Here is a 447,552-nt window from a genome sequence, read left to right on the forward strand (position 1 = left end):
TCTCGCGCGCCTGGCGCAGTACGTCCTCGGCGGCGTCGACGGCCGTCACCCGCCCCGGCGCGACCAGCTCGGCGAGATCGGCGGTGATGGTGCCCGGCCCGCAGCCCACGTCCAACACGTCCAGTCCCGGGCGGAGTTCATCGATGAGGTACGCCGCCGAGTTGGCGGCGGTCCGCCAGCGGTGCGAGCGCAGCACCGACTCGTGGTGCCCATGGGTGTAGACGGCGGTCTCCTTCGACATGGCCGATCTCCTTTTCCGGAAGCGGGTACGACAACGGTACGCCGCAGTCCGTATGACGAGACCCCATGTCTTGGCATGTGGACAGCCGGCACTTCAGGGCCGGGCGCCCGTGCCTGCCGAAGCCGACAGCAGCTGTCGCTGATAGCGCAGTTTGATCAGCGGACGGCCGCCCGTCGTGTCCACCTCGACGGCGCCGTCCGCACGCCAGCCCGCGGCTTCATAGAACTGCCTGGCGCGTTCGTTGGCCTCCAGCACCCACAGCGTCGCCCGGGTGTACCCGGCGTCGGTGAGCTCCCGCACGACTGCCGCCAGCAGGCGGCGGCCGACTCCCGTGCCCCAGACCTCCGGCAGTGCGTACAGCGTGCCGATCTCCGCGATGGCGGGGGCACGGGCCGGTGCGAAACCGGCGAAGGCGACGATGCCGTCGGCAGTCTCGGCCACCAGCACCCCCACGGCCGGTCCACGGGGCCCGGTGAGCCGGCCCGTCCAGACCAGCGCCTCCCGCGCGGGGTCGAGGGCGACGAGATGGTCCTGCGGTACGAGACCGGCGAACGCCGCCTGCCAGGACCGTACGTGGACCGCGGCGATGCCCGCTGCGTCATGGGTCTGTGCGCGGCGAATCTGCATGCGCTCATGGTGCGCGAAGCAGCCTCAGCCCGTCGATCGGGTTTTCCGCGGAAGCTCGCGGCGGCCCGCGAGCGCTCAGAGCAGTGCTTGCGGGCGGTACACCGTGAGCGCCTCGACCTGCTTGTCCACCACCAACTCCGGCGGGGCCGCCGCGACTTCACCGTCATACGCCAGCAAAGTGCCCTGCGCCGGCCCGGAGATCCGCAGCTGCCGCATCTTCTGCGCCGCATGGACCGGCGAGCGGCTCAGCGGACCGGCGAGCGCGGCGGCCAGCAGCCGCAGCCCCGGCCAGCGGCCGCCGTGCACCACCCGGACATCGAGCAGGCCGTCCGCCAGATCCAGCCGGTGGCCGGGCGTCGGACCCACCCGCTGGTAGATGCCGTTCCCGGCGAACAGCAGCCACATCGGGCGTCGGCGGCCCTGGACTTCGGCCTCCAGCGGGTGCTCGCCGCGCAGCACCAGGGCCGCCGCGAGCACCCCGGCGGGCCAGCCGCCGATCCGCGGCGACCAGTGTTCGCGGATGCGAACCAGCTCCGGATAGACGCCCAGGCTGAAGGTGTTCAGGAAGTGGCCTTCCCGCGCGCCGTCCGGGCCCGGCGTGAAACGTCCCAGGTCGACCCGGACGGCCTCGCCGCCCTCAACGGCCCGGCAGGTGTCGTGGACCGACTCGATGCCCAGGTCGTACGCGAAGTGGTTGAGCGTGCCGCCGGGGAAGACGGCCAACGGAATCCCTTGCGCGGCCGCGACGGTCGCCGCCCTGTTGATCGTGCCGTCTCCGCCCAGGATGCCCAGCGCCCGGCAGCGGCCCGCCACCTTCTCCAGCTCGGCCGACAGCTCGTCGGGCGCGCACTCCACGACCTCGGCGAGCGGCATCGCCTCGCGCACGAGAGCCGCCGAATCCGCCGAGCCCGCCTGCCGGTTGACCACGACCACGAGCCCTTCCCCGCCGGGCAGCGCGGGCGCGTCGGCCAGCGGCCGGCCCGGCGTGGGCAGCTGAGACCTCGTCGGCACCATGCCCCGTACCGCGAAGGCCGCACCCACGCCCAGCGCCGCGCCCACCAGCACATCGCTCGGATAGTGCACGCCCGTGTAGACGCGGGAGAAGGCGACCGACGCGGCCACCGGCGCGACGACCGCGCCCCAGCGCTTCGACTCCAGCGCGACTCCCGTGGCGAAGGCAGCCGCCGAGGCCGCGTGCCCGGACGGGAACGACGTGGTGAACGGCTGCCGCTTCAGCTGTCGTATCACCGGCACCGCATCCAGCAGCGGCCGTGTCCTGCGCACCGAGCGCTTGCCGACGGTGTTGATGACGGCGGAGGCGAGCGCCAGCGAGGCCGCACCCCGTACGGCGGCGCGCCGGGAGCGAACACTGCGCCCCAGCGCCACCATCCCGGCGGCCGTGCCGAACCAGAGCAGCCCGTGGTTGGCGCTGCGGCTCAGCCGTGGCAGCACCGGCTCGGCGAGGGGCCAGTGCCGGGCGGCGACGGCGTGCAGGATCTGCCGGTCCCAGCCGCTGAGCAGCACCGCAACGCGCGAGCGGACCTGCGGATTTGTGTGTGCGTAAGCGTCGGACATGCATCGCGGGTACCCCGTGGACGCGGCCGCCACGCGGGACGGGCGCCGACATCCATCGGGCGCCCGGCAAGATCCGGAAGACGGGCTTCCGCTTCTGGGAAGACGCGATCGCGCCGCCGTAGCCCTTGACAGCGCCTCCTGATGACCCGCAGGATCGCCCCGAGAACCTGTCAGACAGCCAGACAGGTTGACCCGGGCATGGACTGGCCCTTGGTTCCCCCGCAGTACGCCGGCCTCTGGTCCGCAGGCGCAGACCCGCGGGCACAGGACCCGCCCGCAGCACCGCACGCACAGCACCGGCACTGCCCCGGATCAAGGAGGACTGCACCGATGACTCCCGGCCACCGCACCGAACACGACCTGCTCGGGGAACGCGAGGTGCCCGCCGACGCGTACTGGGGCGTCCGGACCCTGCGCGCGTGCGAGAACTTCCCCACCACCGGAACACCAATTGCCGTCTCCGGACCACGTGCCTCGCACTCGCCGAGCGCTGCGGCGGGAATCACCGCCGGCACCGGCGCCATGCGCGCTGCGTTCAGGCACTCCATCGGCCTGGTCACCGCATTGAATCTGCACATCGGCCACTCCGCCGCCACCGGCATCGCCCGCTAGGCGATGCAAGCCCAGACGATACGGCGCATCCATCCGGCCCCGCCGGTCCGCGCACACCTGCCGACCCTCGTGTCGGTTGATCAGACCCCGAGTTCGGCGTTGGCCCGCACACTGGAGCACGCGGGTCTCGCGCTCGGCCCCGCTGTGCGTTGGGGAAGCGAGTCGGCCTGCGCCTCCATGCTGGAGCGAAGACCCGGGATGATCCTGCTCGATGCGCCCACGACGGAGGCCGACGGGCTGGCAGGGCTCGTCCGGGCCGCGTCTTTGATCGCCCCCGTCGCCGTTCTGCGGCACGAAGGGCGGGACGCCGTCGCAGCATTCGTCGCCGGGGCGTTCGATGTCCTCGACCGGCAGATACCGGCCGCAGAGCTGGCCTGGCGCATCCATGCCGACCTGAGACGCTGCCCGCCACTGCCGGTGCCGCGTGCGTCGGCAGGGGGTACCGCCAGCCAGCGCCTCCTGTTCCACGTGATCACCAGAGCGCAGGCCCCCGTCTGCTGCCACCAACTGAGACTGCTCCTGGGAACCCCTTTCCTTCCCATGACACTTCGGGCACTCAAGGCACGGATCCAGCGGCTGCTGCCCGTCTTCGCCGACCACCAACTGGCGCTGATCGTGGATCAGCAGTGGGGGCTGGCGACCTACCGCACCCGAAGAGCGGAGGGTCCAGGAGCCTCGTAGCCCGTCGCACGTGGATCGCGAGCACCCCGTGAAGAGCGCGCCCACGCAGGAGGGACCCATTCGGCCACGGTCGCGCCCGACGCGGCGTAGGGCGGTGCGCGGTCTGCCACGGCGCGCCTACGATCGCGGACATGGTCGTCGACAGGGACAACTGCGCGCCTCAGGCTGCCGTTTCGCGCCGCGCGCTGTCGTGTCCGTGCCCCTGCCTCCGTCCGCGTTGACCGTGTGCTTGCCGACAAGGACGGCGGCACCGACGAGAGCGACGACCCGATTCCGCGCATCCGCCTTCTGCCGAGGAGACCTGCGTTGTCACCTGCTCTGGACCGCCGTGACCTGCTGAAGCTGCTCGCCGTCGCACCGCTCGCGGCCCACCTCGCGGCCCCCACACCCGCCGCGGCCGCCCCCGCGCCCGCCGCGCCCGGCATCGTCAAGCCGCTGCCGCCCGAGCTGTTCACCATCCGCGGCACCAACGCCGAGACCAACTTCACCGCACTGCGTTCCACCGGGGTTCACACCCCCGCGGACCACTTCTTCGTGCGCAACCACACCTCCACCCCCGTGCTCGGCGAGTCGGACTGGATGCTGACCGTCTGGGGCAGCGGACTGCACGGCCGTCACCCGGTCGAGTTCAGCTACGGCCACCTCCGCTCGCTGCCCTCCGTCACCCGCACCGCGGTCGTCGAATGCGCCGGCAACGGCCGCAACTTCTACGCCACCCAGCAGGGCGAGACCGTCACCGGTACCCCCTGGACGCTCGGCGGGATCGGCGCCGCCCGCTGGCGTGGGGTGCGGCTGCGCGACGTACTGCGGCACGCCGGAATCTCGTCGTCCGCCGTGGACGTGATGCCCCGTGGGCTGGACGACGAGTTCATCAGCAACGGCGTGAACCACGGCCGGGTGCGCCGCCCACTGCCGGTCGGCAAGGCGCTCGACGATGTGATCCTCGCGTACGAGATGAACGGCGAGCCCCTCCCGTACGACCACGGCTACCCGGTCCGGGTGATCGTCCCGTCCTGGATCGGCATCGCCTCCATCAAGTGGCTCGGCGACATCGAAGTCAGCGAGACACCGCTGTCCTCGCCCTGGACCAGGGAGTTCTACCGGCTCTTCGGCGCCGCCTACCCGCCGGGCGGCAGCGCGCCGATCAGCCGCCAGACCATCAAGAGCGCCCTGGAGCTGCCACTCGGCGCGAGCCTCGCAGCGGGCGTCAGGCACCGGCTGACAGGCCGCGCCTGGTCGGCAAAGGCCCCGGTCGGTCATGTCGAGATCTCCACCGACGGCGGAGCGCACTGGCAGCGGGCGCGGCTGCGCGACACCCCGCGCCGGGACGGCTGGGTCCGCTGGACGGCGGACTGGCACCCGCGTCGCACGGGACCGGCCGAGCTACTGGCCCGTACGACGGACCGCGCGGGCAATACCCAGCCCGAGCGCACGGTCCACAACACCCAGGGCTACCTCTTCGACGCGGTGGTCAGGCACCCGGTCACGGTGGTCTGACCACCGGCCGCCCGCCGTTCCCGCGCGGCGGGCTCTCGCAAACCTCCGTATAAAGGGCTCGTGGGCCATACAGGGCTCGTCGGCCGGACAGTGGTCCGAGGGCGCGAGCAGCGGAGGTGACGGCATGCAGCGGACGGCTCCGGAAAGCCGCGGCCCCATCCGTTACGGGCCGCCCGCCCCCGTGTCCGGGCTGCCCGCGCTGCCCGAGCTCGCCGCCGTGCTCGCGGCCGCATCGGAACAGGCGGAGGGCGAGCCGCCCGGCGGCGGCCCCGAGCTGCGCGAGGCGGCCTGCGGCTACTGGTGGCGGCGCGGGCTGCGTTCTCACCCCGAGGAACTGGTGGCGGCGTCCGGAGCGCAGCCCCTGCTGTTCGCGCTGATCGGCGCGTACGGCGGGGATGTGTTGATGCCCCGCCCCTGCCCCGCCTGGTGGACTCCGCAGGCCCGGCTGCTCGGGCGGCCCGCCTACCATGTGCCCACCCCGGCGGAGTGCGGCGGCGTCCCCGATCCCTATGCCCTGCTCGAGACCGTACGCAGAGTGCGCGCCGAGGGCGGCATGCCCCGGCTGCTGCTGCTCTCCATCGCCGACGACCCCACCGCGACGGTCGCCCCGCCCGAGACCGTCCTCGAGGCCTGCGAAGCCGCCGTCGGCGAGGGGTTGCACATCATCAGCGACGAGACCTGGCGGGACACCCTGCACAGGCCGCACGAGACCGTGCTGCTCAGCCCCGCCGAGATGTGCCCGGGCGATGTGACCGTCATCAGCGATCTGTCGGGCGCGCTCATGCCCGCCTCCTGGCCGGTCGCCGTCGCCCGCTTCCCGCCCACCGACGAGGGAGCCGCCCGGCGCGCCAGAACCCTCGACATCCTCACGGCCCTCGGCTCAGTGGTGGCCGGACCGGTCGCCGCTGCCGCCGCCCACGCGCTCGACGAGCCGGGACCGGTCATCGCCAGGATGGAGCAGGCGGCCGCGCTCCACGCGCGCGTGGCGGCCGCCGTGCACCGCGCGGTGCTCGTCTCCGGCGCGCTCGCCCGTCCGCCGCAGGCGGGCCGCCATCTGTACGCGGACCTCGGGCCGCTGCGCGCCCGCCTCGCCGAGCGGGGTGTGACCGACTCCATGGAGCTCGAGGAGTATCTGACCGACCGGGTCGGGGCACCCGTGCCGGGCGGGCACCGGTTCGGCGACGAGCTGGGCGCGCTGCGGGTGCGGCTGGCCACCGGTCCGTTGCTGGGAGCGACTCCCGAGCAGCAGCAGGAATCGCTCACCTCACCGGCACCTCTGGAATTGCCGCATGTGGCGGGGGCGTTGAGCATTCTTGAAACGGCCTTCGACGAACTGCGTTGATCGGAGCCCCGGATGGCGGAACAGACGGAACAGGCGGAGCACTCGGGACAGGCGGAGCACTCGGGACAGGCGGCCGACTCGGCACAGGCGGGGCACCCGGAACACATAGGGCACCCCGAACCGGCAGTGCACCTGGAGCAGACAGTGCACCCGGCGCAGACGGAGCGGGCGGAGCCGTCAGGGCCGCCGGGAACGGCTCCTCCGGCGTACGCATCGGCGCATCTGGGAGCGGCGGGCACGACAGACGGCGTACGGCCCCGCTCGCGCACCCGGCCCCTCGGCGAGATCCGCCGCTGGCCGATGTCGTTCGCCGACCGGCTGACCGCTCCGCTGCCCGGCGTACGGGCCATGGCCCGCCTCGCCAGGGAGGGCGCTGTGCGCCCCGGCGCCGACGGGCTGCGGGACATTCCGCTGCTGCCCTTCGCACCGGGACCGCTGCCCGTCGTGGACACCGCGACCGTCGCTGTCACCTGGGCCGGACACGCCAGTTGGGTGCTGGGCATCGGCGGGCTCACCGTCCTCACCGACCCCGTCTGGTCCCGCCGGATCTTCGGCACCCCCGCCCGGATCACCCCTGTCGGCGTGCGCTGGGAGGATCTGCCGACCGTCGACGCGGTCGTCATCAGCCACAACCACTTCGACCATCTGGACGCTCCCACCCTCAAGCGGCTGCCGCGGCACACCCCGGTCTTCGTCCCGGCGGGCCTCGCCCGCTGGTTCCGCCGCCGCCGCTTCACCCGGGTGACGGAACTCGACTGGTGGGAGGGCGCGGATCTGGGCGGCGTCCGCTTCGACTTCGTACCGGCCCATCACTGGTCCAAGCGCACCCTCACCGACACCTGTCGCTCGCTGTGGGGCGGCTGGGTGCTCACCGACCAGCACGACCAGTCCGTGTACTTCGCCGGCGACACCGGCTACGGCCACTGGTTCAAGGAGATCGGCCGCCGCCATCCCGACCTCGATCTGGCGCTGCTGCCGATCGGCGCGTACGACCCGCGCTGGTGGCTCAGCGATGTGCACACCGATCCGGAGGAGGCGGTGCGCGCCTTCGACGACCTCGGCGCGCGGAACATGGCACCGATGCACTGGGCGACGTTCGTGCTCTCCGCCGAGCCGGTCCTCGAACCCCTCACCCGGGTCAGGGCCGCCTGGGAGCGCACCGGCCGCCCGCGCGAACAGCTGTGGGACCTGCCGGTCGGCGGCTCACGCCTGCTGACCGCTTGAGCCGGACGACCCCGGCCGGGCGGCGCGCCGGACTCTCCGCCACACCGTCGGAGCCCCGCCGATCACCACCGCAAGCGTCACCGCGACGACCACGCCCTTCCACGGCTCGTCGAACAGCGACCCACCCAGAATCCCGATCAGCTGATACGTCGCCGCCCAGGCCAGGCACGCCGGGATGTCACCGCGCACAAACGCGCGCAGCGGCATCCTGGCGAGCAGACAGGCCAGCATCACCGGAATCCGGCCGGCCGGCACCAGCCGGGAGAGCACCAGCACCATCACCCCGTGCTCGTCCAGCCTGCGCCGCGCCTGCTCGAGCCGGTCGGGCGCGGAACGGTCGCGCAGCGCCGCAAGCCAGCGCGAGCCGTTCTTGGAACCGACGCCGCGCCGCCCGAGCCCGTACAGCGTCACATCCCCGAGGAACGCGGCGAACGACGCCACCAGGAAGACGAACAGCAGCGCCAGCGGAGACGTCTGATGGAAGGCCACCACCGCGGCGGAGCTCACCACCGCCCCCGTCGGCACCACCGGCACCAGCGAACCCAGTGCCACCAGCAAGAACAGCGACGGATAGCCGACGGCCTGCTGCGTCGACTCCGGCGGCAGCCGTCCCACGACCTCGGACAGACGGCCCAGCGCCTCCGACAGCTTCACGCTCACCGGGCAGCCTCCGGGCGGACGCGCTCGCCGTGCCCGAGCCGGTGCACCACCACCCGCGGAGCCAGCCGCGCGGCCTTGCGTACGAACTCATCGCCCGGGGCGTAGAACTCGTGCGGCCGGATTCCGTCCATCCCGATCGGCCAATAGGTGCCGTAGTGCACCGGCACCGCCGCGCGCGGCGCGAGCGAGGCCAGCGCCTGCGCCGCCCGGCCCGCGTCCAGATGCCCGTGTCCGAGATACGGCCCCCAGCCGCCGACCGGCAGCAGTGCCACGTCGACAGGGCCGACCTCGTCGGCCATCGAGTCGAAAAGACCGGTGTCCCCGGCGAAGTACGTCCGCGCCTCGCCGCTGATCACATAGCCGAGCGCGGGCGAGCGGTGCGGCCCGAGCGGCAGCCGCCGCCCGTCGTGCAGCGCGGGCACCGCCCGCACCACCAGCTCCTCCACCTGGACTTCGTCGCCCGGGCCCACCTCGGTGATCCGCAGCCCGGCCGTGCCCGTGAGCCGCTTCAGCGCGGGCACCGAGCGGGCGGCGCCGCGCGGCACGACCAGCCGGGTGCCGGGTGCCAGCCGCGCCAGCGACGGCAGATGCAGATGGTCGGAGTGCAGATGGGAGACGAGGACCGCCTCGGCGCGGGCGGCCTCGGGCGGCGGCAGCTCACCGCGCCGCCTGCGCAGATGGGCGAGCCGGCGCACGAACAGCGGATCGGTCAGCACCCGCACGCCGGAGTCCTCGACCGTGCAGGTGGCATGACCCCACCAGGTGACTTCCACCGGCACGCAGCGCCTCCTCGTTCCGCCTACCCCTACGAGCGTAGATCCCCCCGACGCGGTAAGGGGCCGGGGCCGGTTGCGGAGTAGGGTCGCGGTGACGGCGAATGCAGGGGGGACGTTTTCCATGGGCGGTTTACGAGTGGCGGCGATCGCCTGCCTGATCCCCCTCGAGGAACTCGACCGCGCCCCCTTTCTCGTGGACACCCGCAGCCAGCACGCGATGTGCGCCCGCTGGGCCGCCGACCGGGGCCATCTGGTCACGCGGGAACTGCTCTTCTGCGGGCTGCGCGCCGACCACTACGGTCTGTGGACCGATGTCGACGCGGGCCGGGTGGATCTGTTCGTCGCCCCCAATGAGCGGGTGCTGGAACGGGCGTTGAGCTCCGTGCCGGACTTCCTCGCCGAGTGCAGGCGCAGGGGCGTACGGCTGGAGACCGCAGGCCTCGACGAGCCCGTCTACGACGCGGCGATGAAGGCCAATGTGCACCGCAGGCTCTCCATGCCGACGGCCGGGTACAACGGCTGCTGAGCGGGTCGCCCGCAGGCGGCGCCCCCGAGACCCCCTCCGGATCGCGCCCGGCCCTGTGCCAGGCTGGAGGCAGATCCAAGTGAGGTGAGACGGCGTGGCCGAAGGGCGGTGGCGCAGCGCCGGCAGCGCCCTGTTGCGCGTGATCGTGGTGTGGGCCGTGTCCACGCTGACGATGCTGGCGCTCGCCGGGCTGCTGCCCGACTTCCAGCTGCAGTCCGACGACGGCGACAGCATCACCAGGACCGCCATCACGGCCGCCTGGGGCGCGGGCGCCTTCGGTCTGCTGACCGCACTCGTCTGGCCGGTCGTGGTACGTGCCCTGCTGCTCGTACCCGCACTGGTGCTCGGCCTGTTGGTCTTCTTCCTCAACGGCTCACTGCTGCTGATCGCGCTCTGGCTGATCCCCGACGGACGCGGCGCGGCCGACCCGGAGACCGCGGTCGTCGTCGCCGCCGTGATGTCCGCGGTCGCCTCCACGACCTCCACCGCGCTCGCCGTACGCGACGACAACGCCTACCGGCGCAGGCTCTCCCGGCTCGCCGACCGCCGCAGACGGCGGCGCGGCGAGGACGGCGTCCGTACGCAGTCCCCGGGCACGGTCTTCCTGCAACTCGACGGGGTCGGTTACGAGGTGCTGCGAGCCGCGGCCGATGACGGTGTGATGTCCACCGTCGCCGGCTGGATCGGCACCACCCACCGGCTCACGCCCTGGCGCACGGACTGGTCCAGCCAGACCGGCGCGAGCCAGCTCGGCATCCTGCACGGCACCAACCACGACGTCCCCGCCTTCCGTTGGTACGAGAAGGACAGCGGCCGGGTCATGGTCAGCAACCGGCCCGCGAGCGCCGCCGAGCTCCAGCGCCGCGCCATAGAGCGCACCGGCGACGGCGGACTGCTCACCGTCGACGGCGCCAGCCGCGGCAATCTGTTCAGCGGCGGCGCCGACCAGCTCGCGCTCGTGCTGTCCATGGCCGCCAGGCGCGGTAAGGCCAACCGCTCCAGGGAGGGCTACTTCGCCTACTTCAGCGACCCCGCCAACGCCGTGCGCACCGCGGTGTCGTTCATCGCCGAAGTCGCCCGCGAGATCGGCCAGTCGACGCGGGCGCGGCTGCGTGGCGACCGGCCCCGGGTCGGGCGCGGCGGGCTCTACCCCTTCATCCGGGCGTTCGCGACCGTCGTCGAGCGGGACGTGGTGGTCGCCGCGGTGATCGGGGACATGCTGGCCGGACGCACCGCCGTCTACGCCGACCTTGTCGCGTACGACGAAGTGGCGCACCACTCGGGACCGCACAGCCGGGACGCCTCGCTGGTGCTCGAACGGCTCGACCGTTCCATCGCGCTGATGGCCAAGGTCGCCGAACACGCGCCCCGCGACTACCGGATCGTGCTGCTGTCCGACCACGGGCAGAGCCCGGGGAACACCTTCGAGGGCGTCTACGGACTCACTCTCAAGGATCTTGTACGGGCCGGCTGCGGGCTGCCCGTCTCGCGCCGGGCGGATCGCTCCAAGAGCGGCGCGGAGGCCCGCGACGCGGCGGGCGACGCGCTGCGCAGCGCGCTCCACCGGCAGCTCGCCGACGGAGCGGACGAGCATCCGGAGCGGGGCTCCGACCCGATCGTTCTCGCCTCGGGCAATCTCGCGCTGATCTCCTTCCCCGACACGGCGGAGCGCCTGAGCCGTGAGCAGATCGAGCGCCGCCACCCGGCGCTGCTGCGTACGCTCGCGTCCCACCCGGGCATCGGATTCCTGCTCGTGCGCAGCGAGCGGCACGGCTCGCTGGTGCTCGGCCCCGGCGGTGCCGAGGTGCCCGTCACGGCGCTGGATGACGACGGCCCGCTGGCGGTCTACGGCCCCGGTGCGGCCGAGGCCGTACGACGCACCGACTCCTTCCCGCATGTCGCCGACATCATGGTCAACTCGATGTACGACCCGGACGCGGGCACGGTGCACGCCTTCGAGGAGCAGATCGGTTCGCACGGCGGGCTCGGCGGCGAACAGTCCCAGCCCTTCCTGCTGTCGCCGCTCGACCTGTCCGCGCCGGACTCCGGCGGCAAGGGCCTGACGGGGTCCGAGCGGGTGCACCGCGTGCTGCGGCGCTGGCTTCGGGAGTGCGAAGGACCGCAGGTGCCGCTCGGGCCGGACGGGCCAGGTCAGGGGCTGCCGTAGAAGCTGTCCTTCCGGTTATGTTGAGCCGGTAGAGGCGAGGGAAGATCCGCCGGACCAGGGAGTGTGCCCTTGCGCGCTGTGGTGTTCGAAGAGTTCGGGAAGCCGCTGGAGGTACGCGAGGCGCCGGACCCCGTACCGTTCCGCGGCGGCGCGGTGATCAGGGTCGAGGCGACGGGGCTGTGCCGCAGCGACTGGCACGGCTGGATGGGCCACGACAGAGGCATCACCCTCCCGCACGTCCCCGGGCACGAGCTGGCCGGAGTGATCGAGTCGGTGGGCGACGACGTCGCCAACTGGCGGCCGGGCGAGAGGGTCACCGTGCCGTTCATCTGCGCCTGCGGACGGTGCGCGGCCTGCGCGCGCGGTGCCCAGCAGGTCTGTGAGCGCCAGGAGCAGCCCGGCTTCACGCACTGGGGATCCTTCGCCGAATACGTCCCCGTCCATCACGCCGACGTCAATCTGGTGGCCCTTCCCGAGTCGATGTCGTTCGCCACCGCCGCAAGCCTCGGCTGCCGGTTCGCGACTGCCTTCCGCGCCGTCGTGGCACAGGGCAGGGTGGCGCCGGGAGAGTGGGTCGCCGTGCACGGATGCGGGGGAGTGGGCCTGTCCGCGGTGATGATCGCCGCGGCGTGCGGGGCCAGGGTCGTCGCTGTCGATGTCTCGGCCGGCGCGCTGGAGCTGGCCAGGACACTCGGGGCCGAGGTCTGCGTGGATGCCTCGGCAGTCGAGGGAGGTGTCGCCGACGCGGTCCACGAGGCGACCGGCGGCGGCGCCCAGCTCTCGCTCGACACCCTGGGCGCGCCCGTGACCTGTGTGAACTCGGTACAGAGCCTGCGCCGTCAGGGCCGCCATGTGCAGGTCGGCCTGTTGCCCGACGGCGTCCATCTGCCGATGGACCGGGTCGTCCCGCTGGAGCTGGAGATCCTCGGCAGCCATGGCATGGCCGCGCACGACTACCCCCGGATGATGGCGATGGTCGCCTCCGGCGCACTCCGCCCCGACCTGCTGGTGACCACCCGGATCGGGCTCGACGAGGTGCCCGCGGCGCTGGTCGCTCTCGGCGCGGCGTCCGGGACGGGCGTCACCGTGATCACTCCGCACACGGCGGTGAATTCGGCGTAATGCGCGTACCCCGGTAGAGCGGATCTCGGCCGGAGCGCGGCAGAACCTGGCGTCTCCTGGGCAGTTAGGCATGTCCAGGAGGTCGCCCCCATGAAGCAGCCCCAGAGCCTCGAGGCAGCGGCAGGCGCCGCCGCGCGCCGGGCCGCCGCGGTCGTCCTGCTGGTGCTTCTGGCGCTGCTCGGCACGTCCTTCGGATCCGCCGCGGCCGCGGCCGCAGCCGGTGAGATCCGGACCCCCGCCTCCGCCCCGGCCGACCCGGCGAGTGCCGGCCAGCCGGAGGAGGCGGCCACCGAAGCCACGGGCCGGGCGTGCCCCGCTGCACGCCCCGTCGCACCGGCCACCCGGTCCGGGGTGCGTTCGGATCCGGGCCGGCCCGCCCCGTACCGCCCCGGCCCGAGCCGGCAGGCACAACTCCCGCTGCCGATGCACGCCGTGCGCTGTGTGGTCCTGCGCTGCTGATGAGCCCGGCCTCAGGCCTAGCCGAGCCCCATCAGCCACATCACACCGCGAGGTGCACAGCCATGCCCATCGACCCCTTCGCAGCACTCAACGCCATGCTCCGCGCAGAAGCAGCGCGTTCCACGGAGCCGGACGACCCGGCCCGCGGCGCCGAGACCGACGCCGACGCCGTCCCACCGACAGCCGGCGACCGTCGTGGGGCGGCCGACGACGGGGCAGCCTGAGCCGCACCCCCCGGGTGCGGGTGACCTGCCCGCAACCCCCGTGCCGCCGACCCGTTTTGGATCGCCGGGCGATCATCAATACCATCCAGCGATGATCACAAGAAAACGGCTGGCGGCCGGGGTGTGCGGCCTGCTCGCCGCCCTGGCTGCCGGGCTCTTCCCGGCAGGCGCCGCCGCCGGCGAACCGGTGGCCAAGGCATCCCCCAAGGTCGAGCTGGTGCTCGACGTCAGCGGCTCCATGCGGGCCCGCGACATCGACGGCAAGACCCGGATGGCGGCTGCGAAACAGGCATTCAACGAGGTACTGGACGCGGTCCCGCAGGAAGTGCAGCTCGGCATACGCACGCTCGGGGCCGACTACCCGGGCAAGGACAAGAAGCTCGGGTGCAAGGACACCAAGCAGCTCTACCCCGTCGGACCCCTCGACCGGACCGAGGCGAAGACCGCCGTCGCGACCCTCGCCCCCACCGGCTGGACGCCGATCGGACCCGCGCTGCTCGGCGCCGCCGACGACCTCGAAGGCGGCGAAGCGACCCGGCGGATCGTGCTTATCACGGACGGCGAGGACACCTGTGCCCCGCTCGACCCGTGCGTGGTGGCACGCGACATCGCCGCCAAGGGGATTCACCTTGTCATCGACACCCTGGGCCTGGTCCCGGACGCCAAGACCCGTGACCAGCTCAGCTGCATCGCCGAGGCCACCGGCGGCACCTACACCTCGGTGCAGCACACCGACGAACTCTCCGACCGGGTGGGCCAGTTGGTGGACCGCGCCGCCGAACCGGTCGTCACCCCGGTGGCGACCGAGGGCGCGAAGGAGTGCGCAAAGGCCCCGCAGCTGAAGCCGGGCCTCTACAGCGACCGCGAGACGTTCGACCAGCACCGCTGGTATCGCGTCGACGTCCTGCCCGGGCAGGAGCTGCGCGCTTCTGTCAGCGTCGCCGCCGACCGGGCCGTCAACAACGACTACGGCGTACTGCTGCGGGCCGTGACCGTACACGGCCGGGAAATCGTCCGCGGCTCGGAGGCCGGTAACGGGCGCACCGATGTGATCTCCGCCGGGCTGCGCTATCCCAAGGCCCGGCTCGACGACGCCGACGAGGTCAAACCCGCGGCGGAGACCGTCTGTCTGCAGGTCAGCAACTCCTTCTCGGCGCCGCCGTCCGTGAAGACCGAGCCCGGGCTGCCCGTCGAGCTCACGGTCGACCTGGTGGACGCGCCCGACGAGGCCTCGGACGTCGCCTCCTTCGGCCTCGGCCGTGGCTGGTGGCTCCTCGCCGCCCTCGTGCTCACCGGTCTGGTGGCCGGACTGCTGTGGGGCTGGATCTCGCGCTGGCGTATCGCCGTCTGGAGGACCAACTGATGCGTACCGCACGCGCACTGACGACCGCTCTGCTGGCCGCCACCGCCCTGTTCTCCACCGCGGGCGCCGCCGCGGCGGACGACCCGTCGCCGACCCCGAGCAAGAGCGCGGCCGGCCCGACCGAGGCGGGCACCGGCTTCCGTAACGCCACCGCGATCGAGCAGGGCCAGAAGGCGACAGCCACGGCATCAGCCGGTGACTACCTGTACTGGGTCTTCCCCGCCGACGCCGGGCAGCGGACCACGGTGAAAGCCACGGTCACCCTGCCCGAGTCCGCCGACCGGCACGGCGGGTCCACCTGGCAGCTCGATGTGTACGACGGGCTGCGCCGCCGCCAGTCCTGCGTGTACGGCATGCAGACCAAGGGCGCGGCCGAGGACGCGGCGACGGTCGAGCTGTCCTGCACGCTGCGTACGGTGCGTTCCTGGGCGGAGCCGTGGGACGACGACCCGCTGCCCGGCAGCTACTACGTACGCCTGACGGTCACCGGGCTTCCGAAGGAGGACCTCGGTCTGCCGGTGCGCGCCGAGGTCGAGGCCACGTCGGCCGACGCGGGCGGCGCGTACGCGGGCGACGGATCGCTCGCCGCCCCGCTGGTGGCCGGTGCCACGACGAAGGACGACGAGGGGAGCGCGCCGAAGCAGGCAGCCTCCCTCAGCGAGCCGGACGGCGGCTGGGCGTCCGGCTGGTGGTCCGACCGCTGGATCTGGACCGTGGCCGGGGGACTGCTCGGGGCGCTCGCGGCCATCGCGGGACACTCGATCACTCGCGGCTCCGGCCGCCCCGGGCGCGTGCCGCCGACTGCCTGAAGCGGGCCGGTGGCCACGGCGGCGTTCGCCGTGGCCACCGGCCACGTTCAGGTGATGCTGCCGAGGGAACTCCTGCGGCTTCTGGTGCGCGTGGACGACGGGCAGCCCGCTTTCCCGCCCTTCGTCGAGGAGCCGTGCACCCAGACGGACCACGCCGAAGCCGGCCCGGGATGGAAGACGAAGCGAGGATCGCGCCCGGGTTGCAGTCGAAGGTCATCGGCGGAGCCGATGAGGTGGAACGCCAGCCTCCGGTCGCACGGGAACACCTCCCGTATCTCGTCGGCTGTCAGCTCCCGGTCGTCGGTGAGCGTGCTGACGTCCACAAAGAACGCGGTGAACCCCTCGGCCTCGCGCAGGAGCAACGCCTGCGCGAGCGCCGGAGCGGTGGTCGTGGAGAGCCTGCCGCTCACGGCGACCCACACCTGCGGCCCGTCCACCGCCAGTACACGTACCCGTACGGTCGCTCGCACCTGTGCCCCCACAGCCGGATCCGGCACACCGCCGTCCGGCGCGCCGCCACACGGCTGTTATTCGGTGCCCGTACCGCAGGGGATTGCTCAGGACCGGGTTTTTGTGCCGCCGATCGGACAGTCGGCGAGCAGGGCTCCGGGACCGGCCTCAGCCGGGCGGGCCAGGGTGTGACTGGGCGGAGGCTCGCTGCCCCGGCCGATCCATGTCTCCAGCGCCCTGAACGCGGAGCGGTGGCAGGGGGTCAACGGCCGCAACCGGTCCGGGAAGGCGTCGTACAGCGAGTCGACATGTGTGCCCCCGTCGACGCGGTAGTAGCGGAACAGCCCGCCGCGGCCCGCGTCGCGCACCATGCGGGCGTACACATCGGAGTCGCGCGTGATGGGCAGCAGCACATCAAGGGTGCCGTGCAGGGTGATCAGCGGCTTGCCGATCCGGCCGGTCAGCCCGATCGATGCGACGGCCCGGTGCACCCGCGGCGGCCGGGAGGCGTAGTCGTAGTCCGCGTCGCAGGCGGGTGTGCCCGGTGCGCAGTACGGAGTCCCCGCCTCGGTCGGCCCGTCGTAGGCCGGGTCCAGCTCCTCGCGGTAGATCCGCTGCGTCAGATCCCAGTAGTACTGATGGTGGAAGGGCCACAGGAACTCCGACCCCGCCGGATATCCGGCGGCGAGCATCGCACGGTGCGCCTCGTCCGCGCCGGGTCCGCCGGCGGCGTAGACCGGATAGTGGCGCAGCACGGACGGCAGGAAGGTGAGCAGATTCGGCCCGCTCGCACGCCAGAGTGTCCCTTCCCAGTCGACGCCGCCGTCATAGAGCTCGGGGTGGTTCTCCAGCTGCCAGCGCACCAGATAGCCGCCGTTGGACATGCCGGTGGCGAGGGTGCGGGACGGCGGGCGGTGGTAGCGCTGGGCGACGACCGCACGGGCGGCCCTGGTCAACTCGGTCACCCGGTCGTTCCATTCGGCGATCGCCTCACCGGGCGCGGCGCCGTCGCGGTAGAACCCCGCGCCGGTGTTCCCCTTGTCGGTGGCGGCGAACGCATAGCCACGGGAGAGGACCCAGTCGCCGATGGCCCGGTCGTTGGCGTACTGCTCGCGCACGCCGGGGGAGCCCGCGACGACAAGCCCGCCGTTCCAGCGGTCGGGCAGCCGGACGACGAACTGCGCGTCGTGATGCCAGCCGTGGTTGGTGTTGGTGGTCGAAGCGTCGGGGAAATAGCCGTCGATCTGGATGCCGGGCACGCCACTGGGCGTGGCAAGGCCGGCCGGGGTGAGCCCGGCCCAGTCGGCCTGATCCGTGTGTCCGGAGGCGACCGTCCCCGCCGTCGTCAACTCGCCGAGGCAGGCGACGACTTGACGCTCGGCGCCGGGCACGCGCAGTCGGTCGATCCGCCGGCAGTGCCCGGTCCCGGTGGCCGCCCCGGCAGCCTTGGGCCCGGCCCCGGCAACCTTGGCGCCGGCAGCCCTCGCCGGCCCGGCCCCGGCAACCTCGGCGCCGGCAGCCGTCGCCGACGCGTCAAGGCCGAAGAAGGCGGTGATCCAGTAGCTGGAGCAGATCGAGTCGATGAAGTTCGCGGTGCCGGTCTGTCCGCACTGCTCGGACCCGCTGCCGGGGTCCACCGGCGTGCCATGACCGATCGCGGGCACCCGGTCGACCTCGACGACGACCCTGCCGTCCGCCGCCAGATACTGCTCCCGGCGCGTCTGGTTGGGCCCGATCGTGGACGTACGGTCCGGACTCTGGTCCACCCCGTGCACAGCGGTCCACTGGTCCCGCAGCTCGTCGGCGTTCCTCGGGACGACCTTCGAATCCTTGTCGCCGTGCCAGATCGCCACCCGCGGCCAGGGCCCCGAGTACCCCGGATAGGCGTCGCGCACCCGCTGCGCCCACACCGAGGGCGTCCGGTCGACCCCGGGGTCCATACAGACGAAGGGCCCTGTGTCCTTGGTGCAGTCGTACGGCAGCCCGGCGACCACCGCGCCCGCCTCGAACACGTCCGGGTAGGCCGCGAGCATCGCCGAGGTCATCCCTCCTCCGGCGGAGAGCCCCGTGATGTACGTACGGGCCGCGTCGGCACCGTACGCACTCTCCGCATGAGCGACCATCTGCCGGATCGACGCGGCCTCGCCCTGGCCGCGCCGGTTGTCGATCGGCTGGAACCAGTTGAAGCACGTGCCGAAGTTGTTCGCGGACGTCGTCTCGGCGAAGACCAGCAGGAAGCCGTGCCGGTCGGCGAAGGCGGTCAGCCCGGAGTTGTCGGCGTAGACCTGGGCGCTCTGCGTGCAGCCGTGCAGCGCGACGACGACCGCGGGATGCGCGGGCAGGCCCGCCGGCCGGTACACATGCATGTTCAGAGCGCCGGGATTGGCGCCGAAGTCGCTCACTCGCTCCAGCGGCACTGCGGCCGCGTGCGGCGCGGGCGTGTCCACTGCGGCCGCGTGCCCGGCGGGCGCCGGCGCGAGCCACAAGGTGGCAAGGAGCAGGGCGAGCAAGGAACCGAGGAACCTGACCGGATGGGGCAGGGATATGGGCAACGGCATCAAGGACCTCCCGCAGGCATACCGAGGTGCCGGTCACGCTAGAAACCACCCCACGCCCCCGAAATGGTGAGGCCACCCATAGCGCAGCCCGCCGTCAACGGCGCACACCCCGTTGCCCGAGCGCCGTCCGCCTGCTACGAGCGCGCCTGCCGAAGGCAGCCCGCACTGGGGTGTTACCTCGCACCAACCCCCGCTGGCGTGCGCATTCCGATGGGTGGTGGTGCACTGGACATGGAGGGATCAGACCTCGTCCCACGAATATTTCTCGTCTGCGGGATCGGTTCCGCAAGCCTCGTGTGCCGATGAAGAGCGATCGATGGGATGGCGCGGACTTCAGCTGCCTTCGGGGTCCTCGGCGCGTTCCTTGCGGTAATCGCATCCACCGGATTGGGAGGTGCTTCATGTCGGGTAACGCCGGCAAGATTCGTAACATTTTCCTCGTCGGGCTGATCTGGCCGCTGATCACGCTGGGCATCTACCACCTCGTCTGGTACTACAAGGTGAATCGCGAGGCCCGGGATTTTGACCAGCGAATCGACGTCGACCCGGTGCTGGCCGTGCTGGCAATCACCATTGGCTGGGTGGTGATCGTTCCCCCCTTCGTTTCGGTCTACAACACTGGTCAGCGCATTGGCCGGATGCAGCAGTCGGCGGGGATGCAGCCCACCTGCAACCCCTGGATCGGAGTCATTCTCTTGATCTTTGTTGGTTTGTACCCGCTGTACTACCAGCACGAGCTGAACCAGATCTGGACCCATTACCGGAACCCGGTAGAGGGTGAGCAGGTACCTCTCGCAGTCTGATCCCCTCGCGCAGCGCCCCCATCGCGGGGTCCTCGATCGAGGTCTCGGCGTAGCGAGGCGCGTAACCCGCCGCCGTCAGCAGGGCGTTGCGCTCCCGTACGGGGATCTCCAGGTGCTCCGCAAGGCGCAAAACGCCGGCGCCATGGCGGCAAAGAAGTGCCCCGGCTGGACGGGGGGTTCCGGCCGGGGCGGCACGGGGTGCGCGCCCGTGGCGCTCATCCACATGTGAATGAAAGGTAAACCATTGGGTGTGCTCTGTGTAACCCCTGTGACTTCTGTGTCGTGAGTTATTGCGTTTTCGCTACTGACCGGCGCCTCGTGGCACCACCGTCGCCAGCACGGCAGGCAGCGGATACCAGTCGGCCGAGACCACGCTCGCACTGCGTCCCGCCAACAGCCCGACGCGGTCACGGGCCTGAGTCTCCGTCGGGTTCGTACCGTCGATCGCGGGCGCGACACCCGCCGCATCGGTCATGACGACGAGGTAGTGGTTCCGGTCGTACCAGGACGTGTCGATGGAACCGCCCGCGTAGGCGCCGGCATCACCGTCGAAGAGGACGAACCAGGGACGGATGCCGGCGTCCGCGTACCGTGTGCGGGGGTCGCCCGCTGTCGCGCCGTGGACCGCGGGGAACGCGCCCGCCTCGCGCAGCCGGCCCGCCGCCGCGAGATCACGCAGATACATGGCGTACTCCCGGTCGGTCCACAGCGTGTCGAGCGGGTTGCCCTTCTCGACCGTCCCCGGGATGAGCTCGATCACGAACTTGCCCGCGAGCGCCGAACGCGCGGGCCAGCCGTTCGTCCGGGCGGCCGTGTCGAGATTCGGTTGCCCGCCCGCCAGGTCCGCCGGGCGGTACAGCGCGTCGCCCAGTCTGGCCGAGAGCAGCGCGTCCAGCGCGGCGGGACCGCGTCCGTACTTGCGCTGGAAGCCGTCCTTCATCTCGACCTTGATGAGGATGGGCCGGTGGCCGGGGTGGGCGTCGTGCCAGGCCTTCATGTCCGCGAGGCAGCCGCCGAGATCCTGGTTGCGGGACTTGGTGCGCAGCTGGGCGGGGTTCGCGGCGTTCTCGCAGTTGTTGTCGTTGCCGACGGGGTTGCTGTGCGACACCCGCCACGACCGGCCGAACGCATTGGTCCAGACGTCGAGTTCGAGCATTCCCGCGCCGGAGTCGAGGGCGTCCGCGAAGTACGTGTACTTCCCCTTCTCGTAGGCGTTGTGGACGCCCACCCAGGTGGCGGAGGAGTAGGGCAGCTGCCCGGGGTCCGCCGAACCGGGCGCGGCGGCGAGCAGCCCGGCCGCGACTGTGGTGGTCGCGGCAGCGCGCGAGAACTTCCCCATGGGTCCCCTGTCTTTACGTCGCTTCGGTCAAGACGACGGAAGATTAGGGGAGTTGTGTGAAGCGCGGGGAGACTGTACCCGGCCGTTACGGATGCTTCGCCGCTACGGATGCTTCGGGCGTGAGCCGCGATCGAGGAACTCGTCCAGGATGCTGGGGGCTGTCACGGTGGCGAACGCGGGCGCCCGGTCCGCCGCGAAGTCCCGTATGTGGTAGCCGTGTTCGCCCGCTGCCACCGCCGCGGTGATCGTCACGAGCCCGGCCCGCCGGGCGAAGGGCGAGCTGGAGAAGGTCCAGGCGGCGATCGCGTCACGCTCCAGGGCGAGTGTGTCGCGGCTGAACGTACCGGCGCGGACGAGGAGATGCGGGCCGTGCAGCGCATGGCCGAGACTGCGGTACGCGTCCCGGGCCAGCAGCCACACCACGGGCGTCGCCACCAGCGCGAAGATCCACGCGCAGTGCAGCAGTACGGGTGTCAGCAGCGCGCCGAGAATCAGCAGCGCGGCCGTCACCGGGAGAACGAAGAGAAGCATCCCGCGCATCATCCGGCGCCGCAGGGCGACGCGGGCATGTCGCTCCAACTCAACTGGTACGAGGGGGAGTCGTGGCGTACGCAGCGCACCTGCGGCCACGCGCAGCGCCTCGTCGCGGGGCGCGGGCGGGAGCAGGACGCTGCGCGCGCGGGCCTCCTCCCGGTTCCCGAGCCCGCCGGCAACCGCAGCCGCGCTCGCCCCGCCGCCGGCGCGCAACAGCAGCGGCTCACGGAGCAGTACTCCGCGCAGCCGGGCGCGTTCGATGCTGACCGAGCGCGTGGTCAAGTGCCGGCAGTACGAGAGTGAGGAGAAGAAGGGGGCCGAGCCAGGGGAGCGCTTCGGCGAAGAACAACGCGGAGAGCAGGGCGAAGGTGAACGCCGTAAGGAGCATCGGTCCGCTCACGACCATGAGCGCCTGAACGGTCCACCAGCGCCGGGCTCGGGGTCGACCCGGTGCCGGGGCGGCCGCAGGCGGGGGGCGGCGTGGAAGGACATGTCGGCGGTCACCGCTTTCCAAGTCAACTGTATTGGATGGCGATACGTTACAACGGTACAAGTGACTTGTAAAAGGGAGGTGGGTTGCCGGTGCCGAAGAAGGTCGACCACGAGGTCAGACGCCTGGAGATCTCCGAGGCGCTCTGGAGGATCGCGAGCACGCGGGGGCTCGACGGGGTGAGCCTGCGGGACGTGGCCGCGGAGGCGGACATCTCGCTGGGCAGGCTGCAGCACTACTTCCGTACGAAGGACGAGATGCTGCTCTTCGCCCTGCGGCACATCAATGCCCTGGCGGACCGGCGGATCCGGGAGCGCGTGTCGGCCGTGGCCGCGGACCTGGGCGGCGAGCCGCCACCGCGGACGGTGCTGCGCGAATGCCTGGCGGGGATGCTGCCGCTGGACGAGAAGAGCCGGGTGGGGGCGCTGGTGGGCGCGGCGTACTTCGCACGCGCGGTCCACGACGACCGGCTGCGCGCGGAGGCGCAGGAGGGGATCCCGAGGCTGGCCGAGTTCTTGGCGGGGCTGCTGAGAGAGGCGATGGAGCGGGGGGAGATGGTGGCGGGCCGGGATGCGGATGACGAGGCGATGCGGCTGATCAGCCTGGTGGACGGGTTGACGGCGTACACGCTGCTGGGGGTGCAGGGGGCGGAGCGGGCGCTGGGCTTGCTGGACGGGTATCTGGAAGGGCTGTTCGTGGGGTGAGGGGGTTCGGTGCCGGGCGTCGGGGTGCGCCGCGCCCCACGGACCTCGCGCACCGTCACCCCACGACACCGCACCGGGCACCCCGCGTGCGCCCCCCGCCCCCGCGAGGCACCATGGCTCCATGCTTCTGGCCCGGCTCGCCGGCACGTCACGAGATGTCGCCGCCACCTCCGCCCGCTCGCGGAAGACCGCCGCGCTCGCCGAGCTCTTCGCCGACACCCGCCCCGAGGACGTCGCCCTCGTCATCGCCTATCTCGCCGGCCGCCTCCCTCAGGGCCGCATCGGCATCGGCTGGAGTGTCCTCAGAGAACCGACCCCGCCCGCGGCCACCCCCACCCTCACCGTCTCCGTCACCGACACCGCGCTCACCGCGCTCGCCGGGGTCACCGGTCCCGGCTCCCAGGGCGAGCGCAAGCGCCTCGTCCACGAACTCATGGCCGCCGCTACCGCCGAGGAGCAGGAGTTCCTCAGGCGGCTGCTGATAGGCGAAGTACGCCAGGGCGCACTCGACGCGATCGCCCTGGAGGCCGTCGCGAAAGCCGCCGGGGCACCCGCCACGGACGTACGCCGTGCCGTCATGCTCGACGGCTCGCTGCCCCGCGTCGCCCGCGCCCTGCTCGCCGAAGGGCCGTCCGCGCTCCAGCAGTTCCGACTCCGCGTCGGCACCCCCGTACTGCCCATGCTCGCCCACACCGCGAAGACGGTCACCGAAGCGGCCCAGGCCCTCGACGCCCCCTGCGCAGTCGAGGAGAAACTGGACGGCATCCGCATCCAGCTGCACCGCCGCGGCGACGACATCCGGATCTACACCCGGTCCCTGGACGACATCACCGACCGCCTCCCCGAAGTCACCGACGCGGCACGGCAGATGACGGGCGATCAGTTCATTCTGGACGGCGAGGTGATCGCCCTGGACGCGGCCGGACGCCCCGTGTCCTTCCAGGACATCGCCTCCCGCGTCGGCTCTCGCGTCGACGTGGACGCGGCCCGGGCCACGCTCCCTCTCTCGCCCGTCTTCTTCGACGTGCTCGCCGCCGACGGGGAGCCGACCCTCGACCTCCCGGGCACCGAACGGCACACCGTTCTCGCCCGCCTCGTACCCGAGCCGATGCGCGTGCGCCGTACCCTCATCGAGAACCCGGCGGACGCCCAGCAGACCGCCGCGGCCGAGGAGTTCTTCACCGCGACCCTGCGCCGCGGCCACGAGGGCGTACTCGTCAAGGCGCTCGACGCGCCCTATGTCGCGGGCCGCCGCGGCCGCTCCTGGCTCAAGGTCAAGCCCGTCCACACCCTCGACCTCGTCGTCCTGGCCGCCGAATGGGGCCACGGCAGACGCACCGGGCTCCTCTCCAACCTCCACCTCGGCGCACGCGCCGCCGACGGTACGTATGTCATGCTCGGCAAGACCTTCAAGGGCCTCACCGACGAGATGCTGCGCTGGCAGACGGAGCGGCTGCGTGAACTGGCAACCGGAGACGACGGGTTCACGGTGACGGTCCGCCCCGAACTCGTCGTCGAGATCGCGTACGACGGAGTGCAGCGCTCCCCGCGCTACCCGGCCGGCGTCACACTGCGCTTCGCGCGTGTGCTGCGCCACCGCCCCGACAAGCCGGCCGGGGAGGCCGACACCATCGAGCAGGTCCTGGATTCCCGCGGCTGACCCGGCTCAGCGCAGCCCCAGCACCTTCTCGGTGAAGGCCGTGAGATTGTCGACCGTGCGGGCGATTCGCTCGTCGAGGCCGAGCGTCTCCTCGTGCAGTCCGCCGCGCAGCTTGGGCTGCTTCCGGCCGCGGATGTACAGCGAGCAGGCGAGATCCGCACAGAGGTACGTGCCCACGGTGTTCCCCTCCCGTCCCGCGGCCCCGGCCAGCGTGGCGACGAACAGGCTCACCCCGGACGAGGCATGCCCCGTGAAGCAGGCCTGGCACATGCTGGACTTGACGGCACTGGTCCGTCCGGCGGAAGGCACCCGCAGGGTCACGCCCACCGGACGGCCCTCCCGGGGCAACACAAAATGCGCGCGCAGCGGCGCACCCGGATCGGTCCAGCCGAGAAAGTCGAGGTCGTCCCAGGGGAGCTCGGCGAAGTCGACGGGCAGTTTCATACGCGTGGCCTCGCCCTTCGTGCAGTTGACGAAGGATCCGCGTATCTGCTTTTCGGTCAGTGGTTCCACCGGTGGAACGTACACAGAGCGCGTTTGCAGGGGCATCCCATTTAAGGTGGCCGAAGCCGCCACCGTTTCCTGAACCGCTTCCTGAAGGGATCCCGGTCATGCCCACAGAGCCGCTGTCGCAGAAGGAGATCGAGGACCGCCTGCGGGAGCTCCCCGGCTGGTCCCTGGAAGGCGACCGGATCGCCCGCACGTACCGCCTCCCCAACCACTTCGCGGCCACCGCGATGGTCGTGCACATCGCCCAGATCCAGGACAAGCTGAACCATCACTCGGATCTGACGCTGGGCTACAACACTGTCGCTGTGTCGGTGAACACCCATGACGCGGGCGGCGCGGTCACCGAGAAGGACTTCGAGCTCGCCCAGCGGGTGGAGGAGATCGCCGCGAGTCACGGCGCTGGCTGAGCCGCGCCGGATCAGCGTGGCGGCGCGAGGAACCCTTCCACGGACCGAGGCTGAGCCCCGATGTGAATCCGCGGCTGAACATCGGCGACGGCCCGTTGGGCCAACGGGTTCTCTTCGGCTCCGCCGGGGGGACGTTCGAATGACCGGGGCTACGACTCGCACGCGAAGCGGTCGGCCGGGCCTCACCCACGGTTGAATAACAGCTAAGCTTGAGTTCTCACCTCGGTGATCCCAAAGCCGGTCGACCGCGACCCGCCCCGCCGGTTCCCTACCGGCCGTGGGACTGTTCCCGTCGTTTCCCGGAGCACCGCCGCCGCGGTGTCTCTTCCCATCGTCGCCTCATCCGCGGCGTTCCCTCTCGCTCCCCCTTCGCGCCGTGCTTGCGCGGTGCAGCTCCTGGCTGCGCTTGTGCCCGTTCCGTCGGCTGCCAAGGGGTATCCATGCCTGCCTGTCCTCCCTCAACCCGCGTTCACCGGCGATCCGGGCTGTCCGCTCTGACGGTGCTGGCCCTGGGCGCTTTCACTCTTGGCACCAGTGAACTCGCTGTGGCCGGGCTGCTGCCCGTGATCGGCGATGACCTGGGCACCTCACCCGGGACCGCCGGCACTCTGGTCACCGCGTACGCCGTGGGGGTGGCGCTACTGGGACCCCTGCTGGCCGCGGTGTTGCGGCGCGTACCTCGTCGCCGAACTCTGTTGGGAGCACTGGCTGCGCAGGTCGTAGGCAACGGTCTGACGGCTTTTGCCACCTGGTTCCCCGCTCTTCTGGCGGCCAGGGCGCTCGCGGGTGCCGCCGCGGCGGTCTATGCCGTGACTGCCATGGCCACGGCCGCCTCGCTCACTGGCCCCGAACGACAAGGGCGCGCGGTCTCCCTCGTCTTCGGCAGCATCACAGTCGCCACAGTGGTCGGCGTTCCCTCGAGCACGCTGCTGGGCGACCTCTTCGGCTGGCGGGCGGTCTATGCCGTGCTGACCGTCGTGGCCGCGGGCGTGCTGGCAGCCGCGGTCGGCCTGGTGCCCGAGCCGATTCCTGCGGCGTCTGCCACCCGGGAAGTCCAGCCCTCCGCTGTGATCGGTGTCCGCCTCCTGTTCACCTACACCGCCAACGCCACGGTCACCGCTGGTCATTACACAGCGGCCACCTACTTCGTCGAGCTTCTCACTCACCGGACAGGGCTGGGCACCGCTGCTGTCAGCACTGTCCTTGTCGCCAGTGGTCTTGCCGGCACAGCCGGCGCCGTTCTCGGCGGCGTGGCGGCCGACCGTCACACCCGGAGAACTCTCCTGAGCGCTGCCGCCGTACTCGTCTGCAGCCTCAGCGTCCTGTCGGCAGTCATGAGTGTCCCAGCCCTGACCTGGCCGGTCGCCATGATTTGGATGGCCGCCTTCAGTGCCTTCAGCACCGCCGCACAGGTCACTGTCACCCGGCAGGCCCCCGGCGCCGACATCGCCGCAGCGGCCAACATCGCGGTGTTCAACACCGGCATCGCCGCCGGCTCCGCGCTGGGCGGCCTCGCACTCCACCTCTTCGGCTTCGCCGGCGTCACTCTCGCAGGCGCGGCCCTGTTCGTCGCAGGGCTTGCCGCGTTGCTCCCGCATGCGGCATCACCCCGGACGTGCGGCTGACGCGAAGAGCTCAGCCGCACGGTGCCAGGAGAAGCGGACCGCGACGTCCTCGATCGTCAACGGCGGCCCAGCCGGGCTCGTGAACCCACGCGCCCCGGCATGGCCAGTTCGGTCCGTAGCGCGCCTTCCAGCGCTGATGTCTTTCACGGCACCGGCACCGGCACCGTTGCCGCGATCCTGGTCCGGCTCCGCTCGTAACCCGTAGGACAGCCCTCAGGCGCTCGGCTGGGTGAAGCGGATGCTGTTGCCGAAGGGGTCGCGGAGGCCGCAGTCGGTTCCGTACGGACGATCGGTCGGTTCGTCGGTGAACTCGACGCCCCGGCCCAGCAGCGTCTCGTACGTCTTGCGGCAGTCGTCCGTGCTGAAGATGAGCGAGCCACCCATAGCGCCCTTGGTCACCAACTCGCGGACCTGCTGCGCCGTCTCCTCGGACATCGCCGGACCGCCCGGCTTCTCCAGCAGGATCTGGCGCTCCGGGTGACCGGGGACGCTGACGGTCAGCCAGCGCATGAAGCCCAGGTCGACGTCGGCGTTGACCTCCAGGCCAAGCTTGCCGACGTAGAAGTCGAGGGCCTCGTCCTGGTCGAGGACGTAAATCTGTGAGTGCGTGATGGCGTTCAACATGTGCATCACGCTACCGGGCAAGCCGGACGAAAACTTATCCAAAACTGCTCAGTCGACGGACGGTACGGGCAGTGCGGACGGTCAGGCGCTCGGCCGCATCCACGCCATCGTGAAGCACGTCGGTACGCCCGTGGCCACGGCTTCCTTGCGGTACGTCCTCGGTGACCGGCCGACGATGTCGCGGAACGTGCGGCTGAAGGTTCCCGGGCTGCCGAAGCCGACTTGGAAGCAGATGTCCGTGACACTGCGGTCGGTCTCCCGCAGCAGGAACATCGCACGCTCGACACGGCGGCGCTGCAGGTAGCGGTGTGGCGTCTCGCCGAACGTGGCCCGGAAGGTGCGCGTGAAGTGCGCCTGCGACACATGGGCGATCCGGGCCAGGGCCGGGACGTCCAGTGGCTGCGCGTAGGCGCGGTCCATCGCATCCCGTGCCCGAAGCATGCGGCGGTTGCTCTCCTCTGCAGCACGGGTCACGGCGCCATCACACCATGGTTCTCCGCCGTTCGTGACGGATCCGGTGACCCATCCGCTCCGCCCACCCACGACGCACCGGACAGCCCCTATTGCCCGCCGCCGTCGGGCTCGAACCCGGCCAGCATCTGCTCCAGCGCCGCCTGGTCCGGCCCCACGAACGCCGCCGCCCCGGCCGCCGAGCCCAACGTGTCGATCATCGGCCCGGCGATCCCGGGGGCCGGCGGCAGATGCGTGGAGAGGATGAGCTCGGACTCCCTGTCCCGCAGCGGCTGGAAGCTGCCGAGGAACTTCTGGACATCCACGTTCTGCACCCACGGACTGTCGACCGTGGCCCACAGCAGCTGCGCGGCCCGCAGCTCCTCCACGCCGACCGCGCCGACGTCATCGGCCTGGGCCAGTTCGGCGCTGGGCATCGGCCCCCCGAAGCAGTCGGAGCTGAAGCACACCCCCGACCGGTCGTCGAAGAAGCCGACCGTGGCCGGGTTGTCGAACAGCGGCGGCCGGAACCCGGTGAGGGTACGGTCACCGACATCCAGGGTCTGCCCCGGGTTGAGCAGATACACGCGATCGAGCGGCAGCGGCCGCTCACAGGACATGATCCCGACGGCCACGAACGTGGTCACCACACGCGCCTCGGGCGCCGCGGCCAGCAGATCGAAGATCCCGCCCGTGTGATCCCGGTCCGGGTGCGTGAGCCAGATCCACCGCACATCGGCGGGATCCAGCACGGAACCGACCGCCTCCATGAAGTTCCGGTCGGGCAGCCCGAGGCCGGTGTCGATGACGACGGGCTGGGAGGCGAGCAGCACGAAGGCGTTCACCGGGATGTGCCCGATCCCCGGGACCTCGAGGCTGTCACTCAGGACGCTGATGTCCGGGCGGACCTTGTGAACGGGCATGTGGCATCTCCAACCCCCCGGGGGTCGGGTCGCGCCGCGCCTGTCTACTCATCGTCGACCCTTCCCCCCCGGCGCCGCATCCGGGCACGCTCCCGGCCACGCCCAGTGAGGACACGTGCGCCGGGAGGCACCAGAATCGGCGTTACAAGCCTGGTCCGACGGCCGTCATCGGCTCCGGCGGCACCTGTCACACCCTGCAGGGTGAACCGCTGGCGGAGTCCATGCACTTGGGCGCCATGGGCGACCCGGTGGTGGGCAGGGCGCTGCGGCTGCTGCAGGACGATCCCGCCCAACGGCCGCGCGACTGCGAAGGAGCGGGAATCAGGGGCAGGGCTCGAGTTGCCACCACTGGCCGGACGAGTCGGTGTCCTCCCACTGCCGCACCTGCGCGCCCTCGTCCTTGCTGCCGTCGGCGACTTCGAGCAGCAGACCGCTGATGAAGCTGACGATCGTGACGGTGCCCGGCGCGTCCAGATGTCTCTCGACGATCCACTCCTGGGCGCCGAAGTTGTTGGCCCGCCACTGCTGGATGCGGGCGCCGTTCTCGGTCGACGCGTTCGCGACGTCCAGCCGCTTGCCGCTGGCGGCGTTCACGAAGTGGTAGAGCCCGCTGCCGTTCGGCACGGGGTCGATCCGCCACTGCTGGCCCGGGGTCCCCGTCTCCTTGGCCTGCTGGACAACGGCGCCACTGCCCTTGGCTCCGCCGTACACCTCCAGGAGCAGCCCGCTGCCGATGTTGCGCACCAGGTAGAGCCCAGGTTTCAGTGCCCCGTTCAATGTCCGTACTCCTTGCTCTGCGGTGTCGCGTTTCGCGCAGAACGATCGTACGAGAGGGGTCTGACACACCGCCGGGCCGAATGAACGAAGCCCTCGCCGGACGCCTCGCGGCTGCGGGCCGCGAGGGCTCGGTCCGTGCCCGGCGCACCGTTCCGTCAGCGCGCCGCCGAGTCAGCGAATCGCGACCTGGAAGACCGGCGAGCGCGTGCCGCCCCCGACGATCCGCAGCTGGTTCTGGCCCTTGAGGCCGAGGTGGACGCGCATCTTGTAGGTCGACCTGCGCGTGAGCTCCATGGACGCCGGCAGAGTCACCCATGTGTTGCCCTGCTTCTGCTGGAGCGCCACCGTGGTGCCCGGGGACAGGTGCCTGGCGGCTCCGTAGACCCGGAACTGCTCCCACGCCCGGACACCGCTCACGGTGGCTGTCGCGGTCAGCTCCGGTCGTACGGGGTCGGGCCGCGCGCTGTCCTGGCGGCCGGTGGCCGATGTCCGCGCGGGTGTCGGGGACACGACGGCCACTGCGACGCCGACCGACCCGGCCAGCACGGCGGCGGTCGCGACTCCGGCGACGGATGCGCGTCTGAAACGCTCCATGGGGGGCTCTCCTGGGTGAGGGAACTGTGCAACTGCGGAGCGCCAACCCTAGACATAGCAGTCGAAAATATGATGAATCGACGCGCTGAGTGTCGATGCACCTCATGCGAGAGCGCCGCCCGGCACGTGCCGGGCGGCGCTCTCGCATGAGACCTATGGGGTTGTGGCCGAGTCGGGCCGATTCGTCGCTCAGGCGCCGTAGTCGAACGTCGCCGGGTCCGGGCCGAGGCGCTTGCCCTCGTCCAGGGCGGCCAGAGCACTCATGTCCTCTGCGTCCAGTTCGAAGCCGAAGACGTCGATGTTCTCCTCGATCCGCGACGGCGTCACGGACTTGGGGATCACGACATTGCCGATCTGCAGATGCCAGCGCAGCACCACCTGGGCCGGTGTGCGCTCGTGCTTCCGCGCGATCGCGACGACCGTCGGGACCTCCAGCAGGCCCCTGCCCTGGCCGAGCGGAGACCAGGCCTCGGTCTTGATGCCGTGCTGGGCGTGGAAGGCGCGCAGTTCTTCCTGCTGAAGCTGCGGGTGCAGCTCGATCTGGTTCACGGCGGGGACGATCGAGGTCTCCTCTATCAGCCGGGTGAGGTGCTCCGGCAGGAAGTTGGAGACGCCGATCGCCTTGGCGCGGCCGTCGGCGTAGATCTTCTCGAAGGCCTTGTACGTGTCCACGTACGCACCCTTCGAGGGCACCGGCCAGTGGATCAGATACAGGTCGATGTGGTCGAGGCCCAGCTTGTCCAGCGAGGCGTCGAAGGCGCGCAGCGTGGAGTCGTACCCCTGCTCGCTGTTCCACAGTTTGGTGGTGATGAAGAGTTCCTCGCGGGCGATGCCGGAGGCGGCGACGGCACGGCCCGTGCCCTCTTCGTTCTCGTAGATGGCCGCGGTGTCGATGCTGCGGTAGCCGGCCGCCAGGGCCAGGCCGACCGCCTTCGCCGCCTCGTCGTCGGGCACCTGCCAGACGCCGAAGCCGAGCTGGGGCATCGCGACGCCATTGTTGAGGCTGATGGAGGGGACCTTGCTCACGAGCGGTCGATCCTTACGTCGTCGGCTAGTACTCGGATGTACATCGGAGGGTCAACGATCTACCCCCTGAGTGCATTCCCGCCACCGAAGTTGGCGTGATACAGCTCCGACCTTATCGGTCCGGACCATTGACCGCGTCTCATCAAGACGCAACTCTATGGCACATAACTGAACGCCGGTCGCTCATGTGAACAGGCGTCCAGTCCTGCTCCACCATGCGTTACGGCGCAATCACTCATGAATGACTCCTGACCCCCACATCTCAGGAAGGCAGGTACGGCTCATGCAGGACAGCAAGGAAACATCGGAGGAGACGGTCAACTGGCAGACCCCGGAGTATGTGGTCGTCGAGACCGCTCTCGAGGTCACCGCCTACGCCCTGACCGACCGCTAGGCCCCGCCGCCATGCTGCTGCAGGTGCTCGGCACCGCGGCGGGCGGGGGACTGCCCCAGTGGAACTGCGCGTGTCCCGGCTGCGATGGGGCACGCGCACACCCGCAGCGGCGGCGTCGTCACGCCTCACTCGCCCTGCGCGCGGACGAGGGCCGCTGGTATCTCGTCAACGCCTCCCCCGACATCGGCGACCAGATAGAGGACAGCCACGCGCTGCGGCCAGGGCCCGGACCGCGCGAATCCCCCGTGGCGGGCATGATCCTCACCGACGCCGAACTCGACCACATTCTCGGCATCGCCCGGCTGCGCGAGGCCGACGGCTTCGACATCCTCGCCACCCGGCCGGTACGGGACGCACTGCTCGACCGGCTGCGGCTCGGCGATGTGCTCGCCCCCTACACCCGTATCGAATGGCGGGAGTTGGGCCGCGATGCGGAACTCCTCGACAAGCGCGGCAGCGTGGAGATAGCTGCCGTACCCGTTTCGGCCAAACGCCCGCGCTATGCCGCCGGCGCCGGAGAGGACGAGGGCACCTGGGTCGTCGCCCTGCGGCTGTGTGAGACCACCACCGGCCGCAGCCTGCTCTACGCGCCCGCCCTCGCCCACTGGACCGACGCCTTCCAGCAGGCCGTCGAGGAGGCCGACTGCGTCCTCCTCGACGGCACCTTCTGGGACGACGAGGAGCCGCAGCGGACCGGAATCTCGGCCCGGACAGCAACCGGAATGGGTCATCTGCCGATCGACGGGCCGAACGGCACCGCACGACGGCTCACCGGACTGCGCGCCCGCTGCCTCTATACGCACCTCAACAACACCAACCCCCTCGCGGACCCGGACGCCCACCAGCACGCGCTGCTGGGCGAATGGGGACTCGAGGTCGCCGCCGACCGAATGGTGATCGAGCTGTGAGCACAGTCGCCCCGCGCGCCGCGGGCACCGATGAGTTGTGGAGCCCGGAAGAGTTCACGGCGCACTTACGGGCCGTGCCCGCCGAGCGCTACCACGACCGGCACCCGTTCAACGTTCGGATGCACCAAGGTGCCCTCACCCCGGAGGAACTGCGCCGCTGGATCCTCAACCGCTTCCACTACCAGCGGAACGTCCCCGTCAAGGACGCTCTGATCCTCGCCAAGTTCCACGACCCGGCGCTGCGCCGCTCCTGGTTGCGCCGGATCCAGGACCACGACGGACTCGTCGAGGGCGAGGGCGGTATCGAGCGCTGGCTGCGGCTCGGCGAAGCCGCCGGGATCGACCGCGAGCGGCTCCGGTCGGGCGCGGAAGTGCTCCCGGGCGTACGGCTCGCGGTCGACGGATACGTCAACTTCTGCCGGCTGCGCTCCCCGCTCGAAGCCGTCGCCGCCTCGCTCACCGAACTCGCCGCGCCCACCATCATGCGCACCCGCATCGACGCCTTCGAACGCCACTACCGGTGGATCGAGGCCGACGGACTCACCTACTTCCGCACGCGCATCGGGCAGGGCGGACGCGACAGCGAAGAGGCGCTCGCGCTGGTACTCGCATGGGCGCGGACCAGACAGGCGCAGGAGGCGGCCGTCGGGGCCCTCCGCTTCAAATGCGATGTGCTCTGGTCCCTGCTCGACGCCGTCGGCGGCGCGGGGGAGCGGACATGACCGACAGCTGGAAACCGGTGCTCTCACGGTCGGTGGTGTTCCGGCACGACCGGGTGCGGGGCACCGATCTGCTCGTACTGCCGGAGCGTGTGGTGGTGCTCCAGGGCAACGCCGGATCCATCGTGCGGCTCTGCGACGGAGTACGTGACGTCGACGCGATCGTGGCGGAGCTCGCCGAGCGGCACCCGGGCGCGCCAGTGGCCGAAGAAGTCCCGGTGTTTCTGGGCCGACTGCGCAAGGAGGGCTGGCTGAAATGACGGACCGCATCCGCAGGGAGGTCGATCCGCCGTGGGCACTGCTCGCGGAGCTCAGCCACGGCTGTCCGCTGCACTGCGCCTACTGCTCCAACCCTGTCGAACTGGTCGGTCGGTCAGAGGAGTTGACCACCTCGCAGTGGGCCGACGTCTTCCAGCAGGCCGCTGACCTGGGCGTTGTGCAGAGCCATCTGTCCGGGGGCGAACCGCTGCTGCGCCGCGATCTGACCGAGATCGTCGCCGCTGCCGACGGCGCGGGCATCCACACCCAGCTTGTCACCAGCGGCGTCGGACTCCACGAGAAGCGGCTCGCGGCCCTGACTGCGGCCGGGCTGCGCAGTGTGCAACTCTCCGTCCAGCACGCCGATCCCGTCGCCTCGGAGCTCATCGCCGGAGCCCGCTCGTTCGCCGCGAAGGAGCGCGCGGCCCGGCTCGTACGGGAGGCGGAGCTGCCGCTCGGCCTCAATGTCGTACTCCACCGGGCCAATCTGCACGCGCTCGACGACCTGATCGAACTCGGCCTGGCCTGGGGCGCGGAGCGGATCGAGCTGGCCAACGCCCAGTTCTACGGCTGGGCCCGGCGCAATCGGGCCGCCCTGCTGCCGGACCGGCAGCAGATCGCCGACGCCCTCGAACGCGTCGAGCGGTGGCGGGAGCGGCTGGCCGGGCGGATGGACCTGGTGTGGGTCGTGCCCGACTACATCGACGGCACCGCCAAGCCCTGCATGGGCGGCTGGGGTGCTCTCACGCTCACTGTCGCACCCGACGGCACGGTCTACCCCTGCCCGGCAGCAGCCGCGCTGCCCGGCCTGGACGCACCCAATGTCAAGGGCCGCTCCCTGGAGTGGATCTGGCGCGAGTCCAAGGCGTTCTCCATCTACCGCGGCGAGGAGTGGATGCAGCAGCCGTGCCGCAGCTGCGAGCTGCGCACCAAGGACTTCGGCGGCTGCCGCTGCCAGGCGTACGCCCTCACCGGCGACGCCACCCGTACGGACCCGGTGTGCCATCTCTCGCCGGATCACGCGTTCGTACGCGACCTCGTCGACCATCCGCGAGTCCCCGAGCCGGTGGCCGCACCCGCATACGCCTACCGCAAGGAAGGACCATGAAGCCATTGACTCGCCTGCTGCTGGCGGCCGCTCTCGCGGGCAGCACCCTCTCCGCCGTGCCCGTGCCCGTGCCCGCCCAGCCGCCCGCCGCCCCGGCCGCGCGGTACGAGACCGTTCGGTACGAGGCCGAGAACGCCGTCATCCACCAGGGCGCCGTGGAGAGCAACCACGCCGGATTCACCGGGTCCGGATTCGTCAACTACGCCAATACGGCCGGTAGCCACGTCGAATTCACCGTGGAAACCGCCCTGGCCCAGAGCACCACACTGGGCCTGAGATTCGCCAACGGGACCTCGGCGGACCGGCCGCTCGACATCACCGTGAACGGCCAACTGGTGGCCGACGACCTGACCTTCGCATCCACCGGAAGCTGGACCGGCTGGCAGACCAAAAACCTCATCGCAGCCCTGAAAGCCGGGACCAACACCGTACGAGCCACCTCCGCCGCCGCGGCCGGCGGCCCCAACGTCGACTCGCTCACCGTCGGCGAAAGCCCCTCCGTCGCCGACTGGTCGGTCGCGATGGTCGAGTCCACGACGGCGCGCTACTCGCCGAGCCAGATCGGCGGCTGGTCCTATCCCGTGGGCCTGTATCTCTACGGTCAGTACCTCGTCTATCAACGCACCCACGACGCCCGCTATCTGAGCTACCTCAAGAGCTATGTCGACCGCTTCGTCGACAGCGGCGGAAACATGGGGCAGAGCTTCAACAACCTCGACAGCATGCAGGCCGGACGGCTGCTCACCATCCTCCACCACGAGACGGGACAGGCGCGCTACCAGAAGGCGGCGAAGAAGATCAGGGACCGGCTGGGCACCTATCCGCGCACCTCGGAGGGCGGATTCTGGCATTCGGCATCGGATTCCCGGCGCAGCCAGCTCTGGGCGGACGGTGTCTACATGGTGAATCCGTTCCTCGTCGAGTACGGAAAGGAATTCGGCGACTCGACGTACACCAGCAATGAGGCGGCCAAGCAACTCGCCATCTACGGCAGCCATTTGCAGGTCGGCAGTGGGCTGCTGAGGCACGCCTGGGACGAGTCGCGCGACGCGAGCTGGTCCGATCCGAAGACCGGTCTCGCGCCCGAGCACTGGTGCCGTGCGATCGGCTGGTACTCCATGGCGATCGTCAACGTCCTGGACGCCGTGCCCGCCGACCATCCGCGCCGAGCCCAGCTGCTGACCCTGCTGCGGAATCTGGCCGGCGGCATCGAGAAATACCAGGACCCGGCTACCGGCCGCTGGTTCCAGGTCGTCGACAAGGGCTCGCTCAGTGACAACTGGACCGAGACGTCCTGTTCCAGCATGTTCACCTTCGCCCTCTCCCGCGCCGTGCAGCAGGGATATGTCGACGCCCACTACGCACAGGTGGCGCAGCGCGGATATCAGGGGGTGCTGCAGAAGATCTCGCTCGGCGGCGACGGCCGCACCAATCTCACCGACATTTCCATCGGGACGAATGTCGGGAACTACAGCTACTACATCCAGCGCGACCGGAAGACCAATGATTTCCACGGTCTCGCTTCGTTTCTCATCATGAACGAACAACTCCGGGCGACCAACTCCGGCCGAGGTGAAGGAAAATGAACGCATCCCGCAGAGCCCTACTGGGCGCGGCCGTCGGCGGCGCCGTGGCGGCAGGACTGCCGGCGCTCGCGACCGCGGCGAGCACCGCTTCCTGGCAGCTGCGCTGGTCGCCCTCCGCGAGCAGGGACAAACTCAAGGCCTTCGAGACGATCGAGGACGACCGGGCGGGCTCCCACCCGGCCGGCGCACCGCACATCTTCGCCGAGGGCGACAACGTCCGGTTCACCATGCACACCGTGGACCGGGACACCAGCACCGACCGGCAGCGCCACGAGGTCACCGGCTGCCGCAACGGCAGCTCCTACCTCCAGTGGAAGTCCGGCCAGACCTGGCGCGTCACCTACTCGATGTACATCCCGAGCACGCTGAAGGCGACCACCGGCTTCACGCACATCATGCAGATGAAGCAGCCCGGCGCGGGATCGTCGCCGATCGTCGTGCAGTCGCTGCGACGCGTGAACGGCGTGCAGACCATCGAGCTCAAGGTCATCCAGGGCGATGTCCTGGTGGGCCGTACGAACCTCGAACCGCTGCACAACAAGTGGACCGACGTCGACTTCCAGATCAAGATCGGCAACGGTACCTCGGGATCCGTCCGCTGGATCCTCAAGAGCGGCGGCACCACGGTGATCGACAAATCGAAGTCGGGCGTGGACACCTTCCTCGCCGACCGGGTGCGCCCCAAGTGGGGCATCTACCGCTCCCTGGGCGACAGTTCGGGCTCCCTGCAGAACTGCCACATGCTCCTCACCAATATGCGCGGCTACCAGCTCGTCTGAGGAGGACGACGTGAAATGCTCGAGAACCGCCGCCACCGCCTTGCTCGGCTTCCTGGTCGCGCTGGGAATCGCACAGCCGCCGGCCGGGGCCGAGCCGCCCGGACCACCCCCGATCGAGGCCCCCGCGGCGGCAGCGGCACCCGCATCCGCTGCCGCCGAGTTCAACGTCCGCGACTACGGCGCTGTCGGCAACGGCTCCACCAACGACACCTCGGCCATCAACAAGGCCATCACCGCGGCCAACACGGCGGGCGGCGGAATCGTCCGCTTCCCCTCGGGGACGTACGAGTCCAAGAACACGATCAAGATGAAGAGCAATGTCACCCTGCAGCTGGACGCCGGGTCGACCATCAGCGGCAATGCCGCGGACACCTATGACCCGCCCGAGTCGAACCAGTGGGACAACTACCAGGACTACGGCCACAGTCACTTCCACAACGCGATGATTTACGGCGACAACCTCACCAACATCGGTTTCACGGGCTCGGGCGTCATCGACGGAGACGGGGCGCTCATCACCGGCAATCCCAAGTCCGGCGAGGCCGACAAGATCATCTCGCTGACCCGCTGCAGGAACCTCACGCTCAGCGGCATCACGCTGCGCGAGGGCGGCCACTTCGCCGCGCTCCTCAACAACTGCGACAACGTGGTCTCCGACCGCCTCAGAATCGACACGGCGATGGACCGCGACGGCTGGAACATCATCTCCACCGCCAACGTCAAGATCACCAATGCCCATCTCGAGGCCAACGACGACGCGCTCGCCTTCAAGAGCGACTACGCGCTCGGCGCCAAGCTCAACAACGGGCATGTCACCGTCACCGACTCCTATCTCTCCGCCGGCTGCTGCAACGCGCTGATGTTCGGCTCCGAGACCTGTGGCGACTTCACCGACTACCGCTTCGAGCGGATCACCATCAAGGGCTCGGACAAGTCCGGCCTCGGTCTGGTCTCCATGGACGGCGCCAGGATTTCGGACGTCCACTACAAGGACATCACCATGACCGACGTCCGCTCGCCGATCATGCAGAAGGTCGGTACGAGAAAACGGTGCGGGAACAATCCCGGCGTCGGCTCCATCAGCAACATCACGTACGCCAACATCAAGGCGACCGGCATCACCCCGTCCTTTTCGCCGACCGTCTGGGGCGAGTCCGGCAGCGGCCGCATCCACGACATCACCTTCAACAATGTCGACATCACCGTGCCCGGCGGCAGCGGCACCATGTCCACCAACCCGCCGAGCAATGATCCGAAGGACTACAACCCCAAGGCGATCGGCACCCGCCCCGCCTACGGTTGGTACATCCGCAACGCCGACAACGTACGCTTCACCGACAGCGAGGTGCGCTTCGCGGCCAACGACGGCCGGCCCGCCGTCATCGCCAACAACAGCACCGGCATCCGCTTCGACCGCCTCACCGCGCAGCGCGGCAGCAACAGCCCGTCGGATCTCCTGTTCCAGACGGTGAACGGCTACTGCGTGGCGGGCAGCGCCAATACGAGTGGCGGCGCGCTGCGGATCAGCCAGGCCGGCTCCAGCCGGAACTGTGACGGCGCCGGCCCAGGCCCCGCGCCCACCCGTTACGAGGCCGAGAAGGCGACGTACACCGCCACCACCGCGAACGGCGCACCCAACATCGACTATCTGGACGGCCCCGCATGACCAGACGCCTGTGGGCGCGGCTGGCACTGGTGGGCGCGCTGCTTCTGGGCGCGCTCACCCTGCCGGGACCCGCCCGTGCCGATCTCCAGCACCCGCGCCAGGACTTCCTGCGCGCCTCCGTCGGCGGTCTCTTCCTGCACTGGGGGCAGCGGACGGCCCCGTCGCACAACAGCTGCAGCCAGTGGGAGACCGATGTCACCGGTGGCGGCTGGACGCCCGACTACTGGGTCCAGGAGGCGCAGAAGCTGCACACCCAGTACCTGGTGCTTGCCACCTTCCACAGCCGCCTGGGCTACGCACGCCCCTGGCCGTCCAAGATCCCCGGAAGCTGCAGCACGAAGCGCGACTTCCTCGGTGAGCTGATCACGGCAGCCAAGGCCAAGGGCCTCAAGACGATCCTGTACATGACCGACGACCCCCAGTGGCACGCCGAGGGCGGTCATGAGTGGCTCGACTCGGCGGCGTACTCGAAGTACAAGGGCCGCAGCGTCGATCTGACCGTACGGGACGGCTTCGGGGAGTTCAGCTACGACAACTTCTTCGAGGTCATGGACCGCTATCCGGACCTCGGGGGCTTCTGGATCGACAACGACAACGCGTACTGGGAGAGCCACAACCTCTACGCGCAGGTGTACCAGAAGCGCCCCACCTACACGATCAGCAACAACAACGAAGACACGCCGATCATGGACATGATCAGCAATGAGCAGAAGACGGGGATGAGCCCGTCGTACGACTACGCCCAGGCGGTCTACACGGCGGCGCCCCGGCTGATCGAGGCCGACTTCAAGCTCCCCTCCACCGGATCGTGGTGGTACACCGGCTCCGATCCCTCCGTCGACCGCAAGCTCACCCTTGGCCGGCTCATCACCAACGTCGGCTCCTCGGTGAAGGCGCTGATGGCCGAGACCGCCATGGTCAACGGCAAACTCCCCGCCAACCAGGCCGCGTTCAACAACTTCGCCAAGGGCTATCTCGACACCATCGGCGAGTCGCTGGGCGGCACCGAGGGCGGCGGCTATCTGCACGGGGGCCTCGCGCCCGGCTTCTGGAACGACGGCGCGCACGGAGTCACCACCGTCAGCAAGGCCGACCCGAACAAGCACTACATCCATGTGCTGACCCCGCCCTCCACCTCCACCCTGCGGCTGCGGGACAACGGCTACCGGGTGACGGGCGTGACCAACCTGCGCAGTGGCGCGGCCATTTCGTACAGCCAGAGCGGCGGAACGCTCAGCCTCAGCGGCCTCGGCGGCTGGGACGCGTACGACACCGTCTTCAAGGTCACGACGGCCGGACGCGAAGGCATCATCCCCGCCTCCTCGTACACGATGAGCGCCAGCGCGTCGGCGAGCGGGCACGGCGCCGAGGCCGCCGCGGACGGCGACTACCGCACCTACTGGGACAGCAACAAAACCACCCCGGTCTCGCTCCGCTTCGACCTGGGAGCGGCCAGGCGGGTGCAGTATCTCGGCATCAACCAGCGTGAGGACTCGGTCAGTTACGCACGCTCGGGCACCGAACAGTCCGCCCGGATCAGGGGCTACCGGGTGTACGTCAGCAGCGACGGCACCAACTGGGGGAGCCCCGTCAAGACCGGCACCCTGCCGAGCCGCCGCGGCGTCGCCGTCATCGACATCCCCGCGACCACCACCCGCCATGTGCGCCTGGAGGTCGTCAACACCCATGCGGCATCGAGCGATTCGACCCGCTACAAGCGGCTGCGGCTCGACGAGGCCTGGATCGGCAGCTCTTACGCGGCCGGTGGTGGCGCCACTCCGGCGCCGCAGCGCTACGAGGCCGAGGACGCCGCCTACTCCACGGGTGCCACCGTCGACGCGGACCACACCGGCTTCACCGGCACCGGCTTCGTCAACACGCCCAACGCGGCCGGTGCGTATGTGGAGTGGACGGTCCATTCGGCGACCGCCCGCACCGCCTCGATCGCGATCAGGTACGCCAACGGCACCGCTGCGGGCCGACCGCTGGACGTCGTGGTGAACGGCACGGTCGTCTCCGCGAACCGCGCCTTCGACGGCACAGGAGCGTGGACCAACTGGGCCGACTCGACCCTGACCGTCCCGCTCACTGCCGGGGCAAACTCCGTACGCACCACCGCCACCAGCGCGAACGGCGCACCCAACCTCGACCACCTCGATGTGGAGGCACCATGAGATCGCTCAGATCGCTCCTGGTCGCGGCGCTCGCGCTGCCGCTCGCCGCGGCCGGACTGACCGCGGCCCCGCCGCCCGCCGCCGCATCGGACAACGGTCTGTCCCTGCGGCCGGCGATGGGCTGGTCCAGCTGGAGCTTCGTACGCCGCTGGCCCACCGAGGCCAAGCTCAAGGCCCAGGCCGATGCCCTGGTCAGCAGCGGTCTCAAGGACCACGGCTACGTCTACCTCAACCTCGACGACTTCTACCAGAAGTGCGACTCCAACGGCTTCACGGTCGACCAGTACGGACGATGGGCCGTCGACGAGGCGAAATTCCCCTCCGGCATCAAGGCGCTGGCCGACTATGTCCACTCCAAGGGGCTCAAGTTCGGCTTCTACGTCACCCCCGGCATCGCCAAGAACGCCGTCACCAAGAACACGCCGATCGAAGGGACCTCGTACCACGCGAAGGACATCGCCGACACGTCCAAGCTGGAGAAGAACTACAACTGCAAGAACATGTACTACATCGACTACAGCAAGCCTGGCTCCCAGGAATTCGTGAACTCCTGGGCTCGCCAGTTCGCTTCCTGGGGAGTCGACTATCTGAAGATCGACGGCGTCGGCAGCCATGACATCCCCGACGTCCGCGCCTGGGACAAGGCCCTGCGCGCATCGGGCCGTCCCATCAACTACGCACTCTCCAACAACCTCGCCATCGCCGACGCCCCCACCTGGCGACAACTCGCCAACAGCTGGCGCACCCAGGGCGACGTCGAGTGCTACTGCGGCCCCGGGCCCAACGGCAGCGGCTTCCCCCTCACCACGTGGGACAAGGTGACCTCCCGCTTCACCTCCGCGGCGAACTGGCAGCAGTACGCGGGCCCCGGCGGCTGGAACGACCTGGACTCGCTGGAGATAGGCAACGGCGACCAGGTCGGCCTGAGCGCCGACCAGCGGCGCTCGCACATGACCCTGTGGGCCATGGCCGCGTCCCCACTGCTGCTCGGCACGGACCTCACCGCGCTCAACGCCACCGACAAGGCGATGCTGACGAACGACCGGCTGATCGCGGTCAACCAGGACGGCGTCGCGGCGAAACGCATCGTCAACTCCAGTCCCCAACAGGTCTGGAGCAAACGCGAGGCGGGCGGCGACTACATCGTCGCGCTCTTCAACACCGGGACCTCGGGCAACCAGAGAGTCAGCGTGAACTGGTCGCAGGTCGGCTTCTCCGGGACCGCCGCCGTCACCGACCTTTGGTCGGGCCAGAGCGGCGGAGTGGTGAGCGGCTCCTACGGCGTCACGCTGCGGCCGGGGGAGACCCGGCTGATCCGGGCCACGCCGCAGTCGGGCACCGGCGCCCGGTACGAGGCCGAAAACGCCTCGTACAGCGCGGGGTCGACCGTCGACAGCGACCACGGCGGCTTCAGCGGCAGCGGATTCGTGAACACGCCCAATGCGGCCGGGGCGTATGTGGAGTGGACGGTCGAGTCGGCCACCGCCCGCGAGGCCGCGCTGACCCTCCGCTACGCCAACGGCACCGCCGTGGGCCGCCCGATGGATGTCTCCGTCAACGGTGCCGTCGTCTCGGCCGGCCGCGCCTTCGACGGCACCGGCGCGTGGACCACCTGGGCCGACGCCACCCTCACCGTCCCGCTCAAGGCGGGTGCGAACACCGTACGCGTCACCGCCACGACGGCGAACGGCGCACCCAACCTCGACTACCTCGACAGGGGATGACCGACGTGCGCCCTCCACCACACGGCTCTGTAACTCCGTGACGGGCGCCTCAGTCGTCGGACACGCCGCCGTGGTGGCGGAGGAACGGTCCCAGTGGACCGCTCCAAAACCGGGATGGCGCTGCGCGACGTCCAACGGCGACGCGTCAGCGGTAGAGCGCGTCCACCTCGACCGCGTACGCCGCCTCGATCGCCTTCCGCTTGAGCTTCAGCGAAGGCGTGAGCAGCCCGTGCTCCTCGCTGAACGGATGCGCCAGGATCCGGAACGTACGGATCGACTCGGCCTTGGACACCAGCGTGTTGGCGGCCACCACCGCCCGGCGGATCTCCAACTCCAGTTCCGGGTCCCGCACCATCTCGGCCGGTGGCAGCGGCGGCTTGTTCTGCATGGCCAGCCAGTGGTCGACAGCCTCCTGGTCCACGGTGACCAGGGCCGCGATGTACGGGCGGTCGTTGCCGACGACGATGCACTGCGCCACCAGGGGATGATGGCGCACCCGCTCCTCGAGACCAACGGGCGAGACGCTCTTGCCGCCCGACGTCACCAGGATCTCCTTCTTCCGCCCGGTGATGGTCAGATACCCGTCCTCGTCGAGCGCGCCGAGATCCCCGGTGGCCAGCCAGCCGTCATGCAGCACGGCGTCGGTGGACTTGGCGTCCCCGAGGTACCCGGAGAAGATATGGCCGCCGTGCAGCCACACCTCGCCGTCCTCCGCGATATGCACGGTGGTGCCCGGGATCGGCTGGCCGACCGTGCCGTACCGGGTGCGCTCGGGCGGGTTGGCCGTCGCTGCCGCGGTGGACTCGGTGAGTCCGTACCCCTCGAAGACCGTGACGCCCGCGCCCTCGAAGAAGAGGCCGAGCCGCCGGTTCATGCCGGAGCCGCCGGACATGGCGTGCCGCACCCGGCCGCCCAGCGCGGCACGGACCTTTCCGTACACCAGCTTCTCGAAGATCTGGTGCTGGACCCGCAGTCCCGCCGAGGGGCCGGGACCGAGCCCGAAGGCCCGGTGCTCCAGCGCCTCCGCGTACTTCACCGCGACCTCGACGGCCTTGTCGAAGGGGCCCGCTTTCCCGTCGGCCTCGGCCTTGCGGCGGGCGGCGTTGAAGACCTTCTCGAAGATGTACGGGACGGCCAGGATGAACGTCGGCCGGAATGAGACGAGATCGGGCAGCAGCGCGCTCGCCTGCAGCACCGGCTGATGGCCGAGCTTGACCCGGCCGCGGATCGCCGCGACCTCGACCATCCGGCCGAAGACATGCGAAAGAGGCAGAAACAGCAGGGTGGCGGCCTCGTCGCCCGGCTTGGAGTGGAACACCGGCTCCCAGCGGGCGATCATCGTGTCGGCCTCGAACATGAAGTTGGCGTGCGTGATCACACAGCCCTTGGGGCGGCCGGTGGTGCCCGAGGTGTAGATGATGGTGGCGATCGAGTCGGGGGTGACCGCCCGCCGGTGCCGGTGCACCACCTCGTCGTCGATGTGCGCGCCCGCCTGGAAGAGTTCGGCGACCGCCCCGGTGTCCAGCTGCCACAGCCGCTTCAGCTGAGGCAGCCGGTCTATCACCGAGCCGATGGTCATGGCGTGGTCCTCGTGCTCCACCATGCATGCCGTGACCTCGGAGTCGTACAGCATCCAGAAGACCTGTTCGGCCGACGAGGTGGGGTACATGGGGACCGACTGCGCGCCGACCGTCCAGATCGCGAAGTCGAAGAGCGTCCACTCGTAGCGCGTACGGCACATCAGCGCGACGCGGTCCCCGAACCGCACGCCGTGCGCGATCAGTCCCTTGGCCAGCGCCAGCACCTCGTCGCGGAACTGCGCGGAGCTCATGTCCTGCCAGAGTCCGGCCGCGTCCTTGCGGCCGAGCGCGACGCGGTCCGGATCGTCGTCGGCATGGTCGAAGACCGCGTCCGCAAGTCCGCCGACCTGAGGCGCTGCGTCCATGGGTGGGACAGTGAACTCGCGCAATGGCCTGCTCCTTGTGGCGCTCCCCGCACAGCGCCGTGACGCTACCCCACCGGGCGGCCGGGCGGGAGAGCCTTCCAGAACTGTGGACGAATGGCATCAGTACAGGTCAGGTACGGATAGCCGGTCACGGGGAGGGAGGTTCGGGCGCGCTTCTGACCGCAGAGTAAGTAAGCCGCGCCCGAATCTCCACCAAATCTGTACGGTGCGATCACCCTCGCTCTACGGCTAGCGGGGGATTGGTCCGTACCTGTGCTTCCGGCGCGGCCGGGGCCCGCACCCACACCAGCACCGCGAGGCCCGCCAGCAGGCCGGCGATTCCCGCAGCCACCGCCGCGGTGTTCAGCCCCGACGCGAAGGCCGTCCGCAGCACTGTCTCGGCCGTCGTGGCACGCAGCGCCGTGGCGCCGCCGCCCGCGAGGGTGTGCGCCGCGCCCGCGGCACCGTCGACGCCGGCGCCGTCGAGCGACGTCGTCATCCGGGCGGTGGCGATCGTACCGAAGACCGCGACGCCCAGTGCATAGCCGAGCTGACGGAACGTATTGACCGCGCCGCCCGCCATGCCGGCGTTCCGCTGCGGCACGGAAGACAGCGCCGCGCCCGCGAGCCCGGGCGAGACCAGGCCGACACCGATGCCCGCGACGGCGAGCCCGGCGGTCAGGGCGGCCCACCCCGAATCGGCGTCCAGCACGCCCTGCGCCGCTGTGCCGCCGCCGATCAGCAGCAGCCCGCCACCGATCACCCACCGGTGCGGCGCACCGTGCAGCAGCCGGCCCGAGGCCGCGGCCACCACGAACGCCGTCGCGGCGAGCGGCAGCAGCGCAAGCCCGGCCCGCACCGGGCTCATGCCGAGCATCGTCTGCAGCCAGATGGAGGTGTACGGCAGCACCCCGAAGGCGGCCGCGTTGTAGGCCAGGCCCCCGGCCATCACGGCCAGGAACGAGGGCCGCGCGAACAGCGACAGATCGATCAGCGGATCGGCCACCCGGCGCTCCACCGCGACGAAGGCGGCAAGGCCGACGGCCGCGACGGCGAACCACACACCGGTGCGCGCCGATGCCCAGCCGGCCTCACCGGCCCGCACCACCGCGTAGGTCGCCGCCCCGGCGAACAGTGCGAACGACGCCGTACCCGCCCAGTCGACGCGCCGCGAGCCCCGCCCGGACGGCCGCACCGCGCGCAGCGTCATCCAGATCGCCGCCACGCTCACCGGCAGATTGATGAAGAAGATCCACCGCCAGTCCAGGCTCTGGGTGAGCACTCCGCCGAGCACCGGGCCGAGCGCTGCCGCCGCTCCGCTGACCGCTCCCCACACCCCGAGCGCAACGGACCGCTCCCGCCCCTGGTACTCGGCCGCGAGCAGCGACAGCGTGGTGGCGAACATCGCGGCGGCGCCGACCCCCTGCACGGCGCGCATCGCGATCAGCGCCGCCGGACCCGACGCAAGGCCGCAGCCCAGCGACGCCGCCGCGAACAGCGCTATGCCCACCACATACATCCGGCGGCTCCCGAGCACATCGGCGGCCGCCCCCGCGCCGAGCAGCAGCGCCGCGAGCACCAGCGCATAGATGTCGATCACCCACTGCAGATCGGTGAGCGAGGCGTCCAGCGCACCCGCCATGTCCGGCAGTGCGACGATCACCACCGTCACATCCAGCAGCAGCATGAAAGTCCCGAGACAGACCGCGGTCAGCGGCCTCCACTTGCCCATGACGTCCTCCGTCGGCATTGGTGTGCGTACCTGCCGTACGATCCGAGATCCAGCCCGTGATCCCGCAGTCGATCACCAACCGGAGCCGGAACCCGACACCGAAAGGCGTTTCAGCGGTGGAATCACACGCACCGGACGCACTCGACCGCCAACTGCTGCACGCGCTGGACATCGACGGACGCGCCCCCTTCAGCCGGCTCGCCGCAGTACTCGGCGTCTCCGACCAGACGGTTGCCCGGCGCTTCCGGCGGCTGCGCGCAGAAGTCGGCGTACGCGTGGTCGGCGTACGCGACGTCGAACGCCTCGGCCAGGAGCGGTGGATGCTGCGGCTGCGCTGCACCCCCGACGCCGCGGACGCCATCGCCCGCGCTCTCGCACGCCGTCCGGACACCGCCTGGATCGGCCTCGCCTCGGGCGGTACTGAGGTGGTCGGCATGACCCGGATGCGGACCCGCGGCGAGCACGACGAACTGCTCCTCGGCAAGCTTCCGCGCACCCCGAGCATCGTCGAGATCCGCGCCCACCAGCTGCTGCACGGCTTCTACGGCGGACCGTCCGGCTGGCTGGCCAAACAGGGCGCGCTCACTCCCGACCAGGCCGACGCGCTGCGGCCGGTGTTCGACGAGCCGCCCGCCCCCGACGGCGTCACAAGCATCACCGACGACGACGAACCGCTGGTCACCGCCCTCGAAGCCGACGGCCGGGCGTCCTTCCCCGAGCTGCAGAAGGCCACCGGCCGCTCGGAGTCCGCCGTACGCCGCAGGCTCGACCAACTCCGGCGCTCCGGCGCGCTCTTCATCGATGTGCAGTTCGACACCGACGCCTTCGGCTACGGCACCCGCGCCCTGCTGTGGATCACCGCGGCGCCCTCGGCCCTCGAGACGGTCGGCCGCGCGCTCGCAACCCATCCCGAGGTGGCCTTCGCCGCCGCGACGGCCGGCCACTCCAATGTGGTCGCGGTGATCGTCTGCCGTGACACGCAATCCGTCTACCGCTATCTGAACGAGAGCCTCGGCCGGCTGGCGGGCGTACAGCATGTGGAGTGCGCCCCGGTGCTGCGGACGGTCAAGCAGCTGAGGTACGAGGAGCGCCGCTGAAGCCCGGTTTGCCGTGGACATGATGATCACTCTAAAGTCGCGGCCGTCCAAGGTCGTTCACTCGGGGGCTGGTCACATCCATGCGTACGAAACCACTGTTCACTGCTGCCGCTGCCCTGTTCGTGCTCACCGCCTGCGGAAGCGGCGGCATGACACCGCCGGACGCGGTGAACGGCGCCGGTGCGGGCACCGGCCAGGCGCAGGGCGACAATCCGGCGGACCCCAAGGAAGGCACCCTCGAGAACCCCACCAAGAACGGTGGGGTCAATGGCTCCGCGCCGGACGACGCCACCGGCTTCGACGGCCTGCCCGTCGCGGGCAGCATGAAGGCCGCTTTCGACTATGTCGCCACGTACTCCCGCTGCAAGGATCTCGGAACCCGCCCCGACGACGAGCGCTTCTACAGCGGCGACAGCGAAAAGGACGCCGGCTGGGGCGTGACGGAGCGGGGTGTGTGCAGCACCGGCCACCGGGATCAGTGGACCCGGATCTTCATGGTGAGCGACATGAAGAAGTTCCAGGGGGCCTACAAGGCCGATCTGTACAAGCAGTTCAAGGATGACCCGGAGGCCGGACTGAACGGCGGCTTCGCCATCGGTCAGGACTTCGCGGTGGTGGCGGTCGGCAGTGACGAGGTCCGCGGACTCGGCCAGTCGCAGCTGCTCATCCTCAACTGCAACCCGAGTTTCGCCGTCCCGAGCGGCTACAAGAAGGAGAAGGCGCTGGTGGAGGGCTGCGTGCTGACGGACTTCACCGGCGACTGACCGGCGGCCGCGGCCCGGCCGGGCGGTGCAGCCGGTCGCCGCCCGCGAGGATCGACGCGGCCAGCGCATCCGCCGCCTCCTGAGCGCCATGGTGCGCGCCCGCGCGACGGTTGTGCAGCAGTACGAAGTCCACGTCGCCCAGTTCGGGCAGGTCCGCGCGGGCGGGGACCTGGACCAGGCCCGGCGGGATCAGACCGCGGGTGTGGGCCATCACGCCGAGACCGGCCTGTGCCGCCGCGATCAGGCCGCTCAGGCTGGTGCTCGTACAGGCGATGCGCCAGGCGCGGCCGTTGGCCTCAAGCACTTCCAGCGCGCGGGCGCGCGTGATGCCGGGCGGCGGGAAGACGATCAGCGGCACCGGGCGGTCCGGGTCGAGCCGCAGCTGCCGGGCGCCGATCCAGGTCAGGGTGTCCTGCCAGACGAGCTCGCCGAGGGTGTCACCGGTGCGCCGTTTGGCGAGCACCAGATCGAGACGGCCCGCCTCAAGGCGCTTGTGCAGCGTGCCGGAGAGCTCGACGGTGAGCTCCAGATCGACCTCGGGGTGATCGCGGCGGAACGACTGAAGGATCTCCGGGAGCCGGGTCAGCACGAAGTCCTCGGAGACCCCGAAGCGCAGCCGCCCGCGCAGCCGTGTCCCCGTGAAGTACTCGGACGCGCGCTCGTGCGCCCGCAGGATCGTACGGGCGAAGCCGAGCATCGCTTCGCCGTCCTCAGTGAGCTCCACGCTGTGCGTGTCCCGCGCGAACAGCTGCCGCCCGGCCGCGTCCTCGAGCCGCCGCACATGCTGGCTCACCGTCGACTGCCGCAGCCCGAGGCGGCGCGCCGCCTGGGTGAAACTCAGGGTCTGCGCCACCGCGAGGAAGGTCCGCAGCTGGGCCGGGTCGTACACCCTTCGAGGGTAGCCCCGCCATCGCCATTCGTGATGACAGTCAGAGCGCTGTACGGGATTCCCGATCGGTCCGGCCGGGAGGAGCATGGAGGGGGCGCGACCCGTACCGAGAGCAAAGTGAGCATATGAGCCGCCGCACGCTGCAGTTGCCGTCCTGGCTGCCGGTAGATCCGTACATCATGGCGCTGCTGGGGACGGTGTGCCTCGCGGCACTGATCCCGGCGTCGGGTGCGGCCGCCGAGGTGGTGGGCGGGGCGTCGACCGGGGCTGTGGCGCTGCTCTTCTTCCTGTACGGCGCGCGACTGTCGACGCGCGAGGCGCTGGAGGGGCTGCGGCACTGGCGGCTCCATCTGACGGTGCTGGCCGCGACGTTCCTGGCCTTCCCGCTGCTGGGCCTCGCGGCGCGGGTCCTCGAGCCCCAGGTGCTCACCCCGCAGCTGTACAGCGGGCTGCTGTTCCTCTGTCTCGTCCCGTCGACGATCCAGTCCTCGATCGCCTTCACCTCGATCGCGCGCGGCAATGTGCCGGCGGCGATCTGCGCGGGCTCCTTCTCCAGCCTCGCCGGCATCGTGCTCACACCACTGCTGGCGGCGCTCCTGCTGGGCGGGAGCGCGGGCGGCTTCTCCACGGACTCGCTGATCAAGATCGTTCTGCAACTGCTGGTGCCGTTCCTGGCGGGGCAGCTGCTGAGGCGGTGGGTCGGCGGGTTCCTGACGCGCCGGAAGAGGGCGCTCGGGTATGTCGACCGGGGGTCGATCCTGCTGGTCGTCTATACGGCCTTCAGCGAGGGCATGGTCGCGGGCGTCTGGCACCAGGTGACTGCGGTGCGGCTGACGGCACTGCTGGGGGTGGAGGCGGTGCTGCTGGCGGCGATGCTTCTGCTGACGTGGTACGGGGCGAAGCGGCTGGGGTTCGGGCGGGCGGACCGGATTGCGATCCAGTTCGCGGGGTCGAAGAAGAGCTTGGCGGCGGGGCTGCCGACGGCGAGTGTGCTGTTCGGGGCGCAGGCAGGGGTGGCTGTGCTGCCGTTGATGCTTTTTCATCAGATGCAGTTGATGGTGTGTGCGGTGCTGGCGAAGCGCAGGTCGCGGGATGCGGGGGCGGTGGCTGCTCCCGGGGACGCGGGAGGTCATCGACTCGTGGATCACGGCCAGTTCGGGCAAGAACCCTTGCCGAACGTGACCAATTCCTCGCCCCGCCGGGGCGCATCGCCGACCCCGACGCGCCCTGCGACTGACAAGATCGCCGGGTGACGACGTACGCCATACGCCCCTTCGGGCCCCGCCCCTGCACCCTGGTCGTATGCCGCGGCTGCTGCTGCGGTGACGCCCGCAAGAACCCCGGCACCGACCACGAGGGCCAGCTCGCCAGGCTGCGCGAGGCCGCCGCGGACTCCGGCGGGCGGCTCGCGGTGCGCACGAGCGACTGCCTCGGGCCCTGCGGCCAGGCGAATGTGATCGTGGTCCAGCCCTCCACGGATGGCCGCCGTCGAGGAGCTCGCGCCGCCTGGATCGGCTGGGCGCTGGACGACGACGCGACGGACGACATCCTGGCCTGGGTGCGGGCGGGCGGCCCGGGCGTCGCGGAACTTCCGGCCACGCTCGAACTCCAGACGATCCCGGCCCCGGCGGAGACCCGGCGCCGCGCCCGCGCCTCGCGCCGCGACTGAAGCACTGGGAACCGGGCTCCGGCCCTTCCGGCCGTCGCCTGCAGAGTAGAATCAGTACTCATGTCGAAGCCTGATGATCTGCTCGTCGACGTCGCCGCCATGGTGGAGTCGGAGCAAACCAATCAGATGTCCCTGACCGTGGTTGTCCCCGGCGCCGTCATCACCGGACGGCTGGCTCCTGAGGCCATGTGGAGGACGCGGGTGGCTGAGGTCCTCAAGGATTCGGACCGGCTCGGCCCGTTCGCCACCATTTTTGTGAACGCCGGGGCGGGCGCCTCCGCCCAGCGCGGCGACCAACCCTCGCACCTGCACTTTCATGTCGCGAGGATCCTCCAGGGCAGTCTCGGGATTCCGGAGACCGGCGGTATGTACCGGATCGCCATCAAGGACGTGAGCGCCTGGACCGTAGGGGACTTCAGTTATTCCGACCACTGAGCAGGTTGCCCTCGACTGTGTCGCGCCGCCCGCCCACTGGTAACGGCTGAAGCCCCGCCCGAGCTGCAGCATGGAGTCAGGAACCCCTGGCCGCTCCCGGCCGCCTGGCGGGGTTGCGTTCGCCGCGGCGGACCGGCAGAGGCGGAAGAGGTGCAGGTGCATGGGTTCGCAGTCGCACGGTCACGACGAGCCGACCGAGGCCATCGTTGAGGTGGACCGGGCAGTGCAGCACGCCCTGGACCGGCTGACGTTGCTGACCAACGCCTCTGAGGCGCTGGCCAGCACCCTCGACATCGACGAGGGTCTGCGACGCCTGTGCCGCACGCTGGTGCCGGGTCTCGCCGACTGGTGCGCGGTGGATCTGCGCGACGAGCACGGCCGGCTGCGCCGGCACGTGGTCGAGCACCGTGAGCCGGATGTGCTGTCACCCGGCCTGTACGAGGGTGAGCTGCCACCCGTGTCCGAGGAATCGACTGCCTCGGTGGCACGCGCGCTGCGGGGCGCCGGACCACTGCTCGTCACAGAGTTCACCGCACCCGACTGCGCGGTCGATCCACTCCGCGCCAGGGAGCTGGAACTCTTCGACCACCTGGGAGCCGACACGGTGGTGATCGCGCCGCTGCGGGCCCGCCGCCAGGTGCTGGGCGCCCTGACCCTGGCACGTACGGGGACCACCGGTGCGCTGGACGAGGACACTCTTCCGCTGGCGGAGGACCTGGCACACCGTGTCGCGCTCGCCGTCGAGAACGCACGTCTGCACGCGGAGGTCCAGCACACAGGGGAGCGCATCCAACGTTCCCTGCTGCCCGATCTGCCCACCGACGGCCATCTCGAGTTGGCCGCCCGCTACCAGCCCGCCCTGGCCACCTCCCAGGTCGGCGGTGACTGGTACGACTCGTTCGTGCTGCCCGGCGGTGCCATGACCCTCATCATCGGAGACGTCGCCGGCCACGACCTGCAGGCCACCGTGACCATGAGCCATATGCGCAACATGCTGCGCGGCATCGCCTGCGACCGCAAAGAGCCACCGGGCAAGATCCTTGGCCGGCTGGACGCGGCTATCGGCATTCTCTACCCTCACCAGACTCTGACCTGCATCTACGCACTGCTGGAGAAGCCCGACGAGCATCAGCGGTGGAGGATGGAGTACGCCGCCGCGGGCCATCCCGCTCCGCTGCTGATCACCGCGGAAGGCGACACGCGATTCCTGACCGAGGGCCGCAGCATGCTGTTGGGAGTGGATTCCAACCAACTACGTCCTGACGCCACCGAAGTCCTGCCGTCGAACTCCACCGTCCTGTTCTACACCGACGGCCTCATCGAACGGCCCACGGAAATCCTCGACCGCGGCGCCGCTCGGCTGCGCCAGCACGCCGCCGCGCTCGCCCAGGAACCCCTGGAGTCCTTCTGCGACGAGTTGCTCACCGGCCTCGCACAGGCCAGCAGCGACGATGTGGCACTCATCGCCGTCCGCATCCCCGCGCGCCACGAAAGCCCCGAGTCGGCCACCGCCACCGCCGACTGAGGCCGGCACATCGGCGCCCCGCCCGGGCGGCCGACCGAATCCGGCCACCCGCAGTCACCAACTCTTCGCCCAACTGTCGCCGTTCCAGCGCCGCTGCCGACCACGGCTGGACACCTGGTGCTACACCAACCCGGTCTTCGTGGACGTGGTCCGCTGACGGGTCTCGGTGCTCAGGGCGATGCGCTCGTCGCCCGCGTACACGTTCATATTGGCGCCGCGCAGAAAGCCGACCAGGGTCAGACCGGTCTCGGCGGCCAGGTCGACGGCGAGCGAGGAGGGCGCGGAGACCGCGGCGAGGAAGGGGATACCGGCCATCACCGCCTTCTGCGCCAGCTCGAACGAGGCCCGTCCCGAGACCAGCAGGATCACCCGGGACAGCGGCAGCCGGCCGTCCTGGAGCGCCCGGCCGATCAGTTTGTCGACCGCGTTGTGACGGCCGACGTCCTCTCGTATGTCGAGCAGCTCGCCCTCCTCGGAGAAGAGCGCGGCAGCGTGCAGACCCCCGGTCCGCTCGAAGACCCGCTGTGCCGCCCGCAGCCGGTCGGGAAGGCCGGCGAGCAGCGCGGGCTCGACGCGGACCGGGGGAGTGTCGGCGATCGGGAAGCGGGCGGTGGTGCGTACGGCGTCGAGGCTCGCCTTGCCGCACAGACCGCAGGAGGACGTGGTGTAGATGTTGCGTTCGAGGGTGATGTCGGGGACGGGGACGCCGGGCGCGAGCTGGACGTCCACCACGTTGTAGGTGTTCGTGCCGTCGTCCTTGGCCCCGGCGCAGTACACGATGTTGCGTACGTCCGCCGCGGAGCCGAGCACGCCCTCGCTGACCAGGAAGCCCGCCGCGAGCGCGAAGTCGTCGCCGGGGGTGCGCATGGTGATGGCGAGCGGCTTGCCGCCCAGGCGGATCTCCAGCGGCTCCTCGGCCACGAGGGTGTCCGGGCGGGACGTGACAGCGCCGTCCCTGATGCGGATGGTGCGGCGGCGCTCGGTGACCCGTCCCATGGTGATCAATTCCGATTCTGTACGTGCCGGCAGCCGAAGCAACCCTGGACGGCTTCATTCTCCTGCACAGGCGGACTCACGCCGCGGGGCGAGGGAGGGGTGAGCGTCGACGGAATATTGTGTACAGAATGCTTTTCGGACGGTCAAGCGTCGTTGGACCCTTCGGGAAGCTCCAAATTCAGCCCCCCGAATCCTGTGGGATCACATGCCGCCGTACCGGGTGGTAGCAGCCAAGACTGGGTAATTCCTGTTTCCGACGAGGGGGACCACAATATGACCGGCTCACGCGTCGTCGCGCTCGGCCATTACCAGCCCGCCAAGGTGCTCACCAATGAAGACCTGGCTGCCATGGTCGACACGAGCGACGAGTGGATCCGCAGCCGGGTCGGGATCGAGACCCGGCATGTGGCGGGACCCGATGAGCCGGTCGACGAGCTGGCCGCGCACGCCGGCGCGAAAGCGCTGGCCGCCGCCGGTCTCGCGCCCGCCGACATCGACCTCGTCCTGGTCGCCACCTCCACCGCGATCGACCGTTCGCCGAACACCGCGGCCCGCGTCGCGGCCCGGCTCGGCATGGGCTCGCCCGCCGTCATGGACCTCAATGTCGTCTGCGCCGGGTTCACGCACGCGCTCGCCACGGCCGACCATGCCGTACGGGCCGGATCCGCGACCCGTGCGCTGGTCATCGGGGCCGACAAGATGGCCGACATCACCGACTGGAGCGACCGTACGACCTGTGTGCTCGTCGGCGACGGCGCAGGCGCCGCGGTCGTCGAGGCGACCGCCGCGGGCGCCGAGCCCGGGATCGGCCCCGTCCTGTGGGGCTCGGTCCCGGAGATGGGTCATGCGGTACGGATCGAGGGCACCCCGCCCCGCTTCGCGCAGGAGGGCCAGTCCGTCTACCGCTGGGCCACCACCCAGCTGCCGCCCATCGCCCGCAAGGTCTGCGACCGCGCCGGAGTCACTCCCGAGGAGCTGGCCGCTGTTGTCCTGCACCAGGCGAATCTGCGGATCATCGAGCCGGTCGCCCAGAAGATCGGCGCGGTGAACGCCGTGATCGCCCGCGATGTGGTCCAGTCCGGCAACACCTCGGCCGCCTCGATCCCGATGGCGCTCTCCAAGCTGGTCGAGCGCGGCGAGATCGAGTCGGGCGCCCCGGTGCTGCTCTTCGGCTTCGGCGGCAACCTCTCGTACGCGGGTCAGGTCATCCGCTGCCCCTGAGTGCTCAGCCACTCGGGCGACGGCGGCGTGCTCACCGGCTGCTGCCGAACGCGCGCGGAGTGTCGCCGAACAGGGGCAGACTGAACGGCATGGCGGTGAAGCGAAGCGCGGGCCTGCTGCTGTTCCGCAGGCGGAGTACGGGTACCGAGATCCTCATCGGGCATATGGGAGGGCCTTTCTGGCAGGCCCGCGATGCCGGCGCCTGGTCCGTGCCGAAGGGTGAGTACACCCCGGAAGAGGAGCCGATGGCCGCCGCCCGACGGGAGTTCGAGGAAGAGCTGGGTCTCGCGCCGCCCGAGGGTGCATGGCTGCCGCTCGGCGATGCGCGGCAGCCGGGCGGCAAGATCGTCACCGTCTGGGCGCTGGAGGGTGACCTCGACACGGACCTGGTGGTGCCGGGCACCTTCACGATGGAGTGGCCCATGCGCTCGGGCCGGATGCGGGAGTTCCCCGAGATCGACCGTGCTGAATGGACCGGCATGGACGAGGCGCATCAGAAACTGGTGCCGGGTCAGCGGGTCTTCATCGACCGGCTGGAGGAACTGCTCGATACCGGCCAGGGATGACGCCCGGGCTGGAACGCCCCCGTCCGCTGCGTGAGCGGGTCTACGCAGCGCCGGCCGCCCGCACCGCGAGAGCCGAGTGCGCGAGGCTTTGTCCCGGGTGTGGAGACGCCCGGTCCGCTTTCCCGAGGGCGTGCCGATCGCGTCGCCGGTCATGCCCGGCTGGGACGGCTTCCCGGTGCGCGAGGCGCTCAGCCAGGAACTGGGCTGCCCCGTCATGGTCGACAACGACGTGAACCTGATGGCGATGGGCGAACAGCACGCGGGCGTCGCACGCTCCGTGGGCGACTTCCTGTGCCTCAAGATCGGTACGGGCATCGGCTGCGGCATCGTGGTCGGTGGCGAGGCCTACCGCGGTACGACGGGCAGCGCGGGCGACATCGGCCATATCCAGGTCGAGCCGGAAGGACGCGCCTGCGCCTGCGGCAACAACGGCTGCCTGGAGGCCCACTTCAGCGGTGCCGCGCTCGCCCGCGACGCCGAGGAGGCGGCCCGCACGGGCCGGTCGGACGAGCTCGCCACCCGGCTCGAGTGCGCGGGGCGGCTCACGGCCGCCGATGTGGCGGCCGCCGCTGCCGCCGGGGACGCCACCTCGCTCGACCTCATCCGCGAGGGCGGCAACCGCGTCGGCCAGGTCATCGCCGGACTCGTCAGCTTCTTCAACCCCGGACTCGTGGTGATCGGCGGCGGGGTGACCGGCCTCGGTCACACGCTGCCGGCGAGCGTACGCACCCAGGTCTACCGCCAGTCGCTGCCGCTGGCGACCGGCAATCTCCCGATCGTCCTGGGCGAGTTGGTGGCCGGCCGCCGGAGTGACCGGCGCGGCCCGGCTGATCAGCGACCATCTGTTCTCGCCGGCCGGATCCACCAGTCCGGCGAGACCGATCCCGAGCTGGTCCATCTGGAGATGGACATCTACTGTGCGCACGTGGGCCAGTTCCGCTTCAGCAAGCGCGCCCACGGGACTCCCGCGCCCTTCGATCCGCTGCGCTATGTGCTGAAGCAGCCCCACCGCTACCCGCTCTTCCACGTCAAGGACGGCGTCCACGACGACGCCGCCAGCGACGGCTACCGGATGGTCGACGTCGGGGACGGAGACATCGACTACAAGCGCTTCATCTCCGCGGTGAACAAGACCCCCGGCGGCTACCGCGACCACCACTGGCAGACCGAACACGACAACCCCGTGGAGTCGTCCGCGTTCGCGCGGAAGTCCAGCGAGCACCTGCACTCGCTGCGCGAGAAGGACTGCTGGTTCGCACGGCCTCGGCCCGCCGCAGGTCGCGTGGGACTCGTCTCCGAGTCGGGCACGCTCACTGTCAACTGATGTACGAGCTGGGGGAGATAGGTTTCTCGTCCGCGTGACATCGAGGAGCGCGCCGCGGCGTACATCGCCGACCACATCAGCAAGCCGAGTGCGTGCCACCCACTCACGGCCCACCGTCCGGCCCCTCCCGCCCCCTTCCGAGCGGAGACCACCCTCATGGCACCCACCCTCACCGCAGCCACTCCCACCGCAGCGACTCTCACCCTCAAGCCCGGCACAGCCTGGTCCGACGCCTGGCAGCGCGCCCTCGCCGTCGCACCCGAGGCCTTCCGGGACGACCGCGCACTGAACCTCTGGTCGGCGAGCTGGCAGGCCGACGGCAGCACCCTGCCCGCCACCAGTCCGGTCGACGGAAGCCCCATCGCGGGCCCGCCGCGGCTGGACGCCGCCACTGCCCAGCAGGCGGTGCGGGCCTCGCTCGACGAGCACCGCGCCTGGCGGCACGTACCCATCGACGAGCGCCGGGCCCGCGTCGCCGCCGCCCTCGACGCGCTCACCGAACACCGCGAACTGCTCGCCCTGTTGCTGGTCTGGGAGATCGGCAAGCCGTGGCGGCTCGCCCAGGCCGACGTCGACCGTGCGATCGACGGAGTGCGCTGGTACGTCGCCGGAATCGAGCCGATGCTGGCCGGGCGCACCGCGCTGACCGGCCCGGTCTCCAACATCGCCAGCTGGAACTACCCAATGTCCGTCCTCGTCCACGCCATGCTCGTGCAGGCACTGGCGGGCAACGCGGTCATCGCCAAGACCCCGACCGACGGCGGCGTCGCCTGCCTCACCCTCGCGAGCGCACTCGCCGCCCGCGAAGGCATCCCCATCACCCTGGTCAGCGGCAGCGGCGGCCGGCTCTCCGAAGCGCTCGTCCGCTCCCCGGAGATCGGCTGCGTCTCCTTCGTGGGCGGCCGCGACACCGGGGCCCGTATCGCCACCGCGGTCGCCGACCTCGGCAAGCGGCACATCCTGGAGCAGGAGGGCCTGAACACCTGGGGCATCTGGAACTACAGCGACTGGGACGCCCTCACCGCCGTGATCCCCAAGCTCTTCGACTACGGCAAGCAGCGGTGCACCGCGTACCCGCGTTTCGTCGTCCAGCGCGAACTGTTCGCAGACTTCCTGGCGGCCTATCTCCCCGCCGTACGCTCCATCCGCACCGGCCACCCGCTGGCGGTCGAGAACCCGTCCGACCCGCTGCCGGCGCTGGACTTCGGCCCGCTGATCAACGCGGCGAAGGCCAAGGAGCTGGGCGACCAGGTCGCCGAGGCCATCGACCGGGGAGCCGTGCCCCTGCACCGGGGCACCCTGGCCGACGGCCCGTTCCTGGCGGGCCAGGACACCTCGGCGTATCTGCCGCCGGTGACCCTGCTGGGGCCGCCGCCGTCCTCGCCGCTGCACCATGCGGAGCCGTTCGGACCGGTCGACACGATCGTCCTGGTCGACACGGAGGCGGAGCTGCTCGCCGCGATGAACGCCTCCAACGGCGCGCTGGTCGCGACCCTTTCGACCGACGACCAGGGTACGTACCGGCGGCTTGCCCCGCAGATCCGTGCCTTCAAGACGGGCCACGGAAAGCCCCGTTCCCGGGGCGACCGCGACGAACTCTTCGGCGGCTTCGGGGCGTCCTGGCGGGGCGCCTTCGTCGGCGGCGAGCTGCTGGTCCGTGCCGTGACCGACGGCCCGGCGGGGGAGCGGCTGCCCGGCAACTTCCCCGACTACCGGCTCATCCCGTGACCGTATAGGTCCGTACGTCGAAGGTCTGCCCGAGCGAGTTGGTGGGCGTCACCGTCACCGAGGTGCCGTCCACCAGCACCTTCAGGAAGTGGTAGACCTGCGCATCGTCCGTCGGGACCGGGGCCGCGCCACAGGCCGAGCCTCGGTTCCGGCTGTACGACCACCCCAGGGCGTACGCATCGGTGGCCGCACACCCGCTCGTGCCCACGGAGCTGACATCGGCACCACCGCCGCCCGTCACATACGAGACAAGGCCGCCCGGCCCCGCCGTATTGCGCTGGTAGATGTGCGAGTGGCCGTTGAAGACCAGATCCACGCCGCTCTGTACGAGCAGGTTCTCCACCCCGGAGAGGAAGGAGTCGCTCGGCTCGCTCGCGCTGTCCGAGTGCAGCGGGAAGTGGAAGAACGCGAACTTCGGCCCCGTCGGATGCGCCGCGAGATCGGCGGCCAGCCACTGGTACTCGGCCGAGCCGGGCTGCCAGTGCGCCAGCGCGTCCAGCTGGTAGATCTTGCAGTGCGAGCCGCAGGACCCGCCCGTCGCGCTTCCCGTATTGCTGTTCCCCCATGCCGTGTCCAGTACGTAGAAGCGGACCCCGCCCGTGGTGAAGGCGTAGTACGTCGTCGGATAGCTGATCGGGCTGGAGCCCAGATACGACGGATAGCTCACCAGGTCGAAGACTCCGCCCGACGCCGCGGTCGTCGCCGGTTCCTTCCACACCGAGGTGAAGGTGCTGGTCATGGAGTGGTTGCCGACGGTCGCGAAGAGCGGCAGCGTCATCCCGGGCTGCGCCCAGTAGGAGGGCCCGAACCACGAGCTGACATCCGGCCCGGTCTGGAAGAGATCGCCGTACTGCGTCTGTGAGGTGCCCGGGTGGGTGATGTCGCCGGTCTGCATCACGAACCGCGCTCCTGCGGCTCCCACCAGCGCGTGCACCTGTGACTGGTGAACATTGACCGAGCCGTCGTTGACGCCGCTGTTGGTGGTCTCCCCGGTGTCGCCGAGTACGGCGAAGGTGAACGGCGCGGCGCTGTCCGCCGGGTCGAGGGTGGTGAAGGACGGGGTGGCGAGTGTGCCCAGCAGATCGACCGGGCCGGCACCGCCCGTGTAGACGCGGTAGCAGTAGCCGCTGCTCGCCGAGAGCCCGGTCAACGCGACCGTATTGCTGTACTGGCGCTGCGTCCCCACGGTGATCGGGCTGCCGAGGGCGGTGGAGGTGGCGGTCTGCGAGGCGCAGTCGCCGAGCGGGCCGTACCGCACGACGCCCCGGCTCTGGGTGGTCGTCGCCCAGCTCACCTGCACGGACGTGGTGGTGACGTCGGTGAGATAGGGGGCGCGGGTCAACTGGGGGTCGGCGCCCGGCAGATCGGCCTGCGCGGGTCTCGCGACGAACAGCGCCGCACTGGCCCCCAGGGCGAGGGCGAGTACGGCGCGGGTGGCAGTGGTCGCTCTGATCATGAATGTCTCCTTCTTCTCAGTCGTGCAAGTACCGTCACCGAGCCGACGAGTACGGCGACGCACCCCGCGAGCCGCAGGGCATTGGGCAGGTAGTCGGGCCCTTGCGGGCCTCGCGGTCCGTCGGCCGGCTCGGAGACGGCCACGGGCGGCCGTCCGTCCGGGCCGCGCAGTTCGCGTACGACGTCGAGATAGCGCGTGCCGTGGCCGACGGACGGCTCGATGTGCGAGTTCTCGCTGAACTCGTTCCAGCTGATGAGCCCGAGTGCATCCGGTGCGGAGGCCGCGGCCGTCGCGTACTCGGTGCGCAGCGTGCGCCCGTCGCGGCGCGGCACCTGCTTCTTGCCACCGACCGTGCGGGCGTCGAAGCCGGGCGCGAAGGGCGCCAGCCAGTAGCCGTTCTCCTGGTGGACTGCCTCGCCCATCGCCTTGAGCTTGGTGGCGTACTGGGTGTTCGTCTCGGGGTTCACCGAGGACCAGTAGTAGGCGTCCCCGTCGGTGACGGCTGCCAGACGGCGGTAACCATCCGTGTTCTTCTCGGTGCTGAGCACGAGGAGCGTGTCCCGTACGGGCGCCGTGACCTGCTCGACCTCGGGCCTGGCGTACTCCCATGTCCCGCTGAACACGGTGAGCGGCTTGCCGTCGAGGCGGAAGAAGGCCGGGTCGGCGGCGTAGCGGTCTCGCAGCAGTGCGAAGTCGGCCGCGACCCGGGCGACGGGCAGCGGCCGCCGGGTGAAGTCGAGCCCTTGATAGATAACGGCTACCTTGAAGTCCTGCTCCCGGGCGCGGGACAGCAGCAGGGCAAGCCGCCGGTTGTTCGCCGGGCTGCTCTTCCAGCTGACGACGAACCCGTCGATGCCGGCCGAGCGCGCCCACCGGATGTGGGTCGTGACGACGTCGGCATCATCGCTCGAGTAGCGGCCGAGGCGCGGGTAGTCGGTCTTCGCACGCTGCCAGGAGTGGGCCTCGAACCACTGGTAGTAGTAAGCGAGTACGGGCACGCGGGCCGCCGGGGCCGTGGTCGGGGGGAGCGCCGTCCCCAGGACCAGCAGACTCATCACGGCCAGGCACCACGCGACACGTCTCATTCCGCACGCCTTTCTCGGCGGCGCAGCAGCCTGCCCGCCAGCAGCAGCGCCGCAGCCATCAGCAGCGCTCCGCCGGCGGCCGTCGCCAGGTCGAGGCGGCTCACCACGCGCAGCTCCACCTTCTGTGAACGGGACAGCCGCACCTGCTGTGTGGCGGCCTGCCCGCTGGCCCCCAAGATCCCCACCTGGTAGGGCCCGCGTGGCAGTCTGCCGATGGTGGCCCTGTGATCCGCGCCGAACGGCGCCGTCCGTACCGACCCGTCGGGCAGCGTCACCTTGACGGCGCTACCCGCCGGCCCGGCGAAGACCGCGTCGCGCGCGGTGACCGTCAGATCGTGGAACGGCGTTGTCACCACGACCTCGGCGCTCCGCGCGGGTGTGAACCGCTGCCGCCCCGCGTCGACCGTGTTCGTTCCGGCGGACATCGCTGTCTGTACCGAGTAGGTCAGCTGACGCGTGGTCAATTGACTTCTCCGGTACACGACGAGGAGCCCGGCCAGCCACACGGGTCGCCCGACGGGCACCTCCTGCAGATGGCCCGTATCACTGCGTACGGTCATCGACGTGATGCGTCCACCGTCGACCGGTCGCCCCTGCTGGTCCACGCATCGAAGCACGACCTGGAACCCGGCGGTGAAGGCGGCCGTCACGGTGTAGTCGGCCCTCAGCGGCAGCCCGCCGACGACGCGGCGGTACGCCTGATCGGGATCCCGCTGACCGGCCCAGCGCTCGAACCGGTATCGCGCGGTGCCGGTGGTGAGGGAGGTGCTGCCGAGTTCCAGCCGGTGCGGCTCGAAGTCATGCGACCCGGTGTACGACGTGATGCCGCGCGCGTCGGTGGTCAACACCCGTCCGTCGAACACAAACCGCACTCCGGCAAGGACGGGCGTGGTCCGCAGAGTCACGGTCACACTCCGCCGGGGAGCGGCGTACGTGGGGGTGACGGCCACCCCGGCCCACACGGCGAGCGCGGCCATGAAGGCCACGACGACCCGAACCGCGAGGGCGCCCCGCTCAGCGCGTGCGGTGTCGGGAAGGGGCGGGGTGGGGGACATCCACCGTCGTCGCGCCCCGTTAGGCAGCCCCATCACGCCGCCTCCACCGTCCCGCCGCGCCCAGTGCCACGGCCGCCACCCCCACCGCACCTCCGTACACCCCGTACACCAGGGCGCTGTCGACGGGGCGGGCAGGCGGCGGCGCGGTCGTGGACCCGTCCGGGATCAGCTCCGCGGTCCGCGGCGGCGACGCGAAGTCGAAGGCCGAACCAAGGCTGTTCGCCGACGCGACGCGCCCGCCGAGCGTTCGCAGCCGCCAGTTCTCCTCCACGAACCGCAGCGCACTCGCCGCATCCAGCGCCGTATGGTCCACCTTGCCCCGCGCCACATACGGGCTGACCAGCACCGCCGGGACCCGGAATCCGTTTCCCGCGGGCGGCTTCACATGGTCGTACCAGCCTCCCGACCCGTCGTACGACCACAGCAGCGCCGACGACCCCCAGTAGCGGCTCAGCATCAACTGCGTCGCCAGTGACCGCACCAGCTGCTGCCCGGCCGGCACAGACCGTGCCGACCGCTCGCTCGCGCCCGAACTCGCGATGTACGCGACGGCCGGCAGTGTTCCTCGCTCCAAGTCGCAGTAGTACTCGTCGAGATCGACCACATGCGGATCGTCCGCCGCCAGCGGCACCCGCACGGTCTTGCGCCCCGCCTCGTGGTCCTGCACATAGAACTTCCAGCTCACGCCCGCCACGTTCAGCCGGTCGAAGATCGTCGGCGCCCCGGCATCGGGCCGCCCCGCCACCCAGAACGCGCGGTTGGTGCGGATCCCGTCCTGCGACGACGCGAAGAACCGATCGAACAGTACATAACGGTCGGCAGCGTTCCAGTGGACGGGTAGATCGCGCCGGTCGTAGTACCCCATCGCCGCCGCACCGTCTCGCCCCTGCCTCTCGTACGCCGCGACGAAGCCGTTCATTGCCCCTTTGTTGTACTGCGCGGCGATGACACTGTGCCCGGCAGCGAGCGTCACCGGCGGCTTCCCGCTCAGCGGGTGCGGAGCGACGGAGCCGGCCGCCGGCCGCGCCGGATCGCGTGGCATGCGGACGCCGGCGGGGATGCCGTTGGCCCCCGGATACGTACCGAAGTAGTGGTCGAAGGTCCGGTCGCCCTGCATCAGATAGACGAAGTGCCTGATCGGCGTGCGCGGTGTGGGCCCGTCCGCCGCCCACGCCGGAGCGGAGACCGGCACAAGCACCACGATCAGCCCGACCAGCACCGTCCACAGCAACCTCATGACGCCCTCACCTGGAACACGACCACCAGCGCCCGGCCTTCGCCGTCCCGCGCCGTGAAGACCTCACGCCCGTGGTACCGCTCCACCAGCGTCGTCGCCTTACCCGTGAAGAAGGGTGTCCGGCGCGCCGTGTATGCGTCCCACACCACGTACTGGAACCTGCCGTCCCGCATCGCCCGGTCCGGATTCGGCACGGCCCGGTAACTCGGATTGCGACGACGCGGATCGGAACTGACCGACAGCGCGGAGACCGGCCGACGCCCGTAGAACTGCACCACGTTCGCCATCGACGGCCCGATCGCCAGCAACCGGGCCCCCTGCGGCGCATGACCGCGCACCCACAGACCCGCCTCCCGCCCCCCGGGCAGTCCGCCGGACCCGGCGAGGAAGCGCGTCCCGGTGGGGGGCGCGGTCTCCGCCCAGGCGGGCAGGGCCAGCGAGCCGGCCACCGCGCACCCGACGAGGACGGCCAGCGCGCGCCCCGCCCGCCCCCGTGCGTCGAGGTGGAGCGCGGCCAGCGTGCGCCCGGCCAGGACCGCGAGGACCGGCGCGGCGGGCAGCAGATACTGGAAGCCCTTGACCGGCCACACCGTGAAGAACAACAGCGGTACGGCGATCCAGCACAGCAGCAGCCGCTCCCGCCAGGTGTTCTCGCGCCGCAGCCACACCAGCCCGCCGAACGCGGCCACCAGCACCAACACCCCGACCGCGGGCGGCACTTCGACGGCATAGAACGCAAGCGGATGATTGGCCGGCCGGAACATCTGCCACAACAGATAGCTGCCACCCGCGCTCCGGTGCCCGGCCAGCTGCTGCGACAGCGGATGCGCGAGCACCACCGCACCCACCGCAGCGAGCGCAGGCAGCAGATGCCGCACCCGCATCCGTACGGCCGGGGTCAGCGCGAAGAAGGCGTACAGCGAACCGAGCAGTACGGCCGACGTCTCCTTGGCCAGCACCGCCAGTCCCAACGCCCCGCCCGCTGCCAGGAGGTGGCCGGCGGGCCGGCCACCTCCTCCCGACTGCCTCGGCGCGGGCGATTCGGCGCACCGCACCACGCAGTACAGCGTCGCGGTCGTGCCCAGTGTCATCGGCCCGTCGAGCAGCACCTGGCGGCTGACGACCACGTGGTACGGCATCACCGCGAGCAGCAGTGCGCCGACGAGGCCCGTCCTGTGTCCGTACAGTCGCCGCCCCAGCGCACAGGTGAGCGCGACGGTGACGACGCCGATCGCGGCGGGCACCGCACGCGCCGTCCAGTCGCCCGGATGCACGCGCAGCGCAAGCGAGAGCACCGACTGGAAGAGCACCGGGTGCGCTCGGAACACCGGGAAGAGCGCGCCCAGGTCGCTGTCCCCCGCGAGCGAGGCGGCCGTGCCGGTGTAGACCGCCTCGTCGCTGTTGAGCCCGGTGTCCGTCAGCCGCCAGAAGCGGAGGAACCCCGCCACGAGCAGCACCGCCGTCAGCGGCGCGGCCCGCAGCAGGGCTCCCCGCACCCCGGCGCCCGCGGGCGCCGGGGTGCGGGGCACCGTACGTCCGCCGCCGGGCGGAGTGACGGTGCCCCTGCTCAGGGGGGCCGGGTCGCTGGTCGCGGGGCGCGCTCCGTGCCCCGCTCCCTGGCCAAGGGCCTGACCACCATCCGGCCCCGGTGCGGGACCGTCCTTGCGCACAGACCGCTCCCTCACGCGGCGGACCCGGCGGAGCCGGGCGCCACCCGGATGCCCCACCGCGGCCAGGCCTCGACCGCGGAGCGCGGCCCGACATAACCATTGCGCTCTTCAGCGAGCAGCCGCGGGATCTCGTCCGCCCACCCGAAGCAGTCCGACGCCAGCACCCGCGTCCGTACGCCCGAGAGGAATCCGGCGAGAATCTCCCGTTCGCGATCCCGCAGCCGGTCGTAGTCCATGCCGTTGATGCGCAGCGCGGGGGCGAGATAGCGGTACGGCGGGAATCCGTAGGCGTCCTCGGTGTTGACCAGCATCTGCTCCAGGGCCGAAGTGCCGTCGAGGTCGGCGAGCCGCGGCGCGCCGCGCTCGATGATGAACAGGTCCCGCACCTGGGTGGAGCTGCCGAGCCGGCACGGCACAAGCCGGTCCACGCTGTACTTGGGCGGCGGTACCAGGATCTGGGTGAGCGCGTTGATGCCCATGATGGGCAGGTTGAAGCGGCTCAGCATCAGCGCGATGGACCGGCCGCCCTTGGAGTGCAGCCGCGACTGGAAGTTGAGCCGTCGCCACTCCTTGCTCGTCAGGTCCTCCGCCTGCACCGCCCGCAGCGTGTGGGAGCTGATGGTGAGCGGCTTGGGGAAGCACACCGCTGTGCCGCTCGCGTCGACGACCGTCATGTCGTCGGACAGGAACCGCCCGCCGTGCTCGCGCAGCAGGCGCAGGATCGTCGCGGTCTTGCCGGTGTCGGTGAGGGCGGACAGCATCACGCCGTGTCCGTCGAGCTCAACGCACGCCGAATGCAGCAGCATCCGCCCGCGCGAGATGAGCACGAACCGGAGCAGCGCCTCGACGATGTTGGTGTAGACGACGTGCGGGGACCGGGCGAGCAGCGGCCCGACCTCGACAGTGATGGGCGGTCCGAGGTGGACCCGGAAGTTGGCGCCCAACCGCCCCAGATGCTCCTCGTACCTGAGCGCCGCGGGAGCGTCCTGTTCAGTGAGCGCGGCCCGGCGGCGCATGCCGCGCCGCCCCACGTCCCCGACCCGTACCGCGATGTCGACCTCGCCGTCCGGTACCCACTGGGCGCGGAAGAACTCCAGCTCGGGCAGCTGGATCTGGGATCCGATCGTCACCGTCCCCGCCACGTCGTAGCGGTACGGCAGATACACGGGCCGCTTCTTCGCCTGCACGACGGGAGCGGCGGGCGCCGGATCGACCAGCATCCGCACCGGGTCACGCCGTTCGCGTTCCCCCTCGCCGTAGATCACCCGGTCGCTGACGAAGAAGCGCAGCAGGAAGAGCAGGAAGAGCGTGGCGGCGTTCGCGGTGAGCACCCCGGTACCCGCCAGCACCAGCCACTGGATGAGCGGGAGCCGGGCAAGCATCAGCACATTGTTGAGGGCGAAGAACCGCCCGGCCCGGCCTGTCCGGGTGCCCGGCCGCCGGCCGCGGTAGATCAGTCCTTCGGTGAGCAGGAAGTTCCATCCGGTGGAGAACTGGGTGGCGAGCGCTGCGGCAAGAAGGTGATGCACTCCCAGCACCTCGAAGAACGCCCACAGGAAGGCAGTGTTGACTGCCACCCCGGACAGGCCCACGACACCGAACGCGCCCATGCGTATCCACTGGTGTCCGTCGCGTTCGTGGCGCAGTTGCCCGGCCAGCCGGCCGCGGCGCAGCCTTCCCAGGTGCCGGACGAAGGCGAGCCCTTCCCTCAGGGAGGCCTTCGAGTGTCCGGCCGCACGGGGCGCGAAGGAGTACGCGACCTCCGCGACCCGGGCCGACGGATGGCGTACGAGAATCTCCAGCAGGATTTTGAAACCGAGCGGATTGAGCCGGTCCGTGTCTATCGCGTCCCGGCGGAAGGCGAACAGCCCGCTGAGCGGATCGCTCACGGTCGCCAGCAGCCGCGGAAAGACCGCCTTGACCAGACGAGTTGCTCCGCCGGACGTCGCCACCCGCGCCGCTGATTCGAGCCCCGCCGCCGCGCCCCGGCCGGCGTAGCGGGTCCCGACGGCGATGTCGACTCCCTCGCGCATCGCGGTACGGGCCAGCAGCGCCGCCGCCTCGGGCGGATGCTGCAGATCGCTGTCCATCACCAGCACCCAGGCCCCGCGGGTATGGCGCAAGCCGGCGACGACGGCGCCCCCGAGCCCACCCCCGCGCAGCCCCGGCGGCCGGTGCAGCAGCCGTACCGGAACGGGGCAGTTGGCCGAGAGCGACCTGACCTCCTGCACCGTCCCGTCGTCGCTGTCGTCCACGAACAGAATCTCGGCGCCGAGCGGCGCGGCAGCCCGCCCGAGCCGGTCGAGCAGCAGCGGCACGCTCTCCTGCTCATTGCGGGTGGGGACGAGGACGGTCAGCCGGGGCGGCGCGAGTGCGCCGGCACCGCCGCCCATGTCGAAGACTTCGTCGACCGCGGAGACCTCGGACCCGTCCGTCTTCGTACGGGCATCAACGATGTGCGCCATGGAATCCCCCCCTGGGAAAACCGGGTTGAGGGGGTGCCCAGCCGTGAGGAAGGACCGACGAGACGGACCAGTGGCGGGCACCTGTAGCGGATGCCCCTGGCGGCGTACGGTCTCGACGCGGCGCGGGGACGTACCTACTCACGTACTGGAACGCGGCTCCATGGTCAGGGGCCCGAACGGCACACGACGCTAGCAGCGCGGCCGGTCACTTCGCTGAGTGTTCGCGGCGTATCCCACGGTAATTAGCGTGGTGTTTACCTTCGAGGGTGCTGTGTATTCACGGCCGTCTCCGGCTGTCCCACCCGCCCCGCCCGGGCGTATCCGCGCGTACGGCAAAGGCATCATCTCGGCCATGGCCGGTTACATCAGGATTAATCTCTTCCGGTCCCCCTCCTGAGGCGCCGCTTCCGCCGCCAGCATGAAGGCCATGCCGTCAGACCGCGATGCAGCACCGTTCGACCCCATGGACCGAGTGGCTGCCCTGCTGGGCGCCGTACGGGCCGTGCTCGCCTCGTTGGAGAGCCTCAGCGGCCAGCTCGAGCACGAGCTCAGAACCCTGCCCGTCCCCGAAGACGTCCTTGAAGCCCTCCGCACCGAGAACCGCCAGCTCAAGGAGGCTCTTGAAGGGCGCGCCTTGATCGAGCGGGCCAAAGGAATGCTGATGACGCGGCACGGCTGCGACGAGGCCACGGCCTTCCAGATGCTGGTGTCGCTCTCCCGCAGCCAGCACCGTAAGGTCCGCGCCGTGGCCGCCGACTTCGCCGACGCCAGCTGAACCGCCGCGCCCTCAACAGCGGGCGCTACTTCTACAACACGCCTAGCCGATCCCCTGGCGGTCGGGCAGGAGCGCGAACTCCCGCTCGGCCGCCTCGGGAACGGCCCGCGCCACCGCCTGAATCAGCAGCGCACGGTGCCTGAGCAGCGGATCCTTGCGTTCCTCGGGCACGAGCAGCAGCAGATCGTCGATCCCGGCGATCAGACGCCGGCTGACCTGCGGATTGCCCGGCGCGTGCAGCCGCACCTCGGCGAGGGCGAGATCGACGAGATCCGTCCACTCCGGCACGTCCTGCACCAGACGCACCGCGCCCTTGCGGTCCCGGTGATGAACCGCCCCCAGCGGCTTCCTCGCCACCACCGACAGAAACTGCACGATGCGGTCCAGACACTGCACGGCGGTCGTCGGATCGTTCACGGCCGACGAGAGGGCACGCAGTGCGATGTCCGACAACTGCCGCAGCCCGAACCCGAGATCCTGCAGAAAGGTCCGCTCAACCCCCACGGACACGGTGTAACGCAACGCCGACCGCGAGGGCTCGCCGCCCCCGTGCACGGCCAGCATCGGCGTCCCGGGCACGACGAAATCCCCGATCCGTGGAATGAGCCGCAGCACCACACCCTGCCGCCGGGCGACCCGCACCAGCCGCGCGACATTCACATCCCGCAGCACCCCGGCCCGCCCCCGATACGGAATCCATCCACTCTCCGGCGCGAGGGGCGCGGGCTCCCGCTCCCCGGCCGGCTGTCTCCCCACCAGTTGCAGGGACTCGTGCGCGATACTGTCGACGACCGGCCCGACCTGCATCAGCCGCAGCGTGGAGCTCACATAGGCGATGAACAGCAGCAGACTCAGCGCGAGCAACACCAAGGTCAGCAGACTCTGCAGCCAGGGCACGGAGGTGACCTGCCGCGGATTTGTCTCGCTCTCGTACGAGGTCAGCACCAGCAGCGAGAACAAGAACGTCGCGAGGAAAACCGTCAGCGTCGCCTTGCTGATCCGGCTCCGTACGAAGATCCGCACCACGCGGGGGGTGAGCTGGCCGCTGGCCATCTGCACGGCGACCAGCGAGATGCTGAAGACGACACCGATGAAGGTCATCATCGCCGAGCTGATCGTTGTGACGATCGTCTTGGTGTCCTCGACGATCGAGATCAGATCGCTGAGCTCGTCGTACGCCCCCTCGTCCTGGAGATACCGGACGATCGTGCTGTCCAGCGAGTAGGCCCCCCACCACAGCGCGACGGACAGGACCAGCCCTACGGTCGGCGCGAACCAGAGGGTGTCCCGCAGATGCTCGCGCAGCTGCGCGAGCGCGCGGGGAGGGCGATAGCTGCGATCACTCACGCAGCCGACCGTAGCGTCACCCTGCGCATATGTAGGGATACACGCTGCAGTGGGCTCGGGTCGGCGGGGGCGACGGGCCCTGATCGGGTGTGCTGCACCCCACTGACCACCGGATATGCAGGTGAGGGGGGCCACGATCCCCTGGTATTGTTGTCCATGTCGCCGCGGGAAACCGGGGCGGTCACCTGGTCCGGGTGGCGGAATGGCAGACGCGCTAGCTTGAGGTGCTAGTGCCCTTTATCGGGCGTGGGGGTTCAAGTCCCCCCTCGGACACATTGAGAACATTGAGAAACCGGCGAAACGGGTCTCTGTCAGTGACGAAAGTCCTGGTGGGGCCCGTTTCTCGTTGATCGGACAGCCAGGCCCTGTTCCGGCCGATCCTGTCGGGCTCGCACAGTGCCTGCTGCGTCGTGGCCGAAGAGGCTGCTCAACTCTCTGCCGGCGCGTTCCGCGCAACGCGCTCGGCCAAGGACTCGGCTGCCGCGGCGAGGTATGCCCAGGGCCGTTGCCGTCCGCCGCTCACGGCAGCGATCCCGGCCACGTCGTAGCGGGAGGTCGCGAGGGACCAGGCGAGGTTGCCCGCCATGAGGTGACCCATGCCCTCCACATAGTGGCCGATGTGCCCGCGCACCTCCCAAGGCACACCCCGTGCGCTCAGCGTCCTGGGCAGGGTGGCGGCGAGCTGGGCGAACCGGGCTGTCCGCGCGTTGGCGAGGGCGGCGATGTGCTCGACGGACCGCTCCAGGGAGCAACCCTCCTGTTCGCGGAGGACGATGACGCTGTTGTTCACATCCCCGACGGCCAGTTCCTTGGCGAGCGAGACGATGTCGTTGACGAAGATCACCACTTCGCCGGTGATCTCACGCATCTCCCGGAGTGGGAAGGAGCCGTGCAGCTCGTCCGGCAGGGTGTATCCGCCGCACCGCTCGGTGAAGTCGAGGCAGGGCTGTACGCCTATGGAGTCCCGCCGGACCTCGAGGAATTGCTCCAAGGAAGGCAGGCGGTCCGCGTTCCGGTGGTGTGCTTCCCCTCGATACGCGGCCATGTAGGCCTGCCAATGCGTACGGAACCGACGCTGCCAGCCGTACGGAGTACCGGCGGTGGCCCGGCGCCAGATGTCTCGGAACCCCCGGACGAGCGGTGGGCCCGCCCTGCCGGACACCGCGGGCGCGCCATCCGCCGTCATGGTCCGTACGAGGGTGGCCACCACATGCTCGATCGCCTCGGGGCGCATCCCCAGCCGACCGTCGAACTGGTCGTCGAAGATGAAGAACCAGGCGTTGAAGTCGGCCGCCAGCTCAAGGTCGTTGCCTGTGGCGTCGGGGTAGAAATGCGCCATCAACCGCTCGAGCCGCAGCGCGTCGTACTCTGCCGTCTCGGCTTCCCCCGTCAGCAAGCCCGTTTCCTGCAACCACTGCAGGGTGTGTCGCCGGGCGCGTTCCGCGTGCGGGCTGAAGCGGGCAGGAAACGGAATCCTGATGGCCGCGGTGCGCCGGGTCGGGTCCGAGGGGACCGGGTGAAGGCCGGAAGTCGTCCTGTTCGCCATACGCACCCCCTGGGTGTCGCGGCGTGTCCCGCCGGCTCGGCGGTGCAGGTCTGACGCGTTCGCGCCGCGCTACGAGGCTAGGCGCCGCATCAGCCGAACGACCGTGAGCGACGGGTGTCATGTGGCGTGATACCGGCGTACGCGACCGCGTACGCGCCCCCTGAAGAGGCGCATCGGGAGGTGGGGACGGAGGTACCGCCGTGCGGTCGCCGGTATTACCAGAAACCATCCGTCTCCGTGGGCAAGACCTCCGCGAAGGACTACGGACCGTCTCTGCGGGCGTACCCTTCGCATACTCGGGGACCGACACACGGCCGAAGGAACGGATGTGGCCTACACAGGAGACCGGCCGGGGCGACCGCGCCGACTGCTGCTGGAACGTGACGCGGAACTCGCGGCACTGGATGCCCTGTTGACCGACCTGGGCGCGTCGTTCACAGGGTCGGCCGCACCCTGCACGGGCGGCTTGGTGGCGTTGGCCGGGCCGGCCGGACTCGGCAAGACCACACTGCTCAACGAGGTGCGCAGGAGGGCCGTTGCCCGCGGCTGCACGGTGCTCTTCGCCTGCGGAGGAGAGCAGGAGCAGGGTGTGGCATTCCATGTCGTACGCCAGCTCGTCCAGCCCGTACTTGCGGCGGGTTCCGAGAAGGAACACCGCAAGATACTGGGCAGTTGGTATGACATCGTCGCCCCTGCCGTGGGCCTGGTGGCGGGGAACGGCAATGCCTCCCCCGATCCGCAGGGCGTGCGGGACGGCCTGGACTGGATCGCCACCCGCTTCGCCGTGCAACACGCGCCGCTGGTGGTGATGCTGGACGACGCCCACTGGGCCGACGCCGAGTCGCTGGCCTGGCTCACCGGCTTCGCGCCGCGGGTCAGCGAACTTCCGATGCTACTCGTCGTGGCCTACCGCTCCGATGAACTCCCCGTCGATGCGGTGGCGTTCGGCAGGCTGACCGAACGCCTTGGATCGCGCCCCTTCGACCTCGTACCGCTCACCCCCAGCGGGGTCAGCCGCATCGTCCGGGAAACTCTGGGTGAGGAAGCCGATGAGGCGTTCTGCCGCGAGACCTGGGCGGTCACCGGAGGGAACCCTTTCGAGACCGTCGAACTGGTCGCCAAGGTCGCCGATCGCGGGCTGAAGCCGCAGGTCGTCCACGTTCCCGAACTGCGGGAGCTCGCCTCCGCGGTGAAGGGCGGCGGGCTCGTCGAGCGGCTGGAACGGCTCGGCACCTCGGTCGTCCGGTTCGCCTGGAGTGCCGCCGTGCTGGGCTCCGAGGCATCCCGGAGCCTGGCCGCGAGCGTCGGCGGACTGGGCGAGGCCGAGTCCGTCGATGCCGTCGCCCGGCTGCGCGAGGCCCGCATCCTCGCCGACGCGGCTCCGGATGCCCTCGAAGACGACCGTTTGGAGTTCTTCCACCCGCTGGTCGCCACCGCCGTCTACCGGGCGATTCCCGCGGCGTTCCGCGTCGCCATGCACGGCCAGGCCGCCGCGATCGTCTCGAGCGCGGGCCTGGGCGCCACCACGGCTGCCCGGCACCTGCTGGAGATGCACCCCGAGAGCGACCCCTGGGCCGTACGCACGCTTCGCGAAGCCGCCCGCGAGTACCTGCGAGCAGGTGCTCCGGAGGCCGCCCGGCGCTGCCTCGCCCGAGCGCTCCGCGAGCCACCCGCCCTGGAGGAGCGGGCCGACCTCCTGTTCGAACTCGGCTGCTCCGCCCTGCTCACCGAACCCGCGACCACGGTCAACCATCTGCGGGCCGCACTGGACGAGCCCGTCCTCGACCCGGCACTGCGCGAGGCCATCGTCTACCGGCTGGCCCAGGCCCTCGGCCACTCGGACCGGATGGCCGAGGCCGCCGAGACGGTTGCCGAAGCTGCCCGAGGGGCCACCAACACAAGGACGCGGCTGCGCATGCAGGCGGAGCAGTTCATGTGGAACGCCTTCCGGGCCGACGAACAGGACTCGCCCGCCCGCTCGCGCAGGCTGGCCCGGCTCGCCGAGCACCTCACCGGCCGGGGCATAGCGGAGCGGTACATCCTGGGGCTGCGCGCCTGGGACGCCATGGTGCGCGGCGAGCCTGCCGCCACCGCGCTCCACTACGCGGAAGAAGCCCTCGGCGAGGGCCTCAAGTGGACCGACGAGCAGTGGGGTTTCGAGGTCCCGGTCCTGGTCGCTCTCACCTTCATGTACTGCGACCAGCCCGGACGAGCGGAAGAACTCTTCAACAGGGGTATCGCAGAATGCGAGAGCAAGGGCTGGCGTGGCGCCCATCTCTCGTTCGGTTACACGCTGCTGGGCTATATCCGCCATCGCCGCGGACGCCTTGACGAGGCCGAGACCCTGGTCCGCGGCGGACTGCGGATCGCGGACAGGGTCGGGCACCAGGTGCCCGCACAGTACTTCGCCATCGGCATCCTCATCGAGATCCTGCTCGCCCGCGGCCGCACCCGGGACGCCCAGGAACTCGCCACCACGTACAGCTACGGCGAGGTCGTGCCCAGCGCCGTGGTGTACCCGGACTCCCAGACCGTCTACAGCGAGCTGCTGCTCGCCCTGGGCATGCGGCGGGAGGCCGAGCAGCAGCTCGTCCGGGTCGGTGAGCGGCTCGAACCGCGCGGCATGCGCAACCCGGCCTGGTGCCCCTGGCAGCTCCACCTGGCCCGGGCAGTGGAGGTTTCCGATCCGGAACGGGCCCTCGAGCTCGCCTCCGAAGGTCTTCGGAGGGCCCGCCGATTCGGTACCCAGTCCGCCATCGGTCAGGCGTTGCGTGCCATGGCGTCGGTGACCCACGGTACGGAGCGGGTCGCCCTGCTGGCCGACGCCGTCGTACACCTCGAGCGCTCCCCCTCCGGCTACGACCTGGCGTGTGCGCTGGTGGACCACGGCGTCGCCCTGCGCCGTGCCGGGCTGCCGCAGGACGCCGCCGAGCAGCTTCACCGTGGACTGGAAGGCGCGGTGCAGGGCGGGGCCGACGCCCTCGCGGCGCGGGCCCGAGAGGAGCTGGACGCAGCCGGTCTGTGGCCGCTCCAACTGCGCACCGCAGCCAGGGAGTCGCTCACCGCGCAGGAGCGGACCGTGGCCGAATGGGCCGCTCGCGGCTGGTCGAGCGCCCGCATCGCGGAGGCGCTGGGTGCCCAGGACCAGGTGGTGACCCGGCTGCTGTCCGACATCTACCGCAAGGTCGGCTCCGATCAGGCGGGACTGCCGAGGCTGATCGGGATGCAGAGGGGTGCGTCGCCGACACCGCCCGGCTGAGCCGTACGCGTGCGAGGCCGGGACCGTGACTGCTGTTCGCCCGGGCGGGGACGTCAGTTGAGGGGAGCCGCCTACGGTTCGACGATGTGCCGCAGATAGGCGTGCGGGTCGGCGAGATAGCGGCGCCAGTGGTCCACGACGCCGAGCTCCCGCCAGGCGGCCCTCCGCATACCGTGCTCGCCGACCTCGACGATGTCCGCGCCCGGCAGGGCGGTCAGCAGCGGTGAGTGCGTGGCACAGATGACCTGGCCGCCCTCCTTGGCCAACCGGTCGATGTGCCCGATCAGTTCGAGGCACGAGGAGAAAGAGAGCGCCGCCTCCGGCTCGTCCAGGACGTAGAGCCCGGCGTGCAGGAACTTCCCGCGGAACGCAGCGAGAAAGCCCTCACCATGGCTGACCGAGCCCGGCGCGAACCCCTCCCTGCCCAGGGCGTCCAGCGCGGTCTCGGCCCGCAGGAAGAAGCCCTTGCGGGCCGACCAACTCGTGACCATGCGGCGCCCGCGCGGGGCCGCGTCGAACTTCATCCGCTCGCCCAGTGCCGACTTGCCACGCGGGGAGGCGTAGCTCCAGTCGTGAGAGCCGCCGTAGGAGTCCAGACCGAACCCCTCCGCCAGCGCCTCGACCAGGGTCGACTTCCCCGAGCCGTTCTCACCGACCAGAAAGGTCACCGGCGCGGTGAAGCGCAGCCCTTCGTCGAGCAGTTGCCGGACGCAGGGCACCGACCAGGGCCAGGCGTCCTCGTCGTACGAGGAGAGATGGGCATACGCGCGTTCGACAATCACCCGACCAGTGTCGCCCGCGCTCAGATGTCCGGGAACGTGGACGGAATGCCGAGAGTTCCGGCAATCGCCTGCCAGATCGCTGCCTGCGCGGCGTCGAGCGTGACCCGCGGGTCGTCCAGCATCAGCCGGATGCCGAAGCCGTCGCACAGAGCGAGAATCAGCGTGCTGGTGGCGTCGATGTCGCAGTCGGCGAATTCCCCGGTGCCCATTCCCCGCCGCAGTGCCTCGGCGACCCAGGTGTGGAGCTGGTCGTACAGGTCCACGGTGAGGTGGTGTGCGGACTTGTCGCGCAGCGCCCGTACCCACAGCTCCTGCCAGAGCTTCCAGTCCTGCCGGAGTTCCGGGTCCGTCGGCAGCATGCTGTGAATGATGCGTGCCAGCGTGACCGAGGCCGGGACGGAGTCGGCGTCGCGTTCGAGTTCGGTGCCGGTCTGGGCGAAGGAGTGCGTCATCGCTTCCGCGAAGAGTTTCTCGCGGGTCTCGAAGTGGTAGTGCAGCAGAGCTGTCGATACGCCGGCGTGCTCGGCGACCATGCGCATACGGATCTTCTCGAAGCCGACCTCGGCAATCACTTCGCACGCGGCGGAGAGAATCCGCTCACGCGTTTCCAGCGTGCGTTCGGCCTTGGCCACGTTGCCGCTCCTGTCCGTATCGCCGCCATTGTGCTCGGCGGGGCCCGCCTGGCCGCCCCGGGCCTCTCCATCTTCCCGTATCGCCGCCCCGGCTCCGGACCCCGGGCCCAGGGCCGCAGCCGCCGCGAAGCGTGGGACCGCGCTGCGCCGGTTCATCGGTACGTGTGGAAGCCCCGGCCCGACTTACGGCCGAGCAGGCCCGCGTCGACCATCCGGGCCAGCAGCGGCGGCGTGGCGTACAGCGGCTCCCGGAACTCCTCGTACATCGACTCGGCGATGGCCTGCGTGGTGTCCAGTCCGATCAGATCGGTCAGGGCGAGCAACTGCCGCACGGAGGTCAAGCACTCCGGCTACGGCAGCGATCTGTCCCTGGCCGGCCTGCTGAACTACACCCAGGTCAAGCACGTGATGCTGTGACGCGGCGACAAGCCGGGGCGCACAGTGGCTTTGTGACAGATGACCACCTGTCCAGTCGGGAAGGGGGTCTTCTGGATACGCGTTCCCAGTTTGGCTGACTGCCTGCCCGAGGCAAGGTGTCAGTACAGGCCGCGGTAGGTGTTCCAGCCTCCGCCCATCTTGACGCGGGCACGGAAGGTTCCGACGCCGGTGGCGTTGTAGGCGTAGAGGACGCCGCTTCGGTCTGCCGCGAGCAGATCGCCCTTGCCGTCGCCGTTGAGGTCGCTGACGGCGGCGAGTTTGCTGTAGATCTGCCAACCGTCGCCGATCTTGACGCGGGTCTTGAAGGGGGCGGTGCGGATCCCGGTTCCCGCGTACAGGTACAAGGTGCCGCCGGCGGTGCGGGCGACGACGTCGGAGCGGCCGTCGCCGGTGTAGTCACCGGCGCCCACGGTGTCGTACGCGTTCCAGCCGCTGCCGACCCTTGTCCGGGGCGCGAAGGCGATGAAGTCGAAGTCGCTGATGGACTGGTAGAGGTAGAGGGTGCCGGATGAGTCGCGGGCGAGCAGGTCACCCTGTCCGTCTCCGGTCAGGTCGCCGGGGCCCGTGAGCGTGGTGTAGGCGCCCCACCCGGTGCCCGCGTCGTACTGGCCTTCGGAGCCGTGGGTCAGCTGGTTGTTGCAGATGGCCAGCACGTCCGGGCGGCCGTCGTGTGCGAGATCCGAAGCGAGGCTGATCCTGGTGCCGGGGCCGGTGCCGCAGCGGTAAGGGGTCGGTGCCTGCCGACGGTTGGCGAGCCGGCCGCTGTTCAGGGACTGGTACGTATACAGCTTGCCCGTGGTGTCGAGCGCCAGGATCCCAGGCTTGCCGAAGGACGGGTTGCCGCCGGCTGAGGCGATAAGGTCCGCCTCCTGCCAGCCGTCGGACAGGCGAAACGGAGTGCGCGCGGGGAGGCGCCCGGCACCGTCGCCCTGGTAGAGGGAGAGGGTTCCCTCGGGGGTGCGGGCGACGAGGTCGCCGTTGCCGTCGCCGGTCATGTCGTCCCCGCCGGCGATCTGGTTGTAGATGTTCCAGCCGGACCCTGCCTTGACGGCCGCCAGCAACGGATGCGATGCGTCGCCCGTACCGGCATGAAAGTAGAGATCGCCGCTGGGCGTGCGGGTGATGACATCACCGATGCCGTCGCCGGTGTTGTCACTGACTCCGACAAGCTGATCGTAGATCTGCCAGCCATCGCCTACCTTCGTCCGGGCCCCGAAGGGTGCGGAGAGGTTTCCGGTGGCCGGATACAGATACAGCTCCCCGGCCGGTGTGCGGGCCAGCAGGTCCGCCCTGCGGTCGCCGTCGAGGTCGCCGGGCGAGAACACCTTGTTGTAGATCTGCCAACCACGGCCGGACCAGTCCTTGGGGCCGACATAGGTGTAGTTGTACTGCGTGCCGCGTGCCAGCGTGAGGGTTCCATTCGCGGAAAGAGTCAGGAACTCCGGCAGGCCGTTTTCGCTTCCGTCCTGATCGCCGACCGGGATGACGTCCTTGTAGGCATCGCGTTCTGGATGGTCGCGGTTGAGGAAGTAGTCGTAGGGACCGAACGTACTGGCGGGGTCCGCGACATTGAAATTGCCGTTGGAGTCGCGGAAGAAGATGTCACCCTTACCGTCGCCGGTGAAGTCGGCACGGGGCAGGGCTCGTTCCGTAGGCAGCGGGACCGGGTCCGCTGCGGCGCGATGCGACAGCAGCATGGCGCCGCACAGCGCGACTGCAGTGCATCCCGCAATGTGTCGGGCACGTCTGATGCGCGCGCGATCGCGCGTCGTGAAGAACACGGTTCCCCCAGGGAAGAGCGGCAAGGCCAGGCTCGGAGCAAGGATCTTATAGGCGAGGTATCTCGAGGAGCCACGTGAGCTTTGCCGACACGGGTTCCTCGCCTCCAACTGCTCCGGCCGCGTGCCGGGATTTCGTCGCTCCCACTCTTGTCGCAGGCCCCGTGACCTGGTCTTGTGTACCGCGGCAGCCAAGGACGGGTCTGTCGAAGGTTGCACGCGTTCCGCGTGGCCGAAGGTGATGGGGAGCAGCGTGGAATCAGCGACGGGGCAGGACGTACCAGGCACCCTGCCCGAGGGACTCGCCGACGCGATACGTGACGCCGCCGAGGACATCGCCGCGCTGCTGCGCGGGGTCGCCGACACGGGTGCGCCGGTGCCCGGGTCGGAATGGACCATCGGCGAGGCAGCGGCGCATCTGGCGCAGGCCAACGAGCTGATGGCCGACATCGCGGCGGGGCGCGAGCGGAGCCACGGTGACGGCACGCCGCAGAGTCTGGCCGCGGCCAATGAGCGTGCACTCGCAAAGTTCGGGGAGCGTGGGGCCGATCCGCTGGCGGCGATGATCGCGTCGCAGGCCGATGCCTACCTGAAGGCGATGGACCAGGGAACGGCGGAGCAGACTGTGCTCACCCCGCTGGGCCCGATGAGCCGGGTGGAACTGGGCTCGTACCTGCTGACGCACATGCTCGGCCACGGCTACGACCTCGCGCGCGCGGTGGGCCGCCCGCACATGATCGATGCCGCCCGGGTGGAGCTCACCCTGCCCTTCATGATCACGACCATGCCCCGGGTGACCAACGCCGCTGCCACAGCCGGGCTGACCGCGCGCTACCGGGTCCGCATGCGGGGCGGCACAGGCTTCGGGGTCAGGTTCACGGACGGTGCCGTAGCCGTGAGCAGTGAGTCCCCGAGCCGCCCCGACTGCACGATCCTGACGGAGCCGGTCACGTTCCTGCTGATGGCGCTGGGCCGCTGCGAGCCGTGGAGCGCGATCGCCCGGGGGCGGGTGCTGGCGTGGGGCCGAAAGCCGTGGCTGGCTCCGCGGTTCCCGACGCTGTTCACGGCGCCGTGAGCTCAACGGCCCCGCGGCGATGAGGCGTTCATCGGCTTTGGGTTCGGCTCCTACACGATCTCAGGGTTGATCGTGTCGAAGTAGACGCAGCCGGTGCCCCGGTCAAAGTAGAAGTGTCCCTGGTAGACCGACTTGGTGATCTGCCGGTCATAGCGGGGGCTGTTCATCCACTCAGGGTGTTCGGGAAGGAATTGCGCCAGTGCTTCCGGCACTTTCGACGGGCTACCGAGAGCAAAGCCGTACGCCGAACTCCTGACGATCGATGCGACTGCACCCGCCGGCAGCTGAGCGATTCCGACAACTCGGATCCGAGGATCCTGGTCGGGGATGGTCTCACGTCCGGAATCGTTCGGGTTGTAGCCGAGCCAATGCGGATCGGAGAGCTGCCCGATGGCACGGAATCGACGCAGCAGCGGTTCCGTGTCCTTGCGCACTCTCTCGCGATCAGGGGCGGGAGTGTCACCGCTCGCCGCATAGACGCCGGTCCCGCCGGCCAGCACAGCCAGCCCACCCAGGACGAACAACATGCGGCGGCTGAGAAAGCTCGGCTTGGACACTCGCGTGGCCCCCCTTGTCCGGAGGACGGATCCTATCCCGTAGCGCTGTCCGGCCGGGTGCGTCAGCGGCGCAGGACCGCCTCCATGACGCGCTTGGCGATCGGTGCGGCGATCTTGTCTCCGGACGCTGTCTCGCCGGTTCCGCCGGGAGCCTCGACGACTACGGCGACGGCAACCTCCGGGGATCCGGACCCCTCCGTCCTGGCGTAGGAGATGAACCAGGCGTACCCGGTGGCACTTGTGCCGCTGCGGAGCTGCGCCGTGCCGCTCTTGCCGCCCACCAAGCTCCCGGGAACCTGGGCCCTGAATCCTGGTCCGTCGCCCTGGACGACGTACTCCATCATCTGCTGCAGCTTCCTCGCGTTGAGTTCACTGAGCGGTCGGCTCAGCGCCTTGGGCTTGTGCTGCTCGATGAGCTTGCCGTCGGCGGTCCGCAGGCTGGCGACCAGGTAAGGCTCCATGAGTGAGCCCTCGTTGGCGACGGCCGCGGCGACCATGGCCATCTGCAGAGGGGTGACGCTGGTGCTGCCCTGTCCGATGCCATCCAGGGCGTTGAGCGAACCATCGTCCGCGGGATAGACGGACTTGACCGCGGGCAAGGGGGTGGTGATCTCCTTGTTGAAGCCGAATGCCGCGGCCTGCTGGCGCATCTTGGTGTTTCCGAGGTCATTGCTGATCTTGGCGAAGACGGTATTGCAGGAGTACTGGAGTGCCGACAGGAGCGAGGCGTTCTCGCACGCGCCGCCGCCCTCGTTCTTCAGCTGGACCGTGGTCTCCGGGAGCACCCACGGCACAGGCGAGTCGGTGGCTGCGTCGACGTTGCTGTAGAGGCCGTTCTGCAGAGCGGCTGCGGCGGTGACCACCTTGAGGGTGGAGCCCGGGGGATAGGTCTGCCTCAGCGCGCGGTTGAGCATGCGCTTTTTCTTGTCACTGTTCAGGGCCGTCCACTCAGCCCTGTCGGCCTTGGACGCGCCGGCGATCTTCGACGGGTCGTAGGAGGGGGAGGAGGCGAGCGCGAGGATCTTGCCGCTGCTCGGGTCGAGTGCCACGGCGGCGCCCTGTTTGCCCTGCAGGCCCTCGTACGCGGCTTTCTGGGCAGCGGCCTCGATGGTGGTGAACACCTTCCCGGCGACGGCTGAACCAAGTCGGGAGTCGGTGCCGGTCAGAAGCTTGTCCTCGACGCTCTCGAGCAGGCCCGTGCCGAACAACTGGGAGGCATAGCCGGTGACGGGTGCGTACATGGGGCCGTCGGTGTACGTGCGCTTCCAGCGCAGTTTCTGCCCCGTGTCCGAGGAGCCGGTGACGGGTTTGTCGTTCACCAGGATGAGTCCGCGCGGCCGGTCGTAACGGCCGTGCGGGCCGGGGTCGTTGATCCGGGTGACGAGCATGGGCGTGACAGTCGCCGCAGCGGCGAGAAGGACGGCGACCCCGCCGAGCCCAACGCGGCCGCGGCGAGTGCGCGGCAGGGGAAGCCGGCGCGGCTGTCTGTGAGCCGGGCCGTCGGCGGGCTTGGACAGATCGACCAGGACGGGCTGTGGCGCATCGCCGTTGGGAACGGTGTCTTCTGGCACCGTGTCGTCGGACGCGTCGTCTGCCGAAGCCGGGGCGCCGGATGCGGTGTCCGGCTGCTCATCGGCGGATGCTTCCGCGAGAGGCGTGCCGGACCCATCCGTGCCGGACCCATCCGTGCCGGTGTCCAACTGGGCGCGAGCGGCCTCCGCCACACGTGGAATGTCCCCATCGGCGACCTGCTCGAGGGCCCGGCGGGCGGCCAGAGCGCGTGCGGGGTCGCTGTCCGCGAGCCATTCGCCCAGGGCGGCGACAATGCCGAGCGCGATGGCCGGATGGGGATTCGCGAGGCCACTGGTCCAGGTATCGGGCAGGGAGGCGGAGGGGAGGGGGACGCCGGCGGGACTGCGGGCGAGCAGGATCTCCCCCTCGGCTCCGTAGAGCCAGCGTTGTGGTGTCTGCGCGACATCGTCGGCTCGCAGCCGGTCGAATGCGTAGGCGTAGGCGTCGTCCACCGAGATGTAACCGTCGTGGTCGGTGTCGGCCGCGCCGCTGCGAATGCCGGTCACCAACGCGCTGGTGAACACAGATCCCGGCAGGACTTCCCCGGGGACCGGCTCGCCTTCGAACGAGTACTCGGTTGCCCGGGAGGCCGTCAGCACGACCCTGCCGCGGGCGTGACCGTGGAACCGCTCGCCCAGTCCCAGGTCGGTCTCTCCCTTACTGCGTTGCGCGAACGCGCCACTGAAGCAGCAGTCCAGGATGACGACCTGTTGGCGTGCCCGGCAGTCGTCCAGCTGGTCGAGGACCCATTGCGCCTCCACTCCGGTGGCGGCCAGCCGGTCCTTGCGGGTGTCCGCGGCGGCGAAGTACAGACGCCTGCGGGCATCGACGAGCCCGTGGCAGGACACGTACACCACCACAAGGTCGTTCGGGGCACGGTGGGCGAGGAATTCCTCGAATGCCAGCCGGACATCCTGAGCCGTCCGGTCGATCACCTGGGTGACCGTGAACCCGCCGATCCCCGGATCGGAGAGGACGTCGCTCAGACCGGCCGCGTCATGTGCGGGCGCGCGCAGTCGGCGCAGTGACGGATCGGCGTACGTGGAGGTCGCCACCACCAGAGCCAGCCGCCGCTCGGCGGGTAGCTCAGGTGTCGGCTGCATGGCGGGCGAGCCAGGCACTGATGAGCAGCTCCTGCTGCGCCGAAGTCGCTCCGGTGACCTTCAAGGTGTCCCCGCCGAGGCTGATTTCGACCACTCGGTCCGTCCGTCCCGCCCAGCCGCGTACGGCGTTCACCAGCGCCCGCAGCCCCTCTGCGGTGCGCAGTTGGATGGCCAGCCAGCCCACCACCGTTGCGAGCCCCTTGGCGTGCGCCGGCTCGGCCGGCTCACTCACCGGATCGACCGCCATGACGTCGAGATCGAGCAACTCCGTGCGCAGTCGACCGGTGACTTCGGCGAGTTCCTCCGGATCGCCGTCCGGAAGTGACTGAACCTGCACGTGCAGGCCGATGACGTCCGACACAAGGCCCCCTCCTACCCAGACCACTGAGCGTAGCCGCTCGGCCACGCCCGTGCGGGCTGCTTCCACCGGATCCGTGAGGCGCCGTCAGCGCATGTACAGGGCGTCGATGTCGGCCGCGTACGCGCCCGTGATCGCCCGTCGCTTGAGCTTCAGCGTCGGTGTCATCAGACCGTCGTCCACACTGAATTCGTTCGGCAGGACGCGGAACGCGCGGATGGACTCCGCCCGCGAAACCCGGGTGTTGGCCCGGGACACCGCCCGTTGGATCTGCGCGCGCAGGTCCTCGTCGTTCGCCATCACCGACATGGGCGCCTGTGGTTTCCCTTTCAGCGCCTGCCAGTGGGCCAGGGCCTCGGGGTCCAGGGTGATGAGTGCCGCGATGTACGGCTGGTCGTCGCCCACGATCAGACACTGCGAGATCAGGGGATGGTGGCGCAGCTGCTCCTCCAAAGGCAGTGGGGCCACGCTCTTGCCGCCGCTGGTGATGATGATGTCCTTCTTGCGGCCCGTGATGACGAGATAGCCCTCGTCGTCGAGACGGCCCATGTCGCCGGTGGCGAACCACCCGTCTCGCAGCACCGCTTCGGTGGCCTTGGCGTTGTTGAGGTAGCCCGCGAAGACCGTGTCGCCGCGTACCCACACCTCGCCGTCCGTCGCGATGTGTACGGCGCAGCCGGGGATGGGCCGGCCCACCGTGCCGAATCTGACCTCTCCCGGAGGCTGGGCCGTGATCGCGCCCGCGGTCTCGGTGAGGCCGTAGCCGTCGTACACGGTGATGCCCGCGCCCGAGAAGAACAGTCCCAGCTCCCTTCGGAGCGTCGAGCCGCCGGAGACGGCGTTGCGCACCTGGCCGCCGAGCACGGCGCGCAGCTTGCCGTACACCAGACGGTCGTAGGCGGCGTGCAGGACCTTCAGCGACGGGCCGGGGCCGTGGCCCGACCCGATGGAGTGCCGTTCCACGGCCTCGGCGTAGCGCACCGCGACGGCCGCGGCCCTGTCGAAGAGGCTGACGTGCCCTGCGGCCTCAGCGGTACGGCGGGCCTTGTGGAAGATCTTCTCGAAGATGTACGGCACGGCGAAGAGAAACGTCGGCCGGAAGGATGCCAGGGCGGGGAGCAGTGCCTCGGGCGTCAGATCCGGCTGGTGGCCGAGGCGGACGCCGCCGCGCAGACAGGCGACCACGACCATCAGCCCGTAAATGTGCGCGACAGGAAGGAAGTTGAGGATCGACGGCTGGACGCCGGGCTCGGCGAGGATGCCACCCCAGCCTGCCACCAGGATGTCGCATTCGGCGGCCAGGTTCGCGTGAGTGATGAGACAGCCCTTGGGTGTTCCGGTGGTGCCGGAGGTGTAGCAGATCGCGGCCATCTGGTCGGGCAGTACGGCAGCGCGGTGACGGTGAATCAGTTCGTCGTCCATACCGCGGCCCTGTTCGATCAGGGATGCCACACAGCCCAGGTCCATCTGCCAGATCGCGGACAGCCGCGTCTCCTCGTCGCAGGCGGCCGCCACGGTCATCGCGTGGTTCTCGTGCTCGACCACGACGGCCCGGACCTCGGAGTCGTACAGGATCCAGCGCACCTGCTCAATGGACGACGTGGGGTAGACCGGAACGATCTCGGCGCCGAGGGACCACAGGGCGTACGCCAGAACCGTCCACTCGTAGCGCGTACGGGACATCAGGGCGACCCGGTCGCCGAAGCGGATGCCGCCGGCCAGGAACCCCTTGGCCACGGCCATGACTTGGTCGCGGAACTGCTCCGCGCTGATCGGCTCCCAGTCGTCGGGCCCCGTCCGGCGGGAGAACTGCACCAGGGAGGGATCGCGTTCGGCGGTCTCGTACACCGAGTCGGCGAGGCCCCCCGACCAGGCCGGTTCGACACGGCGCGGAGGACCGATTCCCTGCATATGGCCTCTCCCTTACCGTGTTCGGGGCGTCGCGCGCTGTGCAACTCGGGGAGCGAAAGGTACCTGTTGGAGGCGTTCCGTGCCTAGATTTCGGTCACATCCAACGCCTGCCGTTCGCGAGATGCAACGACGACAGCTCGTACGCAGAGCCGTGTACGAGCTGACCCTCTGACGGTACGAGTAACCCAACGTGAGCATGGGCTCGTTGTACATGCGCAACGAGTGGACAAGCGCGACAAGGGGGTCGCCGCCCATGGCGAACAGCAACAGTGGACCCGAACGCCGAGCTGCAGATCATGCCGTTGCGGCAGCCGCACCATGCCGGTACGGACGGCCCGATGCAGAGCTACAGCGGCTCTGAGGGTGACAGCTGCGTGGAGGTCGCCCGCCTGGCCGACGCCGTCCACGTCCGCGACTCCAAGGAGAAGGACGGGCCGCGGTTCGCGGTGACTCAGGCCGCGTGGGTGGAATTCATCGGGTTTGCGGCAGTCTGAAGCGTCTGCGGGCAGTTGGAGCCGGGGGACGAGATCCCGGCCTCGGCCCGCACGAGCCGCACCGCGGGTTCAGCGATCGCCCCATGCCTGGCCGTCTCCCTGCCCCTGACCCGCCACAGCCACCTGATGTCCCGTCCGAAGGACCAGCTGAGCAGCGCCAGCGCCGAGGCGACCGCCGCGAACGCAAGCAGGCTCGGGAGAACCCCGGCGGCGACCACCAGCAGGACGATCCCCTGCAGCGCGGCCACCGTCTTACGGGCCGTGCTCGGCGGCAGGGCTCCGTTCAGCCACGGCAGCACCCGGGCCGCCGCGACGAAGGCGTAGCGCATGGTGCCGATCAGCAGTACCCACGGGCCCAGTGACATGGCGACATGAATGCTGAGCACCAGGATCAGGAAGGCGTCGACCTCCATATCGAAGCGTGCCCCCAGCGGGGACGCCGTCCCGGTGCGCCTCGCGACCTTGCCGTCGACCGCGTCGAGGATCAGCGCCACCGTGGTGAGAGCGACCAGGACCGTGACCGGCGGCGGGCTCTCGAAGGAGTCAGCGACCAGCGCGGTCACACCCCCGACGAGCGTCGCGCGGGCCAGCGTGACGCGGTTGGCCGGTCCGAATGACTGGAGCCAGGACCGGCGCAGTGCGCGGGTGAGCACCGCCCAGGTGGCGACCGCGAAGGCCAGGCCGGTCAGCCAGCCCGCGGGTCCCAGGCCGATCGCCGTGCCGAGCAGGGCCAGCAGGAGGATCTGCGCGCCTGCTCCCACCGCCGTCTCGTGCCGCAGCGGCCTCATGTCGTAAGGGTTGTTCAGGGCCACCGTGCACCCTCCGGGGGTGTGACAGATTCGATCAGTCCCGCGTACCGTGTCCGCGGCTTGCAGTGATCAGTACGTGCATCCTCACCCGACTGTTCAGGAGGACGCCAATGGAGCGTGGCGCTCGTGCTTTCTGGCTCCGGTCTCCCGGTCACGGGGAGATCCGGGACGTTGTGCTGCCGGAACCCGGCGACGACGAGGTGCTGGTGCGCACGCTCTGTTCCGGGGTGAGCCGTGGCACGGAGACGCTCGTCTTCCGCGGCGGCGTACCGCAGAGCCAGCACGGCGCGATGCGGGCGCCGTTCCAGGACGGCGAGTTCCCCGGGCCCGTGAAATACGGCTATCTCAACGTCGGTCTTGTCGAAGAAGGACCGCGGCACCTGCTCGGCCGTACGGTCTTCTGCCTCTATCCGCACCAGACCCGGTACGTCGTCCCCACGAGCGCCGTGACTCCCGTGCCGGACACAGTCCCCGCCCGGCGGGCCGTGCTGGCCGGGACGGTGGAGACCGCGGTGAACGCCCTGTGGGACGCCGCACCGCTGATCGGCGACCGGATCGCCGTGGTCGGGGCAGGCATGGTCGGCGCCGGCGTCGCCGCCGTACTCGCCAAATACCCCGCCGTCCGCGTCCAGCTGGTCGACGCGGAACCCGCACGCGCCGGCATCGCCAAGGCGCTCGGCGTCGACTTCGCGCTCCCTGAGGACGCCGCGGGCGACTGCGATCTCGTCGTCCACGCCAGCGCCACCGAGGCCGGACTCGCCCGCTCACTGGAACTCCTCGCCCCGGAGGGCACCGTCCTCGAACTGAGCTGGTACGGCGACCGGCGGGTCAGCCTGCCGCTGGGGGAGGCCTTCCACTCCCGCCGTCTGGTCGTGCGCAGCAGTCAGGTGGGGACGGTGTCACCGGCCCGAGGGGCCCGCCGGACCTACGCCGACCGCCTCGCGCTCGCGCTCGACCTGCTCGCCGACCCCGCCTTCGACGCGCTGATCACCGGCGAGTGCGCCTTCGACGAGCTGCCGCAGGTGCTGCCGAGGCTCGCCTCCGGGGAGCTCCCGGCGCTGTGTCACCGCGTGCTGTATGAAACTGCTGCTGATCCGGCCTGAACAACGAGAACAGGCCGGCCGTACTACAGGTCAGATGTGCTGCCGCACCTGGAGGTTCACCCGTTGTTCAGTATCACCGTCCGTGATCACATCATGATCGCTCACAGCTTCCGCGGGGAGGTCTTCGGGCCCGCGCAGCGCATGCACGGAGCGACGTTCCTTGTGGACGCCACCTTCCGCCGCCCCGAGCTGGACGCCGACAACATCGTCGTCGACATCGGTCTGGCCACGCGGGAACTCGGCGCGGTGGTCGGCGAGCTGAACTACCGCAATCTCGACGACGAGCCCGACTTCGCCGGCATCAACACCTCCACCGAATTCCTGGCCAAGGTGATCGCCGACCGGCTCGCCGACCGGGTGCACGCAGGGGCACTGGGCGAAGGCGCCCGCGGCCTGGCCGGGATCACGGTCACCCTGCACGAATCACACATCGCCTGGGCGAGTTACGAGCGCACCCTGTGAACCGGGCCGACGCCACCAGGGCGAGTGAGCGCTCGGTGCACATCGTGCTGCCCGGTGGCGTCGACGACCCGGCCGCCCCCAGCGGCGGCAATGTCTACGACCGCCGGGTGTGCCGGGACCTGCCGTCCATCGGCTGGCAGGTCCACGAGCATGCCGTCGCGGGCAGCTGGCCACAGCCGGATCCGGCCGCTCGCGCCGAACTGGCCCGCATCCTGGCCCAGGCAGCGGACGGCGCCGTCGTGCTCCTCGACGGACTCGTCGCCTGCGCCGTACCCGACATCGTCGTCCCCGAGACGCAACGGCTGCGGCTGGCGGTGCTGGTGCATCTGCCGCTGGGCGACGAAACAGGACTCGCCCCCGCCCGGGCGGCGGCCCTGGACGCCCTTGAGCGCGAAACCCTGCGCGCCGTGCCGGTGGTCGTGGCGACCAGTGTGTGGGCGGGCCGCAGGCTCGTGGCCCACCACGGGCTCGCCCCCGGCCAGGTCCGTGTCGCCGCACCCGGCGCCGACATCGAGCCCGAGGCGCCCGGCACGGACGGTGTCTCAAGCCTGTTGTGCGTCGCGTCGGTGACCCCGCGCAAGGGACAGTACCGGCTGGTGAAGGCACTTGCGGCCGTCGCGGACCTGTCCTGGGTCTGCGTATGCGCCGGGGGCCTCGACCAGGACCCCGGCTATGTCGCCGGGCTCAGACAGCTGATCGAGAAGTCCGGCCTCGGCGACCGGATCCAGCTCCTCGGACCGCAGGCCGGTGCGGAGCTGGACGCGAGCTACGCCGCCGCCGACCTCCTGGTGCTCACGTCGTACGCCGAGACATACGGCATGGCCGTGACCGAGGCGCTCGCGCGCGGCATTCCGGTGCTGGCGACGGCCGTTGGCGGTCTTCCGGAGGCGGTCGGGCAGGCACCGGACGGCAGCGTGCCCGGCCTGCTCGTACCGTCGGCGGACCCGGCGGCACTCCCGGCGGCGCTGCGCAGCTGGTTCGGCGATCCGGGCCTGCGCGGTCGGCTGAAGGTAGCCGCGGGAGAGCGGCGCACCGCGCTGGACGGGTGGGAGACGACGGCACGGAATCTGGCCGGTGCCCTGGAACGCATCCGAATCGAACCCCGGAGGGCCGCGTGAGTACGACCGACGCGCCTGGTTATGCCCCCGAGTGGCTGGAGCTGCGGGAGGGCGCCGACGCCGCCGCCCGCGCCACCGGACTCCTCGACCCGCTCCAGCACTGGCTCTCGGGCCGGGACCGCGAAGACGCCGGGCAGGTGATCCGCGACCTCGGCTGCGGCACCGGCTCCATGGGGCGCTGGCTCGCACCCCGGCTGACCGGATCCCAGCACTGGATCCTGCACGACCGCGACCCCGCTCTGCTCGACCTGGCCGCCGTGCGGACGCCCCATACGGCGGCCGACGGCAGCGGTGTGACGGTCACCACCGAACGCGGTGAGATTGCCGGCCTGTGCGCGGAAGACCTGGCCGGCACCTCGCTGCTGACGGCCTCCGCTCTGCTGGACGTGCTCACCCGCGACGAGGTGGACGGGCTCGCCAAGGCGTGCGCGGGGGCCGGATGCCCCGCGCTGCTCACGATCTCCGTGGTGGGACGGGTCAAGCTGACGCCCGCCGAACCGCTGGACGCCGAGATCGCCGCCGCGTTCAACGCCCATCAGCGCCGCAACGGTCTGCTCGGACCCGACGCCGTCACGGTGGCCTCCGAAGCCTTCGCACGGCGGGGAGCGACGGTACGGACCCACGCGAGCCCCTGGCGGCTCGGCGCCGACGACTCGGCGCTGATCGCGGAGTGGCTGCGGGGCTGGGTGGGCGCGGCCTGCGAGCAGCGCCCGGCCCTCGCGTCGCGCGCGGATACGTATCTGCTGCGGCGCCTGGCGGCATGTGCGGCGGGCGGGTTGCGGGTGGCGGTGCACCACAGCGATCTGCTGGCGCTGCCCCGGCCGACGGGCGGGACCTCATGAGCGGGCAGACGGTCCGGGCCCGCCTCGGCACGCTCGCCGGAGTGGGCATCCTCGGAGTGCTGGTCTGGCGTCTTGGCACCGGCGCGTTCCTGGACGGGTTGCGCAGGATCGACGGCCCCACCCTGCTGGCCGCCCTCGGACTCGGCCTGCTCACCACCGTGTTCAGCGCCTGGCGCTGGCGCATCGTCGCCCGCGGGTTGGGCATCCGGCTGCCGCTGGGCCGCGCCGTCGCCGACTACTACCGCGCGCTGTTCCTGAACGCGGCACTGCCCGGTGGCGTACTCGGCGATGTGCATCGCGCGGTACGACACGGGCAGCACACCGGTGACGTCGGGCGGGGCGTTCGCGCGGTCGTCCTCGAACGGACCGCGGGCCAGCTGGTCCTGATCGCCGTCGGTGTGACGGTCCTGCTCGCCCAGCCGTCCCCGGCCCTGGCGCAGCCCCGCCACCTGGTCACGTCACCGGGGACCGCCCTCGCGCTCGCCGTGGTGTCCGCCCTGGTGATCGCGGTCGCCCTCCGGCTCAGAGGCAAGCCGGGCACATCGCGATGGCACCGGGCGGTCCGCGCCACGCTGGCCGAGGCCCGCCTCGGACTGCTCGCCCGCAGCAGCTGGCCGGGCGTCGTGTTCTCGTCCGTCGTGGTGCTGGCGGGGCACCTCGGTACGTTCCTGCTCGCCGCCCGGGCCGCGGGGGCAACCGCGCCGTTCGCCGAGCTGGTGCCCCTGATGCTGCTGGCCCTGCTCGCCATGGCGCTGCCGCTGAACGTCGGCGGCTGGGGCCCCAGGGAAGGCGTCACCGCGTGGGCCTTCGGCGCCGCCGGCCTGGGCGCCGCCCAGGGCCTGACGGTCGCCGTCGTCTACGGAGTACTCACCTTCGCCGCGAGCCTGCCCGGTGCCGAGGTGCTCGCCGGCCAGTGGCTCGCCCGCTCACGGCGCCCGCAACTCCAGCTCGAAGAGCGTGTCCTCGCCGAGGGCGGCACGACGCACCGGCGGACGGAGCGCGTCCCGCATCACCGGCGTGCCGGCGAAGCGGAGCCCCGGGACGCCGTCGCCGATCACGACCGGCGCCACGGTGACGTAGAGCCGGTGCAGCGCCTGCTCGTGCAGGAAGCGTGACACGGTGACGCCGCCGCCCTCGATCAGCACCCGGCCCAAGCCGCGCCGCGCGAGCGCCTGCACCAGGCGGCCCGGGGCGAACGCCTCGCTGTCCGGCAGCGTCAGCACCTCAACGCCGTCGCGGCCCGGAACGGACTTGCTGCGGTCACCGCCCTTGCCCACGACCCACAGCGTCGGCGCTGCTTCGTCGGTGAACACCCGGCGCCCCAGCGGTACGCGGCCGTGCGGATCGAGGACGACGCGCACGGGGTTGTCACCGGGGCAGGCACGCACCGTCAGTTGCGGGTCGTCCGCGACCGCGGTGCCCGCCCCGACGACCACCGCGTCGGCGAGCGCACGCAGGCGGTGCAGATGAAGGCGGTCCTCCTCGCCCGTGACGAAGTCGGCGTCGCCGGTACGCGTCGCTATGAAACCGTCCAGGCTCTGCCCGAGTTGGGCGAAGGTGAAGTGCGGACCGGCCAGGCACAGCGGCAGATAACGGTCGGCCAGCGCCTCCGCCTCGGGCGTGGCGGTCTGGCTCCAGCGCCGGCCGCCGTCCGCGCTCCGGACAAGTCCGGCGGCCTCGGCGTCCGCCCCGGACCGGATGCGGCGCAGCCGCTCCCAGGCCTCGGCCGCATCCAGTACGTCGCTGCGGTTGGTCATCGGGTCTCCCGCCGGGTGAGGAGTGAGACGTACTCACCGAAGGATTCGACAAGTGAGGCCAGCAGTTTCTTTCCCTTATCGGCGGATGCCATTGACGGACGGCCGATCACACCGGACTTGGTGTAGGCCGTCATACCCAGCGTGAGCAGATGCTTACGGTCGTCGGCCAGGAAATCGGAGGTTTCATAACCAGGGCGGACGAGTTCGGGATGGGAGTGCAACAGGATGGACGTCTCCACTTCCCCGGCGTGCATATCGCTGTGCGACGGGGTCTGTACACCGGCCGCGGCGCGTGCCGCATCCCAGTCCGCCGAGCCCGGGAAAAGAGCCATACGCATCCCGCTGCCGGCGGATTCCTGAACCACATTGCGCAGTACGTAATTTCCGCCGTGGCCATTGACAAGTATCAGGGAACGGACACCGGACCGGCGGAGCGAGTCGGCGATGTCCCGTACGACGGCGTGGAGGGTCGCGGCGGAAATGCTGACCGTTCCCGGCCAGGCCGCGTGCTCGTGCGAGCAGGAGATCGTGAGAGGAGGAAGGTGATGAACCGGATGGGCTGCGGCGATCTCCCGGGCGATCGTGCAGGCGACGACCGTGTCGGTCACCAGGGGAAGGAACGCTCCGTGCTGCTCGAAGCTGCCGATCGGGAGGACGGCGACATCGGCCTGCCGGGTCCGCACGTCCTCCGTGGAGTCCCTTGGCAACAGGCCCGATGCCGGGGGCGTTTGTGAACCACTCATTGTTTTAGGGCCTTTCGTTGTTCGCTCCGCGCGCCCATGGTCGAATGTGATGAAACGGGCAGGCAGTTGATGCTCCTTCGTCATTTTGGCCTACGATGCCGGGAGCTTGCCAGATAGGATCGGGGTCATGACAGTAAGTGATGGCGTGTTCGGCGACAGTGTTCGTACGTCAGGTGTCGAACGAGTGGTGGATGTACGGCTGTCCACCTCGCACGGCGATTTTCTCGCCATCGGCTACCTGGACCGCGAAAGCGGTGACGAACAAATGGTGCTGGTATACGGCGAAGCCGAGAAAGAAGGAGCACTTGTCCGCGTGCATTCGGAGTGCCTGACCGGAGACGTCTTCGGGTCCAAGCACTGTGAATGCGGCGATCAGCTGACCGCCGCACTGCACGCCATCGTGACGGCAGGGCGCGGCGTTCTCGTCTACCTCCAGGGTCACGAGGGTCGCGGGATCGGCCTGTTGGGCAAACTGCGGGCGATGAAGCTCCAGGCGGAGGGGCTGGACACGGTCGAGGCGAATCTCGCCCTCGGGTTCCCGGCCGACGCCCGCGACTACCGGGTGGCGGCGGAGATCCTGCACGAGCTCGGTGTCCGGTCGGTGCGGCTGCTGTCGAACAACCCGCTCAAGCGCGAAGCGCTGCTGCGGCACGGCATCAAAATCACCGAGCAGGTTCCCCTGCTGATACCGCCGAGGGAAGAGAACATGTCCTATCTGTGGACCAAGCGGGAACGCCTCGATCACTACCTGCCGCATCTGGACAGCGTGGCCGACTAATCCCGAGGCCGTGTGGCCGGCCGCCGGCCGTGGTGGGCAAGGTGGCGGGTGGCGGGTGGATGCCGATGCCGCACCGCGACCGGTGGCGGCCGGGCCGCGCAGGGAGATCGCACTGCCGCGCGCCGCGCGCCGCGTGCCACGCGGTACGGGTCTTCCGGGCCCCCGAGCCCGAACAGGGTGAGCGAGGCTGTGACGGCAGCGCAAGGTGTCCGGGTGGTCGGGGCCCATGGAGCCCTCCCGCGCGTCGAGCGCACTGTGGTGCACATCTGATGTGGCTCGAAGTGGCGGCCCAACTGGCCCAGCTTTGTAGGCCATTTCCTGGCGGGCTGCGAGGGTGTGCCGGGGTGATCGGCACCTGCTGATGCTCGCGCGGGGCGTCGGCAGGCCGCCAGGTGCGGGGGTGCGGGCCCGGCCTCCTCCCGGCGCCGAAGCCTGCCCAGGAAGGTCACGGCTCGTTTCGTCCACCTCACACGGCGTGCCCACGGGGCTGCGAGATGTGTGATTTATGTCCTTGACATACGCGCAATTCCACCGTCGCCGGGCACTCATACCTTCTGGCCATGGAAAACAACCTCGGGCGAAGAGGCTTCCTCCGCCTCTCTGGAACAGCCGCCCTTACCGCGTCGCTCGGCAGCGCCCTCACCGCGTGTGGATCGGCCGACAAGAAGTCCTCATCAGCCAAGCCCGGCCGTACCGTGCGACTTGGATTCATCGCGTTGACCGACTGTGCGCCCCTGGTGATGGCGGAGGAACTCGGGTACTTCGCCGAGCGTGACCTCAACGTTGAATTGATCAAGCAGGCCTCTTGGCCCGCCACCCGGGACAACCTGCTCAATGGGCAGATCGATGCCGCACATGCCCTCTTCAGCCTCCCTCTGTCCGTTGCAACGAAGATCGCGGGCAAGGGTTCCACCGACCTCAAGGTCGCCATGGTGCTGAGCAACAACGGCCAGGCCATCACCCTCAAGAAGGACTTCGCCGACGCCGGCTACGCCGACCTGAAGGCCGCCAAGGCACTCCTGGAGAAGAAGTCCCCGACCCTGGCCATGACCTTCCCCGGTGGCACGCACGACACCTGGCTGCGCTACTGGCTCAAGGCGACCAAGGCCGATCAGTCGAAGATCAAGATCGTTCCGATCCCGCCGCCGCAGATGGTCGCCAACATGAAGGTCGGCAACATGGACGGCTACTGCGTCGGCGAGCCCTGGAACGCCGTCGCCGTCAAGCAGGACATCGGCTTCACCCACATCACGACCCAGGACATCTGGCAGCACCACCCGGAGAAGGCCCTGGTTACGGGCGCCAAGTTCGCCGCGGAGAAGAAGGACGTCCTGGCCGATGTGATGGGGGCCGTCCTCAAGGCGTGCAAGTGGCTCGACGACCTGGACAACCGGGCCAAGGCGGCGACGACGATCGGCGGCCCGCAGTACGTGAAGGCACCCGCCAAGGAGATCGAGGGCCGACTGCTCGGCAGCTACGAGCTGGGGGCCGATCTCGGCACGAAGAAGTTCAGCGGCGACCAGATGATGTTCTTCCGTGATGGACAGACCTCCGCGCCGCGGCGCGGGCACGCGATCTGGTTCATGAGCCAGTACCAGCGCTTCGGGCTCCTCAAAGAGGCACCGCCGTACGCCAAGATCGCTGACGAGATCATCCTGCGCGACCTCTACGAGGAGGTCGCCGGCAAGGAGGGCATCGACGTCCCGGCAGACGACATGAGCCCGTTCCACGTGAAGCTCGACGGCACGACGTTCGACCCCAAGAAGCCGCAGGAAGAGGCGAAGCGGCCATGACGAGCTCGCTGACGCATACGGACCAGGCGGAACCGGCTGAGGCGGATGCCCAGCCGGGGCCGCCCGGCCTCCCCGCCGCCTCCCGGTCGCCCATCGGCGGCGGTTGGCTGAGTCGGCTTACCGAGCTGGGCCGCGGCTTCGGATGGGCCGTGCTCGGTACCGCGATCGTGGTGCTGCTGTGGCAGCTGGCCGCATCCTGGTCCACCGACGTCCCGGCCCCGCTCGACGGGGCACGGACGCTTCTCGACCTGCTGGGCGATCCGTTCTACGACAACGGTCCGAACGACAAGGGGGTAGGTCTTCAACTGGCCACCTCGCTGCAGCGGGTGTTCACCGGCTTCGCTCTGGCCGCCGTGGCCGGGGTGCTGGCAGGGCTGCTCCTCGGTGCGAGCCGCCGGGCCTGGCTGGCATTCAACCCGGTGGTGCAGGTGCTGCGTCCCGTGTCGCCGCTGGCCTGGTTTCCGATCTGGCTGGCCGTGTTCAAGGACGCTTCCCAGGCGTCGATATTCGTGATCTTCATTACCGCGCTGTGGCCCACGCTCCTCAACACCGCGGCCGGCGCGGCGGAGATCCCTCACGATCACCGCAACGTCGCACGGGTCTTCCGCTTCGGTCGCATCGCCTACCTGAGGCATGTGCTTGTGCCGAACGCCCTGCCGTCGATCATCACCGGTCTGCGGCTGTCGATGGGCATCGCCTGGATGGTCATCGTGGCGGTCGAGATGCTCTCCGGCAATTCCGGGATCGGGTTCTTCGTGTGGGACTCGTACAACGCCGGCAACCTCAGCTCGGTCGTCGCGGCGATCGTCCTCATCGGGCTTGTCGGTCTGATCCTTGACGCGATCCTCGTACGGCTCTCGCGCAAGGTGGCCATCGAGGAGGTTCAGTCGTGACCGTCGAGATCCGCGGGGTACACAAGTCGTTCCGCCGAAGGGGATCAGCCGCTCAGCATGTTCTGCGAGGGGTCGACCTGACAGTCGAGGAAGGGGAATTCGTCTCCTTCATCGGCCACTCGGGCTGCGGCAAGTCGACGCTGCTCAATCTGGTCGGCGGGCTTGACCGCCCGGACGCGGGTGAGATCGTCGTGGACGGCAAGGCCGTCACGGGGCCGGGTCCGGAACGGGCGATGGTCTTCCAGAACTACTCACTGCTGCCCAGGCTGAGCCTTCTCGCCAATGTGCGCGAGGCCGTCCGCGCGGCACGGCCGGACTGGTCCCGGACAAAGGCCGACGACATGGTCGAGCGGTATCTGACCGCCGTCGGACTGTGGGAGCACCGCGACAAGCGCCCGGGCCAGGTGTCGGGCGGCATGGCTCAGCGCGCCGCGGTCGCCAGGGCCTTCGCCGTGGGCCCCCGTACTCTGCTGCTGGACGAGCCGTTCGGTGCACTGGACGCGCTCACCCGCTCGCGGTTGCAACAACAACTCGTCGAGCTGTGGGGCAACGAGTCGGAGACCGAGAAGGTGCTCATGGTCACGCACGGGCTCGATGAGGCCATTCTGCTCGCCGACCGGATCGTGGTCATGTCCAACCCGCCGCAGCCGTCAGTGCGCACGATCATCCCGGTACCGATCCCGCGCCCTCGGGACCGCGCGACGATCACCAACCACCCGGCATACGCCAGTACCCAGGAGCAGTTGGCCGACCTGCTGCTCGCCGACCAGGCGGTGGCGGCCTAGCGCAGGCCGGTCCCAGGGTCGGTACACGTCTGCCGAGCCAACTTGGGGTCAGGTGGCTGCGGGTGGTGGTCTCAGCCTGATTCAACGCCTCCAAGCGGGCTGGGACCACCGCCCGCGGCCACCTCACCCTCAACCGGTTCAGAAATCACGTCATCTGCCGCCGCACCAGTTCGTGAAGATGCCCGCCCGCATGGGCGAGCAGATCGGCCGGCCGGCCCTGCTCCACCACCCGGCCGTCCGACATCACGATCACGCGATCGGCGTCCATCACCGTGGACAGCCGGTGGGCGATGACCACGCGGCTCGCGCTCAGCGCGCGGGTGGACTCGATCACGATGCGCTGGGTCTCGTTGTCCAGCGCGCTCGTCGCCTCGTCGAAGAAAAGGATGCGCGGGCGGCGGATCAGGGCCTGGGCGATCATCAGGCGCTGGCGCTGGCCGCCGGAGATCGCGCCGCCGCCGGAGATCATCGTGTGCAGGCCCATCGGCATACGCTTGATGTCCTCGGCGAGGCCCGCCATCTCCGCAGCCGCCCAGGCCTCTTCCTGGGAGAAAGCCTCGGCGCCGCAGATGCAGTCCAGGATCGATCCGGTGAGCGGCTGGGCGTTCTGCAGGACGACGCCGCACTGGCGGCGGACCGCCGCCTGGTCCAGGGCCGCCAGGTCCTGGCCGTCGTACAGGACGCTGCCCGAGGCCGGTTTGTCGAAGCCGATGAGCAGCCGCAGCAGCGTCGACTTGCCGCAGCCGCTGGGGCCGACGATCGCCACGAACTCGCCCGGCCGCACCTGGAGGGAGACGTCGTCGAGGACGAGCGGCCCGTCGTCGGTGTAGCGGAAGGAGAGCTTGCGGGCCTCGATCCCGCCGGACAGCGCCCCGGGCTGCGCGCTGGTGCCACGGACCTCCGGGGCCTCGTCCAGGACGGGCTTGATCTGCTCGAACATCGGCAGCACGGCGGCGGCCGAGACGAGCGCCCCGGAGATCTGGGTGACCGACGTCAGCAGCATGGTCACGGAGGTGTTGAAGGTCAGGAACTCGCCCGCCGACATGCTGCCGCGGGCCGGACCGGCGAGCAGCATGAACATGGTGAGCGAACAGAGCGGCAGATAGACCGCATCGAGGACCGTCGTCAGATTTCTGATCCGGCCGGCCCGCTGCTGGAGCTCGCGCGAGCGGGCGAACTCCCGCGCCCAGGCGGCGTATGCGAAGCTCTCCGCCGCGGCGACCCGCAGCTTGGGCAGTCCGCGCAGGGTCTGGAACGCCTGGTTGTTGAGCTTGTTGCCCAGCTCGACCAACTGCCGCTGCCAGCGCAGCTGCCACAGGCCCATGCCCAGGAACACGGCCCCGATGACGAGCAGCATGCCGATCGCCGCGAGCGCCAGCGGCACGCTGTAGCAGAGCAGCAGGACGAGATTCATGGCGCCGACCGTGCTCGCCTGGACGGCCACCGGGCCGATACCGGAGAGCACCCGGCGGATCGCGCTGATGCCCATCGCCGCACTGGCCAGCTCCCCGGTGGAGCGCTCGGTGAAGAACCGGGTGGGCAGCCGCAGCAGCCGGTCCCACACGGCCGGTTGAAGCGAGGCCTCGATCCGTCCTTCCATCCGCAGGACGGTGAGGTTCTGCAGCAGCATGAACGCGGCCGAGACAATGCTCGCGATCATGACGGCGAGTGCGACCTGGACGATGAGGCTCTTCTCGGCCGTCGGCACATAGACGCCGAGCACCTGTCCGGTGGCGATCGGCACCAGCGCGCCGAGGGCGACGGTGACCAGCGCGGCGAGCGCCAGATTCCGCACATCGGCGCGGGTGTCCCGCAGGCTGAAGTGCAGCAGCCGCCATGCCGTCATGGGCTGTTCGGGCAGCGGGCGGTAGAACATCACGGCGCGCGGCCCGAGTTCTTCCGCGGTGGCGCTGCCGATGCGCATCCGCAGACCGGAGGCCGGGTTCACCGCCTCGTACCGGCCCCGGCGCCACAGCAGGGCGACCGGGGCTCCGGACTTGGCCCAGTGGCCCACCAGCGGACCGGTGTTGGTGCGCCACCAGCGGCCGTCGAGCCGTACCGCGCGGGTGCGGATACGTGAGGCGACGGCGATGCGCTCGACCGGACTGATCCGGTCATTGACCGCGCCGCTCCTCGACGGCTCGCCGAGAGTGATCCCCGCTGCCTCCGCGACCCGTCGGCAGACGGCGTAGGTGGTGTCGTCGTCGGCTCCGTCCGCGGCGGGGGAGCCCCGGCCGGCCCGCTCCGGCTTTCCGATGGAGGCCAGCAGCGCCTGGTTGGCCTGGGTGCGGACGGCTTCGCCCGCCTTGATGCCCGCGGCCGTACGGTCCTCGTGAGCCCGCTCAAGACCTTCGATCCAGCGGTCCACGGCCGAGAGCAGCCGGTACTGCTGGTTGACCATCTGCTGCCACAGCGCACTGTCGACCAGCAGGTCGCCCGCCGCATCGGCGCTGTAGGTGGCGCCGTACTGCACGCTGCCCGGCGGGACCGGCATCCACAGGATGTCGTCATCGGCCATGGCCCCGTCGTTGGCCCGCCCCTCCAGGGGGGCCTGGAACAGGACACCCAGGCCACGTCCGGTGCCCAGAGCGAAGGCGTACTCCAGCGGGGTCGGTGCCTCGTACCCGGGCTGGTAGCCCGTCGCATAGGCGGTCTCGTACGTCCCGTACTCCGGCCGGTACAGCTCCCGCAGCGGAATCCGGTGCAACCGGCAGTCCTGTGACGGCCTGCCGATCAGCGTGTGCCGCGGGCCCACCACCGGACCGAGCAGCAACGTGCCCGCCTCCAGCCGGCCCAGAAAGTGCCAGTGCCCCTGCTGAGCGGCATCCACCGCGAAGAGATCCAGGGCCCCGCCGACGACGAGCCACAGCACCTGCGGCCCCTCCAGCGGCAGGCTGCGCAGCCCGGTGCAGTCGACGGGCGCGCCGAGACCGCCCAGGGCATGGGTCACCGCGTCGGACTCGCCCGGTCCCGCGACCGCGGACGGGTGAACGGAAGCCACGTCAGTGCTCCTTGACCAGCTCGGCGTACGGCCCCCCGGCGGCGACCAGATACTCGTGCCGGCCGCGCTCGACGACCGAGCCGTGATCGAGTACGAGGATCTCGTCGCTGTCGCGCACCGTGCTCAGCCGGTGCGCGATCACGACGCAGGCGCAGCCGCGCCGCCGCAGATTGTCGATGATGACCCGCTCGGTCTCCGCGTCGAGCGCGCTCGTCACCTCGTCCAGGACGAGGATGCTCGGCCGCCGCACCAGCGCCCTGGCGATCTCCAGACGCTGGCGCTGTCCGCCGGAGAAGTTGCGGCCGTCCTGCTCGACCCGGCTGTGGATGCCTTCGGGACGCCGGGCGATCACGTCGTCGTACAAGGCGGCGTCTCTGAGGGCGGCGACCACGGCATCGTCCGGAATCGAGGGGTCCCACAGCGCCACGTTGTCCCTGACCGTGCCCTCGAAGAGGAAGACGTCCTGGTCGACGAAGGAGACCGAGGCTGCGAGCGCGCTGCGGGAGATGTCGTCGAGACGCTGCCCGTCGATGCGGATCGTCCCCTCCCACGGGCTGTAGAGACCGGAGATGAGCCGCGAGACGGTGGACTTGCCGCTGCCGGAACCGCCGACGAGCGCGACCTGCTGCCCGGGGCCGACCGTCAGCGAGAAGTCGCTGAGGAGAGGCTTGTCGAGTGGGCTGTAGCCGAAGGTGATGTTCTCCAGCGACACATGGCCCTTGAGCCTGCGGGTGTTCGCGTCGGTCTCCCGGCGCGAGTACAGCGAGTCGACCGGGAAGCTCTCGACGTCCTTCAGCCGGGCCACGTCCGCCGCGAAGTCCTGGATCCTGCCCGCCACCCCGTTGAGCCGGGTGACGGGCGCGGTGAAGCGCGTCACCAGCGCCTGGAAGGCGACGAGCAGACCGATCGAGATATGGCCCTCCACCGCCCGCAGACCGCCGATCCAGAGGATCAGCGCGCTGTTGAGCGTCGCGAGGGTCGGCGCCACGACGGCCAGCACCGCGCTCGGCACACCGAGACGCTGCTGCTCCTCCAGTGTGGTGGCGTGCTGGCCCGCCCAGCGGCGGAAGTATCCGTTCTCCCCGCCGGTGGCCTTCATGGTCTCGATCAGCTGGAGACCGGTGTACGAGGTGTTGGTCAGCCGGGCGCTGTCCGCGCGCAGCTTCTGGGTGTGGGTGGCCCGCAGCCGGACCACGATCCGCATCGCGACCACATTGAGCAGGGCGATCCCAATACCGATGACGGTCAGTTGGGGGTCGTACGTCCACAGCAGTACGGCGTAGAGGATCACGACGACGCCGTCCACGCCCGCGGCGGCGAGATCACGCGCCAGCGTCTCGGCCACCGCGTCGTTGGACTGGAGCCGCTGGACCAGATCGGCCGGGCTGCGCTGGGCGAAGAAGGTGACCGGCAGCCTCAGCAAATGCCGCAGGAAGCGGGCGCTGCTGAGGGTGGAGGAGATGATGCGCCCTCGCAGCAGGTTCGCCTGTTGCAGTGCGGTCAGCACCGCGGTGAGCGCCACCATTGCCGCCATTGAGGCGAACAGCGGTCCGAGCAGCGAGGCCTGATTGCCGATCAGGAACATGTCGATGTACGTTCGGCCCAGCGCGGGCACGGCCGCGCCGACGGCGACGAGCAGCAGGCTGGCGAGCAGCGCGGCCAGCAGCGTGCCCTTCGTGCCGCGCATCCTGGCGGGCACGGCCCCCATGACGCCCGGCTTGCGGCCGCCCCGGCGGAAGCTGTCGGCGGGCTCGAAGATCAGGGCGACCCCGGTGAAGCTGGTGTCGAAGTCCTCCATCGCGACAAAGCGGCGGCCCTTGTCGGGGTCGTTGATGTGCACGCCCCGGCGGCCGAACCGCCGTCGCATGCCGTCGTACACGACATAGTGGTTGAACTCCCAGAACAGGATCGCGGGCGCCTGCGTCTCGGCGAGCGCGGCCGGTTCCATCTGCATGCCCTTGGCCTGCAGGCCGTAACTGCGCGCGGCCTTCAGCAGATTGCTGGCCCGTGAGCCGTCCCGGGAGACACCGCAGGCGATACGCAGCTCTTCGAGCGGCACATGCCGCCCGTAGTGCGCGAGCACCATGGCCAGCGACGCCGCGCCGCACTCCAGCGCCTCCATCTGGAGAACCGTGGGAGTGCGCACGGTCTTCGGCTTCTTCGCCCTGGGGGCGGGGGCGGCGCGGCGCGTGCCCCGCCGGGGAGGCGGCGCGCCTTCCGGGCGATGGCGGCCGCGGCCGCCGGCCGGGGGCAGTTGCTGCTGGGCGGTCATGGAAGCAGCCAATCGATCGGATGCTGCTCGGCCAGCCGGATGGCGCCGGTGGCGAGCGTCATGGAGTCGACCGCGTACGGCGGGCCGTCCGACGACGACCAGGCATAGCCGGACTTGGAACGCGACGACGGGTCGAGCCGTACCAGCACCGCCACGGGCTGGCCGGACTTCGAAAACTGTTCGCCCAGCTGGCTGCTCCCGAGGAAGCCGGTGATCCGCTGGCGGGTCTGGGCGGTCCGGCCGACGGCCTTCACACGGCCGCGCAGAACGCCGTACTGCTGGGTCGGCACCGACTGGACGGTGAGATCGACCGATGCGCCCACGGGCACGGTCGATCCGCTGCCGGCCGGTACGTACAGGACGGCCATCAGAGGGTCCTCGGCCTGCTCGACCCGTTCCACGGCGGCCACGTCCGCGCCGGTGGTGACCACCGACCCGATGTCGGCGACCAGAGCCGTCAGCCGGCCGGCGGTGAGTGTCCGGACGGTGGTGTCGCCCTTCGCCGTACGGACCTTCAGCAGGGGAGAGTTGGCGGGAAGTCTCTTGCCCTCTTCGGCGAGCACCTCGGTGACCTGGCCCGAGACCGGGCTCTGCAGGACATAGCTGCCCTGGGCATGGGTGAGGATCCCGGTAGCGCCGAGAGTGGAGCTCACGGTGCCGGTCACGGCCCAGACGGACGCGGCAATCATCACGGCGACCGTGACGGTCAGCACGAGCCAGCCCTGGGGCCGGGCGAAGCGCACCGGAAGGTCGATTTCCTCGGGCGACTGCAGCTTGGAAAGGGCCTGTTGGCGGAACTGCACGACACTCTTCCCTCAACTGCGGCGGTCTGTGCGGGGGAGCCGGGTAGGCGCCTGCGGTGATGGGCGGCGGGTGGTGGGCGCGGGTGGCGGCCGTATGCCCCGGACCCTGGGGCGGGTCCGGGGCATTGGGCCCGGCCGGTCGGCAAGGAGGGGAAGCCGACGAGCCGAAGTCACCGCTGGTGGCTGTGCCGCTCGGCGGCACAGAACCGGCTCAGAGACCGGAGACGAGGCCCGTCACGCCGGCCGTGTTGATGCCGGTCGCGCCCTCGACGGTGCCGATCACGGAGCCGACGGTGCCCGACGCGGCGCCGACGACGCCCGAGACCGGGACGACGGAGTCGAGGGTGGACGTGGTGGCGCCGACAGCCGCGCCCACGAGGCCGCCGGACACGTTGTCCAGGTCGGCGTCGGAGATTTCCTGGGTCGCAACCTGGGGGGTGGAGTTCATGATGAGCTTCCCTTCGCGTGGATCTCGAATTGCTGCGACTGAGCCTTTCGGCTCCCGCAGTGCGATGGATCAAAGCACGCAGGCGCGTTGCGCAGCCAATCCGACGGCCGCTGATCCGGGCGGTATGCGGCCACCGAATTACCTCTCGTGGATGCGCGTCCATGAGTTGGTGCCAGCTTCTTCACGTCCCGGCCCCTCGCTAATTCCGTTGAGTCGGGCGCCGCTTGACGGTGAACGGGACATTCCCGCACCAACCGGCTGAAGCCCTGGTCAGGGCAAGGGTGTCGCACGGGAGGCGCTGTGACGGCTGCGCCTTCGATGTGCAGATTCGCTGAAGGAATCAATTCTGGTGCCAGGTGTCGTACGCGCCGCACTCGTCTATGTGTGGGGAGTGTTTCTGCGGTGTGTCTTCAGGTCCTGAGTGCCTGTTGTGTGCGACTCCTGAAGAAAGGGACATCAGTGGAAAACGCAGTTGCATCGGATGAGTGCGGAGAAGTCGATTTCCGTCCGACATCTCAAGGCATCGCCGTCTCGGCGCCTGCTCGTGGCCTTTGAGGGCGGTCGCGGCGCAGCCGTTGACAGCTGACGGACCGTCAGGGAGCGTGGGTGGACATGGCGAAGATGTGCGCGCGTCTCATCGGTCTCCTCGTTCTCATGACCGCCTGGCTGACGACACCGGGCGCGCCGTCCGCCGCCGCGCCCGCCCCCGACCCCCTCTGGTTCGACGAGCAGGCGGCCAGCGCCTTCACGGTCGAAGGCGGCCGATTCACCGACGGACTCGGCCGCGAGGTGGTGCTGCGCGGATACAACGTCTCCGGCGAGACCAAGCTGGAGGAGAACGGCGGACTGCCCTTCGCGTCCGTCGCCGACGCCGAGAAGTCCGCGACCGCGCTGCGCGCGCTCGGCGGCGGCAACACCGCGCGCTTCCTGCTGTCGTGGGCGCACGCCGAGCCCGTATGGGGTCGGGTGGACCGCGCCTACCTCGCCGCCGCCACCGCCCAGATGCGGGCATTCATCAAGGCCGGCATCCGCGTCTACCCCGACTTCCACCAAGACCTCTACTCCCGCCATCTGTTCCACCAGGGCAGCTGGTACACCGGCGACGGAGCACCCAAGTGGGCTGTCGACGCAGGCGGCTATCCACGGGAGTCGTGCGGGCTCTGTCTCTTCTGGGGCCAGAACATCACCCAGAACGAGGCCGTGAAGAAGGCGACATACGACTTCTGGCACAACAGGGACGGCGTCCAGGACGCCTTCCTCACAACCGCGCAGACCGCCATGGCGTACTTCGCCGAACACCTCACCGGGGCCGAGTTCGCCGCTGTCGCGGGCTTCGACCCGTACAACGAGCCGCACGCCGGCTCGTACGACTCCGGCCAGAACAGCCGCGGCTGGGAACGGGACCTGCTGTGGCCGTTCTACGAGAGGTTCCGGGCCCGCATGGATGCGGCCGGGTGGCGCAGCAAACCCGCCTTCGTCGAACCGAACCTCTTCTGGAACTCCAACCTGGCCTTCCAGAAGCAGGAGGGCGGCCTCCTCGACGCGGGCGCCATCGGCCCGCGGTATGTCTTCAACACCCACTTCTACGACCAGAAGGCCATCTCCGGTGTCTTCATGTGGGGCAAGGCCGCCGACGGCCAGTACGCGGGCGACTTCGGCGCCGTACGAGACCGGGCGGCGGGCGCCGGGACGGCGGCGGTCGTCAGCGAGTTCGGCCATCCGCTGACCGGCACGGTCTCCGACAAGGCCCCGACCGTCTACAAGGCGATGTACCAGGCCCTGGACTCCCGGCTGCGCGGCGCCACATGGTGGTCGAAGCCCGAGCAGTCAGGTCCGGTGCTGTCCGGTAGCCAGTGGCAGTGGGACATCTACCACGGCCGCCACCACGAGCTCATGAACGGCAACCCCGGCAAGGTCCTGACCACGGCAGACGCCTGGAACGAGGAGGACCTGTCGGCCGTACGCCTCGACGACTCGGGCAGGGCAGTACTGCGGCAGGACGCCAGGCTGCTGGACCGCCTCTGTCCGAGCGCAACGGCGGGCCGGGTGACGGCATTCACGTACGAGGACAGGTCCCGCGACGGCACGACCACTCTGACCTGGAACCCCGTGCCGAAGTCGCTCCCGCGCGTCGCCGAACTCGTCGGCGGGGGACAGTACGGCCTGTTGCTGTGGCGCTCGGACGGGACCGCCGCCCCGACGGAACTGCACCTGCCTGCGTCCTTCGGCAGTCCCCGCACGACGGTGGTCTCGGACCTCGGCGCGCTGTACGGACTGCCCTCGTACGGGGCGGATGTGCCGATCGCGGTGGCCCCGGAGCCGGGCGGTGCGGGCAGCCGCCGCCTGCTGCTCACCGCGCCTGCTCAGGGGCCGCACTACGCGCTTGTCACCAACGGCGCGACGGCACCCTCGGCGGAGCTGCTTGGCGCCGCGCGTGCGGAACTGGCGGCATGGGCGTCCGGCCGCGGCTGATTTTCGGCGACTGCCGGCAGGCGAGTGGCACAGTGACGCCATGGACCATGCCGCGCACTTCCACCGCGAGCCGGCAGGGACTGTCAATCCGAGAGCGCCCGGATCAGGCGGGCAACGGCGGCGGCGAGTGCCGTGAGGCCGGGGCCAGCCGGGCCGCCCGGCTCCCTCATGTAGACGTCCCTGCGGATCTCGATCATCAACGCGCTGACGCGACGGTCCTTGCCGTAGTACTTCAGCGGTACATACGTACCGGCGAATGGGCTGTTGGTCCCGGTACCACCGAAGTCGGCGAACGCCCTCTCCGCGCGGGCGAGCAGCGGCGGGGGAGTGTGGAAGCCGTCCGTGCCCAGGCAGATCGGCGGGCGCGCTCCGTGACCGTGGAGTTCGTAGGGCAGCGGCTCGGTCGGATACGAGTGGACGTCGATGACGAAGGCACGCCCGGTCGCCGCCAGCCGCTCGCCGACCGCCACGGTCATCGCCTCTGCGTACGGGTGGAAGTAGCGGTCGATCAGCGGCTGGGGATCCGCGCCCGGCGGGCGGAGCCGCTCGCGGTGCGTGGTGTGCGTATAGACCGCGCCCATGCCGGCGGCCAGCATCTCCTCGCGCTCGTCCGGGAACCGCTCGGGGTCGATCACCAGGCGGGACAGGCCGTTGACGAACCGCCAGGGGGCGACGGGCGCGGCCTCCACTGCGGCGGCGGCGATCTCGGCCGTGTGGGAGTCGGTGATGTGGTCCAGCTCCGACTCGAGCGCACGGTCGTCCAGCACGATGCCGTCACGCACCGACTCGGGAATGGCCCGGGAGGAGTGCGGGACGTGAAGGATCACCGGCGAGTCGGCGGCGCCGGGATGGAGCTGGAAGGACTGGGGTGCGTGGTTCATATGTCTCTCTGCGCCTTGTCGTCGACGGAAGGGGCGTCGGCAGGGTTACCCGGCTACGGCCAGGTCGGCACCGGCCGTTTCGGTGTCCCCGATGCCCTCGGGGCGCATGACGCGGATCAAGAGCTGTCTACCGTCCTGGTCCGAGGCGGACACGAGCATCTCGGTCAGAGGGCGGCCCCCGGACTCCTTCGCGGTCAGCAGCAGCCGGGTCTCCCGGTTGTCCTGGGCGACGACGGTGACCGTGTAGGCCAGCGTGGTGGAGTCGTATCCCATCTCCATGGCGGGGCACGCCCGGGCGGCCTCCAGGACTCTTCCCGGAAGACCGGCCGCCCCGGTGAACTGGCGGATCAGGAGATAGGACTGGCGTTTCTCCTGGCGAAAACCGGTGACCTCGTCCTCGGGGTCGCGCCGGTCCAGAACCTCCACGAGCGCCTGACACGCGGCCGGCGAGACCTGGCCCAGTGTGGATTCCGCGCCGTTGATGACCGGTTCCTTGTCCCACCCGGCGCCTTGGAGGCCTCGCGGCGCCGGGGACGTGCACGCTGCCAGTGCCCATGCCAGGGCGAGGGGCCCGACCCCGGCCATCCGTCTTCTCCTCATCCGAGCCCCAGATACCCGGCCAGCTCTTCGCACTGTGCGGCTGCCATGTCCACCAGTTCGCCCAGGACAACCGGCTCGTCCGTGTCCAGGTTCAGGACGGTCTCGATCTCGGGGCCCATCCGGACCTGTTCCGGGGAGGCGCTGTCCTGCGCCGCGAATCCGGGGGATTCCTCGAGGGGCGTCAACTGGCGTACGACGTAGGCGAAGACGATGTCCTGAGGGACAACGACGTTCCCATGGCGAACCCGGCAGACCTCCTGCGCCAGGGCCAGAAACTGCGCCACCTGTGGCTCCATCCTCCGCATGATTCCTCCTCATGAATACGGAGGCACGCGGTGCCCCGGTGGGAGAACCGCGCGCCCCTCTCAGTTCCGTGCCGGTCTAGCCGTTGCGGACCAGGTAGCGGGAGGGAGAGTAATACGTCGGCAGCGCCCAGACGTTGCCGTGCTGTCCGAAGTGCGTTCCCTGGGTGCGGTAGTGGTAGCCGCCGATGCGCTTGGGCGCGGAGTCGTTGACATGGATGGTCTTCGCGGTGGAGTAGCTGGTAACCCCGGTGCCCTGGTTCCGCCACGCGCCGTCCCGGTATATCTGGAGCTGGGCACGGGTGTTGGCATCGTCGAGGCGGTCGGAGCACTTGACCTGTACGAAGCCCTTGACGGCGGTGGAAGTCACCGACCAGGGGGTGCCCCAACCCTTGTTCCAGGAGCAGGTGATCGGGTGGGCGGAGGCCGGGGTCGCGGTGGTCGCGACCCCCAGGGTGGCCAGCGCGCCTGTGACGGTGGCTGCGGCCACGGCCTTCTTCAGCTTGGTCACGAAAATTCCCCCAAGCCCGGGACCAAGGGCAGAACGAAGACTCACGACGTACTCCTCACGTGTGTGGTGACGTTGAATGGAGGGTGTCGATTCGCGCACGGCGTGCCACCGGTACTTCCTGGGCGGCACGTCGAACTCGGCGCGGAGGACACGGGTGCAATCAGCGAGGTCGGTGAGACCTCCCGTCGGGCAGCACAAACCTTGCTGGTGTGGATGAGGTGAGGCAATGACGGTGGGCTGTCCCGGACACTGTCGTAGGTGTCCGGGCTGGTCAGGGGGCGTGTCCGGGATTGTGTCCGGGCGCGCGCAGGAGCGGGCGGCGAGCCTTGCCAGGCACCGTCACGTTGGCTGACCGGGTGGGCTGATCGCGATCTGGAGCAGCCGGACCCCATGAGGAGGGGCGACCCGCGTGATGGCCGCAGGTGCTGTAGCGGCGGGAGCCTACTTCTGTGGGTGGTACAGGGCCGGGCGCCGGCCCAATGGTTGGGTGCCCGGCCCTCTTCGCGAGATGTGCGGCTGCAGTCAGCCGAGCAGCTGGTTCTGGAGGACGACGGTCTGGTGGAAGGGGACGGCGGCGGCCGTGCCCTTCTTCGACTGGATGATCAGCGCGATCGTGTCGCCCGCCGTGATGTACGCGTGCCGGACGTGAAGGGGGCCGCGGGGTGCCGCCTCGTCGTACAGCACGTGTTCCGTCGAGGGCACGGTCGCCTCGGAGGGGTACGACTCGTCCATCGGCGCGGTGTCCTCGACACCGTTGACCGGAAGGGTGGCGTTCAGGTCCCCTCCGAGGTGATTGATGTTGAACGCGCGGGCGAAGGCACCCGACCGGAAGCGGACCAGGTAGATCCGGGTCGAGGTGGCGTCCGGCAGGATTCCGTTACCTGTACACAGCACAGACCTACGAGGTTCGAACGGGGTTGTAGGGCACGGGATTACGGTTCAGCATCTAGTGCGCAGTCCCGGCCGCGCGGAGTCCCCAGGCCGGGACCCGTGACCCGTGGGTGTCACTTCCTGGAGCAGCCCAGGTGCCCCGGATCGACGGCAGAGCCCATGACCTGCATGCCGGCGTCGTTCGGGTGCAGATGGTCCCCGCTGTCGTACGCCGGCAGGATCCGGGCCGGTGCGGCCGGGTCCTTGACCGCTGCGTCGAAGTCGGCCACCGCGTCGAAGGCTCCGCTGTCGCGGATGAAGGAGTTGACCTCCTGCCGGACCGCCTCGCCGCTCGGTGTCCACTGGCGCCATCCCTCGTACGGCATGACGGTCGCCCCGACGACGCAGACGCCCGCGGCATGGGACCTGTCGATGATCTGCCGGTATCCGGCGATCAGTTCGGCGGCGGTGGGGGCGGGGGTCGCCTTGATGTCGTTGACGCCTTCGACGAGGACGACGGTGCGCAGGCCTCGCTGGGACAGCACGTCCCGGTCGAGCCGCGTCAGCGCGCTCTGGCCGGCGCCGTCGGTGAGGACCCTGTTGCCGGAGATGCCTTCGTTGGCGACACCCTTGATGCGGGCGCTGGGATCGTTGTGGAGCGCGCGGGAGAGGACGTCGGGCCAGCGGCGGTTGGTGTCGGCCGTCGACGAGGCGCCGTCGGTGATCGAGTCGCCGAGTGTGGCCACGGCGCCGGTGCCGCGCCGGGCGTCCACGACGGCCGCGTCGAGATAGAACCAGGAGTTGGTGCGCGCGGTGTACGCGGTGGCGGACTCGTCCGTGGAATGGTCGCCGGTGGGCGCGATGTAGGAGGTCTGGAGCGCCATCTTGTGGCCGGTCACCGGGCCGCGCGCCTGCGCTACGTACAGGCTGATGGCCAGGTCGGACTGGGGGTGCACGGTGCCGGGCAGCGGATCGCTGTACACCCGGCCGCCGGGCGGGACGGTGACCGTGGGCGAACCGGCGAAGGACAGTGGGCGGTTGCTGCCGGGGATCAGGGCCGCGCCGGAGTGCCGCAGTCCCACCTGGGCGCGGCCGAACGTCACGGGCTGGTCGCCGAAGGCGTTGGAGAGCCGGATCCGCAGCCCGCTGCCGCCGGAGCTGGTGTGCACGACGAGCCGGTAGGTCCGGTCCTGGGCGGCCGCCGGGCCGAGCAGGTCGGTGCTGGCGGCCCAGGTGACGACGGGTGATGTACGGGGTGCGGGCGCGGAATGGGCAAGGTTGGTGGTGAGGAGCACGCCGACTGCCGCGGCGGCCGCCAGGGTGGGCAGGGCGCGTCCGCGTAAGAAGGAGCTGTTCGTGATGCTCATGTGCCGATTCCTCCTGTACGGCTCGGGGCTCGGTGAGCCCCCCGGGGATGAACGCATGAACATGCCGGTGCAGGTGCTGTAGGTATTCACTCCCGGCACGGCGAGCGCTGTCCATACCGCCGCACGCGGCTCGACCTGCGGTGAACTTCCGTTCCAGGACAGTGGGTTGTGTGCGCGGCCGGCGGATTCACGTCAATCAACGAATTCCGGCCGAGGCGGGGAGCCTAGGCCCTGGATACCCAAATTCTCCTTATGATTCAGGTGTGTTCGACTCCCGGCACATCAAGACCTTCCATGAAGTCGTCCGGACCGGTTCGTACTCGGCGGCCGCTCGCGCGCTCGGCTACACCCAGCCCGCGATCACCCAGCAGATGAAGGCCCTTGAACGGGACGTCGGCACCCCGCTGTTCATCCGCGTCGGCCGTGGCATGCGGCTCACCGAGGCGGGGGAGGCGCTGTCACGGCATGCCACGGTGATCCTCGACAGCATGTCCGCGGCCCAGCAGCAGATGAGTGCCCTCACCCGGCTGCGCTCGGGGCGGGTTCGTGTCTGCGCCTTTCCCAGCGCCAACGCCACCGTGATCCCCGAGGCCATGGCCCGGCTTGCCGCCGCCCACCCCGGCGTGCGCGTGGACCTGATGGAGAGCGAGCCGCCCGAGTCGCTGCAGCAGCTGGTGCGCGGGGAGTGCGACATCACGCTCGCCTTCACCTATCCCGGCCTGCGCGAAGAGGTGCTGGAAGAACTGGTGGAGATCCCGCTGCTGGAGGACCAGTTGACAGTGCTGCTGCCGACCGGGCATCCGCTGGCGCGGCGACGGGCGGTCCAGCTGGCGGATCTGGCGGAGGAGCGCTGGATTGCCGGTTGTCTGCGCTGTCGGGCCAATCTTCTGCATGAATGCGCCGAGCAGGGCTTTGTGCCGGACATCGCCTTCATGACCGACTACAACCTCGTGGTGCAGAGCCTGGTCGCGGAGGGTCTTGGGGTCGCCTTGATGCCGGCGCTCGTACTGAACTTCCTCTGCCATCGGAAGGTCACCGGGAGGGCGCTGCAACCCGCCTCGCGGCGGCAGATCTCGGCGTACGTACTGAAGGAGCATCTGCGTATCCCGGCGACGGCGCTGGTGCTCGACGAGCTGAAGACGGTCGCGGTGAACAAGGTCGGCTGCTGAGCGACGCCAAAAGGGCGCCCTCATCTCATAAGCAGAGTTTGGGAAGTAGCGAACAAACCCTCGTTGGACGTGATGGATCGGGCAGCCCGACGCTGACCGTATGACCACCTCGACTGCTTTCAGGGCCGCGTGCACGACCAGCCGTCTCGATGCACTGATCGCCGAGGTGCGCGAGGCCGTCGGGCGCGGACTGCCGCCGGATCCGACGGCGTATCTGGTCGGCGAGCGCCTTGCCCCGCACCTCGGCGCGGACGATCTGCTCACCCCGGAGCAGTGCGAGAGCGACCCCGAGCGCTACCGCCAGCACCTGCTGCACGCCGAGCACGACGGCAGCTTCTCGGTCGTCGCGCTCGTGTGGCTGCCCGGCCAGGGGACATCCGTGCACGACCATGTGTCGTGGTGTACGACAGGTGTGCATGAGGGCGAGGAGTACGAGAGGCGCTACCGCCTTCTCCCGTCCGCGAACCCGGGCACCGCCGCCCGCCTCGTCGCCACCGAAGACGTCGTCAACGCCCGGGGCGCGGTCTGCGGATTCGCGCCGCCCGGTGACATCCACCGGGTCTGGAACGCGGGCACCGGCCGGGCGATCTCTCTCCATGTCTACGGGGCTGACATCTCCCGCCTCGGCACGAGTGTCCGCCGCGTCTACGAGCTGCCGGCCGACTGCTGATGGCGCTGCTGAGGGTACGGGCCGCGGCAGCCGGGCCGTCCGCCTCCGCCGCCCCGGGCAGGCTGCCCGGTCTCGCGCTCGCCGTGCTCGGCGTCGGCGTCGCCTGGTGCGCCCATCGGCTGCTGCCGGACCTACCGATGCTGACCGCATCCGTGGTGCTCGGCATCGTCGCGGCCCATCTGCCGCGCGTCCGAGCCGTCGTCCGGGGCACCGCCCGCCCCGGACTCTCGTACGCCGGCAAGCGGCTGATGCGCATCGGCATCGTGCTGCTCGGACTGAAGCTGAGCCTGGACGATGTGCTCGGCCTCGGCTGGGCCACGGTCACCATGGTCCTCGGCGTCGTCGCCGCGACCTTCCTCGGCACCTGGTGGCTGGGCCGGCGTCTCGGCCTGCCCGGTGATCAGCCGTTGCTCATCGCCGCCGGTTACTCGATCTGCGGGGCGTCCGCGATCTGCGCGGTGAGCGAGGCGAGCGACAGCGACGAGCGTGATGCGGCGACCTCGGTGGCACTGGTGACGCTGTGCGGGACGCTCGCCATCGCCGTACTGCCCCTGCTGCAACAGCCGTTGGGGCTGAGCGACGCGGAGTTCGGGCGATGGGTCGGCGCGAGCGTGCACGACGTGGGCCAGGTCGTGGCCACCGCGCAGACCGCCGGGCCCGCTGCGCTCGGCGAGGCGGTCCTGGTCAAGCTGATGCGGGTGGCACTGCTGGCCCCGCTGGTCGCGGCGGTGGCGATGTCCGTACGACACAGAAGGCGCGGCGGTGCGACTGCGAGGAAGCGGCTGCCGATCGTCCCGCTGTTCGTTGTCGGCTTCCTGGCGATGGTGGCTCTGCGCAGCAGCGGACCGCTGCCGTCCGCCACGGTCGACGCGGCGCAGCATGTGCAGGAACTCCTGCTCGCCGCCGCGCTGTTCGGGCTCGGCAGTGCGGTCGACCTGCCGTCGCTGACCCGCACGGGCGGGCGCGTCGCGGCGCTGGGCCTGTGCGCGTGGGCGGTGGTCGCGGGGGTTTCGTACGCGGGAGTGCTGCTGGTGATGGCCTGAAGGCAGCCGGGCAGTTCTTGCCGGGCTGCACGCCCACCGCTCGAGCCCTGCCGGCCGGACTTTCTCACGTTTACTGGCTCTCGGCCGGGTGGGGCGGTTAATCTCCAGGCAGCCGTAGTACGGCAGTTCGGCTCCTTGTGACCAAAGGAGACCCCATCGGTGAGCGATGTACACGACCGCCGGGGTGGGCGGAAGGACGTGGCGCCGCCGCAGTCCGGTGACAACTGACGACCGGGGGGAGTGAAGTGAGCACCAAGGGCGCCATGCGCGAGCTCCGCCACGAACTGGCGCGGGCTCTCGAGCCGGCCGGGCCGTCCAGTCCCGACGATGTGTTCGCCGCTCTCTGTGCGCAGCTCAGCAGGCGTCGCGGCAGGCCGGTGGTGTACCGCCTGGTGGAGTTCCCGCCCGAGACAGCCGGCGGACTGTATGTGAACGCGGCCCTCCACGACGTGGCGGCGCGCACGGACTTCCGGCAGGCCGAGGAAGCGGCAGCAGAAACCTTTGGTCTGGAACTCGGGGCCGCTCTGCGCGGATGGCTGGAGGGGGCGGACAGCGCCGCACCACGCAGCGCACTCGCCCGGCGGATCCATGACGCTCGCGGGCACCGCCAGGGCTGACACATGCGGAACTCTGACTACTATTTCCCGGCTGTCGCTCTGGGCATCGCCTTTGTCGCCAAACTGCCCGCCCTGCGGCGCGGATGGCGCAATCCGCTGGTGCGCTCGGTCTGCTTCCTGGTCTTCACCGCGTCCATCTGCTTCTTCTTCGCCGCCCCACCCACCATCAGGGCGGTCAACGACCTCACCGGCGTCCCGAACTTCTCGGGTCCGCTGGTCTACTGCATCATGTCCTCCTTCAGCTGCGCCTGCCTCGTACTCATCGTCAACTGGCAGGGCGGACCACCGGAGTTGGTACGGCGCAGCTCACGAAGATGGATCGCCGGCTACGCCGTAGTCATCACCGCCCTGCCCGTCTTCTTCGCGCTCAGCAACGCGCCCATCGAGCGGCTCCGTGACCTGGACACCTACTACGCGACCACGCCGTTCATCCGAGAGATGATCGTCACTTACCTCGTCGCACACATGGTCGCCGCTGTCGTGACGACGACGCTGTGCGTGCGCTGGGCACGGGCCGTCAGCGAGTGGCTCCGCGTCGGGCTGGTCGTGCTCGTGATCGGCTTCGTTCTCAACCTGCTCTTCGGAATGGCCAAACTGACCGCGGTCATCGCCCGGTGGGCGGGCGGGGACCTGGACTTCCTCAGTACGACGGTGGCACCGCCCATCGCCGCTTCGGGAGGCCTGATCGTGACCGTCGGGTTCCTGCTGCCGCTGCTGGGCCCGCAGATCAGTGGCGTCGGCCATGCCTGGATCACCTATCTGCGGCTCGGCCCGCTGTGGCGGCAGCTGCGCTCCACCCCGGGGGAGCACGTTCCGCTGCCACAGATCCCCTGGTGGGCCGCTCCCGACATGCGGCTGACCGTCCGGGAGACCGGCATCCACGACGAGCTGCTGAAACTCCAACCGCACCTCGACGACGATGTACGGCAGCGTGCGCATGACGCTGCGATCGGCAACCGGGCCTCGACACAGGCCGCCGAGGTCGTGGGGGTGGCCGCCATGGTGGTTGCCGCCGTCGAGGCGCGGTGCAGCAGGCCCGAGCCGGAGGCAGATGACCAAATCCCCGCCGGAGCGGCCGCGCTGACAGCGACCCTCAGCCCAGGACGCGAGCGGCTCGTGCAGCTTTCGCGTGCCCTTCAGTCCCCCTTCGTGGCCGCTGCCCGCAAGCAGGCGGCCCCTACAGAGAGCAGTTCGCGATGACGCGCCCCGACCAGCCTGCCCATTCCGCCACGTCCCGCCGTGCCGTGGTCATCGGCGGCGGAATGGCCGGCATGCTCGCGGCAGCGGTCCTGGCCGACTTCAGCAGCGAGGTCACGGTCATCGAGCGCGATGAGCTCCCGGAGGGACCCGAGCCCCGTAGATCGCTGCCACAGGCGCGTCATGTGCATGTGCTCTGGTCCGGCGGGGCCCGCGCCTTCGAGCAGCTCCTCCCGGGCATCACAAACCGCTGGCTGGCCGCCGGAGCCCGGCGCATTCCGCTCCCGACGGGCCTGGTGTCGATGACGGCACAGGGCTGGCTCAGACGCTGGCCGGAGATGCAGTACATGATCGCCTGCACCCGCGATCTGCTGGACTGGGTGGTGCGTAAACAGGTCCTCAGCCTTCCAGGCGTCACCCTGCTGCAGCGTCACGAAATGCTGGCCCTGGAGGGCAACGGCGGCCAGGTGACCGGCGTGCGGGTGCGCACACCCGAGGGAGACGAGCTCACCGTCGGCGCCGACCTCGTCGTCGATGCAGGCGGGCGCGGCTCGCGAGCCGTCGAATGGCTGCAGGCACTGGGCGTCGGCGCCATCGAGGAGGCTGAGGTCGACTCGGGCCTGGTGTACGCCAGTCGTCTCTACCGGGCGCCCGAGGGCAGCGAGAACTTCCCCATCGTCAACGTCCAGTCCGACCCCGGCGACCATGTCCCCGGCCAGACGGCGACGATCGTGCCCGTCGAGCGAGGGCGCTGGCTGGTCACTCTCTCGGGTACGCGGGGAGGCGAGCCGTCCCGCGATCCGTCCCGGTTCGAGTCCTTCGCCCGCTCGATCCGGCACCCGGTCGTCGGCGAGCTGATCTCGATGACGACACCGCTCTCGGACGCCGTATCCCTCTCCCGCAGCACCGTCAACCGCCGCCGGTACTTCGAGAAGGCCTCGGCCTGGCCCGACGGATTCATCGTGGTCGGCGATTCGGTGGCCACGTACAACCCGCTGTACGGCCAGGGAATGACCGTGGCGGCACAGGGCCTCGTGGAGCTGAAGAGCGCCCTGGGCCGGCACGGGCTCGGTGCACCGGGGCTCGCCCGCCGAGTCCAGCGCGCCATCGCCCGCCCCGCCGGTCTCGCCTGGGAACTGGCGACGTCCCAGGACATCCTCTACCCGGGCGCCGTGGGCCGGCAGCCGCGAGCAGGCACCGCAGCCGCGAACCGCTATGTCGACAAGCTGGTCCGTGCGGCGACCGGTCGCGCCCAGGTCACGCGGGCGTTCCTGGGTGTCGTCACCATGTCCGAGCCCGTCACGTCGTGGATGCACCCGGACATCGTGGTGGGAACCCTGCGCGGTCCCGGCAGAAAGCCGCTGAGCGGTCCCCCTCTGACCGAGGAGGAACTGAAGGTGGTCATCGGCCAGGGCGGCCCCGTCACGCAGGTCCAGCCGACCTCCGCGCAGTGACGATCCGACGGCGATGAACGACGGCCTCATCCTCTACATTCCGGGCGTCGTTCTGCTGACCGCCCTCGTGATCAAGCTCCCCACGCTGCGGCGCGCCTGGCGCGACCCGCTGATGCGGTCCGTGTGCGCGCTGCTTCTCGTGGGCTGCGCCGTCCTCTTCCTGGCGGCGCCGCCCACGATCGCCGCTGTCAACGACCTGACCGGCATCGCCAACTTCTCGGCTCCGCTGGTCTACAGCGTCCTGACGGCCTTCAGCGGCTCGTGCATCGTCCTGATCATCAACTGGCGTGGCGGACGGCCTGAGCAGATCCGGCGTTCGACCGTCCTGTGCCTCGGCGCGTACGGCGCGATCACCCTGGCCATAGTCGTCCTCTTCGTCCTGGCCGACGCCCCCGTCGAGCGCCTCCGTGACCTGGACACCTACTACGCGACCACCCCGTTCATGCGGGAGATGATCACGCTCTACCTCGTCGCGCACGCTTCGGGAAGCGTCGTCCTGACCTCCCTCTGCTGGCGATGGCTGCGCCAGGTCGACGGATCGCTGCGCACCGGACTGGCACTCATCGTCCTCGGCGGCGCCCTGGACGTCGGATATCTCGCGGCCAAATTCGCGGCCGTCCTCGCCCGCTGGACCCACCGCGACTGGGACTACCTGAGCACCTACGTCGCCCCGCCACTGGCGTCCGCCGCCGCACTCATGTGCGGCGCCGGGTTCATCCTCCCCCTGGTGGGTGACCGCGCAACATCGACCTGGCGCTCCTACCTCCAATATCGCCGGCTCAAGCCGCTGTGGCTGGAACTGCAGGGCTCAACGACGCCATGGACCGCGACCATGACGATCGCCTGGTGGTCCTCGGTGGAACTGCGCAGGTGTCACCGGGAGGCCGCCATTCACGACGGTCTTCTCAACCTGGCTCCCTACCTCAGCAGCGTCGTGAGGGAGGACGCTCTTGCCAGGGCGACCTCGCGAGGTGTCCCGCCCGGCCGGGCCGCTCTGGTGGCCGAGGCGGCGATGATTGCCTCAGCGTGCAGTGCGCACGCTGCGGCGGGCCGCTCGTCGGCCCCACTTCCCGATCCGCGCTCCGACCCGCCCCGTCTCGAGTACGCAGGCGCATCGGACGGACTGGTCGCTCTGTCCCGAACCCTGTCCCGGTCTTCGATCGTTGCCGCCGCACGCAGGTGCGCGGCCCTGCCGGAAACCGCCCGCCACGGGTGAAGGCACGAGGGGTTTCCCCGGTGCCTCCCACGCCGTCGTCATCGGGGCAGGTCCCCACCGGCAGTGCGTCAGCCCTGTGGCCCGCGGTATCCCAAGGACGCCTCGATCCGGCCGGCGAGTCCGTCCCGCCGTACGGGTCCGCGGCCGGTCGAACCGGCCAGCCAGGAGCGGCACTTGCTGCCGAGCAGCAGGCCGAAGCTCTCCGCCTCGTTCTCCTCGGCCTGGTCGAAACGGGTCCGGGCGGCGACCGTCAGCACGGTCGCCTGCAGGTCCGCCTCGTCCGAGAGCAGCCGGGCCGCGACGGCAGCGCCGGCGACATGGTGGGTGCAGTGCCCGGCCTTCATGTGCCACAGCTCATGGCCGAGAATGACCAGTTGGTGGTCGGGTGCGGTGCGCTCCTCGATGACGATCAGATCCTGGTCCGTCATGTCGAGCCACAGTCCGCTCGCCGTGCCCGGCGGGAACGCGGCCATGCGGTACCGGACGGGCCGGCCGCGGCGCTTGCTCATTCCGTTGCACAGGGCGGCGTAGAGGTCGGCGGGCTCCGCCGGGGCGGGCAGATCGATTCCGGCGATCAGCTCGCCGCACAGCCGACGCATCTCCTTGCCAATGCTCACCGTTCTCCTCTCCCCGTCAGCAGACGCGTGCACACGCGTAGTTGAAACCGTGTCCTGAAATCACGGTTCCACACATCGCTCAGGGGGTCAGGGCTCGGTCGGCTTGACGCTCTCCAGGAGCATGTCGAGCCACTCGGTGACCTTGTCGCGATGCTTGTCCGTGGGCAGCTGCGCGGCCCGCCAGGCGATGCCGCGTACACCATGGTCCTGCAGGAGGCGCTCCAGTGGGTCGCTTTCGCCGGCGTAGTCCTGAAGCAGTCGCTGCTCCGTGCGCTGAAGGGCGCCGTTGAGGGCGTCCGCGTCCTCGGCGTTGAGGAAACCGGCATGGACACCGAAGAATCTCTGAATCGCATCGCAGTGCTCCATGGTGGGCCGGCGGTCGCCGTTGATCAGGGCGCCCGCCTGCTGCCGGGACATGCCTGCGCCGTCGGCGATCTCCTGCTGGGTGTACCGGCGGCCGTTGGGCTTCAGCCGAGTCCTGCGCAGCAGGTCGAAGCGCTGCAGAAAGCGTGCCTGGAGATCGGGTTCACCGGCAGGCCGTCCATCGAGCAGGTCGCCGACCACGTCGGCAGGGACGCCCGAGGCATCGGAGAGCTGGTGGACGTCGAAGACATCGCCGTGACTCAGGCCGAGTTTTATGGCGAGTTCGGCGACCCGGGCGATGGATGCCGCCAGCGGGCCTGTGGCCGTCGGGCCCGGAACCAAGAAGCCGTCTGTCACCAGTAGGTCTCCTAGATCACGCGGGGTCACTCCGCACACACAGTTGGCTGCCCGGAGATTAACCGTTCGGGTGGCGCACAGTCAGGTCTTGCCACAGCTGTGGCGCGATTTGAGCGCTCAACGGCGTGGAATGCCACGATAGTTGACATCACTGTGCGTGCGGTAGCAGGATCGCCAAGCAGTTGAAGATCGAAAGGGCGCTCCCACAGCGGGACTTCGAGAAGGGTGGCGTTCTCGATGACACATGAGGCAGGCGCTGAACGGCCTGGTGTTCAGGGGCGTCGAGGGTGCGCGGGGACGACCCGTGGCGCGCTCCGGGCCAGGCGGCTCACGGATGTCCTCAGACGGCGCCGTGAGGAGCTCGGGCTGAGCGTGGAGGACGTCGCCGCACGCCTGGAGATCAGCACCGGTGCGTACGGCAGCTGGGAGCGCACGCCCGCCCAGGAATGGACCGACGAGGCGCTCTGCGCCCTGGTCAAGGCCCTTGAGATGAGCGACCAGCAGGGCGGCTGGCTGTTCCGCCTCGCCGTCGACCGTGATCCGCCGCAGGCCTGGAGCAGGCCCCCGGGAGCGTCCCGGCCGACGCATCCGCTGGGGCCTGCGCGCCCCTCCGGGCCCGCCTTCCCGTCCGGGCCCGTGCGCCCGTTCCTGCCCGTCACCGCGCCCGCGCTGCCCACCGTGCCCGTGGTCCCCGCCCGGCCTGCGGAGCCGGGGAAGCCCGCGGACCGGGAGACACAGGCCTATCTGCGCGACTACGCAGCAATGATGGACGCCGTGCCGATGCCGTCCGTGCTCTTCGACCGGCGCTGGGAAGTGGCGCACGCCAACCACGCCTTCGAGGCGTTGTTCCATGGCATCGGGCCGCACCCGACCGCCATGCCGGGCCAGAACTTCCTTCGCTTCGTGCTGTTCCATCCGGACGCGGGCCTCGTGCTCGGCGACCGCGAGACGAGCTGGTGTCTGCCGCTGCTGGCCCAGCTCGACGCGGCTCTGGAGTGCGACTCCGAGGACCGTGTGCTTCAGGCCATTCGGGACGACATCGCCGACGATCCGATCATGGACGCCGCCTATCGGTCCGGACTGCCGCACTGGATGCGCGCGATGGGGGCGGCCGCCGTGCACCACGACGGAGCCGTACGACCGCTGAACCACCCGGATCCGCGGTGGGGGCGCACCGAGTGCCGGATCGTGGACGAGACCCCCGGGACCCTCCAGGACCGGGGATTCACGCGGATGACCCTGGTGCTGCGGGAGGCGCGGGCCGCCGTGCCGCCGGATGTGCGGCGCGGCAAGTCGCATCTGAGGGCGGTCTCCAGCGGCTGACCGTGTCGTCCTTGTGGCGGGCTTGGCGCGTCCATGACGATTACCTCATGTCTGGCGCGGGACCACGGCGCCGCCGTGAGCCGGGCGGGCCTGCGCACCGACCGGTCCCCGTCGCGTTCCCCGCTCCGCAGCGTTGACCCGGCGGCCAGCCGAGATTCGAGGTCTCACGCGTAACGTGCCCGAATCCCCTGCGCTGTGCGGGGGAGACGGGGGTCCGCCTCCGGGGACGGTTGCGACGGTGTTCCGGGAGTTCGTGTGGCTGCGCTCATCGAGGACTATGCACTGATCGGGGACATGCAGACCGCGGCCCTGATCGCCAGGGACGGTTCGGTCGACTGGTTCTGTCTGCCCCGCTTCGACTCGCCCGCGGTCTTCGCCGGGCTGCTCGGCACGGAGGACCACGGCTTCTGGCGGCTCGGGCCCGCCCAGGGGGGCGACGGCGCGGGCGCCGCGACCCGACGGCGCTACCGCGGTGACTCACTCGTCCTGGAATCCGAGTGGGACACCCCCGAGGGCACGGTGCGGCTGATTGACTTCATGCCGCCCAGGGGAGCCGGCCGCGGTAGGCCGGATGCCGCACCGGCTCTCGTACGAATGGTGGAGGGCGTCTCAGGGCGGGTCCGCATGACGTCCTCACTGCGGATGCGCTTCAGCTACGGCCGGATCGTGCCCTGGGTGCAGCGCGAGCACGGACCGGGCGGCCGGGACCGGCTCGTCGCCGTCGCCGGGCCCGACGCGCTCTGGCTCGACGCCGACGTCGACACCTACGGCAGCGATCTGACCACGCACGCGGCCTTCAGCGTCGGCGCGGGCGAGCGGGTCACCCTCACGCTGAGCTGGCAGCCCTCGCACGGCGACGCGCCCCCGAGGCCTGATGCTGCTGGGCTCCTCGCCCACACGGAGGAGTTCTGGTCCCGCTGGACCGCGCAGTGCAGCTACTCGGGCCCCTGGCGCGAAGCCGTGGTCCGTTCGCTGATCACCCTCAAGGCGCTCACGTACGCCCCGACCGGCGGAATCGTCGCCGCCCCCACCACCTCCCTGCCGGAGGAGATCGGCGGCGTACGCAACTGGGACTACCGCTACGCGTGGCTGCGCGACGCCACCATGACGCTCACCGCCCTGCTGCGCACCGGCTACCGCGAAGAGGCCCGCCGCTGGCGTGAATGGCTGCTGCGGGCCGTGGCGGGAGACGCGCAGAACCTCCAGATCATGTACGGGGTCGCCGGCGAACGCGAGCTGCCCGAGGCGGAGTTGCCGTGGCTGCCCGGCTACGAGAAGTCAGGCCCGGTTCGCATCGGCAACGGCGCGGCCAACCAGCTCCAGCTCGATGTGTACGGCGAGGTCGTGGACGCGCTGTGGCTGGGCCAGACCTCGGGGCTCTCCCGCGACGACAGCACCCACATCCTGCAGATGAAGCTCATGAACCATCTGGAGTCCAACTGGCGCGAGCCCGACGAGGGGATCTGGGAAGTGCGCGGCCCGCGCCGTGACTTCGTCCACTCCAAGGTGATGACCTGGGTCGCCGCCGACCGCACCGTGCGCAGGCTGAGCAGGCTTCCGCTGGAGAGCCCGGTGGAGCGCTGGCGCGCGCTGCGGGACGAGATACACCGTGACGTCTGCGCCCACGGCTACGACCCCGAACGCAACACCTTCACGCAGTACTACGGCTCGAGCGAACTCGACGCCTCGCTCCTGCTCATCCCGCAGATGGGCTTTCTGCCGCCCGCCGACCCCCGGGTGGTGGGCACCATCGAGGCCGTCCAGCGGGAGCTGTGCGACGACGGGTTCGTGCGCCGCTATCCGGTGCCGGACGGTGGCTCGGAGAGCGTCGGCGGGGACGGACTGCGCGGCGGCGAGGGCGTCTTCCTCGCCTGCTCCTTCTGGCTCGCCCACGATCTGGCCCTGATCGGACGCCGGGACGAGGCCCGGCAGCTGTTCGAGCGGCTGCTGGCGCTCCGTACCGACCTCGGTCTGCTGGCCGAGGAGTGGGACACCCGGCGCGGCCGTCTTGTGGGGAATTTCCCGCAGGCATTCAGCCATGTGCCGCTGATAGACACCGCTCTTCGGCTGTCCTGAGCATGTGCTGAACGCAGGTCCAGGGTCCAGGCCTCGGCCGGAGCGGGCCTTAGAGCGAGAGTCGACCGGCGGAGCGGATGGTCGTACGGCACTGGCATTTCTGCGCCAAGGAGAGTACGGCCATGTCGTCGTTGCGAAGTTTTCTGCTCGTCAATGTGCTGCGCCCCATGGGCAGGGCACTTATCGCCTACGGGATGTACTGGGTATGGATCCCCGGCGTCGACCATGAGGAAATCCTGCCCAGGGACAGTTTTCCGCGAGAAGACAGCGATGAATATCGCAGCCTTTTCCCCGAGGTCGAGTCGCCTTCAAGGTGGTCTTGAGACGGATTTCCCAAGCTCTGGCCATAAGTACGCGGCTCTGGGGGAAAAGATGGCTGCACACCGGAACTTCACCGAACTCGCGTTGCACAGAACATCGGAACTTGCGCGCCAGGAGGCCTACTTCTGCGTACGTGCCAATCAGCAGGGTGAGCTGGAATCCGATGTGCTCGGCTACGGCGAACTCGGCGAACGGGCCAAACGGCTGGCGTCCTGGCTCCAGGAGCGCGGCTCGCACGGCCACCGGGTGCTCATCCTCCAGAACGAGGTACGGGAGTTCATGAGCAGCTTCCTCGGCTGTCTGTTCGCCGGGGCGGTGGCCGTGCCCGCACCCGCCCCCGTCGGCTCCCGGCAGAACGTCGAACGGGTCGCCAACATCGTCCGGGACGCCTCGGTCAGCTACATCCTCACCGACGCTTCCCTGGCGTTGACCGTCTCCCAACTCCTCGCCAATATCGGCCACTCCGAGGTCGCCTGCCTGGCCACCGACCGCGCGGAGGTCGGTGACGCGGCCGCCTGGCAGCATCCCGGCCTGTTCCCCGACGACGTGGCCTTTCTGCAGTACACCTCCGGCTCGGTGAGCGAGCCCAAGGGCGTGATGGTCACCCACCGCAATCTGCTGGCCAACCAGCGCGCCATCCAGCAGGCGATGCGTACGAGCGGCGAGTCGCGGGTCGGCGGCTGGCTGCCGTTCCACCACGACATGGGGCTCGTCGGCCATCTGCTGCATCCGCTCTGGCTCGGCAGCGCCGGAGTGCTGATGCCGCCGATGACCTTTGTGAAGCGGCCGCTGCGCTGGCTGCAGATGGTCGACCAGTACGGCATCACCACCGGCGGCGGCCCCAACTTGGCGTACGACCTGTGTCTGCGCCGGATCAAGGACGACCAGATCGAACAGCTCGACCTCTCCCGCTGGGAGACCGCCGTCAACGGCGCGGAGCCGGTACGGGCCGAGACGATGGACGCCTTCGCCGAGCGCTTCGCCCCCGCCGGCTTTCGCAAGGAGGCGTTCTACCCCTGCTACGGACTGGCCGAGTCCACGCTGCTGGTGAGCGGCAAGGAGCGGGGCAGCCTCGCCGCCACCCGGGTCGTGGACGCGGCCGAGCTGGAACACCACCGGCTGCGGCCCGCACCCGGGGGCAGGCCTGCCAGGACGCTCGTCAGCTCAGGCACACCGCGCAACTGCGAGGTGGCCATCGTCGACCCGGCGAACTGCCGCAGGCTTGCGGCAGGCGCGGTGGGTGAGGTCTGGATACGCGGCGAGAGCGTCGCCCGCGGCTACTGGAACCGCCCTCTGGAGAACGCCCACGCCTTCAAGGCCGCCACCGAGGACGGCGAAGAGGGATATCTGCGCACCGGAGACCTCGGTGTCATGGACGGGGACGAGCTCTACATCACCGGCCGCATGAAGGACATCATGATCGTGGCGGGCCGCAACCTCTACCCCCAGGACATCGAGCGCAGCGTGCAGCGGGTGAGCGCCCTGTTCGGCTCCAGTGCTGCCTTCGCCGTCGAGTCGGACCGCGACCATGTCGTCGTCGTCCAGGAGGTGCGCACCGGCTCCGGCTTCGAGGCCGAGCTGGCCTCGCTGTCCGCCGCCGTACGGATGTGTGTGTCCAAGGAGTTCGAGGTCGCCGCCGAGAACGTCCTCCTGGTCCGCCCCGGCACCGTACGCCGCACCACCAGCGGCAAGCTCCAGCGCACCGCCATGCGCCAGCTCTTCCTCGACGGGCGCATCCAGCCGCTGCACGAGGTGCTGCACCCCGAGGTCCGCGAACTGGTCTCGGTGGGCGCGCCCGCCGACAAGGGGTCCGGGGACGGCGGATGACGGCGACCACCGAACGCACCGGCAGCCGGCTCACGGCCGAGGACGCCGGCCTGCGCTGGGAGCTGGCGGAACAGCTGGACGAGAGGCTCGGCGACCCCAACGGCGCGGGACCGATGTCCTACGCACGCGCCGCGAGCGAGGACGCGGCCGAGGAGTTTCCGGCCGCGGCCTGCGAACTGCTCGGCGCCCTGGGGGTCCACCACTACTACATCCCGGCCGAATACGGCGGCGCGCTCACCGGCTTCCCCCAGCTGCTCGAGATCGTGCGCACCATCGCCCGCCGCGATCTGACCACGGCCATCGGACACGGCAAGACCTTCCTCGGCGCGGTCTGCGTCTGGGTCGCGCAGGACTTCGCCGGAGCCGAACGCCTCGCGTCCCTGGTCGCCGCAGGCGAACCGGTCTCCCTCGGCCTGACCGAACGCACTCACGGCAGCGACCTGATGGCCGGAGAGGTCGTCGCCGAGCGCATCCGGGGCGGATATGTGATCACCGGCGAGAAATGGCTGATCAACAACGCGACCCGGGGACGACTGGTCTGCCTGCTCGCCCGGACCGCCGCCGAAGGCGGCCCGCGCGGCTTCAGCCTGCTGCTCGTCGACAAGAACGAACTCCCCGAGGACACCTACCGCACCCTGCCGAAGGTGCACACCCTCGGCATCCGTGGCGCGGACATCAGCGGTATCGCCTTCGACCGCGCACCCGTGGACGCCTGCGGCCTTGTCGGCCGCGAGGGCGAAGGCCCCGAGACCGTGCTCAAGGCGCTGCAGATCACGAGGTCGCTGTGCACCGCGCTCTCGCTCGGCGCCGCCGACCACGGGCTGCGTGTCGCGTACCAGTTCGCCGCCGAACGCGAGCTGTACGGACGCAAGCTGCTCGACCTCCCCGCCGCCCGCCGGACCCTCGCCGAGACCTACGCCGACCTGCTGGTGACGGAAGCGCTCAGCACCGTCGCCGCGCGTTCCATCCACACCCTGCCCGGCGAGCTCAGCGTCACCTCCGCGGTCGCCAAGTACCTGGTGCCGACCATCGCCGACGACATCCTGAACCGGCTGCGGGGGGTGCTGGGTGCCCGCGCCTTCCTCAGCGACTACTACGAGCACGGCCGGTTCCAGAAGCTGGAGCGCGACCACCGCATCGTCGGCATCTTCGACGGCAACACCATGGTCAACCTGTATGCGCTGACGGTTCAGTTCCGGAGCCTGGGCCGGTTCCATCCCGTCCAGGCCCCCGACCCGGACCCCCTCGCGGCGACCTTCTGCCACACCCACGAACTGCCCGGTCTGCGCCCGGGGCAGCTCAGCCTGCTCGCGCGGCGCGGCAGCACCGTACTCGGATCGCTGCCGAACAACGCCGAAGTGCTCGGCGCGCAGGCGTCCCGGGAGCCGGAGCTCGCCCGCGCCGCCGCACTCGCCCGCACTCTCGCCGTCGCGGCGGACCAGCTGCACACCCGAATGCGGGCCGCACGGCCCGTGCCCGGCGGCGCGCAGGTGGAGAGCTTCGACCTGGCCCGGGGGTACAGCGTCTGCTTTGCGGCCGCCTGCTGCCTCGGCGTCTGGCGGCACAACCGGAGCCTCGCGCAGCAGACGGGCACCGCCGGGCACTGGACGGCGGGGCTGTGGCTCGAAGCCTGCCTGGCCCGGCTCGTGGAACGGCTGGAACAGGCGGTGCCTGGCCTCACCGGACCGCAACCACGCAGGCCCGCGGCCTACGACGGCGAACTGGAGTCGCTGTTCGAGCGGTTGCTCGCGCGGCTGACCGCACAGTACGAGGCGGGAGAGCTGTTCTCCCTGCTGCCCGGCCGTATCGCAGAAGGACCGCCATGCTGACCCCGAGCGAGACTCCGAGCCAGAATCCGAGCCGGATTCCCAGCCGGACTCCGAACCAGGAAGAAGTCCTCATCCAGCGGCGCGTCGCCGACCTGGAGAGGCGGCTCGGCGACCCCGGCGACGCCGACAACCCACTCGGCCTGGACGCGCTCCTCGCCGCCGACGAACGCGGCGAACTGCTGGCCGGGGCCGAAGAAGCACTGGCCGGCTTCCGGCTCAACGCGGAGTTCGTGCCCACCGAGCTCGGCGGCCGCCTCGACCGCGTCGACACCCTCGGCCGGGTGCTGCGCGGCGTCTTCCGCCGGGACGCCAGCCTCGGGCTCGGCTACGGGGCCACCACTTTCCTCGCGGCGATCGCGATCTGGGCGGCGGGCACCCCCGAACAGCAGCGTCGGGTCGCCGATCTGCTCCTCGGCGGCGGCCGGCTGGCCATCGCGTACCACGAGCTCGCCCACGGCAATGACTTCGTACGCAACGAGTTCCGCGCCACGCCGACCGACGACGGATTTGTGATGTCGGGCGCCAAACACGTCATCAACAACGTCGAACGGGCCGAGGCACTGGTCCTGTTCAGCCGCACCGAGGACACCGTCGGCAGCCGCAGTCACTCCGTTCTTCTCGTCGACAAGAGCGTCGTGCCCGCCGACCGCTACCGCTATCTGCCGCGGTACGAGACGGTCGGCGTACGCGGCTGCCAGAACGCGGGCGTCGAGTTCACCGACTGCCCGCTGCCCGCGGACGCGCTCGTCGGCAAGCCCGGCGACGGCGTCGAACTGGCCCTGCGCTCCTTCCAGATCACCCGCAGCGTGCTGCCGTCCATGATCCTCGGCGGCGGCGACACCGCGCTGCGCACCGCCGTGTCCTTCGCCCTCGACCGCAAGCTCTACCACCGCTCCGTACTCGAGATCCCGCACGCCCGCGCCACCATCGTCGGAGCCTTTACCGACCTGCTGATCAGCGACTGCCTGGCGCTCGCCGCGACCCGGGCCGTGCATCTGGTCCCCGAGGCCACCAGCGTCTACGCGGCCGCCGTGAAGTATCTGCTGCCCAAACTGCTCACCGAGACCGCCTACGACCTGTCCATCGTCCTCGGCGCCAACTTCTATGTACGCGACGGGGCTTACGGGGCCTTCCAGAAGCACGTCCGGGATCTGCCGATGATCAGCCTCGGCCACGCGGGCACAGCGGCCTGCCAAGCCACGATCATTCCGCAGCTGCCGCGTCTTGCCCGCACCTCCTGGTTCTCCGGCAAGCCCGCGCCCGAGGGGCTTTTCAGGGTCCGTGACGGGCTTCCGCCGCTCGATCCCGAACGGCTTGTCCTGGTCGCGGGCAGCGACGCGCTGGTCGGCTCGCTGGAGGGCGCGGCCGACGCCGTCGCGGGCGCGGCCCGCTCCCGGGCCGGTCAGTACGCCGATGCGCTCACCGCGCTGGCCACGGCGCTCGAGGACGAGCTGCGCAGCCTGCAGGCCGAGTGCGGTGACATGTCGCCCAAGGACCGCACCGTACTGGCCAGCCCCAAGGCGTACGCCATCGCCGACCGCTACACGCTGCTCCTGGCGGGCGCCGCCTGCCTGGGCGTATGGCGGCACCAGGAGCCGGAGGACGACGCGTTCCTCGCCTCGCCCGCCTGGCTCGCCGCCGCGCTCACCCGCCTGGTGAAGCGGCTCGGCCATCCGCTGCCCACACTCCCCGACGGCTGGGAGGACCAGCTGCTCGACGAGGTGCTGAACCGCTATCACGAAGCCCGCAGTTACGACCTGTACGACACCCCGATCGCCGGCTGACCACAGACACGTTGTTGAGGAGCATCAGATGGTGCTGCATTCCACCGGGCCAGACGCCCCGGGCCCCTGGTCGACGAAGCCGGTGGCCGAGTTCGACGAACGGGACTTCCGGCTCTGGCTGATCAACCGGCTCAGCGAGTATCTCCAGCGCCCCGCCGACGAGATCGGCGCACACACCCCCTTCGCGGAGTACGGGCTGGACTCGGTGGCGGCGCTCAGCCTCTACGGAGACATCGAGGAGGAGTTCGGGCTCTTTTTGGAACCGACCGTCGCCTGGGATCACCCCACGGCCGACGCTCTCGCCCACCACCTCGCCGAGGAGTTCACCAAGGCCGGCGGCGAGCATCGGGAGGTATGACCATGGGCCGTCCATCGGGCCCGTCCCGGCACCCGGTCGCGGTGGTGGGTCTGGACTGCAGATTCCCCGGCGCGCCAGGGCCGGACGCGTACTGGCGGCTGCTGATGAGCCGGGCCGTCGCGATCGGCGAACGCCCCGCCTCACGCGGCCCCTTCGACGTGCCCGGCGGCTTCCTGGCCGACGCCGACGCCTTCGACCGCTCCTTCTTCGGCGTCCCCCCGGCCGAGGCGAGTGCGATGGACCCGCAGCAGCGGCTGCTCCTCGAATGTTCCTGGCGGGCCGTCGAGGACGCCGGAATGTCCCCGACCCGGCTCGCGGGCGGCTCGGTGGGCACCTTTGTCGGCTCCATGTCCGACGACTGGCTGCGGCTCAGCCTCGCCGCGCCCGAGGGGATCACTCCGCGCACCGGCACCGGCAGCGGCCGCTCCATGCTCGCCAACCGCATCGCCTACCAGCTCGATCTGCGCGGCCCCAGCCTCACCGTGGACACCGCCTGCTCCTCCTCCCTGGTCGCCGTGCATCTGGCGTGCACCGCCCTGCGCGCGGGGGAGTGCGACCTCGCGCTCGCAGGCGGCGTCAACATCGTGGCCGGTTCGGTGCTCGACGAGATCTACGCCCAGGCCGGACTCGCCGCGCCCGACGGCCGGTGCAAGCCCTTCTCGGCGGCAGCGGACGGCATCGGCCGCGGTGAGGGTGTCGGCGTGGTGGCTCTGCGGCTGCTCGACGACGCGGTACGGGACGGCGACCCCGTCCACGCGGTGATCCTCGGCAGCGCCGTGGGCCAGGACGGTCGCAGCAACGGCATCATGGCCCCGCACCGCGCCTCCCAGCGCGAGGTGATCGCGACCGCGTGCCGGCGGGCCCAGGTCGCCCCCCAGCACATCCGTTTTGTCGAGGCTCATGGCACCGGCACGCCGCTGGGCGACCAGATCGAAGTCCTCTCGCTCGGCGATGTGTTCCGCGATCCGCAAGGCGTACGGGAGTGGCCGCTCGCGATCGGCGCGGTCAAGGGCGCGATCGGCCACACCGAGGGCGCGGCCGGGATGGCAGGACTGATCAAGACCGTACTGGCGCTGCGCCACGGTGTCGTGCCCGGCAGCCCCTCGTACGGCGAGGAGAACCCTCGGCTCGGTCTTGCCCGCCGCTCCATGGAACTGATCACCGAGCCGCTCGAACTGCCCGCCGACGGATGCCGGGCGGGCGTCTCCAGTTTCGGCATGGGCGGCACCAACGCCCATGTGGTCCTCGAAACCGCCCCGCAGACCGAGACGTCCGCCGCGGCAGGCCCGCGCGCGGGGGTGTTCACGCTGTCCGCCGACACCCCCACGGCCCTGCGCCGCAATCTGCGACTTCAGGCCGTCGACGTCGCGGGCCGCACCGGCGACGAGCTCGCCCGGCTGTGCTGGACCAGCAACCGGTCCCGGGCCGTGCTGCCGTACCGCTTCGCCACCGTCGCCGACAGCACCGAGGAGCTCGCGTCCCGGCTGTTCGCGGGCGCGGAGCTGGAGACCGGATGTCCGGCGGCGGCCGAAGAGCCCGTCCTGGCCTTCGCGTTCACCGGACAGGGCTCCCAGTACCCGCGGATGACGGCCGGACTGTACGAGGGCTCGGCCGTCTACCGCACCTTCCTGGAGGAGGCGTCCAAGGCGCTCCAGCCCTACACCGTGACCCCGGTCCACGAGGTGATCCTCGCCGGGGACCCCGTCGTGCACCGGACCGGCACCACCCAGCCCGCACTGTTCGCCGTGCAGTACGCACTCGCCCGCACGCTGATGGAGCTCGGGGTACGGCCGGCCGCCGTCATCGGGCACAGCATCGGCGAGTTCGCCGCAGCCGTCGTCGCCGAGGCACTGGACCTGGCGGACGCGGCCAGGCTCGTCGCCGTACGCGGCGCCTTTATGCAGCAACTGCCCGAAGGCGGCGGCATGCTGGCGACCAGGGCGCGCCCCGCGGAAGCCGCGGCTCTCGTCGAGGACGAGACAGACGTCGGCATCGGCGCGCTCAACGGTCCCGGCGCCACCGTGCTCTCCGGCGACCTCGACGCCCTCGGCCGCATCCGCGCCCGACTTGAGGAGCGGGGCCTCGCCTGCACCCCGCTCAAGGTCTCGCACGCCTTCCACTCCCCGCTGATGGCACCCATGCTGGGCCGCTTCGAGCGGGTCGCGTCCCGCATCCCCGGCGGACGGCCCCGGCTGCCCTTCCACTCGACGGTACGGGGCAGGCTGCTGGCGCCCGGCGAGGAACTGGACGCCGCCTACTGGACGGAGCACATCTCGGCGACCGTACGGTTCGAGAACGCCGTCACCTCGCTGAGCGAGCGGCCGCCCACCCATGTCGTCGAGATCGGCCCCAAGCCGGTGCTCAGCAATCTGCTGCGGCGGATCGGCCCGGCCCGCGACATCCCCGCCCTCGGCGTCTGCCGGGGCGAGGGCTCCGGGCCGCGGGAGGTCGGCGAACTCCTCGCCCGGCTGCACCGGGACGGACTCGACCCCGCCTGGGACACCTTCTACCCCGACGCGGAGAAACGGGCGGTGCACATGCCCGCACACGCCTTCTCCACCCAGTGGCGCTCCTGGCACCAGCAGCCCACCGGCTCAGCCGCCGCCCCGCGGCCGCCCGGGGTGCCCGCCGCCGCGCCCGACCCCGACCGGGTGCGCCAGGGAGTGCGCGAGGCCGTCGCCAAGGTCCGCGGCGGCCGCCACGACGAACTCGACGACACCCTGCGCCTCTACGACGACCTGGGCTTCGACTCCGTGATGCTCATGGAGCTCAAGTACCGGCTGGAGGTGCGCTTTCCGGAGGTCGGCGAACTGTCCATGCCGGAAATGCTCTCCAGCCTGGTCAGCGTCGAGTCCCTGATCGGCTATCTGAGCGAGCAGCTCAACGCGGCGGTGGCCCCATGATCTGGCCCGCGGGCCGCGGCGGGCCGATCGGGCTGGCCGGGGTCGGCACCGCCCTGCCGGGTGAGCCCGTCGACAACGTAAAGCTGTCCCGGCGGTTCGGTATCGCGCCGGAGTGGGTCGAGACGTTCATCGGCACCAGAACCCGGTACTTCGCACGCGACCTCGACGGCGGCAACGTCCGCTGGACACTCGAGGACCTGTGCACCGACGCCGCCGACCGGGCGCTCGCGGACGCGGGAGCGGATCCCGACGACGTGGCCTTCGTCGTCGTGGCGACAGCGACCCCCGACGCGCTGATGCCGACCACGGCCGCGCTGGTCGCCGACCGGCTCGGCATCGACGGCGTGCCCGTGTACCAGCTCCAGTCCGGCTGCTCGGGAGCCGTACAGGCGCTGGCGCTCGCCTCGACGCTGCTCGCGGGCGGAGCCCGCGGCGAGCCTCCGGTGGGCCTGGTCATCGGCGGCGACGTATGCAGCAAGCACCTCGATCTGCGCCAGGACTTCCGGGAGCTGCCGCCGTCGCAGCTGGTCAACTATGTGCTCTTCGGCGACGGAGCGGGAGCCGCCGCACTCAGCCGTCAGCCGGGCACCGCCCGGGCCGTGCTGGCGAGGGCCGAGCACTGGCTGGGCGGGCTCGGCCGCGCGCCGGGACAGCGGGTCGAGTGGTTCGGTCCTGCCGACCGCCACAGCGAGTTGCCCGCCGTGACGGAGGACTACAAGGCGGTCGAGGCCCAGGTCCCCGTCATGGCCCGGGAGGTGTTCGACACCCTGCTCGACAGGCTGGGCTGGCCGGCCGGATCGCTCGGTCATGTCCTGCCGCCGCAGCTCGGCGGCCGGATGACCGAGCGGATCACGAGGGGTCTGCGGCAGGGTCTCGAGTGGGAGGAGGTCTCCTGTGTCTCGGACACCGGCAACAACGGAAACGCGCTGGTCTTCTTCCAGTTGGAGCGGCTGCTGCCGCGGCTGGGGGCGGCGGGCCGCGCCGTCGGCATAGCGATCGAGTCGAGCAAGTGGATCAAGGCCGGCTTCGCAGTGGAGGCGACGGAATGAGCGCGCGGGGCGAAGCACAGCAGGAGGAGGCACGGCAGGAGCTACGGGCGCTGCATGCGGCGGGCCGGCTCGCCGGCGCATACCCGGCCCTGTCCGCACTCCTCGCCCGGCTCGACGCCGACGCGCTCGACCACGCGGGTCGGCTGATCGCCCGTCTCGACCCCGCCGATGTGCTGGCCGCGCACCCCTCGACGCCCACCGTTCGCGTCGCGGTGACCGGGCGCTCCAGCACCGCCGGACTCGTGCCCACGCTCACCGCCGAACTCGCCCGGCACGGACTGCTGCTGATCCCCTACGCGGCCGGCAGCGGCGGCTATGTCCAGGACCTGGCGGACCCGGCTTCCGAGCTGTACGCGCACCGGCCCGACCTCACGCTGTGCGTGCTCGACCCGCTGACGGTCTGGGACCGGGTGCGGCCGCCCTGGCAGCCGTACGAGGTGGCACTCGAAGCGGAACGGCTCCGTCTGCTGCTGGCCGAACTCGCCGCCACCCACGCGGCGCACGCGCCCGACGCCTCGACCCTCGTACTGAACACCGTCCCGCTGCTGCGGCGCTTCACCCATCAGCTGACCGGTCTCGCGCAACGGGCCGAACTGGGCGCGATCTGGCGGGAGTTCAACGCGGACCTGCTGCGGATGTCCGACCCGGCGGCGGGAGTGGCGGCACTCGACCTGGAGCCGCTGACCGCCGCGGGAGTGCGCGCCGACGATCCGCGCCTCGGCGCGTACGCCGACGCCCACTGCACTGCCGAGCTGCTGGCCGGATACGCCCGCGAGGCCGCGCACCTCGCCAGGGCGCAGCGCGGCGACGCCAAGAAATGCCTCGTCCTCGACCTCGACGGCACCCTGTGGGACGGCGTCCTCGCCGAGGACGGACCGGATCGGGTGCGCGCGGCGGACTCCCTGCGCGCGGGCGCGTACGGCCTCTTCAGGCGGACGGTCGAGCAGCTCGCCTCGCAGGGCGTACTGCTCGCCGTGTGCAGCAAAAACGATCCTGAACCGGTTGCCCGCGCCCTTGCCGCCCACCCCGACTGGCCGCTGAGCAGCGACGACTTCGTCGCCGTCGTCGCCGACTGGGGCTCCAAGGCCGAAGGGATCCACAAGATCGCGGCCGGCCTCGGCATCCCGGCGTCCGCCGTCGTCTTCGCCGACGACAGCGCCTTCGAGCGCGAGGTCGTACGGGCCGGGGTGCCCGGAGCAGCCGTCGTACCCCTGGACGACGAGCCGGCCCGGCACACCGAACACCTGCTGGCCGACGGCTGGTTCGATGTCCCCTCCGTCACCGAGGAGGACCGCGGCCGGACCGCGCGCTACCGGGAACGCGAATCCCGTCTCCGGCGGCGCGCACAGGCGAAGGACTACCGGAGCTTTCTGCACGGCCTCGGCATCGAGGTCGACGTCGGCCCGGCCGGCCGCCATGAGACCGCCAGGATCGCCCAGTTGAGCCTGCGCACCAACCGGTTCAACCTCACCGGAGAGCGGCTGACGAGCACCCGGATCCAGAGCCTGGCCCAGGACCCTGCCGCGCTGGTGCTCGCGGTCCGCGCAGCCGACCGCTTCGGCGACGACGGCGTGGTCGGCGCGGTGTTCGCCCGCCGGGACGGCGCGGGACTGTTGCTGGAGAACATGGTCGTCAGCTGCCGGGTGCTGGGCCGCGGCATCGAGGACGCCGTACTGGCCGGCTTGCTGGGCGCCGCGCGCGCCGCCGCCCTGCCCGCCGTACACGCACGGTGGCGGCAGACCGCTGCCAACGAGGCCCAGCGCGCGTACTACCCGGCGCACGGCTTCGAGACCACTGTCGAGACCGATGGCGAGATCCGCTACCGGCACGACCTGGAGCAACTGCCGCCCGTGCCGTCCCATGTACGGCTGCGGCTGCGACTGGCCGACAACACGGCCCAGGAGGTGGAGTCATGCACACCGTCGTCGATCTGATCTCTCTGGCCAACGAACATCTGGGCACCGACCTGGCACCCGAGGACGCCGGACGCGATCTGGCCGAGCTCGCCTGCTGGGACTCGGTCCATCTGCTGCGCCTGGTCGCCCTGCTCGAACGGGAGCTGGGCAGGCCGATAGCGGTCGCCGAGATGCTGCAGGCACGAAGCCTCGGCGAGATCTGGACGGCAGCGGTGACCGTATGAGCCTCTCGCGGGACCGGGCCAGACGCCATACGCGCCATTTCCTGAACTGGGCGCGGGCGGCAGCCCCCGTCCATCTCGGCGCCGACGTCGACATGACCCGTGTCGAGGAGCACCGGAGCGTCGAGCGCGCAGCGGGTCGGCGGTACTCGGTCGTGAGTTATCTGCTGTACGCGGCCGGGCGGGTCGTCGCCCGGCACCCCGAGGCCCGTGCGATGGCGCGCGGCGTGCTGTGGCCGCGCACCGCGCCGCTGCCGCACGTGGCGGCCAAGCTCGCACTCGACCGCACGACCGAGGGCGGCGAGCGCGTGGCGCTCACCGCCGTACTGCCGCGCATGGACGTGGCGACCCTTACGGAGATCCAGGATTTGGTGGACCTGTGCCGCGAGAGCGACCCGCACGACCTACCGGGCGCCGCGGCGGTGCGGCTGCTCAACCAGCTGCCGCCGCCCGTCGGGGAGTTGGCCTTCCGGCTCGGAGTACGCACTCCGGGCGCCAGGGCCCAGCGGCTCGGGACCTTCGCGGTGAGCTCGCTCGGGCACCGCGCTGTCGATGTATTTCACTCCTACGGCGGCACGGCGGTCACCTTCTGCGCGGGACGGGTGGCCGACCGTGCCGTGGTGCGTGGCGGCCGCATCGCGGCGGCGCCGGTCATGCGTCTGGGGCTGACCTTCGATCACAGAGTGCTCGACGGAGCTGCCGCGGCGGACGTACTCGATGGAGTGGTGAAGCGGCTGGAGGGCTGGCATGGTGATCTTTCCGGGACCCGTGGCGAATCCCGCGACGGAGCAGGGATTCGCACGGCCCGTGCGGGTGACCGGCCCCGAGGGCCCCTGGGAGCAAGTCCGTGACGCGGTACGGGAGTACGGCAGCGTGGTCGTCCACGCCCAGCTCGAGGACTGGCTGCCCGCCGACCTGGACGCGCCGGAGCTGCGCCCGCTGCTCGGCCGCGACTACGCGCGCTTCGCCGCCATGACGCACTATCAGATCCGGTCCCGTTTCGTGGCGTCCAGGCTGCTGCTCAAGCATGTCGCCTGCGCGGTCATCGAGGCGTCGCCGCAGTCCGTCGAGCTCGCGTACAAACCGGGCGGACGCCCGTATCTGCGCGGCCTCGACCAGATCGACATCAGCCTGAGCCACACCGAGACGCTGCTTCTCGTCGGGCTGACCCGGCGGGGCTGGATCGGGGTCGACGCCGAGCTCAAGGACCGGCCGATGCTCGGGCTCGGCACCGAGAACCAGGTGTGTACGCCGCACGAGCGCGAGGCCCTCGCCCAGATTGCCGACGAGCGGCGCAACGGCGCGCTGGTACGGCTGTGGACGCTCAAGGAGGCGTACAGCAAGGCGATCGGGCAGGGCATGCGCTTTCGCTTCACCGAGTTCGGCTTCGGGCCCGAGGAGCGCAAGGTGCAGGTCCTTCGGCCGGACGGATCGCGCGGCACCGGCGACGAATGGACCTTCCACACCTGCCTGGTGGACCGCCGGTACACGGTCAGCGTCGCCCTGTTCGACGCGGGCTTCGGCGACACCAGCGACACCGCCGCCGCCACCATGCTCGACGCCGGACTGATGGCGGCGCTGGTGGCCACCGGACAGGACGAGACGCAGCGATGACGATCAGGACAGAGGTCTGTGTGGTGGGCGGCGGCCCCGGCGGCCGCGCGCTCGCCCTCGCGCTGGTGCGCCTGGGCCGCCGGGTTGTACTGCTGGAACAGCGCGCGGGCGGTGCGCGTGCCTTCCGCGGCGAGTCGGTCTCGCCCGACGGGGTACGGCTGCTGGCCGGGCTCGATGTGCTGGAGCGGGTGCGCGAGCACACCCATGAGGTGCACCGGCTCGAGATCGCCGACGGCGGCTCGCGGGTCCTCGACGTACGCTTCGAGACCTTCCCGTACGCCCACCGCTTTCCGGTGGAGCTGGCGCAGCCGGTGCTGCTCTCCGCCCTGGCGCGGGCGGCCGACGAGCGCGGCGGCTGCACCGTGCTCGAACCGGCCTCCGCGGTCGGTCTGCTGGTGGAGGGCGGCGCGGTCCGCGGGGTGCGGGCGAAGACAGCCGACGGTGCCGAGGAGATACGTGCCGAGGTGACCGTCGGAGCGGACGGCCGGTACAGCTGCGTACGCCGCCTCGCGGGACTCGACCACGGTGCCGAACGCACCGCGCTGGAGCGGGACGTGATCTGGTTGAAGCTGCCGTTCCCGGCGGCCTGGGACCGGCGTGCCTACCGGGTGCGGATCAGCGCGGGCCGGCACGGGCTCTTCCTGCCCAGCACCGACGGCACCCTGCGGGTCGGTCTCAACATCCCCAAGGGCGGTCTGCGAGAGCTGCGTTCGGGCGGCATCGGGCAGCTGCACGCGCGGCTCGCCGAGCTCGCCCCGGAACTGGAGCAGGAGGCGGCCGAGGCCATCCTCGACTGGTCCGACACCCATCTCCTGGACATCTTCACCACCGATGTACGGCGCTGGTCGGCGCCCGGAGTCGTGCTCATCGGCGACGCCGCGCACACCCTCTCGCCGATCCTCGGCCAGGGCGTCAACCACGCCCTGGCGGACGCGGTCACCCTCGCCCCGCTGCTCGCCGGCGCACTCACCGCCCCTCGCAGCGGACGCCAGGCGGAGCTCGGTGCCGCGGTGGCGGACTTCCAGCAGGACAGGGATCCCGTGGTGCGTCGCTCCCGGGGACTGCAGCTGCGCCAGGAGCGGATGTTCAGCCTTTCCGCACCCCCGGCCGTCGCGCTGCGGCGGACCGTGTACCGCGCGCTGAACGCGAGCCCCGCGCTGCAGCGCCGGGTGCTGGCCCCCGCCTACTTTCCCGGTCGGCGACCCGGGCCCGCCGCCGCGCCGGCCAGGACGGAGCAGCGGACATGACGGACACACTGCCGGGGCCCGGGCTGGTCGAGCTGCGGCGCCATGTGCTGCTGCACGCCCGCGCGCAGGGACTCGCCCCCGCCCACTGCCGCGAGCTGCTGGCCGGGGTGAGAACCGCGCACGGCGCGGGCCACGACTCCTGGCCCGCCGTCTGGAGCCGCGCGGGTGACCTGCTGGCGGGCCGCGGCAGACAGCTGGAGGCCTGCCGCCACTACGGGCTCGCCCGCTTCCCTTACGCCGCGGCCGACGATGTCGTGCGCCGTCGCGCGCAACTGCTCTGCGTCCAGTCCTTCGACCAGTGGCGGCGGGGCCGGGCCGGTCTCGACCGTATCGACATCCGTCTTCCCGAAGGCAGGTTCGCCTGCTGGACGGCCGGACTGTCGAATACCGAGCCGCGTCCGCTGATCGTCGTCATGGGCGGCATCGTCAGCGTCAAGGAGCAGTGGGGCCCGATCCTGGCCCGTGCCGACGCGCTCGGGGTCGCCCTGGCGGTCACCGAGATGCCCGGCGTCGGTGAGAACACGCTGCCGTACCGGGCAGACAGCCATCGCATGCTCAGCGTCCTGCTCGACACGGTCGCGGACCGGGCGGACGTCCGGCGAACCTGCGCCATCGCGCTCAGCTTTGGCGGCCATCTGGCCCTGCGCGCTGCCCTCGTCGACGAGCGGGTGCGCGGGGTCGCCACGGTGGGCGCACCGCTGCGTCACTTCTTCCTCGACCGCGACTGGCAGCGCTGCGTCCCGGACACGACGGTACTCACGCTCGCGCATCTGATCGGCTGCAAGCCGGGGGACGTCTTCGGCGCCGTACGCGAATGGGCCCTGAGCGAGGACGAGTTGGGGCGTCTCGACTTCGCGGTGATGTACGCGGCGGCGCTGCGGGACGACATCGTGCCGCTCACCGAGACGGCGGCGCTGCTGCGCGGGCGCGCGGGGCGGCGGGAGGTATTGCTGCTCGACGACGAACACGGCGCACCGGCGGAGCTTGGCCGGGTACGGGTGGCGCTGCTGCGCGCGGCGCTTCGTACGGTAGGGGCGCGTTCGTTGCCGAGGGCGGTGCTCGGGGCGGTGGGCGGGACGCAGCGCCTGCTGAGCCGGAGAGGACGGCTGACGGTATGAACGACGCTTCCCCTCCCGTAACCGGGGCTCCGCCCCAGACCCTCCCCCCACGACCGCAGGGCGTGGGGGGAGGGTCTGGGGGCTCGCCCCCAGTTACGGGATGCTCCCCCTGGCTGCGCCGGGGGCACCCCCACCCAGGCGAAGCTCTGGGGGAGGGCGGCGGGGTGGCGGAACCCTCCGGCTGGACATACCGCGCCCCCGCGGGCCGCACCCTCAGCGGACTCGTCGGCGTCGCCGCGCTCGTCGCAGGCGCGCGGCTCGGCAAAGAACACAGCCGGGTGCTGTGGACGACCGCCGTGCTCCCCGACGTCGCCCTGCTCTACGGCATCGAGGCCGCCCCCGGCTTCGAGCGTCTGCCCGGTTATGCCGTACGCCCCTACAACGTTCTGCACTCGCCCGCCGTGCCCGCCGCCCTGCTCACGCTCGCGGCGCTCACACGCAGCCGGCGCATCGCGATCGCCGGGCTCGGCTGGCTCGGCCACATCGGTGTCGACCGTGCCTTCGGGTACGGGCCGCGCAGACCCGACGGGACGCGGTACTGAACTCGCCCTGCCTCAGATCCAGTTCACCGGCAGGGACTCGAGCCGGTTGACCAGCAGCCCGGTGTGCATCCGTACCTCGTCCACCGGCACATCGAGCCGCAGCCCGGGAAAGCGGCCGGCCAGCGAGGACAGCGCGATCTGCAGCTCGGCCCGGGCCAGTGGCGCGCCCAGGCAGTAGTGCGGACCGTGTCCGAAGGCCAGATGCGGGGCGCCGCGGCGGCCCGGGTCGAAGCGGTCCGCATCGGGGAAGCGGTGGTCGTCCCGGTTGGCGGAGCAGATCGCTCCGATCACCGCGCTGCCCGCCGGCACCGTCCTGCCCGCCACCTCGATCCCGGCCGTGGTGACCCGGAGCGGACCGCCGTCCCCGAGGGGGTTGATCCGCAGCAGCTCCTCCACGAGCGTGGCCAGCGCCTGCGGTGCCCCGGGCACCAGGCCCATGCCACCGTCGTGCCGCAGCAGTGTGAACACCGAGGTGCCGAGCACGCCCACCGTCGTCTCGTGCCCGGCGATCAGCAGCGTCATCGCCATGGTGATCAACTCGTGCTCGGTCAGCGGCCCGTCCTCGTCCCGTACCAGAACGAGCGCGCTCAGCAGATCGTCGCCCGGCCGCCGCCGCTTGTCCTCAACAAGCTGCTGGAGATACGCGACGAGCGCGAGCTTGCGCTCCAGCATCTGCTCGGGGGTGTGTGCGGTGAGTGACAGGATCGCGTCCGACCAGCCCCGGAAGAGCTCGCGGTCCTCGAAGGGCACACCCAGCAACTCACAGATCACGGCGACGGGATACGGAAAGGCGAAGGCCTCGTTGAAGTCGACCGGACCGCCCCCCTCGGCCATCCGCTCCAGCAGCCCGTCCGCCAGCTGCTTGATGCGCGGCCGCAGCAGGTCAACGCGGCGCGCCGTAAAGGCACTCGAGACCAGGGAGCGCAGCCGGGTGTGCTCGGGCGGGTCCATGGTGAACAGGCCGCCCGCGTCGAACGGGACGGCCGTGAGCTTGGGCGACTCGGGAAGCACCGTGGCCGCTCTGCTGCACCGGGCGTCGGAGAGCACGGAACGTACATCGTCGTACCGGCTGAACAGATACGCTCCGTCACCGCTGGGCATCACAACGTCGGCCGCCGGAGCTTCGCTGCGCAGCTGCGCATACTCATCGGGGATGTCGGTCGCCGAGCGGCGAGGAGGCGGATAGCTGCGCACGGCGGAGTCCTGAGGCATGACCACACCGTCCGACCTGGGACTCGGGATGTGCTCGAGCCGGTGTTCAGAACGGGTCGGGGAGGTATTGTCGGCCTTCGCTGACGGCAGGCTGGGGGAGGCCGAGTGCTGCGTGAACCATCGCACATGATCAGAGTGGTCCTCGCCGAGGACATGCACATGGTTCGGGGAGCATTGGTTGCTCTGCTCAATCTCGAGCCCGACATTCAGATAGTGGCGGAAGTCGGTGCGGGGCGGGACATTGTGCCCGCCGTGCTGCAGCACGATCCTCATGTCGCGGTGCTCGACATCGACTTACCGGGCATGGACGGTCTGTCCGCGGCCGCCGAGGTGCATGCGAAGCATCCGTCGTGCCGGACCCTGATCCTGACCGGCCTCGGCCGTCCCGGCAATCTGCGCAGGGCGCTGGAGGCCCAGGTCTCCGGGTTCATCCTCAAGGACGCGCCACCGAGCCAACTCGCGGACGCGATCAGACGGGTGGCGGTCGGAGAGCGGGTGATCGACCCGCAGCTGGCGCTCGACGCGTGGGCGGCCCGGGACAATCCGCTCACCGCCCGGGAGACCGAGGTGCTGCGGATGGCCGCGGACGGGGCAGAGGCCCCCGACATCGCGGGACGGCTCTATCTGACCGTGGGGACCGTACGGAACTATCTGACGACAGTCGTCACCAAACTGGGCGCGCGCAACCGCGTCGACGCCATCCGCATCGCCCGGGAGCAGGGCTGGCTCTGAGCACACCCTGCAAGAACGTTCAGACGGCGCTGCGCGTACCGTCGTCCGACTCGCGGAGCCGCTGGTCCACCAGCAGCCGTGGCCTGGGTACCCGGCGGGTCCCCCCGCAGTCCAGCGGCACCCTCGCCTCCAGCTGGAAGCAGCCGTCCTCCCGTATGCCGGCGGTGAGTTGGCCGCCGATCGCGCCGACGCGGGCGGAGAGATTCCCGATTCCGCTGCCGTCGTACGAGGACGGCTCGCCGGCACCGGATGCCACCCCGTCGTTCCTCACCCGCAGCAGCACCGCGCCGTCGCCCGCGCTCCGCGCCTCGATACGGCAGTGCCGCACCGAGCTGTGTCGCAGGATGTTGGTGATCCCTTCCCGCAGCACGGTCGCGAGGACCGTGCCCACCTGGTCCGGCAGGTCCGCGAGCGTGGAGTCGACCTCGATGTCGATGCCGGCTGCGCCGAACACCGAGCGTGCGGAGGCCAGTTCACCGGGAAAGGACATGTCCCGGTAGCTGCGGGCGACCTGCCGGGTGTCTGCGAGCGCCTGGCGGGAGATCTCCAGCACCGTCGAGAGCTCTTCCCGTGCCCGCGCCGGATACTGGTCGACCAGGCGCAGCGTGAGCTCGCTGCGCAGCGTGATCGCCGAGAGGCTGTATCCCAGCAGATCGTGCAGATCGCGGGCGAATCGCAGCCGCTCCTGCTCCACCGCGAGCCGGGCGATCTCCTGCTGCGCGCTGCGCAGTTTGAGCACCATTTCGGAGAGCGAGGTCAGTCCGTAGACCAGACTGCCTGTCGTGATGGTGGAGACGCCGATGTACGTGACGTCCAGGAAGGTCTTGCCGGACCAGGTCGTCGTCAGGCCCATGGTGGTGGCGACGGTGAGTCCCGCGCACACCCACGACCACGGTGAGCGCAGGACGAGCAGCAGTGATCCGGTGAGAAAGCCGGTGATCCCCACCCAGGCGGTGCCCATCAGCAGAATCGGCGGATAGCTCAGCGCCACCTGGAAGACCAGGATCCAGTACTGCTGTCGGCGCCTCAGCCGCACCCGTCGGGGTGCCGAGAGCACCACCTGACACGCGAAAATCCCGAGCAGGGCCAGCGCGCCCGCGATGAGTTGGAACAAGCTCTGCTGCACGGTGAGCAGATGCAGGGTCGCAGCGGCCAGCACACCGCCGAGAGCAACCAGCAGGATGCCCAGAGCGATCTTGGGAGCCAGTCCCGCATCCCCTCCATCGCGACCGTACATGGCTGGATCGCGGTGGTCTGCGCTGTGCAAGTGTTGTCTCTCCTGGGTTCGATTCACGTCAAGCATGTGACCCCCGTTGCACCGCATAGCGTGGTTTCAGATCCTAGGCGAGTACAACGGGGCCGTGACTGTCATTACTAGACAAACAGCGGTATCGGATTGAGCTCCTCGTAAGGAATCGGCGTGCTGCGCCGCCCCATACGCACGGGTACGTCATAGAGCCGGCCGGGACCGAAGCGTGACCAGAAGTGGCGCAATCCCGGTACCAGAACCTTGACCGCCGGGAGACCCAGATCCGGCCGGGTCTGATCGAGGACCAGCAGTTCCATGCCGTGTGCGCGGACCAGTTGCTCCGCGGCCTGGACGTCGCACAGGAGGTCCGGACGCAGTGTGTAGCCGTACTCGGCGCGGCGCTTCGCCGGGACCTCCGGATCGGGGCCCAGATAGGGCTGATTGGCAAGAGTGCGGCGAGTGCACCAGTCGAGGAGGGCGAAGTCGTCTTCGGCGGGCGCCTCCAGTACGGCGGGCAGCAACTGATTCATCTCCGTGAGTGCGCGCCGGAGTGCGATATCGGGGTCGAAGTGGCAGCCGAAGCCGAACATGATGTCCTCCTCCGGCTTGTCGGTCCGCCGCGAGATCGCGGCCATCGACGGAATGCCCAGGTCGGAGGTGAGATCGAGCACCCAGAACTCCCGCTTGAGCAGGCAGTACTCGGCGCGCATCGTGTCGATCCACGGGTCGGGGAACGAGTCCAGGTCCACCGCGGGCTGTGAGGTGCGGTTGTACCACCACAGCGCGACGGAGTCCCGCTCGACGAGCTCGAAAAAGCCCTGCAGGATGGCGTCTTCGAGGCTGCTGCCCGCGGCGTTGCCATTGGAATCGGCCACGGTGAAGCAGGGGCCCTTGGCGGGCGGTGGGGCGAAGTAGAGCATCCCGGTGGGCAGCATCCGGTGCCTGCCGTGGGTGACCGACCAGACCGGCGTCCAGTCGACGGCCGCCTTCTCGTCGAACGGGTCGCAGATGTACTGGAACGGTGGCTGTACGGCGTTCCACCGCAGTCGGCCCGTGTACTGCCGCTCGTGGTACAGCTGGCACTCATTGGGGTGGATCGCCTTCCCGGCCAGCTCCCTGAGACTGGCGCGGATCCTCGGCTCGTCCCCCTGCAGCGTTGCGGAGTAACGTTCCACCGCCTCGCAGAGCGCGCCGACCTTCGCATCCAGCGCGGTGACCCCCTTGCCACCGCTCTGGCTGCGCAGCCCGGAGCGGAGCGCCGCGAGGCTGCGCGGCGTCCACGCCGGATTGGGCCCTGAGCGGTAGGCGTTGAGGAAGTCGGGACCGCCGGGCGCGCGGTGCAGCGAGCTGACCACACCGGTGACTCTGCCGACCAGGTGCTCATAGCGTTCCATGACCTGTTCGGCCGTCAGGGCCCGGTGGCCGTTTCCGCTGAAGGTCTTCTTGGGCCGCGAGGTGAGGGTGATGGGCTGCTGCACGCGGTCGCCGACGAGCCGGGGATCGCCGCATTCGGGGCATTGCGGCCGCTGAGCGACCGGATGCGCCCGGATGGCGAGCTGAAGAGTGTCCAGAACTCGTATGGCCAGCTGGCTCTTCTCGCGGTAACCGGCAATCCACTTGGCGGCTTCCACGGCGATCGCCTGCAGGGCCAGCGAGCGGCTCGCGGCGATGGTCGCGCGTGGCGGCGTTGGCGGCGAGGACATGCCGAGCGCCTGCCCGACAAGCTGTTCGGGCTGGCGGTGGTGGTTGAGCCGGTAGGCCATACAGCTCCAGCAGGCCCCGTCGCCCGGCTGGAACACCGGCCCGATCCATGGTTCGACGCCATGTGGCTTGGCGAGCAGCCACGGACGTCCGCTACGGCGCTGTTCCTTGTCGATGTCGCGCAGCTGAGGCAGGAGATAGTCGTCGCACAGGACGACCGTCAGATCACAGCCGCCGGGGTCGCCCAGTGCGACCCCGGCGGTGAAAAAGGCGTCCCGGGCGGTCGGCCCGCCGACGTCACCCAGGTCCAGCAATCGGACCCGGCCCTCGGTCAGCGCTCTTCCGGCAAGCGTCGCCTCCAGACCGGCGGCCTCCCAGAACGCCGATGCGTCCTGGTCCGTCGATTCGGTTTGCGGCGCGGCATACCCGGTGACCAGATTCGCCTGCGTCAGCTTCCCCAGGAGACTGCCGAGTTCGGTGGGCGACAGCAGTCCCTGGGTGTCCCGCACAAGGGCGGGCAGATCCCTGCTTCCGTCCAGTAGAGGAGCGATGGCTGCTACGGCCTCGCCCTCGATCGCCGTGACACCCTGTTCGGAGACCAGATAGGTCGCCTCGCCCGGTATGACGGCGGTGGTGAGATGTCGCCTGAACCCGATCCGTGGCCATAGGGAATCCATGTGCAGCTCACACGGGCAGGGTGCCGACGGCGCCCTGTCGGGCCGCCGGGCCAGGGGGGTAGGGCTGCTCAGTGAAGCAGATGCAGGAACGCACCGCCCCGCGAACGGAGTAGGCCGGGTCAAGCTCCCCCGAAGAGCTGAGGTTGATGATCGTGACTTCCGTGTCGGCCTCCGCGGGCAGCGCGGGTATGACGCTCCCCGCTGTCATCGGAATGCCGAATTCGGCGAGAACATTGCGCGGCTCCAGCGCGTACCGCAGGGCGAGTTCGGGTTGCAGAAGGCTGCGGGCGACGAGTTCGGCGAAACGCCAGTCGTGTTCCACAGAGCCGGTGCAGGCCTCTTGAGCTGCGGTTCCGCTGGGCGCGTAACCAGACATCATGGTGCTCCCATCGTGATGTGAACGGAGCCGGGCGGTTTATGACCCGGGCGGATGTTCGGCTGCGCATACGAGAGCAGTGTGATGTCGGGTGACTGGAATCGAACAGTGGAGACGTCATCACCCTGGATGTGAAGATTTCATAGGCCCGATCCAGGTGATCTCCATACACGGCTTGTGAACCGGTCACTGTTCCTGCCCCTGCGCTGCATGGGACTCTCCCGGAAACAGCCTTTCGCCGACGAGGGGTTGTCCGACGGGGTAAGGAAAAGGCCATGCCGAACCGGGGGCGCACCATGCGTGTGGAAGTGCTGGGAACTCTCCGCGGCGAGGCCGCGGGAGTGTCCGTACTTCCAAGTGCCTCCAAGCCGCGGCAGATCCTCGCCCTGCTCGCCCTGAACGCACAGCACATCGTGCCCGTACCGGTCCTCATGGAGGAGCTCTGGGGCGCGGGACCGCCGCGCAGCGCGCCGACGACGCTGCAGACGTACATCCTGCAACTGCGCCGCAGACTGCGCTCCGCGATCCCCGAGACCACAGGCGTCTGGGACAAGAACGTGCTGATGACACGGCACGGCGGCTATCTGCTCGACGCCGACCCGGTCGATGTCGACGCCCTGGAGTTCGACCGGCTCACCGGAGCGGGTCACACCGCCTACGAGGTCGGCGACATGGCCGCGGCATCGGGACATCTGACGGCGGCGCTGGAACTGTGGCGCGGGCCCGCACTGGCCGACGTGCCCCATGGCCGGCACCTCGGCATCGAGGTGACCCGGCTGAAGGAGAGCCGGCTCGGCGCCCTGGAGCGGCGCATCGGCGCCGATCTACGGCTCGGCCGCCACCGCGAAGTGCTCGGCGAGCTGGGCGCGTTGTGCGAACGCCATCCACTCCACGAGAGTCTGCGGGCGCTGCAGATGCTCGCCTACTGCGCGGACGGCCGTTCCTCCGATGCGCTGATCGCCTACAAGCGCCTGCGCGAAACCCTGGTCGAGGAACTGGGTCTTGAGCCCTCTCCTCGTATTCAGCGCCTTCATCAGGCAGTCCTCCGAGGTGAGGAAGCCATGGAGGTATGGAGCGGCCCCGTACGCCTGGGCAGTGACGGCGAGCTCACCGGCTGACGCCGCCCCCGGCGCACCCGCTCCCTCGCGCTCCAGCTCCGGTCAAGCGGCCTTCCAGTGCCGGTCGTGAGGATCGGGGCCCGCGTAGTCGAGAACCGGTGCGGTGAGGAGGCGGCGTGAACCACTATCTAGCGGTTTCGCCAGGAATTACGGAAATGCCAGAGACGGCGCTCCGGCTCTTCTGCTTCCATCACGCGGGAGCCGGAGCGCTCACCTTCGCGCGCTGGCGCGCGCGATTCGCAGCGGACGTACAGGTGCTGCCGGTACGGCTGCCGGGTCGCGAGACCAGACTGCGGGAGCCGCGCATCGTCGACTCCGAGCAGCTGCTCGGCGAACTCGACACGCACCTGGGCCCGTTGCTCGATATGCCGCACGCCTTCTACGGGCACAGCCTCGGCGCCCTGGTGGCCTACCGGTTCGCGCTCCGGCGCGCCCGGGCCGGACACCGGCCGCCCGTCCTGGTAGGAGTCGGCGCCTGCGCCGCGCCCCATCTGCCAGCCCCGCTCGTCGAGCAGTCGGATCTGCCCGACGACAGACTGCTGGCCGCCCTCGCGCGGTACGGCACCCTGCCGCCCTATCTCTTCGAGCGGCCCAAGTGGCTGAGCATCCTGCTCTCCACCATGCGCGACGACCTCCAGCTCGCCCGCAGCCTGCGGGAGGGATCGGGCGAACCGCTGCCCTGCCCCCTCTACGCCTACGCGGGTGCCGAGGACAAGGTCGCAACCGACCGGGCGGTCGCCGCATGGAGCCGCTACACGAGCGCCGCCTTCGACCTGCGGACGGTCCCCGGCGGCCACTTCTTCGTCCGTGACGCCGAGCTGCCCACCCTGCTCTCGTCAGAACTGCGCCGTCTTGCCACACCACACCCGATCGCTCGAGCCTGAACGCTTCGAAGGGAGTAGCGGATATGGACATCAGCGTGCTGGGGCCGTGCCGGGTCGTCCAGTCGGGGGTATCTGTCGTCCCCACTGCAGTCAAACCACGCAAGGTCCTTGCCCTGCTCGCCATGCACCCGGACCAAGTGGTCTCGGTGGGCTCACTGGTGGAGGAGCTGTGGGGCGAAGCACCACCGCGCAGCGTCCAGACCACCTTGCAGACCTACATACTTCAACTGCGCAATCTGATTGCCGCCGCCATCGGAGGGGCCCGCAGGCCCGAGCTGCCGAACGGCGCCAAGAGCATCCTCGTCACCGAGTCGGGCGGCTATCTGCTCGACACCCAGGGCGGCGTGGTCGATGTCAGTGAGTACGAACGGCTTGCCGGCACCGGGCATCGCGCCCTGGAGAGCGGCAACTGCTCGGTGGCGTCCGACTCCTTCCGCAGGGCGCTCGCCCTGTGGCGCGGTCCCGCGCTCGTCGACGTACAGTGCGGAGCCCTCCTGGAGATCGAGGCCACCCGTCTCGAGGAGTCACGCCTGAGTATCCTCAACCAGCGCATCGAGGCGGATCTACGGCTCGGCCGCCACCATGAACTGGTGGGTGAGCTCTCGGGTCTGGCCGCCCAGCATCCGATGCACGAGGACACGCAGGGCCAGCTGATGCTGGCGCTCTACCGCTCCGGCCGGCGCGGCAACGCCCTTGAGGTGTACCAGCGCCTTCGCTCGGTGCTCTCCCAGGAGCTCGGGCTCGACCCGTCGCCCCGGCTGCAGCATCTTCAGCGGGCGATGCTGGAATCCGCACTCGAACTGGAGATCCCGTCCGAGCCCATGCGGGTGGGAGCGGGCGCCGGAATGGGCGTCGAACGCGCTCTGCGGGCGCGCTGAGCGCTCAGGCGCTCTTACGCCCCGGTGGTGCACAAGCACTTGCGCCGCCGGCCGCGATGGCCGGTGGCGTCCCTCACGCCCCCGTGGCGTGGCGAGCGCGGCGGTGTGGAAGGCTGGCGATCGTGAGTGGGTGACCGGGGTCGGCCGCCAGGCCCCCGGGATGGCGGTGCGCAGCTCCCGGCCGCCGCACGGCACGGGCGCGGGCATCAGCGCGGGGCCAGCCATGACGACGCCGATCAGGGCGGCCAGCGCCGCCCGTACGTCTCAGGCCCAGGTGAGGACGGCGTTCTCGGTAGCGTGGTACTCACCGACGCTCACCCTTCCCTCGGCGCCGGAGCCGCCGTCCGGCAGGAACCGGGCCCAGCAGCCGCCCGCCCTGCCGTTGAAGAGCATGGGGCTGAGTACGGGCGAGACCTGCGCGGTCCATGTCTTTTTGCCGTCGGTCAGCTCCAACGGGCAGGAGACGGGCTCGACATACTCCTGGACGACGCTGTCCCCCGCCTGGAACGCGCTGCTGACGGCCGCTTCCCAGGTCTGCTCCGAGGTGTGGCGGCCGACCAGAACCTCGCGCCCCGTCTGGCCGATGGCCCGCTTGAGTACGAATCGTTCGCGCTCGCGCAGGAGCAGTGCGGGCAGCTCGTGTTCGCCCTCCCGCCAGCCGGTGCGGCCGGGAATGGTGATGCGGGTCCACGGCAGGTGACGCTCGACAACGCGGCGCTCGGCGCGGGTCATCCAGGGGCGCCCCTCGGAGACCAGCGCCAATGCCTTTTTGTTCGCCAGCAGACCACTGCTCTGCGGCGGCAGCAGCAGGAAACCCGAGCGCTGTGACTGATGGACGGGCTCCAGGCTGATGCCGCGCTCCCGCCAGTCGGGCAGGGCGAAGTCGCGCAGGCCGAGCGGATAGCGCAGGGCGCCCGGCCGGCCGAGCGCGTCGGGGAGCTGGTGCGGTTCGAAGAAGTCGGCGGTGAAGCCGCGGTGCCGGAACTGCTCGAGTGCGAGTTCATGGAAGCGGATGTCGGAGTCTTCGAGCAGATCGCCCAGACTGCCGACGAGGGCGACCGCCTTCGGCAGCCGACGCCGGGCGCACACGTCCTCATAGGCGCGGACCCGGGCAATCAGCGGATCGGATCCGGTGAACGGCGTCCTGCCCGCCTCCTGGTGGGTCTGCTGCCAGACCGCGGCGAGCGCATGGGTCTCACTGGGCCCGCCGAACGTCCCGCTGACGTTGAACTCCAGCAGCTGTGGGCCCCTTTCGCCGATGACCATGTCGGCGCGGGCCATCATGGCGCAGTACTCGGTCTCCGTGTTGTCCTGGCCCGACAGCAGGGGATAGTCGTCGGGGTCGGCGCCGAGCGCCACGGCGCGGGCCGGCCAGCTGCCGCCCTGGGCCAGCACGGCCCGGCGTACCAGTGACAGCAGCACCCTGGTGACGTCGAACAGCTCCTCGTAGGAGCGGCGCGGCAGGACGAACGGCTGCGCGGGAAGGGCGGGGCCGGGCAGCGAGACGCTCAGCCCGGCCATCTCCCGGCGCAGCAGCTCGAATGTCTCGGCGCCGGACAGTCGCCGCAGGTCGGGCGGGGCGGGCCGTCCCTCCTCCCGGAACCAGGGGTGCACGGTGCCGGCCGAGGGAGGAACGGTGCTGGTCATGATCGGCCTCCTGAGGGGTGGTACGGCTCAGCGGACGAGGTCTCCGCGGGCGGTGCGCGCCACCGCGGTGAATCTTGGATTCGAGCAGTTCCTGAACAGGGAGGTCCTCACGGAGGGGACACCGGAACGCCGGTATTCCAGGAGTCTTCGAGTCGAGGCTGAGTATGCGGGCATTTCAATGAAGTGAATTCCCCCGCCCCGGAATTCTCTCTTCGGTTTCTGCTGGACACGCATTATTTCGTCTGCTTACTCTGTCATTTATCGCTGCACCGGGCCGAGTTCCGGGCTCCCATGCCACGTGGCGGCAGGAAGAATAGTCGGACGGTCTCGAGAACTCCTCGAGGCCTTCGGCTGCCACCGGTTCCGTCGGCCCCGCCCGACACCCCAGTGCCGCGAGGAGACAGCTCGATGAGCCATCCGTCCATGCCCGTTCTGGAGTCGTTCACCCGTACCTGGCCCAACCTCGAAGCCGCGCACGAGAAGGCGATGAGGACGGCCACTGCCCTGCTGACCTCCCGCGACGAGGTGCTGTCGCTGCTGACGAAGGTCGCCACCTACAGCAGTGCACGCGATGAACTACTGCGTTCCGTAGCGGCGTTGACCGGCGCACCCTGGGAGCTGGCCCGCAGCTGCCCGCCCCAGCTCTCCCGGCTCTCCGTGTTCCTGCCGTCGAACAACGTCCTCTACTCATATGCCCTGTTCGGCCTGATCCCGGCCCTCTACTGCGACGAGGTGGTCATCCGCCCCTCGGCCCGTGTCAGGGACACCGCCTATGCCGTGCACAAGCTGATCAGCAGCCGTCTCGACCCTGACCTCGCCCAGCGGATCAAGGTGGTCGACGTCTCCCAGCGGCGGTTCAAGCCGATCTGCTCGGAGTCCGACGCGGTGGTCTTCACCGGTCGGCCCTCCAGTGCCCACGACGTCATGGCGTCCGTCGGCGACCGGCCGCTGTTCCTGGTGATGGGCTCGGGACCCAATCCCCTGGTCGTGGGCCCGCGGACCGACCCGGGCGCCGCCTGCCGGGCCATTCTGCGCGCCCGGCTCTACAACTCCGGTCAGGACTGCCTGTGCCCGGACGTCATCTTCGTACATCGGCTGCGGCTCGACGCCGTTGTCGAGCAGCTGCGCGCCGAACTGTCCGTGCTGACCATCGGCGCGCGCAGCTGGCCGGACACCGTGCTCACCCCGCTGGCCTACGAAGACGCCGTGGAAGGCGCCGCAGAGTTCCTGTCCGAGCACGCCGACCATGTGGTCAGCGGTGGCGAAGTGGACCCGGACCGGATGCTGGTCGAGCCCTCGCTGCTGGTCTTCCCGGAGGGCGTGGACTTCCATCCGCCGGAGCTCTTCTCGCCCATCTTCTGCATCGTGCCCTACGAGGACCCGGAGATGCTCCGCGAGTGGGCGCGCAGCCCCCAGGAGCTGGAGCGGGGCATGTACGTATCCGCGCTGGGCGAGCCGCGGCTGACGGGAGAGACCCTGGGCACCGGAGTCATCGGCCGCAACGCCACCACCCTGGACGCCGAGAACGGCAACCAGCCCTTCGGTGGGTACGGCGTGCACGCCAGCAGCATCCGGCGCGACGGGCGGCTGATCGGCCGGCCGCTGCTGCTGTCGGCGGAGGCCGGACTGCGGCAGTCGGTCATCACCGGGCCATTGCGGTGAGATCGCGACGCGGCCGTACAGCCTGGTGGCAGGGTTCGGGGACACCACGAGGCGGCCACGGCCATCGGTGCCGCTCGCGCTGGACGATGTCCTGGACCCGCACGTCAAGTTGGACGGTGGATCGAGCAGTGCTCCAGCGCCGCCTGTCACGGTTGGGACGAGCCCGCCAACCGCAGGGCTTCTCAGCACATTCCACGAAGGAGGCCGACGGTGGCACACCGGACGCTCATAGTGGCTCGGATGGAGCCGGGCAAGGCCGGCGACATCGCCAAGATCTTCGAGGAGTCGGACTCGAGCGAGCTGCCCCACATGATCGGTGTGACGAGGCGGTCGCTGTTCACCTTCCACGATCTCTATTTCCATCTGGTCGAGGCGGACGAGGACATCAGCCCGCGGCTGTACCAGGCTCGCAGCCACCCGCTCTACGACGACATCAACACCCGGCTCGCCGAGTGCGTTTCGCCGTACGACCCGAACTGGCAGGAGCCCAAGGACGCGATGGCGCAGTCCTTCTACATCTGGACCAAGGAAGGAGGGCGAATCCAGTGAGCGAATTCACCCTGCTGGAGCTCGCCGACAAGCTTCGCGAATGCGCCGGTGAGTCCGAGGGCATCGACCTCGACAGCGACGCGGTGCTGGACGTCCCGTTCATCGACCTCGGCTACGACTCCCTCGCGCTGCTCCAGGTGACCGGAGTCATCAAGCGCGAGCGCGGCGTTGATCTCTCCGACGATGCGGTGGTGGAGGCCGAGACCCCGCGCCTCCTGCTCAAAATGATCAATGCCAACCTCCCCGAGGCGGCATGAGCACGGAAGATGCCCTCACCTCGGGTCTGGCCGGCAAGCGCGTGCTCATCACCGGCGGCACCCGCGGCATCGGACGGGCGTCGGCTCTGGCCTTCGCCCGTGCCGGGGCACAGGTGGTGGCGGGACACAGCAAGGACGGCGAGGCCGCCCAGTCACTCGCGCGGGAGCTGGGCGAGCTGGGCGGCGGCCATCTGACCGTGCGGGCGGACGTCACCACCGCGGACGGCGCCAGGAAGCTCGCCGACGCCTGCGAGGAGCAGTTCGGCGGGCTCGACGTGCTGGTGAACAACGTCGGCATCGACGGGCACGCGAAGTTCGGCGATCTCGAAGCGGCCGAGTGGCAGCGGTTGTTCGACCACAACGTCACCTCGGCGTACCTGGTCACCCAGGCCGTGCTCGACCTGCTCTCCGAGGGCGCGTCCGTCATCAACATCGGCGCCTCGGTCGCCCTGCGCGGCCGGCCGTTCAGCGCCCACTACTCGGCCTCCAAGGCGGCCCTCGTCGGCTTCGGACGGGCGCTGTGCAAGGAGCTCGGGCCGCGCGGCATCCGGGTCAACACCGTGGCCCCGGGTGTCACCGAGAGCGAGACCGGCGGGGATCTGCCGCCGCATCTGCGGGAGCGGATCGCCGCGATGACCGCCCTGGGCCGGCTCGGCCGGCCCGAGGACGTGGCCGGGACGGTGCTCTTCCTGGCGGGGGACGCCTCCCGCTATGTCTCCGGTGCCACGATCACCGTCGATGGAGGAATCTGATGCCGTACGCAGCGATCACCTACCGGGTCAAGCCCGGCCACGAGGACGAGATCGCCGGGATATTCGCCAAGTTCACCCGCGTCGACACCCCCGACTTCAAGGGTGCGGACGGCTCGGCCGCCGGGCGTCTGCTGGGCACCGGGGTCTTCATCAAGGACGACGTGATGGTCCGCGTCATCCACTACGAGGGCGACTTCGCGGCCGTCGGCCGGCACATGGCCACACAGCAGGGCGTGCACATCCTGGAGGAGAAGCTGCAGCCGTATCTGGCCGAGGAGCGGGACACCAGCTCGCCGGCGGCCTTCGCGGCGTACTTCCGCAATGCCACGATGCGCTCCATCGCCCAGCTCACCGTCGACTCCCACCCGGCCGGGGCCTGAGCGCCATGACCGAGGTGCTGGGGATAGCTGTTCTCCTCGGCAGCGGTGTCACCGCGGGGGTGCTGTTCGCCGTCGCGCTGAGCGTGCTTCCCGCGCTCTTCGCGATGGAAACGGGCACCTATGTGTACGCGCACAAACTGCTGGGCCGCAACTGGGACCCGACCATGCCGGTCGTCGTTCTCACCTCCACGCTGCTCGCCGCGGTCCTCGCCCTGACCGCCGACGACGGCGCGGCCCAGGCGCTGTTCGCCGTCGCCGCGGTGCTGCTGCTGGGTGTTTCCGCCGTGTCCCATCTTGCCAATGTGCCGATCAACCGGCGGGTCAAGTCCGTGGAGAACCCGGACGAGCTGCCCGCCGACTGGGAGGACCCGCGCCCGCTGTGGCGGCGCTGGCACCTTCTTCGTACCCTGCTCGCGGTCCTCGCCCTGGCGCTCAACGCAGCGGCGGTCACCGCCCTCTGACACCACAGGGCCCGGTGCCCTCCGACACCACGAGGCCCGGTACGGAAGCCCATGCGGGGGCTTCCGTACCGGGCCTTCTCCGTTACTTCACGATCTCCATCTGGCCCATCATGCCCATCATCTGATGGCCCAGCATGTGGCAGTGGTACATGTACGGGCCGGTGTAGTCCGTGAACCGCAGCATGATCTCCGCGGACTGGCCGGCCATCACCGTGAGGGTGTCCTTCAGCCCCGCCTCGCCCGGCGCCGGAGGCTGCCCGTCACGGCTGAGAACCCGGAACTGCTCCAGATGCGGGTGGAGCGAGTGCGGAATGCCAAGGGTGTCGGAGTTGCGGATCGTCCACAGCTCGGTGACGTCCAGTTGGGGACGGATGTCGATCCGGTTGATGTCGAACGGCTTGCCGTTGATGAGGTGCTGGCCGCTCGCCGGGTCGAAGGCGACGTGGAACTCCCGCCGCACCTGGGCCGTTCCCAGGTCCGGCACCGGGCGCAGCGTGGCGGGCACGGAGCTCGCGTCGGTTGCCGTACGCACCACGTCGAACCGCATCACCTCCGGGGTCTCGCCCTCGAAGGCGGCCAGGTTCTCCAGGACCAGCTTGGTGCCGAGCGGATAGCGGGAGAAGTCGACGACGATCTCGTTCCGCTCACCCGGCCACAGCGCCAGCGCACCGGTCGGCGCCGGGGCCGGCAGCAGGCCGCCGTCCGTCGCGATCTGTACAAGCTCCGCGCCACCCTGGGTGCCGTCGTTGAGCCGGAGGAAGAAGCCCCGCTCATTGGCGGTGTTCACCAGACGCAGCCGGTACTTTCGGGCCGCCACCTCGAAGTACGGCTTGGGGCGCCCGTTGACGAGGATCGTCGGCCGGTCCTCCGGCGTGTGCATGTCGTAGACGAATGCGCCGTTGTCGTCGAACTTCGCGTCACGCAGCTGCAGCATCACGTCGTACCGCCCCTTCGGGAGCGGCAGTGCCTCCTCGAAGCGGTCGGTGAGCAGATAGGTCGCCGACAGACCGCGGTAGATGTTCTCCGCGTGCGCGTGGTGGGTGTGGTCGTGCATCCACAGCGTCGAGGCGCGCTGGGTGTTGGGATAGTAGTAGGTGCGCCGGCCGCCCGGTTGGATCTGGTCCTTGGGGTGGCCGTCGGAGCGCACCGGCACATGCCCGCCGTGCAGATGCAGCGCGAACGGGTCGGCCAGCTCATTGCTCAGCTCGACCAGGACGGGGCGGTCCCGGTGGGCCACGATCAGTGGCGCCAGTACGCCATTGAAGCCGCGGATGCGGGTGCGGGTGCCCGGCAGGATCGTCGCGTCCCCTTCCCGTGTCCGAAGCCGGTACAGATCGTGGCCGGGCAGCCGGGTCGGCCGCAGCGGCTTCGGCACCGCCAGCGGGACGGTGAACGGGGCGGTGGCCGCCTCGGCCCTGGTGGGCCTTCCGCCGACGATCAGTCCGGCGGGTGCGGCGACCAGCAGCCCCACTGCCGCGCCTCTTCTCAGTAACTGCCTGCGGTTGAGCACGAATTCTCCCTCAGTTCGCTGACTGCGCCGCCGCCGCGTCGCGTACGGACATCTGCGCCATACAGGTGAGCAGGGACCGTTTGAAGGTGGCCACGAAGCCGTCGACGGTGCCGGTGTCCCGGGGCCGGGTCAGATAGGGGGCGAGCTTCTCCTCGACCTCCTTCACGCCGGGCTGGGTGGCCATGTGCCGGGCGATGGCGTCCAGGTCGCCCTCGTACTCGATGACGCGGACCATGGTGTCGTCGCGAATGAACACGGCGGTGGCGAGGATGCGCGCCGTCTCGCCGCCCTCCGCGCCCTTGACGACGGGGGAGCCCACCCGGCGGAAACTGCCGAAGATCTCGGTGATCTCCTTCTCGTAACCGGCCTTGATGTCATACGTGATCGCGGCGAACGGCATGCCAGCTCCTTCAGACGGGCGAAGTCTTGCCTCGCCAATACGCCGCATCCCGCTCGGCAGGTACTTGAGCGCCGGTACACCACCCTCCCGGGCCGATTCCAAGCCGCTCATCGGGCGGTTTTCCGTCAACGCGTGTTCGAGCCGCCTTCTAGGTACGGCTGAGAACGTGCTGGCGCTGAAGAAGAGGCTGTTGAGGAGGCGGGCAGTGACCACCGAGATCACGCGGACCGTCCGGGTTCACGCCGACGAGGTCGAGCACAACACTCGGCGCGGCGGCGACATCCGGACGACGCTCAGCCCCAAGACCGTGGGGTGCACCTCCGGTTTCGGCGGAGTGCTGAGCCTGGAACCGGGCGACTTCATCACCACGCACTACCACCCGTACTCCGAGGAGTTCCTGCACGTCGTCACCGGCGAGCTGGAGATGACGCTGGACGGTACGCCGGTCAGCCTCGGCCCGGGCGACTCGCTGCTGGTGCCCATCGGAGTACGCCATCGACTTGTCAACACGGGTAAGGAGACGGCTCACGCGGCCTTCCACCTCTCCCCGCTGGCCCCGCGTCCCGAACTGGGACACGTGGACATCGAGGAGGTCCAGCGGCCGCAGGAGCCCAATCCGCAGGTGGGCGGTGCCGCGTGAGCCGCAAGGCCGTCATCACCGGCATCGGGGTGGTGGCGCCCGGCGGGGTGGGCCGGGAGGCCTTCTGGGACCTGCTGGCCGCCGGCCGCACCGCGACCCGCCGCATATCGCTCTTCGACCCCTCGTCCTTCAGGTCCCAGGTGGCCGCCGAGGCCGACTTCGACCCGGTCGAGGCCGGCCTGTCCCCGCGCCAGGTGCGACGGATGGACCGGGCCGCGCAGTTCGCGGTGTTCAGCGCGCGCGAGGCGGTCGATGACAGCGGCTACGACTTCGCGAACACGCCGCCCGAGCGTATCGGCGTGAGCATCGGCAGCGCCGTCGGCTGCACCACCGGGCTTGAGGAGGAGTACGTCCTGCTCAGCGACGCCGGCAGGCACTGGCTGGTGGACCACACCTATGGCGTGCCGCATCTGTACGGGTACATGGTGCCCAGCACCCTCGCGGTGGAAGTGGCGTGGGAGGTGGGCGCCGAGGGGCCCGTCGCGCTGATCTCCACCGGCTGCACCTCAGGTCTCGACTCCATCGGCCACGGCGCCCAGCTGATCGAGGAGGGCTCCGCCGACGTGGTGCTCGCGGGCGCCACGGACGCGCCGCTCTCGCCGATCACCTCGGCCTGTTTCGATGCCATCAAGGCCACCTCGCCCAGCAACGACGACCCCGAGCACGCCTCGCGGCCGTTCGACCAGAACCGGGACGGATTCGTCCTCGCCGAGGGCTCGGCCGTGCTGGTCCTGGAGGAGAAGGAGGCCGCCGAGCGACGCGGCGCCCGGATCTACGGCGAACTCGTCGGCTTCGCCAGCCGCAGCAACGCCTTCCACATGACCGGCCTGAAGGCGAACGGCCGGGAGATGGCCGAGGCGATCCAAGTGGCGCTCGACCAGGCCCGACTCGCCCCCACCGCCGTGGACTACATCAACGCCCACGGCTCCGGCACCAAGCAGAACGACCGGCACGAGACCGCCGCCTTCAAGCGCTCGCTGGGCGAGCACGCCTACGACGTCCCGGTCAGCTCGATCAAGTCGATGGTGGGCCACTCGCTGGGCGCCATCGGCTCCATCGAGGTCGCCGCCTGCGCCCTGGCGCTCGACCGCCAGGTGGTGCCGCCCACCGCCAATCTGCACACCTCCGACCCCGAGTGCGATCTGGACTATGTGCCGGTGACCGCTCGCGAGCACCGGATGGACGTGGTGCTCAGCGTCGGCAGCGGCTTCGGCGGCTTCCAGAGCGCGATGCTGCTGGCCCGCCCGGGTGTGGTCCGAAACGGGAGGAGCTAGACGGTGAGTACCACCGCTGCACAGGCACCGGTCGTCACCGGCCTCGGTGTCATCGCGCCGACCGGGCTCTCCGCCGAGGCCCACTGGGCCGCCGTACTCGCCGGGAAGACGGCCATCGGACGGATCAGCCGCTTCGACCCGTCGACCTACCCGGTACGGCTCGCCGGCGAGGTGCCCAGCTTCGTCACCAAGGAGCAGGTGCCCAGCCGGCTGATCCAGCAGACCGACCGCTGGACCCATCTGGGGCTCGCCGCGGCCGAGGCGGCGATCAACGACGCCGATGTGCACCCGGCCGAACTGCCCGAGTACGAACTGGCCGTGGTGACCGCGAGCTCCTCCGGCGGCACCGAGTTCGGCCAGCACGAGATGGAGAACCTCTACCAGCACGCCCCCGACTGGGTCGGCGCCTATCAGTCGATCGCCTGGTTCTACGCAGCGACGACCGGCCAGGTCTCCATCCGGCACGGACTGCGCGGCCCCTGCGGAGTGATCTGCAGCGAACAGGCCGGCGGTCTGGACGCCATCGGACAGGCCCGGCGGCTGATCCGGGGCGGCTCGCGGCTCGTGGTGACCGGCGGGACCGACGCATCGCTCTGCCCGTACGGACTGACCGCCCAGCTCTCGACGGGACGGCTGTCCACCGTGCAGGACCCGGCCCGCGCCTATCTGCCGTTCGACTCCGAGGCATCGGGCTATCTGCCCGGCGAGGGCGGCGCGATGCTGCTCGTCGAGAGCGCCGAGGCCGCCGAGGCCCGCGGCGCGCAGCAGATCTACGGCCGGGTGCTCGGCTATGCGGCGGGCTTCGACCCTCCGCCCGGATCGGAGCGGCCGCCCTCGCTGCGCCGCACGATCACCGCCGCACTCGCGGACGCGGAGCTCGAACCCGGCGACGTGGACGTCGTCTTCGCCGACGCGTTCGGCGTGCCCACCGAGGACCTCGCCGAGGCCGAGGCGCTCGCCGCGGTCTTCGGCCCGCGCGGCGTCCCGGTGACCGCGCCCAAGACGCTGACCGGGCGGCTGTACGGCGGCGGAGCCGCACTCGACGTCGCCACCGCACTGCTCGCCCTGCGGGACCGGATCGTCCCGCACACCGTGGGGCCCACCGCCCCGGCGCCCGGCATCGAGATCGATCTGGTGCTCGGCGAACCGCGCCGCCAGGAGCTGCACACCGCGCTCGTCGTCGCCCGCGGCCACGGCGGTTTCAACGCCGCGCTGGTCCTCGGGCGGGCGGACTGACACACCGGCCGACCGACACATCGCCACACGACTACCGGGAGGAGGCCGCCATGGCGGGCCACACCGACAACAGCATTGTGATCGACGCGCCCATGGATCTGGTCTGGGACATCACGAACGACCTGAAGGGCTGGCCGCAGCTGTTCAGTGAGTACGCCTCCGCGGAGGTGCTGGAGGAGAAGGAGGGCGAGGTCACCTTCCGCCTCACCATGCACCCGGACGAGGACGGCAATGTGTGGAGCTGGGTCTCCCGCCGCATCCCCGACGCCGAGGCCAGGACCGTGCACGCGCACCGCGTCGAGACCGGGCCGTTCGAATTCATGCGCATCTACTGGGAGTACACCCAGGAGAAGGCCGGCGTACGCATGCGCTGGGTGCAGGACTTCCATATGAAGCCCGAGGCCCCGGCGAGCGACGAGGGGATGACGGAGTACCTCAACCGCAACACCGTCGTCCAGATGAACCTCATCAAGCAGAAGGTCGAGGCCGCGGCCGCAAGCCCGGCCGAGTAGGAGGAAGCAGGTGCTCGCCTTCCTGGTCCCGGTAGTGGTGCTGCTCAACGGCTTGGCGGCCGGGGTGCTGTTCGGCACACAGCTGGGCGGCTGGCCGCTGCTCGCGGCCCTCCCGGCCGACCGCTATGTGCACGCCCACGCCTTCTTCGCCACCCGCTACGACCCGGCGATGCCGCTGTGCCTGCTCGGCACGCTGATCGGCGACGTCGTGCTGGCAGTCCTCGCCCCTGAAGCCGCGGTCCGTGTCCTGTTCATCGTCGCGGCCGTGCTCGCCGCGGTCACGGTCACGATCTCGCTCACCAAGAACGTCCCCGTCAACAAGTGGGTGCAGACCCTCGATCCGGACAATCTGCCGGACGACTTCGAGGCCAATGACCCGCGCTGGAACTGGGGCGCCTGGAACCAGCGGCGCAGTGTGATCACCGTGATCGCCCTCTTCGTCAACTGCTCCGCGCTCGCCCTGCTGCTCTGACGCCATTCGACGCTTACGGAGGAAAATCATGGATCTCGGCCTCAGGGGCAAAAAGGCCCTGGTCACCGGCGGCACCCGAGGGGTCGGTCGGGGCATCGTACGGGCTCTGGCACAGGTCGGCGTCGATGTGCTCACCTGCTACCGGCAGGAGAGCGAAGCCGTGACGTCGCTGGAGAACGAACTCAAGGAGACCGGCGGAGCGCACCATGTGGTGCGGGCCGACGTCGCCGACCCCGCGGATGTCACGGCCCTGATCGAGCACGCCCGTACCCACTACGGACACCTCGATCTGGTGGTCAACAACGCGGGTGCCATCAGCCACATCCCGTACGAGGATCTGTCGCTGGAGGAGTGGCGGCGCATCGTCGACATCAACCTCACCGGCTCGCACCTGGTCATCCAGACCGCCCTGCCGCTGCTCGGCGCGGGCTCCTCGGTGATCAGCATCGGCTCGAAGGCCGTCGACGCCGGCATACCCCATCGCTCCCACTACACCGCCACCAAGGCGGCGATCGCCGGTCTGAACCGGTCCCTGGCCAAGGAGTTCGGCGGGCGCGGCATCCGCTTCAACATCGTCGCGCTCGGCGTCGTCGAGACCGAGAACCTGTATGCCCTGCCCGAGGACCAGCAGAAGCTGATGATCGAGCGGTACAGCGCGAAGACCGCGCTCGGCCGGCTCGGTACGCCGGACGAGGTGGCGGGCGCGATCCTCTGGCTCACCAGCGACCTGGCCCGCTATGTCACCGGCGCGACGATCAGCGTGGACGGAGGGATCTCCTGATGGCCTCCACCGTCTTCCGCGTGCTGCTGCGCATGGACATCGAGCCCGGTCTGGAGGAGGAGTTCGAGCGGGAGTGGCTCGCGGGCACCGACGCGGTGACCGGACACCCCGCCAACCTGGGCCAGTGGCTCTCCAAGGCCACCGACGCGCAGAGCAGCTACTACATCATCAGCGACTGGGTGGACGAGCCGCGGTTCCGCGCGTTCGAGGAGAGCCCGGCCCATCTGGAACACCGTGCGAAGCTCCACCCCTACCGCCGCGGCGGCGAGTTCCACACCATGAACGTCGTCACGCACATCGAAGGCAAGGCGTCCGCCGATGCCCGGTGAAGTCAGGGTGCTGGTCTACCAGGCGGCCCACGACGAGGAGCAGCTCCAGGCGGTGCGCGAGGCGTACCACCTGGTCAGCAAGCGGCTGGCGGAGGTCCCCGGGATGCTCGGCAACGAGCTGCTGCGCTCCCCGGCCGACCCCACCGCGCTGATCGTCGTGAGCCGCTGGGCCGATCTGGCCGCATTCCAGCGCTGGGAGGAGGGCGCCGGGCACCGCGAGGACACCGCGCCCCTGCGCCCCTACCGCGACACCCGGCTCGCCGTGCCGTTCGGCATCTACGAGGTCGATGCGTCCTACTGAGTCGATGCGTCCTACTGAAGGGCAAGCTCCGATGACCACCACCGCACGACCGGCCAGGACTGCCGCGGAGAACGAGCCGGCGGCCTGGGTGACCTGCTCCCAGTGCCGCTCCCTGGTCTACGGAAAACGCTATATACGCCTGCTGCAGGTCTGCCCCGAATGCGGCGCGCACGCCCGGCTGGATGCCCTCGGCCGGATCCGGCAGCTCTTCGACGGGGGCACGGCACAGCCCGTCCGGGTGCCCGAAACCCTCGTCAACCCGCTGGACTTCGTGGACCAGCGGCCGTACGGAGAACGTCTCGACCAGGCCCGCCGCAAGACCGGCCAGCAGGACTCGGTGCTGGTGGTGCGCGGCCGTATCGACGGACGGCCGCTCGTGGCCGCCGTCATGGACTTCCGGTTCTTCGGCGGCAGCCTCGGCGTCGCCGCCGGCGAGGCGATCACCACCGCCGCCGAGACCGCGCTGAAGGACCGTACGCCCCTGCTCATCGTCACCGCCTCCGGCGGCGCGCGGATGCAGGAAGGCGCGCTGTCGCTGATGCAGATGGCCAAGACCAGCAACGCGCTCGCGGAACTCGACGAGGCGGGCCTGCTCACCATCACCCTGGTCACCGACCCCACCTACGGTGGAGTCGCCGCCTCCTTCGCGACACTCTCCGACGTGGTGGTCGCCGAGCCCGGCGCCCGGATGGGCTTCGCCGGGCCGCGGGTGATCGAGCAGACCATCCGGCAGAAGCTGCCGCCCGGCTTCCAGACCGCCGAATTCCTCCTGGAACACGGCCTGGTGGACGACGTCTGGCAGCGCACCGAACTGCGCGCCCGCCTCAGCCGGCTCCTTGCGGCCACCGAGGTCCCGGGACCGAGCTGGGGCGCCGGCGAGGAGGACCCGGTGGTCCGCGACAGCCAGCTGCTCGACCAACTGCCCGCCTGGGAGTGCGTACAGCTCGCCCGCGAGGCCGGCCGGCCCACCGCTCTCGAGCACATCGGCTACTGGCTGGACGGCTTCGTCGAACTGCACGGCGACCGCGCGGGCGAGGAGTGCGCGGCCATCGTCGGTGGAATCGGCCGGCTCGACGGGCTCCCGGTCATGGTGATCGGACACCAGAAGGGCCACACCACCGCCGAACTCGTCAGCCGCAACTTCGGCATGCCCTCGCCCGCCGGATACCGCAAGGCCGCCCGGCTGATGCGGCTCGCGGCCAAGCTCGGCATGCCGGTGGTCACCCTCATCGACACCCCCGGCGCCTATCCGGGGCTGACGGCCGAGGAGAGCGGCCAGTCCAACGCCATCGCGGAGAATCTGCGGCTGATGGGCTCGCTGACCGTCCCGGTGGTGGCCGTGGTGACGGGCGAGGGCGGCAGCGGAGGCGCGCTGGCGCTCGGCGTCGCCGACCGCGTGCTGGTGTGCGCCAATGCGACCTACTCGGTGATCAGCCCGGAGGGCTGCGCCGCGATTCTCTGGAAGAACGCCGCCGAGGCCGCGGTGGCCGCCGACGAACTCGCCCTGGACGCCGCCTCGTTGCTGCGACTCGGCGTGGTCGACGGGGTGATCCCGGAGCCCGAGGGCGGCGGCCACACCGACACCACGGTGATGAGTGACGCGGTACGCCGGGCGGTCGTCGTGGCACTGCGCGAACTGCGCGGCACGACCACCTCCGGCGCCGCGCGGCGCGCCCGCTTCCGCGCCTTCGGGCTCGCGGACGGCGCGCATCTGCAGACGTCAACAGGTGCAACCGCAACGGCAGGTTCTACGGAGAGAGACCGATGAACGAAGTCACCAAGGACAGCGTGCGCAGCGGGTCCGGCGGCCCGCTCGCCGGACTGGACTACGACACCAGTGGACTGGCCCTCACCGACATCTGCCGCAGCATCGCGGAGGTCGTACGGGTCGGGCCGAGCCACCCGCGCCGGGTACGGGTGGCGCTGGGCGCGGCGAGCGTGGAGGTCGAGTGGGAGGAGGGCGAAACGCCCCCCGGCCCGCGCGCCACCGCGGCCCCGCCCCGCGAGGAGGACGAGGAGGCACTCGACGGCTTCCGCGAATGCGCGCCGCTGGTCGGCACGTTCTACGCGGCGCCGTCACCGGGTGCCCCGCCGTTCGTCCAGGTCGGCGACCATGTCGAGGCCGGCCAGCAACTCGGCATCATCGAGGCGATGAAGCTGATGAACCCGCTGGAGGCCACCAGGCCGGGGCGGATCGTCGAGGTGCTGGTCCAGGACGGGGAGCCCGTCGAGTACGGACAGCCCCTGGTCCTCCTCGACCCCGAGGCCTTCACCGGCACCGACAAGGAGGACTGACCGTGGCCCTGGACACGGTCCTGGTGGCGAACCGGGGCGAGATCGCCCTGCGGGTCATCAGGACATGCCGAGAGATGGGCATCCGCACGGTGGCGGTCCACTCCACCGCCGACAAGGACAGCGCCCATGTGCGCGCGGCGGACGCCGCCGTGCAGATCGGCCCTGGCATGCCCCGCAAGAGCTATCTGTCAGCCCCCGCGGTGATCGAGGCCGCGCTGCGCACCGGCGCCGACGCGGTGCACCCCGGCTACGGCTTTCTCTCCGAGGACCCGGACTTCGCCGAGATCTGCGCCGACAACGGCCTGGTCTTCATCGGCCCGCGGCCCGAAGTCCTGTCCCGGCTCGGCGACAAGGCGGTGGCGCGGGCGCTGATGACGGACGCCGGGCTGCCGGTCCTGCCCGGCAGCCCGGGCACGGTCGACAGCGCGGCCGAGGCCACCGACCTCGCCCACCGCATCGGCTTCCCGCTGATCATCAAGGCGGCGGCGGGCGGCGGCGGCCGCGGCATGACCGTCGTACGCCAGTCCTGCGACCTGCTGCCCGCCTACCGGCAGACCCGCGCGACCGCGCAGGCCGTCTTCGGCGACAACCGGGTCTATCTGGAGCGCTTCTGCGACAGCGCCCGCCATATCGAGGTCCAGGTGCTGGCGGACGGCCACGGCAAGGTGCTGCACCTCGGCGAGCGCGACTGCTCCGTACAGCGCAGGCACCAGAAGCTCATCGAGGAGAGCCCGGCGCCCGGGCTGCACCCGGGCCTGTCCGAGGCCATGGCCAAGGCGGCGGTACGCGGGGCACGCGCCGTCGGCTACACCGGCGCGGGCACCTTCGAGTTCCTCGTCCACGACGAGGGCTTCTCCTTCATGGAGATGAACTGCCGCATCCAGGTGGAACACCCGGTGACCGAGGCCGTGTTCGGTGTCGATCTCGTACGCGAACAGATCCATGTCGCGGCGGGGGAGGCGCTGGCCTTCCAGCAGGAGGACCTCGTTCCGCGAGGCACGGCCGTCGAGTGCCGCGTCAACGCCGAGGACCCGGCCCGCAACTTCGCACCCTGCCCGGGCACGCTGGACGAGTTCGTCCCGCCCGGCGGCCCCTTCGTACGGGTCGACACCCATGGCTACGCCGGCTGGCGGGTGCCGTCCCAGTACGACTCGCTGCTCGCCAAGGTGATCACCTGGGCGCCGGAGCGCGGCCAGGCGCTGGACCGGATGGACCGGGCGCTCGCCGAGTTCCGGGTGGTGGGCCCCGGGGTGCACACCACGATTCCGCTGCTGCGGGACGTGCTTGCCGATCCGGTCTTCCGCGACGGCAAGCACAACACCTCGTTCCTCGACGAACGTCGCTGAACGCGGCTGCACAAAGGCCCGGCCCTTTTCGGGGCCGGGCCTTGTGTGTGCGTCACGTCATTCGGGCCGGTTGTGCGCCGTGCCGCCGACCGCGTACGGGGTCGTGACACCTTCGTAGACCAGGTGCATCACCATGCCGAGACCGGTGTGGACGAAGTTGTGGCAGTGGTCCATCCAGATGCCCGGGTTGTCGGCCTTGAAGGCGACCTCCCACTGGTCGCCGGGCCGGACATTGATGGTGTCCAGCCAGACGGGGCTGCCGGTCGTCTTCTTGCCGTCCTTGCTCAGCACCAGCAGGTGGTGGCCGTGCAGGTGGATCGGGTGGTCCTCCTCGCCGCGGTTGACGAACTTCGTGCGGACGAGGTCGCCCTTCTTGACCATCAGCATCGGGGCGTCCGGGAACACCTTGCCGTTGATGGTCTGGCGCAGGCCGAACTTCCCGTTGTAGAAGCCCAGCCAGTCGTCGAAGGTCAGCTTGAAGCTGCGCTCGCTCCTGCTGTCCGCGTCGAAGGGCGTTCCGGTGGGCTCGCCGTACGTGGTGGGGTCGAACTCAGGCCCGTCCAGCTTCGGTTCGATGTCGCCCTTGCCGTCGGAGGAGTAGATGATCCCCGCGCCCTTCGCCGCCGCGTCGGTCAGCCGGACCGGCGAGCCGGGCATGGTGAACTCCACGTCCATCCGTTGGGCGCCGCCCACCGCCAGCTGCTGGTCCTTGATCTCACCGGGCTTGTTGACGTCGGTGCCGTCCAGCGCGGTGACCTTGAACGGTACGCCGGTCAGCGCGAAGGTCTTGGTGAGATTGCTGCTGTTGACCAGCCGCAGCCGTACCTTCTCGCCCGGCTTGGCCGTACGCCGCTCCAATACGTCGGAGTTGCCGAACGCGGGGTAGCTGCCGCCGGGAGTCTCCCAGTCGTGCGCGACCACCGTCATGTCCTTGGCCTTGTTGACGGAAGGGGCCTGCTTGGCAGGCTCGATCACCAGGGGGCCGAAAAGACCGCGCTTGACCTGCTCGGAGGCCTGCTGGTGGGAGTGGTACCAGCGGGTGCCCGACTCCTCGACGCGGAACCGGTAGGTGTACGACTGGCCGGGCTGTACCGCGTCCTGGGTGGCGCCCGCGACCCCGTCCTCGCCGTTGGGGATGTCCAAGCCGTGCCAGTGGATGGTGACCGGGGTCTTCCCCGGCAGCCGGTTGGTGAGTTTGATCTCCACCAACTCGCCCTGCTTCACCCGCAGTTCGGGACCGGGTATCTGCCCGTTGTACGTCCATGCGGTGAAGGTCCTGCCCGAGGCGAGCTTGACCTGCTTCTCCTGCGCGGTGAGGTTGAAGACACGGTCCGGCTTGCCCTCGCGCGGGCCCTTGAGCGAGTCGACGCTGACGGCCGCGGTGCTGCCGGTCCCGCCGTGCAGATGGGGCCCACCCGCCATATGGCTGTGGCCGCCCGCCGGGCCGCCGCCGTAGTCGGCCCCGCCCTGCATCATCGAGAAGGTGCCGGGCAGCCTGCTGTCGTTGATCCCGAAGGTGACCAGGCCGAACGCGGCCCCGAGCGCCACGACCGTGGTGCCCAGCCGCACAGCCCAGGCGCGCCCTGCCGAACGCCGCACGGGCGCGACACCCTGGGAGAACCGGCGGACCCGGCCCCGGGCGCGCACCGTGAGCAGCGCGCCGGCCAGCACCAGCAGCCCGAGGCCGAGCACCAGATTCAGCACCGTCGAGCGGTGCGGCGGAAGGAACTTCTCGAAGAAGCCGCCCAGCGCCCCGATCGCGGTGATCTGCGGCGGCAGCACGATGCGCGGAGAAGCCGCCTGCGCGCGCTCCGCGTCCGAGGGGACCGCATCCCGGTCGGCCGGCCGCCTTCTGGCGGCGGACACCACCCGGGGCAGGGTCAGTACGAGGGTGGCGAGAGCACCGGGAAGCAGCAGCGCAAGGGTGCTGATCGCGCGCCGGTCCTCGACGAACACCCAGTCCAGACTGGCGAGTTGAATGAACCCGACCAGCCGTGCGACGGTGGCGATCAGGGCGAGGGAGAGCAGTACGAGAGCGATGCGGGCGGTGCGACGCGCCCGGCCGGCCGTGGGGCGGCCTGCCTGGCGCCGCACCAGTAACGCCGCGGCGAGCCACGCGGGGAACAGGACGAGGCCCAGGATGAAATCCAGCCTCGAAAGGGTCACATACATGTCAGTACTCCGGTCAAGGGGCGGTCGCCCAGGGCGGTCTGAGAAGTAGCGCCGTCCGCCCGAAGGGCGGGGCTCGCGGCGTCTGGTGCGTGCGATCGCAAGGCGGTGGGGGCACCCCCGGACGAAGTCTGGGGGAGATCATCCTCGTACTGGACGTACTTGGATGACTCCGACAACACCGCGTGGGGGCGCCTCCCAGCGGTAGCTGGGGGAGTGCGTGCCAGGCGTCGCGAGCCAGGCGGGACTTCTCAGACACGCCCTGGCGGTCCGGGAGCATCCCGGACCGCCCTGAGCGCCTGTGTCCCTGGTGTTAGGGGCGGTCGACGGTGAGGGAGCTTGCGCCCCCGACGACCTCGATGTCGTACCGGTTCTCGGCCGTCTCGAACTCCGGGACGGCCAGCTCAAGTCCGCCACCGACGGCGTCCAGGTGCTGGTTGTCCAGGGCCAGATGGGACGCGCCGCCGGTGACCTTGACCCGGGCGGGCACGTCCTGCGGCCGGCGGAACGTGACATTGCTGGCCCCGCCCCCGATCCGGATGCGCACCGTGCCGCTGGGCCGCGGCAGGACGATCGAGACATGGCTGGCCCCGCCGCCGAGGTCGAGCCTGGTCAGTTCGAGCGAGGACAGATCGGCCGTTACCCGCCCGGCGCCACCGTCGATCTCGATCCCCCAGGGCACCGACGCATTGACCGTCAGCTGCCCGTTGTGCCGGCGGATGGAGAACGGATGCAGGCGGCGCGGGTAACGCACCGTCACCACACCGGCGGCGGCGTGCACTTCGGGGACCAGCCCGGAGAAGCGTCCGCGGTACAGATCCTCGCTGTTCTTCTCCTCGGCGGCGAGGGTCAGTTCCGACGCCCCTCCGACGAACTTCAGCAGCCCGGTCGTCACCGACCCCAGAGCCTCGCTGAACTGCTGTTCCTGGTCCTTGGCCATGATGGATCAACTCCTTCTCTCTCTTCACACGTCTTGCTTCACACGAGCCGGCCGAGCACGTGGCCCAGGACCTGTTCGAGTTCTTGCTGCGGCTCGGCGGCGGCGCCGTCGCTGCGCCAGGCCACAAATCCGTCCGGACGCACCAGCACCGCCCCGTCGTTGCCGACGGCGTACGCGGCGGTCCAGGAGTCCTCCGGGTCGGCGGGCGCGATGCCGTTGCCGACCCGGTGCACGTCGATGTCGACGCCGAGCCGCTGGGCGGCGGGTCCCGCCGCGTGCTCCCAGCCGGTTCCCTCGGGTCCGGTGAGCAGCACCAGCGACTCACCGAAGAGGTCCAGTACGGACAGCTCCTTGCCGTCCTTGCGCAGCGCCAGGTGCGGAGCGCGCGTACCGGGGCGGCCGAGACGGCGCGGGTCGATCGCGGGCGGCGCCTGCTCGTCGCCCTTCTCGGGCAGCAGAGCGCCTGCCTGGTAGCGGTAGCCGAGGATGGCCGCGGCGTAGCTGACTTCCTGGCCGTCCTCATGGCCGTCGGTCGCCGAGCGGCCCTGCAGTTCGGCCAGCGCGTAGTCGATGGTGAAGCGGGCGACGGGCCTGCGCTCCGCCTCGTACGTGTCGAGCAACCCCTCTCCCGCGGTGCGGTCGAGAACGGCAGCCAGCTTCCAGGTGAGGTTGTGCGCGTCCTGGATTCCGGTGCTGGCGCCGAACGCCCCGGTGGGCGGCATGGAGTGGGCGGCGTCCCCGACCAGGAAGACCCGGTCCTCGCGGTAACGCTCGGCCAGTTGGGCGGCGATCTCGAAGCCGAGGATCTTCTCGCCGGTCCTCTCGATCTGCACCTCCAGGCCCTCGACATGGAGATCGGGCACGCCGACCGCGGCGCGGATGGCCTCGACGCAGCGGGCCTCGTCGAAGTCCTCCAGCCGCTCACCCCTCTCGGGGTGGAACGGGGTGTAGAAGACCCAGCGGGAACCGTCGAGCGGCATCAACAGCGTGCCGCTGTCGGGCTGGTCGAAGTAGCCGAGTCCGAGGTCGCGGCCGCGCAGCGGCCCGGTCAGATCGGCCTTGAAGACCACGCTGACGGTGTGCACCAGTGTCCCGGGGCCCTCGGCGGCGATGCCGAGCCGGTTGCGTACGGGACTGCCCGCGCCGTCCGCACCCACCAGGTAGTCGGCGTGGACGGTTCGCTCCTCGCCGGTGACCGTGTCGCGGACAACAGCCGTGACCCGCGCGTCGGACTGCTCGAACGACACCAGCTCGGTGGACCAGCGGATGTCGGCGCCCTCGTCGGCGGCGCGGGCCGCCACGATGCGCTCCAACTTGTCCTGGTCGATGGAGCACCAGGTGACCGGCGTGACCGCGGAGGTGAGCTCCGGGGCCTCGTCCTGCATGGGGGCGGAGAAGATCTCCGGGCCCGCGAGGTTCTCGGCGCGGACCATGAGCTTGACGCTGAGGTCGGAGGTGAGCGAGCGGTCGGCGAAGATCGCGTCCTCGAGGCCGGCCGAGCGGTAGACCTCGACGGTACGGGGGTTGATCACCCGGGCCCGCGGGTGCAGCAGGGCGCTCGGGTGGCGCTCGACCAGCAGGGTGCGAATGCTCTTGCGGGCGAGGAACAGTGCGGTGGAGAGGCCGACGACAGCGCCGCCGACGATGAGCACCTGCACCTGTTCCGTGTTCTGTTCCGACATTGGGGTGGACCTCCTCGACGGGGGTGGGCGGGGGCCCCGCGGACGGTGCCGCGGGGCCCCCGGCGGGGGGTGAGGGTTGGTCAGGACGTGCTTTGCGGCGAGGGCGCGGTGGCCGGCGCGGTCTGGCCCGGGACCTGCCCGGCCGCGGCCGCCTCGGTCTCGTCCTCGTCCTCGAACGTCTCCTCGTGGTGCTGCGCCTTGCGCGGCAGCAGGAAGATCAGCAGGAAGACGACGGCGACAAGGCCGATCTGCGCGAGGATCGTGCGCTGCAGGGCGGTGCTGAAGGCGATCCGCCGTGCGTCCTGCGCGGCATCGCCGATCGCGGCCTGGGCGCCCGCGCTCTGCACGGAGTTCAGGGCCTCGCAGCTCTTGGGGGTGTCGGTGGGGTCCGCGGCCGAGCTGCGGTCCGCGAAGCACTGGGCGAAGGAAGCGGTGATCTCGCCCTGCTGGCCCGGCGCCACCGCGGCCTTCTCAAGACCGGCCCGCAGCTGCGGTGTGACGTCCTTGGTCGCGCCGTCCGCGGCTCCGCCGAGGAAGCCGAGGAAGATCGCGCCGACGACGGCGATGCCGATGGCTCCACCCACCTGCTGGACGGCGTTGACCACACCGGAACCCGCGCCGGAGTGCTCCGGCGGCACGTCGGAGAGGATGAAGTCGAGGATCGGGGCGATGATCATGCCCATCCCCAGACCGCCGACGAGCAGGGTCGGCAGCAGCCACCACGAGCCGATCTGGTCACCGCGCCACTCGATGGTCAGCGAGATTCCGTACAGACCGGCGGCGAGCAGCACCGCACCGATGACCAGAACCTTGCGGCCCAGCTTGGCGGTGAGCACGGTGGCCGAGAACGCGGCGCCGAAGCTGACGCCGAAGGACCAGGGCAGACCGGTCAGACCCGCGCGCAGCGTGGAGAACCCGAGCCCCGTCTGCAGGAAGATGATGAAGATCAGGAAGTGCCCGATGACCACGGCGAAGAAGACGACGTTGGCCAGCAGACCCGCGGAGAACGAGCGGCTCTTGAACAGGCCCGGCAGGATCAGCGCCGAACCGCTGGAGGCATGCCGCCGCTTCTGCTGCACCGCGAAGATCACGAGCACCGGCACGGAGGCGACCAGCGAGACGAAGGTCCAGGCCGGCCAGCCGGCCTCACGGCCCTGCACCAGCGGGAACAGCAGCAGCAACAGACCGAGGCTGACGAGGATGGTGCCGACGATGTCCAGCTTGATCGGGTGCGGGGACCTGGAGTCGCGCACCACCGCGGAGGCGGCGGCCAGCAGTGCGATCCCGACCGGGATGTTCAGCAGGAAGATGACCCGCCAGCCCAGGTCGAAGAAGTCGGCGTTGATCAGCACGGCTCCGACGATCGGTCCGCCCACGGTGGCGAGCCCCGCGACGCCGCCGAACGCGCCCAGTGCGGCGCCCCGCTCCTTCGGCGGGAAGGTCGCGGTGATGATGGAGAGCACCTGCGGCACCATCATCGCCGCGGACGCGCCCTGCAGGGCACGCGAGGTGATCAGCATCTCCGGGCTCTGCGCCATCCCGCACAGCGCCGACGTCAGCGTGAACGCGGCGACGCCCAGCAGGAAGAGCTTCTTGCGGCCGAACATGTCACCGAGCCGGCCGCCCAGGATGAGCAGCACGGCGAAGGAGAGCAGGTATGCGGCGACGACCCACTGGACGGCCGAGTAGCTGGCGCCCAGGTCACGCTGGATCGGCGGGATGGCGATGTTGACGATCGTGGAGTCGAGGAGATCCATGAACGCCGCGAAGAGCACCACGATGAGCGCCTTCTTGCGCTGTGGATCAGCCCCGACGGCGGTTGCCTGTACGGCTGGGGACTCGGACATGATGCGACCTTTCGGTGATCTTCACTGCGTCCGGTGGGGAACCCGGCCGGGTCTAGACTGGGCCGGTAGGTCAGCGGCTAAAACTCTCTCGGAGTGATTGTCTTAGTCGCTAAGATAATGACTTAGCTAGATGATACGGAAGGCGGGACACATGTCAAGCGAGGGCCGTGAGGAGCTCGTCCGGGAAGTTGACCGGGAACTTCGCAACCTGGTGTCCCGCTCGGTGCTGTTCCACCAGGCGGTGGCGGATCGGCTGGGCATGAGCGTGCTCGACCTGAACTGCCTGGGCGCCCTCGTCCAGCGAGGCCCCATGAGCGCGGGCGGGCTCGCCGAGGAGAACGGCGTCACCACCGGTGCGATCACCGGAGTGATCGACCGGCTGGAAGCGGCCGGTTTCGTACGCAGGGACAAGGACCCCAAGGACCGCAGGCGGGTCATCGTGACCCCGCTGCCCAACCTCGAGGCCCAGATCTTCCCGCTCTTCGAAGGCCTTGCGACCTCGCTCGTCGAGCTGAGCGGGAAGTTCGGCGATGACGAGCTGAGGACCGTCGTCGAGTTCATGCGCGCCGCCGCCCCGGTCACCCAGGAGCAGACCGCGAAGCTGCGGGCCGCCGGCAAGGCGAGGAAATGACCAGCGCAAGGCGGCCGGTGCGCCCCGAGGGGTGCACCGGCCAACGCTTCGCGCTCCTGGAACCCGAATAAGCCGTTCACTACGGGATCCTGCCCTCGATCAGTCGCAGCGGCGTGCCCGTGGGAGTGACCCCGGTGAACTCCATCCCGGCCCGCTCGAACATGACGCGGTACTCGTCGGCGGTACGTTCCCAGCCACCCATCACCAGCAGCATGTGCAGGTCCATCAGGGCGTCCCAGGGCGTCTCCGGCGGATCAGCGACCAGCTGTTCGAGGAGTACGACCCGGCCACCGGAGTGTCCGGCCTCGACGCAGTTGCGCAGCACCGTGTTGCAGGCGTCGTCCTCCCACATGTGCAGCACCTGACGGATCAGATGGACGTCCGCCGCCGGCACCCGCTCGAAGCAGTCGCCGATCACCAGCTCACAGCGGTCGCCGAGCGAGCCGCCCTCGCGCAGTTCCGGCAGCGCGGCGTCGATGGCGTGCGGCCGGTCGTACAGCACCGCGTTCACGTGCGGATTGCCCTCCAGCAGGCTCCGCACGAGGCTGCCGTGACCGCCGCCGACATCGCAGAAGGTCGCCACCCCGCTCAGATCGAGAGCCTTGACGACCCCCGGATTCATCGCCTGGGACTGCGCCGCGTACCCGCGTAGGCACTGCTCGCCCGCCGCGTTGTCGTCCTCGTGGAAATAGGTGAACAGGTCCTTGCCGTACGTCTCCTGGAAGGCGCACTTGCCGCTGCGGACGCTCTCGGCGAGCTTGCCCCACATCGCCCAGCCCCAGCCGCCGCCGGTCAGCATGATGTCGGTCAGCGACGCCGGGGCGTCCGAGCGCATCGCGCGCGAGGCCTCGCTGTGCGAGTACCTGCCGGGTCCCTCCTGACGGAAGATGCCGAAGCCGACCAGCGCCCGCATCAGCCTGGTGAGCGCCGACGCGTCGGCGCCGACGGCCCTCGCCAGCTCTTCGACCGTCATCGGCTTGTCGTCCACGGCGTCGGCCAGGCCCAGTTGGGCCGCGGCCTGGACGGCCGCGCTGGCCCACATGCCCCAGCCGAGTTCGGCGACATGCTGGGCGGCCGGCGGCCCTATCACTGGAGCGCCCTCGCAGGCAGGCACCTGATTTGCCGTCACTTCACTGGTCATCACATACCACCTCTGATTCTCCTCCGGCCTCAGGGGCGGACGGATTCGAGCAAAACGATGGGGGCCCGCTCATGGCCGGCCAGCGGAAGGCGCCCGACCGTGCCGAACCCGGCCTTCGCCAGCAGCTCCTCGTACTGGGCCGGAGTGCGGGCACGGCCCCCGGTCAGCACCATGAACTCCACGTCATTGGCGTGGACGTGCGAGGAGTGCTCTGTGTACTCCCAGTCCAGGAGCAGCAGCCGGCTCCCCGCCGGTGCCGCCTCGAAACAGTTGGACAGCAGCCGCGCGGCGCCCGTGTCGTCGAGATCGCACAGCACGTTCTTGAGCAGATAGTGCGAGCCGCCGGCCGGCACCTCGCGCAGGAAGTCACCGGCGACCACCTCGGCCCGGTCGGCACTGCCGGCCTGCGTCAGCGTCTCCTCGGCATACGGCACCGCCCAGTCGAGGTCCAGCAGCACCCCGCGGGCGGCCGGGACCTCCTTCAGCAGCCGCGCCAGCACGGTGCCCGGGCTGCCGCCGATGTCGACGATCGTCCGCGCGCCGGTGAAGTCGTAACTGGCCACCAGCGCGTCCGCGGCCTCCAGCGACAGCGACGCCGAGGTCTCGGCATAGCTGCGCGCCTCATCGGGGTTGGCGGCGTAGTACTCCCAGTGGTCCAGGCCCCACACTGCCCGCGTGGCCGGCCGGCCGGTACGCACCACGTCGGCGATCCGCTCCCAGGGGCGGGTCATTCCGGGTGCGTTGACCGCGATGGAGAAGCCCCGCAGCGACGGGACGTCGGAGCGCAGCAGTTCACCCGCTTCGGTCAGCTGCCAGCGGTCGGGGGCAACAGGGGCGATCAGTTCATGCAACTCGCACACCCGCAGAAAGCGGGTCAGGCTCTCCTCGTGCGCGCCGATCGCCGCGGCCAGTTCGGACGCCGTACGCGGCTTCTCACCGAGGTGATCGGCGATACGCAGCTCCGCCATGCCGCGGATGACCAGACCGGCGGACCAGTGGAAGGGGTTGAGCCGGCGCAGCGCGCCGAGCGGGGAGAACGTCACTCGTGACCTCCTGTCGCCTTCTCGTCGGCACGGGATGTGCGGACGAGCGGCACTGTCCAACGGAGCGGTCGTGAACGGCTCGCGCCGCGGCGATCAGTGGCCGCCGTCGACGTTGATCACATTCCCGGTGATGTTTCCGTTGGCCGCGGAGGCCAGGAACAGCACGGTGTTGTTGACGTCGTCGACGGTGGAGAACCGCAGATGCGGCATGCCCTCGTTGAGCAGGCGTTTGGCCTGTTCGGGAGTGACGTCCGCGATGCGCTCCTTGAGACTGTCGGGAAGCTTGCCGAGCAGCCCCTCGGTGACCGTGGGCCCGGGGGCCACGACATTGCTGAAGATGTTGTCGGTGAAGAGCTCGGTGGCCAGGGTGCGGCTGAGGCCGTGCAGCGCCGCCTTGCTCGCGGTGTACGCCTCTTCGCCCTTGCGGCCCCGGTGCACGATGCTCGCCGACATGAACACGATGCGGCCCCAGCCGCCGGACTTCATCGTGGGCAGCACCGACTGGACCGTGTGGAAGGCGCCCTCCACCTCGGAGCGCAGCAGCGGCAGCCAGGTGTCGGCGGAGATCTCCTCGAAGCCCACGGGCTTCGGGTTCGGGCCGCCGGTCGCCGAGGCGTTGACCACCAGAATGTCGATCGCGCCCCATCTGTCGACCACCTGGCCGACCGCCGAGTCAATGGATTGACGGTCCGTAAGATCGAGCTGGACCGGCAACGCCTCGCCGCCGGACTCCTCGATCGATGCCGCCACTTCCTTGGCGGCGTCCGCGCGCCGCAGATAGGTGAGCGCCACCCGGGCGCCCTCGCGGCCGAAGGAGCGCGCCAGAGGGCGGCCGATGCCGCCGCTGCCCCCGGTGAGCAGCACGACCTTGCCGGTCAGTCCCAACTCCATGCCATGCTCCGTCTTCCCGGCCGCGGCCGGCTCGGCAACAGGTCCAGCCCCGGCCGTTCCCGGGCACGGAGCTGATTCATGGCTACAGCAGGACGCTGGAGATCCACTCGAGGATCGGTCGACCCGGCAATGGACCCCAAAACGGACCAGCCGGATGCGCGGGGTTCTGTCCGGTCTCCAGATGTCTTCGAGGCGCGGCGCCAATAGTGCTCCCGGCTCTCACCGCGCCGTCCCGGCGTAGCGGGAGGCCACGGCGCAGACACGTCTCTGAGTCACACCGGGAAAGGACCTGGCGCATGACAAGCACACCCGAAAAGCAGGGTTCGCTGAGCCTCCAAGACATCGTCGGACTGGGTATGGCCTTCGGAAGCGCCAAGGTCCTTCTGACGGCCACCGAACTCGAGCTCTTCACCAAGCTGAGCGAGACCGGGCCTGCGACCGAGGGGGAGATCCGCGAGCGGCTGGGCCTGCACTCCCGAGGCTCCCGCGAGTTCCTCAACGCGCTGGTCCGCCTCGGGCTCCTGGAGCGCAAGGACGGCAAGTACGGCAACAGCGAGGCGTCCGAAACCCACCTGGTCAAGGGCAAGCGCACCTACGTGGGCCGCTTCCTCGACCGCTCGAACGCCGTCCTGTACCCGGCGTGGGGCGGCTTCACCGAGTCCCTGAAGACCGGTGAGTCGCAGATCGAGGGCCACGGCGACGACAACATGTTCAAGCACCTGTACAAGAGCGAAGAGCAGATGCGCGACTTCGTCGCCATGATGGACGCGCTCAACTGGGCCGTCGGCCCGGAGCTCGCCAAGGAGTTCGACTGGAGCTCCGTCAAGACCGTCACCGACGTGGGCGGCGCGCGCGGCAATCTGCTCGCCACCATCATCGACGCCCACCCGCACCTGACCGGCACCGTCTTCGACCTGCCGACCGTGCAGCCGGCGTACGAGGACCACATCGGCGGACTCGGCCTCAAGGACAAGATCGCCTTCCACGGCGGCGACTTCTTCGCGGACCCGGTTCCCACGGCCGACGTCGTCATCATCGGACACGTCCTGGAGGACTGGTCCCCCGAGCGCCGGCAGCAGCTGATCAAGAGCGCGTTCGCCGGTCTGAAGCCGGGCGGCTTCCTGCTCGTCTACGACCCCATGCTGGACGACGAGCTCAGCCCGCTGAACAACCTGCTGACCAGCCTGACGATGCTCGTGGTCACCCACGGCGGCTCCGAGTACCACGTCGACGACGCCAAGAAGTGGTTCGACGAGGCCGGCTTCGCCGAGGTCACCGCGAAGCTCCTGGCCACCAACGACATCCTCCTGGTCGGCCGCAAGAAGTGAGGGACGCCGCGTTCCGGCCGCCTCACGGCGGCCGCCGCGGCGCTTCGCATACAGAGAAGGGGTAGCGATGTCGATCGACGAAGAACTCCTCACGTTCCCGTTCCCGGCGCCCGAGGGTTTCGAGCCTCCGGAGGAGTTCTCCCGCCTGCGCGAGAAGGCTCCGGTGAGCCGGGTGACCCTGCCGACCGGTGACAAGGCGTGGCTGCTGACCCGGTACGCGGACGTGCGCCAGGCGCTGGTCGACCCGCGCCTGAGCCGCGCCGCGGCGGAGGCGCCCGGGGCACCGCGGATGGGCAACACCAGCCCCGGGCCCAAGACCATCCTGGGCATGGACCCGCCCGACCACTCCCGGCTGCGGCGCCTGGTGATGCAGGCCTTCACCGCCCGCCGGGTCGAGTCGCTGCGGCCGCGGATCCAGCAGCTCGCCGACGAGCAGGCCGGTCTGGTGCTGGTAGCGCCGCACCCGGTGGACCTGATGTCGTGCTTCGCGCTCAGCCTGCCGATCAAGGTCATCTTCGAGCTCCTCGGAGTTCCGTACGAGGACTGCGACCGGCTGCACGCCTGGAGCGAGGTCATCTTCAGCCTCGGCGGCCACACCCGGGAGGAAGTCGGTGAGGCCCGCGGCAATATCGTCGGCTATCTGCGGGGCCTGATCGAGGCCCGCCGGCAGGAGCCCACGGACGATCTGCTCGGTGTGCTGGTGCACGCCCGTGACGAGGGACAGTCGCTGTCCGAGGAGGAACTCCTCGACTTCGCGATGATCCTGATGACCGTCGGGCACCAGTCCACCTCCAACTCGCTCGGCATCGCCCTGTTCACCCTGCTCCAGCACCCCGAGCAGCTTGAACTGCTCCGGAAGAAGCCGGAGTTGGTGCCCGGCGCGGTCGAGGAGCTGCTGCGCCACAACCCCTTCGTCTTCACCGGCACCCAGCTCAGGGTCGCCACCGAGGACGTGGAGATCGGCGGGGTGACCGTCCGCGCGGGCGAGGCGGTCATCGCCGCACTCGGATCGGCCAACCACGACGAAGAGATCTTCGCCGACCCCGACCGGTTCGATGTGGAGCGCATCCCCAACGTCCATCTGTCCTTCGGCTACGGCGTGCACCACTGCCTCGGCGCCCAGCTCGCCCGGCTCGAGATGCAGATCGCCCTGCGGACACTGATCGAGAAGCTGCCGGACACCCTGCGGCTCGCCGTGCCGGTGGAGTGGCTGACCTGGAAGACCGGTCTCACCGCCCGGGCGCTGGCGAACCTTCCGGTCACCTGGTGAAGGCGGGCGGACGATGACCACGCAGACCCCGCCCCAGTGGCGTATCGCGGTGGACCGCGCGTGCAAGCGCAGCGGCATCTGCACCGCGCAGGCCCCGCGCTACTTCACCGTGGACGACAAGCTGCGCACCCGTCCCGTCGACGAACTCGTCGATCCGGACGGTGAGTTGATCGAGGTTGCGGAAGCCTGCCCGGCGGAGGCTATTTCCGTCACCGACCAGAGCACCGGTCGGCCCGTCGTACCGAACGAGGAGTAACCATGTCCGGCAGACCGTCGACCACTCGCCGCCGGCTGCTCACAGGCACCGGTGCGGTGACGGCAGCAGGCCTGACGGCCGCCGTCGCCGCACCGGCCGCCGAGGCCTCCGCGCATGCCGGCGCCGGCGGCCCGGCCGGCGTGTGGGCGGTGCAGGTGAGCATCGACCAGCGGCCCGGCGAGATCGAGCGCGCGCACTTCTCCTTCGGCAGCGACGGACAGCTCGTCGTCCAGACCATCAACGCCTCGCACACCGGGCTCGGCCTATGGCGCAGGGCCGGCGGGAACAGATTCGTCTTCGCACTGCGCCATCTGTGGACCGACGGACAGGGCGCCTTCCAGTACGAGGTCAGGATCCGGCACGAAGGGAAGCTGACCTCGCCGACGACCTTTGTCTCGGAAGGGACCGGCACCGCCGTCGACGCGGACGGCAAGGTCCTGCTGACCGTGCAGGCCAAGGTCAGCGGCACACGCTTCGGCATCGACGACTGAACGACCGATCGACTGAGGAGACACTGAATGTGCGGCATCGCCGGGTGGGTGGACTTCACACGTGATCTGCGCCAAGAGGTCGCCGCCGTACAGGCGATGACCGACACGATGGCATTGCGGGGACCGGACGCGGGTGACGTCTGGATCACCGAGCACGCTGCTTTCGGCCACCGGCGGCTGTCCATCATCGACCTCGAGGGCGGCCGCCAGCCGATGGTGGCCGAGGAGAACGGGCAGGTCCTCGCTGGCCTCACCTACAGCGGTGAGGTCTACAACTTCCGGGAGCTGCGGGAGGAACTGGTCGGCCTCGGCCACCGGTTCCGCACCCGCAGCGACACCGAAGTCGTGCTGCGCGCCTATCTGGAGTGGGGCGCGGGCTTCGTCGAGCGCCTCAACGGCATGTACGCCTTCGCCATCTGGGACGCACGCAGCGAGGAACTGCTCCTCGTACGCGACCGGGTGGGCATCAAACCCCTCTACTACCAGCAACTGCCCGGCGGCGGCGTCCTCTTCGGCTCCGAGCCCAAGGCCATCCTCGCCAACCGGCTGGCCGGCCGCACGGTGGACGCCGACGGCCTGCGGGAGATCCTCGCGGGCACCAAGGCCCCGGGCGTGGGCGCCATCCGCGAGATGCCCGAGCTGACACCCGGACACGTCCTCAAGGTCGGCCGCGGCGGATCGACCCTGAGCAGGTACTGGAAGCTGGAGGCCCACGAGCACGAGGACGACCTCCCGACCACCATCAGTACGGTCCGTGAGCTGCTGGAAGACATCGTCACGCGGCAGATCGTCAGCGATGTGCCGCTGTGCACCATGCTCTCCGGCGGCCTCGACTCCAGCACCCTCACCGCGCTCGCCGCGATCGCCAAGCGGCAGGACGGCAGCGGAAAGGTCCGCTCCTTCGCCGTCGACTTCGCGGGCTATCTCGACAACTTCGAACCAGACCTGACCCATCCGACGCCCGACTCCCCGTACGTCCACGAGGTCGTCGAGCACGTCGGCGCCGACCACAACCACATCGTGCTCGGCAACGACGACATGATCGAGGCGTCGGTGCGGCGCGCGGTCGTGCGGGCCATGGACTGGCCGGTCCTCATCGCGGGCCCCGGCAGCATGGACATCTCCCTGTATCTGCTCTTCCGTGCGATCCGCGGACAGTCCACCGTGGCGCTGACGGGGGAGTCGGCCGACGAACTCTTCGGCGGCTACCCGTGGTTCCACCACCCCGAGTACGGCCGGCCCGGCACCCTGCCGTGGACCCTCGCCCACAACCTCGGGCTGCCCGCGCTGTTCGGGCCGCTCTCGGCCCATCTGGACGTCCCCTCCTACCAGGCGGACCAGTACCGCCAGGCCGTTTCGGGCATGCCCAACCTGCCCGGCGAGAGCGGCCGCGACAAGCAGTTCCGCGAGTGCACCTACTTCTTCCTCACCCGCTTCATGCGCACCCTGCTGGACCGCAAGGACCGGCTCAGCATGGCGCTGGGCCTGGAGGTGCGGGTGCCGTTCTGCGACCACCGGCTGCAGGAGTACGTCTTCAACGCGCCGCGCGAGTTCAAGACCTTCGACGGCCAGTGGAAGAGCCTGCTGCGTGCGGCGGTCAAGGACCTGCTGCCCGAGTCCATCCTGCACCGCCCCAAGACCGGCTATCCGATCTCCAACGACACCGCCTACGACACCTACGTTCAGGAGCAGTTCGGCAAGCTGCTGGCCACCGGTGACGCCCCGGTGCTGCCGCTGCTCAACCCGACGGTCGTCGAGGACGTACGGCGGGACCAGACGGCGGCCGGAAAGCTCACCCGTATCGAGGTCGACATGGCCCTGCACATCAACGAGTGGCTGTCCGCGTACGACCTGGCCCTCGACTTCTGAGGCTCCTCGCACGCATACGACGGTGCCCCCGGCCTTTTGCTCGAGGCCGGGGGCACCGTCGTATGCGCGCCTGCCTTCACCAGGACACGGGCAGCGTCTGCGGCCGCTTGAACGCCATGCCCCGCACCCATTCGAGCTCCTCGGCCGGCACCGCGAGCCGCAGCCCCGGCATCCGGTCGAGCAGTGCGCCCAGCGCCTCCTGCAGCTCGATCCGGCCCAGCTGCGCGCCCAGGCAGTGGTGCAGCCCGTGCCCGAAGGTCAGATGCGGGTTGTGCTCACGGGCGATGTCGACGTCGGCGGCCTGCTCGAAGACCGTCTCGTCGCGGTTCGCCGAGGTGATGGCGGGCAGCACCGCCTCGCCCGCGCGGATCAGCGCGCCGCCCAGCTCCATGTCCTCGGTGGCGATCCGCATCGCGCCGGCGCCGCCGCCCGCCAGCGAGTAGCGGAACAGCTCCTCGACCGCGCTGGGCACCAACTCCCGGTCCGCGAGAAGCCGTTCCCACAGATCCGGCTTGCGCAGCAGCGTGATCAGGGCGCCGACTATCTCCCCGGTCGTCGCGTGGTAGCCCGCGACCAGCAAGGTGTGCCCGAAGGCGAGCAGTTCCTCCTCGGAGAGCCGGTCGCCCTCCTCCCGGGCGTCGATCAGCACGGTGAGCAGATCGTCGGCGGGGTTCGCCTTCTTCGTCTCGATCAGTTCGGCGAGATAGGTGTTGAGGCTGATGCGCGCCTCCATCACCGCATCGTGCTGCGCGGCGGAAACGCTGAGCATGACGTCGGTCCACTCCCGGAACCGCTCATGGTCGTCGTACGGCACACCGAGCAGCTCACAGATGACCGTGATCGGCAGTGGCTGCGCCAGATGCCCGATCAGATCGGCGGGCGCCCTTTCGGCGGCCATGGATTCGATCAGCCGGTCGGCGGTCTGCCGCACCGCGGGACGCAGCTGCTCGATCCGTCGCGCGGTGAACGCCTTGGTGACCAGCTTCCGCAGCCGGGTGTGCTCCGGCGGGTCCATCACGAAAATGGACTTCGAGCCCTTGGCGACCGGCAGCAGCCGCGGCGCGTCCGGCTCGGTCAGCGCGGCCTTGCTGAACCGGGGGTCCGCGAGCACATGACGTACGTCCTCGTAGCGGGTCACCACCCACGCCCGGTGGCCCGTGGGCAGCGTCAGCGGCGCGACGGGCTCCGACTCGCGCAGCTTCGCGAGCTCCGGCGCCGGCTCCAGTGGATCGGGCGCCGGGAGCGGAAAGGTGCGCGGAGGATCCTCAGCGGTCATCGCGTGACTCCTTTGTGGTTCGGGCTGCTTCGCTCGGTATCAGGGAGGCGGACGCACTGCGTCAGGCGGATCGTGACAGCCCCGCTTCGACCCGCGATGGAGCCCGGCTCGATGCGGGCGGCGGCATCGAGTCCGTTTCGAGCAAGCCCTGTCAGCCTGCGCGTACATACGCGTATGAGGAGGACGGATGACTACGGATGCCACGGCTCCGGTGGCCGACAAGCAGGAGCCGCAGCCGCCCCGCCCGTCGAAGAGCCGGCGCAGCTTCCTCGGTTGGCCCCGCTGGTTCATCACGTTGTTCGGCACCGACATGTGGGAGCGCTTCAGCTTCTACGGCATGGCCGCGCTGCTCTTCCTGTACGCCTCCGAGCCGAAGGCGGACGGCGGCCTCGGCCTCGGCAACAGCACCGCGGCAGCCCTGTTCGGGGTCTATCTCTCCACCGTCTTCATGGCCTCGCTGCCCGGCGGCTGGATCGGCGACCGGATCCTCGGCGCCCGCAGGGCCGTACTGTACGGCGGCATCACCATCGCGCTCGGCCACTGCTTCATGGCGGTGCCGACCGTGCCGACGTTCTACGGCGGCCTCGGGCTGCTGGCCGTGGGCACCGGCCTGCTGAAGCCGAACCTGGCCAGCATGCTCGCCGCCTTCTATCCGCGCGACGCGCACGCCGAGCGGGACGCGGGCTTCTCCATCTTCTATATGAGCATCCAGATCAGCGCGGTGGTCGCACCGCTGGTGACCGGGGGGCTGGGCGAACTGGTCAACTGGCACCTGGGCTTCGGCGTCGCGGCGCTCGGCATGGCGATAGGAGTCCTGCAGTACGTCCGCGGCAGCGCACACTTCGGGGACGTGGGCAATGAGCCGACCCGCCGAGCCGGTGCGGCGGAGCGCCGGCGGGTACTGCGTGGCGCGCTGGTGATCGTCGCGGCTGTGGGCCTGGTCCTCGGCACGGACGCGGTGGCGGGCACCCTGAAGTTCCGTCATGTGCTGATGCTGGCGGGGCTGTTCGCGATCGGGTCGACCATCGCCTGCTTCACCTATCTGCTGCGCAGCCGTGAGGTGACGGCCGAGGAGCGCGGGCGCGTGAAGGCGTACATCTGGGTCTTCCTGGCGGCCGCGATCTTCTGGATGATCTTTGTCCAGGGCGGCTCGGTCTTCAGTCTCTTCGCCAAGGTGTCGACCGACCGCACGATCGGCGACTTCACCATTCCCGCGAGCTGGTTCCAGTCCGCCGTACCGCTGTTCATGATCGCGGTGGCGCCGGTCTTCGCCCGGCTGTGGGTACGGCTCGGCGACCGCGTCGGCGCCCCGGCGAAGCTCGCCTGCGGGCTCGGCTTCATGGGGTCGAGCCTGGTCGTCATGGCACTGGCCACCGTCGCGGCCTCGGGCGGTGCGGACGTCTCGCCGCTGTGGCTGCTGGTCGCCTATCTGCTGCAGGCCTGCGGTGAGATGTCGTTCGCCCCGGTGGGGATGAGCGTGACGACCAAGGTGGCTCCGGCGACGTTCATCAGCCAGATGATCGGCGTCTTCTGGCTCGCGGCGGCGCTGGGCGCGGGGGTCGGCGGCCAGGCGGTGCGCTTCTCGGAGGACAACCTGCCGGGGCCGGGGTACTTCCTGGTGATGGCGGGGCTGGCCGCCGTGGTGGGCACGGCGTTGGGGCTGGCTTCGGGCCGCCTGCGCCGCGGACTGGGCGTGTAGGACGCTCAACAGACGGCGGTTGCCGCCCCGACGGCAGGGTCATGAGGTGAGATTGTTCAGCGCGGCTTCGGCCAGGTCTGGCCACCGTGCGGCGTGGGCGTGGGGAACAGAGACCCAGTCCTTGAAGGGGCGATGGCTGCCGGACGGATCGAAAAGTTCGGCTTGAGGGAGGGCGAGGGCTTCGGCATGGGTGGGGGTGCCATCGCCGAGCTTGAAGGCGAGGTGGTCGCCCTTGAGACAGGCAAAGGCCTTGCCATGGGCTTTGAGGGCCCGTTTGCCGAACATCGCCCCTGCGACGGCGCCGAGCGGCGGGAGGTCGGCAGCGATGTCGTCGAAGAGTTCATCGGGGGTCATGGGTGGGATCCCTTTTCTGAGTGGAGTGAGCCACCGTAACGTCATCCCGGACAATGCGACTTGTTCAAAGGGGGCGTGCTTCCGATGCGCGATGCCGAATCCAGCGGGCTCACCCTGCGTTTCGCGCCGGAGGTGCGAGCCGGAGTTTTCGAAGGGCACGCCGTGATCGTGGCGGGGGCACCGGCTGATCTCGATCCAGCGTCCGGTGTCGTCCTGCGGTTGCGCCCGTTCTGCGCCCGGATCACCTCCATGCGACGCCGCACCGCCTCCTCGGACGATCGGCTGGAGGACGTCACCCCCCTGGTGCAGACGGATCAACCGCGCGTCATCCACTGCCCGTTGGACATGCGGCCTGCCGCCGGCGTCCTGGAGTACCACCTCAGCTGGGCGATCGACCCGGAGAACGCGGGATTCGGAGCCGACGGGGAGGAAAGGGCGCTGTTCGAGGTCCGCCTGCTCGCTCAGCACCCCGGTGGCGAGGACCAAGTCCTGGCCGCGGGGCACATCAGCGCGGCCTGGGTCGCACCCCACCCCGTCAGGAGCCTCGGACAGCTTGCCCACCTCGGGACCAGCGGCTGCCTGCCCCCATCGCTGGCCGACGCCATCGGCGACCTGATCCGCACCAACGAGGGGTCGGTGCCCGGGTGCGGGCACTGCGCGATGTGCTGGGAACTGGAGGTGCTGACGCACGCCGACCGGGTGCGGGAACTGGCCGAGCACCACAACGAAACCGCCGTCAGTGTGCTACTGGCACAGTGGGATCCCAGTACCGGTCCGGACTACCTCGACCGTTCGCGCCATAGGCCGTGTCGTTGCCAACGCCTCCGCCTCGGGGCGCGCCCGGAGGCCCGGGACACGTGGTGGGCAGAGGACTTGCCCACCCGAGAGCGCCTCGACGCCCAACTGCGGCAGCATGTCACCGCCGCCCGCCTCCGTCACCTCGCACATCAGCGCCGCACGCCGGGCGGCACCTGACACTCGCCGCGACGCAGCGGATCGGCTCACCGTGCGTGAATCGTGCACCCCGCTGCCGCCAGGGGTGAGTTACGGCCGTCATGAGTGATGTCCATTCTCACGCCCGCCCGTTGATCGAAGTAGACGTACGCGGCGCAACCCATGCCCGCAGAGGTCTCGGTGCGGTAGAACTCGATCTCATCGACCGGGTCGACGGCGACGAACTCTCTGAGCATCGACTCCAACACGCAGTGCGGGCATTCCTCCGCCGTCCGGAACCGGTGCCTCACCGATCGGCCGGCCACGTTCGTCGCGACCAGCAGGTCGCCACCGGGGTCGAGTTCCAGGCTCATCCAGCACAGCCGGGGATCACGGGACAGGCGGCGCAACTCCTGGCCTATCCGGTCCGTGCCGGCCTCGACGGGCGGCGTCCTCTCCCACAGCTTCTGAACATGGCGCTCGACCTGCTCGGGGCGGTGCACCAGCCGCAGCACCACCAGGATCACGACCCAGTCGAGGAGGTACCACGCCATGAGCCACCCGTGCATATCTCCGTTGGCGTAGAGCAGCAGGGCGACACTGACGAACAGCGCCGGCAGGAAGATCCGCCACCTCAGCTGCCGCACCACGCTGTAGTACGTGGCCAACGGGACAACGATCAGACCAAGCAACGCCAGTACCCTCAACTCAGCCCCTCCGCCGCGCCCGAGCAACTCGCGCCGATCCTAATACTGGTGAGCTGAAGGAGTTCGGCTCACCAGCCGACCACCGCCCCGCTGCGGAAGAACACCCCGCTCGGCGCCCCGTCCGGCAGCGTCGCCGCATACGCGATGTCCCCTGCCGCGTCCTCGGCGGACCGCTCGGCCTGGGGACGCATCCGGGTGCGGACAAGACCGGGGTTCACCGCGTTCACCAGCACCCCCGTGCCCTCCGTCTCCTTGGCCAGGAGCACGGTCACCGCGTTGAGCGCGGCCTTGGAGACCGAGTAGGCCGGCGCCTGCGGGAAGAGCCCGTTGGTGAAGGAGCCCGTGCCGCTGGAGACCATCACGACGCGTCCCCAGCCGTGCTCCACCATCCCGGGCAGAAAGGCCTGGGAGACCCGCCAGGCGCCCAGCACGTTCACCGAGAGCGTGGCTTCCACCAGCGACAGGGGCACTGCGGACGGCGCATCCCCGCGGTCCAGGAAGGTCCCCGCGTTGTTCACCAGAACGTCGACGCGCCCCACCCGCTCGGCCGCGCTCTTGACCGAGGCGTCGTCCGACACATCGAGGACGACGGCCGCCGCGCCCTCGCCGAGCGACTGCGCGGCGGCCGTCACCGCCTCCTCGTCGCGTCCGCCGAGCACCACCTTGAACCCCCGGGTGTGCAGCAGAGTGCTGACCGCAAGGCCGAGGCCCCGGTTGGCACCTGTCACCAGGGCGGTGCGGGACCGGAATACCCGTGTCATCGTCGTCAGCTCCTTCAGAGCACCGCGTCGGCGAGGAGTTCCAGCTGGCCGGTGTCGCTGCCGCAGGGCATGAAGACGATCTCGTCGCAGCCCGCCTCCTCGTACTCCTTCACCGCCCGCCGCAGCCGGTCCGCCTCGGTGAACGCCATGCCCACGATCGACTCGGCGCGCCCGCTGAAGGCGTAGTAGTCCAGCAGATAGTCCTTCGCCCGGTCGGTGGCAGCCGCGCCCAGCGAGTAGTAGAGCAGTGTCACCAGATGCGGCCGGTCCATCCGGCCGGCCCTCTGCCACGCTGCCTTCACGCGCACGGCGTTGGCCCGGTAGCCGGAGGGCGAGCTGCCGCCGGCGATCCAGCCGCGGCCGTACTGTGCCGCGCGCCGGAACGCCGCGTCGGACGTGCCGCCGATGAGCACCGACGGCAGCGTCGTCGGCGTCGGGCCGACCGGCCGGTCGAAGCCCAGGCCGTCGCCGCCCCAGATCCGGCGCAGATCCACCAGCAGGGAGTCGAGCACGGGTCCGCGCGCGGAGTGCGGTACGCCCGACACCGCGAAGTCGTCCTCGCGGTTGCCGGCGGCCACCCCCAGCGTCAGCCGTCCCCCGGAGAGGCGGTCGAGCGAGGCCAACTGCTTGGCCAGCAGAGGGGTGTTGTTGCGGTACGGCGGGGTCAGCACGGTCGTCGCCAGCTTGATCCGGTCGGTCACCGCCGCGGCCGCCGCGAGCGCGATCAGCGGCTCGTAGTTGTCGTACACCAGGCGGTCGAGTACGCCGAGCGTCGAGAAGCCGAACTGCTCTGCCTGGCGCGCCCAGTCGATGATCTCCTCCCGGCGGGCGCCGGGGACGGTGGAGGGGAGTCCCACACCGATCAGCATCAGCGGCCTCCTTCGGCCGGGTCGGTGGCCGGGCCCGCCGCCGCGAGCCCGGTGAGGACGTCGACGACGTGGGCGGGCGCCGGACGCTGCTGGATCTCGTGGCGCACTTCCTGCGCGGCCTTGCGGTACGCGGGCTCCTGAAGCAGTTCGAGCACCGCCGTACGGATCCGCTCCGGCTCGGCCTCGTCCTTGGCGAGGCTCAGCCCCGCCCCGGTGGCCGTGAACCGCTGGGCGTTGAAGGTGTGGTCGATGAGCTGGGGAACCACCAGCTGGGGCAGCCCGGCGGCGAGCGAGGTGAGGATCGTGCCCGCGCCGCCGTGCGCCACCACCGCGTCGCAGTGCGGCAGTACGGTGTGCAGCGGCACCGATTCCAGCACCTTCACCCGCTCGGGCAGCGCACCCAGCAGCTGGCGCTGTTCCCGGGCGACCACGACCACGATCCCGACGTCGAGGGAGTCGAGCGCGGCGACGATCCGCGGCGCGAGATACATCTCCCCGTCCAGCCGTCCGACCGTCGTGCCCCAGGTCACGCAGACGCGCGGCCTGCGGCGTTCGGCCGGGGGCAGCGGCACGGGCAGCGACCCCGAGCCGTTGTACGGCACCGGCCGGACCGGCTGCCGGGTGATCGGCCGCGCCGCCTCGACCGCCGGCACCTGCATGGCTGCCGGGCAGGGATCGAGGGTCAGGCTGCCCAGCAGATCGACGCCGTCGAGGCAGCCGAAGCGCTCGCAGAGCGGGGCCATGACTTCGCGCTCCAGCTCCACGGCCCCCGCGCGGTGCATCAGATCCGCACCCCAGGGAAAGCGCACGGCCGGAATCCCGAGCACCTTCGCCGCCAACGGCCCCGCATACGCGGTCGGTTCGAAAACAATGAGGTCCGGCCGCCAGGCGCGGCCGTACGCGACCAGATCGTCCGCCATCGCCGACGCCAGATCGGCAAAGAGCGACACCGCCCGCGGCCCCTTGGCCCGTGTCGGCCTGCCGGCCGACACGGGCGCCCGCCCGGGTATGTAGTCGCGGATCCGGGCCACCGCGTCGACGCTGTCGTCCCCGACCGCCACGGCGGGCACGCCGGACGCGGCGATCGTCGCGCTCAGCGAGGGCGCACTGGCCGCCCGCACCTCATGACCGGCTGCCCGCAGCGCCCAGGCCAGCGGCACCATCTGGTAGTAGTGGGTCGGCCATGCCCAGCTCGTGAACAGCACCCGCATGTGTCGCTCGCCCCTTCCGGTGCGTTGCTCTCGTCAGTCGCCGAGACCTGCCTGCCGGTGGGCCTCGGCCGCCGCGCGCACCAGGGACAACTGGCCTTCCAGCGTGGGCGCGTACGGCGATATCCCGAGGGTGGTGACGCCTGCGGCGGCGAAGTCTGACATCCGGCGGGCGATCCGTTCGGGCGGCCCCAACAGCGAGGTGCTGTCGATGAATTCGACCGGCACGGCCTCGGCGGCACCGCGCGCGTCCCCGGCGGTGAACCGCTCCTGGACCTCGTCGGCGGCCTTCTCGTGGCCCATCCGCACGGCCAGCCGGTAGTAGAAGTTGCTGTCCTTGTCGCCCAGGCTCATAAAGCGGGCGACATAGTGGCTGATGGCCTCGGCCGCGGACCGTACGTCCGAGCCGACCGCCATCGGTGCGGACACGAACGCGTCGAAACCCGTCAGGTCCAGTCCCGCCCGCTGACGTCCCGTACGCAGCTCGATCAGCGCTTCCTTGGCGAGCTCGGGGGAGCAGAACACCCCCACCCAGCCGTCCGCGATCTCACCGGTCAGCTGCAGGCTGCGCGGGCCGACCGCCGCCAGATACACCGGCAGCCGCGGATGCGTCGGCTCGGTGGTGAGCCGGAACGCACCGCCGTTGCCGCCCGGCATCGGCAGCGCGAAATGCTGGCCGGCGTAGGTGACTTCGTCGCGCGCCAGCGTGCGCCGCACGATCTCCACGTACTCCCGCGTGCGGGCGAGCGGCTTGGCGAACGGCGTACCGTGCCAGCCCTCCGTCACATGGGAGTTGGAGATCCCGAGCCCGAGCCGGAACCGGCCCCCGGACAGACCGTCCAGCGTCGCCGCGGTCAGCGCCATGCTCACCGGGGTGCGCGCCGGGATCTGGATGACCGTGGAGACCAGACCGATACGGCTGGTCCGCGCGGCCACCCAGCCCAGCACGGAGACCGCGTCCGAGCGGAACCCCTCGGGCGCCGCGGCGACGTCGAAGCCGAGCCGTTCGGCCTCCTGCGCCGTCTCCGCGCAGCCCTGGGGAACGAGATTGATCCCGAGTCGCATCGCGTGTCACTCGTCCTTGTAGGCGATGACGAGCGAGTCGGTGTTGCTCAGCACCTTGGACTCGGAGCGCGAGAAGCCGGCCTCGCGCATCCACGCGGCACAGTCGGCCGTGCTGTACTCCGAGCCGGTGTGGGTTACCAGCAGCATGTCCAGGCTGATCAGCAGGTTGACCAGGTCGGTCGGCTGGTCGGCGACCATGCGGTCGTACACCAGCAGCGCGCCGCCGGGACGCACGGCCTGGTACGCCTTCGCGATCAGGCCCTGGCGCTCCTCGGCGTTCCAGTTGTGCAGGACGTGCCCCATGATCAGCACATCGCCCTCGGGCAGCTGGTCGACGAAGAAGTTGCCGCCCACAAAGCTGATGCGGTCCCTCGTGCCCAGCTTCTCCATGTGCTCGTCGAAGGCCCAGCCCATGTGCGGCAGATCGAAGACGGTCGCCTTCGGCTTGGGGTGCGCCTCCAGCAGCAGCGCGGACAGATTGCCGCGGGCGCCGCCGACATCGACGAAGGTCTCGTACGCCGAGAAGTCGAACGCGGCGGCGAGCCTCGGGGCGACCAGGCTGTTGAGCGAGTCCATCATGGTGAGGAACTGGCGCAGATGGTCGGGGTCGTCGCCCATCTGTCCGACGATGTCCCCCTCCTTGCCCTTGACCTGGGGCTCTCCGGTCTGCAGTGCCGCGGTGAGGTTCTCCCACGCCGGGTACAGCATCGAGTTGGCGCGCTCCAGGAAACCGCCCGCGTAGCTGCGCTTGTTGCGGTCGAGGAACTTGTCGGCGGCCGGGCTGTTGCGGTAGCGGCCGTCCTCCACCTCGACAAGACCCAGGGTGACCAGCGCGGCGATGAAGTCGTCCGAGCCGCGCGGGTGCAGGCCGGCCGAGGAGGCCAGTTCGTCCTTGGTGGCGGGTCCGGCGGCGAGGGTGGAGAAGAGGTCCAGTTCAAGCGCGCTCAGCAGGATCTTTGCTGTGCAGAAGGCGGTGCCGATCCGGATCAGCGCCTCAGGGCTGGACGTGTCCGTGAGGGAAGCGTGAGTCGTCACAGACGAACTCCTTTCTCGGTTACCGGACGGGCGGGGTCGTGGCGTGCCCGGGCCATGTTTTGGCACCGGCCTCGAAGTCCTCTTGAGCGGGGATCGGCCGTGCCCACCGAGCGGGCCGGAGCAGCCCTCGATCGGGCATTGAGCGGCGGCGGAGACCGTGGCGCCGAACCTCAAGAGACCTTGCGCTTGGAGGCAGACATCATGGCCGGCAACCCACCGTTCCGCGTGATCCTGCGGATGGAGATCCTCCCGGGCGTGCAGGAGGAGTTCGAGAAGGGCTGGTGGGAGGTCGCCTCGGTCATCGCCAGGCAGCCCGCCAACCGAGGACAGACGCTGGTGCGCTCGGTCGAGGAGGAGCGCGTCTACTACGTCATCACCGACTGGCAGGACGAGCCCACCTTCCGCGCCTTCGAGCTCAGCGAGGCGCATGTGGAGCACCGGCGCAGGCTCCAGCCGTACCGCAGCGGCGGCCATATGACGGTGACGCAGACGGTGTACGACCTGCCGCCCGCGCCGCCCGCCGCCGAAGTGCCGGCACAGCGCACGGCGGCCCCCACCGGGGACCGGGTGGCGTTCATTGGCCTCGGCAACATGGGCGCCGGGATGGCGCACAGCCTCATCGACTCCGGCCGGGCGCTCACCGTCCACAACCGCACCGCCGCCAAGACCACGCCACTGGCCCAGGCGGGCGCCACGGTGGCCGCGAGCGCGGCGGAGGCAGCGGCGGGAGCGTCCGTCGTCGTGCTCAGCCTGAGCGACGAACCGGCCGTCGAGGACGTGCTGTTCGGACAGATCGTGCCCGTACTGGCCCCCGGCGCCGTCGTCATCGACACCTCAACCGTCTCCCCGGCCTATGCGAAGGCGTCCGCCGCCAGGCTGTCGGCCGCCGGGCTGCGCCGGGTCGAGGCCTGTGTCGTCGGCAACCCCTTCCAGGCCCGCGAGGGCAAGCTGCGCGTGTACACCAGCGGGGAGCAGGCGGACATCGACGAGGTCCGCCCGCTGCTCGACACCATCGGCAGCGAGGTCGTCCACCTGGGCGCGCCGGGCACCGCGGCCACCATCAAGCTCATTTTCAATCTGCTGCTGGGCGCCCAGGTCGCCTCCCTCGCCGAAGCCGTCGCCTACGGAGTGGAGGCGGGGCTCGACCGGGACAGCCTCCTGGGTGCCATCGCCGGCAGCGGATTCAGCTCCATCGTGATGAGGTTCCGCGCCGAGCTGATGCGCAAGTCCAGCTACGAGCCCGCCTTCTTCCGCTCCACGCTGATGGAGAAGGACCTGCGCCTGGCCATCGAGGACGCGGCTCGGGCCGGAGTGGGCCTGCCCGTACTCGGCACGGTGCGCGAGAGCTTCGCGGCCGCGGTTGCCGCGGGCGACGGCGACAAGGACGCCTCCGTACTCATCGAGCACACCACCGCCGCCACCAAAGGGAAGGGGGGCCGGCCGTGACCGGCGACGATGCACGGCACCTGCGGCTGAGGGACATCGCCGAGGTCGCGGAGGCGTCCGGTGAACTCGTCGGCGAGCTCCCTCTCCACGACGACGACCGGATGCTCGACCTGGTGTTCGTCTGGTTCCGTGCGTGCTTCCGCCCCGAACGCACCAGAGGCCGGGGCGGCATCTTCCACTACGAGGTCAACACCGCCTCAGGGGTGCGGCACCGCTATGTCACCGTCACCGACGGCCACTGCACATCGGCCCGTGACGCCAGCACGCCAAACGCGACCATCGGGGTGGACATGCAGGACCTTCTCGCCCTGGCCACCGGGGAGTTGAAGGGCACGGACGCCTTCATCAGCGGACGGCTGAAGATCTCCGGCGATGTCTTCTTCGCGATGAACTGGATCGAGTGGTTCGGATCCCGCAGCGCCCAGCCGACAGCCGAATAGCTTCGTTTAGCCGCCTTCGAGCCCCCTTGCAGGGGCGGAGCGCAGCCTGACCGCAGTGCGGCACCTGCGACACCCAAGGACAGCACGTCAACGCGGCGACCACGCCCGGCATTTGGAGGATTCGTGTCCCTTCGCCTGTTCACCTCGGAGTCAGTGACCGAGGGCCATCCCGACAAGATCGCCGACCAGATCAGCGACGCCGTCCTCGATGCGCTGCTGGCGCAGGACCCGAAGTCGCGCGTCGCCGTCGAGACGCTGATCACCACAGGCCAGGTTCACCTGGCCGGAGAGGTCACCACCAATGCGTACGCCGACATCCAGAGCCTGGTCCGGGAGACGGTGCTCAAGATCGGCTACGACTCGTCGGCGAAGGGATTCGACGGCGCCTCCTGCGGCGTCTCGGTCTCCATCGGCGCCCAGTCACCCGACATCGCGCAGGGCGTCAACACCGCCTACGAGAAGCGCGTCGAGGGGTCCGCCACAGGTGAAGAAGGTGACGCGCTCAGCGAGCAGGGCGCCGGCGACCAGGGCCTGATGTTCGGCTACGCCTCCGACGAGACGCCCGAGCTGATGCCGCTCCCGATCACGCTCGCCCACCGGCTCGCCAAGCGCCTCACCGAGGTCCGCAAGAACGGCACCGTCCCCTATCTGCGGCCCGACGGCAAGACGCAGGTCACCATCGAGTACGACGGCGACACAGCCGTCCGTCTCGACACCGTGGTCGTCTCCTCGCAGCACGCGCCCGGCATCGACCTGGACTCGCTGCTGATCCCGGACATCCGCGACTGCGTCGTACGCCCCGTGCTCCAGGAGCTCATCGAGGACGGCGTACAGCTGCGCACCGAGGGCTACCGGCTGCTGGTCAACCCGACCGGCCGGTTCGAGATCGGCGGCCCGGTCGGCGACGCCGGCCTGACCGGCCGCAAGATCATCATCGACACCTACGGCGGCATGTCCCGCCACGGCGGCGGCGCCTTCTCCGGCAAGGACCCGTCCAAGGTGGACCGCAGCGCCGCGTATGCGATGCGCTGGGTCGCCAAGAACGTGGTCGCCGCCGGTCTCGCGCACCGCTGCGAGGTCCAGGTCGCCTACGCGATCGGCAAGGCGGAGCCGGTCGGTCTCTTCGTGGAGACCTTCGGCACCGAGACCGTGCCCGTGCCGGACATCCAGCGGGCCATCGACGAGGTCTTCGACCTGCGCCCGGCGGCGATCATCCGCGACCTCGACCTGCTGCGTCCCATCTACGCCCAGACCGCCGCGTACGGCCACTTCGGCCGCGACCTCCCCGACTTCACCTGGGAGTCCACCGACCGCGCGGAGAAACTGCGCCAGGCAGCCATCGCCGACTGAGCCAAACCGAGCCACACGAGCCACACGAGCCAAGGAGCAGTGACCGTGCGCATAGCCGTAACTGGTTCGATCGCAACGGACCACCTGATGGTCTTTCCCGGCCGGTTCACCGAGCAGTTGATCGCCGGCAGCCTCGACAAGGTCTCGCTCTCCTTCCTCGTCGAAGAGCTGGACATCCGGCGCGGCGGCGTCGCCGCGAACATCGCCTTCGGCCTCGGACGGCTCGGCATCGGCCCCTATCTCGTCGGAGCGGTGGGCGCGGACTTCGCCGACTACCAGATCTGGCTCAAGGAGAACGGCGTCGACACCGACTCGGTGCACATCAGCGAGACGCTGCACACCGCGCGCTTCGTGTGCACGACCGACGCCGACAACAACCAGATCGGCTCCTTCTATCCCGGAGCCATGAGCGAAGCCCGCACCATCGAGTTGGCCCCGGCGCGGGACCGGGCCGGCGGTCTTGACCTGGTGGTGATCTCGCCCAATGACCCCGGCGCGATGATCCGCCACACCCGGGAGTGCAACAGCCTGGGACTGGCCTTCGCCGCCGACCCGTCCCAGCAACTCGCCTTCCTGCAACGCGACGATGTGCGCGAACTGCTCGCCCATCCCGCCTATCTGTTCACCAATGAGTACGAGAGCGTGCTCATCCAGGAGAAGACGGGCTGGACCGAGCAGCAGATCCTGGGCCGGGTCGGCACCTGGGTCACCACCCGGGGCGCGGACGGCGTCCACATCGCACGCGCCGGGCTGCGGCCCGTCGAGGTGCCGGCGGTGCCGCCGAACGGGACCCTTGAGCCGACCGGTGCCGGTGACGCCTTCCGGGCGGGCTTCCTCGCGGCGACCGCCTGGGGCCTGGGCCTTCAGAGCGCGGCCCATCTGGGCAGCGCACTGGCCACGACCGTGCTGGAAACCACGGGCCCGCAGCCGTCCGAGCTGAACGGCGGCGAGCTGCTGGCACGCATCCGTGCCACCTACGGAGAAGATGCCGCCGCCGAGCTGGCTCCGCACGTGGCGGCACTGGGATGAGCGGGACCCGTGCCGACGCCCTGCGCGAGGCCTTTGCCACCCGTGTGGTGGTGGCGGACGGGGCCATGGGCACCATGCTCCAGGCGCAGGATCCGTCGATGGAGGACTTCGAGAACCTCGAGGGCTGCAACGAAATCCTGAATGTGACGCGTCCGGACATCGTGCGGGCGGTCCACGAGGCCTATTTCGAGGTCGGCGTGGACTGCGTCGAGACGAATACGTTCGGCGCGAACTTCGCCGCGCTGGGGGAGTACGACATTCCTGAGCGGGTGTACGAGCTGTCGGAGGCGGGCGCGCGGATCGCGCGTGAGGTCGCCGACGAGTTCACCGCGTCGACCGGGCAGCAGCGCTGGGTGCTGGGCTCGATGGGGCCCGGTACCAAGCTGCCGACCCTGGGCCACGCCCCGTACGTCACGCTGCGCGATGCCTATCAGCAGAACGCCGAGGGCATGATCGCGGGCGGCGCGGATGCGCTCCTGGTGGAGACGACCCAGGATCTGCTGCAGACCAAGGCGGCGGTCCTGGGCGCCCGCCGGGCCCTGGACCGGACGGGAGCGAACCTTCCGCTGCTGTGCTCGGTGACGGTCGAGACGACGGGGACGATGCTGCTGGGCTCGGAGATCGGGGCGGCGCTGACCGCGCTGGAGCCGCTGGGCATCGACATGATCGGGCTGAACTGCGCGACCGGTCCGGCGGAAATGAATGAACACCTGCGCTATCTGGCCCGCCATGCGCGGACCAGGGTGTCGGCCATGCCCAACGCCGGCCTGCCGGTGCTGGGCAAGGACGGCGCGCACTACCCGCTCAGCCCCGCCGAACTGGCCGACGCCCATGAGGCGTTCGTACGTGAGCACGGTCTGTCGCTGGTCGGTGGCTGCTGTGGTACGACGCCGGAGCATCTGCGCCAGGTCGTGGAGCGCGTACGCGATCTGACTCCGACCGAGCGCGAGCCGCGGCCGGAGCCCGGTGCGGCGTCGCTGTATCAGACGGTGCCGTTCCGCCAGGACACGTCGTATCTCGCGATCGGTGAGCGGACGAACGCGAATGGGTCGAAGAAGTTCCGTGAGGCCATGCTGGACGGCCGCTGGGACGACTGTGTGGAGATGGCGCGCGACCAGATCCGCGAGGGCGCGCATCTGCTGGATCTCTGTGTGGACTATGTCGGCCGGGACGGTGTGGCGGACATGGCGGAGCTGGCCGGGCGTTTCGCCACCGCGTCGACTCTGCCGATCGTGCTGGACTCCACCGAAGTCGATGTCATCCGGGCCGGGTTGGAGAAGCTCGGCGGCCGCGCGGTCATCAACTCCGTCAACTACGAGGACGGAGACGGCCCCGAGTCGCGGTTCGCGAAGGTGACTGCCCTGGCCTGTGAGCACGGCGCCGCGCTGATGGCGCTCACCATCGACGAGGAGGGCCAGGCCCGTACGGTCGAGAACAAGGTCGCCATCGCCGAGCGGATCATCGCGGACCTCACAGGGAACTGGGGAATCCACGAGTCGGACATCCTTATCGACACGCTGACGTTCACGATCTGCACCGGCCAGGAGGAGTCCCGCAAGGACGGCATCGCCACCATCGAGGCCATCCGTGAGCTGAAGCGGCGGCATCCCGATGTGCAGACCACGCTGGGTCTGTCGAACATCTCCTTCGGTCTGAACCCGGCCGCACGGATCGTGCTGAACTCCGTGTTCCTGGACGAGTGTGTGAAGGCCGGCCTGGATTCGGCGATCGTGCACGCGTCCAAGATCCTGCCCATCGCCCGGCTGGAGGAGGAGCAGGTCAAGGTCGCGCTGGATCTGATCCACGACCGGCGTGCCGAAGGCTATGACCCGCTCCAGAAGTTCCTCGAACTCTTCGAGGGCGTCGACACCAAGTCGATGAAGGCGGGCAAGGCACAGGAACTCCTTGCCCTGCCGCTGGAGGAACGCCTCAAGCGGCGCATCATCGACGGCGAGAAGAACGGCCTGGAACAGGATCTGGACGAAGCGCTGACCACACGTCCCGCTCTGGAGATCGTCAACGACGTCCTGCTCGAGGGTATGAAGGTTGTCGGTGAGCTGTTCGGTTCCGGCCAGATGCAGCTGCCGTTCGTGCTGCAGTCGGCCGAGGTGATGAAGAACGCGGTGGCCTATCTGGAGCCGCACATGGAGAAGTCGACTGATTCATCGTCGGGTGGGTCGGGCAAGGGCACGATTGTGCTGGCCACGGTGCGTGGTGACGTCCATGACATCGGCAAGAACCTGGTCGACATCATTCTGTCCAACAACGGCTACAACGTGGTGAATCTGGGTATCAAGCAGCCGGTGTCGGCGATCCTGGAGGCGGCCGAGGAGCACCGGGCCGATGTGATCGGGATGTCGGGTCTGCTGGTGAAGTCCACGGTGATCATGAAGGAGAACCTGGAGGAGCTCAACCAGCGCAAGATGGCCGCCGACTACCCGGTGATCCTGGGCGGGGCTGCGCTGACCCGGGCGTATGTCGAGCAGGACCTGCACGAGATCTACGAGGGCGAGGTCCGCTACGCCCGCGACGCCTTCGAGGGCCTGCGCCTGATGGACGCCCTGATCGCCGTGAAGCGCGGCCTCCCCGGGGCCGTCCTGCCCGAACTCAAGCAGCGCCGGGTGGCCAAGCGTGACACCCCCGTCCTTGAAGTCACCGAGCCCGAGGGCGCGGCCCGTTCCGATGTGGCGATCGACAATCCGATTCCCGAGCCGCCGTTCTGGGGCACCCGGGTGATCAAGGGTATCCAGCTCAAGGAGTACGCGTCCTGGCTGGACGAGGGCGCGCTGTTCAAGGGCCAGTGGGGACTGAAGCAGGCCCGGGCCGGCGACGGCCCGACCTATGAGGAGCTGGTGGAGAGGGAGGGCCGGCCGCGGCTGCGCGGCTGGCTGGACCAGCTGCACACGCGCAATCTCCTGGAAGCCGCCGTGGTCTACGGCTACTTCCCCTGCGTGTCCAAGGGCGACGACCTGATCCTGCTCAACGAGGACGGCTCCGAGCGCACCCGCTTCTCCTTCCCCCGCCAGCGCCGTGGCCGTCGGCTCTGCCTCGCCGACTTCTTCCGCCCCGAAGAGTCCGGCGAGACCGATGTGGTGGGTCTGCAGATCGTCACGGTCGGCTCGAAGATCGGTGAAGCCACCGCCGAGCTCTTCGAGTCGGACTCGTACCGCGACTATCTCGAACTGCACGGGCTCTCCGTGCAGTTGGCGGAGGCGCTGGCCGAGTACTGGCACGCCCGGGTGCGCGCAGAGCTCGGCTTCGCGGGCGAGGACCCGGCCGATGTGGAAGACATGTTCGCGCTGAAGTACCGGGGCGCGCGGTTCTCGCTCGGTTACGGTGCGTGCCCGGACCTGGAGGATCGCGCCAAGATCGCGTCGCTCCTCGAACCGGAGCGGATCGGTGTCCAGCTGTCGGAGGAGTTCCAGCTCCACCCCGAGCAGTCCACCGACGCGATCGTCCTCCACCACCCCCAGGCGCAGTACTTCAACGCGGGAAGGGCCCGGCTGTGAGGACTCTGCGAGATGTGCTCGCGGCGGGGGAGCGGTCGTACTCCTTCGAGTTCTTCCCGCCCAAGACCGACGCCGGCGAAGAGCGCCTGTGGGACGCGATCCGCCGTATCGAATCCCTGTCGCCGGTCTTCGTCTCGGTGACGTACGGAGCGGGGGGATCCTCCCGGGACCGCACCGTTGCCGTGACGAAGAGGATCGCCGCACAGACCACCCTGCGCCCGGTCGCCCATCTGACGGCCGTCGGGCACTCGGTGGCCGAACTGCGGCACATTATCGGCCAGTACGCGGACGCCGGCATCCGCGACGTACTCGCCCTGCGCGGCGACCCGCCCGGCGATCCGCAGGGTGCCTGGGTGTCCCATCCGCAGGGACTGACGTACGCCATCGAACTCGTCGAACTCATCAGGGAACTGGGGGACTTCAGTGTCGGCGTCGCCGCCTTCCCCGAGCGTCACCCCCGCTCCCCGGACTGGGACAGCGACATCAGGCACTTCGCGGCCAAGTGCCGTGCGGGCGCCGACTACGCGATCACCCAGATGTTCTTCGACGTGGAGTACTACCTGCGGCTGCGCGATCGGGCCGCGGCGGCGGGGTGCGACACCCCGATCATCCCCGAGATCATGCCGGCCACCGACTACCGGCAGATCAGGCGCTTCGCCGAACTCAGCAACGCGGCCTTTCCGGACGACCTGGCCAGGCGGCTGTTCGCCGCCCGGGACAAGCCGCAGGAAGCTCATCGGATCGGTGTCGACCATGCGATCGCGATGGCGGAGCGACTGCTCGACGAAGGCGCTCCGGGACTGCACTACATCACCCTGAACCGATCGCCTGCGACGGTGGAGATACACCGGGGCGTCACGAAGACGAGGAGTACCCATGCCCTCTCAGTCCGCCACTGACTTCAAGGTGGCCGACCTTTCCCTCGCGGAGTTCGGTCGCAAGGAGATCACGCTCGCCGAGCACGAGATGCCCGGTCTGATGTCGATCCGCAAGGAGTACGCCGCCACCAAGCCGCTCGCCGGCGCCCGGATCACCGGTTCGCTGCACATGACCGTGCAGACGGCCGTGCTGATCGAGACCCTGGTCGCCCTCGGTGCCGAGGTGCGCTGGGCGTCCTGCAACATCTTCTCCACCCAGGACCACGCGGCCGCGGCGATCGCGGCAGCCGGGATCCCGGTCTTCGCCTGGAAGGGCGAGACACTGGAGGAGTACTGGTGGTGCACGGAGCAGGCGCTGACCTGGCCCAACACCCCCACCGGCGGCCCGGCTGCGTCTGATGGTCGGTCCTCGTACCTCGGCCCGAACATGATCCTGGACGACGGCGGTGACGCCACGCTCCTGGTGCACAAGGGCGTCGAGTTCGAGAAGGCGGGCAAGGTTCCCGACCCCTCCACGGCGGACAACGAGGAATTCCGTATCGTCCTGGAGCTGCTGAACCGCTCCACCATCAAGTGGTCCGAACTGGCCTCGGAGATCCGTGGTGTGACGGAGGAGACCACGACGGGTGTGCACCGGTTGTACGAGATGCACCGGGACGGCACTCTGCTGTTCCCGGCGATCAATGTGAACGATGCTGTCACCAAGTCGAAGTTCGACAACAAGTACGGCTGCCGTCACTCGCTGATCGACGGCATCAACCGGGCCACCGATGTGCTGATCGGTGGCAAGACCGCGGTGGTGTGCGGTTATGGCGATGTGGGCAAGGGCTGCGCGGAGTCGCTGCGTGGTCAGGGCGCGCGGGTGATCGTCACGGAGATCGACCCGATCTGCGCGCTGCAGGCGGCGATGGACGGTTACCAGGTGACCACGCTGGACGAGGTCGTGGACAAGGCCGACATCTTCGTGACGACCACGGGGAACAAGGACATCATCATGGCCGCGGACATGGCCAGGATGAAGCACCAGGCGATCGTGGGCAATATCGGCCACTTCGACAACGAGATCGACATGGCCGGTCTGGCGCAGATCGCGGGCATCGTCAAGGACGAGGTCAAGCCGCAGGTGCACACCTGGACCTTCCCCGACGGCAAGGTCCTGATCGTGCTGTCCGAGGGCCGTCTGCTGAACCTGGGCAACGCGACCGGTCACCCCTCGTTCGTGATGTCGAACAGCTTCGCGGACCAGACGCTGGCCCAGATCGAGCTGTTCACCAAGCCCGAGGAGTACCCGACCGACGTCTATGTGCTGCCCAAGCACCTGGACGAGAAGGTCGCCCGGCTCCACCTGGACGCGCTCGGCGTGAAGCTGACCGAACTGCGCCCGGAGCAGGCCGCCTACATCGGTGTCGAGGTCGAAGGCCCGTACAAGTCCGACCACTACCGCTACTGACCGGTGCCCCCGAGCAGCAGCTGATCAACCCCCAAGACCAGGCCCCCGCCTATCCCCCGGGCGGGGGCCTGACCTATCCCCGTTCGCGTTCCGCCCGCCTCAGCGCATCGAATCGATGGCCCATTCCGCCACGAGTGCCACCGCGACACAGACACCCAGCACCGCGGTGGCCACCCGAGTGCGCCCCTGTCGGCTGAGGACCAGCGCGCTGCCGGAGAGGATCAGTGCGAAGCCGTAGAAGCCCATGGTCAGCACCGAGTGGGTGCTGCCGAGCCGCAGTACGAGAGTGACCCCCACGGCGATCATGATGACCGCGGAGAGAGCAATCCGTACGTGGCGTGCCTGACGTGGTGTGAGCCCCTGCCGATCCGGGCTCGAATTGGCTTCTGACATGCTCGGAAGACTAGCCGCCCGGTCCCCGTGGAGGGTGCCAGGGCTGCACTCCGGTCAGCTCACGCGCCGCGCGCACTGCCGACGCCCACCGGCCACCGGGGAGTGGTTCCGGTGAGCTGGCAGGCCATCAGATAGAGCGGAATCGGCGGGGTGTAGGGGCTGGTGTCGTCGAGTCGGCGGATCAGCCGGGGCCTGGTCGCCGGTACGTACGCCCCGCGGGCGTAGTGCGACGGCAGCGGCCAGGTCAGCTCCTGGTCGGAGCCCGCGGGCACGATCCACCACCACCAGCCGGCGTCGGCGAAGACGCAGCCGTGCCGCGGCAGTCGGCCGAGCAGCCGGAAGCCGTATCGTGCGGGCACGCCCACGGCGTCGCAGCCCAGATCGGCCGACAGCGGGGACGGGAGGACGAGCCGGGTCATCCGGGACTCGCTCTCGTGGCGGCGGCTCCGTGCGAGGAGCACCGCCAGGTTCTTCAGCACGGCCTCTCCGCGCCGTACGGAAAGTCCGCTCGAAATTCCGCTCCGTACGCAGCTTCCGAGCGCTGCAGTTCCGCCCAGACGACGCGGCCCGAACCGTGCTTCGCGTGGTACGCGCCCCACGCGCTGCTCACCGCCTCGACCAGCAGCAGCCCGCGTCCGCGTTCCTCCTCGATGCCGTGGCACACATGAGGCTCCGCGGGCGAGGAGCCCTGGTCCTGCACGGTGATGCGCAAGTGCTCGGGGCCGTTGAGCAGTTCGCAGGCCAACAGGTGGCCATCGGTGTGCACGACCGCGTTGGTGACCAGCTCGGAGACGACGAGCATCGCCGTGTCGTGCAGATCCCCGCCTATGTGCCAGCAGCGGAGCCGCTCGCGCGCGAGCTTTCTGGCTCTGGCGACGAATTCGGCGCGCGCGGGCAACTCGAAGCCATACCGGCGGTGGTCGGCCCCCGAGCATGGGTCCACGAGCTGGGCGGTGAGCGCGTCACGGTTCACAACGACCACTGTCCCGCTGCAATGGACACCTTGGCAAGGGTCACTCTGAAAAAGTCAGAGTGGTCGTATTCATCGTGGCAGGGGCGTGGCACACTGCTCGCAACAGCACGTGGGGAGGTCTCGAAGTGAGTGAACCGCGGTCCGCCCCCACCGTGGGTCAGGTAGTTCTGGGCAAGCGCCTGCAGGATCTGCGGGAGCGAGCCGGACTCAGGCGCGAAGAAGCGGCACGGGTGCTTCGCGTGGCCGCAGGCACCATCCGCCGGATGGAAACCGCCGAGGTTGCGCTGAAGATCCCTTATGTTCAGCTGCTGCTGAATGCGTACGGGATCACCGACGACGAGGCCCGCGGTTTTATCGAGCTGGCTGAAGAGGCCAATAAGCCCGGTTGGTGGCAGCGCTTTCACGATGTTCTGCCGGGCTGGTTCAGCATGTACGTCAGCCTGGAGGGCGCGGCCGGCCTCATCCGCGCCTATGAGCCGCACTTTGTGCCAGGTCTGCTGCAGACCGAGGACTACGCCCGGGCGATCATGCTCGGCGGAGCCGTCGGACAGACCGATCCGGCCGACATCGATCGCCATGTGGCGCTTCGGATGGAACGCCAGGCCCTGCTCACCAGCCCCGACGCACCCAAGTTCTGGGTGATCATGGACGAGACGGTGTTCCGCCGACCCGTCGGCAGCCCGGGCGTCATGCGAGCACAGATCGACAAACTGCTCGAAGGCGCCCAGCTGCCCCATGTCACCCTGCAGATCGCGGAGTTCGCGACCGGACACCACCCCGGCACCTATGGGCCGTTCGTGCTGTTCCGGTTCGCCGTCCCCGAGCTCCCGGACATGGTCTACAGCGAGTATCTGACCGGCGCGGTCTATCTCGACGCGCGTCCCGAGGTCGCCTCGCATCTGGAGGTTCTGGACCGCATGGCGGCTCAGGCCGCGACTGCGCAACGCACGAAGGAGATCCTCAGGGATCTCCGCAAGGAGCTGTGAATGGACCACATCTACAACGGCATGCCGGCCGCCGAGCTGGGCGACGAGGGCTGGCGCAAGCCGTGGAGCGGCGGCAACGGCGGAAACTGCTTCGAGACCATGAAGCTTGCCGACGGCCGGGTCGCCGTACGTCAGTCCGCGGACCCGGACGGCCCCGCGCTGATCTACACCCCCAACGAGATCGCTGCGTTCATCGAGGGGGCCAAGTCCGGGCAGGCGGACTTCCTGCTGCCCGAGGGCTCGGCGGACGCGGCCTGACCCCGCGCCCTCTGTCGGGCGCGGGACGCAGACCGCGAGCGGTGATCCGGTTCCGCCGTACGCGTGCCGTCGGCAGGGCCTGGCCGTTCAGCCGGTCGCGGCCGGCGGCGGGAGCAGCGTCGCCAGGAAGGACTGGGACGCCGAGACATTGCCGGCCGAGTCGATCGTCCGGTACTCGATCGTGTGGGTGCCGTAGTCGGGAGTGGCGTCGTCCCACGGAACCGCGCGCGTCCTGCCCAGCTTGCCGTAGACGAGGTTGTCGATCACTGTGCCGCCGGGGGTGAAGCGGTACGGCGCGTCCGCGTCGGTCGGCCAGCCGTAGTACGTCTGCCAGCCGTCGCCGTCGACCCGGAACTGCGCGACCACGGAGCGGCCCTCGTTGTCGCGTGCCGTCAGCTTCATCGTGAACGGCCCGTCGTAGACGTACTCCACCGGCCTGCCCGGCCGTTCCACCGTGCGCAGCGGCTTCGACAGCGCGTACGCACCCGCTGCCGGTGTGGCGTCGACCGTCCAGGTCAGCATGAGTCCGGAGCCCGCGATCCGGGCCGCAAGGGTGTGGGTGCCGGGACGCAGCCGCAGCGCGCCCAGATCGAGATCGCGGTCGTTGCCGGGGTTCGCCACCGGCCGCCCGTCGAGCGTCCAGCGGACCGCCGGGGTCCGGTCGACGGGGTGGGTGGTGTCGGCGTACACGACCGACGCCGCGCCCAGCGGGGCCTTGGTGTCGGTGTGACTGGTGAACGCGGCCCGGACCGGCTCCCGAGGGGTCGTGAGGGCCGTGTCCACACTCCAGGAGACGGTGCGCGTCAGTGCGGCCGACGTACGGATCGCGGGGTCACGCACGAATGGCGTGGGATCGGTGACGGTCGCCGTCAGCGAGTGCGTGCCGGGGGAGAGTTGGAGCCGGCGCAGATCCAGCGTGCGGGCACCGTCGGCGAGAGGCAGCGGACGGCCGTCGAGCCACCATACGAGATCGAGCTCACCGCCCACCGGATGCAGGGTGTCCACCCACACGGTGCGGTCGTCGCCGATCGCTGCGGTGTTGGGGGTGTGGTCCTGCACGAGATTCACCTTGGCGGAGATCTTCTGGACCATGACCTCACGCCCGACCTGGTCGAAGGCGTAGCCGAGGGTCTTCATGATCGAGTGCTTGCTGGGCCGCCAGACCCCCTTGGTGCTGTACATCCCGCCCTCGAAGGCGCCGATGACCCCGCCGGACTCGCTCTTCTCACCCAGCCAGCGCCACCACTTGGCCCGCTGCCGCTTCATCTGCTCCTCGGTGAGCAGGGTGTGGTGGACGGAGGAAGGCTCTCCGCCGTCGTAGGCGTCTCCGGGGACGCCCCGGGCGTAGTAGTCGTACTCGTCCTGGAGTTTGCCCAGCGAGTGGCCGATCTCGTGCGGAGTGATCAGCGAGGAGAGCGCATTGCCGCCGGACGCCGTGGCGAAGGTGCCGCCCGCGCCGCCGTAGGTGTCGCTGTTGGCGAGCGCCACGATCTGCCGGTTGGCGCTCGTGGAGCCGGGGACGAGATCGGCGAGAGCGGTCGCCGAGGTGCTGTCGACGGTGAGCAGGCGCCGCACGCTGTTCGCCTCGCAGCCGCCCCAGAAACCCATGCCCAGGGCGGTGTCACGGCGCGGTGAGTCCAGTGACGGGTCGCAGTCCACGCCGGACTCGGCCGAAGGGACCTCCACCGCCCAGACGTTGACGTAGGAGCGGTAGGAGGCGAAGGGCTCGGTGGACCAGAGCACATTGAGATGTTTGTCGACGTCGGCGCGGAAGGCCGGCATCTCCTCGGCGGTGTAGCCGTCGCCGAGGACGATGATGTTGAAGCGCTTGTCGGCGGCGCCTGTGGTCTGGACGGGCACCACCGTGGCGGCCTCGGTGACGGGGGTGTCGGCCGCCGTCGCGGGGGTGGCGGCCAGCAGGCCGGTGGTGAGCAGCGCGCCCGCGGTGGCGAGCGCGGCTGCTCTTCGTAAGCGTGTGCCGGGTGAGGTCATGGGGACGGAGCGTAGGGCGGTGCCCAACGGGCCGTAAAGACAGCCGAGTTGGCCATGAGGTTCCCCCGTGCGGCCGGCCTCGGTCGACCATCACTCGGACCGCAGCGTGACATTGACATACCGGCTCACGGTGGTGCGTCAAGGCCATCAGGACGAGCGTTGGGTGTTCACTCTCCGTGGGACGACAAGTCCTTTGCGGATGTGTTCACCTCCCCCGCCCCCGACCCTGATCGACTCGGGCAACTCGTGCATCTGGTCCGCACCCTGCTGGAAGAGTGGCGGGACACCAAGGAGCACAATCGGCGGTCGGCGAAGATGGGGCGCCAATTGCCCTGAGCCGCTGCTGCGCTTCGTGACGTCGGTTTCCGGGACCTGGTTGTGGTCCTGGGAACCGACGTTGTCGTTGTACGGGCGAGTGGTGACATCGGAGGCGTCGCCGACCCGGCTTCCTGGGCTACCGGGCCTGGCGGCGCAGTACGCGGCCGGCGAGCACCGCGCCGGCCGCGACCGCGTACACCGTGGTGCCCAGCCCGTCCGGCTTGACGCCCATGTACACGCCGACGTACTTCGCGGCTCCCGCGACCGCGACCGCCAGCCACTCCCACCGCCCGTCGAGCGCCACCAGAGCGACCAGCAGCAGCGCGTACCAGGAGTAGCCCGGGGTCAGCAGCAGGAATGCCGTACCGGTCACCAACAGTGCGCCGCTCCAGGGGCGTTCGGGATCGCCGCGCCATATGACGTGGACGGTGACGGCCAGCAGGACGAGGACCGCGGCACCCGGAGCCCAGCCGTCCGGGAGCACCAGCCGCAGCAGCGCGAAACGGTTGTCGGCCGAGGGGTCGTCGTACCCCTCCTCCTCCATATAGCCGCCGAGGAAACCGAGGACCGAGCTGTCGGAGGCGAGGACGTACGGCAGATAGCTCACCGCCACCACGGCTGCCGCGGGCAGCAGCACGGCCGCTGCATCGCGCACCCGCCGCACACCGGACAGCGCGCCCGGCAGCACCACGGCGGGCAGCAGCTTGGTGACGATCGCCGCGCCGAGCAGCGCCCCGCCCGCCATGCGCCGCCGCACTCCCTGGGGGTGTCTTTCGGATCTTGCCGGGCTCGCGGGCCCTGGCACGGCACCTCGCCGCGTTGTCGTCAGTCGCCGATGCTCCCCCGTAGCCCTTCGGGCACGGAAGGAACGTTCATCGCCGGACCCCGCTCGCTGGTCCGGCCTGATCCAACAGACACCCGCCAGACCCACGACCGCGAGCAGCGCGCCGAGCACATCGGCGTGCGCGTTGTTCACGGCCTCGATGGGCACGATCGGACACCACGCCCAGTACGCCGCACGGCGCGGATCGCCGCGTCTGCGCAGGACGAGCAGCAGCGCCGCGGTGGTGGCGAGGGACAGCAGCGCGCCGCCCGTCTGCAGCGCCTTGTGGCGCGCGCCGTCCGGCGAGAGTTCGTGGACGAGCAGAAAGTACCCCTCCGCCACCGGCGGGTAGATGGTGTGCACCTGCGGCCGGTTGATCCGGGTGCAGTGCGCCTCGCCCACGGGGCCGGGGACGGGCGCCCGGTCCGGACCCGTGCAGCCTGTCCCGGTGGGAAACAGCCAGTCGTCGCGCAGCCCGGCGAGCGCCGGGTCGGCGGGGGCGTGGTCGTACGGCGAGATCCCGGCCGCCTGCACCCTGCCGTCCCAGGCGTAGCGGTACGAGTCGGTGCTGGTGCGCGGGGGAGCGAGCAGCCCGGTCGCGGCGACGGTGACACCGCCCGCGACGATCAGGACCACGGCGTGGCGCAACGGAGCTTTGCGCACGGCGAGGGCCGCCGCCGCGAAGAGCGCCCAGCAGGCGGCGTACCACCAGGCGAGTCCGGCGGGATCGGTGAAGTAGCCGTCCTTGCGGATGGTCAGGGCGAGCACGGCGGTGAGGGCCGCCACCAGGGCGCCGGCGGCGAGGGTACGCGGGTTGATCACACGTTCAGCGTGGCAGCCTGAGCCGGGACGGGCCGTGCGCCGGCCCCTGATGTCCGCATTCCGTAAGGTGTCACGACCGTCCGCGGGGGCCTTGCGGAGGTGTGATGGACACATGAAGCTCCGACCGCCGCGATCGTTCCGAGTGCCCAAGGCAATCCGGGTGCCCCGGCCGCCTCGACTGCCCCGGCTGCCCGCCCTCGCCCCGCCCACTTTCTCGGGCAGGCTGCACGACGCCCGCACGGCCACCTCGCTCGGCCGCTGGCTGGGCGCCGCGATCGCCGTCTGCTTTGTCACCGGCCTGACCAGCCACTATCTGCAGCACCCGCCGGGCTGGCTGGCGGACGTACTGCCGAGCCGTCCGACATGGGGCTACCGGCTGACGCAGGGCCTGCATGTGGCGAGCGGGATCGCGGCGATCCCGCTGCTGCTCGCGAAGCTGTGGACGGTCTATCCCAGGCTCTTCGCCCGGCCACCGCTGCGGTCCGTACGGCATGCGCTGGAGCGGCTCTCCGTGGCGGTGCTCGTCGCCGCCGCCGTCTTCCAGCTCTTCAGCGGCCTGCTCAACACCGTGCAGTGGTACCCGTGGCCGTTCTCCTTCGTACCGGTGCATTTCGCCGTCGGCTGGCTGCTGGTCGGCGCGGTCGTCCTGCACATCGCGGTCAAGTATCCCGAGATCAGGGCGCATTGGAGCAGACGCTCGCCCGGCACACTCGAACTCCCGGCCGCGGACGGGCCGGACCGGCGCTCCCTGCTCACCGGCGTCGCGGCCGCGGTCGGCGCGGTCACGCTGACGACCGTCGGCCAGTCGTTCACCCCGCTGAAGCGCTTCGACCTGCTCGCACCGCGCCATCCCGACCATGGGCCGCAGCAACTGCCGGTCAACCGCACGGCGGCCGCCGCGGGCCTCGCGGGAGTGAGCAGCGTCCACTGGCGGCTGACGGTGCTCGGCAGACACTCCTACCAACTCACCCTCGACGAGCTCACCGCGCTGCCCCAGCACACGGTGACCCTGCCGATCGCCTGCGTGGAGGGCTGGAGCAAGTCGGCCGACTGGACCGGAGTACGCGTACGGGACCTGCTGGAGCGGGCCGGAGCGCGTCCCGGAGCGGCGGTACGGGTGGTGTCGCTGGAGAAGCGTGGCGCCTACCGCGTGATGGAGATGGGCAGCGACTACGCCCGCGATCCGCTCACCCTGCTCGCCCTGCGCCTCAACGGCCAGGTGCTCTCGCTGGACCACGGCTTCCCGGCACGCATCATCGCCCCGAACCGCCCTGGCGTGCTGCAGACCAAATGGGTCACCAGGATGGAGGTCATGTGATGCGGATCGTGACGGGCGCACTGGGCCTCGCCCTCATGGCCGTCGGCGCGGTGCTGCTGGCGACAGGTGGACAGATCAAGGACGTGGCGCTGTGGCTGGCGGGCGCGGTCGTCCTGCACGACGGGATCATCGCGCCGCTGGTGCTCGGCATCGGCCTGTTGCTCGCGGCCGTCCCCGCCCGGGGCACGGTGCGCGGCGCGCTGGTGGTGGCCGGGTGTCTGACGATGGTCGCCCTGCCGGTGCTGCTGCGGCCCGGGCGGCCGACGAACCCGTCGGCGCTGCCACTGGACTATCTGCGCAACTGGCTGCTCGTTCTGGCGGCCGTGGCGGTGCTCACCGGCGTACTGCTTCTCGCGCGACGGCTGTGGCGCAGAGTTCCGCGCCGCTGAACTTTTGGCGAACGGCTCGGCCGGGAGGTCGATGTCCCCCGGTGCGTGGGCATAGTGGCAGATGAGGGCCCGTTCCTGGCGGACAGTCGGGCAGGTCGGGCAGGCGGGTCGAGCACGGGGGACGCGGCCATGGTCAGATTCGTCCACAAGCAGTTGGCGTACGCCTCGGTGTGCGTGGTGACGGGGCTGATCGCCCTGGCGGTGGGCATCGCCGTGAACGGACCCGTCAGATTGCCGGGCTGGTGGTTCCCCGTCGCGATGCTGGGGTGGGGGATCGTATGGGGCCTGCTCTCCACGACCAGGCTGCTCAAGGAGGGCGACCTTCCGCTGTTCCGCGCGGCCGTCCCGATCGCGGATCCCGCCACCGCGCTGCCCGCTCCGGCGCAGGGCCGACGCACGCTGCTGAAGTTCTACGGCACGATGTTCGGCTTCTGGATCGTGGTGGCCACGGTGCTCGCCGCGTTCGAACCGCTGGCCGCGGTCTTCAACCTCTTCTGGGCCGTCGACCCGCTGATGCGGGCCGAACGGGCGGCCCGTTGGGAGCGGCGGCGCGGGGTGCTGCTGTGGCAGGGCGACGTCGACCAGGAGGTGCAGCCGGTACCGGCCGGTCAGCCGCCCGTGTTCACCACGGCGCGGCGGCGCGGCCCGAGCACCTTCTGGGCACGTCTTGTGGATCAGGCGCGGCGCAGCGCGACGAAGGTGCGCCCGGCCACCGTCCACCGCTCGGCCGCCGGGACCTCCCAGCCGGTGGATCGCGCGTAGTCGAGCAGCGCGGGGGTGCCGACACGCGCCCAGGGGAAGGCCGAGCCCTGCGCACGTCCGCCGTCGAAGACCCGCACCTGCACGCGCTCGTCCACATCGAGCGGGGCCGTCTCGGCGAGCAGCACACCGTCCTCGGCGACCAGGCGCGCGACGCGGGCGAGCAGGGCGTGCGGGTCGCCGCCGATGCCTATGTTGCCGTCGATGAGCAGGGCGGTTCCCCAACTCCCCTCACGGGGAAGCGGATCGAAGACCGAACGGTGCAGCGCGCTGCCGCCCGTGCGCAGGGTGCGGGCCACCGCTTCGGGGCTCACATCGATGCCGAGTGTCGGCCTGCCCAGCGCGGCCAGCGCGGCGACGAGCCTGCCGGGACCGCAGCCGATGTCGAGCACCGCGCCCCGGCACCGCCCGAGCACGGTCAGATCGGCGGCGTCCGGCGCGGCACACCAGCGTTCGACCTCCAGGGGCAGCAGCCAGCCGTCCAGACGGCGCAGGAACAGCGGGCCCCGGCCGGTGCGCAGAGCGTCGGTGTACGGATCGGCCTGCCAGGCGGGGGCGGTCATCGCACCCCTGTCCCGGCGAGCGCGGCCAGCGCCATGGCGAACCCGGTGCCCGGTGCCTCCGCCGCGACCAGGCGTGCGTCCGCCGCGGTGTCGACATCACGCAGGAGCGGCAGCTCGCGCACGCTCAGTCCGGCCCGGTCCAGCCGGTGCCGCTGGACCGCCCCGGTCTCGGGCACGGACATCGGCACTCCCCGCAACAGCGCGGGATCGGGCTCGGCCATCCCGAGCGCCCAGAACCCGCCGTCGACGGCCGGTCCGAACGAGGCCTCTCCCGCAGCCAACTCCAGTCCTGTGGTGAGGAGTTCAGCGGTGATCTGCGGAGTGTCCATACCGACCAGCAGCGTGGGCCCCGTACAGAGCCCGAAGGCCTGGGCCAGCCGCACATCGAGCCCGCCCGCACACTGCGGCACGACCTCGAACCCGGCCGGCAGCCAGTCGCCGCGCGCACCGTCGAGCACGAGAAGCCGACGGCGTACGGGAGTGGTGAGCACGACGTCCAGGGTGTCCCGGAGCGCGGCCTCGGCGAGCCGGGCGGCCTCCGCGGGCGAGTAGGCGGGACAAAGCCGTGTCTTGACCCGCCCGGCGACGGGGGCCTTGGCGATGACGACGAGCGTGCCGGGGGCGTGTCGGGCCGTCATCGCACCCCACCCGCGACCTCGCTCATCGGGCGCTCCGACAGCACTGCCCGCATGTCCCTGACCGCCTGCCAGGTGCCCCGCCATGTGCCCGTCACCTTCGACTTTCCCGATCTCGGCAGATACGGGACGTCCCCCTCCGTCACCCGCCAGCCCGCGTCCGCCGCGCGGACCACCATCTGGAGCGGGTAGCCGCTGCGCCGGTCCGTCAGGTCCAGGGCCAGCAACTCCTCGCGGCGCGCCGCACGCATCGGTCCCAGGTCGCGCAGCCGCAGGCCGGTTCGGCGGCGCAGCATCCGTGCCAGCGCCAGATTTCCCGCGCGGGCGTGCGGCGGCCAGGCGCCCCGGCCCTGCGGGCGCCGTCGTCCCAGCACCAAGTCGGCCTCACCGTCGATCAGTTGGCGTACGAATCCGGTCAGCAGCCCCGGGTCCAGCGAGGCGTCACAGTCGCAGAAGCACACATACTCCGCCTCCGCGGCGAGCAGTCCCGCATGGCACGCTGCCCCGAAGCCGCGCCGCTCCTCGTGCACCACGCTCGCGCCGAGTCCGCGGGCGATCACGGCCGAGCCGTCCGTCGAGCCGTTGTCCACGACGATCGCGCGCCAGCCCGGCGGGATCCGCTCCAGCACCCACGGCAGCGCCTCGGCCTCGTCCAGACACGGCAGAACCACATCCACCCTCATGACGCCGCACCCCGCAGGTCGCTCGCCGCGAACTGGGCCATGCCCTCCGCGAAACCGACCCGCGCCTTCCAGCCCAGCTCCGCCCGCAGCCGCCGCGAGTCCGCGGTAATGTGCCGGACATCGCCAAGACGGAACTCCCCGGTGACCACCGGCGCCGGACCGCCGTGGGCCGAGGCGAGCGCGTCGGCCATCTCGCCCACCGTGTGCGGTGTCCCGCTGCCGGTGTTGTACGCGGTGAGCACGCCCGGCTCGCGGCCGCGCACCGCTTCCAGCGCGATCGCGTTCGCGTCCGCGACATCCCGGACATGGACGAAGTCCCGCCGCTGCCGCCCGTCCTCGAAGACCCGTGGCGGCTCGCCCCGTTGCAGCGCGGAACGGAAGAAGGAGGCCACCCCGGCGTACGGGGTGTCGCGCGGCATCCCCGGCCCGTACACATTGTGGTAGCGCAGGGCCACCGCCCGGCCGCCCGTCGCTCTGGCCCACGCCGCGGCCAGGTGCTCCTGGGCCAGTTTCGTCGTCGCGTACACATTGCGCGGGTCCATCGGCGCGTCCTCGCCCACCAGACCCGACGCCAACTCCGCGCCGCACTCGGGGCACAGCGGCTCGAAGCGGCCGGACGCGAGGTCGGCGGCGGCGCGCGGGCCTGGCCGCACCCGGCCGTGCAGCCGGCAGTCGTAGCGGCCCTCGCCGTAGACGACCATGGAACCGGCGAGCACCAGATCGGGCACGCCCGCCTCGGCCATCGCCGCAAGGAGCACCGCCGTGCCCAGGTCATTGCAGCCGACGTACTCCGGTGCGTCCGCGAAGTCCTTGCCGAGCCCGACCATCGCGGCCTGATGGCAGACCGCGTCCACGCCGCGCAGCGCCGGCGACAGCAGTGTCCGGTCCCGCACGTCCCCGAGGATCCACTCGGCCTCCGACAGCGGCGGGGGTTCCGGATGGGCCGCCGGGAGCAGGGCGTCGAGTACGACCGGGTCATGGCCGCGGGCGGCGAGCGCCGTGACGACCTGCGAGCCGATGAAGCCCGCGCCTCCTGTGACGAGTACACGCATACTGGCGACGCTACGACCCGGAACCCCGCTGATCGCCGTCGCACGCCGTGCCGTCACAGGTCCGTAAGGACTTCTCCGCGCCAGTCCAGACCCTTGTGTCCGCACTGACCGGGCCAGGTCGGCGCCGCGAGCTGCCTGCCGATACGCCGCCCCGGGCCCTGGTTCGCGTGGCCTTGCGACTCTGCTACGCCGCCTGGGGCGAGAGGGCGGCGGCCATATGTACGGCGGAATGCAGCCGGGCGCCTGGAACAACGGAGCGTACGGCTGTCTCACCATCAGCAGGGCCGACCGGACCCGGCAGTACGTCCATGTCACCGCCAAGCCGGCGTCCGGGCGACGAGGTGAAGAAAGATCCGCGACAACGGCTACCGAGCGGGTCACCGAACTCCGGACCGGCAAGCGCATGTCGTTCGATCAGCGGGGCGGCAGCCACACCGGCCGTCCGGATGTCATGTGGTCGCAATCCGTACGCAAGACCTTCGGCCGGGACCATGTCGTGCTGCGGGACGTAACGCTCGATGTCGCGACGCACACCGTGACCGCGCTGATCGGCGCCTCCGGCTCGGGCAAGTCGACGCTGCTGCGATGCGCGAATCTGCTGGAGGAGATCGACGACGGGGCGATCTTCCTCGACGGCGAGGAGATCACCGACCCGCGGGCCGACCCCGATGCGGTACGCCGCCGGATAGGCGTCGTCTTCCAGGCGTACAACCTCTTCCCGCACATGACGGTGCTGGAGAACATCACGCTTGCCCCGCGGCGGGTCCTCGGCGTGCCGCGCGCGGAGGCCGAGGAGCGGGCCCGCGAACTGCTGGCCCGCCTCGGCCTCGGCGACAAGGCGGGGGAGGATCCCGACCGGCTCAGCGGCGGCCAGCAGCAGCGCGCCGCGATCGTCCGCGCACTCGCGGTCCGCCCGCGGCTGCTGCTCCTCGATGAGATCACCGCGGCGCTCGACCTCGAGCTGGTCGGCGAGGTGCTCTCGGTCGTACGGGACCTCTCACCCCAGGTCGAAGGCGTTCCGCAGTCCCAGCCGGTACCGCGCGCGGTCATGGCGCTTCATCCGCTCGATCTCCGGAGCGCTGAAGAGCTTCTGTACGGTGCACCGCGCCGCGGTCGAACCCGCCCTGTCCAAGAGGGCGTTGACCGCCGCGCGGGCCGAGGCGTTCGCGCCCTCCATCGTCGCCAGGTCGATGTCCACGGCCACGTAGTCGCCCGCCAGGAAGAAGTTGGGGATCCGGGTGGCGGCCTGCGGACGGTTGTGGAACGTGCCGACGGGGTGGATCAACAGCTCGTCCTCATTGGTCGGGTGGGGCGTGCCGAGGCCGTCCACGCCCGGGTCCAGGAACCAGGAGTGGAGCGCGCTGTCCTTGAGTACCGTGCGGCCGGTGTCGTTGACCGCGGCCTTCAGCTGCGCCCACACCTCTCTCGCGACCTCGGTACGAGTGCACTGCTTGGCCGTCTTCCCGTACAGAATCCCGGGCCTGTCCCACTCGGAGATGTCCACCGACAGACAGTCCACCGCGACTCCGTCGCCGTAGTCGACGGGGAAGTTCCGGGACGGCCAGTGCCCGGCCTGCTGAATGGCCGTCAGGGACCAGGGGGAGTCGATGCAGTTGAGGTGGCCGTGCGGCAGGGGCGCCTGCTCGGTCAGATAGAACTGGATGCCCGTCATCCAGTCCGTCTCCAGCTTGTCGCAGCGGGCAAGCTGGGGGTCTGCCGCACGAAGATCGGCTCCCCAGGTCCGCCGCGCGTGCTCCACCGGCATCGCGGACATGTAGTGATCGGCGGTCACCGAACGGCGCACCCCCTGAGGGTCCTCGATCACGGCGGCCGCCACCTTGCCGGCGGCGTACTTCACTTCCCGTACCGTCCAGCCGACCCGGAAGTCCACGCCCAGCTTCTTCAGATGGTCCACCCAGGGGTCGATCCAGGCCTCGTTGGTGGGGGCGTTGAGTATCCGGTCGAGCGGTCCGTCGGCGCCCCGGCCGAGCGCGTTGAAGACGAAGGCCTCAAGGAGCGTGGCGACCGTACGGGTGCTGGCCTCCTCGGCCTTGGTGGCGACGATGTTCCGGGTGAGGCCGACGGCCAGGATGCGCTGGTAGTCGTAACTCATCTGCTCGGCCCGGATGAACTCCCACCAGGGCGTGCTCTCCCATGCCTCGTCGCGCCGCTCGGCGCAGCTGGTGAGGAAGACCAGCCCCCGGTTGACGAAGTACGCCGTCTCGTGGGCCGGGATGCCCCGGACGGTTTCCAGCATTCCGGTGAGCGCACGGCGGATCTCGTCGAGTGACAGGTCCGCGGGCTGGTGACCCGGCCAGGGGAGTGGGATCCGTAAGTCCTCGCGGCCGGTGCGCGCGAACGACATCTCCGCCGGCGCCACCAGGTTGTCCCAGACGCCGTTGGCGTTTCCGGGGAAGGGAATGCGCCTCATCGTGTCCGGCAGATTGTGGTAGATGCCGGGGATGAAGCGGAAGCCGTGCTCCGCGGGGAGGGGTCCCCGGCCGCCCTTCGCGCTGTTCGGGACGTCCATGCTGCGGGCCTTGCCGCCCAGTGCCCTGCACTCGTAGACCGTGACCTGGAATCCGCGTTCGGCCAGCTCATGGGCGGCGGTGAGGCCGGCCACCCCGCCGCCGAGCACGGCGACCGACGGGGCGGCCCGGGTGCCGTCCCCCGTGGTGCGCCCGGCCGCCGCCGCGGTGCCTGCCGCGGCCAGAGCCGCCGTGCCGGCGACTGCGGCGGCCCCCGCTCCCGCCATGAAGGTGCGTCGTGTGCTGCCCACCTGATCCCTCCCCCTTACCGACGGTAACTGTCGGCTTCGGCGCAGGAGCATACGGAGATCGCCCATGACCCGGAAGCCATGCGTGGGCCCATTCGTTCAATGGCTGGAAAATGGAACCATGTCCCGACGCAGCTCCCGCTCCCGCGGCCAGGCCCCCGCCCTCGCCGACACCTCGCCCTGCCCGTGCGGGCTGCCCGCCGCCTATGGCGAGTGCTGCGGCCGCTTCCACTCGGGGGAGTCGGCCGCCCCCACCGCCGAACTGCTGATGCGCTCCCGCTACAGCGCCTTCGCGGCCGGGAACGAGGAGTATCTGCTGCGTACCTGGCACCCCTCCACCAGACCGCGGCACCTCGAACTCGACCCGGGAATGCACTGGACGGGGCTGGAAATCCTGGACACCACGGACGGCAGCGCCTTCCACTCGTCCGGCACGGTCACCTTCCGGGCCCGCTACCGGCACCACGGGAAGCGCGGCGCGCTGCAGGAGCGCAGCCGCTTCGAGCGCCGGAACAGCGCATGGGTCTATGTGGACGGGATCTTCGTGGAGTGAGCGGGGCTCCCGGGCCGGGGTCGAGCGAGTCCCCGGTCAGTGAGCGCGCGACGGCTTGATGATCAGTCGCGGGTTGTAGGCGGCCAGGATCTTGTTGGCCATTGCCAGCGTGGACAGGGCGTGCTCACGGTCCGCCCGGTCCTCGGCGCACAGCGGGGCACGGAACCGGGTCGCCTCGCGTGCGGCGCACTCGGCGTCGATCTCCGCCTGCAGAATGTCGATCGGCATGCAGGAACCGATCAGCGCGGCGACGCGATCGGGGATCGGTACCGGAATGAGGGGCGACGCGGTCACGTGTAGTCCTTCTTCTTCTCTGTCGAGCGCCGGAGGTCGGCGGCCCACCCCTTCATACGTACCGGACACGCTTCCGGATTCGACGGCGGGGATGTCTCTGTGCGGCAACCGTTTCGGATCACCTGTTGATTCCCAGGACGCGGGAGTACGTCGACTCCCGCGTCGGTGCTGAGACCCCGTCAACTCCCCGCCCGCGAGCCACGATCAGAAGTCGACGGCACTGCGCGACCCGCCCGGCCGGCTGTCTCCGACAGCACCGCGGACATACCATACGCGAACGCGGACCAGGCACCCCAATCGATCATCGTTCGTCGCAAAAGCGACGACTGGGAGTGGCGGGGCCGTGCTCACTGGCCGGGGGCGGAAAACACCTCGGCCAGGTCGTACCGGACCGGCTCCTCCAGCTGCGCGTAGGTGCATTCCGCGGGGGTGCGGTCCGGCCGCCAGCGGCGGAACTGCGCCGTGTGCCGGAATCGGTCGCCCTCCATGTGGTCGTACGCGACCTCGATCACCCGCTCCGGCCGCAGCGCCACCCACGACAGGTCCTTCTTGCCCGTCCAGCGGCTCAGCGCTCCGGGCAGCCGGGCGCTCTCATGGGCGCTCTCCTCGGCCCACGCCGCCCAGGGGTGGCCGTCCGGAGGGTCCATCAGCAGCGGCTCGAGCTCCTCGATCAGCTCCTCGCGGCGCTTCATCGAGAAGGCGGCACAGACGCCGACGTGCTGGAGCGCGCCCGAGTCGTCGTACAACCCGAGGAGGAGTGAGCCGACGATGGGGCCGCTCTTGTGGAAGCGGTATCCGGCCACGACCGTGTCCGCCGTGCGTTCGTGCTTGATCTTGAACATCAGCCGGGCGTCCGGCCGGTACGGCAGGTCCAGCGGCTTGGCGATGATCCCGTCGAGCCCGGCGCCCTCGTACCGCTCGAACCACTCCTGCGCCAGCGCGGCGTCGGTGGTGGCGGGCGCGAGGTGCACGGGCGGTGCGGCGCCTACCAGTGCGGCGGCCAGCGTGGTGCGCCGGACCGAGAGCGGGGCGTCCAGCAGGGCCTCGTCACCGATGGCGAGCAGATCGAAGGCGACAAAACTCGCGGGGGTCTGCTCGGCGAGCAGCCTCACCCTGGAATCGGCCGGGTGGATGCGTTCCGTGAGCCGGTCGAAGTCCAGCCGTCCCTCGTGGGCGATGACGATCTCGCCGTCGACGACACAGCGCTCGGGGAGATTGGCCAGCAGATCGGCGGCCAGCTCGGGGAAGTAGCGGGTGAGCGGCTTGCCGGTCCTGGAGCCGATCACCAGCTCGTCGCCGTCCCGGTGGACGATCGCCCGGAAGCCGTCCCATTTGGCCTCGTACTGCATACCCGGTGGGATCTTCTTCACGGGCTTGGCCAGCATGGGCTTCACGGGTGGCATCACGGGCAGATCCATACGCCGATTGTCCAATATGCGATGAATCTCGGCACGGCCTACGCTGACGGGCATGGCCGGTGCGATGGAACTGGAAGTGGGCGAGCGAACCGTACGCGTGTCCAATCCCGACAAGGTCTACTTCCCCGAGCGCGGCTACACCAAGCTGGACATGGTCCGCTACTACCTCGCTGTCGGCGACGGCATCACCCGTGCCCTGCGGAACCGGCCCACCACCCTGGAGCGCTACCCCGACGGAGTGACCGGCGAGTCCTTCTTCCAGAAACGCGCTCCCAAATACCTCCCCGACTGGATTCCGACCGCCCACATCACCTTCCCCAGTGGCCGGTCCGCGGACGAGATGTGTCCGACGGAACCCGCCGCCGTGCTGTGGGCCGCCAACCTCGGAGCCGTCACCTTCCACCCCTGGCCCGTACGCCGCGACGACACCGACCACCCCGACGAGCTGCGCATCGACCTCGACCCGCAGCCCGGTACGGACTACGCGGACGCCGTGCACGCCGCCCATGAACTGCGGGCAGTCCTGGACGAGGCAGGGCTGCGCGGCTGGCCCAAGACATCCGGCGGACGCGGGATCCATGTCTTCGTACCGATCGAACCGCGCTGGACCTTCACCCAGGTCCGGCGTGCGGCGATCGCCGTCGGCCGGCAGCTGGAGCGCCGTATGCCGGACCGGGTCACCATCAAGTGGTGGAAGGAGGAGCGTGGCAAGCGGATCTTCGTCGACTACAACCAGACGGCCCGGGACCGCACCATCGCCTCCGCCTACTCCGTACGTCCCCGCCCGCACGCCCCGGTCTCCGCGCCCCTGCGCTGGGACGAGATCGACGACGCCGTGCCGCAGGACTTCGACATCAAGACGATGACCACGCGGTACGCCGAGCTGGGCGATGTCCACGCGGACATGGACGACCGCCGCTTCAGCCTGGAGAGCCTGCTGGAGCTGGCCCGCCGGGACGAGGCGGAACACGGCCTGGGTGATCTGCCGTACCCGCCGGAGTATCCGAAGATGCCGGGCGAGCCGAAGCGGGTCCAGCCGAGCAGGGCCCGGCCCGACGACGCCTGAGCGCGTCGCGCCGGGGCCCGGTTTCGTACTACAGCTCCTTGACCCGGATATCGCGGTACGAGATCACACACGAAGACACCGCTGTTGGCCTTGCCGTTGCCCCGCGCGTCGTCCCGCCACTGCAGCTTCAGCGAGAAGTCCCCGTACTGCCGCTGCGGGAACCACAGCATGCCGAGGCCGCCCCTGGTGGTGCCGCTCGTCATCGACCCGTCGGCGCCCACGCCGAACGAACCACCGCCCACATGCTGCCACTTGCTGAACGATGCCTGCGTGCCGTCGACAACAAGATCACGGGCCCGGCGGACTCGTTCGGCTTCCAGGTCGTCGCGGGCGAGCATGTGGGCGCGGGGCGTGGATGTACCACTGCCATGTCCAGAGCCACTCCGACATGGCATGGCCGGGCTGTTTCTGGTGGCGAAGCCGGACGGCACGATTCCGGGATACGAGCAGCACCACCCGGCGGGCGCGAACCCGGAACCGGGCGCGGATCCGGAAGCGGATCCGGACACCGACGCGAAGACGGGCGGCCACAACCACTGAGCATTCAGACCCAGGCGTTCAGCGCCGCAGTCGCAGTTCGAACCGCTCGGCGAAAGCCGAAAGCGTCTGGTTGAGCCGGCCGATGTCGTCATCGGTGTTCTTGGCCGTGACCTGGATGCGGATACCCACCTTGTCGCGCGGGACCAGCGGATAGGCCGCCAGCGTGACGTAGATCCCGCGGTCCCACAGGAACGTCGCGGCCGCGTCCATGTCTGCGCCGTCGGCGAGGGGGATTTCGATGATGGGCAGGCCGCTGGCGTTGGGCGTCCAGACCCCCAGGGCGCCCAAATGGTCCAGGACACGCATCGTCTTGCGGTACAGATCGGCGCGGATGGCGTCGCCGCGCCGGTCGTTGAGGTCGAGACCGGCGAGCACGGTGGCGAGCGAGGCCGTCGGTGAGGGGCCCGAGTAGAGGTAGGGCGCGGCTGCCACCTTGAGGTGATTCTTCAGCCAGGTCGGAAGCGCCAGGAACGCCAGCAGGGAGGAGTACGCCTTGGAGAATCCGCCCACCAGCACGATGCCGTCGTACGTCTCGCCGAGATGGCGGACGACGCAGTTGCCCCGTGCGCCGTACGGGGAGGATTCGTCGGCGCGGCGTTCGCCGACAATCCCGAAGCCGTGCGCGTCGTCGATGTACAGCACTGCGTCCCGCGCCCGGCAGACGCCCGCCAGCTCCAACAGGTTGGGCACGTTCCCGGTCATGCTGTCGACGCCGTCCAGGCACACCAGCCGGGTGGAATCGGCCGGCACCGCGCGCAGCAGGGCATCGAGTTCGTCGGGCCGGTCGGCGTGGAAGCGCTTGACTTTGGCACCCTGCCCGCGGGCCACCAGACACCCGTCGTAGACCGTGCGGTGTGCTCGTGCTTCGACGAAAACGTGTCCCTCCCCGGCGAGCACCGGGATCACGGAGGCGTGGATCAGGGTGATGGTCGGGAGGAGCAGGGTATCCGGCGCGTCGAGCAGCGCGGTGAGCCGTTCCTCGATCTCCGGATAGAGCCGGGGGCTGCCGATCAGCCGCGACCAGCTGGGGTGGGTGCCCCAACGCTGTATCTGTGGTTCGACCGCGTCCATGATCTCAGGCTCGAGGTCGAAGCCCAGGTAGTTGCACGACGCGAAGTCGATGAGCCAGTGATCGCCGCAGCGAATGTGCCGGCCGCGCACCTCGTCGATGACCGCGTCGCACATCGGGCTGGACTGCCGCAGGTGTTCGAGCTCTCCCCAGCGTGGATCGCGTCGCGCGCCGCCCGGTTCCAGTGACGTCCGCGCGGAACTCTCCTCCACCGTGCCCCCTCCCGCGGACGACGAATGCGGGCCTGCCCCGGCGGTGCTGCGGCGACGGCGCGCCGGCGATTGCTTGGTGGCGCTGTTGACAAGGCTTGGTGCACGGTGTTCCTGGGCGCTCCGCAGGAGTTGTTCCCCCTGGTCCGCTGTCATCGGTCGGGCGAAGAGGTATCCCTGTCCGAAGCGGCAGCCCATTGCTGCCAGCCGGTCGCGTTGCTCCACCTCTTCGATGCCTTCGGCGATGACCTGAAGGCCGAGTGTGTCGGCGATGCGCACAATGCCCTCGACCAGAGCGACTTGCTGATCGTCGACGCCGACGTCGTCGATGAAGGACTTGTCGACCTTGAGTATGTCGATCGGGAATTCCCGGAGGTAACTGAGCGACGAGAAGCCGGTTCCGAAATCGTCGATCGCCATTCCCACGCCGAGATCCTTCAGCGTCCTCATCACCGAACGGATCTGATCGTCGCGGTGCATCAGGACGGTCTCCGTCAGCTCCAGCACCAGCGAACCGGGCGCCAGGCCGGACGTGTCGAGGACGTGGCGCACCTGGTCGAGGAAGCCCGGATCGCGGAACTGGCGGGCGGAGACGTTGACGTTGATGTTCAGGGGCTCCGGGCGCGGCACCGCCTGTTGCCAGTGGGCGACGTGGGCGGCGGCGTGCTCCAGTACCCAGGCGCCGAGCGGCATGATGTGCCCGGTCTCCTCGGCGAGTGCGATGAACTGACCCGGAGGGACCAGCCCGCGCCTGTCGTGCGGCCAGCGGACCAGCGCTTCGAAGCCGGCGACATCGCCGCTGGCGATCTCGACGATGGGCTGATAACGCACGTGGAACGACTCGGCGGCGATCGCGCTCTCGAGGCTTGCCTGGAGTTCGTGCCGCTCCAGCATTCCGGTGTGCAGCCGCGCCTGATAGCGGCGCCACTGCCGCTTCCCGGCCGTCTTCGCCGCGTACAGGGCCAGGTCGGCGTGGCCCAGGAGGTCTTCCGCAGTGGCGCTGTCGCGTGCGCTGGCTATACCGACGCTGGCCGAGAGGCTGATCATTCCGCCCGAGAGCCGGAACGGCTGGGTGAGGCTCTGGATGATCTGTGCGGCGAGCACTTCCGCGACCGCGGGGTCCTTGCCACCTTCCATGAGGACCGCGAACTCGTCGCCTCCCAGACGTGCCGCCGTGTCGCTGGCGCGCAGCGTCCCGGACAACCGCCGCGCCACAGCGATGAGGAGTTCGTCCCCGACCGAGTGGCCCCTGGTGTCGTTGACCACCTTGAAGTCGTCGAGATCGACGAACAGTACGCAGGTGACGGTGGAATCACGGCGCCCGCGAAGCAGCGCGCGGTCGATACGCTCCAGCAGGAGCACCCGGTTCGGCAGACCGGTCAGCGAGTCGTGAAAGGCACGATGGGTGAGTTCGCGCTCCAACTGCCGCTGCTCGGTGACGTCCCGCAGCGTGAGGACCAATCCGTGCACGGTCTGGTCGTGCCGCAGATTGCTGCATCTGGCCTCCACATCGATACGCCCGCCACCGTGCTTGACGACCTGCCAGTCGTCGCGGCTGTCCTGGTCGTCCTCGGTGCGCATCCGCGCCAGGGAGCGCATCGCACGGTCGCTGTCCTGGGGCGCGACGAGTTCGGTGAGCCCTACCCCCTTGAGAGGGGTGCGGCTGAACATCCCCTCGGCGGACGGGCTCGCGTATTTGACGGTGTTGTCGTCGTCGAGGATCAGGATCACGTCCGAGGCGTTGTGCACGAGGGTGCGGAAGTACGCCTCGCTGTTTCGGCGGTTGACCTCCTGGCCGAGAGCCACGCGTTCCACCGCCAGCGCGGCCTGCGAGGCCAGGGTCTCGAACACGCCCCACCGTTCCGCCAGGCTGTGCTCCGTACCGGTGATGACGAGAGCACCGACCAGCGCGTCACCGGACGGACGGTCCCTGAGGGACAGCGGACACAGCAGCGCGTTCGGCAGGTCCTCCCCCAACTCGGCGGCCGCGGTGGCTCCGAGGTCGTCGACGCGTACGACCTGTGTCTCACGGGCGAGAAACCGGGGCAGCCACGCATTGGCTGTCTCGTCCGTCCAGCTGATGTGCCAGTTCCAGGCGCGCGACTTGGTGCGTACGGTGTGGAGCCTGGTTTCGCCGGGATCGGTGGTCAGCAGCACGGCCTCGTGGCGGGTCCCCGTTCCGAAGAGCAGTTCCGCCGCTCCCTGGATCGAATGTGCGATCTCCTTCACGCTGGCCGCGGCCACCAGCGACGCGGCCGCCACTCGCAGGCCCCGTTCGCGGCTCACGGCCTTCAAGTGAACTGCCACCAGGCCCGACAGCCGTCCGAGTACGAGCATGAAAAGAAGGGCGGAGAACACCGCGATGACAGACGCGTCCTGGATATTGCCGCGCAGGGACTCGAACAGGAGCATCGCGGGGGCGACCAACGAGGCCAGGGCGAGTACGGCGAGCCGCCGGACGTGGATCCCGGGCTGTCGTTCGGGCATCCGTTCGGTCAGTTTCACCATGGAGGGATGCAGCGCCGCCAGCCCCCAGGCGGTGAAGAAGACCACCCAGCCCAGGTCCATCGGGGTGCCGACCTGCCAGGCCCCTTTGAGCTGCAGCAGTCCGTACAGGACGTCGGAGACGAGGATGCCGATCGTGCCGACGGTGAGGAGTTGGATCGCGGGGCTCCGCAGACCGCCGGGCGTGAGCAGCCGCGCGAGCATCGCCAGCATCAGTACGTCACCGAGCGGATAGGCGATCGAGATCGCTCGTTGAATCCATGTGGTGTCGGCGGCCTGGGCGTTGGGCGTGATGAGGAAGACCCAGGAGAGCAGCGCAAGACCGGATGTGAGGATCAACGCGTCCAGCAGGCTCGCGAGGTCCCGCCCCGTGGTGCGGTAGCGGATGAATCCGAACAGCCCGATGGCAAACAGCGGATACGTCGCCAGATAGAAGACGTCGGCAAGCGAGGGAAATGGATTCTGCTGGTCGAAGAAGGTGTTGAGGATGTTGTACGTCGTATCGCCCGCCGTGAAGGTGAAGTTGGCGGCGGCCAGCACCAGCCAGGGCCAGCGGTGCGCCGGCCGATGCATCCGGATGCCCAGGAGAATGGCGCAGACGCTGGCGAGACCGATCACGGCCCAGGTGACGTCGTGTCGGCTCGGCATCGTCAGATAGACGACAGTGGGCGGGATCACGAGTACGACGTATCCGGCCATCAGACGCTGGACCCGGGTCAATGAGAACCGCCTCCTACCACCATCGGACACGGAGGACAGCCCCCGTCGTCCCGTTCGGCATTGTCGGCCCGTCATTACCTTTTTACGATGCTAAGGCCCTTGAGGGATCACTGCGACTGGACGTTTTCGAGAGCCGGTCGGTGCCGCCGGGGGCTTGCCGAGCAGCAGTCCACTGGAGTGGGCTCCCGCCGGATTGAAGCAGGGCGTTGGAGTGAACGGTGAATTCCGGGCCCGGCGACATGCGTCGGCGAGCATCTGCTCATGGGCCCGATTCGTGTTGTCGGCATCGCGGTACCCCCGAGCCGGGACGGCATTCTCCCGGCTTGACAGGACGCGGAGACGTCGCGCTCAGCTGAAATCTCATAAACTCGACTGATGCGCAAACTGTGACAAACTATTCAAGATGGTAATGAAGTATGCTTAGCGTTACATTTCGCTTGACTGTGCGTGAGCATCGTGCGTAGATGGAGAGGACTCTCGAAGGCCAGTCGTCGCCCGTTCCACCGGAGTCGGCCCCGTACTGGCGAGCGAGGGGATATTCCCTCGCATCGGTGCCCCGGAGCGCACGCAGGCGGCCCTCGGACTCCACCGCGGCCCCGGAGCACCAGTGAATCGTGCCCGCGGCCGGACCGTGCCCCGGTCGGCAGCGACGGCAGTTCCCGCGGTTTCGAAAGCCAGGAGGAACGAGCGATGACGCCCGTGCCCGTCTTTCTGTACCACTCAGTGGCGGACGATCCACCGTCCTGGATCGCGCCGTACACCGTCGGTCCGGGCACGTTCGCCGAGCAGCTCGATCTGCTTGCGGACAGCGGGCGCACCGTGATCCCTCTGCGGCGGCTGGTGGACGCGATCCGCAACGGATCGACGCTCCCGCCACGCCCCGCCGTCCTCACCTTCGACGACGGCTTCGCCGACTTCTACGGGACGGTGGCTCCGTTGCTCACCACACGGAATCTCCCCGCCACCTTGTATGTCACGACCGGGGCGGTACGCACGCCCGGCGGGGTAGCCGGGGAAACTCTGCTTCCACGGACCGACATGCTGACCTGGAGACAGATCAGAACGCTCGACGAATCCGGGGTGGAGATCGGTGGGCATTCGCGCACGCATCCGCAGCTCGACACCCTTCCGCCGCACCTGCTGAACGACGAGATCGGCGGATGCAAGCGGCAGCTGGAGGATGTGCTGGGTCACGCGGTCCATGCGTATGCCTACCCGCACGGTTACTCGAACGCCCGAGTCCGTCGCCGCGTGCGCGAGGCCGGCTGGACTTCGGCCTGCGCGGTGGCCAACGCGTTCAGCTCTGTGGAGGATGACCCGCTGCGGATCGCCCGCCTGACGGTCTGTGCCGACACCCGGCCTGCCCTCTTCCAGGACTGGGTCGATGGTCTGGGCGCTCGGGTAGCGCCCTTCCCTGAGCGCCCGCGGACCAAGGTGTGGCGTCTCTACCGCCGCACTCGGGCCCGGCTGGGCAGCCCGGTCGGCGGCCCACCGTCGTCGCCCGGCCGGATCCAGGAGACGCAGGGACGGACATCAGTATGAGATTCCAGGTGGTGTCCCCGACCGAGCTGCGCCCCGGTGCAGTGGCCGCCTGGAACGCCATTCAAGCGGACCACCCCGAGTACGCGAACCCATTCCTCGGCCCCGACTTCGCTCGCGCCGTGGCCGCCGTCCGGCCGACGGTACGGGTCGCGGTCGCCGTAGCCGACAGGGAGCCGGTGGCGTTCTTCCCCTTCGAGCGAGGACCACTCGGAATCGGCCGTGCGGTGGGTATGGGGATTTCCGACTGCCAGGCCATTGTGCAACGTCCCGGTGTCGTGACCGAAGCGGAACCGCTTCTGCGGGCCTGCGGGCTTTCGGTGTGGGAATTCGACAACCTGATGGGGGACACACAGCCCTTCTCGCCCTACGCCCGCACGCTCCATGCCTCGCCAGTGATGGACGTGGGCGATGGCTATGCGAACTATGAGAATCGGGTCTCGGAACACTCGCCACGATTCGTGCGCACCATGGCGAAGAATACTCGTAGACTCCAACGTGATTTCGGCGAAGTCCGCTTTGTTTTCGACGAGAAGGACCCGGATCAGCTGCGCACTCTGATGCGTTGGAAGTCTGCGCAATACCGCAGGACAGGTCGTATGGACCGCTTCGCGCAGCCATGGATCACCGAGTTGCTGAAGCAGCTGCATGCGACCCGCACAGACACACTCGCCGGCCTGTTGTCCGTACTGTACGCAGGAGATGAGCCCGTCGCCGCGCACTTCGGGCTACGGTCCGGACGGGTGATGGCCTGTTGGTTCCCCGTCTACGACACCCGCTTCAACTACTACTCGCCGGGGCTTCTTCTTCACTTGCGGATGGCCGAGGAGGCCGCCCGGGCCGGGTTGGACTACCTGGATCTGGGGCGTGGCGCGAGTGAACACAAGGAAAGGCTCAAGACGCGAGAGCTGACCGTCGCGGAAGGGTGGGCGGCACTGCCGTCCGCGGCTGCCGTGGTGCATTGGCTGAGCAGGGCGCCCCTACAACGGGCCCGTGACACCGTGTCGGAGAGGCCACATCTGAGGCAAGCGGCCCGGCGCACACTCAACGCCCTGGGCGCGATGCGAACACGATGGGCCATGGACTCGAAGTGACACGGGCGGCGGTGCAACCGTGCTTCGCCGCACCGATCGTCGTTTCATCCCGTCAACTGCCGGCAGTGGCGCGCCAATAGCCCAATTGACCGGCGCTGCCCAGATAGGAAAATGCGATGTCCATCTGTCGCCACTCGCAAAATCACCGCATCAACACCGGGGAGGATAAATCACGCAAATACCGGCGGACGGCAACATGTCATGGTACCTAGTTTGCCTATGAAACCTGAGGATGGCTCGAGGCTTCTATTCACAGACCGGAACGGCACGGCAGCGGTTTCGTCCCCCGACACTGCCGTCGCGCCACGCCCGATCCGCCGAGCCTCCCGCTTGTTCACCCGAGTCGCGCTCCCCGCCGCCCTGGCCATGTGGCTGCTGTCCCTGCGGAATGTGCATGTGGCCGGCATGGGCGACCTGGGCCTCGTGCAGGTGTTGCCGGTCATCTTCTGGGTGGCAGGAGGACTACTGACACTTGGGTTCTGCGCAGCGCTCCTTGACCGGCGCACGCCCGGCTGGCTCTACGCGGGTTATGTTCTGGCGCTGATCGCGATGCTGCACGCCACGGCCCCGCTCCTTTACTCCCAACTGAGCAACGCCTGGGCCTGGAAGCACGTTTCCATGGTCGATACGATCCTCCGCCTCGGCCAATTGCCCATTGCTCATGACCATGGGTTGGACGTCTACAACCAGTGGCCGGGCTTCTTCGCGCTGAACGACATGGTGGTTCAGGCAACGGGCATCGACTCCGCGCTCACTTATGCGGCTTGGGCTCCGCCGGTGGCCGATGCCCTGCTGCTCGGCCCGCTGATCTTGATCTACCGTTCGTTCTCCCGCAGCAGACGGTTGTCATGGGCCGCCGCGTGGGTGTTCTACACCTGCTTCTGGGTGACCCAGGACTACTTCGCCCCGCAGACGCTCACCTTCCTGCTCTATGTCTGCGTCGTCGCGGCCGTCGTTTGGCGCCTTCCCCGGTCGGTTACCCGCATCGCGAGAAAGCGTGAGGCGGGTACCGATTCCGGCAGCCCGGTGCGTACCCCGGACCCGGGACCCACGGCCAGGGCACGGGAAGCCGCCCAACGCCCGTCAGTCGGCTGGATTCTGCTGGTGCTTCTGCCCGTGGCCGCGATCGTGTGCTCACATCCCTTGACGCCGCTGATGCTGATCGCCGCTCTGGTCGCGCTCGCCCTGCCGAGACGCAACCGACGGATTGTGCTACCGGTCCTGCTGGGAACCGTGGTTCTGACCTTGGCCTGGGATCTCACCGTGGCACGCCCATTCATCTCGGCGAATCTCAACGAGATGGTCCAGGGCCTGACTCAGCCTGCAGAGAATGCCAGCGCAGGTTTTCTGGATCTGTCTGCCGCGTCCGACGCCCAGGTGCTGGTGGCCTGGACCGACCGTGCGCTGTCAGCCGGCGTGTGGCTGCTTGCGGCCATGGCCCTGGTGTTCCGGCCCGCCCTGCGGCGCACCCCGCTCCCCCTGCTCGCGGTCGCCCCGCTGCCCTTGCTGGCCCTCAACAGCTACGACGGGGAGATGCTCTTTCGGGCCTACATGTTTGCCCTGCCCGCCATCGCGTTCGGGGCGGCAGCCCTGCTGGCCGGTGGGCGCCGCTGGGTACGTGCGCTCGTGCTGCCGGTCGTCCTGCTTCTTCTGTTCGCAGGGTTCGCGATCAGTTACTACGGCAAAGAATATGCCCTCTACTTCACCCGCTCAGAGACGGTGGCCGCCCGATGGTTGTTCAGCCACGCACCCCCTGGATCTGTGGTGGCTGCCATTACAGAGGACTTCCCCGCGGGCTACACCGATTACGACCAGCATCAGAGGGTGTGGATCACGCTGGAGGGCGAGTGGGTCCCGCACCGGTTCGCCCTCGACCCTGCGGGCACGCTCGAGTCGTTGGTCGGTGAGAGGAAGCCCGTCTACCTCATGCTCAACAGGGCACAGGAAGCCAGAATCCACGCCACCGGATGGTTCCCCACAAGCCTCAAGAAAATGGACAGTGTTCTCGCCGCGCATCCGGACTTCCGGGTCGTCTATCGAAACAATGACGCCGTGGTGTACCTCTTTACCCCGCCCAGGAGTTAAGGCCCAACGATGAGACCCGCTGCACGAACCCTGGTTTTCGCCGCTGCCTGGTCCGCGCCGGCCGCCGCGGCGCTGCCCGCCGGGAATTCCCTGCGCATCGCTGTCGTGATGATTTCCGTGCTTCTCTTCCCCGGGCTTCCACTGGCCCTGCGGCTGCCGCCCCGACCGCATACGCTGGAAAGCTCTTCGTGGGGGCGGCCGTTGCAGGTCGCGGTACTGACAGGAGCAGTCAGTCTCGCCAGCGCGATTCTGGTGAGCGAACTGCTGCTGCTGGCCGGGGTCCTCACCTCGCTACGCGTCCTCGTCGTACTGGCCCTGGTGAGTACCGTGGCTGTGCTGCTACCGGCCGCGCAGTAGCGCCGCCCACAAGACCGGCGAAAGCCGGTGATCAGTGCTGCCAGACGCGAACGTAGTCCACCCGCATCTCGGCTGGAAGTTTTGTGGGCCCCCCGATCTTCGGCTGTACTGAATTGTTCAGCATCAGCCACTGCGGGGCCGAGGTAATGCCTTCTGTGATTGCGCCGACAAAGACGCCGTCGTAGTAGTAGTCCACACGCCCGGGCTGCCAGTTCGCGCCGAAGGTGTGCCAACCCGTGAAATCACCCGTCGCGCACTGCCCTCGCGGCCCTTCCTTCGAGTAGAAGTGGAAGCAGGCGCGCCCGATGAGTCCTTCCATCACATCGTTCTCCCCGGTGATGGGCCATTCTGGCCCCACCTGCCAAAACGCCGGCCAATTCGCAATCACACCCGGAGTGGCAGCCGGCAGGTAGATGCGCGCCTCCAGCGCACCGAACCTCTGCCGGAAGTCGTCCTTCGAATTTATCATTCCGGAGGAATACTCCATCTCCTTGCCTCCGCACGTCGCCGGCTTGCGGATCGCCGTGATATTCAGGGTACCCTCGGAGACGTCGACCAGGTTGGAATCGTAGCACTGCAGTTCATCGGTGTTGACAGGCGCGGTGATTTCCGTCGAACCGTTTTCATCAGGGTTCCCGGTGGCCCATTTTTCCCTGTCAAGACTCGTCCCATTGAATTCATCGCTGAATACCGAATACCAAACACCTGGAATGCCGCGCGGCCCTTCGCTCTCCGATTTTTGCGAGGTGAATTTCTTGATCGGTGAAAGGCGGTGCCAGACATCGTCCACCTTGTAGGAAACGAAATATTCGTAGGATCCGGCCGGGAATGTGCGCGCCTGGGACGTGAAGACCATGTCGCCCTTGTCGATAGTCCCACCGAGCGCACCTTCGAAATCGGGGGTGGCGCCGGTCTCCGACCTCACAGCAACAGTCAAGCTCTGTACAGAGATTGGTCGCGTGGTATAGATCTCTGCAGTCGCCGTCACCGGGGCATTGAGCGAGGGAGACGTCGGCAGAATGAACAATGAGTCGACGACGATGGGGCCCGCCTCCGAGCGATCCCGACTGGCGCAGGTAACGGTGGCGAAAGCGACAGTGATAACGAGCACAAGAGCGGCAAATGATCTGTGGCCCCTGAAGTTGCACTGCCTGAACGAGGGAGGCAAGATGGCACCTTTTCTCCAATGTGGCGGTCAAGGGGCCGGGAACAGGCACGCCCTGCAAGCCGTTACTACGCCAAATGGCGTAAGGGGAGGGAGTCCGTTCGGCGAGCAATGTGATTCGTCATTGGATGATACGCCTGGCCGGGCATTCCCGTCGTCTCGGCGAGGTGTCCAAGCATGGTGCGATGGGCTTCGGTGACGACACGGGTCCGGGTTCCCTTCCGCATCAACTGGCGGGATCTGCGGACCAGCGCGTACCCCTTGGTCAGCGCCCGGTCCCTGGCGAAGTTACGGGCGATCGCCCGCCCCTCCACCAGCCGTTCGAACTCCTCCACACCGGTGCCGCGCCGTACGGTCACCCGCTCCAGCGCGTACGGCCCCTGGCGCGGCTTCGCCAGCGCGTTGCCCACCACCAGCGACTGTGCGAAGCCCGCCGCGCGCACCGCCCGCCGCACCCGTCGGCTGGAGTAGCCGTACGGATAGGCGAAGGAGACGGGTGGGGCGCCGAGCTGCTCGGCGACGATCTCCTTGCAGTCCAGCACCTCCCACCACAGATCCTCGTCCGCGAGCTGGTCCAGCTGCGGGTGGGTGTGGCTGTGCCCGCCGATCTCCGCGCCCGCCGCGGCGAGTTCGCGCACCTGGTCCCAGTCGAGCATGGTGTCCAGGGCGGCGCCCTCGATCTCGTACGGGCCGCGCAGCCAGCCCGTCGAGACGAACACGGTGGAGGGGAAACCGTGCTTGGCGAGGATCGGGAGGGCGTGCCGGTGCACCCCCTCGTACCCGTCGTCGAAGGTGATCAGCACCGGGCGGCGGGGCAGCGGGGAGCCGCTGCGCCAGGCAGCGGCCAGCCGCGCCGTCGTCAGCGGTGTGAAGCCACGGTCGCCGAGCAGCTCCATCTGCTCGGCGAACGCCTCCGGCGAGACGGACAGGGCTTGGGTGGACGGCGCGGGCTCGTGCGCGACCGCGTGGTACATCAGGATGGGCACGGGCTGCCGGGTCCACCGGCGCTCTCCTCGCGACGAGAGCGCAGCGCCGACGACGGGCTGCGGGCGTCCGGAACGCGGAACCACGCGTGCGCTCATGCCGCCGCACCTTCCCGGTGCCCGCCCGGTGCGCTGCGCGGCCCCGCCGAGGACGGGGGCACATCCGCGATCGCGAAAGTGGAGCTGTTGCGGCGGGCGCGGACGGTGCCGAGCACATACCCGCCCGCGGCGGCGGCCACTCCGGTCACGATCGCGCCGGCGCGGCCCGCTCCGCCGCGCCGCCCCAGCAGCGCGTCCCGCAGCCCCCGCGCCACCCCGGCGGGCAGCACCCGGGTGGTGTACCGGCGTTCGGTCTCCAGGCCCTTGTCCGCGCCGACGCTCCGCGCCACCAGTGCCTTCGACAGGCCCTCGGCATACGCACGCGTACGGAAGTAGCCGAACCGTTCCCGCACCGCGGGCACCTTGTGGTGGATCACCGCACGGTCGTCGATCAGCAGCACGGCGTCCGGCCTCGCGCGGGAGAGCCGGATGCACAGCTCGGTCTCCTCGCAGCCCAGCGGGCGTTTGTCGCCGTCACGGCCGATGCCGGTCGCGAAGCCGCCCGCGGCGTCGAAGGCTTCGCGTCGGAAGGAGGCGTTGCCGCCCAGCACATTGCGGACCCGCACCTTGCCCTGCGGCAGCCCCTTGTACGTACAGCCGACGACCCAGTCGAACTCCTCGGGGAACCACGCCGGGCGGCTCCTGGACGCCCACACCGGCTCCGTACGGCCGCCGACCGCCATCACCCGCGGATCGGCGTACGCGGCCGCGAAGTGGCGCAGCCAGTCCCGTTCCGCCACCGCGTCGTCGTCGAGGAAGGCGATGACCGAGCCGCGCGAGGCGGCGATCCCGGTGTTGCGGCCGGCGGAGAGGCCCTGGGGTCCCGCGTTGGCGAGCACCCGTACCACCTCTCCTTCTTCCCCCTCCTTGTACTCGTTGGTCAGCCGGTCGAGGAGCGCCGGGTTGTGGTCGACGACCAGCAGCGTCTCCAGAGCCGGCCGGGACTGCGCCCGCATCGACTCGACGGCGGCGAGGATGTCTTCCCAGCGATCCTCGGTGTAGACGCAGATCACGACGGAGATGTCGGTGCAGTCGGTCATGACGGCTTCTCCGAACTCCGGGGCAGCCAACGCGACCGCCAGATCAGCAGGTACAGGGCCAGCAGGGACTGGGCCGCGAGCCAGGCGACGCCTGCCCCGCTGAGGCCGAGCACCGGCAGCAGGACAGCCGAGAGACCGAGCACCAGCACACAGAGCGCCAGCTGCAGCCCCACCACCATGCGCAGTTGCCGACGCATGCGAGCCACGTCCACCGCCACGCTCACCAGGAGGTTGGGCAGCGCCGACACCGCCAGCAGCCGCAAGAGCATGGTGCCCTCCGCCGCGTACTCGGCTCCGAAGAAGGAGAGGAGCTTCGGGGCGATGACAATGATGGTGATGGCTCCGAGGAGCATCAGCAGAGCGGAGTGACGCAGGACCTTGAACGCCTGTTCGGCCAGCTGCCCGGGGCTGTGCGCCGCCTCCACTATCAGGGAGCTTCCCATGTTGCTCGCCAGCAGGTACGGCACATAGCCGACCATCCACGCCAGGGAGAAGTAGGCGCTCTGCTTCGCGCCCAGGGTGTTCAGCACCAGCAGCGGGACGAGGGTGTACGCGGCCATCCGGAACATCGAGCCGACATAGTCGGCGGCCGCGTATCCGACCATGCGGGGCGGGCGTACCGCTTCCGGAGCGGTCTTCTCGTGGCGGGGCACCGCGTGCCGCAGCAGAAAGAAGTTGGTCAGGAGGATCGCGACCAGGAGGGCCCCGGCCCAGGAAATCAGGATGCCGGTCCAGAGTGTCAGAGCGGCGCCCACGGCCAGCAGCGTGATCTTCAGGCTGGCGAAGAGCATATTCTCGGCAACCAGCCAGCCCGCTCGGCGCACTCCGGTCAGGGCGCCGTCCTGCAGGACGAAGATGGTGTACCCCGCGGTGGCCGCGACAAAGCAGACGCCGCTCACCGGGGTCAGCAGGAAGTCCAGGTCGGGAGCGATCCTGGGCACCAGCAGCAGGAATGCGACGGCGGCCAGCACACTGCAGGCGGCGCCGACGAGGTAGCAGGCGAGCACCAGCTTGCGGGTGTGCCGCCCGGCGGACGGTACGAAGCGGACCAGGAAGTCGGAGAGGTTGAGCTGACCGATGCTGGCGAGCAACGTGCCGGCAGAGAGCGCGGAGTAACTGAGGCCCACCACCTCGTCGGAGTACCAGCGGGTGGCACACACCCAGAAGACGGATCCCAGCCCGGCGGTGATGAGGGAGCTGATCGCGAGGAGATGCCCGTTGCGCAGCAGCGGCTCCCGGGATCGGGACACCACGGCGGCGAGCCCCGCTCGCAGCGCCGCGACGGGGGGGCGCCCGGCAGCGCGGTCGGGGGACGGCGCGGTCGCCGTTTCCGCCGAATCCGTTGCCCGAAGGGCGCGTATTGCATACACGGCTGCTCCTCAGCCCCGGTCGCGGTCTGCGCGGGCGGCGCGATTGAGGTAGCGGCTGCGCAGATAACCGAGCGGACCGTACAGCAGGCCCCGTATCTCCAGGAGCGCGAGCTGCCGGGACCATCCGGCGCCCGGTTCCGTCCGGCCGCGTGCCTTCGCCGCCGCGTATCGGATGCCGCCGGGCAGCTTGCGCAGCATGGCGGGCAGCATCCGGGGCTCGTGGGCGAGCGCCCCGGTCAGGTAGGCCCCGAGCCCGACGCCGTACCCGAAGGCCTGTGTCTTCATGGCGTCGTCGGTGCGGTGGTGGCGGTGCCAGACGATCGCGCCCGGCTGATAGGCGAGGGTGCGGCCGTGGACCAGGACCCGGAAGAAGGCGAGCAGGTCGTCGCCACCGTGGGCCGGTGTTCCAGTGCCGGTGGCCGGGTCGAAGCCGCCGAGGGCGCGCAGCAGATCGGTACGGAAGGCCATGTTGGTGCCGGAGCCGCAGCGTCCGGCGGTGAACGGAAACAGCGGGTCGGCCGGCGGATTGTGCAGCGACCAGGTCTGCGGGCTGTACCCCTTGCCGAATTCACCGTGTCGCTCGAGCGCCGCCTGTGCCCTGGTCTGGAGTTCGGCGGGCACGATCAGGCCGGTGACGCAGCCGATCCGCCGGTCCGCGGAGAAGGCTGCGGCGAGTTCGGTCAGCCATTGGGCGTCGACGAGGGTGTCGTCGTCCGTGAAGGCGGCGATCCGGCCGCGCGCGACGGCCAGGCCACGGTTGTGTGCGCGGGCCAGACCGGGCACGGGCTCACGGACGTAACGGACCCGCCCGCTGTAGGAATCCTGGACCAACTGCTTGGCGGACTCGTCCGCCGGGGCGTTGTCCACCACGATCACCTCGAACTGCGGGTACTCCATCTCCAGTATCGAGTCCAGGCACCGTCCAAGCAGCTCGGGCCGGTTGTGGGTGGCGACGATCACGCTGATGTCGGTGGCCTCATCGAGGGCGCGGCTTCTGGCGGCCTGGCAGTGGCGGACGGCCAGTTCGTCCCACATGTGGGAGGAAGCGCCGGACCGGGCGCTCGGCCGGTCGGCTGCCAAGTGCCCGGCGATGGGGTCGGTGAGCTCTCGGTGGGCCGCATTTGCCAGGGCTCGCCACAGCTCATCGGGGGTGGTGCCGGTCGCCGAGACCATGCCCAGCGGGTAGCCGTGCAGCCGCACCAGGGCCAGCACCCGGCCTTCCGGGCGGATCCGCTCGCGACTGCCCGGGGGGTGGAACTCGCCCGGCTCGGCCAGATCGATGTCGACGACCCTGGTCGGGGCGTACGGCGGAGCGATGAGGACGGTGTGTGCCGCATGTGCTGTGCCCGAGGTGCCAAGGGCCCGGCCGGTGGCGGTCATGAGGTGTTCCGTCCGGTCGGCGCGGTCCGTGCTCCGGGGCGCTCGGAGAGCAGGGTGTGCAGCACCCGGCGGCCGTCGGAGATGGCGTGCAGGTTGGAACGACCGCTGCGGCGGGGCAGTTCGAGGCTCGGGACCTCGGCGATCCGCAGTCCGCAACGCAGGGCGTGCACGATCATCTCGGCCTCGATCTCGAAGCCGGCGGCGTGCAGGTCCAGTTGGTCCAGGAAGCTGCGCCGGAAGGCGCAGAACCCGTAGCACAGGTCGGTCAGCGAGGCGTCGTAGAGCCTGTTGACCGCTGCCAGCAGCACATGGTTGCCCAGTCGCCTGAAGCGGGTGATGTCCAGGGAGCCGCCGCCCGCGACGAACCGGGAGCCCTTGACGAAGTCGTAGCCGTTCTCGAGGAAGTGCAGGTAGTGCGGGATCTCGGCGGGCGACATGCTGCCGTCGGCATCCATCATCACCACGTAGTCGCCGGTCGCCGCGAGGAACCCGGTGCGAAGGGCGTTTCCCTTGCCCGGGCCGCTCTGCCGGACGCTGCGGACCGTGGGCAGGCAGTGGGTCGCCATGGAAACCGTGGCGTCACTGGAGTCGCCGTCGACCAGGATGACCTCGTCCACGCAGTCCGGAATCTGCTCGAAGACCCAGGGGATGTTGCGTGCCTCGTTGCGCGCCGGAACCACCAGGCTCACGGACCCGCGCGGTGGCAGCCTGTCCTCCGCGCGTCGCATCGGGTGAGCGGGCGGGTCGGTGGCTCGCCGGGCGGGGTGCGCGGCGGGGGTCGGCGCCGGGGCGGAAGCCGGGGGCTGAGTCGGGTTCATGGTCATGATCTCTCCGGGATCGAATCGGTCGAACGAGTGGGTGGCGCCGCGTCTGGCGGTATGTCTCATATGTACGTTTACGTCGTATACATACGATTTACCCTTACGCGCTTTAAGTCAAGGGGTGCCGGCCGCATACCCGGACGGATTGAACTGCTGGAAGCGCCATGCGTCGCGGCACATCGCGGCAAGATCCCTGGTCGGGCGCCAGCCCCACTCCCGCGCCGCCGCGCTCGCGTCGGCGACGAGTCCGGTCACATCGCCGGGCCGGCGGTCCACGACCTCGTACGGGATGGACCTGCCGCATGCCTCGCCGAACGCGTCCAGGAGCTCGAGGACCGAGGTGCCCGTTCCGCCGCCGAGGTTGAACACGCGCATCCCGCTCCGGTCGGCGAGATGCTCCAGTGCGCTCCGGTGCGCCTCGGCGAGGTCCATGACGTGGAGGTAGTCGCGGACCCCGGTGCCGTCCGTGGTGTCGTAGTCGCCGCCGAAGATCCTGAGGCGCCCCCGCCTTCCGGCGGCCACCCGGGCCAGCCGGGACATCAGATTGGCGGGCTCGCCGCGGGGGTCCTCGCCGAGCAGGCCGCTGGGATGCGCGCCGACCGGATTGAAATAGCGCAGCGCCAGCACGGTGAACTCCGGGCGGATCCGGCACACGTCGGCCAGCATCTGCTCGCAGACCCACTTCGATGCCGCGGCAGGGTTCGCCGGACGGGCCGGGTCGCTCTCCGCGTGCGGCGTGCTACCGGCCTCGCCGTAGATGGAGCAGGACGAGCAGAAGACCAGCTGGTGCACACCGTGTGCCTGCATGACGTTCAGCAGGGATGCGGTGGCGCCGACGTTCACGTCGTAGTACTCGATCGGTGCCCGCACGGATTCGTCGACGGACCTCTTTCCGGCCAGGTGCACCACGGTATCCACTGGGTGTTCGTGGAACACCGTCGACAGTGCCCGCCGGTCACGCAGATCGACTGCGTACACGCCGCCCAGTGCGCGGCCGGCGACTCGCTGAATACGCAGGCAGGCCAGGGGGGAGCTGGTGGAGTAGTTGTCGACCACGATGACCTCGTAGCCGTGGTCGAGGAGTTCGACGCAGGTGTGGCTGCCGATGAAACCGGCGCCGCCGGTGACCAGAACCGTTGAAGGGGCGGGCATGGGTTCTTCTCCTTGAGCGCGGTGGCGAAGGAGGTCTCCGCTGCCGGGCCAAGGACCGGCCGGGACCGGATGAGCGCCAGTATCCTTACGGAAAGAACTGATGTCATATATTTACGTAGTATGCATACACTTTCATCCCTTTTGCGCCTACGGTCAAGGGAGAGGCCGAGGCGGCTCGCTCCGGCGACTGGAGGCAGACATCGTGAAGACGGACAAGGGGCCCGAGCGGGGCCGGAAGGAGAACGGGCGGCGGTCCGGCGATCGCGGCCGTTACGGCAAGCTGAGCCGGGAGCGCGTGCTGGCCACTGCCCTGGAATTGGTCGACCGTGAGGGGCTTTCGGCGCTGAGCATGCGCAGGGTGGGATCCGAGCTCGGCGTGGAGGCCATGGCCCTGTACCGGTATGCCCCCAGCAAGGACGCCCTTCTGGACGGCCTGGTCGAGGCTCTCTTCATCGAACTGCAGGAATGCCTCGCCGTCCCTGCCGCCGCCCCTGCCACCGTCACCGTCACGGCCGCCGTCGGCGGCGGTGACGCTGCGGCCATTGCCATGGGTCCCTTCGCCGAGGGGCCCGAATGGCGCACCGAGCTGCACCGGATCGCCCAGGCGACCTACCAGGTCGCCCTGGCCCATCCGCAGGTGGTGCCCCTCCTGGCCACCCGCATGCTGGCGGTCCCGATGGCCCGTCGCCCGCTGGCGGTCCTCAAGGACCATGAGCGCGTGCTCATCCTGCTCGAACAGGCAGGCCTCGACGAGCGCAGGGCCTCGCTGGCCTTCCGTGCCTTCACCAGCTGGGTGCTCGGCTACATCTTCGTGGAGCTGCGAGCCATGGTGGACAACCCCGACGAGTCCGTCCCGGCGTTCCGGTTCGGACTGCACCGCATGCCGGTCCAGGAACTTCCCAGACTCCGGGAGACGGCCCCGGCTCTCGCCGAGCACGGCGGGCCGCAGGGGCTGGCCGCAGGTGTGGACGCACTGCTCGGTCGCTTCACGCAGGACGCCGCCTGACCAGTTGCCCGGCAAGAAGGACCGCTGGTCCTCAGCGCGTTGGGGCAGGGGGATCTGGCCGGTGACCGGGGAGGGGCCCGCCCTGCCGGGGCCTACCGGTGCGGTGGGTCGGGATCGGGCGCAGACTCGACACGACAGGACAACGGGATTCCCAGAAGGAGCGCACCATGCTCACCACCCGTTTTGTCACGGGCACCCCGAACTGGATCGACCTCGGCACGCCCGACATCGAGGCAGCGACCACCTTTTACGGCGGCCTGTTCGGCTGGACCTTTCAGTCCGCGGGCCCCGAAGCCGGTGGCTACGGCATGTTCCAGCTGGAGGGCAAGACGGTCGCGGGCGGCATGACGGTCACTCCCGAACAGGGCGCGCCGGGCTGGACCCTCTACTTCCAGTCGCCCGACGCCGACGCCACGGCCAAGGCGGTCGTACAGGGCGGCGGCGCGGTCGTCTTCGAACCCATGGACGTCTTCGAACTGGGCCGCATGGCGGTCTTCACCGACCCGGCGGGCGCGGCCTTCGCGACGTGGCAGCCGGGCCAGGTCAAGGGCCTGGACCTTGTGAACGACCCCCGCTCGCTGTGCTGGGCCGAGCTGTACGCCTCCGATCCCGGTGCGGCTCTTCGCTTCTACAGCGGTGTCTTCGGCTGGGAGACATCGACGATGCCGTTGCCGGACGGGACGGGCTCGTACACGATGGTGAACCCGGCGGGAGCGGGCGCGGAGACGATGTTCGGCGGAATCGTCCCGCTGGCCGCGGACCCGGTGGAGACGGAAGGGCCGTACTGGCTGCCGTACTTCGAGGTCGAGGACTGCGACGCAGCGGTGGCGAAGGCCGCGGAATTGGGCGGCAAGGTCAGAATGCCCCCCGTCGACATGGAGGGCGTGGGCCGCTTCGCCAAACTGGCGGACCCGGCGGGCGGGCGGTTCGCGGTGATGCAGGGGGTGCAGGCGGAGGAGTGATGCGGTTCGGGTCTGCCGGTCGGGGGTGGTGGGCGTGGGGACGTTGATGCTTCATTGACCCGGCGTTTATCGGCGCGGGGAAACGTGTGCCGCATGCCGATCAACACCATCACCGACCAAGAACTCTCCTGGCAGGAGACCGCGCTGTGCGCCCAGACGGGCCCGGAACTCTTCTTCCCGGCGCCGGGCTCGTCGACGCGGGAGGCGAAGCAGCTGTGCGGGGCATGCGAGGGGCGGGTGGCGTGCCTGGAGTATGCGCTGGACAACGACGAGAGATTTGGGGTGTGGGGCGGGCTGTCGGAGAAGGAGCGGTACCGGCTGAAGCGGGCGCAGGGCTGAAGCCGGGCGTCAGAACCAGTACCGCAGGTAGCGCCCGTCCTTTGCCAGTCCTGCGCTCTCGGCCAGCGCGTCGGCCGGCGGCAGTGGCGGGCGTTGCCCGTCTCGCATCGCCGTGGGCACGACCCTGACCGGGTAATGGCCCCCGACCGGGGACGCGACCCCACCGCCCTCCGGATCGCCGGCGAACCAGATGGTGTCCGGATGCGTATTGCGTTTGTGCTCCAGACTGCAGCGGTACGGGGTGCTGTGCAGAAGGACTTCCCGGCCTGGGGCGACGGTGACGGCCATGACGAAGTCCCGGCGCTGACCACGCGGTGGATAGCGGCACGGGTACGCGCGCCACGGATAGGTGCGTAGGATGCGCGCCGTTCGTGGCGTGTAGATCAGTGCCAGGGCAGCCATCAGCACGAGAACGGGTGCCGTCAACAGCATAGTGGCGAAGAGGGGGATGGCCCGGTCCGCAACGGGCAGTTCCTCGCCGCCCACGATGATTGTCCCCGACGCGACAACAAAACCGGCGAGCCACAGTTGACGCCTGCGCACGAGCCCGCGGTAGGCCGCCACGGTCGGGGGATGGCTGAAAGCGGTCTCGGCCGTCGGCACTGCTGGGGGCGGTGTCACCGGAGAACCTCCAGAACGCGGCTGTGACGCATCGGAGCCGCAGACTGCGGAGTGGGGTCGGTGAAGCTGACGGTCCGCCCGATGCCGAGCAGGATTTCCGTGTACTCGTCCGCCAGCTCGACTTCAGTCGTAGTGAGGTCGATGAGGACGACGCGCGAACCCGAGGGACGGGCAATGCCCAAACGTGCCTGGAACACGCCCGAACCGTCGGAGGGAGTCTCCGCATGCTTCTCGCGGACGTGATCGGGCGGCTCGGGCAGGAGGCAGGTCACGAGCGCAGCAGGCATGCCGCACGGCAGATCCACGAGATCGCGGCGCAGGACAGTCCCGAACGGGTGGGCGACGAGCTGAAGGCCGCATTGAGCTGCAGCCAGCACCCGTGTGGCGGCGTTGGTGGGCACGTCTGACAGCGAGAACACGGAGGTACAGACGCCTCGGCTGCCACCGGTATGGATGCCGAAGGCCAAGTGCATCATGCCCTGGTCGTACAAGTCGGCCAGCAGTTCCAGGAACACGCGTGCTCGCGGTGACCGCTCACCAGGCAATCTGGCGTCCTGGTGAAGGAATGCGAGGCCATCGCTCATTCGTGCCTCCAGTTCGTCCCATGCACCTGGTTCCAGGTCGATGAATCCTGGCGGTAGACGAAACCAGCAGGTCGACTGTGGCTCGATGGTGGGGGCGTGTGCCATGTCAGTTCTCCTATCGGGCGAGTTGAGCCCATGTCCGGGCCGCGGCGACCCCGGCTCCCGGGGCGTCTGACACTGCGAGACGCGAACCGTCCACCGTCGTCGCGGTGTTCTTGACGGTGTCGTTCTCGTTGGCCGGAGTGAGACCAACGGCCGACGTGACCACGGCCGAACCTGCTGCACCGGCCTGAATGGGCGTCTCACTCCTTGCACCCGCCCGTCGGACTGCCCAGTCCAGAACTGGTGTCGGTGCTTCGTTCGCCTCGCGCATGGCTGCCACGGAATCGGTCCCGAAGGCGCGGGCTCCGCTGCTGAGTGTCGCCGAGGCGCCATGCTCGGCGGCGATACCTGTCCGGGTGGCCGTAGCCAGGCCCTTGGCGCCCTGCGCGACAGCACCTACACCCGGCAACGCTCCCAGGGCATCGCCAGAAAGTGCGACGGCACTGGACCAGAACTGACTGTCGAGCTTGCCCGTTGTGAAACCCGCCTTCAGGGCGGCGCCGTGCTTCGGATCAGCTGCGTGCGACACAAGTGCCGCGAGGCTCAGTCCGGCAGCGGCGAACAGTAACGGCACCGCGACCGGGGCCGAGACAAAGATCGCGACGAGTCCGAGCGTGGCGGACAACAGGCTCAGGGAGTCGCCCAAGTTGTCGTCGATCCAGTTGATCGTCCTCCTCAGAGCGCCCGGTTCCGGCGGCGCCACCCGCTCCGTCGCCTCATTCAGCGCCCTCGCCACCCGCCCCGCCCCCACCCTGTGCGTCTCCTCCAGCTCTCGCGCCAGCCTCCGCACCGACTCCAGCGCCTCCCGCGCCTTCGTCACCGCCTCGCCCGCCGCCCTCAGCTCCGCCTCCGGCAGGTCCGGCGTCGAGCGGACGTTCTCCTGGTGGGACTCCGCCCTCGTGAGTGCCGCCGCGTCCAGCTTCGCCCTGGTGTCGTACCGTCTCGCCGTCGCCTGGTAGCCCACCAGGTCGTCGTGCCACACCCGCAGCTTCGACGCCGCCTCCGACACCGACCTGTGCGCGTTCTTCAGGTGCCGCGGCAGATCCCCGTCCAGCGCCCCGCGAAACGCGTCCGCCGCCTCGCCGCGCCAGTACGTGCTCTCGCCCAGCAGCTCGTCCACCAGGCGGTGCGCCGTGCCCAGTGCCGTCGCCGATGTGCTGAGCTTCTTCTGGAGCGCGGCGATCGCCGACGGGCTCCCCGGCGCCGGGTCCCAGCCCAGATGCGGGTACTCAGGCACGCCCCTCCACCGCCTGGAACGCCGCTTCGATCGCCTTGCTGACCTGCGCGTAGCCCTCGTGGCTCAGCTTCACGCCGTCGTGCACCGCCTGGATCCGCGCGCCCAGCTGCTCCGCGCCGTATGTCCAGCGCCGCTGGAAGCCGTCGCACGCCTCGTCCAGTTCCCGCGTGCCCACCTGGTCGGCCCGTACATGCTCCAGCGCCCGTCTCGCCTCCGTGAGCGACGTCAGCGAACGGTCCAGCGCACGCGAGAAGCTGCCCAACTGGTCGGTGTCCACCTGAAGATCACGATCCATAACGGACCACACTTGCAGATCATCGCCATACCTGGATAAACCGCGTCCCTCACACGGGTGAGCCCGGTGAGGCCGAGGCCGCCTCCCCGCCGCCTCCCGCTCGGCGCGCGGGCTGGCGGTCCGCTGGCTAGCGTGAAGACGGACCATTCATCGAGCAGGAGAGAGAGTCGTAGTCATGGCCGCACAACCTGAGGGCACACCGTGCTGGGCCGACGCGATGTTCAGCGATGTCGAGGGTGCCAAGAGCTTCTACGGTGACGTGCTGGGGTGGACCTTCGGCGAGGCGTCGTCGGAGTACGGCAACTACACACAGGCGTACTCGGGCGGCAAGGCCGTGGCCGCCGTCGTGCCGCCGATGCCCGGCCAGGAAGGGCCGTCCGCCTGGTGTCTGTACCTCGCGTCCCAGGATGTCGGGGCCGCCGCCGGGAAGATCCGTGACAACGGGGGCGAGGTGCTGATGGAGCCGATGCAGGTCGGCGACTTCGGTTCGATGCTGCTCGCCCGCGACCCCAGCGGTGTCGTCTTCGGCGTCTGGCAGGCAGGCACCCACGAAGGCTTCGAGAAGAAGAGCGAGCCCGGCGGGTTCTGCTGGGCCGAGATCTTCACCCGGGAGCCGGAGAAGTCGGACGCCTTCTGGCCCGCTGTGTTCCCCTACGGCGTGCAGCGGATGGATGACGACGCGGTCGACTACAAGCTCTTCAGCCTCGGCGGCGAGACGGTCCTGGGGCGAATGACGATGACGGAGGAGTTCCCGCCCGAGGTACCGCCGTACCTGAACGTCTACTTCGGCGTGGAGGACTGCGACGCGGCGGTGGCGAGGGCTACCGAACGCGGGGGAGTGCTGCGCTTCGGGCCGATGGACACCCCCTTCGGGCGGTTTGCCGCGCTGAGCGACCCGCAGGGTGCGGCGTTTTCCGTGATTGACCTCAAGACGACCCGGGGGAACGTGCCCAAGACGACCGACGCGTCCTGAGCCGTCGTACCGGACCCGACCCGGGCACCCCTCGTGCCCGGGTCGCGCCATCTGCGGGCGGCCTGTGTGTGCCGGTCGATCATGCAAGGTGGGGTATTCACTGCGGTTCGCCTCTCGTCAGCAGGCAGAATTCCCCGCATGGCCCACACCCCCCGCTACCAGGCGGACGTCCTCCTGGATGTGCTCGAACCCCTCCCGTATCCCCTGCGCATGCGCGAACTCGCCGCGCGGACACGGGAGATGGAGCGGGCGGAGCTGCGCCCGCTGCTCGCCGAGCTCGACGGGCGTGGCCCCTATGAGCGCGGGCTCGCCGTCGTCGCGGCCGCCGTGGGTGGGGATGCCGAGTGGATCGGCTCGCGGCTCGCGGACCCGCACTCCTTTGTCCGCGGCCAGGCCCTGAGGGTCGCCGCGAGCCTCGGTGTGCCCGACGACGCCTTCGTCGCCGCGCTCGACGACGCCCCCGCCGCAGTCCGCAAGCAGCTGCTGCGCGCGATGGTCCGCGGGCGCCGCTCCGCGCTCGCCGACCGGGTCGTCGACGGGATCCGGGAGACCTGGGGCGATGTGGAGGCGGCGCGCCTGCTGCCCGGGTGCAAGGCTGCGACCGCCGAACGGCTGCTGCCTGCCCTGTTCCATGCCGTACGCGGTTGGACCGGGCTCGCCGGCCGCCATCCCGGCACCCTTCTCGACGTGGCGGAGCGTGAGCTCTCCGCGCTGCCGGAGGCGCTGCGCGACGGCTGGTGGCAGCGGTACGCCATTGCCGTCGCGGCGGTTACGGACGCCGAACCCCTGCGTGTCCTCGACCTGTTGGAGCGCTATGGACCCGGGGCTCTGCCAGTCCCCCTGCGCCCGAAGACCGGGGTACTGGCCAAGGCCGACCCGGCCCGTGTCGTGCGGATGCTGCTCGCCCCCGAGGGGACCGCGATCCGCCGCAGCACCACGCTGCGCCCTGCTGTACTGCGACACCTCGCCCGGAACGCCCCCGAGGCCCTGCTCGTCGATCTCGGCACGGTCATGGCCGCCGACCACGACGAGTTCGCCCGGCTCATCGCCGCTCACCCGCCGGGCCGCCGCGGCGCCTTCTACGAGGCCGTGCTCGCCGGTCGCGGGCGCGAGGTCCAGGCTGTGAACGCCGAGCTTCTCGAGGTACTGCCGCGCAGCTACGTGGCCGGCGAGGCACGCCGGATGGCGGACTGTGCCACCGAGCGTGGAGCGGGCTGGAGTTCGGTGCTGCTCGCCGAGTCCTATCTGCCCGTCGCCCAGGCACGTGAGCAGCTGATCGCGGCCACGCACCGCGCGTCGGCGGAGGACCGCGCCGAGGCCTGGCCACTGCTGATCCGCAACGCCGGCCGCTCCGGCGAACCCGAAGCCGTCACCGCGGTACTGGAGGAGATGGCGCGACTGCGCAATGAACAGGACCCGGTGCGTTCGGCAGCGATACGTGCGCTCGCCGACACCCGGCCCGTGCTCTTCACCGACGAGGCGGAGCAGCATCTCGACCGCGTGGCCACCGACGCCGTGGCGGCCCGCGACTCGTCCCCGGACACGCGGCAGGCGCTGAGCCGCCTGGCGCTCGCCGTGCTGCGCGAACATGCCGCCGCCGGTCGACGGCAGTTGGTGAACTGGGCGCTGCGCACCCTCGTCCGCATATCGGGCAGCACCGGTGGCGCGGATCTCGGCCGACTGGACCGCACCCTGCGCCATGGCCAGGAGCACACGGTCTTCGACGCGCTGCACCCCTGGATCGAGGCGGGCGCGGAGAAGGCCGACTTCTCTCTCGCTTTCGCGCTCACCCGCGCCGTCGGCCGGCGCGCGGCGGGCATGCCCGAGCTGCAGGACCTGCTCTGGCAGGCCGTTCGGTACGGCAGCAACACCACCGCGCGGACAGCCGTCGGGCTCTGGCTCGAACCGTCCGCCGAACGCGACCGGCGGGTGGAGCTCCTTCTCAACCATGAGGCATCGGCTGCTGTACTGCCGGATGTCGTACGGGTGTTGACCTCGCGCCGCACCGACCTGCTCGACCTGCTCCTGAGCGAGTCCCCACCGTACGGGCGTTTCCTCACCAAGGGCACCCACTGGACCGTGCCGGTGGGTGCCGATGTCCATCGCTGGACCGCTTGCCAACAGCTTTCCGCAGCACGCCAGTTGGAGCGTGCGGTGCGCGACGCTTCGCTCCCTCTGTTATGCGAGGGCGTCCGCCCTCGCGGCCGCGGCGCGCATCCCCGCCCTGGGTGTCGAGACCGTGCGCCGCTGGACGGGGTCGTCCGACGTGGCGCTCTCGGAGGCGGCCCTCGCCGCACTGGCATGGACCGACCGGCCCGCCGATGCACTGCCCGAACTCCTCGCCCACGCGGGCGGCGACCGGGCACGCGTCGCCGTCTACGCCGCCACCCGCGCCTCCCGGTACGCGAAACCGTCAGAGCTCGGCGAACTGCTGGGCGGCGTACTGGCACCGGGCGCCGCCAAGGTGACCAGCCGCAAGGAGGCTGTACGGCTGGCCGCCACCCGGTTGCCGCTGCCGGAGGCGGCGGGGCTGCTGGCCGACGCGCACGCCAGGACGGACCAGCACCGCGATGTGCGGGCCGCGTGCGTGGCCTTCGCCGCCCCGCTGCTCCGCGACGAACGGACCTGGCAGCTGCTGAACGACGCGGCGTCCGGCGACACGGCGGCGCGCACCGCCGTGCTGAGGGTGGTGCCGATGGATCTCCCGGGGCCGGACAGGCCCCGCTACGCCCGCCTGGTGCGGGACGTGTGCGCCACCGGGGACAGGGAGCTCGCCACTCTCGCGTACGCGGCGCTCGCGCGCTGGGTGCCCTGGTCGCCGGACGCCTCCGCGGTCCTGGTGGCCGCGATCACCGAGCTGGCCGACCGGCAGTCCTGGTACGCCGCCGCCGACGGACTGGCCTCCGCCGCGGCCTCCGGGCCGGAGGCGGGCCGTGCCGTGGAGCGGGCGCTCCAGGTGTTGATCACGGCAGAGGAGCAGCCGGTCACCGCCGAAGAGCGGGAAACGGCCGACGCGGGCGCGGACCGGGACCGGCCCGCGCGCCGCCGGATCGAATACCTCGTGACGCGGCTCTCCCGGCAGACCGTGTCGCGGCCCCGCACGGTACGACCGGTGCTGACGGCCGCGGCCGAGCTGCTCGCCGGCCACGACGCCTTTGTGCCGCAGGCCGCGACGCTGCTGGTGGAATCCCTCGACCTGGAAGCGGCACCGGCGGCACTGTATGCCGCCTTCGCCCGGCTTGTCCGTCTGCACGAGGGCCGACCCGCCCTCGTCGTACGCACCACGGACGCGCTGGACAGGAGGCTCGGCGGCACCGACCGGCCCGGCGATCCCGGGACGCTGCTCGCCGCCGCCCGGCGGCTCACCGAGGCGGGCGGTCGCACGGAAGGTCTCCTCGCGGTGACGCTCACCTCGGCCGGCGGCGGGCGCACATCCTGGACCGGGCCGTGGCGGGCCCAGCTGCGGACGCTGCGCCGCCATGCCGACGCGGACGTGCGTGATGCGGCCCTGGGCAGCGTGACAGCGTACGAATAGCCGCTGCCGCTCGCTGCACGGGGTCACCGGGGTCGCCGGACGGTTCAGCCGCCGCCCCCGGGCCTGCGGGACGGATCAGCCCGCCGCCCGCGCCGCCATCCGCGCCTTGCGGGCCGCGAGCTTCTCGTCGAACTTGGACGCCTCGGAGTTCAGCCCGCCCATGTACAGACCGAGCTCCTCCTGCGCCTTCAGGCCCTCCGGGCCGAGCCCGTCTATTTCCAGCACCTTCAGGAAGCGCAGCACGGGCTGCAGCACATCGTCGTGGTGGATCCGCATGTTGTAGATCTCGCCGATCGCCATCTGCGCGGCCGCGCGCTCGAAGCCCGGCATGCCGTGTCCCGGCATCCGGAAGTTGACGACGACGTCCCGCACGGCCTGCATCGTCAGATCCGGGGCGATCTCGAAGGCCGCACCCAGCAGGTTCCGGTAGAAGACCATGTGCAGGTTCTCGTCGGTCGCGATCCGCGCCAGCATCCGGTCACAGACGGGGTCGCCCGACTGATGGCCGGTGTTGCGGTGCGAGACGCGGGTGGCGAGCTCCTGGAAGGCGACGTACGCCACCGAGTGCAGCATCGAGTGGCGGTTGTCGGACTCGAAGCCCTCCGCCATGTGCGCCATCCGGAACTGCTCCAGCTTGTCCGGGTCGACCGCGCGCGAGGTGAGCAGGTAGTCGCGCATCACGATGCCGTGCCGGCCCTCCTCCGCGGTCCAGCGGTGCACCCAGGTGCCCCAGGCGCCGTCGCGGCCAAAGAGCGAGGCGATCTCGTGGTGGTAGCTGGGGAGGTTGTCCTCGGTCAGCAGGTTCACCACCAGTGCGATCTTGCCGATGTCGGTGACCTTGGACTGCTCGGGCTCCCAGGCTTCGCCGTCCTCGAAGAGGCCGGGGAAGTTGCGGCCGTCGGTGAACGGGACGTACTCGTGCGGCATCCAGTCCTTGGCGACCTTGAGATGGCGGTTGAGTTCCTTCTCCACCACCTCCTCCAGCGCGAACAGCAGTCGGGCGTCGGTCCACGCTTCCGAACTGCCGAGGTGGGGAGAGGTGATCGTCACGGGTGCTCCAGGGGGACGGGAGAGTTACCTACGTATTCGTAGGTTACGAGACCGTAGGTTAAAGCCGCAGTAAGCCGTGGGCCAAGCCCGGATGTCTGATGTCCGGTTACGTTCCGTTATGCGTACAGGTCACGGAGGCGTACCGAGAGGCAGGTCACGCAGCCTTCGAGCTTCTCGAACTCGCTGATGTCCACCGGGACCGGCTCGTAGCCGAGATCCGTGAACAGTTCGGCCGTCTTCGGCGCACTCGCCGCCATCAGCAGTTTTCCGCCGCCGAGCAGCACCACATGGGAGCCGGACTCCTCCGGCACCGGGAGATGGCGGGGGAAGACGGACGGGGTGTCGACCAGCGGCGGGTAGCCGATGACGGTGGAGTCCGGCAGCGCGGTGACGGCCGACTTCAGATGCAGCACCTTCGTCACCGGCACGGCCACGACCCGGGCGCCCAGCGGCTCGAAGGCGGCGCGCAGCTGCTGCACGCCCGCGGCGTTCGTACGGCCGCCGCGGCCCACGTAGATCGTGTCGCCGACCTTGAGGACGTCGCCGCCGTCGAGGGTGCCCGGCTCCCACACCCAGTTCACCGAGCAGCCGAGCCGGGCCAGGGTCTCCTCCACGGCCGACGTCTCCGGCCTGCGGGACTCGGCCCCCGGCCGGGCGATCAGCGCGACATTGCGGTAGATCACGACCGTGTCCTCGATGAACACACCGTCCGGGCAGTCGTCGGCCGGCTCCGTCTCGACGGTCTCCCAGCCGTGCTCGCGCAGCGTCGTCGCATACGTCTCCCACTGCTCCAGGGCCAGCTCGGCGTCGACGGGGGAGCGCTCGATATGGGTGACAAGCCCCTCGGCAAGGCGCGGGCTGGGACGGCGGATCAGGGCTTTCTTGCTCGGCACGGGGCGTTCTCCAGGGGTGTCACGGGTCTGGTCGGCCCATCATGACCCGCCGCCCCGGGTCTCAGTCCAGCCCCGGGAGCCCCACAGATACTCCGCAGTAGCCGGTGTGACGCTCACGCCTTCGGCAGCTCGCCCTCCCGAACCTCGTCCGCCGTGATGTCACGCAGTTCGCCGTCCAGCAGCAGCCCGCGCGTGATGCCGATCGACTCCAGGAACGGCACATCGTGACTCGCCACGATCAGCGCTCCCTCGTACGACTCCAGCGCCGCGGTCAGCTTCCGCACACTCGCCATGTCCAGATTGTTGGTCGGCTCGTCGAGCATCAGCAGCTGCGGCGCCGGTTCGGCGAGCAGCAGCGCCGCGAGCGCCGCCCGGAACCGCTCACCGCCCGACAGGGTCCCGGCCGGCTGATCGGCCCGCGCGCCCCGGAAGAGGAAGCGGGCGAGCCGCGCCCTGATCCGGTTGTTGGTGGCATCGGGCGCGAACCGCGCCACGTTCTCGACGATGCTCAGTCCGTCGTCGAGCACATCGAGCCGCTGTGGAAGAAAGCGCAGCGGCACCTCGGCGACCGCCTCGCCCCCGACCGGCTGCAGTTCGCCGGTGATCGTCCGCAGCAGCGTCGTCTTGCCCGCGCCATTGCGTCCGACCAGCGCGATCCGCTCGGGGCCGCGCACCTCGAACTCTCCCTTCACCTCGGCTCCGTAGCGCAGTCGCAGCTCGCTCAGCCGCAGTACGCCCCGGCCCGGATGGACCTTGGTGAAGGGCAGCTCGATACGGATCTCGTCGTCGTCGCGGACCGCGTCCACGGCCTCGTCGAGGCGCTCCTTCGCCTCCGCGAGCTTCTCCGTGTGCATGATGCGGTGCTTGCCTGCCGAGACCTGGGCGGTGCGTTTGCGCATCTTCATGACGGCGCGCGGCTCCCGCTTGGTGTCGTACATCTTCTGGCCGTAGCGCACACGCTTGGCCAACTTCAGGTGGGCGTCGGCCAGTTCGCGCTTCTGGCGCTGTACGTTGGCCTCGGCGACGCGCACCAGCCGCTCGGCGGCGTCCTGCTCGACGGCGAGCGCCTCCTCGTACGCGGAGAAGTTGCCGCCGTACCACGTGACCTCCCCGTCCCGCAGATCGGCGATCTGGTCGACCAGTTCCAGCAGTTCACGGTCGTGGCTGACCACGACCAGCACTCCGGACCAGGCGGCGACCGCGTCGTACAGCCGCCGGCGCGCGTACAGATCCAGATTGTTCGTCGGCTCGTCCAGCAGCAGCACATCCGGCCGGGCCAGCAGCAGAGCCGCGAGCCGCAGCAGCACGCCCTCACCGCCCGACACCTCGCCGATGGTGCGGCCGAGTCCGATGTGGCCGAGCCCGAGCTGATCGAGGGTGGCACGGGCGCGCTCCTCGACGTCCCAGTCGTCGCCGACCGCCGCGAAGTGCTGCTCGCCGGGGTCGCCCGCCTCGATGGCATGCAGCGCGGCGCGGGTGGCCGCGATGCCGAGGACCTCGTCCACCCGCAGAGCGGTGTCGAGCACCAGGTTCTGCGGCAGAGCGCCGACCTCGCCCGCGATGCGGACCGCTCCGTCCGTCGGCGTGAGCTCGCCGGCGATCAGCTTCAACAGGGTTGACTTTCCAGAGCCGTTGAGGCCGATCAGCCCGGTACGGCCCGGGCCGACCGCCAGCTGGAAGTCGTCGAAGACACCGGTGCCGTCCGGCCAGGCGAACGAGAGTGAGGAGCAGGTGATGTGAGAAGGGGCAGTAGACATACGGGTCTCCCGGTTGCGTGCAAAGGGGTAGGGGCAACGGGTGGAGACACCGCTGATGCGCACGACGGCCGCCGGGAGGCACAGAAGGTCCCGGTGGGGGAGGACGGCTCAGAACGCCGAGGTCGCACGCGGCGCGCACAGCATGCTCAAGGAAGCTGTGACGCACGGTGTCTCAGGACCTCAGACGAGCAACGTCCTTCTCCAATCGACGACAACAGGACTGCTGTACACCGTACGAGCGGGCCTGGTCGCCGTCAACGAATTATCGTGAGCGCTGTGCCCAACGGATCGCTCTCGCTCGCCGCGCGGCTCTATCTCCTGTCCTGGGACACCGAGCGCATGACGGTCGTCGGCGCTGCCCACCTCGCCCTTCTCGTACGGGCCGGGGCACTCGCCGAGCTCGCGCAGCGCGGCATGCTCACGGAGGACGACGGGGCGGTGCGGCCCATCGGCGACAATCGCACCGGTGACCTGCCGCTCGACAAACTTCTTGAGCTGATCGAGGAGTCCAGGCCCCGCCGGTGGCAGCGCTGGCTGACGTTCCACTCCGCCTACACCCTCGACGCCGTCCGCACCCAGCTCACCGCGGCGGGCTATCTGCGCAAGCGGCGCAGGCGGGTACTCGGCATTTTCCCGTCCGCGCACTACGAACTCGACCGCGTCGATGTCGTGAAGTCGATGCGCGAGGACGCACGGACCGTGCTCGCCGGCCCGGCGGCGGTGGCCGAGATCTCGGACCAGGACGCGGCCCTTGTCGCGCTCGCGGCCGCGGCGGAACTGCGCACGCTCGCCAACAGCAGGGAGCGTGCGCTGCACAAGGCCCGCATCGCGGCACTGGCGGAACGCAGCGGCGCGGCCGCGCCCGCCCTGAAGACGATCATCCGGGAGATGCGGGCCGCGATGATCCTCGAGGCGACGCCGGCGACCGCCACCGGGGCCACGGGCGGCAGTTGACGCGGCGCCCGACGGCACGTGACGCCGATGGCGCCGCTGGCCGGGGTGTGTCAGCAGGCGTCGCGCAGCAGCTCGGCCAGGTTGTGGTCGAGATCCAGGTAGAGGTGCTCCCGCCCGCTGGGGACCATGCCCTGGACCCGCTTGAGGAAGCGGCGCAGCTCGCTGGTGCGGACATGCACCATCGCGACGCCCTCCGGGGCATGGAACTCCACCACCGTACGGTCGAAGCCGAACGGCCTGACGCGTACGTCGCCGACGCCGGCCGGAGCGTCGATGCCCGCCGCGAGCAGCTCACGCGAGAACGCCCAGGACACCTCGTTGCCCTCCAGCGTCGCCGGGGGCGGGAAGGCCATGCGTACGGCGAAGGGATCATCGCGGTCGTACCGCAGTGTCGCCGCGACGGACTCCATCTGGGGCGCCGAAGCGACCAGCCGGGCCTGCACGGCGTACTCGATGACGGTGGACAAGGCCTGCTCCTTCATGCGCGGCTCGCTGATGGCTCCCTTACATCGGGAGAGACGTCGGATTGACTCAATCCGTGCATCGGGTGAGCGAGTGACCTGCGTCACTGTCCGGCGCACCCTGGACGGGATATGGCCCGTGGGCTAGCTTCCAGCGCCATGACGTCCAAGGGGAAGACGAGACGAATGGTGTCGGTGGGGCTGTGCGCTGCGGCGGTGGCCGCGGTGCTGGCCGCACCGGCACAGGCAGCCCAGCAGGCGAGCGGCGACGCGGCGGGCGGGGACGCGGCAGGCTCGAAGGGGCCGAGCTGGAACCTCAAGAACACGGGCGCAGACGTACGGTTCCGAGGCCTCGCGGCCGTCAGCCGCACGGCCGCCTGGGTCGCGGGCTCCAAGGGAACGGTGCTGCGCACGGCGGACGGCGGCCGCAGCTGGCGGAACGTCTCCCCGCCCGGAGCGGGCGAGCTGGAGTTCCGTGACGTCGAGGCGTTCGACAGCCGGCGCGCGGTGGTGCTGGCCATCGGAGAGGGCGAGGCGTCCCGCGTCTTGCGCACCGACGACGGGGGAGCGAGCTGGACCGAGTCCTTCCGCAACACCGACCCGAAAGCCTTCTACGACTGCATCACCTTCTTCGACAGCCGCCACGGACTCGCGATGAGCGACCCGGTGGACGGCACGTACCGCATCCTGTCGACCGGCGACGGCGGGAAGTCGTGGAAGGTGCTGCCGAACGCCGGGATGCCCGCGGCGCTGCCGGGCGAGGCGGCCTTCGCCGCCGGCGGCCAGTGCCTGGTCAGCTCCGGTCCGAAGGACGTCTGGCTGGCCACCGGCGGCGGCGCCACGGCCCGGGTGCTGCACTCCGCGGACCGGGGTCTGAACTGGACCGTCGCCGATTCGACGATTCCGGCAGGGGATCCGGCACGCGGGGTCTTCGCGCTCGCCTTCCGCGACCGTGCCCACGGTATCGCCGTCGGCGGTGACTACCGCGGCGACCAGGTGTCCCCGCTCGCCGGAGCGGTCAGCTCGGACGGCGGTCGGAGCTGGCAGCAGTCGAAGACGCCGCCGCCCGCCTACCGTTCCGGCGTGGCCTGGCTGCCGCACAGCAGGTCCGGTGCGCTGGCCGTCGGCCCGACCGGAACCGATCTGACGCTGGACGGCGGGCGCAGCTGGCGCACCGTCGACACCGGTTCGTTCGACACGGTCGACTGCACGCCCGACTTCGGGTGCTGGGCCTCGGGCGAGAAGGGCCGCGTCGCGCGGCTGGAGTTCTGAGCTGCTTCTCGGGATCGTTCTACGAGGGCAACTGCTGGCGGTACGCGGCGAGTGCGGGCGCGGTCTTGGTCGCGATGAACTCCATGATCCGGTACTCGCACACGCCGCCGACCGTGAAGGGGTCGGCCGCCGCGATCTTCTCGATCGTCGCGCGGTCGTCCCCGACGGCCAGGATCACCCCGCCGTCACGCGGGTTCTTCCGCCCCGAGGCGATGAACACACCCTCCTCGTACAGCGCGTCCAGCCAGGCCACATGGGCATCGAGGAGCTCGTCCACGCGCTCGACGGGCGCGGTGTAGGTCAATTCCAGTACGAACATGATCGCCAGGCTACGCCGGCACGTCCGGGACATAGGGTGGGCGTCACCATGAAGATCATCGACATGCCCGCGGACTGGCCCGCCGACGAGGCCGCCGCCCTGGCCGTCCAGGACGAACTCCGCACGCATGTCATCCTCGACGAGCCGGGGCCGCCGCCCGCCACCGGTCTGGTGACCGGCGTCGATGTGGCGTACGACGACGAGCGCGACATGGTCGCCGCGGCGGCCGTCGTCCTGGATGCCGCGACGCTCACCGTCGTCGAGGAGGCCACCGCGGTCGGCCGGGTCGCCTTCCCCTACGTACCGGGGCTGCTGGCCTTCCGGGAGATCCCGACCGTGCTCGCCGCCCTGGAATCCCTCGCCACGGACCCCGGTCTCGTCGTCTGCGACGGCTACGGCCGGGCGCACCCGCGACGCTTCGGGCTCGCCAGCCATCTCGGCGTCCTCACCGGACTACCGGTGATCGGCGTCGCCAAGAATCCCTTCGTCTTCAGGTACGGCGAACTCGGCCCGCGCCGGGGCGACTTCGCCGCGCTGCGCGCCGACGACGGCGAAGAGGTCGGCCGAGCGGTGCGCACCCAGGACGGCGTCAAGCCCGTCTTTGTCTCGGTCGGCCACCGCACGACCCTCGACAACGCCTGCGCGCACACCCTCCACCTCGCCTCCCGCTACCGGCTCCCCGAAACCACCCGCCTCGCCGACCGGCTCTGCCGACGCGCACTCGAGAGGGCCCGTACCTGATCGTGCCTTCGCCGAGGCGCCATGCCGTCATGCCCGGGGCTTCGCGCGGACGTGCATGCGCTCCCCCTGTCTCCCGAAGAGGCTGAGGATCTCGACGGGCCGCCCGTCCGCGCTGCTGAACCAGTGGGGCAGCCGGGTGTCGAACTCGGCGGCCTCGCCGGGGCCGAGGACCAGATCGTGCTCGGCGAGGACGAGCCGCAGCCGGCCGTCCAGCACATACAGCCACTCGTAGCCCTCATGCGTACGGAGTTCCGGCTCGGCACCCCGGTCAGGGATGATCATCTTGTACGCCTGAAGGGGGCCCGGGCTCCGGGTCAGGGGCACGAACGTACCGCCGCTCGGCATGGTGCGGGGTGTCAGCCGTACCCGGGGATCTCCCACTTCGGGGGCGCCGACCAGGTCGTCCAGGGGCACGTGGTACGCGTCGGCGAGAGGCAGCAGCAGTTCCAGGCTCGGGCGGCGCTGTCCGGACTCCAGCCGGGAAAGGGTGCTCTTGGAGATGCCGGTCGCCTCGGAGAGCGCGGCCAGGGTGAGGCCGCGCTTGGCACGCAGCCGTTTGAGCCGGGGAGCGACCTCGTCGAGGACCGCTTGGTAGGGCGGTGGGTTGTCCATGCGGGCATTCCATCCCGCTGTCCCGGAATTGGCAACAGGAGTTGCCGTCGCCACCCGGCGGGTGCACGCTCCTCGGCATGCGCCAACACAGCGAATCCGGACACGGACACCACCACACCGACATCGACTGGGAGGTCATGGCCGCCCAGCTGGAGAACAGCGGCGAACTGCAACTCCCGGTCCTCCGCCGGACGGCGGCCCACCTGAGGGAGCTGCTCGACCCGGCGAAGGAGGTCCGGCGCGTCCTCGACATCGGCAGCGGGCCGGGCGTGATGACCTGCGTGTTCGCCGAGGCCTTCGCGGACGCCGAGGTGGTCGCCGTGGACGGCACGCCCGGGCTGCTGGACCGCGCCCTGGCTCGCGCCGAGCGGCTCGGCCTGGCCGGCAGGGTGGCCGTCCGGCACGCGGAGCTGCCCGAGGGCCTGGACGGCGGCGACGAGCACGGGGAAGACGGCGTCGGCACGGCGGATCTGGTCTGGAGCAGCAGGGCCGTGCACCACCTCGGTGATCAGCAGGGCGCGTTGAACGCGCTCGCCGGTGTGCTGAGGCCCGGCGGGCTCCTCGCCGTGGCGGAGGGCGGCCTGCCGATGCGCTTCCTCCCACGCGACATCGGCATCGGCAGGCCTGGCCTCCAGGCCCGGCTCGACGCCGTCCAGGAGCACTGGTTCGAGATCATGCGAGCCGATCTGCCCGGCAGCACGACCGTGGTCGAGGACTGGCCCGCGATGCTCAGCCGCGCCGGGCTCACCCGTGTCGGCAGCTTCACTTCCCTCCTCGATCTGCCGGCGCCGCTGGGCGAGACGGCCCGCGCCTTCCTGTACACCCATCTGACCTGGCTGCGGGAGACGGTGAGCGAGTCCCTGGACATGGAGGACCGCAAGACGCTCGACGTGCTGCTCGACCCCGGGGCACCGGAGGGCATCCTGCGGCGGCCCGACGCCTTCCTCCTCTCGGCCACCACGGTCTTCAAGGGCTTGCGCTCGGCTCGCTGACGCGCCGGACACGGGGTCAGCGCCGCACGAGCCGGAACACCAGAGAAACGGAGTTCATGTTGCAGCCAGTCAGTGTGGGAGAGGATGAGGAAGCAGTCAGAAGTGCGAGGCGGGCGCCTTCGGTCCGGTGGGCGCTCGCCGGCCTGTCGCTGTCCATGCTGCTGTCCTCGCTCGGCACCAGCATCGCCAATGTCGGCCTGCCGACGTTGGCACAGGCGTTCACCGCCTCTTTCCAGGAAGTCCAGTGGATCGTCCTCGCTTATCTCCTCGCCATCACCACCCTGATCGTCAGCGTCGGACGGCTCGGTGACATCACCGGCCGCCGAAGGCTGCTCCTGGCCGGAATCTTCCTGTTCACGGTGGCCTCGGTCCTGTGCGGCGTCGCGCCCACGCTCTGGCTGCTGATTGCCGCCCGAGCGGCGCAGGGCATCGGAGCGGCCATCATGATGGCCCTCACCATGGCGTTTGTCGGTGAGACGGTTCCCAAGGCAAAGACCGGCAGCGCTATGGGGCTGCTCGGAACGATGTCCGCGATGGGCACCGCTCTCGGTCCATCGCTGGGCGGTGCTCTGATCTCCGGACCCGGCTGGCGGGCAATATTCCTCGTCAACGCACCGCTGGGTATCCTGACCTTCCTTCTCGCGCACCGCTGTCTGCCGGTTGACTGGCGGGAGCCGAAGGCTGACCGGGCCGGCTTCGATCATGTGGGCACACTGCTGCTCGCTCTGACGCTCGCGGCTTACGCACTCGCCATGACGATGGGGCGCGGCAGTTTCGGTTCGCTCAACATCGCTCTGCTGCTGGCGGCTGCCTTCGGAGTCGGCCTTTTCGTGCGCGCCGAGGCGGGAGCAGCATCACCTCTGCTCCGACTTGCGATGTTCCGCGATCCGGGGCTGAGTGCGAGCCTCGCCATGAGCGCGCTGGTCTCGACGGTGATGATGGCCACGCTGGTGGTCGGGCCGTTCTATCTCTCCCGTACGCTCGGGCTGGATGAGGCTCTTGTTGGACTCGCCTTGTCGGTCGGCCCACTTGTCACTGCGCTCACCGGTGTGCCGGCCGGTCGTATTGCGGACCGTTTTGGCACACAACGCATGACCGTCGTCGGGCTCATCGCGATGGCGGCCGGTTCCTGCGTTCTGTCCATGACGTCGGCGACGCTGGGCATCGCCGGCTACATCGCCCCCATCGTCGTCATGACCGTCGGCTATGCGGTGTTCCAGACGGCCAACAACACCGCCGTCATGACAGATGTCTGGCCGGATCAGCGGGGCGTCATTTCCGGCACGCTCAACCTGTCGCGCAATCTCGGGCTCATCACCGGTGCGTCCGTCATGGGCGCTGTGTTCGCGCTCGCATCGGCGACGACCGACGTCGCAACGGCGCGTCCCGAGGCCGTTGCCACCGGTATGCGGATCACGTTCGCCGTCGCGGCGGTTCTGATCGTCGTCGCGCTCACCATCGCGGTGGGAAGCCGTGCTCTCTCGCGGTACATGTCGGGTGAACCCCGGTGAACCTGTGCGGTCAGAGCACGAGGAACCGGGTACTCAGGCACGGGCACTCACGTACCGGTACCTAGGTACCCGTGCCCGGGAACTGAGTATCTGAGCGGATGTCAGAAACCGGCCGTGATCGGCATGCTCCTGCGCATGACGACTCATGCGACGAACAGCGCCGCCGAATCCACCACCCGCCCCGTTGAGCGCACCGTGACGATCGTGCTCATTCTGTCCGCGCTGGCGGGCTTCGCCTGGGTGGGTTCGATGGTCTTCTCCGCGCTGCGGGGCTGACTCCCGCCGCGGCCGGCTCCCGGTCTCAGCGCTTGGCCGCCACCCGGAATCGGATCCCGGCCGCCCGAAGCCGCGCCAGCAGCGCATCCCCCATCGCCACCGCCGTAGTGACCTGCCCCGAGGTGTCGGGCAGTTGGTCGAAGGCCAGGGACAGCGCCGACTCCGCGAACATCTTCGCCGTCTCGTCGTAGCCCGGATCGCCGCCCGACACCTCCGTGAACACCGTGCGGCCACCCCCCTCGCCCACAAAACGGACCGAGAACCAGCTCTTCGCCCGGCGCCGCTCGTCCGGACCCTCACCCGGCTTGATCCGGTCCGACAACCAGCGCCGCGCAGGCGGCAGTTGGGCCAGACCAAAGAGCGCACCCATCGCCGCCACACCGCCCGCCGCCATCGGCAGCGTCTCCACCGCCGCATAGTGCCGGTAGCGGAAGTCCGGACCGTACCGGGGCAGCGCACGCGCCGAGCGCGCCACGATCTGCGGGTCGACCGTCGGCAGCGGCAGCGCCCAGGTCCCGGTCTCGCGGCTGAACCGCGGCCCGCCGAGCGGAGCCCGCGCCCGCCGTCCCACCAGCCGCGGCTCGTGCAGCCGCCGCTCGTGCGCCGCCTTCAGCATCTGCCGGCCGCGGCCCATCGCGGTGAGCGCGGAGGCGAACGTCCCGCCGGAGAAAGTCGCGTTGGAGCGCACGAACCCGTCGACGCGCAGCGGCACGTCTTTGGGCAGCTGCTGGACGGTGAAGTACGCACCCAGGTCGTGTGGAATGGAGTCGAAGCCGCAGGCATGGACGAGCCGCGCCCGGGTCTCCCGGGCCCGCGCGTCATGCCGTACGTACATCAGATCCACGAACTCGGGCTCGCCGGTCAGGTCGAGATAGTCGGTGCCGGCTTCCGCGCAGGCGGCGACCAGCGGCTCGCCGTACCAGACGTAGGGGCCGACCGTGGTGGCCACCACACGGGCGGACTCGGCCAGGCGGCGCAGCGACTCGGGGTCGTCCGCGTCCGCCTCGATCAGCGGGAGCTCCGCGCAGTGGGGATGCCCGGCGGCGAGGTGCTCGCGCAGTCGTTCCAGCTTCTGGGGGCTGCGGCCCGCGATGGCCCAGCGGCATCCCTCGGGGGCGTGCGCCGCCAGGTACTCCGCGGTGAGCGCGCCGACGAATCCGCTCGCTCCGAAGAGCACGATGTCGTACGGGCGCTGTGCGCGATCCGTCCCATTCTGCCTGTTCAATGGCCCCTCCGCCGTTGCCCCCGAGGTCATGTTGGTGGCTGAGGCTAGCGTGCCGGTCGTCGGCGGGGCGCGCGAGGGCGCGCTGAGCCCGCCACGCCCCCGGCGGCGGCCGGAAAGAAGCAATTTCGCCGGGAATCAGACGGTAAGCTGCCCCCAATTCTAAGCGCTTGCTCGGCCAGGACCCTTGTGCCGGGTGGAACGTGTTCTTACCATCACTGGTGTTACATCAGTTGTGTCACAGTGCGGCGCTGGGGGCTTGATGGCAGCGATGGGTAATGGCCCGCTGGCCGGGGTGCGCGTGGTCGAACTGGCGGGCATCGGGCCCGGTCCGTTCGCCGCGATGCTCCTGGCCGACCTCGGCGCCGATGTCGTACGGGTCGACCGGCCCGGCGGCGCGGGCCTTGCGATCGACCCGGCGTACGACCTCACCAATCGCAACAAGCGCTCCGTGCTCATCGACCTCAAGGCGGATGGCGGCCCCGGCCAGGTGCTCGACCTGGTCGAGCGGGCCGACGTACTGATCGAGGGCTACCGGCCCGGCGTCGCCGAACGGCTCGGAGTCGGTCCGGGGGAGTGCCATGCGCGCAATCCGCGCCTGGTGTACGGACGGATGACCGGCTGGGGCCAGGAAGGGCCGCTCGCCCAGCGCGCCGGGCACGACATCGCGTACATCGCCGTCACCGGCACGCTCGGCATGATCGGCAAGCCGGATGAGCCGCCCGCCGTCCCGGCCAATCTCGTCGGCGACTATGCGGGCGGCTCGCTCTATCTCGTCATCGGAGTGCTCGCGGCCCTGCAGCACGCACGCACCGAGGGCGGTTCCGGGCAGGTCGTGGATGCGGCCATCGTCGACGGTGCCGCTCATCTCGCCACAATGATCCACGGGATGATGGCGGCCGGCGGCTGGCAGGACCGGCGCGGGGCGAATCTGCTCGACGGCGGCTGCCCGTTCTACGGCAACTACGAGACCGCGGACGGCCAGTACATGGCGGTCGGGGCGCTTGAGCAGCAGTTCTACAACGAGTTCATTGAGCTGCTCGGCATCAAGCACGAGGCCCCGGCCCGCAAGGACTTCGCGCGCTGGGGCGAGCTGCGGGCCGCCGTCGCCGCCCGCTTCAGGACCAGGACACGCGCGGAGTGGACAGCCGTCTTCGAGGGCTCGGACGCCTGTGTCGCGCCGGTGCTCTCGCTGCGGGAAGCCCCCGCGCACCCGCATCTCGCGGCCCGCGGAACCTTCGTCGACCACGGCGGACTCACCCAGCCCGCGCCCGCGCCCCGCTTCTCCGCCACGCCCGGGTCCGTGTACCGAAGCCCCGCCCAGCCGGGCGCCGACACCGACGACGTGGCGCGCGACTGGGACGTGCCCGGACTCACCAAGGAGGACTGTTGAAGCGCCAGATCTTCCATGCGGAGCACGACGCGTTCCGGGAGACCGTCCGCACCTTCCTCGCCAAGGAGGTCCTTCCGCACTACGAACAGTGGGAGAAGGACGGCATCGTCTCGCGGGACGCCTGGCTGGCCGCGGGCAGGCAGGGGCTGCTCGGACTCGCCGTGCCCGAGGAGTACGGAGGCGGAGGGAACGCCGACTTCCGCTACAGCGCCGTCCTGGCCGAGGAGTTCACCAGGGCGGGCGTGGCCGGACTCGCGCTCGGGCTGCACAACGACATCATCGGTCCGTATCTGACCTCCCTGGCCACCGACGACCAGAAGCGGCGCTGGCTGCCGGGATTCTGCAGCGGCGAGATCATCACCGCCATCGCGATGACCGAGCCGGGCGCGGGCTCCGACCTCCAGGGCATCCGGACGAGCGCCGAGGACCGGGGCGATCACTGGCTGCTGAACGGGTCCAAGACCTTCATCTCCAACGGAATCCTCGCCGACCTCGTGATCGTCGTCGCCAAGACCACCCCTGAGGGCGGGGCCAAAGGACTTTCCCTGCTGGTCGTCGAGCGCGGCATGGAGGGCTTCGAGCGCGGCCGCAATCTCGACAAGATCGGCCAGAAGTCCCAGGACACGGCCGAGCTGTTCTTCAACGACGTACGCGTCCCCAAGGAGAATCTGCTCGGCGAACTGGGCGGGGGCTTCATCCATCTGATGACCAATCTCGCGCAGGAGCGCATGGGCATCGCCCTCGCCGGTATCGCCGGCGCCGAGTATCTGCTGGAGATCACCACGTCGTACGTCAAGGAGCGCGAGGCATTCGGCCGGCCGCTCTCGAGGCTTCAGCACATTCGCTTCGAGATCGCCGAAATGGCCACCGAATGCGCCGTCACCCGTGCGTTCCTCGACCGCTGCATCGTGGATCACTCGAACGGGGAACTCGATGCCGTACACGCGTCGATGGCCAAGTGGTGGGCCACCGAACTGCAGAAGCGGGTCGCCGACCGCTGTCTGCAATTGCACGGCGGCTATGGCTATATGACCGAATACCGCGTCGCCAGGGCCTTCACCGACGGCCGGATCCAGACCATCTACGGCGGTACCACCGAGATCATGAAGGAGATCATCGGCCGTTCTCTGCTCGGCTAGGGGGTGTCTTTTGGATCAGGCCGGATCAGTGAGCGGGGTCTGGTGCGTGCAGATGCAAGGCGGAGGAAGGAGGCCACGCGGAGCGTCGGCGACTGACGACAACGCAGCAGATGTGCGTGCCAGGGCACGCGAGCCCGGCAAGATCCGAAAGACACCCCCTAACCCTATCGTCGGCCAACCCTCATCGAAAGGCTCGTGACCAGTGAGCACCGAAGCGTATGTGTACGAGGCGATCCGCACCCCGCGCGGTCGCGGCAAGGCGAACGGCGCCCTGCACGGCACCAAGCCGATCGACCTCGTCGTCGGTCTGATCCATGAACTCCGCAGCCGCTTCCCCGGCCTCGACCCGGCGGCGATCGACGACATCGTGCTCGGCGTCGTCGGCCCGGTCGGCGACCAGGGCTCCGACATCGCCCGTATCTCCGCCATCGCCGCCGGGCTCCCGGACACCGTCGCCGGCGTACAGGAGAACCGCTTCTGTGCCTCCGGTCTCGAGGCGGTCAACATGGCCGCGATGAAGGTCCGTTCGGGCTGGGAGGACCTGGTGCTCGCCGGCGGCGTCGAGTCCATGTCACGCGTACCGATGGCCTCCGACGGCGGCGCCTGGTTCGCCGACCCGATGACCAACTTCGCCACCGGCTTCGTCCCGCAGGGCATCGGCGCCGACCTCATCGCCACCATCGAGGGCTTTTCCCGTCGTGACGTCGACGAGTACGCCGCGCTCTCCCAGGAGCGGGCGGCCGCGGCCTGGAAGGACGGCCGCTTCGAGCGGTCCGTCGTCCCGGTGCGCGACCGCAACGGCCTGGTCGTCCTCGACCAGGACGAGCACCTGCGCCCCGGCACCACCGCGGACAGCCTCGCCGCGCTCAAGCCCTCCTTCGCGGGCATCGGCGACATGGGCGGCTTCGACGCCGTGGCGCTGCAGAAGTACCACTGGGTGGAGAAGATCGACCACGTCCACCACGCGGGCAACTCCTCGGGCATCGTCGACGGAGCGGCGCTCGTCGCGATCGGCACGAAGGAGGTCGGCGAGCGGTACGGCCTCGCCCCGCGCGCCCGGATCGTCTCGGCCGCGGTCTCCGGCTCCGAGCCGACCATCATGCTCACCGGTCCCGCGCCCGCCACGCGCAAGGCCCTCGCCAAAGCCGGTCTGACGATCGACGACATCGACCTGGTGGAGATCAACGAGGCGTTCGCCGGAGTCGTGCTGCGCTTCGCCCGCGACCTCGACCTCCCGCTGGAGAAGATCAACGTCAACGGCGGTGCGATCGCCCTGGGCCATCCGCTCGGCGCGACGGGCGCAATGATCCTCGGCACCGTCATCGACGAACTGGAGCGCCAGGACAAGCGGTACGGCCTTGTCACGCTCTGCGTCGGCGGAGGCATGGGCATCGCCACGATCGTCGAGCGCGTGTAGCCCCCAGCGCCGCGCGCACCCGCCCGGGGCACGCCCACCCGAGGTGCGCGAGCCCGTCGGCCGCAGCGGCCCAGCCGCGCGGACGCGCGTGCACGACCGTCGGCGCTCGACAGGTCCGTCCGCGCTCACCACACTCCAGGAGACTTCGCACATGACCGAGAGCACCACCATCCGCTGGGAACAGGACGAGACCGGCGTCGTCACGCTCGTCCTCGACGACCCCAACCAGTCCGCCAACACGATGAACCAGGCCTTCAAGGAGTCCATCGCGGCGGTCGCCGAGCGCGCGGAGGCCGAGCAGGACTCGATCCGCGGCATCATCTTCACCTCCGCCAAGAAGACCTTCTTCGCCGGCGGCGACCTCAAGGACATGATCAAGGTCGGTCCCCAGGACGCCCAGCAGGTCTTCGACACCGGCATGGACATCAAGCGCGCTCTGCGCACGATCGAGACCCTGGGCAAGCCCGTCGTCGCGGCGATCAACGGCGCGGCGCTGGGCGGCGGTTTCGAGATCGCCCTCGCCTGTCACCACCGCATCGCCCTCGACGCGCCGGGCTCCAGGATCGGCCTGCCCGAGGTCACCCTGGGGCTGCTGCCGGCGAGCGGCGGCGTGACCCGCACCGTACGGCTGATGGGCATCGCGGACGCCCTGCTGAAGGTGCTTCTCCAGGGGACTCAGTACGCGCCGCAGCGCGCCCTGGAGAACGGCCTGGTCCATGAAGTCGCCGCCACCAACGACGAGATGATCGCCAAGGCGCGCGCCTTCATCGACGCCCACCCCGAGTCCCAGCAGCCCTGGGACGTCAAGGGCTACAAGATCCCTGGCGGCACGCCTTCCAACCCGCGCTTCGCCGCCAATCTGCCCGCCTTCCCCGCGAACCTGAAGAAGCAGACCGCGGGCGCCCCCTATCCCGCCCCGCGCAACATCCTCGCGGCGGCCGTCGAGGGCTCCCAGGTCGACTTCGAGACGGCGCAGACCATCGAGGCCCGGTACTTCACCGAACTGGTCACCGGCCAGATCTCCAAGAACATGATCCAGGCGTTCTTCTTCGACCTGCAGGCCGTCAACTCCGGCGCCAACCGGCCGGCGGGCATCGAGCAGCGTGAGGTCCGCAAGGTGGCCGTCCTCGGCGCCGGGATGATGGGCGCGGGCATCGCGTACTCCTGTGCCCGGGCCGGCATCGACGTCGTCCTCAAGGACGTGTCCCAGGAGGCCGCCGACAAGGGCAAGGCGTACTCCGAGAAGCTGCTGGCGAAGGCGCTGAGCCGGGGTCGTACGACCGAGGCCAAGCGCGACGCACTGCTGGCGCGCATCACGCCGACCGCCGACCCCGCCGAGCTCGCGGGCTGCGACGCCGTGATCGAGGCCGTCTTCGAGGACACCGCGCTCAAGCACAAGGTGTTCGAGGAGATCCAGGACATCGTCGAGCCGGACGCGCTGCTCTGCTCCAACACCTCGACCCTGCCCATCACGGTGCTTGCCGAAGGCGTGTCGCGGCCGGACGACTTCATCGGCCTGCACTTCTTCTCACCCGTCGACAAGATGCCGCTGGTCGAGATCATCAAGGGCGAGCGCACCGGTGACGAGGCGCTGGCCCGCGCCTTCGACCTGGTTCGCCGGATCAACAAGACCCCGATCGTCGTCAATGACTCGCGGGGCTTCTTCACCTCGCGTGTCATCGGCCAGTTCATCAACGAGGGGGTGGCGATGGTCGGCGAGGGCGCCGACCCCGTGTCGGTCGAGCAGGCCGCCGCGCAGGCCGGCTACCCGGCCAAGGTGCTCTCGCTGATGGACGAGCTGACGCTCACCCTGCCGCGGAAGATCCGCAATGAGACCAGGCGCGCGGTCGAGGAGACGGGCGGCACCTGGGCCGGGCACCCGGCTGACTCGGTGATCGACCGGATGGTCGACGAGTTCGGCCGCACCGGCCGCAGCGGCGGGGCGGGCTTCTACGAGTACGGCGACGACGGCAAGCGGGCCGGGCTGTGGCCGGGGCTGCGCGAGCACTTCGCGCAGCAGGACGTGGATGTCCCGTTCACCGACATGGTGGAGCGGATGCTCTTCTCGGAGGCGCTGGACTCCGTCCGCTGCCTGGAGGAGAACGTGCTGACGTCGGTCGCCGACGCCAACATCGGCTCCATCATGGGCATCGGCTTCCCGGCCTGGACGGGCGGCGTGCTCCAGTACATCAACGGCTACGAGGGCGGTCTTTCCGGCTTCGTGGCACGCGCGCGGGAGCTCGCCGAGCGGTACGGCGAGCGCTTTGAGCCGCCGGCGCTGCTGGTCGAGAAGGCGGAGCGCGGCGAGGTCTTCACGGACGCGTGACGGTGTGAGCGCGGGCTGCGCTCAGCTTTGAGGCCTCAGCTCTTCAGGCTCTGGCTCTCCTGGCCGAACGCGGCCCGCAGCTCTTCCTTGAGGGACCGCTGGAAGGCCGTCACCAGCGCCTGCACCACCATCGGCTGCATATGGGCGGACAGTGACTTCATCGCCGCCACCTGCTCCGGGTCCGACTCCCGTTCGCGGTACGGGTTCCAGACCTCGTCCCGGAACAGCCGGGTGAGCTCGTGGGCCGCCGAGCGGGTGTGTTCCAGCAGGACGGTGCGGGCCGCGAGGATCGTCTCGTGCGCGATCGGCACGTCGAGGAGCTGCACTCCGAGCCGTAGCAGCCCCGGGTCGAGCCGGTACCCGCCCCCGTGTCCGTCCGAGGTGGCGGCGCGCTCCAGGACGCCCATCGCCACGAGCCGGTCGATGTCCCCTTCGGTGAGCGCCCGGCCGGCCCGGCGTTCCAGTTCGGAGCGGGTCGCCTCCTCGGCCGAGTCCGGCGCCCAGGAGGCCACCAGCGCACGGTGGATCGCGAGGTCGTGCGCGCTCAGATCCTGGGGCAGCTGCTCCAGATAGCGCTCGATCGCGGCGAGCGTCATGCCTTGGTACTGGAGCTCCTCGATGAGGGCGAGACGGGAGAGATGAGTCGGGCCGTAGTGACCGACGCGGCGCGGTCCGATGGCCGGGGGCGGCAGCAGCCCGCGCGTGCTGTAGAAGCGGATGGTGCGCACGGTGACCCCGGCACGCGCGGCCAGCTCGTCGACGGTGAGCGTCGGCTCCTCGGTCTCGGTCGCCATCTGTGCGCCTCGCTTCCCGTGCCCCGTTCCTGATCGTCGTGCAGTGCAACAGTATTGCTGTCTCACCACTGTTGTGAAAGCGTCCGCGGTGACCTTCGTGGCGACCTCCGTCGCGGCCCGCAAGGCGGCGCCGCACGGTCTGAACAGCCGCGAGGGCGCCCCCACCTCCGTGGGCACGCCCTCGTCGCCGCGTCGTGCGCAGCCCGGATCAGTACAGCCGGATCAGTACACGGCTACGCCGTACGCGCTGAGCGCTTCCCGCACCGGCTGGAAGATCGCCGTGCCACGGGTGCCCCTGCAGCCGGCGCTGCCCGAGTGGATGCCGAGGGCGGTGGAACCGGCGAAGTGCGCGCCGCCGCTGTCGCCGCCTGCCGAGCAGACCGTGGTGCGGACCATGCCGTAGACCGGGCCTTCGCCGTAGTTCACGGTGACGTTCACCGCGGTGACGGTACCGCTGGTCACCCTGGTGGTGGAGCCGCTCTTCTTGATGGCCTGGCCGACGATCGGGTCGGCCGCGGAGGTGATGTCCTGGTAGGTGCCGTTGTACAGGTTGACGGCCCCGGGGGGCTGGGGGCCGGTCCTGTACTGGACGATGCCGTAGTCGTTGGTCGGGAAGCTGGTGCCCACGCGGCTCCCGATGGGCAGGCCGCCGGGCGAGGCGTACCAGGTGGCAGCCGCGTTGGTGCAGTGACCTGCCGTCAGGAAGTAACGCCTCGTGCCCTTCGAGACATTGAAGGCCGCCGAGCAGCGGTAGCCACCGCCGTAGATCGCGTCGCCGCCGGCCACTTCTCTCGTGAAGACACCGGGCACGCGGGTGATCCGTACCGCCTTGCCGAGACCGGCCGCCACCTTCCGCAGCTGCGTCATGGAGCGCACGGAGACCGACAGGTCGGCCTCGACCACCACCTGGTTGATCCGGGGGTCGATGCCCCACGAGGTGCCGGTGATCTTTGCCTGGGCTTCGAGCGTGTTCATGGCGGCTTCCAGCTGTGCCGTGCCGCGTTCGACGAGCTTGGCGCGTGCGCCCGCGGCCCGTACCTCCTCGGCCGCGGCCGCGTCGGTGACGGTGACCACCAGTTCCCCCGTCCTGGAGTCGAGATACGAGCCGGCGCTCCGGTCGCCGAGGGATTCTTCGAGCGTCTGGTCGAGGCTGTACTGCGTCGGCGATGCCGTGACGTCCGGCGACGGATCGGGGACGGCCCCGGCGGCGCCGGAGCCCAGGCCGACGGTGGGCAGGGCAAGGATGACGGAAAGGAAGATGCGCGCGCGGAGCGTGCGTCTCATAGGGGCTTCTCCTTCGTACGAGTCCGCTTGGGCTTCCGAGAAGCAGTTTCGAACGGACAAGTACGAAATGCGGCCTGGAATATGCCAAATCGCCGCCATGCGCACAGAGCGCGAGAACGCCGAACCGCCCACCCGTTCGGGGGAGTCAGGGATGGATCTGGACGGTGGCCGCGCTCAGCCGCCGGACGCCGCGCAGCAGCGCGTCTTCGGCCGCGAGGGCCACCGCATGCGCCTGCACCACCGTCAGCGCGGGGTCGACCACGATCGAGGTCTCGGCCCGCAGATCGTGCCCGAGCCAGCGCATTCGCACGTCTCCCACGCCCCGCACGCCCTCGACATGGGAGAGCGCGTGCTCGGCGTCGTCGACCAGCGCCGGGTCCACCGCGTCCATCAGCCGGTGCCAGATCTCGCGCGTCGCGCCGCGCAGCACCAGTGAGATCGCCGCCGTGATCGCGAGCCCGATCAGCGGATCGGCCCACCGCCATCCGAGTGCAGCTCCGCCCGCGCCCAGCAGTACGGCCAGTGAGGTGAAGCCGTCGCTCCGGGCGTGCAGTCCGTCGGCCACCAGCGCGGCCGATCCGATCCTGCGGCCGGTACGGATCCGGGCCCTTGCCACCCACTCGTTTCCGGTGAATCCCACCAGAGCGGCCGCGGCAACCGCCGTCAGATGGCTGACGTCCTGGGGCTCGAACAGCCTCCGCAGCGCCTCGTACCCGGCGAAGACCGCGGACGCGGCGATCACCAGCACCACGAAGACGCCCGCCAGATCCTCCGCCCGGCCGAAGCCGTAGGTGTAGCGGCGGGTCGCGGCCCGCCGGCCGAGGACGAAGGCGAGGGCGAGCGGCAGCGCGGTGAGCGCGTCGGCGGCGTTGTGGACGGTGTCGCCGAGCAGCGCCACCGAGCCCGAAGCGGACGCGATCACCGCCTGCACGGCGGTCGTTGCGGCGAGCACGCCGAAGGAGAACCACAGCGTTCGCAGCCCCCGCGCCGACCCTTCGAGCGCGGCGTCGATACGGACGTGCGTGTGGTCGTGGCTGTGGTGCTGGTGGTGACCATGGACGTGCCCGTGACCCGTCATGGCCACCACCGTGGCACACCGAATCCCTTGCAGCCACTACCGAAAAGCGACCTCTGGCCAGCTGCGAAGGGCTTGCGACTACTGCCCGGACGCGATCACCGGATAGTGGTCGGAGAGGTTGGTGTAGGTGTATTTCGTGCCCCAGCTGGAGACCGTCCAGGGCGCGCTCTGCTCCTTGATCACCTCGTTCGTCCAGCCCGCCGGTTTCGCGTGCCCGGCGCGGTGCAGGACGTAGTCGAGGTCCTCACGCGGGTCGCTCGGATAGCGGTAGGAGGCGATCGAGTTCTCCTTCGTGTCGAAGGAGTACGGATGTCCGGTGCGAGCGCCGGCCCCCACGAGGCCGGCGTCGGCGAGCATCGTCGCGTACTCCGGAGTCCGCGAGTCGACATTGAAGTCGCCCGCGACCAGTACCTGTTCGGACGCCGGGATGTTCTTGGCGTCGAGGAACGCGTCGATCGCCTTGAACTGGCGGCTGCGCATCTGCGCCGCCTCGCCCGCGCCGCAGCCGGGGTCGGTCGACTGCGCGTGCGTGCCGACGATGTGCGCCTTCGCGCCGTTCACGTTCAACACGGCATAGACAAAGCCCTTGTTGGACCACCAGTCCGCGCCGCAGGCGTCCTTGTAGACGTACTGCTCCTTACGCAGGATCGGCCACTTGCTGAGCAGCGCGACCCCGCCGTCCTCGGGGGTGGTGGCCGAGTACGAACCGCCCGTGGCGTCCCAGCCGTCCTTGCTCCGCCCCATCACCGGGGTCTGGTACGGGTACTGGCCGGCGGCCTTCTGCTTCAGCGCGTCCGACGAGGAGTTGTCGAAGGCCTCCTGGACCACGACGACGTCGTTGCCCTGGAAGAACGAGGTCGCGGGGATCGCCGCGGCCCGGTGGTCCTGGCCCCAGTTGGGGTACAGCGTCTTGCTGAACAACAAGACTGCCTAAGTGTAGTCTGGGGGAGGAACCACAGAGGGAGGGGGCAGCGTGTCTGACACGGGCATTGAGCGTCCGTACGACGGCTGCGGTAAGTGCTTCGTCGGCCTGCGCAGATTGTCCCGCAAAACCGACGCCACGTCTTCGCCAGCGCGACAACGATCAATGGTCATTGAGGCCGTGAGCGCCGTTGGCGGCCACATCATTGCGTGGGCCGACGATTGGGAGGTGTCGGGGGCTACGGACCCCATGACGCGCCCGCAGTTGGGCCCGTGGCTGCGTAACAAGATGGGGCCGTACGACGGCGTGGCAGGGTCGGCCGTCGACCGCCTGGGCCGCAACCTCGTGGACTGCCTGAACACCGGCTACATGATGCGCGACACGGGGAAGATGCTCGTCACCTACGGGCACGACGGACCGTGGGACCTGAACAACGATGCGGACGAGAACCGGTTCACGCTGGAGGCGTGGAGCGCGCAAATGGAGCTTCGCGCTATTCAGAAGCGCAATGCGAACACGACCGTCTCTGAGCGGGAGAAGGGGCGTAAGCGCGGGCGCCACGCTTACGGGTATCGCTACGTCCGCCTGTACGCAAAGGCAGCAATCGACCACGTGGCCCTGGACCACGGCGAGACCATGCCGGAGGAGATTCGGGAGCGGGAGGACGCCGCGAAGGTAATGCGCGACGTGGCCCGTCGGATTCTGACGGACACCACCGGGGAGATATCTGTCGACAGTGAGGCTGCTCGCCTTACCAGGGCAGGCGTCTATTCCCCGCTGGATCACACCCGCGCCATGAGCGGAAAGCCTCCTAGGGGCACTGCATGGGACGGCGCGGCATTGCGGAAGATGCTCGTGTCTGAGGCTGCTCTAGGGCTTCTGATGCATCAGGGGCGGCCCGTGATCGGTGACGATGGTAAGCCCATTCAGCTCGCGGAGCCGTTGTGGAACCGAGCCACGCATGAAGCGCTCGTCCGGAAGCTCAAGGTGACGCCGCGGAAGAAGCGCGCCCAGTCAGGCGAGCATCTTGTATCAGGCGTCGCCGAATGCGGGGTCTGCGGCTACCGGTTGTACCGCACTGGCCGACCGGTCTCGATGACGTGCAAGTCGCGCATGCAGGGGCAGACCGATTGCGCTCCCGCTCCCACCATCCTCGTCAGCACGCTGGAGGAGAAGGTCACGAACGTCTTCCTTACCGACTTCGGCGACCACATGTTCATGGAGTGGGTCTACGACCCCGGCAACGGCAATGAGGAGGCACTGGCGGGCGCTCGCGCTGCCCGTAAGCGACTCCGCGACGACCGTGAAGCAGGGCTGTACGACGACGAAGAGGACGCGGAGTGGTACCAGTCCCGGTATGCCGCGCTGACATCTGAGATTAAGAAGCTAGCCGCGGAGCCTGTACGGCCGGCGGGGATGGTGTCGCAGCCAACTGGCCGGACCGTGGCCTTGGAGTGGGAGTCCGCGGCTGACGACGGTGTACGGAGGGGGCTTCTCCAGGAGTTCGGCGTAAAGATCAGGGTGTGGCCTGACGGGCACGAGCCTCGCGTGCGGATCACGTCTGACCTGGAGGCCGCCGAAGAAGCGTCTATGGTAACGAGTTGATAACGGCATCCAGATCGCCCATGAGGCGCCTCGGGGCCTCCTCCAGCGCTCCCGGGCCGCTCGTCGTCCGCCCGTCGACGTCGGCACGCGTCCGCGTTATCCACAGGAGCCTGTGGATAACTACCCTGCGTCAGTGGATAGTTGAAGAAGATCGCTCACTGTAGCGACTGAGGTCAATCCAGGTGCCAAAGTGTCAAACTAACCCCCTATTTCTATAACCCTCTAGACGCGTTAGAGAGTCTTGGAAAAAGGGGGTTAGTTTGACAGTTTGCGCACACGGCTCGGGAGGGGGAGGCGGACCATGATCACTCCCGCGTCACATGCCCCACATAACTAAGGTAGAGGGAGATCGACGACGCTGGCGACTGGCGCGGCGTCTCACCCCTCCGACGGCCGGCGCCGCTCCTGCGCTCCCCGCACTCTCCTCCGGGTAGACGCGCGGTTGAGCGGCCCCGGTCGTTTTGACTTCCTCGCCCGGTGCATGGGACTTCGACCCGCTCGAAGCCCGGACGGGGGAGGGTAGGCCACATAGTGCAGCGGCCAAGCACACGGGACAAGGACGGTTCGAAGCCGGACGCAGGGCTCACGCTCTCGTCAAGTGGAGCCACCCCGTAACGCCGGTTCGAATCCGGCTGTGGTCACAGAACTTCCCGGTGGTGTAGTCGCACAGGCCCCTCACGGGGCGAGGATCGCGGTGTAACTCCGCGCCCGGGGAGCGGACGGCAGCGTGTAGGAAAGCCTTCGGGCGCACGGTTCGAGCCCGTGGCGCTGACGTCCGTGGATGGAGTGGCGAGCGTCTGCCCGTTCGATTCGGGCAATCCGTCTGGCGACGGTGTGGGGTTCGATTCCCCTTGACCATGGTGGCGAAAAGGTAGGGCCGCTGTGCCCGATGATCCGCGCAGGTCGGTTCGACTCCGGCCCCATTCACCATGCGGGTAGCTCCCGCAGGCATCGACGGACGGGAGGCATCCCGGCTCGTCGATGCGGTGTCCATGGTGCAGCGGCCTAGCACTCCTCCCCTTCCGGGAGGCGACGTCGGTTCGAATCCGGCTGGGCACACTGACTTGCTTCCGTAGCTCAGTTGGTCAGAGCGCCCGCCTGTCGAGCGGGAGGCCGCCGGTTCGAGTCCGGTCGGGAGCGCTTCGGCAGCTAGATCAATGGCCCGTCCGCGGGCACTGGCAACACGCACCGACGACCGGCCGCGAATAGTCGTCTTGGCATGAATGGCGCTGGTGAGATCACCCCCTGAGGTGGGGGAGACGGAGGTTCGATTCCTTCGCTGTCGACTGCTGTACCGCCTGCATCGTGGCGAACAGAGGACGTGGCACCTAGTGCGCGACGGCCGACACCCGGGCCTCACGGTCCGGAAGACCCCTCGTAGCGCTCAGAGGCCAGAGCACGCGTACCCGCTCACGGATGGTGCGTATGGTGTCGCGGGTTCGAATCCCGCCGGGGGTGCAAAGGTCCATAGCTCAGTGGGAGAGCAGCGGTCTCCAAAACCGCGCACGGAGGTTCGATTCCTCCTGGATCTGCTTACGGGGTGTGGCGCAGCTTGGTAGCGCGCCCGCTTTGGGAGCGGGAGGTCGTCGGTTCGACCCCGGCCACCCCGACTTGTCACAATCCTCGCGAGAGCGCGAGGGAAGACGCAACAGACGCAGCCCCGACGCGGAGGACGACCTCACCCGCGTACGGGGCTGCAGCTATTTCCGCGCTACTTCGGCAGCTTCACAGTGAACGACGGACCGTCGCCAAACAGGTTGTCCCAGTAGCTGAGCGTCCCGCCACGGCGGACGACGTCCAGGACTACATCCCCTGTCACGGACTGCCCGGGGTTGTAGGTGGTGTCGAGGTCCTGCCCTTCCTCCGTCGTTTCGAGCGTGGTGGCGTCCTGTGCGGCAGTCTGCTCGTCCTGCCACTTGATGACGCCATACGGCGCGAAGCGACCCGGCTTGTCTCCGACGTTCTTGACCGTCAGCGTGAGGACGAGGAACTGACCCTTCGGCTTGTTTGTCGTGTTGACCTGCTCGGGGGTCACGTACTTCGCGCCCTTTACGGTCACTTGCATCGTCGTTTTCACCGTGTCGTCTGCGCCGTCCACCGCGACGTACTTGCCGCTCTGACCGACGCTAATCTCCGGAACTGCAGGCGTGGACGGCTTAGCCGGCGACGTCTTCGGCTTGGCTGAGGCCTTCGGGGGCGTTGAAGCGGCGGACGAGCTCTCCGGCTTGTCGTCAGATCCGCAGCCCGCGAGTAGGGCAGCGACAGCGATTGACGCAGCGGACGCGACGACTCGACGAGCGACAGTGTTCATGATCCATCCCCTATGTGCTGTGACCTACGGCCACACGAGGGGGCTCAGCGTAGGGCACTTGACCTTGCCAGGGAGGCGAAATGGCGTGGGACGGAAGCGACCGCCGGCAGCGCCTTCCGAAAGACTGGCCCCGTATCCGGCGTCGAATCATTCGACGTGACGGGGGCATCTGCACGGCCCAATTCAGCGACGGCCGACGGTGCGAGCTACCGGGTACTGACGTGGATCACATTATCCCCGGAGACGACCACACAGACACCAACCTGCAGCTGCTATGCACGTGGCACCACAGGCGTAAGAGCGCCCACGAAGGCGGCACAGCAGCGGCACAGAGGCGCGTACAGAGCGCCCGCCCTACAGCTACCCACCCTGCACTGGAGGACTGATGAGAGCCCTACTGCAGCGCGTGCATGCGTGGCTGTGTGGTGCAGGCGCATTGCCTGCCGCGCCCGGCGTGCAGCCCGCACTACTAAGCCCTGCCGATGGGGTGCTGATGTGCAGGTGCAGGGACGTGGAGCACGAGCCTGCATGCGACGCATACGCGCGCACGGTTGGGCGCATGGTGAGGGGTGGCCGGCCATGAGTGGCGCCCACGTGGTGCTGGAGGAGGCCGACGACACGGGCGCGAGCGGCGTTACGGTAACGCGTGTGATCATCAACGGTGTTGACGTTGGACTCGTCGCAGAAGCTCCGAAGATCACAGTCGGATGCAAGGACGACGTCACGAAGATCACGCTGACGTTGATCCCGAGTCGCTTGGAGATCAGGGGGGCGCTGGCCGACGGAGATCGTCGCGAGGCTCGTGCCGGCTTCACGGCCAAGATCGACTAGCCCTGACCCAGGGGGGTGACCCCCAACCGACCACTATGGAGACCGTACAGGTGCTGGGTCTCGCTGTCTGTACGGGTCTGGGGGATGCCGCCTAGGCGTCCACAGGCGCCCGCTGGAGCCCCGAACGGGGGCCGGCTGGCCTGCCGAAGACCCCGATCCGGGAGGCGCCCACACGGTCGGCCGGTATGGGTCTGTCGCATATCAGTGCAGGTCAGACGCTAGACTACCGTTACACGCCCCGTTAGACTGGACCCATGAACACACCCACATGCGAGCAGTGCAGCGAGCACCTTGGAGTGCGGCACTCACACCGCGCCCGCTTCTGCTCAACTCGTTGCCGGGTGGCTGCGCACCGCGCGGCGAAGAACGACGCGACTCCGCACGAGCTGAAGACCCGCGACAGGTGGGTCCGGCGCTCCGCGACGAAGGCGCCGCTCACGACTGCCGGCAGGGCAGCGAGCAGCACCAACCGGCGGACGTGGAGCACGCACAGCGAAGCATCCGCTTCGACGGCCGGCGTCGGTCTGGGCTTCGTCCTCTCCGACGTCGACGACGTGGTCTGTATCGACCTGGACCACTGCATCAACCCGCTCACGGGCCGCCTGGCGCCGTGGGCGGCAGCCATCATCCGTGACGCGGGGGCCACCTACGTAGAGGTCTCCCCGTCCGGCGACGGACTGCACATCTGGGGTCGAGCTGACGTCCGACATGGACGGCGCATTCGACGCCCTGACGGTACGGCCGTAGAGATCTACGGGACCGGCCGCTACATCGCGATGACGGGACGCCGACATGGCAACGCCCCGTCAATCCTTGCGGACGTCTCCGATGTCATTCGTCGGTTGACTGAGGTCCGTTGACGGCCTTCGGGCCACGGATCTCGTCACGCAATGCCCGCATCGCCCGCACCGCTTTGGATGCCTCTTTGCAGACGCCGGGGATCTTCCTCAGTGTCGCGACGATGATCCAGGCAAGGGCGCCAATGAACGCCACGATCATGGCAGCCCAACCGTAGATTTCCATCCGGTCCTTCGAACCTTCCCGTTACGGATGGTCGGACCGGGCACAAGGTGCATCGATCCGACCATGATCAATGGTCGAACCGAGATACACCCTTGACGGCGATCCCTCGTACAGGCCCCGTGGCACAGACGCGGTTCGCGGCATTCTCGAAATCAGGTACTACGCAATGCTGTCCGGCTGCATACTCCCCGCGAAGATCATCAAGTCTCTTCATTCGGGGTCGGTAATCAGCCCCGTGGCTGTCACCGTCACTGTGCCTCAAACGCTACCAGACCCGAAGGAGGCTCAATGGCCGGACGCGGACCCGCCCCGAAGGACCCAACGAAACGACGCCGGCGCAACGTTGGCGAGCCCGAGACCGTCATCACCGCTGACGACGAGCTCCGCGGTCCGGAGCTGCCTGCCGGTGTCCTGGGCGAAGACGACGGAGTAGCAGTCGACTGGCACCCCATGACGCGACTGTGGTGGGACACCTGGCGCGCCAGTGCACAGGCGCAGACCTTCCTTCCGACGGACTGGAGCTTCCTTATCGACACGGCGCTGATGCACCACACGATGTGGGCAAAAGGCCGTTGGGAGTACGCCTCTGAAATCCGCCTGCGAGCAGCCAAGTTCGGCGCTACGCCGGAGGACAGGGCGCGGCTGAAGCTGAAGGTCGACGACCCAACTGCCGTGCCTCGTACGCCCGTACAGAGCGCTGGCAACGTCTCTGACATCAACTCGCGCAGAGCGCGCCTGACTGGTTAGGACACCGGATGCCGCACGTAACTGTGCGCGCCCCCGGTCACGATCGCTCCCGCTCGCTCGGGTGGATGGCGGTCGCGTGGATGGAGTACTTCGTCGTGCACGGCCCTGGCGACGTCCAGGGCGAGCCAGTACGCCACGGCGACGAGTACACCGGGTTTGTCGTCGACTGCTACGCGCTCGATGACGACGCCGGAAAAATGCTCTACGACTCCGCGTTCTTCTCGCGCCCGAAGGGCTGCGACAAGAGCGGATTGGGCGCGCGCATCGGCCTCTTCGAAGCGTTCGGACCCTGCCGTTTTGACGGCTGGGCTGAGGGCGGGGAGGTCTACCGCGACCCGTGGGGGCTGGGTTTTGAGTATGTCTATGAGCCCGGTGAGCCGATGGGCCGCCCGGTCCGCGTCCCTTACCTCCGCATCATGGCGACGGAGGAAGGCCAGACCGGCAACGTCTACGACACCATCTACTTCAACCTGACCGACGAGGCGTCGCTCCTGTCGTCGATTCCGGGTGTTGATCCCGGATTGACGAAGATCAACCTTCCTGACGGTGGAGAAATCACGCCGTCGACCGCCTCGTCTTCGTCGAAGGACGGCGGTAAAGAAACGTGGGTCTGCTTCGACGAGACTCACCTCTACAACACGCCTGAGCTCAGGCGCATGTACGCCACGGTGACCCGAAACCTCCGCAAGAGGAAGAAGGGCGCCGGTACGTGGTACCTCGAAACGACCACGATGTTCGCTCCCGGGCAGGACTCGGTAGCGGAGCGCACCTACGAAGAGGCTGAGGCTATTCGTGAGGGCAAGAAAAAGCGCGGTCGCGCGAGGCTCATGTACGACCACCGTTACGGCATCTGCAAAGACCTGAAGAACGAGGACGAGCTCCGCGCAGCACTCCTGGACGCCTACGGCGACGCCATGGAATGGATGGACCTGGAGACGCTCGTCGACGACTTCTACGACTTGCGTAACGACAGCGCCGACGGCAAACGGTACTTCTTGAACTCCCGGACGAGCAGCTCCGATGCGTGGATGGACCCTGACGCGTGGGAGGTCTGCCGTCGGCCGGAAGAGATAGCCGCGGGTGATCTCGTCACGCTCGGCTTTGACGGCTCGATCCGCGACGACGCTACGGCGCTCACCGTCTGCCGCGTCTCCGACGGACACCTGCAGCTTCTCGGTTGCTGGGAGAAGCCCGAAGGGCCGGAGGGCGACGGCTGGCAAGTCGATCGCGAGAGCGTCGACTCCGCGGTCTCCCGGGCCTTCGAGAAGTACGAGGTCTGCGGCTTCTACGCCGATCCGCCGCACTGGCAGGACTACGTAGACCGATGGACGAGCGACTTCGGCGAAGACCTCCAGGTGCGCGCCACGCAAGCGCGCCCGCTGGAGTGGTGGACCAACCGGCCTACCGCCATGGAGCACGCGCTAGACCGCTTCGTCGAAGCCGTCGACGACAAGGCTCTGAGCTACGCCGGCACGGCTAAGGCCGATGACGACGAAGCCCCGTTCTCGAAGCTGGGAGCGACACTGACGCGCCATGTGGTGAACGCCAAACGGCGCCCCATGGGCCGCAATCACATCGGCATCGGCAAGGAACACGCGAAGTCCCCGAAGAAAATCGACGCCGCCATGTCCGCCGTACTCGCCTACGAGTGCCGCGCGGACGCCGTCGCTGCAGGAATCACGAAGCGCAAAAAGCGCTCGTCCAAGCTCGTTGCCTTCTGAGGGAGGTCCGTCAGTGCCTATTGATGCATCACAGGTTGAGTCTCCCGGATGGTGGCTGCAGCGGCTCGGTAAACAGCTCCTGGACGAGCGCGACGACTCGCGCGACTCCGACGGCGAAGTTACGCCAGGGCTCGACACCCTGAAGAACTACGCGGAGGGTAAGCCGCCGCTCCCGACCGTCCCCGGGGTTGACCCGCGGGAGGTTGCGGAGTGGATGAAGGACGCGCGAACCAACTGGACGAGCCTCGTTGTGGACTCGCCAGTCGAGCGAATGGGCGTCGACGGCTTCCGCTTCGGCAAGGCCAAGGGTGGCAAGTCTGCAAAGACAGCCGACGAGGACGCTAACCGCATCTGGCAAGAGAACTCGATGGACGCGGACTCTGATCTCGTCCACTACGGCGCACTGTCGCAGCGACGCGCGTTCGTCCTCGTAGAGGAGGGCGACGACGGCCGACCTGTGCTGACCCACGAGACCCCGCGACAGGTGGCCGTGGAGCACGAACAGGGCAACCGTCGCCGACTAGCCGCGGGCCTGAAGATGTGGCGCGACGACTGGACGGGCAACACCCGCGCGACACTGTGGACGCCCGGAACGATCTATGACTTCACGACGAAGAGCGACCGACCCCTGTTCTCGGGTCGTGTGGCGTCGCTCCGTCAGTGGGAGGCGCTCCAGCTCCCGAACTCGCCCGACGGGTCTCGCGCCAACCCACTGGGTGCCGTCCCGCTCGTCCCCTTCATCAACCGCCGCAACCGTCGGCCTGAGGGATTCGCGGAGCATGAGGACGTTCTGAGCGTTCAGAATCGGATCAACCTCTCGCTGATCAACCTGATTGCGGCCATGAAGTACGGCGCGTTCAGGCAGCGTTGGGCCGCTGGCCTGGAGGTCGACGAGGACCCGGTGACCGGTGCGAAGATCACGCCGTTCCAGCTGGACATCCGGAAACTGTGGACGACCGCAGACGCTGAAGTGAAGTTTGGCGAGTTCGCGGCAACTGACCTGATGCCGTACGTGCGCGCTGTAGAGGCTGCCGTACAGGATCTTGCAGCGATCAGCCGGACCCCACCCCACTACCTGATCGGCGCCGTCGTCAACGTGTCTGGCGACGCGCTGAAGGCTGCGGAGACGGGCCTCGTGGCCAAGGTCCGCGACCGTCAGCGTAATTTCGGTGAGAGCTGGGAGGCCGTCATGCGCCTGGCTTTCCGCGTGCTGGGCGACGAGCAGCGGGCTACCGCGTACGACGCAGAGACCGTCTGGCGCGACCCTGAGTCGCGCAGCATCTCCGAACTTGCAGACGCTGCCGTGAAGAAGGCTTCCGCCGGCGTCCCGTGGCGTCAGCGCATGGAGGACATGGGCTACACCCCTGCGGAGATTGCGCGCATGGAGGTGGACCGGGCAGCCGACGCGCTCAATGCAACGCCTGCGACGGACCCTCAGCCCGCATCCCTTCAGGCAGCCCGCGACGCGAAGCAGCGCGACCCGCGGACTGTGATCGGACGGAGCTCCGGTGACGCTAACGCGGCTTGATCGGCAGTACGGAACGGCTGTACGCGGTGTGTGGGCGAGCGTCCTCGGTCGCGTCGGCCGTTCCTGGACCGACCTGGGATCTTGGCGGGGGGAGGACGTCTCCCGCTTTCAGCGGAAGGCACTCCCCGTCATGCTCGCGGGACAGCGACAGATTGCGTCCCTGACGACGACCTACCTGGAGCGGCTCTACCGCGAGATCGCCGACGAGCAGTCTCGCGTAGACCTGGACTTCGACAGGGTCATCGGGCGCGCACTCCGCGACGTCGACCCTGCAGACGTCTACGAACGCCCCTTCAAAGAGGTCTGGAACGCACTCTCCAACGGTGAGCCTCTGGACGTCGCGCTCGATAGGGGCGCGCACCGCCTGGACACCATCGCGAAGACGGATCTGCAGCTAGCCCGAACGCACACGGTGCGGGAGGTCACTGCGGACCAGCCGGGCGTGGAGTACACCGTCCGGGAGCTGCAGGGCGAGTTTGACTGTGCGCTCTGCATGATCGCGTCCACGCAGCGATACCACAAAAGGGATCTCGCCCCCATCCATCCCGGGTGCGACTGCCTCGTCAAGACCGTTCGGTCCGACTTCGACCCGGGCCAGGTCATCGACGAAGAGCGCCTAGAGAAGATTCACGACCTTGTGGAAGAGGCGCTAGGCAAGGCGGACCGCGGAGGAAGAGCGGTCGACTACCGAAAGATCATCATTGCCCGGGATCACGGAGAGATCGGTCCCGTGCTCGGCTACCGGGGTCAGCGCTTCACGGGCCCCGATGACATCAACCTTCCGACCTGACGCCCGACATGGGCCGACGACTCCCGACAGGGGAACTTCAGCATGCCTAAGCGCACCCTTGCGCGTCATCGCGCGCTCCTCACTCTCGCCTCGCAGCCCTGGACCCTCTACGAGGACGACCCGGCGGCCGGCGGTGGAGGTGGTGGCGGAGTAACCGTCAATGAACATGGCTATCCGGACAACACCGCTACGGCGGACATGAGTCCGGAACACCAGGTCGCCTACTGGAAGTACCAGTCCCGCAAGCACGAGCAGCGAGCCAGTGCGGCGCCTGACGCTGCGGAGCTGGAGCGACTTCGTGCGGCTGAGGCGGAGCTCGCAACCCGCAAAGCCGCGGAGCTGAGCGAAACGGAGCGGCTCCAGAAGGAAGCGGACGACGCGAAGGTACTCGCTGCGCAGAACGCTGCGACGGCTGCAGCTGCTACCGCGGAGCTCCTGCGCGTGCAGGTAGCGGCCGACAAGGGTCTGACCGTCGCACAGGCGAGGCGGCTGCAGGGCTCCACGAAGGAGGAGCTCGAAGCCGACGCGGACGCCCTGAAGGCGGAGTTCGGCACGGGCCAGGGCGGCAACGAGGGCGCCGGAGGACACCGCGTAGGCGGCTCCCGCGGGGGCGACGTCGGTAAGTCCGGCGACGTGAAGAGCGGCGCGGACCTCTACCGCGAGCGCTTCGCGAAGAACTGATCAACCCACCAAACACGGAGGACACATGGACCTCAGCCTGAAGACTGAGACCTTCACGCAGGACCGTCGGGACTGGCTGGGGTCTGCCCACGGTACCGACGCGCCTGTTTCGGCGTCCCTTGACGTCACCAAGTTCACGGCCGGTACCCACTACCCAAGCGGCTACCTGAAGAGCGGTATCCCGCTGGGCAAGGTCACCGCGACCGGCAAGTACGGCCCGTACGACAACGCAGCGGCTGACGGCCGCGAAGTCTGCGTTGGCTTCCTGTTCACCGGGGTCGACGTCAAGGCCGGAGCGACCACGGTCGTCGGCTCGATGCTCCTGCACTGCTTCATCCGTGAGGCGAAGCTCCCCGTCACCATCGACGCCGCCGGTAAGACCGACCTCGGCTCCCGCGTCGTCTTCGTCTGAGAGGTAGAGCATGCAGCTCATTACTGAATACGCGACCCCCGCGGTTCTCACTGGGTACGCCCGTGAGGCGGAGCGGGAGCGCGAGGAGAACACGTTCTCGCTGGAGCGCTGGCTCCCAAACCAGACCATCAACGATCTGACGTACCGCTTCGCTCGCGGTGGCGGGGGCCTCACTGAGGCCGCGCAGTTCCGCGCGTACGACGCTGAGTCGGACATTGGGACTCGGCCCGGGGCGTCCCGCGTCAGCGGCGAACTGCCGCCCATCTCGCGAAAGATCCCTGTCGGCGAGTACGAGCGCATTGTGCGCCGGAACTCCGACACTCGCGCAGAGGAGCTGAGGGACGCGCACCTCGCTGACGGCGTCCGACTGGCGTCCCAGATCTCCGCTCGTGTCGAGCTGGCGCGAGGCTCCGCGATCTTCAATGCGGCAGTGACCCTGGCCGAGAACGGCGTTCAGGCGTCGGTCGACTTCGGCCGCAAGGCTGAGCACAACGTGACCGCCGGCACCGTTTGGTCTAACCCCGCGGCTGACGTGATCACCGACCTTCAGAACTGGCTTGAGGTCTACAACGACACCAACGGTGGTGACCCGGACGCGGTGCTGATCTCGCGTTCCATCTTCATGGCGCTGAAGCGGAACACGATGCTTCGCGGTCTGTCGACGACTGGCGCGACTGCCCCGTCCATCCTGACGGATAGCCTCCTGGAGGCCATCCTGGCGGACCACGGAATCCCGCCGCTCGTCCGGTACGACGCGAAGGTGTCCGTGGGGGGCGTGGCGACGCGCATCACCCCGAACGACAAGCTGGCCTTTATGCCGCCGCAGGGCGACGCTCTCGGTAAGACGCTGTGGGGCGTTCCGGTTGAGGCCGACGACCCGCGGTACGGCCTGGCGGGCGACGAGGCTGGCATTGCCGTTGGCGCGTACAAGTCGGAGGACCCACAGACCGTGTGGACCCGCGCGACCGCCATCGTGCTCCCTGTCGCTGCCGACCCGGACCGGACCTTCGTCGCTGACGTCCTCTGATCAGAAACGCGAGGCACCCGCGCATGGCCAAGCTAGCAACGGTCGTCCATGTCACGGATGACGAGGGCGTGAGCCACGCGTTCACCCCCGCTGACGAGGTCCCAGCGTGGGCCGCGTCGAAGATCACCAACCCGAAGGCGTGGGCGGAGGCCCCGGAGACGAGCTCCGCAAGTCGACTAGCGGAGTCCCCTCCGGTGAAGAAGGCAGCCCCCGCCAAGCGCGCCCCTGCGCGACGGAAGGCGGCTACCGGTGGCACTGTTCAGCACGACTGAGCTGCGAACCATCACGCGTCAGCCACTGACTGACGAGCAGTGCGACCTAGCGCACGAGCTGACGGCGGACGCGTTCTATGTCGAAGTGGGGGACCGGGTAACCGATCCCCCACAGCGGGGCGTCAAGAGCGTCGCTCTCATGGTCGCAGCGCGGATCCTGACCAACCCTGGCGGACTTCGGTCCGAGCAGGCAGGCGGCATGCTGCAGACCTACGCGGATTCGGAGACCGGCGTCGTGCTCTCGGAGGACGAACGCCGACGGCTCCGGCGCGCGGTAGGTCTGGCCTCGGGGGCTTCGTCCCTGGATATCGCTCCTGTCGACGACCCTCCGGTCTCCGTGTGGAGGCCGACGTGAGCCTGATCGCGTCTCTGATGAGCGAGACGGTAGAAATCCGACGGCCCGGATCCATGGTGCGCGACTCCACGGGGTCGCTCGTCCCCGGACCCACGGTGACTATCTCCGTCGACTACTGCGCCGTCATGAGCCCGTACGGCGTCACCGTGGGCTCGTCCTTCGAGATACACAACGCGAGCGAGACGGTCACCACGAAGCGCGTACTAGCCGCGCCGGTCGGCACCGACGTTCGGTCAGGCGACCGGATTCACCGGGCGAACGGTGAGGTCTGGGAGGTCGACGGGCGCCCGCTCGTCTTTCCCCTCACGGCGCTTGCGCGCGTGGAGGCACAGCTGAAGGAGGTAACCGGCTGATGGCGCAGTACAGATCGACGTACACGGGCCGGTACTCCGGTATCGGAAAGATGCTCCAGCGCCCTTGGCTCCAACGCCCATGCAAGCAAGCTGCCGTGAAGATGAAGGGCCATGCGGAGGGATTCTCCCCGACCGGTGACCCGTCGGAAGACAGGCACCCGGGCCTCTATCGAGCCTCCTTCGACGTCGTACCGATCTACAAGAACGTCCCCTTCCGCGGTAAGCCGCGCATGCGCCCTGGCGCCCGCCTGATCAACACCGCTCCGCACGCCTGGCGCGTGGAGAAGGGCGACGGACGAGTCCCGCGTTATGCCCCGCTTCAGAAGGCCATGGACGCGATGAAGGCGGCTCACCTTGGCTGACATCGAAGCGGTTCTAGCGCCATGGGTGGAGGCGACGTTCAACGTCTTCAGCGCCTCAGAAACGCCGGCGGACCTGGAGCAGCGACTCCCCGTGGTACGGGTGGAGCGGCTCGGAGGATCGGACGCGCGCTTCCGCGGCCACCCGAGCGTCGCAATCGACGTCTTCGCGGCTACGGCCGACGAGGCGCGGACCCTGGCAAACAGCATCCGGGACGCACTGCTCTTCCTCCGGGGCCCGGTGAACGGCGCCGTAATCAGCGACACTCGATGCGATTCCGGACCGTCCCGGCAGCCGTGGGCGAATGAAACCGTCTATCGCCGCGGAGCTACCTACACCGTGAGCTTCCGGGCCGCGTAAACCCCAATCCACTGACCCGAATTGCCTTAGGCGTTCGGGCCTTTCGCATGCCCTGGAGGCATCATGGCGGATACCCGCAATGCCGATCTGACGTTCGGCGCAACCGACTACCTCGTTTACGCGGCGGCCGTGAACACGGCTAAGCCCGTGGCTTTCGCGGACCCTGCGACGCCGTGGGTCAACCTCGGTTGGATTACCACTGAGGGCGGCCTCTTCAAGACTGAGGATGAGTCGAAGGACATCGAAGCGGCTGGCAGCCTGGAGCCAATTCGGACGCTCATGACGAAGTCGAAGAAGTCGGCTCAGGTCACCTTCCTGGAGGGGCTCAACCCTCTCGTGCGTGCTCTCTACGACAACGTTCCAATTGCGTCCCTGGAGCCGACGACCGACGTCGCATCCTACGACCTTCCCGACAAGCCGAACGACCTTCGGTACGCATTCCTCTTCGACACCATGGACGGTGCGAAGCGTATGCGCCTCTACATGCCGAACGGCAAGGTAGCGGAGCGTGGGGACGAGCAGCCGCAGACAGAAGACGTCATGCCGCTGCAGATGACTTTCCGCTTCTACAAGGGTGCTGCGGGCACTGCGGCCGTTAACCGCGCCATCAAGTACGGCGGCGTTGACGTTTCCGGCTTCTTCCCAGCCCCGTAATCAAACCAGCGGAGCCCTGTACCGCGCGGGTCCGGGGCTCCGCTTTCTCATGCACTGACGACCCGCGCAATTCGCAAACCCCTGACATAGGAGACCCGCGCGCATGACTGAGATCACTCCCGCTGAGGCGCAGGAGAACGAGGCGGCCGACGGCTACGGCGTCGCCAACCTGAACGGCAAGCCCCTTCGTGTGAAGGCGGTTGGGCAGTGGCGGCCGTCGTACCTCCGAGCCCTCCGACAGGGCGACTACGACCAGTGGGCGGCTGGCGTCCTGCACGAGGACGACGTACAGAAGTTCATCGACGCTGACGCCACCTTCGACGAGATCAACGAGTTCACGGCAGCTGCGATGGAGTCCACGGGAGAGGCCCCGGGAAAGTCTGGCGGACCCTCGCGATCCTCACGGAGCACGCGGAAGCGCTAGAGGCGGATCTGGCATTCCGCGGTATCGACCTCCTGGACGTGTACCGCGGACGCCTATCCCTTCGACGGCTCCGGATCTTGATCGAGCATTTGCCTCCGGAGTCGTCCACAAAGACCGCGCTCCGTAACACGGTTGACCCCGCAGAGCTAACGAAGCCGAGTGCGGACTACCGCCCTGATTTGGCGCCATGGAGCGGCGTAGAAATCCTCCTGGCCTCCATCAAGGACGAGCTAGTGATGAGCCGTGGCGTTGCAATCGCTGCGGCCGGCGGAAGTCCACCCGAATTCAAGCCGACACCACGCCCCGGAATTCCCCCGACGTCGGGCAGCGGACGAAAGACGCTTACCGACGAGCAGCGCCGCGCCCTTGACCCGCGGTTGAGAGACCAGCCGAAGGAGGCGTGATGGCGGACCTGGATATCGTCGGCGGTGCTGGCGTGGATGTGGTGCCCGTTGCACCAACGTTCCACACGAAGCTGAAGGCCATCGTCCTCCCAATCGCTGACCGTGTCGGCGAAGAGGCGGGAAGGCGGATGGGGGAGGCGATCTCGAATAACATCGTGGTCGCCATCCCCAACGCCGTTAACCAGGGTGGCAATGCCGCTCAGCGAGCAGCGACGAAGCAGGGTAACGACACTGGCGGCGCCTTCGCGCGAAGCCTGCGGATGAAGCTCGAAGCCGCTTTCAAGGCAATGCCGAAGCTGGACGTCCGCCTGTCGGATACCGGCGTTGACGCTGAACTCGCGCGACTCCGCGCCCGCATGGAGACCCTCTCCGGTAAGCGCATCGGGATTGATGTCGACGTCGCGCGCGCTGAGGCGGAAGTCAAGGCGATCGACGAGGAGCTGAAGCGTCTCGGAGCCTCGCATCCGAACGTCGCGGTACGGGCGGACACCGCCACGGCTCGCGCTGCCCTTGCGGAACTCCGGGCGGAGATTGCAGCCGTCGACGAGAAGAAGCGCGTAAAGATCGACGTAGACACGACCGGCGCGCAGGGCGCCGTGATGGCGCTGGCAATTCAGATGGGCATCCTTACCGCCATCCCTCTCGGTCCGGTACTGACTGCCGGACTGGGTGCGCTGACGGCCATGGTGACCACGGCCGGCGCTGGCTTTGGCTCACTGGCCCTGGTGGCTATCCCCGCCATCAAGGGCGTGACGACGGCCCTGCAGGCGAAGAAGGCCGCGGACGACGAAGCATCGAAGGCGACCGCCAACGGCGCAGCCGCAAACGGGCAGGCAGCGCAGCGAGCCCTACAGATGGCTGGCGCTCAGCAAGCCCTCGAATCCGCCCACCGGAACGCCGCGCGCAACATCGCGCAGGCTAACCGTCAGGTCGAGGACGCGGAACGCGCCGTCGCGCAGGCATCGCAGCGAGCGGCGGACCAGCGTCGACAGGCTGCTGAGGCTGTCGAGCGGGCTGAGCAGTCCCTAGCGGACGCCAAGCGAGCCGCACGACGAGCCGAAGAGGATCTGACGCAGGCCCGGGAGGACGCTGCACGGCAGCTCCGGGACCTGAACGACAACCTGGCGCAGGGCGCTCTAGACCAGCGGGAGGCAACTCTCCGCGTCCAGAAGGCGCAGCAAGACCTTCAGGCGACGCTAGCGGACCCGAAGGCCACGCAGCTCCAGCGCGACGAGGCGCAGCTGACGTACGAGCAGGCGCAGCTTCACGCGAAGCAGCAAGCACAGGATTACAAGGATCTGCAGAAGTCGGCCGCGGAGCAGCGGAAGGCAGGCGTCAAGGGCAACGAGGCGGTAAAGACCGCGTCCGAGCGCCTCGCAGACGCTCAGCGGAACGTCATCGAGCAGACGAAGGCCGTCGCGGACGCTCAGCGTGCTTCGGCTCGCGCACAGGTGGAGGCCGCTCAGACGGTCGCCGACGCGAACCGCCGCGTGGCGGATGCTGTCGAGAACGCTGCCAACGTCCAACTGTCGGCCGCGGAGTCGATCCAGTCTGCTGAGCGAGGCGTGGCGTCGGCTCGGCTGTCGGGCATGTCCGCGACGTCGAAGGCGCTGACGAAGCAGGAAGAGTACCGCAAGGCAATAGCGAAGCTGACGCCGTCACAGCGAGAGCTGTACGACTCAATAGCCGGACCAACTGGTGTCAAATCCGCATTCGACGCCTGGCAGAAGAGTCTTCAGCCGCACGTACTGCCGCTCTTCACGCGCGGGGTCGACGGGGCGAAGGCATCACTGCCCACCCTTACGCCGCTCGTTATCGGTGCCGCGGACGCTATCCAGACGCTGATGGACAAGGCGAGCGCGCAGCTTAAGACGCCGTTCTGGCAGGGGTTCAAAAAGGACCTGGCGGGCAACGTGAAGCCGGCCATCGTGGGATTTGGCGTGGCGTTCGGCAACGTCGTCAAGGGCGTCGCTGGAATCATCGACGCCTTCCTTCCGCACATGGACGGGATCGCGAAGAAGTCGGACAGCATCACAGCGCGCTTCGCGAAGTGGGGGACGAGTCTCAAGGGCTCCCCGAACTTTGAGAAGTTCCTGGCCTACGTGAAGGAGACTTCGCCCGGGTTGGCGGAGTTCCTCGGCAAGATCCTGGAGGCGGCTCTCGACGTCTCGAAGGCTCTGGCTCCGCTCTCGGAAACGATGTTCGCGGTACTGGGCCCGGTCTTTGACGCAATCTCGTGGCTGTCTGAGAACTGCCCGGCGTTCGTTCAGATCCTATGGACGGTCTACTTCGCGCAGAAGGCAATTTCGCTCGGCATGGCAGCCTTCGCGGCAGCCATGGCGCTCTACGAAATCGTCATCGCTGGCGCGACGTTGGTCACCTCCGGGTGGGCCGTAGCGCTCAACGCGACGGGGATCGTCCCACTGATCAGAGCCATCGTCATAGTGATCGGACTTCTGATCGCAGCTGTCATCTACGCCTACAACAATTGGGACTGGTTCCGAATTGCCGTAGACGTGACGGTCGACTCGATCGGTAAGTCTCTTTCGTGGGTCTGGAAGACGATTCTTCAGCCCGTGTTCTCCGGAATCTGGACGGCTCTGAAGGCCGTTGGCGACGCGGCAGTCTGGCTCTGGGATCACGCTTTGGGGCCGGCGTTCAGCTTCATCGGCAAAGCAGCCCAGTGGCTGCTGACGGCTGTGGTGACGATCGCCCTCCTGCCCATCTACCTGGCCGTCAAGGCTGTTGGCGCAATCGCCATGTGGCTGTGGGACCACGCCTTCGGGCCTGCGTTCGGCTTCATCGGGGACGCTGCTTCACTGCTTTGGAAGGCGATTCTGCAGCCGATTTTTGGCTGGATCGGCGACAAGGCAAAGTGGCTGTGGGAAAAGGCTGTTGGGCCAGCGCTACGTGAGATCAAGCGGACGTTTGAAGCTCTCGGGGACGCTGCCAAATGGCTCTGGGAAAAGGTCCTCCGCCCTTCCTTCAACTTCATTGGCGATAAGGCCAAATGGTTGTGGGAGAAGGCGCTGAAGCCTCCTTTCGACAAAATCAAGGCGGCCGTTGGTCTGGTGGCCGACTCGTTCGGCAAGGCGAAGGACTCGATCAAGTCCGCATGGGACAAGATCGAAGGCATCGCGAAGAAGCCCGTGAAGTTCATCATTGAGCACGTTTACAACGGTGGAATTGTCCCGCTGTGGAACAAGGTTGCGGACATCACCGGGGCTGGCAAGCTGAAGAAGCTGGACCTTCGCGCATTCCACACGGGCGGCGTTATGCCCGGGTACACACCGGGGCACGATAACCAAATCATCGCTGTCGGCGGTGGTGAGGCAATCATGCGCCCCGAGTGGACGCGCGTGGTCGGCGAAGACACCATCAACTCGTGGAACGCGGCTGCACGATCCGGCGGAATCAGCGGCGTCCGGAAGGCAGTCGCTGCGGGGATGCCAGCCTTCAAGGATGGCGGAGTTGTCGGGTGGCTGAAGGACAAGGGGAACGCGGTCGGGAACTTCTTCTCCGGCGCTGCTGACTTCCTTGACCCGATTAAGGTCTTCGGCAAGGCAAAGGACTTCGTCAAGGACCAAATGAAGTCGCTCCTCACGAATCCATGGGCCCGGTCGCTGGCAGAGATGCCCCCGAAGATGCTGACAGCCTTGAAGGACAAGGCGCTCGACTTCCTCGGCTTCGGCGGAGGGAGCGGCGGAGGCTCCTGGATCAAGCCCGTAAACGCGCCCTACGGTACCCCGTTCGGTAAGAAGGGCTCGATGTGGAGCTCCGGCCGACACACCGGTCTGGACTTCCCCGCTGCGGTCGGGACGATCATCAAGGCCGTGGCCGACGGCAAGGTCAGCCAGGCGACGGGCGGAGGCCCGTATGGCAATCACGTCATGATCAACCATGGCGGGGGCCTGGCGTCGCTGTACGCGCACATGTCGCAGATGCTGACGTCGGTTGGCAAGGCCGTGAAGCAAGGCCAGGCGATCGGACGCGTCGGCGCGACGGGCAACGTCACCGGGCCGCACCTCCACTTGGAGGCACGCCGGAACGGCAAGGCCGTCGACCCCATGCAGTACCTGACGGGTGGCGGAGGAACCACGTTCAACGCGAAGGCTGTGGGCTCTGCACAGGCATATGCAAAGAACATCCTCGGCAACTACGGATGGGGACCGGAGCAGTTCGGTCCGCTGAAGAAGCTGTGGGAGGGCGAATCCGGCTGGCGCTGGAACGCTCTCAACCCGAGCAGCGGCGCCTACGGCATCCCGCAGGCACTGCCCGCGGAGAAAATGCGTTCTGCCGGCGCCGACTGGCGGAAGAACCCTGCGACGCAGATCCGTTGGGGCCTGGACTACATCAAGCACCGTCCCGACTACGGCAGCCCTGCAGCGGCGTGGGCGAAGTGGCAGAGCCGCTCTCCCCACTGGTACGACGACGGGGGCTATCTGCCTCCCGGTCTGAACGTTGTGGCCAACGGCACCGGAAAGCCAGAGCCCGTGTTCACCTCCTCGCAGTGGGACACCCTGCGCGCGAACGCTGGCCAGGGCGGAGGCCCGACGACGGTCCACGCCGACGTGAAGGTCTACGTCGGAGACCGCGAGATCACAGACATCGTGCGCACGGAGATCGTGACGCACGAGGAATCAACGGCTTCGGCCATCGACACTGGAAGGTGGGTCTGACGTGCCCGAAGAGCCTGAGATTGTGCCCCCGATCGTCATCATGGAGCCGGAGCCGCCGGAGCTTGGCGGCGACGAGGTGATCACGCCTCCTTCCGGTGGCGAACCGTCCTACCCGACTCCGGGCGCTCCAGCGGAGCCGGGGGAGGACGTGGGCTAAGTGGCAATCGCCGGTAATCTCCTGTCGGCCAACGCGGAGAGCATCGAGACTGATGCCTCCGCGTGGGTCGCAGTCATCAACGCAAACAGCATCGCGCGCGGTACCGGCGGCACATCGGGAAGCTTCTGCCTCAGCTTCAAGGCGACGGCTGCCGGAGACTGTCAGGTCGGACTCGCAACCCGTGTTGCTGTCACACCAGGGGCTCAGCTCGTGTGCTACGCGAGCGTCTGGGCTGCCGTGGCAAGCGGGCAGTCCCGCGTAGAGATCCGCTGGCACGACGCCGGCGGAGCGCTGCTGAGCACGACGCAGGGGCCGTTGGTCACTGCGTCGGCGCCCAGCTGGAATCAGAACGCCGCGATTGGAACGGTCCCCGCGTCGGCCGCGACGGCGAACGTCATCATCCGCGTCACAGGTACGGCCGTCAATCAGAACTGGTTCGCAGACCGGGTCTTCCTGGGGCCCACTCCTGCCGTCTCAACCGGCAACCTCCTGGATTGGGAGACGCAGGATTTCGAGGTTGACGCCTCGAAGTGGACGGCGACGAACGCCGTACTCAGCCTGCAGTCTGCAGCCGCGACGAACTTCCAGGCGCTGAAGATGACTTCGTCGGCAGCTGGCGACGCGGTTGCCCAGACGGTCGCCACACCAGCCGTGACCCCTGGTGTGGAGTACATCGCGTATGCCTACACCAACCCCGGAACGGCTGGCCTGACGGCCCGCATGCAGATTCAGTGGAGGAACGCGGGGGGCGCAACGCTCAGCACCTCCTCCGTCAATTGGACGCCAAGCGCGGCAGCGTGGACGCGGATAGCCGTGATCACTAAGGCTCCCACGGGAGCCGCTACGGCCCGTGTCGCGGTAGTGGGAGCTGCGACGGCAGCGTCCCAGACATGGGGCGTAGACCGCGTGGTCCTAGCACCGACGAGCGCGCTCACCATGGCTGGCAACCTCCTGCCCTACAACGTCGCGGACATGGAGCAGGACGTCAGCGGCTGGAGCATCACTGGCGGGACGACGTCCCAGACGACGGAACAGGTACTGAACGGCGCCTACGCCCTGAAGGCTGTGGCGTCCGGCTCGGGGCCGATGGAGATCTCAACCGTCGTACCGGCCGGACCAGTGACGCCGAAGATCGGATATCAGTTCACGCCGGACGTGAGGCTCGGGGCCGGAGTGCCTGTCGGCGCTACGTATCAGACCAAAATGGATTGGCTGGACGCAGGCGGCGCCGTCATCCGCTCTCGCTGGCAGGGATGGAGCACTCTGTCAGGTAGCTGGCTGTCCGGCGCGATGGGGGACATTGCCCCCGCGTCCGCCGTGTCTGTGAGGCTCAGCGTCGTAGTCCCCTCACCCACAGCGGGCGAGACGTGGTACATGGACCTCGTCACCTTCCGCGAAGGGGGCCTGACCGTTCAGGCGGAGCCTGCCCCGGGAGTAGGCGCGGCTCTGACGGTTCGTGGGCTGACGACTGCTGGCCCAACGTGGCTGTGGTCACTGACTCGCATCGTCGCCGGCCAGGCTCCGCAGCCTGTGCGCGGGTGGGCCGGAGATCTGACGGCGCAGGCGACCACTAGTGACGTGTTCGTGATCACGGACTATGAGGCGCCCCTGGGCGTCTCCGTGTCCTGGCGAATCCGGTCTGCAGACCCTGTTCCCGGCGGGAGTCTCGCCTATCTCTCGGACGAACTGACGCTGGACGCTCCAGAGCTGGAGGTCTGGCTGAAGGATCCAGGGCTCCCAGCCCGCGCCGTCATGGCCACCGTCGGACCGCCGCTCCCCTCGTGGACACGAGCCGCCCGCCAGGGCGTGAACGCCGTCCGCGGACGAGTGCGCCCTGTGGTCATCTCCGACGTGCGCAGTGCCCGTTCAGGTCAGGTCGTCCTCGTGACGGAGACCGACGCGGAGCGCGACTCACTTTGGTGGGTCCTGGACGCCGGCGGACCGCTGCTCCTGCAGTGGCCTCCCGCGTGGGGGATAGCCGACATGTACGTCTCCGTGGGGGACGTGACCGAGGCGCCCCTGACGGACTTCGCGGAGCACCACGACCGCACATGGACGCTGCCCCTGATCGAAGTGGACCGGCCACTAGGCGGCATCACAGGTAGCGCAAGCCGCACATGGCAGACCGTGAATGACTCGGGGAGCTCGTGGTCAGACGCGCTTGACGGCGCACTGACGTGGCTCGACGTCTACACCGGAGAAACAGGGAGCTGAGCATGCAGACCGTGACGCCGCTGTTTCTGGAGACCCTGACGACGTCGCACGCAATGGTGGCGAACGTCGAAGCCTTCTACGCCGGTAGCTCCACCGTGCTCGACCTCCCCTTTACGGACGGGTCGGTCACGGTGGACCGGAAGAGCAAGACGCGGCGCTCCCTCTCCCTGACGGTCGCCGATCCGTCGTACCTTCCGTGGGCCGAACTGGACCCCCTGGCCGTCTACGGGCAGCAGCTCGTAGTGAGCCGGGGGATTCGGTACCCGAACGGGACGACGGAGGTTGTCCCGCTCGGGACGTTCCGGATCGACGAGCCGCAGGGAGACGTACGCATGGGCCCCGTGACCCTCACGGGAAAGTCCATGGAATGCGCCCTGATTGACGACAAGTTCGAGGTTCCGACGTCGACCCGTGGACTGAGCAACTGCGTCGACGCTATGACGTTCCTGATTCAGCAAACGCTCCCAACGGCAGCCATCGTCAACCTGACGGCGGGCGCCCGCAATCCATCGTGCGCCATCGTCACATGGGACGCTGGCGCGGACCGTTGGGACGCCGTAACCCAGATCGCAACGTCGATGCAAGCGGAGATCTACGTCGATGCGCTCAACCGTTTTGTGATCGTCGACATACCCAACGTCCTCTCGTCTCCCGCTGCATGGGACGTTGCGGAGGGAGAGGGCGGAGCGCTCATCTCATCGGGACGGCAGATGTCCCGGACCGCCGTTTACAACGCCGTTGTGGCGAGCGGAGAAAACACCGCTGGAACAACGCCTCCAGTCAGCGCCGTTGCGCGCGACACCGACCCCTCAAGTCCGACCCGTTGGGGTGGACCATTCGGCAAAGTCACGAAGAGGATTTCCTCCGGGCTCTGGACAACGGTTTCAGCCTGCACGGCTGCAGCGAACTCCGCGCTATTCGACGCGATAGCCCCGAACGTTCAGACCTCCGTCGACTCCCTGCCGAATCCGGCATTGGAGGCGGGGGACGTAATCCGTGTGACTCACGTGGGCCGCAAAGAGCTCTACCTACTCCAGTCTTTGACGATCCCCCTGACGGCCACGGGGGATTTCAGCATGTCCCTGCAGGGCGGTAAGGAGGACACGTCGTGACCCTCAAGAGGCCCATTGCGGACGCCGTCCAGCGAGCTACAGAGCGGGCCGTAGAGCAGCGTTCAGCCGCCTGGCAGCTGGCCACCGTGACGGCCGTCTACACGGACGGGACTGTTGATATCAGTACAGCGACAGGCCCTATTGCCCGCGTCCGTCGCCTGCGCTCCTACGCCGGCCCTGTCGTGGGCGACGTGGTCCAGGTGGACCGGACTCCAGGCGGCAACTGGCTGGTGGTGGGGACGCTGGCCACTGGAGGCGGATGGCAGCCGCTCACGCTCAGCGCCGGATTCTCTGTGGTGGGTGGCGCGGCGGACGGTGTGCCCAGTGTGCGCGTGACCGATGACGGGATGCTTCATCTATCCGGCCTCGTCAAGGGGGTAGTCCCCGTGACCACCCTGACGCAATTCGCCACACTGCCGACCGGAGTTACGACGACGCTGAACATCCGCGGGCCCGTAGTCACATCCCATAACGCATTGGCGAACGTGACGGTACTCCCGTCCGGTGCCGTCAGCGTCTATTCGTCTATCGCCCACGTCGCAGCCACGTGGTTCCAGCTTGACGCCGTACGAGGCCGCCCCCAGTAACCCCATTTCGATACGCAACCCCTCGTCGACTTGACGCCGGGGCGGAGGAGCCATGCCCAGCTACGACAAGTACGACCAGAAAGTTCCGTACCCCAAGCTTTCCGATGCGCCCAACATCGAAACGGCAATGCGGGATCTCGTAAACGCGGCTGTTGCGAATACCGCTCTGCACTTCGACAGCGCAACGGACCGTGCAGCGACGTTGACAGGCGCCAGTGCGCCGTTCCTCGGAATGTTGACGTGGCTGGACGACGTCAAACGATTCGAGTACTACGACGGAACGACCTGGAAGCGGCTCGTTCCGCCGAAGGCCGGAAACGTTGAACTGCTCACCTTCACATCGCGCATCTCGTTCACGAAGGTCGTCACCTTCCCAACAGCGTTTTCGTCGACTCCGGGCGTGACAACGAACATCAACTCCGGTACGGCAGAAACGGCACAGTGGCACTCTCGCGCCATTGATATCTCGCCCACTGGTTTCACGCTCTTCGTGTTCAGCCCGACGGCAGCCGCGTGGGACAACGTCCCCGTTCGGTGGGACGCCGCTCTCTAACTGGCGCACCACATCAAATCCGCCCCGCAGCGACGGGGCTTTTTCTATGCCCTGGAGGGGATCACCACATGGGTGAAATCTGGATCAAGGAAGCGGAGCGGCTGGGGGACGGCAGCATCGGAGGCGCGATGGACTCCCCGTCGGCGCCCGGTCGCGTCGTCTGGCACACCACGGAGAGCGGCCACGGCAACACCTCCTTCAAGAACGTCGGTCAGTACCTGATCTCCATCGGAGCGGAGCCGCACATCCTGTACGACCCGACGACGGACCGCCTCGGTCAGTACGGGCCGCTGAACGAGTCGGCGCGTGCGCTGAAGAACGACGGCCTGACGAGGACGAACAGGACCGGGCGCGTCTGCATACAGATCGAGGTACTCGCGAAGGCCGCAACCCCGTTCACGGGCTACTGGAAGCCAGGCCCAAACTTCAAGGCACTCATGCGGGCTATCCGCTCGTGGGGTGTCCCTGACGTCTGGCCGGCCGGAGCCCTGGCCACGTCCTACGGCGACAAGGTGAGCCGCTCGCGGACCACGTGGGCGACGAAGGGTGGCCACTACGGTCACGCGAACATTCCCGGAAACGACCACTGGGATCCCGGCAACATCAACAGAAACGCCATCTTCGCGGCTGCCCCGAAGCCGTCGGCTCCAGCTCCGTCCACGCCGAAGCCGTCGACTCCCACCCCTGCGACTCCAACCGTCGACCTGTCCAACCTGATTGCGGCAGCTCGTCGTGACCCGGGCCTGAAGCAGGGGCAGACAACCCACCCCGCGGACGTGAAGCCTGTCGAGTCGGCCCTGAAGCGCGCGGGCCTCCTGAACCCTGCCTACTCGTCCGACGGCGCGTTCGGCTCGTCGACGGTGGAGGCGTACAGGAAGTGGCAACGCCACGTCGGGCTCACGGGCGACGCGGCTGACGGCATCCCGGGTAGGACGTCGCTGGAGAAGCTGGGTGCCCGCTACGGCTTCAAGGTGCGCGCCTGATGGCTCCGGAAGTCCTGATTGCGGTGATCACGGCAGTGTCAGTCCTTGGCGCTGCCGTGATCGCGGCTGTCCCCGCGCTCCTCGCTCTCCTGCGTCGCCACCGTGGCGCAGTAGAGGCGGACGGGACGGCTACCCGCGACGCACTGGACTCGCTGGGAGCACTACTGAACGCCCGCATTGACGACGTCCGCGACGACCTGGACGAGGTCCGCGAAGGCGTCGCACGGGTGCGCGAGTGGCAGGCTGGCCACGACGCGGAGCACCTCCTCATAGGTCAGCCCCGTCCCCGCCCTGGAGGTGAGAGCTAATGCCCATGCCTCCTGGCATCGCGACAGTGACCCTGACGGGTCGCTACATACGCCCCGACGGGACGCCGCTGAAGGGCTCCGTGACGTTCGCTACGCCGGCACTGCTGACGCTGTCCGGCGCTGACACGATCAGCGCAGGCTCCGCCACAGTGACGCTGGACGACAACGGAGTCTTCTCCGTCGTCCTCGTCGCCACAGACAACGCCAACATGCAGCCGACGGGCTGGGCATATCAGGTCACTGAGAAGTTCCAAGACGTCACCGGACGCACCTACGCGATCCAGCTGCCCGCTACGACGCCGATGGTGGACCTGGCGGACATTGCGCCGGCCGACCCGTCGCAAGGTCAGTACGTTCTCGTCCCCGGGCCCCAAGGTCCGCAGGGTCCGGTAGGTCCCACGGGTCCAGCCGGACCGGAAGGCGTGATCTCCCCGGAGCAACTCGCGACGCTTGCCCAGCTAGCGGGCGCGACGTTCACAGGCGTCGTGACCATCGACGGCGCGAACTTCCTCGTCAGCGGCTCCGGGAAGGGCTACCGCTTCCGTCCTCTGGGCTCGCGCCTGGACTTCGAGGGCGCAGGCTCGGACATGATCATCAGCATGTTCGAGAACGGCGACTTCAGCGGCGCCCAACACGCCTACTTGCGGCTGGAGTCCGGCGTCCAGCTGGCGCACGCCATCGGCAAGTGGGTCTTTGCTGGCTCCGCTGACGGTGGCGCCGTGCACACCCTAGACGGCCTGGCGGGGGAGGCAGGGTTCTTCGGAGCGGCTCCCGTAGCGCGCCCCGTCGTCACCGGATCCCGCGCCAGTGGCGCAGCCTTCGACAGCCTCCTAGCGGCAATGGGCGCTCTCGGCTTGATCGACGACCAGACGACGGCCTAAGAATCATGAATGCCTAGCGTCACATTTCCTCGCTGCCCCCACATAACCAAGTCGACAGACGACGAAGGGGAGAGGGCATGGGGAATATCGGCATCATCGGTCGAGCGCGCGTCGGCAAGGACACGGCCGGCGCGTGGCTCGTCGACAACCGCGGATACCGGCGCGTTAGCTTCGCGGACCCCCTGAGGGGATGCGCGCTCGCGCTGGACCCGATCGTCAACACGCGCAGGAGTGGCGGAGACACCTTCATTACGCGACTGGCCGAGCTCGTAGAGATGTACGGCTGGGAGCGGGCGAAGGACGAATACCCCGAAGTCCGCCGCACGCTCCAGCGCATCGGCCAGGGTGTTCGCGCCATTGACGAGGACTTTTGGCTCCGTACCGCGCTGAAGAAGGTGACGGAGGCGAACGAGAACGGCGTGCCCGTGGTCATCACCGACGTCCGTTACCCCAACGAGGCCGACTCCCTCCGTCGCGCGGGCTTCCACCTGGTCTACGTCGACCGACCTGGCGTTCCCCAGATCGACCACGAGTCCGAAGGCGCCCTGACGGCGGAGGACGCGGACCACATCGTCATCAACAACGGCAGCGTGGCCGACCTCCATCGCGAGATGTGGCTCATCGCCGACAAGGTGGAGCGCTTCGAGTCGCGCCGTCACTACGCCCGATCCCTGTCCTGAAAGGACGCTGCATGAAGATCCTCAGCAAGCTGCAGGACGCCGCAAACGACCTCAGTCTCCGCGCCTACGTGGCGCTGCAGGTATTCGCAGCGACGGAGCCTGTGAGGCTGCGAGCGGCACTGACGTCTCTCGTCCTGGTCGGAGCCCTCTACGTTCCCGGACTGGCCTCTGATGGCCTGGCGGAGAAGGTCGGCGCTGTCGGCGCCATAGCCCTCCCGATCCTCGTCGGGGAGTCCACCCGACGGAAGGTGACCCCGAGCGAGTGACCCACGAGCCCCCGTCCTCTCCGGAGGGCGGGGGCTTTCTGCGTTGTGCGTGCCGTACTGGTGGTAGCGCCAGAGGCGTAGACCGGTACGCACCTTACAGAAACTTAAGACAGCCTTATCTCTGGTTAAAGCTTTTGCCTCTGAGGCAGAGTCCCCTCTTCCCTTGACCTGGGAGGAGGGGACTTTTTGCGTTCCGGAGGTCCGTCAGTCGACTAGCGTTGCTAGTTGTGTTGGCCGACACAGCGACGGTACATTCCGCGACATGCCGACCTCACCCGGCCCGCTGCTGTCTGCTCTAGACGCGCTTTGGGCGCGACTACAGAAAGACGTCCCGGTACTTCCTCCGGTCCGCTTCGCTGTAGCGCACACGCCACCGTCACCCAACCACGGCCCAGACCGATGGAAGGAGGAGGACGGCTTACTCTCTGGACTCGTGATCAGTGCGGACACCCTTGACGAGGGGGAGTCCGCAGTTCTGGAGACCGTCCTTCACGAAGCCGCCCACATCCTCTGTTGGATCCGCGGGAAGCAGGACACGACCACGCGTGGCGTCTACCACAACCAAACCTTCCTGTCTGCCGCGGAGGAGGTCGGCCTCGAATGGCCCGAAGGCGCTCAGCGTCTGGCCGGCAGGGGCTACGCAAACCCACGGCTCACGGAGGAGACGCGCGCCAAGCACGAGGCGGATCTCAACGCTTTGGCCGAGTCGATCCCACTGGCGTTGCCTCACTTCGTCGTCCCCGACGCCCCTAAGTCGACGAGGCCGGACCGATTGACGCTGCAGTGCAGGTGCACGCCCCCGCGGAAGATCCGCGTGTCGCAGACCACTGCGGCCGTGGGGCCGATCACATGCGGAGTCTGCGGAAGCGACTTCGAAGCGGCGTAGTTGATCAAGACCGGGGTAGGCTCTGGCTAAGAGCAGTGCTTCGCGGTACCCTGCCCCGGTCACCCCCACGTCAGTCAAGAGGTCCAGATGAGCAGCGAAGTCAATCGACTCACGCCAGGGAGCCCGGTCCCCGTCGACCCGGACACTCTGCCGTCCCTGGACCTGGACGACCTGGCAGGAGAGTCAGAGGCGCAGCTGATCGCGCGTGGCGCGGCCTACGCTCGCGAGTACGCGCGCATTGAGGCTTCGCCGACCATCCTCCTCAAGAACATTGCAGCCGTCGTGGTCGCGCTGCGAGTCCAGTACGACGACATGTTGGGCAAGAGCCACGACTACCGACAGCGCGTGGCAGACATGTACCGCGCGGCAGGCATCCCGCCGGACAGCACCGCGCGGATTCAGACCGCCGTTCGTTGGCACATCGGGAACCTACTCAGGCAGCGTCTGACGGCGCGACAGCTGAGGAAGCTGGGGCTACTGGAGACGTCTCCGCTGGAGCGGCTGCAGGACAACCGAGCCACGAACGCCGCCATCGTCGCGGCAGCCACCGTCTCTGAGGCCGTCAAGGCGTCCACCCCGAAGCCTGCGAAGGGCGGAAGCAAGGGGAAGGACGTGGAGCCGGCCGACCACGCTGGCGCTCCGGTCAGGGCGACGGCTGATCATCTCCGACTCGCGCACGTCGCAGGGAACATCCTGGGACAACTCGACACGAGCGTGGTCAACGAGCACATGACGGACGGGCAGCGTGCCAAACTCGACGAAGAGCTAGCGGCCATCGCGAAGACCATCACTGCCCTGCGTCGGCACACGAGAAAGCCCAGCTCAAAGCGCTGATCGGCCTCCCGACGTCAGCCGCGCTCCTCCTCCGCCCCGTGCCAAAGTGTCAAACTAGACCCCTATTTTCATAAGTCTCTAGACGCGTTAGAGGGTTTTGAAAATAGGGGTCTAGTTTGGCGTTTTGGCACATCCGGCCGCGCGGAGGACGAGACGAAAGATCTTGAAAGTCCCGCGTCACATCCGGCTTTTACCCCCACATAACTAAGTCGCAAGCACACAGCGACGAGGTGGAGGCCGCATGGCCGGAGTGAGCACTATCAAGCGCGGGGGGTCCAGGTTCTACATCAACCCGGACGACGCGCACATCAAGGTACCGGGAGTCACTAGCGTCGTCGGGATGCTGCCGAAGGACTTCCTGACGTTCTGGGCTGCGAAGGAGTCGGCGGAAGCGGCCGTCACGAACTGGGACATCGTCAGTCAGCTCGTGCAGCGTGACCCCGCTGGCGCCGTGGACTACCTGAAGAACGCGCACCGGAGGAAGAGCAAGAGCGCGAGTGACTTGGGGTCGGCCGCGCACGACATGTTCGAGCGCCAGGCGCGCGGGGACATCATCAACCCGAGGCACGTGCACTCGGACATCAAGCCTCACGTTCGGTGGTTCGATGAGTTCCTTCAGGAGCTGCAGCCGGAGTTCCTGCACCTCGAAGAGACCGTCTGGTCGGACACGCACCTGTACGCAGGGTCGTTCGACGCCATAGCCAGGATTGACGGCGAAGTCGTCGTCCTGGACTGGAAGACGTCGAAGGCTGTCTACGACTCCGTGGCGCTGCAGTTGAGCGCCTACCGCTACGCCGACCGGATCATCCGAGCCGACGATGGGGAGTCCATCGACGTCCCGGAGATGGCCGGCGGAGCCGTCCTCCACGTCAGGCCCGAAGGTTGGTCGTTTGTGCCTGTCGAGTGCGGCCCGAAGGTCTTCGAAGCGTTCAAGGCACTCCGCCAGGTCTTCGACTGGGAGGCCGACGGAAAGAAGAAGGTCGTCGGCAAGCCCATCGCGCGTGGCGGGGAGCAGGAGACCGGTACGCAGAGGAGGGCAGCGTGAGCAAGCGAGCGACGCTCACCCTGGACATGGCCAACTCCGACCGGCGGTACCCGGCGTATCAACTGAGCATCAACGCACTGAGCGGTGAGCACAGCGGGCACGGCTACCGGCTGATGGGCCCGAAGTACGTGGGTCGCAGCCGGAACCTTCGGACAGTGGAGCTGGACCAACGGGACGCCGACGAGATCCGGGCCATCCTGAACGAGGTCTTCCCGCAGAAGGGGGAGAGCGCATGACGGCCCTGGAGGACATCCTCCGCGAAGCGGAGCGGCACATCGACTACAGCAACAGGGAAGAAGTGCCGGACGAGGTTTTCGACGTGCTGCGCGCGCTCGTCGGCGAGGTCCAGGCGCTGAAGGAACGCAAGGAAGCGCCCGGTCTGACCCTGTCGGCCATGACCCGGACTGACGCGCTGCAGCTCGCCCGCGAGCACGTAGAAGCCATGAGCACGAACGCCCGCGGCTATCAGGACGGCGTCAAGCTGGCGGACAAGGTACAGGCCATGGACGCGTTCGCACGCTTCCTGATGGGGGAGAGCGCATGAAGATCGACACACCGATGATGGAGCTGGGAGCGGCCGTGGCTCGGGAGATGGAGGCGGAGGAGCGACGCCAGGCGGAGCAGCGGGCGAAGTTCGTCGCAGCATTCACGCGGTTCGTTGGGGCGCTGGCAATGCTCCCCGTTCAGGCGTGGGCCCTGATGCTCGTCTTCGGCGCAGTTCACAGCATGGCGGCGCCGGTTGCTGCCGTCAGCTACGCAACCGCGCTCGGCCTCGTGCTGGGCCTGGACCTGGCGGCGTACACGACGAAGAAGTTCCGCAAGTAGCACACGGCACACACGAAGCGGGGCGTTCCTGACGGGGCGCCCCGCTCTTACGCATGCGCAGAGGAGAGAGCATGACGGAGACCTTCACCCCGGCCTTCGTGGCCTGGCCGAAGACGGCGCGGCTGTTCCGAGACATCACAATCACCGAGAAGATCGACGGCACGAACGCCGCGATCCACGTTGACGAAGACGGCAACGTCGCGGCGCAGTCGCGGAACCGGATCATCACGCCTGACGCAGACAACTACGGTTTTGCCCGGTGGGTGCACGAGAACGCTGACTCGCTTCACCAGATCCTCGGATCCGGCCTGCACTTCGGAGAGTGGTGGGGGCACGGGATCCAACGCCGTTACGGCATGACGGAGAAGCGGTTCAGCGTCTTCAACACCTCGAAGTGGACTGGGGAAATGCGCGCCGGAGGCGACGGCGAGGAGCACGAGGAGCCGGTGATCCGGCTCCGCGGTGGATCCATCAGCGCGGTTCCTGTGCTCTACGAGGGCACGTTCAGCGAGGAAGAGATCACGTCCGCGCTGCTCAGCCTGAAGGCGTACGGCTCTGTCGCGGCTCCTGGCTTCGACAATCCCGAAGGCATCTGCGTCTATCACTCGCAGAGCCGGAACGTCTTCAAGGTCACGTTGGACAACTACGACGCAAGCAAGTGGGAGAACGCATGAAGCACTACGCCGCAATCTGGATCCTCGTCGCTGTCGTCGTCGCGACGCTCATCCTGACGTCCTGCAACTTCCGCGACGGCTCCGGCTCTGCGCAGCCTGGCTATGTGGAGATCGACGTCGATCACCCGAAGCGGCCGAAGGCGCCCAGCTACAGGGCTCCGAAGGCCCCGAAGGCTCCGGCGTACAGAGCGCCGTCGCGGAGGCGCTGATGGCCAACGACGAAAGAAATCCCTACTGGTGCTACACGCATCAGCGGATCTGTGCGCCGTGTCCGACACCGCCACCACAGCCGACAGGAGAGAAGCAATGACCCTCGAAGAGCACACCGGCGCCATTGAGGCCGCTATCAAGGCAGCCGCGGACGACGGCTTCCACCTGGACGACGGTAACGGAAACCCGCCGTGTCGGATGGAGTTGAACGAGGTCACGCCCGACGGCGACCCCGTGACCTGGCTGGAGATCAGTCTTCCGACCAATCCGCTCTGGTGAACCGCTAGTCGACTAGCGCAAGTCCCACACGCACGGCCTCAGCCCCCGGTTGCTTCGGCGCCGGGGGCTGAGTGCGTGGGGAACCAACTGAGGAGGAGACATGAAGGTACGCGCTGGGCTCTCCGTGGCGGGCTACATCGCCGGCGTGGTCGTGACGAACGTTGTGACGGCGTCGTTCGGGCTCTGGCCCATGGGCTTCGGCCTGATGGCGACGGCGGGGACGATGTTCGCCGGAGCGTCGTTCGTGCTGCGTGACGCCGTGCAGGAGACGGCTGGTCGGAAGGTGGCCCTGACGGCACTGGCCGTCGCGTGCGCCATATCAGCGTTCATGGCGTCGCCGGCGCTGGCGTTCGCGTCCGTTTTGGCCTTCGGGCTGGCGGAGTTGCTCGACATGGGCGTCTACACGAAGCTGCGGAAGCAGGGATGGGTGCGCGCGGCTGCAGCGTCGAACGCTGTGGGCACCGCCGTCGACACCTTCGTCTTCCTGACGGTCGCAGGGTTCCCGGTGACGGTCGCACTCGTCGTGGGACAGCTTGTTGGTAAGGCGTGGGCGACGGTGGGTGTCGTCGGGACGGTACTCGCCGTGCGGGCCTGGAAGCGGCGTGGATGAAGTTCTACCTCGGCACGCACATGCCGTCATGGCTGAAGAAGAGAGCGGTCACCGTGCCGCTCTTCGTCAGCCATCGACGGCTCGGAACGCTCGTCAAGCTTCCGCGCGCCGTGACGGACTGGGCTCTCGACTCTGGGGGCTTCACGGAGCTGTCCATGCACGGGACGTGGACGGTATCCCCGACGGAGTACGTCGCGGCCGTCCGTCGATACCGCGATGAGATAGGGCGAATGGACTGGGCGGCTCCCCAAGATTGGATGTGTGAGCCGTGGATCGTGGAGAAGACAGGGCTCTCAGTGCTGGAGCACCAACAGCGGACGGTCCACAACTTCATGGAGTTGCGGGCACTGGCATCGGACGTGTGCTTCGCTCCGGTGCTGCAGGGCTGGAGCCTTGACGACTACCGGCGCTGTCTAGACCTGTACGCGGACGCCGGTGTCGACCTGACAACCTTCGAGACGGTAGGTATCGGCTCAGTCTGTCGACGTCAGGCGACGAGCGAGATAGGCGAGATTGTCCGCGCCATGCACGCGGAGGGGATACGGCTGCACGGATTCGGCGTGAAGTCCGTGGGGCTCCGGAAGTACGCGCAGTATCTGACGTCCGCGGACTCTATGGCGTGGTCCTTCCGCGGGCGCCATGTCCCTGGATGCACTGACACCCACAAGACGGAGGCCAATTGCCTCCCGTTCGCGCTGTCCTGGCGGGAGCGCGCCCTTGCACTGGCTGCGTGAGGCACTCATAGAGGAGAGACCATGATTCGTGGCGGAACCACCATCCACACGGCCGACGGCTCGACTGTGACCGTCCGCCGTCGCGGCATCGAATACGACCTGGAGACCGTCAACGCGAAGGGGGAAACGATCGCGACTGTCGTCATGTCGGAGGACGACCTGGCTGCGCTCTACACGGAGATGGGGGAGTACGTGGACTGGGAGGAAGCGGCGTGACGCAGATCGACGCCGGCGAACGGTCGGCCGCGGAACGCGCACTGGATCGCGGAGACATCTTCCGCGCGGCTCACGCACTCGTGAGTGGGCTGAAGTGGGGAGACGAGGGTTTCAGCGTCTACGACGTGCTGCAGGTGGCGCGCTTCCTGGAGCTGGGGGAGAGCGAGTGAGCGGCATGGTCCGGAAGTCCCGGGAGCTCCGGTGGATGTGCTGGTGCTGCTCGATGGACCGCTACCCGGGCAAGGTCGCACGGCGCATGGTCAAGCGCACCGCGAAGAGGCGTGAAGAGCGCCGTTGGATCCGTGAGGCACAAGAGGAGATGAGCTGATGGCGAAGGTAAAGAGCGTCGGCGTCGTCGAAGTTGAGCTGACGGTGGCGGAGCTGGAGCTCATCCGGCGCGCGTTGGCGGTGGTTCCCAACTCCGACGAGTACATGTACTCCGACGCTGCGCGTCAGCTCCTGGCAGACCTGGGGGAGGTGCACGCATGAGCATGGCCCAACTCGTCGCAGCCGGGGCGCCGGAGCTGCCGGAGGGGTGGTTCTACCGCGTGAGAGAGGACCGATTTGGGTGGCCGGAGGTGGAGATTCGAGAGCAGCGCAAGCGCTTCGGATCAAGGCAACTCACCTACGCCCTTGTGCGCTTCGAAGAGCACGAAAACGGAGAGGCGGCCGTCGTTGCTGCGTGCGTCAAGGCATGCGCGCGGCTCCAGGAAGACGACGAGCACCGACGCAAGATGCGCGGGGCGTTGAGTTTCATCGGCGACCACGACCCGAGGGAGAAGTGATGTTCGGTGCCCCGCAGCCTCCGAGTCCGGAGGATCTGAAAGCGCAAGTATCGCTAGCCATGCTGACCATGGTCGGCGCACTGGAGCCCATCTACGACACCGCCGACGGCATGCGGCGTGACCTGGAGTCGCGCGGTTGGTCACCCACGATGGCGGAGCAGGCAGCCGGTACGTGGCTCTGCACGACGCTGGCGTCAATCGCGAGTGGCGGTGGCAGCCGATGAGCACCGCGAAGGACGCGCGCGGCGTGGACATCGTGGAGGGGGCGACGTGCATCTACGGCGCCCCCGTCGGCCGTTCGATCGCGCTCGTGGAGGGCGTCATCGACGGCTTCACCGCGTCGGGGCGCGTGTGGGTCAAGGTCGTCCGGAGGGCGTACGGCGGATCGGCCTCGTGGGGAACTCCCCGTGATCGGGTGCACGTCGGCTCTGACCGGCTCGTCGTCGTTGACGCGCTGCCGGAATGCGTCCTCCCGACGGATGCAGAAGAGGCCGCGGAAGCGCGGAAACAGCGGGTCGACAGGTACCGGGCGAGCATTGCAGACCTGGAAGCCGGGGGAGACGTACCGCACTATCTGGGGTCGCGAGACGAAGCGCTGGAGTTCTACCGGGAGCTCCTGGCAGAGCTGGAGGCAGCGTGACCCTAGCCAACACCCGCCGCGTCACCCTGGCGGACTTGATCGACCGCGAGTTTGAGCGCGCCCACCCGAACGGGAAGGACACGCTCCTATGCGTGGGCCTCTGCCGTCGCCGGAAGGACCGGTTGGATTTCCGCGAACTGCCGACCCACGGCCGCGCGGCCTCGTGCAAGTCCTGTGAGGGCGACACCTGGCGCCTGTCACAGCGCGAGCGGACGTACTGGGAGCTGGAGCAGGCGCGGCAGAAGCTGCGGATGTACCAGCGGTTCGCACAGCGGCTGAAGTTGGAGCGGCTCGACAGTCTCCCGGTGCGCTTCGTGCTCAGCATGGACCACCCGACGTCTGGCGACGTGTTCCGCGCCTACGAGCGGCCGTACGCAGACGCCCTGGAGCTCCACCGACAGAGATGGGCCTCCGTCTTCTCAGAGGCGCTCAGTAAGGCACACACGGACATTGAGGAGGAGAGATGGCAGTAACCACACCACGTCCCGGTGACTTCGCCCTGACGAAGATCCGCGGCATCACTGGCAAGGCAATCGCTGCCGGCCAGGCACTTGTAGGCGACGCGTCGCCGGTACAGCACGCGATGGTCTACGTCGGGGACGGTGAGATCGTCCAGGCCATGCCCGGCGGGGCGGAGTTGATCCGGCTGGAGGACGCGAGCCCCGTTGTCCAGTGGTCGACGGGGCACTTCGACCTGACGCGGGAGCAGCGCGCACGCATCGCAGCAAATGCGATTTGGCTGGTCGGCACCCCGTACAGCTACCTGGACTACATCTCCATCGCGCTTGCCCACTACCGCGTTCGGCCGGTGTGGGTACGTGAGTACATAGCGGACTCAGGTCACCTGATCTGCTCGCAGCTCGTCGACGAGGCGTACCTCCGCGCCGGCGTGCACCTTTTCGACGACGGCCGACTCCCGGGAGATGTAACACCGGGGGATCTGTGGAAGCTGCTGAAGGCAACGCCGAAGGTGGACGAGCGGGCAGCGGAGGTGAGCCTCCATGGCTGACTGGGCTGCGATGGTGGAAAGCCGGGACGCGGAGATCGAGCGTCTAAAGGCGGAGCTAGCCACATCGAAGCGTGACGCCGACCTCGGGTGGGAGCACGCGGAGAAGGCCGACGAGGACACGCGGGAGTGGGCGGAGCTGTGTAAGGAGTACATGGCTTACTCCCGTCGGCTCCTGCGGTACCGCCTGGCCTGGCTCTCCGCTCGTCGACGTGCCGCGGACGAAGCGAACTTCGGCATGGAAGCCCTGGCGCTCCGGGATGCGGAGATCAAGCGCATGAAGGCGGAGCGGGCAACGCTGCTAAGCATCCGAGAGGGCGAAGCCCGCGCCACGACTACGCCCACAACCCTGCCGACCCATGGCCTTGCCACTGCAGCGGCCTCCGCAAGTCGACTAGCGGACCCCGACTGCAGTGCGTCGGCACGGAGGAGGACGGCGGCACCGTGTGGCAGCTGGCCGACGGCGCCCCGGAAATTCGCTGAAAGTCGCGCGTCACATCTGGCGGCTACCCCCACATAACTAAGGCAGCGGACGACGCGATCGTCCGACACGCACACGCCACCTACGAGAGGCACTCATACATGGCGAACAACCTGAAGCGAATTTGGGACACCGACCCCGACTCGAAGCCCCGTGAGCGGCAGTTCAGTGAGGACTTCGTGGGCCGCTTCCGCTCTGGCCGTCTGGTCGGGAAGCAGCCGGAGGCGCTGAACGAGTGGCGCGTCACCAGCGGAGACCCTGTCGTCGCCGACAAGATCGCGGAACTGTTCGGTGGTGCCGCGGAGGAGTGGGACACCGACAAGGAGGACAACCTCGAAGTCCTCACCGACGCTGCGTCGGTGGAGATCATCATCGAGTCGTCGGACAAGATCGACGCGTCGATGAAGCTCTTCGGCATGCAGGGTCTCGCGCACCACTGTGACGGCGTCGAGTACCTCAGCCCCGACGAGGACAAGGGCACCCCGTGCGGTTGCCCTCCGCTCCTGCAGGACCGGAAGGACAAGGCACGCGCGGGGCGTGGGCCGAAGCCGTCCATCGACGTGGTGTTCAAGCTGGCGCAGGCGCCGGAGCTGGGGCTGTTCCGCTTCAACTCCGGATCGTGGGAGCTCGTCAAGGTGCTTCACACCGTGATCGCCGACGTCGACGGCTACGACGGCCCGGTCCGCGCGGCGCTCTCGATCGAGAACGTCAGCTACACGACCAAGGCAGGCCGTGACGTCTCGTACAACAAGCCGGTGATCAAGGTTCTCGGCGCGGCCGAAGCCGCTCAGCCGGCGGACCTGGCGAAGGCTGCCTGACCCACAACGAAGTAGCGCCCGCTCCTCCCGAATTGCGGTCGGGAGGGGCGGGCGTACTCACGAGTCTACGCACACAAGAGGAGAGAAGACATGCCGCTCTACAAGGTGAGCCGCACGGACAGAGTCGACTACGACGAGTTTGACGCGGTGGTCGTCCGCGCGAGCAACGAGACCGCTGCACTTGAAGTTGCGCTAGTGCAACCCGCAGGCGACGAGGTGGCCTCGTGGAACGTGGGACGGCCGATGCGCGGCTTCATGGCTGACGGCTCCAACGCCACCGTAGAGCGCGTGGTGGAGGACGGCCCGACGGAGATCGTTCTCGGCTCCTTCAACGCGGGGTGACGCGCTATGCCGATCCTCGAACTCTGCGCCGGTTACGGCGGACTAGGAATCGCGGTCGAAGCACTGACGGGTGACAAAGTCACCGTTGTCGCAGAAGTGCACGGAGCGGCATGCAAGGTCATGGCACACCGCTTCCCCGACGCCCCGAACATTGGCGACGTCCGGTATCAGAACTGGGGCGCGCTGCTGGACGAGGGCATCGACAAACTCACGGCGGGATTCCCCTGCCAGGACATCAGCAACGCTGGCAAGCGGGAGGGAATCAAGGGTGAGCGCTCCGGGATCTGGTTCAACATCGCTGAGGGGATACGGATTCTTCGACCCCGATACGTCTTCCTGGAGAACGTGGGAGCACTCCGAAATCGGGGACAAAGCGCAGTGCTCACATCGCTTCACGAGATCGGGTATGACGCAGCGTGGACGGCTCTTCGAGCTTCCGACATTGGGGCTCCGCACCATCGGGACCGCTGGTTCTGCGTTGCCACACCTTCCGTCTCCGACGGTAAGTGACGCCACCCGCGGACCCGACTTCGCCAAGCGGGACCGGGAGGGATCCGGCGGAGACGACCTCGTAACGGCGCTCGCGCGCCTCTTCCCGCGGGAGAAGGCAGAGAAGCTCTTCAAGACGCCGACGGCGAACCTGGCGAGCAACGGCAGCGCACAGCACCCCGACAAGAGAAAGGCTGGCGGCCATGGGCCGACGTTGGAAGACGAAGTTGTCTTTCTCCTGGACGTCGACCCGGACGACGTGGCCGACGACGGACCGCACTCCCCCGCGGAGTGGTGGGGCCCGTTCGCGACGTGCGTGTATCGGTGGGAGATCTTCATGGGGCGTCAGGCGCCCATACCGCTGATGCGCGGCCCACGGGGCGGCTTGAAGCTGGCCCCGAAGTTCTGCGAATGGATGATGGGCCTGCCCGGCGGGTGGGTTACCGATGTCCCGGATCTCACGCGCGAAGAGCAGATCGGCCGTATCGGCAACGGGGTTTGCCCGCAGCAAGCACACCACGCGTTCCGCTTCCTCAGGGAGCAGATGAACAAGCCACTCACGGAGCACACGGAGGAGAGCAATGGGCAAGGCCCGACTGACTGACTTCACTGGCGCGGAGATCCGCGTCGGCTCCCTGATCGCGTACCCGACGCGACAGGGCAACGTCGTACGAAACAGCGAAGCCGTCGTCCTGGAGACGAAGAGCGACAAGAGCACGGGACGTGTTGTCCCCATGCTGAAGGTCAAGCCGACGGGGCGTGACTCCGGCTTCATCGCGCGCAAGACGCTGACGGAGCAGACCGTCAGCGCGGAACACGTCGTCGTCATCGGCGACACGGGGGAGGCGAAGTGACGGAGTTCAAGGTCGGCGACCGCGCGACCCATCACACGTACGGAGAGGTGGAGATCACCTACGGCCCGTTCCGCGGTGGCTTCTACCCGGTGGCGTTCCTCGGGCGGACAGCGAGCGGCGTGGAGCGGATCGTCAGGACGGAGTCACTGACGCTGGTGCCGAAGTTCGCCGTCGGCGACGATGTGGAGTACACCAACGGTTGTTCCATCCTCGGGACTCTGGTCGCTGGCCCCTTCACGTCGGAGCACCACGACGAGCCCATCTGGGTCATGGAGAAGGCCAACGGGACGCACATGACGCCGACGGAGAACGTCCTCCGGAGGCCGGAGGACGCGAAGACCTTCGTCTATGGGGGCGTCTCGTACGAGATGGGCGCTGTCTACCGCGACCGCGAAGGCGACCACTTCGACTTCAAGGCAGAGCGCAGCGGTCCCGGAACGCCCGACGGTCAGAACGACGGGACTCCGCAGGGCCGGTACCGCGGGCCCTACGCCGACAGCAAGCCGAACGGCTGGGCGTGGAGCCTGGGAGAGGTCGTCGGGCACCACGGCCCATTGACGAAGGTCGACGTCTAACCCGCCCAACCCTCAGCCCCCGGTGACTTCGGTCCCGGGGGCTTTCGGCGTAGGAGGAGAGGAGGAATCCATGACCGTTGCAGAGCTCATCCGGCGTCTGAGGGACGTCGACCAGGAGCGTGAAGTGAAGATATCCCGCTACGACGGCGACGTCTTCTTTCAGAGCGAAGTCCTGTCCGTCGAAGGCGGCAAGGGCGTCGCCCATGAGCTGGTCTGGCTGCAGTCTCGATGACGCCGCGCCAGATCCAGAAGCCGAAGCAGCCGGTGCCGCAGAAGCCCGCGCCGATCGACACACGGACGCCGTCGGGCAAGCCGCTGCCGTACTGAGGAGGAGAGATGAGCGGCTTCCTCGTCATCGACGACGCCAACGCCCCCGCCCTTGGCGACGTCCGCGACGCCGGCCAGGGGGATTGCATCTACATCCGCCCTGCAGCGACGAGCCGCCGCGACTTCCCGAAGTACTGGGAGGCCGTCGGTATCGCACTCGTTCGCGGGGCGCTCGTGCACGTGATGAACCGAGAGGAGAAGTAGTGGCCGTAAACGTCAGCCTGAACACCCCGGAGGTGTGGCGCTCCGTCGTCACGTATCAGAACCGGAAGCGCAACCCGGAGGCTACGTGGGAGAACAAGCTCCCTCCATACCTGGACGAGTGGGACGAGGAGCTTCACGCCGACGTCCGCGGCCCGTACACCGACGAAACTGCCGCGCGGGTCCAGGCTGGTCGCGACGCGAGCGAGCGCGCTCGTGCGTGGGCGTGGGCACCCGGGAACGAACGCGTGAAGACGAGCCGCGTCGTCTCCGTCACCGCGGAGCGCTCGTCCCTCGCGTGGCAGGAGTGCGGCCGTCGCGATCCAGACACGAAGAAGTGGGAGGCCGTCTGATGGCGAACACCGTGAAGGACTCATTCGGCGTGGAGATCGAAGAGGGGGACTACATCCTTTCGGCCTCCACCACCCACGGACGCGTGAAGGTGGGGCGCGCCTACCAAGGGCGGAACGGGATGCTCATGCGCATTGAGATCTCCGCTCAGTACGGGCGCCAGGAAGCCGAGCACCCGAAGAGCGGGCAACTCGGTTACAACGTCGTCGTCCTACGCAAGGCCGACGGCACCGTTCCCGAACACGTGACGGGGGTGACCGAGTGACAGCGATGGACGAGCGTTGCGCCCCGTACCGCGCGAAGCTCAACCCCGCCCCGTTCGCCACGATCGTCCCGAGCCGCACCCCGGAAGTGAAGTACCACGCCGGCCTAGGCCGCGCGAAGGCTGCCGTGGGCTACTCAAACGGCTACTGGGACGAGGAGGCACGGCGCACTGTCTACGCCGCACGCGGAGGCGAGATCTACGAGCGCACCTCCGACGGCTGGGAGCTGTTGTACCGGGTGGAGCGCGGGACACCTGACGACGAACTGCCGTGGAGGGTTGAGAAGTGAGCTACATCGAGGTCTTCAAGTACGACGGCGACGCGGAGGAGTACCGGGACGACGAGCCGGAGTCTGTGGGCGAACGCGCGGAACGGTCAAAGAGCTTCACGGACGGGGAGGAGTTGGACGCCGCATCGTATGTCGTCGACCTGCTCTCGCGCGGTGTGCACTTCGACGTGCGACACACGCGGTTCTGAGGAGGGGCTTTGCTCGCAGCAAGTGCAGTCGGCGCAGCCGCCCCGGTCGTGTACCTCGTGGCTGTAGTCATCGGCGTCGTGTGGTTCGTCTGGGCGAACCGCAAGTAGGGGGAGAGATGTTCCGAGTAGTACAGACGAAAGAGGCCTTCCGCTACCCGGAGGGCAAGGTCTGGGGCCCATACGTCGAAGAGCTGGACGCGCAGGAGCGCTTGGCCTTACTGCGGGAGTTCAAGGGGGACGGCGTCATCGAGAACGGCGAGTTCGGCACACCGTGCAGGATGCGCCTCGTCGACGCCGGCGGACCTGGAGGGGTACTGGTCGATGTGTGACGCAGATCACATGAAATGTGTCGTAAGGATTTCAACAACTCCCGCTCTCACTCGGTATGGACGCAACCGAAGGAGCAACCGTGACCGTTCCTGAGCAGCGCACAGCGCGAGCCGAAGAAGCCACGACGACGCTGACAGACATCGTGGCCCGACTCGCCAACAACCCGACGACGGAGCAGATCCGGGCCGCACTCCGGCACCACGAGATGCACGTACGCGCAAAGGTGGGGCGGGAGTCGGGCGACCGCCTGACGTTCAGCGGACGCTCGTGGGTAGTGGAGGACGAGCCCCGCGCCGTCGACTACGAGGAGAGCAGTGTTCTCTTCGAGGTCTGGGTGAAAAGACCAGAGGACGGCCCATGAAGCAACCGATCGAAGAGGGCTACCAACGCGTCTGGCCGATGCCCGACACAGAACCTGTCGTGATGGACAAGCCGCGCTGCCTGTACGCCTCGTGGCCGTGGCTGACGGAGGACTTCATACGGGAGGTGGCGGCCGATGGCTAACCCCTCGAAGGCCAAAGGCACAGCGTGGGAGTCCCTGTGGACCGCCTACATCCGCGAGCACCACAACCCCGCCGCACACCGGAACGTGCAGATGGGCGCGAAGGACATCGGCGACGTCTCCGGCTACTACCTCCACGCCGCGGAGCTGAAGGCGGAGAAGACGATCACGCTCTCGGACTACATCGCGCAGGCGAACCGGGAGGCGATCCACGCCAGCCAGCCGTTCGGGTGTGCCGTGGTGAAGCGGCGCATGAAGGGCGTGGCTGACGGCTACGTCGTCCGCGACGTCGCGACGGACGTGCGCCTCCTGAACCGGCTCCGGGACATGGAGGTAGCGCTCCAGACAGCGTTGCCAACGACTTACGCACTCATCGACGCGCAGCACCGGGGGGCAGCGTGAAGCAAGCAGTCATCGAGTTCTCAGGGACGCTCACGGTCTACCCGGACGGTGACGAGTTCGATGGTCAGGAGATGACCCTCGAACAAGCCCGGGGATGGGTGTCACATGCCCTGGCGCACGGTGACAAGCACGCGTGGAACTACTACGCGTCGGCCGGCGCGCAGTCCGTCACCTACGAGGACTACGACGAAGACGAGTAGCGCGAGCCGACTCACGCGAGTCACCAACACAAGGGGCGTCCTTCGGGGCGCCCCTTCCGCATGCACGAGAGGGGAGACGTCATGGGGAGCCGGTTCGATCCATACGGCGACGAGCTGTGGAATTGCTGGTGCCCGCTATGTATGGCGTTGGCCAGTGCCCATGCGCGCCACATACCGAGCGCTCTGGACGCCGCCTCCGACGACCTGTTCAAGGCGCTAGAGGCTGGCACCCACACTCACGAGGGACCGCGCGTGTCACTGACCAGATGGGACCCGACGAAGTATCGGGACGACGGCTGGAAGATGCGTGAGGGACTCGGGGTCGGCATTACCCCGGGCGGAGTTACCGGCAGCGTTCGCCGCCGCTCATACACACGAGGGGAGAAGTAGTGCGACTGACGGACATCCTGGCGCGACTGAGCGGCGTGGAGGAGGACCACGACGGATACCTAGCGCTCTGCCCTGCGCACAACGACCAGCGTCACCCGTCGCTGAAGCTGACGCTGAAGGAGGACGGGAAGCTTCTGATCGTCTGCCGTACAGGCTGCGACCGCGCGGACATCCTGCGGAAGCTGGATCTGACGGCCTCCGACCTCTTCGACGTCCAGGGCGACGGCGCACGGACCGTCAGCGCGAAGGCTCCGGAGGCCGTCGGCGTCGCGGAGATCGCTGGTCTGAAGGTGTTCGTCGACGAATCGCGCGAGGCGCTGACGTCGGCTGACGAAGCGGTCGACTACCTGGCCCGTCGCTTCGGGCTGTCGGCCGACGTGGCGCAAGACCTGAACGTCGGCTACATGGCGCCCGGAGCTCGTACTCAGCCGTGGTTGTCCCGTGGCTTCACGCGGTACCCGCGGATCACGGTCCCGCTGGCAGGTTTCGATGGCGTCATCCGCGGTCTGCAGGGCCGTGACCTGTCGGGCAAGTGCCCGGCGCGATGGATGAGCCTGACCAACGTGCCCGGCAAGGTGTGGGCGAAGTACGGGGTCATGAGCGCGGGCACGGGCTATGACACCATCCTCGTCACGGAAGGCCCGGGGGACGGGCTGACGGCCGTCGGTGTCGGGTATGACGCGCTCGTCATCCGCGGTGCGGGACTGGCGAACAATGCCGCGCTCGTCGCGGAGCTCGTTGCCGGACTCGAAGGCCGTGACGTCGTGCTCGCAGGCGACCCCGACCCCGCTGGCGCGCGCTTCACGAACGCACTGGCGACGGCCCTTATCCGTGCCGGCCGCATCGTCCGGCGCCTGGAGTTCCCAAATCCCGGGGAGGACTTGACGGCGTGGCGCGAGCGGGCTCCGGAGTCGTTCCCGGGTGCGCTCCACAGTGCTGTTCGGTCGGCTCCGGTCGTGGAGCTGGAGGAGCCGAAGCCTGCCGCCCCGTCGACGGAGCCCGACGTCCCTGCCACGGATGCCGCGCTGGAGTCCATGGACCTCAGCGCGCGGCAGATGTTCAACAACACGGACGTTGGCACGGCCGTAATGCTGCGCGACTTCATGACCCGCTCCGGTGGGGGAGTGCGGTACGCACGGGGGCTCGGCTTCCTCGTTTGGGACGGGAAGGTATGGGCGCCGGGGGACGCGAAGGTACGCGAGGCGCTGCACCTCATGGGCGCGGAACTGATCGCGTCCGGCGACGACTCGATGCGACGGCTGGCGCTGAAGGCGCTGACGAACAGGTCTATCGACGCGATCATCAAGGAACTGCCGTCGGTGCCCGGAGTCCCTGCGAAGGCGGAGGACTTCGATTCGCGCCCGGAGCTGCTGTCTGTCGCGAACGGGACGGTCAACCTCCGCACGGGGCAGATCCATCCGCACACTCCGGCGGACATGATCACGAAGCGGCTGGATATTGCGTTCAACCCTGACGCTCCGGCGACGAGGTGGGAGCTGTTCCTCGGGGAGGTTTTCCCGAACCATCCGGAGATGCCCTCGTTCATGCGGCGGCTCGTCGGGTACGGAATCACGGGCAGCACGTCGGAACAGTGCTTCGTCTTCATGCACGGCCAGGGCGCGAACGGGAAAAGCGTGTTCCTGGACGCTCTCCTTCACGTGCTCCGTGGCGTCACGAAGTCGACGGAGTTCTCCACCTTCGAGCAGCGCGTGAACACCGGTCAGGCGTCGCCGGAGCTGGCAGCCCTGCGCGGTGCGCGGCTCGTGACGGCGAGCGAGACAGAGAAGTACTCCCGGCTTGCGGAGGGTCTCGTGAAGCAGCTGACGGGAGGCGACCCGGTGACGTGTCGCGCGCTGTACGGGAGCCCGTTCACCTACGTTCCGCGCTTCCTCCTCATGGTTGCCGGCAACTACAAGCCCGCGATCCTGTCGCAGGATCTCGGAGTCTGGCGACGGGTCAAGTTGATCCCCTTCGAAGCCACGTTCCGTGGAGCGAAGGCGGACAAGACCCTTCCGGCAAAGCTGAGGGACGAGGCAGCGGGCATCCTCGCGTGGGCCGTCCGGGGCGCACAGGAGTGGTACGCGAACGGCCTGGACGAGCCGACGTCAGTCCAGTCGGCCACGCAGGACTACCGCGAATCGGAGGACCGGCTGGCGGAGTTCATCGCTGCTCGCCTCGTCCGCGAGGAAGGCGCCCGCGTTGCTCCCATGGCCGTCCGTCGCGCGTACGCGGAGTGGGCGGAGGACGCCGGGCTAAGCCGGAAGGAGGTGCTGTCCGGTTGGGCGCTGGGCGTGGAGCTGGAGTCCCGGAACTTCACGAAGCGCCGTGTCAGCGGCAAATGGGGCTTCGACGGGATCCGGCTGGCGACAGACGCGGAGATCCAGACCGCTAGTCGACTAGCGGAGGACACGGGCCAGGCGGACGAGGAGCCGTCGGGACCGACAGACATCTTCGGGCAGTCACGAGAGGAGGGGGCAGCGTGAAGTACTTCCCGTACACCATCGCAGGCGAGCAGACCATGACCCGCGTACCGGAGACGACCGCGGACCTGGACGAGTTCCGCTCGTGGGTGGAACGCAAGGCACGCGCAAGCGAGTTCGTCGGGGCGGACACGGAGACGACGGGCCTGGACATCTACCGTCCGACGTCCCGCCTCCGAACGGTCCAGTTCGGGGACACCGTTAATGCGTGGGTCCTCCAGGTAGAGGGTCGTCCGCTGATGCAGGAGGCCGCACGGTGGGCGCTCCTGACGCTGCCGAGTCTCGGGTATCACAACGCTCCCTTCGATCTGCTTTGGCAGGACGCACACCTTGGCGTACCGCTGGCGACGCTGGCACCCAAAGTGAGGGACTCGAAGGTTATCGCGCACTTGTTCGATCCGCGACCCCGACACGAAGGCGGATACGGCCTGAAGTTGAAGGAGCTGGCGGAGAAGGACGTCGACCCGTCCGCCCCCGACACGCAGGAGGACTTGACGAAGGTCTTCCATTCGATCGGGGAGACGAAGGCGACAGGCTGGGCCGCGATTGACATCAATCACCCGACCTACCTTCAGTACGCGGGATTGGACGCGATTCTCGAAGCGCGAGTCATGCCCGTCGTCCTGAAGCGGACGTTGGACGCCGGCGTTTCGGAGCGGCTGATCGACTTCGAACACGCCGTGATGCTCGTCTGCGCGCAGATGGAGCGACGCGGGATGCTCGTCGATCAGGACTACGTGCGCCCGCTCGTGGGTCGGCTGCAGGCGGAGGCAGCGCTCCACGCGGGGAAGGCCGCGCAGTACGGCGTGACGTCGGTGAACGCACCGAAGCAGGTGGCGGCAGCTCTTGTTGGCATGGGTGAGACGCTAACGGAGACCACTGACAGTGGGGCTCTGAAGGTGGACAAGTCGATCTTGCTGGACCTGGCCGACCTGGACCAGCACTGGCAGCCGCGCGAGACGAGGAAGCCGAATCCCCTGGCGGACGCGGTACTCCGCTCGAAGCGCGCGGGGAAGTGGTCGACGTCGTACGGCGTGGCCATGCGCGACGGCCTGGACGACGCGGGACGGATCCACCCGAAGATCAACAGCCTTCAGGCGCGGACGGCGCGCATGTCCATATCCGGGCCCCCGCTTCAGCAACTCCCGTCGGGAGACTGGACGATCCGGCGTGCGCTCATCCCCGACCCCGGGATGCGGATCTTCTCCGTGGACTACTCCGCGGTGGAGATGCGCGTCCTGGCAGCGCTGGCAGACGAGAAGGTCATGAAGCGCGCGATCACCGAAGGCCGTGACCTCCACGGCTTCACGGCAGAGCTGATCTACGGGCCCGACTACACGTCGTTCCATCGGAAACTCTGCAAGGGAGTTGGCTTCGGAAAGGTCTACGGGGGAGGGGCGCTGACGCTCAGTCGTCAGACTGGCGCTCCACTCCCCGACGTGAAGAAGGCGATCAGCGCCTACGACCGGACCTATCGCGGCATCAAGCGCTTCAGCTCGAAGCTGCAGCGCGAGGCACGGGCGGACGGATTCGTCGTCTGGACTCCAGTCGGCCGGCGCCTGCCGCTGGACCGAGACCGCGTGTATGCCGCGACCAACTACATGGTGCAGTCGACGGCTCGCGACGTTCTGTGTCAGGCGCTGCTCGACATGGACGAGAAGGGGCTGACGGACTACCTGCTCCTGCCCATCCATGACGAAGCTCTCGGCTGCGCCCCGGACGACATAGCGGACGACGTCGCGCGGGAAGTGGGGGAGTCCATGTCGATGGACTTCTTCGGAGTCCCGCTCGACACGGACCCCGAAGTCGGAGGCCGTAGCTGGGGATCCCTGTACATGAAGAAGGCGGCGACGATGATCGAACATGACCCTTGGTACGCGGCCCATCCCGAGGCGGCTGCAGCTGCAGAACTGGCGCGAGCGTGAGCCCCATACGGGCGTGCGCACCAACACAGGGCAGGCGCAACGGAGTTGCTCGGACGGTGGCGGGAATTCGCCCTGCCGCCGTCCGTTCCGTACCTCGTCCCATGTGCATCACGCCTCCTCTGCGTGCTCCCGCACCTCCACAGGGCCCGTCGCATGGTGACGTTCTGCGACGGTGGGAGGAGCTGGAGTGGTGGAACTGCACATACTGCGACGCTTCGTTCACGGAAATGGTTGTAGCTGAGGTGGACCACATTGTTCCGCTTGCGCGTGGCGGCGTTCACGAGTGGTTCAACTTGACCCCCTCATGCCGAGAGTGCAACCGACTGAAGTCTGATCGGGACATGTCGGATTGGCTAGGCGTCAGCGCAGGTCAGTTGGAAGCGGAGCGCGACGCACCGGTCACATAGTGAATCGGTCAAGCGCTGAGGAGGCGCTCACATCCTCTTCACATCATCACGGTTTGGTAACGGAAGATGTTGAACTCTCGATTGTGTCGACCGACATAACCCCAGGTGAGATTGGGTCGGCCGACACAAGAGATCCACATTCGGGCCGCTTCCGAGTGCCTTAAATCACCCCAAACCGGCTTAATACCCCATCGGATTTCAGCCGCATGGCAATTGCCCGTGGAGGATTGGTGACCTACAGTCTCGATCACGTCGCAGAAGGACAACGACTGACACAGCTCCTGGACAGTCTCGAACGAGACCTGTCAGAGCTCCGTCAGATGGTGTCCATCTATGACGAAGCAGTGACCATGCCAGGCCGCCGACAGCCTGGAGTGGATGCGGACGGTACAGGCCGGCAGGCGACGCACGGACCCTCCCGCCCGACAGAGCGCACGGTGCTCGATGAGTCCCGCGCGGCTCTTCAGCGAGAACTAAAAAACGGTGCCACGTATCTCCCGTACGCCATCGCGTACGTACGAGGCATCACCGCATCTATGGATCGTGCTCTTTCTGCATGGGAGGGGGAGGACGATTCAGCTCCCGGGGGGCATTGGTGATCATCCTTACCGGACCGCAGATCACGTCGGAACAGCGCGGAGAACTCGACGAGGTGTCGGCCATCATCGACGCGCGGCTGACGTGCAGCCCCGACGTTGATTGGGTTTCCGTTACGGCGCTCTACACACTGAAGGGCTGGGAGGCGTGCCCGCTCGCGGTGGCTGACGTCGACATTGCCACGGCTGTCGGCCTCCCTGTTCTGCCGCTCCATATCTGACCTCCGCTAGTCGACTAGCGGAGCTTCGTCGCCCCCGTGCCATACGGGCCCGGGGGCTTCCCTAACCCTACGCGCCAGTAACTCGCGCTCGTATTGAAGCACAGGCAAAAGGCTCTGGGCATCGCCATGCCTCGGGTCGGCCGTGATCTGTGACCCACGCCACAAAAGTCCCGCGTCACATCTCACCGCTACCCCCACATAACCAAGTCACGCGAAGCACTCGCACACTGAGGAGAACGACATGACCCGCACTCAGGTTACGGATGAGACGATCCAGGCTGCGCAGGCTGGTGACAGCGACGCCATGTGGCAGATCGTCAGCGCATACGAGGGCGTCATCCGGCACGCGGTCCGAACCGTGGCCCCGGGTGCGTGCCAGGACGACGCGGAGGATCTGCTCCAGGAGGCACGCGCGGTCCTGATTCAGCACGTGCGCGACTACAACACCTCGTCCAGCTCCGCGAGCCTGTCAACGTTCGCGCACCACGCGGTGCGACGTGCCATCGCGGAGGCGTGGGTCAAGTCGACAACTGGCCTGACGGTTGAGCCGTCCAGCGCCCTCCGCGTGAAGCGCGCGCTTTGGGACACGGAGGGGGACATCGAAGGCGCGTGGATGATCGTCTCGTCCGACGTGGAGCCCCGTCGACGCATGAGCCGCGAACTGTTCCTCGCGACCGTCGAAGCGCTGGCCGACGTGGAGTCGCTGGAGGCCCCGCTCCGTCACGATGACGATGTGACGGCGACGCTGGCCGACACCATCCCCGACGCGTCCTCCGACTTCACCGACCCGACGGAGCGCAGGGACCTGGCCCGGTACCTCCTTCGGGAGATCCCGCAGCGTCAGTCATACGCGCTCCGCGCCTTCTACGGAATCGCCATGACGCAGGCGACAGACCAGGAAGTTGCCGCGGATCTGGAGATCAAACTGGCAGCCCTGCGGAAACTGCGGTCCAACGGGATCAAGTCCGCGCGAGCCGTTGCCGCTTCGCACTCCCTGGCTGCATGAGTCACTCACTGAACCGAGAGGAATTCCCATGGCCCGACTCCCATCCCTTGACGCCTACGACGTCCAGGGTGTCCGCCCCGACGAGGCCGCCCTGTGGGGCGAAGACGTCCGCGACGCCGTGGACGAGCTGACGCCGGACGTCACCGACTTCGAATGACCTCCGCTAGTCGACTAGCGGAGCTACCCGAGACCACTGAGGAGAGAACATGACCGAGTACGTAGCGAAGTGCTGGGCTGACGAGGCCGACACCATCACCGCGAGCGTCCAGGGCGAGTCCGTGGAACTGGCGGCGTCCAGTAACGGCCTTCACAGGATGGAGGCGTACCTGAAGTCGGCGAAGACCCGGGAGTTCGCACGCGGGCTGCTGGCCCTGGCCGACGAGATCGACGGGGGAAAGGCGACGGAGCCCGTCAAGGTCGGCGACACCGTCCGCGTCCTGCATGACAGCGCGAACGGCGCGAGTGTCCGCCGCGGAGACACCTTCGTCGTCCGGCACGTGAACGACCATGAAGTGCAGGTTGATGGTAATGGCGTGCGCGGCCGGTGGTATCTGTCGCTGACGAACGTGGAGAAGGTCGACGCCGCGCCACAGCCCGTCAAGGTCGGCGACCGCGTGACGATCGTCCGCGGCGAGAACACCAGCAGCAACGGGAAGACGGGCATCGTCGACGAGATCGACGACGCAGAAAGTCGGGTCCCGTACCGCATCGTCGACGAGATGGGCGATTACGTGGCGTGGGCCGCGGAGGTCCGTAAGGTCGACGCGCCGGCGGACGAGCTCGTGTTCGACGCCTCCCGCGTGGTCGTCGCCCCGGAGCGTGTGGCCCTCCTGGAGGAGGCGCGGAAGCAGTCGCGCCCGTCCGCGTCGACGGAGGACGTCCTGGCCGTCGCCCGATTCCTGGCGGGCGAACAGTAGGAAGCGGAGGCCCGGGGCGACTTGCTCCGGGCCTCTTTGCGTTGGAGCTCCGATAGTCGACTAGCGGACCTCTTGTGTCGGCCGACACAAGTATGTCACTCTGGTGTTCCGCAAGGAACTTACGGAGGATCCATGAAGAGCACTGCTCTGGTCATCGCGATCGGCGAGAACAAGGAAGAGGCACTCTTCCCGGTCTGTCGTGACGACGAAGCGTGTACCGCACGTGTGATGGAGCCGCTTCGGGACTCCGCGGCAACGCTGGGCGTCGTGTTCCGGATCACGGACGCAACGAGCTGCCACGCCTGTGGGTGCAGCATCTAGCCGAAACGCCCTCCGGGGCGTCCGCGGGGCATGGCCTACCCGCGCCGAGGAGGCAGGCCGTAGGAGGAGAGATGAAGCGTCCACCCGTCCGCACCTGGACGAACAGGCTGACAGGCAAGGTGACAAACCGGATCACCATCCGCGTAGAACACCGGCTGAACCTGTCGGAGCTGGTCGACGGTCTGTGCTCCGCCTACGTACGGAACATGCCGTCGGGCGAGCTGGAGCAGTTGCCCGAACAGCTCTCCGCGACGCGAATCCTGGAGACGGTCCGGGACGAGTACGAGCAGCACGGCACCGCCAACGTGTGGACGTGGTCGGAGTCCACTGGCGAGGACGACAACGAGTGCCGCGAGTGGGCGCAGCGGATCATCTTCGCCGCCTTCCCTGAGATGGAGGAGAACCAGTGACCGAGTACGGAGTCTTCAACGACGAGGGATGCATCTACGTCGCCGACACCCGCGACGAGGCAGAAGCCGAAGCGGCCAAGGAGCGCGCGGCCGATGACGGGTACCACGCCGACCTGATCAGCGTGCACGAGATGTGCCCCGACCACCGTGACGACGAGCAGCCGAAGGACGGTTGTGAGGAGTGCGCCGCGGAGGTTGACGAGGAAGACGAGGACGCTGCCAACGAGGACCCCGGTCCGAGCCTTGAGGACTACGCGAAGGCAAGCCGGATCGTCCAGAGTCTCATCCCGGGCGTTCGTCGCTAGCGCCCCGCCCCGCATACGCAAGCCCGACAACCCGGCACCCCCAGTGCCGGCGGGCGCGCGGTTCGAATCCGCGGCGGGGCACTCAAAGCACTCACACTCCGAGGAGAAACCATGCGACCGTCCCGACTTCCCTACCGCGCGGCCGTTGTAGCCGCATCGACGATGACCGTTGCAGCCCTGGCCGTCGTCCTCGTCCCCAACCCGCAGGCGCCGGGCACCTTCCCCGCGCTGGAGACGGTCCCCGTCGTCGTCGACGGCAGCTCGTCCCCGTCGCCCTACAAGCCGACCCTGGATCCTCGTCCGTCGACGAACACGACGAGGGCGGGGGAGCGGGCGACGCTGAAGCCGTCGCCCCGCCCGACGGAGCGCGTCGCGAAGCCGTCGAAGCCGTCGGCGAAGAAGCACCCGATAGCGAAGCCTCCGGCGGATATCCGGATCTCGTACTACCGCAACTGCACTGGCTTCGCTCAGAAGTGCATCGACGCGGGCGCACTGACGATGTACGCCGGAAACATCCTGGCCGGCCACAACTACATGGGATACCAGTGGCTCTCCCGCGTGCCCGTCGGCCGCACCGTGCGCGTCATCTCCGGGCCGCTGGCGGGGACTTACAGGGTCTACGGACACATGCGCCTCAACCGCCAGGGCGGATCCATCCCGTCGTTCGGTGGCGCTGCCCTCGTCCTGCAGACGTGTGAGGGAAGCGGGACGGGATTCTCTCTGCTCAAGCGCGTCAGGTAGTTGTGTCGGCCGACACAACCGTGTCATAGTGAGGGCAACGCAAGGGACTAGCGAAGGCCGGGACATGAACAAGGTGTACGAGCGGATCGAGAACGGCATCACCACTCACGTCAGCATCCGTGAAGCCATGGACGAGGTGAACCACGCGATGATGGAGGGGAAGCGGGAGGTCCGTCAGATGTCGTCCGGCCGTACGGCGCACTGGATCGACTACCGCGACGGCCGCACGGTCCGTATGACCCTGGTTGACGCGCCGGCTCCGGTGGAGACGGACAGCGAGGGGCGACGGATCGTCACCGTCAAGGGAAAGCTGTACGTAGTCAGCGCTGTGACCCCGGCACGCCCCAAGGTGGAAGGCGTCCCTTCCTGGGTCCCGGAGGCGTACGTTTCCTACTGGTCCGGGGGTCTGCTCGGACAGCCCTCCGGCCCTACGCGCCACGCCAGCGCCAGCAGGCGACCGGGCACGGTCGGTCGCGCCATCTGGGACGCGGTGAACCGCTGAATCCCCCTGGAGCCCCTGTCAATTGCGGAGACAGAGGCGCCACCACTAACGCAAGGCACTGACAAAGGAGTCAGCCATGACACCGCTCACCGGAATCGTCCAGGAGATCACCGTCTCCGCCATCAACGTCCTTGCCGGCGACGAGTTCGAACGCCACGGCAAGACATGGACGGCGAAGTGCAACGCCCGTCATGAAGGCCGCTGGACGGCACGGATTGCGGCGGAGGGCGGGGGAGTCCTCTTCATCACGACGGACACGGAGATCATCGTCCGCCGCGTGGTGCAGCGCAGGGAGAAGCCGGCGTGCGCTACCGACTGACCTTCGAGAGCGGGCTCTCCCGCATCGTCGACGACGTGGCGCAGCGCCACTTCCTCCGCCAGGCAGTGCGGAGCGGGTACGGCTGGACGAAGGTCCGCGGCGGGTATGTGGTGACCCTACCCGGCGGAGCGCTTGTGGCGCTGCTCGTAGTTCCGCTAGTCGACTAGCGGAACTTCTTTCTCGATCGGACTTGTGTCGGGGACTTACCCTCCATCTACCGAAGGAGCCCATCATGGCCCCCATCGCCACCGGTACCCGGATCACCGCCACCGACGCTGACGGCCGCGTCGCCCGCGGGACGGTTATCAGCCGGTCGATGGGTGCCAACGGTGGGGTACTGGCCTACGAGGTTGCCAACCCGGTGACGGGACGGGTGGCGCAGGTCTACCCGGACACCTACACCATTGAGGTGCGCTAAGCGCGCTCGCCACTGAGCCCCTGTCGGCCGACAGGGGCTCTTCTGCACCCGGACGAGGAGAGAGTCATGAGCAGTGCAGCACCCGTAGCCGGAGGACGCGCCATTATCCGCCCGACCGCCAATGGTGGATACGAGGTCGAGCGGCTCCCCGTAGAGACAGTGACGGACGACGAGCGACGCGCCTTCGCGGAGTTCGCCGGCCTGTCCCGCATCGAGCTGATGCGGGAACTTCGACGCTACAAGTGGGACGCGAAGACGTACAAGGACGAGACGAACGCGCTGAGGCGTGTCGTCCGCGACGCCCCGCCGTCGTACGCGGTGGAGGCCATGGCGGGGGCACTGAAGCGCGTGAAGGCGCTGCTCGATGTCCCGCGTCGGAGGAACATCCCGAAGGCGGAGCTCTTGAAGGCGCTCAACCCGGACCGGTACGCCGACGAGAAGTAGCTCCGCTAGTCGACTAGCGGAGCTGTGGGTGTTGTGCTGGTCGACACAACTGTGTCATATTGCAGTCACACCACGAGGCACTTACGGAGGACTTCATGACGAACGCCGACACCCGCCACTTCCCGCTCACCTTCCGCGTCTACCGCATGTGCCGAATCATCGTTGACCACTTCTTCGCCGTTGGCGCTCCCGAGGCGCTGATCTACGGTGACCACCCGTTCGCACACCGCGTGATGAACGACCTGATTGACGAACTGGGGGAGGCAGACGAGTGCGAGACCGACGGAGCTCGTCGCTTCAGTGCACTCTTCTTCGCCGTCGACGCCATGAAGGCGTACCACCCCGACCCCCGTGACATCGGCTTCTTCATGCCGAAGCACTGACGAACCGCCCTGGAGCCCCTGTCAATTGCGGAGACAGGGGCTTCGCTGCACCCCCACTCACACCTCCGAGCACACGAACTGAGGAGCGATGACAACCACCCGAGCCCCCTGGCACGTGAGAGCCGCGCGGAAGTACGGACAGAGCGCCGTTCTGTACGCCGCTCTCGCCCTCTCCGCCCCCGGTGAGTACGCGCTCGCGACAATGGCCGGCTGGGACGCGCGCGTCGCGTGGCTCATGCCAGCCGTCATGAGCCTGTACGCGGCCATCGGTGCCAGCGTGGCGAAGTCGCAGAAGGAAGCGGCCCGTCGGGCACTCGGTACGCCGACGGAGGCGGAGGCGAAGCGTCGGGCGAAGAACGCGACGTCGGGCGCGCTGCTCGCGCTGATGATGGCGACGGCCGCACAGATTGCGGAGCACGTACTGACTACTGGCGCGACGGGTGCCCGCGCATGGGTCGTCATCATCGTCTCGGCAGTGCCCCCGCTCGTTGCCGCGCACGTCCTGCACATTGATCCGCCCATGGATCCGGCCGACGTCGACGATGCGGCCCAACTGCCCGCGCTGGAGCCGCAGACGGCCGCTGTGGAGCCTCCCGCGAAGCGCGCGGACGAGGAGACGCCGGAGCCTGAGAACGCCCCGGAGCCGCCCATCCTGCGCTCGTACGCGGAGGTTGCGGAGGCTCTGAACGTGGCGCCGGAGACAGTCCGCGGGTGGGCCAACAACGGCACCGTGAAGAAGTACCCGGGCCTGACCGCGCACACGCGCCGGGTCGACTTGAGAGAGTGCAAGGCAGTTCAGGCCCGTCGGCAGCTCGTCGGCGCGTGAGGAGAGACGAGAGCCCCCGTCGGACATCCGGCGGGGGCTCTTTGCGTTCTACCGTGATCAGGCGACGTTGCCGGATCGTACAGCGTCGACGAACGCGCCCCACGCGCCGTCACTGATGACGAGGGCAGGACCGGTGGGCCGCTTCGAGTCACGTACGGGCATCGAGCCGGCGACGCCGTGGGCTACCTCCACACAGTCGCTCTGAGCGCCGGAGTACGTCGACTTGGTCCAGGTGTAGCCAGCCGTGGACGCGTCGGAGATGTTGGTCATTTGATGTTGTCCTTCGTTCTAGCAATGAGGTCGGCCGATGCGTCAAACGGCAGTGCTGCGGCCCGAAGCCGCTCGAACGCGCTCCCGTACAACGCGACTTCCGCCGGATCTTCGACGTACAGCGTCGACGTCATACTCTCCAACAGCGCGACGTCAAGATCTGACGTCTCAGGGAAGCCGATCACGGAGAACGGACCGGCGAGCCCCGGATGCGGAGAGGCCGTCAGCGGCAGCACTTGTATCGAGACGTGCGGAAGGTCTGTTTGATCCAACAGCCGTTGGAGCTGTTCACGCATGACGTGCGGCCCCGGGATCTGCGGTCGGAGTGCAGCCTCGTGGATGATCGCCCACAACTCAAGCGGCTCGGGACGAGTGAGGACGGCTTGACGAGCCTGCCGCACCTGCACGAGCGCGTTCACGCTCTCCGCGGTTGACGTCATGCCGATGGCTTCGATCGTCGCCCGCGCGTACGCAGCGGTCTGCAGAAGGCCAGGGATCAGGGTGGTTTGGAAGGACCGGAAGCTCTTCGCTTCAGCCTCCAGGCTGATCAAGTCCGCGTAGGCAGGGGAGATCGAGTCCCGGTACGTCTGCCACCATCCACGGCGCGCACCTTCGCGAGCGAGGCTGTGAAGGACAGCCCGCTTCGCCACGTCGTCCACCCCGTAGAGGTCGAGAAGGGCATCCAAGTCCGCAGGCTTGACGCCGATTCGGGCCGTCTCGATACGGCTGACTTTCGGTACGTTGAGCGTCGTGCGCTCCTGGACGTCATCCAGCTTCAGGCCGGCATCCTCGCGGAGGCGCTTCAGTTCAGCCCCAAGCCGTCGACGGCGGACTGTGGGATCACTCATTCGCACTCCTCCCTGACGAGTTGGCTATAAGTCTGCCGCCGATCTTCACGTGCGCCTACAGCTTTCCACAGTCAACGAGCGTGCGAGGGAGGTGGAATGCAATTTTGCAGACTTGTTCGTGCGGGTTGCATTCCTGACCGTTCGCCAGACACACTAGTCGTGCCGAACCGCACACAGCGGGTGATCGCTGAATAGGTGAGAGGGCGAGTCATGCCGTGCCAACGCTCATTAGGCCCTGCCGTCAACTTGCCGGATCCGACGACGAGTCAGGCGCCAGTCCCGAAGCCCGGTTGCGACGTTTGCCAGGCGCTGTTTGGGCAGTGGAAACAGGCCATGGAAACCGGCGGACCCGCTTACGACGTATCGCACGCGACGGATCTGGCTGTGGAAATCCGACGGCACCCGGATCACAAGCGGAGACGGCGATGACAGTCCGCACGCTCATCCGCTCTGTCCTTTGGGCACTTCGTCAGGACACGGAACCCGGCGCCCCGACGCAGCCCATCTATCAGGCGGAATGCACGACTTGCATGGAGCAGTCGGAGGCAGTGGAGGGCGAGCGGATTGGCCCGGAGCTGTGGACGCTGGTCCACGTCGGCCGACACCCTTCGCACCGGTCGTACCGCGCCGTCGCGCTGACGTTCTGGCGCGTGGTCCCGTCGGCTGACGCTGACGTGGACGACCCTCCCGCGGAGTTGGCGAGTCGGCGGCATCCATGAACGCCGCTCCGGGCGCGGATCCCGACTGCTCTGGAACGGACCCCCGGAGCAGCGGTCCCCCGTCGCGCGCCTGGAGCGGTACAGACCCGCGCACTGGCTGCTCGTCACAGCCGGCGCGCGGTGGGGCGGCAGAGCCCGGGGACCGGTGAGGTCGGCCTCCCCGCGGCTCTGTCCGTTCTACTCTGCAAGGCAAGGCAAGACGTCACACCCCCTGACCAAGAGGAGTGAACATGTCTGCACCTGTCATGGCGCCCGTGAGCGCGAGGGCGTTAGTTTCTGAAGCCTTCTTCGAGCGGCTGACGAAGCGCGTGGAGAAGAAGCACGACGTCACGTCGGAACTGGCGGAGCGCATCACGGAACAGACGCTCGCCTACCTGGCGACATGTGCCACGAAGCCCGCAGGGACACCGTCGTTGGGCATGTGCCCGACCGTGGATCTCGGATGGCATGCCTTCCTTGAGTACTCGAAGGCATATGACGAGTTCTTCGCTGCCCACGGGTGGCGGAAGGTGCACCACAACCCGTCAGACGAGCCGGGGGAGACGTACGAGAGTTCCAGGGTGGTCATCCCGCGCACGATGGAGGCCATGGAGCGCGCCGGATACGTCGTCGACCGGCCCTTGTGGGCCACACCGTCGGCCGCCTACAGCTGCGGGGGCGACGACAGTGACGGGAAGCCGGGGGACCCCAATCCTTGCGGCGACCACGGCTGAACAAGGCGGTTGACGGCAGCCCCCCGCCCGTAAGGTGGCGGGGGCTGTCGTCGTGAGGAGTACTGGTATGGCGCGAGAGATCAGCGGGACGGGCCGCGTAACGGCCTTTCGGCTCCTTCATATGTGGGAGCCCCGTCGGGTGTGCGTCATGGCGTACACGTCGACCGGGGAGTTCGGCAACACGGCTGTCGTCGGGTACGTCCCCTTCTTTGAGATCCCGGACGTATCGTTGATGGACATGGCGAATCGCCACCATCCTCAGCGGCTGTGGAGCGGAGGGGCAGGGGCTCCGCAGGGATTCCCAGAGGCATGCTGGCTCATCTGTACGGCCACGGGGGGCCGTCTCACGCGTCGTCCCGGCACGCTCGACCTGCACGACGCGGCGTGGACGCTTGAAGTGGACTCCACGGTCGACCTGGGACGGACCATGTACGCGCACGAGCGGCTCGTGGCCGGCCGTCTGCGCTTCCAGGACCCTGAGCTAATGGAGCGGGCGAAGGGGATCCTGCAGTCGGAGGACTTCGCGGCCATGGATGCCTCCGACATGCCTGCGCACACGGCAGGCTAGCGCCACACAAACGGCCCCGACTGTCTCCTTCCCCCGTGGGAGACGGTCGGGGCTTCTTCATGCCCGCCGATGGATCACTCTGCTTAGGCAGTCTTGCTGAAGAGGAAGGTGTTGTACGTCAGCACCTTAAGCGGCGGCGTCGCGGCCTCCGGGGTGGCGGAGGCCGCCGGAGCGGTCCCGGTGAGGACGGCTGCGGCGAGCGCGGTGGACAGGGCTGCGCCAGGGATGCGGCGGAGCGCGGAGTGCGGCACAAAGTCTCCCGAGTGAGGTGGGGGGTACGACCTGCGACGCACATCAAAGCAGCAGCAGTTACCACCTGGTAATGACCAGGAGTCCACTTTCTTTCTTCGGCCGCACGATCACACCAACTCCGGTGCGCCGCGGGCCGGTTCCTCATTCGGGTGACCGGGCAGGCCTCCACCTGAACGACCACCTGATACCCAAGGTCAGACAAAACGGACGTACACTGATCGCTGTGACCAGGACCGCGGCAGACCCCGCACCGCCACCTCCCGGTGGTGTGCTGTGGACGCTCGTCGGTGACATCCGAGGACTGCTGATGCTCCCCGCCGCCCTCACCCTGCAGGTCGCCCACCCCGCGGTCAGCGCGGGAGTCGACGAGCACTCCGTCTTCCGCACCGACCCGTGGGGTCGGGGAGAACGCTCCCTGCGCTCGCTCCTGATCTGGGTGTACGGCGGCGACGCGGCGGCCGACGAGGGGCGCCGGCTGCGCGAGCTTCACCAGGGCATCCACGGCGTCGACGCCCATGGCCGCCGGTACCGCGCACTCGACCCGGACTGCTACGCCTGGGTCCACGCCACCGGATTCCCCGTCTATCAGCACGCCCTGCGGTATCTGGTGCGCCCGCTCACCGGTGCGCAGGAGTGGCAGCTGTACGCGGAGTGGCTCCAGGTCGGCAGGGTCCTCGGTATCCAGGACCGGGACATGCCCCAGACTCCCGAGGAGTTCTGGCCGTACTACCGCAAGATGCTCGCCGACGAGGTGGAGCAGACCGTCGTCGTACGCGAACTGACCGCCACGGACCGGCCGTTGCCGCCGCCGGACTTCGGGCCGCCGCTCGTCTCACTCCTGCTCAAGGCGGTATGGCCGGTGCTGCTGCCGCCCTTCGCCCGCTTCCGCCGGTTCATCACCGTCGGGTTGCTGCCGCCCGATGCGCGGGACGCGATCGGCCTGGAGTGGACGGACGCGCAGGAGCGCGCGCTGCGCAGATTCGCCCGGGTCGTACGGGCCGTGGTTCCCGTACTTCCCGAGCGACTGCGCTACCTCCCGCCGGCGCGCGAGGCGCGGCGGGCCGCCAGGCTCAACCGGTAACGGCCGACCGGCTCGACCGGTCAGTGCGCCGCCAGGCTCAGCCGCCCAGACCGCCCCGTGCGATGACGTCCGCGTACCAGCGGGCGCTGTCCTTGACCGTACGGCGCTGCGTCGCGAAGTCGACATGGACGATGCCGAACCGCTTGCTGTAGCCGTACGCCCACTCGAAGTTGTCCAGCAGCGACCAGAGGAAGTAGCCGCGGACATCCGCGCCGTCGGCGATCGCCCGGTGCACCGCGGTGAGATGCGCCCGCAGATAGTCCACCCGCTCCGGGTCGTGGACCTCGCCGGACGGGTCGGCGTAGTCGTCGTACGCGGCACCGTTCTCGGTGATCACCAGCGGCACGCCCGGCAGATCGTCGCGCAGCCGGATCAGCAGCTCGTACAGCCCGTCGGCGTCGACCGGCCAGTCCATCGCGGTGCGCGGGCCCGGCGCGGGCAGGAAGCGCACATACTCCTCCGCCCCGGCCCACGGCGACGGCGCAGCCGAGGAGCCGGCGCCCACGACGGTGGGGGAGTAGTAGTTGATGCCCAGCGAGTCGATCGGCGTGGAGATGGCGTCCAGATCTCCGTCCCGGACGAAGGACCAGTCGGTCACCGCGGCCGTGTCGCGGACCAGATCCTCCGGCAGCCGGCCGTGGAAGACCGGCTCCAGGAAGATCCGGTTCCCGACGGCGTCGATGCGGCGCGCCGCGTCCACGTCCGCCTCGGAGTTGGTGAGCGGACGTACCGCGTGCAGATTGAGCGTGAGCGAGACCTCGGACGCCGACGGCAGGGCAGCGTGCAGCAGCTGCGCGGCCCAGCCGTGCGCCAGATTGAAGTGATGGGCCGCGCGCAGCGATGCGCTCGCACTGGTACGGCCGGGTGCGTGCACCCCGGATCCGTAGCCGAGAAACGCCGCGCACCACGGCTCGTTCAGGGTGGTCCAGGTCGCCACCCGGTCCCCGAGGGCTTCCGCCATGATCCCGGCGTAGTCGCCGAAACGCTGCGCTGTCTCGCGCTGCGGCCAGCCGCCCGCGTCCTCCAGCTCCTGCGGAAGGTCCCAGTGGTAGAGCGTGGCGACGGGCCGGATGTCCGCCGCAAGGAGCTCGTCGGTGAGCCGGCGGTAGAAGTCGAGGCCCTTTTGCACGGCCGGACCGCGCCCGGTCGGCTGGACCCGCGGCCAGGCGATGGAGAACCGGTAGTCGGTGACGCCGAGCCGCTTCATCAACGCGACGTCCTCGCGCATCCGGTGGTAGTGGTCCGCGGCGATGTCGCCGGTGTCACCGTTGCGTACCTTGCCCGGTGTGCGGCTGAAGGTGTCCCAGATGGACGGCGTGCGGCCGTCCTCCTTGGCCGCGCCCTCGATCTGGTACGCGGCGGTGGCGGTGCCCCAGCGGAATGCGGCCGGGAACCGAAGCTCCGTCGTCGTCTCGGGGCCTGCGTCGACAGCGGTCATGAGAAAAGAACTCCCAGGAAGTGAGATGGACCTGCGGGGGAGAGGTCAGCCCTTGACGGCGCCCTGCATGATGCCGCCGACGATCTGCCGGCCGAGCAGTCCGAAGACGATCAGTACGGGGAGAGTGCCGAGCAGCGTGCCGGCCATGATCACGGACTGGTCGTGGACATAGCCGCCGCCCAGCTGGCGCAGCGCGACCTGCACGGTCGGTTCCTGCGACGAGAGCGCGACGATCGGCCAGAAGAAGTCGTTCCACGCGGCCATGAAGGTCAGCATGCCGAGCACCGCCATACCGGGCCGGGCGATGGGCACCACGATCGACCAGAAGATCCGTGCGGTGGACGCGCCGTCCACCCTGGCCGCCTCGATCAGCTCGTCGGGCAGCGACTGGACCAGGTACTGCCGCATGAAGAAGACACCGAAGGCCGACACAAGACCCGGCAGGATCACGGCCTGCAGCTGGTTCACCCACTGCAGTTCGGCGATCAGCATGAACAACGGGATCACGCCGAGCTGTGGCGGGATCATCATCGTGCCCACCGTGACCGCCAGCAGCGCCCCGCGGCCGCGGAAGCGCAGCTTGGCGAATGCGAAACCGGCGAGCGTGCAGCACAGCACCGTGCCGACGGTGATCGATCCGGAGACGATGAAGGAGTTGAGGAGGGCCTTGCCGATGTCGGCCTCCTCCATCACCGCCCCGAAGTTGTGGATCAGATTCGACCCGGGCAGCAGCGTCGGCGGCACCTTCGCGAGATCGGCGTTGGAGCGGCTGGCCGCGACGATCGTCCAGTAGAACGGGAACGCCGAGATCAGCACGGCGAGGATCAGCAGCGCGTACGCGAGTTTGCCGCCGTGCATCGTGCGCCCGGCCCGGCTTCTTCTGGGGCGCGGCGGTGTGGGCGGTGCGCCCGCGGCGGGCTGCTCGGTCGGCGGGGCGGCGAGCGCGGTCATCGGCCGGCCTCCTTGCGGGAACGGCGGTGCGCGATCAGGGCGTTGACCCCGACGAGCACCAGGATCAGCAGGAACATCACCCAGGCGATGGCGGCGGCCCGGCCCAGATGGAAGAAGCCCCAGCCCTGCTCGTACATATAGAGGCCGAGCGTCTGGTACTGGTGTGAGATGCCGCCGGATATGGACCCCTCGAACAGCAGCGGTTCGCCGAAGAGCTGGGTGGCGCCGATCGTCGAGACGACGACCGTGAACAGGATCGTGGGACGCAGCCCCGGCAGCGTCACATGGATGAACTGCCGCCAGCGCGAGGCCCCGTCCATCTCGGCGGCCTCGTACAGCTCGCTCGGGATGGACTGCATGCCCGCCAGATAGATCAGTGCGTTGTAGCCGGTCCAGCGCCATATGACGATGGTCGAGACGGCGATCTGCGAACTGACCGTGCCCGCCTGCCAGTCCACCGGATCGAAGCCGACCAGCCCCAGGACGTAGTTGATGAGACCGAAGTCGCGGCCGAAGAGCTGGGCGAAGACCAGTGTCGCGGCGGCGACGGAGGTCGCGTACGGCAGCAGCATCGCCGTTCGCAGAAAAGTCCGGCCGCGGAGCCGGTAGTTGAGCAGATGGGCCAGGCCCAGCGCCATCACCAGCTGGGGGACGGTGGACAGCACCCCGATGGTGAAGGTGTTGCGCAGCGCGGTCCAGAAGATCTCGTCGCCGAAGAGCGCGGTGTAGTTGCCAAGGCCCCGCCACTCCATCTCGCCGGGCGTCTGCAGCTCGACCCGGTAGAGCGAGACGAACGCCGTGTAGATCAGCGGGAAGAGCCCGAAGGCGGCGAAGAGAGTGAAGAACGGGGCGACATAGGCGTACGGCGAGAGCGTGCGCCAGGTCCGGCGCGCGGCCGAGGGCCGGGCCGCCGGCTGCGGGGCGACCGGCTTCGCGGTGGCGGTGAGGGTCACGGTGCGGCCCTTCAGGAGTCGTTGCGGGGGCTCCGCTCCCGGCGGCGCACGAGTGCCGCCCCGCCGGGAGCGTGGGGGATGCCTGCCCCGTACCCCTCACATCAAGGCGGGCGGGTGGGGCAGAACTGGAAAGCCGGAGGCCGGTCCGGCCGGGTGTCGAGGACCGGTCTCCGGAGCCGTGCGGCCCGGGAAGTGCGGACGGCTTGGCGCGGCGGCGAGAAGCGGCCGCCGGGCACTCGCACTTCACGGCGCCGCTGCGTCAGCCGGTCGCGTTCGCCACGTTCTTCTTGGCGGTCGACCAGGCCTTGTCGGGTGAGGTGCCCTTGCGCTCCACCTCGCTCAGCGCGTTGGTGATCTGGTCCGCGACGCTCTTGTCGTGCACGCCGAGAACCTGGACCGGAGCCGCCTTGGCCGCGTCACCGAAGATCTGGCCGATCGGGGCGTTCGAGAAGTACGGGTCCTTGGCGGCCGCGACCTTGGCGATGGCGCCGGTCGACGAGGGGAAGTTGCCCTGCTTGGTGAAGAGCTTGGCCTGCTGCTCGGGGGCGGTGAGCCACTGGATCAGCTCGTACGCCTCCTTCTTGTGCTTGGCCGCACGCGGGACCGACAGATACGAGCCGCCCCAGTTCCCCGCTCCCGCGGGCAGCTTGGCGATGTCCCACTTGCCCTTGCCCGCGTCACCGGCCTGGCCCTTGATGTAGCCGAGCATCCAGGCGGGGCAGGGCATGGTGGCGAAGGAACCGGCCGAGAACGCCTGGTTCCACTGCGGGGACCACTGGTCGAGCTTGGCGCTCAGCCCCGCTTCGGCGGCCTGCGTGGAGGCGTCCCAGGCGGCCTTGATCGCCGGATTGTCCTCGTAGATCAGCTTTCCGGAGGCGTCGTAGTACCGCTCCTTCTGCTGGCCGACCATGATCGCGTAGAGGCTGCCGACGCTGTCCACCCAGGCGCTCTTGGCGGGCGCCTTCTTCTTGTACTCCTTGCCGAGTGCGAGATAGCCGTCCCAGGTGGACCACTTGGCGGCCAGCTGGGTGCGGTCGGTGGGCAGGCCGGCCTGCTTGAAGAGGTCGGTGCGGTAGCACATGGCCTCCGGGCCGACGTCCGTGCCCAGGCCCAGGATCTGGCCGTCCTTGCCGGTGGCCGCAGCCCACTTGGCCTCGGCGAACTGGTCCTTGAGCTTGTCCGCGCCGTACTGCTTCAGGTCCTCGAACTTGTCGGCCTGCTGCTGGGTGACGGCGGCGATCCGGCCCACCTCGATGCCCTGCACATCGGCGAGGCCGCCGCCGCCCGCGAGCCGGGTCTGCAGCGACTTCCAGTAGTCCTGCTCGTCCTCGGTGTCGCTCTGCTTGATCTTGATGTTCGAGTGGAGCTTCTCGTACTCCGCGTAGAGCCCGGCCTCCTTGTAGCCGAAGGATCCGAAGAGGTCCACGGTGAGCGTGACCTTGCCGCCCGCGCTGTCGGACGTGCCGTCCGACGAACCGGATCCACAGGCGGCGAGCAGTGCCCCGGCGAGCACGACCGCACCCAGGCGGACAGCGGCCCTCTTGGCGGCTCGGGCGATGGGCATGGGAAGCCTCCCTTGGCTTCGGTGGAGCGAGAGCGTTGAGAGCGCTCTCAGATATGCGTCTGGAGCGTGCCCCGGAGGGGCTCGCCCCGTCAAGACTCGAACACATAACGGCTTGGACTCGGGGGCAACTGCTGCCGCTGTCCCATGTATTGACACGTGTGTTTCAGGAGTTTTACGTTCAACGGCACCTGAGAGCGCTCTCAGAGGTCCCTTCCCCGTCTTTCCCGTCATGACTTCGAGGTGCCGTCCATGCCAGCCCACCGCACCAGACCAGCTGCCGCGCTGATCCTGGTCACCGCCCTGGCCGCCATCGGCCTCGGCCCGGCCGCCACCGAGGCGGCGGCCGCCACCGTCCCCGTAGGATCCGGCAGTTACTCCGACACCCGCCCCGCAGGGACATCGGGCCCCACGACCAACACCGGCGCACCGGTCACCCCCAAGACCACCGCCGCCGCGAAGGACCGGCCTGTCCCCACCAACGACTGGTGGTCGTCCCTCGCCTTCCAGCGGTACGGCGACAACCCGTACTCCACCCCCATGTACGGCCACCCCCTCACCTACCAGGCCGCGGCCGGCGGACTCGAGGTCGGCTACCCGACGACCCCCGCGATCGTCGGCGACGGCCGCCAGTACGAGTACGCCCACAAGCGCGACCTCACCCTCGGCCTGACCGGGCTCAACTCCCCGGACACCAAGGCCGACGACTGGTCCGACTGGACCGTCACCCCCTACTGGTCGGACGGCACCCGCACGCTGCGCACCACCATCGGCCACGGCCTGCCGTTCGTGTACGCCAAGGGCTCCGGCGCGGCCGCCCAGATCACCACCGCCGCCGCGCCCGCCGTCTTCGCCGACCAGGGCAATGTCCTCGGGATCACCGTCGCGGGCCACCACTACGCGCTCTTCGCACCCAGCGGCAGCGACTGGACGGTCGCCGGCTCCACCATCACCGCGGGACTCGGCGCCAAGGACTACTTCTCACTCGCCGTGCTGCCCTCCACCGACGCGCTCGCGACGTACAAGAAGTACGCGTACAGCTTCGTCACCGGCTCCAGGGCGACCTGGAGCTACAGCGGCGGAGCCGTCAAGGCGACCTACACCCTGACCACCGAGGCCAAGGAAGGCACCGAGCGCGGCACGCTCCAGGCGCTCTACCGCCACCAGTGGCTGCACACCGCCGACCCGCTCACCTCCTACACCTACGTCTCGCCGCGCGGCACCATGAAGGTGCGCGAGGCGGTCTCCTTCACCACCAGCCAGAAGGCGTCCGCGGTGCTCCCCGGGCTGCCGAGGACGGACGCCGTCGACAAGGCCCGGCTGAAGGGTTACCTCGACCAGGTCGCGAACGACCCCGACCCCTTCTCCGGCTATACGGACACCTACTGGACCGGAAAGGCGCTCGGCCGGCTCGCCCAGCTGGTGCCGGTCGCCGACCAGATCGGTGAGACTGCGACCCGCGACAAACTGCTCGGTCTGATCAAGGGCAAGCTCCAGGACTGGTTCACGGCGGGCGGCGCGAACGAGTTCTCGTACGACAAGGACTGGAAGACCCTCACCGGCTACCCGGCCTCGTACGGCAGCGACACCGAGCTCAACGACCACCACTTCCACTACAGCTACTACGTCTACGCGGCCGCGATCGTCGCCCAGTACGACCAGACCTGGGGCGCCGACTCCGCGTGGGGCGGGATGGTCAAGACCCTGGTGCGGGACACGGCCAACCCCAGCCGCACCGACACCGCCTTCCCCTTCCTGCGAGGCTTCGACGTCTACGCCGGCCACAGCTGGGCCTCCGGACACCAGGGCTTCGCCGCAGGCAACAACCAGGAGTCCTCGTCGGAGTCCATCAACCTCAGCGCGGGACTTGTGCTGTGGGGCTCGGCCACCGGCGACACCGCGCTGCGCGACCTCGGGACGTATCTGCTCACCACCGAGTCCGAGGCGATCGCCCAGTACTGGTTCGACGCCGACCAGCAGGTCTTCCCGTCATCGTTCGGCCATGACACGGCGGGCATGGTGTGGGGCAGCGGCGCCGCGTACGCGACCTGGTGGACCGCCAACCCCGAGGAGATCCACGGCATCAACGTCCTTCCGGTGACGGGCGGTTCACTCCACCTGGGCGGCCAGAAGGCCGCTGTCGCCCGCAATATCGCCGAGATGGAACGGGAGAACGGCGGCCCTGCCGTCGAATGGCGCGACATCCTCTGGGAGTTCCAGTCACTCACCGACCCGGCGGGCGCGAAGGCCAAGTGGGACGCGGACAACGCGGGCTACACCCCTGAGCAGGGCGAGTCCAAGGCGCACACCTACCACTGGATCGGCACCCTGGACGCGCTCGGCGCCCCGGACGCGACGGTGACCGGTGACATCCCCACCTCCGCGGTGTTCACCAAGGGCACGGTACGGACGTACGCGGCGCACAACTACGGCGCCACGGCCCGCACGGTCACCTTCTCCGACGGCGGGACGCTCACCGTCCCCGCGCGCTCGACGGCGACCGGAACCGGCACCGGGGGGAGGCGACCCGGACCCGGATCCCGATCCGCAGCCACCGACGGGCAACGCCTTCCAGCTCCGTACGGGAGGGGTGCTCACCACGGCGACGGGCGGTACGGCGGGCAGCGACACGATCGCCTCGGCGGGCGGCGCCAACTACGACGGCACTCCGCACCAGCCGCTCGTCTATGAGATCAAGCAGGTCAACGGCACGCTCACGCCGGGCGCGGCCACCGCCTTCCGGCTCCAGCTGGACGCGGGCAGCACGGTCGGGCTCGGCCAGCAGGCCCGTGTCAGCTACGACTTCACGGGAGACGGCACCTTCGACCGGACCGAGACCTATCAGTACTTCGCGACCGATGCGGTGGCGGGCTGGGAGGAGTACGCGCAGTCACGCGGCCTGAAGGCGGCGACCGGAAGTCTCGGCGACCTCAAGGGCGGCACCGTACGTCTGGAGGTGTGGAGCGCGATCGGCAACGGGACGTCCCAGCTGCAGACGGGCACTGACAAGTCCGTGCTGGTGATTCCGTTCGGTTAGCGGCTTTCTCGGGAGGCATGGCTCCGTCATGCCTCCCGAGAGCAACGCGGCGCGGGGGCGTCAGCTCCGCCCCTGCCTGCCGGTGGCGTACTTGCCGGCGAGCCGGGCCAGCGCCACCGCGGCGACCAGCAGTCCGAAGTCGCGCAGCGCGATGTCGTAGTGGCCGGGAATGCTCAGCAGGTTGACGATGATGCCGGCGAGCCATCCCGCGACCAGCCAGCCTCCGAATCGTGGCGCGACCGCGACGACGACGCCTGCCACGACCTCGATCACTCCTACGGCGTACATCGCCGCCTGGGCGCTGCCCGGAACGATGTCGTCGATCCATGGCGCCAGGTACCCGGGCCAGTCCACAAGGAGATTGGCGAACTTGTCCAGGCCGAACAGGATCGGAGCCACCGTGAACACGATGCGCAGGCAGAGGAACGCCTGGTAGCCGGGGTCGGACAGCGCGGCCCGCCGGGGGGTCACGGACGGCGCGGACATGGATGTGGACATGGGTCCTCCTTCTCTCCGGTTCTTCTATATGCAACTTTCATTAACGATAGAAGGACCGCTTCTCTTAAGTCAATGGCTGTGGGTTTTACACTTGTGCCGTGGACCAGCCCCGTGACTCAGACTTCTCCGCCGTCGCCGCTCTCGATGAGCCCACCCGCAGACGGCTGTACGACCACGTCATACGGCAGGTGGCACCGGTCGGTCGTGACGAGGCAGCCGAGGCTCTGGGCCTCGCGCGGCAGACCGCCGCGTTCCATCTGGACCGTCTCGCCGACGAAGGCCTGCTCGATGTCGTCTACGAACGGCGCAGCGGACGGAGCGGACCCGGCGCGGGACGGCCCGCGAAGCTCTACCGGCGTTCTGCGAAGCAGGTCACCGTCAGCCTGCCGGGGCGCCGCTACGACCTCGCCGGGCGGCTGCTCGCACAGGCGTTGGAAGAGTCCGAGGCCACCGGTGAGCCGCCAAGGGCGGTACTCCACCGCAAGGCCCATGAGATGGGCAGGGAGTCGGGTACGCAGGACGGCGCCGACGCCCTGGACCTCCTGGAGCGGTACGGGTTCGAACCGCGCCTCGAAGGGGATGCCGTCGTCCTCGGGAACTGTCCCTTCCACACGCTGGCTCGTGAGTACACCGAGACGGTGTGCGGCATGAACCTCCACCTGCTGGGCGGCTTTCTCGAGGGACTGCACGAGACGGAGCTCCGGGCGTGCCTGGCGCCCGCCCCAGGCCGGTGCTGTGTCCGCCTGGAACCCGCGGACCAATGATCAGATGATCCGAGCGAAGCGGCCCGGCCGACACCTCCCCACATGGGCGATGGGCGTCGGAGGTCAGGCCGAGGCCCGCCGTACCAGTGTGGTCGGGGTGATCACCGAGGCGGGGGCGCCCGTGTCCGGCTCGTCCTCGTTCAGTACGCGCATCAGCAGCCGGACCATCAATCGGCCCATTCCCTCAATGTCCTGACGGATCGTCGTCAGTGGTGGATCGGTCGACTCGACGACGGATGCCATGTCGTCGAAGCCGACCACCGCCACGTCGTGGGGCACGCGGCGCCCGCGCTCGCGCAGCGTCCGCAGTGCCCCCGAGGCCATCAGGTCATTGGCGGCGAAGACGGCGTCCAGATCGGGGCGGCGGTCGAGCAGCTCGGCCATCGCGCGGGCGCCGCTCTCCGCCGTGAAGTCGCCCTGGCGGATCAGCTCGGGGTCGGCGTCCAGCAGGACGTCGCGGTAGCCGTCGATCCGGTCCGTCGCGGAGGTCTGGTCGCGCGGCCCCGCGATGTGCGCGATGCGCTCGCGGCCGAGCGAGACCAGATGCCGTACGGCTTCCCGGGCGCCGCCCCGGTTGTCGCAGTCCACATAGGGGACGGCCAACTCGCCGGCGGCGCCCGGCCAGCCGGGGCGGCCGCCGAACACGGTCGGGACCTTGACCCGGCGGATGATGGCGGGCAGTTCGTCGTCGTTGTGCAGCGAGAAGGCCAGCGCGCCGTCGACGTGGCCGCCGCCGAGATAGCGGGCGATCCGGTCGTGGTCGCCGGGCCCCTCGACCCACAGGAGCACCAGCTGGGAGTCGTACGCCGTCAGCTCGCGGCTGATGCCGCGCACCTGCTGCTCGAAGAACGGGTCCGAGAAGATCCTGAACTCCGGCTCGGCGATGATCACTGCGACCGCGCCGTTGCGCCGGGTGACCAGGGAGCGGGCCGCGTGGTTCGGTACGTATCCGAGCTCTTCGACCGCCTGGCGCACCTTGTCGACCAGCGGGGCGCGGACCCCGGCGCCGCCGTTGACGACCCGGGAGGCCGTGGCCCGGGAGACGCCGGCGCGGGCCGCGACGGCTTCGAGCGTGGGGCGGGACCCGGTGGTCTGCTCGGGCAAGGCGGGTGCTCCTCGTCTGCTTCATTCGGCCGCGTCGGGCGTACAGGATATCCGGTCCCGACGATCTGCTGAGAGCGCTCCCACCCAGGCCCGGCCAGCGGCCCGGCCAGGGGCTCGTCCCGGGGCTGCCCGTGCCCTGCCCAGAACCGGGGGCGCCGCCGTCCCGGCCGGGGAACGGCGGCGCCTCACGACCACGCCCGGCGACCGCGGCTCAGTGGTGGTCGTGCTCGTGAATCGTGTTCGTGGCGGCGATCTTCTTCCACGACTTCGGCTGGGCGTGCTTGCCCTCAGCCTTCGCGATACTGACGCCCGCCGCGGCCGGAGCGCCCGGCTTCGACGGCTGGTAGAGCCAGGTGTCGAAGAGCCCGGCGAGCGGCTTGCCGGAGACCTTCTCGGCGTACTTCACAAAGTCGCCGACCTTGGCGTTGCCGTAGGCGTGCTCGGCCGGCCAGCCCTTGAGGATCGCGAAGAAGTCCTCGTCGCCGACCTCGTTGCGCAACGCCTGGAGCGCCAGCGCGCCCCGGTCGTAGATGGCGATGTCGAACTGCTTGTCCGGGCCCGGGTCACCGGGCTTGACCGTCCAGAAGGCGTCATCGGCCGGGTGCTGGGCGTAGACCCAGTCCGCGAGCTCCTGCGCGGTGCCCTCGCCCTCCTTCTCGGACCAGAGCCACTGGCTGTAGCGGGCAAAGCCCTCGTTGACCCAGATGTCCTTCCAGCCGTCGACGGAGACGCTGTCGCCGTACCACTGGTGGGCCAGCTCATGGACGACCACGGAGACATTCGCGCCGTTCGCGAACTGCCGCGGGCTGTAGAACGGACGGGTCTGCGTCTCCAGCGCGTAGCCGCTCGTCACATTGGGGACATAGCCGCCCAGAGCGTTGAAGGGGTACGGGCCGAAGACCCCGGTCAGCCACTCGGCGACCTCACCGGTCCGCTCGACACTCGCCCGCGCCGCCCCCGCGTTGTCGCCGAGGTCCTTGCTGTACGCGTTGAGGATCGGCAGCCCGTCGGCGGTCTTGTCGGTGGTGATGTCGAATTTCCCGACGGCGAGCGTGGCGAGATACGACGCCTGCGGCTTGTTGGAGCGCCAGTTGTAGCGCGTCCAGCCCAGCCTCGAACTCTGCGACTGCAGCACGCCGTTGCTGATCGCCTGGGTCCCGTCGGGTACGAGGACCGAGATGTCGTACGTCGCCTTGTCCAGCGGGTGGTCGTTGCTCGGGAACCACCACACGGCCGAGTCCGGTTCCTGGGCGGCGACTCCGCCGTCCGGAGTGCGGTGCCAGGCGGTGTACCCGCCGATGCTCAGCTCGGAGGGCTTGCCCGCGTAGCGGACGACAACCGAGACGGGCTTGCCCTTCTCCAGCGGCGTGGCGGGAGTGATGACCAGCTCCTGGTCACCCTCCTTCTTGAACTGCGCCTTCTTGTTGTTGACCCGCACCTCGCTGACGCCAAGACCGAAGTCGAGGTTGAAGCGGCTCAGGTTCTGCGTGGCGGTGGCCAGGATCGTCGCCGTGCCTTCGAGCAGATCGGTGGCGGGCCGGTACGTCAGCCTCAGGTCGTAATGGGATACGTCGTATCCGCCGTTTCCGCTGGCCGGGTAGTAGGTGTCGCCAATGCCCGGGGCGCCCGGCGAGGAGTCGGCGGCCGATGCCGGGATCGCCAGCAGCAGTGAGGCCGCCAGCGCGCTCGGGACGATGAGTCTGCGGTGCACGGATGCTCCAAGTCGTGGGGGTCGATGATCTCTTGAACCCTATTCAGGCCCGGCGCCCGCAGTCAGGAGCGTCGTTCGGCCTTTCATGTGATCGCCATTCGGCCGACATATCGCCGCAGCGCTCACCGATCCGGCCCATCGGTGCCCTGCGGAGCGGTTCCTCCAGCCTTGCGCCGTGCAGGCGCTGCAGCTGACGAAAGCAGCCGTCGAGTCGCCTCCGCCGAGATCGGTTGAGGCAGCCGAATGCCCTCTGTTGCACAGGAGTTGACCGGAGTACCTTCCGCCCATGCCGAAACGCGCGGGGAGCTCCCGCTGGACGTGCAGATCGCTGGTGGTGGCGGCCTCGGCCGCCCTGATGGCCATGACCCTGTCCCCGACGAGCGCACAGAGCGTGCCCGTACAGGAGAGCAAGCCCGTACGGGAGAGCAAGCCCGTCTACTCGTACGAGAACGCGATCCGCGAGTCCGTCTGGGTGGACACCCGTCTCGACGGCGACGGGGACGGAAGGACCGACCGCGTAGCCGTCGACATCGTGCGGCCGCGCGAGCCCGCCCAGCAGGGCCGCAGGATCCCCGTGATCATGGACGCCAGTCCGTACTACTCCTGCTGCGGGCGCGGCAACGAGAGCCAGAAGAAGACGTACGACGCGAACGGCAACGTTGTCCAGTTCCCGCTCTTCTACGACAACTTCTTCGTCCCGCGCGGCTATGCCTTCGTCGCGGTCGACCTGGCCGGAACCAATCGTTCCGACGGCTGTGTCGACATCGGCGGCCGCTCCGACGTCCAGTCCGCCAAAGCCGTCGTCGACTGGCTGAACGGTCGCGCCCGCGGTTACACCACCCGCACCGGCGGCGAGCGCGCCCGGGCCGGCTGGACCAACGGTGACACCGGGATGATCGGCAAGAGCTACGACGGCACGATCGCCAACGGCGTCGCCGCCACCGGAGTCGAGGGGCTCAAGACGATCGTTCCGATCGCGGCCATCTCCTCCTGGTACGACTACTACTTCGCCAAGGGCGCCCCGCTGTACGACTCGGGACCCGAATGGCTCTCCGACTATGTCGAGAGCCCCGAAGCCCGCGCCCGCTGCCAGGCCGTCCAGAAGCGGCTGGTGGACGAGGCTCCGCGCACCGGCGATCTGACCCCGCTGTGGAGCGAGCGCGACTATGTGCGCGCCGCGGACCGGGTCCGGGCCAGCGTCTTCGCCGTGCACGGCATGCAGGACCTCAACGTCCGCACCAAGCACTTCGGTCAGTGGTGGGACGCCCTCGCCGCGGGTGGCGTGGAGCGCAAGGTCTGGCTCTCCCAGACCGGACACGTCGACCCGTTCGACTTCCGCCGTACGGCATGGGTGCCGACCCTGCACCGCTGGTTCGACCACTATCTTCTCGGCTACGACAACGGCATCGAGCGGGAGCCGATGGCTGACATCGAGCGCGCACCCGACCAGTGGTCCACCGACCGTGTCTGGCCGCCCCGGGCCACCGCGACCACCAGCCTCCGCCCGGACAAGGGCGCTGCGGCGGGCGTCGGCATCCTCGGGCTGAAGCCGGCCGGCCCCGGCACGACGGAGACGTTCACCGACGACCGTACGCAGGACGAGACCGACTGGGCATCCCGGATCGACAGTTCGACACCCGCGAAGGCAGGCTTCGTCACCAAGCCACTGGGCCGCGAACTGCGCCTGTCCGGCTCCTCCAAGGTGACGGTCACCGCGACCGCTTCCACGACGAGCGCCCATCTCTCCGCGGTCCTCGTCGACCTCGGGCCCGACACCATCCGCGACTACGCGGCCGCCGGCGAAGGCATCGCCACGCTCACCGAGCGGACCTGCTGGGGAGCGGCCACACAGGGCGACAGCCCCTGCTTCAAGGAGACCATGGCGCGCACGGCCGCCGTCGGCTACGCGGTCTTCAGCCGCGGCTGGGCCGATCTCGGCAACTACGCCTCCGATGCCACGGGCCGCCCGCTGACCCCCGGTACGTCGTACACCATCACCCTCGATCTGCACGCGAGCGATCACATCGTCCCGGCCGGGCACCGGCTCGCCCTGATCGTCGCCGGTACGGACCGGGATCTGATCGACCCGCCCGCGAGCGCCCCGACGCTCACCCTCGATCTGGCCCGGACAGCGGCGAAGCTGCCGATCGTCGGTGGCGCCCCCGCGTTCCTGCGGGCCACCGCGGGGTCCGCCGCGTCCCTTGCCCCGAGCAAGTCCCGGCTCAGTGGTGTGGCCGAACCCCGTCCGATCCGACCGATTCCCGGAGGCGGCAGCCGATGATGCCCCGTATCCGCGCTCTCGTCCTCACCGCCACGGTCGCGGCGCTCGCCGTGCCGCTCGTCACGGCGCCGGCCGAGGCGGCGTACAGCCTGCCGCGCACCGGCTTCGAGACCAGCAACGGCGCGCGCTGGACCAGTCAGCCCGAGGAGCAGTCGTTCCTCGCCGCCGTCGACCGCGGCAGCGACCGGGTCTCGGTCGGCCGGATCGGGACGACCGAGCAGGGGCGGCCGCTCCAGCTCGTACGCATCGGCGCCCAGCACGCCGCCAACACGGTGCTGCTGGTCTGTACCCAGCACGGCGACGAGCCCTCGGGCCGCGATGCCTGTCTGACCACGATCCGGGATCTCGGATACGCGAAGGACCGTGACACGCGCAGGCTGCTGTCCCGGACCAGGATCCTTGTCGTTCCCACCGCCAATCCGGACGGGCGGGCTGCCGGCACCCGGACCAACTCCGACGGCGTGGACATCAACCGCGACCACATCGCGCTGAAGACGGCCGAGGCACGGGCGCTGGCCGCCGTCATCCGTGACCAGCGCCCGGACGTCATCTACGACTTGCACGAGTACGGTGCGACGCCGCTCTACTACGACAAGGACCTGTTCGACCTCTGGCCGCGCAATCTCAACACCGACGCCGCCATCCACCAGGAGTCGCAGACACTGTCCGCGGGCTATGTGCGCCCGGCCGCGCACGACGGCGGCTACAGCACCGGCACCTATGGAATCTGGACCGACCCGGTCACCGGCGACCCCATCAAACAGGTCGCGGGCGACGGCCAGGAGCGCATCCTGCGCAATGCCTCGGGCGTCAAGAACGCGCTCGGTCTGCTCATCGAGAGCCGGGTCGACCCCCTGACGGACGAGGAGAAGGCCGATCCCGCGCTGAACAACCGGCGCCGGGTGGACAGTCAACTGACCGCATTGGACGGCCTTTTGGCCTTCACCGACGAGCGGCGCGGCCGGATCGAGGCCGCGACGACCGCCGCCCGGCTGGCCGGGTTCAAGGACCGCGGCCCGGTCTATCTGGGCGGCGCCGACAACGAACCGGCCACGGCGGAGCAGACCCTGGAGGATCCCCCCTGCGGCTACCGCCTCGACGCGGCGCAGTACGGGGACGTCAAGGACGAACTGGCCCTGCACGGCGTCAGATCGAGGCCGGACGGGGACGGGGCGTTCGTACCGCTGCGGCAGTCCCAGCGCGAACTGATCCCGCTGCTGCTCGATGCGCGTGCCACCTACCACCTCACATCGGGGCAGCCGATCAGCGACTGTTGAGGGAGGTGGCGGGCACCGTGATCAAGATCGGCTAAAGTTACTGGCTGGTACTGACCAGACCACCCCCTCAACGGGGGCGCACAACCATGCACTTGGAGTACGAGTAATGCGCCGTATCACCACGCTTGCCGTGACCGCAGCGATGGCCGGTGGCCTTCTGTTCGCCGCCGCGCCCGCGCAGGCCGCGTCCGCCACCCCGTCGGGCGCGCGGGCCGGCGGTGTCGTCATCTGTGAGATCAACAAGATGCGTGCCGAGGCCGCCAAGCTCAAGCAGAAGGCGGCGCAGCTGGACCAGCTCGGTGCCCACGCCGAGGCCAAGAAGGCCCGCGCCCAGGCGGACGCGATCCTGCGCAAGGTCAAGCAGTGCCAGGACGCGGAGAACAACGCCTGAGCTGCACCGTCACATCGCCCGTCCCGGTACGCCGGGGCGGGCGATGCCCGTTGGTCAGCGCGCGGCCGCCGCGGCCGCTGCCCGGGCGCAGCCCCAGGCGACCGTCACCCCCGCGCCGCCGTGACCGTAGTTGTGGACCAGCAGCCCGCCGCCCGGCAGCGGCTCCGCCTCGATCCGTACCCCGGCCGTCCTGGCCGGGCGCAGCCCGACCCGGTGTCCGAGGATCCGCGCCTGAGCGATCTCCGGACGGACCCGCGCACAGCGCGCCACGATCTCCTCGGCCGTCGCCGGATCCGGCGTGAGCCGCCAGTCGCCCTCCTCCGCCGTGCCGCCCAGAATCAGCCGCCCGGGCTGCGGGAGGAAGTACGTCGTCTCGGCCGAGGCATGGTCGACCGCGGTGAACCACTCCTCGATCCCGGGGTTCTCCACCAGCACCAACTGCCCGCGTACCGGCAGCAGTTGGTCGTCCGCGGCCAGCTCGCGGGCGGCCAGCCCGGTGCAGTTGACCACGACCCGCGCGCTGTGGGCGGCCTCGGCGAAGGAACGGATCGTACAGGTGTGCAGCGTGCCGCCCGCGGATTCGAGGCGCCGCCGCAGCCAGCCCAGATGCACGGGCATGTCGATCAGCGGGATCCGGGCCCGGAGCCCTGCCTGGTAACCCTCGGGCAGCTCATCGGCGCGGGCCGCGCGCAGCCCCTCGACCTGGGCGGCCCAGGAGCCGAGAGCGGACAGCCGCTCGCCGGCCTGGATGCCCGGGACCAGGCGTACACCGCTCTCGTCGGGGTTCGCGGCGAGCTTGTCGTACACCCGCAGTGAGGCGAGTGACCAGTCGCCGACCCGCTCCTCCGGCTCGATGCGGTACGGCCACCACAGCGCGCCCGCCACCGCGGATGTGGTCCCGTCCGTCTCGTCCCGCGTCCACAGCTGAACGTCACGGCCGCTCTCCGCCAGGACGATCGCGGTCGTCAGTCCGATGACTCCGCCGCCCACCACGATCACATCGCCGCTCATGGCGGGACCGTAGCTCATCGGCGTGTGCCGCGCTCGGAAAGGGTTACAGGTGGGAATACTCAGGACATGTCTGCTTTATACGCGACCTTCGGACTGGCGCCGGCGATGCGGGCCGGAGGAGTCCTCGCGGATGGTGTCCATCAAGTCCACCGGGACTTCGTGGACTTCGTCGTCGACGGGCGGCCACTGCTGTTCCAGCTCTGTGACCTGGACGCGGTCTCGCCGCTCGCTTCCGACATACCTCCGGCGATCTTCACCGCCCAGGTGCGCACTCTGCTGCTCGACGCCCCCGCCCCGCTGGCGGACGGGCGCTGTGTGATCTACGGCTGCCCCGAGTGCGAGGACATCGAATGCGGCGCGGTGACGGCCGTCATAGAGCGGGACGGGGAGGACGTCGTCTGGCGTGACTTCGCCTGGCAGACCTCCGAGACGGCGGATCTGGAGCTCAACGGCTACGAAGGGATAGGGCCGTTCCGCTTCCGCGGCGACGCGTACCGAGCGGAGCTGGAAGGCCTGCTGGCAGCCGGCGAGGGCGCGGCGCCCGTCCGCCGCCGGGTGCTGCTGATCGGTGCGCGCGTCGCCGTACTGGCCAAGCTGGCCGCGGCCCTGCGCACGATCGGCATCGGCGCGGACATCACGCACGACGCGTCCCAAGTCCCCGCGGATGAGCTGCGCCTGTATGGCGCGGTGGCCTTCGGACGTGCGGTGGGGGAGACGGAACGCGCGGCCGTGCGCGGGGCTTTCGAGGCGGCGGACGCGAAGGTGGCGTACGTGGACGGGCTCGCCCCGATCATCCCGCTGCTGGTCGCCCAGATAGAACACGCCCTGGACTACACCCCGTTGGAGCTCCGCAGACTGACCGGCCTGAAGGTGTCCGACGGGGCGGCGCACGTGGAGGTCACCTCTGCCTGCCGGGTGCGGTTGGTCGCGTATCGCCTGAACCGGCTGTCCCGGACGCACACGCGAGAGGTCTTCGACGGGATGCTGGAGCCGGGTGAACACCTGATTCCGTTGGACGGGCGGGCGGTGAAGGGGACGTCGTTCCTGGTGGCGCGGACAACGGGGAGCGTGCGGGTGGCACCGGTGGTGCACCCGCAAAGGGCTTGATCACGTCACATGGTGCCGGCAGCATCGCCGTGCGTGCCGTGCGTGCCGTGCGTGCCGTGCGTGCCGTGCGTGCCGCGCGTGTGGCTCGTGCGGCTCCGAAGGGGAGGGGACGTGTCCATGTTCCTGGTGCTCGGCCCGGCGCGGTTCCTCGGCCCGCGGGCGGCCCGGCGGGCCGAGTGAGGCGCCCCCGTTAGGATCAGCCATCTGATGACTGCAACCCTCGTCGCCAAGGACCTCGCCGCCGGACACGGCGACCGCTCGCTCTTCTCCGGGCTCGACCTCGTCGTCGCGCCCGGTGATGTGATCGGCCTCGTCGGTGTCAACGGCGCGGGCAAATCGACCCTGCTGCGCCTGCTCGCCGGGCTCGACCGGCCCGAGCAGGGCGAGCTGAGGCTCTCCCCGCCCAGCGCCACCGTCGGCCACCTCCCGCAGGAGCCGGAGCGCCGGCCGGGCGAGACCGTTCGGGGCTTCCTCGCCCGCCGGACCGGCGTCGCCGCCGCCCAGCGGGCCATGGACGAGGCGACCCAGGCGCTCGTCGACGGCGCGCCCGGCGCCGACGACGCCTACGCCGACAGCCTGGAGCGCTGGCTCGCCCTCGGCGGCGCGGACCTGGACGAACGCGCCGACGAGGTCGCCGACTCGCTCGGCCTGACCATCGGACTCGACCTGCCGATGACGGCGCTCTCCGGCGGTCAGGCCGCCCGCGCCGGGCTCGCCTCGCTGCTGCTGTCCCGCTACGACGTCTTCCTGCTGGACGAGCCGACCAACGATCTCGACCTGGACGGCCTCGACCGGCTGGAGACCTTTGTACAGGGCCTGCGCGCCGGGACGGTCGTCGTCAGCCACGACCGTGAGTTCCTGACCCGCACCGTCACCAAGGTCCTTGAACTCGATCTTGCACAGCAGCAGATCACCCTGTACGGCGGCGGTTACGCGGCGTATCTGGAGGAGCGGGAGACCGCCCGCCGGCACGCCCGCGAGGACTTCGACGAGTACGCCGACAAGCGGGCGTCGCTCGAGGGTCGCGCCCAGATGCAGCGGTCCTGGATGGACAAGGGCGTCAAGAACGCCCGCCGCAAGGCGACGGACAGCGACAAGCTGGGCCGCAAGTTCCGCAGCGAGGCCAGCGAGAAGCAGGCGGCGAAGGCCCGCCAGACGCAGCGCATGATCGAGCGCCTCGATGTGGTCGATGAGCCCCGCAAGGAGTGGGAGCTGCGGATGGAGATCGCGTCCGCGCCACGCTCCGGCTCGGTCGTCGCGACCCTGCGCGGCGCCGAGGTCCGGCGTGGCGACTTCTCCTTCGGCCCGGCCTCGCTCCAGATCGACTGGGCCGACCGGGTCGCCATCACCGGCGCCAACGGAGCGGGCAAGTCCACCCTGCTCGCCGCCCTGCTGGGCCGCCTTCCGCTGGACGCGGGCCACGCCTCGCTCGGCTCGGGCGTCGTGGTCGGCGAGGTCGACCAGGCCCGGGGCCTGTTCTACGGCACCGAGTCACTGCTCGACGCCTTCTGCGCGGCCGTCCCCGACACCGAACCCGCCGAAGTGCGGACCCTGCTCGCCAAGTTCGGCCTGAAGGCGGAACACGTCCTGCGCCCCGCCACCACGCTCTCGCCCGGCGAGCGAACCCGCGCCGCACTGGCGCTGCTCCAGGGGCGCGGCGTCAATCTCCTCGTACTCGACGAGCCGACGAACCACCTCGATCTGCCCGCGATCGAACAGCTGGAGTCGGCACTCGACTCGTACACCGGCACGCTGCTGCTGGTCACGCACGACCGCCGGATGCTCGACGCGGTCCGCACCACGCGCCGTATCGAGGTCGCCGCGGGCAAGGTCACCGAACTGTGACCGCCTGCTGAACAGCAGCACACGCACGGGGCCCCGCAGCCGAACGGCGGCAGGGCCCCGACCGTGCTCTCAGCCGTCTCAGCGACGCTTGCCGGGATCGGCAAGCCCAGCCCGCCGCAGCGCGTCGGCCATCGCGCTGTTCGCCGGCGGCGGTCCCTGACGGTCGCCGCCACGGTCCCCGCGGCCGGCCTGCCGACGCTGCTGCTGCGGCGGACGCCCGCCGCGGTCCCCGCGCTCCCGCTGCCCGGGGCCGCCGCCCGACTGCGGGGCCGCCTCGTCCTCCAGCCGCAGCGTCAGCGAGATCCGCTTGCGCGGAATGTCGACGTCGAGGACCTTCACCTTTACCACGTCGCCGGGCTTCACCACGTCCCGCGGGTCCTTGACGAAGGTCTTCGACATGGCCGAGACATGCACCAGACCGTCCTGGTGGACGCCGACGTCCACGAACGCCCCGAACGCCGCCACATTGGTCACCACACCTTCGAGGACCATTCCGGACGCCAGGTCGCCGATCTTCTCCACGCCCTCCTTGAAGGTGGCCGTCTTGAACGCCGGCCGCGGGTCGCGCCCCGGCTTCTCCAGCTCCCGCAGAATGTCCGTCACCGTCGGCAGACCGAAACTCTCGTCCACATAGTCCGCGGGCCTGAGCGAGCGCAGCGTCGATACGTTCCCGATCAGCGAGGCGACCTCGCCACCCGCCGTCTTCACCATGCGCCGCACCACGGGATACGCCTCCGGGTGCACGCTGGAGGCGTCCAGCGGGTCGTCACCACCCCTGATCCGCAGAAAGCCGGCGCACTGCTCGTACGCCTTCGGGCCGAGCCGCGCGACATCCTTGAGCGCCTTGCGGGAGCGGAAGCGGCCGTTCGAGTCGCGGTGCGCCACGATGTTCTCGGCCAGCCCGGTGCCGATGCCCGAGACACGTGAAAGCAGCGGCGCGGACGCGGTGTTGACGTCGACACCGACGCCGTTGACACAGTCCTCGACGACCGCGTCCAGCGAGCGCGAGAGCTTCACCTCGGACAGGTCGTGCTGGTACTGGCCGACACCGATCGACTTGGGGTCGATCTTGACCAGCTCGGCCAGCGGATCCTGGAGCCGGCGCGCGATGGAGACGGCGCCGCGCAGCGACACATCCATGTCGGGCAGCTCCTGCGAGGCGAACGCGGACGCGGAGTACACCGAAGCGCCCGCCTCCGAGACCATGACCTTGGTGAGGCCCAACTCGGGGTGCCTGGCGCACAGTTCACCGGCGAGCTTGTCGGTCTCCCGGGACGCCGTGCCGTTGCCGATCGCGATCAGCTCGACGGAGTGCTCCTTGGCCAGCCGCGCCAGCTTGGCCAGCGACTCGTCCCACCTGTTCGCTGGGACGTGCGGATGGATGACATCGGTCGCGACGACCTTGCCGGTCGCATCGACCACGGCGACCTTCACACCCGTACGGAAACCGGGGTCCAGCCCCAGCGTCGCCCGGGTGCCCGCCGGGGCGGCCAGCAGCAGATCCCGCAGGTTCGCGGCGAAGACCCGCACCGCCTCGTCCTCGGCCGCCGTGCGCAGCCGCAGCCGCAGGTCGATGCCCAGATGCACCAGGATCCGGGTCCGCCAGGCCCAGCGCACGGTGTCGGCGAGCCACTTGTCGCCGGCCCGGCTGTGCTCCTGGCGGGTTGCGATGCCGAAACGCGCGGCGACAAGACCCTCGTACGACGAAGGGCCGTCCGTGGCCTCCTCCGGCTCGAGCGCCAGGTCGAGAATCTCCTCCTTCTCGCCCCGGAACATGGCCAGCACCCGGTGCGACGGCAGCTCCTTGAACGGCTCCGCGAAGTCGAAGTAGTCGGCGAACTTGGCGCCCGCCTCCTCCTTGCCCTCGCGCACCTTCGCCGCCAGCCGCCCGCGCGTCCACATCCGCTCGCGCAGCTCACCGATCAGATCGGCGTCCTCGGAGAAACGCTCCGTAAGGATCGCTCGCGCGCCGTCCAGAGCGGCGGCGGCGTCCGCGACGCCCTTGTCGGCGTCGACGAAGGCCGCGGCAGCCGCGAGCGGCTCGACCGACGGATCGCCGAGCAGCCCCTCGGCGAGCGGCTCAAGACCGGCCTCGCGCGCGATCTGTGCCTTGGTGCGCCGCTTGGGCTTGAACGGCAGATAGATGTCCTCGAGGCGCGCCTTGGTGTCGGCGCCCCGGATCTGCGCCTCCAGCGCCGCGTCCAGCTTGCCCTGTTCGCGTACGGACTCCAGGATCGCCGTCCGCCGCTCCTCCAGCTCGCGCAGATACCGCAGCCGCTCCTCGAGCGTGCGCAGCTGCGCGTCGTCGAGCATCTCGGTCGCTTCCTTGCGGTAGCGCGCGATGAACGGCACGGTCGACCCGCCGTCGAGCAGCTCGACGGCCGCCTTCACCTGCCGCTCGCGTACGCCGAGCTCCTCGGCGATCCTGCCTTCGATGGACGTGGTCACGTTTCCCCGACTCGCCTTCTCGTGCTGGCTGTGCTTGAGAGTGCATTGTGCCGGGTGCCCGGGTGCCGTGTCGCGTGGCGCTTCAGACGCGGCGGGCGCGGCCGCCCCCGCGTGAGGCTCCGCCGAAGAGCCGGGCCAGCGCCCGGAAGGGCAGCGTCACCACGGTGGCGATCGCGGAACCGATCGACCGCAGTACGTCGGCGATGGCTGCGAACATGAGTGCCTCCAGAGTCGGTGCCTGTCGGCTTCCGGGTTGCCGCGGATCACCCGGGTAAACGGGCTCTTCGTAGATCAGCCCGGGTCGGCTCGTTCGGCTGATCGAGACGCGGTTGACGCCACGCCGTGGACCCGGACGCCGCGAGACAGGCGCTCACCCAGGCTCATCCACGAGAGCCAAAAAAATTCGGACGGCGATGTCGAGAACCCGTGGCCGGCTCCGTCCCCGCAGTGAACGCGACCACAATGGGTCGCACCAGCACCGAGGAGAAACACGATGGCCAAGTACCTGCTGCTCAAGCACTACCGCGGCGCCCCGGCTTCGGTCAACGACGTGCCCATGGACCAGTGGACGCCGGAGGAGATCTCGGCCCACGTGCAGTACATGCGCGACTTCGCGGCCCGGCTCGAGGGGACCGGCGAGTTCGTCGACGGTCAGGCGCTCGCCCCCGAGGGGACGTTCGTACGGTACGACGGCGAGGGTCGTCCGCCGGTCACCGACGGCCCGTTCGCCGAGACCAAGGACCTCATCGCCGGCTGGATGGTGATCGACGTCGACAGCTACGAGCGCGCCGTCGAGCTGGCCGGGGAGCTGTCGGCCGCCCCTGGGGCGGGCGGGAAGCCGATCCACGAGTGGCTCGAGCTGCGCCCGTTCCTGACCGCGGCGCCCACCATCACGGAGTGCCACTGAGATGAACGAGGTCCTGCTCCGGAGCCTCACGCCGAGCGTGCTCGGGATCCTCGTCCGCCGCGGAGCCGACTTCGGGGCGGCCGAGGACGCCGTACAGGACGCGCTGGTCGAGGCGGTCCGCGTCTGGCCGGCCGACCAGCCGCGGGACCCGAAGGGCTGGCTGGTCACCGTGGCCTGGCGCCGGTTCCTCGACGCGACCCGGGCGGACGCCGCCCGCCGCCGGCGTGAGGACCTCGTCGACGAGGAGCCGGCGCCCGGGCCCGCGCCCGCGGTGGACGACACGCTCCAGCTCTACTTCCTGTGCGCCCACCCGTCGCTGACGCCGTCGTCCGCGGTCGCGCTCACGCTGCGCGCCGTCGGCGGGCTGACCACCCGCCAGATCGCCCAGGCCTATCTGGTGCCCGAGGCGACCATGGCGCAGCGCATCAGCCGGGCCAAGCGCACCGTCTCCGGTGTGCGGTTCGACCAGCCCGGCGACGTCGCCACCGTGCTGCGCGTCCTCTACTTGGTCTTCAACGAGGGCTACTCCGGCGACGTCGACCTCGCCGCCGAGGCCATCCGGCTCACCCGGCAGCTCGCGGCCGCGATCGACCACCCGGAGGTGGCGGGGCTGCTCGCCCTCATGCTGCTCCACCACGCCCGGCGCGCCGCCCGGACCGCGCCCGACGGCAGCCTGGTGCCGCTCGCCGAGCAGGACCGCGGCCGGTGGGACACTGAGTCGATCGCCGAGGGCGTCGAGATCCTGCAGGCGGCCCTCGCCCGCGACCGGCTGGGCGAGTTCCAGGCCCAGGCCGCCATCGCGGCACTCCACGCTGACGCGCCCAGCGCCGAGGAGACTGACTGGGTGCAGATCGTCGAGTGGTACGACGAGCTCGCGCGCCTGACCGACAACCCGGTCGTCCGGCTCAACCGCGCGGTGGCCGTCGGCGAGGCCGACGGACCGCGCGCCGGCCTGGCGGCGCTCGTGGCGCTGGACGACTCACTGCCCCGCCACGCCGCGGTGGCGGCATACCTCCACGAGCGCGACGGCGACCTGGCGACGGCGGCACGGCTGTACGCCGAGGCGGCCCAAAAGGCACCCAACCTCGCCGAGCGCGACCACCTGACGCGCCAGGCCGCCCGGCTCAACGCCCGCGGCCGCTGACGGGTCGCGCTCCCATCTGCGACGGTCCGGCTACCCGAAAAGCGGCTCACCCAGGCTCAGCCACGAAGAGCCGGTAAACGTCAGCCCTTGCCGCTGAGGTCCGCGGGGAACGCGCCGGCGGCCACTGCGGCCAGCAGGAATCCGCGCCCGAGCTCGGTCAGCCGCTCGACGCCTTCCGCCCCCAGATGCGCGTACGGTGCGAGGTCGATGCGGTCCGTCTGCTCCTCGACCTCAGCCCGCAGCCGTAGGCCCTCCTCGGTCAACTCGCCCTCGGCGTCCAGCACTCCACGTTCGCGCAGCCGTTCCTGGGCCGCCTCCCAGTCGGCGCGTCGCCAGCCGCGCGTGGCCAGAATCCAGCGCACGGCCATGCCCTTGCCCGTCGCGGTGTGGCTCACCAGCGCCTCCAGCGGGTCGAGCCCGGCGGAGAGCAGCGCGGCGAGATGGCCGTCGCCGCGGTGCTCGCGCAGCAGGGTCGCGGCATGCCAGTACGCCAGATGCGGCTCATCCGGGACCGCCAGATCGGCGTGCGCGGCATACAGCGGCCGGGCGTGCCGGGTGCACGCCTCGGCGGCGTTCAGCGCGAGCCGTGCCGCCTCCGCCAGCTCCTTGGAGGCGATCATCTCTTCGCCGAGCAGCCGCCGCAGGGTGCTGTCGACGGCACGCAAACGGGCTTCGAGCACGGCCTGGGGCGATGCGATGTCCCAGACGGCGGGCAGATGCCGGGCGACCAGCTCGTGGTTGAAGTTGTAGAAGGCCGCGGCGACGGTCCCCGGCCCCACCGCGCCCATCGCGGCGCCGCGCCCGGCGAAGTAGGCGGCGTCCGTGTCCTCGATGCCGATCTGCGCGAGCTCCTTCGCGAAGTCGGGCGAGAAGTAGACCGTCGAGTGCAACGGGTTGAGGGCGTTGTGACAGCGGCGGCCGGCGCGCGCGGGCAGAGAGCTCATGCGAGCACGTTACCGACTGGTCGGTATGGAGTGAACCCCCGGGTCCGCACCAGCAACGGACGGACGGAAATCAAAGATCAAGCTCAGTCGTCCGCGCCGCCGGAGTGGTGCTTCCTCAGCCGTGAGCCGAAACCGACAACGGCGGCGGCGCCGCCCGCGACGAGGACGCCCATTGTCAGCACGATCGGATTCTTGGGGTCCAGGTCATCGGCCGTGTTGTCGTCGGCGGGGCTGGTCGCATCGTCCTGTGCCCTGTCGACGGTCGGTGCTCCTTGCGAAGCGGTCGGGGCGCGGGGTGCGGACCCGGTCGAGCTGTGTGCTGCCGCACTCGGCGTACCTGACGTACCCGACGTACCCGACGTCGAACGGCCGGACCCTGCTCCGGGCCGCGGGCCTGTGGTCGTCCCGCCGGCGGTTCCGGAACCGGTCCCGCCTCCGGTCGCTCCGGAACCGGTCCCGCCGGTCGTCCCGGAGGAGGCCTCGCCGGTCGTCGTCGCCGTTGCCTTCACCGGCTCCGTGATGACGAGCGACTGCAGGACCGTGTTCTGCCCGTGGTCCAGTGTGCAGGGTGCGTTGATCGTGCCCACGGCGGTCGTGTTGCCGTTTGCGTCCCTCGGGGTGAGGTGCAAAGTGAGGTCGCCGACGGTGACCTTCGCGTTGCCCGGTCGGCTGAAGGTGACGGAGGGCGCGGTGCCCTTGGCGGTGACGTCGAAGGAACCGGACGCCGGGATGGTGGTCCTGGGGATCGTCATGGGCACGGTCAGGGGGATGCTGCCCTGCGGTGCGGTCACCGTGGCGTTCCCGTCCAACGAGCCCTCAAGGGTCTTCGCGCCGGCCAGGGCGGCCAATTGCGTGAAGCTCGCACCCACCGTCGCCACTCCGTCCAGGGCGGATTTCGGGCTGGCCTTGCCGACTTTGATCGAATTCGGGATATCCGATTCGAGCTCCATCGTCACGGGCTGGTTGCCGAGGCCCGCAAATGCGCAGGTGTAGTGCAGCGTGAGCGAAACCGGTTGAGCGGAAGCGGTTGGGGAGCCTGACGCCCCCACGATTCCGACCGCGGCTGTCACGGTCGCCGCGATTCCAAGGGCGACTCCGGCCCCGTACCTCCTTGTGCTGCGTGCCGTGCGGTGCCTGACACCCATCAGCGACCACCTGCCGTCGACTGTTCGTGTTGCTCGTAGACCTCGGCCAGGCGATCCCGGAGCCGCGCGTGGCGGAACTGGTAGACCGCGCCGACCTGGCGCAGCACGCCTCGTTGGTAGGCGTCGTCCAGGAAGGCGTTCACGGCCCACGGGAGCCGCCCCGTCAGGGGTAGCCAGACGCGGACCAGGACCACCCACCGGCCCCAAGCGGTCAACGTGCCGACCCCGAGCCCGACCACGAGCCCGCTCGCGAGTCCGCTGGTGACACCGAGTGCGAACCCGTTCACGAGCGCGACGACGATCCCGAACCCGAGCCCGAGCGCCAGCCCGACCGCGAGCACTTGGGCGAGCACGGTCGTGCGGTTCGTGTTCAACAGGTCCGACGGGCTGACCGAGGATTTAGTCTCGATGAGAGCCTCAAGCCCGGCCATGAGCGCGAGTATGAGCCCGACCGCCAGCCCGAGCGCGAGCCCGGCCACGAGCCAGCTCCCGAACACTGAGGCGATCACGGTCCAGGGGTAAGCCAGGAGACCCGCATAGACCGCCATTCCGAGCCCGAACACGACCCCGAAGACCAGCCCGCCCGCGAGTCCGCCCCGAATTCTGGGGAGGAAACTCTCCTTCACTCTCTTCGACCCGCCGCGGATCTGTATGCGCATGCGCGACGGTTCAAATGCGCCGCCGGCCTTGAGGTTTGACCCGAATCCGTGCATGAGCCCGAAGGTCAGCCCGATCCCCAGCACGTTCAGAAGCACGTTGACGAATGCCTCTTTGGGCTCGCTCGTGAGCCCGTAGACGAGTCCGAGCATGGTCCCTGACACGAGCCCGCTCGTGACCCCTGAGACGAGCATGCGCGAAGAGAGGCTCATGGAGGTTCCCAGTCGCCACCATTCGATGTCGTGTGTGTCGAGCTCCTTCAGGTGTGTGGCGAGGTAGCCGAGCCAGTGGCGGGCGCGTTCGGCGCGCCAGGGCCGGCGTTTCGCGGCGGGGCGGTTGCTGAGAAAGCGGTCGTAGGCGGTGGGGATGAAGTTGTCCAGGAGATGGTCTTCAAGGGCTCCTCGGGTGCTGAACTCCTTGATTTCCAGCAGCTTCACCGGATCGCGGCCGGATGCGTAGACAGTGTGGGCGAGTGTGACCATCAGAGGGGTGGTCAGCACAGCGGCGAGATTGGCGCAGGTCGGTTTGCCGGGGTGACGGCGCAACGTGTTCAGGACGTACTCCCACCCGGTCGGGGTGGTGGTGTCCGTGCCGTCGCAGGGGGTTGTGTCGGGGGCGGGCGTATTGGTCGCGTACAGCAGGTAGTTGGCGGAGTCGTCGAGGGTGAGGTCGGTCAGTTCGATACCGGCGAAGAGCGCGGTTGTTCCCACGGCGGCCTCGAGTTCGGCGCGGCGACTCGTGATCAGCAGCGGCACGGTGGTGGCTCTGAGGTCCAGCAGCGCGTCCTCGTGCAGGCCGTCGGCGATCTCGTCGAACCCGTCCAGGATCGCCAGCACGCGGTCGGCACCGACCAGAGCGGCGGCCCACGTCGATCCGTCGGGGCCGACCCCGGCCAGAAAGGGGTGGTCCCGCTCCAGCCGGTCGATCAGCCAGTCCCGCAGTGGAGTGGTGGTGGGATTCCACGATCCCAGGCTGAAGATCACCGGTACCGGTGCTTCACCGGTTGGAGTGCGAGCTTCCAGCCGGGCCCTTGCGAAACGCCGGATCAGGATGGTCTTCCCCGAGCCCGCCCGGCCCAGCACCATCAGTCTGCCGGGTTTTGTCCCCTCGTAGACAGCCGCGATGTTTTCCAGCGGACCGGTCAGGTCCAGCGGGAGAGCGGCCGCCGCCTCGGCCGGGACGTCGAGGATGCTGTTCCGGCGGCCGGTCAACGCCGGAGGTGCCGGTCGCCAGCGCACAGGCAGCGGGGCCGGATCCCATAATCGCTGCTGCTCCTCCTCACGCTTCAGGAAGCCACTGACCCTGTCCGCGAGCAGATTGGCCTTCCCGGCCAGCGAGTTCTCGGCGGGGCGCGCTGCGGGAAGGATGAGCACGTTGTTCGCGTTGTCGCCGGTGCTCACGATGCCGTAGTTGTCACCGTCCATGGTCACCGACCGATCGCCGCCCGACCGATCGCCGCCCGACTGGTCGGGCTTGTGCTCGGCGGGGTCCGGCTTCTGCAGACCGGGCCCGCCACTCACTGGTGCAGGGTGTTCTTCGCACCGTCGCCGGTGGAAATGATCCCTGAGTTGTTTCCGGCGAGGGCGACGCTGCGCTCGCCGTCGGCCTGGACGGCGGGACGCTCCGGCAGCAGCGCCCTGAGCTCATCGGCAAGGCCTGGGGATTCCCTGAGCGCCTCCCGCAGCGCGACCCTCAACTCCGCGCGCCGCAAGGCGAGCATGTCCGGGTCCGCGCCCGCGTCCGCCAGGCCGGCGACGGTGACTCGAACGGGGTCGGCGTCGGCGCCCCGGTTCAGGAGCCTGGCGAGCAGCCGCTGCCCCAGCCGTACGGTCGCCCCTGCCGTCTCGTCCTGGGCCCTGGTCAGCACACTCATGCCGTAGGCGACGACCGCCGCTTCGGCTGCCGGCACGATCTGGTCGAGCAGCGCATCGATCTCGAGCACAGGCGTTCCCCCTGTCGCGCAAGCGAATTGAGGTTTCATGCTAGCCACGCGGGCACCTTCGGTCAGCGGTTCGGCCACGAAATTGATCCCAGGTCAGGACCGCCCTGCTGTCAGTACGGCGGATGGCGCGTGATGGGGCCGACTCTGCAGGCTATGGAGAAGTGATGACTACGGTCATGAGGACCAGGTGAAACGCGGCGCGCGCCGCTCCAGGAAGGCGGCGACCCCCTCCGCGGTGTCGCCGCTGCCGCGCGCCTGCTCCACCCAGTGCGCGTCCCGATCGGTCCGGCCCGTCGCGAACTCCTTGGCGGCCGCCTGTGTGAGCAGCGAGCGCGAAACCAGCACCCGGGTGAACTCGGCCACCCGCTTGTCGAGTTCACCCCCAGGCAGCACCTCGTCCACCAGGCCCGTGCGCAGCGCCCGCTCCGTATCGATCAACTCGCCCGAGAAGAGCAGGTACTTGGCGGCCGAGGGTCCCACCAGCGAGACCAACCGTCGTGTCGACGACGCCGGATACACGATCCCGAGCTTCGCCGGAGTGACGCCGAAGAGCGCGCCCTCGGCGGCGAACCGCAGATCGCAGGCCGCGGCCAGCTGGCTGCCGCCTCCTACGCAGTAGCCGCGCACGGCCGCGAGCGTCGGCTTGGGAAAGACCGCCAAGGCCTCCTCGGCACGTACCGCGAGCGACTGCTGCTCGTCGCCCGGCTCACGCAGCGTGGAAATGTCGGCGCCCGCGCAGAACGTCCCGCCCGCGCCCGTCAGTACCAGCGCCCGCACCTCGCGGTCCGCGGCCAGCTCCCCGAGCAGCCCGGGCAGCGCCCGCCACATGTCCGCCGTCATGGCGTTGCGCTTGGCGGGGTTGCTGATGACGACGGTGGCGATCCCGTCTGCGACAGAGTGCTCCAGCTGCGGCTCCATGCGCCGGATGCTATCTGGCGTGGTCGAACCTACGATCAAGAAGGGGCCCACAACTGACGCAGGCATACATGGGCGGACAGAAGACGTCGATATACGGTGATTTCTGGTCAGCCGCTCGGTGCGGACCAACCGGCTCTCAACACTTATTACTCGATGGTCAGTGGCGATCGAGCCGAGGGTGGTGCCGGACTATGGAGAGCCGCGGGAGCGTCCCGGTCCGGCCACTGTCGTACGAGGGTGTGTGGCGATTCACCGCTCCCGCGGTCGATGTGTCCGTCCCACAGGCCCGGCATGCCGTGCGGGATCTGCTGAATCGTCAGGGCGTCCCCGTCCATGACGACCTCGTTCAGGGGCTGCTGCTGATCGTCTCCGAGCTGGTGACCAACGCCGTACGGCACGCGGCCCTGCTCTCGCCCGAGATCGCCGTGGAGGTGGCCATCGGCACGGAGTGGGTCCGGGTGTCCGTGGAGGACAACCACCCCTACCGTCCCAAGGCGCTGGAGAGGGACTACGCGCAGACCGGCGGCCGCGGTCTGCTGCTCGTACGGGAGATCACCTTTGAGGCGGGCGGGACCTGCGACGTCGAGCACACCGCTAGTGGCGGAAAGATCATCTGGGCCGCGCTGCCGCTGCGTCCGACCGACGGCACCGCGCCCCTGTAGAGCGCCCTGCCGGGCGGCTCCTCCCAGCACTTCCCGGCTGGTTCACCAGCCGCTGGACGGCCCCGTGAGCTCTCTGATCGCCGGACGCGCCGCGTCCAGCACGGTCATGAACCACGCCGAGAACGGGGCCTGCGCATGCCGGTCGGCAAGCTCCTTTGGCGTGACGAAGGCCGTCTCGCCGACCTCCTCCGGGTCCGGCCGCAGCGGAGCCTGCACCAGCCCCACGAAGAGGTGGTTGTACTCCTGCTCCACCAGGCCCGAGCTCGGGTCCGGGTGGTTGTAGCGGACCGTGCCCGCCTCGGCGAGCAGCGAGGGCGAGGTCCCGAGCTCCTCGTGCGTACGCCGCGCGGCCGCCACGAAGGGGGCCTCGCCGGGGTAGGGGTGGCCGCAGCAGGTGTTCGACCAGACGCCGGGGGAGTGGTACTTGCCGAGCGCCCGGCACTGCAGCAGCAGCCGCCCGAGCTCGTCGAAGAGGAATACGGAGAACGCCCGGTGCAGCTGACCGGGTGCCTGATGCGCGGCCAGCTTCTCCGCCGTGCCGATGGTGTTGCCGTGCTCGTCGACCAGCTCGAGCAGGATCGCTGGGGGCGCTTGGGGGGTGCCGTTCGACGAACTGTTCGCCGTGGTGGCTGGTGAGGTCGGCATAACCATCCTTCGCATCGGTCCTCGGCCCTGCGGGCCTGCCCAGTCTGCCGTACAAAAGCGGCTTGTCCGCACTTCGGCAGTCACACCGGCATGTCCGCTCCCGCGCCCCGGACGCCGAAGGCCGCTCGACAGCTGATCGTGCCTGTCGGTGTGTCACCAAAACACCTTCAGTGACAGAGCTTGGCCTCGTGTTCCGCATGGCCGACCGGCTCCAGCTGGAACGTGCAGTGCTCCACATCGAAGTGGTCCCCCAGGCACCCCTGCAGTTCGTGCAGCATCTTCTCGTGCCCGACCGCGTTCAGGACGTCCTGGCTGACCACTACATGCGCGGAGAGCACCGGCATCCCGGAGGTGATGGTCCAGGCATGCAGATCGTGCACGTTCTCCACGCCCGGCAGCGCCACTATGTGCGCCCGCACCTCGCCCATGTCCACGCCCTTCGGGGCCGCCTCCAGCAGGACGTTGAGCGTCTCGCGCAGCAGCTTCCAGGTACGCGGCACGATCATCAGCCCGATGACCAGGGACGCGATGGGGTCGGCGGGCAGCCAGCCGGTGGCGAGGATGATGCCGGCCGAGACCAGCACGGTGAACGAGCCGAGGGCGTCCGCGAGCACCTCCAGATACGCCCCGCGCACATTGAGGCTGTCCTGCCGGCCGCGCACCAGCAGTGAGAGCGAGACCATGTTGGCGATCAGACCGACCACGGCGAACGCGATCGTCAGGCCGCCCCGGGTCTCGGCAGGAGTGATGAAGCGCTGCACCGCCTCGTACAGGAGATAACCGCCGACGCCGAGCAGGAGCAGACAGTTGGCGAGCGCGGCCAGGATCTCGGCGCGCGCATAGCCGAACGTACGGTTCCCGGCGGCGGGGCGGCCGGCGAAGTGGATCGCCAGCAGCGCCATCGCCAGGCCCACGCCGTCCGTGGCCATATGGGCGGCGTCGGCGATCAGGGCGAGGGAGTCGGACAGGACGCCGCCGACGATCTCCAGCACCATCACGCCCAGCGTGATGCACAGCGCGATGCGCAGCCGTCCCGTGTAGGCAGCGGCCGCGGTGGCGGTCGGCGGCGGTCCGCCGTGCGAATGCCCGTGGTCGTGCCCAGCCCCCATGAAGGATGCCTCCCTGGTCGTCGGAAGTGACTGCCGAGACCTCAGTCAACTACGGGTGGGGGGTATCGGGCAACACGGCACTGAACACCGTTGTCATATCGCCTGACCTGCGGAAACGATCCGCAGGTCAGGACGCTGACAAGATCAGCTCACCTCGGCTCGAGGGTGCCGCAGGCACCAGCCCTGCCAGGCCGACTCGACCATCTCGCGCACCCCGCGCGAGGCTGTCCAGCCCAGCTCCTTGGCGATCAGATCGACCGAGGCGACAGCCTTCGCGGCATCGCCGGGACGGCGCGGCTCGATCACCGGCTCCTCGCCGAACCCCGTGATCTCCGCCACCAGATCGGCGAGCTCGCGCACCGACACACCGACCCCACGGCCGATGTTGACCGTCAGATCCCCGGCACCGTCCTGCTCGGCGAGCCTGCGGGCCACGGCGAGATGGGCGTCGGCCAGATCCGCGATATGGATGTAGTCCCGGATGCACGTGCCGTCCGGGGTCGGATAGTCGGCGCCGAAGATCCGCGGGGCCTCACCGCGGCTGATCCGGTCGAAGAACATCGGGATGATGTTGAACACTCCGGTGTCGGCCAGCTCCGGCTCGCCGGCGCCCGCCACATTGAAGTAGCGCAGACAGGCCGTGGACAGGTTGTGCGCCCGGCCCGTGGCCCGTACCAGCCACTCGCCCGCCAGCTTGGTCTCGCCGTACGGATTGATCGGCTCGCACGGAGCGGACTCGGGGATCAGCTCCATCTCGGGCACCCCGTACACCGCCGCCGACGAGGAGAACAGGAAGCTGTGCACACCGGCCGCGACGACCGCCTCCAGCAGCACGGTCAGGCCGTGCACATTCTCCCGGTAGTAGCGCAGCGGCTGCTCGACGGACTCGCCGACCTGCTTCTTCGCCGCGAGATGTACGACACCGGTCACCGAGTGCTCCGCGAGCGTGCGGTCGAGCAGCTCCCGGTCCAGGATCGCCCCGCGCACCAGCGTGACCTCCGGCGGCAGCCGCTCGGCGACGCCCGACGAGATGTCGTCGAGCACCACGACCCGCTCGCCCGCCGCCGTCATGGCCCGCGCCACATGCGCGCCGATGTACCCCGCTCCACCTGTGATCAGCCAAGTCATGACCGCCAGCCTATGTGGTGAGCAGCCTTGGTTTGTGGGGTGAGGTACCGATCGACGATGATGATCTCCGCGGGCGCAGCGAGGCCCGCGGCCATGCCGAGCGGGGCGTAAACGGCCAGTGAACTCCCGCCTGCGTACATCCGATAGCCTCTGCCGACGAGCCGCCGCCCGTATACGGGCCGAGCCGCCGCGCACCCGCACCCTCAGCTCCAAGGAGTGAGTTCGTCTGCCGACCGCCATCCTCACCGGTCCGCCGGTACCCGGATCGTCGCTCGAGGGCGATCTGCGGTCGCTGGGCTTCGACGTACGGGTCGCCTCCCGCGCCGAGGACGTCTCGGCGCTGATCGCCGCCGTGCCGGGGGCCGACCGCGTAGCCGTCGTCGACCCGCATTTCGTCGGGCACGTGCACGCCCTGCGCCTCGCGCTGACCGACCCCCGCTTTCCCGCGGCCGCGGTCTCGGGCGCGCTGACGGTGCGGCCCGCGGCGCGGGCCGCGCTGACCCGGGCCCTCGCGGCCACGGTGGGCACCGACGTGACCGGACCCACACCGCCCGGTGGCGCATCGGACGACGCCCTGTCCGCCGTCCGGGCCGCGGTGCGGCCCGGTGCCGCCGGGACGGCCGTGGTGCCCGACGCGCTCGCCGACGCGCTCGACGCCGAGGGCACCGCCGTGCACCGGCCGGAGCTGGGATCGCTCGTCGCGAGCGTTCCCGGTGACCCTCAGGCCCGCAACGAGGCCCGGCAGGCCGTCGAGGCGGTCGACGACGAGGCCATACGGCTGCGCTCCGCCGTGAAGGCACGGGACGGCTTCTTCACGACCTTCTGCATCAGCCCGTACTCCCGCTATCTCGCCCGCTGGTGCGCCCGCCGCGGGCTGACCCCCAACCAGGTCACCACCGCCTCACTGCTCACGGCGCTGATAGCGGCAACCGCCGCTGGCACCGGCACCCGCGCCGGTTACATCGCGGCGGGCCTGCTGCTGCTCTTCTCCTTCGTCCTGGACTGCACCGACGGGCAGCTCGCCCGCTACTCGCTGCAGTACTCGACGATGGGCGCCTGGCTGGACGCGACCTTCGACCGCGCCAAGGAGTACGCGTACTACGCGGGCCTCGCCCTCGGCGCCGCCCGCGGTGGCGACGACGTATGGGCGCTGGCACTGGGCGCGATGGTGCTGCAGACCTGCCGCCATGTCGTGGACTTCTCCTTCAACGAGGCGAACCACGACGCGGTCTCCAACACAAGCCCCACCGCCGCCCTGTCCGACAAGCTCGACAGGGTCGGCTGGACGGTCTGGGTCCGCCGGATGATCGTGCTGCCCATCGGCGAGCGCTGGGCCATGATCGCCGTGCTGACGGCCGTGACCACGCCCCGGATCGTCTTCTACGCCCTGCTGATCGGCTGTGCCTTCGCCGCGACGTACACCACGGCGGGCCGTGTCCTGCGCTCGCTGACCCGCAAGGCCCGCCGGACGGACCGTGCCGCTCAGGCGCTCGCGGACCTCGCCGACTCCGGCCCGCTCGCCGAAAGCCTCGCGCACCGGTTCAAGGCGGCCGCGCGGAAGCTCCCGGCGCTGCTGCCGCCTGCGATCGCGCTGGCGGGCGGCGCGGTCCTGGTGGCTGCCGCGGCCCTCTCGGACTACGGCTCCATCTGGCCGGTCCTCGCCGCCGTGGTGTACGCCGCCACCTCGGCGCTCGCGGTCGCCCGCCCCCTCAAGGGCGCCCTCGACTGGCTCGTCCCGCCGGTGTTCCGGGCCGCCGAATACGGCACCGTTCTGGCGCTCGCCGCCCGCGCCGAGGTGAACGGGGCGTTGCCCGCGGCCTTCGGCCTGGTGGCGGCCGTCGCCTACCATCACTACGACACGGTGTACCGCATCCGCGGCGGTACCGGTGCGCCCCCGCACTGGCTGGTGCGGGCGATCGGCGGGCACGAGGGGCGGGCCCTGGCAGTCGCGCTGCTCGCCGCACTGGTCACCGACACAGACTTCACCACCGCGCTGACGGCCCTCGCTGTGGCCGTCGCACTCGTGGTGCTGGTGGAGAGCATCCGCTTCTGGGTGTCCTCCGCCGCACCCGCCGTACATGACGAAGGAGAACCCGCATGATCGGCCTCGTACTGGCAGCCGGTGCCGGACGGCGTCTTCGCCCTTACACCGACACGCTTCCGAAGGCCCTCGTGCCGGTTGACGGGGACACCACCGTCCTCGACCTCACCCTCGGGAACTTCGCCGAGATCGGGCTCACCGAGGCCGCGATCGTCGTCGGCTACCGCAAGGAGGCCGTCTACGAGCGCAAGGCCGCCCTGGAGGCGAAGTACGGCCTGAAGCTCACCCTCGTCGACAACGACAAGGCCGAGGAGTGGAACAACGCCTACTCCCTGTGGTGCGCCCGTGACGTGCTCAAGCAGGGTGTGATCCTCGCCAACGGCGACACCGTCCACCCGGTATCCGTCGAGCGGACCCTGCTCGACGCCCGCGGTAACGGCCAGAAGATCATCCTCGCCCTCGACACGGTGAAGCAGCTCGCCGACGAGGAGATGAAGGTGATCACGGACGGCCACAAGGGCGTCCGGCGGATCACCAAGCTGATGGACCCGGCCACCGCCACCGGTGAGTACATCGGCGTCACCCTCATCGAGGCCGAGGCCGCCGAGGCGCTCGCGGACGCGCTGAAGACCACATTCGAGCGTGACCCCGACCTCTACTACGAGGACGGCTACCAGGAGCTCGTCAACCGCGGCTTCACCGTGGATGTGGCCCCCATAGGGGACGTCAAGTGGGTCGAGATCGACAACCATGACGACCTCGCGAAGGGCCGTGAGATCGCGTGCCTGTACTGACCCGGCTCATCCCGTCCCCGGTCGTCGTCGACATCAACGCCGGCGCGCTGGACGACCTGGCCGGCCTGCTCGCCGACCAGCGGATCTCCGGTTCCGGCAAGCTGGCGATCGCGATCAGCGGCGGCTCCGGCCAGGCGCTGCGCGAGCGGCTTTCACCGGTGCTCCCGGGCGCGACCTGGTTCGAGATCGCCGACGGCAACATCGACTCCGCGGTCAAGCTCGCCGACGACATCAAGGGCAAGCGCTTCGACGCCGTGGTCGGCCTCGGCGGCGGCAAGATCATCGATGTGGCGAAGTACGCCGCGGCGCGGGTCGGTCTGCCGATGGTGGCCGTCGCCACGAACCTCTCGCACGACGGTCTGTGCTCGCCGGTCGCAACGCTGGACAACGACAACGGCCGCGGCTCCTACGGGGTCCCGAACCCGATCGCGATCGTCATCGACCTCGATGTGATCCGGGAGGCCCCGGTCCGTTTCGTACGTTCCGGCATCGGCGAGGCGATCTCCAACCTCTCGTCGATCGCGGACTGGGAGCTGTCCCACAAGGTCAACGCGGAGCCGGTGGACGGCCTCGCCGCCGCGATGGCCCGCACCGCCGGCGAGGCCGTACTGCGCCACCCCGGAGGCGTCGGCGACGACGACTTCCTCACCGTGCTCGCCGAGTCCCTGGTGCTGACCGGCATCGCGATCTCGATCAGCGGGGACACCCGGCCCGCGTCCGGTGCCTGCCACGAGATCAGCCACGCCTTCGACCTGCTCCACCCCCAGCGGGCCGCCAGCCACGGCGAGCAGGTCGGCCTGGGTGCCGCGTTCGCCATGCATCTGCGGGGGGCCCGCGACAAGGCGGGACTCTTCGCCGAGGTGCTGCGCAGACACGGCCTGCCGGTGCTGCCCGAGGAAATCGGGTTCTCCATCGGCGAGTTCGTCGAGGCCGTGGAGTACGCACCACAGACCCGTCCGGGCCGCTTCACCATCCTCGAGCACCTTGACCTCACCACCGATCAGATCAGGGACGCGTACGCCGACTATGCCAAGACCATCAGTAGCTGAACTCCGTCCGGTCGTTCACCCGGAGGGAGTGAAGGACCGGCGAAGCGGCGAGCACTGGGGCGGCCGCCTGTACATGCGCGAGATCTCCTTGCGCATAACCCGCCTGCTGGTCACCACCAACGTCACGCCGAACCAGCTGACGTACCTGATGACCCTCTGCGGTGTCCTCGCAGCCCCCGCCCTGCTTGTGCCGGGCATCTGGGGCGCGGTCCTCGGCGTCGTGGCGGTCCAGCTCTATCTGCTGCTGGACTGCGTCGACGGCGAGGTCGCCCGCTGGAAGAAGCAGTTCTCGCTCTCTGGCGTGTACCTGGACCGCGTCGGTGCCTACCTGTGCGACGCGGCGGTCCTGGTCGGCTTCGGCCTGCGCGCCGCCGACCTGTGGGGCCCCGGACGGATCGACTGGCTGTGGGCCTTCCTCGGCACCCTCGCCGCGCTCGGCGCGATCCTGATCAAGGCCGAGACCGATCTGGTCGGGGTCGCCCGCCACCAGGGCGGGCTGCCGCCGGTCAAGGAGGCGGCGGCCGAGCCGCGCTCGTCCGGCATGGCACTGGCCCGCCGGGCCGCCGCGGCGCTGAAGTTCCACCGGCTCGTCCTCGGCATCGAGGCGTCCCTGCTCATCCTGGTGCTCGCCGTCCTGGACGCGGTCCGGGGCGACCTGTTCTTCTCGCGCCTCGGCGTCGCCGTGCTTGCCGGCATCGCGCTGCTCCAGACGCTGCTGCACCTGGTGTCCATCCTCGCCTCCAGCAGGCTCAAGTGAGTAGCCCGATGAAGCTCGGCGCGGTCATCATCACGATGGGCAACCGCCCCGACGATCTGCGCGCCCTCCTCGATTCGGTCGCCAAGCAGGACGGCGACCCTATCGAGGTGGTCGTCGTCGGCAACGGCGCCCCCGTGACCGATGTCCCCGAAGGTGTACGCACCGTGGAGCTGCCTGAGAACCTGGGCATCCCCGGCGGCCGCAACGTCGGCATCGAGGCCTTCGGCCCGTCCGGCTCCGGCGTCGACGTGCTGCTCTTCCTTGACGACGACGGCCTGCTGCCGAACACCGACACCGCCCGTCTGGTGCGCGAGGCCTTCGAGGCCGACCCGAAGCTGGGCATCGTCAGCTTCCGCATCGCCGACCCGGAGACCGGGCTCACCCAGCGCCGTCACGTCCCGCGGCTGCGCGCCTCCGACCCGATGCGCTCCTCGCGCGTGACGACCTTCCTCGGCGGCGCCAACGCCGTGCGTACGAAGGTGCTCGCCGAGGTCGGCGCGCTGCCCGACGAGTTCTTCTACGCCCATGAGGAGACGGACCTCGCCTGGCGGGCGCTGGACGCAGGGTGGGCGATCGACTACCGCTCGGACATGGTGCTGTTCCACCCGACGATGCCCCCGTCCCGGCATGCGGTCTACCACCGGATGGTGGCCCGCAACCGGGTCTGGCTGGCCCGCCGGAATCTGCCCGCACCCCTGATCCCCGTCTACCTCGGTGTCTGGGTGCTCCTCACGCTCCTGCGCCGCCCCTCGCTGCCCGCCCTGAAGGCCTGGTTCTCCGGCTTCAAGGAGGGCTGGGGGACCCCGTGCGGTCCCCGCCGGCCCATGAAGTGGCGTACGGTATGGCGGCTCACCCGACTGGGCCGACCTCCAGTCATCTGACAAGCTCGGTTCTGAGACCATCGGACGTACCTCGGGACGCGGCGAGCCCGAAGCCGCGCCCCGAACTGCCGCGCATCTTGAACACGAAAGTTTCAACTTGTGACTGACACAACCCATGACGGTGGTGTGATCGTAATGAGCGCCCCGCCATCTCCCGACGACGGCGCGTCCTCGGCGGATCTCGCCGCCAAGTACGGCCTGTCGGTGAGCGGTGCCCGGCCGGGGCTCGTCGAGTACATCAGGCAGCTGTGGAGCCGGCGCCACTTCATCCTGGCCTTCTCGCAGGCCAAGCTGACGGCCCAGTACAGCCAGGCGAAGCTGGGCCAGCTGTGGCAGGTGGCGACCCCACTGCTCAACGCGCTCGTCTACTACCTGATCTTCGCGCTGATCCTGGGGACGAAGAAAGGGATCTCCAACGAGGTCTTCATTCCGTTCCTGGTGACGGGTGTCTTCGTCTTCACCTTCACCCAGAGTTCGGTGATGGCGGGTGTCCGGGCGATCTCGGGCAATCTCGGCCTTGTGCGGGCACTGCACTTCCCGCGGGCGTCCCTGCCGATCTCCTTCGCGCTCCAGCAGCTCCAGCAGCTGCTGTTCTCGATGATCGTTCTGTTCGTGATCGCGATCGCCTTCGGCAGCTATCCGTCGCTGTCCTGGCTGCTGATCATTCCGGCGCTGGCCCTCCAGTTCGTGTTCAACACCGGACTCGCGCTGATGATGGCGAGGCTGGGCAGCAACACCCCCGACCTCGCCCAGCTGATGCCGTTCATCATGCGGACGTGGATGTACGCGTCCGGCGTGATGTTCTCCATCCCGCTGATGCTCGAGGGCAAGCCGGCATGGATCGCCGATGTGCTGCAGTGGAACCCGGCGGCCATCTATATGGATCTCATCCGTTTCGGGCTCATCGACGGTTACGGATCCGAGAACCTGCCGCCGCACGTCTGGGCGTTCGCGATCGGCTGGGCGATTCTGTTCGGCGTCTTGGGGTTCGTGTACTTCTGGAAGGCTGAGGAACGGTACGGCCGTGGCTGAAGACAAGATTCTGGGACGTGTCCCGACCGTCATCGCCGACGATGTGCACATCGTCTACCGGGTGCACGGCGGCAGCGGCGGCAAGGGCAGCGCCACCGCCGCGCTGAGCCGCATCCTGCGACGGGACAAGGGCGAGTCGCGCGGTGTGCGCAAGGTGCACGCCGTACGGGGCGTCTCCTTCACCGCCTACCGCGGCGAGGCGATCGGCCTGATCGGCACCAACGGCTCCGGAAAGTCGACCCTGCTGCGGGCCATAGCAGGCCTGCTGCCGACGGAGAGCGGCAAGGTCTACACCGACGGCCAGCCCTCCCTGCTCGGTGTGAACGCGGCGCTGATGGGCGACCTGACCGGCGAGCGCAATGTCATCCTCGGCGGGCTGGCCATGGGCATGACCCGCGAGGAGGTCCGCGACCGCTACCAGGACATCGTCGACTTCTCCGGCATCAACGAAAAGGGTGACTTCATCACCCTGCCCATGCGCACGTACTCCTCCGGCATGGGCGCCAGGCTGCGGTTCGCGATCGCCGCGGCCAAGGACCACGACGTCCTGATGATCGACGAGGCGCTGGCCACCGGCGACCGCAAGTTCCAAAGACGCTCCGAGGAGCGCATCCGCGAGCTGCGCAAGGAGGCGGGCACGGTCTTCCTCGTCAGTCACAGCCTCGGTTCGATCAGGGACACCTGCGACCGCGTTCTGTGGCTGGAGAAGGGCGAGCTGCTGATGGACGGCCCGACCGACGAGGTCCTCAAGGCGTACGAGAAGGAAACGGGTAAGTAGCCGGATCGCGAAGATCCAGGAATTCTCCCGAAGAAAGCCCCCGTCGCTGCATCCCGACGGGGGCCTTCTGCGTCTCTGGAGGGACAGCGCCGCTCGCCGTGAGCCGACAAGAAGGCCCGGATCGTCAAGTGAAGGTCAATTCCCGGGCCCTGGTGGAAGGTTGGACAAGATTGGAGTGTTCTTGTAATGCGCGCAACACCCCGACGTATCACTACGCGTTGTACAACGTAAGCTGTACCAGTGCTGAATCGCGGCAAGTGGGGCGATACCCCCTCGGTATCCCGTCCGCCGGGCGGTCTCCCCAGGCGGTCTCCCGCAGTCGGGAGGACCGGCGGCGTGTCCGAAATGGGATGGATTGGATCGGCAGTGTAGAACGGGAGATGTGACGGCAATGACGGAAAATCTCCAGGCCCGCGAGGCTTTCGCCGTCCCCGCAGCGGGCAGTCCCGGATGACGGGCACCCGGCAGGCGCGCCCCGATGCCCCCGCGCGCGCCACAACGACATCCGCGCGCGCCACCCTCGACAAGGCCGCGGACGAGAACTTTCCCGTGGCCCCCTTCTTCCTGCCGCGCGCGTGGCGCGACGACCTGATGGCGGTGTACGGCTACGCCCGCCTTGTCGACGACATCGGCGACGGCGACCTCGCACCCGGCGGCGCGGACGCCCGCCACCTGGGCGTCGACCCCGCGGCGGCCGACGACCGGCTCGCGATGCTCGACGCCTTCGAGGCAGATCTGCACCGCGTTTTCGCCGGCTCCGACAACGACACGCCGCGCCATCCGCTGCTGCGCGCACTGCGGCCGGCCGTGCGCCGCTGCTCGCTCACTCCGGAGCCCTTCATCGGCCTGATCGAGGCCAACCGCCAGGACCAGCTGGTGCGGCGCTACCAGACCTACGACGAGCTCCTCGCGTACTGCGAACTCTCCGCCAACCCGGTCGGCAGGCTGGTGCTGCAGATCACCGGGACCACCAGCCCCGAGCGCGTCCGCCGCTCCGACGCGGTGTGCACCGCGCTCCAGATCGTCGAGCACCTCCAGGACGTGAGTGAGGACCTGGGACGCGACCGGATCTATCTGCCCGCCGAGGACATGCGGCGGTTCCATGCCACGGAGGAGGACCTGGCTGCGAGCACCGGCAGCGCGTCCGTGCGCGCGCTGGTCGCCTTCGAGGCGGAACGCGCCCGGCAGCTGCTCGATCACGGCACCCCGCTGGTGGGCAGCGTGCACGGCAGACTGCGGCTGCTGCTCGCCGGATTCGTGGCCGGGGGGCGCGCCGCCCTCGCCGCGATCGCGGCCGCGGACCACGACGTTCTGCCCGGACCGCCCAAGCCCGCCAAGGCCAATCTGCTGCGTGAAGTGGGAGCTGTCTTGCGAAGAGCGCGTAGAGAGGGGTGAGCCGGACCATGGAGGGACCGACGGAGATGTCCGCTCCGGTGCAGGCTGCGTACAGCTACTGCGAGGCCGTCACCGGGCAGCAGGCGCGCAATTTCGCCTACGGGATCAGGCTGTTGCCGGCCGACAAGCGGGGGGCCATGTCGGCGCTGTACGCGTTCTCGCGCCGCGTCGACGACATTGGTGACGGCACGCTCACGCCGGAGGCCAAACGGGACCGCCTCGAGGGGACCCGGGGGGTGCTCGGGCGGATCCGCACGGGCCAGATCGCCGACGACGACACCGACCCCGTCGCGGTCGCCCTCACCGACGCGGCGCGCCGGTTCCCGCTTCCGCTCGGCGGGCTCGACGAGCTCATCGACGGCGTCCTGATGGACGTGCGCGGCGAGACCTACGAGACCTGGGACGACCTCAAGGTCTACTGCCGGTGCGTCGCGGGTGCGATCGGGCGGCTCTCGCTGGGCGTGTTCGGTACCCAGCCCGGCGCGCGCGGTACCGAGCGCGCCTCCGAGTACGCCGACACGCTGGGGCTCGCGCTCCAACTCACCAACATCCTCAGGGACGTTCGCGAGGACGCGGGCAACGGACGCACCTATCTGCCCGGCGACGACCTGGCCAAGTTCGGCTGTTCCGCCGGCTTCCACAGCGCCACCCCGCCGCCCGGTTCCGACTTCGCCGGGCTGGTCCACTTCGAAGTACGCCGGGCCCGGACCCTCTTCGCCGAGGGCTACCGTCTGCTGCCCATGCTCGACCGGCGCAGCGGCGCCTGCGTCGCCGCCATGGCCGGCATCTACCGACGCCTGCTGGACCGCATCGAACGCGACCCCGACGCGGTGCTGCGCGGCCGCGTCTCCCTGCCCGGACGGGAGAAGGCCTACGTCGCCGTGCGCGGCCTGTCCGGACTCGACGCCCGCCATGTCACCCGGCAGACGCTCCGGGGACGTGTCTGATGCGGCCGTACACGCACAACCGGTGCGCAACCCTCCGGTCCGGTGCGGCGTCCCAGACTGCAACGGTCCGAGGGGAGGTCGCATGATGGACGACGAGCTGCGATCCCGGCACGCTGTGGTGGTCGGCGGGGGACTCGCCGGAATCACCGCGGCATTGCAACTCGCCGAGGCGGGAGTCGCCGTCACTCTGGTCGAAGGCCGCCCGCGACTGGGCGGCCTCGCCTTCTCCTTCCGCCGCGGTGACCTCACGATCGACAACGGCCAGCATGTGTATCTGCGCTGCTGCACCGCGTACCGCTGGTTCCTCGAGCGGGTCGGGGGCGCTCATCTCGCCCCGCTCCAGGACCGGCTCGACGTGCCCGTACTGGACGTGGCACGCGCGAAAGGCCCGCGTCTTGGCCGGCTGCGCCGCACCGCGCTGCCCGTGCCGCTGCACCTGGCGGCGAGCCTCGCCGGCTATCCGCACCTCTCGCTCGCCGAGCGGGCGGGCGTCGGGCGCGCCGCACTCGCGCTCGGCAAACTCGACCCGGCCGACCCGGCGCTGGACGGTATCGACTTCGGGACCTGGCTCGGCCGCCACGGCCAGTCGCAGCGTGCCATCGACGCACTGTGGGACCTGGTCGGCGTGGCGACGCTGAACGCCACCGCGCCGAACGCCTCCATGGGTCTCGCCGCGATGGTCTTCAAGACCGGACTGCTCTCCGCGCCCGGCGCCGCCGACATCGGCTGGGCCCGAGTGCCGCTCGGAGAGCTGCACGACACGCTGGCCGGCAAGGCACTCGACTCGGCCGGGGTACGCACCGAGCTCTCCACCAAGGTCCGCGGCATCTCCCGTGCGGAGCTGGGGCGTTGGAACGTCGCGGTGGACGGCGAGCTGCTGGAGGCCGACACCGTCGTACTCGCCGTACCGCAGCGCGAGGCCCATGCCCTGCTGCCGGACGGGGCCCTGGAGGACCCCGACCGGCTGCTCGACATCGGCACCGCGCCGATCCTCAACATCCATGTCCTCTACGACCGCAAGGTGCTGCGGCAGCCCTTCTTCGCCGCACTCGGCACCCCGGTCCAGTGGGTCTTCGACCGCACCGAGGCCTCCGGGTTCGCGGACGGCCAGTATCTGGCGCTGTCCCAGTCCGCGGCCGAGGACGAGATCGACGCCCCCGTGGCCGAACTGCGCGAACGGTATCTGCCCGAGCTGGAGCGCCTGTTGCCCGCCACGCGAGGCGCCGCGGTACGCGACTTCTTCGTCACCCGGGAGCGGACGGCGACCTTCGCGCCGAGTCCGGGCGTCGGCAGGCTGCGCCCCGGCGCACGCACTCGCGCGCCGGGCCTGTACCTTGCGGGCGCGTGGACGGCCACCGGCTGGCCCGCGACCATGGAGAGTGCCGTACGCAGCGGCTTCAGCGCCGCGGGCGCCGCGCTCTTGGCCCTCGGCCGCCCCCATGAACATCCGCTCAAGGAGGCGGCATGAGCCTGAGTACTGGAACAAGAGGAGAGACCGTGCCGACTGTGCACTCGGCCAACCCGGCTGATGACACCGCAGCGGGAGTGGACATCACCGCGCTGCTGGAGCGCGGGCGGACGATGTCGACGCCGGTGCTGCGTGCCGCCGTGGACCGGCTGGCACCGCCCATGAACACCGTCGCCGCGTACCACTTCGGCTGGATCGACGCGCAGGGGCGCCCCGCGGACGGGGACGGCGGCAAGGCCGTGCGTCCCGCGCTCGCGCTGCTGTCCGCCGAGGCAGCCGGAGCCGCGCCCCAGGTCGGCGTCCCCGGTGCCGTGGCCGTCGAGCTGGTGCACAACTTCTCGCTGCTGCACGACGACCTGATGGACGGCGACGAGCAGCGCCGCCACCGCGACACCGTGTGGAAGGTGCACGGACCGGCTCAGGCGATCCTCGTCGGCGACGCCCTGTTCGCCCTCGCCAACGAGATCCTGCTCGAACTCGGCACCGTCGAGGCCGGCCGTGCGACACGTCGGCTGACCACCGCGACCCGCAAGCTCATCGACGGCCAGGCGCAGGACATCTCGTACGAGCACCGCGAGCGCGTCAGCGTCGAGGAGTGCCTGGAGATGGAGGGCAACAAGACCGGCGCGTTGCTGGCCTGCGCCGTCTCCATCGGCGCGGTGCTCGGCGGGGCGGACGACCGCACGGCCGACACGCTGGAGGCGTACGGCTACCACCTCGGGCTCGCCTTCCAGGCGGTCGACGATCTGCTGGGCATCTGGGGCGACCCGGTGAGCACCGGCAAGCAGACCTGGAGCGATCTGCGCCAGCGCAAGAAGTCCCTTCCGGTCGTCGCCGCGCTCGCCGCGGGCGGGCCGGCCTCACAGCGCCTCGGGGAGTTGCTCGCGGCCGACGCCAAGAGCAGTGACTTCGACAGTTTCTCCGAGCAGGAGTTCGCGACCAGGGCGGCCCTGATCGAGGAGGCGGGCGGCCGCGAGTGGACCTCCCAGGAGGCCCGCAGGCAGCACGCCGTCGCGATCGAGGCGCTAGGCGGTGTCGACATGCCGGAGCAGGTGCGGGCACAGCTGATCGCGCTCGCGGACTTCGTCGTCGTACGAAAGAGGTGATCGCCATCACCCTCATATGCGTGCCCTCTGGGGGCTAGCCCCCAGGCCCCCAAGCAGTCGCCGGCCGGTGCCCGGGCAACCGGGTGCCGGCCGACGGAGACCCCAGCACAGCAGAGAACCACTGCACCGAAGGGGAAGCCATGACAGCGACGACCGACGGAAGCAGCGGGCCCGCGGGGTCCGGTGCAACCGCGGCCAGTGAAACAACCGAGACGACTTCCGCCGCGAGCGACGTTCTCCAGGCGGCCGGGCGGGCCGCGGAACGCTCCGTCGAGTATCTGCTGGGCCGGCAGGACGCCCAGGGCTGGTGGAAGGGCGACCTCGAGACCAATGTGACGATGGACGCCGAGGATCTGCTGCTCCGTCAGTTCCTCGGTATCCGGGATGCCAGGACCACCGAGGCGGCCGCCCGTTTCATCCGGGGCGAGCAGCGCGAGGACGGCACCTGGGGCACCTTCTACGGCGGGCCCGGCGAACTCTCCGCCACCGTCGAGGCGTATGTGGCGCTGCGGCTGGCCGGCGACCGGCCGGACGAGGCGCACATGGCGCGCGCCTCCGCCTGGATCAGGCAGCGCGGCGGGATCGCCGCGAGCCGCGTCTTCACCCGGATCTGGCTGGCGCTCTTCGGCTGGTGGAAGTGGGACGACCTCCCCCAGCTGCCGCCCGAACTGATCTTCCTGCCCAAGTGGTTCCCGCTCAACATCTACGACTTCGGCTGCTGGGCACGGCAGACCATAGTGCCTCTGACCGTCGTCTCGGCGAAGCGTCCGGTACGGCCCGCGCCGTTCGCACTCGACGAGCTGCACACCGATGCCCGGCTGCCGAACCCGCCCAAGCCCCTTGCTCCTGCCGCGAGTTGGGACGGCTTCTTCCAGCGCGCCGACAAGGTGCTGCACGCCTATCACAAGGTCGCGCCGCGCCGGCTGCGCCGGGTCGCGATGAACGCCGCGGCGCGCTGGATCATCGAGCGCCAGGAGAACGACGGCTGCTGGGGCGGCATCCAGCCGCCCGCCGTGTACTCCGTCATCGCGCTGCATCTGCTCGGCTACGACCTCGATCACCCCGTCATGCGAGCCGGTCTCGAATCGCTGGACCGGTTCGCCATCTGGCGCGACGACGGGGCGCGCATGATCGAGGCCTGCCAGTCGCCCGTGTGGGACACCTGCCTCGCCACCGTCGCCCTGGCCGACGCGGGTCTTGCCCCCGACCATCCGGCGCTGGTCAAGGCCGCCGACTGGATGCTGGCCGAGGAGATCGTGCGGCCCGGTGACTGGGCCGTACGCAGGCCAGGGCTCGCCCCCGGCGGCTGGGCCTTCGAGTTCCACAACGACAACTACCCGGACATCGACGACACGGCCGAGGTCATCCTCGCCCTGCGGCGGGTGCGGCACCCCGATCCGAAGCGGGTCGACGCGGCGATCGGCCGGGCCGGACGCTGGACGCTGGGCATGCAGTCCAGGAACGGTGCCTGGGCCGCCTTCGACGCCGACAACACCAGCGCGTTCCCCAACCGGCTGCCCTTCTGCGACTTCGGCGAGGTGATCGACCCGCCGTCGGCGGATGTCACCGCACATGTCGTCGAGATGCTGGCCGTCGAGGGCAAGACCCACCACCCCCGTACCCGGCGCGGTATCGAGTGGCTGCTCGCCGAACAGGAGCCGAGTGGCGCCTGGTTCGGCCGCTGGGGCGTCAACTACGTATACGGAACAGGGGCGGTGGTGCCGGCCCTGACCGCAGCCGGGCTGCCCGCATCGCACCCGGCGATCCGCCGGGCCGTCCGCTGGCTCGAATCCGTCCAGAACGACGACGGAGGCTGGGGCGAGGATCTGCGCTCGTACCGAGAACAGGAGTGGATCGGGCACGGCGAGTCCACGGCGTCCCAGACCGCCTGGGCGCTGCTCGCACTCCTCGCGGCGGGGGAGCGCGAGAGCAAGGCGGTCGAGCGGGGCGTCGTCCGGCTCGCCGAGACTCAAGCGGCCGACGGGTCCTGGGACGAGCCGTACTTCACCGGCACCGGCTTCCCCTGGGACTTCTCGATCAACTACCACCTCTACCGGCAGGTCTTTCCGCTCACGGCGCTCGGCCGCTATGTGAACGGGGACCCGTTCGACCGCACAGTCGACCGCACGGACACCCGTGAGGGGGGCTGATGGACGGTTCCCCGGAGTCCTCCTCCGCCGCACCGCTGCTGATCGCCTGTGCGCTCGGCATCGAGAAGCTCGCCCTGCGCAGCGGTGACCGCAGCGGCGCTCGCGGTCGGGTGACCGTGCTCCGCACCGGCATGGGCCCACAGAGCGCCGAGAGCGCCGTGCGCGACGCGCTCGGCGCGGAGCAGCTGCGGGACGCCGCCGTCGTCGCGTCCGGCTTCTGCGCAGGGCTCTCCCCGGGGATGCGCCCGGGCGACCTCGTCGTGGCCGACGAGACCCGCCACGCGGCCGGCCACACGGTCTGTACGGATACGGAACTGCTGGTCAAGGCGGTCGCCAGGGCAGTGCCCGGACGCAGGGTGCACACCGGCCCGCTGACCGGCTCCGACCATGTCGTACGCGGTCATGAGCGGGCCGAGCTGCTGGCCACCGGGGCGATCGCGGTGGACATGGAGTCCGCGGCCACGCTGCGCAGCGCTCTGAGCACCGGGCCCCGCCCGGTTGCGGCCGTCCGGGTGGTCGTGGACGCTCCAGAGCATGAACTGGTCCGCATTGGCACGGTCCGCGGTGGAATATCTGCTTTCCGTGTTCTTCGTGCCATCCTTCCCGCTTTCTTCGAATGGCACCGTTCTTTGCTGCTCCCCAGGAGGTGAGCTAGATGGCCATGCCGCTTCGTCAGACCATCAGGGTCGGGACGTATCTCATTGAACAGAAGCTCCGCAAGCGTGAGAAGTTCCCGCTCATCGTCGAGCTGGAGCCGCTCTTCGCCTGCAATCTGAAGTGCGAGGGCTGCGGGAAGATCCAGCATCCAGCCGGAATTCTGAAGCAGCGCATGCCGGTCGCGCAGGCGGTCGGCGCGGTGCTGGAGTCCGGCGCTCCGATGGTCTCCATCGCGGGCGGCGAGCCTCTGATGCATCCTCAGATCGACGAAATCGTGCGGCAATTGGTGCAGAAGAAGAAGTACGTCTTTCTCTGCACCAACGCCATGCTGCTGCGCAAGAAGATCGAGAACTTCACGCCTTCGCGGTACTTCGCCTTTGCCGTGCACATCGACGGACTGCGCGAGCGGCACGATGAATCGGTCGCCAAGGAAGGGGTTTTCGACGAGGCCGTGGAGGCGATCAAGGAGGCCAAACGACGCGGCTTCCGGGTCACCACCAATTCGACCTTCTTCAACACCGACACCCCGCAGACCGTCATCGAGGTGCTCAATTACCTCAATGACGACCTCAAGGTGGACGAGATGATGATCTCGCCCGCATACGCCTACGAGAAGGCGCCCGACCAGGAGCACTTCCTCGGCGTGGAGCAGACCCGCGAGCTGTTCAAGAAGTCCTTCGCGGGCGGCAACCGACGGCGCTGGCGGCTCAACCACTCCCCGCTCTTCCTCGACTTCCTGGAGGGCAAGGCCGACTTTCCCTGCACGGCGTGGGCGATCCCCAACTACTCGCTCTTCGGCTGGCAGCGCCCCTGCTATCTGATGGCCGACGGATACGTTCCCACCTACCGGGAGCTGATCGAGGAGACCGACTGGAGCAAGTACGGCCGCGGCAAGGACCCGCGGTGCGCCAACTGCATGGCGCACTGCGGCTACGAGCCCACCGCCGTCCTCGCCACGATGGGCTCCCTCAAGGAGTCCCTCAGGGCGGCACGAGAGACCGTCTCGGGAAACCGCGGGTGACGTGATGTCTGCAGGAGAGCCTGTCGCACTGGGGCTCCCCGAGCCGCCGGCCCGGCCGATCGCGATGCGCCGCACCTCGCGGCGCATCCAGGTCGGTTCGGTGGCCGTCGGGGGGGACGCGCCGGTGTCGGTGCAGTCGATGACGACCACGCGTACCTCGGACATCGGGGCGACGCTGCAGCAGATCGCCGAGCTGACCGCTTCGGGCTGCCAGATCGTACGGGTGGCCTGTCCGACGCAGGACGACGCGGACGCGCTGGCCACGATCGCGAGGAAGTCGCAGATCCCGGTGATCGCGGACATCCACTTCCAGCCGAAGTATGTGTTCGCGGCGATCGACGCGGGCTGCGCGGCGGTGCGTGTGAACCCGGGCAACATCAAGCAGTTCGACGACAAGGTCAAGGAGATCGCCCGCGCCGCGGGTGAGACGGGCACCCCGATCCGGATCGGCGTCAACGCCGGTTCGCTGGACGCCCGGCTGCTGCAGAAGTACGGCAGGGCGACGCCCGAGGCGCTGGTCGAGTCCGCGCTGTGGGAGGCCTCGCTCTTCGAGGAGCACGGCTTCCGCGACATCAAGATCTCGGTCAAGCACAACGACCCCGTCGTGATGGTCAACGCCTACCGCCGGCTCGCCGCCCAGTGCGACTACCCCCTCCACCTCGGCGTCACCGAGGCAGGACCCGCCTTCCAGGGCACGATCAAGTCGGCCGTTGCCTTCGGCGCGCTGCTCAGCGAGGGCATTGGCGACACGATCCGGGTCTCGCTGTCCGCCCCGCCGGCGGAGGAGGTCAAGGTCGGCATCCAGATCCTGGAGTCGCTGAACCTGCGCCAGCGCCGGCTGGAGATCGTCTCCTGCCCGTCCTGCGGCCGCGCCCAGGTCGATGTGTACAAGCTTGCCGACCAGGTCACGGCGGGCCTGGAGGGGATGGAGGTGCCGCTGCGCGTCGCCGTCATGGGCTGTGTCGTCAACGGCCCCGGCGAGGCGAGGGAAGCGGACCTCGGCGTGGCGTCGGGCAATGGGAAGGGTCAGATTTTCGTCAAGGGCGAGGTCATCAAGACCGTGCCCGAGTCGAAGATCGTCGAGACCCTCATCGAAGAGGCGATGAAGATCGCCGAATCCATGGAGGGCGCAGGGGTGGCCTCGGGGCCACCCGCCGTCACCGTGAGCTGAACAGCATGTGAAGGGGGTCCGACCGTGACGATTCTTGAGAGCATCCGGGGGCCGCGCGATCTCAAGGCGCTGACCGATGCGGAACTCGAAGAACTCGCCGAGGAGATAAGAGAGTTCCTGGTCCATGCGGTGGCCAGGACGGGGGGCCATCTGGGCCCCAACCTCGGCGTCGTGGAGCTGACCGTTGCCCTGCACAGGGTCTTCGACTCGCCCGTCGACCGCATTCTGTGGGACACCGGGCACCAGAGCTACGTACACAAACTGCTCACCGGCCGGCAGGACTTCTCCAAGCTGCGCGGCAAGGGCGGGCTCTCCGGCTACCCCTCGCGCGAGGAGTCCGAGCACGACGTCATCGAGAACTCCCACGCCTCGACCGTGCTCGGCTGGGCGGACGGACTGGCCAAGGCCCATCAGGTGCTGGGCAGCAGCGACCATGTCGTCGCGGTCATCGGGGACGGCGCGCTCACCGGCGGCATGGCCTGGGAGGCGCTCAACAACATCGCCGCGGCGAAGGACCGGCCGCTGATCATCGTCGTGAACGACAACGAGCGCTCCTACGCGCCGACGATCGGCGGCCTCGCCAACCACCTCGCCACGCTCCGTACGACCGACGGCTACGAGCGCGTACTGGCGTGGGGCAAGGACGTCCTGCAGCACACACCCGTGGTCGGGAAGCCGCTGTACGAATCGCTGCACGGCGCGAAGAAGGGGTTCAAGGACGCGTTCGCGCCGCAGGGGATGTTCGAGGATCTGGGGCTGAAGTACGTGGGGCCGATCGACGGGCACGACATCGCCGCCGTCGAGTCCGCGCTGCGCCGGGCGAAGCGCTTTCACGGGCCCGTCCTCGTGCACTGTCTGACCGAGAAGGGACGCGGCTACCAGCCCGCCCTGGAGGACGAGGCCGACCGCTTCCACACGGTCGGCGTGATGGACCCGCTGACCTGCGAGCCGCTCACGCCCTCCGCCGGGCCCTCCTGGACCTCCGTGTTCGGGGACGAGATCGCGGAGATAGGGGCCGAGCGGCCGGACGTCGTGGCGATCACCGCCGCGATGCTGCACCCCGTCGGCCTGACGCAGTTCGCCGAACGCTTCCCCGACCGCGTGTGGGACGTCGGTATCGCCGAGCAGCACGCCGCCGTCTCGGCGGCCGGGCTCGCCACCGGCGGGCTGCATCCGGTCGTCGCCGTGTACGCCACCTTCCTCAACCGCGCCTTCGACCAGCTGCTGATGGATGTGGCCCTGCACCAGTGCGGAGTGACCTTCGTGCTCGACCGCGCGGGCGTTACCGGCGTCGACGGACCCTCCCACAACGGAATGTGGGACATGTCGATCCTGCAGGTCGTCCCCGGGCTGCGGATCGCCGCGCCGCGCGACGCCGACCGGCTGCGCGAAGAGCTGCGCGAGGCCGTCGCGGTGGACGACGCACCCACCGTGCTGCGCTTCCCCAAGGAGTCGGTGGGCGAGCCGGTCGAGGCGATCACACGGATCGGGGGGATGGATGTGCTGCACCGGGCCGAGGACGCCGATGTGCTGCTGGTGTCGGTGGGCGCGCTCGCGCCCGTATGTCTGCAGGCGGTGGAGCTGCTACGGGGGCGCGGCATCGGCTGCACCGTCGTCGACCCGCGCTGGGTCAAGCCGGTCGACGAGCAGCTCGCGCCGCTCGCCGCGAACCACCGCCTGGTGGCCGTGGTGGAGGACAACAGCCGCAACGGCGGCGTCGGTGCTGCCGTCGGGCAGGCGCTGCGCGACGCGGGCGTGGATGTGCCGCTGCGCACCTTCGGGATCCCGGAGCAGTTTCTCGCGCACGCCAAGCGCGCCGAGGTGCTGGCCGACATCGGGCTCACACCGGTGGAGATCGCGGGACGGATCAGCGCCGCCATGGCCGTCAAGGAGACCCGGTCCCGTCAGGGAGAGCCGGCCGGCCAGTCCCGTCAGGCAGAGCCAGTCAAGGAGAGCTGAGGAATGACCGAGCCGCTCAAGGGCTTCGATCTGGCGAGACTCCTCGCGGAGCGCGGGGCCGAGCGCTATGAGCTGCATGCCCGACATCTCAACCACCAGATGCCGCGCATGCTGCACACGATCGGCTTCGACAAGGTGTACGAGCGGGCCGAGGGCGCGTACTTCTGGGACGCCGAGGGCGATGACTACCTCGACATGCTCGCCGGCTTCGGGGTGATGGGGCTCGGCCGGCACCACCCCGTCGTACGCAAGGCGCTGCACGACGTCCTGGACGCCTCGCTCGCCGACCTCACCCGTTTCGACTGCCAGCCGCTGCCCGGCCTGCTCGCCGAGAAGCTGCTGGCGCACAGTCCGCACCTGGACCGGGTGTTCTTCGGGAACAGCGGTACGGAGGCGGTCGAGACGGCCCTGAAGTTCGCCCGGTACGCGACCGGGAGGCCGAGGATCCTCTACTGCTCGCACGCCTTCCACGGGCTGACCACCGGGTCCCTGTCGGTCAACGGGGAGCCGGGGTTCCGGGACGGATTCGCGCCGCTGCTGCCCGACACGGCGATCGCCATGGGCGATCTCGCCGCGCTGGAGCGGGAGCTCGGACGCGGCGATGTCGCGGGCTTCGTCGTGGAGCCCATCCAGGGCAAGGGCGTGCACGAGACGCCGCCCGGATTCCTGTACGCGGCCCAGCAGCTGCTGCACAGGTACAAGGCGCTGCTGATCGCCGACGAGGTGCAGACCGGGCTCGGCAGGACCGGCGACTTCTACGCCTACCAGCACGAGGAAGGAGTCGAGCCGGATCTGGTCTGCGTGGCGAAGGCGCTGTCGGGCGGCTATGTCCCGGTCGGAGCGACCCTCGGCAAGGACTGGATCTTCAAGAAGGTCTACTCGTCCATGGACCGGGTGCTGGTGCACTCGGCGAGCTTCGGCTCCAACGCCCAGGCGATGGCCGCGGGCCTCGCCGTGCTCTCCGTGATCGAGGACGAGCAGGTCGTCGCCAACGCCCGTGTGACCGGCGAGCTGCTGCGGTCGCGTCTTGCCGCGCTCGTCGACCGCTATGAGCTGCTGCACGAGGTGCGCGGGCGGGGCCTGATGATCGGCATCGAGTTCGGGCGACCCGACTCGATCAGGCTGCGCAGCCGCTGGACGATGCTGCAGGCGGCCCGCAAGGGGCTCTTCGCGCAGATGGTCGTGGTGCCACTGCTGCAGAAACACCGGATCCTCACCCAGGTCTCCGGCGACCACATGGAAGTGATCAAGTTGATTCCGCCGTTGACCATCGGAGAGCGGGAGGTCGAGCGGTTCGTGGCGGCTTTCACCGCGGTGATGGACGACGCGCACGGTGGTGGCGGGCTGATGTGGGACTTCGGCAAGACGCTGGTGAAGCAGGCCGTCGCCAACCGCTGACCCTGCCGCTTTTGCCTCTGGGGCAAAATATTTGCCCCAGAGGCAGGTTCCTGGCGCAATGGACATATGACCACCCCTCCCGGAGTGGCGGCGGACACCACGCTGCCCGATGTCGCACCACGGCTGCGCGATCTGCGCCGCCGACGCGGTCTCACCCTGGAGGCGGCCGCCCGGCGTGCGGAACTTTCCCCCGCCCATCTGTCCCGTCTCGAGACCGGCAACCGCCAGCCCTCGCTGCCGATGCTGCTCGCACTCGCCCGCATCTACGGCACGACGATCGCCGAGCTGCTCGGCGAGACGGCCCCGGATCGTGAGCCGGTCATCCGCGCCGGGAGCCGCGAACCGACGGTCGCCGACGGCTGGACCTACCACCAGGCCGGCGGGCCCGGCCGCGCCATGCAGGCGCTGCGGCTGGTGGTGCCGTACGGCGCCCAGGGAAACCTGGTCCGGGTGCATCCGGGCGAGGAGTGGCTGTACGTCCTCGAGGGACGGGTGCGGCTGGGTCTGGGCGAAGCGGTGCACGAGCTGAGCCCCGGTGACAGCGCGCACTTCGACTCCATGACCCCGCACCGCATCGCGGCAGCCACCTCCGAGGGGGCCGAGCTGCTGTTCGTCCACACGCTGCTGCAGAGCCCCGACATCCATCCGCATTCCTGACACACCTGAGAGGCCGGCAATGTCCAAGCACAACGAAGAGGGGAAGTTTCCCCGGGGGCTGGTGATCCGGCTCTTCGCCTATCTGGTGGCGGGCCATCTGTTCGCCGCCTTCCTCTACCTGCTGTTCACGCTCGGCGGCAACGGCTAGCCGACTCCTGCCGCCGGCGGCTCACGCCCAGGTCCTGTCCGGCCGATCTTGCCGGGCTCGCGTGCCCTGGCACGCACTCCCCCGTAGCCCTTCGGGCACGGGAGGTACCCCCACGCCGCGTTGTCGTCAGTCGCCGACGCTCCGCGTGGGCTCCATCCTCCGCCTTGCATCTGCACGCACCAGACCCCGCTCGCTGATCCGGCCTGATCGACCGGCCAGGACCTAGTCCAGGAGCCGCGCGCGCAGCCGCTCCCGCGTCTCGGGGCTCAGGCTCAGGCCCTCGCTGAGATAGCGCTCGGTGCCGCCCCAGGTCTGCTCGATCGTTTCGAAGGCCCCATGGAGGTACTCGGCGCGCGCGTCGAAGAGCGGGCTCAGCAGCTCCATGACCTCCGGCGACATCCCGGCCGGCGAGTTGTCGCTGCGGCGGATCAGATAGCGGCGGTGCGGGTCATTGGACTTGAGGTAGTCCGCCTCGATGGCGTCCCGCTCGACCCCGACCGCCAGCAGCGAGACGGCGATGGACAGACCGGCGCGGTCCTTGCCCGCCGCGCAGTGCATCAGGGCGGGGACACTGTCGTCGGCGAGCGCGTGCAGCACCTGGCTGTGCTCGGCGGTGCGGTGCTTGATCATCTTTCGGTACGAGGCCGACATCCTCCCGGCCCCCTTGCCGTCCGCGAGGATCGACCGCAGCTGGTCGAGGTTGCCGTCCCGGACCATCCGCCAGAACTCGGCGCCATCCGCCGGGTCGCTGAGCGGCAGATTCACATTCCGTACGCCGGCAAGCTCGACGTCCGGGCCCTCGAGGCGCATGTCGGCCGCGTTGCGGAAGTCGAAGATCGTGTGCAGGCCCAGCGTGGCGAGGAACGAGGCGTCGGCCTCGGTCGCGTGCGCCAGATGGCCGCTGCGGTAGAGCCGTCCGGGCCGTATCTGCCGGCCGTCAACGGTCGGCAGGCCGCCCACGTCCCGGAAGTTGCGCACTCCGGACAGTGCGGGCTCTGTCGACGGGACCTGCGGCAGCTGCTGCGTCACCAAGGGCTCCTGAAGTCACTGCCGTCGGCGCTGCTCGCCGACGAGGGCGCGATCCCGACGATACGACACTGCTTTATCGGGCAATCATCTTCGCCGTCCCCGCAAGGGCCTTGCACAGGCGGAGCATCCCGTCGGATGATGTTCGGGCCTGTGCGGACCTGTGAGGATCTGAGGGGTCGGGATGATCGAGAGTGTTAGCAACGGGCGTACATGGGTCCTCTCCGGACCGACGAGCAGTTATGCACTGAACCTCACCAATAGTGATGAATTGGTTCATCTCCACTGGGGGCCCCGTATCTCGGCCGCCGACGCGGAGGCACTCGCGGCCCAGGGCCCGCCCCCGTACCGGCCATTCGAATCTCAGCTCGACGGGCACGAGGAATACCCGGTCGAAGGCGGTCCACGCTTCGTCCGTCCGGCGCTCTCCGTACGGACACCCGAGGTGCGTGGCACCGAGTGGACCTTCGCCGACGCCGCCGTGGACGGCGACGAAGTGCGGCTCCGCTTCACCGACGCCGTGCACGGCCTGGGCCTCACGTTGCACCACCGCATGCGAGACGACTCCGACGTCATCGAGCGCTGGGTCACCGTCACCCATATGAGTGAAGGGTCCGGCCTGGAGCTGCTGCGGGCCGACGCCGCCGTCTGGACGCTGCCGCAGCGCGAGCGCTGGCGGCTCAGCCAACTGCACGGCCGGTGGGCGGCCGAGTCGCTGCTCGTACGCTCCGAGCTCACCTACGGCGAGAAGGTGCTGAGCAGCCGCCGCGGACACACCGGGCACCAGCACCTGCCGTGGGTCGCACTCGATGCCGAAGGGGCCACCGAGGAGCAGGGTGAGGTCTACGGCTGCGCGCTCGGCTGGTCCGGATCATGGCGGATCTGCGTACAGCAGCTGCCCGACGGACTGGTACAGATCACCGGCGGCGCGGGCTACGACGACTCAGGACTGCTGCGGCTCGCGCCGGGCCAGTCGTACACCTCGCCCGTCTTCGCCGGGCTGTGGAGCGACGGCGGCTTCGGCGGAGCCAGCCGCGCCTGGCACGCCTGGCAGCTGGCGCACATCATCCCCGACGCGGCGACCGACCGCCCGGTCCTCTACAACTCCTGGGAGGCCACCGGCTTCGAAGTCTCCGAACAGCAGCAGCGGGAGCTCGCGCGCCGGGCCGCAGCGATGGGCGTCGAGCTGTTCGTCGTGGACGACGCCTGGTTCGGGCAGCGCACCAGCGACCGTGCGGGACTCGGCGACTGGAGCCCCAACGCCGAACGCTTTCCCGAGGGGCTCAAGCCGCTTGCCGACGAAGTGCATGCACTGGGGATGCAGTTCGGGATCTGGGTCGAGCCGGAAATGGTCAACGCCGACAGCGATCTCTACCGTGCGCACCCCGACTGGGTGCAGCACCACCCCGGCCGTGCCAGGACCGAGTTCCGCAACCAGCTTGTGCTGAACCTCGCCCGCGAGGACGTACAGGAGTACCTCTGGGAGCGGCTGGACGGGCTGCTCTCGAGCGCGCCCGTCGACTATGTGAAATGGGACTTCAACCGCTGCTTCACGGACGCGGGCTGGCCCGGCGAACCGTACCCGCAGAAGCTGTGGGTCGCGCATGTGCACGCGCTGTACGCGCTCATCGACCGGCTGCGCGCCGCCCATCCGTCCGTCGCCTTCGAGTCCTGCTCGGGCGGCGGCGGCCGGATCGACCTCGGCATCCTCTCCCGCACCGACCAGGTGTGGACCTCGGACAACACCGATCCGCTGGACCGGCTCGCGATCCAGCAGGGCTTCACTCAGCTGCACCCGGCGCGGGTCATGGCTGCCTGGGTCACCGACAGCCCCAATGTCCAGCTCAATGGCCGCGTCAGCACGCTTCGCTTCCGCTTCGTCAGCGCGATGGCCGGTGTGCTCGGGGTCGGCGGCGACCTCACCGAGTGGAGCGAGGAGGAGCTTGCCGAGGCGCGCGGCTGGGTGGAGCTCTACAAGCAGATCCGGCCGCTGGTGCAGCACGGCGAGCTGTACCGGCTCAGGGCGCCCGAGGGCGGGCTCAGCGCCGTGCAGTACATCCGCGGCGACGAGACCGTCGTACTCGTCTGGCTGCAGGCGCAGCACTACGGAGAGCAGCCGCCGCGGCTGCGGCTGCGCGGCGTCGACCCGGCGGCCGGCTACGAGTGCGTGGACACCGGCGCCGTACACCGCGGGTCCGTGCTGCTGCACCACGGACTGCACACCGGACTGAAGGGCGACCTGGACGCCACCGTGATCAGGCTGCGCCGCCGCTGAGGCGACTCGCGGCGGGACCGGACGCAGCGCGGTGGAATTTCCTCCGGCAAAAGCAGCAATGTGGGGGTAAGTGAGAGTCATCGTCATTAAATGACGCTTCTGTCCGAATTGGATGATTCGGTATAACGTGCCCCGTCTTCAAGGGAGATGGGGTACGACCCGTGAGCAGGATCATATTCGTGACGGTCCGTGGCGGCGCGCGGGGAGTGAATTCCCTTACCGGCTGGAGAGTTGCGGTTCCCGGGTCCACGGAGGGTGACGGGAAATTTCCCCTTGATGTCACGGTGGCCCATGATCGGCGAAAGCGGTGGCTTGTTCCTTTTGATCCGGCTCGTTTAGCGTCACCGTCAATCCGGACGGACCGCCTAATCCTGCCGCCGACCGGAATTCGAAACCCACCCACGCGTGGCAGGAGCGGGGGACCCAAGAAGTATGCCGATTCCGGACATCCGGGACGGCTTGGGGTTAAGTCGTGCATTTTTCCGCGACCGGGCATCTCCAGCCCGAACCCGACAGCTCACCTCGCAGGCGCCGGAGAGGAATGCGCCATGCCCGGAAAGGGTAAGCACCGCCGTCCCAGGACCAGCCCGATCACCCGCGGATTCGTCGCCGCCGGTACGGGTGGCGCCGCCATCGCCCTTCCGCTGATGGGTGCCTCAGGCGCCCACGCGGCCGGCAAGACCGCGCCCGCCGCGACCTCCCACACGGCGGTGACCGCCGCCACCTCCCAGGTGCCGACTGCCGCCGCCGCGGCCCCGCTGGCCAAGGAGCAGGCCGCCCCCACCACCTACCGCGTCGTCGCCGGTGACTATCTCTCCAAGATCGCCGACGAGCACCATGTCCGCGGCGGCTGGAAGAAGCTGTACGAGGACAACCGCAAGCAGGTCGGCGACGACCCCTCGCTGATCCACCCGGGCCTGAAGCTCACCCTCGGCGGGAAGTCGAAGGCGAAGGCCCACGACGAGTCGAAGCCGCGCCCGGAGCGCCAGGCAAAGTCCTCGTCCGGTGACGCCCAGGACTCCGCCTCGAAGGCCTCCGCGCAGTCCTCCTCCGGTGACTCGGCGAGCGCCTCGCAGACCAGCGGCTCCGGCTTCACGGCCCCGGTCAGCGGCGCGACCGTCATCACTCCGTACCACCTCGCCGGCTCCATGTGGTCCAGCGGCTACCACACCGGTGTCGACTTCGCCGCCTCCACCGGTACCACGGTCAAGGCCGTCGGTCCGGGCACCGTCGTCTCCGCGGGCTGGAGCGGCGCGTACGGCAACGAGGTCGTCATCCAGCACGGCGACGGCAGCTATTCGCAGTACGCCCACCTCTCCTCGCTCGCCGTCTCCTCCGGCCAGAGCGTGAGCGGCGGCCAGCAGATCGGCCTGTCCGGCTCCACCGGCAACTCCACCGGTCCGCACCTGCACTTCGAGATCCGTACCGGCCCGAGCTACGGCTCGGACGTCGACCCGCTGGCGTACCTGCGCCAGCACGGCGTCTCGATCTGATCCACCGGTCCAGCCGATCCCCTCGTGCCGAATCCCCCAGCGGCGCGAGGGGATTCGGCGTATTCCGGGTTGGGCGAAACTTGACCGGTGGTATAGATCACCCCTCGTCAACCCCTCCTTACGGTCGCGTAGGTCACATCCGTGAGGGAAAGATATGGGCTCGTGGCAGACGATTCGAGAGACAAGACCAGTGGCGCATTCGGGTCGTACGCGGCTATCGGTGACAGCTTCACCGAAGGGGTCGGAGACCCGGGCCCCGACGGGACGTACGTCGGCTGGGCGGACCGGTTCGCGGTCCTGCTCGGCGACCGGATGCCGGAGCACACCTTCAGGTACGCCAATCTCGCCGTACGCGGCCGTCTCCTCGACCAGATCGTGGCGGAACAGGTGCCGAGGGCCAAGGAACTCGCCCCGGATCTCGTGACGTTCTGCGCCGGCGGCAATGACATCATCCGGCCGGGCACCGACCCGGACGACGTGGCCGAGCGCTTCGAGCGGGCCGTCGCCGAGCTCACCGGAGCCGTCGGCACGGTCATGGTGACCACCGGCTTCGACACGCGCGACGTGCCGGTACTGCGCCATCTGCGCGGCAGGATCGCCACGTACACCGCGCATGTCCGGGCCATCGCCGACCGTTACGACTGCCCCGTGCTGGACCTCTGGTCGCTCAAGTCCGTCCAGGACAGGCGTGCTTGGGACGCCGACCGGCTGCATCTCTCGCCCGAGGGACACACCAGGGTCGCGCTGCGCGCCGCCCAGGTGCTCGGCATCGAGGTGCCCGCCGACCCGGACCAGCCGTGGCCGCCGCAGCCGCCGCGCGGCCCCCTGGAGGTGCGCCGGGACGACATCCAGTGGGCGCGCACGCATCTGGTGCCATGGATCGGGCGGCGACTGCGCGGCGAGAGCTCCGGCGACCATGTCGAGGCCAAGCGCCCCAATCTGCTGCCTCTGTAGCGGTGTCGGGGTGCGGGTGCCGTGATGCACCCGCCACCCCGGCCGCTCTTCAGACCCGGTCCGAGTGGAGTCCGGCCGGGCTGATCAGCGCCGTACTGCCCTCGCCCGTACAGGCATGGGCGCCCGCCAGCGCGCCGAGCCGGGCGCAGTCCTCCAGGTCCCGGCCCGCGAGGCGCCCGTAGAGAAAGCCGCAGACATACGCGTCGCCGGCACCGTTGGAGTCCACGACCGGACCCGGTGGCACCGCCGCGGGGACGGGGCGCGGGGTGCTGCCACCGTCGCGGGTGAGGAGGTAGGAGCCCCCGGCGCCCGCCGTCGCTATCACCGCCTGGGCCCGTCCGTCGCGCAGGATCTCCCGCATCACCGACGCGATCCGCTCACCCGCGCCCGCCGCGCTGAGGAAGACCAGGTCCGAGCGGAGCGCGAACTCCCTTTGGTGGTCGGCCAGTCCGTCCCAGTCGTGCAGATCGGTGGAGACCGGGGTGCCCAGCTCCTCGATGTCGTCATAGAGGAACCGGGCGAAGTTCACGATCGAGAGATGGACATGGCGGGCTCGCCGCAGATGGGGGAGGTAGACCTCGCGCGGCATCCGCAGGTCCGCCGGATCGCGGCCGTCGTAGAAGGACATCCGGCGGCCCGCGGGGTCGACGAGATTGACCGCTCGCCGGGTCCCGGCCGGGGAGAGCAGCGGCTCGAAGGCCACCCCGCCGGCCGCGAGCCGTTCCCGGACCTGCTGACCGGGCCAGTCGTCGCCGACGTAGTCGAGCAGGGTGACATTCAGTCCGAGTGCCCGGCAGCCGAGGGCCACATTGCCGCCGGTGTGGCCGGGCCATTCGCGGATCGGGCCTACGCCGACGGAGTCCGCGAGCGGGACGGGCAGCGAGTCCACGCGGACGACCGTGTCCACGCCGCTGCCACCGACGACCAGTACATCGTGTGTGTTGTAAGGGAGTTGATCGGTCTGCTGTTCCTGCGACTGGTGCGACACAGTTGCCCAGTATGACCGCTCGGGGTTCAGCGTGCGGCGGCGGTAAGGGCTTCGCGGTCCACACCCAGCTCACGGGCGAGCGCTTCGTCGGTCCACTCCAGCATCGCGGCGCGCGAGAGCGATCCCGCGTACGAGGTCATCTGCACGGCGAGCCCGTCCAGAAACGCCGTCAGCCGCCAGGCCGTTGCCGCCGGGTCCTCGCACGGGAATTCGCCCGCCGCGGCGCCCTCCGCGATGACGTCCGTCAGCGCGGCCTTCCACTGCTGGTCGAGATCGCGGGCCACCTCGCGCAGCGCGGGCTCGCGCAGCGCGGCCGCCCAGCCCTCGATCCACAGCCGCCAGCCCTTGGCCGTGCCCGTCGGCGCGTACCAGCGGACCGCCGCCCGCAGCCGGCGGAGCGCGGAGGTGCGCCGGCCCAGCAGTTTGCGCAGATGGGCGAGATCGCCGTCGGCGGCGTGGGCGAAAGCGGCCGCGACGAGCTTCTCCTTGGTCGAGAAGTGGTAGAGCACCAGGGCATTGCTCACCCCGAGCGCGGAGGCGACATCGGCGATGCGCACCGCCGCAACTCCGCGTTCCTCGATCTGCTCGACGGCAGCACCGAGCAACTCCTCGCGCCGCTCCGCGACGTTCAACCGGACTCTTGCCACATCCTCACCCTACACAGCCGATCTTGGACGCCGCCCGCACTCCGTGGGCATCGAGCGCGAGGGCCCCGCCGGCCCCGGCCAGGTCGACTCGGTTGCGGCATGCCGCAACCGCAGGACGTCGAACGAAGCCGTCAGCTGTACCAGCCGAAGTGCTCGGCGATGACCGGCAGCCGGTCGGCGACGATCGCGTGCGCCGCGGCCCGCGGGGTCGTCCCGTCCGCCTCCGAGCGCGTGAGCATCCGGTCGACCAGTGCCCGCATCGAGCGGCGGGTGTGCGCAAACGCCTCGTCCGCATCCGCCTCGATGTCCCCGAACAGGGTCCACCACCACCAGGCGTTCGTACCGGAGTTGACCACGACATCCGGAAGTACGGTGATGCCGCGCCGTGCGAGCAGTTCCTCCGCGTCCGGCAGCACCGGCATGTTGGCCGCCTCGACGATCCAGCGGGCCGTGATCTGCGCCTGGTTGGCGGTGTCCACCGCGTACGAGACGGCCGCCGGCACCAGCACCTCCGCGTCGACGGACAGCCAGGCGTCGCCCGCCAGCTCCAGATCCTGCGGCCGCAGCGCCGTACGGTCGATCGTGCCGTACGAATCGCGCGCCGCCAGCAGCGCCTCGACGTCCAGGCCGTCCGGATTGGCGACCGTACCCTTGATGTCGGCGACGGCGACGATCTTCAGTCCGGCCCGGGCGAGGAAACGCGCGGTCGCGCCACCCATCGTGCCAAGTCCCTGCACGCTGACGCGCGTTCCCGCGTACCCCGCACCCGCCCGGTCGAGCGCGACCAGCACCGACTCGGCGACTCCGCAGCCCCCGACGAGCTCGTCGAGCCCGATGCCGTCGACCTGCACGCCGAAGGCGTCCGCGAGCCGCCGACGGGCCGTCGTCTCGTCGTCGAGCAGCCGGTAGACGGCCTGGATGGAGGAGACAAGGCCGGCCTCGGCGGACGCGCGGTCGACGATGTCCTGGCTGAGGCCGAGGTCTTCGCCGGTGGTCCACATCGTCTCGATGTAGGGACGCACGGCGCGCAGATAGCGGACCAGAATCCCGTACGCCCGTGGATCCTGCGGGTCGCAGTCGATGCCGCCCTTGGCGCCGCCGAGCGGGATGTACCGGCCGTCGGGGTTGTAGTGCAGGGCTTCCTTCATGGTCATCCCACGGGCCAGCCCGGCCACCTCGTTCAGCGTGCAGCCCTCGCGCATCCGCAGCCCTCCGCTGGAGACGCCGCGCACCAGCCGGTCGATCACCAAGTGGCCCTGGCGGTCGGTGACATGGTCGGTCCAGGTGAGCGACAGCAGGGGGGTGGTCATCGGGCGGTCTCCTCGGGAACGGTGATCACGGTGGGGCCGGGGGTGCCGAGGGCCATGGTGAGGGCCGAGGCGAGGGCTTCGGGGGTGGTGACGCGCTCGCCGTGCCCGCCGTAGGCGCGGGCCAGGGCGGACAGATCGACGGGCGCGAGATCGACGCCGGCCGGGGCGTCCCCGCGCGCGGCCATCTCATCGCGGATCTCGCCGTAGCCGCCGTTGTCGAACACGACGACGGGCAACGGCAGTTGGAGCTGGGCGGCGGTGGCGAGCTCCTGTACGCAGAACTGCAGGCCGCCGTCCCCGCTGAGCGCGACCACCTGACGGCCCGGGTACGCGGTCTTCGCGCCGATCGCGGCGGGCAGCGCATAGCCGAGCGTGCCGAAGCCGGTGGGGTGCAGATAGCGCCCGCGGGGACCGATCGGCAGATGGGGGAGCGCGCCGTAGTAGCAGCACTGGGCGCTGTCGGAGGTGATGACGGCGTCGGCGTCGAGGACGGTGCGGATCGCCCGGAGATACGGCAGCCAGCGGGCGTCCCGGTCCCTGGTCTCGGCATCGCGCGCGCGGCGCAGCTCGGCGACCTGCTCGGCGGCGCTTCCCGCCGCGTCGTGGGCGAGCCGCAGCCGCGCGCCGCCCGGCGTCCCGCCGCCGGACTGGCCGCCGCGGTCGTCGTGGCTCCCGGTGGGGCGTACGAGATACAGCTCCGTGGCAGGTGGCGCGGTGCCCGGCGGGGTGACCTGGCCGCAGGCCGCGTCCCGGAGCGCGGCCAGCAGCGAGCCCAGGACCTGCTGTGCGTCGCCCACCAGCGCCACATCGGCCGGCACACCCGCGTACATCTGCGCCGGGTCCACGTCGACCCGCACCAGCGTGCCGTCCAGCGGTGGCGGTGGTGACCACAGATCCGACTCGGCCAGCTCCGTGCCCACCGCCAGCACCACATCGCGCCAGGCCAGCCACTTCTGGACGGCCGCGCTGTGCAGCGAGACGCCCAGTGACAGGGGGTGGCACTCGTCCACGATCCCCTTGCCGTTGGCGGTGGTGACCACGGGAGCGGCCAACTCCTCCGCCAGTGCGAGCAGTTCGGCGCCGGCCTCGCGCGCGCCGCCGCCCAGCACGAGCGCGGGGCGGCGCGCCCTGCGCAGGGCTACGACGGCATGCCCGAGCTCGCCGGGCGGGGGCAGGGGCGGCGCTACCGGTGGGGCGATCCGTACCTCCACCGCCCTCGACGTGGCCTCCAGCAGATCGAGCGGGACCTCGATGTGGACCGGACGCGGCCGCCCGGTCGTGAAGAGCGTGAACGCCCGGGCCACCGCCGCACCGATCTCGTCCACCGTCGACACCCGGTGGCTGAAGGCCGCGACACCCCGCAGCGCCTCGCTCTGGCTGCGCATCTCGTGCAGCAGTCCGGTCGACTGGCGCGGATGGCGCAGCGGCATGCCGGGCGACAGAACGAGCAGCGGAACGCTGTCGGAGTAGGCCTGGCCGACGGCCGCGGCGATGTTCAGCAGCGCGGGCCCCGTGGTGGTGATCGCGACCCCGGGCCGCCCGCTGACCCGGGCGTACGCATCGGCCGCGTACCCCGCGCCCTGCTCGTGGCGCGGTGTCACATGGGCGATGCCATGGGCGGCGAGATGCCGGTAGATCTCCAGGTTGTGCGTGCCGGGAATCCCGAAGGCCTGGGTGACGCCGTGCGCCGCCAGCGCTCGTACGACGGCTTCGCCGCCCGTCACAGCCGCAGGCTCCATGTCACATGCTCCTCGAGATGATCAGACGCATGATGTCCGGGGGCGTCGAGCCGCTTGGCCGCCCGGCAGGTCATCAGCCGTGCCTGTTCGAACGGGTGCGCATGTCAGCAAGGCGGAAGGCCACGACCTGGTAGCTCGGTGGGGGGCTCGGACATGCTGCCTCCAGGAGCGACGACGCGCGGTTAACTGAACCGCTGGTCAGTATCCGGAGGGGTGAGCCGCCCTGTCAACATGATCGTCAGTAAACGCGCGCGCCCCACCTCCGGAACCCCCAGGAACACCCGCACCCGGCCGGGCGTTCCTGGAGGCATGACGGAAACCGACGCACAGCCGGATGCGCAGGAAGCCTTGCTCACGCTGGTCGCCGAGCAGGGCGGCGGCGTGCTGGTCACCCTCAAGCGGGACGGCCGGCCCCAGCTCTCCAATGTGAATCACCGGTACTACCCGGACGAGCGGATCATCCGGGTGTCGATCACGGACGACCGGGCCAAGACGCGGAACCTGCGGCGTGACCCGCGCGCCACCTATCACGTCACCAGCGCCGACCGCTGGGCGTGGACCGCCGTCGACGGCAGGGCGGAACTCACCCCGGTCGCCGCCGACCCGCACGACGCCACCGTCGAGGAGCTGATCACCCTCTACCGCGACGTCCAGGGCGAGCACCCCGACTGGGACGACTACCGGCAGGCGATGGTCCGCGACAAGCGCCTTGTGCTGCGCCTGCATGTCGAACGGGCCTATGGCCAGCCGCGCGGCTGAGTGGATCAAGCCGGTCGCGCCCGGTCGGCTCGCTCCCCCTCTGTCGGACCCTCCGCCCATAATGAAAAGACCCCAACCTCTGGAGGTGCCGTGACCGGCACTGGTTCTACCCACCCGCTGAGATCCCGGCTGCGCTCGCTGCGCCCCGCCGCGTTCGGGGCGGATCCGGCCGGAGAGCGGTGGGAGCGGATCCTTCGCTCGCCGAACTTCTCCGACGGCAGCTTCCAGAACCCGGTGGGAGCCAGGACCAGACCGTCCGGCGGCTCCATGATCGAGTTCGCCAAGATCTACTTCCGCAAGGAGGCGCGGGCCCGCCGCTCGCCGATCGGCGTGGTGCCCGTACATGCCACCACCCTCGCCGACCTGGCCAAGCCGCCCGCATCCGGGCTGCGGCTCACCTGGATAGGGCATTCCAGCGTCCTCGCCGAGATCGACGGGCGCCGGGTGCTCTTCGACCCGGTGTGGGGCGAGCGCTGCTCGCCCTACTCCTTCGCCGGCCCCAAGCGGCTGCACCCCGTGCCCGTACCCGTCGCGGCCCTCGGCCCGGTCGATGTCGTGGTGATCTCCCACGACCACTACGACCACCTGGATCTGCCCACCATCAAGGCGCTGGCCTCGACCGACACGGTCTTCGCGGTGCCGCTGGGCGTCGGCGCGCACCTCGAGCGCTGGGGCGTGTCCGCCGACCGGTTGCGCGAGCTGGACTGGAACGAGTCGACGGAGGTGGCCGGCATACGGCTGACCGCCACCCCCGCGCGGCACTTCTGCGGGCGCGGGCTGCGCAACCAGCAGCACACGCTCTGGGCGTCATGGGCCGTCGCCGGACCCGAGCACCGCATCTACCACAGCGGCGACACCGGATACTTCCCGGGCTTCAAGGACATCGGCGCCGAGCACGGCCCCTTCGACGCCACGATGATCCAGATCGGTGCGTACAGCGAGTACTGGCCGGACATCCATATGACACCGGCCGAGGGCATGCGCGCCCACCTGGACCTCCAGGGCGGCACGCCGTCCGGCGCGATGCTGCCGATCCACTGGGGGACCTTCAACCTCGCGCCCCATCCGTGGGCCGAGCCCGGCGAGGGCACGGTCTCGGCGGCGGCCGCCGCGGGCGCGCGCATCGCTCTGCCGCGACCGGGCCAGCCGTTCGAGCCGACCGCCGAGAGCGTTCCGACCGAGCTGTGGTGGCGTGGGGTGGCGACCGCTCCCGCAGAGGGCTGGGCCACGGCCACGGGCACGGGAAGCCCCGAGGTGGCGCCCACCGCCTGAGCCGGCGGCGTCCGACCCCTGCCGCCGACACGCCGACAGGGGGAAGGGCCGTGTTGTCGGCCTGTCGTGCGAATCCTCATACCAGGGCGGGACGATTGGCGGGCAAGTTTGTCAACTGCCCACCGCACGTGCCTCCTTGGCGACTACTGTGTGTGGCTGGTGATCAGCCATGGGCTCATTTCGTGTTGCCCGGCCCGGCTGATGACTCGAAGCTGCCCACTTGCAGTACGCCGATTCCTGGGGCCCCACGTACCAAGGACGCTGATGTCTCAACTACGCGCACCCGCCGCGCGGCCGGACCGCCGCGAGGGCGGGCGCCACGGCCGGCCAGGCGCCCGTTCCCTGTCGTCAGCGGGAAGGTCGCAACCCGTGCCGTCGTCGCCGGAAGCCCGTATACGCCCTCAACTCCTGCGCACCGCAGTGCTGCCCGCGGTCGTCGCCGCGCTCAGCGGCGCCGCCGCGGTGCTCTTCATCCTCCGCATCGCCAACCCCCGCCCCTCCGCCGCTCTGTGGGCGGTGCTGACCGGCAGCGCGGTGCTCGCCATCGCCGCCGTTGCCGCGGCGGCGCTGGGCGCGGACCGGATGGCCAGGTCCGTACTCGACCGGTGTGCCGCCTTACGCCGCACCGCCGCGCGCGTGCAGACCGACCTGCCGACCGTCGTCGAGCAGCTCAGGCGCGGAGAAGGCCCGCCAGCCCGCACCGCGCCACCGACCGCACCGCCGTTGGACGGCGACGCGTTCGCTCTGCTGACCCATGAGCTGGACCGCTCGTACGAGGCCGCGGTGACTGCGGTCGTACAGGCCTCCCGGCTCTCCAGCAGTGTCGGCAACGAACAGAAGGTCGAAGTCTTCGTCAATCTGGCCCGGCGGCTCCAGTCGCTGGTCCACCGGGAGATCCAGCTCCTCGACGAACTGGAGAACGAGGTCGAGGACCCCGAGCTGCTCAAGGGCCTCTTCCATGTCGACCACCTCGCCACCCGCATCCGCCGGCACGCGGAGAACCTCGCCGTCCTCGGCGGCGCCATCTCCAGGCGGCAGTGGTCCAACCCGGTCACCATGACCGAGGTGCTCCGTTCCGCCATCGCCGAGGTGGAGCAGTACCCCAGGGTCAAGCTGGTGCCCCCGATCGACGGCACCCTGCGCGGCCACGCGGTCGCCGACGTCATCCACCTCCTCGCCGAACTGGTCGAGAACGCCACGCTGTTCTCCGCCCCGCACACACAGGTGCTGCTGCGCGCCTCGCATGTCACGGCCGGACTCGCCGTCGAGGTCGAGGACCGTGGCCTGGGCATGCCGCTCGGTGAGCAGAACAAGATGAACGCGCTGCTCACCGACCCCGATCAGGTCAATGTCGCCCATCTGCTGCAGGACGGGCGGATCGGCCTCTTCGTCGTCTCGGCGCTGGCCCGCAGGCACGGCATCGCGGTCCGGCTGCAGTCCAATATCTACGGCGGCGTGCAGGCCATCCTGGTACTGCCGCAGGGCCTCCTGGGTGCCGAGCCGGAAGCGGTTGCGCAAACCGCCCCCGCCACGGCGACAGAGGCCGCGGGGACTCCCAGGGGACGGACGGCAGCCGCCCGGGCGACCGCGGCGCAGCCCTCGATCCCGCAGCAGCCGCACTCACCGCCGCGCCTTCCGATTCCACAACCGCAGCCGCAGCAGTCGCAACCGCAGGTGCAGCGGCAGCCGGTGCACGCCAATCTCGGCACCGGCCCCCTCCCCGTACGCGGAGAGCATGTCGATCGCGCCAACCCCGCAGCCGCTGTCCCGGGCGCCAACTCACCGATGCCGCAACAGAGTTCACCGGTCGGCCCGTCTCACACCACGGACGGGCCGCCCGCGGAAGGCGTGGTCCGGGGCACTATGGGGCGCCCCCAACTGCCCAAGCGCCGCAGTCAGGAACACCTCGTCCCACAGCTGCGGGACGCCCCGACGCCCCGCAAGGACGACGACCAAGCGGTCCATGACCCCGGCCTGATCGCGGCCTTCCAGCGAGGCATCGGACTGGCCGAGTCCCAGTCCCTCGCGGATCCTGCGGCGCAGCCCGATCCGCAGCGCCACGACAACACCTCCAAGGAGTAGATGCACCATGGCGAGCGACGTGCCGAACGGCCATGTCTCGGACCTTGACTGGCTGCTCGGCGGCCTGGTCCAGCGTGTGCCGTACACCCGTAACGCGGTACTGCTCTCCTCCGACGGGCTGGTGAAATCCGTGCACGGCCTGGATGCCGACAGTGCCGACCACATGGCGGCTCTGGCGTCGGGCCTCTACTCCCTGGGCCGCAGCGCCGGAGCGCGCTTCGGCGACGGCGGAGAGGTGCGCCAGGTGGTGGTGGAACTCGACTCCACCCTGCTGTTCGTCTCCACGGCGGGATCCGGCACGTGTCTCGCCGTGCTCGCCGGGCGCGAGGCGGACGCCGCGGTCCTCGGCTACGAGATGGCGATGCTGGTCAAGAGCGTACGGCCGTATTTGACGACTCCGGCCAGACATTCGGCGGGATCGCCGAGCGTCACGAGGCCATGAGGGTGCCGTCCCCCAAGGACGGGCCGTTGCTCGACGACGCGGCCGGCCGGCTCATCCGGCCCTACACGGTGAGCGGCGGCCGCACCCGTCCGACGGCCGCGCTGGATCTGCTCTCCTTGGTGATGGCCACGGGGGCCGCGCCGCAGCCGCAGCTCGGCCCCGAACACACCGTGGCGTTGGGCCTGTGCGACGACCCGACCTCGGTCGCCGAGATCTCGGCGCACCTCAGGTTACCGGCGGTCGTCACCAAGGTGCTGCTCTCCGATCTGGTGGACTGCGGGGCGGTCACCGCGCGGGCGCCCCGCAGCCACGACATATCCACCGACCGTTCTTTGCTGGAGGCGGTGCTCGATGGCCTACGACGACGGCTCTGATCTCGACGCGCTCTTCCCCACCGCACTGAAAATCCTGATAGCGGGCGGATTCGGGGTGGGCAAGACGACCTTTGTGGGAGCGGTGAGCGAGATCGAGCCGCTGAGTACGGAGGAATTGCTGACCCAGGTCAGCGCGGCGACCGACAGACTGGACGGCATCGAGTCCAAGACCACCACCACGGTCGCCATGGACTTCGGCCGGATCACGCTGGACGCGAGCCATGTGCTCTATCTCTTCGGCACACCGGGCCAGGAACGCTTCTGGTTCATGTGGGACGAGCTGTCCGCGGGCGCGCTCGGGGCCATCATCATCGCCGACACCCGCCGGCTCGAAGACTGCTTCTCGGCGGTGGACTTCTTCGAGCGCCGCGGCATCGGATTCGTCGTCGCCGTCAATGAGTTCGACGGCGCGTACCGCTATGAACCGGAAGAGGTGCGGGCCGCCATCGACCTCAAGCCGGAGGTGCCGGTCGTGCTCTGCGACGCGCGGATCGCCAGCTCGGGGATCAAGACCCTGGTCACCCTCGTCCAGCATCTGCTCACCACCACCCCGGTGCCGGCTCCGGCACCGAGCTACGGAGCTCCGATATGACGTACGACCCGACCGGCCATCTCTTGCTGACTCCAGTCGACCGCGAAGCGCCCGTGCGGGTACGGCGGCTGCGTCAGCTCGGTTTCGGGGACCGGCCGGACCCCGCTTTCGACGAGTTCGCGCGCAAGCTGGCCGAGGTGACCGGCGCGCCGTTCTCCATGGTCAACTTCATCGACGAGAACCGGCAGTTCTTCGCCGGGCTGCACACCCCGGGGGGTACGCACACCGGCTCCGACCTCAACGCGGCCGCCGCGGGAAGTGGCGGGGTCAGCCGCTTCATGGCGCGCGATCACGGCTACTGCCCGCATGTGGTGGTACGGCGCAAGGCGCTGGTCCTCGAGGATGTCTGCGACTATCCACGGTTCGCGGGGAACCCGGTCGTCGACGAGATCGGCATCCGCTCCTATCTCGGGGCGCCGCTGATCGACCGTACGGGGATTGCGCTGGGCACGATCTGCGTGGTGGACACCGAGCCGCGCCCCTGGGGGCGGGCGGGTCTTGAGACGATCAAGTCGCTGGCCGCGGAGCTGATCGAACAGATCCACCGCCGCGAAGACGGCGGCATCTAGGGGTGTCTTTTGGATCAGGCCGGATCAGTGAGCGGGGTCTGGTGCGTGCAGATGCAAGGCGGAGGAAGGAGCCCACGCGGAGCGTCGGCGACTGACGACAACGCAGCGTGGGGGTACCTCCCGTGCCCGAAGGGCTACGGGGGAGAGCGTGCCAGGGCACGCGAGCCCGGCACCCGCCGGGTGCCACGCGCGTAGTGAGTCAAGCCCCCGGACGCCCGCCGGGGGCCTCTCCGTGCCTGCGGGGCAGTGGAGCCAGGCCCTCCGGACGCCTGCGGGGCTCGCCCCATGCAGGCGGCACGTGGGCTCGGGTGCGCCGTGCTCAGGCATGAAGGTCCCCCCACGCCCACGGGGCGCAGGGGGACGGGTCTGAGGCCGGGCCCCAGGGTCAAACCGCCGGCTCCAGCCTCACCTCATCGGACAGCCGCTGCGACCACTCGCCCTTCGCCGTACCCAGCGCCACCTCCGCAAGGCGCAGCAACTGGATGTCGGAAGTGCCTGCCGGGGCGAACATATGCAGCGCGTCCCGCAGATAGCGCTCGATGGGGCGGTCGGTGAACAGCCCGGCCGCGGCGTGGATCTCCATCGCGCTGCGCGCGGAGTCGATCGCGGACTCGACATTGACCAGCTTGGCGTTCATCAGCTCCGCATCGCACGGCAGGCCCTTGTCGAGCAGATGCACGGCGTGGTACGCGGCGAGCCGGGCCGTCATCAGCCGCGACTGCAGCTTCCCCAGCTTCAGCTTGATGGAAGGCAGTTCGTGCAGCGGCTTGCCATAGCGATACCGCTCCGCGCAGAAGCGCGTGGTCTCCTCCAGGATCGCCTGGTGGATGCCGAGCGATACGGCGGTGAGGTTGGCGCGTCCGTAGAGCACACTGGAGGAGTACGCCACTGCCAGTCCGTCACCCTCCTCTCCGAGCCGGTTCGGCGCGGGGACGCGGCAGTTGTGGAAGTGCAGCTCGCCGAAGCTGAAGCCGTGCAGTCCCATCGAGGGCTGTTCCTCGCCTATGCCGAACCCGGGTGTCTCCGATTCCACCAGGAAGGCGGTGAGACCCCGGGATCCGGGACCCGTCCTCGCCACCACGCCGTGCAGATCACCTACATGGCTGTTGCCCACATACACTTTTCGGCCGTTGAGTATGTAATCGTCGCCGTCACGTACCGCGGTGGCGCTCATCCCCAGTACATGGCCGCCCGACTCGGGTTCGGTGACGGCGATCGTCGGCAGGCAGTCGCCGGCGGCGATCGAAGGGAGCCAGGTCTTCTTCTGTTCATCGCTGCCGAAATGGATAATTTTGGCCACTCCCAGCTGCGAGGCCTGCACCATTGCGCCCATGGCCCCGCTGACGCGGGACAGCTCCTCGATGATGATGGTCTTGGCAAGGTGCCCGACCTCCATGCCACCGTGGTCCTTGCTGATGGTGGCGCCGAGCCAGCCTTGCTGGGCTATGAGCCGGGACAGCTCCCGGTGGACCGAGCGGGCGGCCTCCATCGCGGGGATCCGCGGACGTACCTCCCTCTCGGCGAAGTCGCGCACGCGCTGGCGTAGTTGATGATGCAGTCGACCGGCGAAGTATCCGTCCATCGCGAGTCCTCCTCTGCGAAACGCCTGCTCGGCCAGTTGTTCGAGCAGGTGGTGCATCGGCAGTGGTCCCGTCCCGAACAGGCCGACCACAACATGGTGTTGATCGTTTTCGGGCGGCACAAGATCGTTGCCAATTTTGGCCAAAACGCAGACCCTTGACGTTTGATTCAGGATGTGTTTCGCGTGGCGCAGGCCCGTTCTTTCCTGCCGTACGGCATTCCCACTGCATCTCTTTCTGCCACATGCCAACGGCAAAGGTTTAGTGGGCATATGGCACTGAGGGACAAGAGCACGTCCCAGACGTTCACAGCCGTGGCATTCAGGAACACAGGAAGAACCGATACGGCGCAGACCCTGACCACGAAGAACGCAAGTGGGCTGCGAGGATGAACGCCGTCGGCGGCCAGGGGGGCGCACGGAGGTGTTGGCCGGCGCATAAGGCGCACAAAGGGAGCGCACACCGGCGTGCTCGGCCGCCGGGCACTGTCAAGCCCGGCCCCGGTGCTCAAGCACATCAATGGCCAGCTCACGCACCACCGACTTGGGTGTTGCCCGCGGTCCCCTGGCGTCGCCGGCGCGGATGTACTTCTGGAGGGCGGCGCGGATGTACTTCTGGAGGGCGGCGCGCTGTTCGGGGTTGAGCAGATCGCCCTTCTCCGGGTGGGCGGACCGCCTCTTGGAAAGCGCTCTCTGCATGCGTCGCACAGCGTGGGAGCGACGGCTACGCGGTCAATGGGTCGGAGGTGCCCTGTGTGGCAACGGCGGGGTGAGTGTCAGTGCCGCGTCGTACGGTCTTCACATGGCCACCGCCGACGACGTGCGCAGACTCGCGCTCTCCCTGCCCGGCGCGCTGGAGAAGCTCGCCTGGGGCATGCCCACGTTCCGCCTGGAGAACGGGGGGGAGATCTTCGCCTCGCTCGATGACGACGACAAGGCGATGGGGGTGAAGTGCCCGAAGGGGGACCGGGAGGAGCTGATCGCGTCCGAACCGGAGAAGTTCTTCATACGGGCGGGACACGACGACAACTACGCGTGGCTGCGGGTGCGGTTGGCGGCGCTGGAGGACGAGGAGGAGCTGTATGCGATTCTGCTCGACTCCTGGCGCCAGGCGGCCCCACGGAGACTGCTGGACGCGCACCCGGACCTGGCGGATCCGCAGTCGGACTGACCGCGTCGGCTGAAGCGCTCCCGGTCGGGCGCGGCGGCCGTCCCGGGCGGGACGGGCGGGCACTGATCGTAGTGAACCCACTGCGCAGAGTGATTACCGGGCTGTTCGCCGTGCAGCCGCACGTTTGGCTGCGATCACCCGGGGACCGGGCGCGGAAAGCGGTTCGTGACCACCGCCCCGAGTGCGGTATTGTTCTCATGCGCGTTCAGCCGGGGGAAACCCCAGGTCAGACGGGCATCGGGACGTGGCGCAGCTTGGTAGCGCACTTGACTGGGGGTCAAGGGGTCGCAGGTTCAAATCCTGTCGTCCCGACTTTTCGAAGTCGCAGGTGAGAGGCCGTATCGGAGCAGTCCGATGCGGCCTCTCGCGTTTCCTGGGTACAGTCGAGGACCGAGCGGCCCGCTCAGCGCCGGCGGCTTGTCGAGCACCGCCCTACGGGGGCGACCTGGGCCGAAAATCTTCTCCGGCATGCGGTCGCTTCCGCCGGCCGCGGTGATGGGGCTGGACCAGCGCATGCGCGTCCATCGGACCCGATGGAGCATTAAAGGGATGATCTCGTCCGTGACTTTGATCAGCGAGAGCCCGGAGGACCCGTTCTCGGTGGCTCGCGCTGTCACCGTGGTGCTGGACCACCGTGGCTGGGTGGTCGGCTGGAGCGGCCGTGCCCGTGAGCTGCTGGGCTACCCGGAGGAGGAGGTGCTCGGCCGGCCTGCCGTGGACCTGCTTGTGGACCCCCGGGACCGCGACGTCCTACGGGAGGCCGCGGCGGCCTGCGTCACGGACAGCGGCTGGTTCGGGATCCTGCCTGTTCGGCACCGCTACGGCCGACGGCTCGCCTTTGGCGTCCGGGCTCGTCGTGTCATGCGGGCCGACCGCGAAGACGAGTGGTTCCTGGTGGCTGCGCCGGCCGAGGAAGTCGCCCAGTGGGAGATCGACCGGTCGGTCATGGACGGCCTGTTTCTCCGGTCGCCGATCGGCCTCTCCATCCACGATCCGGAGCTGCGGCTCCTGCGGGTCAACCGGACGATCGCGCGCTTCGGCGGCTTTCCGGTCGAGCGGATGCGTGGCACGCGTATCGGCGACTACGTCGTCCGGGAGGACGCGGAGACGATCGAGGCCCGGCTGTGGGAGGTGATCGGCACCGGGAAGCCGATGATCTTCACGGAGTTGTCGGCCCGCCTGCAGATCGACCCGGGGCGGGAGCGGTTCGTCGCCGTGTCCGCGTTCCGTATGGAGGATTCCATCGGCCGGACGCTGGGCGTGGCACAGCTGGTCGAGGATGTCACCGACCGGCACCGGGCCCGGCGCCGGCTGGCCATGCTCAATGAGGCGAGCGCCCTCATCGGGACCACGCTGGACGTGCAGACCACCGCGAACGAACTGGTCGAAGTCGCCGTCCCCAGCCTTGCCGACTGTGTGACGGTCGATCTTCTCGAGTCGGTCAGCCTCGGTGAGGAGCTCATCCCGGACGCCACCGGTCCCCTCCGTAGGGCAGCGCTCAAGAGCATCCCGGGGAGCGAGGAAGAGCTGCTGTTCCCGGTGGGCACGCTCAGATCGTTCGCCGCTGACACACCACAGGCGCGATCTCTGGCCGACCGGAGCCCTGTTCTGGTGGCCGAGTTCGAACCAATGAACCCCAGATCGAGCTTGGACCCGGACCGGGCGGTGAAGGCGGTTGCCCGTGGCGTCCATTCGCTGATGGTGGTTCCCCTGACCGCCCGCGGCCTCGTCCTGGGACTCCTGAGCATGTGGCGTTACCGGCATCCAGAACCGTTCGAGGCCGACGACCTCACCCTGGCGAATGAATTCGCCGCTCGCGCCGCGCTCTCCATCGACAACGCCCGCCGCTACACCCAGCAGCACCGCACCGCCCTGGCACTGCAACGCCGGCTGCTGCCACGCGAATTTCCCGAGCACCCCGCGGTCTCCGTTGCCCACCGCTATCTGCCGGCCGGGGGCGCCGCAGGGGTCGGCGGCGACTGGTTCGACGTCATTCCGCTGTCCGGAGCCCGCGTGGCCCTGGTCGTCGGTGACGTGGTCGGCCACGGCATCAACGCCGCGGCGACGATGGGCCGGCTGCGTACTGCCGTGCACACGCTGGCCGACCTCGATCTCGAACCGGACGAGGTGCTCTCCCATCTCGACGACCTCGTGATGCGGCTGGCCGGCGAACAGGAGCCCGGCGACGCGGATTCCCCCGGGGAACAGGTGGTCGGCGCCACCTGTCTTTATGCCGTGTACGACCCGGTGAGCCGGCTCTGCTCGATGGCTCGCGCGGGCCACCCCCCGCCGGTCGTGGTGACACCGGACGGAAACGTGAGTTTCCCCGAACTCCCTGCCGGACCACCGCTGGGACTGGGCGGGCTGCCGTTCGAAAGCGCGGAACTGGAGCTTCCCGAAGGCTCCGTGCTGGCCCTCTACACCAACGGTCTGATCGACACCGACGAACACGACGTGGAGGCCGGACTGTCCCGGCTGTGCACCGCGCTGGGCGGAGCGGACCGGCCGTTGGAGGAGATCTGCCAGGCCGCGATCGACACGCTGCTGCCCACGCGGCCCGTCGACGACGTGGCCCTCCTGCTGGCCCGGACCCGTACCCTGGCGCCGGAGCAGGTCGCCACCTGGGAGCTGCCTGCGGAGCCCACCGCCCCGGCCCGCGCCCGGGGGCTGACCGCCGCACAGCTCGCCGAGTGGGGACTGGACGAGTTGGTCTTCACCACCGAGTTGATCGTCAGTGAACTCGTCACCAACGCCTACCGTTACGCCGGCGGCCCGGTGACCCTGCGACTTCTCCATCACCACCGCCTCATCTGCGAGGTGACCGACTCCAGCAGCACATCCCCCCATCTGCGCCGCGCCCGCAGCACCGACGAGGGCGGCCGGGGGCTGCTTCTCGTCGCCCAGTTGACGGCGCGCTGGGGCACCCGGCACGCGCATGAGGGCAAGACGGTCTGGACCGAGCAGGAGCTGCCGCCCCGGGTCGGCGAGCATCGCGAGGACATCGGTCCGGGCGCCTGACACAGCTGGGCGGCGCAGTTGCCGCATCGTCCGCGCGGGCCGGCAGCATGCCGCGAACTCGCCCGGCCGCCGGCAGCTGAGGGGCTCTTCCCGACGCGGCGGGGCTGGGGCACGATGGCCGGACGAACAAGCGTGCCCACCGTGCTGAGTCCTTCCGACCCGGAGCCACCTGGAGGCGCCGCGTGCCGAGCAAAGATCACGCCAGGCTCGACGAGCTGCAACGCGATCCCTATCCGCTCTATGCGCAGGCGCGCCGGACCGAGGGCCTGACCTTTGTTCCCGAGCTCGACGCCTGGCTCGTCGCGCGGGACTCCGACGTACGCGAAGTCCTGGGGCGGCCCGGGGAGTTCTCCTCCGTACGGGCGCTGCTCCCCGACGTCATGCCCTCGCCGCAGGCTCTGGAGGTGCTGGCCAAGGGGTACGGAAAGCGGCCCACCGTCGTCTCCACCGACGGCCCGGCCCACCGGCGACACCGGGCGCCGCTCAACCGCGGTCTGTCCGCCGGGCGGATCGCCGAGCTGGTCCCGTACGCCGCGGAGCGCGCCGAGTCACTCGTCGACGGCTTCGCCGCGGACGGCCGCGTCGAGCTGATGGAGACGTACGCGCGAAAGCTCCCCGGGCAGGTCATCGGCCGGCTGATCGGCTTCGAACCCGAGGACATCCCGGCGGTGGTGCACGGCGGCTACCGCGCCGAAGAGCTGCTGTTCCGCCCGCTCGATCCCGACTCTCAAGTCCGCGCCGCCGAGGACGTCGTCGCACTGCACAAGCTCCTCGACACGTACATACGCGACCGGCGGAAGAGCCCGCGCGACGACCTCTGCTCCGGCATGGTCGCAGCGCTGGCGCCCGGCAGCGGGGAGCTCACGCTCGACCAGCGCCACGAGCTCGTTTCGAACTTGCAGAACTTCCTGATCGCCGGGCATCTCACCACCACCGCGCTGATCGGCACGGCACTGCTGCATCTGCTGCGCGACCGGGGACAGTGGGAACTGATATGTGCTGAACCGGAGTTGATACCGGCGGCCGTCGAGGAAGCGGCCCGGTACGACTCGGCGGTCCAGGGCTTCCGCCGGACCACCACCCGTCCGGTCACCATCTCCGGCACCGAACTGCCCGCCGGGGCAACCGTGTTCGTCGCGTACGGGTCGGCCAACCGCGACGAGGGCCGCTACGACCGGCCGGAAGTCTTCGACATCACCCGGCCGCTCTCCCGCCGGCATGTGGCCTTCGGTCATGGGACCCACGGCTGCCCCGGCTCACAGCTGGCGCGCGAACAACTGCGCCTGACCATCGGCCTGTTTGCCCGCAGGCTGCCCGGCCTGCGGCTCGACGAGGACAGGCCGCCGCCCGTGATGCGGCCGACCCTGATCCACCGTTCGCCCGAAGCGCTCCATCTCGTCCGGTGAGCCGGCCATTTCGGCCAGAGGGTGCCGGTGCTGCGGTGATGACCCGCCATCTCGGCCAGGTAGGCGATCTGTGGGCCCGCAGCTCGAAGCAGCGTCTCAGCCTCGCCGCAGCAGATAGGTGTCCATGATCCAGCCCTTGCGGGCGCGGGCCTCGGCCCGCAGCTCCTCGATCCGGCCGGACACCTCGGCAAGCCGCCCCGAGACCAGGATCTCGTCCTCGGTGCCCACGTACGCGCCCCAGTAGATGAACAGATCCTGGTCGAGATGGCGGGTGAACGCCTGCCGTGCGTCCAGCATCACGACCACGTCGTCCACGCCCTCGGGCCACCCCTCGGCGAGCCGCCGGCCCGTGGTGATCTGCACCGGGCGGCCCACCCGGTTCAGCCCGGTGCGGTGCTTGGCCAGCAACGCCGAGACGCTGCTGATTCCGGGCACCACCTCGTGCTCGAAGGCGACCGTGCCCCGTTCGAGGATCTCCTCAAGGATCGCGAGCGTGGAGTCGTACAGCGCCGGATCGCCCCAGACCAGGAACGCGCCGCACTCGTCCTCGGCAAGATCCTCGGCGATGAACCGTTCGTACAGATCGGCCCGGCGACTGCGCCAGTCGTCGACGGCGGGCGAGTAGTCCGATGTTTCCCGGTCCCGCTCCGGGTCGCGCGCCACGATCAGACGGTACGACCCGCCCTGGACATGAGCGTCGAGAATGTCCCGTCGCAGCCGTGCCAGATCCGCCTTCTCCTCGCCCTTGTTGAGGATGAAGAACGCATCCGCCTTGTTCAGCGCCTTGACCGCCTGCAGCGTCAGATGATCGGGGTCGCCCGCCCCGATGCCGATCACATAGATCTTCCTCACCCTGCCGAGTATGCGGGGTAGGTCGCATGCCGCCGATCGCGGGACCTACCGAGGCCGCCGGTCGGGGCATATCCTCCGACCATGCGTGTCGCACTCTTCGTCACCTGCGTCAACGACGCGGTGTATCCGGCCACGGGCATCGCGACCGTCAGACTTCTGGAGCGGCTCGGCGTTCAGGTGGGCTTCCCCGCCGAACAGACCTGCTGCGGACAGCCGCAGTTCAACACCGGCTACCGGCGCGAGACCGAGCCGCTGGTACGCCGGACGGCGCGCGCCTTCGCGGGATACGAGTACGTCGTGACCCCCTCCGGGTCGTGCGCGGCCATGGTGCGCGAGCAGTATCCGAAGCTCGGCGAGACGGCACTTCCCACCCGGACGTACGAACTCACGGAGTTCCTCGTCGACGTACTCGGCGTCACCGACGTCGGCGCGTATTTTCCGCACACCGTCACCTATCACCCCTCCTGCCACGGGCTGCGCACTCTGCGGCTGGGGGAGCGGCCGCGCAGGCTGCTCGAAGCGGTGAAGGGCCTCGAGCTGCGCGAGCTGCCCGGTGCCGATGAGTGCTGCGGCTTCGGCGGCACCTTCGCCGTCAAGAACCCCGCCGTCTCCGCCGCCATGGGCCGCGACAAGGTCCGCAACGCCCGGTCCACCGGAGCCGATGTGCTGTGCGGCGCCGACAACTCCTGTCTGATGCACATCGACGGCATCCTGCGCCGCCAGGACGCACCGCAGCGCGCCCTGCACATCGCCGACATCCTCGCGAGCACCGAAGAGGAGCCCCTGCTGTGAGCGGTACGAGCGGCACGTATCTCGGCATGCCGTCCTTCCCCGAGGCCGCCAAGGAAGCCGTCCACGATGTGACGCTGCGCGCGAACCTCCGGCACGCGACCCACACCATCCGCGACAAGCGCGCGAAAACGGTGGCGGAACTCGCCGACTGGGCGGAGCTGCGCCAGGCCGGCAAGCAGATCAAGGACGACACGCTGCGCCATCTCGACCGCTATCTGGAGCAGTTGGAGTCCGCGGTCACCGCGGCCGGGGGCATCGTCCACTGGGCCGCCGACGCCGACGAGGCCAACCGCATCGTCGCCGAGCTGGTGAAGGCGACCGGCGAGAGCGAGGTCGTCAAGGTCAAGTCGATGGCGACCCAGGAGATCGGCCTCAACGAGGCGCTGGCGGCCGAGGGGATCTCCGCGTACGAAACCGACCTCGCGGAGCTGATCGTGCAGCTCGGCGACGACCGCCCCTCGCATATCCTGGTGCCCGCCATCCACCGCAACCGTGGCGAGATCCGTGACATCTTCCGCGAGGAGATGGGGAGCTGGGGCCGGGCAGCCCCCGAGGGGCTGACCGACAGCCCCGCCGAACTCGCCGAAGCCGCCCGCCTTCACCTCCGCGAGAAGTTCCTGCGGGCCAAGGTCGGCGTCTCCGGCGCCAACTTCATGGTCGCCGAGACCGGCACCCTCGTCGTCGTCGAGTCCGAGGGCAACGGCCGTATGTGTCTGACCCTCCCCGAAACCCTGATCTCCGTCGTCGGCATCGAGAAGGTGGTGCCCACCTGGCGCGATCTGGAGGTTTTCCTGCAGACACTGCCGCGCTCCTCGACCGCCGAGCGGATGAACCCGTACACCTCCATGTGGACCGGCACGGCCGACGCGGACGGACCGCGGGACTTCCATCTGGTACTGCTCGACAACGGCCGTACCAAGGCGCTGGCCGACGAGGTCGGCCGCCAGGCGCTGCGCTGCATCCGCTGCTCCGCCTGCCTCAATGTCTGTCCGGTGTACGAGCGGGCGGGCGGCCATGCGTACGGATCGGTCTACCCGGGCCCGATCGGCGCGATCCTCAGCCCCCAGCTGCGCGGCATCCAGAGCGAGATCGATGCCTCCCTGCCGTACGCGTCATCACTGTGCGGCGCCTGCTACGAGGTGTGCCCGGTCGCCATCGACATCCCCGAGGTCCTCGTCCATCTGCGGGAGAAGGTGGCGGACCGCGGCGGCAAAGGACATCACCTGGAGAAGGCCGCGATCAAGGCGGCGGGATGGGTCCTCGACCACCCGGCCGCACTCGCCGCGGGGGAGAGGGCAGCCTCCGGCACCCGCAAGCTGCATCCGAAGAGGCCGCCGGGAGCAGGGGCCTGGACCGCCGACCGGGAACTGCCCGCGATGCCCGCCCAATCCTTCCGTGACTGGTGGAAGAAGAACCGCCGATGAGTGCCACCTCCCGCGAGCGCATCCTCGCCCGGATCCGCGCCGCCGTTGCCGACGCGCCCGATGTGCCGGAAGCCGCCCGCGACTATCTGGAGAGCCACACCTCTCTCGATCCGGCCGCGATGCTCGATCTGCTCCAGGAGAACCTCGCCGACTACCGGGCGATCGTGCACCGCGCCACCGAACCCGAACTGCCCGCTCTGATAAGGGAGGTGCTGGACGACCACGGCGCGCGGTCGGTCGCCGTGCCGGACGGACTGCCTGCCGAGTGGCTCAGCGCCGGCGACGCCGAGCAGCGCACGGACGCCGGTCCGCTGACTCCGTACGAACTCGACGCCGTCGACGCTGTGGTGACGGGCTGCGCCCTCGCGATCGCCGAGACCGGCACGATCGTCCTCGACGCAGGCCCGGGGCAGGGGCGACGGGCCCTCACTCTCGTTCCGGATCTGCACATCTGCGTCGTACGCGCCCCGGAACAGGTCGTCGCCTCCGTACCGCAGGCGATGCCGCGACTCGATCCTGCCCGCCCGCTGACCTGGATTTCCGGGCCATCGGCGACGAGCGACATCGAACTCGACCGGGTGGAGGGCGTCCACGGCCCGCGCACCTTGGAAGTCGTCCTGCTAACGCGTTAGCCGGGGCGCCTCGGCGCCCGCGTCCACCGGCCGCTCCAGCCGAGCCGCGAGCCCGTGCGCCCAGGCCGTAAGACCGGCCACATCGATGGCGTACGGATCCTGGTAACCGGAGATCCGGTCCGCGCCCCGCAGCAGCAGGCGGGCGCCGCCCGCCGTGTTGCCGCGGGCGGCGTGGGTGAGCCCGACCGCGAGCTGGGCGAGGCCCCGCCACAGCTCGCGCTCCGCCTCCGGTCCGGACTTCCACGCGTCCTCGAACACCTCGTGCGCATGGAAGGGCATGCCGGCGTCCAGCAGCCGCTGCGCCTCCGTCAGCGTCTGCCCCGGGGTGCGCAGCACGCCCTCGGGCTGGCGCTCCACTCCCGGTGTTCCGTACGGAAGCGGTCGCCCCAGCCCGTCGCGCGGGCGTGCGTTACGTGCGCGCCCTTCGGTGTCGCGGTCCCTGCGTGCCCTGTCGTCGCGGTCCCTGCGTGCCTTGTCCACGCCTCGATTGTCCCCCGCACCGCGGTGGCCGGGCAGCCGGGCCGCCCGTCAGGCGGCGGCCCGGTCGGCGGGCCTCGTGTGGGGCAGCAGCAGAGCGCAGGCCGCCGCGGCCGCGACCGCGGCCACCAGGGTGAAGATCCAGCCATGGCGGAAGGCGTCCATCGCGGCCGCGGCGTGCGGCTTGCCGAGCACGGCGACGAGGCTCGCGACGCCCACCACACCGCCGGTCTGGCGGGCCATGGTCACCACACCCGAACCCGTGGAGAAGTTCGCCGGCGGCACCCTGGTGACGGCCGTGCCAACCAGCGTGGGCAGGGTGAGGCACACGCCGACGCCGGTGAGCACCATGCCGGGCAGCAGCCCGAATACATAGTCGTGGTCCTCAATGCCCAGGGCCGTGGTCCACCAGAGCAGGCCGACCGCGAACAGCACACAGCCGGCGGCGGCCACGGCGGCCGCACCCAGACGCTGGACCAGCATGCCCGCATATCTGGACAGCAGCGGCACCATCAGCGGGCCGGGGCTGATCGCCAGACCGGTCTGCAGCGCGGAGAAGTGCCAGACGTTCTGGCACCACAGCGCCACCGAGAGCAGCATCGCGCTGAAGGCCACAGCGAAGAGAAGGTTCGCCAGCAGAGCGGGACCCATGGCGGGCAGCCGCAGCAGTTGCAGCGGGAGAACCGGCGCCGGGTGCTTCGCCGAGCGCCACACGAACAGGGCGAGCAGCAGGGCGGCCGCCGTCAGCGTGATCGCCACGGAGCCCGAAGTCCAGCCCCAGTCAGGGGCTTTGACCAGGCCGAGCGCGACCGCGCCGATTCCGGCGGTGAGGAGTGCCGCACCGATCAGATCACCGCGGCCGCCCGTCCTTTGCCGTACTCCGGCCGCGATCGCACGCCGGCCCACGATGACCGTGGCGATGCCGACCGGCAGATTGATCAGGAAGATCCAGCGCCAGTCGGCCTGCGCGAGCGCCCCGCCGATGACCGGGCCGAGCGCGGCGGCGAGTCCGCTGAGGGCGGCCCAGTCGCGTACCGCCGTGCCGCGCCGCTCGGGCGGGGCGGCGGCCAGCAGAATCCCCAGCGAGGCCGGGATCAGCAGTGCGGCCCCCGCCGCCTGGGCGACCCGCGCCGCCACCAGGAGCCACACGCTCGGCGCGAGAGCGCACAGCACCGAGGCCAGCGTGAAGAGGCAGACGCCGAGCAGATACGCGCGGCGGGGCCGGGCGCGGTCGGCGAAGCTGCCCGCGGGGACGAGCAGCGCGGCGAAGACCACGGCGTACGCGTTGAGCACCCAGGACAGCGAGGACAGCGAGGAATCGTGGAAGTGGTTGCTGATGTTGGGGATCGCCACATTGACGACGAAGAGGTCGAGGTTCGACATGGCGACGCCTGCGGCGACGACGGCGAAGACGAGACGGAAGCCGGCGCCTGACGCCTCGTCCTGGACGGGGGAGGCCTGGTGCGTGTCTTTCACTCAGTTGCTCCGTTCGGTTGCGATGGATGGTTTGAAAATCAAACTGACCGCTCGGGTCGGGATGCTAGAGGGAGTGAGTTGGATGTGGCAACCTAGTGAGCATGAAGGCACGCACCACGGAGGACGGCACGCTCCCCACCCGGCCCCTGGACTCCCGCGGCAGACCGTGCTCGATCGCGGCATCGCTCCAGGCCATCGGCGAGAAATGGTCACTGCTGGCGGTCAGGGAGATCAGCTTCGGCAATCGCCGCTTCGCCGCGATCGCCCGGAACACCGGCGCTCCCCGAGACGTCCTCACCGCGCGCCTGCGTCATCTGGAGTCGATCGGCGTGCTGACCCGGCGGCAGTACAGCGAGCACCCGCCCCGCTTCGAGTACCACCTGACCGAGGCAGGGCGGGACCTGCTGGTCGTGCTGACCACGCTGCGCGAATGGGGCGACCGATGGCTCGTCCCGGAGCCGCCCGCGGTGTTCGGTCACTCGTGCGGCGAGGAACTCGACCTGGTCCACAGCTGCAGGCACTGCGGGAAGGAAGTCGTTCCCGAGGATCTGCGGCTGAAGGTGACTGCGCCGGGCTGGAATTCGTCGGGCCCCGTCGAGTCGTAGGCCGCTGCGAGCAGATCGACGTGGGGCCGCGACGGTGCCCGGCGCTGTGACCGGCGGCTGCATGGGGTGAGGTACTGTTCTCTTGCGTGCTCGGCCGGGAAACCGGAGGGAAGCGCATCGGGACGTGGCGCAGCTTGGTAGCGCACTTGACTGGGGGTCAAGGGGTCGCAGGTTCAAATCCTGTCGTCCCGACTTTTCGAAGTCGTAGGTCTGAGGCCGTGTCGGAGGAGTCCGGCACGGCCTCATGATCGTTTCTGGGGGCCGGACGGGCCGCCAACTGCTCGCCCACGGCCGGGAGTTCCACGCAGGCCTTCCGGGGCTACGGCGGGCGGACGCGACGGCGGAAGGGGAACCGCACGCCTACGGAAGAAGTTCACGGGGTATGGCTGTCATCCACAACACCACAATGACCCCCGGCAAGCTGGAGCTTCTTGCGGCCTGGCTTCCCACGCGGCCGTGGTACATCGGCACGGCGCGTGAGCCGGAACTGACCAAGGCCGGTGGCTTCCGGCTCGATGACCCGCAAGGGGAGGTGGGCATCGAGTTCATGGTGGTCACGGACAGGTCCGGCGACCGACCGGTCTCGTACCACCTACCGCTCAGTTACCGCGGGGCACCACTCGGCGGAGCCGATCAGGGCCTCATCGGCACGTCCGAGCACGGCGTATTGGGACGGCGATGGGTGTACGACGGGACCCACGACCCGGTTCTCGTCGCTCAACTGCTCGCCCTCCTCCAGGGCCGCGCGGAGCCGCAGGCCCAGAGCGCGACCAACGCCCCCGACCCCTCCGTCACCCGTTACTTCACCGGAGTCGGCTTCTCGACCGTGGTCGCGTCGACGGCCGTCGTCGACGGGCAGTACGGCACCGACGTTGTGGTGGAAACCACGGCGGGCGCCGAGCCACACGGCGAGTCGGCGGGACATCCGACCCTCAGAGTGACGCGCGTCCTGCGCCCCGACCAGCAGGCCACCGGCACCAATGCGGCAGAGGCCCGGGGATACATCACAGCCGGCTGGCGCTTGCCGGACGGAGACGAGAGCCGCGGCCCCTTCGTGGTCCTCTGCGACGCCTCGCACTGACGAAGCCGCAGTGCTGGTCACAGTCCCCGACAAGGGACTGTGACCGGCGCTTTCGCACCATGCCCCGTCCGGCCACCTGCGGTGCGCGATGCCGGACGGCAAGCAATCAAATCCTGTCGTCCCGACCAGCTCTTCGTGGTCGTGGTCCGTTCTCTCAATTCTGGGTTTTTTGTCTGCCGGAAGCCTGGGGCCCGAATCGATCCTATCCTCCCTTTTGTGTCGGCCTCGGATGTTCTCCTGCGGTATTCGATTTTTGAATTACCTCATCGGATAGGCGAATGGGGCCAGGCCTTGTATGGGGTGGGAATTCTTTTCTAGAATTTCTCCCGTAGGAATTGGTCGGCGGCATCCGCAGGGCGGGTGCATCGGAGGGGAACGGGAAATGAAGTCCATTAATCTGTCGCGTCGGGGCAAGACACTGACGGCCGTCGCCGTAGCGGCCGCCCTGGCCGGAATCGGCGGGGTCGCCACGGCGAGCCCGGCGCACGATCTGACCGCCGTCACCACGGCCGAGGGCAAGTTCATCAAGCCCCATGACCTGCGGGTCAGGAATGTCACGGATGTCGTCGAGCAGACCCTGACGATCAAGCCCGGCGGGGACACCGGCTGGCATGTGCACCCCGGTCTGGTGGTCCTCACCGTGCAGAAGGGCACCATCGTCCGCAGGAACGCCGACTGCACCGAGGAAGTCTTCCCGCAGGGCACCTCCTTCATCAAGCAGGGGAATGTTCCCCTGAATGGGGTGAACGAGGGCACCGAGCCCATCGAGCTGCACCTCACGTACCTCAAGCCCAAGGGAACCCCGCTGCGTTATGAGCGGGAGGCTCCGAGGTACTGCAACTTCGACTGATTTTGGTGATCCGGTTCCGCCCCGTCCGCAGGACGGGGCGGAACCTTTTCTGCTTTTCCGGGTAGCGGATTTTCCGGGGAATTATCCGGCGGAATTTACGTCGCCGGCACGGAGAAGGTAAAGAATGTCGAGAATTCGGAGAACAATTCGGAGAACAATTCGGAGAACGCGGAGTGGACCCGTACCCCGGGGGAGAGGGTACGGGCCCACGGCTCCTTCAGGCGGCCGCCCTCGGCCCCGCTTCCGGCAGTGGTGCTTGCTCATGGAGTGCGTTGCGATAGGCCGCCAATCGGCCCGTCCGGCCGATGGTCAGGGCTCCGATCAGCCTCCCCGCCCGGTGGTAGCTCATCTCCAGGCGGCGTCCCGCCAGGTCGTGTTCGACGACCCGTGCCTCGTCCGCGGCGGCGGGCAGGCCCACCGAGCGGATTCTGGCGCCGTGCAGGTCCGACCAGAAGGACGGAACACCGGCGAACGGCTCAGGTGCGTCCGGAGCGAGCAGCGTGTGTGCGGCGGTGGTGCCCTGCTCCACGGCGTTGGTCCAGTGGCCGAGAGCCAGCCGCTCCCCATCGGCCAGCCGGTGCGGCACCCGGGCGACGTCACCCGCGGCGACCACACCGGGTACGACCGAGCCGTCGGCGCGCAGGGCCCGCAGATACCGGTCGCAATGGACACCGCCGTCGAGGGCCAGGCCGGAGCCGGCCAGCCAGCCGGTCGAGGGGACCGCGCCGAGCGCCAGCACCGCCGTATCGACAGGGAGGCCGGAGCCGTCGGAGAGCCGGACACCGGTGAGCCGGCCGTCGGCCGCGGCGTGGAAGTCCGTGACCGTGGTGCCGGTCCGCAGATCGATGCCCGCCTCGCGGTGCAGTGCGGCGATGTACGCGCCCGCCGTGGCGCCGATGGCCCGTTCCAGGGGCTGGGCGGCGGCTTCGACCAGCGTGACATCGAGCCCGCGAGCGCGGGCGGCGGCCGCGATCTCGCCGCCGAGGAAGCCCGCACCGATGACGACGAGCCGCCGTCCCGGCACGAGTGCCGCCCGCAGGGCGAGCGCGTCGTCCCAGCCCCGGAGCGTCATCACACCGCGAGGCGGCGCGGGCAGGCCGGCCGGCCTGCCGCGGGCGGCCGATCCCGTGGCGATGAGCAGTCCGTCGTACGCAATGAGGGCGCCGTCAGCGAGGGTGACCGTCCTCGTTTCCGGATTGAGGCCGACCGCCGCCCGGCCGAGCTGCCATCGGGCCTCCAGCCCTTCAGGCAGCGGCAGTTCGGTGCCGGCGGGCCGGCCTTCCGAGGTCAGCACCTGCTTCGACAGCGGCGGCCGGTCGTAGGGGAGATGCGGTTCGTCGCCGACGATGGTCAGGCTCCCGGCGAAACCCTCGGCGCGCAGCACCTCGGCCGCCCGCAGTCCGGCGAGCGAGGCGCCCACGATCACCAGTTTGCGGCGGTCGTTGTCCGTCACGGCGCGGCCGGAGAGACAGTGATCGCGCGTACGGGGCAGACGGCCGCGGCCTTCTCGACCCGGTCGCGCGACGCGTGGGAGGGGGCGGCGTCATAGACGAGGTACTCGTCGTCGTCGAAGGAGAAGATCTCGGGCGCCGCGAAAACGCACTGCCCGTGGCTCTCGCAGAGATTCATGTCCACGGTGATCTGCATGGCTGGCTCCGTTGCGGGTCAGGGTTCGTCCCCGGCCGCGAGTCCCGGAGGACGGCGCGGCCGGGGGCGGGGGGGTGGGGGTACGGCTGCGCGTGTCAGCCGACCGGAGGGTTGAAGCGCGAGTAGCCGGGGTCCGTCCAACGCAGGGGCGATGCCGCGGAGATCTCGCGCACGGCTTCGACGGAGAACTCGACCAGCCGCTGCGCGCCCGGGACCCGGGCGATCTCATCCGCGTCCCACACGGTCCGTGCGGTGCCGGACAGATGAAGGGCGGAGCCTGTCTCCCAGTCCGGGACCAGGATTCCTGCGGCCGGGTTGAGCAGCAGATTGCCGAGGGTCAGGAACATGGCGTTCCCGATGTAGTCGGGCCAGCGCAGCAGGGTCGGGGACAGGACCCGTACGAAGCCTGGGTTGCCGCCGCGGTGCGAGGCGTCCGCGTCGCCGCGGTCGGAGGCCGTGGCGATGAAGAAAGTGTCCGCCGTGCTCACTGCCAGCTGCTGGGCGGTGGTGAGCGCGGCGCCGCTGGTGACGGTGCGGGCCGCGGCCGAGGCCGCGTTCTCGCTTGCCGCGATGGTGCGGTAGTCCCGCTTCTGCAGGTACTTGGGGCAGTTGGAGATGACCTGGTCGAGGTTGACGCGCAGGCCGTCGCCGTCCCGGTGGGCCCGGCCGTTGATCCGCATCCGGCGCCGGGTGGCGGGCTCGATGGCGATCATTCCGATACGGGCCGGCCCACCCGTGCCGGTACCCCCGGCGGGCGACGCCACGCCCAGGGTTTCGGCGAGCGGGTCCTCCGGCAGGGGGAGAACGTCGATGGCGAGGGTGCGGGGGTCGGGCACCCGGAGAAACCCGGGTGCCCCCGTCAGCTGGGTGGCCCAGACGCGGCCCGTGGTGTCGGCGCCGCCCAATACGATCATCGGCTGTTCGGCAAGGAACTCCTCCGCCACGGGCGGGACGGTCTCGCCGATGCCGCCGCGCGAGTAGCTCGCCTGGGTGGCGAGGCCGGCACGCTCCTGTACCGCCATTTCGCCGCTGTGATACGTGGCCACGGCATGTCCTTTCCGGGCTTGCTTTCCGAACTGTGCGATGCGACCGATGGGGCGGCCCGGGCTGCCTAGAAGAAGCCGCAGGTGGGCGCGCCGGTGGTCGGGGCATCGGCCGGGTCGGCCCCGGTGGGCGCGTAGATCTCCAGCCGGGTGCCGTCGGGGTCGGCGAAGAAGATGCCGCCGGAGGCGCCGTTCTCGCCGTGCGGGACGACGCCCTGGTAGTTGAACTCGGCGCCGAGCTCGCGCAGCACCTCTTCGGTGGCCCTGACCTCTTCGATGGTGTCCACCTGGAAGGACAGGTGGTGCAGGCCGGGCCGGTCGGTGGCGAAGGCGCCCTCGCTCTGCTGCCAGAGCGTCACGAGCAGCCGACTGCCGCGGCCGAGGAAGGCCCAGCGGCGGTCGTCATCCTTGCCCTCCGCCATCACTTCGAAGTCGAAGACCTCGCGGTAGAAGGCGAGCGAGCGATCCAGGTCGGTGACGTTCAGTCCGACGTGACCGGTCTGCAGGTTCTTCGCCTTGCTCATGGTCAATCACATGCCTTCGATCAGGGGCTACGAGTCGTTCCCGTAACCGGTGAAACTGAATTTAGTGGTTAATCGGCCGGACCGTCAACCGCTGATCAAGAAATGACCGGTTATCGTGGTGGTTGTGATCCCGCCTGCCGTGCGAAGGAAGGACCTGAACCGTGCCGTCACCCACCGAGGCCGACCCCCGACCACTGACCGGTGAGCCCCTTGCCGTCGACCTGCTCAACACCCGCTGGATCGACGGAGAGGGCCGCCACGACCTGTTGGATTCCCTCGACGGACTGGCCGTATGGCTGGGCAGCCCGTTGGTGCGCCAGGCCCTCGGCGACGCCGGCCCCGTGCCGGCCGACCGCGACACGCTGGAGCAACTCCTTCAGGCCCGCTCCGCTCTCGACGAGGTCATCGCGAACCCGGCGCGGCCGACCGCAGGCGCTGTGGCGGCTGTCAACGCGGTACTCGCGCACGGCCGGGTCCGTCATGTGCTGCGCCCCGACGGGCCGGACCTCGTCGTCGAGGTCGACGCCCCGTCCTGGCTGCCCGCCTGGTCGGCGGCCGCGGACTATCTGCGGCTGCTCACCGAACGCCCGGAGCGCATCCGCCCCTGCGCGAACCAGGAGTGCGTCCTGCACTTCTACGACGTGTCCAAGAACGGGACCCGGCGCTGGTGTTCGATGGCCGGCTGCGGCAACCGCGCCAAGGCGCAGCGGCATCACGCTCGCCACCAACAGGGCTGACCTGAGCGGCCCGCCGGACCGCGACGGCGGTGGGCACGGCGGCGACCGGCCACGGCACGGCGAAGGGCCCGGGCCTCGGCGAAAGCCGAGACCCGGGCCCTTCGATCTTTTCGACTGAGGGCGCGCGTCAGTCCTGTGCCGGAGCGTCGATGTGGTACTCGACGCCTTCCGTGCCACGGTCCCTCAGCTCGGCACGGCGGATCTTGCCCGAGGTGGTGCGCGGCAGGGACGGGATGAACTCCAGGACCCTGACCCACTTCTCGGGCGGCAACTCGGCGCGCACCCGCTCCAGGATCCGCTGCGCGGTCCCTGGCCCCGCAGGGTGCTCCGGCGCGTTGACCACATACGCCTTGGGCGCCCACAGGCCGACCGGATCGGGCACCGGAACGACCGCGGCGTCGGCCACCGCCGCATCACGCAACAGCACATCCTCCAGCTCGCGTGGCGAGATGCGGTGGTCGAACGCCTTGAACATGTCGTCGGCGCGGGCCAGATACGTGAGAGCGCCGTCGGGGGTGCGGATCGCGAGATCGCCGGTGTGGTAGTAGCCGCCCGCCAGCGCCTTCGCCGTACGGTGCTCGTCGCCGACGTAGCCCCGCATCAGACCGAGTGGAGGATCGGTCAGATCCAGGCAGATCTCTCCCGGCTTGCCCTCAGGGACCTCCTGGCCCGTCTCCGGGTCGAGCAGCACCACCCTGTGGCCGGGCAGCGGGAAGCCCATGCTGCCGGGAACGGGGGTGCGGCCGGGCGGGTTGCCGATCTGACCCGTGGTCTCGGTCTGTCCGTACCCGTCGCGCAGATCGACACCCCAGTCCCGCGCGACCAGTTCGATCAGTGACGGCTCCAGGGGCTCGCCGGCCGCGACGGCCTCTCTGAGGGCGGGCGGCCGGGGCCCGAGACCGTGTGCCGCCAGGCCGCGCCAGACCGTCGGGGGTGCGCAGAAGGAAGAGATCTTCCGGCTGTGGAGGATGTCCAGGACGTCCGCCGGGGTGCTGCGCGAGGCATCGAGGGCGACGACCGTCGCCTCCGCGTTCCAGGGGACGAAGAACGAGCTCCAGGAGTGCTTCGCCCAGCCGGGGGCGGATATGTTGAGGTGCACATCGCCCGGCCTGACGCCGTTCCAGTACATGCCGGAGAGATGGCCGACCGGATAGCTGACGTGGGTGTGCTCCACCATCTTGGGCTTCGACGTCGTACCCGAGGTGAAGTAGCGGAACAGCGGGTCGTCCGCGCGCGTCGGGCCGTCGGGGGTGAAGGCGGTGGCGGCGCCCGTGGACAGCTCGTACGGCAGCCAGCCCTCGGTCTCGCCGCCCACACTGATGCCGGACCACTGGCGGGGTTCCTCGCCCTGGACCTCCTCGAACCGGCCGGTCAGCTCCGCCTCGGCGACGACGTACCGTACGCCTCCCCGGCTCAGCCGGTCCGCCAGCTCCGCCGGGGTCGCCGTCGTGTAGGTGGGGATGACGATCAGGCCGAGCTTGATGGCGGCGAGCATCGTCTCCCACACCTCCGCCCGGTTGCCGAGCATCAGCAGCAACGGGTCGCCGCGGCGCACCCCGAGAGTACGCAGCCAGTTGGCGACCTGCGCGGACCGCCGGGCCAGCGCATCGAAGGTCAGCAGCCGGTCGGTGGCCGGACCACCGTCACCGACGATGCGCAGGGCGGTCCCGTCGTGCCGGGCGGCCACGGTGTCGAACCAGTCGAGGGCCCAGTTGAACTCCGCCGGACGCGGCCAGCGGAACTCCGCGGTCGCCTTGGCGAGATCGGCCCGGTGGAGCAACAGGACGTCCCTGGCTGCCAGAAACTCCTCGGTCGCGGACGGCCGGTTCATGCCGCACCTCCCTGGCGGGCCGGGACCACGTCGGGGCCGCCGCCGGCCCCGCTCCGGATGAACACCGGTTCGGCCACCGGGCGCACAGGGCCGCCGTCCCCACTGCCGGCCAGGGTGTCGACCGGACGCAGGGCGTCCGTCGCGATGGCGTCGGCGTCCCGGTAGAAGAGCGTGCTGACGCCGGGACGGCTGCTGCCGACCTGGGTGAACCAGCGGGTGTGCTCGGTCGGGATCCCGATGGCGTACAGATCCTGCTGCGGCACACCTTCCGCGTCCACCACATGGAACGGACTGTCCGTCACCTCGAGGCCGCCGGTGACGTACTCGCTCCCCGCCGGCCCCTCGATCACATACTCGCGGACCATGCCTCCCTCGATGAGCTGACGGGTCAGCGGCGAGGTGTCACGGCGCAGATCCGGGGTGGGGATCCGGGCGTCGATCAGGGTGTGCACCAGCCGCCCGGACCCCGCCACCTGCGGCGAGCTCACCCGGAAGCCACCCGCCGCCTCATCGGCACCGAAGCGGCTCCCGGGGCCCGCCACCTCCACCACGCCCTGCCGGATGAGCGCCCCGAGCTGTTCGACCCGGTACATCGGGGGTCCGGCCGACAGCAGGGCGTTGACCGGCAGGAAGCGGCGGTGGAAGAACCCGGTGTGCGACTCGGGCAGCAGCCCGCCGAAGTCGACCGCCTCACGGACCACATTGCGGATGTCCCGCAGGACATCCAGAGCGGACTTGAGAGGACCGTCCAGAGTGCCGAGCGCGGCCGCCGCCAGATCCTCGTCCATCACCTTGAGCAGGCGCTCGCGGAATTCCTCCGGGGAGTCGAAGCGCTCATCACCGAACGGGCGGGCGAGAGCGTCGAGATCGATGGGCGGTACGTCGGCCAGCCCCGCCCCGGCGAGCAGCGGTCGGCGGTCCTGCCCGGCACGCAGCGCGGCGGCGTGCGCCTCGGCGAAGGCGTCCGCGACCGCTGGCCCCTGGGCGATCCTGACATGTGTGACGTAGTAGATGTGCTCGACTTCGTGGAGCAGCAGGGGCAGTACGTCCTCGGCGAAGTCCAGCTGTCCGGTGCCGCCCCCGGCACGGCGTGCGGCGCGTGCGGTGAGCAGTGCGTCGCGGGTGAGGAACAGGGCCTTGTGGCTGAAGGAAGGCTCCTTCTGGTTGCGGCCCCGGGCCGGGATCGGCAGTCCGCTGCGCGAACCGGCGACGATCCTCGGTTCCCGGCCGCTGGGCCGGTACGCCAGCGTGCCGTCCGCACGGATGTGGAAATCGCCGCCGCGGCCCACGGTCAGCGAGAGCATTACGTCGTAGAAGGAGAGCCCGATGCCCCGGATTCCCACCGCGCTGCCGGCCGGGATCGCCTCCTCCCCGAGCGGCATGTCGGCCGCCGAGTCGCCGCACAGATAGCGGGTGCCCGGCGTGCGCGCCGCGAAGTCGAGCATCTCGCGCTCGAAGTCGTCCGGGGCGTTGAACGGATGGCCGGTGGCAAGGACGACCCGGTCGGCCTCCAGCAGATGCGGGGCAGTGTCGAGGCTGAGCAGATAGCCGCTGTCCGCGCCGGTACGCAGCGCGGTCACCCGGCCGGTCACGGGCACGAGTTCGACATGGTCCGGCAGACTGCGGACGATGGTCCGGTGGACATCGGCGAGATACTGGCCGTACCGGACGCGCGGCGCGTAGTCGTCGGGGCCCAGCGGCTCCTCGCCCAGCCGGGCGCGCTCGGCGATCCACTGGCCGAGCGAGGGACCGGCACCGGGGCGGGCGGGACCGCCGTCGGGGTCGCCCGAGTACATCGTCACCTGGCTGACGACCGTGTTCATGGTGAACCAGTCGTCCTGGTCGGTGCGCCACACCCGGCCTGCGCCGACCTCTGTCGCGTCGATGAGATGGATCCGCACCGGCCGCGGCGAGCTGCCGTCGGCCGTCCCTTCGGCCTCGGCGGTCGCCCGGACGGCGAGCCGCTCCAGGACGGAGATGCCACGCGGGCCGCTGCCGATGATGGCGATGACGAGTGGACGCGTATCGGATATGTGTCCGGGCACAGGAGCTTCCTAGGTGGTGTGGAGGAACGCCGGGAGGCGGGAGGGGCGCGGGAACGGAGCGGGAACACGCGAGAAGGCGGGCGTACGCCGCAGGCGAAGTCACATGGACAGCGCGGCGCTGCCGCCGTGCTCACCGTTCTCGGTCAGGGCGGCCCGGTCGAAGGCCTCCTGAGTGTGCGACAGCATGCCGAGCAGGTCGTCGGCCCTGAGCCGGTCGCGGCCCGGCGCGGGCGAGGCACGGATCGGCATCGCACCGGTGGCGTGCCACTGCAGGCTGCCGCGCGCATCGATATAGCTGCGCGAGCGCTGGGCGTTGTCGGCGTGGAGACAGTACGGAACGTCGAGGATCCCGCGGCGGAAGGCCTCGGTCAGCGCACGGCCGGTGTCCGAGTGGATCTCCAGGACCGCCTCGACGAGCGCCCGGGCCTCGGCCAGGACTCCGTACTCCTCGCCGGCGACGGCACTTCGCCCTCGATGCGCGGCCGCGGCCAGCGTGGCTTCCTCCAGGGCATGGATGTTGTCCTGGATGGTGGGGATCCGGTGCGCCTCCGCCGGGGTCTTCACGATCATGCGCTCGGTTCCGGTGAGCGCGGCCAGCCGCGCACTGTCCCGCAGCAGCCTGAGCGCACCGCCGGTGGTCCGTGGGAAGACGCCCATGTAGGTGTAGAGCACCACGTGCCAGTCGAGTCCGGCGAGGTGTTCCCCCGCCAGGGTGCGGAGCGCCAACAGGGCTTCCACGTCCTGGTCATGGTGGGTCTGCTGGGCGTAACTGAGGGAGACGCTGCGCAGTCCGTGTTGCCGGAAGAAGATCCCCTCCAGTACGGAGAGGGCGACGAGCAGGCTCGGGGGGCAGAGCTGACCGAGCATGCAGCCGCCGAAGCTCTCCAGGTGTGTGCCCGGGCGGGAGGCCAGCAGTTCGCAGCTGCGCGCCCAGGCGTCGACCGATTCCCGGATGGGAGTCCTGCTGTACGGGAGGCAGTACGAGACAGGGCCGCCCTCGGTGGCGTCGAGCCCGGCGTCCAGCAGCGCACGGATGATGCCGAGCGGATTGGCCGAGCCGTGCCGTACCTGGACCGCGAAGCCGTCCTTCACGAGCCCGGAGACGAGGTCGCGGGTGGTGTCGGCGCCGTGGGCGACGATGGGGTAGCCGTTCAGGTCGGTGCCCTCGGCCAGCGCGAGCCGGGCGGACTCGTTGTCGCCGACGCGGGTGTAGCTGTCGATGGTGAGGGTGCCGACCGAGCGGGCGCGGGCCTGTTTGACGGCATGCAGCCCGTCACGCATGCGCGGGAGGTCGGCGAAGCCCATACGGGGTTGTACGACCAGCTCCCCGGCCCGGCCGGCGGCGGCGACCGCGGACGCGAACGAGCCCAGCGGGACCACCGCGGTCATCGGGCACCCGATGCCGCGATGGCGGGTGCGGAGGCCTGGGCGAGGTACTGGCGGAACTCCGCGACTCCCGCGGCGTCCTCGAAGACCGCGTCGAACCCGGCGGCAAGTAACTCCGGCCCGTAGGTGCCCGCTTCGGCGCCCCGTACGCCCAGCTTGCCGCCGATGACGATGCGCAGATCGCGCAGGTCCGCCTGCTCACGCAGGCGACGGACGGCCCGGGCCCCGTCGAGTGCGCCATGACCGTTGACACTGCTGATGACGACCAGCTCGGGCCGGACCCGCCGGCACTCCTCGATGAGCAGCTCGTCGGGCACGCACGACCCGACGTTGGTCACCTCATGGCCCATCTCCTCCAGCAGGAGCTGAAGAAAGACGAGGTTCCAGGTGTGGGAGTCGGAGGAGACGCTCGAGACGAGCACACGGTGGCCGCGGCGTTCCGCGGCGCCCTCGGCGTTGTTCCGTTCCGGAGCGTCCTGCCGGCGGCTGTGGAGGGTCTGGACGTGGTACGTGGACAAGACACGGCTCTTTCGGTCGGCGCGGTGCGCGGGTGACGGCATGGCGGAGGGACGGGACGCCGACTGAGGCGTGGCCGTCATGGGGATGGAGGTGGAGGACCGGGGCGGGGCGGCCGGTCAGGGCGTGAGGACCGCCCCGTCCCGACCGGTCAGGGGGCGGCGGTGACGCCGACGGGGCGGACCGGCTTCTGCGGGGTGCGGGCGGCGGCCGGGCGGGTGCGGATGGCGAGAACAGTGCACCCGGTGCGGCTCGACATCTGGTGCTCGGTGCCCGGTCCCTCGACGACAAGGTCGCCCTTGACGTAGGAGATTCCGTCGCTGTGGTCGAGGACCCCGTCCAGGACCAGCATCAGCTCGTAGCCGAGGTGCTCGTGGAAGTCACCGTGCGCGCCCGGGGGGAAGCGCAGCAGCAGACCGACCGAGTCCTCGTCCTTGGACTCGTCCGGTGCCCACAGAACGTGGTGCTCCACTCCCACCCGCCCGGGCTCGGCCCACGTCACCCAGTCCAGGTTGTCGAGTTCGAACCCGCTGCGAAACGCGTTCGGGATGTAAGCAATGTCGGACACTGATTTGCCTCTCGTCTGCCGACGTGTCGAGCTCCGACCAACCCGCCGGTTAATTCTTTATTTGCCATGAGAAGGCTATGCCGACCGGATAGGCGCAGTTGTGCGCATCCACCGATGGTGGGTATCAATGTTTCCGATGGGGGCAGGCCCCGTTCTGCGCCGAATGTAAAAAGGAGAAGGCAGGCCGGCCGGAAAGCGGCTGATCCGCTCTCCGTCCCGCCTGCCTTCTCCGCCGGTCATGGCGCCGACCCGGTCAGACCATTTGGCTCACCTTTTCCCGGCCGACCCGGGTCGCCACGTCGCACACCGCGGAGACCGCCGACATCGCGAGCTCGCGTCCGGCCCACAGGGCCCGTACACCGAGCCGGACGCGGGGCAGCCCCGGCAGCACCGCGAGGCCACTGCCACCTTCGGCCCCGACCGACTCGGAGGGGAGCATCGCGATGCCGTAGCCGGCGCGCGCGAGTTCCCTGGCACCACCCATGGAGCCGGCCTCGATGACCGCCGGTTCGATGCCGTACGCCTCACGCAGGGCGGTGACCAGGACCTGGTGCGACGCACAGTCGGGATCGACCGCGAGCACCCGGACCGGGGCGAGCGCAGCCGCCAGATCGGATGCCTCGACAAGGGCCGCCGAGCCGACCGGCACCACCTCGAGGTCCGGCAGCTCCTCGACCGCGATCCCGGCGCCGGAGAGCTCGCCCGAGGCGAAGTCGCCGTGCACCAGGGCCAGATCCACCTCGCCGGCGCGCACCGCCTCCTGGGCGCGGCTGATCGCCAGCTGTCGCGGGGACACCTGGACCTTGGGGTACCGGTAGCGGCAGTCGCGTATCAGCGGACCGATCCGGGTCTCCAGCAGGAGTGCTGAGGCGCCGACCGTGGTACGACCCTCCGTCTCGCCCGATGGATTAAGGGCGGTGGCCATCTCGTCAACAATGTGAAATATTCGTTGCGCGTATTCTTGAAAAATTTCTCCCGAGGCAGTCAGGCGAACTCCGTGTGGTAACCGCTGCACCAGCTGCATGCCCACTCGGGACTCCAGCGCTCGAATGTGCGACGTCACGCTGGATTGCGCGTAGCCAAGGCTGCGAGCGGCCTTGGTGAAGCTTCCCAGTCGGGCCACTTCGCGAAAGGTTCTGAGTTGATAGAGAGCAATATCTAACGTCACGTTCTCCCCCAAGAAACACGGATCCGCTTTCATCCTGGGTAATTTCGGCGGCGGATTCAGACGTCCGCGACCGGTGCCCAGGGATCGGTCACCCCCGACATCGACGGCTCCCTCCCCAAGGGGCCTCTGTCGGACCGCTGCCAGACTAACGGGGCTGAAAGCGGTATTGCGTTAGGTTGTTGATCCTGCCATAAGGCCCGCTCCCGCGACAAGCCCCGACCGCACCCGCCCATGTCCGCCCAAACCACCGTCCCTGCCCAACCGGATGAGGATCGAGATGTCTTCCGATGCCCGGACTCCGGCGCCCGCCGATGTCCCTCCGCTCCACGGTGAGCCCCTGCCGCTCGAGTTCGCCAACACCGTCTTTCCCGTACGAGGTGTGCTCCGGGACGGTCTCGGTACCCCCGAACAGCTCGCGTGGTGGCTGGGTGCCTGCCGCAGCCGGCTGGCCACCCAGCTGCCGGACAGTGCCCTGCACGCCCTTGACGCCTCAGATGTCCAGTGCTTCGTGATGCTCCGTGATACGGCCCGTCGATTGATCGATGCCTATGTCCACCAGCGAGTGCCCGACGTCTGGGACGTGGCCCAGGTCAACCGGGTGTCGAGCACGGGCAGGCCGTGGCCGCTGCTGCGCTGGAGCGAGGACGGGCGGCCCGCCTCCCTGCAGATATGTACCGCCTCACCCGTCGTGGCGGTTCAGGCCGAGATCGTGCACGCCCTGATCGGGTTGCTCGCCGGCACGTCGGGCACGGAGCCCCGGGCCTGCCAGGCGCCGGGCTGTGTCTTCTTCTTCGACCACGCGCGCTCCCGGCGTGAGTGGTGTTCGACCGGCTGCGGCAACCGGGCCCGGGTCGCCCGCCACTACGCCCGTCGTCACCGCACGCATTAGAGAGCCCCCTGTCATCTCTCTAACGCATCAACCTTGATTCAGCATTAGACAAAGATGACCGCTCCATGAATCCGACCCCCTGCGCCGGGCTCATCGGACTTTCCGATCGCTGTCATCTGCGAACCCATCGGTGACAGGCCACGGCGGCGCAATACGTTCCTTGGCGAGAACGTACCGCCGTGGCGCCAACTCCCGTCGCTGAGTGTCGCCATGGCCCCGACAGACAGGGATCACTTCATGTTCCGCACAGCACGTCAGGGCAGCACCGCACTGCGATATGCCGTGGCCACCGTGGCCCTGGCCTCCCTCGCCACCCTGGCCCCCGCCCAGGCCATGGCCGTCGAGGAGCCGGCCCCCTATCCCGACTCGAGCGCCCTCGACACCGCGCGGGGCGCCAACGACCACGTCCTGTACTGGAACACCGCACTCATGGATGTGTTCCGCCACAAGGGCGGCACGCCGGGGCCGCTCAGCCGCGGCGGGGCGATGATGGACCTGGCCATATACGACGCCGTCAACTCCATCCGCACCATCGGCAAGCCGTACCTGACCAAGGACACCACGGCCGCCGGCCACCACGGCGCGCTCAACACGGCGATCGACTACGCGGCCTACACCGCGCTCAAGGACGCCTTCCCCCACTACCCGGCCGCGGACCTCGACGCGAAGCTCAATACGGCGCTCGCCCTGCCCAACCACGGGAGTGAGGCAGAGCGCGAGCGCGGCCACGCCCTCGGCGTCAAGACCGCCCAGGCGATCATCGCCAACCGCGCCGACGACGGCTCCGCCGACGCCACTCCGTATGTGGTGACCAACGCTCCCGGCCACTGGCGGCCCGCCGAGGGCAAGCCCGCGGGCGCTCCCAACTGGGGCAAGGTCAAGCCCTTCGCCCTGACCTCCGGCTCGCAGTTCCGGCCCGGCAACATCGGTGGCTTCGCCACCCCGCAGGAGCTCCTGAAGAGCCCCGAGTACGCGAAGCAGGTCAACGAGATCAAGCGGATCGGCGGCAGGGACTCCACCGCGCGTACCGCCGAGCAGACGCAGATCGCGCACTACTGGGCCAATGACCTGGACGGCACCTACAAGCCCGTCGGCCAGCAGTACGACCACACCGCGACAATCTTCCGCAAGTACCGGCCGAACGGCACCTCTTACCAGAGCGCCAAGCTCTTCGCCCTGACGTCGGTGGCCCTCGCGGACGCCGCGATCGCCATCTGGGACTCCAAGTACCTGACGGACTGGGACGTCTGGCGGCCCGCGGACGCCATCACTCGTGCCGATGAGGCCCCCAACCCGGGCATCGTCGCGGACCCGACCTGGCGGCCGGAGGAGCAGGACGTCGCGGGCAACAGCTTCAGCCCCAACTTCCCGACGTACGTCTCCGGTCACTCCGGCGTCGCCGGCGCCTGGGCGGGCATCGTCCGTCACTACTTCGGCACCGACAACCTGTCCTTCACGGCCGGCACCGACGACCCGCTGGCCAAGGGTGTCACGCGCTCCTTCACCAGCCTGAGCGGCGCCGCCAAGGAGAAGGCCGACAGCCGTAAGTACATCGGTGTGCACTTCGAGTGGGACAACCAGGCCGCGCTCACCCTGGGCTACAAGGTCTCCGACCAGGTCGCCGCGACCATCCTGAACTGACCCGGGAGGGCGGACCCGGGAGCACTCCCGGGCGGCCGGCCCCCGGACATCTCTCCGGGGGCGGGCCGCCTACGGGCAGGGCGCGGCCGCCGGCCCGGCCCGTGGCCCCTCTTTCGGAGCGGCCGGACGGGGCCTAGCCGTCCTCGCGCGTGCGACGGCTGTGCCGGGCGACCCGCACCCGGTTTCCGCAGCCCACCGTGCACCATTCGCGGCGGGCGTGGCTCTTGACGAAGTACAGGATGCAGCCGGGCGCGGCACACGCCCGGATCCGGCCCGCCTGCTCCCCGGAGAACAAGGACACCGCGGCCGCCGCGACCTCCCCGAGCGCCACCCGCCGCGGGTCGCTCTCAAACCAACGCGGGACGGCGTCGAAGGACGGACCGGGCGCGAGTTCCTGCCACTGGGCGGCCAGCCGGGCCGCCGCGTTCACCACCACGGTCAGCGCCGGCTCCGGAGCCCGGCCCGAGGTCCGGGCGGCAGCCAGTTCCCGCAGCGTGTGACGGAGCTCCAGAAACGCCTCGACATGGGCCTCTTCGGCCCGCCCCGAGCGGTCGAGGGCCCGTGCCACCGCGGGACTGAACTGCTCCCGGTGGGCAGCGAGCCACCGGTCGAGATCCTCAGGTCCGGTGAGCGCGTCCATCAGGTGACCGCGCACCCCGCCCTTGATGTACGTGGTGTTCACCAGCTCCAGCGGCAGGGGCTCGCCGGTCAGCGGGGACTGCTCGACGGCCGGCCGGCCCCGCTCCTGGTTCGTGCTGTCGTCCATTGCTCCATCCTGCCGTTCCCAATGACCCTGCATGCAACTAATGCTTCAGGATATGCTCCACGCATTAGTGTAGTCTCACTGGAAGGAACCCCCGTGTCCGATTCCCCGGTCACCGGACTCACCCCCTCACGGCGCTTCGCCGCCGCGCTGGCAGGCAGGGCCCCGGCCCGTGCGGCGAAGTCCGCCATCTCGGTCGCCACCCTCGGTGGGGTGGTGGCGCTGGTCCTCCTGGTCGTCATCGGCGTGCTGATCGACCAGACCGTGCTCATCCCGCCGCTCGCCGCGAGCGCCGCGCTCGTCTTCGCCGCCCCGGCCCTCCCGCTGGCCCAGCCGCGTAGCGTCATCGGCGGCCAGCTCATCTCCGCCGTCGTCGGTTTCGTCGCGCTGGCGGTCGGCGGCAGTTCGACCTGGACCGCCGCGGTCGCCGGCGGTCTTGCCATCGGTGCGATGGCCATGGCACGAGCGCCGCACTCGCCCGCCGCCGCGACCGCGGTCATCGTGGTCCTCACCCAGCCGTCGACGGCTAGCTTCCTGCTTCTCCTGCTGCTGGCCACGCTGGTCCTGGTCGGTGTGGGAATCGTCTCCGGACGCAGCGGCAAGACCGCCCGCTACCCCACCTACTGGTGGTAAGCCCCGCTGATGACCAGCCGATACGGGCAACTGCTCTTCACCCCACAGGTCCAGCGGCACCAGGAGAGCCGCGGCAGCCGCCGCAACTACGCGAACATGACCGCGGGACCTGCCGAAGCCGACCCGCTCACCCCGGACGAGGCATCGTTCGCCGCCACCAGGACCAGCTTCTATCTGGCGAGTACGAGCTCCACGGGCTGGCCCTACGTACAGCACCGAGGGGGTCCGCCAGGCTTTCTCCAGGCACTTGACGACAGAACCCTGGCCTTCGCCGACTACCGGGGGAACAAGCAGTACATCACCACCGGAAACCTCGACTCCGACGGCAGGGTGGCGCTGCTGCTGATGGACTATCCGTCCAGAACACGGCTGAAGATCCTGGGCCGGGCCCGCACGGCCGGGGTGGAGGAGTGGCCGGAGTCGGCCGGTGCCCTGCTGCCGGGCGACTACCGGGCAGCGGTCGAGCGGATCGTCCTCATCGATGTCGAGGCATACGACTGGAACTGCCCCCAGCACATCGAGCCCCGGTACACCGCGGCCGAGCTGGAGGAAGCGCTCGGCCCGCTGCGGGAGCGCATGGCCGAACTGGAACGCGAGAACGCCCGGTTGAGAGAGCAACCGCGCCGGCCCAGGCCGGCGCGGGGGCTGAGCGCCCAGCCGTAGGACCGTCGGCTCTGCCGGCCGGCCGCGGTGCGCATTCCGGGACCCGACCGACCAACGAACCGAGGAACCTCCATGAGACGCACCCTCAGATCTCCACGCAGATACAGATATCCGTCCTGGCTGTCCTCTCTCTCCACCGGCTATCACCGCCGGGAGACAGCCGCGCTCCGGGTGAGTGTCGGCGTGCTGTATCTGTGGTTCGGGGCTCTGAAGTTCTTTCCCTCGCTGAGCCCCGCACAGGATATCGCCACGCTCGTGATGAGAGTGATCACGTTCGACATGGTGCCGACGCACGTGTCGCAGCCGTGTCTGGCTCTCATGGAGGTCCTCGTCGGGATCGGGCTGATCACCGGAAGGCTGCTGCCCCTGACACTGGCGGTCTTCTTCGTCCATATGGCAGGCGTGTTCGCCACACTGGTGATCGTGCCCGGCCAGGTGTGGCGGTACCCGCTCGTCCCTTCCATGGAGGGGCAGTACATCATCAAGAACCTGGTCCTGGTGGCCGCGTGCCTGTCCGTCGCCACGGCGGCCGTCCGCGGCGACCGGGAACCGGGGAGCGGAAGACCACGGGACGAGCTGTCGGCGGACCCCGCCGCCGTACCGGTCAGCCCATCGTCGTACTGTCCGTCGTGCCTGACGGCTGCCGGTGGGCCGGCCACGCGGTCAGAGCCGTCGCCGGCCGGGCACGCGAGCGGACATCCGGCTGCTGGAAGATACGGGTCGGACGTGCCTTTACGGTCCTCACACTGAGATACAACTTCCCTGCCTCCGCGGCCACTTGCGGACCGGCTGGTCAAGGTCCGTCAGTTTGGACCGACGGGCGCCTGCCGTTGGCCGGCTGCCCATCGGGGGGCTCGTGGTCGCAGTGCGTGACCGTTCGAGATGCGGGCGTGTCGTGGCGCTGGTTCGCTGAGGGAGTCCGCTCTTCCCAACGTCCAAGGAGTGACGATGAGCGTTGCAGGTGAACCCGGTGGCCGCGCGCAGCAGATGCGTCGGAAGGCCCAGGAGCTGACGGAAGCCGCGGAGCGCGCCAACGACCCGCAGGAACGTCAGCGGCTCCAGGACAAGGCGCGGAAGCTGCGGGAGCAGAGCGAGCAGGAGAGCAGCATGCGCAGTGGGGACATGCTCCCGGAGTAGCTGCCTGCTTCACGTACGCGGCTGATGGTCTGTGCTCATGCCAGGCCATCAGCCGCTGCTTTTGTACGGTGGTGGCTCGGGAGCCGGCACGTTTGAGCCGTCGGCCAGTGGTTACCCGTGCGGTCGACGGTATCGATCACCCCGGCGAACCGTGGGCCGGATCCTGCCCACCGCCGACGTACTGCTACGGCTGCGAGAGGGAGCCCGACCCCGTCCCTCCAGCACGAGAGAGCCGAGGAGACATGGTTGCGGAACGCCCGACTGCCGACGAGTCGTACTGGATGGCCACCGCCCCGGGAACCGCCCGTCCGCCGCTCGGTGGAGATCTGACCGTGGACGTCGCCGTCGTCGGGGGAGGCATCGCCGGTCTGTGCACCGCCTGGGAACTGGTCCGGGCGGGCCTGGACGTCGTCGTCCTGGAGGCCGACCGGATCGCCGCGGGGGTGAGCGGGTACACCACCGCCAAGCTGACCGCTCTGCACGGTCTGGCGTACGCCCGCCTGGAGGCCGAGCACGGTGCCGACGCCGCCGCGTTGTACGCGCGCTCGCAGCAGGACGCGGTCGACCGCACGGCGGCCCTCTGCGCCGACCTGGACATCGACGCCGAGCTGGAGCGCACCCCCGCCTATACGTACGTAACGGATCCGCAGCGGGCCGACGAGGTCAGGGCCGAGGCGGAGGCCGCCCGGCGGGCAGGGCTCGACGCGTCCTTCGTGACCGAGACCGAGCTTCCCTTCCCGGTGGCCGGCGCGGTGCGGGTGGCGGGGCAACTCCAGTTCCACCCGAGGAAGTTCCTGCTCGCTCTGGCCGACAAGATCACCGGCGCGGGCGGACGCATCCACGAGCGCACCCGTGTCACCGGCCTCCGCGACGGCGCTCACTGCCGTCTGCCGACGGAGAACGGCGCGGTGGTCGAGGCACGTGACGCCGTCATCGCGACGCACTATCCGGTCTTCGACCGCACGCTGCTCTTCACCCGGCTGAAGCCGCGTCGCGAACTGGTGATCGCTGCGCCGGTGCCGGCCGACGCCGCCCCGACAGGCATGTATCTGAGCCCGGAGGACCGGGTCCGGTCCCTGCGCAGTGCGCCGTACGACGACGGACGGCGGCTGCTGATCGTGACGGGTGAATCGTTCGAGCCGGGGGCAGGCCGGATACGGGAACGGTTCGCCCGCCTCGAGGCCTGGGCGTGCGAGCGGCTGCCGGGGTACGCGGCGGCGGAGCGGGCCTATCAGTGGTCGGCGCAGGACAATGACTCGAGCGACCATCTGCCGTACATCGGCCATGCCCACCCGGGTAGCCAACACGTCTATGCCGCAACCGGATTCGGCGGCTGGGGCATGAGCAACGGTGTACTGGCCGGGCGCCTGCTCGCGGCCCACATCGCGGGTGGACCCCGGCCTGCCTGGACCGACTTGTACGATCCGCGAAGGCTGCCCGCGATGCGGGAAACAGGGGAACTGGCCAGGTTTCAGACGGCGGTTGCCCAGCACTTCGTCGGCGACCGTCTGCACACCAGCCATGTCGACTCGGTGCAGGACATCCCACGGGGCAGTGGAGCGGTCGTTCGGCTCGAAGGGAAGCGGCTTGCCGTGTACCGCGACGAGTCGGGGCATGTCGAGGCGTTGTCCGCGCGCTGTACGCACCTCGGCTGCCTGGTGCACTTCAACGATCTCGACCGGGTCTGGGAATGCCCGTGCCACGGCTCCCGCTTCGCCACGGACGGTTCGGTGCTGCACGGCCCGGCCACCCGTCCGCTTGAGCGACGCGAAGCTCCGGGAGACGAGACGTAGGACCGCGGGCACGCGCCGATCGGGACTCAGCCGGGCGCCGCAGCCACACGAAAGGACGTGAATCACATGCGAGTTGCATTTCTCGTGGCCCCTGAGGGCGTCGAACAGGTCGAGCTGACCGAGCCCTGGCAGGCCGTCGTCGATGCGGGCGGCGAGCCGGAACTGATCTCGACGAGGTCCGGCCGCGTACAGGCTTTCAAGCATCTCGACAAGGCCGACTCCTTCACCGTCGACCGGACCGTCGCCGGGAGCAGCGCCGAGGACTACGACGGGCTGGTGCTTCCCGGAGGCGTCGCCAATCCTGACGCGCTGCGCATGGACGAGAAGGCCGTCGCATTCGTCGGGCGCTTCTTCGAGATCGCCAAGCCGGTGGCGGCGATCTGCCACGCCCCGTGGACGTTGGTGGAGGCGGATGTGGTGCGCGGCAGGACGCTGACCTCATGGCCCAGCCTTCAAACCGATATCCGCAATGCGGGCGGCACTTGGGTCGACGAGGAGGTCGAAGTCTGCCGTGCCGCCCCCGCGACCCTGATCACGAGCCGCAAGCCCGCCGATCTGAAGGCGTTCTGCTCGACGTTCATCCCGGAGTTCGGTAACTGATTGTTGCGCTATGTGTCCGTTTGCGTACTCAGGGCAACAGGCGCAAGGTGGTTACGCCGATCAACCCCAATCACGGAAGGAACCGTCATGGGTAAGGCGAAGGCGAAGGCCAAGCAGGCCAAGGGCAAGATGAAGGAAGCCACTGGCAAGGCCATGGGCGACCGGAGCATGCAGGCGGAGGGCCGCGGCGAGCAGATTGCGGGCAAGGCCCACGAGACCGCTGAGCGGGCCGCCGAGCGGATGCAGAGGCCGACCGGTCGGTAGGCGTCACGCACGGTCACCAGGGCGGGCTGCGCACGGGGCATGCGTCCCGGGTGCGGCCCGCCTCCGCCGTCGGCCCCCGCCCTCGGCCTCATCCGGCGAACGGGTGGATCGGGCGGGAGGCGTCGCTCCACCGCCGCGCCGCCGAAGCCGCACTCAGGGCACCGGCCGGTCCTCGCGCAGCGCTGGTTGGAGCCTGCTCACCAGATCGAAGAAGTCGGCCTCGTTCCCCGCCAGACCGGCGGCGCGCAGCGCTTCGTCCGCCTCGGCGATCGGGGCGGCGAGCAGCGGCAGGGGAAGGGGAGGGTGCTCCGGATCGTCGAGGACGGCCCGGGTGGTCTGCAGCAGGCGTACGTAGGCCTGCGCCGCGGCGAGCTCGGGATCGGTCATATCGCTTTCCCCCTTGGAAAGGTGTCGGACCGTCAAGCATCTCGCGCGGCACTGACAACGGCGCTCTACGGCGTGGTCACCGGTGCGTCTGCCGGCAGCTGAGCAGCGTCGTTGCCTCGACGGCCGTGCCGTCCCAGTCGCCGTGCCGCACCACCTCCGCGCCGCCCGGCTCGGCGCAGACCGCATCCAGACCGACCATGTACGGCGGCCGCGCCGGTTCAGGGCACGATCTCCAGTGGGTCGTACTCGTGCCGCCGGTCGCCCACCCACTCGATCCAGGTCGGGTCGTCGAGGAGTGCGGCGGAGTCGGGCAGCCCGGCCCGGCGGAGGAAGTCCATCAGGTCGTTGTCGGAGTGGGCGAGGCCCATGATCTGGTCGCGCACGGTCACCCGACGGCCACCCGACGGGGAGATCCGGTGCACGACGATCGGCGGGAATGCGGACATGCCTCCAGCGTCTCTCCAGAAGGGCCCGGAGTCATCTGCTGCGGCCCCGGCAGGGCCCTCGGCGCTCTGAGCCGCTGTTCAGCGAGTGCCCCCGTCGGGAGCTACGAGTCGTGGCGGGATGCGCCCCGCGGTGGCTCCCCTCGCCGCGCTCGTCCTGGCGGTGGACGCGCCCGCGACGGGGCGTCGATCAGCGGCCCAGCGCGCCGCCGCCGTTGATGTGCAGAATCTGGCCCGTGAGGTACGTGGCCTCGGGCGAGGCCACTGGAGGACGGATGCCGCGATCTCCGCGGGCAGGCCCGGCTTGCCCGTCAGGGACCGGGCGACTCGCGAGGCGATGAACTCCGGCGTGGCGCGGTCTCCGTCCGTGTCCGGGACGAAGCCGGGCGCGACGGGTGGAACGGAACGGGTCCACCCTCGCGCCGCCCGCCATCGCGGTCGGGGCCCGTCCGCCGACGGGCCCCGAGCGCGGTGACTGGCGTCGCGCCTCAGACGATCTGGTCCGAGATCTCCGCCTGCTCACGGGCGGAGCCGTACGCCTGCGGTGTGCTGTACGAACGGCGCGCCACGAACCACCACACGGTGGCCAGGACCAGCACCGCGACCAGGGCGATCGAGGCGTAGTTCATCGAGTCGACGGTGACCGGGTTCGACTGCGGCAGGCAGAACAGCACCGTCACAATCGCCACCCACACCACGGCGATCCAGCCGATCGGCTTGCTCCAGCGGCCCAGAGTCCAGGGGCCGGGCTCGAAGCGATTGCCGGCCCGCAGCTTCAGATAGATCGGGATCGCGTACGCGGGCGTGATGCCGATGACATTGATGGCGGTCACCGCGCCGTAGGCCGTCACGGAGTACAGCGAGGGCACGGCCAGCAGACAGGCGAAGACCACCGACAGCCATACCGCGTTGACCGGGGTCTGGGTGCGGCTGCTCACCTTCCGCCACAGCGCCGAGCCGGGCAGCGCGTTGTCACGGCTGAACGCGAACACCATCCGGCTGGCCGCCGCCACCTCGGCGTTGCCGCAGAACAGCTGCGCCACGATCACGACAAGCAGCAGTGCCTTTGCGCCGCCCTCGCCGAGCGCGTCGAGCAGGATCTGGGCCGGCGGCACACCCGTGGCGCTCTCCTGGGTGCCCGCGTAGTCCTGGATGGCGAAGGTCAGCCCCGCGAGCAGGGCGAAACCGGCGATCCAGGAGACCCAGATGGAGCGCACGATGCCGCGGGAGGCCGAGACGGAGGCGTTGGACGTCTCCTCCGACAGATGTGCCGAGGCGTCGTAGCCGGAGAAGGTGTACTGCGCGAGCAGCAGACCGATCGCGGCCACATAGATGGGGCTGTCCCAGCCGGTGCCGTTGACGAACTCGGTGAAGACGAACTCGGGGGACTGGTGGCTGGACGGCACGACGGTCAGCGCGCCGACGATCAGTGCGACGCCTCCCAGGTGCCACCACACGCTGACCGAGTTGAGCAGACTGACCAGGCGGACGCCGAACAGATTCAGTACGGCGTGCAGCAGCAGAATGCCCATGAAAATGATCATGGTGGAGCCGGGCGTGGGATCGAATCCCCACTGAAGATTCAGAAAGGCCCCGGTGAACAGGGCGGCGCCGTAGTCGATACCGGCGATCGCGCCCAGCAGGCCCAGGAGATTGAGCCAGCCGGTGTACCAGCCCCACTTGCGGCCGCCGAGTCGGTCGGCCATGTAGTACAGCGCGCCGGATGTCGGGTACGCGCTCGTGACCTCGGCCAGCGCCATGCCCACGCACAGGACGAACAGACCGACACCCGCCCAGCCCCAGAGCATCACCGCCGGGCCGCCGGTGTTCAGGCCGAAGCCGTACAGCGTCATGCAGCCGGACAGGATCGAGATGACGGAGAAGCTGATGGCGAAGTTGCCGAAGCCTCCCATACGGCGCGCCAGAACCGGCTGATAGCCGAGTTCCCGCAGTCGCTCCTCCTCGTCCTTGGGTGGCGGAGTCTGGTCCGGACTCGGCCACTTGGGCGGGGATATGGACATCGAAGTACCTCCGGGGGAAGGGAGATGCGCTGAGCGGACAGGGACGGACAAGGCGCTGGTACTCGAACGTGCTGGGGCAGGGAGAGCGGGGACGAGCCTCAGGGGTCGGGGACCGCGTCGCGCGCGGCGGCGAGGCAGCGGCTGCGGGCGCGGAGGAACACCTCTTCCGCAAGACCGGGATTGCCCGGGCTGTGCGTGCGGTACGCCCACGGTGGCGTGGTGTAGTACGGGCCGAGCGCCGCGAACACCCGGGCCGCGTCGGTGAATCGATGCGCGCCCCACAGTGCGTGCGCCAGATGGTTGAGATCCAGCAGAGAGCTCCCGGCCGGGTCCACGAGGTCGAACCAGAAGTGCAGCGCGCGCTCGGCGTCCCGGGCCGCGTCCTCCGTCACCCAGTGCAGATCCAGCGCCTTCTCATGGCCCTTCTCGCGGCGGTAGCGCTCCACCCGGACATAGAGGGGGAGGACCCGCAGCGCCGAGCCGCCCGGAGCCGAAGATGACGCCCACTGCGCATAGTTGACCGCTTCCGACAGATGGCCGCCGGACCTGCGCGCGTATACGAACTGGAGCATCCGGTGGTACGCCTCGCGATTGTACGGATCGCGCTTGTCGGCCTCCGCCAGCAGACCCCAGGGGCCGGGGAACAGCATCGGACCCGGCGGCGCCACCCGGTGCTCGTCCATCCGTTGCTTCTCGTCGAGCTGGGCCAGCGCCAGCAGACACACCCACGGGACCGGGTCCGAGGGAGCCTGGTGCGCGGCGATCCGGCAGGCCTCCCACGCCTCGTGCCACAGCTCCTGAGTGCGTCGGTGCCCCTCGCGGTGGGCGCGCAGCACACGCTCCACCGAGACCCGGCAGTGCATCACGGTCGCGGCGAGGGAGCGGGGTTCCTCGGCGCGCCAGGCCTGTACGGCGTCCGATCCCGCGGCCACCGCCGCGAGCACCTGGGTGCGCTGGGTCCACAGTGCCCAGTCGGAGGTGGCGGTCAGAAGATTCCGCATCGACATCCAGCGGCCAGTGCGTAACTCCTGCATGGCGGCCCGGAGTTCACTGTCATGACCCGCCGGGTGGTACACCGGTCGGAAATCGTCGTGGGACATCAGTCCGGTCGCGTTGTGGTTGTCATGAACCCTCTTGTTACGGCAGGGGCGAGTGGGGCTGCGCTTTGCGGTGATCTTACTCAACCATGGTGTAGCAACAAGGTGTTGATTATGTGTCAGATACATGAAGGTGTCGGTCGGTGAGGGTGACTCTTGACGGCGGACGCGCCCTGCACCACGCTTCTTTCCGTCAATGATCAAGGTTCCTTACTATGGAAGAGCGAGGTGGCCGATGACGGGCCCGGTGCTTGCCGTCGACCAGGGCACCTCCGGTACGAAAGCGCTGGTCATCTGCCCCGAACGGGGGGTGATCGGGACCGGCTCCGCGCCGGTGAGCCCCCGCTACGGCTCCGGCGGGAGCGTGGAGGTCGACCCCGCGGCGCTCCTCACCTCGGTCATCGACGCGGGACGCCGGGCGATCGCCGACGCCGGAGAGCCCGTCGCCGCCATGGGCCTCGCCAACCAGGGCGAGACGGTGCTCGCATGGGACCCCGCCAGCGGCGAACCGCTGACCGACGCGATCGTCTGGCAGGACCGGCGGGCCGAGCCGCTCTGCGCCGAACTCGCCCAGCACGCAGATGACTTGACGCGGCTGACCGGTCTGCCACTCGACCCGTACTTCGCCGCGCCCAAGATGGCGTGGATCCGCCGCGAGCTCACCCGGGAGGGTGTGGTCACCACCAGCGACGCCTGGCTGATCCACCGCCTGACCGGTGCGTTCGTCACCGACGCCGCGACGGCCGGGCGCACCCAGCTCCTCGACCTCGACCGGGTGGCCTGGTCGCCCGAGGCGCTCGGCATCTACGGCCTCGCCGACGAGCGGATGCCGGAGGTCGTCGACGCGGACGGCCCGGTCGGCATCACCACCGCCTTCGGCGCCCCCGTACCCCTGACCGGGCTCCTCGTCGACCAGCAGGCCGCGCTGCTCGCCCAGAGCGTCACCGAACCCGGCACCGCCAAATGCACCTACGGCACCGGGGCCTTCCTGCTCGCGCAGACCGGGCCGCACCCACGCCGTACGAGCAGCGGCCTGGTCAGCTGCGTCGCCTGGCGGCTCGGCGGGCGCACCAGCTACTGCCTCGACGGACAGGTCTACACGGCAGCCTCGGCCGTGCGCTGGCTCACCGGTCTCGGAGTGATCTCGGGCGCCGCCGATCTGGACCCGGTCGGCTCGGCCGTGCCCGACAGCGGCGGCGTCACCTTCGTACCGGCGCTCGCGGGACTGGCAGCACCCTGGTGGCGCGGAGATCTGCGTGGCTCGCTCACCGGCCTCGGCCTGGACACCGGACCAGGGCACCTGGTGCGCGCGCTGTGCGAAGGCATCGCCGCGCAGGTCGCCGAGCTCACCGACGCGGTCGCCGCCGACCTCGGCGCACCACTCACCGGTCTGCGGGTCGACGGCGGTCTGACCCGCTCGGCGCTGCTGATGCAGACCCAGGCCGACCTTCTCCAACTGCCCGTCGAAGTATCGGCGTTGCCCGATGCCACCGCCCTCGGCGTCGGCGCCGTCGCACGGCTCGGCATGGATCCGGGTCTGACGGCCGAGCAGGCGGTGCCCGCCTGGCAGCCGTCAGCCGTATACGAGCCGCGGATCGGCGCCGCCGAGGCCGCCGAACGACTCGCGGGCTTCCGCCGCGAGGTGGCCGCGCTCCTCGACCGTACGCCGGCGGCCGACGACCGTACGCCCGCGACCGACGGGTAGGGAGAGGAGGGCCATGACCGTCACGAGTGCCGGGCAGTTGCCGGACACCATGCACGACGTGATCGTCGTCGGCGCCGGCGTCGTGGGCTCGGCCATCGCTCGCGAACTCGCCCGCCATCGTCTCCGTACCGCCCTGGTCGACGCGAGCGACGACGTCGGCAACGGCACCTCCAAGGCCAACACGGCGATCCTGCACACGGGTTTCGACGCCGTGCCCGGCTCGCTCGAGTCCCGCCTCGTACGCGACGGCCGGCGGCGACTCGCCGCCTACGCCGCCGAGAGCGGCATCCCCCTCGAACCGCTCGGCGCGCTCCTCGTCGCCTGGGACGAGGAGCAGCTCGCGGCGCTCCCCGCCCTCGCCGCCAAGGCAGAGCGCAACGGTTACCACGACGCCCGGCTGATCGGCGCGGACGAGGTACGGCGGCGCGAGCCGCATCTGGGGCCCGGCGCACTCGGCGCGCTCGACGTCCCCGGCGAGAGCATCGTCTGCCCCTGGACGACGACCCTCGCGTATGCGACCCAGGCCGTGCGCGGCGGCGTCGACCTGCATCTGAACTGCCGGGTGCAAGACGTCAGCAGCGGCGCCCACCATGAACTGGTCACCGAGCGCGGTCTGTTGCGCACCCGGTATCTCGTCAACGCCGCCGGTCTGTACGCCGACGAACTCGACCGCCGGCTCGGCCACGGCGACTTCACCGTCACCCCACGCCGCGGCCAGCTGATCGTCTTCGACAAGCTCGCCCGCGGCCTGGTCCACCACATCCTGCTCCCGGTGCCGACCGCGCTCGGCAAGGGCGTACTGGTGTCACCGACGGTGTACGGCAATGTGATGCTCGGCCCGACCGCCGAGGACCTCGACGACAAACAAGCAACCGGATCGACGGCCGAGGGGCTCGACTTCCTGCTGAAGAAGGGCCGACGGATCATGCCCGAACTGCTCGAGGAGGAGGTCACCGCCGTCTACGCGGGCCTGCGACCGGCCACCGAGCACGAGGACTACCGCATCCGGGCGCACGCACGGCAGCGGTACATCGCCGTCGGCGGCATCCGCTCCACCGGCCTGACCGCCGCCATGGCCATCGCCTCCCATGTCACCGACCTGCTCGCCGATGCCGGACTCGACCTGGGGCCCGCCCGCGAACTGGAGCCCGTGCGCATGCCGAACATCGGCGAGGCGTTCCCCCGTCCCTACCAGCGTGCCGATCTCATCGCCGCCGACCCCGAGTACGGCACGCTCGTCTGCCACTGCGAACGCGTCTCCCGCGGTGAGATTCGCGACGCGCTGGACAGCACGGTCCCGCCGGGCTCCCTCGACGGACTGCGGCGCCGCACCAGGGCGCGCGGCGGCCGCTGCCAGGGCTTCTACTGCGGTCCCACGGTGCGGGCGCTGTTCGAGGAGCGACGATGAACCGGGTGACGCGAGCCGTCGACGTCCTGGTCGTGGGCGCCGGGCCGGCCGGACTCGCCGCCGCCGCGAAGCTCGCCGCGGCGGGCGCGGGCCCGGTCGAGATCCTGGAGCGGGAGCAAGAGGCGGGCGGCATCCCGCGGCACAGCTGCCACGGCCGCTTCGGTGGCTTCACCGGCTTCGGGCCGCGCGACCTCCGGCGTCCGATGAGCGGTCCGCAGTACGCCCGCCACCTCGTCGACGAGGCCGTGCGCGCCGGAGCGCGCCTGCGCACCGGCGTCACCGTCACCGGCTGGGCGGGCCCCCGCACCCTGGACACCACCGGCCCGGACGGCCTGGAGCGCATTGGCGCACGGGCCGTCGTCCTCGCCACCGGGGCGCGCGAACGCCCGCGCAGTGCCCGTCTTGTGCCGGGCACCCGACCGCAGGGCGTACTCACCACGGGCGAGCTGCAGCAGGCCGCCCATCTGTACGGACAGCCGGTCGGCAGCCGCGCCGTCGTCGTCGGCGCGGAACCCGTCGCGTACTCGGCGGCGCGGACCCTTATGGCGGCCGGCGCCGTCGTCGTCGCGATGGTCACCGACCAGCCGCGCACTCCTTTGGTGTCATTGCGGCACCGGGTCCCGCTGCTCACCGAGGCGACGGTGACAGAGCTGTTCGGCCGCGGCCGGCTGACCGGCGTCGGGCTGCGGCACCGGGACGGCAGAACCACCACACTCCGCTGCGACACGATCGTCTTCACCGGCGACTGGATCCCCGAGCATGAGCTCGCCCGGCGCGGCGGTATCCCGCTCGACCCCGGCACCCGCGGACCCGCGGTGGACACCGCGTTGCGCACGGCCGAGCCCGGGGTCTTCGCCGCGGGCAATCTGCTGCACGGCGTGGAGCCGGCCGGGACCGCCGCAGCAGAGGGCCGGCACGCGGCGGAACAGGTGCTGCGCCATCTCGCAGGCGAACCGTGGCCGGCTCGCGCGCTGACCGTGCGGGTCGAAGACCCGCTGCGCTGGGCGGCGCCGAACCGCATCGACCCCGCCGGGCCCCCGCCGATGCGGGGCCGGTTCGCGCTGCGTACGACCCGGCCGCTCGCCCTGCCCGTGCTCGTCGTCAGTCAGGACGGCCGGGTGCTGCACCGGCGGCGCCTGCCGCGTACGGCCGTACCGGGCCGGTCGCTGTACCTGAGCGCGGACTGGATGAGCCGTACGTCCGCGCACGGCGGCCCGCTGGTCATCACCGCCCATCACTACTCGGCCAGGTCCTCCATCTCGGGATCCACAAGCCCCGCTGCCTTGAGTACCCGAGCGACAAATACGGCCTTGCCGTTCGTATAGGCATTGCGATTGGTGGGGTTCTCCCGCGCGAGGCGCGCCTTGAGCTGTTCGTACTCCTTGGCCAGTGCAGTGTCCTGTCGCAGGGCGTCCCGGAAGGTGAGCAGGGCCTGCGCCCGCGGGTGGCCGTGCTCGACGACGTGCAGATGATGAGTCCGCTCTTCCGGACGGGGACGCAGAAACCACAGTCGGCTGTCCCCTCTCGGGTCATCGGGCCAGTACAGCCAGCCGTCCGCCGACAGTGCTGTCACCATCGCCTCTCGCTCGGCCAGCGAGCCGACCGGGGCGAGCACATCCACGATGGGTTTGGCCCGCAATCCGGGGACAGCGGTCGATCCAATGTGCTCGACCGGAGCAGCCAGCCACCTCGCCAGCACCTCGGACACCCGGTCACGCTGCTCGACGAACCGCGCCGACCACTGCGGATCGTGATCGTCGAGCTCAACTGCCATGTCTGCCACGCCACGACAGTAACCGCACGCCGGACACCGCCCGATGCTGGACCGGCAGTCCATCGCCGCCGGCCGAACGTCGTGTCCGATTTCCGCCAGCCCCGGGCTCGGGAGGTGCCGATACTGGCCGTATGACGATCGAGGACAGCAGGTACGAGGCGGTGAGCAGCAGGGACGCGCGGTTCGACGGCGTGTTCTTCTTCGCCGTCTCCACCACCGGGATCTACTGCCGGCCCAGTTGCCCCGCGATCACCCCCAAGCGGCAGAACGTGACGTTCTACCGGACCGCCGCGGCCGCCCAGGGCGCGGGCTTCCGGGCCTGCCGCCGCTGCCGCCCTGATGCCGTGCCGGGTTCCGCCGAGTGGAACGCCCGCGCCGATGTGGTGGGCCGTGCCATGCGGCTGATCGGCGACGGGATCGTGGACCGTGAGGGTGTCGCGGGCCTCGCCGGCAGACTGGGCTACAGCGCCCGCCAGGTGCAGCGGCAGCTGAACGCCGAACTCGGCGCGGGCCCCATCGCCCTGGCCCGGGCCCAGCGCGGCCACACCGCGCGCGTACTGCTGCAGACAACCACCCTGCAGGTGGCGGAGATCGCGTTCGCGGCGGGGTTCGCGAGCGTACGGCAGTTCAACGACACGATCCGCGAGATCTACGCGGCCACCCCCAGCGAACTCCGCTCCGCGCCTCCCGGACGCGGCTCGCGCTTCGGCTCCGTCGGCTCGGCGGGCGTCGCAGCGGGGGTCCCGCTGCGGCTGGCCTATCGCGGCCCGTACGCGTCCGCCGAGGTCTTCGACTACCTCGCGGCTCGCGCCATCACCGGCATCGAGGAGGTCGTGGGCGAGCGCGGCTCCCGTGTCTACCGGCGTACGCTCCGGCTGCCGGGCGGTCCCGGTGTCGCCGAGGTCGACGAACAGCCGGGCACGGGTGGCTGGTTGGAGTGCCGGCTGCACCTGGTCCGCCTGCGCGATCTGACCACGGCCACCCAGCGGATGCGCCGCCTCTTCGACTTGGACGCCGACCCGCGCGCGGTCGCCGAACGCCTCGGCACGGACCCGGTACTGGCCCCCTTGGTCGCGGCCCGCCCGGGCCTGCGCGCCCCGGGCACGGCCGAGCCGCACGAGCTCGCGGTGCGGGCCGTTCTGGGCCGGCGGGAGCTCGGCGCCGCGCTGGTCGCGGCGTACGGGGAGCGGCTGGCCGAGCCGAGCGGCGGGCTTACGCATCTGTTCCCGCAGGCGGCCGACCTGGCGGAGGCCTCATTGGAAGAACTCGGCATGCCCGACGCGCGGCGCGAGACGCTGCACATGCTGACGACCGCGCTCGCCGACGGCTCGGTGGTTCTCGACCCGGGCGCGGACCGGGACGAGACGGAACGGCAGTTGCTGGCCCTGCCCGGCATCGGCCGCCGGACGGCGGGCTACATCCGGATGCGCGGTCTCGGCGACCCGGATGTGCCGCTGCGGCAGGACGTGGCAGTGCAGGACGCGCGGGCGTGGCGGCCGTGGAGCTCGTACGCGATGCACCACTTGTGGAACGCGTCGTGACGCGAGGGCTCTTTGCCCACCGAGCCCCCTAACTCACCCACATGCGGGAGATCCGCCCGAAAGCCCCGCCAGGGGCTTCGGCCGAATCGCGGGCGAGTCTTCAGCAGGCTGACGGGTCCTCAGGCGATGGACGCCGAGACGATGGCCGACACCGCGAGATTGCAGGACGCGGTCACCCACACCGCCGGGTGCGGCTCCGCCTCGACCAGCGTCGCCCCAAGCCTGCCCGGCGTCACCAGGTCCACCACCAGGAACGCCACCGCCATCATCACCAGACCCAGCAGACCGAACGCGGCGGTGGAGGCGAGACCCTTGCCGAAGTCGTCGTACGTCGTCCAGATCGACGTGAACACGATGCCGCCGATCCCCAGCAGCGCCGAGCTGAGCAGCAGCGCGGCGTTGCGGTTGCGGTCCTCCCATATCTGCTTGCCGAGCTTGCCGGGTGTCAGCAGGTCGATCAGGACGATGCCGAGGATCAGGAGGACCACACCGAGGGCGCCGTACACGCTCGCGCGGCCAAGTCCGTTGACGATGTCGCTCATTGGGGGGCTGGTCTCCGTGTCTGAAAGCTGCTGGTCAAGGGCGCGCAAATCTACCGCACGGTTCCGGCCAGTGGATCAGGCGTCCCCCGTAACCCGTACGGAGCACCAGCGCGGGGGATGACGGCCCGGTGCCGGTGAGAGTGGATCTCGTAAGCCCGCAAACCTGCCCACCCACCACGTGCGCACCCGGAGAAGCCCATGCCCAGCCTGAATCGACGTGACCTCGGCCTGCTCGTGCTGCGCGTCGGCACCGGAGCGGTCCTGGCGGCGCACGGTACGCAGAAACTGTTCGGGTGGTTCGGAGGCCCCGGTCTCGAAGGGACGGCACAGGGCATGGAAGCCATGGGCTTTCACCCGGGCCGCGAGAGCGCCGTCGCCGCGGGGCTCGGCGAGGCAGGCGGCGGGGCGCTGCTCGCGCTGGGCCTGGCCACTCCGGCGGCCGGCGCGGCGGCCGCGGGCGCCATGGCGGGGGCGGTGTCGGTTCATCTGCCCGCCGGATTCTTCAACCGGGCGGGAGGCTTCGAGTACCCGGCGTTCCTCGGTTTCACCTCGGCCGCCATCGGAGTCGCGGGGGCCGGCCGCTACTCCCTCGACCATGCGACAGACCACCGCTTCGACCAGCCGTGGGTGGTGGCCGTGGCCTTCCTCGGCAGTGCGCTCGCCGCGGCCGCGGTGCTCGGCAGGCGGGCGAAGGCACAGTCCGGCGAGCAGCCCCAGGACACCGCGGAGGCGTAACCCGTACTCTTGCAGGCGTCGGCGCGTACCCCGCACGGGGGCGCGACCCTTTTGTCCCGCAGGAGTGTGACGACGTGCACCGCACCATGTTCAAGTCCAAGATCCACCGGGCCACCGTGACCCAGGCCGACCTGCACTACGTCGGATCCGTCACCGTCGACGCCGCGCTGATGGAGGCCGCCGATCTGCTTCCCGGCGAACTCGTCCACATCGTCGACATCACCAACGGCGCCCGGCTGGAAACGTACGTCATCGAGGGCGAGCGCGGCTCCGGCGTTATCGGCATCAACGGCGCGGCCGCCCATCTGGTGCACCCCGGCGATCTGGTGATCCTGATCAGCTATGCCCAGGTCGACGACGCGGAGGCGCGCACACTGGTGCCCAGCGTCGTCCATGT

At 69.4% G+C, this 447,552-nt stretch carries 445 protein-coding genes, 9 tRNA genes, 10 pseudogenes and 1 riboswitch (2 of these 465 running past the window's edge); of the genes and pseudogenes, 300 read left to right on the forward strand and 164 right to left on the reverse strand.

Annotated elements, in window-relative coordinates; genetic code table 11:
- The 3 genes from ACQEVG_RS31300 to ACQEVG_RS31310 all read right to left on the reverse strand — a co-directional run.
- Positions 1-241, reverse strand: the 5' portion of a protein-coding gene (locus ACQEVG_RS31300) for a class I SAM-dependent methyltransferase (protein ID WP_432990013.1). The gene continues 569 nt to the left of window position 1, outside the view; 241 of the gene's 810 nt are visible here — the first part of the coding sequence; its start codon is at positions 239-241; the stop codon falls past the left edge of the window.
- Between the two features lie 93 nt (positions 242-334).
- Complete coding sequence (locus ACQEVG_RS31305; protein WP_432990016.1) at positions 335-868, reverse strand: N-acetyltransferase family protein; 534 nt, start codon at positions 866-868, stop codon at positions 335-337.
- A 75-nt stretch (positions 869-943) separates the two neighbouring features.
- Positions 944-2,443 (reverse strand): bifunctional phosphatase PAP2/diacylglycerol kinase family protein, encoded by a 1,500-nt coding sequence (locus tag ACQEVG_RS31310; RefSeq protein WP_432990018.1) that lies wholly within the window; start codon positions 2,441-2,443, stop codon positions 944-946.
- A 330-nt stretch (positions 2,444-2,773) separates the two neighbouring features.
- On the opposite strand from ACQEVG_RS31310, the gene ACQEVG_RS31315 reads away from it, so the two are divergent.
- The 5 genes from ACQEVG_RS31315 to ACQEVG_RS31335 all read left to right on the forward strand — a co-directional run bounded on the left by ACQEVG_RS31315 (position 2,774) and on the right by ACQEVG_RS31335 (position 7,799).
- Entirely contained in the window at positions 2,774-3,055 is a 282-nt protein-coding gene (locus ACQEVG_RS31315) for a hypothetical protein (protein ID WP_432993210.1), read from the forward strand.
- 99 nt (positions 3,056-3,154) lie between these two features.
- Positions 3,155-3,736 carry a hypothetical protein gene (locus ACQEVG_RS31320; protein WP_432990021.1) on the forward strand — a complete coding sequence of 194 codons (582 nt, stop codon included), beginning with the start codon at positions 3,155-3,157 and terminating at the stop codon, positions 3,734-3,736.
- 306 nt (positions 3,737-4,042) lie between these two features.
- Positions 4,043-5,233, forward strand: a complete 1,191-nt coding sequence (locus ACQEVG_RS31325; protein ID WP_432993042.1) for a sulfite oxidase — start codon at positions 4,043-4,045, stop codon at positions 5,231-5,233.
- A 124-nt stretch (positions 5,234-5,357) separates the two neighbouring features.
- Entirely contained in the window at positions 5,358-6,575 is a 1,218-nt protein-coding gene (locus tag ACQEVG_RS31330) for an aminotransferase class I/II-fold pyridoxal phosphate-dependent enzyme (RefSeq protein WP_432990023.1), read from the forward strand.
- Positions 6,576-6,587: 12 nt separating this feature from the next.
- Entirely contained in the window at positions 6,588-7,799 is a 1,212-nt protein-coding gene (locus tag ACQEVG_RS31335; protein WP_432990026.1) for an MBL fold metallo-hydrolase, read from the forward strand.
- Here ACQEVG_RS31335 and ACQEVG_RS31340 read toward each other — a convergent pair.
- Positions 7,779-8,459: a DedA family protein gene (locus tag ACQEVG_RS31340; RefSeq protein WP_432990028.1), complete on the reverse strand. Its 681-nt coding sequence runs from the start codon at positions 8,457-8,459 to the stop codon at positions 7,779-7,781. The two genes, ACQEVG_RS31335 and ACQEVG_RS31340, sit on opposite strands and share 21 nt — an antisense overlap.
- Positions 8,456-9,238: an MBL fold metallo-hydrolase gene (locus ACQEVG_RS31345; RefSeq protein WP_432990031.1), complete on the reverse strand. Its 783-nt coding sequence runs from the start codon at positions 9,236-9,238 to the stop codon at positions 8,456-8,458. Before ACQEVG_RS31345 ends, ACQEVG_RS31340 begins: the two co-directional genes overlap by 4 nt.
- Positions 9,239-9,356: 118 nt before the next feature.
- Between ACQEVG_RS31345 and ACQEVG_RS31350 the strand changes: the two genes are divergently transcribed.
- From ACQEVG_RS31350 to ACQEVG_RS31380, 7 genes are all read left to right on the forward strand, one after another.
- Positions 9,357-9,761, forward strand: a complete 405-nt coding sequence (locus tag ACQEVG_RS31350; RefSeq protein WP_432990033.1) for a hypothetical protein — start codon at positions 9,357-9,359, stop codon at positions 9,759-9,761.
- 94 nt (positions 9,762-9,855) lie between these two features.
- Positions 9,856-11,928, forward strand: coding sequence for a phage holin family protein (locus ACQEVG_RS31355; protein ID WP_432990036.1), 2,073 nt, complete (start codon positions 9,856-9,858; stop codon positions 11,926-11,928).
- Between the two features lie 69 nt (positions 11,929-11,997).
- On the forward strand, positions 11,998-13,050 hold the full coding sequence (locus tag ACQEVG_RS31360; RefSeq protein ID WP_432990038.1) for a zinc-dependent alcohol dehydrogenase family protein: 1,053 nt from the start codon (positions 11,998-12,000) through the stop codon (positions 13,048-13,050).
- A 90-nt stretch (positions 13,051-13,140) separates the two neighbouring features.
- A complete protein-coding gene (locus ACQEVG_RS31365; protein ID WP_432990040.1) occupies positions 13,141-13,509 on the forward strand; it encodes a hypothetical protein in 369 nt (122 codons plus the stop codon).
- A 62-nt stretch (positions 13,510-13,571) separates the two neighbouring features.
- Entirely contained in the window at positions 13,572-13,733 is a 162-nt protein-coding gene (locus ACQEVG_RS31370) for a hypothetical protein (RefSeq protein ID WP_432990043.1), read from the forward strand.
- A gap of 91 nt (positions 13,734-13,824) precedes the next feature.
- Complete coding sequence (locus ACQEVG_RS31375) at positions 13,825-15,096, forward strand: VWA domain-containing protein (RefSeq protein WP_432990045.1); 1,272 nt, start codon at positions 13,825-13,827, stop codon at positions 15,094-15,096.
- On the forward strand, positions 15,096-15,905 hold the full coding sequence (locus ACQEVG_RS31380) for a hypothetical protein (RefSeq protein ID WP_432990047.1): 810 nt from the start codon (positions 15,096-15,098) through the stop codon (positions 15,903-15,905). Before ACQEVG_RS31375 ends, ACQEVG_RS31380 begins: the two co-directional genes overlap by 1 nt.
- Positions 15,906-15,952: 47 nt before the next feature.
- Here the strand turns inward: ACQEVG_RS31380 and ACQEVG_RS31385 are convergent, their stop codons facing one another.
- From ACQEVG_RS31385 to ACQEVG_RS31395, 3 genes and pseudogenes are all read right to left on the reverse strand, one after another.
- Positions 15,953-16,375, reverse strand: a complete 423-nt coding sequence (locus ACQEVG_RS31385) for a hypothetical protein (protein WP_432990049.1) — start codon at positions 16,373-16,375, stop codon at positions 15,953-15,955.
- A gap of 87 nt (positions 16,376-16,462) precedes the next feature.
- Positions 16,463-17,911: a tannase/feruloyl esterase family alpha/beta hydrolase gene (locus ACQEVG_RS31390; protein ID WP_432993045.1), complete on the reverse strand. Its 1,449-nt coding sequence runs from the start codon at positions 17,909-17,911 to the stop codon at positions 16,463-16,465.
- 57 nt (positions 17,912-17,968) lie between these two features.
- Positions 17,969-18,913, reverse strand: a pseudogene (locus ACQEVG_RS31395) (extracellular catalytic domain type 1 short-chain-length polyhydroxyalkanoate depolymerase); the annotation flags it as partial.
- A gap of 401 nt (positions 18,914-19,314) precedes the next feature.
- On the opposite strand from ACQEVG_RS31395, the gene ACQEVG_RS31400 reads away from it, so the two are divergent.
- Complete coding sequence (locus ACQEVG_RS31400; RefSeq protein WP_432990052.1) at positions 19,315-19,716, forward strand: DUF4234 domain-containing protein; 402 nt, start codon at positions 19,315-19,317, stop codon at positions 19,714-19,716.
- On the opposite strand, the pseudogene ACQEVG_RS31405 reads toward ACQEVG_RS31400, so the two are convergent.
- From ACQEVG_RS31405 to ACQEVG_RS31415, 3 genes and pseudogenes are all read right to left on the reverse strand, one after another.
- A pseudogene (locus tag ACQEVG_RS31405) lies at positions 19,715-19,849 on the reverse strand (transcriptional regulator); the annotation flags it as partial. The gene ACQEVG_RS31400 and the pseudogene ACQEVG_RS31405 overlap by 2 nt on opposite strands.
- 168 nt (positions 19,850-20,017) lie before the next feature.
- Positions 20,018-21,055, reverse strand: coding sequence for a phosphatidylinositol-specific phospholipase C domain-containing protein (locus ACQEVG_RS31410; RefSeq protein WP_432990055.1), 1,038 nt, complete (start codon positions 21,053-21,055; stop codon positions 20,018-20,020).
- A gap of 102 nt (positions 21,056-21,157) precedes the next feature.
- Positions 21,158-21,871, reverse strand: coding sequence for a PH domain-containing protein (locus ACQEVG_RS31415; protein ID WP_432990057.1), 714 nt, complete (start codon positions 21,869-21,871; stop codon positions 21,158-21,160).
- Between the two features lie 300 nt (positions 21,872-22,171).
- Between ACQEVG_RS31415 and ACQEVG_RS31420 the strand changes: the two genes are divergently transcribed.
- A complete protein-coding gene (locus ACQEVG_RS31420; protein WP_432990060.1) occupies positions 22,172-22,783 on the forward strand; it encodes a TetR/AcrR family transcriptional regulator in 612 nt (203 codons plus the stop codon).
- 121 nt (positions 22,784-22,904) lie between these two features.
- The gene (locus ACQEVG_RS31425; protein WP_432990062.1) at positions 22,905-24,443 is read left to right on the forward strand and encodes an ATP-dependent DNA ligase; all 1,539 of its coding nucleotides are present in this window, start codon (positions 22,905-22,907) and stop codon (positions 24,441-24,443) included.
- A gap of 6 nt (positions 24,444-24,449) precedes the next feature.
- On the opposite strand, the gene ACQEVG_RS31430 is transcribed toward ACQEVG_RS31425, so the two are convergent.
- Positions 24,450-24,956: an FBP domain-containing protein gene (locus ACQEVG_RS31430; protein WP_432990064.1), complete on the reverse strand. Its 507-nt coding sequence runs from the start codon at positions 24,954-24,956 to the stop codon at positions 24,450-24,452.
- 98 nt (positions 24,957-25,054) lie between these two features.
- On the opposite strand from ACQEVG_RS31430, the gene ACQEVG_RS31435 reads away from it, so the two are divergent.
- Positions 25,055-25,360: a 4a-hydroxytetrahydrobiopterin dehydratase gene (locus ACQEVG_RS31435; RefSeq protein ID WP_432990068.1), complete on the forward strand. Its 306-nt coding sequence runs from the start codon at positions 25,055-25,057 to the stop codon at positions 25,358-25,360.
- Positions 25,361-25,800: 440 nt separating this feature from the next.
- Entirely contained in the window at positions 25,801-26,985 is a 1,185-nt protein-coding gene (locus tag ACQEVG_RS31440; protein WP_432990071.1) for an MFS transporter, read from the forward strand.
- 213 nt (positions 26,986-27,198) lie between these two features.
- Here the strand turns inward: ACQEVG_RS31440 and ACQEVG_RS31445 are convergent, their stop codons facing one another.
- From ACQEVG_RS31445 to ACQEVG_RS31470, 6 genes are all read right to left on the reverse strand, one after another.
- Positions 27,199-27,609 carry a VOC family protein gene (locus tag ACQEVG_RS31445; RefSeq protein WP_432990073.1) on the reverse strand — a complete coding sequence of 137 codons (411 nt, stop codon included), beginning with the start codon at positions 27,607-27,609 and terminating at the stop codon, positions 27,199-27,201.
- A gap of 81 nt (positions 27,610-27,690) precedes the next feature.
- Positions 27,691-28,083, reverse strand: coding sequence for a helix-turn-helix domain-containing protein (locus ACQEVG_RS31450; RefSeq protein WP_432990076.1), 393 nt, complete (start codon positions 28,081-28,083; stop codon positions 27,691-27,693).
- Between the two features lie 86 nt (positions 28,084-28,169).
- Positions 28,170-28,982: an MBL fold metallo-hydrolase gene (locus tag ACQEVG_RS31455; RefSeq protein WP_432990079.1), complete on the reverse strand. Its 813-nt coding sequence runs from the start codon at positions 28,980-28,982 to the stop codon at positions 28,170-28,172.
- Between the two features lie 321 nt (positions 28,983-29,303).
- The gene (locus ACQEVG_RS31460) at positions 29,304-29,759 is read right to left on the reverse strand and encodes an RICIN domain-containing protein (protein ID WP_432990082.1); all 456 of its coding nucleotides are present in this window, start codon (positions 29,757-29,759) and stop codon (positions 29,304-29,306) included.
- Between the two features lie 171 nt (positions 29,760-29,930).
- On the reverse strand, positions 29,931-30,353 hold the full coding sequence (locus ACQEVG_RS31465) for a hypothetical protein (protein ID WP_432990085.1): 423 nt from the start codon (positions 30,351-30,353) through the stop codon (positions 29,931-29,933).
- Between the two features lie 189 nt (positions 30,354-30,542).
- Positions 30,543-31,379 carry an aldo/keto reductase gene (locus ACQEVG_RS31470; protein ID WP_432990087.1) on the reverse strand — a complete coding sequence of 279 codons (837 nt, stop codon included), beginning with the start codon at positions 31,377-31,379 and terminating at the stop codon, positions 30,543-30,545.
- Between the two features lie 283 nt (positions 31,380-31,662).
- On the opposite strand from ACQEVG_RS31470, the gene pqqA reads away from it, so the two are divergent.
- From pqqA to ACQEVG_RS31520, 10 genes are read left to right on the forward strand one after another with little or no spacing between them, the layout of a single operon-like run.
- Positions 31,663-31,773, forward strand: coding sequence for a pyrroloquinoline quinone precursor peptide PqqA (gene pqqA / locus ACQEVG_RS31475; protein ID WP_360880703.1), 111 nt, complete (start codon positions 31,663-31,665; stop codon positions 31,771-31,773).
- 11 nt (positions 31,774-31,784) lie between these two features.
- Positions 31,785-32,681, forward strand: a complete 897-nt coding sequence (gene pqqB, locus ACQEVG_RS31480; RefSeq protein ID WP_432990090.1) for a pyrroloquinoline quinone biosynthesis protein PqqB — start codon at positions 31,785-31,787, stop codon at positions 32,679-32,681.
- Positions 32,678-33,403 (forward strand): pyrroloquinoline-quinone synthase PqqC, encoded by a 726-nt coding sequence (pqqC, locus tag ACQEVG_RS31485; RefSeq protein ID WP_432990092.1) that lies wholly within the window; start codon positions 32,678-32,680, stop codon positions 33,401-33,403. Before pqqB ends, pqqC begins: the two co-directional genes overlap by 4 nt.
- Positions 33,400-33,660, forward strand: coding sequence for a pyrroloquinoline quinone biosynthesis peptide chaperone PqqD (pqqD, locus tag ACQEVG_RS31490; RefSeq protein WP_432990095.1), 261 nt, complete (start codon positions 33,400-33,402; stop codon positions 33,658-33,660). The genes pqqC and pqqD overlap by 4 nt, the downstream gene beginning before the upstream one ends.
- A complete protein-coding gene (gene pqqE, locus ACQEVG_RS31495; RefSeq protein WP_432990098.1) occupies positions 33,657-34,766 on the forward strand; it encodes a pyrroloquinoline quinone biosynthesis protein PqqE in 1,110 nt (369 codons plus the stop codon). The genes pqqD and pqqE overlap by 4 nt, the downstream gene beginning before the upstream one ends.
- Positions 34,763-36,352 (forward strand): glycoside hydrolase family 88 protein, encoded by a 1,590-nt coding sequence (locus ACQEVG_RS31500; RefSeq protein ID WP_432990100.1) that lies wholly within the window; start codon positions 34,763-34,765, stop codon positions 36,350-36,352. Before pqqE ends, ACQEVG_RS31500 begins: the two co-directional genes overlap by 4 nt.
- Complete coding sequence (locus tag ACQEVG_RS31505; protein ID WP_432990102.1) at positions 36,349-37,131, forward strand: Tat pathway signal sequence domain protein; 783 nt, start codon at positions 36,349-36,351, stop codon at positions 37,129-37,131. The genes ACQEVG_RS31500 and ACQEVG_RS31505 overlap by 4 nt, the downstream gene beginning before the upstream one ends.
- A gap of 10 nt (positions 37,132-37,141) precedes the next feature.
- Positions 37,142-38,797: a glycoside hydrolase family 28 protein gene (locus ACQEVG_RS31510; RefSeq protein WP_432990104.1), complete on the forward strand. Its 1,656-nt coding sequence runs from the start codon at positions 37,142-37,144 to the stop codon at positions 38,795-38,797.
- Positions 38,794-40,971 (forward strand): discoidin domain-containing protein, encoded by a 2,178-nt coding sequence (locus ACQEVG_RS31515; protein WP_432990106.1) that lies wholly within the window; start codon positions 38,794-38,796, stop codon positions 40,969-40,971. Before ACQEVG_RS31510 ends, ACQEVG_RS31515 begins: the two co-directional genes overlap by 4 nt.
- Positions 40,968-42,695 (forward strand): carbohydrate-binding protein, encoded by a 1,728-nt coding sequence (locus tag ACQEVG_RS31520; protein ID WP_432990108.1) that lies wholly within the window; start codon positions 40,968-40,970, stop codon positions 42,693-42,695. Before ACQEVG_RS31515 ends, ACQEVG_RS31520 begins: the two co-directional genes overlap by 4 nt.
- Positions 42,696-42,840: 145 nt before the next feature.
- Here ACQEVG_RS31520 and ACQEVG_RS31525 read toward each other — a convergent pair whose 3' ends face one another.
- Both ACQEVG_RS31525 and ACQEVG_RS31530 read right to left on the reverse strand, forming a co-directional pair.
- Positions 42,841-44,640: an AMP-dependent synthetase/ligase gene (locus ACQEVG_RS31525; protein WP_432990110.1), complete on the reverse strand. Its 1,800-nt coding sequence runs from the start codon at positions 44,638-44,640 to the stop codon at positions 42,841-42,843.
- A 232-nt stretch (positions 44,641-44,872) separates the two neighbouring features.
- Complete coding sequence (locus tag ACQEVG_RS31530; RefSeq protein WP_432990112.1) at positions 44,873-46,372, reverse strand: MFS transporter; 1,500 nt, start codon at positions 46,370-46,372, stop codon at positions 44,873-44,875.
- A gap of 116 nt (positions 46,373-46,488) precedes the next feature.
- Here ACQEVG_RS31530 and ACQEVG_RS31535 point away from each other — a divergent pair, with 116 nt between their 5' ends.
- The gene (locus ACQEVG_RS31535) at positions 46,489-47,469 is read left to right on the forward strand and encodes an AsnC family transcriptional regulator (protein WP_432990114.1); all 981 of its coding nucleotides are present in this window, start codon (positions 46,489-46,491) and stop codon (positions 47,467-47,469) included.
- Positions 47,470-47,549: 80 nt separating this feature from the next.
- Complete coding sequence (locus ACQEVG_RS31540) at positions 47,550-48,233, forward strand: hypothetical protein (RefSeq protein WP_432990116.1); 684 nt, start codon at positions 47,550-47,552, stop codon at positions 48,231-48,233.
- Here ACQEVG_RS31540 and ACQEVG_RS31545 read toward each other — a convergent pair.
- Positions 48,220-49,122 carry a LysR substrate-binding domain-containing protein gene (locus ACQEVG_RS31545; RefSeq protein WP_432990118.1) on the reverse strand — a complete coding sequence of 301 codons (903 nt, stop codon included), beginning with the start codon at positions 49,120-49,122 and terminating at the stop codon, positions 48,220-48,222. The two genes, ACQEVG_RS31540 and ACQEVG_RS31545, sit on opposite strands and share 14 nt — an antisense overlap.
- A 125-nt stretch (positions 49,123-49,247) precedes the next feature.
- On the opposite strand from ACQEVG_RS31545, the gene ACQEVG_RS31550 reads away from it, so the two are divergent.
- The 4 genes from ACQEVG_RS31550 to ACQEVG_RS31565 all read left to right on the forward strand — a co-directional run bounded on the left by ACQEVG_RS31550 (position 49,248) and on the right by ACQEVG_RS31565 (position 52,751).
- The gene (locus tag ACQEVG_RS31550; RefSeq protein WP_432990120.1) at positions 49,248-50,375 is read left to right on the forward strand and encodes a bile acid:sodium symporter family protein; all 1,128 of its coding nucleotides are present in this window, start codon (positions 49,248-49,250) and stop codon (positions 50,373-50,375) included.
- A complete protein-coding gene (locus ACQEVG_RS31555) occupies positions 50,372-50,791 on the forward strand; it encodes a (2Fe-2S) ferredoxin domain-containing protein (RefSeq protein ID WP_432990122.1) in 420 nt (139 codons plus the stop codon). Before ACQEVG_RS31550 ends, ACQEVG_RS31555 begins: the two co-directional genes overlap by 4 nt.
- Before the next feature lie 60 nt (positions 50,792-50,851).
- On the forward strand, positions 50,852-51,226 hold the full coding sequence (locus tag ACQEVG_RS31560) for a hypothetical protein (protein WP_432990124.1): 375 nt from the start codon (positions 50,852-50,854) through the stop codon (positions 51,224-51,226).
- Between the two features lie 160 nt (positions 51,227-51,386).
- Positions 51,387-52,751 (forward strand): PP2C family protein-serine/threonine phosphatase, encoded by a 1,365-nt coding sequence (locus tag ACQEVG_RS31565; protein WP_432990126.1) that lies wholly within the window; start codon positions 51,387-51,389, stop codon positions 52,749-52,751.
- Positions 52,752-52,871: 120 nt separating this feature from the next.
- Here the strand turns inward: ACQEVG_RS31565 and fdhD are convergent, their stop codons facing one another.
- Positions 52,872-53,747, reverse strand: a complete 876-nt coding sequence (fdhD, locus tag ACQEVG_RS31570; RefSeq protein WP_432993048.1) for a formate dehydrogenase accessory sulfurtransferase FdhD — start codon at positions 53,745-53,747, stop codon at positions 52,872-52,874.
- Positions 53,748-54,020: 273 nt separating this feature from the next.
- On the opposite strand from fdhD, the gene ACQEVG_RS31575 reads away from it, so the two are divergent.
- The 4 genes from ACQEVG_RS31575 to ACQEVG_RS31590 all read left to right on the forward strand — a co-directional run bounded on the left by ACQEVG_RS31575 (position 54,021) and on the right by ACQEVG_RS31590 (position 58,586).
- Positions 54,021-54,968 (forward strand): beta-ketoacyl-ACP synthase III, encoded by a 948-nt coding sequence (locus tag ACQEVG_RS31575; protein WP_432990128.1) that lies wholly within the window; start codon positions 54,021-54,023, stop codon positions 54,966-54,968.
- An 89-nt stretch (positions 54,969-55,057) separates the two neighbouring features.
- Positions 55,058-55,534 carry an NUDIX domain-containing protein gene (locus tag ACQEVG_RS31580; RefSeq protein WP_432990130.1) on the forward strand — a complete coding sequence of 159 codons (477 nt, stop codon included), beginning with the start codon at positions 55,058-55,060 and terminating at the stop codon, positions 55,532-55,534.
- Between the two features lie 151 nt (positions 55,535-55,685).
- Positions 55,686-56,858 (forward strand): ROK family protein, encoded by a 1,173-nt coding sequence (locus ACQEVG_RS31585; protein WP_432990132.1) that lies wholly within the window; start codon positions 55,686-55,688, stop codon positions 56,856-56,858.
- Positions 56,859-57,014: 156 nt separating this feature from the next.
- Complete coding sequence (locus tag ACQEVG_RS31590) at positions 57,015-58,586, forward strand: aldehyde dehydrogenase family protein (protein ID WP_432990134.1); 1,572 nt, start codon at positions 57,015-57,017, stop codon at positions 58,584-58,586.
- Here ACQEVG_RS31590 and ACQEVG_RS31595 read toward each other — a convergent pair.
- The 6 genes from ACQEVG_RS31595 to ACQEVG_RS31620 all read right to left on the reverse strand — a co-directional run bounded on the left by ACQEVG_RS31595 (position 58,576) and on the right by ACQEVG_RS31620 (position 67,554).
- Positions 58,576-60,042 carry a fibronectin type III domain-containing protein gene (locus ACQEVG_RS31595; protein ID WP_432990136.1) on the reverse strand — a complete coding sequence of 489 codons (1,467 nt, stop codon included), beginning with the start codon at positions 60,040-60,042 and terminating at the stop codon, positions 58,576-58,578. The genes ACQEVG_RS31590 and ACQEVG_RS31595 overlap by 11 nt on opposite strands.
- Entirely contained in the window at positions 60,039-61,127 is a 1,089-nt protein-coding gene (locus tag ACQEVG_RS31600) for an endo-1,3-alpha-glucanase family glycosylhydrolase (RefSeq protein WP_432990138.1), read from the reverse strand. Before ACQEVG_RS31600 ends, ACQEVG_RS31595 begins: the two co-directional genes overlap by 4 nt.
- Entirely contained in the window at positions 61,124-62,182 is a 1,059-nt protein-coding gene (locus tag ACQEVG_RS31605) for a hypothetical protein (protein WP_432990140.1), read from the reverse strand. Before ACQEVG_RS31605 ends, ACQEVG_RS31600 begins: the two co-directional genes overlap by 4 nt.
- A gap of 19 nt (positions 62,183-62,201) precedes the next feature.
- Positions 62,202-63,419 (reverse strand): alkaline phosphatase family protein, encoded by a 1,218-nt coding sequence (locus ACQEVG_RS31610; RefSeq protein ID WP_432990142.1) that lies wholly within the window; start codon positions 63,417-63,419, stop codon positions 62,202-62,204.
- Positions 63,416-64,948: an ArnT family glycosyltransferase gene (locus tag ACQEVG_RS31615; protein WP_432990144.1), complete on the reverse strand. Its 1,533-nt coding sequence runs from the start codon at positions 64,946-64,948 to the stop codon at positions 63,416-63,418. The genes ACQEVG_RS31610 and ACQEVG_RS31615 overlap by 4 nt, the downstream gene beginning before the upstream one ends.
- Before the next feature lie 152 nt (positions 64,949-65,100).
- Entirely contained in the window at positions 65,101-67,554 is a 2,454-nt protein-coding gene (locus tag ACQEVG_RS31620; RefSeq protein WP_432990146.1) for a glycosyltransferase, read from the reverse strand.
- A gap of 427 nt (positions 67,555-67,981) precedes the next feature.
- On the opposite strand from ACQEVG_RS31620, the gene ACQEVG_RS31625 reads away from it, so the two are divergent.
- On the forward strand, positions 67,982-68,329 hold the full coding sequence (locus tag ACQEVG_RS31625; RefSeq protein ID WP_432990148.1) for an ANTAR domain-containing response regulator: 348 nt from the start codon (positions 67,982-67,984) through the stop codon (positions 68,327-68,329).
- A 42-nt stretch (positions 68,330-68,371) separates the two neighbouring features.
- Here ACQEVG_RS31625 and ACQEVG_RS31630 read toward each other — a convergent pair whose 3' ends face one another.
- Positions 68,372-69,676 carry a DUF2254 domain-containing protein gene (locus ACQEVG_RS31630; protein WP_432990150.1) on the reverse strand — a complete coding sequence of 435 codons (1,305 nt, stop codon included), beginning with the start codon at positions 69,674-69,676 and terminating at the stop codon, positions 68,372-68,374.
- A 188-nt stretch (positions 69,677-69,864) separates the two neighbouring features.
- Here ACQEVG_RS31630 and ACQEVG_RS31635 point away from each other — a divergent pair.
- Positions 69,865-69,949: transfer RNA gene (locus ACQEVG_RS31635), tRNA-Leu, on the forward strand.
- A 154-nt stretch (positions 69,950-70,103) separates the two neighbouring features.
- Here the strand turns inward: ACQEVG_RS31635 and ACQEVG_RS31640 are convergent.
- Positions 70,104-71,222 carry an isoafricanol synthase gene (locus ACQEVG_RS31640; RefSeq protein WP_432990152.1) on the reverse strand — a complete coding sequence of 373 codons (1,119 nt, stop codon included), beginning with the start codon at positions 71,220-71,222 and terminating at the stop codon, positions 70,104-70,106.
- 328 nt (positions 71,223-71,550) lie between these two features.
- On the opposite strand from ACQEVG_RS31640, the gene ACQEVG_RS31645 reads away from it, so the two are divergent.
- Entirely contained in the window at positions 71,551-74,481 is a 2,931-nt protein-coding gene (locus ACQEVG_RS31645) for an ATP-binding protein (RefSeq protein ID WP_432990154.1), read from the forward strand.
- Positions 74,482-74,552: 71 nt separating this feature from the next.
- Here the strand turns inward: ACQEVG_RS31645 and ACQEVG_RS31650 are convergent, their stop codons facing one another.
- The 4 genes and pseudogenes from ACQEVG_RS31650 to ACQEVG_RS31665 all read right to left on the reverse strand — a co-directional run bounded on the left by ACQEVG_RS31650 (position 74,553) and on the right by ACQEVG_RS31665 (position 78,030).
- The gene (locus tag ACQEVG_RS31650) at positions 74,553-75,263 is read right to left on the reverse strand and encodes an AAA family ATPase (RefSeq protein WP_432990156.1); all 711 of its coding nucleotides are present in this window, start codon (positions 75,261-75,263) and stop codon (positions 74,553-74,555) included.
- Between the two features lie 20 nt (positions 75,264-75,283).
- On the reverse strand, positions 75,284-75,895 hold the full coding sequence (locus ACQEVG_RS31655) for a TetR/AcrR family transcriptional regulator (protein WP_432990158.1): 612 nt from the start codon (positions 75,893-75,895) through the stop codon (positions 75,284-75,286).
- 152 nt (positions 75,896-76,047) lie between these two features.
- Positions 76,048-76,215, reverse strand: a pseudogene (locus ACQEVG_RS31660) (3-hydroxyacyl-CoA dehydrogenase family protein); the annotation flags it as partial.
- Between the two features lie 216 nt (positions 76,216-76,431).
- Positions 76,432-78,030 carry an FG-GAP repeat domain-containing protein gene (locus ACQEVG_RS31665; protein WP_432990160.1) on the reverse strand — a complete coding sequence of 533 codons (1,599 nt, stop codon included), beginning with the start codon at positions 78,028-78,030 and terminating at the stop codon, positions 76,432-76,434.
- 322 nt (positions 78,031-78,352) lie between these two features.
- Between ACQEVG_RS31665 and ACQEVG_RS31670 the strand changes: the two genes are divergently transcribed.
- Positions 78,353-79,186: a maleylpyruvate isomerase family mycothiol-dependent enzyme gene (locus tag ACQEVG_RS31670; protein ID WP_432990162.1), complete on the forward strand. Its 834-nt coding sequence runs from the start codon at positions 78,353-78,355 to the stop codon at positions 79,184-79,186.
- Between the two features lie 50 nt (positions 79,187-79,236).
- Here the strand turns inward: ACQEVG_RS31670 and ACQEVG_RS31675 are convergent, their stop codons facing one another.
- The 4 genes from ACQEVG_RS31675 to ACQEVG_RS31690 all read right to left on the reverse strand — a co-directional run bounded on the left by ACQEVG_RS31675 (position 79,237) and on the right by ACQEVG_RS31690 (position 84,687).
- Positions 79,237-79,743 (reverse strand): hypothetical protein, encoded by a 507-nt coding sequence (locus ACQEVG_RS31675; RefSeq protein WP_432990164.1) that lies wholly within the window; start codon positions 79,741-79,743, stop codon positions 79,237-79,239.
- A 62-nt stretch (positions 79,744-79,805) separates the two neighbouring features.
- A complete protein-coding gene (locus ACQEVG_RS31680; RefSeq protein ID WP_432990166.1) occupies positions 79,806-82,418 on the reverse strand; it encodes a caspase, EACC1-associated type in 2,613 nt (870 codons plus the stop codon).
- Entirely contained in the window at positions 82,402-82,779 is a 378-nt protein-coding gene (locus ACQEVG_RS31685) for a hypothetical protein (RefSeq protein WP_432990168.1), read from the reverse strand. The genes ACQEVG_RS31680 and ACQEVG_RS31685 overlap by 17 nt, the downstream gene beginning before the upstream one ends.
- A gap of 84 nt (positions 82,780-82,863) precedes the next feature.
- Positions 82,864-84,687, reverse strand: coding sequence for an AMP-dependent synthetase/ligase (locus tag ACQEVG_RS31690; protein ID WP_432990170.1), 1,824 nt, complete (start codon positions 84,685-84,687; stop codon positions 82,864-82,866).
- Positions 84,688-84,956: 269 nt separating this feature from the next.
- Here ACQEVG_RS31690 and ACQEVG_RS31695 point away from each other — a divergent pair, with 269 nt between their 5' ends.
- Positions 84,957-85,181 carry a DUF397 domain-containing protein gene (locus ACQEVG_RS31695; RefSeq protein ID WP_432990172.1) on the forward strand — a complete coding sequence of 75 codons (225 nt, stop codon included), beginning with the start codon at positions 84,957-84,959 and terminating at the stop codon, positions 85,179-85,181.
- On the opposite strand, the gene ACQEVG_RS31700 is transcribed toward ACQEVG_RS31695, so the two are convergent.
- The gene (locus ACQEVG_RS31700; protein ID WP_432990174.1) at positions 85,139-85,993 is read right to left on the reverse strand and encodes a CDP-alcohol phosphatidyltransferase family protein; all 855 of its coding nucleotides are present in this window, start codon (positions 85,991-85,993) and stop codon (positions 85,139-85,141) included. The two genes, ACQEVG_RS31695 and ACQEVG_RS31700, sit on opposite strands and share 43 nt — an antisense overlap.
- 107 nt (positions 85,994-86,100) lie before the next feature.
- On the opposite strand from ACQEVG_RS31700, the gene ACQEVG_RS31705 reads away from it, so the two are divergent.
- The 5 genes from ACQEVG_RS31705 to ACQEVG_RS31725 all read left to right on the forward strand — a co-directional run bounded on the left by ACQEVG_RS31705 (position 86,101) and on the right by ACQEVG_RS31725 (position 90,630).
- The gene (locus ACQEVG_RS31705) at positions 86,101-87,093 is read left to right on the forward strand and encodes a zinc-dependent alcohol dehydrogenase (protein WP_432990176.1); all 993 of its coding nucleotides are present in this window, start codon (positions 86,101-86,103) and stop codon (positions 87,091-87,093) included.
- A 63-nt stretch (positions 87,094-87,156) separates the two neighbouring features.
- Entirely contained in the window at positions 87,157-87,555 is a 399-nt protein-coding gene (locus tag ACQEVG_RS31710) for a 6-pyruvoyl trahydropterin synthase family protein (protein ID WP_360881116.1), read from the forward strand.
- Complete coding sequence (locus ACQEVG_RS31715; RefSeq protein ID WP_432990179.1) at positions 87,552-88,673, forward strand: glycosyltransferase family 4 protein; 1,122 nt, start codon at positions 87,552-87,554, stop codon at positions 88,671-88,673. Before ACQEVG_RS31710 ends, ACQEVG_RS31715 begins: the two co-directional genes overlap by 4 nt.
- A complete protein-coding gene (locus ACQEVG_RS31720; protein ID WP_432990181.1) occupies positions 88,670-89,515 on the forward strand; it encodes an SAM-dependent methyltransferase in 846 nt (281 codons plus the stop codon). Before ACQEVG_RS31715 ends, ACQEVG_RS31720 begins: the two co-directional genes overlap by 4 nt.
- Positions 89,512-90,630 (forward strand): lysylphosphatidylglycerol synthase transmembrane domain-containing protein, encoded by a 1,119-nt coding sequence (locus ACQEVG_RS31725; protein ID WP_432990183.1) that lies wholly within the window; start codon positions 89,512-89,514, stop codon positions 90,628-90,630. Before ACQEVG_RS31720 ends, ACQEVG_RS31725 begins: the two co-directional genes overlap by 4 nt.
- On the opposite strand, the pseudogene ACQEVG_RS31730 reads toward ACQEVG_RS31725, so the two are convergent.
- Positions 90,619-91,272: pseudogene (locus ACQEVG_RS31730) on the reverse strand (RibD family protein); the annotation flags it as partial. The gene ACQEVG_RS31725 and the pseudogene ACQEVG_RS31730 overlap by 12 nt on opposite strands.
- Positions 91,269-92,015, reverse strand: a complete 747-nt coding sequence (locus ACQEVG_RS31735) for a creatininase family protein (RefSeq protein ID WP_432993051.1) — start codon at positions 92,013-92,015, stop codon at positions 91,269-91,271. The pseudogene ACQEVG_RS31730 and the gene ACQEVG_RS31735, both read right to left, overlap by 4 nt.
- 127 nt (positions 92,016-92,142) lie before the next feature.
- Between ACQEVG_RS31735 and ribA the strand changes: the two genes are divergently transcribed.
- The 4 genes from ribA to ACQEVG_RS31755 all read left to right on the forward strand — a co-directional run bounded on the left by ribA (position 92,143) and on the right by ACQEVG_RS31755 (position 96,264).
- Positions 92,143-92,793: a GTP cyclohydrolase II gene (gene ribA / locus ACQEVG_RS31740; protein WP_432990185.1), complete on the forward strand. Its 651-nt coding sequence runs from the start codon at positions 92,143-92,145 to the stop codon at positions 92,791-92,793.
- A gap of 560 nt (positions 92,794-93,353) precedes the next feature.
- Complete coding sequence (locus ACQEVG_RS31745) at positions 93,354-94,586, forward strand: ABC transporter substrate-binding protein (RefSeq protein WP_432990187.1); 1,233 nt, start codon at positions 93,354-93,356, stop codon at positions 94,584-94,586.
- Complete coding sequence (ntrB, locus tag ACQEVG_RS31750) at positions 94,583-95,479, forward strand: nitrate ABC transporter permease (protein WP_432990189.1); 897 nt, start codon at positions 94,583-94,585, stop codon at positions 95,477-95,479. The genes ACQEVG_RS31745 and ntrB overlap by 4 nt, the downstream gene beginning before the upstream one ends.
- Positions 95,476-96,264, forward strand: coding sequence for an ABC transporter ATP-binding protein (locus ACQEVG_RS31755; protein WP_432990191.1), 789 nt, complete (start codon positions 95,476-95,478; stop codon positions 96,262-96,264). The genes ntrB and ACQEVG_RS31755 overlap by 4 nt, the downstream gene beginning before the upstream one ends.
- A gap of 145 nt (positions 96,265-96,409) precedes the next feature.
- Here ACQEVG_RS31755 and ACQEVG_RS31760 read toward each other — a convergent pair whose 3' ends face one another.
- The 4 genes from ACQEVG_RS31760 to ACQEVG_RS31775 form a co-directional block, all read right to left on the reverse strand.
- Entirely contained in the window at positions 96,410-99,265 is a 2,856-nt protein-coding gene (locus tag ACQEVG_RS31760; protein ID WP_432990193.1) for an NHLP bacteriocin export ABC transporter permease/ATPase subunit, read from the reverse strand.
- Between the two features lies 1 nt (position 99,266).
- The gene (locus tag ACQEVG_RS31765; protein WP_432990195.1) at positions 99,267-101,537 is read right to left on the reverse strand and encodes an NHLP family bacteriocin export ABC transporter peptidase/permease/ATPase subunit; all 2,271 of its coding nucleotides are present in this window, start codon (positions 101,535-101,537) and stop codon (positions 99,267-99,269) included.
- Positions 101,534-102,340: a hypothetical protein gene (locus tag ACQEVG_RS31770; RefSeq protein WP_432990197.1), complete on the reverse strand. Its 807-nt coding sequence runs from the start codon at positions 102,338-102,340 to the stop codon at positions 101,534-101,536. The genes ACQEVG_RS31765 and ACQEVG_RS31770 overlap by 4 nt, the downstream gene beginning before the upstream one ends.
- A gap of 211 nt (positions 102,341-102,551) precedes the next feature.
- Positions 102,552-102,788 (reverse strand): type A2 lantipeptide, encoded by a 237-nt coding sequence (locus ACQEVG_RS31775; RefSeq protein WP_432990199.1) that lies wholly within the window; start codon positions 102,786-102,788, stop codon positions 102,552-102,554.
- 621 nt (positions 102,789-103,409) lie between these two features.
- On the opposite strand from ACQEVG_RS31775, the gene ACQEVG_RS31780 reads away from it, so the two are divergent.
- Positions 103,410-105,260, forward strand: coding sequence for a cellulase family glycosylhydrolase (locus ACQEVG_RS31780; RefSeq protein WP_432993054.1), 1,851 nt, complete (start codon positions 103,410-103,412; stop codon positions 105,258-105,260).
- 83 nt (positions 105,261-105,343) lie between these two features.
- Here ACQEVG_RS31780 and ACQEVG_RS31785 read toward each other — a convergent pair whose 3' ends face one another.
- The 6 genes from ACQEVG_RS31785 to ACQEVG_RS31810 all read right to left on the reverse strand — a co-directional run bounded on the left by ACQEVG_RS31785 (position 105,344) and on the right by ACQEVG_RS31810 (position 109,791).
- The gene (locus tag ACQEVG_RS31785) at positions 105,344-106,141 is read right to left on the reverse strand and encodes an N-formylglutamate amidohydrolase (RefSeq protein ID WP_432990201.1); all 798 of its coding nucleotides are present in this window, start codon (positions 106,139-106,141) and stop codon (positions 105,344-105,346) included.
- Positions 106,142-106,186: 45 nt separating this feature from the next.
- The gene (locus tag ACQEVG_RS31790; RefSeq protein WP_432990203.1) at positions 106,187-106,726 is read right to left on the reverse strand and encodes a hypothetical protein; all 540 of its coding nucleotides are present in this window, start codon (positions 106,724-106,726) and stop codon (positions 106,187-106,189) included.
- An 11-nt stretch (positions 106,727-106,737) separates the two neighbouring features.
- Positions 106,738-107,046 carry a hypothetical protein gene (locus tag ACQEVG_RS31795; RefSeq protein ID WP_432990205.1) on the reverse strand — a complete coding sequence of 103 codons (309 nt, stop codon included), beginning with the start codon at positions 107,044-107,046 and terminating at the stop codon, positions 106,738-106,740.
- 76 nt (positions 107,047-107,122) lie between these two features.
- Entirely contained in the window at positions 107,123-107,554 is a 432-nt protein-coding gene (locus ACQEVG_RS31800) for a hypothetical protein (RefSeq protein WP_432990207.1), read from the reverse strand.
- Positions 107,555-108,076: 522 nt separating this feature from the next.
- A complete protein-coding gene (locus ACQEVG_RS31805; protein ID WP_432990209.1) occupies positions 108,077-108,448 on the reverse strand; it encodes a hypothetical protein in 372 nt (123 codons plus the stop codon).
- Between the two features lie 110 nt (positions 108,449-108,558).
- The gene (locus ACQEVG_RS31810; protein WP_432990211.1) at positions 108,559-109,791 is read right to left on the reverse strand and encodes an SGNH/GDSL hydrolase family protein; all 1,233 of its coding nucleotides are present in this window, start codon (positions 109,789-109,791) and stop codon (positions 108,559-108,561) included.
- A 263-nt stretch (positions 109,792-110,054) separates the two neighbouring features.
- Here ACQEVG_RS31810 and ACQEVG_RS31815 point away from each other — a divergent pair, with 263 nt between their 5' ends.
- From ACQEVG_RS31815 to ACQEVG_RS31845, 7 genes are all read left to right on the forward strand, one after another.
- The gene (locus ACQEVG_RS31815) at positions 110,055-110,960 is read left to right on the forward strand and encodes a LysR family transcriptional regulator (protein ID WP_432990213.1); all 906 of its coding nucleotides are present in this window, start codon (positions 110,055-110,057) and stop codon (positions 110,958-110,960) included.
- A 100-nt stretch (positions 110,961-111,060) separates the two neighbouring features.
- Positions 111,061-111,630, forward strand: coding sequence for a cysteine dioxygenase (locus tag ACQEVG_RS31820; protein WP_432990215.1), 570 nt, complete (start codon positions 111,061-111,063; stop codon positions 111,628-111,630).
- Positions 111,630-112,673: a YeiH family protein gene (locus ACQEVG_RS31825; protein ID WP_432990217.1), complete on the forward strand. Its 1,044-nt coding sequence runs from the start codon at positions 111,630-111,632 to the stop codon at positions 112,671-112,673. The genes ACQEVG_RS31820 and ACQEVG_RS31825 overlap by 1 nt, the downstream gene beginning before the upstream one ends.
- Positions 112,674-112,918: 245 nt before the next feature.
- A complete protein-coding gene (locus ACQEVG_RS31830; RefSeq protein WP_432990219.1) occupies positions 112,919-113,290 on the forward strand; it encodes a hypothetical protein in 372 nt (123 codons plus the stop codon).
- Between the two features lie 3 nt (positions 113,291-113,293).
- The gene (locus ACQEVG_RS31835; protein ID WP_432990221.1) at positions 113,294-114,490 is read left to right on the forward strand and encodes an MAB_1171c family putative transporter; all 1,197 of its coding nucleotides are present in this window, start codon (positions 113,294-113,296) and stop codon (positions 114,488-114,490) included.
- Positions 114,487-115,941 carry an FAD-dependent oxidoreductase gene (locus ACQEVG_RS31840; RefSeq protein WP_432990223.1) on the forward strand — a complete coding sequence of 485 codons (1,455 nt, stop codon included), beginning with the start codon at positions 114,487-114,489 and terminating at the stop codon, positions 115,939-115,941. Before ACQEVG_RS31835 ends, ACQEVG_RS31840 begins: the two co-directional genes overlap by 4 nt.
- A gap of 13 nt (positions 115,942-115,954) precedes the next feature.
- Positions 115,955-117,157 carry an MAB_1171c family putative transporter gene (locus ACQEVG_RS31845; protein WP_432990225.1) on the forward strand — a complete coding sequence of 401 codons (1,203 nt, stop codon included), beginning with the start codon at positions 115,955-115,957 and terminating at the stop codon, positions 117,155-117,157.
- Between the two features lie 68 nt (positions 117,158-117,225).
- On the opposite strand, the gene ACQEVG_RS31850 is transcribed toward ACQEVG_RS31845, so the two are convergent.
- Both ACQEVG_RS31850 and ACQEVG_RS31855 read right to left on the reverse strand, forming a co-directional pair.
- Positions 117,226-117,756, reverse strand: a complete 531-nt coding sequence (locus tag ACQEVG_RS31850; protein ID WP_432993057.1) for a toxin-antitoxin system, toxin component — start codon at positions 117,754-117,756, stop codon at positions 117,226-117,228.
- A 105-nt stretch (positions 117,757-117,861) separates the two neighbouring features.
- A complete protein-coding gene (locus ACQEVG_RS31855; RefSeq protein ID WP_432990227.1) occupies positions 117,862-118,494 on the reverse strand; it encodes a helix-turn-helix domain-containing protein in 633 nt (210 codons plus the stop codon).
- Between the two features lie 372 nt (positions 118,495-118,866).
- On the opposite strand from ACQEVG_RS31855, the gene ACQEVG_RS31860 reads away from it, so the two are divergent.
- The 16 genes from ACQEVG_RS31860 to ACQEVG_RS31935 all read left to right on the forward strand — a co-directional run bounded on the left by ACQEVG_RS31860 (position 118,867) and on the right by ACQEVG_RS31935 (position 138,622).
- Positions 118,867-119,817: a transcriptional regulator gene (locus tag ACQEVG_RS31860; protein ID WP_432990229.1), complete on the forward strand. Its 951-nt coding sequence runs from the start codon at positions 118,867-118,869 to the stop codon at positions 119,815-119,817.
- Positions 119,818-120,072: 255 nt separating this feature from the next.
- Positions 120,073-121,893, forward strand: a complete 1,821-nt coding sequence (locus ACQEVG_RS31865; protein ID WP_432990231.1) for a glycoside hydrolase family 15 protein — start codon at positions 120,073-120,075, stop codon at positions 121,891-121,893.
- Between the two features lie 122 nt (positions 121,894-122,015).
- The gene (locus tag ACQEVG_RS31870) at positions 122,016-122,216 is read left to right on the forward strand and encodes a hypothetical protein (RefSeq protein ID WP_432990233.1); all 201 of its coding nucleotides are present in this window, start codon (positions 122,016-122,018) and stop codon (positions 122,214-122,216) included.
- 49 nt (positions 122,217-122,265) lie between these two features.
- The gene (locus ACQEVG_RS31875) at positions 122,266-124,041 is read left to right on the forward strand and encodes a fatty acyl-AMP ligase (protein WP_432990235.1); all 1,776 of its coding nucleotides are present in this window, start codon (positions 122,266-122,268) and stop codon (positions 124,039-124,041) included.
- Positions 124,038-125,870 carry an acyl-CoA dehydrogenase family protein gene (locus tag ACQEVG_RS31880; protein WP_432990237.1) on the forward strand — a complete coding sequence of 611 codons (1,833 nt, stop codon included), beginning with the start codon at positions 124,038-124,040 and terminating at the stop codon, positions 125,868-125,870. Before ACQEVG_RS31875 ends, ACQEVG_RS31880 begins: the two co-directional genes overlap by 4 nt.
- Positions 125,864-127,654, forward strand: coding sequence for an acyl-CoA dehydrogenase (locus ACQEVG_RS31885; RefSeq protein WP_432990239.1), 1,791 nt, complete (start codon positions 125,864-125,866; stop codon positions 127,652-127,654). The genes ACQEVG_RS31880 and ACQEVG_RS31885 overlap by 7 nt, the downstream gene beginning before the upstream one ends.
- A 28-nt stretch (positions 127,655-127,682) precedes the next feature.
- Positions 127,683-128,012 (forward strand): acyl carrier protein, encoded by a 330-nt coding sequence (locus ACQEVG_RS31890; protein ID WP_432990241.1) that lies wholly within the window; start codon positions 127,683-127,685, stop codon positions 128,010-128,012.
- A gap of 2 nt (positions 128,013-128,014) precedes the next feature.
- Positions 128,015-130,915 carry a type I polyketide synthase gene (locus tag ACQEVG_RS31895; protein WP_432990243.1) on the forward strand — a complete coding sequence of 967 codons (2,901 nt, stop codon included), beginning with the start codon at positions 128,015-128,017 and terminating at the stop codon, positions 130,913-130,915.
- Positions 130,912-131,964 (forward strand): 3-oxoacyl-ACP synthase, encoded by a 1,053-nt coding sequence (locus tag ACQEVG_RS31900; RefSeq protein ID WP_432990245.1) that lies wholly within the window; start codon positions 130,912-130,914, stop codon positions 131,962-131,964. The genes ACQEVG_RS31895 and ACQEVG_RS31900 overlap by 4 nt, the downstream gene beginning before the upstream one ends.
- A complete protein-coding gene (locus ACQEVG_RS31905) occupies positions 131,961-133,898 on the forward strand; it encodes an HAD-IIIC family phosphatase (protein ID WP_432990247.1) in 1,938 nt (645 codons plus the stop codon). Before ACQEVG_RS31900 ends, ACQEVG_RS31905 begins: the two co-directional genes overlap by 4 nt.
- Positions 133,877-134,104 (forward strand): phosphopantetheine-binding protein, encoded by a 228-nt coding sequence (locus ACQEVG_RS31910; protein WP_432990249.1) that lies wholly within the window; start codon positions 133,877-133,879, stop codon positions 134,102-134,104. Before ACQEVG_RS31905 ends, ACQEVG_RS31910 begins: the two co-directional genes overlap by 22 nt.
- A complete protein-coding gene (locus tag ACQEVG_RS31915) occupies positions 134,101-134,952 on the forward strand; it encodes a 2-oxo acid dehydrogenase subunit E2 (protein WP_432990251.1) in 852 nt (283 codons plus the stop codon). The genes ACQEVG_RS31910 and ACQEVG_RS31915 overlap by 4 nt, the downstream gene beginning before the upstream one ends.
- Positions 134,849-135,715, forward strand: a complete 867-nt coding sequence (locus ACQEVG_RS31920) for a 4'-phosphopantetheinyl transferase family protein (protein WP_432990253.1) — start codon at positions 134,849-134,851, stop codon at positions 135,713-135,715. Before ACQEVG_RS31915 ends, ACQEVG_RS31920 begins: the two co-directional genes overlap by 104 nt.
- Positions 135,712-136,962 (forward strand): FAD-dependent monooxygenase, encoded by a 1,251-nt coding sequence (locus tag ACQEVG_RS31925; RefSeq protein ID WP_432990255.1) that lies wholly within the window; start codon positions 135,712-135,714, stop codon positions 136,960-136,962. Before ACQEVG_RS31920 ends, ACQEVG_RS31925 begins: the two co-directional genes overlap by 4 nt.
- The gene (locus tag ACQEVG_RS31930; RefSeq protein WP_432990257.1) at positions 136,959-138,080 is read left to right on the forward strand and encodes an alpha/beta hydrolase; all 1,122 of its coding nucleotides are present in this window, start codon (positions 136,959-136,961) and stop codon (positions 138,078-138,080) included. Before ACQEVG_RS31925 ends, ACQEVG_RS31930 begins: the two co-directional genes overlap by 4 nt.
- Before the next feature lie 164 nt (positions 138,081-138,244).
- Complete coding sequence (locus ACQEVG_RS31935; RefSeq protein WP_432990259.1) at positions 138,245-138,622, forward strand: DUF4260 family protein; 378 nt, start codon at positions 138,245-138,247, stop codon at positions 138,620-138,622.
- Positions 138,623-138,634: 12 nt separating this feature from the next.
- On the opposite strand, the gene ACQEVG_RS31940 is transcribed toward ACQEVG_RS31935, so the two are convergent.
- Complete coding sequence (locus ACQEVG_RS31940; protein WP_432990261.1) at positions 138,635-139,834, reverse strand: cytochrome P450; 1,200 nt, start codon at positions 139,832-139,834, stop codon at positions 138,635-138,637.
- Between the two features lie 126 nt (positions 139,835-139,960).
- Here ACQEVG_RS31940 and ACQEVG_RS31945 point away from each other — a divergent pair, with 126 nt between their 5' ends.
- Positions 139,961-140,566, forward strand: coding sequence for a response regulator transcription factor (locus ACQEVG_RS31945; RefSeq protein WP_360881330.1), 606 nt, complete (start codon positions 139,961-139,963; stop codon positions 140,564-140,566).
- Positions 140,567-140,585: 19 nt separating this feature from the next.
- Here the strand turns inward: ACQEVG_RS31945 and ACQEVG_RS31950 are convergent, their stop codons facing one another.
- From ACQEVG_RS31950 to ACQEVG_RS31960, 3 genes are all read right to left on the reverse strand, one after another.
- Positions 140,586-141,833, reverse strand: coding sequence for a sensor histidine kinase (locus tag ACQEVG_RS31950; protein WP_432990264.1), 1,248 nt, complete (start codon positions 141,831-141,833; stop codon positions 140,586-140,588).
- 107 nt (positions 141,834-141,940) lie between these two features.
- Positions 141,941-144,193: a TOMM precursor leader peptide-binding protein gene (locus ACQEVG_RS31955; protein WP_432990266.1), complete on the reverse strand. Its 2,253-nt coding sequence runs from the start codon at positions 144,191-144,193 to the stop codon at positions 141,941-141,943.
- Between the two features lie 7 nt (positions 144,194-144,200).
- Positions 144,201-144,515: a hypothetical protein gene (locus tag ACQEVG_RS31960; RefSeq protein ID WP_432990268.1), complete on the reverse strand. Its 315-nt coding sequence runs from the start codon at positions 144,513-144,515 to the stop codon at positions 144,201-144,203.
- Positions 144,516-144,865: 350 nt separating this feature from the next.
- Here ACQEVG_RS31960 and ACQEVG_RS31965 point away from each other — a divergent pair, with 350 nt between their 5' ends.
- The 3 genes from ACQEVG_RS31965 to ACQEVG_RS31975 all read left to right on the forward strand — a co-directional run bounded on the left by ACQEVG_RS31965 (position 144,866) and on the right by ACQEVG_RS31975 (position 147,449).
- Positions 144,866-145,687 carry an AfsR/SARP family transcriptional regulator gene (locus ACQEVG_RS31965; protein ID WP_432993060.1) on the forward strand — a complete coding sequence of 274 codons (822 nt, stop codon included), beginning with the start codon at positions 144,866-144,868 and terminating at the stop codon, positions 145,685-145,687.
- A gap of 155 nt (positions 145,688-145,842) precedes the next feature.
- On the forward strand, positions 145,843-146,571 hold the full coding sequence (locus ACQEVG_RS31970) for a thioesterase II family protein (RefSeq protein WP_432990270.1): 729 nt from the start codon (positions 145,843-145,845) through the stop codon (positions 146,569-146,571).
- Between the two features lie 23 nt (positions 146,572-146,594).
- On the forward strand, positions 146,595-147,449 hold the full coding sequence (locus ACQEVG_RS31975) for an AfsR/SARP family transcriptional regulator (protein ID WP_432990272.1): 855 nt from the start codon (positions 146,595-146,597) through the stop codon (positions 147,447-147,449).
- A 264-nt stretch (positions 147,450-147,713) separates the two neighbouring features.
- On the opposite strand, the gene ACQEVG_RS31980 is transcribed toward ACQEVG_RS31975, so the two are convergent.
- Positions 147,714-149,096, reverse strand: coding sequence for a hypothetical protein (locus ACQEVG_RS31980; RefSeq protein WP_432990274.1), 1,383 nt, complete (start codon positions 149,094-149,096; stop codon positions 147,714-147,716).
- Between the two features lie 408 nt (positions 149,097-149,504).
- Between ACQEVG_RS31980 and ACQEVG_RS31985 the strand changes: the two genes are divergently transcribed.
- The 6 genes from ACQEVG_RS31985 (at position 149,505) to ACQEVG_RS32010 (ending at position 153,157) form a co-directional block, all read left to right on the forward strand.
- Positions 149,505-150,758: an aldehyde dehydrogenase family protein gene (locus tag ACQEVG_RS31985; protein WP_432990276.1), complete on the forward strand. Its 1,254-nt coding sequence runs from the start codon at positions 149,505-149,507 to the stop codon at positions 150,756-150,758.
- Between the two features lie 210 nt (positions 150,759-150,968).
- Complete coding sequence (locus tag ACQEVG_RS31990) at positions 150,969-151,307, forward strand: TcmI family type II polyketide cyclase (protein ID WP_360881366.1); 339 nt, start codon at positions 150,969-150,971, stop codon at positions 151,305-151,307.
- Positions 151,304-151,564, forward strand: coding sequence for an acyl carrier protein (locus tag ACQEVG_RS31995; protein ID WP_432990279.1), 261 nt, complete (start codon positions 151,304-151,306; stop codon positions 151,562-151,564). Before ACQEVG_RS31990 ends, ACQEVG_RS31995 begins: the two co-directional genes overlap by 4 nt.
- Positions 151,561-152,316, forward strand: a complete 756-nt coding sequence (locus ACQEVG_RS32000) for an SDR family NAD(P)-dependent oxidoreductase (protein ID WP_432990281.1) — start codon at positions 151,561-151,563, stop codon at positions 152,314-152,316. Before ACQEVG_RS31995 ends, ACQEVG_RS32000 begins: the two co-directional genes overlap by 4 nt.
- On the forward strand, positions 152,316-152,696 hold the full coding sequence (locus tag ACQEVG_RS32005) for a SchA/CurD-like domain-containing protein (protein ID WP_432990283.1): 381 nt from the start codon (positions 152,316-152,318) through the stop codon (positions 152,694-152,696). The genes ACQEVG_RS32000 and ACQEVG_RS32005 overlap by 1 nt, the downstream gene beginning before the upstream one ends.
- A 5-nt stretch (positions 152,697-152,701) precedes the next feature.
- Positions 152,702-153,157, forward strand: coding sequence for an anthrone oxygenase family protein (locus ACQEVG_RS32010; protein ID WP_432990285.1), 456 nt, complete (start codon positions 152,702-152,704; stop codon positions 153,155-153,157).
- An 82-nt stretch (positions 153,158-153,239) separates the two neighbouring features.
- Here the strand turns inward: ACQEVG_RS32010 and ACQEVG_RS32015 are convergent, their stop codons facing one another.
- Both ACQEVG_RS32015 and ACQEVG_RS32020 read right to left on the reverse strand, forming a co-directional pair.
- On the reverse strand, positions 153,240-154,667 hold the full coding sequence (locus ACQEVG_RS32015) for a multicopper oxidase family protein (protein WP_432990287.1): 1,428 nt from the start codon (positions 154,665-154,667) through the stop codon (positions 153,240-153,242).
- Between the two features lie 10 nt (positions 154,668-154,677).
- Entirely contained in the window at positions 154,678-155,067 is a 390-nt protein-coding gene (locus ACQEVG_RS32020; RefSeq protein ID WP_432990289.1) for a SchA/CurD-like domain-containing protein, read from the reverse strand.
- A 205-nt stretch (positions 155,068-155,272) separates the two neighbouring features.
- On the opposite strand from ACQEVG_RS32020, the gene ACQEVG_RS32025 reads away from it, so the two are divergent.
- From ACQEVG_RS32025 to ACQEVG_RS32075, 11 genes are read left to right on the forward strand one after another with little or no spacing between them, the layout of a single operon-like run.
- Positions 155,273-155,707: a cupin domain-containing protein gene (locus tag ACQEVG_RS32025; RefSeq protein ID WP_360881380.1), complete on the forward strand. Its 435-nt coding sequence runs from the start codon at positions 155,273-155,275 to the stop codon at positions 155,705-155,707.
- On the forward strand, positions 155,704-156,981 hold the full coding sequence (locus tag ACQEVG_RS32030; protein WP_432990292.1) for a beta-ketoacyl-[acyl-carrier-protein] synthase family protein: 1,278 nt from the start codon (positions 155,704-155,706) through the stop codon (positions 156,979-156,981). Before ACQEVG_RS32025 ends, ACQEVG_RS32030 begins: the two co-directional genes overlap by 4 nt.
- 3 nt (positions 156,982-156,984) lie before the next feature.
- Positions 156,985-158,217 carry a ketosynthase chain-length factor gene (locus tag ACQEVG_RS32035; protein WP_432990294.1) on the forward strand — a complete coding sequence of 411 codons (1,233 nt, stop codon included), beginning with the start codon at positions 156,985-156,987 and terminating at the stop codon, positions 158,215-158,217.
- Positions 158,218-158,267: 50 nt separating this feature from the next.
- Positions 158,268-158,729, forward strand: coding sequence for an SRPBCC family protein (locus ACQEVG_RS32040; protein ID WP_432990296.1), 462 nt, complete (start codon positions 158,268-158,270; stop codon positions 158,727-158,729).
- A gap of 10 nt (positions 158,730-158,739) precedes the next feature.
- The gene (locus tag ACQEVG_RS32045) at positions 158,740-159,201 is read left to right on the forward strand and encodes an anthrone oxygenase family protein (protein ID WP_432990298.1); all 462 of its coding nucleotides are present in this window, start codon (positions 158,740-158,742) and stop codon (positions 159,199-159,201) included.
- Positions 159,202-159,229: 28 nt separating this feature from the next.
- Positions 159,230-159,982: an SDR family NAD(P)-dependent oxidoreductase gene (locus ACQEVG_RS32050; RefSeq protein ID WP_432990300.1), complete on the forward strand. Its 753-nt coding sequence runs from the start codon at positions 159,230-159,232 to the stop codon at positions 159,980-159,982.
- Positions 159,982-160,311 (forward strand): antibiotic biosynthesis monooxygenase family protein, encoded by a 330-nt coding sequence (locus ACQEVG_RS32055; RefSeq protein ID WP_360881392.1) that lies wholly within the window; start codon positions 159,982-159,984, stop codon positions 160,309-160,311. The genes ACQEVG_RS32050 and ACQEVG_RS32055 overlap by 1 nt, the downstream gene beginning before the upstream one ends.
- Complete coding sequence (locus ACQEVG_RS32060; RefSeq protein ID WP_404722258.1) at positions 160,301-160,612, forward strand: antibiotic biosynthesis monooxygenase family protein; 312 nt, start codon at positions 160,301-160,303, stop codon at positions 160,610-160,612. The genes ACQEVG_RS32055 and ACQEVG_RS32060 overlap by 11 nt, the downstream gene beginning before the upstream one ends.
- A 31-nt stretch (positions 160,613-160,643) precedes the next feature.
- Positions 160,644-162,380, forward strand: coding sequence for an acetyl-CoA carboxylase, carboxyltransferase subunit beta (accD, locus tag ACQEVG_RS32065; protein WP_432990303.1), 1,737 nt, complete (start codon positions 160,644-160,646; stop codon positions 162,378-162,380).
- Positions 162,377-162,907: an acetyl-CoA carboxylase biotin carboxyl carrier protein gene (locus tag ACQEVG_RS32070; protein WP_432990305.1), complete on the forward strand. Its 531-nt coding sequence runs from the start codon at positions 162,377-162,379 to the stop codon at positions 162,905-162,907. The genes accD and ACQEVG_RS32070 overlap by 4 nt, the downstream gene beginning before the upstream one ends.
- Before the next feature lie 2 nt (positions 162,908-162,909).
- Positions 162,910-164,253, forward strand: coding sequence for an acetyl-CoA carboxylase biotin carboxylase subunit (locus tag ACQEVG_RS32075; RefSeq protein WP_432990307.1), 1,344 nt, complete (start codon positions 162,910-162,912; stop codon positions 164,251-164,253).
- A 57-nt stretch (positions 164,254-164,310) separates the two neighbouring features.
- Here the strand turns inward: ACQEVG_RS32075 and ACQEVG_RS32080 are convergent, their stop codons facing one another.
- From ACQEVG_RS32080 to ACQEVG_RS32095, 4 genes are all read right to left on the reverse strand, one after another.
- Complete coding sequence (locus ACQEVG_RS32080; RefSeq protein ID WP_432990309.1) at positions 164,311-166,419, reverse strand: multicopper oxidase family protein; 2,109 nt, start codon at positions 166,417-166,419, stop codon at positions 164,311-164,313.
- A gap of 316 nt (positions 166,420-166,735) precedes the next feature.
- Entirely contained in the window at positions 166,736-167,362 is a 627-nt protein-coding gene (locus tag ACQEVG_RS32085; protein ID WP_432990311.1) for a hypothetical protein, read from the reverse strand.
- A 38-nt stretch (positions 167,363-167,400) separates the two neighbouring features.
- Positions 167,401-169,044 (reverse strand): FAD-dependent monooxygenase, encoded by a 1,644-nt coding sequence (locus ACQEVG_RS32090; RefSeq protein WP_432990313.1) that lies wholly within the window; start codon positions 169,042-169,044, stop codon positions 167,401-167,403.
- Between the two features lie 80 nt (positions 169,045-169,124).
- Positions 169,125-170,891, reverse strand: coding sequence for an MFS transporter (locus tag ACQEVG_RS32095; RefSeq protein ID WP_432990315.1), 1,767 nt, complete (start codon positions 170,889-170,891; stop codon positions 169,125-169,127).
- Between the two features lie 151 nt (positions 170,892-171,042).
- On the opposite strand from ACQEVG_RS32095, the gene ACQEVG_RS32100 reads away from it, so the two are divergent.
- The gene (locus ACQEVG_RS32100; protein WP_432990317.1) at positions 171,043-171,522 is read left to right on the forward strand and encodes a MarR family winged helix-turn-helix transcriptional regulator; all 480 of its coding nucleotides are present in this window, start codon (positions 171,043-171,045) and stop codon (positions 171,520-171,522) included.
- Positions 171,523-171,601: 79 nt separating this feature from the next.
- On the opposite strand, the gene ACQEVG_RS32105 is transcribed toward ACQEVG_RS32100, so the two are convergent.
- The 3 genes from ACQEVG_RS32105 to ACQEVG_RS32115 all read right to left on the reverse strand — a co-directional run bounded on the left by ACQEVG_RS32105 (position 171,602) and on the right by ACQEVG_RS32115 (position 174,597).
- The gene (locus ACQEVG_RS32105) at positions 171,602-172,663 is read right to left on the reverse strand and encodes a methyltransferase (RefSeq protein ID WP_432990319.1); all 1,062 of its coding nucleotides are present in this window, start codon (positions 172,661-172,663) and stop codon (positions 171,602-171,604) included.
- Between the two features lie 29 nt (positions 172,664-172,692).
- Positions 172,693-173,706 (reverse strand): methyltransferase, encoded by a 1,014-nt coding sequence (locus ACQEVG_RS32110; protein ID WP_432990321.1) that lies wholly within the window; start codon positions 173,704-173,706, stop codon positions 172,693-172,695.
- Between the two features lie 93 nt (positions 173,707-173,799).
- On the reverse strand, positions 173,800-174,597 hold the full coding sequence (locus ACQEVG_RS32115) for an SDR family NAD(P)-dependent oxidoreductase (protein WP_432990323.1): 798 nt from the start codon (positions 174,595-174,597) through the stop codon (positions 173,800-173,802).
- 296 nt (positions 174,598-174,893) lie between these two features.
- Between ACQEVG_RS32115 and ACQEVG_RS32120 the strand changes: the two genes are divergently transcribed.
- The 5 genes from ACQEVG_RS32120 (at position 174,894) to asnB (ending at position 179,811) form a co-directional block, all read left to right on the forward strand.
- Positions 174,894-175,925: a methyltransferase gene (locus tag ACQEVG_RS32120; RefSeq protein WP_360884611.1), complete on the forward strand. Its 1,032-nt coding sequence runs from the start codon at positions 174,894-174,896 to the stop codon at positions 175,923-175,925.
- Positions 175,926-175,992: 67 nt separating this feature from the next.
- The gene (locus ACQEVG_RS32125) at positions 175,993-177,195 is read left to right on the forward strand and encodes a cytochrome P450 (RefSeq protein ID WP_432990325.1); all 1,203 of its coding nucleotides are present in this window, start codon (positions 175,993-175,995) and stop codon (positions 177,193-177,195) included.
- 13 nt (positions 177,196-177,208) lie between these two features.
- Positions 177,209-177,451 carry a ferredoxin gene (locus tag ACQEVG_RS32130; protein WP_432990327.1) on the forward strand — a complete coding sequence of 81 codons (243 nt, stop codon included), beginning with the start codon at positions 177,209-177,211 and terminating at the stop codon, positions 177,449-177,451.
- 2 nt (positions 177,452-177,453) lie between these two features.
- On the forward strand, positions 177,454-177,942 hold the full coding sequence (locus ACQEVG_RS32135; RefSeq protein WP_432990329.1) for a hypothetical protein: 489 nt from the start codon (positions 177,454-177,456) through the stop codon (positions 177,940-177,942).
- A 27-nt stretch (positions 177,943-177,969) separates the two neighbouring features.
- Complete coding sequence (gene asnB / locus ACQEVG_RS32140; protein ID WP_432990331.1) at positions 177,970-179,811, forward strand: asparagine synthase (glutamine-hydrolyzing); 1,842 nt, start codon at positions 177,970-177,972, stop codon at positions 179,809-179,811.
- 76 nt (positions 179,812-179,887) lie between these two features.
- On the opposite strand, the gene ACQEVG_RS32145 is transcribed toward asnB, so the two are convergent.
- The gene (locus ACQEVG_RS32145) at positions 179,888-181,087 is read right to left on the reverse strand and encodes a cytochrome P450 (RefSeq protein WP_432990333.1); all 1,200 of its coding nucleotides are present in this window, start codon (positions 181,085-181,087) and stop codon (positions 179,888-179,890) included.
- A gap of 187 nt (positions 181,088-181,274) precedes the next feature.
- On the opposite strand from ACQEVG_RS32145, the gene ACQEVG_RS32150 reads away from it, so the two are divergent.
- Positions 181,275-182,786, forward strand: coding sequence for a peptide MFS transporter (locus tag ACQEVG_RS32150; RefSeq protein ID WP_432990335.1), 1,512 nt, complete (start codon positions 181,275-181,277; stop codon positions 182,784-182,786).
- A gap of 39 nt (positions 182,787-182,825) precedes the next feature.
- Here the strand turns inward: ACQEVG_RS32150 and ACQEVG_RS32155 are convergent, their stop codons facing one another.
- Positions 182,826-183,140: a hypothetical protein gene (locus tag ACQEVG_RS32155; RefSeq protein ID WP_432990337.1), complete on the reverse strand. Its 315-nt coding sequence runs from the start codon at positions 183,138-183,140 to the stop codon at positions 182,826-182,828.
- Between the two features lie 84 nt (positions 183,141-183,224).
- Here ACQEVG_RS32155 and ACQEVG_RS32160 point away from each other — a divergent pair, with 84 nt between their 5' ends.
- Complete coding sequence (locus ACQEVG_RS32160) at positions 183,225-184,115, forward strand: hypothetical protein (protein ID WP_432990339.1); 891 nt, start codon at positions 183,225-183,227, stop codon at positions 184,113-184,115.
- A gap of 26 nt (positions 184,116-184,141) precedes the next feature.
- Here the strand turns inward: ACQEVG_RS32160 and ACQEVG_RS32165 are convergent, their stop codons facing one another.
- The 6 genes from ACQEVG_RS32165 to ACQEVG_RS32190 all read right to left on the reverse strand — a co-directional run bounded on the left by ACQEVG_RS32165 (position 184,142) and on the right by ACQEVG_RS32190 (position 189,718).
- A complete protein-coding gene (locus ACQEVG_RS32165) occupies positions 184,142-184,741 on the reverse strand; it encodes a hypothetical protein (protein WP_432990341.1) in 600 nt (199 codons plus the stop codon).
- Between the two features lie 107 nt (positions 184,742-184,848).
- Positions 184,849-185,541: an SDR family NAD(P)-dependent oxidoreductase gene (locus ACQEVG_RS32170; RefSeq protein WP_432990343.1), complete on the reverse strand. Its 693-nt coding sequence runs from the start codon at positions 185,539-185,541 to the stop codon at positions 184,849-184,851.
- 14 nt (positions 185,542-185,555) lie between these two features.
- The gene (locus ACQEVG_RS32175) at positions 185,556-186,410 is read right to left on the reverse strand and encodes an LLM class flavin-dependent oxidoreductase (RefSeq protein ID WP_432990345.1); all 855 of its coding nucleotides are present in this window, start codon (positions 186,408-186,410) and stop codon (positions 185,556-185,558) included.
- A complete protein-coding gene (locus ACQEVG_RS32180; protein WP_432990347.1) occupies positions 186,410-187,621 on the reverse strand; it encodes a nucleotide disphospho-sugar-binding domain-containing protein in 1,212 nt (403 codons plus the stop codon). The genes ACQEVG_RS32175 and ACQEVG_RS32180 overlap by 1 nt, the downstream gene beginning before the upstream one ends.
- Positions 187,622-187,654: 33 nt before the next feature.
- A complete protein-coding gene (locus tag ACQEVG_RS32185) occupies positions 187,655-188,683 on the reverse strand; it encodes an LLM class flavin-dependent oxidoreductase (RefSeq protein ID WP_432990349.1) in 1,029 nt (342 codons plus the stop codon).
- Positions 188,684-188,689: 6 nt separating this feature from the next.
- Positions 188,690-189,718, reverse strand: coding sequence for a methyltransferase (locus tag ACQEVG_RS32190; RefSeq protein ID WP_432990351.1), 1,029 nt, complete (start codon positions 189,716-189,718; stop codon positions 188,690-188,692).
- A gap of 201 nt (positions 189,719-189,919) precedes the next feature.
- Between ACQEVG_RS32190 and ACQEVG_RS32195 the strand changes: the two genes are divergently transcribed.
- The 7 genes from ACQEVG_RS32195 to ahcY all read left to right on the forward strand — a co-directional run bounded on the left by ACQEVG_RS32195 (position 189,920) and on the right by ahcY (position 199,820).
- Positions 189,920-191,164, forward strand: a complete 1,245-nt coding sequence (locus ACQEVG_RS32195) for an NAD(P)-binding domain-containing protein (RefSeq protein ID WP_432990353.1) — start codon at positions 189,920-189,922, stop codon at positions 191,162-191,164.
- A complete protein-coding gene (locus ACQEVG_RS32200) occupies positions 191,161-191,604 on the forward strand; it encodes an SCP2 sterol-binding domain-containing protein (protein ID WP_432990355.1) in 444 nt (147 codons plus the stop codon). Before ACQEVG_RS32195 ends, ACQEVG_RS32200 begins: the two co-directional genes overlap by 4 nt.
- A 123-nt stretch (positions 191,605-191,727) precedes the next feature.
- Complete coding sequence (gene metK / locus ACQEVG_RS32205) at positions 191,728-192,954, forward strand: methionine adenosyltransferase (protein ID WP_432990357.1); 1,227 nt, start codon at positions 191,728-191,730, stop codon at positions 192,952-192,954.
- Positions 192,955-192,999: 45 nt separating this feature from the next.
- A complete protein-coding gene (locus tag ACQEVG_RS32210; protein ID WP_432990359.1) occupies positions 193,000-193,983 on the forward strand; it encodes a carbohydrate kinase family protein in 984 nt (327 codons plus the stop codon).
- A complete protein-coding gene (gene metH, locus ACQEVG_RS32215; protein WP_432990361.1) occupies positions 193,980-197,492 on the forward strand; it encodes a methionine synthase in 3,513 nt (1,170 codons plus the stop codon). Before ACQEVG_RS32210 ends, metH begins: the two co-directional genes overlap by 4 nt.
- Complete coding sequence (gene metF, locus ACQEVG_RS32220) at positions 197,489-198,391, forward strand: methylenetetrahydrofolate reductase [NAD(P)H] (RefSeq protein ID WP_432990363.1); 903 nt, start codon at positions 197,489-197,491, stop codon at positions 198,389-198,391. The genes metH and metF overlap by 4 nt, the downstream gene beginning before the upstream one ends.
- Positions 198,369-199,820 carry an adenosylhomocysteinase gene (ahcY, locus tag ACQEVG_RS32225; RefSeq protein ID WP_432990365.1) on the forward strand — a complete coding sequence of 484 codons (1,452 nt, stop codon included), beginning with the start codon at positions 198,369-198,371 and terminating at the stop codon, positions 199,818-199,820. Before metF ends, ahcY begins: the two co-directional genes overlap by 23 nt.
- Positions 199,821-199,919: 99 nt before the next feature.
- On the opposite strand, the gene ACQEVG_RS32230 is transcribed toward ahcY, so the two are convergent.
- Genes ACQEVG_RS32230 through ACQEVG_RS32240 form a run of 3 tightly spaced genes read right to left on the reverse strand, consistent with a single transcriptional unit; the run spans position 199,920 to position 201,186 of the window.
- Positions 199,920-200,213: a hypothetical protein gene (locus tag ACQEVG_RS32230; protein ID WP_432990367.1), complete on the reverse strand. Its 294-nt coding sequence runs from the start codon at positions 200,211-200,213 to the stop codon at positions 199,920-199,922.
- 59 nt (positions 200,214-200,272) lie between these two features.
- On the reverse strand, positions 200,273-200,692 hold the full coding sequence (locus ACQEVG_RS32235) for a hypothetical protein (protein ID WP_432990369.1): 420 nt from the start codon (positions 200,690-200,692) through the stop codon (positions 200,273-200,275).
- Positions 200,686-201,186: an ATP-binding protein gene (locus tag ACQEVG_RS32240; protein ID WP_432990371.1), complete on the reverse strand. Its 501-nt coding sequence runs from the start codon at positions 201,184-201,186 to the stop codon at positions 200,686-200,688. Before ACQEVG_RS32240 ends, ACQEVG_RS32235 begins: the two co-directional genes overlap by 7 nt.
- A gap of 125 nt (positions 201,187-201,311) precedes the next feature.
- Here ACQEVG_RS32240 and ACQEVG_RS32245 point away from each other — a divergent pair, with 125 nt between their 5' ends.
- Positions 201,312-202,172 (forward strand): helix-turn-helix domain-containing protein, encoded by an 861-nt coding sequence (locus ACQEVG_RS32245; RefSeq protein ID WP_432990373.1) that lies wholly within the window; start codon positions 201,312-201,314, stop codon positions 202,170-202,172.
- Entirely contained in the window at positions 202,173-202,430 is a 258-nt protein-coding gene (locus ACQEVG_RS32250; protein ID WP_432990375.1) for a DUF397 domain-containing protein, read from the forward strand.
- Positions 202,431-202,517: 87 nt separating this feature from the next.
- Here ACQEVG_RS32250 and ACQEVG_RS32255 read toward each other — a convergent pair whose 3' ends face one another.
- On the reverse strand, positions 202,518-204,422 hold the full coding sequence (locus ACQEVG_RS32255) for a M64 family metallopeptidase (RefSeq protein ID WP_432990377.1): 1,905 nt from the start codon (positions 204,420-204,422) through the stop codon (positions 202,518-202,520).
- 159 nt (positions 204,423-204,581) lie between these two features.
- Here ACQEVG_RS32255 and ACQEVG_RS32260 point away from each other — a divergent pair, with 159 nt between their 5' ends.
- Complete coding sequence (locus ACQEVG_RS32260; RefSeq protein ID WP_432990379.1) at positions 204,582-204,758, forward strand: hypothetical protein; 177 nt, start codon at positions 204,582-204,584, stop codon at positions 204,756-204,758.
- A 118-nt stretch (positions 204,759-204,876) separates the two neighbouring features.
- Here the strand turns inward: ACQEVG_RS32260 and ACQEVG_RS32265 are convergent, their stop codons facing one another.
- The gene (locus tag ACQEVG_RS32265) at positions 204,877-206,385 is read right to left on the reverse strand and encodes a glycosyltransferase 87 family protein (protein WP_432990381.1); all 1,509 of its coding nucleotides are present in this window, start codon (positions 206,383-206,385) and stop codon (positions 204,877-204,879) included.
- Positions 206,386-206,497: 112 nt separating this feature from the next.
- Between ACQEVG_RS32265 and ACQEVG_RS32270 the strand changes: the two genes are divergently transcribed.
- The 3 genes from ACQEVG_RS32270 (at position 206,498) to ACQEVG_RS32280 (ending at position 208,854) form a co-directional block, all read left to right on the forward strand.
- On the forward strand, positions 206,498-207,703 hold the full coding sequence (locus tag ACQEVG_RS32270) for a molybdopterin-dependent oxidoreductase (protein WP_432990383.1): 1,206 nt from the start codon (positions 206,498-206,500) through the stop codon (positions 207,701-207,703).
- The gene (locus ACQEVG_RS32275; protein ID WP_432990385.1) at positions 207,703-208,092 is read left to right on the forward strand and encodes a hypothetical protein; all 390 of its coding nucleotides are present in this window, start codon (positions 207,703-207,705) and stop codon (positions 208,090-208,092) included. The genes ACQEVG_RS32270 and ACQEVG_RS32275 overlap by 1 nt, the downstream gene beginning before the upstream one ends.
- Before the next feature lie 129 nt (positions 208,093-208,221).
- Positions 208,222-208,854 carry a hypothetical protein gene (locus tag ACQEVG_RS32280; protein WP_432990387.1) on the forward strand — a complete coding sequence of 211 codons (633 nt, stop codon included), beginning with the start codon at positions 208,222-208,224 and terminating at the stop codon, positions 208,852-208,854.
- Here ACQEVG_RS32280 and ACQEVG_RS32285 read toward each other — a convergent pair.
- From ACQEVG_RS32285 to ACQEVG_RS32300, 4 genes are read right to left on the reverse strand one after another with little or no spacing between them, the layout of a single operon-like run.
- On the reverse strand, positions 208,767-209,414 hold the full coding sequence (locus ACQEVG_RS32285) for a methyltransferase domain-containing protein (protein WP_432990389.1): 648 nt from the start codon (positions 209,412-209,414) through the stop codon (positions 208,767-208,769). The two genes, ACQEVG_RS32280 and ACQEVG_RS32285, sit on opposite strands and share 88 nt — an antisense overlap.
- Positions 209,411-210,052 carry a TIGR04282 family arsenosugar biosynthesis glycosyltransferase gene (locus tag ACQEVG_RS32290; RefSeq protein WP_432990391.1) on the reverse strand — a complete coding sequence of 214 codons (642 nt, stop codon included), beginning with the start codon at positions 210,050-210,052 and terminating at the stop codon, positions 209,411-209,413. Before ACQEVG_RS32290 ends, ACQEVG_RS32285 begins: the two co-directional genes overlap by 4 nt.
- Entirely contained in the window at positions 210,049-210,732 is a 684-nt protein-coding gene (locus ACQEVG_RS32295) for a glycosyltransferase family 2 protein (RefSeq protein WP_432990393.1), read from the reverse strand. The genes ACQEVG_RS32290 and ACQEVG_RS32295 overlap by 4 nt, the downstream gene beginning before the upstream one ends.
- The gene (locus ACQEVG_RS32300; RefSeq protein WP_432990395.1) at positions 210,729-211,784 is read right to left on the reverse strand and encodes an NAD-dependent epimerase/dehydratase family protein; all 1,056 of its coding nucleotides are present in this window, start codon (positions 211,782-211,784) and stop codon (positions 210,729-210,731) included. The genes ACQEVG_RS32295 and ACQEVG_RS32300 overlap by 4 nt, the downstream gene beginning before the upstream one ends.
- 403 nt (positions 211,785-212,187) lie before the next feature.
- On the opposite strand from ACQEVG_RS32300, the pseudogene ACQEVG_RS32305 reads away from it, so the two are divergent.
- Positions 212,188-212,782, forward strand: a pseudogene (locus ACQEVG_RS32305) (amino acid ABC transporter ATP-binding protein); the annotation flags it as partial.
- Here the strand turns inward: ACQEVG_RS32305 and ACQEVG_RS32310 are convergent.
- On the reverse strand, positions 212,782-214,539 hold the full coding sequence (locus ACQEVG_RS32310) for a hydroxysqualene dehydroxylase (RefSeq protein WP_432993063.1): 1,758 nt from the start codon (positions 214,537-214,539) through the stop codon (positions 212,782-212,784). The pseudogene ACQEVG_RS32305 and the gene ACQEVG_RS32310 overlap by 1 nt on opposite strands.
- A 142-nt stretch (positions 214,540-214,681) precedes the next feature.
- Here ACQEVG_RS32310 and ACQEVG_RS32315 point away from each other — a divergent pair, with 142 nt between their 5' ends.
- Positions 214,682-215,113 carry a YchJ family protein gene (locus ACQEVG_RS32315; RefSeq protein ID WP_432990397.1) on the forward strand — a complete coding sequence of 144 codons (432 nt, stop codon included), beginning with the start codon at positions 214,682-214,684 and terminating at the stop codon, positions 215,111-215,113.
- A gap of 36 nt (positions 215,114-215,149) precedes the next feature.
- On the opposite strand, the gene ACQEVG_RS32320 is transcribed toward ACQEVG_RS32315, so the two are convergent.
- Positions 215,150-215,407, reverse strand: coding sequence for a hypothetical protein (locus ACQEVG_RS32320; RefSeq protein ID WP_432990399.1), 258 nt, complete (start codon positions 215,405-215,407; stop codon positions 215,150-215,152).
- Positions 215,408-215,754: 347 nt separating this feature from the next.
- Positions 215,755-216,825 carry an ATP-dependent DNA ligase gene (locus tag ACQEVG_RS32325; RefSeq protein ID WP_432990401.1) on the reverse strand — a complete coding sequence of 357 codons (1,071 nt, stop codon included), beginning with the start codon at positions 216,823-216,825 and terminating at the stop codon, positions 215,755-215,757.
- A gap of 52 nt (positions 216,826-216,877) precedes the next feature.
- On the opposite strand from ACQEVG_RS32325, the gene ligD reads away from it, so the two are divergent.
- Positions 216,878-217,891 (forward strand): non-homologous end-joining DNA ligase, encoded by a 1,014-nt coding sequence (gene ligD, locus ACQEVG_RS32330; protein WP_432990403.1) that lies wholly within the window; start codon positions 216,878-216,880, stop codon positions 217,889-217,891.
- A gap of 68 nt (positions 217,892-217,959) precedes the next feature.
- On the opposite strand, the pseudogene ACQEVG_RS32335 reads toward ligD, so the two are convergent.
- Positions 217,960-218,169, reverse strand: a pseudogene (locus tag ACQEVG_RS32335) (family 16 glycoside hydrolase); the annotation flags it as partial.
- Here ACQEVG_RS32335 and ACQEVG_RS32340 point away from each other — a divergent pair.
- Positions 218,161-218,431, forward strand: a pseudogene (locus ACQEVG_RS32340) (multicopper oxidase domain-containing protein); the annotation flags it as partial. The pseudogenes ACQEVG_RS32335 and ACQEVG_RS32340 sit on opposite strands and share 9 nt — an antisense overlap.
- A gap of 18 nt (positions 218,432-218,449) precedes the next feature.
- Here ACQEVG_RS32340 and ACQEVG_RS32345 read toward each other — a convergent pair.
- The gene (locus ACQEVG_RS32345) at positions 218,450-222,934 is read right to left on the reverse strand and encodes an aminotransferase class I/II-fold pyridoxal phosphate-dependent enzyme (protein WP_432990405.1); all 4,485 of its coding nucleotides are present in this window, start codon (positions 222,932-222,934) and stop codon (positions 218,450-218,452) included.
- Positions 222,935-223,624: 690 nt separating this feature from the next.
- Here ACQEVG_RS32345 and ACQEVG_RS32350 point away from each other — a divergent pair.
- The 4 genes from ACQEVG_RS32350 to ACQEVG_RS32365 all read left to right on the forward strand — a co-directional run bounded on the left by ACQEVG_RS32350 (position 223,625) and on the right by ACQEVG_RS32365 (position 228,009).
- Entirely contained in the window at positions 223,625-224,476 is an 852-nt protein-coding gene (locus tag ACQEVG_RS32350; RefSeq protein ID WP_432990407.1) for a polysaccharide deacetylase family protein, read from the forward strand.
- Positions 224,477-224,487: 11 nt separating this feature from the next.
- A complete protein-coding gene (locus tag ACQEVG_RS32355) occupies positions 224,488-225,567 on the forward strand; it encodes a GNAT family N-acetyltransferase (protein ID WP_432990409.1) in 1,080 nt (359 codons plus the stop codon).
- 330 nt (positions 225,568-225,897) lie between these two features.
- Entirely contained in the window at positions 225,898-227,652 is a 1,755-nt protein-coding gene (locus ACQEVG_RS32360) for a glycosyltransferase (protein ID WP_432990411.1), read from the forward strand.
- A 9-nt stretch (positions 227,653-227,661) separates the two neighbouring features.
- Positions 227,662-228,009: a hypothetical protein gene (locus ACQEVG_RS32365; RefSeq protein ID WP_432990413.1), complete on the forward strand. Its 348-nt coding sequence runs from the start codon at positions 227,662-227,664 to the stop codon at positions 228,007-228,009.
- 31 nt (positions 228,010-228,040) lie between these two features.
- Here the strand turns inward: ACQEVG_RS32365 and ACQEVG_RS32370 are convergent, their stop codons facing one another.
- The 7 genes and pseudogenes from ACQEVG_RS32370 to galE (ACQEVG_RS32400) all read right to left on the reverse strand — a co-directional run bounded on the left by ACQEVG_RS32370 (position 228,041) and on the right by galE (ACQEVG_RS32400) (position 236,019).
- Positions 228,041-228,934 carry a glycoside hydrolase family 16 protein gene (locus tag ACQEVG_RS32370; protein ID WP_432990415.1) on the reverse strand — a complete coding sequence of 298 codons (894 nt, stop codon included), beginning with the start codon at positions 228,932-228,934 and terminating at the stop codon, positions 228,041-228,043.
- 443 nt (positions 228,935-229,377) lie between these two features.
- Positions 229,378-230,148: pseudogene (locus ACQEVG_RS32375) on the reverse strand (polysaccharide deacetylase family protein); the annotation flags it as partial.
- A gap of 104 nt (positions 230,149-230,252) precedes the next feature.
- Positions 230,253-231,296 (reverse strand): glycosyltransferase family 2 protein, encoded by a 1,044-nt coding sequence (locus tag ACQEVG_RS32380; RefSeq protein ID WP_432990417.1) that lies wholly within the window; start codon positions 231,294-231,296, stop codon positions 230,253-230,255.
- Positions 231,293-232,666 carry a lipopolysaccharide biosynthesis protein gene (locus ACQEVG_RS32385; protein ID WP_432990419.1) on the reverse strand — a complete coding sequence of 458 codons (1,374 nt, stop codon included), beginning with the start codon at positions 232,664-232,666 and terminating at the stop codon, positions 231,293-231,295. Before ACQEVG_RS32385 ends, ACQEVG_RS32380 begins: the two co-directional genes overlap by 4 nt.
- A gap of 9 nt (positions 232,667-232,675) precedes the next feature.
- Positions 232,676-234,046 (reverse strand): glycosyltransferase family 2 protein, encoded by a 1,371-nt coding sequence (locus ACQEVG_RS32390; RefSeq protein WP_432990421.1) that lies wholly within the window; start codon positions 234,044-234,046, stop codon positions 232,676-232,678.
- Positions 234,043-234,870, reverse strand: coding sequence for a glycosyltransferase family 2 protein (locus tag ACQEVG_RS32395; protein WP_432990423.1), 828 nt, complete (start codon positions 234,868-234,870; stop codon positions 234,043-234,045). The genes ACQEVG_RS32390 and ACQEVG_RS32395 overlap by 4 nt, the downstream gene beginning before the upstream one ends.
- Positions 234,871-234,981: 111 nt before the next feature.
- Positions 234,982-236,019, reverse strand: coding sequence for a UDP-glucose 4-epimerase GalE (gene galE, locus ACQEVG_RS32400; protein ID WP_432990425.1), 1,038 nt, complete (start codon positions 236,017-236,019; stop codon positions 234,982-234,984).
- 202 nt (positions 236,020-236,221) lie between these two features.
- Between galE (ACQEVG_RS32400) and ACQEVG_RS32405 the strand changes: the two genes are divergently transcribed.
- From ACQEVG_RS32405 to ACQEVG_RS32415, 3 genes are all read left to right on the forward strand, one after another.
- Positions 236,222-237,025, forward strand: coding sequence for a TetR/AcrR family transcriptional regulator (locus ACQEVG_RS32405; protein WP_432990427.1), 804 nt, complete (start codon positions 236,222-236,224; stop codon positions 237,023-237,025).
- Between the two features lie 167 nt (positions 237,026-237,192).
- Positions 237,193-237,987 carry a VOC family protein gene (locus tag ACQEVG_RS32410; protein WP_432990429.1) on the forward strand — a complete coding sequence of 265 codons (795 nt, stop codon included), beginning with the start codon at positions 237,193-237,195 and terminating at the stop codon, positions 237,985-237,987.
- A 93-nt stretch (positions 237,988-238,080) separates the two neighbouring features.
- Complete coding sequence (locus tag ACQEVG_RS32415) at positions 238,081-238,326, forward strand: WhiB family transcriptional regulator (RefSeq protein ID WP_432990431.1); 246 nt, start codon at positions 238,081-238,083, stop codon at positions 238,324-238,326.
- Positions 238,327-238,335: 9 nt separating this feature from the next.
- Here the strand turns inward: ACQEVG_RS32415 and ACQEVG_RS32420 are convergent, their stop codons facing one another.
- Genes ACQEVG_RS32420 through ACQEVG_RS32435 form a run of 4 tightly spaced genes read right to left on the reverse strand, consistent with a single transcriptional unit; the run spans position 238,336 to position 241,165 of the window.
- Positions 238,336-238,947 carry a hypothetical protein gene (locus ACQEVG_RS32420; protein WP_432990433.1) on the reverse strand — a complete coding sequence of 204 codons (612 nt, stop codon included), beginning with the start codon at positions 238,945-238,947 and terminating at the stop codon, positions 238,336-238,338.
- Positions 238,944-239,636, reverse strand: a complete 693-nt coding sequence (locus tag ACQEVG_RS32425) for a hypothetical protein (RefSeq protein ID WP_432990435.1) — start codon at positions 239,634-239,636, stop codon at positions 238,944-238,946. Before ACQEVG_RS32425 ends, ACQEVG_RS32420 begins: the two co-directional genes overlap by 4 nt.
- A 10-nt stretch (positions 239,637-239,646) precedes the next feature.
- Entirely contained in the window at positions 239,647-240,870 is a 1,224-nt protein-coding gene (locus tag ACQEVG_RS32430; protein ID WP_432990437.1) for a hypothetical protein, read from the reverse strand.
- Complete coding sequence (locus ACQEVG_RS32435) at positions 240,863-241,165, reverse strand: hypothetical protein (RefSeq protein WP_432990439.1); 303 nt, start codon at positions 241,163-241,165, stop codon at positions 240,863-240,865. The genes ACQEVG_RS32430 and ACQEVG_RS32435 overlap by 8 nt, the downstream gene beginning before the upstream one ends.
- A gap of 175 nt (positions 241,166-241,340) precedes the next feature.
- Here ACQEVG_RS32435 and ACQEVG_RS32440 point away from each other — a divergent pair, with 175 nt between their 5' ends.
- Positions 241,341-242,138: a VOC family protein gene (locus ACQEVG_RS32440; RefSeq protein WP_432990441.1), complete on the forward strand. Its 798-nt coding sequence runs from the start codon at positions 241,341-241,343 to the stop codon at positions 242,136-242,138.
- Positions 242,139-242,255: 117 nt separating this feature from the next.
- Here ACQEVG_RS32440 and ACQEVG_RS32445 read toward each other — a convergent pair whose 3' ends face one another.
- Positions 242,256-244,088, reverse strand: coding sequence for a hypothetical protein (locus ACQEVG_RS32445; protein WP_432990443.1), 1,833 nt, complete (start codon positions 244,086-244,088; stop codon positions 242,256-242,258).
- Between the two features lie 145 nt (positions 244,089-244,233).
- Here ACQEVG_RS32445 and ACQEVG_RS32450 point away from each other — a divergent pair, with 145 nt between their 5' ends.
- The gene (locus ACQEVG_RS32450; protein WP_432990445.1) at positions 244,234-245,673 is read left to right on the forward strand and encodes a hypothetical protein; all 1,440 of its coding nucleotides are present in this window, start codon (positions 244,234-244,236) and stop codon (positions 245,671-245,673) included.
- Between the two features lie 75 nt (positions 245,674-245,748).
- Here the strand turns inward: ACQEVG_RS32450 and ACQEVG_RS32455 are convergent, their stop codons facing one another.
- The 3 genes from ACQEVG_RS32455 to ACQEVG_RS32465 form a co-directional block, all read right to left on the reverse strand.
- Positions 245,749-246,723, reverse strand: a complete 975-nt coding sequence (locus ACQEVG_RS32455) for an acyl-ACP desaturase (protein WP_432990447.1) — start codon at positions 246,721-246,723, stop codon at positions 245,749-245,751.
- A gap of 116 nt (positions 246,724-246,839) precedes the next feature.
- On the reverse strand, positions 246,840-247,616 hold the full coding sequence (ddaH, locus tag ACQEVG_RS32460) for a dimethylargininase (RefSeq protein ID WP_432990449.1): 777 nt from the start codon (positions 247,614-247,616) through the stop codon (positions 246,840-246,842).
- Positions 247,617-247,729: 113 nt separating this feature from the next.
- The gene (locus tag ACQEVG_RS32465; protein ID WP_432990451.1) at positions 247,730-249,373 is read right to left on the reverse strand and encodes an ABC-F family ATP-binding cassette domain-containing protein; all 1,644 of its coding nucleotides are present in this window, start codon (positions 249,371-249,373) and stop codon (positions 247,730-247,732) included.
- Positions 249,374-249,640: 267 nt separating this feature from the next.
- Here ACQEVG_RS32465 and ACQEVG_RS32470 point away from each other — a divergent pair, with 267 nt between their 5' ends.
- Positions 249,641-250,327: a GOLPH3/VPS74 family protein gene (locus ACQEVG_RS32470; RefSeq protein WP_432990453.1), complete on the forward strand. Its 687-nt coding sequence runs from the start codon at positions 249,641-249,643 to the stop codon at positions 250,325-250,327.
- A gap of 50 nt (positions 250,328-250,377) precedes the next feature.
- Here the strand turns inward: ACQEVG_RS32470 and ACQEVG_RS32475 are convergent, their stop codons facing one another.
- Positions 250,378-250,794 (reverse strand): SsgA family sporulation/cell division regulator, encoded by a 417-nt coding sequence (locus ACQEVG_RS32475; RefSeq protein WP_432990455.1) that lies wholly within the window; start codon positions 250,792-250,794, stop codon positions 250,378-250,380.
- 153 nt (positions 250,795-250,947) lie between these two features.
- Between ACQEVG_RS32475 and ACQEVG_RS32480 the strand changes: the two genes are divergently transcribed.
- On the forward strand, positions 250,948-252,060 hold the full coding sequence (locus ACQEVG_RS32480; RefSeq protein ID WP_432990457.1) for a WD40/YVTN/BNR-like repeat-containing protein: 1,113 nt from the start codon (positions 250,948-250,950) through the stop codon (positions 252,058-252,060).
- 19 nt (positions 252,061-252,079) lie between these two features.
- On the opposite strand, the gene ACQEVG_RS32485 is transcribed toward ACQEVG_RS32480, so the two are convergent.
- Entirely contained in the window at positions 252,080-252,379 is a 300-nt protein-coding gene (locus ACQEVG_RS32485) for a YciI family protein (RefSeq protein WP_432990459.1), read from the reverse strand.
- A gap of 48 nt (positions 252,380-252,427) precedes the next feature.
- On the opposite strand from ACQEVG_RS32485, the gene ACQEVG_RS32490 reads away from it, so the two are divergent.
- Positions 252,428-253,120, forward strand: a complete 693-nt coding sequence (locus ACQEVG_RS32490) for an endonuclease V (protein WP_432990461.1) — start codon at positions 252,428-252,430, stop codon at positions 253,118-253,120.
- A 27-nt stretch (positions 253,121-253,147) separates the two neighbouring features.
- Here ACQEVG_RS32490 and ACQEVG_RS32495 read toward each other — a convergent pair whose 3' ends face one another.
- Positions 253,148-253,732 (reverse strand): helix-turn-helix domain-containing protein, encoded by a 585-nt coding sequence (locus ACQEVG_RS32495; RefSeq protein ID WP_432990463.1) that lies wholly within the window; start codon positions 253,730-253,732, stop codon positions 253,148-253,150.
- 77 nt (positions 253,733-253,809) lie between these two features.
- Here ACQEVG_RS32495 and ACQEVG_RS32500 point away from each other — a divergent pair, with 77 nt between their 5' ends.
- The 3 genes from ACQEVG_RS32500 to mmpA all read left to right on the forward strand — a co-directional run bounded on the left by ACQEVG_RS32500 (position 253,810) and on the right by mmpA (position 256,511).
- Positions 253,810-254,724 (forward strand): class I SAM-dependent methyltransferase, encoded by a 915-nt coding sequence (locus tag ACQEVG_RS32500; protein WP_432990465.1) that lies wholly within the window; start codon positions 253,810-253,812, stop codon positions 254,722-254,724.
- Between the two features lie 56 nt (positions 254,725-254,780).
- A complete protein-coding gene (locus ACQEVG_RS32505; protein WP_432990467.1) occupies positions 254,781-256,235 on the forward strand; it encodes an MFS transporter in 1,455 nt (484 codons plus the stop codon).
- Positions 256,236-256,370: 135 nt separating this feature from the next.
- Positions 256,371-256,511 (forward strand): morphogenic membrane protein MmpA, encoded by a 141-nt coding sequence (gene mmpA / locus ACQEVG_RS32510; RefSeq protein ID WP_432990469.1) that lies wholly within the window; start codon positions 256,371-256,373, stop codon positions 256,509-256,511.
- 25 nt (positions 256,512-256,536) lie between these two features.
- Here the strand turns inward: mmpA and ACQEVG_RS32515 are convergent, their stop codons facing one another.
- Positions 256,537-257,736: a saccharopine dehydrogenase family protein gene (locus ACQEVG_RS32515; RefSeq protein WP_432990471.1), complete on the reverse strand. Its 1,200-nt coding sequence runs from the start codon at positions 257,734-257,736 to the stop codon at positions 256,537-256,539.
- Between the two features lie 259 nt (positions 257,737-257,995).
- On the opposite strand from ACQEVG_RS32515, the gene ACQEVG_RS32520 reads away from it, so the two are divergent.
- The 4 genes from ACQEVG_RS32520 to ACQEVG_RS32535 all read left to right on the forward strand — a co-directional run bounded on the left by ACQEVG_RS32520 (position 257,996) and on the right by ACQEVG_RS32535 (position 264,008).
- Complete coding sequence (locus ACQEVG_RS32520; RefSeq protein WP_432990473.1) at positions 257,996-259,126, forward strand: CaiB/BaiF CoA transferase family protein; 1,131 nt, start codon at positions 257,996-257,998, stop codon at positions 259,124-259,126.
- On the forward strand, positions 259,123-260,265 hold the full coding sequence (locus ACQEVG_RS32525; protein WP_432990475.1) for an acyl-CoA dehydrogenase family protein: 1,143 nt from the start codon (positions 259,123-259,125) through the stop codon (positions 260,263-260,265). The genes ACQEVG_RS32520 and ACQEVG_RS32525 overlap by 4 nt, the downstream gene beginning before the upstream one ends.
- A gap of 202 nt (positions 260,266-260,467) precedes the next feature.
- On the forward strand, positions 260,468-261,682 hold the full coding sequence (locus ACQEVG_RS32530; RefSeq protein WP_432990477.1) for an acetyl-CoA C-acetyltransferase: 1,215 nt from the start codon (positions 260,468-260,470) through the stop codon (positions 261,680-261,682).
- Positions 261,683-261,833: 151 nt separating this feature from the next.
- Entirely contained in the window at positions 261,834-264,008 is a 2,175-nt protein-coding gene (locus ACQEVG_RS32535; RefSeq protein ID WP_432990479.1) for a 3-hydroxyacyl-CoA dehydrogenase NAD-binding domain-containing protein, read from the forward strand.
- A gap of 35 nt (positions 264,009-264,043) precedes the next feature.
- Here the strand turns inward: ACQEVG_RS32535 and ACQEVG_RS32540 are convergent, their stop codons facing one another.
- From ACQEVG_RS32540 to sph, 4 genes are all read right to left on the reverse strand, one after another.
- Entirely contained in the window at positions 264,044-264,802 is a 759-nt protein-coding gene (locus ACQEVG_RS32540; protein ID WP_432990481.1) for a MerR family transcriptional regulator, read from the reverse strand.
- A gap of 222 nt (positions 264,803-265,024) precedes the next feature.
- The gene (locus ACQEVG_RS32545) at positions 265,025-266,086 is read right to left on the reverse strand and encodes a S1 family peptidase (protein WP_432990483.1); all 1,062 of its coding nucleotides are present in this window, start codon (positions 266,084-266,086) and stop codon (positions 265,025-265,027) included.
- A gap of 145 nt (positions 266,087-266,231) precedes the next feature.
- Positions 266,232-267,164: a cation diffusion facilitator family transporter gene (locus ACQEVG_RS32550; RefSeq protein WP_432990485.1), complete on the reverse strand. Its 933-nt coding sequence runs from the start codon at positions 267,162-267,164 to the stop codon at positions 266,232-266,234.
- A gap of 78 nt (positions 267,165-267,242) precedes the next feature.
- Complete coding sequence (gene sph, locus ACQEVG_RS32555; protein WP_432990487.1) at positions 267,243-268,088, reverse strand: sphingomyelin phosphodiesterase; 846 nt, start codon at positions 268,086-268,088, stop codon at positions 267,243-267,245.
- 49 nt (positions 268,089-268,137) lie between these two features.
- On the opposite strand from sph, the gene ACQEVG_RS32560 reads away from it, so the two are divergent.
- The 7 genes from ACQEVG_RS32560 to ACQEVG_RS32590 all read left to right on the forward strand — a co-directional run bounded on the left by ACQEVG_RS32560 (position 268,138) and on the right by ACQEVG_RS32590 (position 271,301).
- Positions 268,138-269,691, forward strand: coding sequence for a recombinase family protein (locus tag ACQEVG_RS32560; RefSeq protein WP_432990489.1), 1,554 nt, complete (start codon positions 268,138-268,140; stop codon positions 269,689-269,691).
- 522 nt (positions 269,692-270,213) lie between these two features.
- A tRNA-OTHER gene (locus ACQEVG_RS32565) sits at positions 270,214-270,332 on the forward strand.
- A gap of 345 nt (positions 270,333-270,677) precedes the next feature.
- Positions 270,678-270,750 (forward strand) — tRNA-Glu (locus ACQEVG_RS32570).
- Between the two features lie 7 nt (positions 270,751-270,757).
- Positions 270,758-270,831, forward strand: a tRNA-Asp gene (locus tag ACQEVG_RS32575).
- Between the two features lie 230 nt (positions 270,832-271,061).
- Positions 271,062-271,149: transfer RNA gene (locus ACQEVG_RS32580), tRNA-Glu, on the forward strand.
- Positions 271,150-271,152: 3 nt separating this feature from the next.
- Positions 271,153-271,223: transfer RNA gene (locus tag ACQEVG_RS32585), tRNA-Trp, on the forward strand.
- Between the two features lie 4 nt (positions 271,224-271,227).
- A tRNA-Pro gene (locus ACQEVG_RS32590) sits at positions 271,228-271,301 on the forward strand.
- A gap of 101 nt (positions 271,302-271,402) precedes the next feature.
- Here ACQEVG_RS32590 and ACQEVG_RS32595 read toward each other — a convergent pair.
- The gene (locus tag ACQEVG_RS32595; protein WP_432990491.1) at positions 271,403-272,002 is read right to left on the reverse strand and encodes a DUF4352 domain-containing protein; all 600 of its coding nucleotides are present in this window, start codon (positions 272,000-272,002) and stop codon (positions 271,403-271,405) included.
- A gap of 579 nt (positions 272,003-272,581) precedes the next feature.
- Between ACQEVG_RS32595 and ACQEVG_RS32600 the strand changes: the two genes are divergently transcribed.
- Together ACQEVG_RS32600 and ACQEVG_RS32605 are read left to right on the forward strand one after the other, a co-directional pair.
- A complete protein-coding gene (locus tag ACQEVG_RS32600; protein ID WP_432990493.1) occupies positions 272,582-272,833 on the forward strand; it encodes a hypothetical protein in 252 nt (83 codons plus the stop codon).
- Between the two features lie 254 nt (positions 272,834-273,087).
- Complete coding sequence (locus ACQEVG_RS32605; RefSeq protein ID WP_432990495.1) at positions 273,088-273,693, forward strand: DNA primase; 606 nt, start codon at positions 273,088-273,090, stop codon at positions 273,691-273,693.
- Here ACQEVG_RS32605 and ACQEVG_RS32610 read toward each other — a convergent pair.
- On the reverse strand, positions 273,665-273,856 hold the full coding sequence (locus tag ACQEVG_RS32610; protein ID WP_432990497.1) for a hypothetical protein: 192 nt from the start codon (positions 273,854-273,856) through the stop codon (positions 273,665-273,667). The genes ACQEVG_RS32605 and ACQEVG_RS32610 overlap by 29 nt on opposite strands.
- 288 nt (positions 273,857-274,144) lie before the next feature.
- Between ACQEVG_RS32610 and ACQEVG_RS32615 the strand changes: the two genes are divergently transcribed.
- The 82 genes from ACQEVG_RS32615 to ACQEVG_RS33020 all read left to right on the forward strand — a co-directional run bounded on the left by ACQEVG_RS32615 (position 274,145) and on the right by ACQEVG_RS33020 (position 324,331).
- A complete protein-coding gene (locus ACQEVG_RS32615; RefSeq protein WP_432990499.1) occupies positions 274,145-274,603 on the forward strand; it encodes a hypothetical protein in 459 nt (152 codons plus the stop codon).
- An 80-nt stretch (positions 274,604-274,683) separates the two neighbouring features.
- Positions 274,684-276,324: a terminase gene (locus ACQEVG_RS32620; RefSeq protein WP_432990501.1), complete on the forward strand. Its 1,641-nt coding sequence runs from the start codon at positions 274,684-274,686 to the stop codon at positions 276,322-276,324.
- A 13-nt stretch (positions 276,325-276,337) separates the two neighbouring features.
- The gene (locus ACQEVG_RS32625; RefSeq protein WP_432990503.1) at positions 276,338-277,852 is read left to right on the forward strand and encodes a phage portal protein; all 1,515 of its coding nucleotides are present in this window, start codon (positions 276,338-276,340) and stop codon (positions 277,850-277,852) included.
- A gap of 130 nt (positions 277,853-277,982) precedes the next feature.
- Positions 277,983-278,642: a hypothetical protein gene (locus ACQEVG_RS32630; protein ID WP_432990505.1), complete on the forward strand. Its 660-nt coding sequence runs from the start codon at positions 277,983-277,985 to the stop codon at positions 278,640-278,642.
- A gap of 42 nt (positions 278,643-278,684) precedes the next feature.
- On the forward strand, positions 278,685-279,323 hold the full coding sequence (locus ACQEVG_RS32635; RefSeq protein WP_432990507.1) for a hypothetical protein: 639 nt from the start codon (positions 278,685-278,687) through the stop codon (positions 279,321-279,323).
- 25 nt (positions 279,324-279,348) lie between these two features.
- Positions 279,349-279,735 (forward strand): head decoration protein, encoded by a 387-nt coding sequence (locus tag ACQEVG_RS32640; RefSeq protein WP_432990509.1) that lies wholly within the window; start codon positions 279,349-279,351, stop codon positions 279,733-279,735.
- Between the two features lie 10 nt (positions 279,736-279,745).
- On the forward strand, positions 279,746-280,762 hold the full coding sequence (locus ACQEVG_RS32645) for a major capsid protein (RefSeq protein WP_432990511.1): 1,017 nt from the start codon (positions 279,746-279,748) through the stop codon (positions 280,760-280,762).
- 23 nt (positions 280,763-280,785) lie between these two features.
- A complete protein-coding gene (locus tag ACQEVG_RS32650; protein WP_432990513.1) occupies positions 280,786-281,034 on the forward strand; it encodes a hypothetical protein in 249 nt (82 codons plus the stop codon).
- On the forward strand, positions 281,012-281,389 hold the full coding sequence (locus tag ACQEVG_RS32655) for a hypothetical protein (protein WP_432990515.1): 378 nt from the start codon (positions 281,012-281,014) through the stop codon (positions 281,387-281,389). The genes ACQEVG_RS32650 and ACQEVG_RS32655 overlap by 23 nt, the downstream gene beginning before the upstream one ends.
- A complete protein-coding gene (locus ACQEVG_RS32660; RefSeq protein ID WP_432990517.1) occupies positions 281,386-281,742 on the forward strand; it encodes a hypothetical protein in 357 nt (118 codons plus the stop codon). Before ACQEVG_RS32655 ends, ACQEVG_RS32660 begins: the two co-directional genes overlap by 4 nt.
- The gene (locus ACQEVG_RS32665; RefSeq protein WP_432990519.1) at positions 281,742-282,104 is read left to right on the forward strand and encodes a hypothetical protein; all 363 of its coding nucleotides are present in this window, start codon (positions 281,742-281,744) and stop codon (positions 282,102-282,104) included. The genes ACQEVG_RS32660 and ACQEVG_RS32665 overlap by 1 nt, the downstream gene beginning before the upstream one ends.
- Complete coding sequence (locus ACQEVG_RS32670; protein ID WP_432990521.1) at positions 282,097-282,462, forward strand: hypothetical protein; 366 nt, start codon at positions 282,097-282,099, stop codon at positions 282,460-282,462. The genes ACQEVG_RS32665 and ACQEVG_RS32670 overlap by 8 nt, the downstream gene beginning before the upstream one ends.
- Before the next feature lie 63 nt (positions 282,463-282,525).
- Complete coding sequence (locus tag ACQEVG_RS32675; protein WP_432990523.1) at positions 282,526-283,116, forward strand: phage tail protein; 591 nt, start codon at positions 282,526-282,528, stop codon at positions 283,114-283,116.
- Positions 283,117-283,219: 103 nt separating this feature from the next.
- The gene (locus tag ACQEVG_RS32680; protein WP_432990525.1) at positions 283,220-283,540 is read left to right on the forward strand and encodes a hypothetical protein; all 321 of its coding nucleotides are present in this window, start codon (positions 283,220-283,222) and stop codon (positions 283,538-283,540) included.
- 403 nt (positions 283,541-283,943) lie between these two features.
- On the forward strand, positions 283,944-288,623 hold the full coding sequence (locus ACQEVG_RS32685; protein ID WP_432990527.1) for a peptidoglycan DD-metalloendopeptidase family protein: 4,680 nt from the start codon (positions 283,944-283,946) through the stop codon (positions 288,621-288,623).
- A gap of 1 nt (position 288,624) precedes the next feature.
- The gene (locus ACQEVG_RS32690; protein WP_432990529.1) at positions 288,625-288,780 is read left to right on the forward strand and encodes a hypothetical protein; all 156 of its coding nucleotides are present in this window, start codon (positions 288,625-288,627) and stop codon (positions 288,778-288,780) included.
- The gene (locus tag ACQEVG_RS32695) at positions 288,781-290,994 is read left to right on the forward strand and encodes a hypothetical protein (protein WP_432990531.1); all 2,214 of its coding nucleotides are present in this window, start codon (positions 288,781-288,783) and stop codon (positions 290,992-290,994) included.
- 2 nt (positions 290,995-290,996) lie between these two features.
- Positions 290,997-292,106 carry a DUF5047 domain-containing protein gene (locus ACQEVG_RS32700; RefSeq protein ID WP_432990533.1) on the forward strand — a complete coding sequence of 370 codons (1,110 nt, stop codon included), beginning with the start codon at positions 290,997-290,999 and terminating at the stop codon, positions 292,104-292,106.
- Complete coding sequence (locus ACQEVG_RS32705; RefSeq protein WP_432990535.1) at positions 292,103-292,693, forward strand: hypothetical protein; 591 nt, start codon at positions 292,103-292,105, stop codon at positions 292,691-292,693. The genes ACQEVG_RS32700 and ACQEVG_RS32705 overlap by 4 nt, the downstream gene beginning before the upstream one ends.
- Positions 292,694-292,745: 52 nt before the next feature.
- On the forward strand, positions 292,746-293,246 hold the full coding sequence (locus ACQEVG_RS32710) for a hypothetical protein (protein ID WP_432990536.1): 501 nt from the start codon (positions 292,746-292,748) through the stop codon (positions 293,244-293,246).
- Positions 293,247-293,314: 68 nt separating this feature from the next.
- Positions 293,315-294,229 carry a peptidoglycan-binding domain-containing protein gene (locus tag ACQEVG_RS32715; protein ID WP_432990538.1) on the forward strand — a complete coding sequence of 305 codons (915 nt, stop codon included), beginning with the start codon at positions 293,315-293,317 and terminating at the stop codon, positions 294,227-294,229.
- The gene (locus ACQEVG_RS32720; protein ID WP_432990540.1) at positions 294,229-294,537 is read left to right on the forward strand and encodes a hypothetical protein; all 309 of its coding nucleotides are present in this window, start codon (positions 294,229-294,231) and stop codon (positions 294,535-294,537) included. Before ACQEVG_RS32715 ends, ACQEVG_RS32720 begins: the two co-directional genes overlap by 1 nt.
- Complete coding sequence (locus ACQEVG_RS32725) at positions 294,537-295,418, forward strand: hypothetical protein (RefSeq protein ID WP_432990542.1); 882 nt, start codon at positions 294,537-294,539, stop codon at positions 295,416-295,418. Before ACQEVG_RS32720 ends, ACQEVG_RS32725 begins: the two co-directional genes overlap by 1 nt.
- Positions 295,419-295,495: 77 nt before the next feature.
- Positions 295,496-296,098, forward strand: coding sequence for a hypothetical protein (locus ACQEVG_RS32730; protein WP_432990544.1), 603 nt, complete (start codon positions 295,496-295,498; stop codon positions 296,096-296,098).
- 11 nt (positions 296,099-296,109) lie between these two features.
- Positions 296,110-296,364 (forward strand): hypothetical protein, encoded by a 255-nt coding sequence (locus ACQEVG_RS32735; protein WP_432990546.1) that lies wholly within the window; start codon positions 296,110-296,112, stop codon positions 296,362-296,364.
- Positions 296,365-296,797: 433 nt separating this feature from the next.
- Complete coding sequence (locus ACQEVG_RS32740) at positions 296,798-297,250, forward strand: hypothetical protein (RefSeq protein WP_432990548.1); 453 nt, start codon at positions 296,798-296,800, stop codon at positions 297,248-297,250.
- A gap of 87 nt (positions 297,251-297,337) precedes the next feature.
- Positions 297,338-298,084 (forward strand): hypothetical protein, encoded by a 747-nt coding sequence (locus ACQEVG_RS32745; RefSeq protein WP_432990550.1) that lies wholly within the window; start codon positions 297,338-297,340, stop codon positions 298,082-298,084.
- 241 nt (positions 298,085-298,325) lie between these two features.
- Positions 298,326-299,129: a hypothetical protein gene (locus ACQEVG_RS32750; protein WP_432990552.1), complete on the forward strand. Its 804-nt coding sequence runs from the start codon at positions 298,326-298,328 to the stop codon at positions 299,127-299,129.
- Positions 299,126-299,365: a hypothetical protein gene (locus ACQEVG_RS32755; RefSeq protein ID WP_432990554.1), complete on the forward strand. Its 240-nt coding sequence runs from the start codon at positions 299,126-299,128 to the stop codon at positions 299,363-299,365. Before ACQEVG_RS32750 ends, ACQEVG_RS32755 begins: the two co-directional genes overlap by 4 nt.
- Positions 299,362-299,673 carry a hypothetical protein gene (locus tag ACQEVG_RS32760; protein ID WP_432990556.1) on the forward strand — a complete coding sequence of 104 codons (312 nt, stop codon included), beginning with the start codon at positions 299,362-299,364 and terminating at the stop codon, positions 299,671-299,673. The genes ACQEVG_RS32755 and ACQEVG_RS32760 overlap by 4 nt, the downstream gene beginning before the upstream one ends.
- A complete protein-coding gene (locus tag ACQEVG_RS32765; RefSeq protein WP_432990558.1) occupies positions 299,670-299,954 on the forward strand; it encodes a hypothetical protein in 285 nt (94 codons plus the stop codon). Before ACQEVG_RS32760 ends, ACQEVG_RS32765 begins: the two co-directional genes overlap by 4 nt.
- A 71-nt stretch (positions 299,955-300,025) precedes the next feature.
- Positions 300,026-300,628: an RNA ligase family protein gene (locus ACQEVG_RS32770; RefSeq protein ID WP_432990560.1), complete on the forward strand. Its 603-nt coding sequence runs from the start codon at positions 300,026-300,028 to the stop codon at positions 300,626-300,628.
- Positions 300,625-300,837: a hypothetical protein gene (locus tag ACQEVG_RS32775; RefSeq protein WP_432990562.1), complete on the forward strand. Its 213-nt coding sequence runs from the start codon at positions 300,625-300,627 to the stop codon at positions 300,835-300,837. The genes ACQEVG_RS32770 and ACQEVG_RS32775 overlap by 4 nt, the downstream gene beginning before the upstream one ends.
- A 97-nt stretch (positions 300,838-300,934) precedes the next feature.
- Positions 300,935-301,117 carry a hypothetical protein gene (locus ACQEVG_RS32780; protein ID WP_432990564.1) on the forward strand — a complete coding sequence of 61 codons (183 nt, stop codon included), beginning with the start codon at positions 300,935-300,937 and terminating at the stop codon, positions 301,115-301,117.
- A gap of 100 nt (positions 301,118-301,217) precedes the next feature.
- Positions 301,218-301,727, forward strand: coding sequence for a VUT family protein (locus ACQEVG_RS32785; protein ID WP_432990566.1), 510 nt, complete (start codon positions 301,218-301,220; stop codon positions 301,725-301,727).
- Complete coding sequence (locus ACQEVG_RS32790) at positions 301,724-302,461, forward strand: DUF7221 family queuine tRNA-ribosyltransferase-like protein (RefSeq protein WP_432990568.1); 738 nt, start codon at positions 301,724-301,726, stop codon at positions 302,459-302,461. The genes ACQEVG_RS32785 and ACQEVG_RS32790 overlap by 4 nt, the downstream gene beginning before the upstream one ends.
- 21 nt (positions 302,462-302,482) lie before the next feature.
- A complete protein-coding gene (locus tag ACQEVG_RS32795; protein WP_432990570.1) occupies positions 302,483-302,677 on the forward strand; it encodes a hypothetical protein in 195 nt (64 codons plus the stop codon).
- On the forward strand, positions 302,674-302,847 hold the full coding sequence (locus tag ACQEVG_RS32800; RefSeq protein ID WP_432990572.1) for a hypothetical protein: 174 nt from the start codon (positions 302,674-302,676) through the stop codon (positions 302,845-302,847). The genes ACQEVG_RS32795 and ACQEVG_RS32800 overlap by 4 nt, the downstream gene beginning before the upstream one ends.
- Positions 302,844-303,005, forward strand: a complete 162-nt coding sequence (locus ACQEVG_RS32805; RefSeq protein ID WP_432990574.1) for a hypothetical protein — start codon at positions 302,844-302,846, stop codon at positions 303,003-303,005. The genes ACQEVG_RS32800 and ACQEVG_RS32805 overlap by 4 nt, the downstream gene beginning before the upstream one ends.
- On the forward strand, positions 303,005-303,166 hold the full coding sequence (locus tag ACQEVG_RS32810) for a hypothetical protein (RefSeq protein WP_432990576.1): 162 nt from the start codon (positions 303,005-303,007) through the stop codon (positions 303,164-303,166). Before ACQEVG_RS32805 ends, ACQEVG_RS32810 begins: the two co-directional genes overlap by 1 nt.
- Positions 303,163-303,462 (forward strand): hypothetical protein, encoded by a 300-nt coding sequence (locus ACQEVG_RS32815; protein WP_432990578.1) that lies wholly within the window; start codon positions 303,163-303,165, stop codon positions 303,460-303,462. The genes ACQEVG_RS32810 and ACQEVG_RS32815 overlap by 4 nt, the downstream gene beginning before the upstream one ends.
- Positions 303,463-303,521: 59 nt before the next feature.
- Positions 303,522-303,686 (forward strand): hypothetical protein, encoded by a 165-nt coding sequence (locus ACQEVG_RS32820; RefSeq protein ID WP_432990580.1) that lies wholly within the window; start codon positions 303,522-303,524, stop codon positions 303,684-303,686.
- Positions 303,683-304,102 carry a hypothetical protein gene (locus ACQEVG_RS32825; RefSeq protein ID WP_432990582.1) on the forward strand — a complete coding sequence of 140 codons (420 nt, stop codon included), beginning with the start codon at positions 303,683-303,685 and terminating at the stop codon, positions 304,100-304,102. The genes ACQEVG_RS32820 and ACQEVG_RS32825 overlap by 4 nt, the downstream gene beginning before the upstream one ends.
- Before the next feature lie 35 nt (positions 304,103-304,137).
- Complete coding sequence (locus ACQEVG_RS32830; protein WP_432990584.1) at positions 304,138-304,575, forward strand: hypothetical protein; 438 nt, start codon at positions 304,138-304,140, stop codon at positions 304,573-304,575.
- The gene (locus ACQEVG_RS32835) at positions 304,566-305,111 is read left to right on the forward strand and encodes a hypothetical protein (protein WP_432990586.1); all 546 of its coding nucleotides are present in this window, start codon (positions 304,566-304,568) and stop codon (positions 305,109-305,111) included. Before ACQEVG_RS32830 ends, ACQEVG_RS32835 begins: the two co-directional genes overlap by 10 nt.
- Positions 305,104-305,628, forward strand: coding sequence for a hypothetical protein (locus ACQEVG_RS32840; protein WP_432990588.1), 525 nt, complete (start codon positions 305,104-305,106; stop codon positions 305,626-305,628). The genes ACQEVG_RS32835 and ACQEVG_RS32840 overlap by 8 nt, the downstream gene beginning before the upstream one ends.
- Positions 305,629-305,690: 62 nt before the next feature.
- Positions 305,691-306,407: a hypothetical protein gene (locus ACQEVG_RS32845; protein ID WP_432990590.1), complete on the forward strand. Its 717-nt coding sequence runs from the start codon at positions 305,691-305,693 to the stop codon at positions 306,405-306,407.
- Positions 306,408-306,497: 90 nt separating this feature from the next.
- Positions 306,498-306,749, forward strand: coding sequence for a hypothetical protein (locus tag ACQEVG_RS32850; protein ID WP_432990592.1), 252 nt, complete (start codon positions 306,498-306,500; stop codon positions 306,747-306,749).
- Positions 306,750-306,755: 6 nt separating this feature from the next.
- Entirely contained in the window at positions 306,756-307,259 is a 504-nt protein-coding gene (locus tag ACQEVG_RS32855; RefSeq protein ID WP_432990594.1) for a DNA cytosine methyltransferase, read from the forward strand.
- Entirely contained in the window at positions 307,228-307,842 is a 615-nt protein-coding gene (locus ACQEVG_RS32860) for a DNA (cytosine-5-)-methyltransferase (RefSeq protein WP_432990596.1), read from the forward strand. Before ACQEVG_RS32855 ends, ACQEVG_RS32860 begins: the two co-directional genes overlap by 32 nt.
- Complete coding sequence (locus tag ACQEVG_RS32865; protein WP_432990598.1) at positions 307,820-308,092, forward strand: hypothetical protein; 273 nt, start codon at positions 307,820-307,822, stop codon at positions 308,090-308,092. Before ACQEVG_RS32860 ends, ACQEVG_RS32865 begins: the two co-directional genes overlap by 23 nt.
- Positions 308,089-308,667 carry a phiSA1p31-related protein gene (locus tag ACQEVG_RS32870; protein ID WP_432990600.1) on the forward strand — a complete coding sequence of 193 codons (579 nt, stop codon included), beginning with the start codon at positions 308,089-308,091 and terminating at the stop codon, positions 308,665-308,667. The genes ACQEVG_RS32865 and ACQEVG_RS32870 overlap by 4 nt, the downstream gene beginning before the upstream one ends.
- Positions 308,668-308,737: 70 nt before the next feature.
- A complete protein-coding gene (locus ACQEVG_RS32875; protein ID WP_432990602.1) occupies positions 308,738-308,899 on the forward strand; it encodes a hypothetical protein in 162 nt (53 codons plus the stop codon).
- A gap of 104 nt (positions 308,900-309,003) precedes the next feature.
- Positions 309,004-309,198 (forward strand): hypothetical protein, encoded by a 195-nt coding sequence (locus tag ACQEVG_RS32880; protein WP_432990604.1) that lies wholly within the window; start codon positions 309,004-309,006, stop codon positions 309,196-309,198.
- Positions 309,198-309,548 carry a hypothetical protein gene (locus ACQEVG_RS32885; RefSeq protein ID WP_432990606.1) on the forward strand — a complete coding sequence of 117 codons (351 nt, stop codon included), beginning with the start codon at positions 309,198-309,200 and terminating at the stop codon, positions 309,546-309,548. Before ACQEVG_RS32880 ends, ACQEVG_RS32885 begins: the two co-directional genes overlap by 1 nt.
- Positions 309,548-309,811, forward strand: a complete 264-nt coding sequence (locus ACQEVG_RS32890; protein ID WP_432990608.1) for a hypothetical protein — start codon at positions 309,548-309,550, stop codon at positions 309,809-309,811. Before ACQEVG_RS32885 ends, ACQEVG_RS32890 begins: the two co-directional genes overlap by 1 nt.
- A 5-nt stretch (positions 309,812-309,816) precedes the next feature.
- Positions 309,817-310,098 carry a hypothetical protein gene (locus ACQEVG_RS32895; RefSeq protein WP_432990610.1) on the forward strand — a complete coding sequence of 94 codons (282 nt, stop codon included), beginning with the start codon at positions 309,817-309,819 and terminating at the stop codon, positions 310,096-310,098.
- Entirely contained in the window at positions 310,095-310,286 is a 192-nt protein-coding gene (locus tag ACQEVG_RS32900) for a hypothetical protein (RefSeq protein WP_432990612.1), read from the forward strand. Before ACQEVG_RS32895 ends, ACQEVG_RS32900 begins: the two co-directional genes overlap by 4 nt.
- A gap of 116 nt (positions 310,287-310,402) precedes the next feature.
- Positions 310,403-310,615, forward strand: coding sequence for a hypothetical protein (locus ACQEVG_RS32905; RefSeq protein WP_432990614.1), 213 nt, complete (start codon positions 310,403-310,405; stop codon positions 310,613-310,615).
- Between the two features lie 80 nt (positions 310,616-310,695).
- A complete protein-coding gene (locus ACQEVG_RS32910; RefSeq protein ID WP_432990616.1) occupies positions 310,696-310,977 on the forward strand; it encodes a hypothetical protein in 282 nt (93 codons plus the stop codon).
- Positions 310,974-311,120: a hypothetical protein gene (locus ACQEVG_RS32915; RefSeq protein ID WP_432990618.1), complete on the forward strand. Its 147-nt coding sequence runs from the start codon at positions 310,974-310,976 to the stop codon at positions 311,118-311,120. Before ACQEVG_RS32910 ends, ACQEVG_RS32915 begins: the two co-directional genes overlap by 4 nt.
- Entirely contained in the window at positions 311,113-311,520 is a 408-nt protein-coding gene (locus tag ACQEVG_RS32920) for a hypothetical protein (RefSeq protein WP_432990620.1), read from the forward strand. The genes ACQEVG_RS32915 and ACQEVG_RS32920 overlap by 8 nt, the downstream gene beginning before the upstream one ends.
- Complete coding sequence (locus ACQEVG_RS32925; protein WP_432990622.1) at positions 311,517-311,720, forward strand: hypothetical protein; 204 nt, start codon at positions 311,517-311,519, stop codon at positions 311,718-311,720. The genes ACQEVG_RS32920 and ACQEVG_RS32925 overlap by 4 nt, the downstream gene beginning before the upstream one ends.
- Positions 311,721-312,109: 389 nt before the next feature.
- Positions 312,110-314,593 (forward strand): phage/plasmid primase, P4 family, encoded by a 2,484-nt coding sequence (locus tag ACQEVG_RS32930; RefSeq protein ID WP_432990624.1) that lies wholly within the window; start codon positions 312,110-312,112, stop codon positions 314,591-314,593.
- Entirely contained in the window at positions 314,590-316,515 is a 1,926-nt protein-coding gene (locus ACQEVG_RS32935; protein ID WP_432990626.1) for a DNA polymerase, read from the forward strand. Before ACQEVG_RS32930 ends, ACQEVG_RS32935 begins: the two co-directional genes overlap by 4 nt.
- A 101-nt stretch (positions 316,516-316,616) precedes the next feature.
- Complete coding sequence (locus ACQEVG_RS32940) at positions 316,617-316,922, forward strand: HNH endonuclease (protein WP_432990628.1); 306 nt, start codon at positions 316,617-316,619, stop codon at positions 316,920-316,922.
- A gap of 206 nt (positions 316,923-317,128) precedes the next feature.
- A complete protein-coding gene (locus ACQEVG_RS32945) occupies positions 317,129-317,521 on the forward strand; it encodes a DUF7169 domain-containing protein (RefSeq protein WP_432990630.1) in 393 nt (130 codons plus the stop codon).
- Positions 317,518-317,739: a hypothetical protein gene (locus tag ACQEVG_RS32950; RefSeq protein WP_432990632.1), complete on the forward strand. Its 222-nt coding sequence runs from the start codon at positions 317,518-317,520 to the stop codon at positions 317,737-317,739. Before ACQEVG_RS32945 ends, ACQEVG_RS32950 begins: the two co-directional genes overlap by 4 nt.
- A 241-nt stretch (positions 317,740-317,980) precedes the next feature.
- Positions 317,981-318,745, forward strand: a complete 765-nt coding sequence (locus ACQEVG_RS32955; protein ID WP_432990634.1) for a sigma-70 family RNA polymerase sigma factor — start codon at positions 317,981-317,983, stop codon at positions 318,743-318,745.
- Positions 318,746-318,773: 28 nt separating this feature from the next.
- Positions 318,774-318,902: a hypothetical protein gene (locus ACQEVG_RS32960; protein ID WP_432990636.1), complete on the forward strand. Its 129-nt coding sequence runs from the start codon at positions 318,774-318,776 to the stop codon at positions 318,900-318,902.
- Between the two features lie 49 nt (positions 318,903-318,951).
- A complete protein-coding gene (locus ACQEVG_RS32965) occupies positions 318,952-319,662 on the forward strand; it encodes a hypothetical protein (protein ID WP_432990638.1) in 711 nt (236 codons plus the stop codon).
- Between the two features lie 132 nt (positions 319,663-319,794).
- On the forward strand, positions 319,795-319,983 hold the full coding sequence (locus ACQEVG_RS32970) for a hypothetical protein (RefSeq protein WP_432990640.1): 189 nt from the start codon (positions 319,795-319,797) through the stop codon (positions 319,981-319,983).
- Positions 319,984-320,054: 71 nt separating this feature from the next.
- Positions 320,055-320,393: a hypothetical protein gene (locus ACQEVG_RS32975; RefSeq protein WP_432990642.1), complete on the forward strand. Its 339-nt coding sequence runs from the start codon at positions 320,055-320,057 to the stop codon at positions 320,391-320,393.
- Positions 320,390-320,698: a hypothetical protein gene (locus ACQEVG_RS32980; RefSeq protein ID WP_432990644.1), complete on the forward strand. Its 309-nt coding sequence runs from the start codon at positions 320,390-320,392 to the stop codon at positions 320,696-320,698. The genes ACQEVG_RS32975 and ACQEVG_RS32980 overlap by 4 nt, the downstream gene beginning before the upstream one ends.
- Positions 320,699-320,809: 111 nt before the next feature.
- Complete coding sequence (locus ACQEVG_RS32985; RefSeq protein WP_432990646.1) at positions 320,810-321,439, forward strand: hypothetical protein; 630 nt, start codon at positions 320,810-320,812, stop codon at positions 321,437-321,439.
- 64 nt (positions 321,440-321,503) lie between these two features.
- Positions 321,504-321,941, forward strand: a complete 438-nt coding sequence (locus ACQEVG_RS32990) for a hypothetical protein (RefSeq protein WP_432990648.1) — start codon at positions 321,504-321,506, stop codon at positions 321,939-321,941.
- A 76-nt stretch (positions 321,942-322,017) separates the two neighbouring features.
- Positions 322,018-322,260: a hypothetical protein gene (locus tag ACQEVG_RS32995; protein ID WP_432990650.1), complete on the forward strand. Its 243-nt coding sequence runs from the start codon at positions 322,018-322,020 to the stop codon at positions 322,258-322,260.
- Positions 322,245-322,427, forward strand: a complete 183-nt coding sequence (locus ACQEVG_RS33000; RefSeq protein ID WP_432990652.1) for a hypothetical protein — start codon at positions 322,245-322,247, stop codon at positions 322,425-322,427. The genes ACQEVG_RS32995 and ACQEVG_RS33000 overlap by 16 nt, the downstream gene beginning before the upstream one ends.
- 65 nt (positions 322,428-322,492) lie before the next feature.
- On the forward strand, positions 322,493-322,678 hold the full coding sequence (locus tag ACQEVG_RS33005) for a hypothetical protein (protein WP_432990654.1): 186 nt from the start codon (positions 322,493-322,495) through the stop codon (positions 322,676-322,678).
- Between the two features lie 66 nt (positions 322,679-322,744).
- On the forward strand, positions 322,745-323,122 hold the full coding sequence (locus ACQEVG_RS33010; protein ID WP_432990656.1) for a hypothetical protein: 378 nt from the start codon (positions 322,745-322,747) through the stop codon (positions 323,120-323,122).
- Positions 323,123-323,217: 95 nt separating this feature from the next.
- Positions 323,218-323,505, forward strand: coding sequence for a hypothetical protein (locus ACQEVG_RS33015; RefSeq protein ID WP_432990658.1), 288 nt, complete (start codon positions 323,218-323,220; stop codon positions 323,503-323,505).
- An 88-nt stretch (positions 323,506-323,593) separates the two neighbouring features.
- Complete coding sequence (locus ACQEVG_RS33020; RefSeq protein WP_432990660.1) at positions 323,594-324,331, forward strand: hypothetical protein; 738 nt, start codon at positions 323,594-323,596, stop codon at positions 324,329-324,331.
- 57 nt (positions 324,332-324,388) lie between these two features.
- Here ACQEVG_RS33020 and ACQEVG_RS33025 read toward each other — a convergent pair whose 3' ends face one another.
- A complete protein-coding gene (locus ACQEVG_RS33025) occupies positions 324,389-324,601 on the reverse strand; it encodes a DUF397 domain-containing protein (protein ID WP_432990662.1) in 213 nt (70 codons plus the stop codon).
- Positions 324,598-325,449, reverse strand: a complete 852-nt coding sequence (locus tag ACQEVG_RS33030; protein ID WP_432990664.1) for a helix-turn-helix domain-containing protein — start codon at positions 325,447-325,449, stop codon at positions 324,598-324,600. Before ACQEVG_RS33030 ends, ACQEVG_RS33025 begins: the two co-directional genes overlap by 4 nt.
- A 949-nt stretch (positions 325,450-326,398) precedes the next feature.
- On the opposite strand from ACQEVG_RS33030, the gene ACQEVG_RS33035 reads away from it, so the two are divergent.
- Complete coding sequence (locus ACQEVG_RS33035; protein WP_432990666.1) at positions 326,399-326,881, forward strand: hypothetical protein; 483 nt, start codon at positions 326,399-326,401, stop codon at positions 326,879-326,881.
- Positions 326,882-327,029: 148 nt separating this feature from the next.
- Positions 327,030-327,449 carry a hypothetical protein gene (locus ACQEVG_RS33040; RefSeq protein ID WP_432990668.1) on the forward strand — a complete coding sequence of 140 codons (420 nt, stop codon included), beginning with the start codon at positions 327,030-327,032 and terminating at the stop codon, positions 327,447-327,449.
- Positions 327,450-327,532: 83 nt separating this feature from the next.
- On the opposite strand, the gene ACQEVG_RS33045 is transcribed toward ACQEVG_RS33040, so the two are convergent.
- Positions 327,533-327,700, reverse strand: coding sequence for a hypothetical protein (locus tag ACQEVG_RS33045; protein WP_432990670.1), 168 nt, complete (start codon positions 327,698-327,700; stop codon positions 327,533-327,535).
- A gap of 224 nt (positions 327,701-327,924) precedes the next feature.
- On the opposite strand from ACQEVG_RS33045, the gene ACQEVG_RS33050 reads away from it, so the two are divergent.
- Positions 327,925-328,782 carry an oxygenase MpaB family protein gene (locus ACQEVG_RS33050; protein ID WP_432990672.1) on the forward strand — a complete coding sequence of 286 codons (858 nt, stop codon included), beginning with the start codon at positions 327,925-327,927 and terminating at the stop codon, positions 328,780-328,782.
- A gap of 37 nt (positions 328,783-328,819) precedes the next feature.
- On the opposite strand, the gene ACQEVG_RS33055 is transcribed toward ACQEVG_RS33050, so the two are convergent.
- The 4 genes from ACQEVG_RS33055 to ACQEVG_RS33070 form a co-directional block, all read right to left on the reverse strand.
- A complete protein-coding gene (locus ACQEVG_RS33055) occupies positions 328,820-330,220 on the reverse strand; it encodes a GH1 family beta-glucosidase (protein ID WP_432990674.1) in 1,401 nt (466 codons plus the stop codon).
- A gap of 45 nt (positions 330,221-330,265) precedes the next feature.
- A complete protein-coding gene (locus tag ACQEVG_RS33060; RefSeq protein ID WP_432990676.1) occupies positions 330,266-331,171 on the reverse strand; it encodes a carbohydrate ABC transporter permease in 906 nt (301 codons plus the stop codon).
- A complete protein-coding gene (locus tag ACQEVG_RS33065; RefSeq protein WP_432990678.1) occupies positions 331,168-332,124 on the reverse strand; it encodes a carbohydrate ABC transporter permease in 957 nt (318 codons plus the stop codon). Before ACQEVG_RS33065 ends, ACQEVG_RS33060 begins: the two co-directional genes overlap by 4 nt.
- Before the next feature lie 259 nt (positions 332,125-332,383).
- Positions 332,384-333,688, reverse strand: coding sequence for an ABC transporter substrate-binding protein (locus ACQEVG_RS33070; RefSeq protein ID WP_432990680.1), 1,305 nt, complete (start codon positions 333,686-333,688; stop codon positions 332,384-332,386).
- A gap of 249 nt (positions 333,689-333,937) precedes the next feature.
- On the opposite strand from ACQEVG_RS33070, the pseudogene ACQEVG_RS33075 reads away from it, so the two are divergent.
- Positions 333,938-336,722 (forward strand): annotated as a pseudogene (locus ACQEVG_RS33075) (glycosyl hydrolase).
- Between the two features lie 60 nt (positions 336,723-336,782).
- Here ACQEVG_RS33075 and ACQEVG_RS33080 read toward each other — a convergent pair.
- On the reverse strand, positions 336,783-337,220 hold the full coding sequence (locus ACQEVG_RS33080) for a hypothetical protein (RefSeq protein WP_432990682.1): 438 nt from the start codon (positions 337,218-337,220) through the stop codon (positions 336,783-336,785).
- A 98-nt stretch (positions 337,221-337,318) separates the two neighbouring features.
- Here ACQEVG_RS33080 and ACQEVG_RS33085 point away from each other — a divergent pair, with 98 nt between their 5' ends.
- On the forward strand, positions 337,319-337,984 hold the full coding sequence (locus ACQEVG_RS33085; protein ID WP_432990684.1) for a helix-turn-helix transcriptional regulator: 666 nt from the start codon (positions 337,319-337,321) through the stop codon (positions 337,982-337,984).
- Positions 337,985-338,047: 63 nt separating this feature from the next.
- Here the strand turns inward: ACQEVG_RS33085 and ACQEVG_RS33090 are convergent, their stop codons facing one another.
- Together ACQEVG_RS33090 and ACQEVG_RS33095 are read right to left on the reverse strand one after the other, a co-directional pair.
- On the reverse strand, positions 338,048-339,088 hold the full coding sequence (locus tag ACQEVG_RS33090; protein WP_432990686.1) for a LacI family DNA-binding transcriptional regulator: 1,041 nt from the start codon (positions 339,086-339,088) through the stop codon (positions 338,048-338,050).
- A 211-nt stretch (positions 339,089-339,299) separates the two neighbouring features.
- Positions 339,300-340,799 carry a M1 family metallopeptidase gene (locus ACQEVG_RS33095; protein WP_432990688.1) on the reverse strand — a complete coding sequence of 500 codons (1,500 nt, stop codon included), beginning with the start codon at positions 340,797-340,799 and terminating at the stop codon, positions 339,300-339,302.
- 286 nt (positions 340,800-341,085) lie between these two features.
- On the opposite strand from ACQEVG_RS33095, the gene ACQEVG_RS33100 reads away from it, so the two are divergent.
- From ACQEVG_RS33100 to ACQEVG_RS33110, 3 genes are all read left to right on the forward strand, one after another.
- Positions 341,086-343,080 carry a Xaa-Pro dipeptidyl-peptidase gene (locus ACQEVG_RS33100; RefSeq protein ID WP_432990690.1) on the forward strand — a complete coding sequence of 665 codons (1,995 nt, stop codon included), beginning with the start codon at positions 341,086-341,088 and terminating at the stop codon, positions 343,078-343,080.
- Positions 343,077-344,357, forward strand: a complete 1,281-nt coding sequence (locus ACQEVG_RS33105; RefSeq protein ID WP_432990692.1) for a M14 family metallopeptidase — start codon at positions 343,077-343,079, stop codon at positions 344,355-344,357. The genes ACQEVG_RS33100 and ACQEVG_RS33105 overlap by 4 nt, the downstream gene beginning before the upstream one ends.
- 106 nt (positions 344,358-344,463) lie before the next feature.
- Positions 344,464-344,748 carry a hypothetical protein gene (locus ACQEVG_RS33110; RefSeq protein ID WP_432990694.1) on the forward strand — a complete coding sequence of 95 codons (285 nt, stop codon included), beginning with the start codon at positions 344,464-344,466 and terminating at the stop codon, positions 344,746-344,748.
- Positions 344,749-344,802: 54 nt separating this feature from the next.
- Here ACQEVG_RS33110 and ACQEVG_RS33115 read toward each other — a convergent pair whose 3' ends face one another.
- On the reverse strand, positions 344,803-345,759 hold the full coding sequence (locus tag ACQEVG_RS33115) for an FAD-dependent oxidoreductase (RefSeq protein ID WP_432990696.1): 957 nt from the start codon (positions 345,757-345,759) through the stop codon (positions 344,803-344,805).
- A gap of 66 nt (positions 345,760-345,825) precedes the next feature.
- Between ACQEVG_RS33115 and ACQEVG_RS33120 the strand changes: the two genes are divergently transcribed.
- Positions 345,826-346,866: an oxidoreductase gene (locus tag ACQEVG_RS33120; protein WP_432990698.1), complete on the forward strand. Its 1,041-nt coding sequence runs from the start codon at positions 345,826-345,828 to the stop codon at positions 346,864-346,866.
- A 207-nt stretch (positions 346,867-347,073) separates the two neighbouring features.
- On the forward strand, positions 347,074-348,711 hold the full coding sequence (locus ACQEVG_RS33125; protein ID WP_432990700.1) for an ABC-F family ATP-binding cassette domain-containing protein: 1,638 nt from the start codon (positions 347,074-347,076) through the stop codon (positions 348,709-348,711).
- A 78-nt stretch (positions 348,712-348,789) separates the two neighbouring features.
- Here ACQEVG_RS33125 and ACQEVG_RS33130 read toward each other — a convergent pair whose 3' ends face one another.
- Positions 348,790-351,159: a Tex family protein gene (locus ACQEVG_RS33130; RefSeq protein WP_432990702.1), complete on the reverse strand. Its 2,370-nt coding sequence runs from the start codon at positions 351,157-351,159 to the stop codon at positions 348,790-348,792.
- 82 nt (positions 351,160-351,241) lie between these two features.
- Entirely contained in the window at positions 351,242-351,376 is a 135-nt protein-coding gene (locus ACQEVG_RS33135) for an LPFR motif small protein (RefSeq protein ID WP_432990704.1), read from the reverse strand.
- Positions 351,377-351,652: 276 nt separating this feature from the next.
- Here ACQEVG_RS33135 and ACQEVG_RS33140 point away from each other — a divergent pair, with 276 nt between their 5' ends.
- Together ACQEVG_RS33140 and ACQEVG_RS33145 are read left to right on the forward strand one after the other, a co-directional pair.
- Positions 351,653-352,066, forward strand: a complete 414-nt coding sequence (locus tag ACQEVG_RS33140; RefSeq protein WP_432990706.1) for a YciI family protein — start codon at positions 351,653-351,655, stop codon at positions 352,064-352,066.
- A gap of 1 nt (position 352,067) precedes the next feature.
- Positions 352,068-353,210, forward strand: a complete 1,143-nt coding sequence (locus ACQEVG_RS33145) for an RNA polymerase sigma factor (protein WP_432990708.1) — start codon at positions 352,068-352,070, stop codon at positions 353,208-353,210.
- A gap of 80 nt (positions 353,211-353,290) precedes the next feature.
- Here ACQEVG_RS33145 and ACQEVG_RS33150 read toward each other — a convergent pair whose 3' ends face one another.
- From ACQEVG_RS33150 to ACQEVG_RS33170, 5 genes are all read right to left on the reverse strand, one after another.
- Positions 353,291-354,154 carry an SCO6745 family protein gene (locus tag ACQEVG_RS33150; RefSeq protein WP_432990710.1) on the reverse strand — a complete coding sequence of 288 codons (864 nt, stop codon included), beginning with the start codon at positions 354,152-354,154 and terminating at the stop codon, positions 353,291-353,293.
- Positions 354,155-354,237: 83 nt separating this feature from the next.
- Positions 354,238-355,299 (reverse strand): DUF6801 domain-containing protein, encoded by a 1,062-nt coding sequence (locus ACQEVG_RS33155; RefSeq protein WP_432990712.1) that lies wholly within the window; start codon positions 355,297-355,299, stop codon positions 354,238-354,240.
- Entirely contained in the window at positions 355,299-357,476 is a 2,178-nt protein-coding gene (locus ACQEVG_RS33160) for an NACHT domain-containing protein (protein WP_432990714.1), read from the reverse strand. The genes ACQEVG_RS33155 and ACQEVG_RS33160 overlap by 1 nt, the downstream gene beginning before the upstream one ends.
- On the reverse strand, positions 357,473-357,898 hold the full coding sequence (locus ACQEVG_RS33165) for a hypothetical protein (RefSeq protein ID WP_432990716.1): 426 nt from the start codon (positions 357,896-357,898) through the stop codon (positions 357,473-357,475). Before ACQEVG_RS33165 ends, ACQEVG_RS33160 begins: the two co-directional genes overlap by 4 nt.
- Positions 357,899-358,072: 174 nt before the next feature.
- Positions 358,073-358,816 (reverse strand): enoyl-CoA hydratase/isomerase family protein, encoded by a 744-nt coding sequence (locus ACQEVG_RS33170; protein WP_432990718.1) that lies wholly within the window; start codon positions 358,814-358,816, stop codon positions 358,073-358,075.
- A gap of 191 nt (positions 358,817-359,007) precedes the next feature.
- Here ACQEVG_RS33170 and ACQEVG_RS33175 point away from each other — a divergent pair, with 191 nt between their 5' ends.
- Positions 359,008-359,478, forward strand: coding sequence for an ATP-binding protein (locus ACQEVG_RS33175; protein WP_432990720.1), 471 nt, complete (start codon positions 359,008-359,010; stop codon positions 359,476-359,478).
- Positions 359,479-359,520: 42 nt separating this feature from the next.
- Here the strand turns inward: ACQEVG_RS33175 and idi are convergent, their stop codons facing one another.
- The 3 genes from idi to galE (ACQEVG_RS33190) all read right to left on the reverse strand — a co-directional run bounded on the left by idi (position 359,521) and on the right by galE (ACQEVG_RS33190) (position 362,360).
- Positions 359,521-360,123, reverse strand: a complete 603-nt coding sequence (gene idi / locus ACQEVG_RS33180; protein ID WP_432990722.1) for an isopentenyl-diphosphate Delta-isomerase — start codon at positions 360,121-360,123, stop codon at positions 359,521-359,523.
- A gap of 167 nt (positions 360,124-360,290) precedes the next feature.
- Positions 360,291-361,232 carry a cation diffusion facilitator family transporter gene (locus ACQEVG_RS33185; RefSeq protein ID WP_432990724.1) on the reverse strand — a complete coding sequence of 314 codons (942 nt, stop codon included), beginning with the start codon at positions 361,230-361,232 and terminating at the stop codon, positions 360,291-360,293.
- A gap of 144 nt (positions 361,233-361,376) precedes the next feature.
- Positions 361,377-362,360, reverse strand: a complete 984-nt coding sequence (gene galE, locus ACQEVG_RS33190) for a UDP-glucose 4-epimerase GalE (RefSeq protein ID WP_432990726.1) — start codon at positions 362,358-362,360, stop codon at positions 361,377-361,379.
- Positions 362,361-362,586: 226 nt separating this feature from the next.
- Between galE (ACQEVG_RS33190) and ACQEVG_RS33195 the strand changes: the two genes are divergently transcribed.
- The 19 genes from ACQEVG_RS33195 (at position 362,587) to ACQEVG_RS33285 (ending at position 383,769) form a co-directional block, all read left to right on the forward strand.
- Positions 362,587-364,461, forward strand: a complete 1,875-nt coding sequence (locus ACQEVG_RS33195; protein WP_432993066.1) for a DUF5941 domain-containing protein — start codon at positions 362,587-362,589, stop codon at positions 364,459-364,461.
- Complete coding sequence (locus ACQEVG_RS33200) at positions 364,458-365,195, forward strand: sugar phosphate nucleotidyltransferase (protein WP_432990728.1); 738 nt, start codon at positions 364,458-364,460, stop codon at positions 365,193-365,195. Before ACQEVG_RS33195 ends, ACQEVG_RS33200 begins: the two co-directional genes overlap by 4 nt.
- The gene (locus ACQEVG_RS33205) at positions 365,183-366,244 is read left to right on the forward strand and encodes an iron-containing alcohol dehydrogenase family protein (RefSeq protein WP_432990730.1); all 1,062 of its coding nucleotides are present in this window, start codon (positions 365,183-365,185) and stop codon (positions 366,242-366,244) included. Before ACQEVG_RS33200 ends, ACQEVG_RS33205 begins: the two co-directional genes overlap by 13 nt.
- Positions 366,222-367,001: a CDP-alcohol phosphatidyltransferase family protein gene (locus ACQEVG_RS33210; RefSeq protein ID WP_432990732.1), complete on the forward strand. Its 780-nt coding sequence runs from the start codon at positions 366,222-366,224 to the stop codon at positions 366,999-367,001. The genes ACQEVG_RS33205 and ACQEVG_RS33210 overlap by 23 nt, the downstream gene beginning before the upstream one ends.
- An 8-nt stretch (positions 367,002-367,009) precedes the next feature.
- A complete protein-coding gene (locus ACQEVG_RS33215; protein WP_432993069.1) occupies positions 367,010-367,882 on the forward strand; it encodes a glycosyltransferase family 2 protein in 873 nt (290 codons plus the stop codon).
- 99 nt (positions 367,883-367,981) lie between these two features.
- On the forward strand, positions 367,982-368,914 hold the full coding sequence (locus tag ACQEVG_RS33220; protein ID WP_432990734.1) for an ABC transporter permease: 933 nt from the start codon (positions 367,982-367,984) through the stop codon (positions 368,912-368,914).
- The gene (locus tag ACQEVG_RS33225) at positions 368,907-369,692 is read left to right on the forward strand and encodes an ABC transporter ATP-binding protein (protein WP_432990736.1); all 786 of its coding nucleotides are present in this window, start codon (positions 368,907-368,909) and stop codon (positions 369,690-369,692) included. Before ACQEVG_RS33220 ends, ACQEVG_RS33225 begins: the two co-directional genes overlap by 8 nt.
- Positions 369,693-370,142: 450 nt before the next feature.
- The gene (gene hpnC / locus ACQEVG_RS33230; RefSeq protein ID WP_432990738.1) at positions 370,143-371,087 is read left to right on the forward strand and encodes a squalene synthase HpnC; all 945 of its coding nucleotides are present in this window, start codon (positions 370,143-370,145) and stop codon (positions 371,085-371,087) included.
- An 8-nt stretch (positions 371,088-371,095) separates the two neighbouring features.
- Positions 371,096-372,034 (forward strand): presqualene diphosphate synthase HpnD, encoded by a 939-nt coding sequence (gene hpnD / locus ACQEVG_RS33235; RefSeq protein ID WP_432990740.1) that lies wholly within the window; start codon positions 371,096-371,098, stop codon positions 372,032-372,034.
- An 82-nt stretch (positions 372,035-372,116) separates the two neighbouring features.
- Positions 372,117-373,502, forward strand: coding sequence for a hydroxysqualene dehydroxylase HpnE (gene hpnE / locus ACQEVG_RS33240; protein ID WP_432990742.1), 1,386 nt, complete (start codon positions 372,117-372,119; stop codon positions 373,500-373,502).
- Positions 373,503-373,540: 38 nt separating this feature from the next.
- Positions 373,541-374,608 carry a polyprenyl synthetase family protein gene (locus ACQEVG_RS33245; RefSeq protein ID WP_432993072.1) on the forward strand — a complete coding sequence of 356 codons (1,068 nt, stop codon included), beginning with the start codon at positions 373,541-373,543 and terminating at the stop codon, positions 374,606-374,608.
- A 140-nt stretch (positions 374,609-374,748) separates the two neighbouring features.
- Entirely contained in the window at positions 374,749-376,758 is a 2,010-nt protein-coding gene (gene shc, locus ACQEVG_RS33250) for a squalene--hopene cyclase (RefSeq protein WP_432990744.1), read from the forward strand.
- Complete coding sequence (locus ACQEVG_RS33255) at positions 376,758-377,408, forward strand: 1-hydroxy-2-methyl-2-butenyl 4-diphosphate reductase (protein WP_432990746.1); 651 nt, start codon at positions 376,758-376,760, stop codon at positions 377,406-377,408. Before shc ends, ACQEVG_RS33255 begins: the two co-directional genes overlap by 1 nt.
- A 5-nt stretch (positions 377,409-377,413) precedes the next feature.
- A complete protein-coding gene (gene hpnH / locus ACQEVG_RS33260) occupies positions 377,414-378,436 on the forward strand; it encodes an adenosyl-hopene transferase HpnH (protein ID WP_432990748.1) in 1,023 nt (340 codons plus the stop codon).
- A 4-nt stretch (positions 378,437-378,440) separates the two neighbouring features.
- Entirely contained in the window at positions 378,441-379,607 is a 1,167-nt protein-coding gene (ispG, locus tag ACQEVG_RS33265) for a flavodoxin-dependent (E)-4-hydroxy-3-methylbut-2-enyl-diphosphate synthase (RefSeq protein WP_432990750.1), read from the forward strand.
- Between the two features lie 24 nt (positions 379,608-379,631).
- Positions 379,632-381,566 carry a 1-deoxy-D-xylulose-5-phosphate synthase gene (gene dxs, locus ACQEVG_RS33270; RefSeq protein WP_432990752.1) on the forward strand — a complete coding sequence of 645 codons (1,935 nt, stop codon included), beginning with the start codon at positions 379,632-379,634 and terminating at the stop codon, positions 381,564-381,566.
- 3 nt (positions 381,567-381,569) lie between these two features.
- Positions 381,570-382,964, forward strand: coding sequence for an aspartate aminotransferase family protein (locus tag ACQEVG_RS33275; protein ID WP_432990754.1), 1,395 nt, complete (start codon positions 381,570-381,572; stop codon positions 382,962-382,964).
- A gap of 66 nt (positions 382,965-383,030) precedes the next feature.
- Positions 383,031-383,621, forward strand: coding sequence for a helix-turn-helix domain-containing protein (locus ACQEVG_RS33280; protein ID WP_432990756.1), 591 nt, complete (start codon positions 383,031-383,033; stop codon positions 383,619-383,621).
- A gap of 19 nt (positions 383,622-383,640) precedes the next feature.
- The gene (locus ACQEVG_RS33285) at positions 383,641-383,769 is read left to right on the forward strand and encodes a DUF6126 family protein (RefSeq protein WP_360865978.1); all 129 of its coding nucleotides are present in this window, start codon (positions 383,641-383,643) and stop codon (positions 383,767-383,769) included.
- A gap of 222 nt (positions 383,770-383,991) precedes the next feature.
- On the opposite strand, the gene ACQEVG_RS33290 is transcribed toward ACQEVG_RS33285, so the two are convergent.
- Positions 383,992-384,798 carry a tyrosine-protein phosphatase gene (locus ACQEVG_RS33290; RefSeq protein WP_432990759.1) on the reverse strand — a complete coding sequence of 269 codons (807 nt, stop codon included), beginning with the start codon at positions 384,796-384,798 and terminating at the stop codon, positions 383,992-383,994.
- 181 nt (positions 384,799-384,979) lie between these two features.
- Between ACQEVG_RS33290 and ACQEVG_RS33295 the strand changes: the two genes are divergently transcribed.
- The 3 genes from ACQEVG_RS33295 to ACQEVG_RS33305 all read left to right on the forward strand — a co-directional run bounded on the left by ACQEVG_RS33295 (position 384,980) and on the right by ACQEVG_RS33305 (position 389,517).
- Positions 384,980-387,070, forward strand: a complete 2,091-nt coding sequence (locus ACQEVG_RS33295) for an alpha-galactosidase (RefSeq protein ID WP_432990761.1) — start codon at positions 384,980-384,982, stop codon at positions 387,068-387,070.
- Between the two features lie 386 nt (positions 387,071-387,456).
- Positions 387,457-387,616: riboswitch (cyclic di-AMP (ydaO/yuaA leader) on the forward strand.
- A 2-nt stretch (positions 387,617-387,618) separates the two neighbouring features.
- Complete coding sequence (locus tag ACQEVG_RS33300) at positions 387,619-388,563, forward strand: M23 family metallopeptidase (protein ID WP_432990763.1); 945 nt, start codon at positions 387,619-387,621, stop codon at positions 388,561-388,563.
- 162 nt (positions 388,564-388,725) lie between these two features.
- Entirely contained in the window at positions 388,726-389,517 is a 792-nt protein-coding gene (locus tag ACQEVG_RS33305) for an SGNH/GDSL hydrolase family protein (protein ID WP_432990765.1), read from the forward strand.
- Between the two features lie 49 nt (positions 389,518-389,566).
- Here the strand turns inward: ACQEVG_RS33305 and ACQEVG_RS33310 are convergent, their stop codons facing one another.
- The 4 genes from ACQEVG_RS33310 to ACQEVG_RS33325 all read right to left on the reverse strand — a co-directional run bounded on the left by ACQEVG_RS33310 (position 389,567) and on the right by ACQEVG_RS33325 (position 394,201).
- Positions 389,567-390,505 (reverse strand): carbohydrate kinase family protein, encoded by a 939-nt coding sequence (locus ACQEVG_RS33310; RefSeq protein ID WP_432990767.1) that lies wholly within the window; start codon positions 390,503-390,505, stop codon positions 389,567-389,569.
- Positions 390,506-390,531: 26 nt separating this feature from the next.
- Positions 390,532-391,152 carry a TetR/AcrR family transcriptional regulator gene (locus ACQEVG_RS33315; RefSeq protein ID WP_432990769.1) on the reverse strand — a complete coding sequence of 207 codons (621 nt, stop codon included), beginning with the start codon at positions 391,150-391,152 and terminating at the stop codon, positions 390,532-390,534.
- 131 nt (positions 391,153-391,283) lie between these two features.
- A complete protein-coding gene (locus ACQEVG_RS33320) occupies positions 391,284-392,462 on the reverse strand; it encodes a Glu/Leu/Phe/Val dehydrogenase dimerization domain-containing protein (protein WP_432990771.1) in 1,179 nt (392 codons plus the stop codon).
- A complete protein-coding gene (locus ACQEVG_RS33325; RefSeq protein ID WP_432990773.1) occupies positions 392,459-394,201 on the reverse strand; it encodes a thiamine pyrophosphate-dependent enzyme in 1,743 nt (580 codons plus the stop codon). Before ACQEVG_RS33325 ends, ACQEVG_RS33320 begins: the two co-directional genes overlap by 4 nt.
- 309 nt (positions 394,202-394,510) lie before the next feature.
- Between ACQEVG_RS33325 and ACQEVG_RS33330 the strand changes: the two genes are divergently transcribed.
- The 7 genes from ACQEVG_RS33330 (at position 394,511) to ACQEVG_RS33360 (ending at position 400,291) form a co-directional block, all read left to right on the forward strand.
- On the forward strand, positions 394,511-394,960 hold the full coding sequence (locus ACQEVG_RS33330; RefSeq protein WP_432990775.1) for a PPOX class F420-dependent oxidoreductase: 450 nt from the start codon (positions 394,511-394,513) through the stop codon (positions 394,958-394,960).
- A 90-nt stretch (positions 394,961-395,050) separates the two neighbouring features.
- Complete coding sequence (locus tag ACQEVG_RS33335; RefSeq protein WP_432990777.1) at positions 395,051-396,232, forward strand: MBL fold metallo-hydrolase; 1,182 nt, start codon at positions 395,051-395,053, stop codon at positions 396,230-396,232.
- A 264-nt stretch (positions 396,233-396,496) separates the two neighbouring features.
- Positions 396,497-398,314 carry a sensor histidine kinase gene (locus ACQEVG_RS33340; protein ID WP_432990779.1) on the forward strand — a complete coding sequence of 606 codons (1,818 nt, stop codon included), beginning with the start codon at positions 396,497-396,499 and terminating at the stop codon, positions 398,312-398,314.
- Positions 398,315-398,321: 7 nt separating this feature from the next.
- Positions 398,322-398,756 (forward strand): roadblock/LC7 domain-containing protein, encoded by a 435-nt coding sequence (locus tag ACQEVG_RS33345; protein WP_432990781.1) that lies wholly within the window; start codon positions 398,322-398,324, stop codon positions 398,754-398,756.
- Positions 398,757-398,758: 2 nt separating this feature from the next.
- Entirely contained in the window at positions 398,759-399,130 is a 372-nt protein-coding gene (locus ACQEVG_RS33350) for a DUF742 domain-containing protein (RefSeq protein ID WP_432993075.1), read from the forward strand.
- A complete protein-coding gene (locus ACQEVG_RS33355; RefSeq protein WP_432990783.1) occupies positions 399,108-399,722 on the forward strand; it encodes a GTP-binding protein in 615 nt (204 codons plus the stop codon). The genes ACQEVG_RS33350 and ACQEVG_RS33355 overlap by 23 nt, the downstream gene beginning before the upstream one ends.
- On the forward strand, positions 399,719-400,291 hold the full coding sequence (locus tag ACQEVG_RS33360) for a GAF domain-containing protein (protein ID WP_432990785.1): 573 nt from the start codon (positions 399,719-399,721) through the stop codon (positions 400,289-400,291). Before ACQEVG_RS33355 ends, ACQEVG_RS33360 begins: the two co-directional genes overlap by 4 nt.
- Before the next feature lie 385 nt (positions 400,292-400,676).
- Here ACQEVG_RS33360 and ACQEVG_RS33365 read toward each other — a convergent pair whose 3' ends face one another.
- Positions 400,677-401,873, reverse strand: coding sequence for an acyl-CoA dehydrogenase family protein (locus tag ACQEVG_RS33365; protein ID WP_432990787.1), 1,197 nt, complete (start codon positions 401,871-401,873; stop codon positions 400,677-400,679).
- Positions 401,874-402,359: 486 nt separating this feature from the next.
- Entirely contained in the window at positions 402,360-402,569 is a 210-nt protein-coding gene (locus ACQEVG_RS33370) for a hypothetical protein (protein WP_432990789.1), read from the reverse strand.
- A gap of 103 nt (positions 402,570-402,672) precedes the next feature.
- Between ACQEVG_RS33370 and ACQEVG_RS33375 the strand changes: the two genes are divergently transcribed.
- The 4 genes from ACQEVG_RS33375 (at position 402,673) to ACQEVG_RS33390 (ending at position 407,465) form a co-directional block, all read left to right on the forward strand.
- Entirely contained in the window at positions 402,673-403,041 is a 369-nt protein-coding gene (locus ACQEVG_RS33375; RefSeq protein WP_432990791.1) for an MmcQ/YjbR family DNA-binding protein, read from the forward strand.
- Between the two features lie 238 nt (positions 403,042-403,279).
- Positions 403,280-403,353, forward strand: a tRNA-Pro gene (locus tag ACQEVG_RS33380).
- 237 nt (positions 403,354-403,590) lie between these two features.
- Positions 403,591-406,059 (forward strand): SpoIIE family protein phosphatase, encoded by a 2,469-nt coding sequence (locus ACQEVG_RS33385; protein ID WP_432990793.1) that lies wholly within the window; start codon positions 403,591-403,593, stop codon positions 406,057-406,059.
- A 182-nt stretch (positions 406,060-406,241) separates the two neighbouring features.
- On the forward strand, positions 406,242-407,465 hold the full coding sequence (locus ACQEVG_RS33390; RefSeq protein ID WP_432990795.1) for a cytochrome P450: 1,224 nt from the start codon (positions 406,242-406,244) through the stop codon (positions 407,463-407,465).
- 96 nt (positions 407,466-407,561) lie between these two features.
- On the opposite strand, the gene cobF is transcribed toward ACQEVG_RS33390, so the two are convergent.
- Positions 407,562-408,317, reverse strand: a complete 756-nt coding sequence (gene cobF / locus ACQEVG_RS33395) for a precorrin-6A synthase (deacetylating) (protein ID WP_432990797.1) — start codon at positions 408,315-408,317, stop codon at positions 407,562-407,564.
- A gap of 81 nt (positions 408,318-408,398) precedes the next feature.
- Between cobF and ACQEVG_RS33400 the strand changes: the two genes are divergently transcribed.
- The 3 genes from ACQEVG_RS33400 to ACQEVG_RS33410 are packed head-to-tail and all read left to right on the forward strand — an operon-like array spanning position 408,399 to position 411,165.
- On the forward strand, positions 408,399-409,109 hold the full coding sequence (locus ACQEVG_RS33400) for a (Fe-S)-binding protein (RefSeq protein ID WP_432990799.1): 711 nt from the start codon (positions 408,399-408,401) through the stop codon (positions 409,107-409,109).
- A gap of 26 nt (positions 409,110-409,135) precedes the next feature.
- The gene (locus ACQEVG_RS33405; protein WP_432993078.1) at positions 409,136-410,533 is read left to right on the forward strand and encodes a LutB/LldF family L-lactate oxidation iron-sulfur protein; all 1,398 of its coding nucleotides are present in this window, start codon (positions 409,136-409,138) and stop codon (positions 410,531-410,533) included.
- Positions 410,530-411,165 carry a LutC/YkgG family protein gene (locus ACQEVG_RS33410; RefSeq protein ID WP_432990801.1) on the forward strand — a complete coding sequence of 212 codons (636 nt, stop codon included), beginning with the start codon at positions 410,530-410,532 and terminating at the stop codon, positions 411,163-411,165. The genes ACQEVG_RS33405 and ACQEVG_RS33410 overlap by 4 nt, the downstream gene beginning before the upstream one ends.
- On the opposite strand, the gene ACQEVG_RS33415 is transcribed toward ACQEVG_RS33410, so the two are convergent.
- Positions 411,154-411,645: a DUF309 domain-containing protein gene (locus ACQEVG_RS33415; protein ID WP_432990803.1), complete on the reverse strand. Its 492-nt coding sequence runs from the start codon at positions 411,643-411,645 to the stop codon at positions 411,154-411,156. The genes ACQEVG_RS33410 and ACQEVG_RS33415 overlap by 12 nt on opposite strands.
- A gap of 48 nt (positions 411,646-411,693) precedes the next feature.
- The gene (locus ACQEVG_RS33420; RefSeq protein WP_432990805.1) at positions 411,694-413,118 is read right to left on the reverse strand and encodes an MFS transporter; all 1,425 of its coding nucleotides are present in this window, start codon (positions 413,116-413,118) and stop codon (positions 411,694-411,696) included.
- Positions 413,119-413,219: 101 nt separating this feature from the next.
- On the opposite strand from ACQEVG_RS33420, the gene ACQEVG_RS33425 reads away from it, so the two are divergent.
- The 4 genes from ACQEVG_RS33425 to ACQEVG_RS33440 all read left to right on the forward strand — a co-directional run bounded on the left by ACQEVG_RS33425 (position 413,220) and on the right by ACQEVG_RS33440 (position 415,654).
- The gene (locus tag ACQEVG_RS33425; protein ID WP_432990807.1) at positions 413,220-413,723 is read left to right on the forward strand and encodes a winged helix-turn-helix transcriptional regulator; all 504 of its coding nucleotides are present in this window, start codon (positions 413,220-413,222) and stop codon (positions 413,721-413,723) included.
- 118 nt (positions 413,724-413,841) lie between these two features.
- Positions 413,842-413,915 (forward strand) — tRNA-Pro (locus ACQEVG_RS33430).
- 190 nt (positions 413,916-414,105) lie between these two features.
- Positions 414,106-414,804, forward strand: a complete 699-nt coding sequence (locus ACQEVG_RS33435; protein ID WP_432990809.1) for a maltokinase N-terminal cap-like domain-containing protein — start codon at positions 414,106-414,108, stop codon at positions 414,802-414,804.
- 382 nt (positions 414,805-415,186) lie between these two features.
- Positions 415,187-415,654, forward strand: a complete 468-nt coding sequence (locus ACQEVG_RS33440; RefSeq protein WP_432990811.1) for a cupin domain-containing protein — start codon at positions 415,187-415,189, stop codon at positions 415,652-415,654.
- 217 nt (positions 415,655-415,871) lie between these two features.
- On the opposite strand, the gene ACQEVG_RS33445 is transcribed toward ACQEVG_RS33440, so the two are convergent.
- From ACQEVG_RS33445 to ACQEVG_RS33460, 4 genes are all read right to left on the reverse strand, one after another.
- Entirely contained in the window at positions 415,872-417,107 is a 1,236-nt protein-coding gene (locus tag ACQEVG_RS33445; RefSeq protein WP_432990813.1) for an NAD(P)/FAD-dependent oxidoreductase, read from the reverse strand.
- Positions 417,104-417,301: a ferredoxin gene (locus tag ACQEVG_RS33450; RefSeq protein ID WP_432990815.1), complete on the reverse strand. Its 198-nt coding sequence runs from the start codon at positions 417,299-417,301 to the stop codon at positions 417,104-417,106. Before ACQEVG_RS33450 ends, ACQEVG_RS33445 begins: the two co-directional genes overlap by 4 nt.
- A gap of 95 nt (positions 417,302-417,396) precedes the next feature.
- Positions 417,397-418,347, reverse strand: a complete 951-nt coding sequence (locus tag ACQEVG_RS33455) for a pyridoxamine 5'-phosphate oxidase family protein (protein WP_432990817.1) — start codon at positions 418,345-418,347, stop codon at positions 417,397-417,399.
- A 65-nt stretch (positions 418,348-418,412) separates the two neighbouring features.
- Positions 418,413-418,868, reverse strand: coding sequence for a VOC family protein (locus tag ACQEVG_RS33460; protein ID WP_432990819.1), 456 nt, complete (start codon positions 418,866-418,868; stop codon positions 418,413-418,415).
- A gap of 161 nt (positions 418,869-419,029) precedes the next feature.
- On the opposite strand from ACQEVG_RS33460, the gene ACQEVG_RS33465 reads away from it, so the two are divergent.
- A complete protein-coding gene (locus ACQEVG_RS33465; protein ID WP_432990821.1) occupies positions 419,030-419,605 on the forward strand; it encodes a CGNR zinc finger domain-containing protein in 576 nt (191 codons plus the stop codon).
- A gap of 127 nt (positions 419,606-419,732) precedes the next feature.
- Here ACQEVG_RS33465 and ACQEVG_RS33470 read toward each other — a convergent pair whose 3' ends face one another.
- The 7 genes and pseudogenes from ACQEVG_RS33470 to ACQEVG_RS33500 all read right to left on the reverse strand — a co-directional run.
- Entirely contained in the window at positions 419,733-421,436 is a 1,704-nt protein-coding gene (locus ACQEVG_RS33470) for an AMP-binding protein (RefSeq protein ID WP_432990823.1), read from the reverse strand.
- Positions 421,433-423,481 carry an FAD/NAD(P)-binding protein gene (locus ACQEVG_RS33475; protein ID WP_432990825.1) on the reverse strand — a complete coding sequence of 683 codons (2,049 nt, stop codon included), beginning with the start codon at positions 423,479-423,481 and terminating at the stop codon, positions 421,433-421,435. The genes ACQEVG_RS33470 and ACQEVG_RS33475 overlap by 4 nt, the downstream gene beginning before the upstream one ends.
- Before the next feature lie 99 nt (positions 423,482-423,580).
- Positions 423,581-424,870 (reverse strand): methylaspartate mutase, encoded by a 1,290-nt coding sequence (locus ACQEVG_RS33480; RefSeq protein WP_432990827.1) that lies wholly within the window; start codon positions 424,868-424,870, stop codon positions 423,581-423,583.
- Positions 424,867-425,385 (reverse strand): cobalamin B12-binding domain-containing protein, encoded by a 519-nt coding sequence (locus ACQEVG_RS33485; protein ID WP_432990829.1) that lies wholly within the window; start codon positions 425,383-425,385, stop codon positions 424,867-424,869. The genes ACQEVG_RS33480 and ACQEVG_RS33485 overlap by 4 nt, the downstream gene beginning before the upstream one ends.
- Positions 425,386-425,534: 149 nt before the next feature.
- Positions 425,535-425,951 carry a cupin domain-containing protein gene (locus ACQEVG_RS33490; protein WP_432990831.1) on the reverse strand — a complete coding sequence of 139 codons (417 nt, stop codon included), beginning with the start codon at positions 425,949-425,951 and terminating at the stop codon, positions 425,535-425,537.
- Positions 425,952-426,204: 253 nt separating this feature from the next.
- The gene (locus tag ACQEVG_RS33495) at positions 426,205-426,876 is read right to left on the reverse strand and encodes a LysR family transcriptional regulator substrate-binding protein (RefSeq protein ID WP_432993081.1); all 672 of its coding nucleotides are present in this window, start codon (positions 426,874-426,876) and stop codon (positions 426,205-426,207) included.
- A 57-nt stretch (positions 426,877-426,933) separates the two neighbouring features.
- A pseudogene (locus ACQEVG_RS33500) lies at positions 426,934-427,152 on the reverse strand (helix-turn-helix domain-containing protein); the annotation flags it as partial.
- Positions 427,153-427,396: 244 nt separating this feature from the next.
- Between ACQEVG_RS33500 and ACQEVG_RS33505 the strand changes: the two are divergent.
- Positions 427,397-428,008, forward strand: coding sequence for a CGNR zinc finger domain-containing protein (locus ACQEVG_RS33505; protein ID WP_432990833.1), 612 nt, complete (start codon positions 427,397-427,399; stop codon positions 428,006-428,008).
- 237 nt (positions 428,009-428,245) lie between these two features.
- Positions 428,246-429,649, forward strand: coding sequence for a vanadium-dependent haloperoxidase (locus ACQEVG_RS33510; protein WP_432990835.1), 1,404 nt, complete (start codon positions 428,246-428,248; stop codon positions 429,647-429,649).
- Positions 429,650-429,782: 133 nt separating this feature from the next.
- Here ACQEVG_RS33510 and ACQEVG_RS33515 read toward each other — a convergent pair whose 3' ends face one another.
- On the reverse strand, positions 429,783-430,415 hold the full coding sequence (locus tag ACQEVG_RS33515) for a CGNR zinc finger domain-containing protein (protein ID WP_432990837.1): 633 nt from the start codon (positions 430,413-430,415) through the stop codon (positions 429,783-429,785).
- 93 nt (positions 430,416-430,508) lie between these two features.
- On the opposite strand from ACQEVG_RS33515, the gene ACQEVG_RS33520 reads away from it, so the two are divergent.
- From ACQEVG_RS33520 to ACQEVG_RS33550, 7 genes are all read left to right on the forward strand, one after another.
- Positions 430,509-431,045, forward strand: coding sequence for an HPP family protein (locus ACQEVG_RS33520; protein WP_432990839.1), 537 nt, complete (start codon positions 430,509-430,511; stop codon positions 431,043-431,045).
- Between the two features lie 9 nt (positions 431,046-431,054).
- Positions 431,055-431,708 (forward strand): pyridoxamine 5'-phosphate oxidase family protein, encoded by a 654-nt coding sequence (locus tag ACQEVG_RS33525; protein ID WP_432990841.1) that lies wholly within the window; start codon positions 431,055-431,057, stop codon positions 431,706-431,708.
- Between the two features lie 72 nt (positions 431,709-431,780).
- Positions 431,781-432,458: a hypothetical protein gene (locus ACQEVG_RS33530; RefSeq protein WP_432990843.1), complete on the forward strand. Its 678-nt coding sequence runs from the start codon at positions 431,781-431,783 to the stop codon at positions 432,456-432,458.
- 198 nt (positions 432,459-432,656) lie between these two features.
- Positions 432,657-432,845 carry a DUF6381 family protein gene (locus tag ACQEVG_RS33535; RefSeq protein ID WP_432990845.1) on the forward strand — a complete coding sequence of 63 codons (189 nt, stop codon included), beginning with the start codon at positions 432,657-432,659 and terminating at the stop codon, positions 432,843-432,845.
- 242 nt (positions 432,846-433,087) lie between these two features.
- On the forward strand, positions 433,088-434,638 hold the full coding sequence (locus ACQEVG_RS33540; protein WP_432990847.1) for an FAD-dependent oxidoreductase: 1,551 nt from the start codon (positions 433,088-433,090) through the stop codon (positions 434,636-434,638).
- A 66-nt stretch (positions 434,639-434,704) separates the two neighbouring features.
- The gene (locus ACQEVG_RS33545) at positions 434,705-435,238 is read left to right on the forward strand and encodes a type 1 glutamine amidotransferase domain-containing protein (protein WP_432990849.1); all 534 of its coding nucleotides are present in this window, start codon (positions 434,705-434,707) and stop codon (positions 435,236-435,238) included.
- A gap of 87 nt (positions 435,239-435,325) precedes the next feature.
- Complete coding sequence (locus ACQEVG_RS33550) at positions 435,326-435,502, forward strand: CsbD family protein (protein ID WP_432990851.1); 177 nt, start codon at positions 435,326-435,328, stop codon at positions 435,500-435,502.
- A 153-nt stretch (positions 435,503-435,655) separates the two neighbouring features.
- Here the strand turns inward: ACQEVG_RS33550 and ACQEVG_RS33555 are convergent, their stop codons facing one another.
- The 5 genes from ACQEVG_RS33555 to ACQEVG_RS33575 form a co-directional block, all read right to left on the reverse strand.
- The gene (locus tag ACQEVG_RS33555) at positions 435,656-435,889 is read right to left on the reverse strand and encodes a hypothetical protein (protein WP_404727054.1); all 234 of its coding nucleotides are present in this window, start codon (positions 435,887-435,889) and stop codon (positions 435,656-435,658) included.
- 76 nt (positions 435,890-435,965) lie between these two features.
- Positions 435,966-436,088, reverse strand: a complete 123-nt coding sequence (locus ACQEVG_RS33560) for a hypothetical protein (protein WP_432990853.1) — start codon at positions 436,086-436,088, stop codon at positions 435,966-435,968.
- 19 nt (positions 436,089-436,107) lie between these two features.
- Positions 436,108-436,335 carry a hypothetical protein gene (locus ACQEVG_RS33565; RefSeq protein WP_432990855.1) on the reverse strand — a complete coding sequence of 76 codons (228 nt, stop codon included), beginning with the start codon at positions 436,333-436,335 and terminating at the stop codon, positions 436,108-436,110.
- 485 nt (positions 436,336-436,820) lie between these two features.
- Positions 436,821-438,353, reverse strand: coding sequence for an amino acid permease (locus tag ACQEVG_RS33570; RefSeq protein ID WP_432990857.1), 1,533 nt, complete (start codon positions 438,351-438,353; stop codon positions 436,821-436,823).
- Between the two features lie 98 nt (positions 438,354-438,451).
- Positions 438,452-439,453, reverse strand: a complete 1,002-nt coding sequence (locus tag ACQEVG_RS33575; RefSeq protein WP_432990859.1) for a hypothetical protein — start codon at positions 439,451-439,453, stop codon at positions 438,452-438,454.
- A 232-nt stretch (positions 439,454-439,685) separates the two neighbouring features.
- Between ACQEVG_RS33575 and ACQEVG_RS33580 the strand changes: the two genes are divergently transcribed.
- From ACQEVG_RS33580 to ACQEVG_RS33590, 3 genes are read left to right on the forward strand one after another with little or no spacing between them, the layout of a single operon-like run.
- Entirely contained in the window at positions 439,686-441,155 is a 1,470-nt protein-coding gene (locus ACQEVG_RS33580) for an FGGY family carbohydrate kinase (protein WP_432990861.1), read from the forward strand.
- 13 nt (positions 441,156-441,168) lie between these two features.
- Positions 441,169-442,563 carry an FAD-dependent oxidoreductase gene (locus ACQEVG_RS33585; protein ID WP_432990863.1) on the forward strand — a complete coding sequence of 465 codons (1,395 nt, stop codon included), beginning with the start codon at positions 441,169-441,171 and terminating at the stop codon, positions 442,561-442,563.
- Positions 442,560-443,888, forward strand: coding sequence for an NAD(P)/FAD-dependent oxidoreductase (locus tag ACQEVG_RS33590; protein ID WP_432990865.1), 1,329 nt, complete (start codon positions 442,560-442,562; stop codon positions 443,886-443,888). The genes ACQEVG_RS33585 and ACQEVG_RS33590 overlap by 4 nt, the downstream gene beginning before the upstream one ends.
- Here the strand turns inward: ACQEVG_RS33590 and ACQEVG_RS33595 are convergent.
- Positions 443,801-444,337, reverse strand: a complete 537-nt coding sequence (locus ACQEVG_RS33595; RefSeq protein ID WP_432993084.1) for a GrpB family protein — start codon at positions 444,335-444,337, stop codon at positions 443,801-443,803. The two genes, ACQEVG_RS33590 and ACQEVG_RS33595, sit on opposite strands and share 88 nt — an antisense overlap.
- A 131-nt stretch (positions 444,338-444,468) precedes the next feature.
- Between ACQEVG_RS33595 and ACQEVG_RS33600 the strand changes: the two genes are divergently transcribed.
- Complete coding sequence (locus ACQEVG_RS33600) at positions 444,469-445,878, forward strand: DNA-3-methyladenine glycosylase 2 family protein (protein ID WP_432990867.1); 1,410 nt, start codon at positions 444,469-444,471, stop codon at positions 445,876-445,878.
- Between the two features lie 119 nt (positions 445,879-445,997).
- Here the strand turns inward: ACQEVG_RS33600 and ACQEVG_RS33605 are convergent, their stop codons facing one another.
- On the reverse strand, positions 445,998-446,420 hold the full coding sequence (locus tag ACQEVG_RS33605) for a DUF350 domain-containing protein (RefSeq protein ID WP_432990869.1): 423 nt from the start codon (positions 446,418-446,420) through the stop codon (positions 445,998-446,000).
- 198 nt (positions 446,421-446,618) lie between these two features.
- Between ACQEVG_RS33605 and ACQEVG_RS33610 the strand changes: the two genes are divergently transcribed.
- Together ACQEVG_RS33610 and panD are read left to right on the forward strand one after the other, a co-directional pair.
- Positions 446,619-447,155: a DoxX family protein gene (locus ACQEVG_RS33610; protein ID WP_432990871.1), complete on the forward strand. Its 537-nt coding sequence runs from the start codon at positions 446,619-446,621 to the stop codon at positions 447,153-447,155.
- Positions 447,156-447,229: 74 nt separating this feature from the next.
- Positions 447,230-447,552: the 5' portion of an aspartate 1-decarboxylase gene (gene panD / locus ACQEVG_RS33615; protein ID WP_432990873.1), read on the forward strand. It continues 94 nt past the right edge of the window; only the first 323 of its 417 coding nucleotides appear in the window; the start codon lies at positions 447,230-447,232; the stop codon falls past the right edge of the window.

The organism is Streptomyces sp. CA-135486 (assembly GCF_050936555.1).
In the GTDB taxonomy this organism is placed as follows: domain Bacteria; phylum Actinomycetota; class Actinomycetes; order Streptomycetales; family Streptomycetaceae; genus Streptomyces.

Excerpts from the sequence above, each read along its gene's own strand:
- ACQEVG_RS31305 (WP_432990016.1), bottom strand. The coding sequence starts at position 868 with ATGCAGATTCGCCGCGCACAGACCCATGACGCAGCGGGCATCGCCGCG.
- ACQEVG_RS31310 (WP_432990018.1), bottom strand. The coding sequence starts at position 2,443 with ATGTCCGACGCTTACGCACACACAAATCCGCAGGTCCGCTCGCGCGTT.
- ACQEVG_RS31315 (WP_432993210.1), top strand. The coding sequence starts at position 2,774 with ATGACTCCCGGCCACCGCACCGAACACGACCTGCTCGGGGAACGCGAG.
- ACQEVG_RS31330 (WP_432990023.1), top strand. The coding sequence starts at position 5,358 with ATGCAGCGGACGGCTCCGGAAAGCCGCGGCCCCATCCGTTACGGGCCG.
- ACQEVG_RS31335 (WP_432990026.1), top strand. The coding sequence starts at position 6,588 with ATGGCGGAACAGACGGAACAGGCGGAGCACTCGGGACAGGCGGAGCAC.
- ACQEVG_RS31350 (WP_432990033.1), top strand. The coding sequence starts at position 9,357 with ATGGGCGGTTTACGAGTGGCGGCGATCGCCTGCCTGATCCCCCTCGAG.
- ACQEVG_RS31365 (WP_432990040.1), top strand. The coding sequence starts at position 13,141 with ATGAAGCAGCCCCAGAGCCTCGAGGCAGCGGCAGGCGCCGCCGCGCGC.
- ACQEVG_RS31370 (WP_432990043.1), top strand. The coding sequence starts at position 13,572 with ATGCCCATCGACCCCTTCGCAGCACTCAACGCCATGCTCCGCGCAGAA.
- ACQEVG_RS31375 (WP_432990045.1), top strand. The coding sequence starts at position 13,825 with ATGATCACAAGAAAACGGCTGGCGGCCGGGGTGTGCGGCCTGCTCGCC.
- ACQEVG_RS31380 (WP_432990047.1), top strand. The coding sequence starts at position 15,096 with ATGCGTACCGCACGCGCACTGACGACCGCTCTGCTGGCCGCCACCGCC.
- ACQEVG_RS31400 (WP_432990052.1), top strand. The coding sequence starts at position 19,315 with ATGTCGGGTAACGCCGGCAAGATTCGTAACATTTTCCTCGTCGGGCTG.
- ACQEVG_RS31410 (WP_432990055.1), bottom strand. The coding sequence starts at position 21,055 with ATGGGGAAGTTCTCGCGCGCTGCCGCGACCACCACAGTCGCGGCCGGG.
- ACQEVG_RS31425 (WP_432990062.1), top strand. The coding sequence starts at position 22,905 with ATGCTTCTGGCCCGGCTCGCCGGCACGTCACGAGATGTCGCCGCCACC.
- ACQEVG_RS31435 (WP_432990068.1), top strand. The coding sequence starts at position 25,055 with ATGCCCACAGAGCCGCTGTCGCAGAAGGAGATCGAGGACCGCCTGCGG.
- ACQEVG_RS31440 (WP_432990071.1), top strand. The coding sequence starts at position 25,801 with ATGCCTGCCTGTCCTCCCTCAACCCGCGTTCACCGGCGATCCGGGCTG.
- ACQEVG_RS31445 (WP_432990073.1), bottom strand. The coding sequence starts at position 27,609 with ATGTTGAACGCCATCACGCACTCACAGATTTACGTCCTCGACCAGGAC.
- ACQEVG_RS31455 (WP_432990079.1), bottom strand. The coding sequence starts at position 28,982 with ATGCCCGTTCACAAGGTCCGCCCGGACATCAGCGTCCTGAGTGACAGC.
- ACQEVG_RS31465 (WP_432990085.1), bottom strand. The coding sequence starts at position 30,353 with ATGGAGCGTTTCAGACGCGCATCCGTCGCCGGAGTCGCGACCGCCGCC.
- pqqA (WP_360880703.1), top strand. The coding sequence starts at position 31,663 with ATGCAGGACAGCAAGGAAACATCGGAGGAGACGGTCAACTGGCAGACC.
- pqqB (WP_432990090.1), top strand. The coding sequence starts at position 31,785 with ATGCTGCTGCAGGTGCTCGGCACCGCGGCGGGCGGGGGACTGCCCCAG.
- pqqD (WP_432990095.1), top strand. The coding sequence starts at position 33,400 with ATGACCGACAGCTGGAAACCGGTGCTCTCACGGTCGGTGGTGTTCCGG.
- pqqE (WP_432990098.1), top strand. The coding sequence starts at position 33,657 with ATGACGGACCGCATCCGCAGGGAGGTCGATCCGCCGTGGGCACTGCTC.
- ACQEVG_RS31500 (WP_432990100.1), top strand. The coding sequence starts at position 34,763 with ATGAAGCCATTGACTCGCCTGCTGCTGGCGGCCGCTCTCGCGGGCAGC.
- ACQEVG_RS31505 (WP_432990102.1), top strand. The coding sequence starts at position 36,349 with ATGAACGCATCCCGCAGAGCCCTACTGGGCGCGGCCGTCGGCGGCGCC.
- ACQEVG_RS31515 (WP_432990106.1), top strand. The coding sequence starts at position 38,794 with ATGACCAGACGCCTGTGGGCGCGGCTGGCACTGGTGGGCGCGCTGCTT.
- ACQEVG_RS31520 (WP_432990108.1), top strand. The coding sequence starts at position 40,968 with ATGAGATCGCTCAGATCGCTCCTGGTCGCGGCGCTCGCGCTGCCGCTC.
- ACQEVG_RS31525 (WP_432990110.1), bottom strand. The coding sequence starts at position 44,640 with ATGGACGCAGCGCCTCAGGTCGGCGGACTTGCGGACGCGGTCTTCGAC.
- ACQEVG_RS31530 (WP_432990112.1), bottom strand. The coding sequence starts at position 46,372 with ATGGGCAAGTGGAGGCCGCTGACCGCGGTCTGTCTCGGGACTTTCATG.
- ACQEVG_RS31540 (WP_432990116.1), top strand. The coding sequence starts at position 47,550 with ATGCGTACGAAACCACTGTTCACTGCTGCCGCTGCCCTGTTCGTGCTC.
- ACQEVG_RS31550 (WP_432990120.1), top strand. The coding sequence starts at position 49,248 with ATGAGCCGCCGCACGCTGCAGTTGCCGTCCTGGCTGCCGGTAGATCCG.
- ACQEVG_RS31560 (WP_432990124.1), top strand. The coding sequence starts at position 50,852 with ATGTCGAAGCCTGATGATCTGCTCGTCGACGTCGCCGCCATGGTGGAG.
- ACQEVG_RS31565 (WP_432990126.1), top strand. The coding sequence starts at position 51,387 with ATGGGTTCGCAGTCGCACGGTCACGACGAGCCGACCGAGGCCATCGTT.
- fdhD (WP_432993048.1), bottom strand. The coding sequence starts at position 53,747 with ATGGGACGGGTCACCGAGCGCCGCCGCACCATCCGCATCAGGGACGGC.
- ACQEVG_RS31575 (WP_432990128.1), top strand. The coding sequence starts at position 54,021 with ATGACCGGCTCACGCGTCGTCGCGCTCGGCCATTACCAGCCCGCCAAG.
- ACQEVG_RS31580 (WP_432990130.1), top strand. The coding sequence starts at position 55,058 with ATGGCGGTGAAGCGAAGCGCGGGCCTGCTGCTGTTCCGCAGGCGGAGT.
- ACQEVG_RS31585 (WP_432990132.1), top strand. The coding sequence starts at position 55,686 with ATGCCCGGCTGGGACGGCTTCCCGGTGCGCGAGGCGCTCAGCCAGGAA.
- ACQEVG_RS31590 (WP_432990134.1), top strand. The coding sequence starts at position 57,015 with ATGGCACCCACCCTCACCGCAGCCACTCCCACCGCAGCGACTCTCACC.
- ACQEVG_RS31595 (WP_432990136.1), bottom strand. The coding sequence starts at position 60,042 with ATGATCAGAGCGACCACTGCCACCCGCGCCGTACTCGCCCTCGCCCTG.
- ACQEVG_RS31600 (WP_432990138.1), bottom strand. The coding sequence starts at position 61,127 with ATGAGACGTGTCGCGTGGTGCCTGGCCGTGATGAGTCTGCTGGTCCTG.
- ACQEVG_RS31605 (WP_432990140.1), bottom strand. The coding sequence starts at position 62,182 with ATGTCCCCCACCCCGCCCCTTCCCGACACCGCACGCGCTGAGCGGGGC.
- ACQEVG_RS31610 (WP_432990142.1), bottom strand. The coding sequence starts at position 63,419 with ATGAGGTTGCTGTGGACGGTGCTGGTCGGGCTGATCGTGGTGCTTGTG.
- ACQEVG_RS31620 (WP_432990146.1), bottom strand. The coding sequence starts at position 67,554 with ATGGCGCACATCGTTGATGCCCGTACGAAGACGGACGGGTCCGAGGTC.
- ACQEVG_RS31625 (WP_432990148.1), top strand. The coding sequence starts at position 67,982 with ATGCCGTCAGACCGCGATGCAGCACCGTTCGACCCCATGGACCGAGTG.
- ACQEVG_RS31640 (WP_432990152.1), bottom strand. The coding sequence starts at position 71,222 with ATGGCGAACAGGACGACTTCCGGCCTTCACCCGGTCCCCTCGGACCCG.
- ACQEVG_RS31665 (WP_432990160.1), bottom strand. The coding sequence starts at position 78,030 with ATGCTGCTGTCGCATCGCGCCGCAGCGGACCCGGTCCCGCTGCCTACG.
- ACQEVG_RS31670 (WP_432990162.1), top strand. The coding sequence starts at position 78,353 with ATGGGGAGCAGCGTGGAATCAGCGACGGGGCAGGACGTACCAGGCACC.
- ACQEVG_RS31680 (WP_432990166.1), bottom strand. The coding sequence starts at position 82,418 with ATGCAGCCGACACCTGAGCTACCCGCCGAGCGGCGGCTGGCTCTGGTG.
- ACQEVG_RS31690 (WP_432990170.1), bottom strand. The coding sequence starts at position 84,687 with ATGCAGGGAATCGGTCCTCCGCGCCGTGTCGAACCGGCCTGGTCGGGG.
- ACQEVG_RS31705 (WP_432990176.1), top strand. The coding sequence starts at position 86,101 with ATGGAGCGTGGCGCTCGTGCTTTCTGGCTCCGGTCTCCCGGTCACGGG.
- ACQEVG_RS31725 (WP_432990183.1), top strand. The coding sequence starts at position 89,512 with ATGAGCGGGCAGACGGTCCGGGCCCGCCTCGGCACGCTCGCCGGAGTG.
- ACQEVG_RS31735 (WP_432993051.1), bottom strand. The coding sequence starts at position 92,015 with ATGAGTGGTTCACAAACGCCCCCGGCATCGGGCCTGTTGCCAAGGGAC.
- ribA (WP_432990185.1), top strand. The coding sequence starts at position 92,143 with ATGACAGTAAGTGATGGCGTGTTCGGCGACAGTGTTCGTACGTCAGGT.
- ACQEVG_RS31745 (WP_432990187.1), top strand. The coding sequence starts at position 93,354 with ATGGAAAACAACCTCGGGCGAAGAGGCTTCCTCCGCCTCTCTGGAACA.
- ntrB (WP_432990189.1), top strand. The coding sequence starts at position 94,583 with ATGACGAGCTCGCTGACGCATACGGACCAGGCGGAACCGGCTGAGGCG.
- ACQEVG_RS31765 (WP_432990195.1), bottom strand. The coding sequence starts at position 101,537 with ATGACCGCCCAGCAGCAACTGCCCCCGGCCGGCGGCCGCGGCCGCCAT.
- ACQEVG_RS31775 (WP_432990199.1), bottom strand. The coding sequence starts at position 102,788 with ATGAACTCCACCCCCCAGGTTGCGACCCAGGAAATCTCCGACGCCGAC.
- ACQEVG_RS31780 (WP_432993054.1), top strand. The coding sequence starts at position 103,410 with ATGTGCGCGCGTCTCATCGGTCTCCTCGTTCTCATGACCGCCTGGCTG.
- ACQEVG_RS31785 (WP_432990201.1), bottom strand. The coding sequence starts at position 106,141 with ATGAACCACGCACCCCAGTCCTTCCAGCTCCATCCCGGCGCCGCCGAC.
- ACQEVG_RS31790 (WP_432990203.1), bottom strand. The coding sequence starts at position 106,726 with ATGGCCGGGGTCGGGCCCCTCGCCCTGGCATGGGCACTGGCAGCGTGC.
- ACQEVG_RS31795 (WP_432990205.1), bottom strand. The coding sequence starts at position 107,046 with ATGCGGAGGATGGAGCCACAGGTGGCGCAGTTTCTGGCCCTGGCGCAG.
- ACQEVG_RS31810 (WP_432990211.1), bottom strand. The coding sequence starts at position 109,791 with ATGAGCATCACGAACAGCTCCTTCTTACGCGGACGCGCCCTGCCCACC.
- ACQEVG_RS31820 (WP_432990215.1), top strand. The coding sequence starts at position 111,061 with ATGACCACCTCGACTGCTTTCAGGGCCGCGTGCACGACCAGCCGTCTC.
- ACQEVG_RS31825 (WP_432990217.1), top strand. The coding sequence starts at position 111,630 with ATGGCGCTGCTGAGGGTACGGGCCGCGGCAGCCGGGCCGTCCGCCTCC.
- ACQEVG_RS31835 (WP_432990221.1), top strand. The coding sequence starts at position 113,294 with ATGCGGAACTCTGACTACTATTTCCCGGCTGTCGCTCTGGGCATCGCC.
- ACQEVG_RS31840 (WP_432990223.1), top strand. The coding sequence starts at position 114,487 with ATGACGCGCCCCGACCAGCCTGCCCATTCCGCCACGTCCCGCCGTGCC.
- ACQEVG_RS31845 (WP_432990225.1), top strand. The coding sequence starts at position 115,955 with ATGAACGACGGCCTCATCCTCTACATTCCGGGCGTCGTTCTGCTGACC.
- ACQEVG_RS31850 (WP_432993057.1), bottom strand. The coding sequence starts at position 117,756 with ATGCGTCGGCTGTGCGGCGAGCTGATCGCCGGAATCGATCTGCCCGCC.
- ACQEVG_RS31870 (WP_432990233.1), top strand. The coding sequence starts at position 122,016 with ATGTCGTCGTTGCGAAGTTTTCTGCTCGTCAATGTGCTGCGCCCCATG.
- ACQEVG_RS31875 (WP_432990235.1), top strand. The coding sequence starts at position 122,266 with ATGGCTGCACACCGGAACTTCACCGAACTCGCGTTGCACAGAACATCG.
- ACQEVG_RS31880 (WP_432990237.1), top strand. The coding sequence starts at position 124,038 with ATGACGGCGACCACCGAACGCACCGGCAGCCGGCTCACGGCCGAGGAC.
- ACQEVG_RS31885 (WP_432990239.1), top strand. The coding sequence starts at position 125,864 with ATGCTGACCCCGAGCGAGACTCCGAGCCAGAATCCGAGCCGGATTCCC.
- ACQEVG_RS31890 (WP_432990241.1), top strand. The coding sequence starts at position 127,683 with ATGGTGCTGCATTCCACCGGGCCAGACGCCCCGGGCCCCTGGTCGACG.
- ACQEVG_RS31895 (WP_432990243.1), top strand. The coding sequence starts at position 128,015 with ATGGGCCGTCCATCGGGCCCGTCCCGGCACCCGGTCGCGGTGGTGGGT.
- ACQEVG_RS31900 (WP_432990245.1), top strand. The coding sequence starts at position 130,912 with ATGATCTGGCCCGCGGGCCGCGGCGGGCCGATCGGGCTGGCCGGGGTC.
- ACQEVG_RS31905 (WP_432990247.1), top strand. The coding sequence starts at position 131,961 with ATGAGCGCGCGGGGCGAAGCACAGCAGGAGGAGGCACGGCAGGAGCTA.
- ACQEVG_RS31910 (WP_432990249.1), top strand. The coding sequence starts at position 133,877 with ATGCACACCGTCGTCGATCTGATCTCTCTGGCCAACGAACATCTGGGC.
- ACQEVG_RS31915 (WP_432990251.1), top strand. The coding sequence starts at position 134,101 with ATGAGCCTCTCGCGGGACCGGGCCAGACGCCATACGCGCCATTTCCTG.
- ACQEVG_RS31920 (WP_432990253.1), top strand. The coding sequence starts at position 134,849 with ATGGTGATCTTTCCGGGACCCGTGGCGAATCCCGCGACGGAGCAGGGA.
- ACQEVG_RS31925 (WP_432990255.1), top strand. The coding sequence starts at position 135,712 with ATGACGATCAGGACAGAGGTCTGTGTGGTGGGCGGCGGCCCCGGCGGC.
- ACQEVG_RS31930 (WP_432990257.1), top strand. The coding sequence starts at position 136,959 with ATGACGGACACACTGCCGGGGCCCGGGCTGGTCGAGCTGCGGCGCCAT.
- ACQEVG_RS31940 (WP_432990261.1), bottom strand. The coding sequence starts at position 139,834 with ATGCCTCAGGACTCCGCCGTGCGCAGCTATCCGCCTCCTCGCCGCTCG.
- ACQEVG_RS31945 (WP_360881330.1), top strand. The coding sequence starts at position 139,961 with ATGATCAGAGTGGTCCTCGCCGAGGACATGCACATGGTTCGGGGAGCA.
- ACQEVG_RS31955 (WP_432990266.1), bottom strand. The coding sequence starts at position 144,193 with ATGGATTCCCTATGGCCACGGATCGGGTTCAGGCGACATCTCACCACC.
- ACQEVG_RS31965 (WP_432993060.1), top strand. The coding sequence starts at position 144,866 with ATGCGTGTGGAAGTGCTGGGAACTCTCCGCGGCGAGGCCGCGGGAGTG.
- ACQEVG_RS31970 (WP_432990270.1), top strand. The coding sequence starts at position 145,843 with ATGCCAGAGACGGCGCTCCGGCTCTTCTGCTTCCATCACGCGGGAGCC.
- ACQEVG_RS31975 (WP_432990272.1), top strand. The coding sequence starts at position 146,595 with ATGGACATCAGCGTGCTGGGGCCGTGCCGGGTCGTCCAGTCGGGGGTA.
- ACQEVG_RS31980 (WP_432990274.1), bottom strand. The coding sequence starts at position 149,096 with ATGACCAGCACCGTTCCTCCCTCGGCCGGCACCGTGCACCCCTGGTTC.
- ACQEVG_RS31985 (WP_432990276.1), top strand. The coding sequence starts at position 149,505 with ATGAGCCATCCGTCCATGCCCGTTCTGGAGTCGTTCACCCGTACCTGG.
- ACQEVG_RS32000 (WP_432990281.1), top strand. The coding sequence starts at position 151,561 with ATGAGCACGGAAGATGCCCTCACCTCGGGTCTGGCCGGCAAGCGCGTG.
- ACQEVG_RS32005 (WP_432990283.1), top strand. The coding sequence starts at position 152,316 with ATGCCGTACGCAGCGATCACCTACCGGGTCAAGCCCGGCCACGAGGAC.
- ACQEVG_RS32010 (WP_432990285.1), top strand. The coding sequence starts at position 152,702 with ATGACCGAGGTGCTGGGGATAGCTGTTCTCCTCGGCAGCGGTGTCACC.
- ACQEVG_RS32020 (WP_432990289.1), bottom strand. The coding sequence starts at position 155,067 with ATGCCGTTCGCCGCGATCACGTATGACATCAAGGCCGGTTACGAGAAG.
- ACQEVG_RS32040 (WP_432990296.1), top strand. The coding sequence starts at position 158,268 with ATGGCGGGCCACACCGACAACAGCATTGTGATCGACGCGCCCATGGAT.
- ACQEVG_RS32050 (WP_432990300.1), top strand. The coding sequence starts at position 159,230 with ATGGATCTCGGCCTCAGGGGCAAAAAGGCCCTGGTCACCGGCGGCACC.
- ACQEVG_RS32055 (WP_360881392.1), top strand. The coding sequence starts at position 159,982 with ATGGCCTCCACCGTCTTCCGCGTGCTGCTGCGCATGGACATCGAGCCC.
- ACQEVG_RS32060 (WP_404722258.1), top strand. The coding sequence starts at position 160,301 with ATGCCCGGTGAAGTCAGGGTGCTGGTCTACCAGGCGGCCCACGACGAG.
- accD (WP_432990303.1), top strand. The coding sequence starts at position 160,644 with ATGACCACCACCGCACGACCGGCCAGGACTGCCGCGGAGAACGAGCCG.
- ACQEVG_RS32070 (WP_432990305.1), top strand. The coding sequence starts at position 162,377 with ATGAACGAAGTCACCAAGGACAGCGTGCGCAGCGGGTCCGGCGGCCCG.
- ACQEVG_RS32085 (WP_432990311.1), bottom strand. The coding sequence starts at position 167,362 with ATGGCCAAGGACCAGGAACAGCAGTTCAGCGAGGCTCTGGGGTCGGTG.
- ACQEVG_RS32090 (WP_432990313.1), bottom strand. The coding sequence starts at position 169,044 with ATGTCGGAACAGAACACGGAACAGGTGCAGGTGCTCATCGTCGGCGGC.
- ACQEVG_RS32095 (WP_432990315.1), bottom strand. The coding sequence starts at position 170,891 with ATGTCCGAGTCCCCAGCCGTACAGGCAACCGCCGTCGGGGCTGATCCA.
- ACQEVG_RS32100 (WP_432990317.1), top strand. The coding sequence starts at position 171,043 with ATGTCAAGCGAGGGCCGTGAGGAGCTCGTCCGGGAAGTTGACCGGGAA.
- ACQEVG_RS32105 (WP_432990319.1), bottom strand. The coding sequence starts at position 172,663 with ATGACCAGTGAAGTGACGGCAAATCAGGTGCCTGCCTGCGAGGGCGCT.
- ACQEVG_RS32115 (WP_432990323.1), bottom strand. The coding sequence starts at position 174,597 with ATGGAGTTGGGACTGACCGGCAAGGTCGTGCTGCTCACCGGGGGCAGC.
- ACQEVG_RS32120 (WP_360884611.1), top strand. The coding sequence starts at position 174,894 with ATGACAAGCACACCCGAAAAGCAGGGTTCGCTGAGCCTCCAAGACATC.
- ACQEVG_RS32125 (WP_432990325.1), top strand. The coding sequence starts at position 175,993 with ATGTCGATCGACGAAGAACTCCTCACGTTCCCGTTCCCGGCGCCCGAG.
- ACQEVG_RS32130 (WP_432990327.1), top strand. The coding sequence starts at position 177,209 with ATGACCACGCAGACCCCGCCCCAGTGGCGTATCGCGGTGGACCGCGCG.
- ACQEVG_RS32135 (WP_432990329.1), top strand. The coding sequence starts at position 177,454 with ATGTCCGGCAGACCGTCGACCACTCGCCGCCGGCTGCTCACAGGCACC.
- asnB (WP_432990331.1), top strand. The coding sequence starts at position 177,970 with ATGTGCGGCATCGCCGGGTGGGTGGACTTCACACGTGATCTGCGCCAA.
- ACQEVG_RS32145 (WP_432990333.1), bottom strand. The coding sequence starts at position 181,087 with ATGACCGCTGAGGATCCTCCGCGCACCTTTCCGCTCCCGGCGCCCGAT.
- ACQEVG_RS32150 (WP_432990335.1), top strand. The coding sequence starts at position 181,275 with ATGACTACGGATGCCACGGCTCCGGTGGCCGACAAGCAGGAGCCGCAG.
- ACQEVG_RS32155 (WP_432990337.1), bottom strand. The coding sequence starts at position 183,140 with ATGACCCCCGATGAACTCTTCGACGACATCGCTGCCGACCTCCCGCCG.
- ACQEVG_RS32160 (WP_432990339.1), top strand. The coding sequence starts at position 183,225 with ATGCGCGATGCCGAATCCAGCGGGCTCACCCTGCGTTTCGCGCCGGAG.
- ACQEVG_RS32170 (WP_432990343.1), bottom strand. The coding sequence starts at position 185,541 with ATGACACGGGTATTCCGGTCCCGCACCGCCCTGGTGACAGGTGCCAAC.
- ACQEVG_RS32175 (WP_432990345.1), bottom strand. The coding sequence starts at position 186,410 with ATGCTGATCGGTGTGGGACTCCCCTCCACCGTCCCCGGCGCCCGCCGG.
- ACQEVG_RS32180 (WP_432990347.1), bottom strand. The coding sequence starts at position 187,621 with ATGCGGGTGCTGTTCACGAGCTGGGCATGGCCGACCCACTACTACCAG.
- ACQEVG_RS32185 (WP_432990349.1), bottom strand. The coding sequence starts at position 188,683 with ATGCGACTCGGGATCAATCTCGTTCCCCAGGGCTGCGCGGAGACGGCG.
- ACQEVG_RS32195 (WP_432990353.1), top strand. The coding sequence starts at position 189,920 with ATGGCCGGCAACCCACCGTTCCGCGTGATCCTGCGGATGGAGATCCTC.
- metH (WP_432990361.1), top strand. The coding sequence starts at position 193,980 with ATGAGCGGGACCCGTGCCGACGCCCTGCGCGAGGCCTTTGCCACCCGT.
- ahcY (WP_432990365.1), top strand. The coding sequence starts at position 198,369 with ATGCCCTCTCAGTCCGCCACTGACTTCAAGGTGGCCGACCTTTCCCTC.
- ACQEVG_RS32230 (WP_432990367.1), bottom strand. The coding sequence starts at position 200,213 with ATGTCAGAAGCCAATTCGAGCCCGGATCGGCAGGGGCTCACACCACGT.
- ACQEVG_RS32250 (WP_432990375.1), top strand. The coding sequence starts at position 202,173 with ATGGACCACATCTACAACGGCATGCCGGCCGCCGAGCTGGGCGACGAG.
- ACQEVG_RS32255 (WP_432990377.1), bottom strand. The coding sequence starts at position 204,422 with ATGACCTCACCCGGCACACGCTTACGAAGAGCAGCCGCGCTCGCCACC.
- ACQEVG_RS32270 (WP_432990383.1), top strand. The coding sequence starts at position 206,498 with ATGAAGCTCCGACCGCCGCGATCGTTCCGAGTGCCCAAGGCAATCCGG.
- ACQEVG_RS32275 (WP_432990385.1), top strand. The coding sequence starts at position 207,703 with ATGCGGATCGTGACGGGCGCACTGGGCCTCGCCCTCATGGCCGTCGGC.
- ACQEVG_RS32280 (WP_432990387.1), top strand. The coding sequence starts at position 208,222 with ATGGTCAGATTCGTCCACAAGCAGTTGGCGTACGCCTCGGTGTGCGTG.
- ACQEVG_RS32285 (WP_432990389.1), bottom strand. The coding sequence starts at position 209,414 with ATGACCGCCCCCGCCTGGCAGGCCGATCCGTACACCGACGCTCTGCGC.
- ACQEVG_RS32290 (WP_432990391.1), bottom strand. The coding sequence starts at position 210,052 with ATGACGGCCCGACACGCCCCCGGCACGCTCGTCGTCATCGCCAAGGCC.
- ACQEVG_RS32295 (WP_432990393.1), bottom strand. The coding sequence starts at position 210,732 with ATGAGGGTGGATGTGGTTCTGCCGTGTCTGGACGAGGCCGAGGCGCTG.
- ACQEVG_RS32300 (WP_432990395.1), bottom strand. The coding sequence starts at position 211,784 with ATGCGTGTACTCGTCACAGGAGGCGCGGGCTTCATCGGCTCGCAGGTC.
- ACQEVG_RS32310 (WP_432993063.1), bottom strand. The coding sequence starts at position 214,539 with ATGGCGGGAGCGGGGGCCGCCGCAGTCGCCGGCACGGCGGCTCTGGCC.
- ACQEVG_RS32315 (WP_432990397.1), top strand. The coding sequence starts at position 214,682 with ATGTCCCGACGCAGCTCCCGCTCCCGCGGCCAGGCCCCCGCCCTCGCC.
- ACQEVG_RS32325 (WP_432990401.1), bottom strand. The coding sequence starts at position 216,825 with ATGGATCTGCCCGTGATGCCACCCGTGAAGCCCATGCTGGCCAAGCCC.
- ligD (WP_432990403.1), top strand. The coding sequence starts at position 216,878 with ATGGCCGGTGCGATGGAACTGGAAGTGGGCGAGCGAACCGTACGCGTG.
- ACQEVG_RS32350 (WP_432990407.1), top strand. The coding sequence starts at position 223,625 with ATGACGCCCGTGCCCGTCTTTCTGTACCACTCAGTGGCGGACGATCCA.
- ACQEVG_RS32365 (WP_432990413.1), top strand. The coding sequence starts at position 227,662 with ATGAGACCCGCTGCACGAACCCTGGTTTTCGCCGCTGCCTGGTCCGCG.
- ACQEVG_RS32380 (WP_432990417.1), bottom strand. The coding sequence starts at position 231,296 with ATGACCGACTGCACCGACATCTCCGTCGTGATCTGCGTCTACACCGAG.
- ACQEVG_RS32390 (WP_432990421.1), bottom strand. The coding sequence starts at position 234,046 with ATGACCGCCACCGGCCGGGCCCTTGGCACCTCGGGCACAGCACATGCG.
- ACQEVG_RS32395 (WP_432990423.1), bottom strand. The coding sequence starts at position 234,870 with ATGACCATGAACCCGACTCAGCCCCCGGCTTCCGCCCCGGCGCCGACC.
- galE (WP_432990425.1), bottom strand. The coding sequence starts at position 236,019 with ATGCCCGCCCCTTCAACGGTTCTGGTCACCGGCGGCGCCGGTTTCATC.
- ACQEVG_RS32410 (WP_432990429.1), top strand. The coding sequence starts at position 237,193 with ATGCTCACCACCCGTTTTGTCACGGGCACCCCGAACTGGATCGACCTC.
- ACQEVG_RS32415 (WP_432990431.1), top strand. The coding sequence starts at position 238,081 with ATGCCGATCAACACCATCACCGACCAAGAACTCTCCTGGCAGGAGACC.
- ACQEVG_RS32425 (WP_432990435.1), bottom strand. The coding sequence starts at position 239,636 with ATGGCACACGCCCCCACCATCGAGCCACAGTCGACCTGCTGGTTTCGT.
- ACQEVG_RS32435 (WP_432990439.1), bottom strand. The coding sequence starts at position 241,165 with ATGGATCGTGATCTTCAGGTGGACACCGACCAGTTGGGCAGCTTCTCG.
- ACQEVG_RS32440 (WP_432990441.1), top strand. The coding sequence starts at position 241,341 with ATGGCCGCACAACCTGAGGGCACACCGTGCTGGGCCGACGCGATGTTC.
- ACQEVG_RS32445 (WP_432990443.1), bottom strand. The coding sequence starts at position 244,088 with ATGGTTGAGAAGGAGCTCCACCCGCCGGTCGCGTTCGGCGGACGGTTC.
- ACQEVG_RS32450 (WP_432990445.1), top strand. The coding sequence starts at position 244,234 with ATGTCCATCGCTGGACCGCTTGCCAACAGCTTTCCGCAGCACGCCAGT.
- ACQEVG_RS32465 (WP_432990451.1), bottom strand. The coding sequence starts at position 249,373 with ATGTCTACTGCCCCTTCTCACATCACCTGCTCCTCACTCTCGTTCGCC.
- ACQEVG_RS32480 (WP_432990457.1), top strand. The coding sequence starts at position 250,948 with ATGACGTCCAAGGGGAAGACGAGACGAATGGTGTCGGTGGGGCTGTGC.
- ACQEVG_RS32485 (WP_432990459.1), bottom strand. The coding sequence starts at position 252,379 with ATGTTCGTACTGGAATTGACCTACACCGCGCCCGTCGAGCGCGTGGAC.
- ACQEVG_RS32490 (WP_432990461.1), top strand. The coding sequence starts at position 252,428 with ATGAAGATCATCGACATGCCCGCGGACTGGCCCGCCGACGAGGCCGCC.
- ACQEVG_RS32495 (WP_432990463.1), bottom strand. The coding sequence starts at position 253,732 with ATGGACAACCCACCGCCCTACCAAGCGGTCCTCGACGAGGTCGCTCCC.
- ACQEVG_RS32500 (WP_432990465.1), top strand. The coding sequence starts at position 253,810 with ATGCGCCAACACAGCGAATCCGGACACGGACACCACCACACCGACATC.
- ACQEVG_RS32505 (WP_432990467.1), top strand. The coding sequence starts at position 254,781 with ATGTTGCAGCCAGTCAGTGTGGGAGAGGATGAGGAAGCAGTCAGAAGT.
- mmpA (WP_432990469.1), top strand. The coding sequence starts at position 256,371 with ATGACGACTCATGCGACGAACAGCGCCGCCGAATCCACCACCCGCCCC.
- ACQEVG_RS32520 (WP_432990473.1), top strand. The coding sequence starts at position 257,996 with ATGGCAGCGATGGGTAATGGCCCGCTGGCCGGGGTGCGCGTGGTCGAA.
- ACQEVG_RS32535 (WP_432990479.1), top strand. The coding sequence starts at position 261,834 with ATGACCGAGAGCACCACCATCCGCTGGGAACAGGACGAGACCGGCGTC.
- ACQEVG_RS32540 (WP_432990481.1), bottom strand. The coding sequence starts at position 264,802 with ATGGCGACCGAGACCGAGGAGCCGACGCTCACCGTCGACGAGCTGGCC.
- ACQEVG_RS32545 (WP_432990483.1), bottom strand. The coding sequence starts at position 266,086 with ATGAGACGCACGCTCCGCGCGCGCATCTTCCTTTCCGTCATCCTTGCC.
- ACQEVG_RS32550 (WP_432990485.1), bottom strand. The coding sequence starts at position 267,164 with ATGACGGGTCACGGGCACGTCCATGGTCACCACCAGCACCACAGCCAC.
- ACQEVG_RS32595 (WP_432990491.1), bottom strand. The coding sequence starts at position 272,002 with ATGAACACTGTCGCTCGTCGAGTCGTCGCGTCCGCTGCGTCAATCGCT.
- ACQEVG_RS32600 (WP_432990493.1), top strand. The coding sequence starts at position 272,582 with ATGAGTGGCGCCCACGTGGTGCTGGAGGAGGCCGACGACACGGGCGCG.
- ACQEVG_RS32605 (WP_432990495.1), top strand. The coding sequence starts at position 273,088 with ATGAACACACCCACATGCGAGCAGTGCAGCGAGCACCTTGGAGTGCGG.
- ACQEVG_RS32610 (WP_432990497.1), bottom strand. The coding sequence starts at position 273,856 with ATGGAAATCTACGGTTGGGCTGCCATGATCGTGGCGTTCATTGGCGCC.
- ACQEVG_RS32615 (WP_432990499.1), top strand. The coding sequence starts at position 274,145 with ATGGCCGGACGCGGACCCGCCCCGAAGGACCCAACGAAACGACGCCGG.
- ACQEVG_RS32620 (WP_432990501.1), top strand. The coding sequence starts at position 274,684 with ATGGAGTACTTCGTCGTGCACGGCCCTGGCGACGTCCAGGGCGAGCCA.
- ACQEVG_RS32630 (WP_432990505.1), top strand. The coding sequence starts at position 277,983 with ATGCTCGCGGGACAGCGACAGATTGCGTCCCTGACGACGACCTACCTG.
- ACQEVG_RS32635 (WP_432990507.1), top strand. The coding sequence starts at position 278,685 with ATGCCTAAGCGCACCCTTGCGCGTCATCGCGCGCTCCTCACTCTCGCC.
- ACQEVG_RS32640 (WP_432990509.1), top strand. The coding sequence starts at position 279,349 with ATGGACCTCAGCCTGAAGACTGAGACCTTCACGCAGGACCGTCGGGAC.
- ACQEVG_RS32645 (WP_432990511.1), top strand. The coding sequence starts at position 279,746 with ATGCAGCTCATTACTGAATACGCGACCCCCGCGGTTCTCACTGGGTAC.
- ACQEVG_RS32650 (WP_432990513.1), top strand. The coding sequence starts at position 280,786 with ATGGCCAAGCTAGCAACGGTCGTCCATGTCACGGATGACGAGGGCGTG.
- ACQEVG_RS32665 (WP_432990519.1), top strand. The coding sequence starts at position 281,742 with ATGGCGCAGTACAGATCGACGTACACGGGCCGGTACTCCGGTATCGGA.
- ACQEVG_RS32675 (WP_432990523.1), top strand. The coding sequence starts at position 282,526 with ATGGCGGATACCCGCAATGCCGATCTGACGTTCGGCGCAACCGACTAC.
- ACQEVG_RS32680 (WP_432990525.1), top strand. The coding sequence starts at position 283,220 with ATGACTGAGATCACTCCCGCTGAGGCGCAGGAGAACGAGGCGGCCGAC.
- ACQEVG_RS32685 (WP_432990527.1), top strand. The coding sequence starts at position 283,944 with ATGGCGGACCTGGATATCGTCGGCGGTGCTGGCGTGGATGTGGTGCCC.
- ACQEVG_RS32700 (WP_432990533.1), top strand. The coding sequence starts at position 290,997 with ATGCAGACCGTGACGCCGCTGTTTCTGGAGACCCTGACGACGTCGCAC.
- ACQEVG_RS32710 (WP_432990536.1), top strand. The coding sequence starts at position 292,746 with ATGCCCAGCTACGACAAGTACGACCAGAAAGTTCCGTACCCCAAGCTT.
- ACQEVG_RS32715 (WP_432990538.1), top strand. The coding sequence starts at position 293,315 with ATGGGTGAAATCTGGATCAAGGAAGCGGAGCGGCTGGGGGACGGCAGC.
- ACQEVG_RS32720 (WP_432990540.1), top strand. The coding sequence starts at position 294,229 with ATGGCTCCGGAAGTCCTGATTGCGGTGATCACGGCAGTGTCAGTCCTT.
- ACQEVG_RS32725 (WP_432990542.1), top strand. The coding sequence starts at position 294,537 with ATGCCCATGCCTCCTGGCATCGCGACAGTGACCCTGACGGGTCGCTAC.
- ACQEVG_RS32730 (WP_432990544.1), top strand. The coding sequence starts at position 295,496 with ATGGGGAATATCGGCATCATCGGTCGAGCGCGCGTCGGCAAGGACACG.
- ACQEVG_RS32735 (WP_432990546.1), top strand. The coding sequence starts at position 296,110 with ATGAAGATCCTCAGCAAGCTGCAGGACGCCGCAAACGACCTCAGTCTC.
- ACQEVG_RS32745 (WP_432990550.1), top strand. The coding sequence starts at position 297,338 with ATGAGCAGCGAAGTCAATCGACTCACGCCAGGGAGCCCGGTCCCCGTC.
- ACQEVG_RS32750 (WP_432990552.1), top strand. The coding sequence starts at position 298,326 with ATGGCCGGAGTGAGCACTATCAAGCGCGGGGGGTCCAGGTTCTACATC.
- ACQEVG_RS32760 (WP_432990556.1), top strand. The coding sequence starts at position 299,362 with ATGACGGCCCTGGAGGACATCCTCCGCGAAGCGGAGCGGCACATCGAC.
- ACQEVG_RS32765 (WP_432990558.1), top strand. The coding sequence starts at position 299,670 with ATGAAGATCGACACACCGATGATGGAGCTGGGAGCGGCCGTGGCTCGG.
- ACQEVG_RS32770 (WP_432990560.1), top strand. The coding sequence starts at position 300,026 with ATGACGGAGACCTTCACCCCGGCCTTCGTGGCCTGGCCGAAGACGGCG.
- ACQEVG_RS32775 (WP_432990562.1), top strand. The coding sequence starts at position 300,625 with ATGAAGCACTACGCCGCAATCTGGATCCTCGTCGCTGTCGTCGTCGCG.
- ACQEVG_RS32780 (WP_432990564.1), top strand. The coding sequence starts at position 300,935 with ATGACCCTCGAAGAGCACACCGGCGCCATTGAGGCCGCTATCAAGGCA.
- ACQEVG_RS32785 (WP_432990566.1), top strand. The coding sequence starts at position 301,218 with ATGAAGGTACGCGCTGGGCTCTCCGTGGCGGGCTACATCGCCGGCGTG.
- ACQEVG_RS32790 (WP_432990568.1), top strand. The coding sequence starts at position 301,724 with ATGAAGTTCTACCTCGGCACGCACATGCCGTCATGGCTGAAGAAGAGA.
- ACQEVG_RS32795 (WP_432990570.1), top strand. The coding sequence starts at position 302,483 with ATGATTCGTGGCGGAACCACCATCCACACGGCCGACGGCTCGACTGTG.
- ACQEVG_RS32810 (WP_432990576.1), top strand. The coding sequence starts at position 303,005 with ATGGCGAAGGTAAAGAGCGTCGGCGTCGTCGAAGTTGAGCTGACGGTG.
- ACQEVG_RS32815 (WP_432990578.1), top strand. The coding sequence starts at position 303,163 with ATGAGCATGGCCCAACTCGTCGCAGCCGGGGCGCCGGAGCTGCCGGAG.
- ACQEVG_RS32820 (WP_432990580.1), top strand. The coding sequence starts at position 303,522 with ATGCTGACCATGGTCGGCGCACTGGAGCCCATCTACGACACCGCCGAC.
- ACQEVG_RS32825 (WP_432990582.1), top strand. The coding sequence starts at position 303,683 with ATGAGCACCGCGAAGGACGCGCGCGGCGTGGACATCGTGGAGGGGGCG.
- ACQEVG_RS32835 (WP_432990586.1), top strand. The coding sequence starts at position 304,566 with ATGGCAGTAACCACACCACGTCCCGGTGACTTCGCCCTGACGAAGATC.
- ACQEVG_RS32840 (WP_432990588.1), top strand. The coding sequence starts at position 305,104 with ATGGCTGACTGGGCTGCGATGGTGGAAAGCCGGGACGCGGAGATCGAG.
- ACQEVG_RS32845 (WP_432990590.1), top strand. The coding sequence starts at position 305,691 with ATGGCGAACAACCTGAAGCGAATTTGGGACACCGACCCCGACTCGAAG.
- ACQEVG_RS32850 (WP_432990592.1), top strand. The coding sequence starts at position 306,498 with ATGCCGCTCTACAAGGTGAGCCGCACGGACAGAGTCGACTACGACGAG.
- ACQEVG_RS32855 (WP_432990594.1), top strand. The coding sequence starts at position 306,756 with ATGCCGATCCTCGAACTCTGCGCCGGTTACGGCGGACTAGGAATCGCG.
- ACQEVG_RS32865 (WP_432990598.1), top strand. The coding sequence starts at position 307,820 with ATGGGCAAGGCCCGACTGACTGACTTCACTGGCGCGGAGATCCGCGTC.
- ACQEVG_RS32875 (WP_432990602.1), top strand. The coding sequence starts at position 308,738 with ATGACCGTTGCAGAGCTCATCCGGCGTCTGAGGGACGTCGACCAGGAG.
- ACQEVG_RS32880 (WP_432990604.1), top strand. The coding sequence starts at position 309,004 with ATGAGCGGCTTCCTCGTCATCGACGACGCCAACGCCCCCGCCCTTGGC.
- ACQEVG_RS32890 (WP_432990608.1), top strand. The coding sequence starts at position 309,548 with ATGGCGAACACCGTGAAGGACTCATTCGGCGTGGAGATCGAAGAGGGG.
- ACQEVG_RS32895 (WP_432990610.1), top strand. The coding sequence starts at position 309,817 with ATGGACGAGCGTTGCGCCCCGTACCGCGCGAAGCTCAACCCCGCCCCG.
- ACQEVG_RS32905 (WP_432990614.1), top strand. The coding sequence starts at position 310,403 with ATGTTCCGAGTAGTACAGACGAAAGAGGCCTTCCGCTACCCGGAGGGC.
- ACQEVG_RS32915 (WP_432990618.1), top strand. The coding sequence starts at position 310,974 with ATGAAGCAACCGATCGAAGAGGGCTACCAACGCGTCTGGCCGATGCCC.
- ACQEVG_RS32920 (WP_432990620.1), top strand. The coding sequence starts at position 311,113 with ATGGCTAACCCCTCGAAGGCCAAAGGCACAGCGTGGGAGTCCCTGTGG.
- ACQEVG_RS32940 (WP_432990628.1), top strand. The coding sequence starts at position 316,617 with ATGTGCATCACGCCTCCTCTGCGTGCTCCCGCACCTCCACAGGGCCCG.
- ACQEVG_RS32945 (WP_432990630.1), top strand. The coding sequence starts at position 317,129 with ATGGCAATTGCCCGTGGAGGATTGGTGACCTACAGTCTCGATCACGTC.
- ACQEVG_RS32955 (WP_432990634.1), top strand. The coding sequence starts at position 317,981 with ATGACCCGCACTCAGGTTACGGATGAGACGATCCAGGCTGCGCAGGCT.
- ACQEVG_RS32960 (WP_432990636.1), top strand. The coding sequence starts at position 318,774 with ATGGCCCGACTCCCATCCCTTGACGCCTACGACGTCCAGGGTGTCCGC.
- ACQEVG_RS32965 (WP_432990638.1), top strand. The coding sequence starts at position 318,952 with ATGACCGAGTACGTAGCGAAGTGCTGGGCTGACGAGGCCGACACCATC.
- ACQEVG_RS32970 (WP_432990640.1), top strand. The coding sequence starts at position 319,795 with ATGAAGAGCACTGCTCTGGTCATCGCGATCGGCGAGAACAAGGAAGAG.
- ACQEVG_RS32975 (WP_432990642.1), top strand. The coding sequence starts at position 320,055 with ATGAAGCGTCCACCCGTCCGCACCTGGACGAACAGGCTGACAGGCAAG.
- ACQEVG_RS32985 (WP_432990646.1), top strand. The coding sequence starts at position 320,810 with ATGCGACCGTCCCGACTTCCCTACCGCGCGGCCGTTGTAGCCGCATCG.
- ACQEVG_RS32990 (WP_432990648.1), top strand. The coding sequence starts at position 321,504 with ATGAACAAGGTGTACGAGCGGATCGAGAACGGCATCACCACTCACGTC.
- ACQEVG_RS32995 (WP_432990650.1), top strand. The coding sequence starts at position 322,018 with ATGACACCGCTCACCGGAATCGTCCAGGAGATCACCGTCTCCGCCATC.
- ACQEVG_RS33005 (WP_432990654.1), top strand. The coding sequence starts at position 322,493 with ATGGCCCCCATCGCCACCGGTACCCGGATCACCGCCACCGACGCTGAC.
- ACQEVG_RS33010 (WP_432990656.1), top strand. The coding sequence starts at position 322,745 with ATGAGCAGTGCAGCACCCGTAGCCGGAGGACGCGCCATTATCCGCCCG.
- ACQEVG_RS33015 (WP_432990658.1), top strand. The coding sequence starts at position 323,218 with ATGACGAACGCCGACACCCGCCACTTCCCGCTCACCTTCCGCGTCTAC.
- ACQEVG_RS33020 (WP_432990660.1), top strand. The coding sequence starts at position 323,594 with ATGACAACCACCCGAGCCCCCTGGCACGTGAGAGCCGCGCGGAAGTAC.
- ACQEVG_RS33025 (WP_432990662.1), bottom strand. The coding sequence starts at position 324,601 with ATGACCAACATCTCCGACGCGTCCACGGCTGGCTACACCTGGACCAAG.
- ACQEVG_RS33030 (WP_432990664.1), bottom strand. The coding sequence starts at position 325,449 with ATGAGTGATCCCACAGTCCGCCGTCGACGGCTTGGGGCTGAACTGAAG.
- ACQEVG_RS33035 (WP_432990666.1), top strand. The coding sequence starts at position 326,399 with ATGTCTGCACCTGTCATGGCGCCCGTGAGCGCGAGGGCGTTAGTTTCT.
- ACQEVG_RS33040 (WP_432990668.1), top strand. The coding sequence starts at position 327,030 with ATGGCGTACACGTCGACCGGGGAGTTCGGCAACACGGCTGTCGTCGGG.
- ACQEVG_RS33055 (WP_432990674.1), bottom strand. The coding sequence starts at position 330,220 with ATGACCGCTGTCGACGCAGGCCCCGAGACGACGACGGAGCTTCGGTTC.
- ACQEVG_RS33060 (WP_432990676.1), bottom strand. The coding sequence starts at position 331,171 with ATGACCGCGCTCGCCGCCCCGCCGACCGAGCAGCCCGCCGCGGGCGCA.
- ACQEVG_RS33070 (WP_432990680.1), bottom strand. The coding sequence starts at position 333,688 with ATGCCCATCGCCCGAGCCGCCAAGAGGGCCGCTGTCCGCCTGGGTGCG.
- ACQEVG_RS33080 (WP_432990682.1), bottom strand. The coding sequence starts at position 337,220 with ATGTCCACATCCATGTCCGCGCCGTCCGTGACCCCCCGGCGGGCCGCG.
- ACQEVG_RS33100 (WP_432990690.1), top strand. The coding sequence starts at position 341,086 with ATGCCGAAACGCGCGGGGAGCTCCCGCTGGACGTGCAGATCGCTGGTG.
- ACQEVG_RS33105 (WP_432990692.1), top strand. The coding sequence starts at position 343,077 with ATGATGCCCCGTATCCGCGCTCTCGTCCTCACCGCCACGGTCGCGGCG.
- ACQEVG_RS33110 (WP_432990694.1), top strand. The coding sequence starts at position 344,464 with ATGCGCCGTATCACCACGCTTGCCGTGACCGCAGCGATGGCCGGTGGC.
- ACQEVG_RS33115 (WP_432990696.1), bottom strand. The coding sequence starts at position 345,759 with ATGAGCGGCGATGTGATCGTGGTGGGCGGCGGAGTCATCGGACTGACG.
- ACQEVG_RS33120 (WP_432990698.1), top strand. The coding sequence starts at position 345,826 with ATGTCTGCTTTATACGCGACCTTCGGACTGGCGCCGGCGATGCGGGCC.
- ACQEVG_RS33125 (WP_432990700.1), top strand. The coding sequence starts at position 347,074 with ATGACTGCAACCCTCGTCGCCAAGGACCTCGCCGCCGGACACGGCGAC.
- ACQEVG_RS33135 (WP_432990704.1), bottom strand. The coding sequence starts at position 351,376 with ATGTTCGCAGCCATCGCCGACGTACTGCGGTCGATCGGTTCCGCGATC.
- ACQEVG_RS33140 (WP_432990706.1), top strand. The coding sequence starts at position 351,653 with ATGGCCAAGTACCTGCTGCTCAAGCACTACCGCGGCGCCCCGGCTTCG.
- ACQEVG_RS33145 (WP_432990708.1), top strand. The coding sequence starts at position 352,068 with ATGAACGAGGTCCTGCTCCGGAGCCTCACGCCGAGCGTGCTCGGGATC.
- ACQEVG_RS33150 (WP_432990710.1), bottom strand. The coding sequence starts at position 354,154 with ATGAGCTCTCTGCCCGCGCGCGCCGGCCGCCGCTGTCACAACGCCCTC.
- ACQEVG_RS33155 (WP_432990712.1), bottom strand. The coding sequence starts at position 355,299 with ATGGGTGTCAGGCACCGCACGGCACGCAGCACAAGGAGGTACGGGGCC.
- ACQEVG_RS33170 (WP_432990718.1), bottom strand. The coding sequence starts at position 358,816 with ATGGAGCCGCAGCTGGAGCACTCTGTCGCAGACGGGATCGCCACCGTC.
- ACQEVG_RS33175 (WP_432990720.1), top strand. The coding sequence starts at position 359,008 with ATGGAGAGCCGCGGGAGCGTCCCGGTCCGGCCACTGTCGTACGAGGGT.
- idi (WP_432990722.1), bottom strand. The coding sequence starts at position 360,123 with ATGCCGACCTCACCAGCCACCACGGCGAACAGTTCGTCGAACGGCACC.
- ACQEVG_RS33185 (WP_432990724.1), bottom strand. The coding sequence starts at position 361,232 with ATGGGGGCTGGGCACGACCACGGGCATTCGCACGGCGGACCGCCGCCG.
- galE (WP_432990726.1), bottom strand. The coding sequence starts at position 362,360 with ATGACTTGGCTGATCACAGGTGGAGCGGGGTACATCGGCGCGCATGTG.
- ACQEVG_RS33200 (WP_432990728.1), top strand. The coding sequence starts at position 364,458 with ATGATCGGCCTCGTACTGGCAGCCGGTGCCGGACGGCGTCTTCGCCCT.
- ACQEVG_RS33210 (WP_432990732.1), top strand. The coding sequence starts at position 366,222 with ATGCCAAGACCATCAGTAGCTGAACTCCGTCCGGTCGTTCACCCGGAG.
- ACQEVG_RS33215 (WP_432993069.1), top strand. The coding sequence starts at position 367,010 with ATGAAGCTCGGCGCGGTCATCATCACGATGGGCAACCGCCCCGACGAT.
- hpnC (WP_432990738.1), top strand. The coding sequence starts at position 370,143 with ATGACGGGCACCCGGCAGGCGCGCCCCGATGCCCCCGCGCGCGCCACA.
- hpnD (WP_432990740.1), top strand. The coding sequence starts at position 371,096 with ATGGAGGGACCGACGGAGATGTCCGCTCCGGTGCAGGCTGCGTACAGC.
- hpnE (WP_432990742.1), top strand. The coding sequence starts at position 372,117 with ATGATGGACGACGAGCTGCGATCCCGGCACGCTGTGGTGGTCGGCGGG.
- shc (WP_432990744.1), top strand. The coding sequence starts at position 374,749 with ATGACAGCGACGACCGACGGAAGCAGCGGGCCCGCGGGGTCCGGTGCA.
- ACQEVG_RS33255 (WP_432990746.1), top strand. The coding sequence starts at position 376,758 with ATGGACGGTTCCCCGGAGTCCTCCTCCGCCGCACCGCTGCTGATCGCC.
- hpnH (WP_432990748.1), top strand. The coding sequence starts at position 377,414 with ATGGCCATGCCGCTTCGTCAGACCATCAGGGTCGGGACGTATCTCATT.
- ispG (WP_432990750.1), top strand. The coding sequence starts at position 378,441 with ATGTCTGCAGGAGAGCCTGTCGCACTGGGGCTCCCCGAGCCGCCGGCC.
- ACQEVG_RS33275 (WP_432990754.1), top strand. The coding sequence starts at position 381,570 with ATGACCGAGCCGCTCAAGGGCTTCGATCTGGCGAGACTCCTCGCGGAG.
- ACQEVG_RS33280 (WP_432990756.1), top strand. The coding sequence starts at position 383,031 with ATGACCACCCCTCCCGGAGTGGCGGCGGACACCACGCTGCCCGATGTC.
- ACQEVG_RS33285 (WP_360865978.1), top strand. The coding sequence starts at position 383,641 with ATGTCCAAGCACAACGAAGAGGGGAAGTTTCCCCGGGGGCTGGTGATC.
- ACQEVG_RS33295 (WP_432990761.1), top strand. The coding sequence starts at position 384,980 with ATGATCGAGAGTGTTAGCAACGGGCGTACATGGGTCCTCTCCGGACCG.
- ACQEVG_RS33300 (WP_432990763.1), top strand. The coding sequence starts at position 387,619 with ATGCCCGGAAAGGGTAAGCACCGCCGTCCCAGGACCAGCCCGATCACC.
- ACQEVG_RS33320 (WP_432990771.1), bottom strand. The coding sequence starts at position 392,462 with ATGACCACCCCCCTGCTGTCGCTCACCTGGACCGACCATGTCACCGAC.
- ACQEVG_RS33325 (WP_432990773.1), bottom strand. The coding sequence starts at position 394,201 with ATGGAGCCTGCGGCTGTGACGGGCGGCGAAGCCGTCGTACGAGCGCTG.
- ACQEVG_RS33330 (WP_432990775.1), top strand. The coding sequence starts at position 394,511 with ATGACGGAAACCGACGCACAGCCGGATGCGCAGGAAGCCTTGCTCACG.
- ACQEVG_RS33340 (WP_432990779.1), top strand. The coding sequence starts at position 396,497 with ATGTCTCAACTACGCGCACCCGCCGCGCGGCCGGACCGCCGCGAGGGC.
- ACQEVG_RS33345 (WP_432990781.1), top strand. The coding sequence starts at position 398,322 with ATGGCGAGCGACGTGCCGAACGGCCATGTCTCGGACCTTGACTGGCTG.
- ACQEVG_RS33355 (WP_432990783.1), top strand. The coding sequence starts at position 399,108 with ATGGCCTACGACGACGGCTCTGATCTCGACGCGCTCTTCCCCACCGCA.
- ACQEVG_RS33360 (WP_432990785.1), top strand. The coding sequence starts at position 399,719 with ATGACGTACGACCCGACCGGCCATCTCTTGCTGACTCCAGTCGACCGC.
- ACQEVG_RS33365 (WP_432990787.1), bottom strand. The coding sequence starts at position 401,873 with ATGGACGGATACTTCGCCGGTCGACTGCATCATCAACTACGCCAGCGC.
- ACQEVG_RS33370 (WP_432990789.1), bottom strand. The coding sequence starts at position 402,569 with ATGCAGAGAGCGCTTTCCAAGAGGCGGTCCGCCCACCCGGAGAAGGGC.
- ACQEVG_RS33375 (WP_432990791.1), top strand. The coding sequence starts at position 402,673 with ATGGCCACCGCCGACGACGTGCGCAGACTCGCGCTCTCCCTGCCCGGC.
- ACQEVG_RS33385 (WP_432990793.1), top strand. The coding sequence starts at position 403,591 with ATGATCTCGTCCGTGACTTTGATCAGCGAGAGCCCGGAGGACCCGTTC.
- ACQEVG_RS33400 (WP_432990799.1), top strand. The coding sequence starts at position 408,399 with ATGCGTGTCGCACTCTTCGTCACCTGCGTCAACGACGCGGTGTATCCG.
- ACQEVG_RS33405 (WP_432993078.1), top strand. The coding sequence starts at position 409,136 with ATGCCGTCCTTCCCCGAGGCCGCCAAGGAAGCCGTCCACGATGTGACG.
- ACQEVG_RS33410 (WP_432990801.1), top strand. The coding sequence starts at position 410,530 with ATGAGTGCCACCTCCCGCGAGCGCATCCTCGCCCGGATCCGCGCCGCC.
- ACQEVG_RS33425 (WP_432990807.1), top strand. The coding sequence starts at position 413,220 with ATGAAGGCACGCACCACGGAGGACGGCACGCTCCCCACCCGGCCCCTG.
- ACQEVG_RS33435 (WP_432990809.1), top strand. The coding sequence starts at position 414,106 with ATGGCTGTCATCCACAACACCACAATGACCCCCGGCAAGCTGGAGCTT.
- ACQEVG_RS33440 (WP_432990811.1), top strand. The coding sequence starts at position 415,187 with ATGAAGTCCATTAATCTGTCGCGTCGGGGCAAGACACTGACGGCCGTC.
- ACQEVG_RS33450 (WP_432990815.1), bottom strand. The coding sequence starts at position 417,301 with ATGCAGATCACCGTGGACATGAATCTCTGCGAGAGCCACGGGCAGTGC.
- ACQEVG_RS33460 (WP_432990819.1), bottom strand. The coding sequence starts at position 418,868 with ATGAGCAAGGCGAAGAACCTGCAGACCGGTCACGTCGGACTGAACGTC.
- ACQEVG_RS33470 (WP_432990823.1), bottom strand. The coding sequence starts at position 421,436 with ATGAACCGGCCGTCCGCGACCGAGGAGTTTCTGGCAGCCAGGGACGTC.
- ACQEVG_RS33480 (WP_432990827.1), bottom strand. The coding sequence starts at position 424,870 with ATGACCGCGGTGGTCCCGCTGGGCTCGTTCGCGTCCGCGGTCGCCGCC.
- ACQEVG_RS33495 (WP_432993081.1), bottom strand. The coding sequence starts at position 426,876 with ATGGCCACCGCCCTTAATCCATCGGGCGAGACGGAGGGTCGTACCACG.
- ACQEVG_RS33505 (WP_432990833.1), top strand. The coding sequence starts at position 427,397 with ATGTCTTCCGATGCCCGGACTCCGGCGCCCGCCGATGTCCCTCCGCTC.
- ACQEVG_RS33510 (WP_432990835.1), top strand. The coding sequence starts at position 428,246 with ATGTTCCGCACAGCACGTCAGGGCAGCACCGCACTGCGATATGCCGTG.
- ACQEVG_RS33515 (WP_432990837.1), bottom strand. The coding sequence starts at position 430,415 with ATGGACGACAGCACGAACCAGGAGCGGGGCCGGCCGGCCGTCGAGCAG.
- ACQEVG_RS33525 (WP_432990841.1), top strand. The coding sequence starts at position 431,055 with ATGACCAGCCGATACGGGCAACTGCTCTTCACCCCACAGGTCCAGCGG.
- ACQEVG_RS33530 (WP_432990843.1), top strand. The coding sequence starts at position 431,781 with ATGAGACGCACCCTCAGATCTCCACGCAGATACAGATATCCGTCCTGG.
- ACQEVG_RS33535 (WP_432990845.1), top strand. The coding sequence starts at position 432,657 with ATGAGCGTTGCAGGTGAACCCGGTGGCCGCGCGCAGCAGATGCGTCGG.
- ACQEVG_RS33540 (WP_432990847.1), top strand. The coding sequence starts at position 433,088 with ATGGTTGCGGAACGCCCGACTGCCGACGAGTCGTACTGGATGGCCACC.
- ACQEVG_RS33545 (WP_432990849.1), top strand. The coding sequence starts at position 434,705 with ATGCGAGTTGCATTTCTCGTGGCCCCTGAGGGCGTCGAACAGGTCGAG.
- ACQEVG_RS33550 (WP_432990851.1), top strand. The coding sequence starts at position 435,326 with ATGGGTAAGGCGAAGGCGAAGGCCAAGCAGGCCAAGGGCAAGATGAAG.
- ACQEVG_RS33555 (WP_404727054.1), bottom strand. The coding sequence starts at position 435,889 with ATGACCGATCCCGAGCTCGCCGCGGCGCAGGCCTACGTACGCCTGCTG.
- ACQEVG_RS33560 (WP_432990853.1), bottom strand. The coding sequence starts at position 436,088 with ATGGTCGGTCTGGATGCGGTCTGCGCCGAGCCGGGCGGCGCGGAGGTG.
- ACQEVG_RS33565 (WP_432990855.1), bottom strand. The coding sequence starts at position 436,335 with ATGTCCGCATTCCCGCCGATCGTCGTGCACCGGATCTCCCCGTCGGGT.
- ACQEVG_RS33570 (WP_432990857.1), bottom strand. The coding sequence starts at position 438,353 with ATGTCCATATCCCCGCCCAAGTGGCCGAGTCCGGACCAGACTCCGCCA.
- ACQEVG_RS33575 (WP_432990859.1), bottom strand. The coding sequence starts at position 439,453 with ATGTCCCACGACGATTTCCGACCGGTGTACCACCCGGCGGGTCATGAC.
- ACQEVG_RS33580 (WP_432990861.1), top strand. The coding sequence starts at position 439,686 with ATGACGGGCCCGGTGCTTGCCGTCGACCAGGGCACCTCCGGTACGAAA.
- ACQEVG_RS33585 (WP_432990863.1), top strand. The coding sequence starts at position 441,169 with ATGACCGTCACGAGTGCCGGGCAGTTGCCGGACACCATGCACGACGTG.
- ACQEVG_RS33590 (WP_432990865.1), top strand. The coding sequence starts at position 442,560 with ATGAACCGGGTGACGCGAGCCGTCGACGTCCTGGTCGTGGGCGCCGGG.
- ACQEVG_RS33595 (WP_432993084.1), bottom strand. The coding sequence starts at position 444,337 with ATGGCAGTTGAGCTCGACGATCACGATCCGCAGTGGTCGGCGCGGTTC.
- ACQEVG_RS33600 (WP_432990867.1), top strand. The coding sequence starts at position 444,469 with ATGACGATCGAGGACAGCAGGTACGAGGCGGTGAGCAGCAGGGACGCG.
- ACQEVG_RS33605 (WP_432990869.1), bottom strand. The coding sequence starts at position 446,420 with ATGAGCGACATCGTCAACGGACTTGGCCGCGCGAGCGTGTACGGCGCC.
- ACQEVG_RS33610 (WP_432990871.1), top strand. The coding sequence starts at position 446,619 with ATGCCCAGCCTGAATCGACGTGACCTCGGCCTGCTCGTGCTGCGCGTC.